Below are 451,849 nucleotides of genomic sequence, written 5' to 3'. Positions count from 1 at the left end.
TCCCGCAACGGCACCGCGCAGCAGCCGTACTCCTGCCACGGTGGGCGCAACCAGGGCTTCTGGTACGACCCGGCGCGGCGGTCGTTGCACTCGGAGCTGTCCCACGACCGTTGCCTGGACGTCGCCAGCAGCTCGATGACAGCCGGCACCGCGGTCAACATCTACGACTGCAACGGCACCGGCGCGCAGCAGTTCGTCTTCTCCGGCAACCAGATCAGGCCGGCCGCCGCCAGCAACCTGTGCGTGGCGTTCGACAACCCGTTGCTGGGCAGCTCGCGCCTGCGGTTGGTGAACTGCGGAAGCAGCACCCGACAGCAGTGGTCGTTCGAGGCCCGTACCGCCGCCAACCCGGTCGGCTACGGTCACGACGACTTCATCGGCTCCCGCGTCTACTGAGCAGGGTCAGGGGCCCTGGCGTCGGCCAGGGCCCCTTCGCTCACTTGACGCGGGGAACGAGGACGAGCCGGGCCACGCCCTTGTCGCCGTCCTTCGCGCCGGCTACCCCGAGCGTCGCGCCGACCTTCACCTCGCTCGGCTGCACCGCGGCCCGCCGCTCGACCACCCGCAGGTCGTCGCCGAAGGTCCAGGTCATCGTGAAGCCGTCGGTGGACTTGACGGTCATCGAGTCGCCGTCGATCGCTGTCACCTCGCCGCGCTGCACGGCGACGGTCTGCGTACCGCCGTCCTTCGTCTTCACCACCGCCTCACCGTGCAGGGTGTTCTTACGCAGCAGCACGCGGGCCTGGCGGCGCTTGCGCCACTCCTCGCCGCGCTTGTCCCGGGCCTTTTCCTTGGCGGTGCGGGACGCGTCCGGCGTCGGCGTGGCCGGAGCGGCGACGGTCCGCACGTCCAGGTCGTCGGCGTCGAAGCCCATCGCGGTCAGCGCCTGACCCTCGACTCCCATGGCGGCGGCGACGTCGACGGCGACATCCCGGGCGGGCTGGCTGGCCACCTCGGCCGCGCCGCAGCCGCTGACGCCGAGCGCGACCGCCGTGAGCAGTGCCGTGGTGCCGGTGGCGATACCCCAACGTGGCATGACTCTCCCCCTCTGTCAGTGGAGCCCCCAGCCTCGCCGGGAAGGACGAGGGGAGCGTCAGGCCGACGTTCGGGTCAGGTAAGGATCGCCGGGCAGCCGGACGGTGAAGGCGGCACCGCCCTCCGGCGCGTGCCCGGCGGCGATCTCCCCGCCCAACCGGCGGACCAGCCCGGCGGCCAGCGCCAACCCCAGCCCGCTGCCCACCTTGCGCACCCCCCGGTAACGCTCGTGCAGCGCACCGCGTTCGAAGGCCACCGCCAGGTCGTCGTCGGTGAACCCGGGCCCGCCGTCGCGGATCTCCAACACGCCGCCGTGCGCCGGGTCCGCGCCGGCCGGCCGGACCGCGAGCACCACCGGCGACCCCGGGGGTACGACCCGCAGCGCGTTCTCCAGCAGCCCGTCCAGGACCTGCCGGATCCTCCCCGGATCGGTGTACGCGGGCACCGGCTGACCGGGCGTCTCCACCCGCAACGGCACCCCCACCGCCGCGCACCGACCGGACCAGGTCGGCTCCGCGTCCAGGGCCAGCCGGGTCAGGTCCACCGGCACCGGTTCCAGGGGAAAGTCGGCGGCCTCCAGCCGGGCCAGTGCCAACAGGTCGCCGATCAGCCGGTCCAGGTGCTGGGCCTCGGCCAGCATCGTCCGACCGGTGTCCACCGTGTCGTCGGCGCCGAGCACCCCGTCGGCGAGCGCCTCGGCGTACCCCCGGATCGCGGTCAGCGGGGTGCGCAGCTCGTGCGAGACGGAGAGCAGGAACTCCCGCTGCCGCCCCTCGCTGGTGGCCAGCGCGGCAGCCAGACCGTTCAACGCCTCGGCCAGGTCGGCGACCTCGTCCGGCGACTCGACCGGCACCCGGACGGCCCGGTCCCCGGCGCGCAGCCGGGCGGCGGCGGTGGCCGCGACCCGGATCGGCCGGGCCAGCCGGCGGGCCAGCAGCAGTCCGGCAACCACACCGGCGGTCAACCCGGCCAGCAGCGGCAACCAGAGACTGAGCAGCACCCGGGCCCACAGCCCGTTGGCCAGCGGACGGGAGAGCACCACCCCGTTGCCGCCGGGCAGGGCCCGACCCTCGACCAGGGCCCGCTCACCGTTGACGGAGCGGCGGGCCGACACGTTGCGGCCCTGCCCGATCCGCTGCACCACCCGGGGTGGCAGACCCGCCCGGTCGGCCGCACCACGGCGGATCAGGTACGCGTCGATGTCCTGGTCGCGCAGTTGTTGGATGAGCCGTTCCTCGTCGGCGCTGCGACCCCGGTCGAGGCGGGTCCGCAGCACCTCGGCGGCGAGTCGGGCCTGGGCGGCGAGCGCCTCCTGCTCACCGCGCTCCGCGCCCCGGATCGCCAACGGCACCGCGACGATGGCGGTGACCAGCACCGACACCAGCGCCACCGCGCAGGTGACGAGCACCGCGCGGGCGGTCAGCGTACGGCCGGGTCGGCTTCGTCGGGTTGCGGTGGGTGGGGCGCCGACCACCGGCAGGGCCATGGTCGGCGACCCGACGCGCCCGGGGTGGTCAGACATCTACCGCGTACCCGACGCCGCGATGGGTCCGGATCACGCTCGCCGGGCCGAGCTTCGCCCGCACCTGGGCGACGTGCACGTCCACCGTCCGGGTGCCGGCGTGCGCCGCGTAGCCCCAGACCCCGGCCAGCAACTCCTCCCGGGTGAAGACCCGGCCGGGCCGGGCCATCAGGTGGGCCAGCAGGTCGAACTCGGTGGAGGTGAGCTGCACCGGGGCACCGGCGGCGAGGACCGTACGGCGGGCCGGGTCGAGGGTCACCGGGCCGACGACCCGTGGGCGGTCCGCGCCCTCGGGGCCGCCGGCGGATCGGCGCAGCACCGCGCGGACCCGGGCAACCAGTTCCCGAGGGCTGAACGGCTTGGTGACGTAGTCGTCGGCACCCAACTCGAGGCCGACGATCCGGTCCACCTCGTCGTCGCGGGCGGTGAGGAAGATGACCGGGGTCCAGTCGCCGGCCTCGCGGAGCCGGCGGCAGATCTCGGTGCCCGGCAGACCCGGCAGCGCGATGTCCAGGACGCAGGCCACCGGGCGCATCCGGCGAGCCGCGCTCAGACCGGCCTCACCGTCACGTTCCAGGTGAACGCCGAAGCCGTCCCGGGTCAGGTAGAGCCGGACCAGGTCGGCGATGGCCGGCTCGTCCTCCACGACGAGGACGAGCCCGCGATGCGGTGGTTCGACGGTCACCGGCCCATGATTGCCGACTGCGCAGCCTCGGCGCGATCGGTCTGTGTTCGAGTTCGGTAAAGGCGGGGTCAGCTCACCAGGACGGAGCGAACAACCCGGGCCGAGTGGCGGCCGGCGCGTCACCGATGCTGGCGACGACCCGCGCGCCCGGCGGCCGCAGGCGGGTCCGGAACGCCTGGTTGAGCAACGCGTCGAGCTGCCAGACCTGCTTCGGGTGACTGGTCCGGATCAGGAACCGCTCACGGATCCCGTCGATCGCGGTGGCCGCCATCTCGACCGACTGCAGCCGCGGGTCCGGGCTCCAGGTGACATTGCTCAACTCGCGCAGCTCGGTGTTGAGGTGCAGGCGCAGTCGGTGCAGGAGGCGGGTCTGCTGGGTCACCACCAGGCGGCGGTGCGTGAGTAACAACAGGTAGTCGCCGGTGACCGGGCGGTCGGGGCGGCTGCAACGGGTGACCAGGATGGTGGCGTCCCCGGAGCCGACGCAGCGCCGGAAGACCGGCATGTGCCGGCTCACCGTCTGCACGGCCAGGCCAGCCTCAGCGGCGGCCGGGAGGAACGTTCGGGAGAAGACGTCCATGACCTGCCCAACGACGTCCCCAGCAGGGTGACGTGGGTCACCCGGGATTTTTGGAAGTTCCACGCCGCCTGTCGCACTGCCTGTCCGACTTCCGACTCGGACGGATCATGGTCAGGGGTTCGGCTGAAGTGGGCTGGCGGCGAACAGCTCCTCCAGCCAGCCCGGGACCGCGTCGGCGTACTCGGCGCGGGACTCCTCGGCGGTGTCCAGGGCCCGACGCCAGGACAGCGACCGGCTCACCGGCCCCAGGCCGATCGCGAGGTCGGCGGCCTCCACGAGGGTCCGCCGGTCGTACCGGTCGGTCCACACCTCCAGGTACGCGTCGCGCAACCGCACCAGCTGGGCGTCGGCGGCGGCGAGCTTCGCGGCGTGCCCGACGGAGCGCAGGGTCACCAGCAGCGTGCCGAACGGGTGCGCCACGGAGGCGTCGCCCCAGTCGAAGTAGCGGTACCCGGCCGCGCCGGCGAAGATGTTGCCGTCGTGCAGGTCGTCGTGTTGCACGGTCACCGGGATGCCGAAGTCGGCGAGCCGACGACACCGCCGCGCGTACGCCGGCAGCTCGGCCCGCAGCCGCTCGTGCACCTCGGGACCGAGCCCACCCTCGGCGCCGATCAGCAGCGCCTCGTGATCGTCGAGCAGCTCGGCGAAGAGACCGGCCAGCACCTCCGGCCGCTGATCCGGCACGCCCAGGGCGACCAGCTCGTCGGCGCGCGACGCGCTCGCCAGCTGCAGCGCCGCGTACCCGGGCAGCGCCCGCTCCCAGTGCGTCAGGTCGGGGTCGCGCGCCAGCACGTCGCGCAGCGACTCGCCGCCGTCGGGCAGCAGCGACCAGCCCTGCGCCGGGTCCACCGCGATCGGCGTCAGCACCCGGTCGGGCGTCAACTCGGCGAGCGCCGCGATCAGGACGGCCTCGTGCACGGTGCCCGGGTTGTTGGCCTTGAACCACACCGGGCCGTCGTCGGTGGGCACCCGCCACACCAGCGACCACGGCCGCAGCCTCGGCTCCACCAGCCCGGTCACCCGTCGGCCGGCCTGGCTGAGCTGCGCGTCGACCCAGGACCGGGCCCGCACCTGCCACTGCTCGCTGGACCAGTCGGGGGCACGCTCACCGGCGATCGTCGTCACGCTGGGCACCCTAGGCCGTCCGCCCGACGTTGGGGAGCGCTTTTCCGGCCGGCACGTCCCGGCGTTCCAGCGAAGGCCGATTGCGCACTCTGCGAGATGCGAAGAGGCAACCCTGAGCGACATCATCGCTGCGCATAGTCACGCGCGAATCGGCCCGGGGAGTAGAGCTATGACGGAAACGCGCACCACAGGCACCCGAGACTTCGCGGGTCCCCTCGTCGCCGAGCGTCCACAGCGCAACGGCGTCATCATCGCGGCGAGCGTGGCGGCCGGAATCCTGCTGGCCGTGCTCTGGTCCTACGAGTTCGTCGACTCGGTCATCGGTGACAGTGTCGCCAGCGGGCTCCTCGGTCATGACGCGAAGGCGACGGCGATCTCCGGTACCGCCGCCGGCCTGGTGTTCGCGTTCGTGTCGGGCCTCGCCGGCACCTTCACCGCCTGCAACATCGCGATGCTCGCGTCCATCGGGCCGCTCGGCGCGGCAAGCGGTGGCAACGGCGACCGGCTCCGGCTGCTGTTGCGGCCGGTCGGCTACCTCACCCTGGGCATGGTCGCCGTCGCCGCGGTGTACGGGTTCGTCGGAGTCCTCCTGGGCGACCGGCTCCCCCAGCTGTCCACCGAGACCGCCGGTGGGGTGCCGGTACGCATCATCCAGTCGTCAGTGGTGTTCGGCGTCATCGGACTGGCCCTCATCTACCTCGGGCTGGCCGCGATCGGGACGGTGCGGGACGTGTTCGCCGACCGACCGGTCGCGCGGGTGATCACTCTCGGCGCGCTCATCGGCGGCTTCCTCATCGGCCGGCCGTACCCGCTGTTCAACAAGTTGTTCCACTGGGCGGTCGACAGCGGCAACCCGCTGTACGGCTCGGCCGCGTTCGTCCTGCAGTCGCTCGGCAACATCGTCGTGGTCACCGCGCTGTTCGCACTGCTGATCATGCTCAGCCGCGGCCGGTTCATCAGCTGGCTCGCCGCCGACGTGAGGCGCAGCATGGTGCTCAGCGGCGCCCTGCTAATCGCCCTCGGGGTCTTCACAGTCGTGTACTGGGACGTCCGGGTGCCCTCGATCTTCGGCTTCGGCTGGTTCCCCACCATGTTCTACAACCACTGATGCCGATGCGGGCCGGCCGCCCTCGGCGAACACGGCACGTACGAAGATGCTCCGGCACGTGAGATCCCCCGATGCTGTTCGGGTGACTGGCGCGGCAGACCCGGACCGGTGGAGCGTGGCCAACACGGCGCTGCGAACGGCAGCCGACCGGTTCACCGACCTGGTGTCCGCCGCGCCCTCGCCCGGTGTGATGGCGACCGCCGACTGGACAGTGGCCGACACGCTGGCACACGTGGTGTCGATCGCGATGTTGTACGTGTCGAGACTGGAGGGCACCGAGGTGCCCATCCGGGTGCCCGGGCTGGAGGACCTGCTCGCCACCACGAACGTGGACACGGTTGCCGACGCCAATGCCCACGTGCTCGCCCACTTCACCGAACGCGACCCGCAGGTGCTGCTGACGCAGCTCGACACCATGATCAACCGCATCCTGGCGACGTCGGCTGATCCGCGATCGACGGTGAGTTGGTTGGGCAACGCGCGGGTGACGGTCGGCGGCCTGTTCGCCCATCTCATCAACGAGCTGCTGGTGCACGGCTGGGACATCGCCCGGGCGCTCCGCCGGCCGTGGCCGATGCCGGACGAGCACGCCGCGCTCTACTGGGACCTGTTCATGTTCGACATGCTGCGCGACACGTACGGGGTGCTGCTCAACACCGACCTGCCGACGCCCCGGCACGATGTGTCGGTGCAGTTCCGCTCACGGTACGTACCGACGACGACGCTGACGCTGGGCGACCGCCGGGTGTGGATCGCGCCGCCCGACGCCCCGTTCGACGCGAGCGTGACGTTCCGCCCCGCCCGGTTCAACCTGATGATGTTCGGCCGGATCAGCATCGCGCAGGCGGTGCTGAGGCGCGACGTCGTCGTCGGGGGGCCGAGGCCGTGGCGACTGCCCGCGTTCCTCCGGGTGGTGCACATGCCCAACGGCCGGCTCGCGCCCCCACCCGCATCCCGGCGCAGATGACCGGCGGGTGGCGGTGCCCTCAGACCAGCTCGACGATCGTGGCGTTGGCCATGCCACCGCCCTCGCACATGGTCTGAAGGCCGTAGCGGATGCCGTTGTCCCGCATGTGCTGGAGCATGGTCGTCATGATCCGGGCACCGGAGCCGCCGAGCGGGTGACCGAGGGCGATCGCCCCGCCGCGCGGGTTGAGCCGCTCCGGGTCCGCCTCGGTCTCCGCCAGCCAGGCCAGCGGCACCGGGGCGAACGCCTCGTTCACCTCGTACACGCCGATCTCCTCGATGCCCAGCCCCGCGCGGCGCAGCGCCTTCGCGGTGGCCGGGATGGGCGCGGTGAGCATGGTGACCGGGTCGTCGGCGGCGACCACGGCGGTGTGGATCCGGGCCAACGGGCGCAGGCCGTGTCGGCTGGCCCAGTCGGAGGTGGTCACCGCTAGGGCCGCGGCGCCGTCGGAGATCTGGGACGCGGAACCGGCGGTCACCACGCCGTCGGCGCGGAACGGGGTGGCCAGTTCACCCAGCTTCTCCAGGGAGGTCTCCCGGCGGATGCCCTCGTCGGCGGCGAACTTGCCGCCGTCGGCGAGCGGCACCGGGGTCAGCTCCGGGTCGAACGCGCCGGCGTCCTGCGCGGCTGCCGCCTTCTCGTGGCTGGCCAGCGCGAACTCGTCCAGTTGGGTGCGCGAGAGACGCCACCGTTGGGCGATCAGCTCGGCCCCGACGCCCTGGTTGAACGGCAGCGGCGCGTCGTCGGCGAAGCCCTCGACGCCCCGGTAACGGGCGCGCAGCTGGTCGCTGAACGGCATGCCGCCGGCCACACTGGAGCCCATCGGCACCCGGGTCATCGACTCGACGCCGCCGGCGACCACCAGGTCGGCCTGACCGGAGAGCACGGTCGCGGCGGCGAAGTGCAGGGCCTGCTGGCTGGAGCCGCACTGCCGGTCGAGCGTCGTGCCGGGGACCGTCTCGGGCCAGCCGGCGGCGAGCACCCCGTTGCGGGCGATGTTCCACGACTGCTCGCCGACCTGGGACACGCAGCCCCAGAAGACATCGTCGACCTGGGCCGGGTCGAGCCCGGTGCGCTCGGCGAGGGCGCGCAGCACGTGCGCCGAGAGGTCGACCGGGTGGACGCCGGCGAGGCTGCCCTTGCGCCGGCCGACCGGGGTACGTACCGCGCCGACGATGACCGCGTCACTCATGTTTACTCCCCGGTAACTTGGGCTGCCCCGATCCTACGTCGTCCATCGACCTCCCCGCGTCGATCATGGACTTGTGGTGGGCAGAAGATCCCGCTTCACACCATATGAGGGGCACCACAACTGCATGATCGACGCGTGCGGGGGCGGCGATCCGGCTCATCGCTGGCATGCTGGGCGGGTGACTCAGACCTCCCCGGCCCGGCAGTGGCGAGTGCCGGCGAGCCTGCCGGCGGCGAAGCTGGCCGGTGCGGTTCTGCTGATCGCGCTCGGGCTGCTCTTCGCCGACGGCGACCCGGTCCGGCTGGCACTGGCCGTCCTGGCCGCCGCCGCGCTGGCCGGCTGGGCGGTACGTGACCTGGTCGCACCGGTCCGACTGACGGTGGACCCGGCCGGGCTCACCGTCATCCACGGCTTCGCCGGCCGGCGGCTGCTGCCCTGGTCGACCGTCGAGGCGATCGCCGTCGACCGGCGGCCCCGGCTCGGGCTGACCAGCGAAACCCTGGAGATCGACGCGGGCAACTCGCTGCATCTGTTCGGTCGGTACGACCTGGGGGCCACCCCGGAAGAGGTGGCCACCGCACTGCGCGCCGCCCGCCCGGTCAGGTGAGCAGTGCGGCGGCCGGTCAGGTGAGCAGTGCGGCGGCCTGTCAGGTGAGCAGTGCGGCGGTCCGGAAGAGCACCAGCGCGAGCAGGATCAGCAGGATCAGCGCCGCACCGGTGACCTGCACCAGCGTGCGCCGACCTCGCGGCGCGTACGCGAGCACCAACGCCATCAGCGCGCCGACCACCAGGCCGCCCAGGTGCCCGGGAATCGAGATCCCCGGCACGGCCAGCGTGAACACCAGGTTGATCACCAGGATCGGGATGATCCTGGAGATGTCCCGGCCCAACCTGCGCTCGATGATGATCAGCGCGGCGAAGAGACCGAACACGGCCGTCGACGCGCCGACGGTGGCCGCCCGCGGGCTGCTGAACAGGTAGGCGGCCACGTTGCCGCCGAGGCCCGCGATCAGGTAGAGCGCGGCGAACCGCACCCGCCCGAGGTTGGCCTCCAACGACCGGCCGAGCACCCACAGCGCCCACATGTTGAGCAGCAGGTGCAGCACGCCGTAGTGCAGGAACATGGCCGTGACCAGCCGGTACCACTGGCCCTCGGCGATCCCGCCCAGCGTGTAGTCGGAGAGGTAGGCCCGGCCGAGCACTGCACCCCACTCGGTCAGCGGCGTGCTGCCACCCATCAGGCCGCCGAAGCCGGAGCCGCCGACCGCCGCGTCCCCGCCCCGGGCGGAGGCGATGGAGGCCAGCAGGAACAGCACGTTCACCGCGATCAGCGCCTTGGTGACATAGCCGTGCCGGCCGGCCGTACCGCCGCCGAAGGCGGTACGCGCCGGCCGGACACTGCGACGTCCCTCGTCGACGCACTCCGGGCACTGGTGCCCGACGGACGCCTCCCGCATGCAGTCCGGACAGATCGGCCGGTCGCAGCGGGTGCACCGGACGTAGGTCTCCCGGCCGGGGTGCCGGTAGCAGACCGGGGTGGTCGGTGGAGACTCGCTCACCGGGCCGACCCTCCGTCCGCCACCGCACGGTCCACCGGCACCGGCCGTGCTCCGGAGCGCTCAATCATGCGAGCAAAGGTACCTCGCCAGTCGCTCAGGAAGCGGACCGCTCGATCTCGACCCGCTCGATGACGACGTCCTGGAGCGGACGGTCGCTCGGACCGGTCGGGGTGTTCGCGATCGAATCGACGATCTTCACCGACTGCTCGTCGGCGACCTGGCCGAAGATCGTGTGCCGGTTGTTGAGGTGCGGCGTCGGGGACACCGTGATGAAGAACTGCGAACCGTTGGTGCCCGGTCCGGCGTTCGCCATCGCCAGCAGGTACGGACGGTCGAACCGCAGCTCCGGGTGGAACTCGTCGGCGAACTTGTAGCCCGGGCCGCCCCGGCCGGTGCCGGTCGGGTCGCCCATCTGGACCATGAAACCGCTGATCACCCGGTGCGAGATGGTGCCGTCGTAGTACGGACCACTGCCCGGCTGACCGGTGCGCGGGTCGGTGTACTCACGGTTGCCCTCGGCCAGGTCGACGAAGTTGCGGACGGTCTTCGGCGCGTGGTTCGGGAAGAGCTCCAGCCGGATCGGGCCAGCGTTGGTGTGCAGGGTGGCGTAGACAGCCTCGGCCACGGGTACTCCTCACTCGTTGGTCAGTTCCATGCGGATCCTCCCATGTGCCCGATCTGGCATCGCGGAGGCATCCGAAGGTGGAGGATGACGAAGGAACAACTCCCAGGAGGTAGGACCGTGTTTGGATTCGGGCGGCGTAAGTCCCAGGGGCAGTTGGCGAAGGCCGAGCTGAACCAGAGCATCAGCCACCTGATGCTGGCAGCCAACCACGCCGCGAAGGGCGCTGGCGCGACCGTCGGCCCGCGGGTCCAGGTGGCCCGAGGTTACGTCGCACCGACCGCCGCGAAGGTACGCGACCGCGCGTCGACCGGCTGGGGGACGACTCTCACCACGCTGGCACCACTGGCGGCGGCTGCTCGTGACGGCGCCGCGCAGGCCGGGCCGCTGACCAGGAAGGCCAAGTCGAAGACCATGCGGATCACCGGTAAGAAGAAGCAGCCGCGTCGTCGCGGCTCGATGATGACCGGCCTGTTGGCGGCGGGCGCCATCGCCGGTCTGGCCGGCGCGGTCGCGCTGCGTCGCCGCCGGGAGCAGCAGGAGTGGGCCGAGTACGACCCGACCCGCAGCACCCTGGAGCCGATGCGCGACGAGGTCGACTCGATCGAGGTACGTACGCCGTCCGCCGCCCGGGGTTCCGACGGGTCCGCCATGTCCGGCGCGGCGGCGGGGATGACCGGCGCGGGCAGCTCGGCGGTGGCCGGCGGCTCCAGCGCCAGCACCACCGCCCCGGCCAAGCAGACCGGTGTCCGCCCGACCGACAAGGTCCCGTCGGTCGCCGAGGGTGCCACCGACGTCTCCGGTCGGCCGACCGACGACCTCACCAAGGCACTGGGCAAGGACACGGCCCGCACCAACGGCCGCCGCTGAGCTCGACAGCAGCGCATCGGAGCGCCGGCGAGTGGGTCCACCCACTCGTCGGCGCTTGCGCGTTCGCAGCGCGGTCGCCGGATCAGAGCCAGCCGTTGCGGCGGAACCAGCGGTAGAGGGCCAGTGAGACGCCGAGCATGAGGGCGAGGGCCACCGGATAGCCGTACGTCATCTTCAGCTCGGGCATGTTGTCGAAGTTCATGCCCTCGACGCCGGCGATGGAGGTCCAGACCGCGGCGATGGCCGCCCACGCGGCGATCTTGCGCATGTCGTTGTTCTGGTCGACGGTGACCTGGGCCAGCCGCGCCTGGAGGATCGAGTTCAGCAGGTCGTCGTAGGAGTTCACCTGCTCGACGACGCGGCTCAGGTGGTCCTGCACGTCCCGGAAGTACTTGCGGATCTCCTTCGGCACGTCCCGGTTGACCTGCGAGGTCAGCGTCATCAGCGGCCGTTGCAACGGCACCACCGCCCGCTTGAACTCGACCAGCTCCCGCTTCATCTGGTAGATCCGCTGGATCCGCCCGTGGCCCTGCCGGTCGAAGACCTCCGCCTCCAGCACGTCCAGGTCGTCCTCGATCTGCTCGGCCACCTCCAGATAGAGGTCGACCACCCGGTCGGTCACCCCGTACGCCACCGCCCACGGGCCGTGCAGCAGCAACTCCTGCTTGGTCTCCAGGTCGGCGCGGATCGGGGCGAGCCGGCAGGCGTCGCCGTGCCGGACGCTGATCACGAAGTTCGGGCCGATGAAGAGCATCACCTGCCCGGTCTCCACCACCTCGGAGTTCTCGGTCAACTCGGTGTGCTCGCAGTAGCGGGCGGTGCGCAGCACCAGGAAGACGACGTCGCCGAACCGCTCCAGCTTGGGGCGCTGCTCGGCCTTGACCGCGTCCTCGACCGCCAGCTCGTGCAGGCCGTAGGTCTCCGCGATGGCGGTCATCTCGGCCAGCTCCGGCTGGTGCAGACCGATCCAGACGAAACCGTGCTCCTCGCGGCGGGCAGCGGCCAACGCCTCCGCGTAGGTCCAGTCGCCGGGCTGCCGCTTGCCGTCGACGTAGAGCGCGCAGTCGACCACCGCGCTGCGGCCGGTGCCGGTGCCCGTCGGGGCCGGCACGGGGTGCGAGCCGTCGGCGTTGAGGATCCGGGTCATCGCCCGGACCGGGGAGGGCCACGCCCGAGGTCGCAGCACCCGACCGGTGGTCGACGGTGCCGTCCGGTCCCGCTCTGTCCGATCCGTCATCGCGTCACCTCCCGCGCTCAGTCAGCGGCTTGCAGGCTACGCCGATCGCGGTCGAGAACCGGTGTGACGGCGGTCGCGTGGGGGCGGTGCCGGGCGGGCCGGGCCGCATCGGGGGGTGTGCGGGGGACGACACGGCCCACCCGGCACCTGTGGGGGCGGGAGGTTGTGCTGCCGCGTCGACCCCGGCGGGACCGGCCCGGAGGCCGGGCGGTGGAACTGCGCAGCTCGCGGGGTGACGCTCGCAGCATTGTGGGCCAGCCGGCCGCCCGGAGGGGAGCCCCGGGACGGCCGGCATCGTCGTTCTGTCAGGAACCCGACAGTTGGCTCAGCTACGGACGGCCTCGACGGCCGAGGCGAGCCGCCGGACGCCCTCGTCGATCCGGTCGGCGGTCACCGCCGAGAAGGCCAGTCGGAGAGCGTGTCGCCCGCCGTCCAGCACGAAGTCACTGCCCTTGACCACGGCGACCCCGCGCTCGGCCGCCGCCGGGGCGAGTCGGTCGACCAGCACGTCCTCCGGGAACTCCACCCAGAGGAAGTAGCCGCCGTCGGGCTCCACGAACCGCGCCTGCGGCAGGTGCCGGCGCAACGATTCGGCGAGCACCTGGGCCCGCTCGCCGAGCGCCGCCCGAACCGTCTCGATCGAGCGGTCGATGTCACCGGAGACGCAGAACTCGTGCACGATCGCCTGGGACACCATCCCGGGGGAGATGTAGAGGCTCGTCGCGTTCTTCGCGATGGAGGCGATCAGGTCGGCCGGGCCGACCAGGTAACCGACCCGCACACCCGGGCAGACCGTCTTGGTGAAGCTCGACGCGTGCACCACCACGTTGCGGGTGTCCAGCGAGAGCATCGACGGCAGCGCCTCGCCACGGAAGCGGATGTCCGCGTACGGGTCGTCCTCGAAGATCGTGAACTCGTACTCGGCGGCCAGGTCGAGCAGCTCCCGGCGCTTCTCCTCCGACAGCGTCATGCCGGCCGGGTTCTGGTAGTTCGGGATGACGTGCGCGAGCCGGGGGCGGACCCCGGACTCCAGCAGCTTGCGCAGCTCGGCAGTGTCCAGGCCGTCCGGTTGGACGGCGACGCTGTGCAGCTCACTGCCCATCCGCTTGAGGTTGAGCAGCGTCCGGTCGTACGTCGGGCGCTCCACCACCACCGCGTCGCCGGGGCGGACCAGGTGGTCGAAGAGGAACGCGTCGGCCTGGAGCGAGCCGTTGGTGACCAGCACCTGGTCGGCCTCGACCCCGTGCTTCTCGGCGATCCACTTACGCAGCGGGAGGTACCCGACGGAGGTGCCGTACGCCGTCACCCCCGCGGGGTCGGCGTCGAAGGCGCGGACAGCGGCGGCCTTGAGCCCCTCGACATCGACGATGTCCAGGGAGGGAGCCCCACGGGCAAAGGAGATCAACTGCTCGGCGGTCATGGATATTGAGCGTACGGGCGGCGGCGGGGGACGCGCGGTCGGCACGGCGATGTCCGCATCCTGAGCCACCGGGTCGGGTGACGGCACTCCACCGGTCGGCGGCAGATCAGACCGGAAGGGCGAGCGCGTCGTGCTGCGCGCCCCGGGAAAGTCCCTCCAGCTGCACGCCGAGCGCGTCGAGGAGCTGACTCCAGTCGAAGTAGGAACGCCAGGCCGTGATCCGCCCCTTGCGGGCCCGGACCACGTCGGCCACCTCCCAGCTCACCAGCCGGCCGGTGGGCGCGACGGTGCCGTACGGCGAATGCAGGGTGCCGGTGTGGGTGCCGGTCAGCCGCAGCTCGACCGCGGCGCCACCGCCGGTGCGGACCGCGCCCATCGGGTCGACCCGTAGATCCGGGAAGGCGCCGGTCCAGGTGCGCAGCAGGGCGGGCAGCTCGATCGGACGGACCGTCACGCCCGGCATGGCGTAGAACGCCTCCGGGGCGTAGAGATCCGGCAGCCGGGCCACGTCCCGACGCAGGAGCATCGCGTACTGCTGCTCGACCAGCCGCTCCGCGTCGCGCATCGGGACCTCCCCCGCGGGCCACGGCATCTCCGCGCCCGCAAGGGATGTCTACCCATCGATCCGGCCCCGCACACCACCCCCGGTCAGGTGGCGGCGACCGCCTGGCTCTCCGACCAGACCCGCATGATGTCCCGCACGGAGATCACGCCGGCCACCTCCCGGCCGTCCAGCACCACCAGGTGCCGGAATCCGCCCCGGGCCATCGCGGCAGCGGCCTCGGCCACCGTCCACTCCGGCCCCGCGTAGACCACGTCCCAGGTCAGGTGGGCGCCGGTGCGTTCCACGTCGCAGTCCAGACCGGCGCCGATGGCCTTCAACACGTCACGTTCGGTCATGATCCCCACGCCCTCGGAATCCGGGTCGATCACGACCGCCGACCCGACACCGCGGGCCGACATCATCCGGGCCGCCTGGCGGAGCGTGTGCTCCGGACCGACGACGAGGACCTGGCTGGACATCGCATCCCGTACCTGCATCACACATCACCCCTTCGGGACGGTGGGCATTCGGTACGGACATGGTGGTCGGTGGATGTTTCCGGGACAAGAGCGGCATCGCACAAGCTGCGGACGCTGGCTACTGTCGGATGGTGTCCACCGAGCCCCTGCGCTGCGCCGGCGCGCTGATCGTCGACCATGACGGCCGCATCTTCTTCCAGCGCCGCTCACCACACCGACGCCTGTTTCCCGACTGCTGGGACATCGTCGGCGGCCACGTGGAGCCGGGCGAGGACATCGACGAGGCACTGCGCCGGGAGATCACCGAGGAGACCGGTTGGGTCCTCTCCCACGTCCTGGGCCAGGTGGGCGAGTACAGCTACGTCGGTGACGACGGCCTGGCCCGGACCGAGTACGACTTCCTGGTCCGCGTCGACGGTGACCTCGACCGCCCGAGGCTGGAGGCCGGCAAGCACACCGAGTACCGCTGGCTGGCCGAGCACGAGGTGACGGTGCTCGACGAGCACCGCGACGTCAACGACGGGCTGATCCGGCGGATCGCTGAGGAGGGCTTCGCCGTCCTCCGGTCGATCGGTCTGTGAACGCCGTCGACCTGGCGCCCCACCGGATCGCCGGGCTGCTCGCACCGGCCATGGACCGGACCTTCCGCGCCGGCATCCTGGCCGGCCGGGACGGGGGTGGCGCCGAGTTGTCCCAGCGCTACGGCGGAATCACCGCCACCGGTTTCCTGGTCGACCTGCGCACCCGGCTGGCCGCACCCGGTGGCACCGTCGACGGGCCCGGGTTAGCGGCGATCACCCGCTACCAGGACCCGGTCGCCTGCCGGCGAACGGTGGACAAGCAGGTGGCCCACGGGATGATCTACCGCAGCCCGGACGGGGCCCTGTCCGCCACGGAGCGGGGCGCGGCGTTCCTCGCCGAGCTGTACCAGGTGCACGCCGAGGTCACCGAGGAGTTGTGGGCCGGCCACGACGATCGGGTGGCCCGGCTGGTGTCCCTGCTCGGCCGACTGCTGTCGTACGCCCTCGTGCTGGCCGACGAGGAGGCGAATCCGGTCGCCTCGGCCTTCGCCGCGCTGGCGCCCCCGTACGAGCCGGACGGCACCCCGTCGGGCGTGCTGCTGCTCAACCGGCTCAGCACGCTGCGACACCACCGGGCCGACGCGCACGCTGCCGCCTGGACCGCCGCCGGGCACACCGCGTCGAGCATCGCCGCCCTGCCGGCCGGTCCCGAGCGGCTCGCCATCGAACTGGAGACCGACCGGCGGGCCGCCGCCCCGTACGCCGCGCTCAGCGCGGAGGAGCGCCTGACCATGCTCGCCGACCTGGCGGCCTTGCCCGGCTGACCCGGTTGGCCGGAGCCGCGCACCCGGCCGGCGCTATCCTCCAGCGGTGACCGGAGCAGGACTAGGGAGGATGTCGCGATGATCGGAATGGTGCTCGCGGCCGGAGCGGGACGACGGCTGCGCCCGTACACCGACACCCTGCCCAAGGCGTTGGTGCCGGTGGACGGCGAGACGACGATCCTGGACATCGCGCTGGGCAACCTCGCCGAGGTCGGGCTCACCGACATCGTGATCGTCGTCGGCTACGCGGCGGACGCGGTCGTCTCCCGCCAGGCGGAGCTGGAGAAGAAGTACGGGGTCACGCTCACCCTGGTGCACAACGACAAGGCCGAGGAGTGGAACAACGCGTACTCGCTCTGGCTGGCCCGCGAGCACTTCGCCCGCGGCGTGCTGCTGGTCAACGGGGACACCGTGCACCCGGTGAGCGTGGAGAAGACCCTGCTGGCCGAGCGTGGCCCGGGCATCCTGCTGGCCGTGGACACCCTCAAGCCGCTGGCCGAGGAGGAGATGAAGACCACCTTCGACGCCGCCGGCCAGCTCACCCGGATCACCAAGATCATGGACCCGGGCGAGGCGTACGGGGAGTACATCGGCGCGACGCTGATCGAACCGCAGGTCGCCGACGCCCTCGCCGACGCGCTGGAGGCGACCTGGCGACGGGACCCGAACCTCTACTACGAGGACGGCTACCAGGAGTTCTCCGACCGGGGCGGGGAGGTGCGGGCGGCGCCGATCGGTGACGTCCCGTGGGTCGAGGTCGACAACCACGCCGACCTGGCCCGCGCGCGGGAGATCGCGTGCCGCTACTAGCTCGGAGCGTCCTCACCCCGCTCCACATCGACGTGCGACGCGGGGCGGTCGCCGACCTGGGCGCGATCCTGGCCGACGGGCGGATCTCCTCCGGGGGCGACGTCGCGGTGGTGGTCGGCCCGGGTCAGGGTGCCCAGATCGCGGAGCTGATCCGACCGTCACTGCGCTCGGCGGACGTGTTCACCGTCTCCGGCGGGACGCTGGACGCCGCCGACGACCTGGGTGGCAAACTCCGCGCCCGGTCCTACGACGCGGTGGTCGGCATCGGTGGCGGCAAGACCATCGACGTGGCCAAGTACGCGGCGACCCGCCGAGGGCTGCCGATGGTGTCGGTGGCGACCAGCCTCGCCAACGACGGGATCGCCTCCCCGGTGGCCAGCCTGATCACCGACGGGATCAAGGGCTCCTACGGCGTACACATCCCGATCGGGGTGATCGTCGACCTGGACTTCGTGGAGAGCGGCCCGGACCGGCACAACCGGGCCGGCATCGGCGACGTGATCAGCAACATCAGCGCCTTGGCCGACTGGGAGCTGTCCCGGCAGGTACGCGGTGAGCCGGTCGACGGGCTGGCCGCGTCGCTCTCGCGGGCGGGCGCCGAGGCGGTGCTCAACCACCCCGGCGACATGAGCGACGACGCCTTCGTGATCGTCCTCGCCGAGGCGTTGATCTCCAGCGGTCTGGCGATGGCCGTCGACGGCACCAGCCGCCCGTGCAGCGGCGGCTGCCACGAGATCATGCACGCGGTCGACTCGCTCTTTCCGGGCACCGCCTCGCACGGCGAGCTGGCCGGGCTCGGAGCGCTGTTCTGCACCTGGCTGCGGGGAGATCTCCGCCGCTTCGGGGAGATGTCGGCCTGCCTCGCCCGGCACGGCCTGCCCCGGCTCCCCGCCGAGGTGGCGCTCACCGACGACCAGTTCATCGAGGCGGTGCAGTTCGCGCCGCGTACCCGGCCGGACCGGTACACCATCCTCGAACACCTGGCACTGTCGCCTACCGAGACCCGGGAGCGGCTGGCAGACTACGCCGGTGCAATCCGCGACCAGCTTGGCTGACCCCCGTCCCACCGTCGCCGACTTCCACCGGGTGAACCGGGGCGGCGGCCTGTTCAGCGAGTCGATCAGCCAGTGGCTGGGGGCCGTCTTCGCGCTCGTCGCCCAGCGGCTCGGGCTGCGACCCACCGCGTTGACGATCACCAACCTGGTGCTCGGTCTGGCCACCTCGGTCACCGTGGTGGCGCTCGCCGGCCCGGTCGCCGCCGGGGACGTACCGGCCTGGGTGGTCGGCCTGCTCGCCCTCGTCGGCTGGCAGGTGGCGTACTCCCTGGATTGCGCCGACGGGCAGCTGGCCCGGGTGACCGGCCAGGGCAGCGCGGCCGGCGCCCGTGTCGACGTGCTCTGCGACGTGGCCGCGCAGATCGCCCTGGTGGCAGCGCTGGCCGCCACCGCCGTGGCGCAGGAGCCGGCCACGCCGACCTGGCTGGTGGCGACCTTCGCGGGCACCTGGATGGTCAACCTGGTGACGTCCGTGATGCAGGCCGGCCCGAACGCGGCCAGCATGGTCACCTCGACCTCGCTGCCGGTGCGCCTGGTGAAGCTGGTCCGCGACTACGGCGCGGTGATCTTCGTGGCCGCGGTGGTGCTGGCCGTGGCCCCCGCGCTGGTCCTCTGGGTGATGGTCGCCTTCACCATCGTCAACGGCGGCTTCCTGCTGGCCAGCATCGCCTTCTCCGCCCGAGCCTCGCTGTGAGGGCCTTGCGGCGCGTCGACGGAACGCCACCCGTTGACATCAGGATATTTCACCTTCGCCGTCGGCAACGCTGAACTCACGGTCCCGCAGGCGGTTCAGAACCGCGGTCTTCCGCGCGTTGTCGGCGGAGTTGTTCGAGGAGGGCGTTGTCGGCTTCGAGGTCGGGATGGTCGACCTGCCGATCGAGGTCGACGACGTGTTCGAGTTCCCGGATCGCCTGGTCCAGGTCACCATCCGCCTGGTGGACCATCGCGATGTTGTAGCGGGTGACGGCTTCGCCGGCTCGGTCGCCGACCTCCTGCCGGATGGGCAGGGCCTGGTGGAAGTGGTCGAGGGCCCGCTGCCGATCCCCCGACCGGTTGTAGACACCGCCGATGTTGTTCAGGGTGGTGGCTTCGCCGGCCCGATCGCCGACCTCCCGATGGATGGGCAGGGACTGGTGGAAGTGGTCGAGGGCCCGCTGCTGATCCCCCAACCCGTGATAGGCGTGGCCGATATTGGTCAGGGTGGCGGCTTCGCCGGCCCGGTCACCGACCTCCCGCCGGATGGGTAGGGCCTGGTGGAAGTGGTCGAGGGCCCGCCGCTGATCCCCCCGGTCGTTGTGCACGCTGCCGATGTTGGTCAGGGTGGTGGCTTCGCCGGCTCGATCGCCGACTTTCCGCAGGATGGGCAGGGCCTGGTGGAAATGGTCGAGGGCCCGCTGCCCATCCCCCAAGTCGGCGTACACGGTGCCGATGTTGGTCAGGGTGGTGGCTTCGCCGGCTCGGCCACCGACCTCCCGCTGAATGTGTAAGGCGCGATGGTAGTGGTCGAGGGCCCGCTGCCGATCCCCCGACCGGTTGTACACAAGGCCGATGTTGTTCAGGGTGGCGGCTTCGCCGGCCCGGCCACCGACCTCCCGCAGGATGGGCAGGGCCTGGTGGAAGTGGTCGAGGGCCCGCTGCCGATCCCCCAAGTCGGCGTACACGTGGCCGATGTTGTTCAGGGTGGCGGCTTCGTTGCCCCGGTCGCCGGCCTGTTGGTACAACGTCAGGGCCTGCTGATAGTCCTCCAGCGCCGGCCGGGGCCGACCGGTCGACGACCGCGCCCAGCCACGCTTGTAGAGGGCGCTGGCATCCGGGCCGAGGCTCAGCGTCGCGGTGGCCATGACCTCGACCGCCGCGAACCGCGAGGTACGCAGCCACACCCAACACACCCTGTTACCGACATCGCGGGCGATCACCGGCTGCCGACCGGCGACAGCAAGCCGATGCACCTCCACAAGTCGGGCGACGGGGGTCGCCGCAGCGTGCGGGACGGGGCGTAATGGTGATGGTTCTCGATCCTCCATGCCGAATCCCCCTCGCTTTTCCCGCTGCTCCCGGTTGCCTGTCCGGCGTGTCCAGGGGTCGGACCGTGGCACACCAGCGGTGTACCGCGGTGGCACGGGTCGTCATTGTTCTTCCCACGATGGCCGGGGCTTGGTCAGCGAGTCGGAAACCCGTCAGTCGGGTTCACCGAGCGGTCCCGGGACGCGAATAAACGTACAGTGGCCGCCACAGTCCACCCGTTGATCGCCCGGCCCCGCTCGGGGATCCGCGGTCCCGGGCGGGCTTGACCAGGCGCATCAGGGGAGGGTGCGGGCGATGGGAAACGCCACAGTGGAGGTGTCCGGGGCGCAGGCCGCGCGCTGGGCGGCGGAGCTGCGGTCCGCGCTGATCGGGGCGATGGGGCCGGACGACAGCGTGTCGCCAGTGCAGGTGCAGCGGTCGGCCGAAATGGTGATCGCGGTCATCGGGCTGGTGTTCTCCGGGGTCGAGGTGGCCAAGACGATCACCGAGTGGTGGAGCGCCCGCCGCCGGGAAGGCGCTGCGGTGACCGTGCTGCTGCCGGACGGCACCCGGATCGAGCTGGCCGAGGGCAGCCAGGCTCGGCTGGAGATCGCCATGCGGCAGGAAGGCACCGGGCCGCACTGAACTGACCGCCACGACGGGATGGGCAGATGGGCACCTTCGAACTGGAGGTCTTCGCGCAGACCTCGAACTACTACGAGCTGCGGCTGTCCGCCGACGGCGCGGCACCCCAGAGCCGCAACCTGGACCGGGCGGCGGTCGATGAGCTGATCACGCTGGTACAGCGTGACTACAGCAGTGACGCCAACGCACAGAAGGTGTACGGCGCGGTCCGGCTGGCTGAGCTGGGGGCGAGGCTGGCGGATTTCCTCGACGGCGACCAGCGGTGGCTGACCCCGATCCTGGCCCATCCTGCCGGGGCGGTGCTGCGGATCGCCGCCGAGGAGCGGTTGCGGCACCTGCCGTGGGAACTACTCGCCCGGGAGGGCACGTTCCTGACCGTGGCAGGACGGGCACCGCTGTTGCCGGTTCGTGCGGTTGGCACCCACGCGGCACTGACCAGCCCGGTCACGCCGAACAACCGGCCGTTGCGGGTGTTGTTCATGGCAGCCTCGCCCGAAGGCGTCGAGCCGGTGCTCAACTTCGAGGCCGAGGAGGCGGCGATCCTCGCCGCGACCCGACGGACCGGCACCGACCTGGTGGTCGAGGAGAGCGGCACCCTGGAAGGGCTCCGGTTCCTGAGCCGCGCCTATGGGCCCGACCACTTCGATGTGCTGCATCTGAGCGGGCACGCCACCACCGACGGAGGGGAGCCGGTCTTCGTGGTGGAGGGCGAGTTCGGCGGGCGTGCCACGGCGACGGCCGACCAGATCGCCCAGGCGATGCAGGGACACTGGCCGCGACTGGTGTTCGTTTCCGGCTGCCTGACCGCTGACGCCCCCGGTGGTGGGGTTGTCCCCTCGATGAGCGAGAGCCTGGTCGACGCCGGCGCCCCTGCGGTGCTGGGCTGGGCGCTACCGGTGGGAGACGTCTCCGCCACCGATTTCGCCGCAGCTCTCTACCAGGCGCTGGCCGACGGCGGGTCGTTGGACCAGGCCGTCATCGAGGCTCGCCGTCACCTCTTCCACGACAGGAAGAGCAACTGCTGGCATCTGCTCCGGGTCTATGCCGACCAGTCCCCGCTGACGCCCCTGGTCACGCCGCTGCACACCCGGGGCCGCAGACAGTCGCAGGTGCGCGCCGCCGACCAGCAGTTCCTGGACCCGCAGACCCAACTGTCCCGGGTCGCGTCCCGCGCCGAGTTCGTCGGCCGGCGTCGACTCATCCAACGGTGCCTGCGTGCCCTCCGGCAACCCGCCGACACCCCCGGCGCGGCGCAGGGCCTGCTGCTGGCCGGCATGGGCGGGCTCGGCAAGAGCAGCCTCGCCTCCCGGCTCCTGGAACGCATGCCCATCCACCAGCATGTCGTCTGGTACGGCCAGGTCGACGCCATCAAGTTCCGCGAACTGACCAGCAAGATCCGCTTCGACAGCGTCGAGCAGTCCGAAGAGGCCGGCAAGATTCTCGACAACGAGCAGGTTCCGCTCCCGACCCGGCTGCGGCACCTGCTCGACGTCGACGGGCTCCTTGGTGGGACACCCTGCCTGTTCGTGTTCGACGACTTCGAGACCGGCAACCTCGACATCCGCGACGACGGCAGCCGGGTGCTCGCCCCGGCGATGGCCGAGATCCTGCCCGCCCTGCTCACCGCGATCCGCGACACCGGCAGCCCGAGCCGCGTCATCATCACCAGCCGCTACCGCTTCCCCACCCCGGCCGGCACCAGCGTCGCCGTCGAGGCTCTGGAGACCCTCAGCCCCGTCGAGCAGACCAAGAAGATCGCCATTCTGACCAACCTGCGCCCCGAATCCACCATCGACCCGGCCATCCGGGATCGGGCGATCGAGGCCGCAGCGGGCAATCCCCGCCTGCTCGACTGGCTCAACCGGATCGTCAACGATCCCGCCCTCGACATTGATGGCCTGCTCACCGCCATCGAGAACGAGACCGACAGGTTCCGCCGTGAGACGGTGCTGGCCGACAACCTGCTCGACTCCCAACCCCTCGAACTCCGCCGCATGCTCGCCAGGATCAACGTCGTCGAACTACCCGTACCCGCCGCCACCGTCCACGCAGTGCACCAACACGCCGACGCCGACCGGCACCTCCAGCGGGCCGTCCAACTCGGCCTGCTCGAAGAGGGCATCGACCCCGAAACCCGCCAGCCCCGCTACTACGTCTCCAACGTCCTGCACCCCCTCGTTCGCCCTCTGATCACCGACGACGAGTACATCGAGGCATGCGCCGACGCCGCCCAGTCCCTCTACCAACTCTGGGTCCTCGACCCCGCCGGCTCCGATGGCCGCTGACCCGCCGAGCCTCGCCCGCTGGGTGGAGGTGCACCGGCTTGCCGTCGCCGGTCGGCAGCCCTTGATCGCCCGAAACATCGGTACCCAGGTGTGTCGGGTGTGGCTGCGTACCTCGCGGTTCGCCGCGGTCGAGGCGATGGCCACCGCGACGCTGACCCTCGGCTCAGATGCCAGCGCCCTCTACCAACGTGGCTGGGCGCGGTCGGCGACCGGTCGGCCCTGGCCGGCACTGGAAGACTTTCAGCAGGTCCTGACCATGTACCAGCAGGCCGGCGACCGGGGCAACGAGGCCGTCACCCTGAACAACATCGGCCACGTGTACGACAGGTTGGGGGATCGGCAACGGGCCCTCCACCACTTCCATCAGGCTCTGCCCATCGAGCGGGAGGTCGGCGACCGGGCCGGCGAAGCCGTCACCCTCAGCAACATCGGCCACGTGCACACCGGTTTAGGGGATCGCCAGCGGGCCCTCGATCACTACCACCAAGCCCTCTCCATCCAACGAGAAGTCGGCGACCGGGCCGGCGAAGCCGTCACCCTCAACAACATCGGTAACGTGTACGACGGGTTGAGGGATTGGCAGCGGGCCCTAGACCACTTCCACCAGGCCCTGCCCATTCAACGGGAAGTCGGCGACCGGGCCAGCGAAGCCGCGACCCTCAACAACATCGGCAGCGTGTACAACGGTTTGGGAGATCAGCAGCAGGCGCTGGACCACTTCCACCAGGCCCTGTCCATCCGACGAGAAGTCGGCGACCGGGCCGGCGAAGCCACCACCCTCAACAACATCGGCCAGGGGTACGACAGGTTGGGGGATCGACAGCGGGCCCTCGACCACTACCACCAGGCCCTCCCCATGACGCGCGAGGTCGGCGACCGGGCCGTCGAAGCCGTCATCCGCTACAACATCGCGCTGGTCCACCGAGCGGGCGGTGACCTGGACCAGGCGATCCGGGAACTCGAACACGTCGTCGACCTCGACCGGCAGGTCGAGCACCCCGACCTCGAAGCCGACACCGCCCTCCTCGAACAACTCCGCCAACAACGCTCCCTGGCCGACCCGACCAGGGGTCAGTGAGGGCGGGTCAGGCTCGCGTAGATGTCCAGGTGTCGCTTGATGACCACGTCGGGGTGGAACGTCTGCTCGTACCGCAGCCGGGCCGACGCGGAGAGCGCGACGGCACCGGCCCGCGCGAGCGGGAGCGCGGCGGACAACGCGGCCGCTTCCGGCGGGACCACCCAGCCGGCGGTGCCGGTGACCAGGCCGGCCGGCACCGCCGGCGGACCTGCCGGTGGCGGGGCATGGCCGGCGACGGCGGAGGCGACCTCGGCGGGCCCGGTGCCGGCGGGCTCGTGCGGGGCGTCTGCCCCGACCAGGTACGGGATGCCGCCCAACGCCGTCCCGAGGACGGGTCGGCCGCTCGCCAACGCCTCGATGATCACGGTGGGCAGCACGTCGTGCCACATCGCGGCGGCGATCACCACCGCGCTCGCCTCGACCGCCGCCTGCACACCGCCCCGGTCGAGTTGACCGAGGTAGACCAGGTCGGGTCGCTCGGCGGCGGCTGCCTCCACCAGCGGGCGCAGCTCGCCGTCACCGGCCACCCGGAGCGTGCCCAGCGAACCCACCGGGTGCCGACGCCAGGCGTCCAGCAGCAGGTCGACGCCCTTCTCCGGAGAGAGCCGGGCCATGTAGAGGAACCCGTCGCCCAGCGGCGCAGGCCGACCCGGGTCGGGGATGGCGTTCGGCTTCACCACGATGCGTTCGTCCGGAATGCCGTAGTCGCGGAGGTGATCGGCGATGGCCGAGGTGAGCGCGATGTACCGATCCACCGAGCGCCAGGTGCCCCGGTGCACGGCCAGGGTGGTCGCCATCAGCGCGCTCTGCACGGCCGAGTCGCGGTAGCAGCGGTGCTTGATCGCGGGCACACCCAGGGCCCGGCCCTTGCAGTCCTGGCAGATCACGCCATCGCGGAAGTAGATCCCCGACGAGCAGACCTGCCGGTAGTTGTGCACCGTCTGGACCACCGGCACGCCGTGCCGGTGCGCGGTCCGCACCACCCAGGGCGAGATCAGGGGGTACGGGTTGTGCAGGTGCAGAACGTCCGGTCGGTGCTCGGTGAGCAGGCGGCTCAGGTCGTGTTGGGCGCGCGGTGCCCAGATCGGCGAGATCGGCAGCAGGGCCTTCGCCGACTTCGACATCGACGGGATCTCGTCCGAACTGCGAATGAAGGGCAGCACCTCGACGCCAGCGGCGGTGAGCTGGGCGATCTCCGAGTCGACGATCGTGTTCTCACCCGAGGGCTGGGCTTCCCGGTACCGGTTGTGTGCCACCACGATTCTCACGGGAAAGAAGGCTACCGTTGTGTCGTGCCCGAACTACCGGAGGTTGAGGCGCTCGCGGGTTACCTGCGTCAGCGCGCGGTGGGGCGGCGCGTCGATCGGTTGGAGATCGCCGCGATCAGCGCCCTGAAGACGTACGAGCCGGCACCGACCGAGGTCGCCGGCCGGGCGGTGGTCGACGCCAGTCGACACGGAAAGTTCCTCGACGTCCTCTTCGAGGGCAACCTGCACCTGGTGGTGCATTTGGCGCGAGCGGGGTGGCTGCACTACCGGGAGGCGTTCCCCGCCACCACCCCGCTGCGTCCGGGCAAGGGCCCGATCGCGGTGCGGGTACGCCTGGATGACGGTTCCGGCTTCGACCTCACCGAGGCCGGCACCCAGAAGAAGCTGGCCGCTTACCTGGTCACCGACCTCGCGACGGTCCCCGGGGTGGCCAAGCTGGGCCCGGACGCGCTCGCCGCGGATCTGCCGCTCTTCGCCGAGCGGCTGCGGAGCAGGCGGGGGCAGGTCAAGGGGGTGCTGACCGACCAGTCGGTGCTGTCCGGCGTGGGCAACGCGTACTCCGACGAGATTTTGCACGCCGCGAAGCTCTCCCCGTTCGCGATCACCGATCGGCTCACCGACGCCCAGATCGCCACCCTGCACGCCGCCACCCGGCAGGTCCTCGGCGACGCTGTCGAGCGGTCCCTCGGTCAGCGGGCCGCCGAGCTCAAGGGCGAGAAGCGTTCCGGGCTGAAGGTGCACGCCCGCACCGGTCTGCCCTGCCCGGTCTGCGGGGACACCGTGCGCGAGGTGTCGTTCGCCGACTCCAGCCTCCAGTACTGCCCCACCTGCCAGACCGGCGGCAAACCGCTCGCTGACCGTCGGTTGTCTCGCCTCGTACGGTGAGTAATTGCACTTCAGGACTACGGAGTGGAATCTTCCTCGTTGAGCGGAAGCTCCGGTCCGCCCTTCTCGCCACGCGCGCATCCATCGGTATAGTGGCCCGGTCCCCGGCTTCTGAAATGGTGCGGAGCCGGCCAGATCCCGCCAGCACCGGCGGTCGCCAATCTCTTTCGGGGCGACGACCGGTCGGAGCCCGCGTGGGAGACTGGGACGGTGGGCGACCCGGGCCTTCACGCCGAGTGAGCGGCCCGTGTCATGCGGGAGGACATGGGTGAGGTGACGGCAAGCCTCCAGCGCCCGGTAACCAACGAAGGCCGGAGCAGACTCGTGCGGCACGTCGACAGCTTCGAGATCCAGCCGCCGACGCCGCCGTCCCACAACGGCGTCCCTCGGTCGGCGTGGACGAGGGCGCGACGTCGTGTCTCCCGCTGGCACCGCCCCTACATCGCGACCCTGCTGCTGCTCGACTTCGGCGCGGCGGCGTTCGCCAGCTGGATCGCGATCCAGCTCTTCGACCAGGCCGCTTCCGGGTTCTCCGGCACCCAGCAGGACCCGACCTGGTTCCACACCGTCTCCTACCTGCTGCTGCCGCTGGGCTGGGTGGTCATCCTCTGGAGCAACCGGGCCTACGACCGGCGCTACCTGGGGCTCGGCCCGGACGAGTTCAAGCGGGTGATCCGGGCATCGGTGACGGTGGCCGCGAGCGTCTCCTTCCTCGCCTTCTCCACCGTCACCCAGCTCTCCCGGTTCACCGTGGGCACGGCGCTGGTCGGCGCGACGCTGTTGATCCTGTGGGGGCGTTTCGTCGCCCGGTGGGCGCTGCACTACATCCGGCGGCGGGCCGGTCAGGCCGCGCACCGGATGGTGCTGGTGGGCACCCTGCCGGAATGCCTGGAGGTCTACGCGGCGGTCACCCGCAGCCCGGCCGCCGGGCTGATGCCCGTCGCCATCCACATCACCGACGGGTACGCGGCGGCCCGAGGCATGCCCACCCCGGTTCCGGTGTACGCCGGACGCGACGTCCTGGCCCTGGTTCGTGAGGTCGGTGGGGACACCATCGCCGTCTGCGGGTCGGCCAGCGCGGAGCCGGGCGAGTTGCGCCGGCTGGCCTGGCAGTTGGAGGGCTCCGGCGTCGACCTGGTGGTCGCCCCGCAGCTCACCGACATCGCCGGCCCTCGGGTGCACATCCGGCCGATCGAGGGTCTGCCGCTGCTGCACGTCGAGGAGCCGACCCTCTCCGGGCCGGCGCTGCTGGCCAAGAACCTGATGGACCGGGTCGCCGCCGGTCTCGGCCTGCTGCTGCTGATCCCGCTCTTCCTGGCCATCGCCGTGGCGATCCGGATCTCCGACCCCGGGCCGGTCTTCTTCCGCCAGCCCCGGGTGGGGCACGAGGGGCGCACGTTCCGGGTGTGGAAGTTCCGGACCATGTACGTCAACGCCGAGGACCGGCTGGCCAGCCTGGTCGACCGCAACGAGACCGACGGCATGCTCTTCAAGATGAAGGAGGACCCTCGGGTCTTCCCGGTCGGTCGTTTCCTGCGGGCCACCTCGCTTGACGAGCTGCCGCAGCTGATCAACGTGCTGTGGGGCGAGATGTCGCTGGTCGGGCCCCGCCCGCTACCGGCCGACGACGGTGACTTCCTGGGTGACGTGCGGCGCCGCCTGCTGGTCCGCCCCGGCATGACCGGGCTGTGGCAGGTCTCCGGCCGCTCCGACCTGTCCTGGGACGAGTCGGTCCGACTGGACCTCTACTACGTCGACAACTGGTCGCTCGCGTACGACCTGAGCATCCTGTGGCGCACCGTCGGGGTGGTGCTCGCCCGCAAGGGCGCGTACTAGAGGGTTGGCGCGCAGGCTCGCAGGGGCGAGGATCGCTGCGTGGCTGCCAACCTCTCCGCCGTGGTCGGCGTCGTCTCACTCGTCACCGCGCTGACCGCGGCCCTGCTGGCGGTGCTGCGACTGCGGGCCCGCCGTGGCATCGCCACCGCCACCCAGCGGGCCACCTACGAGGTGCTGCACACCGCCGGCCTGGCCGCCGAGCCGCTGCGGGCGGGGTTGAGCGAGGCGGGCGCGGCGAAGGCCGTACGGCATCTGCGGGCGCTGGTGGGCGCGGTCGGGCTGGCGCTCGCCGACGCCGACCGGCTGCTGGCCCTCGACGGGCGCGGCACACACCACGGGGAGCAACTGCTCGCGGCGGCCCAGCGGACCGTGGGCAGCGGCCGCTCGACGGTGCTGGGTGAGCAGGAACTGCACTGCGACCGGGTCGACTGCCCGGTCCGCGGGGCCGTGGTCGCACCGTTGCTGGGGGCCGACGGCCGGGTGGTGGGCGCGCTGGTGGCGGTCGCCGACAGCCCGCCGCCCCCGGGGTTGGTGCAGGCCACCCTGGAGACGGCGCACTGGGCCGGTAACCAGTTGGCCCTGGCCGAGCTGGACTCGTCGCGGGAGCGGCTGGCCCGCGCCGAGATCCGGGCGTTGCGGGCGCAGATCAGCCCGCACTTCATCTACAACGCGCTGACCGCCATCGGGTCGTTCGTCCGCACCGACCCGGAGCGGGCCCGGGAGCTGATCCTGGAGTTCGCGGAGTTCACCAGGTACTCGTTCCGGGCGCACGGGGAGTTCACCACGCTGGCCGAGGAGCTGCGGTCGATCGACCGCTACCTGACCATCGAGCGGGCCCGGTTCGGTGACCGGTTGCAGGTGCGGTTGCAGATCGCCCCGGAGGTGCTGCCGGTGACGCTGCCGTTCCTCTGCCTCCAGCCGCTAGTGGAGAACGCGGTTCGCCACGGGTTGTCCCGCAAGCCGGGCACGGGCATGGTGAGCATCGAGGCCCGGGACGCGGGCGCCGAATGCCACATCACGGTGGAGGACGACGGAGTGGGAATGGATCCGACCACGCTGACCGCCGGCATCGCCGAGCTGGCCCACGGCACCGGCGACCCCGGTGAGGACACGGGCCAGCACGTCGGCCTCTCCAACGTCGACGAGCGGTTGCGTTCGGTCTTCGGGGACCGGTTCGGCCTGGTCGTGGAGACCGGGTTGGGCTCGGGCACGAAGGTGAGCATGCGGGTGCCGAAGTTCCACCCCGGCGTGCGGGCAGGGTCGTGAGCGAGCGGACCGGGACGGCCGCGGTGAACGCGTCCGGTTTCCTGCGCGTCCTCGCGGTGGACGACGAGCCGCCCGCGCTCGACGAGCTGGCGTACCACCTGCGGGCCGACCCCCGGGTGGCCCGCCTGCACACGGCCGGGGACGCCACCGAGGCGCTGCGGTTGCTGCGTGACGGCGACGTGGACGTGGTCTTCCTGGACATCCGGATGCCCGGCCTGGACGGCATGGAGCTGGCCCGGGTGCTGCGCCGCTTCGCCCGGCCACCGGCGATCGTGTTCGTCACCGCGTACGACGACGGCGCGGTGGACGCCTTCGATCTGGGCGCCACCGACTACGTGCGGAAACCGGTGCGCGCCGATCGGCTGGCCGAGTCGCTGCGCCGGGTGATCGGCTCGCGGGTGGTGCCGTCGCACCCGGCGGCGCTGGCCCGCGCGGAGGAGGACCCGACCATCCCCATCGAGCTGGCCGGCACCACCCGGATGCTGCCCCGCTCGGCGGTGCGCTGGGTGGAGGCGCAGGGGGACTACGCACGGTTGCACACCGCCGAGGGGTCGCACCTGGTGCGGGTCTCGCTGGCCACGCTCGCGGAACGCTGGGCCGATGCCGGCTTCGTCCGGGTGCACCGGTCGTACCTGGTGCAGTTGAAGTTGATCGCGGAGTTGCGGTTGGTGAACTCCGGCTACGTGGTGGTGATCGACTCGACCGAGCTGCCGGTGAGCCGGCGGCACACCCGGGAGCTGAAGGACAAGCTGGTCAGGGCCGCGAAGCAGGATTGGAGTCGCTGAGCCGGGAATGGAAGCAGCCCTACCGTACGTTGTACGCTAGTCCGTACGACTTCCGGGAGGCCGCCGTGACCGTGACCCCGTTCGACGCCGCATCCGAGTTCGACAGCCAACTCGACCGACTGGTGCACCTCGGTTACCCCGCCCTCGCCGGGCTGACCGAGAGCGCCTTCCGCGACCTGGTCGCGCCACTGCGGGCCAGGGCGGTCGAGGGGACCACCGGGCTGCCCGCCCCCACCGACGCCCGGGTGCCGTTCCTCCTGGTCATCACCCGGGACGTGATCGGTGTGCCGGAACGGGTGGCGCTCACCACCCTGGCCGGCAAGCGCAAGCCCGGCGTCATCGACCGGAACTACGCCGAGGGCGATCTGCCCCGCTTCAACCCGATCAAGGAGTTGGAGGTGCCGGCCGGCCCGGCGTACCTGCTCTTCGACGTCGACCGGGGCGAGGAGTTCGGCAATCTCGCCCCGGCCACGGCCATGGAGGGGATCACCGCTCAGGGCCGGCTGCCGCTCAGCATCGACGAGGGGCTCGCCTTCATCACGCTGCACCCGACCGCGTTGGCGAGCAACCGGTGCTTCTCGCTGGTCGGCTCCCGCTGCGGCGACAAGCGGGTGCCGGCGCTGTGGATCAGCCAGGGCGCACCCAAGCTCGGCTGGTGCTGGTACGGCAACCCGCACACCTGGCTCGGCTCCGCCTCGGCCCGACCGGAGCGCATCGGCCTGAACTGACCACCGTGATCCGTGCCCGGTCGACGGGGCCGGTGGCAGTTCACCGGCCCCGTCAAACGTCCGGCGGCGCTCAGTCCGGGAGCGGTAGGCGCGTCCAGGACGTGCCGTCGGCGGTCAACTGCACGTGGTCCGCACCGCCAGTCGTCATGTCGTCCCGGCCGTAGAGCCAGGCGTACCCGGGCGCGGCACCGACGCCCCCGTCGCGTCGGTCGTACTCACGGATCTTCTTGAAGTGTCGACCGGCATCCAGGCCGATCATGGCCGTGGACGTGTTGCCGGAGGTCTCCATGTTTCCCGCCTGGGCGAGCAGCAGGGTCCCGTCCGAGCCGACGACGAGGAACCGGGTCTCCAGCGAGTTGGGCAGGTCGGTGCCCATGTCCGCCCAGGTTCGGCCACCGTCCGTGGTACGCAGCAACTGCGACGTGCCCTCGACCTCCATCGGCCCGGCACCGGGCGGTGGTGGCGGCGCGATCAACAGGTACGCCTCCTGCGCGCTGACCCCTGCCACCGCGATCACGTTCGCTCCCACGGGCGGCCGCCAGGTGTTCCAGGTGGCTCCCCGGTCCGCGCTCCGCGCGACCACCATGACGCCGATGTCACCCGGCCAGTAGGTGACCCAGATTGTGCCGTCCGCACTCGGATAGATGCTGGCGGGCGGGTACGGCGACGGCTGCTTGCCTTTCAGCCGGTACACCGTCCCCGCAGACGAGACCGCCAACGGTTCACGGAGCGCCCCGCAGCCCCGACCCCACTGGCAGAAGACCGGCTGCGCGCTCGCCGGGAAGGACCGCACCGTCACCATGGCCTGCTCGGCGTCGGCCCAGGTGCGGCCGTAGTCGGTGGAGAGCCGGAGCTGGTCACCATCCCGGATCAGGTAGGAACGCTGACTCAGCACCGAGAACTCCGGGTTGCTCAGCGGATTTCCCCTGTCATCCGATCCGCACTGGTTGGTGGTGCGATAACGGGTCGTCTCGTCATCGGTCCAGCTCTGCCCGCCATCGTCGGTGTGCCGGAACCGCACAGTGAAGCAACCCTCGTCGGCGTCCCACACTCCCGCGACGACGGCCGACTCCGGCCCGGTCAGGAAGAACTCGCCGCCACGGTCCGGCTTGACCGGCGGCTGGTCCGGACCGGTCCACCCACCTCGGCCGGCGTCGCCGAACAGTGGCGACACCGCCACGCCGGCCAGAGCGACAACCAGAACGAGCGCCATCCCACTGGCACGCCGGTGACGGCGGGCTCGCGCTGCCGCCCGCAGGTCGTCCAGGGGTGGCTGGCGAACCGCGTCGGCGACGGTGTCGACGTCGAACCCGGTGAACTCACGCTCGGACATCGATCCTCCCGATGTTCATGCTGTCGCTGATCTCTGGGTCCGTGAGCAGCGCCGCCAGCGCCTTTCGGCCCCGGGACAACCGGGACTTCACAGTGCCCGGCGAAACGCCGAGGGTCGCCGCCACCTCATCGATCGGCAGGTCGACCAGGTAGTGCAGGGCCAACGCGTGCCGCTGCCCCTGCGGAAGACCCCGCAGTGCGGCCAGCAGCGCCAGATGTTCCGGCGCACGGTCGGCGACCGCCGGCGGAGGGCCGATCCGACGCAGCAGCCCGTCCAGCACGCGCCGTCGCCGGTGGCGACTGCGGGCGACGTTCACCGCCACCCGGCGCAGCCACGCCTCCGGATTGTCGAGGCGGGTGAACCGACCGGGCTTCACCAGAGCCCGGGTGAACGCCTCCTGAACCGCCTCCTGGGCCTCGTTCAGGTCTCCGGTCATCGCATAGAGCTGAACCACCAGGCGTTGGAAGCAGCTGCCGTACAGCTCGGAGATCACATCACTGTCGGACACCGTCACCCCCTTTCTCACCTGTCCCACTCCTGGGCGGGGGAAAAGGTTCCGAGTCGAGGTCGTCCACAACGAGTCTCGGGAGTTGCCACACGCCAGCGGGGGTGGTCCCGGGAGTTATCCACAGGCGTGAGGCGTTCTCCACAGGTTATGCACAACGCCACCCACTGATTTCCATGGGCACTCGTCCTGGACGGATGAACAGGTGCCCAGATCTACCCGACTGGATCTCCTGGAAGGGATCGTCGGTGACCTATTCTCCTGATGCCGATTCCGTACGGGGCGCAGGGTCGGTGTGGGCGGAGCCTGCTCATCGCGCCCCACCGCCCTCACATTGGGACATCGATGCAGCTATTCCCAGCCCGCCGTGCCCTGCTGGCCGGCGCCGTCGTCGCAGCGCTCGTGCTGCCCGGCGCCACACCGGCCCAGGCCGCGGCGACGGGCGCGGTCAGCGGACGACTGACCACCAGCGCAGGAGCACCCGCCGCCGAGGTCCTGGTTCAGATCTACCCGGCCGACGACTACGAGAGCGTCGGCTACACCAACACCGACGCTGACGGCAACTACACCGTCGACGGGCTGCCGGCCGGCTCGTACCGGGTGGGCTACTTCCCCTGGTTGCGTCCCGAGCAGTATTACCACCAGAAGTCGCAGATGTCGGACGCCGAATCAGTGACGGTCGCGGCGGGGGCCACCACCACCGTGGATGAGCAACTCTTCGACACCGGCACCATCAACGGTCGGCTCGTCGACGCCTACGGTCGGCCTGCGCCGAGCGTCAGCATCAGCGCCAACGAGGTCGACACGTATGGCTGGGCCGGGGCACTCACCGACGAGGACGGCCGGTTCACCATCAACGCGCTGCCTGGCCGCTACCGGGTGAGCTTCAACCCGATCGAGGGGTCCTACCAGACCCAGTACGTCCCCGGAAAGCTCGACGAGGAAGGCGCCAGCGTCTTCGAGGTCAAGGCGGACGCGGCCACCGAGGTGAACGAGACGGTGCTGCCGGTCGGCAGCCTCACCGGCCGGTTCACCACCGCGAGCGGCGCACCCCTCGCCGACGCCGAGGTCTCCATCACCACCGCGAACTCCTACGGCGGGGCGTGGACGCAGACCGACCCGAACGGCGAGTTCAGCGTCGAGGTTCTCCAAGGCCCGTACAAGGTGGGCGTCTCCACGGGCGACCGGCAGCAGTACTACCGGGGCAAGCTCACCCCGGAGGCGGCCGACGTGGTCCAGGTCCGGGGCGGGCAGCAGACGACCATCACGGACAGTCTGCTCGGCACCGGCTCGATCACCGTCAACGCCGTCGATTCGATCACCGGCGCTCCGGTGGCCAACTTCTGCGCTCAGTCGGCGTGCAGCAACGGCACCGGCACCGTCACCGTGAGCGATCTGCCGCAGGGCCAGCACGACATCTTCCTGTACGCCCCGGACGGCCACTACTTCTCCCGCCAGCTCGACGGGGTACGGGTGAGGGCCGACAGGACCACCACACTGACGGTGAAGCTGCGGCCCGGCGCGGTCATCAGCACCACCATCGTCGACCGGCAGAGCGGCGCACCGCTGTCGGACGTCTGCCTGGACGCGTTCCTGCCCAAGCAGGCCACCCTGCGCGACAACGTCGGCGAGTGCAGCGACCGCAACGGCCGAGTCCAGGTGGGCCCGCTCGCGGCCGGCAGTTACAAGCTCTTCGCGACGCCGCAGAGCAGGTCCTACGGTCGTCAGTGGGTCGGTGCCGAGGGCGGCACCGGAGACGAGCGACAGGCGGTCACCGTGGTCGCCACCGTCGGGCAGGTCGCGACCGGCCCGCAGGTCAAGATGGACCGGGCTGGAAAGGTCACCGGCACGGTCACCGACAGCGCCGGCAAGCCGCTGGCCAACATCGACGTTTCGGTGCTGACCGGGCACCCCGGCCTCGGGGTCCAGGACGCCACCACCAACGAGCGCGGCGTCTACACCATTGAGCGACTCGGCCCGTACGCCTGGCCGTTGGTGTTCGCCGGGCACCCGTACGCGAACGAGTGGTCCGGCGACAAGCGCAGCCGGTTCACCGCCACGCCAGTGACGGTGACCGCCGGTGCGACCGCCACCCACAACACCCAACTCGATCAGGGCGTCGAGCTGACCGGCACCTTCCGTACGCCCGACGGCACTCCGTTCACCGGCGGTTTCGTCGTCGCCCGCAGCGCCGACACCGGCGACATCGCGGGCAGCGGCTGGATCACCGAGGGTCGCTTCGAGGCCCGGCTCAAGGGGCCGCAACGGATCTTCTTCACCTACGAGGCATCCCTCGGCGAGGGTCAGCAGGTCAGCGGGCGATACCTGGTGACCCAGCCGGACGGCAGCCGGAAGCTGGCGCTCTACACCGTCCCGACCAGTGGCAGCATGTCCGTGGACCTGGTCGTACCGGTCGACTGACGGTTGGGTGCGGCGGGGCCGGTGGCATCGTGCCACCGGCCCCGCTGTGCATCCGCGTGCGCCTGCGGCGACGGGTCGGAAGATGTCGGCCAGTCGGCATGATCCCCGAGTTGTCCGCAGGCGTGAGCCGTTCTCCACAGGTTGTTCACAACGCCACCCACTGATCTCCACGGCCGCTCCCTACAGTCAGGACCCATGAAAGAGCGCCGGGTACTGGTGGTCGAGGACGAACGGACCATCGCCGAGTCCATCGCGGCCCGACTGCGGGCCGAGGGTTTCACGGTGGAGATCGCGGCGGACGGGCCCAGCGCGGTCGCGCAGTTCCACGCCGGACAGCCTGATCTCGTCGTCCTCGACGTGATGCTGCCGGGCTTCGACGGACTGGAAGTGTGCCGCCGGATCCAGGCCGACCGGCCGGTGCCGGTGCTGATGCTCACCGCGCGGGACGACGAGACCGACCTGCTGGTGGGGCTGGCGGTCGGCGCGGACGACTACCTCACCAAGCCGTTCTCGATGCGGGAGCTCGCCGCCCGGGTGCATGTCCTGCTGCGTCGGATGGAGCGGGCCGCCGCCACTCCCGCGCCGCCGGCCATCCGCCTCGGCGACATCGAGATCAACCAGGCCGAGCGACGGGTACGCCGGGCCGGGGCGGACGTGCACCTCACCCCTACCGAGTTCGACCTGCTGGTCCACCTCGCGGGACGACCCCGCACGGTGCTCCCCCGGGAACGGTTGCTGGCCGACGTCTGGGGATGGGTCGACGGGAGCGGCACCCGCACCGTGGACAGCCACATCAAGGCGCTACGCCGAAAGCTCGGGGCCGACCTGATCCGGACCGTCCACGGCATCGGGTACGCCCTGGAGATGCCCGCGTGATCGGCCGCGCGTTCGACTGGTTGGAACGGGTGCTACCGCGTCCACTGGATCCCGTCCGCTCGATCAAGATGAAGCTCGGCGTCCTGCTGGTCGCGTCCTGGGCCGTCGCCATCGGCTACTTCTGGTACGGCATCGGTTGGCTCCCGCCCGGCACGGCGGTCACCAGCATCTGCATCGCGCTGGTGACCTCGCAGGTGCTCGCCCACGGGATGACGTCGCCGCTGCGCGAGATGACGGCGGCCGCCGGCGCGATGGCCCGGGGCGACTACACCCGACGGGTACGCGCGACCTCCCGGGACGAGGTCGGTGAGCTGGCTCAGGCCTTCAACAAGATGGCCGAGGACCTGCACGCCGCCGACCAGCGCCGACGTGAACTGATCGCGAACGTCTCGCACGAGCTGCGGACGCCGATCACCGCGTTGCAGGGCGTGCTGGAGAACATGGTGGACGGGGTGGCCGACCCCGAGCCGGCCGCGCTGCGTTCGGCGCTGGCCCAGACCGAGCGGCTCGGACACCTCGTCGCCGACCTGCTCGACCTGTCCCGACTCGACGCCGGGGTGGTGCCGCTGCGGCGAGTACGCATCGACGTGTGGGACTTCCTCGACGAGGCGGTGGAGCACGCCACCGCCAGCGCGTCCGGGGCCGGTCTGGACGTGCGTTTCCAGCTCCGGGACCTGGCGACTCCGCTGACGGTCCACGCGGACCCGTGGCGGCTGCACCAGGTCTTCGCGAACCTCCTCGACAACGCGGCCCGACACAGCCCACCCGGCGGCACGGTACGGGTGTGCGCCGAGGAACACGGCGACCATCTCCGCTTCGAGGTGAGCGACGAGGGCCAGGGCATTCCGCCGGAGGAGCGTTCCCGGGTGTTCGAGCGGTTCACCCGCGGCGACCGGTCGGCCGGCGGCGGGACCGGGCTCGGCCTGGCCATCGCCCGGTGGGTCGTCGAACTGCACGGCGGTCGGATCGGTGTCCTCGATCCGGCCGGACCGGACCGGGATGGTCGGCCCGGTTGCCGCATCCAGGTCACCATCCCGTGCGACGGGCCATACCGAGAAGAGGCAGCATGACCAGCCCTGGCGGCACCCCTCTCCCGGCCACCGGGCCGACCGGTCCGGCGCAGGTCGCCCCGACCGTCAGGCCCGGTCCGGCCGCACCGCCGCCGCACGGTCGGCCCCAGGCAGCTCCGGCCGCGCCGCTCCTGCCCCGGCCACCATCGATGATCGCGCGGCGCTGGCCGGGGCCGACCGGCGACGCGGGTCCACTGGTGCTGGCGGCGTCGACGGCCGCGGCGGTCGTCGGCGCCTCGGTGCTCACGACGGTTCGTCCGGGCCTCGGCTGGCTGCTCGCCGCGTTGGCCGGCACGGCCGCCCTCGGCACCGCCGCCGCCGTCAGGTCCCGGACGCCCTCCCTGGTTGCGGCCCACACCGAGCCGACCGAGCCCGGCACCGCGACCAGTACCGAGCCCGGCACCGCGACCAGTACCGAGCCCGGCACCGCAGCCAGTGCCGCGACCAGTGCCGCAGCCGGCACCGCAGCCAGTGCCGCGACCGGTGCCGAGCCCGCCCGTCCCGGTGCCACGGGGGCACCGGGGCGGGTGGCGCAGGCCGCCTGGGCTGCCGCGACGGTCGCGGTGATCGCCGTCGGCACGTTCCGGGCCGCCGGTTGGCTCTTCGCGCTGTGCCTGATCGCAGCGGTGGGGACCGGCACACTGGCGGTCACCGGCGGCCGAAGTCCGATCGGAATGCTGGTCGCCGTGACCCTGCCACCCGCCGCGACGGCAAGGGCGCTCCCATGGGCGGTACGCGGAGTGCGCGCCAACCGCTCGTCGGAGTCGGGCATCGGGTTCGGACGCATCGCGACCAGCCTGGCGGTGTCCGCCGTCCTGCTGACGCTGTTCGGGTTGCTCTTCTCCTCCGCCGACGCGGTCTTCGCCAACCTGGTCGGCGGTCTGCTGCCGGACATCGCGCCGGCCGGTGTGATCGGTTGGCTGCTGCGGCTGATCCTGATCGGCGGTGGTCTGCTCGGCGGCGCATACCTGGTCACCCGCCCACCCGACCTGGAGGGTCTGCGACCGGCGTCGTCACGGCCGGCCCACCGGCTGGAGTGGACTCTCCCGCTGGTGTTGCTCGACGTCCTCTTCGCCGCTTTCGTGCTGGTCCAGCTGACAGTGTTGTTCGGCGGGGCAGGGCACGTGCTGGGGACGTCCGGGCTCACCTACGCCGAGTACGCCCGCGGTGGGTTCTGGCAACTGCTCGCCGTCACCGCACTCACCCTGCTGGTGATCGCGATCGCCGCCCGCCGGGCACCGAAGGCCACCCGGGGGGACCGGCTGCTGGTCCGCGTACTGCTCGGCACGCTCACCGCGCTCAGTCTGGTGATCGTCGCCTCGGCGCTCTACCGGATGCAGGTCTACGCCGACGCGTACGGGGCCACCCGGCTGCGGCTCGTCGTGTCGACAGTCGAGCTGTGGCTCGGGCTGCTCTTCGTCCTGGTCGGGGTTGCCGTGGCGCGGTTGCGGGCCGAATGGCTCCCTCGGCTGGTGGTCGGCACCGCCGTGCTGGCGTTGCTCGGGTTGGCCCTGATCAACCCGGATCGCCTGATCGCCGAGCGGAACGTCGACCGCTACCTGGAGACCGGCCGGTTGGACGTCAGCTACCTGTCCGGGCTGTCGGCCGACGCCGTACCGGCCCTGGACCGGCTGCCCGAGCCGATGCGGTCCTGCGCGCTGGGGCAGATCGCCGCCGAGCTGCCCCGGGACGGCTTCTGGGCGACGAACCTCGGCAGGGAACGCGCCCGGCGGGTTCTCGACACGACCCCGGTGAGCGCCAGCGTGACCGACTGCCTCGGGTTGCCACGCTGGTGAGCATGAACGCTTGACAATCGCGTACGGCGGGCGAGACTGCCGGGGTGGCCAAGCAACTCCCCGACGTGGGGTCGAGCGGTGCGGTGCCGCCGCCCCGGCGGTCCCGGATCGTGCTGGCCGAGATCACCAGGCAGGACACCCGCGCCGAGCGGACCCGCGCCGAGCTGGCCCAGCAGACCCAGGTCGGCGAGGCGCTGGTCCGTGGCCTGGTCCGGGCCCAACTCGCGTTGGCGCTGCGGCTGTCCCTGGTGGTGGCCATCGGGTTGGGCGGGCTGCCCTGGCTGTTCGCGATCGCGCCCTCACTCGGCCGGACCACTGTCGCCGGCGTCAACCTGCCGTGGCTGCTGCTCGGAGTGGCCTCCTTTCCGTTCCTGATCGCCGTGGGCTGGGCGTACGTGCGGCTGGCCGAGCGCAACGAGCAGGACTTCACCGACCTGGTGCAACGGCCGGAGCGCTGAGTGGGCAACGACTTCGTGGTCCCGGCCATCGTCGCGGTCACCCTGGTCACCGTCGGGATCGGCTTCTACGGGCTGCGGTTGGCCCGGACCACGTCCGACTTCCTGGTGGCGTCCAGGGCGATCAGTCCGACCTGGAACGCCGCCGCCATCGGCGGGGAGTACCTGTCGGCGGCGAGCTTCCTCGGCATCGCGGGGCTGGTCCTCAAGTACGGCGTGGACGTGCTCTGGTACCCGGTCGGTTTCGCCGCCGGCTACCTGGCCCTGCTGCTCTTCGTCGCCGCGCCGTTGCGCCGCTCCGGGGCGTTCACCCTGCCCGACTTCTGCGAGTTGCGGCTGGGCTCGCGTCGACTCCGCATCCTGGCCACCGCCTTCGTGATCTTCATCGGTTGGCTGTACCTGGTGCCGCAACTCCAGGGTGCCGGGCTGACCCTGGCCACGGTGGCCGGCTCCCCGTACCCTCTCGGAGCCCTGCTGGTGGCGGCGGTGGTCACCGCGAACGTGGCGCTGGGCGGCATGCGCGCGATCACCTTCGTGCAGGCGTTCCAGTACTGGCTCAAGCTGACCGCTCTCGCCGTACCGGTGATCTTCCTGGCCCTGCAGTGGCAGGCCGACGGCCGCCCGGCGGTGACCCCGCCCGACGGGCCGACGTTCCGGACCGCGACCACCGTCGTGGTCGAGCACCGCGCGGCCCTCACCCTGCCCGACGGTGACATCCGGGAGGTACGCCCCGGCGACGAGCTGACCTTCGCTGCCGGTGATCCGGTGCCGGACGTCTCCGGGGTGGCGACCGACGCCAACGACTGGCTGCTGCCCAGCGCCGCCGGTGACGACGACCGGGGCCTGTTCGCCACGTACTCGCTGATCCTGGCCACTTTCCTGGGCACCATGGGCCTGCCGCACGTGCTGGTGCGCTTCTACACCAACCCGGACGGCGCGGCGGCCCGTCGGACCACCCTGGTCGTGCTGGCGTTGGTCGGCGCGTTCTACCTGCTCCCCACTCTCTACGGGGTCCTCGGCCGGATCTACACCCCGCAGTTGCTGCTCAGCGGCCAGACCGACGCGGTGGTGGTGCTGCTACCCGAAGCCGCCCTGGGTGACGGCCTGGCCGGGCGGCTGCTCGCCGCGCTGGTCGCCGCGGGCGCTTTCGCGGCGTTCCTCTCCACCTCGTCCGGCCTGCTGACCAGCGTCGCCGGGGTGATCTCGACCGACGTGCTCGGCCGGGGATCGGTACGCGGATTCCGGCTGGCCACCGTCATCGCCGGTGGTGTGCCGGCGGTGCTGGCGCTGCACGTCTCCGGGCTGGACGTCTCGCAGGTCGTCGGGCTGGCCTTCGCGGTCGCCGCGTCGAGCTTCTGCCCGCTGCTGGTGCTCGGCATCTGGTGGCGCGGGCTGACCGACGTGGGCGCCACCGCCGGCGTGGTGGCCGGCGGCGGCGCGGCGATCGGCGCGGTGCTGGTCACCGTGCTCGGCCCACCGCTGTCCGGCTGGCCGGCCACGCTCATCGCGCAGCCGGCCGCCTGGACGGTGCCGCTGGCCTTCACCGTGATGGTCGCCGTGTCGATGGCGACCCGCCGGCGAGCACCGGCCGACATCGCCGCCACCATGCTCCGCCTGCACACCCCGGAAGCCCTCCGCATGTAGGCGCAAGCTCCCTGCCGAGTCGGCGGTCTCGGCCCGCCGGGTCAGCAGGCGTCGGTCCCGGCGCACAATCGGTCGGCCGCCCGCTGTGCCAGCCGTCGGGCCTCCGTCCTGTTGGTCAGGCTGCCCAGCCAGACCTCCGCGACCAGATCGCCTTGTCGGACGAACAGTGTGTAACTGATCAGGCCCTCGGCGTCGAATCTGATCAGGAGCGAACCATCCCCGGCGAATCCCGAGTCGACGACCGACAACGAGGACAGCTCCTTGCTCCGCTTGCATTCGGTCACCGTCCGGGCCCAGGCGATGGTGGCCTTCGCGCCGTTGAGTGAATACCGCTGCACTCGCTCGATGACCGGTGACGCATCGGGCTTCCGGAACACCGCACCCCGCTCGGCGCGCTCCTTCGCCGACAGCCTCGGTGTCTCCACGCAGGCGTAGCTGGCAGCGAAATTGAACGACCAGTCACCGTCCAGGTCACTTCCGGCCGCCCGGAAACCACTCGGGAGGTCTGCGGCGCGCAGCAGCGCGTCCGCCGGGATGGCCGGGCTGGTGGAACCGATCGACGGGCTACCGCTGGTCGCCGACGGGCTCGACGGTGGTGCGCCGGGGGTGTCGCGGGTCGAGGGCGTCGGCGTCGGGGTGGCCGACAGCGTGGGTGTCGGGGCGGGTGCCGGGGTGGGTGATCCGGTCGCCGGCAGCACCGGCGTCGGCGCCCCCTCCCGGCCGCCGGCCAGCGCCACCGCCCCGGTGGCCACCAGAGCCACCGCCACCACCGCGGCGAGCCCCGCCGCGATCCTCGTCCGCCGGGTCCGCCGCCGGCCGCGCTCCCGCACCTGCTCGGTAGGGGACCAGCTCAGGTGCTCGGTGTCCTGGAACAGGTGCGCGAAGGGCTGATCAGGCATTGCTGACCTCCTCGGGGAGGGTGGTGCCGAGCAGAGATGCGAGAGCCTTGCGCCCTCGGGCGAGCCGGGCCTTGACCGTTCCGACCGGAACAGCGGTCCGCGTCGCGATGTCCGCGACCGGGAGATCCGCGAGGTGGTGCAGGACGATCGCCTCGCGTTGGTCCTTCGGTAACTGGCGTAACGCGGCGACCACCGCGACGGTGTTCTCCGATGGTGGCCCGACCGCGGTCACCGAACCATTCCGCCGCTGGGCGGTGATCCCGTTGCGGATCTTCCGCCAACGGTTCTGGAGAAGGCGGTGTCCCACGAGGTGCACCCAAGCCTCCGGATCGTCGTACTCGCTGATGCTCCGCCAGCGCTGCCAGGCCCGCACGTACGCCTCCTGTGCGGCGTCCTGCGCCTCATGGATGTCGCCACCGAGCGCGTACAGCACTGTGACGACCCGGTGCCTGCTGGCTCGGTAGAACTCCTCGAAGCCGTCGTCTCTGTCCACTGCCTCTCCCCCGTGTCGATCCTGCCTCTGTCACCCGCCAGCCCGGTGTCCGGTTGCATGAGGTGCCGCGAGGTGAGTGGGAGGCGGCTTTGAGGGGCTCGTCCGCCTCGGGGATGATCGCCGGTCCGCCTGCCGCCGGAGGGCGGAACTGGCGATCGGCGGATAACGTCGGCGCATGACTGTTGAGCACCCCGCGCTCGCACTGCGTGGCCTGGCCAAGCGGTTCGACGGCACGATCGCGGTGGCCGGCGTCGACCTGGACGTCCCCGCCGGCTCCTTCTACGGCCTGCTCGGCCCGAACGGCGCCGGCAAGACGACCACGCTGTCGATGGCGGTCGGGCTGTTGCGACCGGACGCCGGCTCGGCCTGGGTGCTCGGGCACGACGTCTGGCAGGACCCGGTCACCGCCAAGCGGCTGCTCGGCGTGATGCCCGACGGGGTCCGGTTGTTCGACCGGCTGACCGGGGCGGAACTGCTGGCGTACAACGGGTTGTTGCGGGGGATGGACCCGGCGGTGGTCGATCAGCGGGCCGCCGAGCTGCTGGACGTGCTGGCGCTCGGCGACGCCGGTCGCACGCTGGTGGTGGACTACTCGGCGGGTATGAAGAAGAAGATCGGGCTGGCCTGCGCACTGCTGCACGGCCCTCGGGTGCTGGTGTTGGACGAGCCGTTCGAGGCTGTCGACCCGGTGTCCGCGGCGCTGATCCGGGACATCCTCACCCGCTACGCGGCCGGTGGCGGCACGGTGGTGTTCTCCAGTCACGTCATGGAGGTCGTCGAGCGGCTGTGCTCGCACGTGGCGATTCTCGCCCAGGGCGTCATCAAGCGGGTCGGGACCATCGACGAGGTCCGTGGCGGCCGCTCGTTGGAGCAGGTCTTCGTCGAGGTGGTCGGCGGGCGCACCGCGACCGGCGAGGAGCTGTCGTGGCTCTCCCAGTGAGCGCGGACGCCACCCCCGCCGTGCCGCTACGGTCGGTCTCCGCTCGACACTTCGTGCGGCTCAAGTTGCGGGTGATGGGCAACAACTTCCGGGGACAGGGCTGGCGGATCGCCCTGTTCGTCGGCGGCGCGTTGCTCGGGCTCTGGTTCGCGGCCAGCGGGTTCTTCCTCTTCGCCGCGCCGGGGCTGGCCAACAACGGCCGGTACGCGGTGCTGGTCGCGGCGGCCGGCGGCGGGCTGCTGGTGCTCGGTTGGCTGCTCCTGCCACTCGTGTTCTTCGGCGTGGACGAGACACTCGATCCGGCCCGGTTCGCGCTGTTGCCACTGCCCCGGCGCACACTGGTGACCGGCCTGTTCGTGGCGGCTCTGGTCAGCGTGCCGGTGCTGGCGGTGCTCATCGCGTCGTCCGGGCTGGTGCTGACCGCCTGGTCGTTGGGTGGCTGGTCGGCGGGGTTGGTAGCCGCCGTGGGTGTGCTCGCCGGGCTGCTGCTCTGTGTTGCGGCGAGCCGGGCGGTGACCAGCGCGTTCGCCACCATGCTGCGGTCCCGACGGGTCCGTGACCTGGCGGCGGTGCTGCTGGCGGTGACGGCCGCGCTGCTCGGCCCGTTGCAGCTCTTCGGCCTCGCCGCGCTGCGCGAGGCGGACTGGGACCGGCTGGCCGGCGTGGCGACCGTGATCGGGTGGACGCCGTTGGGCGCGCCGTGGACCGCCGGCATCGACGTGGCCCAGGGGCGGGTGTGGGCGGCACCGGTCAAGTTGCTGATCACGGTGGTGGCGCTGGGCGCCCTGCTGGCCTGGTGGTCCCGGTCGCTGGAGTCGGCGATGGTCGGTGCGGCGAGCGCCGGTAAGGCTCCGGTGCGACGCGGAGTTGCCGGTGGCGCGGTCGCCCAACTGTTTCCTCGGGTCGCCGGCTGGGCCCGCCGGGACCAGTTCGGTGCCCTGGTCGCCCGGGAGGCCCGGTACTGGTGGCGGGACGCGCGCCGTCGGGCCAACCTGATCACGATCGCGGTGGTCGGCATCTTCGTACCGGTGATGATCAACGTTACCGGCGGGGACTTCGCGGCCATGGGCGAGGAAGGTTTCTCGACTGCTACCAGCGACAGCTCACCGGTGCTGGTCACCATCTCCATGCTCTTCGTGGGCGTGCTCGCCGCCGTCACGCTGGCCAACCAGTTCGGCTTCGACGGCAGCGCGTACGCCGCGAACGTGGTGGCCGGGGTGTCCGGCCGAGTCGAGCTGCGGGCCCGGATGACGGCCTTCTCGCTGTACGTGCTGCCGATGCTGGCGGCCGTCGGGGTGGTGCTGTCGGTGCTGATCGGTCACCCGGCTTGGATCGGGCTCACGATCGGCAGCCTGGTCGCCACCTACGGCGCCGGGCTGGCGGTGAACAGCCTGGTCTCGGTGCTCGGGGCGTACTCACTCCCGGAGACCAGCAACCCGTTCGCGATGAACAGCGGCGCGGGCCTCACGAAAGGGCTGCTCACCCTGCTGACCATGCTCGCCTCGGCGGTTGCCGCAGTGCCGATGGTGGTGGCCGCCGCGCTGCTCGGTGACGCATGGCTCTGGCTGGCCCTGCCGGTCGGTGCCGCGTACGGGCTGGGCGCGGCGCTGCTGGGCGCGTACCTGGCCGGCGACGTGCTGGACCGACGCCAGCCGGAACTGCTGGCCACTGTCACCCCGCGCCGTTAACCGACGCGGGGGCCAGCCGCCTGGCCAGCGTCGGCGAGGAATTCACGCCAGGCGGCCGGAGCGAAGGTGAGGACCGGGCCGGAGCGATCCTTGCTGTCCCGGACCAGCACGACACCGGCCAGGTTGTCCGCCACCTCAACGCAGGCACCGCCCGTGTCGCCGGATTTGGTCGACGTCCGCCAGCGGGGTTGAGGAACGGTCATGGGGTCACCTTCAGCTTCCGGATCAGATCCATAGAGGCGCTTGTGGACAGCGCCTCGCCGAGCAGGCTATCCCATTTCCGACCAATCAGACGGACGACGTCCGGGTCGTCGATGACGTGTCCACGAGCAACGTCCTCGACGTAGGTGACCCGTTCCCCGTCGGGCATTTCAGCCAGCAGAAATCCGCCGGTCAATCCGACGTGGGCTCCGGCATTGAGCGGCACGACGTGCAGTCTCACGCTCGGCATGACGGCCAGTTCCATCAGCCGGCCGAGCTGAGCGTCCAGTACCGCCGGTCCGCCGACCGGGCGGCGTAGAGCCGTCTCGTCCAGGACGAACACGCATTGCGGTGACTCTGCCCGCTGCCACAGTTGCTGCCGATCCATCCGAACCGTCACCAACTCGTCGACCGTCTTGCTCGGATTCAGGCCACCAGCGGAAATAACCGCGCGGGCATAGTCCTCCGTTTGCAGGAGTCCCGGAATCAGGCACGGCTCGAATTCACAGAGCCGGATCGCCTGCTCCTCATGGTTGCGCCATGGAACGAACCACGTCGGCAGGCGTTGGCTGTCGGCAGCCCGCAACAGTTCGGCGAGGAGGCCGCCGGTTGCTAGGGCCTCGTCGGCCGCCACCGCGAATTCCATCGTCGGTCGGCGTCGGCCGGTCTCGATGGCGGCGACGGTGGAAGGGCTCCACCTGGTGAGCGTCGCCAACGCCTCCTGGGACACCTCGGCACCGGCGCGGGCGGCCTTCAACGCCCGTACCCACATTTCGACGTTCATCCTTACCTCTCCGGTAAGTACGCGACTGCGCTGCGTAGTAAGCCCTGGCATCCTCCCCTGTCCGCGCCTCGCCGTCCAGGGTGGAGGGCACGCGGCCCGGCCGGTGGAGGCGATGTCCCGGCGACCGGGTCCTGCGTTCGGGTCGCCCCGGTCGTCCCCCGGCCGGGGCGGCCCTCGTCGACGGGAGGAGATCAGCCATGTTCGGGTTCATCCGGGGCAGGAACGGGGCGCGGTGGTCGTACCCGAGAAGAAAGGTGGCCGGGCCGGCGGCCGGATCGGAGCGGTCGGCAGGCCCGCCGGATCGGCCACCCGCGTGGGCGAACGGGCCGACGGTGGCCGTGCCGCGACCCGGCCGGGCCGGTTGGCTGACCCCGGCGCAGACCTGGCGGGCGAACGGCGGGCGTTGGTGAGGCCCGCGGCCCGGCCAGCGGATCGGGGTTCGGGTCAGGCAGGCGATCGGACGGCGCACCGCACCGAGGACCGATGTGTCACCGCGAGCGTGATGTCTGTGAGGCATCACTATGACTCACCAGCATCACGGTCATTCGGGCATTGCCCTCCGCCGAGCCGACCGCGCCGCAGCCGGGCGGCGACCCCATCGCCCCGGGCGGCCGGAGGGCCGAGGTGAGCCGGCCGCACCTGCCGATGCGGCCACTCTGGCGGTGCCGTGGCTGCGGCGCGCTCTGGCCGTGCCAGCCGGCGCGGCTGGCGCTGCTGGCCGAGTACCGGGACGACCGGGTGGGGCTGATGGTCTACCTGGGTGCCCTCATGACGGAGGCGGGTGATCAGCTCACCCGCCTCAACGGCCGGCCCGCCGACCTGCACGAGCGCTTCCTTGGTTGGGCGAGGGCCCGGGGCGGCACAATGTTTCACGTGAATCATGAGCCGGGTGCCGAGATCCACCACACCGACCCGTTCGCGGTGCCGACCGGGCAACGGTCGCCGGTACGCCGGCTGCGTGGTCGCCTCGCCGCACCGGTGACCCTCTGGACGGCGCCCGGTCCGGCCGGGCTGACCGTCTCGTCCACGCTGGTGGCCGAGGGGGAACCCGACCGGCTGCTCGGGCTGATCGACCCGGAGTCCGACCTCTGGGCGGCCGCCGAGGAGTCGGGTCGGTTCGCCGTCACGCCACTCGGCCCGCCACACCGGCAGCTCGCCGACCGGTTCGCCGGCCTCTTCCCCGCACCGGGCGGGCTCTTCGCCACCGGCGCGTGGAACGAGACGCCGTACGGGCCGGTTCCGGCGGACGCCGGCGGCTGGGCCGGGTGCCGGCTGGACACCGCCCGGGAGTACGGCTGGGGCCTGCTGGTCGAGGCCACCATCGAGGCCGTCGACCTGACCGGGGAGGCCACCCCGCTGCTGCACTACCGGGGCCGCTACCACGAGCTGCCGCTCTGAACGGACGCCACACCACCGGCGACCGATCACCGCAGTGACCTGAGTCACTTGGCGCAGCCAGCCAACCGCTCGGCGCACTCGCCGACCGGCGTCGATCTCAGCCTTCCCTGCTGGGGAGTGCGCTCTTTACCGTGCGCGAAACTCCTCTGACGCCTGTGAAGGTGGTGATCCACAGATGTCCACGGACACACCCGCTCCGGCCGCTCCCCAGTCGGACAAGTACCTGGCCGTACAACGGTCGGACGAGTTCGCCGGGCTGCGGCGTGCGCTGCGCGGCTTCGTCTTCCCGATGACCGTCGCGTTCTTCCTGTGGTATGCGCTCTACGTCATTCTCTCCGCGTACGCCCGGGACTTCATGGGCACGAAGCTGTTCGGCAGCAACATCAACGTCGCACTGGTCTTCGGCCTGCTCCAGTTCGTCTCCACGTTCGTGATCGCCTGGCTCTACTCCCGGTACGCGGACCGGAAGATCGACCCCATCGCGGACCGGATCCGCGCCGAGATCGGGGAGGTGACCCGTGAAGACGGTTCACGCGGTTGAGTCGTTCCTCGCGGCCGAGGCGGGCAATCACACCGCTCGCAACCTGACCATCACGCTCTTCCTGGTCTTCGTGGCGGTGACCCTGGGCATCACCATCTGGGCCAGCCGGCAGACCAAGACTGCTACCGACTTCTACGCGGGCGGCCGGTCCTTCTCCGGCTTCCAGAACGGCATGGCGATCGGCGGCGACTACATGTCGGCCGCCTCGTTCCTCGGCATCGCCGGCATCATCGCGTTGTACGGCTACGACGGCTTCCTCTACTCGATCGGCTTCCTGGTCGCCTGGCTGGTGGCCCTGCTGCTGGTCGCGGAGCTGCTGCGCAACTCGGGCCGGTACACGATGGCGGACGTGCTGGCCTTCCGGATGCGTCAGCGTCCGGTGCGTACCGCGGCGGCGGTCTCCACCATCACGGTGTCGATCTTCTACCTGCTCGCCCAGATGGTGGGCGCCGGCGCGCTGGTCGCGCTGCTGCTCGGCATCCGGCCGGGGACGACCTTCCTCGGCATGGACGCGGCCACCGCGAAGGTTGCCACCATCATCATGGTCGGCACCCTGATGATCATCTACGTCACCGTGGGCGGCATGAAGGGCACCACCTACGTGCAGATCGTCAAGGCGTTCCTGCTCATGGGCGGCGCGCTGTTGATGACCATCCTGGTGCTGGCGAAGTTCAACTTCAACCTGTCGGAGCTGCTCGGCCAGGCGGCCGCCGCATCCGGCAAGGGCAGCGCGTTCCTCGAACCCGGGCTCCGGTACGGCGTCGAGGTCGCCGGCAACTCGACGCAGACGTTCTACAACAAGGTCGACCTGCTGTCCCTGGGCATCGCCCTGGTGCTCGGCACCGCCGGTCTGCCGCACATCCTGATCCGCTTCTACACCGTGCCGACCGCGAAGGCGGCCCGTAAGAGCGTGCTCTGGGCCATCGGCATCATCGGCACCTTCTACCTGCTCACCCTGGCCCTCGGCTTCGGTGCGGCGGCGCTGGTCGGCAGCCAGGCGATCACGGCACAGGACAAGGCCGGCAACACCGCCGCACCGCAGTTGGCCGAAGCCCTCGGCATCGACTTCTTCGGCGGCGAACTGGGCGGGGCAGCCATGCTGGCGATCATCGCGGCGGTCGCCTTCGCCACCATCCTCGCGGTGGTCGCCGGGTTGACGCTGGCCTCGTCGTCCAGCCTGGCGCACGACTTCTACGCGAACGTGCTGAAGAAGGGTGAGGCGTCGGAGCGGCAGGAGGTGCGGGTCGCCCGGATCTCCGCCCTGGGGATCGGCGCGGTGTCGATCGCCCTGTCGATCTACGCGCAGAACCTCAACGTGGCGTTCCTGGTGGCGCTGGCCTTCGCGGTCGCCGCCTCCGGCAACCTGCCGGCGATCCTCTACAGCCTGTTCTGGCGGCGGTTCAACACCTCCGGCGCGGTGTGGTCGATCTACGGTGGTCTGCTCTCGGCCGTACTGCTGGTGTTCTTCTCGCCGGTGGTCTCCGGTGCGGCGACCTCGATGTTCCCCGACCACGACTGGCAGTGGTTCCCGCTGTCCAACCCGGGCATCCTCTCCATCCCGTTCGGTTTCCTCTGCGGGTGGATCGGCACTGTCATCTCCAAGGAGCACGACGAGGACAAGTACGCGGAGCTGGAGGTGCGCGCCCTCACCGGCGCCGGCGCCCACTGATCGCGGGGCACCTGTCGAGGGGTCCCCTGTTGACGTCGCACGTCAACAGGGGACCCCTTCGGCGAATTCGGCGGTCGGTAGGCTGAACCGCATGAAGGTTGCTGAGCGCTTTGGTTCCGATCACCGCGTCCTCGTCACCGGCGGAGCTGGCTTCGTCCCGTCACACCTGGTGGACGCCCTGATCGCCCGAGGCTGCACGGTGGTGGCGCTGGACAACTTCGTGACCGGCTCCAAGGAAAACGTCGCCCACCTGCTGGATCGGCCGACCTTCACGCTCGTCGAGGCGGACATCTCCGACGGTCTGCCGACCCACCACCCGGCGTTGGCCGAACGGTTCGACGCGATCCTGCACATGGCCTCTCCGGCCAGCCCCACCGACTTCGCCCAGTTGCCGGTGGAGATCCTCCGGGTCGGCTCGGTCGGCACCCTGCACCTGCTGGAGCGCGCGGTCGCCGACGGCGCCCGGTTCCTGATGGCCTCCACCTCCGAGGCGTACGGAGACCCGAAGGAGCACCCGCAGCGGGAGACCTACTGGGGCAACGTCAACCCGATCGGGGTCCGCAGCGTCTACGACGAGGCCAAGCGCTTCTCCGAGGCCGCGACGATGGCGTACCACCGCTACCGCGGGCTCGACGCGGCGATCGTCCGGATCTTCAACACGTACGGCCCGCGGATGCGCCCGGACGACGGCCGCGCCATCCCCACCTTCATCTCCCAGGCGCTGCGCGGCGAGCCGATCACCGTGCACGGCACCGGCAACCAGACCCGGTCGATCTGCTTCGTCGAGGATCTGGTGCGCGGCATCCTGCTGCTGCTCGACTCGACCGAGACGGGCCCGGTCAACTGCGGCACCGAGCACGAGCTGACCATGCGGCAACTCGCCGAGTTGATCGTGTCGCTCTCCGACAGCACCTCGAAGGTGACCTATGTCACCCGCAGCTCGGACGACCCGGAGATGCGCCGACCGGATCTGACGCTCGCTCGGGAACTGCTCGGATACGAGCCGTCGGTCGCGCCCGAAGATGGCCTGCGACGCACGATCGAGTACTTCCGGTCGCGGCTAGGGTAACCGGATCTGCGCGTACCGCCTGCCGCTGAGTGTCGCCTGAAGGCGGCAGTGGCTCCCGCTACGTACCCTGAATTACATGTCCGCGACCTCGTCTGCCGGCGTCCCGCATCCGCACCTGCACCGCAGCGCCGGGCGCGCATCGGTGCCCGGCCCCGATCGGGGCGCCTCCGGGCGTGCCCGTCCGACCGAGGCGCGCTTCTACCCGTCGTACGACGAGGAGGAGCCCCGCTCCGGCGGCCCGGCGGGGCCGAACGGGCCTGGCGGCCCGGGTGGCATCGGCGGGTCGGGACGGCGCGGCCCGGGACCGCGCTGGGGCCGGATCGCCCTGGTGGCCGGGGCCGCGGTGCTGGTGCTGGCGCTGCTCGGCAGCGTCGGCGCCTGGTTGTACGCCCGCAACCTCAACAGTGACCTGGCCCGCACCGACCCGTTCGCGGAGATCACCGGTGGCCGGCCCGCCAAGACCGTCGACGGCGCGCTGAACATCCTGCTGGTCGGCAGCGACTCACGGGACGCGGACGCGCCGGTCGACAGCAAGAGTCAGTGGCGCGCCGACACGATCATCGTCATGCACATTCCGGCCGACCACCAGGAGGCCTACCTGGTCTCCATCCCCCGGGACCTGTACGTGCCGATCCCGGAGAGCGCCGGCGCGGACTGCGGCTCCGGTTCACGCGCGAAGATCAACGCAGCGTTCGCGTTCGGTGGGCTGCCGCTGGCGGTACGCACCGTGGAGTGCTTCACCGACGTTCGGATCGACCACGTGATGGCGATCGACTTCGGCGGCTTCAAGGAGGTCACCGACGCTCTCGGCGGGGTGGACCTCAAGGTGGAACGCACCATCACCTCGATCCACAAGCCGTACCGGACCTTCACCAAGGGCACCAACCACATGGACGGCGCGGAGGCCCTGGACTGGATCCGGCAGCGCAAGCAGTTCCCGGACGGGGACTTCGCCCGGATGCGGCACCAGCAGGAGTTCCTCCGAGCCCTGATGGACAAGGCGGCCAGCAGCGGCACGCTGGCGAACCCGAAGAAGCTGAACGATTTCCTCAAGTCGGTGACCGCGGCCGTAACCGTCGACCAGACTTTCTCGGTTACAGACATGGCGCTGCAGTTCCGAAACCTGCGCGGCCAGAACCTCACCTTTGTGACCAGCCCGAACTCGGGCAGCGACACCATCAACGGCGAGTCGGTGGTGGTGTCGGACCGGGAGAAGGCGCTCGCGATGTACCAGGCCATGTCCGCCGACACGATGGCCGACTGGGTCAAGGCGAACCCGCCGAAGAGCAACGACGGCGGCTGACCGCGGCCCGGCCGGCACCAGCCGTTCGGATCATCGAGCGGCGACGATCGACTGAGTCTGCGAAATTCGACGTCCGGATTGACCCGGGATGAACTCGCCAAGTCGATTTGATGTACGTACAGTGGTGCCGCCCCCTCCTGATCACGAGCTGGAGCACGCATGCCGGTTCAGGCCAGTCGTCGCCCTTCTTCCTCCGGGTCCGCCGCCCCCAGCGGTCGAGTCGCTGCGGCCATACCCACGCAGGCACGCCCCTCGGGGGGCGGGCCGGGCTCGCGTCCGCCCGGTAGCGGTGGCGGTGGTGGCGGCGACCGCCCGGGTGGCGGTGGGTCGAAGAAGCGGACCAAGCGCAAGGACCCGCTCTGGGCCCGGCTGACCGTCGTCTTCGGTGCCGTGCTGATGCTGAGCAGCGGGGTGGCCATCGTCGGCAGCAAGGCGTTGATCGGGCAGGCGACCGGCGGCATCGCGAAGGGCAACCTGCTGGGTGATGCCGGCAAGTCCGACGCCGAGGGCGGCGCGAGCCTGGACGGCCCGATCGACATGCTGCTGCTCGGCGTGGACGCGCGGGAGCGCTGGGCCGCCGACGACGTCCGTTCGGACAGCATCATCGTCCTGCACATCCCGGCCACGCACGACCAGGCGTACCTGATCTCGATCCCCCGGGACACCGAGGCGCAGATCCCGCCGTTCAAGAAGAGCGGCTACGGCGGCGGCTCCGGCAAGATCAACGCCGCGTTCCAGGCCGGTGCCGCCAACGGTGGCGGCTGGGAGGGCGGCGCCCAGCTGATGGCCCAGACGATCAAGCGGCTCACCGGGATCAGCTTCGACGGCGCGGCGATCATCAACTTCGGCGGCTTCAAGAACGTCATCGACACCCTGGGCACGGTGCGGATCTGTGTCAGCCAGGAGGTCAAGTCGCTGCACATGTCGTACGTCGACGGCAAGCCCATGTGGAACGCGGACGCCAAGAAGACCGGCAAGCAGCGGACCCCGGTGGTGCACAAGAAGGGCTGCCAGGAGATGGAGGGTTGGGCCGCGCTCGACTACTCCCGCCAGCGCAAGTCCCTCAAGAACGGCGACTACGACCGGCAGGCCAACCAGCAGCAGCTGATCAAGGCGATGGCGAAGAAGGCCACCGAGGGCGGGATGTTGTCCAACCCGGCCAAGATGAACAACCTGATCAAGGCGGCGGGCAAGGCGTTCGTGCTCGACACCGGTGGCGTGCCGATCGAGGACTTCATCTTCACCATGCGCGGGGTCACCGGCAACGAGCTGACCATGCTCAAGACCAACAACGGCACCTTCAACGCCAACGACAACAACACCGAGGGCCTGAACGAAGAGACCCTGGCGATGTTCCAGGCGGTCAAGCAGGACAAACTCGCCGAGTTCGTCTTCACCCACCCCGAGGTGATCTCCACCCGCAAGTGAGGCCGGGAGTCGCGGAAAGCCAGCGACGACCTCCTCACCGCCCGTAGCCTGACGTGAACGGGTTTCACGTATCGGCTGCGGGGAGGCGGTCACGTCCAGGTGGGGACGGAACGCAGCGGGTCGGGCCGGAGCGGCCCCGTCCGCCCGGTCGCCCCGCGCCCGTGGGCCGCGGATCCTGCTCGGCATCGGCCTGGCCCTCGTTCTGCTGGCCGGGCTCGCCGTGGCCGGGCTCAAGACGCTCAGCCACCGCTACGACCGCACGGTGACCAAGGAGCAACTGCTCGACGCCGACGCCCGCACCGAGCGCACCGACCTGGACGGGCCGCTCAACTACCTCCTGGTCGGCTCCGACCGCCGCCCGGGCGACAGTGGCCCCGACCAGCGCTCGGACACCATCCTCATCGTGCACGTCCCCGCCGGGCAGCGGGAGGCGTACCTGGTCTCCATCCCGCGTGACCTGCTGGTCGCCATCCCGCCCGCGAACGGCTTCGGCGGCGGGCAAGACAAGATCAATGCCGCGTACGAGCACGGCGGCGGCGGGCAGGCCGGCGCCCAACTGCTCTCCGCCACCCTGCACCGGCTCACCGGCATCCGGTTCGACGGTGCCGCGCTGATCGACTTCTCCGGTTTCCGGAAGGTCATCGACCTGCTCGGCGGGGTGGAGATGTGCGTGGACACCGAGGTCCGCTCGATCCACACCAACCGGGTCTTTCCCACCGGCTGCCAGCAGATGGACGGCGCACAGGCGCTCGACTACGTCCGACAGCGCTACGACCTGCCCGGCGGCGACTACGACCGGCAGCACCACCAGCAGCAGCTGCTCAGGGCGATGCTGGACAGCGCCGGCAGGGCGGACCTGCGAAGCAACCCCGTCAAACTGGACCAGGTGCTCCGGGCGGTCGGCGGCTCGTTGACCGTCGACACCAACGGCGTACCCCTGGAGGACCTGCTCCTCGCGCTGCGCGCGCTGCCGCCCGACGGGATGCGCGGCGTCCAGGTGCCCTCCTCGCCGCAGACCATCGACGAGGTGTCGTACGTGGTGCTGGACAACGGCGGCAGCGGGCTGTTCGAGGCGCTGCGCGACACCCGGGTGCCGGCCTGGGCGCAGGCCAACCCCCGCTGGGTGACCCGGTTGTGACGGTGCCGACGGCCCGGTCGGTGTCGAACCGGGCCACGAGGATCTAGTGTTGCTTCCTGTGTTCGGACCCCAGGTTCCCGCAGTGCCCGTGACCGAGATCACCGACGAGACCTACCTGCTGGATGTGCGGGAGGACGACGAGTGGGCGGCCGGCCACGCGCCCACCGCCCACCACCTGCCGATGATGCAGCTGCCGGCCCGGCTGGCCGAGGTGCCCACCGACCGGGAGGTGGCGGTCGTCTGCCGCTCCGGCGGGCGATCCGCCCAGGTCGTCGCCTATTTGATCAACAACGGTTGGGAGCAGGTGCGCAACGCCGACGGCGGGATGCGCCAGTGGGCCGCGGTCGGCCGACCGGTGGTCGACGCGAACGGGCAGCCCGGCCAGGTCATCTGAGGCCGGCGCAATGGGCGGGCCACTGGTCTTCGCGCACCGCGGCGCCTCGTTCGACCTACCCGAGCACACCCTCGCCGCGTACCTGCGCGCCCTCGACGAGGGCGCCGACGGCCTGGAGTGCGACGTCCGGCTGACCCGCGACGGGCACCTGGTCTGTGTGCACGACCGACGACTGGACCGCACCAGCAACGGTCGCGGTCTGGTCAGCGCGCGTACGCTCGCCGAACTGGACGCCCTGGACTTCGGCTCGTGGCACCCGGGCAGCGCGCCGGACGGCGACCTGCCACCCGACGAGTCACACACCCGGCTGCTGACCCTGGCCCGGCTCCTGGACGCGGTGCTCGCCGCCGGGCGGCCGGTCCGACTGCTGGTGGAGACGAAGCACCCGTCGCGCTACGGCTCGAACGTGGAGCGGCGGCTGGTCGGCCTGCTGCGCCGGTACGGCCTCGCCGACCCCGCGCCGGACGACCCGGTGCAGGTCACCGTCATGTCGTTCTCCCCGCTGGCGGTCCGTCGGGTGCGCGAGCTGGCCCCGACGCTGCCCACCGTGCTGTTGCTGGAGGTGCTGCCGCGCTGGCTCCGGTTGGGGCGGCTGCCGTTCGGCACCCGGATCGCCGGGCCGGGCATCGGCCTGGTCCGGGCCCGTCCGCAGTTGCTGCCCGCGCTGCGCGCCGCCGGCAACCAGGTGTACGTCTGGACGATCAACGAGCCGACCGACCTGGAGCTGGTGCTGGCCGCCGGGGTGGACGGGATCATCACCGACCGGCCCGCGTACGCCCTCGCCCGGCTGGACCGCTGACCCATCGACCGGGCGGGGGTGCCCAAAACCGGGCCGGCGGGGCAGACTCGGCACATGCCGGAGCGTATCGATTTCCCCGCTCTCCTCGCCGGCCACACCGTCGTGATCGAGATGATCAACTCTGGGGACGCGGGCCTGCCGGTCCTCACCCAACTTCTCCGGGTGGCCCAGCCGGCGCTCGGCGCGGCCGGGATGGCGTTCGTCGAGTTCGGCCCCACCGGCGGTCGCGTCATCGCCGCGACCGGCGCGGCGGAGTGGGCCCTGGGCCGACCACTGGCGATCGACGACCCGGACACCGTCTGCCTGCTCACCGGGCCACGGGTACGCCAGACACGGGTGAGTGACCTCAACGGCAAGCTGGCCGGCGAACTGGCCGGCAGCGGCCTGCGCCGGATGGTCGTCTCCCGGGCCGAGATCGGCGGTCACACCGTCGGCAGCCTGCACGCGCTCTACCCGGGCGACGACGATCCCGGCGCCGAGCAGCAGGGGGTGATCGCCTACCTCGCCTCCTGCGTCGGGCACATGTACGGCGACCAGGGTGGCCTGCCGGTGCACGGCGACGGCCCGGTGGTGGCGGCCCTCGCCGACGGGCTGGCCGTCGTCGACCGGGACGGGCACGTCCGGCTCTGGAACCCGGCCGCCGCCCAGGTCACCGGCCGGACGGTCGCGCAGTCGCTGAGCCGCCCGCTGCCGTTCCCGCTGCCACCCTCCGGGCAGGTTCGGGACCACCGGATGCCGGACGGCCGCTGGCTGCGGATCACCTCCGGCGACCTGCCCGGCCCGGGAACGTTACGGGTGGTCACCTTCCGCGACATCACCGACCAGCAGCGCCGCGACCACGACCGCGAGCTGTTCGTCGCGGTGACCAGCCACGAGCTGCGCACCCCGGTCACCGTCATCAAGGGGTACGCGGACACCCTCACCGACCACTGGGAGTCGCTGACCGACGTCGACCGACGGCAGGCGGCCCGGGTGATCGGGCAACGCGCCAACGAGCTGGCCCGGCTGGTCGACCGGCTGCTCAGCTCGGCGGCCGAGGTGGGGCCGGGCGACGACCCTCCCACCCCGTTCGACCTCGGTGAGGCGCTGCGTTCCGCCGTCGTCGACCTGCCGGCGGAGCTGCGCCGCCGGCTGGTGTTGCGCCTGCCGAGCGACCTGCCCAAGGCGCTCGGTCACCGGCCCAGCCTGGCCACGGTGCTGACCGAGTTGACGACGAACGCCGGCAAGTACTCGGCACCCGACTCTCCTATCGAGATCACCGCGTCGGGCGACGGTCACCTGGTGGCGTTCCGGGTCAGCGACCAGGGCATCGGCATCCGACCCGAGCACGTGGAACGGGCGTTCGACAGGTTCTGGCAGGGCGAGTCCGGCGACCGGCGCGGCTATCCGGGAGCCGGGCTCGGGCTCTATCTCGTCCGCCGGATCGTTGAACAACAGAATGGATGGGTATCCCTACGTCCGAGGACCGGCGGCGGTACGGTCGCAGAGGTGCGGCTACCACGCGGTTGACCAGGGGTGGCGCGACGTGGAGGCGACGGTGGCAGCGGCAACGAGGGATCGGGCCTGGTGCGTGGTGGTTCCCCACCACCCGGGCGGCGCACGGCTGGCCCGACACCGGCTCGCCGCCGAGCTGACGAATGTCGTACCCCCGACGATCCTCGCGGACCTGATCGCGGTGCTCGCGGAGCTGGTGGGCAACGCGGTGCGGCACGCCAGACCCCTGCCCGGCGGCGTGATCAGGGTCGCCTGGCACCTGCGGCCCTCGGTCGAGGGCACACTGATCCAGCTCCGGGTCACCGACGGCGGCAGCGCGAGCAGCGGGCCACGGCTCCGGACGGCCGGTCTGGACGCGGCGGACGGACGCGGCCTGCACATCGTGGCCGGCCTGGCGACCCGTTGGGGCGTCGAGCAGGACGGCATGGGCCAGCGCGTCTGGGCGGAGTTCGACCGGGTGCCGGCACCCCGGCCCGACCTGGTGCCGGCGGCGGGCTGAGGCCGACTCGGGCGGGTCCCGGTCACGGCGAACCGCTCGGGGCTCTAGGCTGTGACGCCGTGAGTAAGCGTCGAAAGAGCCAGCGCGCCGCCGCCGACACCACCCCCCGTCGCGACAAGGTGCGGGACGTCTTCGTGCCGCGTCCGTTCGACGGGCTGGTCGACGAGTCCGAATGGATCGCGCTGCGCGAGTTGGTGCCCGCCGCCTCCGCCCCGCTGCGGCTGGCGCCCGCCCTGGTCGAGGAGTTCGGCGACCGGACGGCGACGCTCGCCACGGTGCTGCCCATGGCCGCCCCGGCGATCACCAAGCCGGACGGCCGGGTGCTGATCGGCCTCCAGCGCCACCAGCAGTCCGGTGACGTGTCGCGGGATCTGGCCGACGCGTTGCTCAGCGCGCTGCGTGCCGAGCCGGGTGGCCAGGTGGCGGTGCCCCCACTGCCCGGCCCCGGGCCGCGGCTGCAGGACATCCTCGTGGACGGTCCGCTGGACATCACCATGCACGACGGTTTCGACTTCTGGCTCGACCCCGGTGCCGCCGACGATCCGACCGTCCAGGCGTCGCTGGAGCGGGCGAACGCGGCCATCTACCCGACGGTCCGGCTGACCGCGGCGAAGGCCGCGTACTGGTGTCAGGTCCCGGAGAAGGCCCACGTGCGCTGGGTGTTGCCGGACGACGAGGACGCCGCCCTGGACGCGCTGGCCCGACTCGGCGCGGCCGGCACGTTGACGCTCGGCGAGCAGACCAAGTTCGCCGGCATGTTCCGCGCGCACGGTCGACTCGTGCCGGTCTGGGACCTGCCGGAGGAGACCCCGGCCGCCGAGTGGGAGGAGCCGGTGGCGCAGTTCGCCAAGCGGTATTCCGAGGCGCTCACCGTCACCGACCCACTCGACGCCGCCGGCCGCCGCGCCCGTCAGGGGCTGCTCGGCCGCCAGCTCACCCTGCGCTGAGCGGGTCCCGGGTTATGGGGCAGGACATGCAGCGCGGTCCGCCCCGCCCGGAGCCCAACTCGGAGCCGGCGATCGGGATCACCTCGATGCCGGCCCGCTCCAGCTGGGCGTTGGTCTCCGTGTTGCGCTCGTAGCCGACGCAGAGCCGGGGGGCCAGCGCGAGGGTGTTGTTGCCGTCGTCCCACTGCTCGCGTTCCGCGGTGACCGGATCCAGTCCGGTGTCGATGACCCGGAGCAGGTCGAGGTCCATCGCGTCGGCGGCGGCCCGCAGGAACGGCGCCGGCCCGTCCACCCGTGGGTCCTCACCGTCCCCGCCGGCGATCACCGTGTACGCGGACAGCGTGCTGGCGATGTTGGGGTACATCAGGACGGCGTCCACGTCGACCATCGTGCACACGGTGTCCAGGTGCATGGTGGCGCGCTTCTGAGCGATCGGCACCACCAGGATCGTGTGGGCCAGGCCGGCGGCGAAGACCTGCCGACCGAGGCGTTCCGCGCCGGCCGGGGTCGTCCGCTCGCCCACTCCGACCGCGAGGACGCCGGGTGCCAGCAGCAGCACGTCCCCGCCCTCCAGGTGCTCCAGGCCGGGGCGGTAGACGAACTCGGTGCCGGCGAACCGGGGGTGGTGGCGGTAGATGGCGTCGGTCAGGGTGGTCTCGCGGCGGCGGGCCGGCATGGCCAGGCTGGTGACGCCGACCCGGTCGCCGATCCACAGCGACGAGTCGCGGGTGAAGAGCAGGTTGGGCAACGGGTCGATGACGAAGTCGTGTCGGTCCATCAGCGTGTAGACCAGCCCACCGGGCCGCTCGGAGCTGATCCGCAACTCCTCGTGGGCCAGCCCGGCGGTGAGCACGTCGGCCAACGCGGCCGGGTCCAGGTAGGAGAGGTGGTCGGCGACGCGGGCGCGCAGCGTGTCGCCGAGCCGTCGGGAGCGCAGCACCTGCTCGGTGAGTTCGGCCCGGGCGTCCGCGACGGCCAGCGTCTCGGTCAGCAGGGTGGCCAGGTAGAGCACCTCGACGCCGCGTTCGCGCAGGGCGGCGGCGAACGCGTCGTGCTCCTCCTGGGCGCGCCCCACCCAGGGGATCGCGTCGAACAGGAGCGAGTCGTTGTTGCGCGGGGTGAGCCGGGCCAGTTCGGGGCCGGGCCGGTGCAGCAGTACGGTGCCGAGCCGGCCGACTTCACTGTCGACGTAGTGGGTCACTCCCGCAGCGTAGGGCAGGGTTTAGCGGCATCCGAGAAAAGAACTGTGGATGAATATGGCATTCATCCACAGTCACTCCGGCGCTCCGGCTTGCAGAACACCCGTAGTGGCAACGTAGGGTAGTGAGGACATAACTTCGAGGGACCTTTTGCCGGAGGTCGCGATGACTGTCTTTCCCGCACGACGAGCCGTACCGTCCGCTCGGGCACTGCCGCCCGTCGCGGTGCCGCACCCCCGCGTCGAGGCGCCGGGGGTTCTCGAACCGGTCCGTCCGACACCGCTCGAATGGGCCCGCCGCCGTCGGGCCGAGCGGGGTGCACGCCGCCTGGAGGCGGCCGGGGCACGGGCACTGAGCCAACTCGACCACCTCGGGCCTGGCTGGCACGTGATCGAGTGGCCGCGCACCGACGCGACAGACGTGCTCGACCACGGTCAGGACGACCGAGCCGGGTTCCTCGCCATCGGGCCGAGTGGCCTCTTCGCCGTGACCATCGCCGATCACGGCCGGGCCCGGGTGCTCGTCGCCGGAGACGTGGTGCAGATCAACGGCAAGCGACCTCCGTACGTGGCCGAGTCCCGCCGGGACGCCAAGCGGGCCAGCAAGGCCCTCTCCGAGGCGGTGGGGCTGCCCGTTCCGGTGACACCGGTGCTGACCTTCGTCGGGTCGGGCGTGATCAGCGTCTACGGCCTTCCGAAGGACTGCCTGATGGCCACCCACCGGGAACTGGACCGGCTGCTCGTGGCCGGCGGCAGCCGGATCAGCCCCGCCACCGCCGAGAAGCTTTCCCGGGTCGCACAGCACCCGGGCACCTGGCTGAACGGCACGTACCGTCCAACCGCCGACTACCGGTGGTACGACGAGGGCCGAACGGCCGCTGACAAGCCGGCCCACCGCCGGTAACGTCACCGACGACGCCACGCGGCTCCGGTCCCCCCGTTCACCTCACCGGTCTCCGCGCCGTCACCGGTCGCCTCGGTTCACGCTGCGCGCACCCGGTGACCCGGTGCGCTCGGTGATTCCGTCGGCGACCCGCTAGCGTGGACAGTCGATCGGTGCACATAGGAGGCGCGGTGGCCCACGTCGAACTTTCGCTCTCGGAAGCGTTCGTGCCGGCGGTGCGGGCCTCGACAGAGCCGGAGTCCGACAACGTCGGCCAATGGTCGTCGACAGTCTCCCGGGCCGACGAGCCGTGCCTGCTGATCGACGCCGACACCCGGGTGGTGGCGATCTCCACGGCCGGTTGCGAGCTGCTCTGCCTCGGCGAGCCGGCCGGGCTGATCGGACGACCGTTGCTCGATGGCGGGCTCCGTCTGCTCGACTTCACCGCCAACCGGGGCGAGCTGACCGAAGCCGAGATCGACAAAATTCCGCCGCTGCTGGCGCTCTCCTCCGGCCGACTCGCCCGCGGGCTACTCAGGGTGCAGGCCGCCTCCGCGAACAGCTCCGACGCGACAGTCGACGCGATCTCCACCCCGGTGCTCACCGACGGCACTGTCACCGGCTCACTGACCTTCTTCTCCGAGGTCTGACCTGCGGCGCAGTGTGTCCTTCGCCGCACGCGGCGTTGCCGGGGAGGGTCCGTACGAAGCCGTAGGGTGCCCTCATGCTCGATATCGCTCTGCTGCCGGGTGAGTACGCTGTGTGCCGGCTGGCCGCCGGCACCACCCTGCCGTACGCGCTGTCGAGTGGGCTGCGCGGGGCGGACGTGGTGACCGTGAGCTGGACCTCCGACGGGATCTCCGTGATCTGCCCGACCGAGCGGGCGCCGGCACCGGCCGTGGTGGAGACGACCTGGCGCTGCCTACGGGTCACCGCCCCGGTGACGCCGGTCGGCGCCGGCAGCCTGGCCGCGCTGGTCGACCCGCTCGCCGAGGCACGGGTCAGTGCCGTCACGTTCTCCACGTTCGACACCGACTATCTGCTGGTGCCGACCGTCCGGCTGACCGAGGGCACGGCCGCGCTCCAGCGGGCCGGGCATCGCGTCACCGGTTGACCTTCACCCGACCGGCCGCTCACCCTACGATGGGCTCGGCCACCCCGGCCGCGAAGAATTCTCCGATGTCCCGAGGATCGGCCCGTGCCGTTCACCCCGCCCCCGCCCGCGTCCCCCTCACCGCGGTCGACGATCCACCCCCCACCGGCGGCTCCTGGCCGGGCAGCCGACCGCGTTCCGGCGCGGAACCTCGCCCGGGTCCTGCCGATCGCGCTCGCTGTCGCGGCGCTGGCCGGCTGTGGCGCCCCACCCGGGCTGGCGGAGCCGACCAGCGTTCCCACCCACACCGCAGCCCCGACACCGTCCGGCCCGAGCACCACGCCGGCCACCCCGCCGACCACCGCGCCGTCTCTCGGCACTGTCACGCCCACCCCGGACGCCGGGTTGGTCGCCACGGCCTGCCGCAGCGGGCCGACCGGCCAGCGGGTGCTGCAACTGTTGCGCGGCAGGGCCGGGGTGCTGCCGGCGAACGTCCGGGTCCAGGTCCGCACCGGGCCGCTCTGCGCCGCCGACTGGCAGTTCACAGTGCTGACGGTGACCGGGCACGAGGAACTCCAGGTGGTCACCCGGGGCGAACCCGGCTCCCCGGTGCTGGTCACCGCCGGCACGGACGTCTGCACCATCGAGGTACGCGCCACCAGCCCGGCCGGGATTCGCGCCCTCGCCTGCGACGCCGGCCCGGCCAACGGGCCGGGTGCGTAGGCTGATCGTCATGCCGGGAACACCGCCGACACGTTTCGTCTTCCTCGGGCCGGAGGGCACCTTCGCCGAGCAGGCCCTGCGCTCGATACCCGCCGCCGAGCGCGGCACCCGTACGCCCGCGCGCAGCGTCGGAGAGGCGCTGGACAGCGTCCGCGCCGGCGACGCCGACGCCGCGCTGGTGCCGCTGGAAAACTCGATCGGCGGGGCGGTGGGCGTCACGCTGGACGAGATGGCCGAGGGCGAGCCGCTGGTGATCACCCGGGAGGTGATCCTGTCGGTGGAGTTCGTGCTCGCCGCGCGCCCCGACACCCCACTGACCTCGATCCGGACCGTGGCGGCCCACCCACAGGCGTCCACCCAGTGCCGGGGCTGGTTGCGCAACCACCTGCCCGACGCCACGGTGGTCGACGTGCTCTCCAACGGCGCGGCGGCCGCCGGTGCCGGCACGGGGGAGTACGACGCGGCGATCTGCGCGCCGATCGGAGCCTCCCGGCACCGACTCACCACACTCGCCGGCAAGATCGCCGACCACCCCGACGCGGTGACCCGGTTCGCGCTGGTGTCCCGCCCCGGGCCGCCGCCCCCGCCGACCGGTGACGATCTCACCTCGCTCGCGGTCTTCATCGCCCACGACCGGGTCGGCGCGCTGCTGTCCGTGCTGATGGAGTTGGCCGTCCGTGGGGTCAACCTGACCCGGATCGAATCTCGGCCGACCGGCGAGGCGTTGGGCCGCTACGTCTTCTTCCTGGACTGCACCGGCCACGTGGCCGACGTACGCCTGGGCGAGGCGTTGCAGGGGCTCCGCCGGGTCTGTGCCGACGTCCGATTCCTGGGCTCCTACCCCCGGCACCGGTGGGCCGAGGCGGGCGAACGCCCGGTGCCCGCGCCGGCGGGCCTCTCCGACGTCGACTACGCCGACGCGGCGGCGTGGTTGACCCGCCTGCGTACCGGCGAGTTGACCTGACCGGCGCGAAGCGCTCCCGAGGCAACGGGAGCGCCCGCGCCGTTGTAGATCAGCTCAGCAGACCGCCGAGCAGACCGCCCTCCTGCTCCTGGCCACTGCCCATGACCGGCGGCTCCTCGGACGGCTGCACCACCACGAAGCCCTGACCGGCGAAGCTCATGGTGAACGACTCACCGGTGCGGCGTCCGAGCAGAGTGCCGAGGCCGAGCTGTTCGGCCCGGTGGTAGCCGGTCTGGAGGTTGGCCGACCAGCAGACCGCGGCCTGGGGGTCGACGTACGTCGGAGCGTCCACGTTCAGCACGACCGGGGTGCCCTTGGTGGTGATGGCGATCCGCCCGTAGCCGCTGAACACACAGTTGAAGAGACCGGACGAGGACGCCATCCCGGCGCCGCCGACCATCCTGATGTCGTACTGGAGGGTGGAGTCGAAGGCGAGCACGCTGCTGCCGTTGATGGAGAGGGCGTCGCCCGGCTCCAGGTCGATGATGTGCACGTCCTTGGCCAGCTCGGCGAGGAAGACGTCACCCTGCCCGGTGACCTTCATCAGCGGGACGCCCTCGCCGGTGAGCTTCTGCTTGAGGAACTTGCCGAGGCCACCCGAACCCAACGCCTGGAACTGCACATTCCCCTGGTAGGCGACCATCGACCCGACCCGGGCCATCGCCTCGCCGTTGAGCTCGATCTTCAACATCTTGGAGTTCTGCAACCGCATGCCGGGCTGCGCGGACTCCTTCTCCAGATTCTCCGCGGAGAACAGCTCGCTGCGCATGAAAGGGCCTCCTGAATAGGGTCGCGTTCGCTGCACCGACGGTAGGCGACCTCGGCAAGCACCGGCCGTCGTACGGGCGGCGCGGCGCTTTCGGGTGGCGCGGGTGGGCGGGCGTCGAGCGGCGGGGCTCAGCCCCAGCCGAGCGCGTGCAACCGCGCGTCGTCGATGCCGAAGTGGTGGGCGATCTCGTGCACCACCGTCACCGCCACCTCGTCGATGACGTCGTCGTCGTTGTCACAGATCCGCAGGATCGGGTGGCGGTAGATGAAGATCCGGTCGGGCAGCACGCCGGAATAGTCCCAACCGCGGTCGGTGAGCGCGTGCCCCTCGTAGAGGCCGAGCAGGTCGACCTCTCCCGGTGGTGGGTCGTCCTCGACCAGGATCACCACGTTGTTCATCAGGCCGAGCAGTTCTTCGGGCACCTCGTCGAGGGCTTCGCCGACCAACTCCTCGAAGCGCTCACGGCTCATCTCCACCGGCACCTCGCCCATTGTGCCCGACGCGGGGGCACGCGGCCCGGCCCTGCTGGACGACGGCGACCGTCACCCGCACGTGCACGGAAGGAGCGACCACCCGGAGTCGGGCGGAGGCTCCTTCCGTGGGCGTACGGTGTGGGCCGGCTGGCTCAGGCAGCCAGGCGGGCGTTGAGGGTGATCTCGGCGCCCGGCGAGAGCAGGCGGGAGATCGGGCAGTTGGCCTTGGCGGCCTCGGCGAGCTTCTGGAACTCCGCCTCGTCGATCCCCGGGACCTGGCCGACCGTCTCCAGGTCGATCCGGGTGACGGACATGCCGGCGTCGGTCTTGTCCAGGTGCACCTTGGCGGTGGTCTCGACCGAGGTGGCCGTCGAGCCCGCGTCGGCAAGCGCCTTGGAGAACGCCATCGAGAAGCAGCCGGCGTGCGCGGCGGCGATCAGCTCCTCGGGGTTGGTGCCCTCACCCTCCTCGAAGCGCGACTTGAAGGAGTAGTTGCCGGACAGGCCGCCCTTACCGGTGCGGACGGTGCCCGCGCCCTCGGTGAGATTGCCCTGCCACTGTGCTGAAGCGGTACGGATAGGCATGGGGCAAACGCTAGCGGAAAGGCGACCCTCGGGCGACAGACCGGCACGCGCGCCAGCCCTGCGATCCCGGTCACCACCAGGTTGCTGTGCCATGATGCGACTCAGGTCCGTGACCGGCGGAAGGGTGGCCGATGTCCGAGGAGCTTCCGATCCCGCGGCAGGGCGACCGCTCCGAGGCCCCGGCGGTGATCGAGTGGGGTGCCGAGGAGCCGGCCCGGCGACGCCGCTTCGCCTGGACGATGGCCGACCTCGCGCAGGATCCCCGGCTGCCCCTGCTGCTCGCCGGTCTGGGCGCGGTGGCCGCGATCGCCTCGCTCGTCGGTGAGTGGCTGGTGATGAGCCTGCCGAACGGCGGGCCGGTGGGCAACACGACGATCGAGGTGCCCGCGGGGGTGTCCGAGGTCGGTGGCTTCGGGGTCGGCTACCTGGTCGGGCTGCTCGCCCTGGTCTGCGCCGTGGCGCTGACGTTGCGCGGCACGGCGGCCGTACGGCCGAACGCCCGCCTGGCCGGCCTCACCCTGGCCGGTGCCCTGCTGGTGCTGCTGGTGGCCGCCACGGCCGGCCTCGACAACCCCGGTCAGCGGAACTTCTTCTATTCGCTCGAGGACGGCTTCCGGATCGAGTACGGCCGTGGGCTGGTGATGGCGTTCGTCGCCTGTGTGCTGTTCGCTGCCGCCCTGCGGCTGACCCCCGCCGCACCCTCTGGCGGGTTCGACGGCCCACCGGACGACGACCGGCCCGGCGACGCGCCGGCACCGCGCCCCCGGCGCCGCCGCCGGGACCCCGACCCGATCGAGGACGGCCTGCCGTCTCCGGCCGACCTGACAGTCACCCCCGCCGCCCCCTTCGCCCGGCCCGACCCCCAGCCCTGACCGGCCCCCCTTCACCCGCCCACCGCCCGGGAGTGGGTGGGAGTTGGCGTCCGATTCGCCTGGAAGTCATGGATGCGACCCGTTCCGCGAGGTACGGTTGCTGACCCGCCGTCACTCCGAGACTCGGGTTCCCTGACCCTGGTGGTGCGACGGCGGCGGGCGAAGGAGGAACGATGACCCGCCCGGGACTACCGAAGTTGATCGCGACCGACCTCGACGGGACGCTGGTCCGCAGCGATGACACCGTCTCCGCGTACACCCATGGGGTGCTCGACCGGGTGCGCGCCGCCGGGATTCCGGTGGTCGGCGCTACCGGACGCGGCCCTCGGTTGACCGAGTTGACCCGCAACGACATCCGCGCCGCCGACTTCCTGGTGATGGCCGGCGGTGGACGGGTGGTCGACCAGAGCGATCCGAGCGGCCCGGTGGTGCTCCGCGACGAGCGGCTGCCCGCCGAGGTGCTGACCCGACTCCTGGCCGACCTGGAGGCGGAGGTCGGCCCGCTGACCGTGATGGTCGAGGCGTCCGACGAGCACGACGCCCCGCTGTGGGGCGACTACCACGAGAGCTGGCCGTACCAGGACCGCTTCGAGGCGCGCACCCGCGACGAGTGCCTCGCCTGCGACGTGATCAAGGCGTTTGCCAGGACCGCCGACCATCACGTGGACGAGCTGCTGGCGGTGGCCCGCCGGATCGTTTCGCCACAGGTCGCCACACTCACCCAGGCCGGGCTCGGCTTCATCGAGATCTGCCCGCCCGGGGTGGACAAGGCGACCGGGTTGACGGTGGTGGCGCAGACCCTCGGAGTCGACCCGGCCGATGTGCTGGTCTTCGGTGACATGCCCAACGACCTGCCGATGTTCGAGTGGGCCGGCTGGTCGCGGGTGGCCGTGGCCAACGCGCACCCGGAGCTGCGTGCCGTCGCCGACGAGGTGACCCTGCGCAACGACGACGACGGGGTGGCGGTGTATCTGGACCGGCTACTGTCCCGGTAATGGGAGACACACCCCGCCTCATCGCCACCGACATCGACGGCACGCTGATCCGCGACGACCACACCGTCAGCCCACGCACCGCCGACCTGCTGGCGCGGATCTCCGCGCAAGGCACGCCGGTCGTCCTGGTCACCGGCCGTCCGGTCCGCTGGCTCAAGATGGTGTACGACCAGCTCGACCGACCATTGCCCGCGGTCTGCGCCAACGGCGCAGTGGTCTACGACCCGTTCTCCGACGAGGTGGTGCGGGCTGACCCGCTCGCCCCGCACCACCTGGCCGAGGTGGCCCGGAGGCTACGGGCCGAGGTGCCCGGGATCAGCTTCGCCGTGGAGATCCTGGACAGCCGGGAGATGCGGCACGAGGCGCACTACCCGCTGCGCTGGGACGCCGACGCCAGCGGCATCCGGCCGGTCGAGACGCCGGAGGAGTTGCTCTCCGTCCCGGCGGTGAAGCTCCTCGCGAGAGCCGGCGAGCAGGACCCGGATGCCTTCGCCGAGCTGATCGCCACGGCGGTGGCGGGGTTGGCCGAGGCCACGCACTCGTCGTCCTCCGGGCTGGTGGAGATCTCGGCGGCCGGCGTGACCAAGGCGGCGGGGCTGGCCTGGTACTGCGACCAGCTCGGGGTGGCAGCGGCAGACGTGCTGGCCTTCGGCGACATGCCGAACGACGTGCCGATGCTCACCTGGGCCGGGCGTGGTGTGGCGGTGGCCAACGCGCACCGCGCCGTCCTGGCGGTCGCCGACGACGTGACGACGGCGAACACCGAGGACGGCGTGGCGGCGTACCTGGAGAAGATCTTCGGGGTGGACTGAGGTCAGAGGTACTGACCGGTGTTGTGGCCCTCGCCGCCGCCCGGCTGGCCGATGCCCGGCATCCCGGGGACGACCCCACCGGGGCCGCTGGGCAACGCCTGCCGGCCGCCGCGCATCTGCTCCAGCTGCACCCGGGCGGCCATCTGCTGGGCCACCAGGGCCGCCTGGATGCCGTGGAACAGACCCTCCAGCCAGCCGACGAGCTGGGCGTGGGCGATCCGCAGCTCGCCCTCGCTGGGGGCCTTGTCCTCGGCGAAGGGCAGCGAGATGCGCTCCAGCTCGTCGCGGAGCTCGGGGGCGAGGCCCTCCTTCAGCTCGACGATCGACCGCTCGTGGATCTCCCGCATCCGGCTGCGGCTGGCGTCGTCGAGAGGCGCGGCCTTCACCTCCTCCAGCAACTGCTTGATCATGCTGCCGATCCGCATCACCTTGGCCGGCTGTTCGACCAGGCGGGTCGGGTCCTCGCCCTGACCCTCGTCGGTCTGCATCGTGCCGATCGGACGGCCGTCCGGACCAACCACCACCACCGTGCCGGAGTGGCCGGAGTCGTCGGGCTCGTCGTTCTGTCCAGCGGAGCGCGCTTCGGTCATGGGGTCCATCTTTACCCAGCGGGCGCAACCCATGCCGCCCGGGACCGACTACCGGGGCTGAACCACCCGGGCGGGGCGCGCTACCGTCGCGCCATGCCTGTCGACCCGCGCGCCGTGTTGACCCGGCCCGCGCCGGAGCCCGACCGGACCGTGGCGTACGGGGACCACCCGGATCAGGTGGCCGATCTGCGCCTCCCGGCGAGAACCGGGCCGGCCCGACCGCTGGTCGTCGTCCTGCACGGCGGCTTCTGGCGGGCCGAGTACGACCGACGGCACACCGGCCCGCTGGCCGCAGCCCTGGCCGCCGACGGTTACCCGGTGGCGCAGCTGGAGTACCGCCGTACCGGGCAGCCCGGAGGCGGCTGGCCGGGCACCCTCACCGACGTACTGACCGGGGTGGCCGAGCTGCCGGCGCTGGCCGCCGAGGCGCTGCCCGGCCGGGTGAGCCTGACCGCGCCGATCCTGGTCGGGCACTCCGCCGGCGGCCACCTGGCGCTGTACGTGGCGGGCACCGCACCGGCGACGGTGGGTGGAGTGCTCGCCCTCGCTCCGGTGGCCGATCTGGGCGAGGCGTACCGGCGGGATCTGGACTCGGGCGCGGTCGCCGCTCTGCTCGGCGGCGGCCCGGGGCAGGTCCCGGACCGGTACGCGGCGGCGGATCCACGAATGTTGGTACCGATACAAACACGCACGGTAGTCGTTCACGGCTCTGACGATCATCAGGTTCCGGTGGAGATGAGCCGGGATTTCGTCGCGGAGGCGCGTGCCTCGGGTTCCGATATCTCCCTTGTTGAACTGCCCGGATGCGAGCATTTCGGGCTGATCGACCCGGAGTCTCCCGCCTGGCCTCCGATCCTTGCCGTGTTGCGGTCCCTGCACGATGATCATTAGCCATTGACGCAGCGTCGCGGACCAGGTAGAACGCCGTTGGGGCGGTGTTCGGCCCTGCAACGCTTCCGTGGAAGGAACTCGGTGTCGCAGATGAATCGCAGGCGGGCGCTCCAACTGATGGCCGCGCTCGGAACCACCGGGTTCGTCGCCGCGTGCGGCTCAGACGGTGACGCCGAGCCGACCGCCGACCGGGGCCCGATCAAGATCGGTTTGATCACGCCGCAGGCCGGTGGTTTCAAGAGCATCGGCGATGACATCACCAATGGCTTCCAGCTCTTCCTCGACCTGCACGACCAGCGGCTGGGCGGCCACTCGGTGGAGCTGCTGACCGCCGACGAGGGCGATACCGCGAAGACCGGCAAGGCTGCCGTCGAGGGCCTGCTCAAGCAGGGCGTGCTGGCGCTCACCGGCGTCGTCAACTCGGCGGTCATGGTCGGCATCCGGGACACCGTGGAGCAGGCCCGGGTCCCGCTGATCGGCTCCAACGCCTCACCGAGCAGCCTGCAGAGCGTCTTCTACATCTGGCGGACCTCGTACGTGCTCGACGAGGCCGGCAAGGCGCTGGGCCGCTACATGCGTGACCAGCTGCCCGCGAACGGCCGCGTCGCGATCATCGTGCCGGAGAACGTCGGCAGCCCGGACGTCGTCCGCGGCTTCCGGGAGGACTTCGGCACGAAGGACCCCCGGATTCGCGACGAGGTGACCTACACCAGCGCCACCTCCAACCCCGGCAAGACGACGTACGTCTCGGACATCAACAAGGCGCTGGCCAAGAAGCCCACAGCGGTCTTCTGCTTCTTCGCGGGAGCGGCGGCGGTGGAGTTCATCAAGCAGCTCCGCGAGAAGTTCGCCGGGCCGATCTACGCACCCGGCTTCCTCACCGAGGGCAGCGTGCTGGAGAACCTGAAGAGCAACGCGCTGGGCATCCAGACGGCGCTGAACTACTCGGCCGACCTGAACAACACGTCGAACCGGGTGTTCGCCTCGGCGTACCGCAAGAAGTACCAGGTCACCCCCACGACGTACGCGATGGCGTCGTACGACGCGGCGCAGGTGCTCGACCAGGCCATCCAGCTGACCGGTGGAAAGCCCACGCCGCAGCAGGTCAACCTGGCCCTGGGCAAGATCGGCCAGATCGACAGCCCGCGTGGCATCTGGCAGTTCAACCAGCCGCGTACCCCGCAGCAGAAGTGGTACCTGCGTGAGGTCCAGCGCGACGGTCAGGTCATGTCGAACGTGCTGATCAACGAGCTGGCCACGCTGGGCTGAACGGGCCCACCGACGGCACGATTCGGGGCCGGTCTCCCAGCGGGAGGCCGGCCCCGGAACGTTCGCGGGTCAGTGCCGCAGCTCGGCGACGCAGCACTTCACGCTGCCGCCGCCCTTCTTCAGCTCGGCCAGCTCGACCGGGACCGGGGTGTACCCGGCCGCCTTGAGCTTGCCGGCCAGGCGGGTGGCCTCGCTGTTGAGCACCACGTTCGCGCCGTCGCTGACCAGGTTGAGCCCGAAGGCCATCGCGTCCTCGTCGTCGGCGATCACCGCGTCCGGGAAGAGCTGGGTGAGCACCCGCTGACTGGCCGCGGAGAACGCGCCCGGGAAGTAGACGACATTCGCGTCGTCGATGGCCGCGAGCGCCACGTCCAGGTGGTAGAACCGGGGGTCGATCAGGCGCAGCGACACCACCGGACGGCCCAACGCCTCCTGCGCCTCCGCGTGCGCGGGGATCTCGGTACGGAATCCGTGCCCGGCCAGGATGAGCCCGCCGTGCGCCTCCGGCACGTAGGCGAAGTCGCCCTCGCCCTCGTTGGTCTCGCTGGGTGCGATGAACCGCCAGCCCTGCGCGTCGTAGAAGGCGTGGTGGGCGGCGGCCTCGGCGGCCCGCTGCTCGTGCTTGAACCGGGCGCCGTAGACGCTGCCGTCCACCACGAATCCACCGTTGGCGGCGTAGACCATGTCGGGCAGGCCCTGCTCGGCGGTGAGCAGGTGCACCTCGTGGCCGAGGCCGACAAGCGTCTCGCGCAGCCGGTCCCACTGCTTGACGGCCAGGTCCCGGTCGACCGGGGTGGTCACGTCCATCCACGGGTTGATCGCGTACTCGACCGCGAAGTACTCCGGCGAGCACATGAGATATGTCCGCTTTCGCGGGAAACGCTGCTGGTTCACGGTCACCAAGAGTAGGTACCGTGGAACGTTGAAAACAGCCACAAGTGTTGCTTCCCAGAGGCGGAACGTTGCAGATAGATGCGGTGGACCAGCGGATCATTGCGTTACTCGTCGCGGACGCCCGGGCGTCCTACGCCGACATCGGTGCCCGGGTGTCACTCTCCGCCCCGGCGGTCAAACGTCGCGTCGACCGACTGCGCGCCACCGGCGTGATCAGGGGATTCACGGCCGTCGTTGACCCGGCTGCCGTCGGCTGGACCACGGAGGCCTTCGTCGAGCTGTTCTGCGCCGGCCGGACCACCCCGGCGCAGATCGGCGTGGCCGCCCGCCGGCACCCCGAGGTGGTCGGCGCGTACACCGTCTCCGGGGAGGCGGACGCGCTCGTGCACCTGCGCGCCGCCGACATCGCCCATCTGGAGGCGGCACTGGAGCGGCTGCGCGCCGAGTCCTTCGTGACCTCCACCCGCAGCACCATCGTGCTCTCCCGGCTGGTCGAGTCGCCCGGCGTCGGCCCGTCCGCCGGCACCTCTTGACCTCAACCCAGGTTGAGGAGATGGACTGGCCCCGAGTGGGCGAGGCAGCCCACCGGAGCCGAGGGGGCTGCCATGCGGGCGATCTGGTTACGTGAGTTCGGCGGGCCCGAGGTGCTGGTGCCCGGCACCGCGCCCGACCCGACCCCCGGTCCCGGCCAGGTGCTGATCGACGTCGCACACGCGAACATCACCTTCGTCGAGACCCAACTGCGCGCCGGTCACCCCGGCCCGTTCCGCCTCACCCCACCGCTGATCCCCGGCAACGGCGTCGGCGGGGTGATCACGGCCGTCGGGCCGGACGTCGACCCGGCGCTGACCGGGCGGCGGGTGGTCAGCGCCACCGGAGGTTCCGGCGGCTACGCCGAACGCGCGGCAGTGGACGCGTCGGCGACGATCGCGGTGCCGACCGGGTTGGCCCTGGACGAGGCGGTGGCACTGCTGGCCGACGGGCGGACCGCCACCATGCTGATCGAGGCGGTCGACGTCCGCCCCGGTGACCGGGTGCTGGTGGAAGCCGCTGCCGGCGGCGTCGGCAGCCTGCTGGTGCAGCTCGCGGTCCGCGCCGGGGCCCGGGTGATCGGCGCGGCCGGTGGGCGCCGGAAGGTTGACCTGCTCCCCAGCCTGGGCGCCGAGCTGGCCGTCGACTACCTGCTGCCCGACTGGGCCGAGCAGGTCCACGCCGCGACGGGCGGGGTCGACGTGGTGCTCGACGGGGTCGGCGGTTCGGTGGCCCGGGCCGCCTTCGACCTGCTCCCACCAGGTGGCCGGATGATCAGCTTCGGGTTGGCGAGCGGGGAGTGGTCCCCGGTGTCGCCAGAGGCCGCCACGGCACGGCAGGTCACCATCGTCCGGCCGGACGTGCCACCGGCCCGGCTGCGGGCGTACACCGAACAGGCCCTGGCGGACGCGGCGGCCGGCCACCTGCGACCGCTCATCGGCCAGCGCTTCCCACTGGAACGCGCCGCCGACGCGCACGCCGCCATCGAGACGCGCGCGACGGTCGGCAAAACCCTGCTGGACGTGGCCTGACCGAAACTCAGAGGTACATGCCGGTGCGGTGCTCCGACTCGTCGCGTCGGACCGGCTTGTCGCCCTCACCGAAGAACCGCTTGCCGCCGAACTCGCCGTGCAGACGGTCGTCCAACTCGTCGGCGAGACCGGTCATCACCTGCACGGCCAGCATCAGATGGGTCGCCTGGAAGTTGCGGCCGAACACCGGGATGGACGCCCACACCGTGTCGTCGGCGCAGTAGAGGCGGCCGATCGGCATCCGGTTCGTCAGCTCGGAGAGCTTGACGTAGAGCCGCTCGGTCGGCTCCACCTCGGTGAGCACCGGGGAGAAGACGTCCACCAGGGGCGGATTGTCGCGTACCCGCACGAAGACCATCGCCGAGCCGGCACGGATGGTGATGTCGCCGTCCGAGTCGATCTGCAACCGGTCGGCGTCCGACTTCAACATGGTGGAGACCACGGTTCGGACCCGATCGGCCAGGTCGAGCACGTCGTCCTGCTCGACCTGCGCGGCGGCCGCCTCGGCCAACGCCTCCTCCAGGTCCGCCTCGACGTCGGCGTCGGGACCGAACTCGCTGCGGGCGGTGCCCAGCGGTTCCACGGCCAACGGCTCGCCCTCGGCGTCGTGCACCAGATAGACGAGGAATGCCGGGTGCGGAGCGCCGTAGACGTCGCGCAGCGTGCGGGAGAGCAGGGTGGCGACCTGGGTCGACTCGGCCGTCGTGGCGTTCAGCCCGAAGGAACCGCCAGAGCCGGCGACCACCCCGGGCGGAGACCAACCGAGCGCGACCATGTCCGCCACCGCGCTTCGATCCAGTCGGTAGCCCGCCGGCAGGGTGGAGTTGCCGACCGCGCGGGCGGACAACACCCGGTCCGCGTCCACGTCGACACTGATCGAATAGACGGCGTCCCCGGTGCCGGAGGCGGTGGGGTCCAGGGTCACGTCGAGGTGGGCGCCAACGGGAAGTTCCCGCAGCCGTACGGCGAGCGCACGGGCGAACTCCCGCCACGCCTCGGTCACCTTCGCCCGCAGGTCGGTGGTGCTGGGCTCGTCGAGCAGGATCGATTCCGCCGGCTCAGTCGAAGCGCCGGGCAGCTCACCGTGCGGCGCCGAGGGGTGGTCAGCCGTCATGATCGCCTCCGTCCGTCCCGATCACCCTACCCACGCCGCCCGTAGGCCGAATCAGCCCGGACCGGGATCGGACAGCGGCGGTCAGGGGGCCGCCGGGTCCGTGGGCTCCGCGTCCAGCCCGACCGGCCAGGCGCCCGCCAGGGCGCTGAGCCGGGCCGCGGCGTCCGCCGGGTCCGCCCCCCGACCCACCGCCAACCCGAGGAGGTACGCGGTGACCGGCGCGCCCGGACGCAGCACCTGGTGGGCGACGTCCCGGGCCAGATCCAGCACCGCCGGCACCGGCACCGCGGTCGAATCCAGATCCAACTCGGCGCACACCGCCGTGACCCAGTCGTCCATCACCGTCATCGCGCCCACTCCTCCGCCCGGCGTACGTCCTCGTCAGTGTCGCAGTCGAACCACGGCGGCGGGCCCTCGCCGGACCAGGCCACCTCCGACACGACGAGCCCCGCCAGCAACGCCCGCACCGGGGCCCCGGACAGGCTGCCGCCCCGCTCGACCGCCAACCGGTCCACCGCTGCCCGCAGCGCGGCCACCCGCCAGACGCCGCAGAGCGACTGCCGCCGCCCGTCCCCGTCCACGAAGCACGCCCCGTCGGGTTGCTCACCGCCGTCGAGGCCGTCGCGAGCCCGCCTGAGGCTGTCGCAAGCCGGCGGTTCGGCGAGGCCGTCGCGGGCCGGCAGTGCGGCGAGGTCGCCACGGACCAATGGTGCGGCGAGGCCGTCGCGGGCCGGCAGTGCGGCGAGGCCGTCGCGGGCCGGCGGTGCCGGATCGGTGCGGCCGCCCGCCGAACCGGTGTCAGGGGTCTTCCGGTCCAGGTGGTTCAGCAGATCGCCGATCGCGGCCCGGGTGAGCAACGGCAGGTCGGCAGCGAGCAGCGCGACCAAGGTGACGTCGGTGTCCAGCAGCGCCAGTCCGGCCGCCGCCGCGGCGACCGGGCCCCCGCCGGGCGGGTCCTCCCGGACGACCCGAACGCCCGCCGGCACGGCGTCGGCCGCACCGACGAGCACCCGTGGCGTCGCGTCGGCGACGGCGGCCAGCACCCGGTCGCGCATCGGCCGGCCGCCGACCGGAAGCGCGGGCTTGTCGAGCCCGCCCATCCGCCGGGCGGCCCCACCCGCGAGCACCACGGCGGCGTACGTCCCCACCCAGCCACCGTAGCCGTGCCACCACCAACTCCCGCCCCGCCTCACCCCGCCACCCCTAGCCCCGCCTCACCCCGCCACCCCGCACCCCGCACCCCGCACCCCGCACCCCGCACCCCGCACCCCGCACCCCGCACCCCGCACCCCGCACCCCGCACCCCGCACCCGGGTGATCATGGAGTTATCGCTCGACACGCCGACGACACGCGCGGCTAACTTCATGATCAACACGCCCGGGGGGCGGGAGCCGGGGGGGCACGCGCCCGGGGGGTGGGAGCCGGGGGGCACGCGCCCGGGGGGGTGGGAGCCGGGGGGCACGCGCCCGGGGGGTGGGAGCCGGGGGGCACGCGCCCGGGGAGCGCGCCGGGGGCGCGGGCCTGGGGGTGTGCGCATGGGCCGGGGTTGGGGTGGAGGATGGCGGGATGGGACGGGCGACTGACCGACGGGGCGTACTCCGGATCGACCTGGACGCGGCGACCGCCGGACGCGGGGCGATCCGCCGGCCGGACACGCTCGCCGTGGAGGAGCCGCTGGAGATCCGGGTCGGCGCGGCCGGACCCGGCCGACGCCGGCCGCTGGCCGTCACCATGCGCACTCCCGGCGACGATCTGGACCTGGCCATCGGGTTCCTGCTGACGGAGGGGCTGATCCGGTCGACCGACGACGTGTTGACCGCGCAGCTCTGTGCGGGCGCGGAGACGCCGAACACGTACAACGTGGTGGACGTGGTGCTCGCTCCCGGCGTACCGGAACCGACCACCGACCCGTCCCGGAACTTCTACACGACCAGCTCGTGCGGTGTCTGTGGCAAGGCCAGCATCGACGCGGTCCGCACCCGGTCGCTCTTCCCGGTCGCGGCGGACCCGCTCAGCGTGCCGGCCACGCTGCTGGCCGAGCTGCCCGACCGGTTGCGCGCCGCTCAGCGTGGCTTCGATCGGACCGGCGGGCTGCACGCGGCGGGGTTGTTCACCCCCGACGGTGAGCTGGTGGTGCTCCGGGAGGACGTGGGCCGGCACAACGCCGTGGACAAGGTGATCGGCTGGGCGGTGCGGGAGCGCCGGCTGCCGCTCGCCGGACACCTGCTGCTGGTCTCCGGGCGGGCCAGCTTCGAGCTGACCCAGAAGGCGTGGATGGCGGGGTTGCCGCTGCTGGCAGCGGTGTCCGCCCCGAGCACCCTCGCCGCCGAACTGGCCGACGAGGCGGGAATGACACTTGTCGGCTTCCTGCGCGGGCGGACCATGAACGTCTACACCGGGCCGCACCGGATCACCGTGGAGCAGCCGGCCTGACCCGAGCGGCCGGTCAGCGACCGATCCGGTCGATCAGGTCGAACAGGGCCAGCCGTGCGGCGGCGTCACGGGCGATCAGGAAACCGGCGATGCCGAGGATCCAGCCCAACGCGCTGCCCGCCTTCGTGACGATCCAGGTGTTCAGGCGGGCCAGCAGCGGCTCGACCAGTCGTGGGCGGGCCACCCGGGCGCCCAGCAACAGCACCGCCGGCAGCACCATGACCAGGCAGTACCCGGCGAGCAGCACCACCACGCCCGCCGCTCCCACCCCCGAGGTGGCCAACAGGCCCACCGCACCGAGGTACGGAAGCATTGTCGCCACCTCGGCGAGCGCCGCGAGCAGCGCGAGCCCGACCAACCAGCGGGCTGAGGAATCTCCGGCGGTGGCCCGGTCCCGCCAACGCAGGACGCCACCGGTACGGGGACGCCGTTTGCCGTCGTAGCGGAAGCTGAGCGCCAGCATCCCCACGCCCAGCACGAGTTGTGCCCAGAGGACGCCCCGGTTGTCCAGGGCACCGCCCAGCGCGTCGCCCAGCCTGCTGCCTCCCCAGACCAGCAGCAGCCCAACCACGAGGTAGAACACCGCGATGGTGGCGAGGTAGCCCAGGATCCGCCGGACGTTGACCGGCCCGGGGGCGAGCAGCAACCAGACCGGGATGAAAAGGGTGCCGATGCTGGTGCTGTCGATCAACGCCAGCCCGGCCAGCGACAGCAGCAACTCGGGGGTCATGTCGTACCAACGGGGAGAACGGCCACGAGATCATTCTCCGGCGGCGGCGAGCTCTCCGCGTCGGCCGTGGACAGGAGCAACGCATACATCCTTCGACGGAGGCGTCGCCGGAAGAACCCGTCACGCCAGGTCGAGGATGCTCCAGTTGGTCGGGAGCACCTTCGCCGCCACCCTGGGTCGCGCTGTGGCGTAGTGCGCCTCGTGGCTGAGTGCCGCACGGGCGGCATGGCCGAACGAGATGTCGCCGTCCACGGCGCGGGCCAGCCTGCCGGTGTCCTGCACGTCGACGTCGAGCGGCAGCAGACGGATCATCGGGGCAGTCATCATCAGGGCCAGGAGCGCGGCATCGATCTCGTCGGCCACGCTCGCGAAGGCGACCGCCAGACACGTCGCTGGGACGGCGACCTGTCGACCCTCGTCGGCGACCTCCAGCATCAACTCCCCCACCGAGACGTTGCCCTCGATGTAGGCGGTCAGCGCCGACGCGTCGAAAACGGCAGCGACCTGATCGCTCATCCGGCGCGGCCCAACATCCGGCGTCCCTCAGCCAGGGCGTCCGCCGGAATGGGTGTCGCCAGGCGCTCCCGCCAGCGCGCCCTTCCCGCCTCGGTCACCTCGATGCCGGCTCGCCGCAGCACCTCGTCGAGGTGTACGCGGGCCATCTGCACCCGTACCGCCGCGGTGATGGCGGCCGAGACGTTGGGCTGCTGGTCGAGCCACTCCGCGACGTCATCGGGGAGGCTCACGGAGCGCTTCACTGTCACAGCCGCCAGCCTATCAACTCTGGTAGCACCTGCGGTATTACCACGAGTGACCGCGTCCTCAGCGGCGGCCACGACGGCTCCGCTTGCGGGGGCGGACGACGCCGGGCATCCCCACCGACGGCCAGCCGTCCAGCTCGGCCGGGGGCACGCCCCGTCGGAGCAGATCGTCCAGCAGCAGCGCGAGCGAGTAGTCGGGGTGCAGACTCAGCGTGCGTTCGAGCGCGACCGCCGCCAACGCGCCCTGCCCGGCGCGCCAGGCGGCGAACGCCAGCAGCGCACCCGGCGCGGCGGCCACCTCCGGCTCGGCGCGGCGCAGCACGTCGGTCCAGAGGGCGATGTCCCGGTCCCGGCCGTCGGTGCGCTCCCACGCGTGATCGCGAACCGGCAGGTGGGTCATCAGCAGGCTCAACCAGGCCACCTCGTCGTCGTCGAGCCGCTCACCACGCCGCTGCCGACGCTGGGCCTCACGGACCGCTGCCACCCCGGCGGCGCGCAGCGCCCGAGCCCCGAGCAGGTCGCTCTCGGGTGCCTGCTCGACCAGCTCGGCCAGTCTCAGCTCGGCGCGGGCGGTGGCCGCACGGGCCGCCTCCCGGGCCGGCCCGTCCACCGGTGCCACCTGCGCCACGAGGGCGGCCCGGTCGGGGAGTGCGACCTGACCGGCGAAGACCGCCGAGGCGGTCACCGGGTTGGCGCTCGGGTCGTAGCGGCGACCCTCAGGCGGGCAGCACTCGGGCTCGGCGCAGAGATAGGACCACCAGCGACCGTCGGTCACCCGCAGCGCGTCGAGCACGTGCAGCCCGAAGTCGTTCAGCGCGTCGCGCAGCGCGTCCACCGCCGGGGTGACCCGCTCCGGTTGCCCGTAACCCACGACGGTGACGGCATCCGCGCCCTGCCGGCGGAGCACACCAGCCAGGTGCCCGGCCAATCCGCCCGGCTCGGTCGGGTCGGGCAGGTCCGCGCGGGCGGCGAAGACGATCTGTCGGCCGACCAACGCCACGGTGACGACGCTGTCGGTGGGGTGGAAGCCGAGCAGGTACGGCACAGCGGCGATCAGGTCGGCGGGTGAGCGGACGGCGAGCTGCGGGCGTTCGGTCGAGGTCATGTCGGAAGCCTGCGGCGGGTGTGCCGGGCCCTGCCACCCCTGTGGACGACACGCGGCTTATCCACAGTTACTGAACGTGTTTTCCCTGATCGAGCCCCACCTACGGGTGCGGAAAAAGAGCCGATGTCGTCGCGCGACACCTGGCTGTCTCAGGGAGCGGTTACCGTGCGCTGATGGACCTGGCGTACCTGCGCGCGCATCCGGCACACCTCCCGACCTTCCGGACCCATCAGCGGCTCCGGGAGACGCCGGTCGCCGGTGGAAACATCTGCGTGGCCGCCCGGCTCACCCTCGACGACGGCCACTCCGTCTTCGCCAAGTCCTGGCCGGAGGGCGCCGACCGACCGGCGCCGGAGGGCTTCTTCGCCGCCGAGGCCGCCGGCCTGCGCTGGCTGCGGGAGGCCGGCACGGTCGGCGTACCCGAGGTGATCGTGGCTTTGCCGGAGCTGCTGGCGCTCGACTGGGTGGAGCCCGGCGAACCGACGCCGGAGGCAGCGGAGCGCTTCGGCCGGGAGCTGGCCGGGCTGCACCGGGCGGGCGCGACCGCCTTCGGCGCCACCTGGCCCGGCTTCATCGGCGCGCTCCCACAGGACAACACCCTCACCGGCGGCCGCTGGTCGACCTGGTTCGCCGAGCGGCGGCTCGCCCCCTACCTGCGACGCTCGGTCGACGGTGGCGCGCTGACGAGTGCCGATGCCGCTCTGGTCGAGCAGGTGATCGGTCGCCTCGACGGGCTCGGCGGCGACGAGCCGCCCGCGCGCATCCACGGCGACCTGTGGCCGGGCAACGTGCTGTGGGGGGTCGACGACCGGGCCTGGCTCGTCGACCCGGCGGCGCACGGTGGGCACCGGGAGACGGACCTCGCCCAGCTCGCCCTCTTCGGCGGCATCCCCCACCTGGATCGCGTGCTGGCCGCCTATCAGGAGAGCTGGCCACTACCGGACGGTTGGCGTGACCGCGTGCCAGTGCATCAACTGCATCTGCTGCTCGTGCACACGGCACTGTTCGGCGTCAGCTTCCGAGATGTGGTCGTCCAGACCGCCCGTGGCGTCCTGGGCCGGGCCGAGCGCGCTACGGTCGACAGGTGAGCGTCGCCCCGGGGACCAACGGCGTCCTCGTCGACCGGTACGGCCGTGTCGCCCGGGACCTGCGCGTGTCCCTCACCGACAAGTGCAACCTGCGCTGCACCTACTGCATGCCGGCGGAAGGGCTGCCCTGGCTGGCCGGCCCCGAGTTGCTGACGGACGAGGAGATCGTTCGGCTGGTCCGGGTGGCTGTCGAGCTGCTCGGCGTGACCGAGGTGCGGTTCACCGGCGGTGAACCGCTGATCCGGGCCGGGCTGGTCGACATCGTGACCGCGGTCGCCGCCCTCGAACCCCGCCCCCGGGTCTCGCTGACCACCAACGGCATCGGCCTGGACCGACTGGCCCCGGCGTTGCGGACGGCCGGCCTGGACCGGGTGAACGTCTCACTGGACACCCTGGACCCGGACCGGTTCACCACCCTCACCCGGCGCCCCCGCCTCGACGCGGTGCTGGCCGGGCTCGCCGGGGCGGCGACCGTCGGACTCAACCCCGTGAAGATCAATTCTGTGCTGATGCGTGGTGTCAACGAGGACGAGGCGCCGGCGCTGCTCCGCTTCGCCCTCGAACACGACTACCAACTGCGGTTCATCGAGCAGATGCCGTTGGACGCCCAGCACGGTTGGGCCCGCGACACCATGGTCACCGCCGACGAGATCCTGGCGTCGCTGCGTACCGTCTTCGATCTCAGCGCCGACCCGACCGAGCGCGGCGCGGCACCGGCGGAGACCTGGCTGGTCGACGGAGGCCCCGCCCGGGTCGGCGTGATCGCCAGCGTCACCCGCCCCTTCTGCGGGGACTGCGACCGCACCCGGTTGACCGCCGACGGCCAGGTCCGCGCCTGCCTCTTCGCCACCGAAGAGTCGGATCTGCGCGCCGCGCTGCGCGCCGGCGCCGACGACGACGAGTTGGCCCGGCGCTGGCGTACCGCGATGTGGGGCAAGCGCGCCGGGCACGGCATCGACGATCCCACCTTCCTCCAGCCGACCCGCCCGATGTCAGCGATCGGAGGCTGAGCGTGGAGGCGCCACCGCTGACCGTCCGCTACTTCGCGGGCGCCCGCGCCGCCGCCGGCCGCGCCGAGGAGGCTGTCCCCGCCGGGCGGTCACTGGACGACCTCACGGCCGAGCTGACCCAGCGTCACGGCGGTCGGCTCGCCGGGGTGCTGCGGGTGGCGAGTTTCCTCGTGGACGGCGTCACCTGTCATGATCGTCAGGCACCCCTACCGGCCGGGGCCACGATCGATGTCCTGCCCCCGTTCGCGGGCGGCTGAGGGAGGCTGCACGCATGATGGCGGTTCTGGGGTTCGTGGCTGTCCTGGCGCTGGTCACCGGCCTCATCCACCTCTACCTGTGGAAGCGGCTCGTCCGGGACACCACCACGCCGGGCCGCTGGCGACGGGTCGGCGGGATCGCCGCAGTGGTGCTGGCCCTGCTCGTGCCGGTCACGATGGCCGGCACGCAGGCCGGGCTCTACTGGCTCGCCTGGCCCGGCTACCTGTGGCTCGCGCTGATGTTCTACCTGCTGATCGTGCTGGTCGTGCTGGAAGTCCCGATGCTGGTCACCCGGCTGGTGCTGCGTCGCCGGGTGGTCGCCGCGGAGCCCACCACAGCCGCGCCCGAGCCGGTGCTCGTCGGGGCCGCCGGGCCGACCGACCCGCCGGCCGCCGCCGCCGTCGCGGCACCGGACCACGACCCGTCCCGTCGGTTGGTGCTCGCCCGGGGGGCCGCCATCTTCGCCGGTCTCACCGCCACCGGCATCGTGGGGTACGGCGTTCGCACGGCACTCGGTCCACCCCAGCTCGACCGGGTACGCATCCCGCTGGCCAAACTCCCCCGCAGCATGGACGGCCTGCGCATCGCCACCGTCTCCGACATCCACCTCGGCCCGCTGCGCGGGCGGGCACACACCGAGCGGATCGTCGCCGCGATCAACCGGCTCGACGCGGACATCGTCGCGGTCGTCGGTGACCTGGTCGACGGGTCCGTCGCCGAACTCGGCGCGGCCGCCGAGCCGCTGCGCGACCTGCGCTCCCGCTACGGCAGCTTCTTCGTCACCGGCAACCACGAGTACTACTCCGGGGTGGAGGAGTGGGTCCAGGAGGTCGACCGGCTCGGCCTGCGGGTGCTGCAGAACCAGCGGCAGGAGATCCAGGCCCGGGGCGGTGTGCTCGACCTGGCCGGCGTGAATGACCTCACCGCCGTGGGCACCGGTCTCGCCGCCGGCCCGGACTTCGCCGCCGCCCTCGGCGACCGCGACCCGAGCCGTCCCGTGGTCCTGCTGGCGCACCAGCCGCTGGCGGCGAAGGAGGCCGCCCGGTACGGCGTCGACCTGCAACTGTCCGGGCACACCCACGGCGGGCAGATGGTGCCGTTCAACCTGGCCGTCAGGCTGGAGCAGCCGGTGGTCAGCGGGCTCGGCGAGGTGGACGGCACAAAGGTCTACGTGACCAACGGCGCCGGTTTCTGGGGGCCTCCGGTCCGGGTCGGGGCGGAGCCGCAGATCAGTCTGGTCGAGCTGCGCTCGGCATAGCGGAGGTCACGTCCGCGCGTGGCGGCGGGTGGCCGGCGCGGCGGGCGTGACAGGATGCGGCGTGCCCCCGTTCAGCGCCGTACCCCCCGGTGGCCTACCGCCATTCGTCGCGGACCTGCACATCCACTCGAAGTACTCGCGCGCGTGCAGCCGTGACCTCACCCTGCCGAACCTCGCGTGGTGGGCCCGGCGTAAGGGCATTGGGTTGCTCGGCACCGGCGACTTCACCCACCCCGCCTGGTACGACCACCTGCGGGAGACGCTGCGCCCGGCCGAACCGGGGCTCTACCGGCTCGGCCCGGAGGCGGAACGGGACCTCGCCCGGCGACTGCCGCCCCGACTCGCGCCGAACGCGGAGGCGGACCCGGTCCGTTTCATGCTGAGCGTGGAAATCTCCACCATCTACAAGCGGGACGACCGGACCCGCAAGGTGCACCACCTGATCTACCTGCCGGATCTGGACGCGGTGGCCCGGTTCAACACCGCGCTGGGCCGGATCGGCAACCTCGGCTCCGACGGCCGGCCGATTCTCGGACTGGACTCCCGCGACCTGCTGGAGATCACCCTGGAGGCCAGCCCGGACGGCTACCTGGTGCCGGCGCACATCTGGACTCCCTGGTTCTCCGCGCTGGGCTCGAAGTCGGGCTTCGACGCGATCGCGGACTGCTACGCCGACCTGGCCGAGCACATCTTCGCGGTGGAGACCGGGCTCTCCTCCGACCCCGCCATGAACTGGCGGGTCGGCAGCCTGGACGGCTACCAACTGGTGTCCAACTCGGACGCGCACTCGCCGCCGGCGCTCGGCCGGGAGGCGACGGTGCTGACCGCCGAACGGGACTACTTCGCCGTTCGGGAGGCGCTGCGTACCGGTGACGGCCTGGCCGGCACGATCGAGTTCTTCCCGGAGGAGGGCAAGTACCACGCGGACGGGCACCGACTGTGCGGAGTCAACTGGACTCCAGAGCGCACTCGGGACGCCGGCGGGCGCTGCCCCGAGTGCGGCAAACCCCTCACCGTGGGCGTCCTCAGCCGGATCGAGGAGTTGGCGGACCGGCCGGACGGGCACCGGCCGGCACACGCGCGGGACGTCACCCACCTGGTGCCGCTGGCCGAGATCCTTGGCGAGATCAACAAGGTGGGTGCCCGATCGAAGAAGGTCGAGGGGCGGCTCAACGAGCTGCTGGCCACGCTCGGCCCCGAGCTGGAGATCCTGACCACGACGCCGCTGACCGAGATCGCACAGGCCGGTGGTGAGCTGCTCGCGGAGGGCATCGGGCGGCTGCGGCGCGGCGACGTCCGCCGGGTGCCCGGTTACGACGGCGAGTACGGCGTGATCACGCTCTTCGACCCGGCCGAGCTGGGCGCGCAGGAGACACTGTTCGACGTACCGGTGCCGGCGCAGCGACGACCCGCGGAGCCGGCTCCCCGAGTGGCGGCCAAGCGCCCGGCGGCGGCCAAGGCGGAGCCGAAGCGCAAGCCGGTCCCGGCGCCCGCGCCGCCGATCGCGCCGCCACCATCTCCGCACGAGCCGTTCGAGCCGATGCTCGCCGGCATGGAGGAGGTCGGCACCGGCCTGCTGGACCGACTGGACGCCATGCAGCGGGTGGCCGCCTCCGCACCCGGCGGCCCGCTGCTCATCGTGGCCGGCCCGGGTACCGGCAAGACCAGGACGCTCACCCACCGGATCGCGTACCTCTGCGCGGAGCTGAACGTCTTCCCCGAGCACTGCCTCGCGATCACGTTCACCCGTCGGGCAGCCGAGGAACTACGGCACCGCCTCGACGGCCTGCTCGGCCCGGTCGCCGAGGACGTCACAGTGGGCACGTTCCACGCGTTGGGGTTGACCATCCTGCGGGAGAACGTCGGCGCGGCGGGTCTGCCCACCGACTTCCGGATCGCCGACGACGCCGAGCGGGCGGCGGCACGCACCGAGGCCGGCGACAACAGCGCCGCGTACGTGGCACTGCTGCGCAAGCAGGACCTGGTCGACCTGGACGAACTGGTGACCCTGCCGGTGGAGCTGCTGCGGGCCGACCGGAAGTTGGTCGAACGGTACCGGGACCGCTGGCGGTGGATCTTCGTCGACGAGTACCAGGACGTCGACGAGGTGCAGTACGAGCTGCTGCGGCTGCTCAGCCCCGCCAACGGCAACCTCTGCGCGATCGGCGACCCGGACCAGGCGATCTATTCGTTCCGGGGTGCGGACGTCGGCTACTTCCTGCGCTTCTCCGAGGACTTCACCGACGCCCGACTGGTCCGGCTCAACCGCAACTACCGCTCGTCGGCCCCGATCCTGGCCGCCGCCGTGCAGGCCATCGCGCCGTCCTCGCTGGTCCGGGGCCGGCGGCTCGACCCGGCCCGGCTCGACCCGGAAGCTCCGCTGGTCGGGCGGTACCCGGCCGCGTCGGTGACCGAGGAGGCCGACTTCGTGGTGCGTACCGTCGACGACCTGGTCGGCGGGTTGTCGCACCGCTCCCTGGACTCGGGCCGCATCGACGGCCGCTCCACCACGCTGTCGTTCTCCGACATCGCCGTGCTCTACCGCACCGACGCGCAGGCCGCCCCGATCGTGGACGCTCTGACCCGGGCCAACATCCCCGTGCAGAAGCGTTCCCACGACCGGCTGCGGGATCGGCCCGGGGTGGCGGCCATCGCCCGCGAGCTGCGACACGCCGACGGCCTGGCCGGTCCACTCGCCGCCCGGGTGCGGCTGGCCGGTCAGGTGGTCGCCGAGCGGTTCGCCGTGCCCACCCTGGACGGCGCCGGCGGCACGGTCCGCCCCGAGGACGTCCGCTCGGCCGTGGACCTGCTGACCCCGCTGGCCCGACGCTGCGGTGACGACCTGGAGGCATTCCTGTCGCAGTTGGCCACCGGCGCGGAGGTGGACGCGCTCGACCCGCGGGCCGAGGCGGTCACGCTGCTCACCCTGCACGCCGCGAAGGGCCTGGAGTTCCCGGTGGTCTTCCTGGTCGGTGTCGAGGACGGGTTGTTGCCGTTGCGCTGGCCGGGCTCGACCCCCGACGAGGACGCCGTCGCCGAGGAGCGCCGGCTCTTCTTCGTCGGCCTGACCCGGGCCCAGGACCGGCTGTACGTCAGTCACGCCGCCCGCCGCACCCGGCACGGCACCGAGCGCGACTGTGTACCTTCGCCGTTCCTCGGCACCATCGACCCCGGGCTCTTCGAACGCTTCGGCGAAGCCGAACCCCGCCGCCCCAAGGACCGCCAACTCCGCCTGATCTAACCCCCGCCCCCTCACGCCCCCACGCCCCCACGCCGCCACGCCGCCACGCCGCCGATCTTGCACTTTCGGTTGTCGATGCGCGTGGAATGCACCTTATGTCGGCACAGAAACTGCAAGATCGACGAACCGGGGGCGGGGCCACGGCCAGGGCCGGGGGGCCGGGGGGCCGGGGGGCCGGGGCGGGCCGGGGGCGGGGGCGGGGTAGTTAGGGGAGGAGGGTGGCTAGCCAGGTGCCCGTCAGTAGGGCCGGGCCCAGGGGTAGCAGGGTGGTTCGGTGCACCTTTCGGGTGACGAGCAGGCCGAGCACCAGACCGCCGTGCAGCACGTGCGGCAGGAGCAACCCGGTGAGCAGGGTGTCCCACCCCAACCAGCCAAGCGGCAGGCCGAGGACGGCGGCGAGTTTCACGTCCCCGAAACCCAACCGTGAGCCGGGCAGCAGGGCCAACAGCACGTGCGCCGCGCCCGCGACGGCCGCACCTCCCAGCGCGCCGTACAGCCGGCCGGGAGTGCCGGACAGCAGCGCCGCTGTGGTCAGCCCTCCGAGGGCCAGCAGCCCGGCGACGAGGACCAGCGGATTGGGCAGCCGCAGGCAGGCCAGGTCGACCCGCGCCAGCACCAGACCGACCGCCGCGACCGCGAGGAAGGCCGGCAGCGCCGGGTCGTCACCGATGGCGACGGCAAGGCCGACGAAGATGCCCGCCGCCACCACCGGGTCGACCCAGGGCCGCCGGACCGGCTGCGGCAGTGGAAACGCCGGTAGCCGCGCGTCCGCGGTGGCGAAGCGCCGCGACACCAGGGGTACGACGAGGCCGACCAGCGCGCCGAGCAGCGCGATCGACACCAGCGCGGCGGCCGACATGGGCCGGACGTTACTGGCGGTCGCGCACCGACGTATCCCCCGAACCTGATCCCGGCGTGTCCCCCGATCGTGATCCCGGCGTGTCCTCCGACAGTGATGCCGACACATCCCCCGAACGTGATGCCGGCGTATCCCCCGGTCGTGATCCCGTGCCTGACCGACGCGGCCGTTCGGTGGTCACCACCAGCGCGACCCCGGCGACGATGACGGCGCCGCCGAGCAGCACCTGCGGGGTGATCGGCTCGGCCACCAGCAGCGCGCCGAGCGCCACCGCGACCGCCGGGTTCACGTAGGCGTACGTCGACACCAGCGAGATGGGCGCGTTGTGCAGCAGCCAGACGTACGCGGTGAAGGCCACCAGCGAGCCGGCCACCATGAGGTAGCCCAAGGCCAACCAGGACCGGGTGCTCACCTCCGCCGGGTGGAAGTCGGCCAGTTCGCCCCGACCGGCGGCGACGGCCACCAGCGCCAGCGCGCCGGCCATCATCTCGTACACCGTGGCCACGAAAGGGTCGGTGGGCATCCGGATCCGTCCGGACAGGAACGACCCAACCGACCAGGAGGTGGCCGCCGCCACCACTGTCAACGCCCCGACCAGGGGCACCGCTGCCGAACTACCGCCCGGTAGCACCAGCAGGACGAGGCCGACGAAGCCCACCGTGACCCCGGCGAACGTCCAGATCGGCGGCCGGTCCCCGGTGGCCGAGCGCAACAGCACGACCAGCAACGGCACCGTGGCCACCAGCAGGGCGGCGATCCCGGACGGTAGCGCCACTCCCGGCGGCCCTTCTTCGGCGAGCACCACCAGGCCGTTGCCACCGGTGAGCAGGAGCACCCCGACCAGGGCGGCCGAGCCGAGTTGCCGGCGGTCCACCCGCAGCGCGCCGGGGCCGCGACGAAGTCGCAGCACCACTGCCAGGACCAAGCCGGCCACGGCGAAGCGGAGCGCGGCCGACAGCAGTGGAGGCAACGTCTCCACGGTGATCCGGATGGCCAGATAGGTCGACCCCCAGAGCACGTAGACCACGATCAACGCGGTCCAGATCAGGGTCGGTGTGCTGGTGGCACGACGGCCGGCGAGGGCCGTGGCGCTCGGTGGAGGTGAGCTCATCAGTGGACCACGCTACGGTGACCCCGGAGCCCGCGTCGCGTTTTGGTGGCCGGCCTCTCACCACTCGTGCAGGAGGGCGGCATGACGAACTACGGACAGCCGGGGAGCGGCCACCCGGGGCCGTGGCGTGGGCAAAGACCCGACGAGACGCCCGGTCGACCGCCGCAGCAGCCCTACCCGCCCGCGGCGGAGCCCTACCCACCGGCGGTCCCGTCGTACCCGCCCGCAGCGCAGGGACGGCCCGGGGCGTACGGCGGCCCACCCACCCCGCCCTACGGTGCGACGCCCGACGCGCCCTACGGCGGCGCGACGGCAACCCCGTACGGCGGAGGGACAGCCACGCCCTACGGCCACGAGCCCCGCCCGCCCTACGGCGACCCGTACCAGCCGACCCCGACGTATGGCGGGCAGCCGTACCGGCCCGACGACCCGTACGGCGAGGATCCGGCACCGAGCCGGCGCGGTCGGGGGCCGCTGATCGCGGTCCTGGCCGTCGTCCTGCTGGTGGTGGCCGCCGCCGGGGCGTTCTGGTTGCGCAGGGGGCAGAGCGACCCGGCGCCGGCAGCCGCGCCGAGCAACTCGGCCGTCGCCGGTGAGCCCAGCGCGGACGCGGTCGAGCCCGTGCCGAGCGCGGCCGCGCCGGAGTCGTCGGCCGATCCCCGGTTCGCCAAGGTCGGCCAGTGTGTCCGCAACGACGGCACCGCAGGTGGTAAGCCGAAGCTGCTGATCAGCGGTTGTGCTGCGAAGTCGTACGAGGTGCTGAGCCGGATCGACGGCCCGACCAGCGGCGAGCGGGACGCCGAGGCCAAGTGCGCCAAGGTCGAGGGCTACACCAACTGGTATTTCTTCGACAGTGAGCTGGACACTCTCGACTTCGTCCTCTGCCTCAAGCAACGCTGAGACCACCCACCCCCGGGAATGACATGACGACCTACGGACCTGCGGGTTCCGAGCAGCCGGACGATCCTTACCAGCGCCCGCCCAATGGGCCTGACAGCTCACCACCGGTCGATGAGACGCTGCCCCTGGGGACCACCCCGCCGCCGGCAGACGACCCGACCCGGCAGCAGTGGGGTCCCCCGCCGACCGGCGCGGAGCCACCGACGGTTCCCATGTGGGCGCCGCCCACCAACCCGGAGCCGCCGAGCACACCGATGTCGGCGCCGCCCACCAACCCGGAGCCGCCGAGCACACCGATGTCGGCGCCGCCCACCAACCCGGAGCCGCCGACCACACCGATGTGGGCGCCCACCTCGGGCCCGGGTCACCCACCGCCCGGCCCGTATCCGCCAGCGGGTCCGACACCGCCGCCCGGCCCGTACCCACCGGCCGGCTCGACACCGCCGCCCGGCCCGTACCCACCGGCGGGCCCGTACCCACCGGGGGGCCCGATGCCTGGTCAGCCGGCCGGGCCGGTGCCGGGTCAGCCACCCGCGCCCTGGGGTCAGCAGCCTCCCGGCGGCTACGGGATGCCGCCCGCCGCGCCCGCGAAGAAGACCGGCCGCAACGTCGCTCTGATCATCACCGTGGTGGTGTTGCTCGTGCTCTGCCCGTGCCTCGGCCTGGCCGGATGGGCGGTCTGGAAGGTGGCCGACGCCGGCAGTGACGCGGCGGATACCCCGTCGACGAGCGCCCCGGGCCTGCCACCCGCGCTGCCCAGCGACGCTCCGACGTCGGCCGCCCCGACTCCGGGCACCGAGTTCGCCAGGGGTGACTGCGTGGTGAACGACGGCAGTGCGAGCGACGCGCAGCTCCGTAAGGTGCCCTGCGGCCCGAACACGTATCAGGTGCTGCTGCGGATTCCGGCGACCACCGACGGCGACCGGTGCGAGATGCTCGCGCCGCAGGCGACCGCGAACTATGTGCACGACAACTCGGTCGACCTGTTCGACTACGTGCTCTGCCTGAAGGAGCGCTAGGTCCGATTGCCAAAACTAGGGCTGTCTAGCGTGGATGCTAGACAGCCCTAGTTTATGGTCGACGGTCTCGACACGCCGGTAGCCCCATCTATCCATGTCTAGCCTCGCAGCTAGATGGCCCGATAATCTGCGATGCGTGGATCCGGTCCGCAACCCGTACGCGCCGGGCGCCGGTCAGCGTCCGCCCGAACTTGCCGGGCGGGGGCGGGAGCTGGACGTCTTCGACATCGTGCTCGAGCGCATCGCCCGGGGCCGACCCGAGCGCAGCCTCATGCTCACCGGCCTGCGGGGCGTCGGCAAAACGGTTCTGCTCAACACGCTCCGTTCGCAGGCGATCAACCGACTCTGGGGCAGCGGCAAGATCGAGGCCCGACCGGACCAGTCGTTGCGCAGACCGGTCGCCGCCGCACTGCACATGGCCGTCCGGGAGCTGGCCCCCCGACACCGCGCACCGGACCGCATCGACGCGTTCCTCGGCGTCCTCAAGGCGTTCGCCCAGCGGTCCAACCCGACCGGCCGGGCCGGCGCGGCCACCAAGCTGCGCGACCGGTGGCAGCCCGGCATCGACGTGCCGGCCGCCAGCGGTCGGGCCGACTCCGGTGACATCGAGATCGACCTGGTCGAACTGTTCAGTGACGCCGCCGCCGTGGCCAGCGACGTCGGCACCGGCATTGCCATCTTCATCGACGAGATGCAGGATCTCGGCCCGGAGGACGTGTCGGCGCTCTGCGCCGCCTGCCACGAGCTGTCCCAGCTCGGCGCGCCGCTGATCGTCGTCGGCGCCGGCCTTCCGCACCTGCCGGCGGTGCTCAGCGCCGCCAAGTCGTACTCCGAACGGCTGTTCCGCTACCAACGCATCGACCGGCTCGACCGGATCGCCGCCGACCGGGCGCTCTGCGCGCCGGCCGAGCGCGAGGAGGTCGAGTACGAGCAGAAGGCGCTCGACCTGCTCTACGAGAAGTCCGGCGGCTATCCCTACTTCGTCCAGGCGTACGGCAAGGCCACCTGGGACCACGCGCCACGCTCGCCGATCACGGCCGCCGACGTGCGGGTGGCCGCGCCCGAGGCGGAGGCCGAGCTGGCGGTCGGGTTCTTCGGTTCCCGGTTCGAACGGGCCACTCCCGCTGAACGCGAGTACATGCGGGCGATGGCCATGATGTCCGCGGTCGAGGGCGAGCCCGGCGAGGTGGTCCGCGACGACATGGACGCCGCCGTGCCCACCGCGGAGATCGCCCGGGCCCTCGGCCGCAAGCCGGCCAGTCTGTCCCCGGCCCGGGACGCGCTGATCAAGAAGGGGCTGATCTACTCCGGTGAGCGGGGCACTGTCGCCTTCACCGTCCCGCACTTCGGCCGGTACCTGCGGACGCAGCCGGCCTGAGGCCCGGTCAGACCTTCGACCACGGGGCCGGGAAGAGCACCTCGCCACGAGGTGGGGGGCCCTCCTCGCTGGTGGACGGCGGCAGCACCAGCGCCTGCCAGGGCTCACCGAGGCCGGCCCAGGGACCGGTCAGGCCCAGTTCACTCGCCGGGCCGAACCCGAACCGGCGGTAGAAGACCGGGGCGCCGAGGACGACGACGAGCCGCTCGCCCAACTCGGTGGAGGCATCCAGGGCAGCCTGCACGACCGCCGTGCCGTGCCCGACACGCTGTCGGTGCGGCGCGACCGCCACCGGGCCGAGGGCCAGGACGGGCATGTCCGAGCCTCGCTCCGGCCGCAGCCGCACCCGGGTGAGCAGCGCGTAGCCGACCACCTCACCGCCGTACTCGGCGACCATGGCCAACTCCGGCAGCCAGGCGGTGGTGTCGCGCAGCTCGTCGACCAGGCTGACCTCCGGCGGCGTCGCCACGTCCGGGCGGGCGAAGGCGGCGGCCAGTACGCGGCGGACCGGGCCGGCGTCGGCCGGGTCCTCGGGGCGTAGCCGCAGCGTGGTCACCCGCGCGACGTTACCCGCCGACGCCCGTCCATCCGTGACGGTCGCTCGATTCGGCGTGGCGTACGTGTACGAACACCAATCCGATCCTGCGGTTGACGGGGTAGCAAACGTCGCGAGGGGGTATGACTGATCCATGACGCCCGTACGTTCCCTCGCCCGCGCCATGCTGAGCGGCATCTTCGTGGTCAGCGGGTATCGCAACCTCCGCGACCCCGGCCGGCTCGCGGTGGCCGCCAAACCGGTGACCGACAAGGTCGCGCCGGTGCTGAAGAAGGCACACCCGAGCTTCCCGACCGAGACCGAGACGTTGATCCGGCTCAACGCGGCCGTACAGGTCGGCGCCGGGCTGATGCTGGCCACCGGTCGGCTCAGCCGGCCCGCAGCGCTGGTTCTGGCCGGCACGCTGGTGCCGGTGACAGTCGCCGGGCATCCCTTCTGGAAGAACGACGACCCGATCGCCAAGAACAACAACCAGATTCACGCGCTGAAGAACCTCGGGCTCCTCGGCGGTCTGCTCCTCGCCGCCGCGGACACCGGCGGCAAGCCGGGTCTGCGGTGGCGGACGGGCCACCGCATCGACCACTCTCGACGTTCCATGCAACGCGCCGTCCGGACGGCCCGCCGCGAGGCCCGGATCGCCGTCCGCTCCGCGTCCACCGCACGTCGACTCCCCGGCTGACCTGCGTCGATCCGTCTCCGTCTCACCCCCACCCCTCGCTAAGGCCGCGAATTACCTGAACCACCCGGTAGGCGTTAACGCGGTGGAAATGTCAAAAACATGTGTGGGATCGGACACGGTCGCATAACGCGGGAGGCACTGACGTGAGGCGCCGTTCTAGGCTCCGTGCAGGACCTGGACGGGTAGGACGACCTTGGTACGGGGGTGGCCACGCCATGCCGACGGATGTCGGTAGACGGGCGGATCGCCTCGCCCCAATCCAACGTGTGTCACGCGGCATCGACCGCGTGGCTCGCGGGATCGATCGCAGGAACGTCGTACGGGGCGCCATCGTGGCCGCCGTCGCCTATGCCGCATGGCTTGCCATCGGCACCTTCGGGCGGCCGTACAACTTCTTCGACATGAAGATCTACCACGGTGCCGTGGTGTGGTGGGCGAGCGGTCACGAGCTCTACGAGTTCATCGCGCCCGAAACCACACTCGGGTTCACCTACCCACCCTTCGCCGGGCTGGTCATGCTGCCGATGGCGCAGCTGCCGATCGGCGCGGCCGGCCTGGTCAACGCCGCCGCCAGCATCGCCGCCCTGGCGTTGGTGCTGGCCGGGCTGCTCCGACCCATCGTGGACCGACTGGGATGGCCACTGTGGTTCACGGTGGCCCTGGCGGTGCCGCTCGCGGTCGCCATCGAGCCAGGTCGGGAGACGCTCGGCTACGGCCAGGTCAACATCCTGCTGTTCGCCTTGATCATGGCTGACCTGATCGGTCTTCGCTGGCGGTCCCGCCGGGGCACCCACTACGCCGCCACCGACGGTCCGCTGCTGCGCTTCATCTACGGCGGGGCCTGGGCGGGGGCCGGCATCGGCCTCGCCACGGCGGTCAAGCTCACCCCGGCGCTGTTCATCGCCTACCTGCTGATCACCCGTCAGTGGCGGGTGGCGGCCACCGCCATCGGCACGACGATCGGCGTGACGTTGGGGACCTTCGCGATCGTCGGTGACGAGTCGCGGACCTACTTCGGCAGCGTGCTGTGGCAGACCGAACGCGTCGGTGCGGCGGACATGACGCCCAACCAGTCCCTCGCCGGCCTGCTGGCCCGGCTGTACGACTCGATCGAGACCCCGGGGCTGCTGTGGCTCGCCTTCTCGGTGCTGGTCCTGGCGCTCGGCCTGTCCCGGGCGGCGAGTTCCCGCGCCGACGGTGACGAGTTGACCGCGTTCACGTTGGTGGGTCTCACCGCGAACGTGATCAGCCCGATCTCCTGGACGCACCACCTGGTCTGGGTGATCCCGGCGATCATCGTGCTGGCCGATGCCGCCGTGCGTCGCCGCGAGGCGAGCCGGGGGATGCCGCAGCGCACCGGTCAGGGGCCGGTCTTCGGCGGTCTACCCGGTGTCAACGGGCTCCGTTCGCCGATCTGGTACCCGACGCTGACCGGGCTCCGCCACGGCTTCGCAGCGATCGGGCTCTACCTGCTCTTCCTGATCTCCCCGATCTGGCCGTACGAACACCAACTGCCGGAGATGTCGCACTACCAGGACGGTCTGTTCGGGGCGCTGATGGAGAACTCGCTCGCGTTGGCGCTGATCGTCCTGGTCGCCGCGCTGCCCTGGCGCCCCGGCGCGGAGCCGGCGTTCTACGGCGACCGGCTCGCCCGGGCCGTGGTGGTCAACGGCCGCCGCTGACCATCAGGGGCAGTTGACCCATTCCTCGGTGCCGTCGGTGAAGACCTGCCGCTTCCAGATCGGCAGTCGCGCCTTGACCTCGTCGACCAGCCGGGCGCAGGCCGCGAAGGCCGCCGCCCGGTGCGCGGTGCTCACCGCGGCGACAAGCGCGACGTCGCCGATCGCCAGGGGGCCGACCCGGTGCGAGACCGCCACCGCGTAGACGTCCGGCTCCGCGGCGATCTCGGCGGCCACCTCGCGCAGCACCTGTGCGGCGCTCGGGTGGCCCTCGTACTCCAGGCTGGTGACCTGGCGACCGTGGTCGTGGTCGCGGACCACGCCCTGGAACGACACCACGGCGCCGGCCCGGCGGTCGGCGACCGCCGCCTCGTGCGTGGCCAGATCGAGCGGCTGGTCGGTGACCTCGCCGAAGGTGATGGCTGGTGCGGTCACGACGCACGCTCCCCGGGAAACAACGGCAGTGGCACGATCGGCACCCGGTCGCCCGGCTCACCGCGGGTGCCGGGTCGGATGACCGCGAACCCGTCCGCGCCGGCCAGGCCGCGCAGCATCGCCGAACCGACGTGACGGACCGGGAACGCGACGCCGGCGGACCGGTCCAGTCGGACCAACGCCAGGTGGGTGTGGTCACCGCGACCGGGCACCGCCTCGGCCAACGTGACCTGCGGCAGCACCGGCATCGACCGGCCCTGGAGGCCGGCGAGCAGCGGGGCCACCAACGACACCAGCGCGACGATGGCGGACTGCGGGTTGCCGGGCAGCCCGGCCACGAACCGGGCTCGCCCGTCGGGGCCGGTCAGCCGGGCCAGCAGCATCGGGAAGCCCGGGCGAACCGCCACCGTGTTCACCACGTAGTCGGCGCCGAGCGCCTCCAGGGTCGGGTGCAGGTGGTCGACCGGACCGTTCATCGTGCCGCCGGTGGTGCAGACCAGATCGGCGTGGCTCAGCGCCGACCGTAGGGCCGCCACGTGTGCGGGCAGCGTGTCGGCCACCGGGCCGACCACGTCGGACGGGCGGACCTGGCAGCCGTAGCGCCGCAGCCAGGCCGGCACCGCGGGGCCCAGCGCGTCGCGGATGCGACCGGCCGCGGGCGGACCCGCCGTCAGCAGCTCGTCACCGAAGACCAGCAGCGCGGCGCGCGGCACCCGCCGGACCCGCAGCGCGTCGTGCCCGCAGGCGGCGGCCAGGCCGATCACCGCCGGGTCGACCGGCGTGCCGACCGGCAACAACTCCTCATCGGCGTACGCCTCCTCGCCGGGTTTCCGCCACTCGGGCGTCTCCCGGGGGACGCCGCTGATCAGGCCGGTGGTGGATGCGGAGGACTCCTCGACGCGGAGCACGGCGGTGGCGCCCTCGGGCACCATCGCGCCGGTCGCGATCTCGACAGTGGTGTCGTCCTCGGTCAGGGGAGCGGGGGTGCTGCCGGCCAGGACCCGGCCGACGACGCGCCACGGCCCACGGCCGCGCACGGCCCAGCCGTCCACGCTGGAGGTCGGGAACGCCGGCAGGTCGGTGCGGGTGGTCAACGGCTCGGCCAGTGTCGACCCGTCGGTGTCGGCGAGTGGTCGGGCGGCGGCGGGCAGCGCGGCGGCCAGACCGACCGCGTAGACCCGCGAACGGGCTTCTTCCCACCCGGCTGGCGGGGGCGCGGTGACCCGATCCGCGGTGGGTGCGGTTTCCGTGCTCACCGACCGAGCCTATCGGCCCGGACCGACACCCGCCCGGGCCTGGCGCGCACCGGTCGGTACTCGCCCCGAAGCGGTCGGTCGCCGCGGAGCGGTCAGTGGTCCCCGCCGCGGAGCTGATCGACGGTGTGGCCGAGGATCGGCCCGAGAACGGCCAGGCCATCCCGGGCACCACCGGTCGAGCCGGGCAGATTGACCACCAGCATCCGGCCGGCGACCCCGGCCAGGCCCCGGGACAGCACCGACGTCGGCACGCGGTCACGACTGTGCGCCCGGATCGCCTCGGCGACACCGGGGATCTCGTAATCCAGCAGGCTCCTCGTCACGTCCGGGGTCCGGTCCGTCGGGGTCACTCCGGTGCCGCCGCTGGTCAGCACCACGTCGACACCGTCGGCGCGAGCGGCCCGCAGAGCGTCGCCGACCGGCTCGCCGTCGGGCACCACCACCGGGTCGTCGACCTGGCAGCCCAGCTCACGCAGCCCGGCCACGAGCAGCGGCCCGCTGGTGTCGGCGTAGACACCGGCCGCAGCCCGGTTGGAAGCGACGATCACCCGGGCCCGGATCACGGCCGGTCCTCCGGCCGGACCCACTCGCCGGTCTTGCCGCCCTCCTTGCGCAGCACCCGGACCGCCTCCACCGAGGCCGCCGGGTCGACCGCCTTGACCATGTCGACCAGGGCGAGACCGGCGACAGCAACCGCTGTCAGTGCCTCCATCTCCACCCCCGTCCGGTCCGCCGTGCGCGCGGTGGCCGTGATCTCCACGGTGTCGGCGGTCAGCCGCAGGTCGACGGTGACGGCGTGCAGGGCGATCGGGTGGCAGAGCGGGATCAGGTCAGGAGTGCGCTTGGCCCCCATGATTCCGGCCAGCCGCCCGACGGCCAACGCGTCACCCTTGGGCAGCCCGTCGCGTTGCAGCAGGTCGATGACCTCGGGCGTGGTCCGCAGGCGGCCGGCCGCGACGGCCAGGCGACCCGTCACCGCCTTGGCGGAGACGTCGACCATGCGGGCCGCGCCGGTGCGATCGACGTGGCTGAGCTGCGCGGGTTCGGTCACGGTCGTGAGCCTATCGGTGTGGTACGACGGCGGTCGGAAGGAGCGGCGTCACGCTTGCGACCGCACCGGGTGCTGACGGCGCAACGGGCTCGACGCCGCTCCTTCCTCACCAGCCCGCCGCCGAGGTCGCTGGGGGGGACCCGGCAGCGGGCGCGTGTCGACGACCCGGTTCTGCCCAGGGGCAGAACCTCCCCCGTTCGTCGATACGGCCGGAAGTTACCGGGCCTGCCGATAAGAAATCGATAAGCGCCGTTCAGGCTGGTCGGCGCTTGTCGACCAGGGCCACCCCGGTCAACTCGGCGAGGCGACGTTCGGCTTCGAAGCGCTCCGGCACGCCCATCCGCCGGAAGATCGCCAGCGCCCGCTCCCAGTGCCGCCGCGCCTCGGCCGGATCGGTACGGGCGAAGTGTTCGGCGAGCCCGGCCAGCGCTCGACCCTGCTCGTGCGGATGCGCGATCCGAGTGGCCAGCCGCAACGCCTCCTGGTGCACCTCGAACGCCTCGCCGCCCCGCCCCTGCGCCAGCAGGGTGCGGCCGAGTTCGTTGAGCGCGGCCGCCTCGACGTGTCGCTCCCCCGAACCGACCGACAGCTTCCGAGCCAACTCATGCTCCTGCTGGGCCTCCACCAGTCGACCCAGACCTCGATAGGCGATCCCGAGGTCGTTGCGCACCTCAGCCTCCGCGTACCGGTGGCCGGTCCGATCACGAAGAGCCAGCGAGGCCAGGAGGATCCGGATCGCCTGCGGCAGATCGCCCATCCGGACCCGCACGGCGCCGATATGGCTGAGGGCGTTGAGTGTGTGGAAGATGTCGGAGTTCGACCGGGCCCACGCCAGGTGCAGGCGATGCAGGCGCAACGCCTCCTCGTAACGCCCCAGTGAGGTGAGTGCCATGCCGAGGTTCGGCAGCGCCATCGGTACCTTGGCCTTGCCGTATCCCTTGTAGTCACGCAGGCGCTCAAAACCGACCCTTACCGCTCCAGTCAGGTCGCCGCTCCAGTAGTAGACAGCGGCGAGGTTGGCGCGGTACCGCGCGGTCCTGAGCACGTCGCGGGAGTCTTTGGAGAGGGCGACGGCGCGGGTCAGATGATGCAGTGCTTCCCGATTGTCGCCAGTCCTGATATATCCGGAAGCGAGGTAGTTGCTCATCAATGCCGTTGCACCGACGTCCCCGGACGCGTCCGCTGCGGTCAGCGCGTGCCGGTGGGTCGTGATGATGTCCTCGAAGTATCCGCGGATGTAACAGAATCGCCAGAGGGCACGGGCCAGTCGCCACGAGTGCTCGTGGAAGCCCTCATCAAGGGCTGACCTCACCATCGTCACCAGGTCCGTCCGCTCCGCTTCCAACCAGTCAGCCGTGGGCTCCCCGACAGCGTCGACCAACTCAGGTCGCCCGATCGGGAGATGTGTGACGCGAGGTTCCAGGTCGTTGAGCTCCAGCGTCTTGGCGACCCTCAACGCCACCGCCAGAGTGAAATCGAACAGGTGAGCCAGCCCGGCCTTTCGGTCGCTCGCGGAGTCGGTACGCGAACACAGCTCGATGGAGTACTCCCGCAGGAGGTCGTGCAGTCGATACCGCGTCGAGTCCAGGTCCTCCACCAGGTTCCTGTCGACGAGTTCGTCCAGCGCCGCGCGAGCCTCGGTGATCGTCAGCCCGGTCAACGCGGCGACCGCCGGAGCACTGAAGCGACTACCGGGATACAGGCCCAGGAATCGGAAGACGCGCCTGGTCGAACTCGCAAGCGGCTCATAGGAAGCGGCGAAGGCTCCGGTGACAGTGTGCTCCTCCTGGGCCAGGTGGTGCAGCGCCGGAGCATCGCCAGCCATCTGCTCGGCAAGGTCCGTCAACCGCCATCCGCGCCGGTGCGCCAGCCGCGCGCCGGCCAGCCGGATCGCCAGTGGGAGATACCCACACCGACGCACCACCTCGGCGGCTGCCTCCGGCTCGGCCTCGACCCGGTCCCGACCGATGCTCAGGCTGAGGAGATCCACGCTCTCCTGCGGGTTCAGGAGCGGCAGCGTCTGTGAGGGCCCGACATCCAGGTGGGACAGACGCCGCCGCGAGGTGACCAGCACGACGGTGGTCGGCTCGGCTGGAAGCAGGGGCATGATCTGCTCGCTGCTCGCCGCGTTGTCGAGCACCACCACTGACCGCCGGAGGGCCAGTTCCTGTCGCCACAACTCCACCCGGTCGTCGAAATCCACGGGTACCCGACCAGCCGGAACGCCCAACTGTCGAAGCAGGGTGACCAGGGCACTCGCCGGCTCAACCCGGTGCTTCGCACCGTGCCCGCACAGGTCGATGAAGAGCGCGCCGTCCGGGTAGCGATCGGACAGCCGACGGGCCAGGTGCACGGCGAGAGTCGTCTTCCCGCTGCCCGCCATGCCGTCGATGATGTGTACGGCCGGAACCCGCTCCTCGACCCTCCGGGTCTCCGTCAGCAGCCGCGACACCACGTCCTCCCGGCCGACGAAGTCGGTCACAGCTCGGGGAAGGTGATCCACCGGGTCGGGCCGAGGCGCTGTCTCAGCGATCAGGGCACCGACTGTGGGAGTCGGGTTCGGGAGACGGCGGGCACTCTGGCCGCCCGGACGGGACGCGGCGAGGTCCGCCGGTCGCCGGGGTGGCGCCGAAACGATCGTGCGATGAAGAGCCTGAAGGTCGGAACCTGGGAGTACGCCGAGCTCGGCCATCAGCTTCGCCCGAACCTCGTCGTACGTGAGGAGCGCGCCCGCGTGGTCGCCACGCTCGTGCAGTGCCCGCCCGAGGAGGACGTACGCCGGTTCCCGGAGGGGATGACGGGCGATGGCATCCCGCAACAGGGGGATCGCCAGATCCCCGCGCCCCGCTCTGAGCTGCGCGTCGGCAAGGAGTTCCACGGCAAGCAGACGCTCCTCCTCGGCGGCCACCACGCGTGCGCCGAGCACCGGCCCGAGCGACATGCCGGCGAGCATCGCGCCCCGCCACCGCGCCACGGCGGACCCCAACCGTTGCAGGGCGCTGTCGACGTGACCGGCGATCAGGGCTTCCCGGCCCGCGGCGCACTCCGTCTCGAAGCGGAACACGTCGATGGCTTCCGGCCCAACGGTGAGGCGGTAGCCGCTCTGCTGCCTGACGATGACACCCCGACCAGACTCGTAAGCCTCGAAGGTACGGCGCAGATTGGCGGCGTAGGTCCGGACGTTCGCCACGGCAGAGCGCGGCGGACGGTCTGGCCACAGCTCGTCGACCAGGTCGTCGAGGGTCACCAGTTGCCCCGGTTGGACCGCGAGCATCGCGAAGACAGCCTGCTGTTTGGGCGTGCCCAGGTGCAGCTTGCGAGCCAGCAGGTGCACCGAGAGGCCACCCAGAAGTTGAATCTCCACCCGTCCCCCTGCTTCAGCGGGGTATTCAGCCGATCACGCAACGAAGCTTACGGGCACCCGGGTGTGGACCTGACGCCAATCAGGCCGCCGATGCATAGGCTCCTGCCGCCCTCTGCGACGCTGCCGATGAGTGCAATGGGAACATTGCAAGAAGCATCGGCGCCTTGGCGTTCTCGACTGCTGCCGCAACAGGGAAAGAAGGAGCGAAAGCCCTCAACTACTTGTTCAGCACGAGCCGTCGGCTCCAGAGACTGGAACTGACCAGGGCAGTGCCACCATCATCAGTGCTTCACTGCGAAGGGGTACCAGGCTGAAGCTGGCGGGTGGTTGACCGAATCGGCGGATGAGTTGCGGCATCCCGACGGCCACACTGAGGGCGCGGGCTAATCAGTCGCCGCGGCTCGCGACATTCCGCAACGGACCGGATGCAACAGGCAAGCATCCCAGCGCTCTCCGCACCGGAACGCAAACAGAATGTCACTTATCCGTACAGGATTAACTAATGTTGAGGATAACGACATTTATCGTCCCTAACTAGGGCTAACCCCATTTAAGCTCCATTCGTAGAGGGTCGGCGCCAACAGAGCCCGACAACCATACGAAGGGAGGGTGGGTGAAATGCGCGGAAACGAGTGGGGCTGACATCGATGCGGGACTTCCGCAGCGCCCGGCGATATGGTTGCGAGTACGACAGGCGAGGTAATCCAGGAGTTGCGTGGCCTCTTCACAACGACGCGATGACGGGACCGATCGACGGCTACGGCTGATCGTCGGTCTCCTCGTCGTTGCGGCCACGATCGTTGGTCTCGCCTCCCTGAGATTGACCTTCCCCGCGGCTGAGGCTCCGACACCCGACATTGCGACCCTGATCACGCTGACCGCCATGATCGCCCTGGGTGCGTTCGTCAAGACCCGCGTACGTGTCCGGTCCACGGTGCACCTGATCAGTTGGAGCGAGGCGGCGATCGTCATCGCGGCTGCCATAGCCCCCGTTCCCTGGGTGGTCCTCTGCACCTGCATCGGCATCACCATCGCCTCGGTCCGTCTTCCACCCATCAAGCTGGCCTTCGGCGTCGGCAAGAACATCCTCGTCGCGGCCGGGGCCGGCACCGCCTTCGCGCTGCTCGGTTGGACCTGGCCCGCCATGCAGGCCCCACAGCTGGTCGGGATCCTGGCGGTCGCCTACCTTGTCGCCGCCCTCCTCGACGAACTGCTGGCGATCCCCGTGATCGCGCTCGCCTCCGGCACCAGAATCACGACCCAGTTCCGCAGCAACCTGGATCTTCGCCTGGCCGGCTACGCGGTCCGGTTCGTGGTGGCGGCCCTGACCCTGCTCACCCTCCAGATGGACCCACGGCTCCTGCTCGCCGTCCCGCCCCTGGTCCTGAGCCTGCACCTGGCCTACTCCGCGCGCATCCGAGGCCGCACCGAGCAACAGGCGTGGCAGCGGCTGGCCCGCACCACCGACGCGCTCAACGTGGTCGACCTGGACAACGTCCTCACCACGGCCGTGACCCAGGCCGCCGAACTGTTCTCCGCCGACGAGGTCGAGATCGAGCTGCGTGACGGCGGCCGCACCGTACGCGGCGACACCGGCGGCATCACCTTCGACGGCCCGACCGGCACGCCCACCGGCGTTGACGGCACCGTCGTCCCCGCACCGCTGGAAGGCCACGACCGGACGGTCGACGTCGGCACGCTTCGGCTGCGCTTCCGCGGCCCGGTGCAACTCTCCGAGCGGGAGCAGTACACCCTGCGGACGTTCGCCTCCGCGCTCTGCACCGCCGTCCGCAACGCCCAGGCATACGCCGAACTGGCCCGGGTCGCCGACGAGCACGCGTACGCGGCCTCGCACGACGCGCTGACCGGCCTGGCCAACCGCCGGCACCTCCTCGACGAGGGCACCGAACAGTTGAGCACCCGCCATGCCGACGGGGTGACCGCGCTGGTGCTGATCGACCTCAACCATTTCAAGGAGGTCAACGACACGCTCGGGCACGCCGCCGGCGATCAGGTGCTGGTGCAGGTGGCCGACCGGTTGCGGGGTGCGGCCCAGCCGAGCGACCTGGTGGCCCGCCTCGGCGGCGACGAGTTCGCCGTACTCATGCGCGGTCTGCCGGCCCCGGCGGTCGCCGCGCACCGGGCCGAGACGCTGCTGGCCGCCCTGCACGAGCCGTTCGAGGTGGACGGCATGCGCATCAGCGTCGAAGCCAGCGGCGGCATCTCCGCCGCCCCGTCCAACGGCGGCATGGCCGAATTGCTGCGCCGCGCCGACGTGGCCATGTACCAGGCGAAGCGAGCCGGGCAGCGGATCTCCACGTACGCCCCGACCCGCGACACCGCCGACCTCGGGCGGCTCACCCTCGGCGGTGACCTACCGCGCGCGGTCGCCGACCACGAGTTCGTCGTCAACTTCCAACCGATCGTCGACCTGGGCACCGGTGAGGTGACCAGCGCCGAGGCCCTGGCCCGCTGGCACCACCCCACCCACGGCCTGATCGACCCACTGCGGTTCCTGGAGGCGGTGGAACGGTCCGGCCTGCTACCGGCCTTCGCCGAAGCGATCCTCGACCAGGCGCTGATCGCCGCGGTGAGTTGGCACGACGCCGGCTTCGACGTACCGGTCGCGGTCAACGTGTCCCCGCGCAGCCTGCTCGACGCGCGGTTCCCCGGCTCGGTGCTGGCCCGCCTCCGCGCCCACGACCTACCACCGGACCGGCTGGTCCTGGAGTTGACCGAGACGCTGACCCTCAGCCAACTCGACGTGGTCGACCGGGTGCTCAGCCGACTGCGCGACGAGGGAGTCCGGTTGGCGTTGGACGACTTCGGCACCGGCTACTCCTCACTCTCGCTGCTCTCCCGCATCCCGGTTCACGAGCTGAAGATCGACCGGAGCTTCGTGACGACCATGGAGAGTTCGGCGGAGGCCGCCGCGGTCATCCGCTCCACCCTCGACCTGGGTCGCAGCCTCAACCTGGACGTGGTGGCCGAGGGGGTGGAGAGCGAGCCGCAGCGGCGGGCCCTCTGGGAGTTGGGCTGCGTCGCCGGCCAGGGGCATCTGTTCGCCCGGCCCATGCCGTCCGGCACCCTGCTCGCGGCGATGCAACGCGGCTCGGGCGGCCGACCGGGCAGCCTCGCCGCGCCGCTGCACGACACCGGGGCGGTGATCCGGTTGAACCAGAACCGCCGCCAGGCCGGCCGCTCCAAGCCCGACCGCCAGCCACACCTGCCCGCCTGAGCAGGCCTCGGCCCGCTGCGCGGGCAGCCCGGTCTGCCAGACTGTCGCGCGTGATCGTCGACGACCCGACCGCCCACCGCAGTCGCTGGCACTGGCGCACGCTCGACAACGCCGCCGGCGGGCTCGCCCTCGACCTGGGCCTCTACGCCGTGTCGGCCGCCTTCGCGGCGATCACAGCCGTCACGTCCACCCTGCTGCCGCACCGCGCCTGGGGCGCGGTCGCCGCCGTCGGCTACCTGCTCGCGACGCTGACGGTGATCGCCCAGATTCTGCTGCGTCGACGCTCTCCAACCTCTCGGCTCACCGGTCTGCCAGCCCGCTGGGCGGTCACCGGTCTCGCCTGGGCCACCACCACACTGCTGCCCCTGGCCTGGCAGAGCATCGACCGGGCCGGTGGACGCACCGACCGGGCCCAGGAGGAGGTACTGGTCGTCGAGCACGCCGGCAGCCGCCTCCTGGAACACGGCACGCCATACCTCGGACCGGACGCCATCGCCGCCCTGCCACCGGGCGAGCAACTGATGGGCTACACCCCGTACCAGCCCGGCATGGCGATGTTCGGCCTGCCCAGGGCGCTGCTCGACACCTGGTGGACCGACTCCCGGGTCTGGTTCGCGGTGGGCACCGCGCTGGCGCTCGCCCTGGCCGTGGCCGCCCTGCGCCGAACACCGGCCACCGCCGGCCAGACAACCACCAGCGGGGCCACCGCCGGCCAGGCCGCCAACGCCGCGACCCGGCGACGGGACGCCGCCCTGCTGCGCGGTGTGCAGGCCGCCACCGTACTGCCGATCTGTGCCCTCACCCTCGCCACCGGCGGTGACGACCTCCCCGTACTCGCGCTCTGCCTGCTGGCCCTCGCATTCGCCGCCGCCGACCGGCCCGGCCGGGCCGGCGTCGCCGTCGGACTCGCCGGCGCCCTGAAGCTGTTCGCCTGGCCGGTCGCCCTGGTCCTGATCGTCTGGGGCCTGACCCGACGCGCCGGCACCCGGGTCGCCGTCGGCGCGATCGGACTTCCCGTCGCCGCACTACTGCCGGCGCTGCTGGTGGACCGCGACGCACTCACCGAGAACGTGCTGCGCTTCCCCCTCGGCCACGGGCTGGTCACCAGCCCCGCGCAGTCCCCGTTCCCCGGCTACCTGATCGCCAACGCGCTACCCGCCGGCCGGCTGATCGCCGCCGGGCTGCTGATCGCCGCCGGATTGGCCATCGCCGTCCGGCTCGCCCGCCGCCCGCCCCGCACCGCCGTCGCCACCGCGCTGATCTGCGGGTACGGGCTGCTCGCCGCCATCGCCCTGATGCCGACCACCCGCTTCGGCTACCTGCTGTACCCGCTGGCCCTGCTGACCTGGGCCCCCGCCCTGCACCGCCCGGTCGACACACCGACCGTCACCGTTGCCGACGAACCCTCCGGTCGGAGCACATCGACCTGACTTCCCGGCGCAACGACGCGTCAGGGCGTAGACCTGTAGGCATGACCACGTACCGCGACCGGGCCGACGCCGGCCGGGTGCTCTCCGAACGGCTCACCGCGCTCATCGGCGAACCGGACGTCGTCGTCCTCGGCCTCGTCCGGGGCGGCCTGCCGGTCGCCAGGGTTGTCGCCGAACGGCTCGGCGCACCACTCGACGTGCTCGTCGTCCGCAAGCTCGGCATACCGTGGGCCCGGGAGGTCGCCTTCGGCGCACTCGGGCCGGGTGGTGTCCAGGTGCTCAACGACGCGGTGGCCAGCCGACTCAGCAACGACGACATCGCCGAGGTCCGACGCCGGGAGCAGGCCGAACTGGAACGCCGGGAACGGCTCTACCGGGGCGACCGCCCACAGTTGGACCTCACCGGCCGGACCGCCGTGATCGTCGACGACGGCCTCGCCACCGGCGCGACCGCCCGCGTCGCCGTCGAAGTCGTCCGCCAACTCGGGGCACACCGCGTCGTGGTCGCGGTCCCGGTCGGCGCGCAGGAGGCGTACGAACTGCTCTCCGCCGAGGCCGACCAGGTCGTCTGCGCCCAACGCCCCGCGGACTTCGGCGCGGTCAGCGCCTTCTACGACGACTTCCACGAGGTGACCGACGAAGAAGTCACCGAGGCGCTCACAGCAACTGCATAGGTCCACCAGGTACCGTCGGGCGATGAGTAGCCTTACCTGCCCTAAATGTCGCGGAGAAATGCGCCAGTACGAACGCAGTGGCGTCGTCATCGACCAGTGCGGGGAGTGCCGAGGCATCTTCCTGGACCGCGGCGAGCTGGAGAAGCTGTTCGAGGCGGAGGCCAACTGGAGCCGCCAACAGACCGGAGGCGCGCCGGGGCAGCCCGCGCAACAGCCCGCCGGCTACCCACCCCCGCCGCCCCCGCCGCACCAGCCCGGTTACGGCGCCGTCCCGCCGCCCCCGCCGCCCGCCCACGGCTACCCGCCGCAGCCGGCCTACGGCCACCAGCAGCAGCACCACGGCTACCACGGCCACTACCGGCAGAAGAAGCGCAAGGGCTTCCTCGACGAGATGTTCGGCTGACCCCAGGCCGACCTTCCGCCCGGGTCGATCACGCGTCGGCCCGGGCACACCACCGCGCCACTGATCGTTGGCGCGCGCCACGCTTCGTGCGAGGCTCAGTCGCATGACCGCGATCCGACCGGACGAGGCGCTGGCCCAGGCGTACGACGGCATCACCGCGGTAGTCGGTCGCCTCGACGACTCCGGCCTGCAACGAGCCACCCGGTGCCGGGGCTGGCTCATCGCCGACCTGCTCCTGCACGTGCTCGGCGACGCCCAGCGGGCGCTCGTCACCCTGGCCAGCCCCGTCGACGGCCCCGCCGACGTCGACGACGTGAGCTACTGGCGTGACTTTCCCGGCGGCGGCGACGGGGCTGCCCGGCATGCCTGGTGGGTCCGCCGCTCGGCTGCCGCCTTCGACAGTCCGAACGCGATCGTCGAACTCTGGCGGGACACCGCCCCGGCCGCGGTCCGCGCCGCCGCGTCAGCCGACCCTGACGGGTACGTGACCACCCAGGGACACGTGCTGCGCGTACCGGACTTCCTCGCCACCCTGACCACCGAGGCCGCCATCCACCACCTGGACCTGACGCTGGAACTGCCCGACGCGCCGCCGCCCGGCCCGCTGGCCGTACAGGTCGCGGTAGCGACATTGGACGGCCTGCTCAGCGACGACACCGTTCGACCCGCCGCGTGGGACGACAACGACTTTCTCCTGAAGGCCACCGGGCGCGTACCGCTGACCGACCGGGACCGGCTGGAGCTGGGTGAGTCGGCGGGCTGGTTCCCACTGCTCGGCTGACCGACGACAGGCTGCCGCGTCGGTCAGCCGATGGCCATGTCGACGAAGCGGGAGAGGTGCAGCTGAGCCGCGACGGTCACCGTGTCGGTGGGACCATTTCGATGTTTGGCAACAATAAAATCCGCCTCCCCGGCCCGCGGCGACTCCTTGTCGTAGTAGTCGTCACGGTGCAGCAGGATGACAACGTCGGCATCTTGCTCAATTGAGCCTGATTCCCGCAAATCGGACAGCTGTGGTCGCTTGTCGGTGCGCTGCTCCGGGCCACGGTTCAGCTGGCTGACCGCGATCACCGGGCACTCGACCTCCTTGGCCAACAGCTTCAGGCCACGGGACAGGTCCGCGACCTCCTGCTGGCGGCTCTCGGTGCGCTTCGGTGAGGTCATCAGCTGGAGATAGTCGACCACGATCATCTTGAGGTCGTGCCGCTGCTTGAGCCGCCGAGCCTTGGCCCGGATCTCCATCAGGTTCATGCTCGGCGTGTCGTCGACGAAGAGCGGGGCCTCGCTGATCTCGCCCATGCAGCGGGCCAGCTTGGTCCAGTCGTCGTCGGAGAGCTGGCCGCTGCGCAGCACGTGCAGCGGCACCCGCGCCTCGGCGGAGAGCAGTCGCATGACGATCTCGACCTTGCTCATTTCCAGCGAGAAGATCGCCGCCGCCTGGTTGGCGCGAATAGCAGCATTTCGGGCAAAATCCATACTTGCCGTGCTGTTGTGGGTAGGGATCATCGCCCGGCTGGCCAGGTACAGGTGTTCGTCGCTATCGACGGTCACGCACCGGACCGGAACACTGGGGACCGGCCGGACGTCGACGATGAACCGGGAGGTCGTTCGAACGTCCGAGGTGGTGCGGCGACGTTCGACATGTGCATCCTGCTTCCGCCTGAGCCGGAAGATGACATCCGGAGTGGAGAAGTTCAGCGTGTATGCGATCGACGAATCGGGGGTACGGCCGCGCACCGGCTTCGCGTTCACAGTGCAGCGGTAACCCAGGCTGACGATGAGTTCGCGTACGTCATCAGCCAGCCGCTTCGAAGTCGACGTGTACTGAAGGTTGCCGGAGGGGCCAACGGTCCCATCGGTGTCCATCAGCCCGGCGAGCAACGCCCTGCGCTGAGCCTCCGAGCCGCGCAGATAGACGCCAGGGATGTGCTTGTTCCCCGCTACGCCGATCTGACGCAACAACCCAAGGAAGGAACCGTTCCGGTGACGGCAGTCGGCACACTTCCTCGTCGCTGCAGTCTCACGCAACGCCCTGGTGGAAACGCCACAGTCCACGCAGACACCGTTCCCCGGAGCAGCGGACGTGGGCTGCAGCAGAATGGTGTAGACCATCGGGCCGCTGGGCCGCACGACGAAGCCGTCCGCCTCGATGTGCGTAACCATCTCCGGATCTGCCGTGGTGAAGCGGCTGGCGTCGCTGTGCCCATCGCCGAGCCACGTCCCCAGGGTGTAGGGCGGAATCAGCAGCTCACGGTCCGGGAGTTGGATGGGAGCGCAATTCCGAACGGCGTGGTTGAGCCGGCGCTCGACGGTGTCAGTACGCAGCGTGGCCGCGATCTCGGCAGTGGTGACGACGCCGTCGTGGTCGGCCCGGCTGCCGGTATTGACCTCCCGCTCGGCTCGTTCGAGTAGCGCGCCCAGAAGCGGACCGGCCGGATAGCCCGGTGCGGTCCAGTTCCGTGGCTTACCGCTGCGGACGATGGGGCGGCTGATCCGGCCAACCGATCCGACCTCACGGGCGACGGTGTGCAGGACATGCCGGAATTCCGGCCCGACCTGCTCAATCGTGTCGAAGAGTGTGATCGGCTGATTCCCCAGGGAGCTCAGCCGCTCCTGTGCCGCACGCACGTTGGCCAGCGACGATTCCGGCCAGTGCCGCCTCTGCCGCGCCGGTTCCTGCCGCCGGATCGCCCGTGTAGTCGTCTTCCACAGGTGCTCCGCGTCCGCCACGATGACGGTGCCGTCGGAGAACTCGACCTCGTAGCAGGGACGGTCGTGCATCACGTCGAAGGCGTGTGTGACAGTGGTCGGTGAGCCGTCCGCAGCCAGTAGCTGGTCGCCCGCCTTGACCTCGCCCATCGTGGTCCAGCCGTGCGGGGTCGGCAGTGGGGTGTCGAGCGCGAGCGCCTTGCCCAGACCAGGCCTGCCCGCCACGATGATCAACTGCCCGGCGTGCAGGCCGTTGAGCAGTCGGTCCAGGTCGCTGAAGCCGGTCGGCACGCCGGTCATCATGCCGCCCTGCGCGCCCACCGCCTCGATCTCGTCCAGCGTCGGCTGCAACATGTCGGCCAGGATCGCGAAGTCCTCGCTGACCCGCCGTTCGGTGACGTCGTACACGGCCTGCTGGGCGAGGTCGACGACGTCGTCCACGTCGCGGCTGCCGCCACTGGCGGTGCCGTAGCCGAGCTGCACGATCTTCGTGCCGGCCTCGACCAGTCGGCGTAGCACCGCCCGCTCACTGACGATGCGGGCGTAGTACGCGGCGTTGGCGGCGGTGGGCACGCTGGCGATGAGTGTGTGCAGGTACGGCGCGCCACCGATGCGTACCAGATCCCCGGAGTCGGCGAGCGCCGCCGCGACCGTGATCGAGTCGGCCGGCTCACCCCGGCCGTAGATGTCGAGGATGATGTCGAAGATGGTGGCGTGCACCGGCCGGTAGAAGTCGTTGGTCTTGAGGATCTCGACGACGTCGGCGATGGCGTCCTTGGAGAGCAGCATGCCGCCGAGGACGCACTGCTCGGCCGCGACGTCCTGGGGCGGGGTCTTGTCGAACTGGCCGTCCCGCTGTGCGGGTGGCTGGCCTCCGCCGGAGCGTGGCTCTGCCCGCATGTCGTCGGTGACCGACACGGGTCCCCCCTCCACTGCGCCGGATCCGACCCCAGCTCTACTGCTGGGGTACGACACTTCTCCTCCGACCGGGCCGGTCGATCGGGGGCCATCGCCGGCGGTCGAGGGCCAACCATACGGACCCCGAGGTCAGAGACTCAACAACACCGGTGGACGAGCCTCGGGACAACCTGTGGATCCCGGTGGACAGCATGTGCGCAGCGTGTGCACAGCCTGTGGATAACCATTGGGGAATTCTCGGCCATAAGCCGTTGACCTGCGAGTACGCACTCCCCAGCCTGTGGAGGAGAATATTTCGGTCGGGCCTGTGACACGATCGTCCCGTACTATCTCCAGCGAACGGCTACACCTGGACAGCGGATTCCGCTTTCGGTTCAGAAGGGTCACACTCCGGCCGTGAATTACCGGGACTGGGGACGCGGCGATGGCAGCCCGCGCGAGCGCCAGCCAACCGCCTCGTGGAGTGAGCGCGCGGCGTCTGTTCCGGTTGATCCGTACGACGAGGACGGCCGCTACCGCACCTCCAGCCGGCGGCGCGCGTTGGAACGCGGCCAGGACGAGCCTGTCGACGCCTACCTGCCCCGGTGGGCGCTGGAGTCGGGGGTTCGGCACGCGGACGGCGGTGGTCGGCACGCGGCGCCGGACGACGACGAGCCCGAGCCCGAGCGGCCGATTTCCGGGGCGGGCAGACGGTCCGCCGAGTCGTCCGGTGGTCGGCGGCGGAGCAGCGAGCCGCGTCGACGGGAGCAGGCCGCGATCGGCCCGGCGCCAGACTCCGACCACACCCGCGAGTGGACGCTCGACCGTCCGCAGGACCAGGGGTATTCCGGCCGCCGACGGGCCGACGCCGGGGAGGACGAGCCGGTTTCCGGTGCTGTCTCGGAACGGCGTCCCCGCCGTGCGCCGGTCGGCCGTCCGCAGGTCGTCTGGTCGGGCGGGGAGCCGGAGTCTCCCCCGAGCCAGCAGGTCCCGGCCCAGGAGCCGAGCCGTCCCACCCGGCGTAGCCGTCGTGCGGCCGAGGAGTCCTGGACCCGTCCGGCGGCCGACCCGTGGGTCCGCGGTTCGGAGCAGGTGGCGGAGCCGGATCCGTCGTACCCGCCCGCTGTGGACCCGTGGGACGCCTCCGGCGTGCACGCCTGGCCACCGGCCTCCGGCGGGGACAGCGGGGACCTGAGCGGGCAGTGGTCGGCGGTGGAGAGCGTCGGTGGCTGGGAACGGTCGGACCGCACCGGCCAGTGGGAGCGGTCCGCGATCGAGGACGACCAGTGGGACCGTACGCTGGCGCCGCGTTCTGATCGCCCGGCGGCTGCCGAGGGGTGGCCGAGCCGGGAGGACGGGTTCTGGTCCGGCACCCGGTTGGCTGATGACGATCCGCGTTGGATGGATCCGACGACGTCGGCGCCCCGGTCTCCGGTGGTGGGATACACCGCCCCACGGCCGCGCAGTGCGCCTGCGCCGCGTACGGGCGCGCCGCTTCCGGGTACGCCCCGGCGTAGGGCGGACCGGCCGGCGGTGGGCACGGCGTCGGTACGTCGGCGGGTCGAGTCGGCGGCCACGGGTGCCTGGGCGCGGCGACTGGAGGACGACCTGCTCGACCCGGATCCGGGTGGGTCGGTCCGGCCTCTGCTGTATACGGCGGCCTGTTACCTGGTGCCGGCGATGCTGATCTTCGTTTGGCTGTTGACGTTGGACAGCCAGGCGCCGGCTGGTTGTGTGACCGACATCAGCGGGGGCGGGTGTGAGTCCGCCCGCTCTCGCGCGCTGGAGTCACTCCTGGCCGGTTCGCCGCGCTTCGGTCTGGCCCTGGTGAGCAGCCTGGTGGTGGCGGCGCTGCTGCGGCGGGTGGGTACGACGTGGCGCTCGGCGACCATCGCGGTGGCCGCCGCGGTGGTGGGCGGCGGCCTCTCCACGGTGTTGATCAGCGCGGTGACGGGCCAGCCGATCGGGTGACCGCCGTCGGGTCGGGCCACGCCGGGCCGTGGCCCGGGTTGCCGGGTTGGACGACGTACGCGCGAGAGCCCGCACCGATCGCTCGGTGCGGGCTCTCGTGGTGGTGTTGCGGGACGTCAGCCCTGAACGACGTTCAGGTTGAACGACGCGGTCACCTCGGGGTGCAGCTTGATCTTCACCGGGTAGGTGCCGGTCGACTTGATGTGACCGGGCACCTCCAGCCGACGCCGGTCGAGGACCGGGCCGCTGGCCGTCTTGACAGCGTCGACGATCTCGGCCGGGGTGACCGAGCCGAAGAGCCGTCCGCCGTCGCCGGCGCGGACCTTCAGGTTGACCTTGAGACCCTCGAGCTGAGCCTTGACCTCGTTGGCGTGGTCGAGGTCGCGGATCTCGCGCGCCCCACGGGCCCGCTTGATAACCGTGACCTGCTTTTCCGCGCCCTTGGTCCAGGCGATCGCGAAGCCCTGCGGCAGCAGGTAGTTACGGCCGTAGCCGTTCTTGACCTCGACGATGTCGCCCGGGGCACCGAGGCCGGACACTTCCTGAGTCAGGATGATCTTCATATCGGTGCCTCCTCTCAGCGGGTGGTGGCCGTGTACGGCAGGAGCGCCATCTCACGGGCGTTCTTGACCGCACGGGCGATCTGCCTCTGCTGCTGCGAGGTCACGCCGGTCACCCGACGAGCGCGGATCTTGCCGCGATCGGAGATGAACTTGCGCAGCAGAGCGGTGTCCTTGTAATCGATGTAGGCGATCCCGTCCTTGTCGAGCGGGTTCACCTTCTTCTTCGGCTTGCGCAGTGCCGCAGCCTTGGCCGTTGCACGTGCTCCTGGTTTGCGATCGCGAGCGCTAGGCGCCATTAGAACGGTGGCTCCTCGTCAAAATTGGCGCCCGAACCGGCACGCGCGGGAGAGGGAGCGGCCGAAGCCCAGGGGTCGTCGAAGTTGCCTCCGCCGCCGCCCTGGTTGCCACCACCGCCGCCACCGAAGCCGCCGCCACCGCCGCCGGAGCGGGACATCTTCTGCACCTTTGCCGTGGCGTAGCGCAGCGACGGGCCGATCTCGTCGACCTCAAGCTCGATGACTGTGCGCTTCTCACCCTCGCGGGTCTCGTACGACCGCTGACGCAGCCGGCCCGACACGATCACCCGGGCGCCACGCTGCAGCGACTCGGCGACGTGCTCGGCGGCCTGCCGCCACACGGTGCATGCGAGGAACAGCGGCTCGCCGTCCTTCCACTCGTTCGACGCCTTGTCCATGAAACGGGGCGTCGAAGCGACTCGGAACTTGGCGACCGCAGCCCCGGAGGGGGTGAACCGCAACTCGGGGTCATCGGTCAGATTGCCGATGACCGTGATGGTGGTGTCTCCTGCCATGACCATCTCCTCGCGCACTCAGCGTCTCGTCGTACAGGCTCTCAGAGCCCTCCGACAGAGTCGCGGAGGCTGATCCGGACGAACCGGGGGTTGGAAGGCTTAGCGCATTTCCGGTCGGATGACCTTGGTGCGCAGCACGGACTCGTTGAGCCGGAGCTGACGGTCCAGCTCGGCCACCGCAGCAGGCGTGGCCTGCAGGTCGATGACGGCGTAGATGCCCTCGGCCTTTTTGTTGATCTCGTACGCGAGGCGCCGGCGGCCCCACACGTCGGTCTTCTCAACCGAGCCACCCGCGGTCCGAATCACGTTCAGGTACGTGTCGAGCGACGGTGCGACGGTGCGCTCCTCGAGGCTGGAGTCGAGGATGACCATCAGTTCGTAGTGACGCAAGACGTGCTCACCTCCTGTGGGCTAAGCGGCCACGGTCCTTCCGTGGCAGGAGGTCTTGTGTCGCTGCCCGCACGCGCCGAGGGAACCCGGCCGGACGCGGACAACCTGACCAGGATACCCGGTCCGAACGATCATGCCCGGGGTGGTCGGGTCCGGACCCGGACGTGCCGACGGGGGCTCACCGTCCGACCGTCGACCGGTCAGTGGTGAACCCCCGTCTACGAGGCCGCGGGGCGTCCGGTCCGCATTCCTTGGGTGGGACCTGGGGAGGAACGACCACACCGATGAGGTTGGACCGAAGACGCCCCGCGGAGCTTTATCGTGTTGTTATCTGACGATACAACAGCACTCGTACCTTGTAGGGGGGAAAAGCCCAATATTCCGAGATTCGTGGTCACTCGGTGCCCGTTGTGCGGTGGGTCGCCCCCGCTGCGCCGGGCCGCGCCGCGGGGGTGACCTCGCTGTTGGCCGTCAACCGCCGGTCGCCGTGTACGGCGCTCGCGCCGGCGGCGGCACCGGGACGCTGATCGCCGGCTCACGTCCATCAACGACCGTCGGTCCCTCCGGTGACGCGACACCGCCCCGACCGTCGCCCCGCCGGTCGGGGGCGCGACGTAGGCTCGCTCGCATGCGTATCGGAGCCCACGTCGACTCGACCGACCCGCTGGCGGAGGCGGCCGCCCGGTCCGCCGAGACCGTGCAGTTCTTCCTCGCCGACCCACAGGGTTGGAAGGCCCCCAAGCCGCGCGAAGATGCCGATCGGCTGCGCGCCGCCGAGGTCGACCTCTATGTGCACGCGCCGTACGTCATCAACGTGGCCACGCTCAACAACCGCATCCGGATCCCGAGCCGCAAGCTGCTGCTCGGGCACGCCAACGCGGCCACCGCCATCGGCGCCAAGGGCCTCATCGTCCACGGTGGGCACGTGAACGCCGGCGACGACCTGGCCGTCGGCTTCGACAACTGGCGCAAGACCTTCGCGTACGCGGCGGACTCCGGCGGTTTCGGCGTACCGGTCCTGATCGAGAACACCGCCGGCGGCGACAACGCCTGCGCCCGGCGGCTGGACGCGCTCGCCCGACTCTGGGACGCCATCGGTGACTACGAGGTCGGCTTCTGCCTGGACACCTGCCACGCGTACGCGGGCGGCGAGGAGCTGCTCGGCCTGGTCGACCGGGTCAAGGCGATCACCGGACGGATCGACCTGGTGCACGCCAACAACTCCAAGGGCGCGTTCAACTCCGGCCAGGACCGACACGACAACCTGGGCGGCGGGACGATCGACCCGGAGCTGGTGGTCGCGGTCATCCGGGCGGCCGGCGCGCCGGTGGTCGTCGAGACACCGGGCGGTGTGACCGGCCAGGCCGCCGACATCGACTTTCTGCGTGAGCAGCTCGGAGCGGAGAGCCCGGCGGCATGACGAGCGGACAGCCCGGGACCGGCAACGCCCGGCCCACCCCCACCGGCGCGGCTGCCGACAGTCAACCCGCCAGCACCGCCGCGGCCGGGACCCCCACCCAGCCGGCTCGCACCTCCGACAAGGCCCCCGCCGGGACCGCCGCGGACCAGTCCGCAACCGTCGGCGGTGAAGCGACCGGAGCCACCCGCAACGGCGACGCCGGGGCAGACCGCGCGACGAGCGGTGCCGCCAACAAGGACGCAGCCCGGCCCGGCGACAAGCAGGGCGAATCAGCCAAGCAGGACGCGGCGACCAAGAAGGACGCTGGCCAGGGCGGCACCGCAGCGGGCGAGGGCAGCGACCCGGCCAAGGACGCGAAGGCGGGTGGCGCCGACGCTACGGACCCGGCTGACAGCGAGGCGAAGCCGGTCGGCCCGGAGCGTTGGGAAGCATTCGCCTCCGCACCGGAGCCACGGCCCTCCATCTTCACTCGGGTGGGCCGGGCGGTCGGGCGGTTCCTGATCCACGAGTGGACCCTGGCCGCCCTCGGCGCGTTGGCACTGGCCGTGTTGATGACCTGGCCGACGCTGCGCTATCCGCGCTACACCCTTCCGCAGGACTACTGGGACCCGAGCCTGCAAGCCTGGCAGATGGCCTGGTCCGGGCACATCCTGCTGGCCGAGCCGGCGCGGCTGTGGCAGTCCAACACGTTCTTCCCCGAGCTGTGGAGCTTCGCGTTCTCCGACACCCTGCTCGGGTACGCCCCCGCCGGGATGCTCGGCAGCGGTCCCGAGGACGCCGTGCTGCGCTACAACATCATGTTCGTGCTGGCGCACGCGCTCGCCACGTTCGGGGCGTACGCGCTGGCCCGGCAGCTCGGAGCCGGCCGGATCGGTGCGGCCGTCGCGGGCGTGAGCTACACCTACGCGCCGTGGCTGCTGGCTCAGGCCGGGCACCTGCACGTGCTCTCCAACGGGGGCATTCCGCTGGCGCTGGCGATGTTGGCGCGCGGGCACGGCTGGTCGCTGCGACACGGCTACCGGCCGGAGCGCCGGCACGACGGTTGGGTCTACGCGGGTTGGCTGGTGGCGGCCTGGCAACTCAGCCTCGGCTTCGGCATCGGGCTGCCGTTCGCGTACTTCCTGGCCGGTGCGGTGCTGGTCACTGCCGTCTTCTTCTTCGCGCGACGGCTGCGCACCGGGCAGGCCGTTCCGTTCGGTCGCCGGTTGTTCGCCGCCGACGTGCTCGGCGGGGTGTTGTTCGCCGGCGTCGGTCTGCTGATGGCGTTCCCGTTCTTCAAGGTGACCGAGCTGCACCCGTACGCCGAGCGCACCATCGGCGACATCGGCCTCTTCTCGCCGCCGGCGTCGGGTTTCGTGACAGCGCCCGGGGAGTCGCGGATCTGGGGTGGGCTGCACGAGGGGGCCCGGGAAGCGCTGCCGTGGCACCCGGAGATGACCCTGCTGCCGGGCTTCGTGCTCTACGCGCTCGCCGCGGGCGGGTTGTTCTTCTCGGTCTGGCGGTTGCGGCACCGACTGCTGCTGCTCGCCGGGGTGCTGCTGACGATGGTCTTCGCGATGGGCACCCGTTTCTTCGACGGCACCTTCACCTACGTTCCCCTCTTCGAGCACCTGCCGGGCTGGAGCGCGTTGCGTACCCCCGGGCGGTTGATGCTCTGGACCACGTTGTTGCTCGGCCTGCTCGCGGCGGGCGCGGTCACCGCGCTCACCGACCGGGTCCGCGAGCTGACCGCGCAGCGGATCCCGTCGTGGCCGGGGCCGTGGCTGCGGATGGCCACCCTGCTGCCGTTGCTGCTGGTCACCGTCGAGGGCCTGAACACCACCCCGCACCCGGTGGTGCCGACCCAGCCGGCGGCGATGCGGTCGGCGGAGGGTCCGCTGCTGGTGCTGCCCAGCAATCAGAGCCTGGACCAGCACGTGATGCTCTGGTCGACCAGCGGGTTCCCCGACGTGGTCAACGGTGGTAGCGGCTTCACACCGCGCCAGCTCGACGACGTCCGTCGGGTGAGCCAGTCGTTCCCGGACCAGACCAGCGTCGAGTACCTGCGTACGCTCGGCGTCCGCACTGTGGTCCTGCTGCGCGGCCAGGTGGCCGGCACACCGTGGGAAATCACCATCGACGCGCCGGTCGAGTCGCTCGGTATCAGCCGGCAGGAGGTCGGGGAGGCCGTCGTGTATCGGCTCTGAAGCTTTAGGGCGGGTTTTCGGGGGAGCCCACCCGGCTCGGGCGGTCAGGCTTGATCCCTGCGCCGGGCGGGCTCCCCCGAAAACCCGACGTGGTGCCGGCCGCGGTCGGCCTGGAGGGAATCAGGTGGTGGTTGCTGGCTCTCGTGGGGGTTCACTGGTCAGGGGGCGGCGCCAGCGGTCTGTCCAGGGGGCGTCCGGGGCGCCGTCGAGAACGCCGCCGTCCGGGTCGTCCGGGTAGGTGGACCGCACCGCGTCCCGCTCGGGGTGCAGGATCTCCTTGACGACGAAGACGCAGAGCACCACGACAGTTGCCAGTCGCAACGTCGAGGCCAGCACGAACACCCCCTCCGGGAAGACGGGCTTGCTGGTTGCCGCGCCGAGCAGTTCCCCGTAGAAGGCGACGAAGTAGCAGACCTCGGCGATCTGCCAGGCCAGGAACGCGCCCCACTTCGGCCGGGCGAGCACCACCAGCGGGAGCAGCCAGAGCACGAACTGCTGCGACCAGACCTTGCTGAAGATCAGGAACGCGGCGACCACCAGGAAGGCGAGCTGACCCAGCCGGGGTCGGCGCGGTGCCCGCAGCGCCAGCACGGCGATACCGAGGCAGGCCAGCCCGAACAGCGCGTACGAGACGGTGTTGAGGGTCGGGATGTTGGCGTTGAGCCACTCGAACGGGCCGAGGTTGGCGGGGTCGTTGCCGACCTTGCCGTCCAGGTAGCGCCCGATGTACCAGAGCGTGCCCCAGTCGATGGGCCGGGTGGTGTTCAGCTCGAAGAACCGGTCCCAGTTCTCCGGGTACGCGCGGGCGGCCGGCAGGTTCACCAGGACCACCGCCGCGACAGCCGTCCCGATGGCGACGAGCGCGGCCCGAACCCGGTCGGCGCGTAGCGCCAGGATGAGGATCGGCCCGAGCAGGAACAGCGGCCAGAGCTTCGCCGCGCCGGCCAACCCGAGCAGCACGCCGGCCACTGCCGGTCGTTTTCGGGCCCAGGCCAGCAGGCCGAAGGCTGCCAGCCCGATGGCGAGCAGGTCCCAGTTGACGGTGGCGGTGAGCACCAGAGCCGGGGCGAGTGCGAACATCGCCGCGTCCCAGGGTCGTCGTCGGCGCAATGACAGGATCACCGCCACCGTGGCCACCGCGAGCGCGCCCAGCACCAGCGCGTTGAGGTTGTAGAACCACTGGCCCTGGTTGATGCTCGGGTCGCCGTCACCGATCGCGTGCACCGGCAGGCCCAGCGCCCCCATGAAGTAACCGGTCAGCACCGGGTACTCGACCGGGTGGTCGCGGTAGGGCACCTTGCCCTCGTTGAGCCCTTCGGCGTAGTAGAGGGCGAGGACGTCGGTGTAGCAGAACCGGGTGTACTGGACGTTGTTCTGCCAGGCACCGTTCTGGCAGGGCGATTTCTGCACCCAGTGCAGCGCGAGCGTGAGGCACACCAGCGCCAGCACGATCCGCGCGGCCGTCCAGAAGCGATGCTCCCGACCGGCCGGCCGGTTCAGCGCTGTCGCGTGGTCGCCGAGTGGCCCGCCGATGACGCTGGAGACGCCGCGGACGAACCCGTCGGAGCGGGACGGGTGATCGGTGGTTCCGGCGTCGTCGATGCCGGGCGTCGACTGGGTGCTCATGAAGAGGCATCCTGCCGTACGAGAGGGGTGCCCGTCCCATCCCGGCGTGGAGTTCCGGGTACGAAAACGCCGCCGCCGGCCGGGACGTGTCGTCCGGCCGGCGGCGGCGTCGTGTGCTGGTGCGGGTCAGTCCCGGTTGGGTGGCAGGCTGGGCAACAGCCCGCCGCCGCCGCCACCTGGACCGCCGCCGCCCGGATTGCCGCCGGGGTTGCCGCCAGGGTTCCCGCCGGGATTGCCCCCGGGGTTGCCACCGCCGCCGGGGTTGTTGCCGCCAGGGTTGCAGAGGATGTCGATCAGCGGGTTACAGGGTTGTCCCTGGCCGGGCTGACCCCCCGGGTTGGGCGGCGGCGGCGGGGGCGGCGGGGCCTCACCGTTGCCGGAATCCGGATCGCCGATGTTCTGGGCCGGCGGGAAGTCGACCTTCGGTTTGCCCTTCAGCGCCTCGTTCATGAACCGCTCCCAGATGTCGCCCGGGAGGTTCGCACCACTGACCTTGCGCTGGTCCTTGAGGATGAGTGGCTTCCGGTTCCCCACGTTGCCCACCCACACCGCGGTGGCCAACTGAGGCGTGTAACCGATCATCCAGGCGTCGCCGTTGTCCTTGCTGTCGTCCTTGAGTTCCCAGGTGCCGGTCTTGGAGGCTGCCTTGCGGCCGTCGTCGAGGCGGTGGTTGACAGCGGCCGGGTAGTCCTTCAGCACGGACGTCACGTCGTCCACGACGCCCTTGTCGATCCGGCGCTTCGAGTCGAGCTTCTCGCTGTAGATCTTGTCCCACTTACCGGTGTTCGGGTTCTGCTTCTCCACCGAGTAGAGGAAGTGCGCCTTGTTGTAGACGCCGCCGTTGGCGAAGGTGGCTACGCCGTTGGCGTGGTCCAGCACCGTGATCGGATACTGGCCGTAGCCGACGACGTTGAAGAACGGCTCCGGCGTGACGTCCTTCGGGTCAGTCTTGGTCAGGTCGTAGGCCTTGGCCGGGTTGGTATCGGTGCGCCACATGGTGGTGACGCCGGCCTGCTTGGCCATGTCGATGACCTTGTCCGCGCCGATCTCCTCCGTGACGTAGTAGAACGGCACGTTCAGGGACTTGAGCGTGGACACCTTGAGGGTGCAGGAGTTGCCACAGGAGGGGTTGTCGGTGCCGGCATTGCTGACCTTGAAGGTGCCGGTCGGCTTGAAGGCCTTGCCCTTCCACCGGGACTCGAGCGACTTCTTCTCCTTGAGCGCGGCCGCCAGGGTATAGATCTTGAAGCTTGAACCGGGCGAGTGACCGCCACTGATCGCGCCGCTGGAGTCGGTGTTCTTGCCGGCGTAGTCGGTACCGGTGCCGTTGTCACCGCCGTAGTAGGCGACCACCCGACCGTTGGTGGGGTCGATCGCCACCACCGCGGCCATGATGTTGCTGGGCTGACCGGCCAACTCGGAGCCCTTGGACTTGCGCTGGGCCGTCTCGACCGCCGCCTCTTGGATCCTCTTGTCCATTGTGGTGCGGATCCGGTAACCGCCGGACATCAGCGCCTGGGAGCACGACGGCTTGGCATCTGTCACCTCCGTGTCCTTCTCGACACAGATGCCCCTGTCCCGCATTTCCTGCCGGACGTAGTTGATGACGTTGCCGTACGGGGTGTCGACGCCGAAGTCGACGCCGATGCCGCCCTTCTTCGGGGCCTTGATGGCCTTCAGGGGGTATTCGGCGGGACGCGGCTCCATGCCGGGCACACCCAGCCAGCCCTCCTTGACCATGCCGTCGATCACGTAGTTCCAGCGATCCTGTGCCGCGGTCGGGTTGATGGCCGGGTCGTACCCCTGGTGGGTGGAGCTGGGTTCCGGCTGCTTGATCAGAGCCGCGAGGACGGCGCCCTCGGCCGGGTTGAGCTTGCCCACCGACTTGCCGAAGTAGGTCTGCGCTGCGGCCTCGATGCCGTAGGCGCCTCGGCCGAAGTAGATCACGTTGAGGTAGTGCTGCATGATCTGCGGCTTCGTGTACTCGTCGTTGAGCTTGGAGGCGAAGATCGCCTCCTTCACCTTCCGGGCGTACGTGTCGTCCTTCAGGTTGTCGTAGGCGTTGCGCGCATACTGCTGGGTGATGGTGGAGGCACCCTGCTTGTCGCCGCCGGAGAGGTTGTTCCAGCCGGCCCGGGCGATGCCCTTGTAGTCCACACCCGAGTGTCGGTAGAAGTTCCGATCCTCGGCCGCGGCCACCGCCTTCTGCACGTAGTCCGGAATCTGGTCGATGGTGACCAGGGTCCGGTTCTGGTCGCCGACCTTCGCGATGATCGTCTTGTTGTCGAAGGCGTACAGGGTGGTCGCCTGCGGCGGAGTGATCTCGTCGGGAAGCACCACGTTCGTCGAGTAGTAGGTGAACCCGACCACGCCGATGCCGGCGAGCATGACGAAGACGGCGAACCCGGCGATCAGCAGGTTCATCCGCTTGCGCTTCTTCGCCCGCGCCGCGGCGCCCGAGTCACCCGGGCCACGGCCGCCCCGACCGGGACCACCGGGGCCACCCGGCCCACCGGGACCCCCAGGGCCGCCCGGCCCGCCGGAGACCGGTGAGACGCTCGCCCGAGCGACCGCCGCGCGACCACCGACCGACGCGGACCCGACGCTGGCCCGGCCCGCCGAGGCGGTGCCGACCGAGGCCGCACCGACGGAGGCGGCACCGACCGCGGCCCGACCTGCGGGCGCGCCCGGCGCCGGGGAGACGGGCACCGAGGCCCGACCGGCGCCGGCGCGGCCAGCCGCCGCACCCGGTGCCGGCGACACCGGCACCGAGGCCCGACCGGCGCGACCGGTCGCTGCCGAACCCACCGACGCGGACCCGGCGGCCGCGCTGCCACGCGGCGGCACCGAGGCGGAGCCGCCGACCGTGGCGCGACCACCGGCGGCTCGCGGCGTCACCGAGGCCCGGCCCGGGGTCGGCGCGCCTCGGTCCGAGGCTGACCAGCCGCTCCCGCCGGAATCACCGCCGGTTCGGCGGTACGCGTCGTCCGCGCCCGGCCCGGGGTCACCGTCTGGACCCGAGTGCTGGGTCCGGCCGCGCGCAGAACTGGGATCGCCGTACGAGTTCATTCCTCACACCCTGCCGGTCGCGGTGGGGCGCGGCTGCGCCGCCACCGGGTTGCCGTGAGTTGCTTCACCCGGGGTGCCGGCACGGGGGTGCCGGCCGACCGGGGTCATTGCCGTATCAATCGGGCCAATCGGACCAACACGCGGTTGGTGGTCCCGGGTTTCGTCTGCCGTCCCGGGGCCGGTCCAACCAGCTGAGATCACCGTTGCGCCTCTCGCCTCCGCCGACCGGCGCCCTCGGCGCCCGCCGCGTCCTGCTCGCTCGTGCCGTCGCTGTCGCCGGTCAGACCGTCCCGGCCGAGCAGGTACTGCTCGACGAGATGGTTCCAGTCACAACCGAGGCACACCTCCACGACGAAGACCTGGAACTCACGCAGCGTCATCGCCAGCACGGGCAACTCGGCAAGTGTCCGAGCCTGGCCGGCGGACTGCCTGAGTTCGTCACCGTAAATGTAGTGGACCAGCGTCAGGTTTTCGCTGCGGCAGATCGGGCAGCGCCGATCGGTCGGCTCTCCGTGGAACCGGGCGGCGTTCTTCAGGTACGGAGACGCGTCGCAGACGTCGTACGTGCCGACCCGGCCGGCCAGGAGCTCACGCAGCACTGCTCGCTTCTGAAGCGAGTAGTCGACGACCTGGCGCTGCGTACGCATGCGGAGAAGGGTACGCGGTCCGACCCGACCAGGCGACCACGCTCACAATCCGTGACGACGACATCTCGGAACGGGGGTTTGCCCTGGCCCACGCGACCCGCTAACGTGCGATGTATCGGTCCGATACATCGCGGCGGTTACCGCTCCACGCCGGAGGGTAAAGAGAGGGTGGCCAGTGCTCGAGTTCGCCATCCTCGGCCTCCTGCAGGAGTCTCCGATGCACGGCTACGAGCTGCGCAAGGAGCTGACCGCCAAACTCGGCGCGATCCGGGCGGCGATCAGCTACGGCTCGCTCTATCCCACGCTACGCAGGCTGCAGGCGGCGGGATGGATCACCGAAGCTGCTGAGACGCCCGCCACTGCCGAGGAGGTTCCCGCGCTGACCAGCCGACGAGGTCGGGTGGTCTACAAAATCACCGCGGAAGGCAAGGAACGCTTCGCCCAACTGATCGCACAGGCCGGACCCGAGACGTACGACGACACGGGCTTCGGGGTGCACTTCGCGTTCTTCGCCCGGACCGACCAGGCGACCCGACTACGCATTCTGGAGGGTCGCCGCCGCAAGATCGAGGAGCGTCGCGAAGGGCTTCGTGACGTGCTGGGCCGGGCAGCCGAGCGCCTCGACGCTTACACGCTGGAACTGCAGCGCCACGGCCTTGATGCCTGTGAGCGCGAGGTCCGCTGGCTGGAGGAGCTCATCGCCAACGAGCGCTCCGGCCGAGCCCCGACAGTCCCGAACATCGGGACAGCCGGCGGCCGACGAGAAGACAACAGCCCGCCTCCGCCTGGAGAGACCAGGAATGAGCGGCCGTGACAGAAAAGAAGGAGGCAGACGCTATGGGCTCCGTCCGCGTCGCCATCGTCGGTGTGGGTAACTGCGCCTCGTCCCTGGTTCAGGGCGTCGAGTACTACCGGAACGCCAACCCGAACGACCGCGTCCCGGGTCTCATGCACGTCGCCTTCGGCGACTACCACGTCAACGCGGTGGAGTTCGTCGCGGCGTTCGACGTGGACGCCAAGAAGGTGGGCATGGACCTCGCGGAGGCGATCGTCGCCAGCGAGAACAACACCATCAAGCTCTGCGACGTGCCGCCGACCGGCGTCAGCGTGCAGCGCGGTCCGACCTTCGACGGTCTGGGCCAGTACTACCGCGAGATCGTCGAGGAGTCGGACGCCACCCCCGTCGACGTGGCGCAGGCGCTGCGCGACGCGCAGGTCGACGTCGTCGTCTGCTACCTGCCGGTCGGCTCCGAGCAGGCCGCCAAGTTCTACGCCCAGGCCGCGATCGACGCCGGCTGCGCGTTCGTCAACGCCCTGCCGGTCTTCATCGCCTCCGACCCCGAGTGGGCCAAGAAGTTCGAGGACGCGGGCCTGCCGATCGTCGGCGACGACATCAAGAGCCAGGTCGGCGCCACCATCGTGCACCGTGCCCTCGCGAAGCTCTTCGAGGACCGCGGCGTCGAGCTGCTGCGCACGTACCAGCTCAACTTCGGCGGCAACATGGACTTCATGAACATGCTGGAGCGCAAGCGTCTGGTCTCGAAGAAGATCTCGAAGACCCAGTCGGTCACCTCGCAGATCCCGCACGAGATGAGCAAGAGCGACGTGCACATCGGCCCGTCGGACCACGTGCCGTGGCTGGACGACCGCAAGTGGGCGTACATCCGCCTGGAGGGCCGCTCGTTCGGTGACACCCCGCTCAACGCCGAGCTCAAGCTCGAGGTGTGGGACTCTCCGAACTCGGCCGGCGTCATCATCGACGCGGTCCGGGCCGCGAAGATCGCCCTGGACCGGAAGATCGGCGGCCCGATCCTGTCGGCCTCGTCGTACTTCATGAAGTCCCCGCCGGTGCAGTACGCCGACCACGACGCCCACCAGGCCGTCGAGGAGTTCATCGCCGGTGAGGTCACGCGCTGACGCGCTGAATCGTCAAGCACGACGAAGGGCCGGGTCCGCATGGACCCGGCCCTTCGGCGCGTTCAGCTCGACATCTCCAGGTACGGCGACAGCCGCAGCGCCAGCTCGTCGACGGAATCGATCTCACCACTGGCCAACGCATCGGTGAGCGCCATCCGCTCCTTGGCCGGCATGTGTAGCACCACCCCGCAACGGACCAGGAAGATCCGCATCGCTGCCCAGGCGAGGCCGGCGTTCCACATGTCGAGCGGCCGCCAGATCATCAATCCGTGCATCAACGCCGCCGCCCTCTCCAGCACGGTCGGGTAGACAGCCCGCCCCAGCATCCGGGCGTGTGGGCGGGCCGCCGCTGCGACGAGGATGCCGCCGTCCCTGACCCGGCTGTGCTGGCCCGTGTGCTCGGACAGGAGGATCAACAGGTCTTCCGGCTCGGGCCACGGTTGATTCACCGATCCCCCAACATCTCGAAGAACTCGGCGTCTTCCTCCAGGACCCGCCGGGCGGCCTGGCGGGTCCACTCGTTGCGCTCCTGACGCTCGAGGTATTCCTGGATCGCCACCTCGACGGTCTTGTGCATCGAACGGTGTTCCGCCTCGGCCAGCTCCCGAAGGCGCTGCTCGACCTCGGGCTTGAGCGTCAGGGTGAAGGCCATACCGTTTTTGTATAACTCTTCCGGGGGTACGTCAACCAGACTCGACACCATCTCTTGCCTCCATCTCCGCAGCCAGCACGTTCGCGTTTCGACCAACGCAGATGCAGAGACCGAGGTGCGGAGACAAAGGGTCGGAATGTGTAGCGATCGTCACGTGTTCCTCTCCGGCGTGGCGGCCAGGCGTGACGGCAACGGTCGAAGGTCAGGACCACGCATGCCGCAGCGCGACAGCGGCTTCCAACTCCAGCAGCTTGACCTTGCGCGGCAGGCCTCCACCGAAGCCGACCAGCTTGCCGCCCGCACCGACGATCCGGTGGCACGGCACCAGCACCGGGACCGGGTTGCGGTTGCAGGCCACTCCCACCGCCCGCGCCGCCCCCGCATCGCCGACCAGCCGCGCCACCGCGCCGTACGTCAGCGTCTCCCCGTAGGGAATCCGCGTCATCTCCCGCCACACGGCTCGCTCGAAGTCGGAGCCCCGGGGCATCGACACCGGGACGGTGAACGCGGTCAGCTCACCGGCGAAGTACGCCCGCAGTTCGGTCACGGCCTGCTGGGACAGCGCGTCGTCGGGCTCGTCGGTGGCCGCCTCAAGCCGGCCGAAGGCGGCGCCGCAGACGTTCGTGCCGTCGGTGGCGACGGAGAACTCACCGATCGGTGAGTCGAGCACGGCCCAGCGCATCCACGTATTCTCCCCGACGCGGACCATCGCGCCGGCCCGGCCTCCGGCGTCGAACCGAGCGCCACCCCCGACCCGCACCGGTAGATCATCTTCGCGTCCTGTCAGGCCGTTCGGCGTTGCGCGGCGTCGATACCGTCAAGGTCGTGGCAACGGGGACGCTCATCTTTCTGATCATCGGCGGGGCAGGCATCGGTGTGCTCGCGCTCGCCCTGCTCGGCACCGAGCTGCTCCACTTCGGGCACGGCGACGTGGACGGCCCGATCTCGGTCGAGACGGTCGCCGGCTTCGCCGGGGCCTTCGGGTTCGGCGCGGCCATCGTCAACGAGCTGCTCGGTGCGCGTACACCTGGGATGGTCGTCGGGGCGGTGGCCGGCGGTGTGTTCGCGGCCGTGCCCACCGGCTGGTTGGCGTCCCGGCTGAGTCGGGCGGCGCGGAACATGCGCACCGACCCCACCCCCACCCGCGACGACCTGGTCGGTGCGCTCGGCCTGGTCGTCACCCCGGTGCCGGCCGACGGGTACGGCGAGGTCCGCATCCGCCTCGCCGGCCAACCGGTCAAGCTCAGCGCCCGTGCGGACCAGCCGATCCCGATCGGCGCCCAGGTCTTCGTCGTACAGGCGCTCAGCGAGACCAGCGTGCACGTAGAGACCTACTGATCTCCCCCTCACAGACGGGACTTTCTATATGGCCCTACTCATCGCCATCGGTGGCGCGGTCCTCCTCGTGCTCATCCTGGTGTTCTTCGTGCTCTCCCGGATCAAGGTGGCCGGCCCGAACGAGGCGTTCATCGTCACCGGTCGCAAGGGCCGCACCACGCAGACCGCCGACGGCGGGCGATCCACCGACACCTCCGGACAGAAGGTCGTGCTGGGCGCGTCCGTGTTCGTGCTGCCGGTGGTGCAGAAGCTCCAGTCGCTGGATCTGTCCAGCCGGCGGATCGACGTCGGGATCCGCGGCGCGGTGAGCAAGCAGGGCATCCGCGCCGATCTGCACGGCGTGGCGATCGTCAAGGTCGGCGGGACCGAGGACGCGATCCGGGCCGCCGCCCAGCGGTTCCTGCACCAACAGGACGAGATCGACAACTTCACCCGCGAGGTGCTGGCCGGCGCGCTGCGCTCGATCGTCGGCCGGCTCACCGTCGAGGAGGTCATCCGCGACCGGGCGGCGTTCGCCAGCGCCGTGGCCGAGGAGGCAGAACACTCGATGACCAACCAGGGTCTGGTGTTGGACACCTTCCAGCTCCAGGACATCCTCGCCGAAGGCTCCTACCTTCAGGACCTGGGTCGGCCCGAGGCCGCCCGGGTGCTCAAGGACGCGGCGATCGCCGAGGCGCGGGCCCGGCAGCAGGCCGAGCAGGAGCGCCTGCTCGCCGAGGAGGCCATCGCCGAGGCGAACCGGAACCTGGCCCTCAAGCAGGCCGGTATCCAGGCCGAGATCGACGCGGCGAAGGCGAAGTCCGCGGCGGCCGGACCGCTCGCCCAGGCCGAGCGGGACCAGGCGATCCTCTCCGAGCAGCAGAAGGTGGCCGAGCGCAACGCCGAACTCAAGCAGCGCCAACTCGACACCGAGGTTCGCAAGCCGGCCGACGCGGCCCGGTACAAGGTGGAGCAGGAGGCCGAGGCGTCCCGCAACGCGGCGGTGCTGCACGCGGACGCGCAGCGCCAGTCGGTCATCGCGGCGGCGCAGGCCTCCGCCGAGCAGGCCCGCCTCACCGGTGAGGGTGAGCGGGCACGACGGGCCGCGCTCGCCGAGGCCAACGCGATCGAGGGTGCCAAGGAGGGTGAGGCCGAGCAGCGCCGGCGTTCCGCCATCGCCGAGGCGGTGGAGCGCGAGGGCCAGGCCGAGGCCGCTGCCATCCTCGCCAAGGGTGAGGCCGAGGCCGACGCGATGGCGCGCAAGGCCGAGGCGTTCGCCGCGTACGGCGAGGCGGCCGTGCTGGACCTGCTGGTCAAGGTGCTGCCGCAGGTCGTCGAGGCGGCCAGCGCCCCGATCGGGGCGATCGACAAGATGACGGTCATCTCCACCGACGGCGCGTCGTCGCTGACGAAGTCGGTCGCCGGCAACGTGGCCCAGGGGCTCCAGCTCGGCAGCGACCTCACCGGGATCGACCTGCCCGGCCTGCTGGCCCGCCTCGGTGCCGGACGGAGTGACGCCACCGCCTCGGCCCCCGGGGTCGACACTGTGGACGGCAGCGCCATCTCGCGCTGAGCGCGCACCACCGGCCGACAGTCAGGGCGCTGACCGGCACGGATCACCCACCAACGGCCGGCGCCCGCCGGCACCGCCTCCCGAGGGAGGGGTGCCGGCGGGCGCCGGTGGTGCTTCCGTGGTTGGTTCAGCCGAGGTTCATGACGAAACGCTCGCCCGCCGACAGGCCCAAGTCCGGGCTCCAGAAATCGAAGTCCTTGTTCGGGATCAGCTGGCTGGTGCCGGCGCTGCCGGCACTGACCACCTGCCCGTCGACGTTCGCGAAGATCCAACCCGACCCGTCGGTGGCCCCGACACCCCGGTGCCAGAAGTTAAAGGCCTCCCAGGCATTGATTCCGGCGGCCGAAGCGACCAGAGGCTTGCTGCCCGCACCGTCAGCCGAGACGAACTTGTTGTTGGCCAACGAGCGCAGGCCGAAGTAGCCGTGGAAGTCCAGGTCGTACAGCTCGAACTTCTCCCAGGTGCTGGCCGTCGCGGCCACCGGGATCAACGGCTTGCTGCCGGCACCGTCGGCGGAGACGTACTTGCCGCTGGCGGATGACTTGAAGCTGACGATCAGGTTCGTCTCGAGGTCGAACTTCTCCCAGGTGCTGGCGTTCGTCGCGCTGGCGATCAGCGGACCACCGTTGCTGGGCGCACTGACGTACTTGTTGTTGACAGTGGCCTTCAGGCTCACGGTGCCGTCGATCTGGTGAACCAGCTGGAATCTCTCCCAGGTGCTCACCGTTGCGGCAGAGGCGATCAGTGGCTTGCTGCCGGCACTGGTGGCGCTGACGTACTTACCGTTGACGTTCGCCCGCAGTGCGACCAGGCCGTTGCCGGCCTCGACGATGTCGAGCTTCTCCCAGCCACCCAGCACCGGGCCAACGGAGGCCAGAGGCTTGCTGCCCGCACCGTCAGCCGAGACGAAATAGCCGTTGGAACGTGCCAGCAGACCGTGCGCCGTACGCGCGGGAGAGAGAGCCGCCGCCACGTTGAGCAGACGGTCCACCCCGCCCTGCGGGCTCAACACAGCGCCGGCGAGCCCCCGGGTCACGATCGTGTTGCGCACCTGGTTCGGGGACCACGTCGGGTTCGACTGGAGCAGCAGCGCAGCGGCTCCGGCCACGTGCGGCGACGCCATCGAGGTCCCGCTGAAGGCCACCGAGCCGTTGGTGGTCCCGCTTGCCGCCGAGACGATGTCCACGCCCGGAGCCCAGACGTCGACACACGGACCATAGTTGGAATCGAAGTACTCGGTCGAGGCCCGACGGTCGAACCTGTCGGTGGCTCCGACAGTGATCGCCCCCGACACCCTGGCCGGGGTGTAGTAGCAAGCATCATCCGCTTCGTTGCCGGCGGCCACCGCGTAGGTGAGACCGGTGGCGATGGAGTTGGTGACCGCGTTGGAGAGCGCGGGAGAGTCCTCCTCCTCCGTCCCACCGATGCTCATGTTGACCACGGCCGGCTTTTGCGCGTTGGCGGTCACCCAGTCGACCCCGGCCACGACATCCTCGGTGGTGCCGAAACCATCGCAGTCGAGGACCCGGACGGCGACCAGGTCGACGACCTTGGCCACGCCGTACTTCGCTCCGCCGACGGTGCCCGCCACGTGCGTGCCGTGACCGTTGCAGTCCTGCGCCACATTGTCCTGGTCGACCGCGTCGTAGCCGTTGGAGGCACGGCCACCGAAGTCGCTGTGACTGATGTCGATGCCGGTGTCGATGATGTACGCCCGCACCGAGGCACCGTTGGTCGGGTAGGTGTAGTTGCCGTCCAGCGAGGGCGACACCTGATCGATCCGGTCCAGGCCCCAGGAGGGGGGCGAGACCTGCGTTCCGCTCGCCCGGATGCGAACCACCGGCTCCACGGATGCGACATCCGGGTCGGCGGCCAGCCGGCCGGCCTGCTTCGCGGTCATGGCGGCGGAGTAGCCGTTGACGGCGCTGCTGTAGAGCCGGCGGACGCTGCCGCCGTTCTCCTTGGCCAGAGCCGATGCGGCGGCCTTGATCTTGGCGGGAGTGGTCTTCTTGTCCTTGAGGACCACAATGTAGCGATTCGGGACGACCTCGGCAGGCTTGGCCTTGGCCTTTGCCTTGGTGGCCAACGGGCCGTCCGCCTTGGGGGCGGTCAACTTGCTCGCGGGCTTCGGGGCCAACGGAGCGGTCGGCTCGGCCATGGCGGCCCCACCGGTCGCAGCGGTGACGATGATGGTTGCGGAGGCGAGAGCAATGCTCGCCACCGCCGAGCGGCGTATTACGCCACGGCGTTTCACTAGGTGATCTCCCCGTTGATCGTCGCCCGTCCAATCCGGACGGCCGGACGGGCGGTGGGGTCGGCGGCGGTGTCGATGCACCGGTAGCCGACGGACGCCCAGCCATCATGGACGACGATGAAAGCGATACACCTCAGCCATTCGGTCGATCCGCTCGCGTTTCGTCGTCGATCGGACAGCGCGTCAGCCGAGGATGCCCTCGGCGCGGGCCCAGCGCAGCAGCTCCGCCTCGGCGGCGTCGCGGTCCAGCGGACCCTGTTCGAGGCGTTGCTCCTTGAGGTGCTTCCAGGCCCGCCCGACCACCGGCCCCGGCGGTACGCCGAGCAGCTCCATGATCGCGTTACCGTCCAGGTCGGGTCGAACCCGCGCCAGGTCCTCCTCGGCCGCGATCCGGGCGATCCGATCCTCCAGCGCGTCGTAGTCCGCCGCGAGCTGGGCGGCCTTGCGCCGGTTGCGGGTCGTGCAGTCGGAGCGGGTCAGCTTGTGCAGGCGGGGCAGCAGGTCGCCGGCGTCGGCGACGTAGCGGCGTACCGCCGAGTCGGTCCACTCGCCCCGCCCGTACCCGTAGAAGCGCAGGTGCAGCGCGACCAGCGCGGTCACCTGCGCGGTGACGTCCTTGGGGTAGCGCATCGCCTTCATCCGGGCCTTGGTCAACCGGGCGCCGACCACCTCGTGGTGGTGGAAGCTGACCCGGCCGTCGGACCCGACCGCCTTCGTCGCCGGCTTGCCCACGTCGTGCAGGAGGGCGGCCATCCGCAGGATGAAGTCGCAGCCCTCCTCCTCGTAGGAGACCGCGTTCTCGACGACCGTCAACGTGTGCTCGTAGACGTCCTTGTGCTGGGCGTGCTCGTCGATCTCCAGCTTCAACCCGGTCAGCTCCGGCAGGAACCGCTCGGCCAGCCCGGTGTCGACCAACAGCCGCAGCCCGGTGATCGGGTCCGCGCCGCAGAGCAGCTTGGTGAACTCGTCGCGGATCCGCTCGGCGGTGATCCGGTCCAGGTCGGCGGCCATCTCGGTCATCGCCAGGTGCACATCGGGGTGCACGGCGAAACGCAACTGGGCGGCGAACCGGGCGGCCCGCAGCATCCGCAGTGGGTCGTCGCCGAACGACTCGCCAGGCGTGCTGGGGGTACGGATCACCTTGGCGGAGAGATCGTCCAGCCCACCGTGGGGGTCGGTGAACCGGTGGTCCGGCAGGCTGACCGCCATCGCGTTGATCGTGAAGTCGCGCCGCTTCAGGTCCTCGTCGAGGCTGGTGCCGTACACGACCACCGGGTTGCGGCTGACCTGGTCGTACGACTCCGCGCGGAAGGTGGTGATCTCCAGTCGGAGGCCGTCGCGCTGAGCGCCGATGGTGCCGAACTCCCGACCGGTCTCCCAGATCGACTCGGCCCAGCCCTTGATGATCCGCAGGGTCTCGTCGGGGTGCGCGTCGGTGCAGAAGTCGAGGTCGTCCCCGAGTCGACCGAGCAGGGCATCCCGCACCGAACCGCCCACCAGGTGCAACTCGTGACCGGCGCGGACGAAGCGACGGCCCAACTCGTCGGCGACCGGGGACACCCGGAGCAGTTCGGCGACGGCGTTGCGCTGCGCGGCGGTGAGTTCGCGGCGGTCGGCGGCGTGAGGAGCGGAGGCTTCGGACATGGGATCGCCAGCTTATCGGGCCCAGGTGTGATCCGATCCGCCGGGCGCGGGTAACGGGGTGGGGGTTGACTATGGTCTGTGGCGTGCGGGTCGGTGTCCGACTCGACGTACCCCTGGGAGGCTGGAGATGAGCGGCGGGCTCTACCGCAGCGCCAACGCCACGCCGGACGGTAACGTGCCGCCGGCTGACGGGGCGGTCTTCATCTCCGCGGAGCCGCTGAACCAGCCTGCGGTGGAGGCGACGGCACCCCCGCCCGAGGTCGTCGGCGAGACCAGCGCCGCCGCCAACAGCGCGGTCATGGCCATCGGCAGTCTGGTGAGCCGGGGCACCGGCTTCATCCGGAACCTGATGATCGGCGCCGCCCTCGGCAACCTGATCGGCAACGCCTACACGACTGCCATCTTCCTCCCCAACCAGGTGTACGAGTTCCTGCTCGGCGGGGTGCTGACCAGTGTGCTGATCCCGGTGCTGGTCCGTCGGCGCAAGAGCGACGCGGACCGGGGCGAGGCGTACGCCCAACGGTTGCTCAGCCTCGCGGTGCTGGCACTGGCGGTGGCGGCCCTGATCGCCGTGGCGTCGGCGTCCTGGCTGACCGCCATCTACGCCAGCGGCAAGGACGAGGCCTACACCACGCTGATCACACGGCTGTCGTGGCTGATCCTGCCGATGCTGTTCTTCACCGGCGTCAGCGCGTTGATCGCAGCGGTGTTGAACACCCGGGGTCACTTCGCCGCGCCGATGTGGGCCCCGATCCTCAACAACCTGGTGGTGATCGGCGTCTTCGGTCTCTACATCCTGGTCTACGGGGCGAAGGGGCTGCAGCCGTCGGAGGTGGGCACCGGTCGGATCCTGCTGGTCGGTGGTGGCACCCTGCTCGGTGTGGCGGTGCAGACCGCCGGTCTGCTGCCGGCGCTGCGCAAGGTCGGCTTCCGGTGGCGGTGGCGGTTCGATTTCCGCGAGCTGGGGCTGCGTGAGCTGGCCAAGCTCGGGGCCTGGATGTTCTGCTACGTGGCGGTCAACCAGCTCGGCCTCTTCGTGGTGGTCAATCTCCTCACCCGGGCCGCGGGCACGGACCAGGCCGGCATCCTGATCTACAACAACGTCTTCCTGCTGCTGATGATGGCGCACGGCATCATCGCCGTCTCGATCATCACCGCGCTGATGCCCCGGATGGCGGCCGCCGCAGCCGACGGGCGGTTCCACGACGTCACCGCGGACCTTTCCCGGGGTGTCCGGATGGTGTCGGCGGTGCTCGCGCCGATCGCGGTCTGCTACGCGGTGCTGTCCATCCCGATCTCGGTGGTCGTCTTCCGGTACGGGGCGTTCAGCGCGGAGAACGCGTCAGCCACGTCCACCGTGCTGCTGTTCGCCGCGATCGCGCTGGTGCCGTTCGCGATCAGCCAGCTCTTCACGTTCGCCTTCTACGCCCTGCCGGACACCCGTACCCCGGCTCTGATCAACATTCCAGTGGTGGCGCTGCGGGTCGGCGTACAGATCGTGCTGTTCGCCGCGTTCGCCGCGCACTTCGCGGCGGCCGGAATGATGATCGGCAACGCGGTCTCCTACGTGGCGGCGGCGGTGGCGTCCGCCTGGTTGCTCCGGCCCCGGGTCGGCCGGATCGGCCTGGGAGTCATCATGCGAACCCTTGGCCGGGTCGTGGTGGCCGCACTCGGCGCGGCACTGGTCGGCTGGTTGGTGCTCACTCTGCTGCCCGGCGGCGACGAGCCGAGCTGGTTCGAGGCGGCAACCCAGCTCGTGGTCGGCGGCGTGGTGATCGGCGGGACCTATCTGGGTCTGGCCATGCTGCTGCGGATCGGGGAGATCACCGAGGTGGTCGGGATGGTTCGCCGCCGCCTCGGTCGCTGAAAGTCCGCATCCGATTACAACAAGTTGGCACTGATACGGAATGTGACTACGGATCACCAGGCTGGGGATGCGCCTGTGGATAACTCCGCGATTCGCCGGTCAGCAGCCGCTTCGGCCTGTGGATAACCAACCGTACGGCTGAGGGTGGCGACCCGATCGGTGGGAACGTACGAGGCAGCGCGAGCGCCACGCCAGTCCAGCCCCGGCGTCGGTCGCTTGCGGTCAAGCCGTAGATTAGCTAGTACATGTGCCAGCAACGTGGCTGACAACGGTCGTAACCGGACGAGCTCTTCGACAGCCGGAACCCCGCCAGGTGCGGCGGGAAGATGACATGTCGGAGAGACGGGCAACCCGGGTAAGGTCGCTCTCGACGGGTACGGCAGGGGCCGACGCTGGGCGTCGACACCGGTCGGCCGGTTCCTTCAACGGCAGAGCGGGAAGCCACATGCCCAGCAGTTCGGGTTCATCGATCGACACGATCACCGAGGGAGGACGGGTGACCCAGGTCGGCGAGGGTCAGGAGGCAGACGAAAGCGCTCCTCCGGTCATGACCTTCGGTGCTCCCACGGCCGGTGAAGTCCTCGCCGAGCGGTACGAACTGGTTGAGCACATCAACAACGACAGCGCGGGTCGGCTGGTCTGGCGCGGGGTCGACGTCATCCTGCGCCGTCCCGTTGCCGTCGTGCTGCGTTACCCGGGTGGCGACTCCGCCACCGAGATGCTTCAGGCCGCCGTCGCGGCCAGCCGGGTCATCCACCCCAACCTGGTCGGCGTCTACGACGCGATCGACGAGGCCGACCGGGCGTACGTGGTGCGCGAGTGGGTCGACGGGCAGTCCCTGCGGGACCTGACCACCGACGGCCCGCTCGACCCGGCTCGGGCCACCGCGATCGGCAACGCCGTCGCGAGCGCGCTCGCCGCGGTGCACGCCACCGGCATGGTGCACGGCAACGTCCACCCCGGCACCGTCATGATCAGCGATGAGGGCCGGGTGGTCCTGGCCGACGCCCGCACCGACGGCGCCGACAGCCAGGAGAACGACATCCGGGCGGTCGGCGGAATCCTCTACTTCGCGCTGACCGGCTCCTGGCCGCACGCCGAGGCGCCACTGCACGGCGCCACCGCCGGCCACGGCCGCGCCGCCATCCCGGACGCCGTTCGCGATGCCGCAGGTGCCATCGCGGCGCCGCGCCAGGTCCGGGCGGGCGTCCCGGCGTACCTGGACGACCTGACCATGGACCTGCTCGACGCCGAGATCGCGCCGCCGTCCTCCGACGTGCTGGCCGCGGAGCTGGCGCGACTGGACGTGCCGGCCGAGGATGAGCACTACCTCGACAACAGTGGGCCGCTGCGGTTCGCCGCCGAAACCGGGGAAGAGCCGTCGCCACTGGCCGCGGCCGGGGGTCGCAAGGTCGCCGTCGGCATCGCCGGTCTGCTGGCCGTCGCCCTGGTCGGCCTGCTGATCGGGATCATCGCGTTGGGCGGCGACGACGAGGACCCGCAGTCCAACCCGGTCGCCGCGCCGACCTCCAGTGCCCCGGCCGGCGACGCCACCCCGGCCCCGGCCGCGACGCGCAAGCTGACAGTCAAGGATGTCCGGATCATCGACCCGGACAGCAAGGACCGCAGCGAGGTCAAGGACGCCGACAAGGTCATCGACGGTGACGAGGACAAGGGCTGGGAGACCGAGACGTACGTCAACAAGCCCAACTTCGGCAACCTGAAGAAGGGCATGGGCGTCTGGATCGACCTCGGCGAGCCGCACACCGTCAAGTCGGTGCAGGCAGTGCTGTCGGCCACCAACGCGTCCGCTCGACTGCTGGCCGGCACGACGACCTGGCCGTCCAACTCCAGCGGTGACAAGCAGTTGGTCGCGAACTACAAGACCACCATCGGCCAGCCGTTCGAGGACCACGACGGCACCACGATGACGTTCAACGGCTTCGACGCCGACACGAAATACCAGTACCTGCTGTTCTGGATCACCGAATTGGCTCCGGTCGAGGGTGGGTTCAAGCTGGGGGTGCAGGAGATTACGGTCCAAGGGTCGTGAGCCGGGCGCCACGATCCGGGCGTCGCCCGCACTGGACGTGGTGATGGACGGGCGCGCGGGCGCGAGTGACCTGGAGCTGTTGCGCGCGCACGTCGCCGGAGACCGGGACGCCTTCGCCGAGTTGTTCCGCCGGCACCGGGACCGGCTGTGGGCGGTGGCCCTGCGGACGCTCGGCGACCGCGAGGAGGCAGCCGACGCGCTCCAGGACGCCCTGCTGTCGGCGCATCGGGCGGCGGCCCGTTTCCGTGGTGACTCCGCCGTCACCACCTGGCTGCACCGGATCGTGGTCAACGCCTGCCTGGACCGGATCCGACGCCGGCAGGCGCACCCCACGGTGCCACTGCCGGACGGCAACCGGGGCGACGACGGGTCGGGCACCGGCGGGCTCGAACCCGCGGCGCCGGCAGCCGACCATGACACCGCGCTCGTGGTCCGCGAAGCGCTCGCCGCGCTGCCCCTCGAGCAACGCGCCGCGCTGGTGCTCGTCGACGTACAGGGTTATCCGGTCGCCGAGGTGGCACGCATCCTCGGCGTCGCCGAGGGGACGGTGAAGAGTCGGTGTGCCCGCGGGCGGGCCCGGCTGGCCGTGCTGCTCGGGCATCTCCGCCCCGCCGTCGTGGCGACGCCTTCGCACCGACCGGACCCCGCCGCCCCGATCACCGGCGTGCCCGGCGTCACGCCGGGGAACCCCGGCCCGGTGGAGGGCGTCGGATCGGGGTCAGGTCGGTTCCGGCGGGACGCCAACCAGGAGGACACGTGACGACCGAGGGGTTCCGGGAGGTCGACTCCGACCTCCTCGCTGACTACCTCGGCGGGGCGTTGGACGGCACCCCGCAGCAGGACGAGGTCGCCCTGCTGGTCTCCACCGACCCGTCCTGGGCCGAGGCGTACGCGCTGTTGACCCCCGCCGTGGCCGAGGTACGGACGGATCTGAGCCGCTGGGCCGAGCCGTCCCCGGACATGCCGTCGGCGATCACCGACCGCCTTCTGGCCGCGCTGGCCGCCGCAGAGCCGCCTGACGACGCCTCGACCGGGGAGACCGGCGAACCGGGCAGCGATGCGACCACGCCGTTGGTCGTACCGGCGCAGGGTGGAGTGGGTCGCCGACCGTCCGCTCCGACGCCGGCCGGGCGCTGGGCGTCCACCGGTCCGGGCCGTCGCCGGCGCGGCTGGGTCCGCCGTGGCGCGCCCGTGGCCGCCGCCACGATCGCCGTCGTCGCCGTCGCGCTGGGCCTCAACCAGCTCTCGATGCGGGCATCGGACGACTCCGCCGGCACCGCCATGAACCAGCCGGCCAGCGCGCCGGAGGGCGTCGCGGGGGCGGGGACGGCCCGCACCACCGGCCCGGCACTGCGCAGTGGTACGAACTACACCCCGCAGACCCTCGGGGATGCCCACGGTCCGGATGCCCCGGCTGCCAGTCGGGCTACCGGCACCCCGGGCGGGCAGCCGCACGTGGATGCCGAGGGTGAACGCCGTCCGTCTCCCTACGGGTCGGACCAGCTCGCCCGCCTGACCGACGAGGCCGCGTTGACCAGTTGCCTGGCCAGCGTCGCGGCGGAACACGGATCAGCCCCTCTGGTGGTCGAGGTGGTCGACTACGCGCGGTTCCAGGGCGATCAGGCACTGGTCATCCACTTCACCGACGCGAACGGGGCCCGGTGGGCCTGGGTGAGCGGTCCGGAGTGCGGCGTGCCCGGGTCCGGCGCGGACAGCCGGTATTCGGCGCGGGTAGGGTGAATCCACGGTCGATGGCACGATGACCCCCCACGTGACCTGACCCACCGGATGCCCGGCTCGGGAATCCCCGGTTCGTACGATGACGTTCTGGAAGTCAGCTGCCGGCCCCACCCAGGCGTCGGCGACTCGGATCAGCATCGGTGCTCGCGCCGACGCCGAACACACACAACTCGGGAGACGGCAGTGGACGAGGTCCGCAACCTGATCATCATCGGCTCCGGGCCGGCCGGCTACACAGCGGCGGTCTACGCCGCACGTGCCAACCTGAAGCCGCTGATCATTGAGGGCGTGCAGTCCGGTGGCGCGCTGATGACCACGACCGAGGTGGAGAACTTCCCCGGCTTCGCCGACGGCATCCTCGGCCCCGAGCTGATGGACAACATGCGTAAGCAGGCCGAGCGGTTCGGCGCCGAGTTCCTCACCGACGACGTGACCCGGGTCGAGCTGGTCGACACCGGCGACGCCGGCTCCGGCGCGGTGAGCACCGTCTGGGTTGGCGAGACCGCCTACCGGGCGCGGTCCATCATTCTCTCCACCGGTTCGGCCTGGCGTCCGCTGGGCGTGCCCGGTGAGCAGGAATTCCTGGGCCACGGCGTCTCCGCGTGTGCCACCTGTGACGGCTTCTTCTTCCGCAACCAGCAGATCGTGGTCGTCGGCGGCGGCGACTCGGCGATGGAGGAGGCCACCTTCCTCACCCGCTTCGCGGAGTCGGTGACCATCATCCACCGCCGCGACTCGTTCCGGGCCAGCAAGATCATGGCCGACCGGGCGCTGAGCAACGAGAAGATCAAGGTCGAGTGGAACAGCACCGTCGAGGAGATCCTCGGCGAGGACGGCAAGGTCACCGGCGTACGTGTCCGTAACGTGCACACCGGCGAGACCAAGGTGATGGACGTGACAGGCGTCTTCGTCGCCATCGGTCACGACCCTCGCAGCGAGCTGTTCCAGGGCCAGGTCGAGCTGGACGACGAGGGCTACGTGAAGGTCCACGCCCCGAGCACCCGCACCAACGTGCCCGGTGTCTTCGCCGCCGGCGACGTGGTCGACCACACCTACCGTCAGGCGATCACCGCGGCCGGCACCGGTTGTGCCGCAGCGCTGGACGCCGAGCGGTTCATCGCGACGCTCAGCTGAAACAAGGAACACATCCCGGAGGAGGGGCATAGTGGGAACAACCAAGGCGGTCACCGACAAGAGCTTCGTCGCTGACGTGCTGCAGGCCGACAAGCCGGTGCTTGTGGACTTCTGGGCGGAGTGGTGCGGGCCGTGCCGCAAGGTGTCGCCGCTGCTCGAGGAGATCGCCCGGGAGATGGGTGACCAGGTCACCATCGTCAAGCTCAACATCGACGAGAACCCGGAGACCGCCCGGGCCTACCGGGTGATGTCGGTGCCGACCCTCACCGTCTTCAAGAACGGTCAGCCGGTGCAGTCGATCGCCGGCGCCAAGCCGAAGGGCGAGCTGGTCCGACTCATCGAATCGGCCCTCTGAGCAGCAAGAACATCACGCCGAACCCCGTACCCGCTCGTCGGGTGCGGGGTTCGGTGTCTTCCCGGCCGTACCGTCGACGTTTTTCCCGGCCCCAGCCACCTCGCCGCCGGAGAGCGCATAGCCTCAAGCCTGGGCCGCCCGGCCAGCGAGTGTCGTGCAGAGGGGGTCGTGCGTGCGTCCGATCCGACCCGGTGACCGGGGACCCGCGGTCACGGAGATCCGTACCATCCTGACCGGCCTCGACCTGCTGGCCGCCGCCGGCCCGCGCACCGACGAGTTCGACCTCGACACCGAGCGGGCGGTCCGCGCTTTTCAGCAGTCGCGGGGGCTCAGCGTGGACGGCCGGGTCGGCGCGGAGACCTGGCGCGCCCTGGACGCCGCCCGTTGGCGGCTCGGCGCCCGCACCCTCTACCACGCGGTGCCCGAACCGCTCACCGGCGAGGACGTCCGGTCGCTGCAGGAGCGACTGCTGGAGATGGGGTACGACACGGGCCGCGCGGACGCCATCTACGGTGTCCGGACGTCGCGGGCGCTGGCCCAGTTCCAGCGTGAGGTCGGGCTCACCCCCGACGGCTCCTGCGGCCCGCACACGATGAACGCGCTTCGCCGGATCGGCCGCAAGGTGGTCGGTGGCCGCCCGCAGTGGCTCCGCGAATCCGACGCGATCCGCCAGTCCGGGCCCGCGCTGGTCGGCAAGACCGTCGTCATCGACCCGGGGCACGGTGGCACCGACCCCGGGATGGTCGTGCCCGACGGCCCGCTGCGCTGGACCGAGGCGGACCTGGTGCACGACCTGGCCAGCCGGCTGGAGGGCCGCCTCGCCGCCTCCGGGGTGCGGGTGCAGCTCACCCGGGGGCCGTCGCCCGACAGTTGCCTGCCGGACACCGACCGGGCCCTGCTGGCCAACTCGCTCGGTGCCGACGTGTTCATCTCGCTGCACCTGGACGGGCACGCCAACCCGGATGCGGAGGGCGTGGCGACCTACCACTACGGCACCGACAACGGGGTGACCTCGGCGACCGGTGAGCGCCTGGCCGGGCTGGTGCAGCGGGAGATCGTCGCCCGCACCGGGCTGCGGGACTGCCGCACCCACGCCAAGACGTGGGAGTTGCTGCGACTGACGCGGATGCCCGCCGTCCGGGTCGAGGTCGGCTATCTCACCTCTCCGACGGACCGCGCCCAGCTCGTCGACCCCCGGTTCCGGGACCGGGTGGTGGAGGCGATCGTGGCCGCTGTGCAGCGGATGTACTACCCGATCGAACGAGACGTCCCGACCGGATCGCTCGACGTCAGCGAACTGCGCGCCGTGGTGACCGCCGGCACCGTGCTGGACTGATCAGCCGGGCGTCAGCCGTTGGTGGAGCGGGTGGCCGGGGCCGGACGGACCGGCCGGAGCAGGGTTTCCGGGCTCATCGACCCGAGCAGCTTCTCCAGCGCGTACTCGACGTCGGACTTCCAGCTCAGCGCCGTACGCAGCTCGAGACGCAACCGGGGGAAGCGCGGATGCGGACGTACGGTCTTGAAGCCCACGGAGAGGAAGAAGTCGACGGGGGCCACGCAACCGCCGGCCGGGTCGTCCGCGTCGCCGAACTTGGCGTCGCCGAACGCCTCGATCGCCTTGATCCCACGCTTGGTGAGATCCCGGGCGACACCCTGCACCAGCATCCGGCCCAACCCGCCGCCGGAGAACGCGGCGACCACGTTGGCGGTCATCAACAGTGCCGCGTCCGCGGAGACCGGTGAGGTCGGGAACGCCATCGAACGGGGCACGTAGGCGGGCGGGGCGTACATCACGAAGCCGGCCGGCATGCCGTCGACGTACGCGAGCTTGCCGCAGGAGCCCCACTCCAGCAGCGTCTGGGAGACCCACGCCTCCTTCTCCAGGCCCGGATCGCCAGCGGCGCAGGCGCGCTCGGCGGAGACCGGATCGAGCTCCCAGTAGACGCACTGCCGGCACGGGCGCGGGAGGTCTTCCAAGGTGTCGAGGGTCAGGCTGACCAGACGTCGCGACATATGGCGCATCCCCACAATAGGCTCGGTGGTGAGACCGGCACGGAACGACAGCGCCGCTTTGCCCCCGACGAGCGATAGTACGCCGCCGATCGACGATACGGGAGGGGACGCGCGAATGCCCACCGCGACGGGGGACGCCGAGGACGGTCCGCGATGTGGTCGATCTGCGGCGGTACGGCGGCAGCACGACCCAGGCGGACTAGGATCGACAATCGGTGTGTCCGCCGCCATGGTCAGCGGTGTGCGGGGTACCCGGGCGGGAGCCACTCGAGCAGCGATCGAGGTGAGGTCATGACCGGCACGACACTCGACGACTACACCGACCGGTACGCCCGGCGGGTACGCGGGATGACCGCCTCCGAGATCCGAGCATTGTTCGCGGTGGCCAGTCGTCCTGAGGTCGTCTCGCTGGCCGGTGGCGCACCGTACATCGCCGCACTTCCGTTGGACGCGGTCGGCGAGATGCTCGGCCGGCTCGGTTCCGAGCACGGCGTGGCCACCCTCCAGTACGGCATCGGTCAGGGCACCCTCGAGCTGCGCGAGCGGATCTGCGAGGTGATGTCGCTCTCCGGGATCGACGCCGCCTGCGGGGCCTCCCCGGAGGACGTCGTCGTCACCGTGGGCGGGCAGCAGGCACTGGACCTGGTGGCCCGGCTCTTCCTCGACCCGGGTGACGTGGTGCTGGCCGAGGGGCCGACGTACGTCGGCGCGCTGGGCGTGTTTCAGGCCGCCCAGGCGCAGGTCGTCCACGTGCCGATGGATGCGGACGGGCTGATCCCGGAGGCGCTGGAGACGGCCATCGCCGACCTGGCCCGCGCGGGCCAGCGGGTCAAGTTCCTCTACACGATCCCCACCTACCAGAACCCGACCGGCGTGACGCTCAGCGAGGAGCGCCGGGAACGGGTGCTCGACATCTGCGAGCGCGCCGGCCTGCTCGTCGTCGAGGACGACCCGTACGGCCAACTGGGGTTCGAGGGCGAGGCCCCGGCCCCCCTGCGGGCCCGCCGCCGCGACGGCGTCTTCTACCTCAGCACCTTCTCCAAGACCTTCGCCCCCGGGCTGCGGGTCGGCTGGATCCTGGCGCCGCACGCGGTGCGCGACAAACTGGTCATCGCCAGCGAGGCGCAGATCCTCTGCCCCAGCGGTTTCGCCCAGGCCGCGGTGGCCACCTACCTGAGCACGATGCCCTGGCGGCAGCAGCTCAAGGTCTACCGCGAGGTCTACCGGGAACGCCGCGACGCACTGCTCGACGCGATGGCCGACCTGATGCCCGAGGGCACCAGCTGGACCACCCCGGCCGGTGGTCTCTTCGTGTGGGCCAGCCTGCCCGACGGGCTCGACTCCAAGGCCATGATGCCGCGAGCGGTCGCCGCACGGGTCGCCTACGTGCCCGGCACCGGCTTCTACGCCGACGGCACCGGCACCGACGCCATGCGGCTCAACTTCAGCTTCCCGCCGCCGGAGCGGATCCGCGAGGGCGTCCGTCGACTGTCCGGGGTGATGGAGCAGGAGATCGCGATGCGCCGGGTCTTCGGTGCGGTGGGTGGCGCCGCCGGCCGACGCGGCCGGGCCGGCTCCGACGTGCCCGGGCCCGACTTGGCATGATGCCGGCATGGCTACGACCGCCGAGCACCTCCTCGTGACCGAATCCGCCATCGCGGCCGACCTACGCGTCGTGGTGCTGGCCGGTGGGCTCTCCTACGAACGCGACGTGTCGCTGCGCTCCGGCCGTCGGGTGCTCGACGCGCTGCGCGCCGTCGGGGTGGAGGCCGAGCTGCGGGACGCGGACGTGTCGCTGCTGCCGGCGCTCGCGGCCGACCCGCCGGACGCGGTGGTGATCGCACTGCACGGCGCGACCGGCGAGGACGGCTCACTGCGCGGGGTGCTGGATCTGTGCGACATCCCGTACGTCGGCTGCGACGCTCGGGCCTCCCGGGTCGCCTGGGACAAGCCCTCGGCCAAGGCGGTGCTCCGCGAGGCCGGCATCCCCACCCCCGACTGGGTGGCACTCCCGCACGACCGCTTCTCCGAACTCGGCGCGGTCGCCGTCCTGGACCGGATCGTCGACCGTCTGGGCGTACCCCTGATGGTGAAGCCGGCGCAGGGCGGGTCCGGGCTGGGCGGGGCAGTGGTCCGGGACGCCGCCGCACTGCCCGCCGCGATGGTCGGCTGCTTCGCCTACTACTCCACCGCGCTCGTGGAGCGGTACGTGCCGGGGATGGATGTGGCGGTCTCCGTCGTCGACCTGGGCGACGGCCCGCGGGCGCTGCCGCCGGTGGAGATCGTGCCGCGTAACGGCGTGTACGACTACGCCGCCCGCTACACCGCAGGGCGGACCACCTGGCACGCCCCCGCGCGGCTGGACCCGGAGGTCGCTGCCACTGTCGCTGACGTGGCGCTCGCCGCGCACACTGCGCTCGGTCTACGGGACCTCTCCCGCGTCGACGTGATCGTCGACGCGGACGGCCAGCCACACGTGCTGGAGGTCAACGTCTCACCGGGGATGACGGAGACGTCACTGCTTCCGCTTGCCGTGCAGGCGGCCGGGCTGGACTTCGGCCGACTCCTCGGCACCCTGGTCGCCCGAGCAGCCGCCCGCCTCACCCGACACTGAGGCATCCGCCAACCCGTTCGGAACGACCATGAGGTTGGTCCGCCGGGATCAACCTCATGGTCGGATCCAGATCAGTGCGTCGCGCGTACGTCGGGAGCGTCGTTGCCGTCGGTGCGCGCCGCTCCACCCGGGGTGCCGGCATTCTTCTCGGGAGCGTTCCTGATGACGGCTTCCCCGTTGGCCGGGTCGGACGCTGCCGGTTCGACGGCACCAGCCCCGTCGGCGCTTCCGCTCGCCGAGCCAGCGTGGGGCGTGCTGGTGGCCATTACCGCCGAGCCGACGTCGTGAGGCCTCTGGGTGGGCATCTCCGCCAGGCCGGCGTGCCGGTCGGTGACTGTCGTGGCGGCGCTGCCGGATGTCGCGGTGGTGGATGCCGCGCTGCCGGAGGTCGCGGTGGCGGATTCCCGGGTGTCGGCGGTCGGGACGCCGGGCACATCGGGGGCGGATGCCGTCCGAGCGGGTTCGCTGTTCGTGCCGGACTCGGCGTCCTCAGCCGCGCGGTCGGCGACGGTGGTCGTCGAGTCGGAACCGGCGTCCGGGTGCGCTACCGGTTCGGCTGCGGGGCCATTGTCGGCGTCGGTCGGATCAGGGGTGGAGTCGAGTGCCGGTTCCGGGATCTCCTCTGCCGCTTCGATGACCGAGACGGCCTCCACGGCTGCCGCCGCTGAGGCAGCCTCCGCCGCGGCAGCGGCGTCCGCGGCAGCGGACTGGGCCAGCAGACTGGACGGCGCCTGCCACTGGATGCGGGGCGGCTCGGCGAGCGGGCGGCCACCGAACTCGGCGAGCCAGGCCGCGACGAGCGCCAGGTTTTCCCGCCACTGCGCCTCGGAGATCGGCGGCAGGATCGAGTCCCACAGTGACAGGAACGTGCCCCGCAACTGAAGGCGGCCGTACGGACGGGCGAGGAACCACATGTGCAGATGAGCCGAGCCGTCGCCCCAGCGATTGACGTGCACCCGTGCCACGCCGTCGAGCGACCGGATGGCCCGCTCCAGACGTACCGTCATCACCCCCAGCTCGGCAGCCAGCAGGTTCGGCAGGTCGCCGAGATCGAGGTGGGTGCGCGACTCCAGGATGAGCACCATTGGCAGGCCGGTGGGCCGGTCCATCGCGCGGACCCGCCACCGCTCGCCCACCCAGATGTAGGCGTCGTCGGGTGCGTTGCAGGCGGTGCATTCCCGGAGACCCTCGCCCTTCCGGGGCGGTTCGACCGGGACCGGATCATCGAGTTGCTTCACGTGGAGGTCACCCTCGAAGGGGAATGACGGCCACTGGGTGAAGTCCGGGACTGAGGGAGGGTTGTCGTGCACGACGCTGACCCTAACCGAGTCTGGCACCGCTGTCCCTACCTGATCGAGCGGTCCCGAGCCACCGGATCGGTACCCGCCGCCGGCCGGCTGCTCGTGGTCGTGAGGGCACCGAGAGGCGATATCCACAGGCTGCCGAGATCCTGAACACACGCCGTCATCCACAGGCTCGCACCCGCTCCCACGCGCTGTTTCACGTGAAACGGGGGGTGCCTGTGGACAACCGGTGTGGATAACTTTTCGGCCAGTCGGTCGTTGTCCGCGAGCCCTCAGATCCGCGGGTTCGACCGCCACCGGCGACGGATTCGAACGGGTGCGCTCCGACCGGCTCCGCGTGCATCGTCCGAGCGGTATCGAGGTGTCGACGGCCGTCCGCTGGCTCATACAACACGGATCGGCGGTGACGGCTTGGCCGTTCGCGGACGTGCATCAGCACAGACCCTGCCTGGCGGCCTCGAGGCCCGGGTGTTCTGGACGCCCAAGGACGCAGAGATCGCACCCCTGCACCAACGTCGAGTGTTCTGAGGTGTGGGGTCACGCCGCTTGACGAGTCACTCCCGACCCCGGGATCGATCGGTGCCCGCGATCCACTGTCTCGGTTTCACGTGAAACCGCGTGCCGGCGGCCGAGACGATCCGGGGCGGGCTCGCGATTCCGGCCATACGGCCGTCACCGCCGACTCGACGCGTACCCGCAGTCGGCGGGCGCGCGCCCCGTCCCATCGCTCGTGCACCTAGTTCACACGGTCGCGCGGTCGCGGTCACGCGGTCGCACAGTCGCGGTCACGCGGTCGCGGTCGCGCGGTCGCACAGTCGCGGTCGCGGTCGCAGTCGCGGTCGCAGTTGCAGTCGCGGTGTCGGGCCGCGGCGTCTCGCCGCGCGGTCGCGCGGTCGCGCGGTCTCGTTGTGTCGCTGTATCGCTGTATCGCGGTGTCGCGGTCGGGGAACCAGTCCGGCGGCTGAGCGGCCCAGCCAAGGTCGCTGTGACACCGCTCCGGCAGAACTAATCGCGATCGGGGTTCGGGCCCCCACCGGAGAACCATGGGGGCGTCGTTTCGCGCCACTCAGCGGCTCGCTGACGCTTTGAACGACGCTAGGGCGGTTGCAGGTCGAGTGGACCATCCCGGAGGCTTCTGCGACGCGTGCAGAGGTTCCTTCGGCGCCCGCGCCACCCAGTGCCCGCCGCCAGTCGCGCGCGCACCGCCAGTCGGGCACCCCGCCAGTCGAGCGCCACCCGCCGGCCGCCTGTTGCGTCCGCCCCGCCGCACCAGCCCTTCACGACGCCGGGCCCATCGCCCACCGTCGCGCGCACGCCTGCCGACGCCCCCGCCGCTCGTCGGTCGGGCTGTCGAACCCGCCGGACAGCGCGACCAACCGGACTCTCCGGCCCTCCAGCCTCGCCGACTTCTCCTGCCGAAGGAGCGGGACCTCCGCACGAATGGGCCGGACTGCGGAGCATGACGATCCACGGTCATGCCGAACTCGGGATCAGGTCCGTCGCCTGTTTCACGTGAAACGCGACCACACCGGGATGCAGAACGGCCGCGCCCCCGGTGGGGTAGCGCGGCCGTAGGCGAGCGTGCGGGTCAGTCCTCCGCGCTCTCCTCCTGTTGCACTCCGATGATCCCGACGATCCGCTCAAGGTCGTCCACCGTCGCGAACTCGATCGTGATCTTGCCCTTGCTCCGGCCGATGTCCACCTTCACGCGGGTGTCGAACCGGTCGGACAGCCGGTCGGCGAGATCGGTGAGGGCCGGCGCGTGCGCCTTGGGTCGCCGCTTCGCTGCCTGCCCCTTCGCCGGCCCGTCGTTGAGCGCCAAGGCCACGATCTCCTCGGTCGCCCGTACCGACAGCCCTTCGGCCACGATCCGCAGCGCCAGCTGTTCCTGTGCCTCCGCCTCGTCGAGGCTCAGCAGCGCGCGGGCGTGCCCCGCGGACAGGATGCCGGCGGCAACCCGACGCTGCACCTGTGCGGGCAGGTTCAGCAGTCGGATCGTGTTGGAGATCTGCGGGCGACTTCGGCCGATCCGGCGGGCCAGCTCCTCGTGGGTGGCCCCGAACTCCTCCAGCAGTTGCTGGTAGGCGGCGGCCTCCTCCAGCGGGTTCAGGTTGGCCCGGTGGATGTTCTCCAGCAGAGCGTCGCGGAGCATCGCGTCGTCACGGGTGTCCCGGACGATCGCCGGGATGCTCTCCCGCCCCACCGCCTGGGCGGCCCGCCAGCGCCGCTCGCCCATCACCAGTTCGTACTTCTCGTCGTCGAGCTGGCGTACGACGATGGGCTGGAGGAAGCCGACCTCCTGGATCGAGGTCTTCAGCTCCTCCAACGCCTCCTCATCGAAGACCTGGCGGGGCTGCTTCGGGTTGGGCATGATCGCGTCGACCGGGATCTCGGCGAATCGAGCACCAGGCACCGGGCTCAGCACGGGCTCCGGCTCGCGGACCGGCGCGCCGGCGGGCACAGCCGCGACGGCTTCGGTGCCGCCGTCGTCCAGGTGCTCGTTCTCCGGCTCGGCCGTCGCGGTGCCAGCGGCATCCGGCGCGGGCCCGGTCGGGATCAGCGCCCCCAGGCCCCTACCCAGACCGCCCCGAGGACGGTTCTTCATGCCACGCCTCCCAGCGACTCGTCCGCACTACGCATTCCGGCCCACCGGCTCCTTGACGCCCCGCTCGGCGATCTCCTGGGCGGCCTCGAAGTAACTCGTGGCACCCCGCGAACCGGGATCGTAGGTCATTACCGACTGGCCGTAGCTCGGTGCCTCGGAGACCCGGACGTTGCGGGGGATGACCGCCTGGAGGACCTTGTCGCCGAAGTGGTTCCGGACGTCCTGCTCGACGGCGTCGGCCAACCGGGTACGTCGGTCGTACATGGTCAGCAGGATGGTGGAGACATCAAGCTTCGGATTGAGGTGCTGGCGTACCAGATTGATGTTGTTGATCAGCTGGTTGAGCCCTTCGAGCGCGTAGTACTCGCACTGGATCGGGATCAGCACCTCCTGCGCGGCGACCAGCGCGTTGACCGTGAGCAGGCCGAGCGAGGGCGGGCAGTCGATGAAGACGTAGTCGAACTGGCCCGGGTAGGCGGCAATCGCCCGGTCCAGGCGTGACTCCCGGGCCACCACGGACACCAGCTCGATCTCCGCGCCCGCCAGGTCGATGGTCGCGGGTACGCACCAGAGGTTGGGGATGCCCTCGACGGCCTGTGCCACCTCGGCCAGCGGCACGCTGTTGATCAGGCAGTCGTACACGTCGGGGATTCCGGTGTGGTGTGGGACGTTGAGCCCGGTCGAGGCGTTGCCCTGCGGGTCGAGGTCGACCACGAGCACCCGGTTGCCGTGCAGGGCGAGCGCCACCGCAAGGTTGACGGTGGTGGTGGTCTTACCCACGCCACCCTTCTGGTTGGCGACGCACATGACCCGGGTCCGGTCCGGCCGAGGCATTGTCACCTCGCCACTGGGATTCAGGATCTGCACGGCGCGCATCGCCTCCATAGCCAACGGTGGATCATCCTCTTCGCGCGTCGGGGTTTCACGTGAAACGTACGTGGGGTCGGCCGCCACGGCGGCCAACGACTCGGTCGAAGCGACCGGTGCGTCGGCGACCACCGGCCCGGCGTCCCGAACGGCCGCCGCGGTGGGTTGGTGTGGGACGGCCGGCTCGAAGCGAACCGCTGCGGCGGTGTTGCGGCGGCCCGAGGTCGCCCGCACCTCGGCGGCGTTGACCGGTCGACTCGACGCCTCCGGCGTCCGGCGACCACTCGCCGGCTCCGGAATGGCCGCACCCTCCGGCCGTCCGACACCCGGCGACGGGTCGAGCACGGCCGGCGGATCGCCGTCGATAGGTCGGGTAGATGGCCCGGTCGCGCCGGGCGACCAGCTCGGGTAGTCGGTTTCACGTGAAACGGGATCGCTGGTCGACCCGGTCACGCGTGGATCGTCGTACCTGCCGTCGTCATGCACCTGTCATCCCTGCCCGCTTCGGATGGTCGGTCCGCGCCCCGGTCAACTTGGCCGCATCCTCGCCCGCGACCCGGGGCGTACGGCCCGCGGGAGCGGTCGGAGACCCGCGACGTCCGTCACCCGCTCCACACTATCGACGCGCGGTCAGCCTACGGCGGACGGGCGCGGCCGGTCCACGTCGGGTTCTCATCCCCTCGTCCATCCGTACCGGTACAACGAGGCAACCCGCCGGCCGGAAGCCCGATGGCGCGATGTGTCAACCTCGGCGGGAGCGTCCACCCCGAGCGCGCTTCTTGGCCGCCGGGCGGGCCGGGCCGACCATCCGCTCGCGCACGATCTCCACGACCGTCGTTGGTGGATCGATCACCCCGACGCCGCAGAGCTGCACGGCCGGCTCCCCACCACCCAGTCGCGCCACCACCTCGGCGTGCTCCTCGATCTCGGCGGCGGCGGACGAGCCCTTGAGCGCCAACAGCCGACCACCGCGAACCGCCAGGGGAAGGCTCCAGCCCGCGAGTCGGTCCAGGGGTGCGACCGCGCGCGCGGTCACCACGTCTCCGCTGATCGGCTCCCGGCCACTCGACCCGCTGGCCGCCTCGTCGGCCCGACCGCGGAACACCCGCACCGACCTGGCCAGACCGAGTCGCTCGACGACCTCGATCAGGAACGACGTCCGCCGGGCCAGCGGCTCGATCAGGGTGACAGTGAGGTCGGGGCGGGCGATGGCCAGCACGAGACCCGGCAGACCGGCGCCGGACCCCACGTCGAGCACCGTCGCGTCGGCCGGGATCCGCTCCGCGACCGCCGCGCAGTTGAGCAGGTGCCGATCCCAGATCCGGGGTGCCTCCCGGGGACCGATCAGACCGCGGACCACCCCGTCGGTGGCCAGCAGTTCGGCGTACGCGGCAGCCAGGTCGAGACGGTCACCGAAGAGCGTCAGCGCTGCCGGGGCCAGCTCGGGCGGCAACGCCGCGTCGGCCGGTGACGGAACGTTGGCACGCCCTGCCGAGTCGGCACCGGCGTCGGCCGTGGCGGGGTGGACAGCGGACGGCCCGGGCGGCGTGCCGCCCGGGCCGGACACGGCATCGGCCGTGTTGTCGTCGTGGGTCACCCGGTCAGTCCGCCGGCCGTACGACGATGCGCCGGTTCGGCTCCACACCCTCGGACTCGCTCGCCACGCCGGACATGGCGTTGACGACGTCGTGCACGCACTTGCGCTCGAACGCGGACATCGCCTCCAGGCGGACCGGCTCGCCGTACTCCTTGACCTTCTCGACGGCGTTCTTGGCGACCGCGGCGAGTTCCTTACGGCGGTTCGCCCGGTAGCCACCGACGTCGAGCAGCAGACGGCTCGGCGTACCGGTCTGCCGGAAGACGGCAAGGCGCGTCAGTTCCTGGAGCGCCTCCAGGGTGGCGCCGCGCTGACCGACCAGATTCTGCAGCCGCTCGCCGACCACCTCGACCATCGGACGGCCGGCGGCGACCAGCTCGTCGATGTCGCCGTCGTAGTCGAGGATGTCGAGCAGACCCTCGACATAGTCGGCGGCTATCTCGCTCTGCCGGAACAGGTCGCCCTCGCCCACAGCCTTCTTCGCCCGGGTGCCGGCGGCGGTAGTGGTGTCGTCGTCCGCCTCGGTGTCGTCGGCTTCGGTGTCGTCACCGTCCACCGCGATCGTGGCGGTCTCCTCCTCGTCCACTGACTGCTCGGCGCGGGGGATGCTGGTCTCGGTCACGGTCTCATCTCCGTACTCGCTCGGCCGGACCGTCGGGTCCGACTGGTTTCCCGGGGCCGGCTGGAGGTTGCCGGTGTCCACGGGCACGTCTGTACGGGCAGTGTCGCCCGTGGCCGCGCGGTGCGCGGTCGGTTCCGTCCGGCGCCGGCCGTACGGCGGCTGCGCGGTGCGGAACGGGCCGCCGCCGGATCACCGGCGACGGCCCTCGCAACTCAGCCCTGCCGCTTGGCGGGGCGGCTCTTCTTCGGGTTGTTCACCGGCTTGGCGCCCGGCTTCGGCCCGGCAACCTTGGGCGCGGTCGCCTTGACCGGGGCCGGCGGGGCGGCCTTTCCGCGCCCGAACAGGCCACCGGACTTGGCGGGCTGCACCGGGTTACGGCTGGCGGCGGGCGCGACGGCCTTCTTGGCGGTCACCGGCGGCGGGAACTTGCGCAGCACCCACTGCTGCTGGCCCAGGGTGAAGAGGTTGTTGGTGACCCAGTAGATGATGACGCCGATCGGGAAGATCGCGCCGGAGATCAGCAGCGACGCGGGGATGCCGTAGAGCATCAGCCGCTGGATCATCCGCTGCTGCGGGTCCTCGGCCCAGCCGGTCTTGAGGATCATCTGACGGCTGGTCAGGTAGGTCGTGGCGATCATGACCAGGACCAGGACACCAGCAATGATCTTCACGGTGCTGCCGTTGGCGCCGAGGCTGGCCAGCTCGTCGGCCGTCGAGCCGAACTTGCCGGCGATCGGGGCGGTGAAGAGCTTCGCCTGCGAGGCGCTCTGGAACTGGTCGGCGGTCCAGCCGTAGAGGGTCTTGTTCTGCTTGTCCGGGTCGAGCCGGCGCAGCACGTGGAAGAGGCCCAGGAAGACCGGGATCTGAAGGAACATCGGAAGGCAACCCATCAGCGGGTTGGCCTTCTCCTTCTTGTAGAGCTCCATCATTTCTTTCTGGAGCGTCTCCCGGTCACCCTTGTGCTTCTCCTGAAGCTCCTTGACCTTGGGCTGGAGCGCCTGCATCGCGCGCTGCGACTTGATCTGCTTGACGAAGACCGGGAACAGGATCACCCGGACGGTGACCACCAGGAAGATGATGGCCAGGATCCAGGCGAAGTTGGTGCCGATCACCGCGCCGACGGGCACCCCGATGGCGTCCCAGGCAGAGTGCCAGGTCAGCAGGATCCACGAAATCGCGTAGTAGATCCAGTCGAGACTCAATTCGGGGCTCCAGTCACATCAGCACGGCGGCGGCCGCCCGGCTCCGGAACCGGGTCGTATCCACCAGGGTGAAAGGGGTGGCAGCGCAACAGCCGCCGGACCGCCAGCACGGCTCCCCGGGGCGCGCCGTGCCGAACGACCGCCTCCTGGGCGTACGCACTGCACGACGGGTAGAACCGACAGCGAGCCGGCAGTGCCGGACTTATCCACCGACGGTACGCGATGATGGGCGCGATCAGCACCTTGGCACCGGTTGTCGACGGCCGTGGGCTGCTCTGCCCGGTGCCGCTCATCGGGCCCGCCGTTCGCGCGGCGACCGGGCGACCGCGATGGCGGCGTCCAGGTCGGTGGCGAGCCGAGGGTACGACGCCTGCGCGGCGGCGGGGAGCGCCCGGACGACAAGGGTGCTGCCGCCGGGCAGGTCGGTCAGCCGTTCCCGGACCAGGGCCCGCAGTCGGCGCCGGACCCGGTTACGGGTCACCGCGTTGCCGACCGCCTTGGACACGACGAAGCCGGCACGGGACGGCGCGGACGACTGCTCCGCACTGTTGTCCCGTGCCGGCTCCGGCACGGTCGGTGTGCTGGGGTCGACGGTCACCGGCACGCTCAGGTGGACCACGACGGTGCCACGTCCGGCTCGTCGGCCACCGCGAACCGCTGCGGCGAAGTCAGTGCTGCGCCGCAGTCGCTGTGCGGCGGCCAGCACGACTGCCCACGTCCCCTGGACCGGCCCGGTCGGCTCAGGCCGACAGGGTGGTGCGACCCTTGGCGCGACGGCTCGACAGGATGGCACGGCCGGCACGGGTGCGCATGCGCAGCCGGAAGCCGTGGGTCTTCGCGCGCCGGCGGTTGTTCGGCTGGTAGGTGCGCTTGCTCACGTCAGGCTCTCCGTTTTCGTACGCGCCCCGCGCGACGGGATCGCCGGGGTCGTGTGGTGGTCCAGGCCACCTCGACGGTGGCCCCCGATCGGTGCTGTCCGGCGGGGCGGAACCTCGGCGATGCGGGGATGCGACCGCGGACAGCAAGCACCCATCACCCTAGCAGAGGGCGAGAAAGCAGCCGTTCCAGCCTACGCAGGGGTGCAATGACCGTCAAACACCCCGACCAGGGGGACAACGGGACGCGCCCGAGGCCGAAGGGCGGTTTTCACTGATGCCGACAAGGCCGTCGCCGCGTCGCCGGTTGATGGCGCAGGGACAACGCTGTTACCGTGCCCGATTGCGGTGAGCGTCGGAAGCTCCGGTCGTCGCGCAGGCAAGACCGGACATGGCAGTGAATCGTTCGGCACGGTGAACCCGCTTCAGCGCCCGTTCAGGCGGGGGCAGGTCCCACCCGCGTCCGGCGGCGGCCACAATCGGTCGGTACACAGGCTGTGGATAACTTGTGGATGACCACCGGTCGACCGTCCGGGTGGGTGTTGTTCCACCCGCGAACGCGGCGGGCCCGGGACGGCCGGCTGGCAGACAGCGGCGGCCGGGAGCAGAAGCGAGGGGGTGGCACGACGGTGGCCGGTACGACCGACCTTGCCGCGGTGTGGTTGGCGGCGACCGACGAGCTCGCCGACGAGATCATCTCCGCTCAGCAGCGTGCCTATCTCCGACTGACCCGGCTGCGAGCGATCGTCGAGGACACCGCACTGCTCTCCGTTCCGGACGCGTTCACCCGCGACGTGATCGAGTCACGGCTGCGCCCGGCGATCACCGAGGCCCTCACCCGCCGGCTGGGCCGACCGATCCAGGTCGCGGTCACCGTCCGGGTGGCCGAGGACGCCACCGGCCGACCGGCCGGCACCGTCTACCGCAGCGCACCCGAGACCGGGCAGCTCGACATCGACGGCCCGGGTATCGCGCCGTTCGACGACGACCAGGGGGCCCGACCGCCGGCCGACGCGATGATCCCTGAGCAGTCGCCCGCGCCGCGGAACCCCGATCCCGCTCCGCTGCCCGCGCCGGCGGGTCCACCGCTCGCGCCGCCGGTGGAGGGGCACCGTGCGGGGTTGATTCCCGCCAGCAGGGACGGGCAGGAGGCCTTGTTCAGCGCTGCCTTCGCGGAGCCCCTGCGGCCCTCCCGGGGTCCGGAACGGCGCGGCTACGACGAGCAGGCCGCCCGCCTGGACCCGTCCGGCCCCGACACCCGGCCCTACGATCCCCGTTACCGGGACGACACGGCGTCACCGCGCGACCAGCACGTGATCCGTTCGCTCCCCCGGGACAGCGGAACGGACAGCGGCCCAGGCCGCAGCGCGGTGGACCATCGGACTGGTGGTCGGGACGACCGCCGGTTGCCCGGTGCCGACACCGGCGGCAACCGGCTCAACCCGAAGTACATGTTCGAGACGTTCGTCATCGGCTCGTCCAACCGGTTCGCCCACGCGGCGAGCGTGGCGGTGGCGGAGTCGCCGGCCAAGGCGTACAACCCGCTGTTCATCTACGGGCACTCCGGGTTGGGCAAGACGCACCTGTTGCACGCCATCGGGCACTACGCCACGACGCTCGGCAACGCCCGCTCGGTCCGGTACGTGTCGACCGAGGAATTTACGAACGACTTCATCAACTCGCTGCGGGACGACAAGACCAGCGCGTTCCAACGGCGCTACCGCGACGTCGACATCCTGTTGATCGACGACATCCAGTTCCTGGAGAACCGCGAGCGCACCCAGGAGGAGTTCTTCCACACCTTCAACACCCTGCACAACGCCAACAAGCAGATCGTGATCACTTCTGACCGGTCGCCGCGCCAGCTGGCGACCCTCGAGGACCGGATGCGAACCCGGTTCGAGTGGGGGCTGCTGGCCGACATCCAGCCGCCGGATCTGGAGACCCGGATCGCGATCCTGCAGAAGAAGGCGGCGCAGGAGCGGATGTACGCCCCGCCGGACGTGTTGGAGTTCATCGCCTCCCGGGTGTCGAACTCGATCCGGGAGTTGGAGGGCGCGCTGATCCGGGTGACCGCGTTCGCCAGCCTGACCCGGTCGACCGTCGAGCTGTCGCTGGCCGAGGAGGTGCTTCGGGACTTCATGCCCGACGGCGCCGGTCCGGAGATCAACGCTGACCAGATCATGGCCTCGACCGCTGACTACTTCGGGGTGAGCCTGGAGGATCTGCGCGGCCAGTCCAGGTCCCGGGTGCTGGTCAACGCCCGTCAGGTGGCCATGTACCTGTGTCGGGAGTTGACCGAGCTGTCGCTGCCCCGGATCGGGCAGGCGTTCGGTGGCCGGGACCACACCACGGTGATGCACGCCGACCGCAAGATTCGTCAGCAGATGGCCGAGCGCCGCTCGCTCTACAACCAGATCGCCGAGCTGACCAACCGCATCAAACAGAACAGCTGAGGCGTACGACCGCCCTCGCGGCGGCGCACAGCCGCGGGACACGCCCGACCGGATCTCCGGTCGGGCGTTCTTTTTGGTCCGGCAGCTGGACTCTCGACATGGTGCAGACCACAGCATCGAGGCCGTGACCGCCTCGATCCCCACTCGTTGTCCACAGCTCGTTGTCCACCGTCGGTGGATAACTACGGACCGTCCCTCGCCAGTTACCCACAGGCTGTGGAGAAACCCTGTGTACGAGGCTGTGGACGCCTGGGGACGACGGTCAGGTTATCCACCGATCATCATCGACCTGTGTACGAGCTGTTGAAGGTTCTGGGGATGACGGCAATGGTGATCTTCCCCGCGATCCACAGGCTTGGGGAGAAAGTCGGTGGATTACCGGTGGACAACCGGTGGACAACGGTGGACAACCGGCCGTCGTCGCCTGGCTGTGGACACAGAAGCCGGTTGTACCCCGGGTTCTCCACAGCTAAATCACCGGTGGATAACCACTCTGACCTGCGCAGACCTCGGTTTTCCACAGTTTGCACAGGTGCGATGAAGACGATGAGTTATCTCTTCTAAGAGAACAAAAACCAATCATCACCGTTGGGCTTTCTGTGGATCGGGCCGAACGCTGCCGGATCAGCCGGTCAGCATCGACACGATCCATGGGGTCGGGCGCACAGCCGATGTCCCCGCGCCCTAAGGTGCGATGGGTACCCGCACGGTCGGGCGGGACGGTAGGCAGCGGTCGGCATGAGAGAGTTGTCGCTGACGTCGACGCGGAGGCATTGATGAAGTTCCGAGTGGAGCGCGACGCGCTCGCCGAGGCTGTGGCGTGGACCGCGAAGAGCCTGCCCAACCGGCCATCCGTACCGGTGCTCGCCGGGGTGATGCTCCGCGTCACCGACGGCAACCTGCGGGTCTCCGGGTTCGACTACGAGGTCTCCAGTCAGGTGACCGTCGAGGTGCAGGGCGACGCCGATGGCGCCGCGCTCGTCTCCGGCCGCCTGCTCGCCGAGATCACCAAGGCGTTGCCGGCCAAGCCGGTCGACATCGCCGCGGTCGGCGCCCACCTCGAGCTGGTCTGCGGCAGTGCCCGGTTCACGCTGCCCACCATGCCGGTGGAGGACTACCCCGCGCTGCCCGAGATGCCGCAGAGCGCCGGCACCGTCGACGCCGCGGCGTTCGCCACGGCGGTCGCGCAGGTGGCCATCGCCGCCGGCCGTGACGAGACGCTGCCGATGATGACCGGCGTTCGGGTTGAGTTGTCGGGCGACACTCTGTCGATGCTCGCCACCGACCGTTACCGGTTGGCGCTGCGCGAGATCCAATGGCGGCCGGACGACCCCGAGGTGAGCATCAACGCCCTGGTGCCCGCCCGCACCCTCAACGACACCGCCAAGGCTCTCGGCCCGCTGGGCGGCGAGGTCACCCTCGCCCTCGCCCAGGGCGCTGCGGGCGAGGGCATGGTCGGCCTTGCCGGCGGCACCCGACGCACCACCAGCCGACTGCTCGACGGCGCCAACTACCCGCCGGTGCGGTCACTCTTCCCGGCCACCCACAACGCCGCGGCGCGGGTGCCGGTCAGCACGCTGATCGAGGTGGTCAAGCGGGTCGCGCTGGTCGCCGAACGGACCACCCCGGTGCTGCTCAGCTTCAGCGCCGACGGCCTGGTCGTCGAGGCCGGCGGTTCCGAGGAGGCACGGGCCAGCGAGGCGATGGAGGCGACCTTCACCGGTGAACCGCTGACCATCGGCTTCAACCCGCAGTACCTCATCGACGGTCTGGCAAACCTGGGCGCTCAGACGGCCGTGCTCTCCTTCGTCGACGCCTTCAAACCCGCGGTGATCTCTCCCGCTGGCGAGGATGGCGAGGTAATTCCGGGGTACCGGTACCTCATCATGCCGATCCGCGTCTCGCGCTGATCGCGCCCAGCAACACCCAGATCCACGGAGGTAGAAACACATGCAGCTCGGCCTGGTAGGACTCGGCCGTATGGGCGGCAACATGCGGGAGCGGTTGCGATCGGCCGGGCACGAGGTGGTCGGCTTCGACCACAACGCGCAGATCAGCGACGTCACGACCATCGCGGGCCTCGCAGAGAAGCTTGAGTCGCCGCGCGCTGTCTGGGTCATGGTGCCCGCCGGCGTCACCGACGCCACCATCGACGAGCTCGCCGAGGTGCTCGGCGAGGGCGACATCATCATCGACGGCGGCAACTCGCGCTTCAGCGACGACGCGCCCCGCGCGGAGCGACTCAACCAGCGGGGCATCGGCTACATGGACGTCGGAGTCTCCGGCGGCGTCTGGGGCCGGCAGAACGGCTACGGGTTGATGGTCGGCGGTGCCCAGGAGCACGTGGACCGCCTGATGCCGATCTTCAACGCGCTCAAGCCGGAGGGTGAGTTCGGCTTCGTGCACGCCGGCCCTGTCGGTGCCGGGCACTACTCGAAGATGGTGCACAACGGCATCGAGTACGGCCTGATGCACGCCTACGCCGAGGGCTACGAGCTGATGGCCGCCTCGGAGCTGGTGACCAACGTGCCGGGCGTCATCAAGTCCTGGCGAGAGGGCACCGTCGTCCGTTCCTGGCTGCTCGACCTGCTCGACCGGGCGCTCGACGAGGATCCGGAGCTGGCCGACCTGAGCGGCTACACGGAGGACACCGGCGAGGGCCGGTGGACCGTCGACGAGGCGGTCCGGCTGGCGGTGCCACTGAACGTCATCACCGCTTCGCTGTTCGCCCGGTTCGCCTCGCGGCAGGACGACTCGCCCGCCATGAAGGCCGTCTCCGCGCTGCGTCAGCAGTTCGGTGGCCACGCCGTCCACAAGCGCTGAGCGGTATCCACAACCTGTGTACGTTCACCGGCTGGAACTGGTCGACTTCCGCTCGTACGAGCGGGTGGCCGTCGACCTCCAGCCGGGGGCGAACGTGCTGATCGGGGCCAACGGCGTCGGCAAGACCAACCTCGTCGAGGCGTTGGGCTACGTGGCGACCCTGGACTCGCACCGGGTCGCCACCGACGCGCCTCTGGTCCGGATGGGCGCCACGTCCGCGGTGATCCGCTGCGCTGTGGTGCACGACGGCCGCGAACTCCTGGTCGAGCTGGAGATCGTGCCCGGTAAGGCCAACCGGGCGCGCCTGGGCCGGTCACCGGCGCGGCGGGCCCGGGACGTGCTCGGAGCGCTCCGGCTGGTGCTCTTCGCCCCGGAGGATCTTGAGCTGGTCAGGGGCGATCCGGCTGAGCGCCGCCGCTACCTGGACGACCTGCTGGTCAACCGGCAACCCCGCTTCTCGGGCGTGCGGGCCGACTACGAGCGGGTCGTCAAGCAGCGCAACGCGCTGCTGCGCACGGCGTACCTGGCCCGCAAGACCGGCGGCTCCCGCGGTGGAGACCTCGGCACCCTCGCGGTCTGGGACGCCCACCTGGCCCAGCACGGGGCGGAGCTGCTGGCCGGCCGCCTGGAGCTGGTGGCCGCGCTCACCCCGCACGTGGCCAAGGCGTACGACGCGGTGGCCGCCGGTCGGGGTGCGGCGAGCATCACCTACCGGCCCTCGATCGAGCTGGCCGAGCCGACCACCGATCGGGCCGCGCTGGCCGAGGCGCTGACGGCGGCTCTGGCCGCGTCCCGCTCCGCCGAGATCGAGCGGGGCACCACCCTCGTCGGCCCACACCGCGACGAGTTGGCGCTGAATCTCGGCCCACTGCCTGCCAAGGGGTACGCCAGCCACGGCGAGTCGTGGTCGTTCGCCCTCGCGTTGCGGCTGGCCGGGTACGACCTGTTGCGCGCCGACGGCATCGAGCCGGTGCTGGTGCTCGACGACGTCTTCGCAGAGTTGGACACCGGCCGCCGGGAGCGGTTGGCGGAGCTGGTCGGCGGGGCGAGTCAGCTGCTGGTCACCTGCGCCGTGGACGACGACGTGCCGGCCGCCCTGCGCGGCACCCGCTACCAGGTCGGCGAAGGGACGGTACGCCGTGTCGGATGAGTCAGGCGGCAAACGACCGGCGGCTGGCGACGGCCCTGCTGCGCGTACCCCGGAGGCGGCGCAGGGATCGGCGGGCGGTGAGCCGGCGGCGGCCGCGAGCGGGCCGGAGCTGGCCCGTGCGGTGCTCGACGCGGCGCTGTCCCGACGGCAGGCGGCGGCCCGCGCCCGGCGTACCCCCGGCGGTGGCGACGCTGCCGGCGGCTCGGGGCGGCGGTTGCGCGGCTACTCCGGCCCCGGGCCCGACCCGCGCGATCCGCAGCCGCTCGGCGCCGTGCTCAACCGGCTGGTGAAGGCGCGTGGCTGGCAGCAGCCGGCCGCCGAGGCCACCGTGTTCGGCGCCTGGGAGCGGGTCGTCGGCGCGGAGGTCGCGCAGAACAGTCGCCCGGTGAAGTTGGAGAACGGCGAGCTGACGGTGGAGGCGCGCTCGACGGCCTGGGCCACCCAGCTGCGCCTGCTCGCCGGCTCGCTGCTCAAGCAGATCGCCAGCGAGGTCGGGCACAACGTGGTGCGCAAGTTGCACATTCACGGCCCGGCCGCGCCCTCGTGGGGGAAGGGGCCGCGCCGGGTACGCGGCCGCGGTCCGCGCGACACCTACGGCTGATCCGCGCCGGTCAGCGGCGCCGGTCAGCCTCGCGGGCTGCCCGCTTGCGTTCCCGTTGTTCCCGGGTGAAGCGCTTGCGCTCGGCCAGGTCGCGTTTCCACGCCTCGCGGGCCTCGGCCGAGCCGCCCTGCACCGCGCCCTGCACACCCTCGGCCGGGCCGGCGAGGTGCCGGAAGGCCCACCGCATCAGTCGGCCGCCCTCGCCCGGGGTCCTGGTGACCGCGCCGTCCTCGCTCATCTGCCGCCCTCTTCCGCGCGTCGCCTCGCCGGTGCTCGTCCGTTGTTCGAGCAGAGCATTGGGGCACCAATGGTTGGTGCACCAATGATCGGTACGATAGTCACCGTGCGCAGACAGGGCAACCGATGAGCGAACGACCTGGTGGCGATGACCCGCTGGCCCTGGAGCAGCAGGTCTGCTTCGCCCTCTCGGTCGCCGCGCGCAGCGTGGTGGCCGTCTACCGGCCGTTGCTGGAGCCGATGGGGCTGACCCATCCGCAGTACCTGGTGATGTTGGCGCTCTGGCAGCACGCGCCACTGTCCGGTCGTGACCTCAGTCGCCTGCTCCAGCTCGACCCGGGCACGCTGTCACCCCTGCTCAAGCGGCTGGAGGCGGCCGGCTACCTGCGCCGGGAACGCGACCCCAGCGACGAGCGCAGCCTCGCCGTCACCCTCACGGCCAGCGGCGCCGCGCTGCGGAGTCAGGCCGAGCTGATCCCGGCCGCGATCGTGCAACGGCTCGGGCTGCCGCTCGAAGACCTGCAACACCTGCACGCCGTGCTGACGCAGGTGATCAAGGCCGCGAACCAGCCGGCCGACGCGGCGGCTCAGGCGTCGGCGTAGACGGCGAACCCGCGCTCGGCGCACCGGCGGTAGAACGCCGCCAACACGCCCAGCTCGGCGCAGGTGAAGTTCCACTGGGGCGGGTCACCGCTCTCGTCGCGCAGCGCGTCGAGCCGGCTCTCCAGCCAGCGCAGCTGCTGCTCGGCCAACCGACCGTCGCCGAGCAGGGAGCGCAGCACGGTGCTCACCGACTCGAAGGTGACCGCCTCGCCGGTCGGACGGTGCGCGGCCACGAACCGTTCGATGCCGCCCGCGATCCAGGAGCAGCCGTCCGGGTCGATCACCGGGTCCTCGTCCTCGGCGGCGGCGTCTGTGGCGTACAACACACCTTCGAGGCCGAGAAGCAGATCCACCAATTCCGTGTACGCGGTCGCCCGGATGGTGCCGGTCTTCGCGATCAGCTCGGCCAGGGCCGCGGTCGGCGCGGAGATGCGCGGCAGGTCGACGATCTCGCCGAAGTCGACGAACTCGGCCGGCGCGACCGGATCGTAGAAGCGGCCGGTCCGCGGCCAGTGCACCGCGACGTTGTCCAGCCCCATCTGTCACCTCTTAAAGAGCACGTGTCGGGTCGATCGGGTCGATCGTCCCGGTTCTACCCGGTAAAGATCAAGGCCGGTTCCGGGGCGCCGCAAACGTACGGCACCGACGCTTCGGCCGCGACCCCCGACCCGCCCGACCGCGGGTCAACCCGTCCTGCGGCGGCGCGTGCGATGGGAGCCTGGCGTGTGGGGGGAGTCGTGGGCGGCAGGGTTCTGCCGGCTATGGACTTCTCAGCCGGCTCGCTGAGGGTGCCGAGTGGTGGTTCTGTCCCCCGGGCACAGTAGGATTGACAGTGAGACGAAGACCCGGTGCGGGGGTGGGACGGGGCCGGTAGGCCCCAGATTCATTCTCCACGTCGGGTCGAGCCGATCGCGATCCGCGGGCAACCGCGGCGACCGGCGCGTTCGACCCGCTGTCCGGAGTTCTCCGGCACCGGTCCGCGCGCCGACGTCGCGTCCTGTCCGCCGAACCCGCGCCCGACGCGCCCTACGGGCGTGGCTGACGCGAGAAAGTGGCCGAGGGTGGCAGCGCAGGACAAGCAGGAGTACGGCGCAGAGTCGATCACCGTTCTCGAGGGGCTGGAGGCCGTTCGCAAGCGGCCCGGTATGTACATCGGGTCCACCGGCGAGCGCGGTCTGCACCACCTCGTCTGGGAGGTCGTCGACAACGCGGTCGACGAGGCGATGGCCGGCTACTGCGACACCATCGACGTGGTGCTGCTGGCCGACGGCGGCGTCCGGGTCACCGACAACGGCCGTGGTTTCCCGGTCGACCTCCACCCGAAGCTCAAGAAGCCGGGTGTCGAGGTCGCGCTGACCGTGCTGCACGCGGGTGGCAAGTTCGACGGCAAGGCGTACGCGGTCTCCGGTGGTCTGCACGGCGTCGGCGTTTCCGTGGTGAACGCGCTGTCGACGAAGATGGCCGTGGTGATCCACAAGTCCGGCTTCGTCTGGCGGCAGCAGTACACCAACTCCAAGCCCAGCCCGCTGGAGAAGGGCGAGACCACCGACAGCACCGGCTCGGCCGTCTCCTTCTGGCCCGACCCGGACGTCTTCGAGACGATCGACTTCGACTTCCAGACCATCTACCGACGCCTGCAGGAGATGGCCTTCCTCAACCGGGGCATCACCATCCACCTGCTCGACGAGCGGGTCCCGGAGGACGAGGAGGGCAAGACCCGCGAGGTCACCTTCCGCTACGACGGCGGTATCGCCGACTTCGTCCGACACCTCAACGCCTCCAAGAACCCGATGCACAAGACGGTGGTCGAGTTCGAGGCCGAAGAGGAGGGCATGTCCCTCGAGATCGCCATGCAGTGGAACGAGTCGTACGGCGAGTCGGTCTACACCTTCGCCAACAACATCAACACGCACGAGGGCGGCACCCACGAGGAGGGCTTCCGGTCCGCGCTGACCAGCGTCGTCAACCGGTACGGCACCGACAAGAAGCTGCTCAAGGGTGACGAGAAGCTCTCCGGCGAGGACATCCGCGAAGGCTTGGCCGCGATCATTTCGGTCAAGCTGACCAACCCGCAGTTCGAGGGCCAGACCAAGACCAAGCTCGGCAACACCCCGGTGAAGAGCTTCGTGCAGCGGGTCTGCAACGACCGGCTTGTCGACTGGTTCGACCGCAACCCGGCCGAGGCCAAGACGATCATCCAGAAGGCGTCCCAGGCGGCCCGCGCCCGGATCGCCGCCCAGCAGGCGCGCAAGCTGGCCCGACGCAAGTCGCTGCTGGAGTCCGGCTCGATGCCGGGCAAGCTGGCTGACTGCCAGTCGACCGACCCCCGCGAGTCCGAGGTGTTCATCGTCGAGGGTGACTCGGCCGGCGGCTCGGCCAAGCAGGGCCGCGACCCGCGGACCCAGGCGATCCTGCCGATCCGCGGCAAGATCCTCAACGTGGAGAAGGCCCGGATCGACCGGGTGTTGAAGAACAACGAGGTCCAGGCGCTGATCACCGCGCTGGGCACCGGCATCCACGACGACTTCGACATGGAGAAGCTGCGGTACCACAAGGTGGTGCTGATGGCCGACGCGGACGTCGACGGCCAGCACATCCAGACGCTGCTGCTCACCCTGCTGTTCCGCTTCATGCGTCCGCTTGTCGAGATGGGGCACGTCTACCTGGCCGCCCCGCCGCTCTACAAGATCAAGTGGAACAAGAAGGGCGACGACGCCCAGTACGCGTACTCCGACCGCGAGCGGGACGGACTGATCGCGCTGCGCCAGCAGAAGAAGCCGAATGCGAAGCCGGACGACATCCAGCGCTTCAAGGGCCTCGGCGAGATGAACTATCCCGAGCTGTGGGAAACCACGATGAACCCCGCGACGCGTACCCTGCGTCAGGTCACTCTCGACGACGCGGCGACCGCCGACGAGTTGTTCAGTGTGCTGATGGGTGAGGACGTCGAGGCGCGCCGGTCGTTCATCCAGCGCAACGCCAAGGACGTGCGGTTCCTGGATATCTGACGGGCTGCCCCGGATCGGCCGGGCGTCGCTCGGCCGATCCGGCGGTCCACAGAGTTATCCACAGCTTGGCCGGTATCCACAGCGGTTATCCACAGCACGAAAACGACTCTGAGTCTGATAAGGGTACACAGTGACTGATTCGCCCGAGTCCACACCGAACGAGCCAGAGGTCCCCGCCGAGGCCATCGCCGCGGTGGTCGCGCACGACCGGATCGAACCGGTCGGGCTCGAGGTGGAGATGCAGCGCTCCTACCTCGACTACGCGATGAGCGTCATCGTCGGTCGCGCGCTGCCGGACGTCCGGGACGGCCTGAAGCCGGTCCACCGCAAGATCCTCTACGCGATGTTCGACTCCGGCTACCGCCCGGACCGCGGCTACGTGAAGTGCTCCCGCGTCGTCGGTGACGTGATGGGTCAGTTCCACCCGCACGGCGACTCGGCGATCTACGACGCGCTGGTCCGGATGGCGCAGCCCTGGTCGCTGCGCTACCCGCTCGTCGACGGCAACGGCAACTTCGGCTCGCCGGGTAATGATCCGGCTGCCGCCATGCGCTACACCGAATGCAAGCTCGACCCCCTCGCCATGGAGATGCTGCGGGACATCGACGAGGACACCGTCGACCTGCAGGACAACTACGACGGCCGGGCCAAGGAGCCCACCATCCTGCCGTCGCGGATCCCCAACCTGCTGGTGAACGGCTCCGAGGGCATCGCGGTCGGCATGGCCACCAAGATCCCCCCGCACAACCTGCGGGAGATCGGCGCGGCGGTGCAGTGGTGCCTGGAGCACCCGGAGGAGGACGAGGAGACCACCCTCGAAGCCCTGATCGGCATCGTCAAGGGCCCGGACTTCCCCACCTACGGCCTGATCGTCGGCACCACCGCGATCCAGGACGCGTACCGCACCGGTCGCGGCTCGATCCGGATGCGCGCCGTGGTGGAGGTCGAGGAGGACAAGCGGGGCCGCCCCTGCCTGGTCGTCAGCGAGCTGCCCTACCAGGTCAACCCGGACAACCTCGCCGAGCGGATCGCCGAGCTGATCAAGGAGGGCAAGCTCGCCGGGATCGCTGACATCCGCGACGAGTCCTCCGGTCGTACCGGCATGCGGATCGTCCTGGTGCTCAAGCGCGACGCGGTCGCCAAGGTCGTGCTGAACAACCTCTACAAGCACACCCAGCTCCAGGAGACCTTCGGCGCCAACATGCTGGCCCTGGTCGACGGGGTGCCGCGCACGCTCAACCTGGCCCAGTTCATCCGCTACTACGTCGAGCACCAGATCGACGTGATCCGCCGGCGGACCGCGTACCGGCTGCGCAAGGCCGAGGAGCGGGCACACATCCTGCGGGGCCTGGGTAAGGCGCTGGACGCGCTGGACGAGGTGATCGCCCTGATCCGGCGCTCTCCGACGGTGGACGACGCTCGGCAGGGCCTGATCCGGCTGCTGGAGATCGACGAGATCCAGGCGACCGCGATCCTGGACATGCAGCTGCGCCGGCTCGCCGCCCTGGAGCGGCAGCGGATCATCGACGACCTGGCGAAGCTCGAGATCGAGATCGCCGACCTCAAGGACATCCTCGCCAAGCCCGAGCGGCAGCGGAAGATCGTCTCGGAGGAGCTGGGCGAGATCGTCTCCAAGTGGGGCGACGACCGCCGGACGCAGATCATCCCGTTCGACGGCGAGGTCTCGATGGAGGACCTCATCGCCCGCGAGGACGTGGTCGTCACGATCACCCGCACCGGGTACGCCAAGCGGACCAAGGTCGATCTGTACCGCTCGCAGCGGCGCGGCGGCAAGGGCGTCAGCGGCGCCACGCTGCGGCAGGACGACATCGTCAGCCACTTCTTCGTCTGCTCGACCCACGACTGGATCCTGTTCTTCACGAACAAGGGCCGCGTCTACCGGGCCAAGGCGTACGAGTTGCCGGAGGCCAGTAGGGTAGCCAAGGGCCAACACGTGGCCAATCTGCTCGCCTTCCTGCCCGACGAGCAGATCGCGCAGATCATCGAGATCCCGAACTACCAGGTAGCCCCCTATCTGGTACTGGCCACGAAGAACGGCCTGGTGAAGAAGACGCGGCTCGAGGAGTTCGACTCCAACCGTTCCGGCGGCATCATCGCGATCAACCTGCGCGATGAGGACGAGCTGGTCGGTGCTGCGCTGGTTGCGCCGGAGAACGACCTGCTGCTGGTCTCCAAGAAGGCACAGGCGATCCGGTTCAACGCCTCGGACGAGGCGTTGCGGCCGATGGGCCGGGCCACCTCCGGTGTGATCGGCATGCGCTTCACGGACGACGACGTCCTGCTCGCCATGGAGGTCGTGCGGGAAGGTTTGGACGTTCTGGTGGCCACGAACGGGGGATACGCGAAGCGGACCCCGATCGAGGAATACCCGGTGCAGGGCCGGGGAGGTAAGGGCGTGTTGACTGCAAAGATCACCGAACGGCGCGGTGGTCTGGTTGGCGCTGTGGTGATCGATCCGGACGACGAGCTGTTTGCGATCACCAGCAACGGTGGTGTCATTCGGACTCCGGTGAAGCCTGTACGGCGTACGCGTGACCGGAACACAATGGGGGTCAAGCTGATGGACCTCCCGGACGGCGTGACTATCGTGGCGATTGCTCGCAATGCCGACGAGCCTGACGAACAGGACTAGTTGAATGACGGAGACACAGGCGAAGTCGGGGAACACGGGGACCTCGGCCAAACCGGTCGACGAGGAGGCCGCCAAGGGCGGCACACCAGCGACCGGCCGCGCGGCCGTGGGCCGGGCGACGGTCCCCGCCGACGCGCCTGCCCCGAAGTTCACCAGGGCTCCAGGTATGACACCCCCGCCGGAGCAACCGGGCGAGGACGGCGAGTCCGGCGACAAGACCGAGGCGTCCAACGCCGAGGCGCCGACGTCGGCCGCCGCCAACCCTCCGGGTCCGGCGGCGGCACCCTCGGCACGTCCGGCGACCACCCAGCCGATCGGTCTCCGGCCCGGTCAGGCCGCGTCAGCCGGGTCCACCGGCACCCAGCCGCGGATCACACCCGGAATGACCCAGCCACAACCGGACGCGGCGCGGGCGACCGCCACCGCCGGCCGCCCGGCCAGCGGCGGTGGCCTGCCACCGGGGATCGGCAACGCCTCCGCCGTCGGCGCAGCCCGCGTCGGTGACGCGGTGCGTGCGGCGCGTACGTCGGTGAGTTCGGCCGCCTCCCGCGGACCGCGACGGGCCCGGCTGAACCTCAAGCGGATCGACCCGTGGTCCGTGATGAAGTTCGCATTCGCGGTGTCGGTGGTGCTCTTCATCGTCGTGGTGGTGGCCACCTCGGTGCTCTACCTGGCGCTGGACGCGATGGGTGTGTTCCAGAGCGTCAACGAGAGCCTGAGCGACCTGGTCAACGCCGGCGGTGGGCAGAGCACCAGCGGCTTCCAGATCACCGCCAAGGGCGTGATCCTCAGCTCGGCACTGATCGGCCTGGTCAACGTGGTGCTGTTCACCGCGCTGGCCACCCTCGGCGCGTTCGTCTACAACGTCTGCGCCGACCTGGTCGGCGGGATCGAGCTGACCCTCGCCGAGCGGGACTGAGTGACCGGGACGCCGGGGCCACCGCGGAAAGCGGTCGCTCCGGCGTCCCGTACTCGGGTAGGTTTTGCAGGCGGCGACGGGCCTGGCTCGCAAGCCGGACCCCGATTTGGGGCCGGCGGAGCGGATGGGTTAATCTTGCTCGTCGCAACGCGGGGCTATAGCTCAGTCGGTTAGAGCGCAGAGCTGATAACTCTGAGGTCGATGGTTCGATTCCATCTAGCCCCACCGCATGTCGTCCGACGGTAGTCGAGCGCGAGGGGTCGCCCCATGTTCAAGAAGCTGCTGATTCTGGCTGGCGTCGTCGGTGTGGCTGCCGTCGTGTTCAACAAGATCAAGGCGTCGAACGACGAGCGTGCCCTGTGGCACGAGGCGACCACCGCGCCCGACCTGCGCTGACGTTCGCGCCGCGCGCGACAGCCGCCGCGCAATTCGCGGGGCCCTAGCTCAACTGGCAGAGCACTGCCTTTGCAAGGCAGGGGTTAGGGGTTCGAGTCCCCTGGGCTCCACCAGCACTTTCACCGGTTGACCTCGGGTCCGAGTACAGCCATCCGTACAGCCAAGCCGTCACGTCGTCCCCTCCTGGGCGAGAATCCGGTCGATGGCCGAGGCAGCGTGACGAGCCTGCGCCGGCAGGACGTGCCCGTAGGTGTCGGCCGTCATCCGGATTGTGGAGTGCCCGAGCAGTTCCATCACCGTCCGCAGCTCCTCGCCCTGATCGAGCAGGAACGTGGCGAACGCGTGTCGCAGGTCGTAGGTGCAGCCAGTCCAACCCGGCCGTCGCGCGGAGCTGCTCGAAGCGCCGGTTAACATTCCGCGGCTCCATAGCCGTGCCGATGGTGCTGGCGAAGACCAAGCCCAGATCCGACCACACCTCCCCGGCCGCGAGCCGTTCCTTGGCCTGGCGCACGCGCGGTGCCTCCAACGCGCGAACGGCCAGAGCCGACAGCGGCAGCGGACGGGCCGATCGGTGCGTCTTCGGTGGCACGAACACCAACCCGTGATCCGTTCGCTGGAGCGTCTGCCGAACGAACAGCGCCTGTCCCGGTAGGTCGATGTCCGACCATCGCAGGCCCAACAGCTCAGCCCGCCGCAGCCCAGTTGCCAGCGCCACGACGAACAGCGATTCCAGCCGATCCCCGGTCAGGACCGACAACAGCGTCTTGGCCTCCTCGGGCGTTAGGGCACGTCGCTCGGTGCGGCCGAGAGCCGGCGGCTTGGCTGCCTTGGCGACGTTGCGCGCGACCAGGTCCATCCGCTCAGCGTCGGCCAGGGCGACCCGTAGCACGGCGTGCACCTTGATGATGCTGGCCGGCGCTAGCTTCCCGCGCAGCTCAGTGAGGAACCGCTGCACGTCCCGGGGCGTCAGCCGGTCGAGCTTGACCCGACCGAGGCCCGGCACCAGGTGCTTGCTCACGGCCAGGCGGTAGCGCACCAGCGTTGACGGCCGAGTGCCGTCGTGCGCCTTCACGTCCCGCAGCCACTCGGTCAACCAGGCTTCCAGGGTCCGAGGCTGTGCGGAGAGGTCGACGCCGAGCTGAAGTTGGCGCCGCAGCTCGTCCCGCTTCCGGACCGCCTCAGCCTCGTTCTTGGCGTAGACGTACTTCCGCTTCCGTTTGCCGTCGATCCAGCCGAGGTCGACCACCGCAACCCACGTGCCCGGCCGCTGCTCGTACACCGAGCCCTCACCATGAGAACGCCGCCGTCGGCCGGTCATGCCGCGAACTCCTCATCCGCCGCCAAGAACTCATCAAGGCGGCCCGCAAGCGGGCCGCCCCGGCCCGGCCCCGGCCTGCTGGCGACCTTCGGCCGGCATCGGCCGGGCCGGCCGGCCACGCTGGCGGATGACAAGACCTTTGAATACTCGGGGCGCTGCCCCGAACCCCGGCCCTCCTGAGATCCGCCCTAACGAGCCCCGGAAGACTTCCTCGCACGCAACTGCGCCACAAACTTCGGGTACTCCGGCCCGTCGAGTCCTAGTCGGGATTCGTCAAGGCGCTTCATCAGTGCCGCGTAGTGCCTATCGAATCCGGGCTGTGAAACGACAAGCAGATGCACAAGTTCGCCCACGATGCCAATGAGCTTCTTCCTGCTTTCAATGGCGCAGTAGTTCAGGGGGGCCGGCGCCGGATCCGACAGAAAATCGTTTTCCTTGCGGCTCTTCAAGCGCCATGCCCACTGAGCGTGGGCCGTCTTGTTACGGTCCTCGGTGACCGGCCGCAAGTCGCCTGACAGCAGGGATTGGACTTCCTGGAATCGAATGAACGTAGGCAGGCCAAGTGACGCCTCGTCCACCGGGAGGTGCATCAACACTGCGTAGTGGCGACGGAAGGCCATTTCCACTGCTTCTAGCCATCTGTCGGCCTGGTTGCTCACACGCCAGATAATCTGGCGTTCGCGGTCGTTGAAGCCGTTGGGGTCGGCGATGACTTTGCGGAGCCGGGCCTCGGCGGACATCCCGAGCATTAGCATGTGCAGCCGGGCAAGGGTCTCGGTAGCAGCTTGGTCATTACTTCGGATTGCTTGCTTATGCGCCCGTTCGACTTGTACCAGGCCGCGCTGGATAGCGGCCAAGTTCTCGCTATGTTTCTCGAACTCACGAGAAGTCTTAAACAAGGACGGCCCCTCGACACCTAAACGCCACGCCGCACGCACCTGTCATACGGCCTGGCGTCCAGGAGTCGAACCTGGTGGCTCTTCCAGTTTTGGAAGCGCGCTCCGAGCGCCCACGCCCGAGCACAAGCTACTTCAACGTTCCAGAGTTGTACAGGGCCCCACGGCCGTGCCGCCGTACAGTCAAGATCACCTCTACCTCAACGCCCCCGACAGCAGTAGACGGGCTAATTAGGGAAGCAGACACCTGACCAGCCGTTTATGACCTTGCTCTGATCCCGGGCCGTACCGGGCTTCTGGTGCCCACGCCTGGCAGATGGCATCGAGGCTCGTCCGATAGGGATGCCCCGCCTTGTCGCCCTGGTCCTGGCCCGCTCTCCACGGCGCCTGGGTGCGCGGCAGGTGGGATGACGAGTACTCAGCCCACTGCGCAGGGCCGGCGACGAGTGGCGCCGAGGCGTACCGCCGGCAACGTTACCGCCGGAAGCTCCATCTTTCGGTGCGGATCAAGCCGAGGAAGTCAATGCAGGAGATTCCCAGGGCCTGGCAAACGTCCGGAATGCGTGGGCGCTCAAGAGAGCCCAAGGCGACTTCGTTAGTAACGACCGTGCATTTGCGGACTCGCGCTAATGCGATGACGAATGGGTCGGCTTGACTCCGGCCCTTCTGGGTGTTCACCAGCCTGGGATGTGCCTGCAAAATGGTGCGTACGGCGAGCTGATTATCTAAATCTGCTTCACAAAAGAGCTGTGGTCGCTCTTTCGCCCAAGCATAGAGTTCGTCATCCTTCTTCTTTAGTTCTTGCCGAACTTCCTCTGAAGCTTTAAGGCGCCCCAGTGATATCAGCTCATCGATTCCATGCCACAGTCCCGGAAAGACGTCCTGAGGATAGCGCCTATGCCAAGCCTCAATTATCGAGCTGGTGTCGATGCTGTAGGTGACTGGCAACTATGCTGCCCTCCCGAATGCCTCGTCAGCTATCCTTTTCAGGTGCTGAACCTTGACGCCGAGATAGCTGGCGGCCTCCAGAGTGTCGATCGCATCATGCGCGTAAGCATGGCTGACGAGACGCACGAAACCCTTGCCTAGGTTACGAGCCTTGACGCGATAGTAGCCAGGGCCACCGGGGTTTTCCTTCTGCTGCTCCTTCTGCTGGGTGCGCTCGCGCTCGTATATGGCGAGGTATTCCCTCCGTCGCCGTTGGTAGTAGGACAGAGTTGTTTTGTTAAGCGTGAGGAGTCTGCGCAGCACGGCCTCTTCACTAACGCCGTACTTTCTGGCGAGAGAGTCAAGCACACTGCTTTCCCAGTTCTCGTGGCCATCTGGAGCAGCGCTTACAACCACTTCACTGAGCAGTGCCTCGGCTGGCATGAGGGCAGAAGCGGCAGCTTGATTGCAAAAAGCCTCAAGGCGATCCTCTGGCGTTCGCGGCCGGCTTGCATTCTCTTGATCACACAAACCGCTCTGCCGTAGCGCCAAGTGAGCGTACTCGTGCAGAAGCGAGAAGGTTTTGCCTCGGACAAAGTCACCGCCATTGACGGCAACGACTGGGAACTCTTCGGCATAGATGCTGAATCCGCGCATCTCCTCGACGCTGATTTTCTCGGTCTGGATTACTAGGACGCCATTATCCTCTAGTGCTCTTATCCAGCCACCGAGAGCTCTGTATTTCTCGTTCCATGTCCCTTGTTCCTTGAGCGTCACCCCAAGTGCAGAACGCATTGTTGAGCCGAGGCGCTCTGCGTCGTTGGTCTGCACGGGAGTCGCCGGCTTCCAGGAAGTTGGGATCTGCTCGCCCATCCGTCGAGAGATCTCAAGCGCTGATTCGCGCTGGTCCTGTGCTCGCCGATATTCGAAGTGAAGAGGAGCGGTCCAATCCTCCGATGTGGGGGCTGGGAGGCGGCGGAAGTCGTGCAGTGCATCGAACCCACTTGGAGGGGCGTCCAAGAAGAAGACGGCTAACGGCCGCTTGTATACCTCGGACATCTTCCGGAGCTGAGCCATCGTGGGAGCGGCTACGCCTTGCTCCCACGCCTCAAGCTTTGCGATCGGCTGGGCCAGCTTACTTGCAGCCTCTTCCAGCGACATGCCAACGGATCGGCGTGCCCACTCAAGCACAGATGGCTCTACGATCGCGGTTGGGGTTCGCCCTCCCATTGGCCCTCCTGGCGATCGTTACGCAGCGTGTGATCCAAATTACCGAAGTAGTAGCGGACGCGCTACCTCTAGTTGGCACCGATCAAAGAGACAGTGAGCAGTCCTAAAACAACTAACGGCCGCACTTGATTAACGCTCTGACCTGCCCACGGTCACCGGTTGAAGGAGCTTGCGCCGCTTCTCGCTGGTGGGAACACGCTTCTTTTGTCAGATTGCGGGCAGTCTAGTTGACATCTAGACGCGGCTCGGCCCAACTGCTCATCAGGCCAACGCACCATCCGGCGGCCGTCAAGGGCTGTACAGCCATCCGTACAGCCAAGCCGAGCGACGGGCGCAGCCCGAGGTCGACGGAAGCCGACACGACGAGCAGGTCAGCTACGGTCACCGACGCTGATCGACAGCAGTCTTGATCTTTGCAAGGCAGGGGTTAGGGGTTCGAGCCCCCTGGGTTCCACCAGCACTTCCCTCGGTTGATCTCGGTCCGAGTGCCGCCATTCCGCGCGGTGAGGTCGACCCCGAGCTGAAGTTGGCGCCGGTCAAATAGTCGAGGTCGCCTTGGTCGATCGCCGCGCCGTACTCGTCCGGGTCGAGCGGTCCAGTACCGCGTCAGGAACGGCTTCAGGTCGAGGGCACTGAGGGCGGCGGCGATGCTGCACAGTCTTGGCCCGGCTCGCCGTCAGCAGGAAGTCAGCCAGACACTCGGAATGACCGGTAGTCCCTGACCCGCGACGGCAGCTTCGTCCGCTCCAATGCCATGAACAACGCCGACTGGCGATGGTTCATCCCACGCCCGCTGTCTGGCGCGCAAGCCAAAGCCTCTGGGCCGCCCTTGATTGACCCTGGCAGCCGCGAACCACGTCTGACCCACCAGCGTCCGTACGAGCCGGCACGGTTCGCGTGATGTTGTGGGCCGGGGCGCACAAGCTACTCAACCCCAGCGGCGGACGGGTCTCGGGAAGGAGACTGTCGCCGAGGACGGCGAACAGCCGTGCTGATTGCGGTCATAAAGTGTAGCTGACGAACTCGTTGCCGACGATATGTAGACAGCAATAGACCTGGTTCCCCACTCGACCGGTTTCTCGGCACACCATGGGCCCGAAGAAGCCGTCAGCTTGCGAATCCCCAGCTCAGTACCACTGGCGATCGATTACCCAGGGGTCGTTCGCGATGGCGGGCGCTGACAAGCTCCTTAAGCTCTGCTACGTTATGCCAATTGAACGCGGTGCGCTGCGGCCAGCGCTGCTAGAGGCGCATTCTGTACGGATCGGGGGATCCCTTGAAAAAGCATGCACTTGGTCGTGCTCTGCTCACGGTCGGCGCAATAACCGGCGCAGTTGTTTTGCCTGCCGCACCTGCTTCGGCGGCTCAGGTTGGCTGCGTTATTAAGAGCGCGGTCAGCTGCTCGACCGGCTACGCCCCGAACACTACGACCAAGATCGCCATGGCGGTTTATCCGGTGAGTGCCGGTACGATCACCTGCCGGGCCTATGACAGTGGCGGCAACCAGCGCGCGGCGCTTCCGAACAGCACCAGGGGCAGTGCCATAATTCAGAACTTCACTGTTCCGAGTGGCCGCTATTTCATGGTGTGTGTCCGGCCGTCCGGCACCAGTGGAGGCAGCGGCTTCCTCTACGACACCTATTTCATCGGTAGCTGATCCGTACGCTCGAAATTCGAGCGTATTGAGCTAACACGCGGCGCCGGGTGGCTGACGACATTTTCAGCCGCCCGGCGTTGTGCGCGCTTCAACCGGATCAGCAAGGCAAGTGCCAACCAAGTAGCAAACAGAGCGCGGTTGACGTTTCTGTCTGCCGATGATTACCGCCGCCGGTTGGCCGACAGGCGGCGATTCGCGTACTCCGGCGACCGGTCTCTGGCTCCGGTGCCGGGCCGGAGCCCCTGGCGTCGACAGTGCGGTCAGGCGGGTGGCGTGAGCGGGACGGTCTCGCCGCGGGCGATGGTGCGTACCTGCTCTACCCAGCCACGACGGCGGGCCTCGTCGACGAAGTGCGCCAGCGGTGAGCGGAACACCGGGTAGTCGTCGTAGTGGATCGGCACGGTTAGCCGCGGGCGGATCAGCTCCACCAGGTCCGCCCCCTGGCGGGCGTCCATGGTGAGCAGGATCCCGGCGACCTTCGTGCCGCCGAGGTGGATCAGCATCGCGTCGATGTCCGGGTAGCGTTCCGGGATGGCGGTGAGTTGTGGCCGGTTGAGGGTGTCGCCGGTGACGTAGAGCCGGAACTCCCGCCGCCCGGAGCGTTCTACGTCGATCATCGTGCCCATCACGTCCGGCATCAGCAGGTCAAGCGCTCCCGGGCCGTGCTGGCCAGGCATCGAGGTCAGCCGCACTGTCGTACCGTCGCGGTGCAGCTCCCGGGACGACCAGGTCGGCAGGCCCTGGGCGGCCTGGAAGCCCCAGCGGCGCAGCTTGCGTTCCGCCGCCGGGGTGGTGACGATGGGCAGCTCACGGTCCAGTTCCCGACGGGCCACCCGGTCGAAGTGGTCGCCGTGCAGGTGGGAGAGGACCACCGCGTCCAGCTCTGGGAGCTGGGCGATCCGCATCGCCGGGTCCGTGCGTCGGCGCGACCACAACCCCTTGCCCAGGTACGCCCGCTGACCCCGGTGCAGGAAATTCGGGTCGGTCAACAGGGTGAGGCCGCCGATCCGCAGCACGGTCGTTGCGGTACCGATGAACGTGACCTGGGGTTGTTCCGCCATCATGCCCATCTTCTTTCGCTACCCCAGCGAGCTGTCGGCATGCGGCTCAACCGTTGGTACCAGCGGGATCGGGTGGATGTACCTCCGGGAGGCGTTCCACCAGCTTGGTGAGCGCGCCGTTGGCGAAGGTCGCGCCGAGCGCCGACCCGGCCCCGATGGTCCAGCCGACCGGCCCGAGCGGGGTGCAGCCGAAGAACTGGCTCACCCCCGGGGTCTGCACCACCACGGCCAGGACGCCCAGTGACGCCGCCGTGGAAGCCAGCACGGTCGGGCTGGTGCCGCCGGCCAGGATGGTCTGCCCGAGTTGGGTGCCGACCAGCGAAACCAGGGCGACGGTGCCGGCCCGCTGCCGGCGTCCGGTGTAGCGGGCCAACGTCCAGCCCGCGGTGGCGCCCAGCGTGGTGGCTGCCGCCCGCAGCCCGATCTCCCTGGTGAGGCTCTCGCCGAGCGCCGTGTCCGGACCCTCCTTGAGGAGAGTGTCGGTCCGGTCCGACGCGGGTGGCCGCACCGCGATGGCCAGCGCCGGCGCGAGGTCGGTGAGCAGGTTGACCAGCAGGAGCTGTCGTCCGGTGAGCGCGGAACGCCCGGTCGCGGCGGCGGTGAGCACACTGAACGCGATCTCGCCGAGGTTGCCGCCGACCAGGATGCTGAGCGCGTGCCGCACCGACGACCACATGGCCCGCCCTTCGATCAGGGTGGCGATGATGGTTTCCAGCCGGTCGTCGGTGACCACCAGGTCGGCTGCGGCGCGGGCGGCCGGGGTGCCCCGTTGACCGAGGGCGATGCCGACGTCGGCCAGCCGGATCGCCGGGGCGTCGTTGGCGCCGTCGCCGGTCATCGCGACGGTCCGTCCGCACTTCTGCAACGCCTGGATGATCCGCACCTTGTGCGCAGGGGTGCAGCGGGCCACCACGTCGGTGTTGGCCAGCCGGTCGGCGAGCGCGTCGTCGTCCAGCTGGTCGAGTTCAGCGGCGGTCACCACCCGCTGCTCGTCGTGTTCGCTGATGGTGGCGGCGATCGCCTCGGCGGTGGCCGGGTGATCACCCGTGATCATGATGGTGTGCACGCCGGCCTGCCGGATCCGGCGTACCGCCGGGGCTGCGCTCTCCCGGACGCCGTCCGCCAGAGCCAGGAAGCCCACGAAGGTCAGCCCTCGCACGTCGGAGTCGGTCACCTTCGGGTCGTTCACCGGGCACTCCGCGACGGCGAGGATCCGGTTTCCCGCACCGGCCCGGTCGGCGAGCATCCGCTCCAGCTCGGCGCGGCCGGCATCGTCCAACGGCGCCTGACGACCGTCCATGCGTCGGGACGAACAGCGCGGCAGCACCGTCTCCGGAGCACCCTTGACGCTCAACAACAGGTGGCCATCGGTCTGTCCGATGCTCGCGTGGTAGCCGCGGGACGGCTCGAACGGCAGCCCGCCTGCGGCCCGCCAGCCGGAGGCGCCGGTCTGCTCCGTCACCCCGGCCTCCCCGGCGCCCCGACGGACCGCCCGGTCGGTCTGCAACGCCAACTCCTCCGGATTCTTCGCGGCCGGGGTGGCCCGCAGCGCCGCGGCCAGCGTCATCCGGAGCCGGTCGTCCAAGCGGTCCAGCGAGGCGTACCGGTCGCCGACGCTGTCGCCGACCCCGGCCAGCAGCAACTGGCCCTCGGTGAGGGTGCCGGTCTTGTCGAAGCAGAGCACGTCCACCCGGCCCAGCGCCTCGATCGTGCGCGGGTTGCGGACCAGCGCGCCGTGCTCGGCCAGCCGCCGGGCCGCGGCCAGCTGCGCCGCGCTGACCAGGAACGGCAGCCCCTCCGGCACCGACGCAACGGCGAGGTTCGCGGCGGTCGCCGCCGTTTCGGCCAGGGGTACGCCTCGAAGCAGGCCCGCCCCGGCCACCGCCACCGCCGAACCGGCCGCCAGCGGGATGGCGGCGCTGGTCAACGCGCCCAGCCGAGCCTCCACCCCACTGGTGGGGGGCGCCTGCCGCACCAACGCCAGGCTGCGCCCCGCCTCGGTGTCGTTGCCGGTCGCCACCACCACGGCGGTGCCGTGCCCGGCGGCGACCGTGGTGCCCTCGTAGAGCATCGAGTGCCGGTCGGCGATGGCGGCGGCGACCACCGGTCGGTTGGACTTGGCGACCGGCAGCGACTCGCCGGTCAGCGACGACTCGTCGGCCTCCAGTCCCACCGACTCGAGCACCCGGCAGTCGGCGGGCACCGAGTCGCCCGGTTCGAGGGCGATGACGTCTCCGAGGACCAGGTCTTCGGCGGCGAGAACCTGCTCCCCGCCGTCCCGGCGGACCCGGGCGGTCACCGCCGACCGCGACAGCAACTCCGCCAGCGACCTCTCCGTGTTGCGCTCGTGCACCGCGCCGATCAGGGCGGACCCACCGACCACGCTGCCCACCAGCGCGGCGTCGACCAGTGAGCCGAACGACGCGGAGAGCACCGCCCCGGCGGCCAGCACCGGCGTGAGCGGGTTGGACAACTCGTCCACGAAGGCACGCAGCAGCCCCCCACTTCCGGGGGCGGTGCCGCCGTCGTCACCGGAACCGTGGCGTCGGCGCTGCGCCTCGGCGCTGGTCAGGCCGTCCGGGGTGGAGCGCAGGTGGTCGAGCACGGTGCCGGCCGGCATCAGATGCCATGCGGTTGCCACGGGCGCCGGGGTGTCCGACTGGTCGTGCAACCGGCGGGCCTGCCAGACGCCGTTGGCAAAGGCCAGCCCGGCCGCGCCGTTGACTGCGACGAGCGCCCGGTGCGGCAGTTGGGTCGGTGGGGCGGTGAACGCGCCGAGCGCCCCGAGACCGGTGCCGGCCATGGCCAGCCGGATGTTCTGCTGGGCCGTGCGCCGCGCCACCCCGGTCGCCTCGATCACCAGCGCCACCACCCGCAGGTCGGCACCGACCAGCAGGTGCGCCCCCCACGGCGGCAGCTCCTCCGGCGCGGCGAACCCGAGACCGCAGTCGGACGCGCCGAGTGCCTTGCGGTCCGCGGAAACCAGCATCACCACAGCGCCGTCGCGCTGCAACGCGCGTACCGACTCGGCCAACTGGTCCCCGCCGGGGAGTATCGCGTCGGCGAAGCCGTACCGCTGCTCGTCACCGCCGGCGACGACCACCCGCAGGCCGGCATGTCGGGCGGCGGAGGGCAGGCCGTCGACGCCGGGCGCGGGTTCCGGCTCTACCCGCAGGAGGGCGGCGAGCCGTTCGCCGTTGGCGAGGCCGAGGAGTTGGCCTCCGGCCGAGCGCAGCCGGGCCGCGTCCGGGATGTCGTCGAGGTCGCTCGCGGGCATCCGGTCCAGCGGCCCGAGTCGCCAGCCGTCCGCCGTGCGGGACGCGGACGGGTCGTCCGGGTCGAACAACGCGAAGGCCCGCTCGGCCACCTGGTCGACGTCCGCGTCGGGGGCCGGCGCGAGGTCGGCCAGGACGCCCCGGTCCGAGCCGAGCACGGCGGCGTCGAGCACGAGCGTGTCGATCCGGTCCAGTTCGCGCAGCACACTCCGGTCCATCGCGATCACACCACGCCGGGCCAGCATCCGGCCGAGCTGAGCCGCGTACCCCTCACGACCGCTGCCCGGCGCCTTCGGCAGCGCGGACAGTCCCAGCGCGGTGGCCCGCTTCGGCCCGGCGAACGGCACCGCCGCCGCACCCGCGGCCGCACCGGCGGCGAGCATGCGGTTGATGTACCGCTCGACCGGGCCGTCCGGCTTCGGCCGCGGACGTTCGATCACCGGCCAGCGGGCGGTGGCCCGTTCGGCGTCGCCGGTCAGCCGTGGTTCGGCCTTTTCCCAGGCGGAGAGTTGGGCCCGGTCCTCACCCCACTGCACGACCCGTTGGGCACCGTCCAGGACGATGCCCGTCCACCGGCCGGTCAAGCCCTGCACCACCGCCTCGGCCAGCGGAAACAGGATGTCGGCGCGCGGGTCGGAGCGCAGCCGTCTGCCGAGGAGCCCGTGCAGCTTCGGCTGAAGGTCCACTGCGGAGAGCAGGCCGGCCACCTCACCGGGCAGCGGCGCGAACGGCAGGATCCGGGTGGCCGCCGAGATGGTCAGGCCCAGTGCGTCCGAGGCGAGCGCGCCGAGGGTGCGCGGAGTTCGCGGCCCTTCCTCCGGTGGGTGCGGAGGCGGGATCTCCGGGTCGGGTTCGTGGTCGCAGGTCCGCTCGACGCGGTCGATGGTGGCGATCAGGTCCCGCAACGTCGGCTCGGGGGTCTGGACGGCCACCACCACCCGTCCGGAGGGTGCGTTGACCCGGGCCCAGGCCACCCCGGGCAGCTGCTCCAGCGCGCCCTCCACCTGACGGGCCAGCCGGTTGCCACCGTCCTGGCAGACACCGTGCACCTCGATGTGGTGCCGGCCCGGCCGGGACCAGACCCGACGCCGCGTCAGCCCGGCCGTGCGGGCCAGCCGGACCGCAGCCGAGGTGACCGACCGGGACGCCTCGCCGAACAGGTGCGGCACGCCGAAGGACGGCAGGATGCGGCCGGCAGCGCGGCCCGCCGCCGTCATCGAGGCGTACGACTGGACGGGCGCCGGCCCGGCTCCCGGTTGCCGCTCGTCCTGACCTTGGTCATGTCGTCCTCCCACCGCACCGATGTCCGGCGGCCTGGCTTCCCGACCTGCCATCCGTTATGCCCCCTGAGTGGCGGAATTTTCCGCCGTCGCTGGCGCATGGACGCGATGGGCCGTGGAACCCGACGACCATCACCGGACACGGGGAGGCCGGCATGAGCACGCTGACGCGACATCTCAACGGTTCGCGGGAGAACGTCACGATGTACAACCGGCGGGTGCAACTGCCGATGCTGGGTGAGGTGGCGGTGCCGCCACCGGACAAGGTCGTCTACTACGCCGGGCTCGGAGTGCTCGCCGCGCTCCAGGTCATCGAGTGGCCGATCGCTGTGGTGATCACCGCTGGTCACGTGCTGGCAGACCAGCATTTTTCCGGACTGGTGCGCGGTGTCGGCGAGGCGCTGCAGGACGCCTGACGAGAGCCGGGTCACCGGACGGTTGACATGAATCAGGGTTGAGGTCGCATGCTCGGTCGATGCCGAGCACAGCCGTCACCGACCCACCCGCCGCACCGGGACTCTTCGCACCCCGACTGCGCGCCATGACGGTGGGCAGCGTCGCGCTGATCTCACTCCTCGCGTTCGAGGCGTTGGCGGTCGGCACGGCGATGCCGACCGTCGCGCGCAGCCTGGACGGGTTGGCGCTGTACGGAATCGCGTTCGGCGGCCCGTTCGCCACCGGTGTGCTGGCCATGGTGGTGTCCGGCATCTGGTGCGACGCGCGGGGACCCAGGGGGCCGATGTGGCACGGCGTCGCCTGGTTCGTGGTCGGGTTGCTGATCGCCGGGACCGCCCCCGTGATGAGCGCGCTGGTCGTCGGGCGGGTCGTGCAGGGTTTTGGCTCCGGGCTGCTCTCGGTGGCGCTCTACGTGATCGTCGGGCAGGCGTACCCGCAGGACCTGCACCGGCGGATCTTCGCGGCTTTCGCGGCGGCGTGGGTCGTACCGTCGCTGGTCGGGCCGGCGGTTGCCGGCCTGATCGTGCAGCACCTGGGCTGGCGGTGGGTCTTCCTGGCGGTGCCGGCGGTGGCGGTGCCGGCGGGGTTGCTGATTCATCCCGGCCTGCGGTCGCTGGGCCGGAGTGCGGCGGCGAGCCCGCCGACGGGTGCGGCGGCACGGATCGGTTGGGCGTGCGGGGCCGCGGTGAGTGCCGCACTGCTGCACATCGGGGGACAGCAGCGCGGCATCACGGCCCTGGTTCTTGTCGCGTCCGCCGTGGTCGGCCTGATGGTCTGTGCCCCGCGCCTGCTGCCGGCCGGGTTCCTTCGGGCCGCACGGGGGCTGCCCACCGTCGTGGGGCTGCGTGGCCTGGCGTCGGCGGCCTTCGTCGGCAGCGAGGTGGTGATCCCGTTGATGCTCTCCCGGGAACGAGGTTTCTCGCCGACCGCGGCCGGGCTGGTCCTCACGGTCGGCGCGCTGGCCTGGTCGGCGGGCTCCTGGTTGCAGGGCCGGATCCCGGTGCCGGCGTCGCGGGCCAGTCTGCCGCGAGCCGGGTTGAGCTGCATCACCGTCGGCACCGCGACTGTGGCGCTGGCCGTCCGGCCCGAGCTGCCGGTGGCCGTCGCCGTGGTCGGTTGGGCGATCGCCGGCCTGGGCATGGGGTTGCTCTACCCGCCGTTGTCGGTGCTCACCCTGGAGTTGTCCGCGCCGGGTGAGCAGGGCCGCAACAGCTCGTCACTGCAACTGAGCGACTCCCTCTTCGCGGCGACCGTGCTCGCGCTGACCGGGGCCGTGCTGGCCGCAGGAAATGCGCCGGGCCCGGCCAGCTACACGACGACGCTCGTGGTCACCGCGGGGCTGGCGCTGCTCGGGGCGCTGCTGGCCGGTCGGGTCGTGGTGGGCGGGGGTGTGCGACTGGCCGGGTGATCCGCGGATTCGGCAGCGTCCCACCTGCCCGTGCCGGAAGGATGGCGGGCGATGAACCTCCTGACCATTCTGCCGCTCGCCGTGGTCATGGTCGCCGGGACGCAGTTGGTGGTGGCGGTCTTCCTGGCCTCGTCGGATCGGCCCCGGGCGGCGTCGCTGGGCTTCCTCGCCGGCGCGGGGCTGGTGGTCGCCGCGGGGGTGACCGTCGCCTGGCTGGTGACCAAACTGGTGGGCGGAGCGGCCGCCGACGCCAGCGCCGTCGCCGGGAAGGTCGATCGCGGCCCCGCCATCGACCTTGTGGTGCTGGCCCTGCTGGTGTGCCTGGCCGTGCTGATCTGGGTCCGCCGGGACCGCTCCGGACCGCCGCGCTGGCTGGGCAGCATCGAGCACGCCGGTCCGCCGCAGGCGCTGCGGCTGGGTGCGCTGCTCTTCGTGGCGACGCCGACCGACGACCTGACCATGGCCACCGTCGGCGCGAGCGTGGCCCGACACGATCTGCCGTGGTGGCACCTGGTGCCGTTCGTGCTGCTCACAGTGCTCCTGCTCGCGCTGCCGCTGCTGGCGTTGCTGCTGTTGGGGAGCAGGGCCTCGCGGGTGCTGACCCAGATGCGGGAATGGGCAGAGGGGCACGCCTGGATCGTCAACGAGATCGTGATCGCGTTCTTCGCGCTGCTCACCGTGTTGGACCTGATTCGATCGGGATGAGTGGCCGCCCGTCGTCACGGGTTGCCGCGATGTTTCGTCAGCCACGCAGAGGTCGGACCGGTTTGTAGGAGGACGAGATGAAGGTTCTGGTCACCGGGGCGTCCGGCAATCTGGGCCGTGCGGTGCTGGGCCGGTTGCGCGACGACGGGATCAGCCTCCGGACCACCAGCCGCCGGCCGCCCGCCGGCTCGGACGTGGAGTGGGTGGCGAGCGACCTGGCCACCGGGGACGGGCTGACCGAGGCGGTGACCGGCGTGGACGCCGTGCTGCACCTGGCGTCCGCGCCGCGGGGTCGGCAGACCTACCAGGTCGACGTGTTGGGCACCCGCCGACTGGTGGTGGCCGCCGGCACGGCCGGTGTGGGGCACATCGTCTACATCTCGATCGTCGGGGTCGATCGGGTGCCGATCCCGTACTACCGGCACAAGCTCGCCGCCGAGCAGGTGATCGCGGCCGGTCCGGTGCCGTGGTCGGTGCTGCGGGCCACCCAGTTTCCCCAGTTCCTGGACGAGATGCTGACCGCCTGCGCGCGACTCGGCCCGGTGATCGGGGACCGGGCGGTGCTCGCCCAACCGGTCGACCCGGGCGAGGTGGCGGCGCGGTTGGCGGCCCGACTGGTCGCCGGCCCGTTGGGCGGCATCGAGGAGCTGGGTGGGCCCCAGGTGCTCCGTTTCGACGATGCCGCCAGGGCGTGGCGGTCGGCCCGAGGCTCACGCCGGCCGCTGCTGCCGGTGCGGATTCCCGGCCGGCTCGGTCGCGAGCTGCGGGCCGGTGGTCTGACCACCGAGGCGTTGCCCCGGGGCGTGCGCGCCTGGGCCGATTATCTGCGCGACACGTACGGGGGAACCGGCCGGAAATGAGAGCAACAACGGTTCACGTTCGTCTTACCGTGACGCCATGTTCGCTGTCGTCACCACTGTGATCCTCTACGTCTTCGGCTTCGTCTTCCTCTATGGCGTGATCCGGCTGGGTGTCCGGCACGCGTTCGAGGATCTGGAGCTGCAACGGGCAAAGGCCCAGCGCGAGGAGGAGGTGGCGGCCGCCCGCGACCGCTCCTTCATGCGCGACAACGCGTTCCTCGCGGGCAGTTGAGCGCCGGATCGATCCGGCCCCGGCCGATGGCGTCGCCGGGGGGTCGGGGAGCCGCTGGGCGGTTCAGCGTGGCGGATGCGAGGATCGCACCCGTGATGGGAACGCTGAAGACCGAACCGGCCCGCGCCCGCCTGGACCTGCTGGCCCCGCCGGTCGCGGAGGCCATCGCGCAGTGGCCGGCCGACGCGCCGGTGGACGTCAACGACGTGCTGGTAGCGCCGATCGACGCCGACCTCGCCGACACCGCGGCGTTCTGCGCGGCGTACGAGGTGGGGTTGGACGTGTCGGCCAACTGTGTCGTGGTGGCGGGCAAGCGCGAGGGCGTGGTGCGCTACGCGGCCTGCATCGTCCTGGCCACCACGCGGGCCGACGTGAACGGGGTGGCCCGCCGGGCGCTGGACGTGCGCAAGGCGAGCTTCGCCCCGATGGGCGACGCTGTCGAGTTGACCGGCATGGAGTACGGCGGCATCACCCCGATCGGGCTGCCGGCGCAGTGGCCGATCCTGGTGGACTCGCGGGTCATCGCCACACCGCACGTGATCGTCGGGTCCGGCGTACGGCACAGCAAGATAGCGTTGCCGGGGCCGGCGTTGGGCGCGCTGCCGGGAGCCCAGGTGGTGGAGGGGCTGGCCAGGCCGGCCTGACCAGGCATCGGCATCGATGTTGTTGCACGTGAAACATCGTGATCATCAATGCCGGACGCCCGGCCGCCGGTGACTCAGTGTGAGTGCGCTGCGGACTCGCGCTGCTCGACCTCGGCGAACGCGGCGAGCAACGTCTGCACGTCCTGCGCGCCGGAGACCGCGTACTTACCGGCCAGCACGAAGGTCGGCACGCTGGTGATGCCCAGGTCCCGGGCGGTGGCCAGTGCGGCCGCTACGTCGGCGACGCGCTCGTCGGAGTCGAGGAACCGGCGCGCGTCGGCCGCGTCGAGGCCGATCTCGCCGGCCAGCGCGGCCAGCGCCTCCCGCGAGCCGACGTCGACAGCGTTGTTGAAGTGCGCCTGGTAGAGCGCCTCCACCATCTCGGCCGCCCGGCCCTGGTCGGTCGCCCACGAGACGAGGCGGTGCGCGTCGAAGGTGTTGGCGATCACCGCGCGGTCGTAGTCGAGCCGCAGCCCGTCGGCCGCCGCGACCTGGGTGACGTGGTCGACCATCTGCCGGGCGCGCTCCGGGCCGCCGAACTTCCCGGCCAGCGCCTGCACCAGTGGCAGGGGCTGCGGCACCGGCGACGGGTCGAGCTGGAACGGCCGGTAACGGACCGTCACCTCGCCGTCGTAGCTGGCGAGGGCCTCATCCAGGCGGCGCTTGCCGATGTAGCACCACGGGCAGATGACGTCCGCGTAGATCTCGATCTCCATGCTGGGTGGCAACCCCGCGGTCAGCCGAGTTGTTCCCGGATCTGCCGCTTGAGGCGGCCCAGGATCGCGGTGCCGCCACGGACGCGTAGCGGGCTGATCGCCTGGGCCAACCCCATCCGCTGATAGAGGTCGTCCGGCACGGCCAGCACCTGCTCGGCGCTCGCCCCCGCCAGCCCTTCGGCGAGGATCCCGGCGAACGCCCGGGTGGTGGGCGCTTCCGGAGGGCAGTCGAAGAGCGTCTCCACCGTGCCCTCCGCGGTCACCTTCGCCCGCAGGAAGAACGCCGTCTGACACTCGGGCACCTGCTCCATGCCCTCGCGCTCCGCGGCGCCCTCCGGCAGTGCCGGGATGACGTCCGCATACTCCAGGAGCATCTCCAGCACCAGGTCGCGCGGCGCGGCGGCGAACTCGTCGACGATCTCGGCCAGTCGGGCCGGCATGTCAGCCATGCGTCGAGGCTACCGCCGTCACGTCGGGGCCCCGCTCACACCGTGGGTGACTGCTCGCTGATCTCGCTGAGCGCGCTGGTGGGGTCGAGCTGCATGGCCAGGTCACCGAGCGAGACGATCCCCACCAGCTTGCGGTCACTGTCACAGACCAGCACCCGTCGGATGCCCCGGTCCCGCATGAGCGCCGCCGCCTCACCCGCCGTGCAGTGCTGCTCGATCATGACCACCTCGCGGGTGACGATCGAGCCGATGGTGGTGGCCGCGGGGGAGCTGTTCTCCGCCACGGCCCGCACCACGATGTCCCGGTCGGTGAGCACGCCGGCGAGGCTGGCGCCGTCGGTGACCACCACATCACCGATGTCGGCCTCCTTCATCACCCTGGCCGCCTCGTCCAGGGTGGTCTCCACCGGCAGGTACACGACCTGCTTGGTCATCACGTCACTGACCCGGTAACCGGTCATGAGAGCCTCCGAAGACGTATCCACCCGATCCGACAGCACTACCCCGTGACACCGTCGCTACACCAGGTTCGCACGCTCCCGCCGTACCTCGTCGACGACACGATCCACCAGACCGGCCAGCGGCAGCTCGGTGCGCTCGCCGCCGGCCCGCTCGCGCAGCTCGACGTACCCCTCGGCGAGCCGGCGGCCGACCACGACGGCCCGGGGGATGCCGATCAGCTCGGCGTCGGTGAACTTGACCCCGGCCGAGACGTGCGTGCGGTCGTCGACGAGCACCCGCAGGCCAGCGTCAGCGAGACGCCCGCCGAGCTCCAGGGCCGCGTCGAGCTGCGGGCCCTTCCCCGCAACCACCAGGTGTACGTCACACGGCGCGATCGCTGCCGGCCAAACCAGTCCCCGGTCGTCGTGGTGCTGCTCGGCGACGGCCGCCACCGCCCGGGAGACCTCGATGCCGTAGCAGCCCATTGTCGGCCGGACCGGCTTGCCGGCCGGCCCGAGCACGTCGACAGCGAAGGCGTCGGTGAAGCGGCGACCGAGCTGGAAGATGTGCCCGATCTCGATGCCCCGCCGGATGGTCAGCTCGCCCGGCTCGCACTCCGGGCAGGCGTCTCCGGCACGGACGTCGGCCCCCTCGATGGTGCCGTCGGGGGTGAAGTCCCGTCCGCACACCACGTCGGTCGCGTGCCGGCCCGGCTCGTTCGCCCCGGTCAACCAGGCAGAACCGGTCACCACCCGAGGGTCGACCAGGTAGCGGATGCCCAGCTTGTCGAGCAGTTGCGGTCCGAGGTAGCCGCGAACCAGCTCCGGATGCTCGGCCCACTCCTCGAAGACGGTCACCTGTGCCGGGTGCAGTGCGGCGCCGACCCGCTTCAGGTCGACCTCCCGGTCGCCGGGCAGCCCGACGACCAGCAGCTCGGCCCGGTCGGCACCCGGCTGGCGAACGGACAACACGACGTTCTTCAGGGTGTCGGCGGCGGTCCAGCCGTCCCGACCACCCAACCGGCGCGCGTTGGCCAACTCCACCAGGCTCGCGATGGTCGGAGTCTCCGGAGTGTCGTGCACCTCGACGGCCGGCTGCGCGCCCGGGTCGCCGGCGCTCGGCACCCGGGTGGCCACCGCCTCGGTGTTCGCCGCGAAGTCGCAGGAGGTGCAGCCGACGAACGTGTCCTCGCCGACCGGCGTCGCCGCCAGGAACTCCTCCGACGCGGAGCCGCCCATCGCGCCGGACATCGCCCGCACCACCGTGTAGTCCAACCCCAACCGATCGAAGATCCGCTGGTACGCGGCGCGATGCCGCCCGTACGCCTCCCGCAGCCCCGCCTCGTCCAGGTCGAAGGAGTACGCGTCCTTCATCAGGAACTCCCGGCCACGAAGCAGCCCGGCCCGCGGCCGCGCCTCGTCGCGGAACTTCGTCTGCACCTGGAACAGCGTCACCGGGAAGTCCCGGTAGGAGCTGAACAGGTCCTTGACCAGCAGCGCCGCCATCTCCTCGTGGGTGGGCGCCAACAGGTGCTCGGCCCCGCGCCGGTCGGCGAGGGTGAAGATGTCGTCGCCGTACTCCGTCCACCGGCCGCTGGTGCGGTACGGCTCGGCGGGCAGCAGCGCCGGAAAGTGCACCTCCTGGTCGCCGATCGCCATCAGCTCGGCGCGTACGACGTCGGTGATCCGATCCAGCACCAGCTTGCCCAGCGGCAGCCAGGTGTAGCCGCCCGGCGCGGCACGGCGGATGTAGCCGGCGCGCAGCAGCAGCCGATGACTCGGCACCTCCGCGTCAGCCGGATCCTCGCGCAGGGTCCGCAGCAGCAAAGTCGACATGCGTAGCAGCATCCGCGCAGCCTACGGCCGGTGCGGCAGGATGAGCGATCCAATTCGATCCGAGCCGGACCCGACGCCGGCAACCATCGACGCCGTCGCTGGCGTCTGCAAGGACACCAAGCCCTCGTACCTCGACCTGAAGGATCGGCCCGTGTGGACCCTCTGCTGAGTGAGTTCGACTCGTTCGTCCGTGCCCGCACCCCGGCGTTACTGCGCTCGGCCTACCTGCTCACCGGCGACCAGCACCTGGCCGAGGACCTCGTCCAGTCGGCCCTGGCCCGGACCCACCGTTCCTGGAACCGCCTGCACCACAGCGGCAACGCCGAGGCGTACACCCGCAAGACCATGTACCACCTACAGGTGTCCTGGTGGCGACGACGCCGGGTACCCGAGTCGATGCCGGGCGATCTGCCCGAGCCACGCGGAGGCGACTCGGCCCCGGACCACGCCCACCAGACCAGTCTGCGGCTCACCCTGCGGGCGGCGCTGGCGAAGCTCTCCCCGAAGCAACGTGCCGTGCTGGTGCTGCGGTTCTTCGAGGACCGCACCGAGGCTGAGGCGGCGGAGCTGCTCGGCGTGACGATCGGCACCGTCAAGAGCCAGACGGCCAAGTCACTGGCCAGGCTGCGCGCCGTCGCGCCCGAACTCGCCGAGCTGTACGTCCTGGAAGGGAGTACCCGATGAACGACCAGCGCCTCCGGCTCGACCTGACCGCCCTGGCCGACGAGGTCACCTCCGTCGACCTGCGGGACCGGACCCTGCGTACGTCCCGTCGGCTCGGTATCCAACGGGCGGTTGCCACGTCGGCCGCCGCGCTGGTGCTGATCGCTGCGGCGGCCGGCACCGCCTTCGCCATCCGGCCCGACCAGTCCCCGCCCCCGCTGCCGGCTGACACCCCGTCGGTCACCGCGTCGCCGTCACCGACTCCGACGCCCACCCCGACGCCGTCGAGCAGCGCCGGCGACACGCCCGGAGCCCCGCCCAGCGGCGGGTCCAGCACGAACACCCCGACCGTGCAGTTCGGCAAGCTCTTCTACGGCCCCGCCATCAATCCCATCGGTGGGAACGGGAATCTGCGGTCGTGGCGTCCGGGTGAGAACCCGGTGCGACTCATGTCGCTGCCGCACAGCGCAGCGACGCTCAACGCGAACGTGTCGCCGGATGGCCGCCGGGTGGCCTGGGTGGGTGAGGGCGCCGACGACAGCGACGACCTCTACATCGCCAACGTCGATGGGTCGAACAAGCAGAAGATGCGCTCGGAGGTGGATCCGTACTGTGTCACTCCGGCCTGGTCTCCCGACGGGCGGCAGTTGCTGTTCCGCGAGAATCTGCCGGGCGGTGGATCTGGCCGGTTCGGGTTGTTGGATACGCGTTCCGAGAAGAAAACGGTGCGCTGGTGGCGCACCGAACCTTCGGCCTGCCATGCGGTCTGGTCGGCCGACGGTAAGACCATCGCCATGACAGAGGACGGCCTGGTCACCCTCTTTGGTGCGGACGGCACGAAGAAGCGGGCCGTACCGGGCTTCGCCGTGGGCAAGATGACCAGCAACGACATCGCCAGCCTGTCCTCGGACGGCTCTCGCATCGCTCTGCTGCAGAAGAAGCCCGGCGAGGAGGCCGGTGACATCGCCCGTGAACTGTCAGCCAACGCGGTACTGGACACCCGCACTGGCAAGCAGGTCACTCTGCCGCTGGGAGGGCGCACCCTGAATCAGGCCTACTTCCAGTCGGACGGGTCGATGGTCGTGCGGGTCAAGACCAGCAACGGGTACGCGGTGCTGCTGGTGGACGAGGACGGCGAGAAGATCTCCGAGACCGCCGAGCCGGCGAGCTTGAAGAACGAGCAGATCCTGGCCGTCGTCGACTGACCGATCAGCGCGGGAAAGGGCGCGTCACCCTCGGGTGGCCCGCCCTTTCTGCGTCTGCAAAACGCTGATGGGCCGGGTGTTGATCACGGTCGGTGAGCTGCGGAAAAGGTTGCCGGTGCGAGCGGATCCGACTGTCCGGTAGTAGCGCGCCGCGACGGCAACTCGCCGCGGGCAGCGGCTCGTCTTGGGTGGTGTCAGGCACGGTAAGCCTCCACAAAGGATTGAAGCGATGAACCTCGGCCCGTTCACCCACACCACCCGTCCCGCCTCGGCCCGCCGCTCCGGCGCGCTCGCCGGTACGGCCGCACTGCTGCTGCTGACGTTCGGCGCTGCGGCCTGCGGCACCGCCGACCCGAAGACCACGCCCACTCCGACCGAAAGCGTCACCGGCACTGCTGCCGCCACCCCCGTTCCCGCGACCGGTGACACCCCGGCCGCCGGCACGGGCGGCTCCGTGCCGGATGCGGCCCCCGCCGTCGCGCCGGCCCGGCCGGCGGTCGGCTCGACGCAGTGGCCGCAGCTCACCTGGTACACCGCCGAGGAGAACGGCCAGAAGCAGAACGACCCGGCCCGGATCTGGCGGCGTACCTCTGCTGGGACGTGGCAGGCGGTGCGTTCGGGCCGTCCCGGGAACGGCAAAGCCCTTAACGGCCCGCTCGCCGTCTCGCCGGACGGCCGACGGGTGGCCTGGGCGGAAGGGTCCGCCCGCCGGCTGGTGATCAGCGCGTTCGACGGAACGAAGCGGCACGTCATCCCGACCCAGGGTCAGCAGACCTGCGCGCCGAGCTGGCTCGACTCCGGGCGGGTGCTGTACGGCCTGGGGCGGGAGAAGGACCTGACGCTCATCGCGGTCAACGCCGACGGGACCGGGCAGAAGGTGCTCGCCACCCACTACCCGAAGTGCCCGACGGTGTCCGGCGGATGGATCGCCCAGGTCGGCGCGCAGACCGTGGCGATCGGGGACGAGCGAGGCGTCCGACGTGCGATCAGCCCGCGCCTCCCCGCCGGCCTCGTCATCGGTGGAGTGGCGGCGATCTCCGGCAACGGCCGGACGCTGGTGATCAGCGCCCACACGACCAGCCCCGGAGGATGTGGGTGCAGCGAGCGGTTCCGCAACTACCGGCTCGACGCCGTCAGCGGGGCCGTCACCGAGCTGGCGCCGTTGGACCCGGCCTGGAAGCAGCCGACCGGGCACGGCCAAGCCATCGACGGGCTCGTGATGGCCGACGGCGGTCTGGTGGTGCAGATCAACGCGGCGACGCCGGCTGACGGCGCGCCGGCGTACCGGTTGGTCCGTTACGCCGCCAGCGGCCGGGTGCTGGCCACCGCGTCGGTGCCCGCCGGCCAGCCGTGGGGCGGTCTGCTGGGCTGAACTCCCGGTGCGGCGTCACCGGGTGATGAGGGACCGGCCACTCACGGGGGTGGCCGGTTCCGCCCGTCGTCCTCCGCGCCATGACCTCCGACACGTCGTGGATTCGGGGCGGTGCCGGGCATTGCTGCGGTGACAGACTGGTCGCCGCAGGCAACAGGTGGCGTGAGGGAGGCGCGGGTGCGCTGGGGCAGTTTTGTCGCGGTCGGGGACAGCTTCACCGAGGGTATGGACGACGCGTACCCGGACGGCACTTTCCGAGGCTGGGCGGACCTGGTGGCGACCCGGCTCGCCGCCGACGCGGGGCCCGACTTCCGGTACGCGAACCTGGCCATTCGGGGCCGGCTCTTCCCCAGCGTGGTCGCCGAGCAGGTGCCCTCCGCCGTGGCGATGAAGCCGGACCTGATCAGTTTCGCGGCCGGTGGCAACGACGTGCTGCGGCGTACCTTCGACCCGGACACGCTGGTCGCCCGGTTCGACGAGGTGGTCCGGCAACTCCGCTCGGGTGGAGCGGACGTGCTCCTCTTCCGGTTCGCGGACGTGATGGCCCGACTGCCCGGCCAACGCCTCGTCGCCCCCCGGGTGCAGCTGCTCAACCAGGCGGTCGGTGAGACCGCCGAGCGGCACGGCGCGATCATGGTCGACCTGTACGCCGACGACACGTTCCTCAACCCCATGCTCTGGAGCACCGACCGGCTGCACCTCTCCCCGGCCGGGCATCGCCGGGTCGCCGGGCAGGTGTTGAACGCCCTCGGGGTTGGTTGCGACGAGGAGTGGATGATGGTTCCGCCGCACCCGGCACCGTCGCCATGGCTGGCCGCCCGCGCTTCCGACCTGCGGTGGGCCGGTCAGTACCTCGCCCCCTGGGTGAAGCGGCGGTTGACCGGTCGGTCGTCCGGCGACACCGTGACGGCGAAGCGCCCGCAACTCGGTCCGCTCGTTGACTGACCATGATCACCCTGCACACGGCGGCCCTGCTGCGCCGTGACCCGGACGGCGAGCCGTTGCCCGACCACGCCGTGCTGGCTAGTGGCGACCGGATCGAGGCCGTCGGCCCACTGGCCGAGCTGAGTTCGGCGTACGCCAACGCCCGGGTTCGCCGCTGGCCCGGCTCGCTGGGGCCGGGTCTGCTGCACGACAGCCCGCTCCCGCCCGCCCCGACCCCGCGTGAGCGGGTGCACGCGCTGCTGCGTACCGGGGTGACGGCGGTGCTGGCGGAACACCTGACCGACCCTGCCCTGCGGGCCGCAGCCGAGCGCGGCGACCTGCTGGTGCTGGCCACCGCCGTGGCCCCGACGCTGCGTCCGGGCGGGCGGGCCGACCTCGCGGTGCACGGCCCCGACGGTGCCTGCCTGGTGACCGTCGTCGCTGGCCGGATAGCCCACCGTCGCGCCTGAACGGCGTACCTTGGGGATCATGTCTGTGCCGAACGATCCCGATCCCCGCCTCCAGTCGTACGCGGACCCGCAGCGGCTGGTCACCACCGAGTGGCTGGCCGAGCATCTGGGCGATGAGGGCCTCGTCGTCGTCGAGTCCGACGAGGACGTGCTGCTCTACGAATCCGGTCACATTCCCGGTGCGGTCAAGGTCGACTGGCACCTGGAGCTGAACGATCAGGTGACCCGGGACTACCTGGACGCCACGAGCTTCGCCGAGATGTGTGCCGCGAAGGGCATCGGCCGGGGCGACACCGTCGTCTTCTACGGCGACAACTTCAACTGGTGGGCCGCGTACGCCCTCTGGGTCTTCTCGCTCTTCGGCCACGCCGATGTGCGACTGCTCGACGGCGGCCGGCAGAAGTGGATCGCCGAGGGACGCGAGGTGACCCGCGACAAGACGGCTCGCCCGCGCGCCGACTACCCGGTGCCGCTGCGTGACGACGCCCCGCTGCGGGCCTTCCGCGAGCAGGTCATGGCGCACGTCGCGTCCGGCCGGCCACTGGTCGACGTCCGGTCGCCGGGTGAGTACACGGGCGAGATGCTGCACATGCCGGACTACCCACAGGAGGGTGCGCTGCGCGGTGGGCACATCCCGGGCGCGGTCAGCAAGCCGTGGAAGTCCGCAGCCAACGAGGACGGCACGTTCAAGTCCGCCGACGAGCTGAAGGTGATCTACGCCGACCAGCTCGGGCTGAGCCCGGACGACGACGTGATCGCGTACTGCCGGATCGGCGAGCGGTCCAGCCACACCTGGTTCGTGCTGCGGCACCTGTTGGGCTACCCGCAGGTGCGCAACTACGACGGCTCGTGGACCGAGTGGGGCAACCTGGTCCGGGCGCCAGTGGTCAAGGGCGATCAGCCCGGCGGCCTGGCTGCCTGACCGGTTCGTCGTGTGATCGACTCGGGTTCCCCGATGTCGTGCTGTCCCCTTCGCTGGGACACCGCGACGTCCATGAACCCGAGTCGATCACGTTGAGGCGACGTGCTCCTGGTCAGCCCGCGATTGCGATCACGCCGCGCAGGTCGCGGACGATCCCGGTGATCTCGCCGGTCTCCGGATGCCAGCGCGCCAGGGCGGCCGGTTCCAGTCGGAGCAGCACCGCGCCCCTGTTGTCCCAGCCCAGCACCTCGCAGCAGCCCTTGCCGCGCTCCCGGCCCAGATCGAGCAGGTGGAGCACGGCACCGGTCCGCGCGTCCAGCACGGCGGCACCCTCGGCACCGTCGATCTCGCCGCTGGTGATCCAGGCTGCCCGGGCCAGCCGCTCGCCGTGCAACCAGCCCCGGCCGTAGAACTCGTTGACCTGGTAGGGCGAGGGCAGCGCCGAGGCGTTGATCGGCTGTTCGGAGCGGAGCTTGCCGTCCCGGGCGGTTCGGCTGCGCAGCTCCAGGCTGGTCCGCTCGCCGTACGTCTCAATGAGCGGGGCCTCGCGGCCGGCGGCCGGATCGGGTGCGATCAACTCCCAGGTCGACACGTCGATCGTGCTGGCCGTCCCGGTGGCCCGGTCCACCGCGTACGTCCGGTCGTCGCCTCCGACCAGCACCCGGTCGTGTGCCCACACCACCAGCTCCAGGTAGCCGTCGAGCGGTATCCGGCGGACGGCCGCCGTGGTGAGGTCGATCATGATCAGCTCTTTGGTCTGCGCGAACGCGGCCGATCGGCCGTCCGGCGACAGCACTCCCGGCTTGAGGGCCGTTGCCTCGTTGCCGCTCGCGTCCCGGGTGGGTGCCAACGGCACCACGTCGAGGCTGCGCACCACGCCGTCGTTGCCGAGCACCCGGACCGGGCCGTCCTCGCGACCCTCCTCGTCCAACGGCTGAAACAGTGCCAGGGCCCGCTGGACCGGTCGCTCGGAGAGCGACACTGTCGCCGGGGCGCCGAGCTTGGCCAACGGATCGGGCGGGTAGGTCAGCTCCGCGGGCGGCCGCTGCACCGGAGCGCCATGGGTGGGATCGGCGGTCGGCGTCACCGTCGGGCCGACCGGTGGGACCGGCGTCGAATTGGCGGGCGGTCGCAGCGCCGCCACAGTGCCACCGCCGACAAGGAGTACGGCCACGGCGACCACCGCGACGGCCCGCCGGGTACGCCGGGTGCGTCGAGCCCGCTCCCATCCGGCGCTGGCCGGCTGGCTGGGGAGCACGTCCTCGACGCTGACGGTCAGCAGTTGGCGCAGTTCCTGTTCGTTCACGGGTTCACCTCCAGACCGCTGGCCAGATCGGCCGAGCCGTGGCTCGGTCGGGCGTCGCGGGCGAGGTCCGGGGCGACCTCGCGGAGTCGGCGCAGCGCCGCATGGCACTGGCTCTTCACGGTGCCGACTGTCACCCCGAGCGCCTCGGCGGTGGCGGCCTCGGTCAGGTCCTCGTAGTAGCGCAGCACCAGCACGGCCCGCTGCCGTGGTGGCAGCAGGCCCAGCGCGTCGTGCATCGTCAGCCGCAACGCGCCGTCACGGTCGTGGGCCACCTGGTCCGGCGGTGCGGCGCTGAGCCATTCCCGCCGTCGGCGACGCCACCACGACACCGAGTCGCGGTAGAGGATGGCCCGCACGTACGCGGAGGGGTCGCCGTTGCGGACCGAGGACCAGCGCAGCGCCAGCTTCAGCAGCGCGTCCTGGAGGAGGTCCTCAGCCTGATGCTGGTTGCCACAGATCAGGTAGGCCGCACGGAGCAGCCGGTGCTGGTGGTTCTCCACGAAGGCGAGGTAGCCCTCGCGTCCGTCGTCCCTCGGCGGCGCCATGCGCCCCCCTCCCGGCCGTCGCGCTGTAGGCGTCAACTGGCAGACGCACGGGAGGTGGGAAAAGGTTGGGTCAGCCCGGCGGCGTTCCGGTCAGATAGCGCTGGAGAGTCGGCGCGATCCAGGAGACCAGGTCGTCCGGCGGGGTGTCCACCATGGGTGGCAGGCGGACGATGTACCGGGTGAAGGCGAGGCCGAGGATCTGGCTGGCCACCAGGCCGGCCCGTCGGGCGGTCAGCGCCGGGTCGCCGCCGAACGTGGCCACGGCGGCGGTGAGCTGGTCGGCGAAGATGCCACGCATGCGTTCGGCCGCGCCGGGGTTGGTGCTGGCGGCCCGCAGCAGCGCCACCAGGGTCTCGTCGCCCTCCCAGCGGGCGAGGAAGTGCCGGACCAGCACCTCACCGAGTCGAGCGGGCGGCACCGAGGTCAGGTCGGGCAGGCGTAGGTCGAATTCGGCCGCCGCCGCGAACAGCCCCTCCTTGCTGCCGTAGTAGCGCATCACCATCGAGGGGTCGATCTGGGCGTCGGCGGCGATGGCCCGGATCGTGGCGCGCTCGTACCCGTCCGCCGCGAACCGTTCCCGGGCCGCTCGCAGGATCGCCGCCCGGGTGGTGTCGGAGCGTCGGGGTTGGGTCGACGGGGCGGACGAGGTCATGTCAACGACCGTAGGCCAACAACTGTTGACACGCAATCGGGCGGGCCATACCGTTGCCAACAAGTGTTTGCCAACAGGTGTTGGCAACGGTCTTTGGAGGTGGCCATGCTGCCCACGAGCACCGACGTCCTGGTGGTGGGCGCCGGCCCCACCGGTCTCGCCACCGCGTTGACGCTGGCAAGGCGCGGCGTCGAGGTGACAGTGCTGGACCGGTTGGCCGCGCCGCCGACGACCTCCCGCGCCGCCGTCGTGCACGCGTACACCCTGGAGGTGCTGGACCGGATCGACGCCGCGGCGCCGCTGATCGCCCAGGCGGTGCGGACGCCGCGCTTCACGGTGCGCGACCGGGACCGGGTGCTGCTGTCGGTGCCGTTCCACGAGCTGCCGTCCCGCTTCCCTTACGCGCTGCTGGTCTCCCAGGCGGTCACCGAGGCCGTGCTCACCGAGAAGTTGGCTGAACGTGGTGTCCAGGTACGACGGCCGTGCCAGCTCACCGGGCTGAGCCGGGTCGGTGACGGCATGCTCGCGCAGGTCGACGGTGCGGCGCTGCGGGCCCGGTTCGTGGTCGGCGCGGACGGCCTGCACAGCTCGGTCCGGCAGTTGGCCGGCATCGGATTCACCGGCAGCAGCGACGAGGAGTCCTTCGTGCTCGCCGACGTGCGGGTGAGCAGCGTGCTGCCCCGCGACGAGGCGGCGCTCTTCCTCGCCCGCCCCGGGCCGCTGGTCTGGGCGCCGCTGCCCGGCGGGGTGGTCCGGTTGGTCGCCGCCGTGGCGGACGCCCCGGCCGAACCGGACGCGGCCTACCTCCAGGCGCTGCTCGACGAGCGCGGCCCGGCGCGGCGACCCGACCGGGTGACCGAGGTGCTCTGGGGTTCCCGGTTCCGGGTGCACCATCGGATCGCCGACACCTTCCGGGTCGGACCGGTGCTGCTGGCCGGCGACGCCGGGCACGTGCACAGCCCGGCCGGCGGGCAGGGCATGAACCTCGGGATCTGCGACGCGGTGGCACTCGGCACCGCGGTGGCGGACGTGCTCGACGGTGGCCCCGAGACGCTGCTCGACGACTACACCGCCCGGCAGCGGCCGATGGCCGAGGACGTGCTGAGCTTCGCCGCCGGGCTGACCAGGATGGCCGCTGTCTCCCCGGCTCGTCGGCCCGCCCGGGACGTGCTGCTCCGGCTGCTCGGTGCCGTTCCACCGGCCCGCCGACGCATCGCGCTGCGGCTGTCCGGGCTGTCGCACCGGGAGCGGACGCCGAGCTAACCCGCGCCGCTCGACACGGCGGACACGGCCGGTCGCAGTGTCCGCCACGCGGCGACGGTGACCAGCGCGAACGTCGCCGCCGCAGCGCCCGCCACCGGTGCCGTGCCGTACGACGCGGCGGCCAGCCCGGCGAGCGCCGCCCCGAGCGGTGCGGTGAGCAGACCGACCATCCGCTGGGCCGCGCCGACCCGGCCCAGCAGTTCGCCCGGCACCTGCCGCTGCCCGTACGACGCCCACAGGCTGTTCCACACCACTGTGCCGGCGGCGAAGACGGCCAACGCGATCCCGCCCCACACCGGATGCCGAGCCGCCGCGAAGCCGGTCAGCGCCACGGTCTCCACGGCCAGCACCGCACGCAGCGCCGGCACCGTGCCGAGTCGGGCGGCGAGGCGTCCCGCCCCGAGCGCCCCCGCCACGCCCCCGATGATGGCGGCGGCGGCGAACAGCCCATAAGCGGCCGGTGGCACCCGAAGCACGTCCAGCGCGTAGAGCACCAGCACTGCCATGATTCCGCTGATCGCCAGGTTGCTCGCGGCGGTGAGCACCGTGACCCGCCACAGGGTCCGGTGCGCCACCAACCACCGCAGCCCCTCGACGATCTCGCTCCACACCGAGTCGCGCCGCCGCGCCGTTTTCGGGGTGCTGGCGGACGGCGCACCGAGGGCCAGCACGAGCAGGGCGGCCGCCGCGAAGGTGACGGCGTCGAGGGCGAACGGAAGTGCCGGGGCCACGGCGAACAGGACACCGGCGGCGGGTGCCCCGAGGAAACCACCAGCCACCGCCGACCCCGCCTGGAGCCGACCGTTCGCCCGGGGCAGCGCGTCCGGTGGCACCAACGCGGGGAGCAGGGCGAACGATGCGGAGTCGAAGAGGGTCCCCAACGTGGCGAGCAGAAACGCCGCCACCAGCAGCACCGGCACGCTGACCCGGTCGAGCGCGATCACCACGGCCAGCGCCGCCACCACTGCTGCGCGTACCCCGTCGACCACTGCCATCGTCCGGCGGCGGTCCCAGCGGTCCGCGTACACGCCGCCGAGCAGGCCGAAGAGCAGGGGCGGCAACTGCCCGGCCACGGTGACCGCCGCGATGATCCGCGGATCACGGGTCACGGTCGCGGCCAACAGCGCCAACGCCGGGGTACGCAGCGCGTCCCCGAACCGGGACGAGACGGCCGCGGACCACAGGAGCTGGAAGTCCCGGCCCAGAGCGGAGGAAGTCATGCCGGCGACCGTGCCGGTTCGACCGGGTCGAGGGTCAAGCCAGTTCGGAGCGCGACGAGGGTATTTCCTCCCGGCACGAGATCCTCGGCCGGCTCGGTTGACCTCGCCGGCCGCCCCTGGCCAGGTCAGGAGCGGCCCGGCCCGAGGCGGACGGACGGAACTGACCGGCAACCATCGCGGGCTCCGCGCGGTCTAGGCTTGTCCGGTGACGGTGGAGCAGCAGGCACGGGGTGCGGCGGGTGCGGGCCGGCGCAGGTCCCGCAAGGACGAGATCCTGGAGATCGCGGTAGGTCTGTTCGCGGCGCGTGGCTATCACGGCGTCTCGATGGACGACATCGGCGCGGCCGCCGGGGTCACCGGTCCGGCGCTCTACCACCACTTCGCCGGCAAGGAAGCCATGCTGGCCGCCGCGCTGATCCCCGTCAGTGAGGGGTTGCTGGCCGGTGGGCGGGAACGCGCCGTCGGGCGCTCGGACGACCCGCGCGGCGTGCTGGAGTCGCTGATCGACTTCCACGTCGAGTTCGCGCTGGCCAACCCGGCGGTGATCGCGTTGCACCTGCACGAGCTGGACCGCCTGCCCGAGGAGCCGCGGCGTCGGATCCGTCGCCTGCAACGGCTCTACGTCGAGGAGTGGGTGACAGTGCTCACCGCGCTGCACCCGGGGATGCCCGACGGTGAGGCCCGGGTGCTCGCCCACGCCGCGTTCGGCCTGATGAACTCGACGCCGTTCCTCGGTGGTGAGGTGGACCGGCGACGCCGCGCGGAGCTGCTGCGCGGGGCGACACTGGCCGCACTGCTCGCCTGAGCCGACTCGTCAGAACCGTGCCGGTCATGATTCCCTGACATCGTCCCACCATCCGGACGCCGGGAGGAAACATGATCGAGTCACTGCTGGTCGCCAATCGGGGCGAGATCGCCCGCCGGATCATCCGGACCGCCAAGCGGCTCGGCATCCGCGTGATCGCGGTGCACTCCGAGGCCGACGCCGACCTGCCGTTCGTCGCGGAGGCGGACGAAGCGGTCCTCATCGGCCCACCGAACCCGGCGCTGAGCTACCGCAACACCGAGGCGATCCTCGCCGCCGCCAAGTCGACCGGCGCGCAGGCGATCCACCCCGGTTACGGCTTCCTGTCGGAGAACGCCGAGTTCGCCCGTACCGTCGAGGCGAGCGGCCTGATCTGGGTCGGACCCGACGCCGACGCGATCACCGCGATGGGCGACAAGATCAACGCCCGGAACCTGATGGCGGCGGCCGGTGTTCCGGTCGCACCGGGCACCACCGACCCGGCCGCCGACCCGGACGCCGCGGTGACGGCCGCGGCCGAGATGGGCTACCCGGTGATGGTCAAGGCCGCCGCCGGCGGTGGCGGCATGGGCATGGGCGTGGCGGTCGACGAGGCCGCGCTCCGCGCCGAGTACGACAAGGTGCGCGCGTTCGCCGAGCGGATGTTCGGCGACGGCTCGGTGTTGATCGAGCGGTACTTTCCCCGGGTACGGCACGTCGAGGTGCAGATCCTCGGCCTGGCCGACGGCCGGGTGGTGGCGCTCGGCGAGCGGGAGTGCTCGGTGCAACGGCGCAACCAGAAGCTGGTCGAGGAGTCCCCGTCGCCGGCTGTCTCGCCGGAGCTGCGGTCCCGGCTGCTGGCGGCGGCGGTGCGGGCCGGCGAGGCGGTCGGCTACCGCAACGCGGGCACCGTGGAGTGCCTGTTGGTCCCGCGTGAGCAGGACTCCGACGCTCCCGGCTCCGAGGATTTCTTCTTCCTGGAGATGAACACGCGGTTGCAGGTGGAGCACCCGGTGACCGAGTACGTGTACGGCATCGACCTGGTCGAGGAGCAGTTGCGGGTGGCCTCCGGGTTGGCGCCGACGTTCGACCCGGACGCGTTGACCCCGAGTGGGCACGCCGTCGAGATGCGGATCAACGCGGAGGACCCGAAGCGCTTCCTGCCCGGCCCGGGTGTGATCAGGACGTGGGTGGAGCCGACGGGTGAGGGTGTCCGGGTGGACTCCGGCTACACCGAGGGCAACACGGTCACCCCGTTCTACGACAGCCTGCTGGCCAAGCTGATCGTCAGCGGCGCGACCCGCGACGAGGTGCTCGATCGCGCGAAGGCAGCCGTCGCGGCGTTCCGGATCGAGGGCCCGAAGAACAACGTCCCCTTCTTCGCCGAGTTGTTGGACAACGAGGAGTTCCGCTCCGGCGCCTACGACACGGGCATCGTCTCCCGCATGCGCTGAACGAGCAGGCCGTTGGGGCGGTGCGGTCTGGCCGTGCCGCCTGGCGGCCGGGCAAGACTGGTTTGCAGGCCCTTTGCTCTGCTTACCTATATGCGCCAGCCGCTGCCCGATGACGGACAGTAGCCGGCGCACATAGGGCAGCAGAGCAAAGCGGCCGACATGCTGTCCCGATCCGACGTCACAGCGAGGTGACCGATGAGCCAGTTGCCAGATTCCGTCTCGATCCGCGAGGTCGGGCCGCGCGACGGGTTGCAGAACGAGGACCCGATCCCGACCGACGCCAAGGTGCGGCTGCTCGACGCCCTCTCCGGAACCGGCGTACGACGAATCGAGGCGGTGTCGTTCGTGCACCCGAAGGCGATTCCGCAGATGGCCGACGCCGACGAGGTGTGGCAGCGGGCGGTCAAGGTCGACGGGGTGCGGTACTCCGCGCTGGTGCCGAACACCCGAGGCGCCCAGCGGGCCCTCGCCGCCGGATTCACCGAGATCGAGGTGGTGGTCTCGGCCAGTGACACGCACAACCGGCGCAACGTCAACCGGTCCACGGACGAGTCGCTGGACGACATCGCCGAGCTGATCGACCTGCTGCACGGCGCGTCGGCGCGGGTCGAGGTGATCGTGGCGACCAGCTTCGGCTGCCCGTACGAGGGGGACATCGACCCGCAGCGGGTGGCCGGGATCGTGGACCGGGTCGTCCGCGACGGCGCGGACCGGGTCGCGTTCGGCGACACCACCGGCATGGGCACCCCACGTCGGGTCCGCGAGCTGCTGACCGCGGTACGCGACCGCAACGCGCACGTGCCGGTCCTGCTGCACTTCCACAACACCCGGGGTACGGCGCTGGCCAACCTGCTGACCGCGCTGGAACTGGGGGTTACCGAGTTCGACGCCAGCGTCGGTGGCCTCGGTGGCTGCCCGTACGCGCCGGGGGCGAGCGGCAACCTGGCCACCGAGGAGGCCGTGCACATGCTGCACGACATGGGCATCGACACCGGCATCGACCTGCCGGCGCTCATCGAGGTGGCGGAGTTGGCCGAGGAGTTGCTCGGCAAGAGGCTGCCGTCGGGTGTGCTGCGGGCCGGTCCGCGTACCCGGCTGACGCCGCTGCCGGGCTGAGGACGCGACGAAGGGGCCGGCGCGCGCCGGCCCCTTCGGTTTTCGCGGGTTCGGTCAGCTCACCGTGGTGAGCGCGCTCGGCCAGCTGTCGCGGAAGATGTCCGCGCTGCGGTCGGTGGCGCTGAACGTGCCGGCGAAGAGGTTGCTGACCCGGTTCGCCTCGGCGCTGCTCGGGTACGGGTTGGTGCAGCCGGTGCCGGCGCTGCCGCCGGACATCAGCAGCGAGCAGTTCCCGTTGTAGTTGTCCGGCAGACCGAGAATGTGCCCGATCTCGTGCGTCATGATCCGCAGCGGGCTGTACTGCGCCGCCTGCTGGGTGTCGATGTAGACCCGGCCGTTGCCGAGGCTGGTCCGGATGGCGTACGAGCCGCCGCCGGTGATCTGGTAGATGCGCAGGTTGGAGCCGCAGTTGGCGGAGAGCGTGAGGTTGACTGTGGCGTTGTTCCAGATCGAGGCGGCCTGGTTGGCCGTGCCGGCGTAGCCGCCCGCCTGGCTGGTGTTGTAGCAGATCGTCATGGCGGCGGACGCGGGCGACGGGTTGGCGACCGTGACGCCGAGGGTGGCGAGTGTCGTCGCGAGTACCGCGACGGCGAGCCGATTGAGTCGTGAGGTCATCGCTGACTCCAATCTGGGAGGGGTGTCAGGAGCCTAGCGACATGTATTCATGTTTTTCAATGTCTTGCTCTCGGCTCACCTGTCTGGTTCGCTCGTAGGTCGCCGACAGTCGCGCCGATGCGCTAGCCTAACGATCGTTCAGGTCAGTATGGCGGAGGAGTCGGCGTGACGCTCGACGGTGAAGCACTGGAGCAGCTGCGCAAGCGGGCCCGGTCCGGCGGCGCGGACAAGTACCACGCGGCCAACGCGGCCAAGGGCAAGCTCTTCGCCCGGGAACGGGTCGCGCTCCTGGTCGACGAGGGCTCCTTCGTCGAGGACGGCCTCTACGCCAACACGATGGCCGAAGGGCTGCCCGCCGACGGCGTGGTCACCGGCACCGCCACCATCGACGGCCGACAGGTCTGCCTGATGGCCAACGACTCCACGGTCAAGGCCGGCAGCTGGGGCGCCCGCACCGTCGAAAAGATCATCAGGATCATCGAGCGGGCGTACGGCGCCGGCGTGCCGATGGTCTACCTGGTCGACTCGGCCGGTGCCCGGATCACCGATCAGGTCGATCTCTTTCCCGGTCGGCGTGGCGCCGGCAAGATCTTCTGGAACCAGGTCCGTGCCTCCGGCTCGATCCCACAGGTCTGCGCGCTGTTCGGCCCGAGCGCCGCCGGTGGTGCGTACATCCCGGCGTTCTGCGACGTGGTGGCGCTGGTCGACGGCAACGCCAGCATGTACCTCGGCTCCGACCGGATGGTCGAGATGGTCACCGGCGAGAAGACCACCCTGGAGGCGATGGGCGGGGCGAAGGTGCACACCGCCGAGTCCGGCGTGGGGCACTTCCTCTGCAAGACCGAGGCCGACGCGCTCGACGTCGTGAAGACCTACCTGTCGTACCTGCCGGCGAACTGGACCCAGACGCCGCCGGCCGCGCCGGCCGTCGCCGCGCCCGCGAAGGCCGACCTGGCCGCGCTGGTGCCGGCCAGTGAGCGGCAGGCGTTCGACATGCGGCGGTACGCCAAGGGCCTGCTCGACGAGGGCTCGTTCTTCGAGATCCAGGCGTTGTGGGCCAAGGAGCTGACCATCGGCTTCGGCCGCCTCGACGGCCAGGTCGTCGGTGTGGTCGGCAACAACTCGATGTTCAAGGGTGGTGTGCTCTTCGTCGACTCGGCCGACAAGGCCACCCGGTTCGTGCAGCTCTGCGACGCGTTCAACGTGCCGCTGCTGTTCCTCAGCGACGTACCCGGCTTCATGGTCGGCAGCGCGGTGGAGAAGCAGGGCATCATCCGGCACGGCGCCAAGATGATCACCGCGATCTCCGAGGCGACGGTTCCGAAGATCTGCGTGGTGGTCCGCAAGGCGTACGGCGCCGGTCTCTACGCGATGGCCGGGCCCGGGTTCGAGCCGGACGCCACGATCGCGCTGCCGACCGCGAAGATCGCCGTGATGGGCGCCGAGGCCGCCGTGAACGCCGTCTACGCCAACAAGATCGCCGCCATCGCGGACGAGGAGGACCGGGCCGCCTTCGTCGCCGCCAAGCGGGCCGAGTACGAGCAGGACATCGACGTCGTCCGGTTGGCCAGCGAGCTGGTGGTGGACGCCATCGTCGAGCCGCACGACCTGCGCACCGAGCTGGTCCGTCGATTCGCGGCGGCCCGTACCAAGGATCGGCACTTCTCCCGCCGTCGGCACGGCGTCACCCCGGTCTGACCATCGACCCGGGCCCGCACAGCGACCCGCCTTCGGCGTCACGAGCGCCGGGGCGGACCGTCCTTACAGGAGGATGAGATGGACTTCCGGCTCACCGACGAACAAGCGGCGCTGCGCGAGAGCGTGCGGGAATTCGCCCGCGAGGTGATCGCCCCGGTCATCGCCGAGCACTACGAGCAGCACACCTTCCCGTACGAGGTGATCCGGCAGATGGGCAAGATGGGCCTGTTCGGTCTGCCCTTCGCCGAGGAGCACGGCGGCATGGGCGGCGACTACTTCGCGCTCTGCCTGGCCCTGGAGGAGCTGGCCCGGGTCGACTCCAGCGTGGCCATCACCCTGGAGGCGGCGGTCTCGCTGGGCGCGATGCCGATCTACCGCTTCGGCACCGAGGAGCAGAAGGCGACCTGGCTGCCCCGGTTGCTCAGCGGCGAGGCGCTGGCCGGCTTCGGTCTCACCGAACCGGGCACCGGCTCGGACGCCGCCGGCACCCAGACCCGGGCGGTGCTGGACGGCGACGAGTGGGTGATCAACGGGTCGAAGGCGTTCATCACCAACTCGGGTACCGACATCACCGCCATGGTCACCGTCACCGCGGTGACGGGCACGAACCCGGACGGCTCCAAGGAGTTGTCGACGATCATCGTGCCCACCGGAACGCCCGGTTTCGCCGTCGCGCCCGGATACTCCAAGGTGGGCTGGACCGCCTCGGACACCCACGAGCTGACCTTCGACGACTGCCGGGTGCCGGCCGCCAACCTGCTCGGCGCCCGGGGTCGGGGCTTCGCGCAGTTCCTGCGAATCCTCGACGAGGGCCGGATCGCGATCGCCGCGCTCGCCGTCGGCCTCGCGCAAGGCTGTGTCGACGAGTCGATCAAGTACGCGAAGGAGCGGCACGCCTTCGGTCAGCCGATCGGCGCCAACCAGGCCATCCAGTTCAAGATCGCCGACATGGAGCTGAAGGCGCACACCGCTCGCCTCGCGTACTACGACGCCGCCGCCCGGATGCTGGCCGGCGAGCCGTTCAAGCGGCAGGCCGCCATCGCCAAACTGCACGCCAGCACGATCGCCGTGGACAACGCCCGGGAGGCCACCCAGATCCACGGCGGGTACGGCTTCATGAACGAGTACCCGGTCGCCCGGTTCTGGCGGGACTCCAAGATCTTGGAGATCGGCGAGGGCACCAGCGAGGTGCAACGAATGATCATCGCTCGCGATCTGGGCCTCTGAGCGGCCCAGCCGAACTGATCGCCCGGTCGTTCCGGACGGGCTGTCCGTACGGCTGTCGGGTTTCGGCGAGCGGGCGTCAGTAGCCCGACGTTCGACTGCCGACGGTCGTAGTCCATCCGTACTCTTCGAGCCCATGACTCCGGATCATGAGTGGTCGCGGAGCCCGGCTGGACGTGCCGCCCTGCCGGAGCTGCTCCGCGGGCATCGACGCGCCGCCGGCCTCACCCAGGCCGAGCTGGCGTCCCGGGCCGGGGTGGGTGTGCGGACGGTGCGTGACCTGGAGCGTGGCCGGTCGAACCGGCCACAACGCACCACTGTGGAACTGCTGGCCGGCGCGCTGGCGCTCACCGGCACCAGCCGGACGGCGTTCCTGGCCGCTGCCCGGGGCGCCGGTGCCGAAGCGGCCTCGGACGCCACCTCGACGGCGATCGCGGTCGGCGGGAACGCCACGTCGGCCGCCACCCCCGCCGACAGGTCGGTCGCGCTCCCGCCGCCGGTGGAGTTGATCGGCCGGGAGCGCGACCTCACCGAGCTGGCCGACATGCTGACCGCGGAGCGAGGACCCCGGTTGGTGAGCCTCGTCGGGTTGGCCGGCGTCGGAAAGACAGCCCTGGCGACGTCGGTGGCGCACCTGGTCGCCGCCGCCCACCCGGCCGGTGTCGCCGGGGTGCTGGTGGGCGAGGGCGCCGACGGTCCGGACGTGCTCGCCGCCTCGATGTCCGTGCTCGGCGTGGCGCGCCTGTCCGAACTCGTGGCGCTGCTCGCCGGGCGGCCGACGCTGCTGGTGATGGACGCGGTGGAGCGGGCCCCGGGCCCGGTCGCCGCGACCCTGCACCGGTTGCTCGGAGCGCTGCCCTCGCTGCGGGTGCTGGTCACCGGGCGGCACCCGGTCGGGCTGCCCGGCGAGCGGGTCTGGCCGGTCGCGCCCCTCGACGTGCCACCACCGGAGGCCGAGCACTCCGGACTCGAATCGTGGCCGGCTGTCGCGTTGTTCACCGCCCGGCTCGCCCAGGTCCGCCGGGAGCCGCCCACCGCCGCTGAGCTGCCGGCGCTCGCCGCGTTGGTGCGCCGGTTGGGCGGGCTGCCGTTGGCCATCGAGCTGATGGCCGCCCGGGGCCGTCTCCTCGACCTCACCGAACTGCTCGACAGGTACGGCGACCGGGTGCTCGACCTGGCCACGCCCGCGGACGCGTCCGCCCGGCCGGCCTGGGACACACCGGAGGCGCTCGGCACCCGGAGGAGCGGACCCGACACCAGCGCGGCTGTCTCGGTCGCCGTCACCCTGCGGGACGCGGTGGCGTTCAGCTACCGGCTGTTGGCGTCCGATGAACAGGCCGCGTTGCGGCAACTGGCCGTCTTCGGCAACCGCTGGTCGGTCGAGTTGGCCGAGGAGATGCTCGCCGACGAGGCCGACCGGGACGGCACCGTGGCGATCGATCCGGTTCCACTGTTGGATCGCTTGGTCGAGTTGGGGCTGCTGAGCGTACGCGGAACCGGGTCGTTCCGGTTCCGGCTGCTCGACGCGGTCCGGGACTACGCCGTCGAGCAGGCGGCCGGTGGAGGTGAGCTGACCTGTATCCGGCGTCGACACGCGGAGGTCATCGCGCGCCTGGTCGCCCGTACCGCCAGTGACCTGATCGGCCCACGGTTACCCGACGCGGTGCACCGGCTGGACGAGATGAGCAGCGACATCAGCTCGTCGTTGGCCCACGCGGCCACCGACGACCCGTTGACGGCGCTGCGGCTGGCGGCCTGTCTGACCCGCTGGTGGCGGTTCCGCGGACGCGACGTCGTCGGGCGGCAGTGGTTGCGGCGGCTGCTGGCGGACCCGCGCACCGCCGACGCCGATCCTCTCCTGCGTGGCTGGGCCGCCCTCGGCGTCGCCCGGCTGGCGGCGGAGCACGGCGCTGGCGCCGAGGAGTTGTCGACCGCCCGTGCGGCGTTGGACGCCTTTCGGCGGGCCGGCGACGTCACCGGGGAATTGGAGGCGCGAAACGTGCTCGGCACCCTGCTGATCTCCGTCCGGCGGCAGGACGAGGCTCGCGAGCAGGCCGAGGCGCTGCTGCGGTTGGCCGCCCGCAACGGGCGGACCCGGGACCTGGCGGTGGCCCAGAACAGCCTCGCCTGGCACGAGATCCGCGCTGGCGATCTGGCTGCGGCCCGCCGCCGACTCGCCGCGGTGGACCGACTCGCCGCCGAGAGTGGGGAGCAGCGACTGCGGGTGCTGGGCTGGGCCAATCGAGCCGAGGTCGCCCGACTGGAGGGCTGGTACGCGGACGCCATCGACCGTGGCCGGCGAGCGATCGCGGCTCTGTCCGAGCTGGGTGATCCCGGGGGTCGCCGTCGGGTGCTCGGGACCGTCGGGTTGGCGCTCGCCCAGGACGGGCGGGCCGCGGACGCGACCGCGGTGCTCACCGAGTTGCGCGCCGGGGGCGGAGAGGCGCTGCCGGCGCGGCGGACCGTGCCGCGACCGCGTTCGGACGACGAAGCGCTGGCCTGGGGTGGTCCGGAGGCCGGGCTCTGTGCGCTGATCGAGGGGAACCTGGCGCTGCACCGGGGGGATCGCGAGTTGGCTGCCGAGTGGTTCGCGTCCGCCGCCGACCATGCGGGGCAGGATCGCCGTGACGTGGTGGAGGCGCTGGTTGGCCTGGCTGCGAGCACTGCGGACCCGTCGGTGCTCGATCGACTGGACCGGGCCTGTGTGGAGAGCGGCATCCGGCTGTTGCCGCAGGAGTCGGGACTGCTCTACGCGCTGATCGCCGCCCGGGGTGGACCGGCTCAGTAGCCCCGCGCTCGCCCGGAGCGGATCGCGGCGGGAGAGTGGCGCGGGCGAAGAGCCCCCTTTGGTGCTACCCCTCGCTGCTCGCCCGCGCCGTCACCCCCCGGTGATCCCCGGTGCCGGAAGCCTGCCACCGCTGGGGTGGCGGAAAGTCGGCTTGGACCGAATCCTCCAGCTTGGCTGGATCAGTTCTGCCGGTCTTTCTGCCGCTGCCGCCGTCCGACGACGGGTGGTGGTGGTCAGCGCCGTCGGGTGGCGTCGTCGGTGGCGGCGGCCTGCTCCGGGCTGACGTCGTCACTGCCGGCGGTGGCGCACGGATGGGCGGCGTCGCGGACGCGGCGCAACCCGTCCAGGAGCGCCACCAGCGCATCCGGGTCGAGTTGCCCGGTGAACCACTGCTCGATCATCTGTAGGTGCCCGGGCAGCGTCTCGTTGAGGCGTTGCATCCCGGCGGCGGTGACCACCGCGTACGAGCTGCGGCGGTCGTTCGGGCAGGCCCGGCGGGTCAGCAACCCGTCGCGCTCCATCCGGTCCACGACGCGGGTCACGCCGCTTGTCGACAGGGAGGTCTGTGCGGCAAGGTCGGTCATGCGTAGTTGGTTGCCCGGCGAGCGGGCCAGTCGCGTGATGACCTCGAACTCGACCGCGGAGAGGCCGTGCTCCTCGAGTTGGGCGTTGAACCGGGCGGACAGCCCGGCGTGTGCCTCGAAGAGCAGGCCGACGGCGGTGATCCGGGGATCGTCGAAGACGTTGGTCACTCGTTCATCATACCAGTGCTTGACACCGGGAATATTGTTGCGGTTATAGTTGCTCAGGCAGTCGTTGGGCTATTAAACAATCCCCCTGGAGGACAGCAGCATGACCAGCAGCATCGAGACGGTTACCCGCGACTGGGACGGCCTCACCATCCCGGCGGCCGGCACCTACGCGCTCGACGTGGCGCACAAGCGGGTCGGCTTCGTTGCCCGGCACATGATGGTGAGCAAGGTTCGCGGTGAGTTCAACGACGCGACCGCCACCATCACCGTCGCCGAGGACCCGCTGCAGTCGTCGGTCGTCGCCACCATTCAGGCCGCCAGCGTCGACACCACCCAGGCCGACCGGGACGCGCACCTGCGCAGCCCCGAGTTCCTGGACGCCGAGAAGTTCCCGACGCTCGAGTTCCGCAGCACCGGGGTCAAGTCCCGTCGCGGCAGCGAGTTCGTGCTCACCGGTGAGCTGACCATCAAGGACGTCACCCGTCCGGTCGAGCTGGAGGTGGAGTTCGAGGGTGTCGGCCGCAGCCCGTTCGGCCAGGACATCTTCGGCTTCTCCGCGAGCACCGAGATCGACCGCGAGGAGTTCGGCCTGACCTGGAACGTCGCCCTGGAGACCGGGGGCGTGCTGGTCAGCCGCAAGATCAAGATCGAGATCGAGGGCGAGGCCGTCCGTCAGGCCTGATCGCCGGGGATCGCCGGAGGGCCAGGGGAATCCTCCCGGCGATCCGGTACGCAGGGCCCGCGCCGCTCGTCGGCGCGGGCCCTGCGTCGTTCCCACTGGTGGTGGTAATTGTCACGGGTTGTTCGCACCGTTTTCGGGTCCAGCCCGTCGACGACGGGGTACAGATGGCGCCACGAGCGCGTCCGCCCCGTCGACGTCGGATCATCGCCGTCGGCCTCTGGCCCCGGTCAGGTGGGCGCTCTTACCGTGGATGCTTCACAAAGCGCTTCCGGGACGGCATGATCCCGACCGCGCCGGCCGTCGGGAGGACACATGGGCAGGGACGTCTCAGAGGGCGCCTTCACCCGGGATGATCGCGTCCGGTATCGGCAGAAGGTGCGGCGGTGCCTGGACGTCTTCGCCCTGATGCTGGACGACTTCGGCTTCGACGCCGACCGGCCGATGACCGGCCTCGAGATCGAGCTCAACCTGGTCGACTCGGCCGCCGAACCGGCGATGCGCAACGAGGAGATCCTCGCCGACATCGCGGACCCCCTCTTCCAGACCGAACTGGGGCAGTTCAACCTGGAACTCAACGCCGAGCCCCGACTCATCGAGGGCACCGGCTTCGCCGACTACGAACACGACCTGCGCGGCAGCCTCACCCGGGCCGACGAGCGTGCCGCCAGGTCCGACGCGAAGATCGTCCTGGTCGGCATCCTGCCCACCCTCACCGAGGGGCACCTGGTCGAGGACAACCTCTCCACCAACGAGCGTTACCGGGTGCTCAACGACCAGATCGTCGGCGCCCGGGGCGAGGACATCGAGCTGGACATCCGCGGCGTCGAGCAGTTGCGCACGCACACCGACTCGATCGCCCCCGAGGCCGCCTGCACGAGCCTCCAGTTCCACCTCCAGGTCGCCCCGGACAGCTTCGCCGACTATTGGAACGCCTCCCAGGCCATCGCGGGGGTGCAGGTGGCGGTCGGGGCGAACAGCCCCTTCCTGTACGGCCGCCAACTGTGGGCCGAAACGCGGATCGCCCTGTTCCAGCAGGCCACCGACACCCGTCCGGACGAGCTGAAGGCCCAGGGCGTACGGCCGCGGGTGTGGTTCGGCGAACGGTGGATCACCTCGATCTTCGACCTGTTCGAGGAGAACGTCCGGTACTTCCCGCCGCTGCTGCCGATCTGCGAGGACGAGGACCCGGTGGAGGTCCTGCACGCCGGCGGTGTGCCGCAGCTCGGGGAGTTGCGGTTGCACAACGGCACGGTCTACCGGTGGAACCGTCCGGTCTACGACATCATGAACGGCCGACCCCATCTGCGGGTGGAGAACCGGGTGCTGCCGGCCGGTCCGACTGTGGTGGACATGCTGGCCAACGCGGCCTTCTACTTCGGGCTGGTGCGCGGCCTGGCCGAGGCCGACCGCCCGATCTGGAGCCAACTCACCTTCAGCTCCGCCGAGGAGAACTTCCACGCCGCCGCCCGACGTGGCCTCGACGCCGTGCTGCACTGGCCCGGGCTCGGCGACGTGCCGGTCACCAAGCTGGTGCTGGACCAACTACTGCCCACCGCCGCCACCGGCCTGGACGGGTTCGGCGTCGCCCCGGCACAGCGGGACCGGCTGCTCGACATCATCGAGCAGCGCTGCCGTACCGGCCGCAACGGCGCCGTCTGGCAGACCGAGGCGGTCTGGGCGGCGGAGCGGCACCACGGCATGGACCGGACGGCCGCGCTGCACCACATGGTCCAGCGCTACGCCGAACTCCAGCGCACCAACGAGCCCGTCCACACCTGGCCAACCACCTAACCCCCCCCGCACTCCCACCCCACCCACCCCCACCCACCCCACGAAGCGCGTTGATCATGAAGTTGTTGCCATGACACGCCGAGCAAGTAGCAATAACTTCATGATCAACAGGGTGAGGGGCGGGTGCGGGCGGCCGGGCGGGGTTAGTCGGTGGTGGGGCGGCGGGCTGCGCGGGTGCGGCGGCTGCCCGGTGCCGGGTCCTCCGTCGTGGATCCGGCGGGAGGGGTCGGATCCGTGTGGTCAGGGTCCTTGCGCGGCGCGGGCACCTGCGGTGCGGCGGTGGCTTCGCCCGGCAGCGAGCCCGTCCTGGGCATCTGCGACGGAACGCTGGCCCTCCTGCGTCGCCCCGTGGTTCCGGCCGTCGAGGCCGAGGCTGCGGCAGTTGACGCCGTGGGTTCGGTCGTCGAGTCGGAGAGCGGCGGCGCGGGGTCGGTCCCGGTCGCCGGGGCCGGCTCGGTCAGCGCGTCCCGAGCGACGGCGCTGCGCCGGGGCGGGCGGCTCTGTTCGGCCGGGCGGTTGCGGTCACTCCGCTCAGCGAGGCGGGCGGCCAGCACCGAGCCGCCGATACCGGCGATCACCGCGTACGGGGCGATCAGCTGGGTGGACAACTGCGCAGGGCCCAGCGTCGACCAGTGCGGCAGGGTGGTCAGGTAGGCGAGCGCGACGAGCACCGGGCCCACCGCGCCGGAGGCCGCCGCACCCACCCGGTGTCCTCCCGAGCGGGCGGACCGCCGGGCGGCCAGTACGCCGATCAGCAGCGCGGGCACCAGTGCCAGCAGCGCACCGGGCCAGTAGAGCTGGCCCCCGATCCAGTACCGGGCGTGGTCCGGGTCGAACTGCCAGGTACCGAGTTGCGCACCGGTCAGCCCTCGTCCGACGCGTACCCCGTCGACGACGGAGATCACCGCGAGCAGCCAGAGCCAGGCGGCCGTCGCTGTCACGTTGACCGCGACGGCTCGGGAGCGAAGCGCCCAGATCGCGACGAGGACGCCGATCAGGATGCCCAGCGTCGCCTGCACGGCGGCCGTGCGTTGCGGGGTGCCGGTGTCCGCGCCGGTCGCGACCCGCGCGGGTACCGCGATCAACAGGACGGTGACCAGCCCGCCCAGCCCGGCGCCGAGCGCCACTGCCACCCGGCGCAGCAGGCCGTCGTTGACCGGCGGCTCGGCGGCCGCTGGTGAAGTGCCTGCTCCCTCCGGGCGGGCGGTGCCGACGACCGGTACAGGGGCGTCGACACCGCTGGCGTGCTCCGGCCGCCGCTCGTCGAGCCGCAGGCCCTCGTGAGGGGCGGCATCGTCCGGCGAGGTTTCCGGCGGGATCACTGTCTTCGCCGGGGCGTTGCGTTGGTGCAGCCGCTGCGCGCAGACCGCGCCGAGGACCGTCGAACTGGCGGCGAGCCAGGTGGCCCAGGCGAGGCCGTCCGCCCAGGCTGTGTCGGTCGCGCCGGCATCGGTGGGCGTCCAGGTGATGACGCCGAGCCCGTAGCCGAAGCCCAGTTGTGCGGCACCCGCGCCGGCAGCGACCCCGATTGCCGTCGCGATCGACACTCCCCAGCCCTGTCTGGCCATGCCGGGCAGCGTAACGTCCCGTCGTCGGCCCGGCGAGTCGCAAGGACCCGCCGGTGTGGACCGCCGGTGCGGGCGGGTTGGGCGGCGGGCGGTACGGTCGCCGGTGATGAGGCGGTGGGCGTTATGACGGACACGAACACGGGCCAGCGGAATGCCGCCGGTGGCGGTGCGGGCCGGGCCAGCGTCGTGCTCGGCGGCGGGTTGGCGGCGGTGCTGCTCGCCGCCGTGGGTGCGACCGGCGGCTGGTTGCTGGCCGGCGAGGAAGAGCCATCCTCTGGTGAACCGCTGGCCGTTGCGACCACGGCTGGCGCGACGACCACCCGGCCCACCGCACCCCGGCCGAGCAGCGGCCGGCCGACGCCGTCGGCGGTCCAGACCTCCGCGACCCCGACCAGGGCGGCCGGCCTGACCGTGCCGCCGGTGATCGGCACCGACTTCGAGCAGGCCCGGGAAACGCTGCGCAAGCAGCGGCTCGGCTGGCGGCTGGTCTTCGGTGGCGGCGTCGGCCGCACGGTGGAGAGCACCACGCCGGACGTGGGCACCGAGGTCGCCCGGGGGACGACTGTGCAACTACAGGTCGCGGGGCCGGCGCCGGCCGCCGAGGTGCCGGACGTGGTCGGCGAGAGTTGCGCCGATGCCGCCGACGAGTTGGTCGACGAGGGCCTCTACCCGCGCTACCTCAGCGGACGTACTGGAAAGGTCAGCCGGCAGGAGCCCGCCGAGGACGGCCCGGCCCGGTGGAACGACCAGGTCAGCATCTGGTGTGGCTCCGACGGCCAGCCGACCCCGAAACCCACTCCCTGATTCCGGGACGGAGGTTCGCGCCTCTCCTCTCGGCCGGTACCCGACCTGTCTCGCCGACAGCCGGCGCGGCTCGGCACGCTGATCCCCGCCGATGGCGCTGTGGGCGACTAGGTTGGCGGTCGAGGGCCATGACGCCCGTCCGGGTTCGGGGAAGGACGTGCGATGAGCGACGACCGCCAGGAGCCTCCCGCCGACGAGCACGACGACGACCGGACCCGACCCCTGCCCTCGGCCCCTGATCGGCCGGGTCCGACCGGGCCCGCCGCCGGACCGGACGAGACGGCACCGATCGACCGGACCGTCCCGGCGCGTCCTGATCTTTCGCCCGACCAGACCATGCCGATCGACCGGACCGCCGGCACGCAGCCGGGCCCGCCGGCCGACGAGACCATGCCGATCGACCGGTCCGCCGGCACGCAGCCGGGCCCGCCGCCCGACCAGACCATGCCGATCGACCGGTCCGCCGGCACCCGGTCGGGCCCGCCGGCCGACCGGACGGCGCCGATACCGCCGGCCTGGGCCGGTCGAGCCGAGGTGCGCTCGCCCCGACCGGATGACGCCGGCGGTGAGTGGTACGTCGAGGAGCAGGGCGGTCGGCGGTGGTGGTCCCCGATTCTCTGGGGCGTACTGGCGCTGCTGCTGGCCGGCCTGCTCGGAGGCGCGCTCTGGGTGGTGCTCGCCCAGCAGGACGACGACCGGAACGATCGCGGACCAACCCCGTCGCCCCCGCCGACCACTGCCCCCAGCGTCCCGCCGACCAGCGCAGCCCCCACGTCGGCGGCGCCCACCAGTGAGTCGCCGAGCAGTTCGCCGACCACGGACGCGCCGGAGGAACTGCCGGTGCCACCGCTGGCCGGCCTGCCGCAGGCCACCGCCGAAGGGCTGTTGGCTCGGCTCGGCCTGACCTACCGGGTGGTGTACCGCCCGTCGGAGCTGTCACCGGGCACCGTGGTGGGCACCGAGCCGGAGGCCGGCACGTCGGTCTCCACCGACGACGAGGTGTTGTTGATCATCTCCCAGGCGCCGCCCTCGACCGGGGCGAGCCCGACCACGCCGAGCCCCACGGTGACGAGCACGCCGTGACCGCTGGTCACCACATCCGGCGGCGGGTGCCGACGAGGCCGATGCCGGCCAGTGAGATGGCGAGGCCGAAGATGCCGGACCAGAAGAGGGAATGGCGGATGTCCGTGGCGCTGTGCCCAGCCGGAGCGGCCTCGGTGAGTTCCTGACGGCCGTCGGACTGGCCGCCGGCACCGAGGCCGGACACCGGCCCGGTTCGGTCGGTGCCGCCAGCCCGATCGGCCGGGGAGTCGGCGTCGGTCCAGCCGGGTTTCTCGTCGACCGCCTGACCGTCGACCGTCGGCGGGTCGGAGTCGAGCACGGTGATCTCCGGTGCGGGCACCGGCGCGGTCAGCCGGGTGGACGACATCGCCGGGTCTCGGACGAGGACCAGGAGTGTCGCCATCGCCCCGAGGAGGGCGAGGAGTCCGAAGGCATAGGCGATACGGGAGCGGTGGTGCCGCCGCAGGGCGGGCTGATTGACCATGACCATCCCAGGGTCAGGGTCCTGGACGAGCGGGTGGAACGTGCCGGGGTGGGCGTACCGATTCTATGGCGACGGCACGCCCACCGGCGGCGGTTCGGGTCGGTCAGCCCACCCGGAGCGGGGTACGCGCGACCGGACGGCGGGCCCGCACGGTGTGCGGACGAGGTTCTGGGGCGGCCTGCAGTTGCTGCAACCCTTCCCGCTGGACGAAGATCGACCGTCGGGTGACAGCGTCGCCCGCGGCGTTCAACTCGTAGCCGTCGAGCCAGAGCCAGCCGTCATAGGTCGGCCAGTCGAGGACCCGGATCACCCGGAACTTGATCGGCCGGAGGAACTGGACACTCGCCGCGCGTGTCACATGCAGTACGTCACCGGTGCGGGGAAGCACATGGGCTCCTGGGGAGGATCGGCCGGCGGTGGCGCCGGCGGTGCCTGAACGATGGACGTCTCGGCCGGTGACGGGGTCGTGCCTCGTGAACCGGTGGTGCGGATGGCGGTGGTCGGGCCGTACCCCGCTGGTGACGTGCCGTCACCCGACCACCACCCGGTTGCTTCCGGGACCGCGCCCGCCGCCGCAGCTTGCCGGCTTGCAGCGGCGGGGTCCTTACCCCGGAGCAGGTCGCGTTGTCGTCGGCCGGGCCCGCGTCGTGCCCGGCTTCCCCGAGGCGGTGGGGTCACCACTCCGAGGGACCGAACGGAGACGCTGAGTGATCCGAGCCATACGGACAGAGTGCATCAGGGACGTGCTTCATGCAAGTTGCACGTCGACTTTTGCCGATACGTGAGCGTGTCGCGCGAAAGGCCTATTGAAGCCATCCGCGTCCGGGCGGCAGACTGGGGACCGGTTTCGCCCGTCGCGGCCGGCCGAGGACCGGCACCACTCCCCTTCGTCGCGAACGCTCGCCGGTCGACGGTCGCGCCCCCGGCGGGTGTCACCCAGTGGCGCGTTACCGGAGGTAGCCCGAGTGGGGTCGAGCAGCCAGCGGCGGAGACCAGTGACTCACGGGTTGCGCGATGAGTGAGCGGCGCAGTCCCACCATCAGACGGCGGCGGCTCGGGGCCGAGCTGCGTCGCCAGCGGGAGTCCGCCGGAATCACCATCGAGGTGGTCGCCGAACAGTTGGAGTGCTCGGCGTCCAAGGTCTCCCGGATCGAGACCGGGCACACCACGGCCACCCCACGCGACGTGCGGGACATGCTGCGGATCTACGGCGTCGTCGGCGCCGAGAGCGACGAGCTCGTGCAGATCGCCCGTGAGGCCCGCCAGAAGGGCTGGTGGCACCCCTACAGCACCGTGCTCGTCGGCGCGTACGTCGGGCTGGAGGCGGCGGCCAGTTCGATCCGGGCGTACGAACAGCAGGTCGTTCCGGGTCTTCTGGAGACCGAGGAGTACGCCGGTGCCATGATCCGTGCCGCACGGCCGGACTTCACCGCCGATCAGGTACATCAAAGAGTGCGTGTCCGTTTGGGCCGTCAGTCGTTATTGACCCAGGACGATCCGGTCGATCTGTGGGTGGTGCTCGATGAGGCGGTGGTAAGTCGGCCGGTGGGCGGGGACGAGGTGATGCGCGGTCAACTCAAGCGGTTGGTCGAGGTGGCCGAGTTGCCGAACGTGACGCTGCAGATCCTGCCCTTCGAGGTGGGTGCGCATGCCGGCATGGACGGCACGTTCACGATCCTCAGCTTCCCTGAGCCCGGTGATCCGGATGTTGTGTACGCGGAGAACGCCACGGGTGGGCTCTTCCTCGAGAAGAGCGACGAACTACAGAAGTACAGCTTCATCTTCGATCACATCCGCGCTGCGGCCATACGTCCGGAGGAGTCCGTCGCACACATCGCAAAACTGGCAGAGGAGCCGTTGTGGAAATGGCGACCAAAGGGTTCCCCGTGGACCTGACGCAGGCAGCATGGTTCAAGAGCTCGAAGAGCGGGCCGAACTGTGACAACTGCGTGGAGGTGGCGTACGTGACGGGCGCGGTCGGAGTGCGGGACTCGAAGGACAAGGCGGGCCCCGCCCTGGTCTTCGCACCGGGTGACTGGCACGCCTTCGTTTCAGGCACCCGGGGTGGTGTGTTCGGCGCGGTCTGACCGACTGGTCAGTGGAGTCCCCGTCCGGTTCGCCGGACGGGGACTTCGCCGCGTCCGGGGTAGGGGCGGCTCACTTCCGCGTCGCGGCAGGAGTCGACCAGGTTCCGTCGGGATTCCCGTCGCCAGAGCGTCCCCGTCTCGTTGAACCGGTCGGTACGGCGCTGGTCGACGACCCGCCGCACCGACCCGCAACCGAGCGAGTAGGCGAGACGGATGACGACGATCGGTTCAGACAACCTCACCACCGGTCCGGCCAAGCCGGAGCGGTTCGGTGGCAAGTACCGCGGCGCTCGTCGGGACACGGTTCTGACCGAGGTGGTCTCGACCGACCAGGAGTTGAGCGGGCGGGAGGACGCGTCCGAGACGACGGATCCTCCGCTGTCGCTGCCCTCACTGGACCCGAACCCGCTGATCGAGCCGTCGTTCCCGCCGGCGGGCTGGCCGATGGAGCCGGCCGAGTCCCTGGCGGACCACCCGTTGCTGCGTGGTCTGCTGATGGAGTTGCCGCCGAAGGGCACAGTGCCCTCGCAGGACTGGCTGGACCGCTGGTTCGAGGCGACCAGGTCGATCCTGGAACTGCTATACGTGCAGAGCGCCAGCCGCCCGCGTTGACCCTGCGACGGCGGGCTGGGCCCGCTCCGCGAGGCGGTTGTGGCGTAGCGCGTGCCGGACCCCGATGACGATCACCGCAAGCGCGCCCACGGTGATCGCCGGCCCGGTGAGGCCGGGGTCGGCCCCGAGGTCGGCGCCGGCGGCGGCGGCGATCAATGCCGGCACCGTGGCCAGGGCGGTGACCTGTAGCGGCAGCCCGACGAGTGGGTGGGCCGCGGCGGCGCGCAGCCCGTGCGGCGCGGGGGTGGCGGGGGCACTGGCGAACGCGCCCGCGCCCGCCCACAGCCGGCGGATCCGGCGTACCGAGCAGGCTGTCGCCACGAGCGCCGGGCCGGCGGCCAGTGTGAGCCCGGCGGCGGCCCGGTCGATCGGTGCGGTGCCGGCGCTGAACAGCCCGCCGCCGAGCACGACGGCGGTGAGCGCCACGCCGGTGAGGGCCAGCATCAGCAACCATCCGGTACGCCGACGCAGGATGCGGGTGTTGCGCAGCCGGGGAAGGCCGTCGGCAACGACGCCGGCGGCCAGCCAGACGGCGGCGACCGGGAGCAGGATGGTGAGCTGACTCTCCATGTTCGAGAGTCTTTCCCGAATCCGGGCGGAGCGAATCCGGGCGTGCCCCCCGTTCGCCCCGGACGCCGGGCCCGTAGGGGGGTCATCACTCGAAGGTATGGCCGTTTCGACATGTTCAACTGCCCGACGGCTGACTTACCCTCAGCTAGATCGGCGAGTGTCGATTGATGTTGGACCGGTGGTCACGTTCCACCACCGGTCAGAGGGAGGTAGGAAATGGGTCTTCCACGAAGGTCCGTACTGATCGGGGTGGCCGCGGCGACCGTGCTGGCCGTCGGTACCCCGGCCCTGGCCGCCGAACCCGTGGGTGTGGTTCGGGCCGCCGGCGGAGCCACCGCCGTGCCGGACAGCTACATCGTCGTACTCAAGGACAGCGCCGTGGCCCGGGACCGGGTCGGCGACACGGCGAAGCGGCTCTCCGGCCGTCACGGCGGCACCGTGGCCCGCACCTACGGCGCGGCGCTGCGCGGCTTCGAGGCCAAGGTGAACGCACGCGCGGCGGCGCGGATCGCGACCGACCCGGATGTGGCGTACGTCGAGCAGAACCACACCGTCTCGATCTCCGGCACGCAGACCAACCCGCCCTCCTGGGGCCTCGACCGGATCGACCAGCGCAACCTGCCGTTGGACAGCTCCTACACCTACCCGAACACGGCGAGCAACGTGCACGCCTACATCATCGACACCGGCATCCGGTTCTCCCACAGCGACTTCGGCGGTCGGGCCACCTCCGGCTACGACGCGGTGGACGGCGGGTCGGCCGACGACTGCAACGGGCACGGCACGCATGTGGCCGGCACCGTCGGCGGGTCCGCGTACGGGGTGGCCAAGGCCGTGCAGCTCGTCGGCGTACGGGTGCTGAACTGCTCCGGCAGTGGCACCAACGCCGGTGTGATCGGCGGCGTCGACTGGGTCACCGCGAACGCGATCAAGCCGGCGGTGGCGAACATGAGCCTCGGCGGCGGTGCGAACAGCTCGCTGGACAACGCCGTCCGCAACTCGATCGCCTCGGGTGTCACGTACGGCCTGGCGGCCGGCAACGACAGCGGCGCGAACGCCTGCAACACCTCGCCGGCGCGCACCACCGAGGCCATCACTGTGGGCTCGACCACCAGCTCGGACGCCCGGTCGTCGTTCTCCAACGTCGGCACCTGCCTGGACATCTTCGCGCCCGGCTCGTCGATCACCTCGGCCTGGTACACCAGCAACACCGCCACCAACACCATCAGCGGCACCTCGATGGCCACCCCGCACGTGGTCGGAGCGGCGGCCCTGGTGGCCAGCGCCAACCCGACCTGGACCCCGGCTCAGGTCCGCAACCAACTGGTGGCCAACGCCACGCCGAACGTGGTGAGCAACCCCGGCTCGGGCTCGCCGAACCTGCTGCTCTACGTGGGTACCGGCAGCACCCCGCCGCCGCCCACCGGCTGCACCGGCACCAACGGCACCGACGTCTCGATCCCGGACGCCGGCTCGGCGGTGACCAGCTCGATCACCATCTCCGGCTGCGGCCGCAACGCCTCCTCGGCCTCCACCGTGGCGGTGAACATCGTGCACACCTACCGCGGTGATCTGGTCATCGACCTGCTCGCCCCGGACGGCAGCTCGTACCGGCTGAAGAACAGCAGCACTTCGGACAGCGCCGACAACGTGAACGCCACGTACACGGTCAACGTGTCCGGTGAGGCCGCCGACGGCGTCTGGCGTCTCCAGGTGCGGGACACCTACTCGGCCGACACCGGCTACATCAACACCTGGACCCTGACCGTCTGATCGGAATCTGACGACACGAGGCCCCACCCGGCACTCCGGGTGGGGCCTCGCATCGTACGGATCGGACTCAGACCGAGAAGGTGGCCGGCCGCTCGGTGGCCGGGGCCGGCGGACGGGCCTTCCACAGGCCGACCTTCTGCGCGGCGAGCCGGCTCAGGTAGGCCGGGTTGAGGATGACGTAGCGGCGCCAGAGCCGCTTCGGCTCCAGACCGAGGCGCCAGAACCACTCAAGGCCGGCGCGCTGCATCCACGGCGGGGGCTGGCGCAGCAGCCCGGCGTGGTAGTCGAAGGCCGCGCCGACCGCCATCAGCGGCATGTCGAGCAGCGGCCGCATGGCGTACGTGAAGACCTCCTGGCGCGGGCAGCCGAGCCCGACCAGCACCAACCGGGCACCACTGGACCGGATCCGGTCGGCGATCTCGGCGTCCTCACCGGGTTGGACGGCACGGAACTTGGACGGCTCCACCCCGGCGATCTTCAGCGCCGGGAACATCCGCTCCAGGGCCGGGATCAACCGGGCGAGGGTCTCCTCGGTCGAGCCGTACAGGTAGACCGGCAGCCCTTCGTCGGCGAAGCGCGACAGCACGTGCAGGGTCAGGGTCGGCCCGTACACCCGGTCGCTGAGCCCCGCGTGGTGCAGCAGGTTGAGCGCCCACCGCACCGGCTGCCCGTCCGGCGTCACCACGTCGAAGGAGTTGAGCCGCGCGTTGTGCGCCGGGTCGAGCACCCCCGTCATCACACCGTGCACCGCCAACGCGGTCAGCGCGAGAGGACGCCGTTCGTGTGCCGCGGTCACCACCGCGTCGGTCGCCGTGGCGTAGTCGGTGGCGTCGACCAGGACGCCGAGCACATTGCGCTTCGTCCGGGCGCTCACGGCTGGGCCACCCACTTGTCCACGTTGGCCTCGTAGATCTCCCGAAGGATCATCGGCACGTCGTAGGTGATCTTCCAGTCCGGATACTGCGCCTCGAACCGGGCCATGCTGCTCACGTACCACTGGTGGTCACCGGTGCGGTTCTGCTCGACGTAGTTGATCCGCGCCTCGCGGCCGGTGATCTCCTCCGCGATCCGGAACGCCTCGATGTGCGAGGTGTTGGAGTGCCGGCCGCCACCGAGGTTGTAGACCTCCGCGGATCGGGGGGCCCGGAAGAACGCCTCGAACGCGGTCAGCACGTCGTGCGAGTGGATCGCGTCCCGGACCATCTTGCCCTTGTAGCCGAAGAGGTTGTACGTCCGGCCCTCCATGACGCAGCGCATCAGGTAGGCCAGGAACCCGTGCAGCTCGGCGGCGGAGTGCGCCGGGCCGGTCAGCGTACCGCCCCGGAAGCAGGCGGTCTTCATGTCGAAGTAGCGCCCGTACTCCTGGACCATCACGTCCGCGGCGACCTTGGAGGCGCCGAAGACCGAGTGCAGTGAGTGGTCGATCGACATCTCTTCGGTGATGCCCTGGTACCAGCGGTGGTCCTCGGGCAACTCGTACCGGGTCTCCAACTCGACGAGCGGCAGGCTGTTGGGCCGGTCGCCGTACACCTTGTTGGTCGAGCAGTGGATGAACGGCGCGTCGATCGCGTGCCGGCGGGTGTTCTCCAGGATGTTGAGCGTGCCGCCGGCGTTCACGTCGAAGTCCGTGTACGGCTCCTTGGCCGCCCAGTCATGGCTCGGCTGGGCAGCGCTGTGGATCACCACTGCGATGTCCGAGCCGTACTTCTTGAACACCTGCTCCAGGCCGTCCCGGTCCCGGATGTCCACCGCGAAGTGGGTGTAGGCGTTACCCAGATCACGGCCCAGCCGTTCCAGGCTCCACGAGGTGGAGCCGTCCTCGCCGAAGAAGTACCGGCGCATGTCGTTGTCGATGCCGACGACGTCCAGACCGAGGCCGGCGAAATGCCGGACCGCTTCGGAGCCGATCAGACCACCCGACCCTGTCACCAACGCGACACTCACACGCCACTCCTGGTCCATCGGAGGCAGAATCCATCGGAGCATAGCGTGACGTCCAGCACGCCCCGATATGACGGAAGGGCCCCGCATGATGCGGAGCCCTCGTCGTTGGTGGGGATGGGGGGAGTTGAACCCCCACGCCCTTTCGGGCACACGGACCTGAACCGTGCGCGTCTGCCATTCCGCCACATCCCCGTGGCACAACCCGGAACACTTTAGCTGCCCGGCCCCGCTGTCTCCAACGGGCCTCGGGAATACTACGCTGTCCCTGACGCTCGCCCCGAACGATTACCGTTCGTGGCGGACGAAAGATTAGCACGACAATCCCGACCCTTCCGAGCGGGTCGAGAGCAGCCGGCCGAGCGGCGTGTGAGCTGCGCGCGCGCCGGCCGGATACCATCATGTCCTCGGGACCCGAGGAGGAGCCGGTGAGCGTGCTGCAACGCTTCGAGAAGCGTCTGGAAGGCCTGGTAGAAGGGGCCTTCGCCAAGGTCTTCAAAGGGGTGGTCCACCCCGTGGAGATCCTCAACGCCATGCAGCGGGAGGCCGAGGCGCACAAGGCGATCCTGGCCGGTGGGCGCACGTTGGTGCCCAACCGCTACGTGATCGATCTCTCGCCGTTCGACCACAGTCGGCTGGCGCCGTACGCCGCCGCGCTGGCCCAGGAGTTGGCCCAGTCGCAGGCGGAGTTCATCGGCGAGCAGGCGTGGACGGTCTACGGCGACGTGATCGTCGAGATCGAGCGAGGCGAGGGCCTGGACACGGGCATGTTCCGTGTCACGGCCGAGGTCTACACCGGCGGCGAGGTCGCCCCGGTGTCGGCACCCGGCTACGACGCCGGCCCGCCCGCCTACCCCGCGTACGACCAGGGCGGTGGCTACGGCCCTCCGCCCGGGCACGGTGGCGGTCGCAACGTGCGGCTGGTCTCCGGAGACGGTCGCACCTACCCCCTCCAGATGGGGTCGACGGTGATCGGTCGCGGCGACCAGGCGAACCTGCGTCTGCCCGACGTCGGCATCTCCCGGCGACACGCCCGGCTGGATTTCGACGGCGGTCAGGTCGTGCTGACCGACCTGGGTTCGACCAACGGCACCATGGTGAACGGGCAGCGGGTCTCCGCCGTCGCGCTCAACCCCGGTGACATGGTCCAGCTCGGGACGACGACGCTGACCTTCCGCGTGGACGGCTGACCCGCCTTGCCGGAACTGGTCATCACCGTTGCCCGGTTCGGGTTCCTGATCCTGCTGTGGATCTTCGTGTTCACGGTGGTCGGCGTGATCCGCAGGGACCTCTTCGCGGGCGCCCGGTCCGGTCGTCTGGTGGCCGCGCCACGCGCGGTGGGCGCCTCGACGGGGCAGGGGGCCAAGCCAGCGAAGGTGAAACGTGGCAGAGCGGCGCACCAACTGGTGGTGACGGCCGGTCAGCTGGCCGGCACCAAAATCACTCTCGGGGAAGCGCAGATCACCATCGGTCGGGCTGAGGACTCCACCCTGGTCATCACCGACGACTACGCCTCCGCGCGACACGCCCGGCTCGTGCCGCGTGAGGGGCAGTGGTACGTCGAGGACCTCGGCTCGACTAACGGCACGTACCTCGATCGCGCTAAGGTCTCCGGACCAACCCCCGTCCCCCTCGGCGTGCCGATCCGGATCGGCCGCACTTCCCTCGAATTACGGCCATGACTCTGACCCTGCGCTATGCGGCCCACAGCGACCGCGGTCTGATCCGAGACGGCAATCAAGACTCCGTCTACGCCGGGCCGCGGTTACTCGCCGTTGCCGACGGCATGGGCGGTATGGCCGCCGGTGACGTCGCCAGCAACATCGTCATCGGTGCCATGGCGCCGCTCGACGAGGACGTCCCAGGGGACGCTCTCGTCGACGCGTTGCGTTCGGCAGTGGGCACCGCCAACCAACAACTCCGCGACACAGTGGACGCCAACCCGCAGTTGGAGGGGATGGGCACCACGCTGACGGCGACCCTCTTCACCGGCAGCAAGCTGGGGATGGTCCACATTGGCGACTCGCGGGCCTACCTGCTGCGCAATGGCGAGTTCGCGCAGATCACCAAGGACGACACCTACGTCCAGATGCTGGTCGACGAGGGCCGCATCAGCGCCGAGGAGGCGAGCAGCCACCCGCAGCGGTCGCTGCTCACCCGCGCCCTCGACGGTCGGGACATCGACCCGGAATACTCGGTCCGCCAGGTCATGCCCGGCGACCGGTACCTGATCTGCAGCGACGGCCTCTCGGGTGTGGTCAGCGCCGAAACCATCGGCGAGACCCTGCGGGAGTACACCGACCCGCAGCAGTGCGTCGAGCGGCTGGTGCAGCTCGCGCTGCGCGGCGGTGGGCCGGACAACATCACGGTGATCATCGCCGACGCCACCGACCAGGACATCGTCGAGGCGACCCCGATCGTGGGCGGCGCCGCCGCCCGGGACCGGGGCATGGCGACCTCCGCCGACGACTCGACTCCGGCCGCCCGAGCCTCGGCGCTCTCCGCGCCGCGTCCGGCCGCGCCCGAGGAGCCGGCAGCCTCCGACGATGACGCCGACCGGCCGAAGCGACGCCCGGTCCGGACCGCCGCCATGGCGCTGGCTCTGCTGGTGATCGTCGGCGGTGCGTCGTTCGGCGGTTGGACGTACACCCAGCGGCAGTACTACGTGGGAGCCACCGAAGAGGGCCAGGTCGCCGTCTTCCGCGGTGTCCAGGGTCAGATCGCCGGGATGGATTTGTCCAGCGTGCACCGCCGCAGCGGCACCCGCCTGGACGACCTCACCGTCGCCGCGCAGGACACCGTCAAGGTCGGCATCCGGGCCAAGAGTGAGCCGGACGCCGAGCGTCAGCTCGCCGAGCTGACCAGCGACACGCCGAGCAACCCCAACCTGAAGCCGCTCTGCCCGCTCGACCCGACCGCCGTCGGGGTCGCCACGCCGACGCCGACCCCGCTCGGTGCGACGCCGACCCCGAACGGCAGCCCGAGCGCCAACGCGTCGCCGACCCCCAACGGGGTTGTCAGCGCAAGCCCGACCGCCGGTGCCACCACAGCTCTCGGTGGGGCCGGCGCGACCACCACACCCGACGTCACGCCCTCCGACTCGGCCACGCCGGCGCTCGACCCGGCCGGCTGCCGGTCTCCTGAGTGAGCGTCGGCTGAGATCCTGAGGACTCCACCCGTGACCGTAGCGGCCACACCGGCACCCTCGCCCGCCACCGCGGGCGAGCAATCCGGCGTACGCCTGGCGCGGTCGCGCCGCAACGCCGAGCTGTACCTGCTGTTGCTGGCGATGGTGCTGGTGGCCGCGTACGGGGCGACCGTCGAGGCGAACCTGCTGGACACGGTCACCTCGGACTTCTGGATGCCGGCCGCCGCGCTCGGCGCGGTCTTCCTCGGCCTGCACCTGGTCATCCGGTTCCTGGCCCCGTTCGCCGACCCGGCGCTGCTGCCGGCGGTGGCCCTGCTCAACGGGCTCGGGGTGGGCTTCCTGCGTCGGATCGACCTGGGTGACGCCCCGGTGGCCGAACGCGAGAGCCTGGCCGTCTTCGCGGGGCAGGGCGGGCGTCAGTTGGCCTGGACGCTCGGTGCGGTGATCCTCGCCGCCGCCCTGCTGGCGATCATGCGTGACCACCGGTCGATCTCGCGCTACGCGTACACCCTGGGGTTGGCCGGCATCGTGCTGGTGATGATCCCGGCGGTGCTGCCGTCGAGCATCTCCGAGATCAACGGCGCGAAGCTGTGGGTCCGGGTCGGCAGCTTCTCCATCCAGCCGGGTGAGTTCGCCAAGCTGGCGCTGCTGGTCTTCTTCGCCTACTACCTGGTGCGCAAGCGTGAGGTGCTCTCGCTGGCCAGTCGGCGCTTCCTCGGCATCGACTTTCCGCGTGGCCGCGACCTCGGGCCGGTGGTCGGCGTCTGGCTGATCAGCGTCCTGGTGCTGGTCTTCGAGAAGGACCTGGGCACCTCGCTGCTCTACTTCGGCATGTTCGTGGTGACGCTCTACATCGCCACCGAACGGGTCAGCTGGCTGCTGATCGGCCTGGTCCTCTTCTTCGGCGGCGCGTACCTCGCCTACGTCCTCGGCTCGACGGTCGGCGGGCCGTTCGCCAACTTCTACGTGCGGGCGGAGATCTGGCTCGACCCGTTCGCCGACCCGACCAACAAGGGCTACCAGCTCGTGCAGGGCCTGCTGGCCCTGGGCACGGGCGGGCTCTTCGGTGCCGGGCCGGGCGGCGGTCAGCCGGAGATCCTGCCCGAGGTGCAGAACGACTTCATCTTCGCCGGCATCGGTGAGGAGATCGGCCTCTTCGGTCTCTCCGCGCTGCTGGTCGTCTACCTGCTCATCGTGGAGCGCGGGCTGCGCGCCGCGCTGGCGGTACGGGACTCGTTCGGCAAGCTGCTGGCCGGCGGTCTCGCGTTCACCCTCGGCCTCCAGGTCTTCGTGATCGTCGGCGGGATCAGCAAGCTCATCCCGCTGACTGGTCAGACCACCCCGTTCCTGTCCGCCGGCGGGTCGTCGTTGATGGCCAACTGGCTGCTCATCGCGGTGCTGCTGCGGGTCTCCGACGGCGCCCGCCGACCGGTGACCGGCGGAGGCGGCGGCAAGGCGGCTCGTCCCAGCGGTGGCCCGCCCGAGCAGCTGCACGGTGCTCCCACGGAGGTGATCAAGCCGTGAACGCACCCCTGCGCCGCGTTGGCGTCGTCGTCATGGTCCTGTTCGGTCTGCTCTTCGCCAACCTCAACTGGATCCAGGCCTACAAGGCGGATGAGTACCGGACCAGCGACTACAACGGTCGGGTCCAGGTCGCCGAGTACGACCGCAAGCGCGGCAACATCGAGGCCGGCGGCACGGCCCTGGCCACCAGCAAGGAAACCACCGGCAACCTGAAGTTCCGGCGTACCTATCCCAGCGGCGCCAAGTACGCCCACGTGCTCGGTTACAAGCCGGTCAACCTGGCCGACCAGGGCATCGAGCGGACGGAGAACGACTTCCTGGCCGGCACCAGCGACCAGCTGATCGGCGACCGGTTGAAGGACATGTTCACCGGCGACGACACCGGCGGCGGCAACGTGCTGCTCTCGCTCTCCAAGCGGGCCCAGGACGTGGCGTACGACCAGCTGCGCAACAACGAGGTGGGTGCGAAGCGGGGCGCGGCGATCGCCATCGACCCGCGTACCGGTGCCGTCCAGGCGTTGGTCTCGATGCCGAGCTTCGACCCGAACCCGCTGGCCAGCCACGACACCAACGAGGCGACGGTGGCGTACCAGAAGCTGGAGCAGGACCCGGCCGGACCGCTGAAGAACCGCGCGCTCTCCGAGACGCTGCCGCCGGGCTCCACGTTCAAGATCGTGGTAGCCGCGGCGGCCCTGGAGAACGGCATCACCAAGTCCACCCAGATCCCGGCCGGTTCCAGCTACACCCCGCCCACCTCGGGCACCCCGATCAAAAACGCCGCCGCCTCGATCTGCCCGGAGCCGAAGGTCACCCTGCTGGACGCGGTCACCGAGTCGTGCAACACCGGCTTCGCGCAGCTCGGCGTGCGGCTCGGAGCCGACACCATCAAGGAGAAGGCCCGGCAGTTCGGCTTCGAGCAGGAGGACCTCACCGTCGGTCACCTCGGTGAGGGCGGCCTGCCCACGGCGGCCAGTCGGACCGGGACCATCCAGAACCCGGACGGCAGCACGGACCCGGCCGCGCTGGCCCAGTCCTCGATCGGCCAGAACAACGTCCGGATGACCCCGCTGGAAGGCGCCATGATCGCTGGCGCGATCGCGAACAACGGCAGCCAGATGCGGCCGTACCTGGTCCGGCAGCTGCTCGCGCCGGACCGGACCACCAGTTACTACAGCGCGAAGGCGCGTGAGCTGCGCCAGCCCGTCGAGCCGCAGGTCGCCGCCGACCTGCGCGAGATGATGGTCAGCGTGGTCCGGAACGGCACCGGCAAGAACGCCGCGATCAACGGCTACACGGTCGGCGGTAAGACCGGCACCGCCCAGTCCGCCCCGGACCGGCCCGACCACGGCTGGTTCATCGGCTTCGCCCTGGACAAGAACGGCAACCCGGTCTCCGCGGTCTGCGTGATGCTGGAGCAGGCCGGCCCGGGTGGCAGCGCCGAGGCGGCTCGGATCGCCGGCCAGGTCATGAAGGCCGCCATCGCCGACCCAGGGGGTCGCTGACATGCTCAGCCCCGGCGTGCAGCTCGGCAACCGCTACCGTCTCGACGAGCGGATCGCCAGCGGCGGCATGGGCGACGTCTGGCGCGGCACCGACCAGGTGCTCGGCCGGACGGTCGCGGTGAAGAGCCTGCTCCCCGCCCTGCTCGACGACCCGGACTTCGGCGAGCGGTTCCGCGGCGAAGCCCGCACCATGGCCACCATCAACCATCCCGGCGTGGTGGACGTCTACGACTTCGGCAACGACCAGCAGATCGCCTTCCTGGTCATGGAGTACGTCGAGGGTGACGCCCTGTCGTCCACGTTGAGCCGGGTCGGCCGACTCACCCCGGCGCGGACGATGGCCCTCGTCGCGCAGGCCGCCGACGCGTTGCACGCCGCCCACGAGAAGGGCATCGTGCACCGCGACGTGAAGCCGGGCAACCTGCTGGTCCGGCCGAACGGCACGCTGGTGCTGACCGACTTCGGCATCGCCCGCTCCGACCTGGTGGGCCAGCTCACGGCCGCCGGTTCGGTGCTCGGCACCGCCTCGTACATCTCGCCGGAGCAGGCCACCGGCGGTGTGGCCACTCCGGCCTCCGACGTCTACGCCCTGGGCGTGGTCGCCTACCAGTGCCTGGCCGGTCGGCGGCCGTTCGAGGGCGACAACCCCCTCGACATCGCGATGCGGCACGTCCGGGAGACCCCCCGGCCACTGCCGGCCGACATCCCTCCGCAGGTGCGCGCCCTGGTCGAACGGGCGTTGGCGAAGGATCCGGCCGCCCGCTGGCCGAGCGCCGCCGCACTCGCCGGGGTCGCCCGTCAGCTCAAGGCCGCGCTCTCCCAGCAGGCTCGGGCCGGCGCCAACTCCGGGCCGGTGTCCGCGGCGCCCGCCTCGCCGGCCGCGCCGGGTCGGGCCCAGGTGCCGCAGGCGCACCAGATGCGTCCGCCGACGGCCCGCCCGCCGGTGGCCGGAGCGAGGCCGACCGCTGTCGCGCCCGCCCAACAGCCCCGCCCCACCGCCGTCGCGCCGGCCGTCCAGCCCGTCCGTGCGCAGGGCGCTCCGAACGGTTACCCACGCGGTGCGGCAGCGGTGCCGTCCGGGCCGCCCCGGCAGGAACACCCGCCGGCGTACGCCCGGCAGGCCGGCCCGGTGACGCCGTCACCCCAGCCCCAGCGGTCCCGGCCTGGAATGGTGCTTCTCGCCATCCTGCTGGCCGTGCTGGTCCTGCTCTGCTCTGGCGTGATTTCCTACAACCTGCGGAAGCAGTCGCAGGACGGCGCATCCGCCGGGCTTGCGCCGCGCACCGTGACGACCGGCGCGCTACGACTCGACGGGCGCGACGATCCGACCCGGACGTCGTACCGTCGGGAGGTACGACTCCAGCCGGGCGACGGCGGGACGACGACGAGCGAAGGACGACAGACGCGATGACAGCGCAGGCCCGCCTGCTCGGTGGCAGGTACCAGGTCGGCGAGCTGCTCGGCTATGGCGGCATGGCCGAGGTGCACCGTGGTCGCGATCTCCGGCTCGGTCGGGACGTCGCGATCAAGATGCTCCGCACCGACCTCGCCCGGGACGCGACGTTCCAGATGCGGTTCCGTCGGGAGGCGCAGAACGCTGCCTCGCTCAACCACCCGGCCATCGTGGCGGTCTACGACACCGGCGAGGAGACCGCGCCGACCGGTGAGACGCTGCCGTTCATCGTCATGGAGTTCGTCAACGGGCGGACCTTGAAGGAGGTCCTCGGCGTCGAGGGGCGACTGCAACCGCGCCGTGCGCTGGAGATCTGCGCCGACATGTGCGCCGCCCTGGAGTTCAGCCACCGGCACGGGATCATCCACCGGGACATCAAGCCCGGCAACGTGATGCTCACCCAGACCGGCCAGGTCAAGGTGATGGACTTCGGCATCGCCCGGGCGTTGGCCAGCGGTGCGACCACCATGACCCAGACCAGCGCGGTCATCGGTACGGCACAGTACCTCTCCCCGGAGCAGGCGCGCGGCGAGGCCGTCGACGCCCGTTCCGACGTGTACGCGGCCGGGTGTGTGCTCTTCGAGCTGGTCTGCGGGCACCCGCCGTTCGTCGGGGACAGCCCGGTCAGCGTCGCCTACCAGCACGTACGGGAGACGCCGCCGACGCCGAGCGACATCAACCCGGACGTCACCCCGGCGGTCGACGCGATCGTGCTCAAGGCGCTGTCGAAGAACCCGCTCAACCGCTACCAGAGCGCTGGCGAGATGCGGGCCGACCTGCTCCGTGCCGCTGCCGGCCGGCCCGTGCTGGCCACTCCGGTGCTGCGCGAGGCGGAGACGGTGGCGATGGCCCCGGCCGGCGGTGGGGGCGGCGGCTACCCGGCGCCCGGCCGTGGGCCGCAGACCGGGCAGATCCCGGCCCGGGTGGGCGACCCCCGTCAGCGCAAGGCGTCCTCGTTCCTGATCGCGATGTTCAGCGCGGTCGGCGTGCTGGCGGTGATCGCCCTGGTTGCCGCCCTGCTCTGGGACCAGCAACAGAAGGGCAACGACCTGAAGTCGGTGCCCACCCTCACCGGCAAGGCCCGGGACGTGGCGATCGCCGAGATTCAGAAGGCCGGTCTGTCACCACAGGTGGGTGACCCGGTGCTGGCAAGTGACTGCACCGAGGGCACCGTCGTTCAGCAGAACCCGGTGCCCACCACCCAGGTGAAGCAGAACGGCACCGTCACCATCCGGATCTGTGGCGGTAAGCCCGAGGTGCGGGTTCCTGCCGGGCTCAAGGGCAGCAAGCAGGAGAGCGCCAAGGCCCGGCTCACCGAGGCGAAGCTCACGTTCGAGGTCGTGACGGTGAACGCCGAGGCGAGCCAGGACGAGGTTCTCAGCGTCGACCCGCCCGAAGGTGAGAGCGTTCCCGAAGGCACGAAGGTGAAGCTCACGGTCTCGAGGGGCAACGTCCGGGAGGTGCCGGACGTCGTCGGGTTGAGCCAGGAGGAGGCCACCCGCGTTCTCCGCAACGACGGCTTCACTGTCGTCGTGCAGAACGGGCCGGAGGTGCCCGCCGACCAGGCGGGGAAGGTCACCGACCAGAGCCCGAACGGCAAGGAGAAGAAGCCCACCGGCACGAGGGTGACGATCAAGGTGAGTCAACCCGAGCCGGAGACCGACCCGACGCCGACGGGCACACCGTCGGGCACGCCGTCGGGCACGCCGAGCACTCCTCCCGGCGGCGGGGGCGGCATCGGCCTGCCGATCCCACCTCCGCCGGGCCGGGCCCAGGACTAGGGCCCAGGCCACCCGCGGGCATCGGATGACCGAGACGGCAGCGTCACCGGCCGGGGCGGTACGGCGGTGGCCTCGCCGCGTCCGCCGGCTGGCCGTCGCGGGTCTCGTCGTGCTGGTGCTCGCCAGTTCCCCGTGGCTGTGGACGACGCTCGCCGCACGCGGGCACGTGTACGCCGCCGCCGACGCGCCGGCCGCCGACGTGGTGATCGTGCTCGGCACCGAGGTGGCGGCCGATCGGCAGCGACCGGGGGACCGTCTCGCCGGCCGCCTGGACACCGCCGCCGAACTGGTGACCAGCGGGCGGGCCACCGTCGTCCTGGTGTCGGGCGACGGCGGCGGGGCGTCCGGCGACGAGCCGGCGGTGATGACGACGTACCTCGCCGAGCGTGGCGTCGACAGGCGTCGGGTGGTGGCCGACCCGTTCGGCCTGGACACCTACGACAGTTGCGCGAGAGCGCGCGAGGTGTACGGCGTCGAGCGGGCCCTGATCGTCACCCAGTCCTACCACCTGTCCCGGGCGGTGACGCTGTGCCGGCAGCTCGGCGTCGACGTCGACGGGGTGACTGCCCGCTGCGACGGTTGTGGCGCCGCACTGCTGGCCGAGAAGTCGGTCCGGGACTACTTCGCCAGTGGCAAGGCGGCGTTGGACGCGGTGCGCGGCCGACCGCCGGCGGTGCGTTCGCCGGCGAATTCCGCGGTCCAGGACGCGCTACGCGGCTGACGGCCCCTGCGGGGTCCGACGGTCCGGTGTCGGGCCCTGAACGTCCGGCTCTCAGGCCGTGGCGAAGGCCGCCAGACGGCGGGCGTCCACCTCGGCGGCCAACGCGGGAGCGCGCTCCAGCGCCTCGGGATGGCCGCAACTGGCCAGCCAGTTGGCCAGCATCAGGTGGCCGCCCTCGGTGAGCACCGACTCCGGGTGGAACTGGACGCCTTCGATGGGCAGCGTCCGGTGCCGCATCGCCATCACCACGCCGGAGCCGGTCCAGCCGGTGACCTCCAGCTCGTCGGGGAGCGTCTCGGGCAGCACGGCGAGCGAGTGGTACCGGGTGGCGGTGAACGGGTCGGGCAGGCCGGCGAGTACGCCGACCGAGTTGTGGCGTACCTCGGAGGTCTTGCCGTGCAGCAGCTCCGGTGCGCGCGTCACCGTCGCCCCGAAGGCTTCACCGATGGCCTGGTGGCCGAGGCAGACGCCGAAGATCGGCAGCTGGCCCGCGTACTCCCGGATGACGTCCAGGCAGATGCCGGCGCGGTCCGGGCTGCCCGGACCGGGCGAGAGCAGGATGCCGTCCGCGCCGAGCGTGCCCACCTCGGCGACGTCGATCTCGTCGTTGCGGCGGACCTCGCAGTCCACGCCGAGCTGGCCAAGGTACTGCACCAGGTTGAACACGAAGGAGTCGTAGTTGTCGATCACCAGGACGCGCATCGGTCACCTGCTCGGAGAGGGGGGCGCGGGGTTGTTCTGATCGGTGTCGTACGGCAGTTCGTGCTCGTCACCGGCCGGGGTCTCCCCGGTCACCGGGTCGCCGCCGCCACCCGTCTCGGCAGGTACGCCGGATTCGACCTGCACGTCGTCGAAGGGCAGCAGGGGCTCGGCCCACGGGAAGGCGACGTACCACAGCAGGGCCACCGTGGCGGCCACCAGGAGCACCGAGCCGGTCAACTTCCCGACCAGGCCGAACGGCAGCTTGCGCCAGATGAACGCGTACACCGGGTCAGCCTCCCAGCTCCGCCGGACGACCGGCGGACTTGGGTTGGGTGCGGTCCAGCTCGGCGTGGATGATCAGGCGCTGGTAGTTGTCGAACTTCGGGTTGCACGTGGTCAGGGTGAGCATCCGCTTGGTCGCCTTCTTGTCCGGTTCGCCGGGCACCGGCGCCACCACCTCGACCTGGGTCGGCTTGACGATCCGGGACTGCGACACCCGGTAGACGTACCAGTCGGTCTTGCTCTCGACCACGATCGGGTCGCCGTCATCCAGCTCGTCCAGCCGCCAGAAGGTGGCCCGGTTGCGGTGGCCGGCGACGGAGAAGTTGCCGACCTGGCCGGGGAGCGCGCTGGTCGGGTAGTGACCGGGGGCGAAGCGGATGTCCTCCTGAGTGACGCCCTCGACGACCACCCAGTTCTTGTCGAGCTTGGGGATGTAGAGACCCGCGAGCGGCTTTCCGCGTACCGGCGGGGACGGTTTGACGCTCGGGCCGACCGACGGGGCCACCGTCGGGTCGTCGGCCGGGCCCCACGCCTGGGCCAACTCGTTGTTGAGCTCGTTCTGGTGGGCGTCGACGATCGCCGACTTGCCCCAGACCTCGTAGCCGGCGAAGAGCAGGACGACCAGGCCGAAGGTGATCAGAACTTCGCCGGTGACGCGGATGCCGGTGCGCAGTCGCGAGCCGAACGACGGGCGGGTCAGTTCGGAGTAGACGCTCTTGTAGCCCTCGCCGGTCTGGTGCGGCCGGAGTTGCACCACCCGCTCGCCGCGTCGCGGTTGGGGAGGGTCGGCGGGGTTGGTGCCGGCCGGCTCGTCCGGGACGGCGGTGCGGGGGACGGCACCCATCAACGCTGTCGAGTCCATGGTCGGCGGCCTGGAGGCGGGAGTGGCCGGCACGGCCGGAATCAACGCGGTGCTGGCCGGGTCCGCGCCGCGATCCGTGCCAGCGCTCGACGGCACCCGGCTGGGACCGGTTGGCGGGACCCGGCTGGGCCCGGTCGGCGGGAAGCCTTCCGGCCCGGCCGCTGCGACGCGTTCAGGGGCGGCCGGGGAGACCGGGATGGCCGGGGAACTGGTGGGTCGGCCTGGCCGAGCGGTGACCTGCGGGATGTACGCGGTCGGCGAGTCGGCCAGCGGTGGCGTCGGGGGCCCGGTGGAGGCAGGCCGGCTCGACGTGCCGGGCGCGGCCGGTCGGGTCGGTATCCCGCCGGGCGCGGCAGGTCGGCTCGGCGTGGCACTCGACGGGTTCCCGGCACCCGGCGGGCGGGTCGCTGCGGCACCTGATGGGTTGCCGGTGGTCGGCGGGCGGGTCGCTGCGGCACCGGGCGCGGTCGGTCGGCTGGACGCGGGGGGTCGGGTCGGGGCGTTGCCGGGGGCAGCCGGCCGAACCGGGCCCTGGTCGCCGGCGGACGGCCGGCCGGGGGCGGTCGCGGGGGGAGCCCCGACGCCGCCGCGCGAGCTTGGCCCGGCGGTTGCGCTGCCCGGCCAGGGTGGCGGCGCTTCGGCGCCTGAGCGGCCGGCGGGCCCGGTCGGCTCGGGCCGAGCGGTGCTCGGCGGCGGTTGCTGGGTTCGCGGCGGCTGCTCAGGTCGTCGCGGTTGGTCGGCTCGCGGCGGCTGCAACACCGGCTCGGGCCAGTTGCTGGCCGGGGCCGGTCGGCCCGGTGCCGACTCGGGCCGGTCGAGCTTGGGCAGGAAGGCGGTCGGCTCGTCGGTCTGGTCCCGGTGTCGCCCGTCGCGTCGCTCGTCCGGCCCGCTCACTTGGGCACCGTAGCCGAGCGCAGGGCCGTGGAATCCTCGAATGCGGGTACTCGCACCGTCGAGGCTGTCTCCTTGTAGCCGAGCTGGTAGTCGTCGACCGCGTCCTTGAACAACCGGACTCCCTCAGAGCGGGCGAGGGCCTGCTGGAGGGCAGCGGGATCGCCGATCGCTACGATCTTGAACGGTGGGGAGTACACCCGGCCGTGAAGTAGCAGGGTGTTACCGACGCAGCGTACCGCGCTGGTGGTGAGCACGCGGACATTCATGATTGACATGGCCTCGGCTCCGCCGGCCCAGAGCGCGTTGACCACCGCCTGTACGTCTCCCTGATGCACCACCAGGTCGTCGTTGCTGGCGTCCGACTGCGTCTGGTCGAGCTGCGGCGCGTCGTTCAGCTCGACGGTGACCCCAGGGCCGCCCAGGGCGGTGAACCCGGCGTTCTGGAGGCTGCCCTGGGCGCGATTCTGCTGAGCCTTGATGGGGGCGTCCGAGCCGGCCAGCGTGTTGGTCCGTTGCTCGACCTCGCCGCGCAGCGTGGCGGCGCGGCGTTCGCTCGCGGCGACCTGTTCGCGGCGGTCCTCGATGAGCTGGTTGAGCTGGGGGCGTCGGTCCTCCCGGAGCGAGGTGCCGCCTGCGGTGGTGGCGGTGGTGGTGAAGAGCAACCCGGCCGCCGCGGCGATCAGGGGCACCCCGATCGACCAGCCCGGACGGCGTTGGCGCGGTCGCCGGGGCAGCAGCCCGGCGGCGGCCCGTCGGAGGACCTTCTGCCAGGAGGTTGCGCCGGATGTGTACTCCACCGAGCGTTCCTTCCGCGTGTCGGGGGTCGGTCCGTGCCGGCTGGGCCGGTGATGCGAACAGTCCCGCCTCTTTCGGTCACTCCGTGCACCGGCCTGACCCCATTCGTGGTCCGGACGGCCAATCGGGACTACGCTAGCTCTCGAACATTATTGGCCATGGACCGTCGCCCCCGCGCCCGGTTGTCAGGCCGGACGAGGTCGTCACCCCTCTGGAGAGCGCCGTGCCCAAGTCTCAGGTCCGTAAGAAGAAGGTGTACACCCCGCCGACGGACGTTCGTCCGACGACGGCGTCGTCGTCGTCGCGCAAGCCTAGCCCGGTGTGGTTGCCGATCACCGCGGTCGCCTTGATCGTCGTCGGGATCGGCTGGCTGGTGCTCTACTACCTGTCTGAGCAGGAGTACCCGGTCATGGCGTGGGGTTACTGGAACCTCGCCGTCGGCTTCGGTGCGATGGTCGCCTCGCTGGCGTTGCTCTCTCGCTGGCGCTGATCCGCAGGCCGTCGCGTCGACGGCACCACGTCACCCCGTCGAGCCCCTGCCCGGCAGGATCGGGTGGGGCCCCCTATGGTGTGCGCAGGCAGCGCGGCCGACTGCGAGATGACTCACGTTACCGCTGGGTAACCTTCGCGTAGGCTGCACTGCATGACCGAGCAGAGCGAGGTCATCAGGCAGCAGACCGGGGAGGCCAACTCGATGGGCAGCGTCCAGATCGTCACCACGATCCTCGCGGCCGCCATCACCGCCGTGGCGGTGTGGCTTGCGGTGCGTGCGGTCCTGAAGATGGTGGCAGTCATCCGGCTCGGGCAACCCGCGCCGGAGCGGTTCTCCGACAAGGTCGCCCGCGCCAGGACGATGCTGGTGGAGACGGCCGGCCACACCCGGATGCTCAAGTGGGGCGTGGTGGGTGCCGCGCACTGGTTCGTGATGGTCGGCTTCGTCGTCCTGTCGCTGCTGGTGCTCGAGGCGTACTTCGAGGTGGTCACCACCGACGGCGGTCTGCCGATCATCGGGCACTGGACGATCTTCGGTCTGGTCACCGAGGTCATCGGTGTGCTGGGCCTGGTCGGCATCCTGGTGCTGATGGCGATCCGGCTGCGCAACCGGCCGACCCGCCCGGGCGGGCGGTCCCGATTCACCGGCTCGACCATGTGGCAGGGCTACTTCGTCGAGTGGATCGTGCTGCTGGTCCTGATCTTCGGCTTCGTGATCCGGGGCTTCAAGGTCGCCACCGACCACTTCGAGTTCCCGTTTTGGGCCACCCCGGTCAGCCACGCGGTCGGTGCGGTGCTGCCCGACTGGGCGGACGGCGTCAGCGTCGCCGCGGCCATCAAGATCATTATTTCGATGACGTGGCTGATCGTCATCTCCCTGAACGTCACGATGGGTGTCGCCTGGCACCGCTTCCTGGCGTTCCCCAACATCTTCTTCAAGCGGGAGCCGGCCAAGCCGGCCGGCTCCGGTCTCGGCGCGCTGCGCCCGATGACGAGCCAGGGCAAGCCGCTCGACTTCGAGGAGGCGGACCCGGAGAAGGACCAGTTCGGCGTCGCCCACGTCGAGCAGTTCAGCTGGAAGGGCCTCCTGGACTTCAGCACCTGCACCGAGTGCGGTCGCTGCCAGTCGCAGTGCCCGGCCTGGAACACCGGCAAGCCCCTGTCGCCGAAGCTGCTGGTACTGAGCCTGCGCGACCACGCGTACGCGAAGGCGCCCTACCTGCTGGCCGGCGGCGGCAAGGACCTGACCGGCGAGGAGAAGGCCACCCAGGCGCAGCTCGCCCACCTGGACGTGCTGGCTCTCGCCGAGGCCGACAAGCCGTTGATCGGCACCGCCGAGGAGGGCGGTGTCATCGACCCGGACGTGCTCTGGTCCTGCACCACCTGCGGTGCCTGCGTCGAGCAGTGCCCGGTGGACATCGAACACGTCGACCACATCGTCGACATGCGCCGCTACCAGGTCCTGATCGAGTCGAGCTTCCCCTCCGAGGCCGGGGTGATGCTGCGCAACCTGGAGAACAAGGGCAACCCGTGGGGCGCCCCGCAGAACACCCGCGAGGACTGGACCAAGGGTCTGGACTTCGAGGTGCCCCGGGTCGGCGAGGTGGACGACTTCGAGTACCTGTTCTGGGTCGGCTGCGCCGGCGCGTTCGAGGACCGGGCCAAGAAGACCACCCGCGCGGTGGCCACGCTGCTCAACGAGGCGGGCGTGAAGTTCGCGATCCTGGGTGAGGGCGAGACCTGCTCCGGCGACCCGGCGCGACGGATCGGCAACGAGTTCGTCTTCCAGATGCTCGCCCAGCAGAACGTGGAGACGTTGAACGAGGCGTTCGAGGGTCGGGAGAAGGCCAAGCGCAAGATCGTGGCGACCTGCCCGCACTGCTTCAACACCCTGGGCAACGAGTACGGGCAGCTCGGCGGGGAGTTCGAGGTGGTCCACCACACGCAACTGCTCGCGCACCTGGTCGCCACCGGCAAGCTCACGCCGGTGCAGCCGGTCGACGGCGGCGTCACCTACCACGACCCCTGCTACCTGGGTCGGCACAACCGGGTCTTCGCGGCCCCCCGCGAGGTCCTCGGTGACGCCATCGAGGGCGACCTCACCGAGATGCCGCGTAACAGCGAACGGTCCTTCTGCTGCGGTGCCGGCGGCGCCCGGATGTGGATGGAAGAGAAGATCGGCAAGCGGATCAACGTGGACCGGGTCGAGGAGGCCATGGCCACCGGGGCCAGGACGGTGGCGGTCGGCTGCCCGTTCTGCTCGACGATGCTCAACGACGGGGTCAACGGCAAGGGTGCCGGCGAACAGGTCGAGGTGATCGACGTGGCCAGCGTGCTGCTCCGCTCGGTCAAGCCCGAGCAGCCGCAGGGCGGCAAGGAGACCGCGCCGATCGGCGGCTGAGACGCGTACCTCCAGGATCTGTTCATCGACGGCGGCGGCCCCTCAAGGGCCGCCGCCGTCGTGCAAGAATCTCGCCGAGGTGAGGCGACATCGACGGCCTACTCTTGATGACGCTGTTGCCCCTGGTCGGCTTCGCAGCCCTGACCGCGGGCAACGCGTTCTTCGTCGCGGCCGAGTTCGCCCTGGTCACGGTCGACCGGGCGGAGATCGACCGGCGGGCCGCCGCGGGCGACCAGGCCGCCCTGACGGTACGCACGGCGCTGCGCGAACTCTCGTTCCAGCTCTCCGGGGCGCAGCTCGGCATCACCATCACCGCGCTGCTCACCGGCTACCTGGCCGAGCCGGCTCTGGCTCGGCTCTTCACACCGCTGTTGCGCCCGCTGGCCGGGGACAGCACGCAGCGGCTCACCCCGTTCCTCGCGTTGGCCCTGGCCACGCTGATCTCCATGCTCTTCGGTGAGTTGGTGCCGAAGAATGCGGCGCTGGCCCGGCCCATGCCGGCGGCGCTGGCCACGGCCGGTCCGATGCACACCTTCTCCCGGACGTTCGGCTGGGTGATCCGGGGGTTGAACGGCTCGACGAACCGACTTGTCCGGGCGTTCGGCGTGGAGCCGCAGGAGGAGTTGGCCAGTGCCCGCTCGCCGGAGGAGCTGGGCCTGCTGGCGGGCATCTCGGCGCGGGCCGGCGCGCTGCCCACGGACACCGCGATGCTGCTGCGTCGCACCATCCGCTTCGGCGACAAGCGGGCAGCGGAGGCGATGACCCCCAGGGTGGACGTGGTCGCGCTGCGCGCCACGGCCACCGTGGCGGAGCTTCTGGAGGAGTCGCGGCGGACCGGGCGGACCCGGTTTCCGGTGTACGAGGAGACCCTGGACCTGGTGACCGGTGTGGCTGGGGTGCCCGACGCGCTGGGCGTGCCGCTGGCCGACCGGGCGTCGACCCGGGTCGGTCGGGTGGCCCGCGAGCCGGTGTACGTGCCGGAGAGCCTGAACCTGGACGGCGTCCTGGCGGCGTTGAAGGCGGCCGGGGCCGACCTGGCCATCGTGGTCGACGAGTACGGCGGCACGGACGGCGTGGTGACCGTCGAGGACCTCGTCGAGGAGTTGGTCGGGGAGATCGCCGACGAGTTCGACCCGGCGAGCGTGGACGACAACGGGTCGGACGAGCTGACCGTGCCGGGCGGTGAGCGCACAGTGCTGGTCGACGGTGTGCTCCGCTCCGACGAGTTGGCCGAGCAGACCGGCTTCCGGCTGCCCGAGGGGCCGTACGAGACCCTGGCCGGGTTCCTGATGGCCCAGCTCGGGCACATCCCGCTGGCCGGCGAGACGGTCGAGGCAGCCGGCTGGGAGTTCACAGTGGTCGAGGTGGAGCGGCACCGGATCGAGCAGGTCCGGGTGTTGCGCCCGGCGGACCCGGACGACGATGACTGAGCTGCTGGTGACAGTGCTGTTGCTGCTCGGCAACGGGTTCTTCGTGGGCAGCGAGTTCGCGCTCATCGCGTCCCGCCGGACGGTGATCGAGCCGCTGGCCGCCGGGTCGAAACGCGCCCGCTGGGCGTTGTCGGCGATGAACCAGATTCCGCTTATGATCGCCGGCGCGCAGCTCGGCATCACCGTCTGCTCGTTGGGTCTGGGCGCGATCGCCGAACCGGCGCTCGCGCACCTGCTGGAGCCGCCGTTCCACGCGGCCGGCCTGCCGGAGCGGGCGGTGCACCCGGTGGCTTTCGTGCTGGCGCTGGGCGTGGTGGTCTTTCTACACACGGTCGTCGGTGAAATGGTGCCGAAGAACATCACGCTGGCCGGTCCGGAGGTCTCCGCGCTCTGGCTCGGCCCGGCGATGCTGGCATTCTGTGTGGCCACCAAACCGTTGTTGCTCGCGATGAAATGGGCGGCCCGGAGGGTGCTGGCGTTCTGGCGGATCGAGGCGTCCGAGGCGGTGAAGACGGTGTTCACCGCCGAGGAGCTGGCCGGGTTGGTCTCGCAGGCGCGGACCGAGGGGCTGCTCGATGCGGAGCAGCACGCGCGGATCACCGGCGCGCTGGCCCTGCACGACCGGACGGCGGCGGACGCGCTGCAACCGTGGTCGACGGTGGTGACGGTGGCCGAGGACGTCTCGCCGGCGTCACTGGAGGTGCTGGCGACCAGGACCGGCCGGTCCCGGTTCCCGGTGGTGCAGCGGTCGACCCGCCGGGTGCTCGGCTTCGTGCACGTCAAGGACGTTCTCGGGTACGCCGGGCAGGGCCGCCGGTCCCCGGTGCCGGCCGACGTCTACCGACCGCTGGCGGTGGTGCCGCCGGACCGTACGCTGGCCGACCTGCTGCTGGCCATGCGTCGCGAACGGCGGCACATGGTGCTGGTCAGCGACGGACGACGACCCATCGGTGTGGTCACTCTTGACGATGTATTGACCGCAATCGTTGGGTGACGAACCAATACCCTTGGTGTGCAAGCGGTTGCACGACAGTGATGGTTACCGCCCTCGCCTTGATTACCGCCGCGAGCTTCCCTAATGTGAGGCACCGACCGCTGTGGGTCGTCTGCCTCGGCCCTTTCCTCACGCGAGGCGCCCGGCGGTCGGTTGCAAAGGAGTCGGTGCCGGTGGCAACCATGCCCCCTCATCGTGACGACCTGTTTGCGTCTGCTCGCTCTGGTGGCCTGCGTCGCGTCGCGCACCGGGTGCTGATCCTGGTCGCCGCGGCGGCGGTCGGCGCCGGTCTGCTGACCGCGCCGGCACATGCCGCGCCGACGGTCGACGAGATCGAGGCACAGATCGACAAGAAGTGGGAGCAGTTGGAGCCCACCATCGAGCAGTACAACAAGGTCCGGGCGCAGCTGAAGGTCAACCGGCAGAAGTCGGCGAACCTGCAGAAGAAGATCGAGCCGCTGGCGCTGCAGAGCGAGCTGGCGCTCAACCGGGTCGGCGACCTCGCCTCCCGCTACTACATCTCCGGCCCGTCGCACGACATCGGTGCGCTACTGGTCAGCGCCAAGCCGGACACGCTCACCGAGCAGCTCACCATCCTCGACCGGCTCGCTTCGCAGGAGCGCAAGGAGGTCGAGGGCGTCCTGGCCGTGCGGGCCAAGTACGACGGCGAGAAGCAGAAGCTGGACGCGCTGATCGTCACCCAGACCAAGCAGCAGAACGATCTGGCGGCCAAGAAGAAGCAGATCGACGCCGAGATCAAGCAGCTTGAGGCGTCGATGCCCAAGACCACTGTCAAGACGGCGGCCTGTCCGACCATCAACGGCGTGGTCAGTGCGGCGGCCCGCACCGCGATCAGGACCGCCTGCGGCAAGGTCGGCAAGCCGTATGTCTGGGGTGCCACCGGGCCGAACTCGTTCGACTGCTCGGGCCTGACCCAGTACGCCTACAAGGCGGCCGGGATCTACCTGACGCACCACACCGGTGACCAGTGGAACGAGGGCAAGGCCATTTCGCGCGCCGACGCCCGCCCCGGTGACCTGGTCTTCTTCTTCTCCGGCCTGAGTCATGTCGGGCTCTATCTGGGTAACAACCAGATGGTGCACGCGCCACGGGCCGGCAAACCGGTGCAGGTGTCCAGCATCACCACGATGCCCGTCGCCGGGTTCCGCAGACCTGGCTGATCCACCTCGCGCGACACGACGGCCCCCGGTCACCGACCGGGGGCCGTCGTGGTTCTCAGCGAGGTGCCCCCACCGGGGATGGCAACAGCTGTACGTCGGCGAGGTCGACGTACATGATCCGGTGGCCGAACTGGATCTGCGCGTACCGGTTCTTGCCGCGGATGACCGTCCAGTCGCCGGCTGAGGAGCCGTCGACCGTGCTGGCCCGGTAGTACTCGCCGGCCAGTACCGCGCCGACGGCGTACCGCTGCCCGGCGGTCAGCGTGTACTGCAGCGGCGTGATCGCCTGGTAGGGCACCCCGTCCGGGTAGGCGGACTGCTCCGGGTACGCCCGTCCGTACACCGGAACGGTGGCCCTTCCGGACTTCGGCGTCGCCACGACTCCGACGGTCCAACTGGCGGTCGGCGCGGACGCCGGGTTGTGGAACCAGGCCCGCTGCCCGAGGTACCAGATCGCGGTCCAGTCGCCCTGCCGGCCCGCCAGCGCGTACGTCTGCCCGGCGGACGCCCGGGCCCCGTGATCCGACACGGCCATCGTGTTCGGGCTGCCGTCCGGGCGGAGCGCGATGTCGTTGACCAGCGGAGCGTCGGCGGACGGCGCGCTGCGCAGCACCACCGCCGAGGAGCCGCGCGGAGCGCACGGCACGCCCACCGTGACGCAGTCGGTGAACGCCGGCTGGTTGGTGGTGTAGTCCGGATCGATACGGACCAGCCCGGTGGCCGGGGTGCCGGTGTCCAGTCGAGGGGCGTGCAGCAGGTCGAAGTAGTGCGTCCAGTCCCAGTGGGGGCCCGGATCCCAGTGCATCCCCCGCACTGTCGAGGGGATGGTGCCGGGCACGTTGTCGTGGCCGATGATGTGCTGGCGGTCCAGGGGGATGCCCAGCCGCAGCGCCAGGTGCCGGACCAGCTTCGCCGAGGTCCGGTACATCGCCTCGGTGTACCAGGTGCCCTGCGCCGCGAAGCCCTCGTGTTCCAACCCGATCGCCTTCGCGTTGACGTACCAGTTGCCGGCGTGCCAGCCGACGTCCTTCGTCCGGACGTGCTGGGCGATGTGCCCGTCGACCGAGCGCAGCGAGTAGTGCCAGCTCACGTACGTCGGGTCCTGGACGAGTTGCAGGGTGGTGGCCCAACTCGCCTCGGTGTCGTGGATGACGATGTACTCGATCTTCTGCCGCGCGGGCCGGTCGGAGAGGTCGTGGTTGCCGTAGTCCCCATCGCCGAACGCCTCGTAGGGCGCCGGAATCCACTCGCAGGAGATGGTGCGGGGGCACTCCACCCCGTCCGGGCGGGCCAGCCGGCGCAGGCCCAGCCGGTCCAGCCAGGAACGTTCGGGCCGCACCGCGCGGGCCGGCAGGGTGATCCGGTGGCCATCGTCGGTCACCCGGGCTTCGCCCGCGCCGATGGTGGTGAAGACCTCGTCGGCGAAGGCCGCCGCGGCGTCGGCGCCGTCCGCGCCCGAGTAGCGGGCCACCGCGCCGTACCAGGCCGCCGGGTCGGTGTCCGCTCCGACCGGCGCGCCCAGATCCCGCTGGTACGCGCTCAGCAGCGCGGCCCCACCCCGGATGTTGAGGCCCGCGTCGGTACGCAGTGCCTCGGGGGCGGCACCGGTCAGCGCGGCGGCGGCGTCGACGGTCTGCAACGCGGCGGTGGACGGGGTGGGCGTCTCGACCGGCCGGGGTGCGGGCATCCGGGCGGGGCGGGAGTCGTCGCCGCGTGGGTCCTCGGCGCCGGCGTCGTGGTGACCGCGTCCGGGTAGGGCGGCCACGTGCCGCACGTCGGTCAGGTGCATCGGACCGTAGCCGCCGCTGGTGCTCGGTGTGCCGGCGTTGGTGTCCCACCGGGACTCCAGGTAGGAGACGCCGAGCAGCACGACGGTCGGTACGCCGTACTCGGTGGCCGCGGCGGCGTACTGCTGTTGGCGGTCGGTGGTGGGCGTGGCGGCGGCCGGGCCGACGGAGAGTGGCACCGTGGTCACGGCGGCGACCACGATGGCGGCGAGCAGCGTGCGCCAGCCGGTCGACAGGGTTGGATGGTGCATCGAACCCCCTAGATTCTCGCGGAGTGAGGTCAGGTCACCATCGCGCCGTCCGGGAGCTCACGTCAATACCTTTCCATCTATCGAAGCGTACGGAAAGAATTCTTCACACACGGTCGGTGGCCTCGTCCATCCCGTACGGAGTGTCACGGCCGCACGGGTTGCGGATCGGTAACGGGCGTCTCTACTCTGGTCATTTGTCGGCTCGACAGCAGCTCCGCCCACCCCGGGCGGTAACGGACCGACACCGCCGAGTCGTTTCCGAGCGAACCGGGGACCCATGTCCCTCGGGGTGAATCCGCAGCCACTGCGGTAGGGCGCCGACTTCCCGCCCGAACCCGTCAGCTAACCCGGTAGGCGGTCAGGAAGAAGGAGTACGGAACCCCGGTGGCACTCCATGCCCCGCGGCCGTCGTCCGAGCGGCCGGCATCAGCCGGCCCGGCGTCGATCGTGCCGCGCCCACGCTGGTCCCGCTTCACCACCGCACTCGCCGCGCTGGCCGGCCTCGCCGTCGTGCTGACCGGCAGTGCCACGGCGGCGCACGCCGACCCCTCCGTCGCCGAGATCGAGCGCCAGATCGACGCCGACTGGAACAAGCTCGAACCGATCATCGAACGGCACAACGCCACCCGCATCGACCTCGCCGCGAAGCGCAAGCAGGCAAACGCGCTGGCCGCCCGGATCACTCCGCTCGAGCGCCAGGTCGACGCCGCGATGGACAAGGTCAGTGCCCTTGCCGTACGCGCCTACAAGGGCGAGAACGTCCTGACTGTCAACGCGGTGCTGGGCAGCCGGTCGCCCAGCGAGGTGGTCGGCCAGCTCGAAATGCTCGACCGCTTCGCGCACAACCAACAGAAGGACGTCCGCCAGGTGGCCGACCTGCGCGACCAACTGGCCGCGCAGAAGGCGCCACTGGACGAGATGGTGGCCCAGCTGACCCGCACGGAAGCTCAGCTGGCGGCGAAGAAGAAGCAGATCAACGACGAGATCGACCGCCTGCAGAAGCTGCGCCTCAAGGTGTACGGCAGCGGTGGCGGCGGTCCGCTGCGCCCGGCGCCCTGCCCGGGCAGCTACCCCGGCGGCGGCGCGGGCACCGCGGTCAAGTTCGCCTGCGCCCAGATCGGCAAGCCCTACGTCTGGGGTGCCGAAGGTCCGAACTCGTACGACTGCTCCGGACTGATGCTGGCCGCGTGGGCGAAGGCCGGCGTGTCGCTGCCGCACAACGCCGCCGCGCAGAGCCGGGTCACCAGGAACGTCAGCAAGGGTGACCTGCGCCCCGGCGACCTGGTCTTCTACTACAGCGACATCCACCACGTCGGCATGTACGTCGGCGGCGGCTGGGTGGTGCACGCCTCGCAGGCCGGTCAACCGGTCAAGATGAAGAAGGTCGACGACGGCCCGATCCACAGCTACGGCCGTCCCGGCTGACCCAGGCTGACCAAAGGGCCCGTCGCGATCTTCTCGCGGCGGGCCCTCGTCGTCCCTGGTTCTAGCGGGTGGGCCAGGTGCGCCAGTGCTGCCAGGCACGGCTGGGTGTGGGCCCCCGCTGACCCTGGTAGCGCGAGCCGTAGACCACCGAGCCGTACGGGTGCTCGGCCGGCGAGGAGAGCCGGAAGATGCAGAGCTGTCCGATCTTCATGCCCGGCCACAGGGTGATCGGAAGGTTCGCCACGTTCGAGAGTTCCAGCGTCACGTGACCGGAGAAGCCCGGGTCGATGAAGCCGGCGGTGGAGTGCGTGAGCAGCCCGAGCCGGCCCAGCGAACTCTTGCCCTCCAGCCGGCCGGCGAGTTGGTCACCCAACGAGATGACCTCCAGCGTCGAGGCGAGCACGAACTCCCCCGGGTGCAGCACGAACGGCTCGCCGTCGGGGACCTCGACCACCGAGGTCAGGTCGTCCTGCTGCATGGCCGGGTCGATGTGGGTGTAGAGGTGGTTGTTGAAGACCCGGAACAGCCGGTCGAGTCGGACGTCGATGCTGGAGGGTTGGACCAGGGTGGGCTCGAACGGCTCCAGGCCCAGCGTGCCGGCCTTGATCTCGGAGACCAGGTCACGGTCGGAGAGCAGCATCGGACAACCATAGCCTTCCCGGGGGCGGCCAGATTCGGTGCCGGTGACCAGCGCGTCGAGGTCGCTGCTCGTACATTTGTTCGATAGAATGCCCACATGGCTTCCTGGTCCGAATTCGCCGCCGACGAGCCCCGACTCGCCGACGGGATCCGCGTTCTCCTCCAGCAGTACGGGCCGGGCTTCGGCTATCTGGCCACGGTCCGTGCCGACGGCGGGCCCCGCGTCCATCCGGTCTCCCCGGTCATCACCGCCGAGGGGCTCTTCTGTTTCATCATCGACTCGCCCAAGCGCCGTGACCTGGAACGCGACGGCCGTTACGCGCTGCACTCGTTCCCCGCGGAGGAGAGCGACGACGAGGCGTACGTGGCGGGTCACGCCCGCCCGGTGACCGATCCGATCCTGGTGACGCAGCTGGCGCAGGGCGCGCGGGCCGAGCCGCAGGTCGACTGGCGGCTCTTCGAGTTCACCGTCGACGTGGCCATGCTCACCCGCCGCGAGCAGCACATCACGGGCATCCCGGGCCTCGGGCCGAGTCGGCCGGCCGTTCGGGTCTGGCTCGACCCAAACGCCCAGTCGGCGGTGGCAGCGCCCCTCGCCGTCCCGCAGACGCGCCCGACCCTCCTCGCCCGTGACGTGCAGTGCACGGCAGCCTGACCACCCGACCGGAAGAGCATCGGTGCCGGCTCCGCCACGACGGAGCCGGCACCGATGCGTACGCCCGCCACGGTTCGCCACACCTGCGGCGCGCCGCCACGTCCGGCGGGCCGCCACTCCCGCATGATCCACTCGACTTCAGCGAACCCGCGGTATCCCGACGCCCCGGATGCCCCGACTTCCAGGAAACCGAGTGGATCACCCCGGCCGACCCCGGGTGGCACGGCATGCGGACACCTGCGGCCACCGGGGGTGCCTGGGTGCAGAGGCTCGGCGACTCGGGTACAGTGGTGCCGCTTGCGGGTGTAGTTCAATGGCAGAACATCAGCTTCCCAAGCTGACAGTGCGGGTTCGATTCCCGTCACCCGCTCCACGTACGGAAGCCCTGGTCAGGACACACGTCCCGCCAGGGCTTCCGTGCTGTTCGACAGGGGTAGGGCCGCCTTGGGCAGGGCGACGGTCCGCACACCCGTCCGTGGCTTCGGCGGGCCGAGCACCAGCCGGTGCCTCGGTGCTCGACGAACGCCTGTCGCACCCGCACCGTGCCGGCTGAAAGGTCGACGTCGCACCGTTGCAGCGCGATCACCTCACCCCATCGCGGGCACCCGAACGTCGCGAACAGGATCAACGCCCGGAAGCGCTCCGCCAGGGCACGGACCTGCGACACGGTCAGCACCGGCGGCTCGGCGGCTTTCTCCTGGTCCTGAATGTGCGAGTTCGATTCTCGTCATCCGCTCTCCGTCGGATGTCGGTGCTCATCAGCGGTGAACTGTAGCGAGATCATCCAATGCCAGGCGGTACCACGTACCTTGGCTGAAGGCGTGTAGATCGGGACCCCGACATGTGTAGCGCAGGCGCTGTGCCTCGGTCCCGTCCGGGAGGACGATCCGGCCCTGCCAACCTGCCGACTCGACACCTTGGTGGCTGAGGCGAATCGGCGTCACCAGGTCGTACTCCGGACCCCATCCGCCGATCAGCACGCCCTCTGCACCGTCCATCAGGAGGCAATCCGCTGACCGGTAGGGCGCGGGGCCCAGGTCTCTCGGAACGTCGCCCACGACAGAGATCAGGTGGAAGTCGGTGTACGGGCAGCAGTACGCGTTCTCCCCGTGCACGTTGAGCGTGTAGCAGTCGAATATGGAGGGAAGGCCAGCGTCGACCGGGTAGAGCCAGTCGGGGACGAGCTCGCCCGTGAAGCGGGCGAGGCCGTGAGTCTGAGGTCCACTTCCGCTCATTGCTTCATCGAAGTAGCCGACCCACACGTCGCCCGAGGGCGTCGTCAGCAGCTCTTCGATGGCATCACCGAGGTGGCCGGCACGAACGAGGTGACCCTCGCTGGTCCATATCTGCGCATTGGGTGGGGCGTCCGGTCGGCTTCGGGCGGCTGCGAGTAGGAGTTGCCCGCCGGGCAGCGGCTGAACGAAGGACACCGTCAGGGGCGTCTCGACGGTCACCGAGGTGACGATGGTGGTGCCACCTGCGTGGGACGTCACCTGCTTCCGCTCGGCGACTTGGCGGTGTGGCCAGACAGCGAAGGCCGTGCCATCTGATCCGACGCCGACCGCCTCGGGCTCGGACTGCCACTCGTAGCGATCCGTTGGCGTGAGATATCCATGGTGCTTGAGTGCCAGGACAGGAAGTTTCAGGACTTCCAACCGTCGCCTGAGGCTGTCTCGATCGCGCTCTGCTTGGGTTTTTCTCATCGCCAAGCAGTGGTTGCACCTGAGGAGCGGCTACCCAGCGGGAACTCGCAGACGGTGCGCCACGGGCTGATGTCCGGTGTTCCGGCAATGAGCCTGACTCTGTCGATGGCCGCGTCGATCGGCAGCTGCGTGGAGATGGTTTCTGCGGCGTGGCTCAGCGTGGGCTTGGCGGCGTCGTGACCGATGGTCAGGTGCGGCACCACATCGCTGTGCACCCCGGCGTAGGGGGGTGCTTCGGGAAACTGCTGCCACACCGCCGAAGTGAGCTCCCGGAATGGGCGAGCTGGCTGCGGAGCAAGCCAGACGACCGTGTCACCGAACCAGCCGACGTCCGTCAGTGCGACGTCGAACCGCGGGATCCCGGCAACGGTCTCGCGCAGCACCGCCAAGACCTGCTCATCGATCTGCTGCGGGGGCAGGAACGGGTAGAGGACGGTCACGTGCGCTGGCACCCCCCACCCGGCGGCCGGGTCGAGCGACGCCCGAAGGGGGCCCACCGCCTCCTCAGCCTCGGGTATCGGCACGATGAGCGCCGTCTGTGTCGGTTCCATCCCCACAGCTTTCCCCCACGGTCGGCGCCGGTCCACTGGATTCACCACCCGCCAGGCGGCCCGCACCCGCCAGAGACCAGGCGGCAGGAGGCGTGGTGGGGAAGCGCCCGTTCTCAGCCTCGGGACCGCATCCGGGCAGCGAGAGAGGACGGCCGTTCGGTGAGGCGGGCGAAGGTCAGGTTGCCGAACGGCCGCTACCGGTAGTTGGCGAAGATCCGACGCTCCACGCCGTCGACGGTCACCAGGCCGCCATGCGGGAGGATCCATTGTGGCCTGGTGTGGCCGAACGGCACGCCGACGCAGACGACCGCCTCGGGGTTGTAGCGGGTCACCACGTCGACGACCGTGTCGCGCTGCTGCTGGCGAAGTCGCGCCCGATCCGCTGCCGCAGGTCGACGGGTGTGGTCGGAGACCGGCGGGCGGGCGACCAGGACCGCGTCGACGGCGCTGAGGAGACCGCGCTCACCCAGCGAGCGGACGATCCAGCCGACCTCGCGGGCGGGGAGAAGCTCCTCCGACGTCTCGATGATCAGCACCCCGCCGTGCAGGACCTCCGGGGAAAACGGGAAGCGCCCCGCCGTCAGGATCCACTGGATGACTTCCAGACAGCCACCCCAGGTGCGGCCGGTGACCGTTCGGGCCGGCCCGTGCCAGCTCCACGGCTCCGTCGGTTCGCGCTCACCGAACGACTTCAACGCCTGCGGATCTGCCCAGTCGACGCCGATGTCCTCGGACTCACCCGGGTCGGTGATCTCCAGCCGTTCCCCGCTGAGCAACGCCGCTCGCAGCGACCTGACGTGGACGTCGTCGACGGCAGGCCCGGGGCCGAGGTGCACCTGGGAGGAGCCGCCGTAGAAGCTGGCGATGCCGAGGCCCCAGAGCCAGTGGTGCAGATTGGTGTTGTCGCTGGTGCCGAGGAACGGCTTCGGGTCGGCGCGGGCCAGGTCGGCGTCCAGGTGGGGGATCACGGTGATCTGGTCCTCGCCGCCGATGACGGCGAGTATGCCGCGTACCCGGGGATCCGCGAAGGCGGCGTTGATGTCCGCCGCGCGCGCTGCCGCGGTCGCACCCACCTGGCGGGTGGTGGGGTATTCGACAGGTACGAGGCCGGTCAGGTCGGCGAGCCGTCGCATGGCCTGCTCGTGGATCACCGGGTAGGCGCCGGCGGCGGCGAAGGACGGTGAGAGGACCGCGAGGTGGTCCCCCGGGCGCGCCTTTCGGGGACGAACAAGCTCATGCTCCATGTCGAGATCCAACAGCTGTGCCGGTCCGTACGCATCTCATTTCGGCGGCTGTGTAGGCGCACGCCTGAGGCGTTTTAGCACGAGCGCGTGGGTGCCTGGGCTGCTCTCTCGGCAGCGAAGTAGGGCTCGGCCGCCTCCAGTCGGGGCACCTCCACGCCCAGCCGGCGCGCCTCCGCCAGGGTGTCGCGGCAGACCGCGCGCAGTTCCTCGGGGTTGGCGTGGGCTTCCATGACCAGGCGCATCGGCGGGAAGTGCCTGAACAGCCACGCCATCACCGGTGCTGCCAGCCAGACGGGCGCGGTGAAAGGACGTAGCTCGCCGCGGTGCCGCCGCAGATCAACGCCGCGAGCCTCGACGAGCCGCAGGAGTTCGCGGGTGGCGAGGATCGCTTCGCGTACGTTGCCGCGCGTGAGCTTGGACAACGAGCCCTGCTTCAGGCTCTGTGTGTGCAGGCCCGCGTTCTGAACGAAGTGGATCGACAGCCAGCCACGGAAGTCGGCGCTCTCCTGGAGCCTGAACCCCGCCTCGCGAAACACCTGGCGTACGGCCCGCTCGCGCTCGGTCGGCGGCCGGTCGAGAGTGCCGAAGAAGACCACGGGCAGCAGGGCCCCGTGCAGCACGCCGTCGTCGCCGAAGCCGCCGCCAGCCCCGGGAAAGCCCCAGGCCACCTGATCCGCGGGAAGGTGTTCGATCGCGGTCATCGGCTCGACCCAGAGGTTGTTGAAGACGAGCACAGTGGCTCTGCCCACGCGCGGCCCCAGGAAGGCCGCGGCCTCCGCGAAGCCGTAGTGCTGCACGCTCAGCACGATCAGGTCGAAGTCATGGTCCGGCTCCAGCGACTCGCGGTAGCGCACGGGCCACCTCTCGGCGACGCGCTTGCCCCACGGCCGTCGCCGGGCGTCGAGCAGGTCGAGATCAATCGCGTCGCCGTACGCCGCCGCCCGCCCCGGCCGGACATAGAACTCGACGTGGTGCCCGGCCCGTTCCAGGGCCCACCCGTAGGTCGCGCCGATGACGCCCCGGCCGAACATCAAGATCTTCACGCGGCACCTCGTACCCTATAATCGGAGACCGTCTCCGGTTCTCAAAATATGGAGACAGTCTCCACTTGTCAACCTGGAGCCCCACGTGACCGATGCCAAGCCACTGCGCGCCGACGCGCGCCGCAACCGGGACGCCCTGATCGCCAAGGCCCGCGAACTCTTCGCCAGCGGCTGCTTCGACCTGCGCTTCGACGACTTCGCCAAACTGGCTGGCGTGGGCACCGGCACGCTCTACCGTCACTTCCCCACCCGGGAAGCCCTGGCCGAGGCGGTCTACCGCGAAGAACTCACCGCGATGTGCGACCGCGCCCACGAGCTGCAGGCCACTCTCCCCGCCGACGAGGCGCTGGAATCCTTCCTGCGCGGCTTCGTGGACCACCTGCACCGCCACGAGGGTCTCGCCCGCACACTCGCCACGCTCATGGCCACCCAATCGGGCGCGCTGGCAGAGGGTGCCCAAGCCCTGGGCCAGGTGATCGACGACCTCTTGGCCGCCGCCGTCAGGGCCGGCGCCATCCGCGACGACGTGGGAGCCGGCGCTGTCATGATGACCCTCCACGGCATCTGTGCGGCCTACGACCACCCGACCTACCGAACCGACGCGGACGGCGTCATCACCCTCGTTCTCGCCGGCCTCCGCCGCGCGACGCCGTGAGCAGACCTGGCCCCTGTGGCAGTCCCACCACTGCGCTCAGTTGGAGGCCCGGAACTCCTGATGGCGTCGCAGGAGTTCGCGCAGCGCGCTGATCTCGGCCGCCAGCGCGGCCTGCCCCTGCTCGGTGATCCTGATCCAGGTCTTGGGCCGGCGTCCGTGGTATCCCCGTTCGATCTGGATCAGGTCGGCCTCCTCCAGCACGGCGAGGTGGCGGGAGAGGTTGCCGGCGGTGAGCTCGAGGGCGTCGCGCAGGTAGGCGACCTCCACCCGCTCGGCCTCCGCCGCGATGGTGAGGATGCCGAGCCGGTTGCGCTGGTGGACGGTGTCGCTGAGCCCGTTCGTCGGATGCCCGCCGGTGCCGGCGACCTCTGCGTTGCTGCTGGTCACGCCGACTTCCTGATCGTCTTGAGGAGGGCGATGCCGCCGCCGACGAGCAGGATCGGTGCCGGCAGCAGGGCGGCCAGCAGGAAGCTGTAGCGGTTCAGATCCCCCGGCTGGAAGTTGGCGGTCTGGAAGTAGATGTTCACGAGGGCGACCGCCGCCGTGTAGGCCGTCGCCACGACCGTCAGGCCACGGCTGCGCTCCAGTCGAGCCAGGATCAGTAGTCCCACCGCGATGACCAGGTGCGGGATCATGCCGCGGTTGGAGATGCCCAGCAGCGGTACGGTCAACCAGCTGGTCCCGTTCGAGATCACCGTCGTCATGTTGAGCAGCAGGTACCGCAGCACGATCGGCAGCACGAGCCCGACCACGGTGCCCACGATGCCGGCGATGACGTACGGCCGAGCCGGTGTCTGGACGCCCACCCGCACACCATGCCACCTGTACCACCAGAGGCTGAGCAGGTAGCCGCCGATGAGCGCCGCCAGCCAGTACCAGCCGAGGGCTGCCGAGCGTTCGAGGAAGTCCCCACCGAGGCCGGTCAGTGCGGGGTTGTCCTCCCCGACACGCAGGGCGGGCGGTTCGGCCGATTCGACGTAGAGGGGTGCGGCGACCGCCGTCAGGAGACCGAACAGCAGCAGCGGCAGCCAGTAGGCGTTGCGGGTGGCCCGGGTGCGTCGCTGGAGGGCGGCCACCGACGCCAGCAGCTCTCTCGGTGTGTCGCCGCTGTTCGGCGCGGTGCTCGATCGGTCCGACACGGTGGCCCCCTGGGTGCTCCGCGGATGCTGCACTACCAATAGGTTTGCATCGCAAATCATTCTGCGCAAGAGCTTCGGCGAGCTGATGACGTCCACCGGGATCGACAGTGGTAGTTCCTGCTGGACCTGGCACCGGCTAGGGTCCGGCTGGGAGGTGGTCCGTGTTCACCGAAGCGTTTCCGATCGTGACGACACCTGACCTGCCACGACTGATCGCGTTCTACCGGGACGTGGTCGGCTTCGAGCTGACCTACCAGTTCCCGGACGAGGGCGCCCCGGAGTTCGTCGCCCTCCGACTGGGCAGCAGCGAGCTCGGCCTGGCCGCCAACCCGGAGGCTGGCGGGCCGGCCGACTCACACCGCTGGGAGCTGTGCGTCTACGCCGATGACTGCGACGCGGCAGTGGGCGCGCTGCGCACGGGTGGGGCGACGGTCACCGAGGAGCCGGTCGACCAGCCCTGGGGTGAGCGGTCCGCACGGGTCACCGACCCCGACGGCAACCGCCTGCTGGTGCTGGCGCGGCTGTAGACGACACTGCCGGTGCGCGGTCATCGCCTCCAGAACAGGAGATGGGTTACTCCGCTGGGGCTGGGCACCGACTCGAGGTGGAAGCGGTCGAGCAGTTCGTCCGGGCTCTTCCACAACCGCTCGCCCCGGTCGAGGTCGACGGGCGCGACGGCGATGTGCATCGTGTCGACCAGATCGGCCTCGAGGAACTCGCGGATGGTGGCGACCCCACCACCGAGGCGTACGTCCCGGCCGTCGGCCGCCTGCTTCGCCTCGGCCAGTGCCTCGGCCGGGCTGACATCGCGGAAGTGGAACGTGGTGTCGGACAGGCTGAACGACGGACGCACGTGGTGGGTGAGCACGAAGACCGGCGTGTGGAACGGCGGGTTGTCCCCCCACCAGCCCTGCCAGTCATGGTTCTCCCAGGGGCCACGCTGGGGGCCGAACTTGTTGCGACCCATGATCTCCGCGCCGATGTTGCACTCGGCGTCGCGGGTCAGGTAGTCGTCCAGCCCACGGCTGCCACCCGGCTCGGTGCGATACACGAAGCTGGCGGTGGCGGAACGCCAGGAGAACAGTGGGGTGGGGTCCGCGTGACCGAAGGGCCGTTCGAGGCTCTGCCCCTCTCCGGTCCCGAACCCGTCGCGCGAAACGTTGAAGCACTGCACCCGCAGCAGTTGCGGCATGATCTTTCCTCCTTCCGTCGATGGGTCGTGGTTCAGTTCGCGGTCACCGTCGGGCCGCCTCCGCTGCCCCGGTCGTCGAGCACGAGCCGGGCGCGACCGCGCACCGCGTACCGGATGTGGGTCACCTGTGGGGTGGCCAGGACGCGGGTCGGCGTCAGCTCAACCCCCTCCCGGTCGCCCAGGTCGAGGTCCGCATCGAAGAGGCGCAGACCGGTGCCGAGCACCACGGGTACGACGTGCAGCTCCAACTCGTCGAGCAGGCCGGCCTTGAGCACCTGCCGCACCAGGCTGCCGCCCCCGGCAACCGCGACATCCTTGCCACCGGCCACGGCGCGCGCCTGCTCGACGGCGCTGGCCACCCCATCGGTGACGTAGGTGAAGGTGGTGCCGCCTTCCCGCAGCAGCCGCTGGCGAGGACGGTGGGTCACGACGAACACCGGGGCGCGGAACGGCGGCTCCTCACCCCACGGGATCTCACCCCCGTCGGCCATCCGGCGTCCCATCACGTACGCGCCGGCCGCGCCGAACGACTCGGCGATCACCTCGGAGTTGGTGTCCTGCTCCCCGCCGGCGAAGCCCTGCCGTTCGCGCCAGGCCGCCGCCTCGGTCGCCCACCGGGTGACCCGGAAGAATTTGGCGCTCTCCGCCGAGTCCATCCAGTTGCCGTTTCCGTCGAACTGTGGCCCGGCGTAGAACCCGTCCACCGACACCGACAGTTGCGCGGTCACCTTCGTCATCGCGTTCCGGTCCTCTCCTCGGGCGACACCCCGCCTGGGTGCCGCTCCCCGAGGGGTCGGAGCCGAACGCGGTGTCCCTACCGCGAAGGAGTGTGACCTGTGCCACTCTCGGGCTCGGTCAGGTGCCACATCCCGGCGTGTTCCGGGTCGCGTGACCAGCGCATCCGGGCCCTTTCCTCCGGGCGAGGGCTCCAGTCCCGGTAGGGCGCGAGGGCCACCCGCCAGGCGATCACAGCGAAGACGTAGAGGCCCGAGCCGACCAGCCAGAGCAGGGCGTCGCGCCGCCGATAGGAGGCGTACGGCGCGAGCCAGGCGGTTGCCGCCATCGGCACCGCGAGCGCGCTGAGGTCGGCCAGCGGCCCGCGGCCGAACCGGGCCTCGACCAACTCGCGAAGGATGAGGGACGGAACGACCACCCCGACCACCAACGCCACCGTACGGATCATGCGGAGCCGGCGAGCCGGGGTTACTCGGGCGGCAGTTGCTTCGGCGGGCATCCCCGGAGGGTACGGGCTGGCCGCGACGGTGGACCCAGGACGCGCGTTGCCGGCCCGACTAGGGTGGCGATCATGCGGATTGGCATCGTGATCCTGCCCGACCAGCGGTGGGCGGAGTCGCAGCGTCGCTGGCGGCAGGTCGACGAGTGGGGCTTCGACCACGCCTGGACGTACGACCACCTGGGTTGGCGGGACCTGGTCGACGGCCCGTGGTTCGACTCGATGGCCACGCTGACCGCCGCTGCCACGGTGACCTCGCGGATTCGACTGGGCACTCTCGTGGCGTCGCCGAACTTCCGGCACCCGGCCGCGTTCGCCCGGCAGATCACCACTGTGGACGACGTCTCCGCCGGCCGTCTGCTGCTCGGTCTGGGAGCGGGTGGCATCGGCTTCGACTCGGCGGTGCTGGGTGGTGAGACGCTGCCGCCTCGTCAGCGGGTCGACCGGTTCGCCGAGTTCACCGAGTTGTTGGACCTGATCCTGACCGAGGACGGCACCACCTGGCGGGGGGACTGGTTCGCCGCTGTGGATGCCCGCAACAACCCCGGCTGCGTGCAGCAGCCGCGGGTGCCGTTCGTGGTGGCCGCCAACGGGCCACGGTCGATGCGGTTGGTGGCCCGCTTTGGGCAGGGTTGGGTGACCACCGGCACCGGTGACGACAACGACCTGGCGGGTTGGTGGGCCAGTGTGTCGGCGCTGTCCGCGCGGATGGACCGGACCCTGGACGAGGCCGGCCGTGACCCGGCCAGCCTGGACCGCTACCTCTCACTGGACGCCGCGCCGGTCTTCTCGCTCAGCAGCGCACAGTTCTTCGCCGATCAGGTCGGCCGCGCCGCCGAGCTGGGCTTCACCGACGTGGTGACGCACTGGCCACGCGACAGCAGTTGGTACGCCGGTGACGAGGCCGTCCTGGTGGACGTGGCGACGCGGCTGCTGCCACAACTGCGCGACTGAGCCCGCCGGGTCGGTACGTCGGCCCGCTGGGAAGCCGACGCACCGACCTGGCTGGAAGCCGCCTGGTCAGGTGCCGAGGTCGCCGCTGGTCACACCGCCCTCGCCGCCGGAGACCAGGCGGAAGCGCAGGCAGACGATCGGGGTGTCGGCGTCGACCGGCGTGCCGAGCCGGGCCCAGTAGGTCGAGTGCCCGGCCCGCCACTCCTCGATCGAGCGGTCACCCTCGCCCTCGGCGTGGGCGAAGTCCCAGGGCACGTCGGCGAAGCGGACCACCTCGACTCCGGTGATCTCCACGACGCCGGCCAGGGCGTTGTCGTCGTCGACCAGGGCCAGGCGTTCGCCGACGTGCTCCAACTCCTCGCCTTCCTCCGCGTACTCGGCGAGCCGGCCGGCCGTCGCGGTCTTCACGCCGGCCAGCACCAGGGTGTTGAGGGTTTCCCGCAACTCGCCGGGGGTGCCGAGGGCGAGGGCGCGTAGTTCACCGATCCGAGGCCACATCCTGCCGAGGCTAGGCCAGCGCGACCCCGGCCGCCGCCGCAATACCCGTGGCTCCGCTCAGATCAGTTGGCCGGCGTAGCCGGGTGCGGTGAGGACCCGTTCGTCGGCACTGATCGCGTACGCGTCGAGGATCGCGTCGGCGAGCTTGACCACGTGCTCGTCGCCGTGGCGGGCCGCGCGGGCGAAGACCTCCGCCGGCGTCGCGGGGGTGACGGTCGGTGGCGCGATGCCGACGGCCGGGGCGTACACGGAGGTCATGGCCGCCGTCGAGGCCCAGGCCGCGGCGAAGCTCGGCGCCCACAGAGCCGGGTCAAGTGCCGGCAGGGTACGCAGCACGGCGGTCGGCGCGGTGACCGCGTGCACCAGCATGACCGGCTCGGTGTGCCCGAAACGCAGGTAGTCCAGGCCGGCCCGGTGCACCAGGTCGGTGAGCCTCCGCTGCGCCTCGGCCGGGCTCCGCGCGGGGCGCAGCGCCGCGAGCGCCGGCTCCCACCGGGGTACGGCCGGCAGCCGTCCCAGCCGGTCCCGGACCCCTCCGGTCTGGTCCTCGATCCGGGGCACTGCGGCCAGCGCGGCTTCCACGTCGACCCGGTCGGTGTCCGGCCGATTCGGGTTCTCGGCGAAGAGCTGATCGGCGCCGGGGATCGACTGCCAGCGGGCCGCCCAGTAGCCGAGGGCCTGGCCCAGCTCGGTGAGCCGCCGTGGGCTCTCCTCGTCCGTTTCGAGCGCGCGTACGGCGTGCCCGACCCGGATCACCCCGTGCGTGGCACCGGCGGCGATGCCCGGCAGCAGCCGGGGCCACCAGGTGCCGAGCACGTCGCGCCACGGGTGTTCGCGCAGTTGCCGGTCGAAGTACGCCAGCCAGTCACCGGCCCGCTTCGGGTCGCCGAGCGCGTCCCGCCAGTCGTCGATCGGGTACAGCCCCCGGGGCAGCTCATCGAGTCGGCCGAGGTAAGCGTCGAGCCAGCGGTGCACCTGTTGCTGGTGCCCGTGCCGGACCAGCGCCTCGACGGCCATCGGTCCGTGGTTGGACAGCCAGCCCTCGAACTCCGGGCCGGTGCGGTGCAGTCGTTCGTACGCCTCGTCCAGTGTTCCCTCGCTCATCGACCGATCGTCGTTCTTCAACCTTGCTTGAGGTCAACCCGGCAGATCCGCGGCGTCGATCAGGCCGGTGATCCGTAGCTCGGCCGCGACCTCGGGCGGGCAGTCCACGGCCACCACGGCGGTGCCCAGCACCTCGGCGCCCCGGGCCGCGCAGATGTCGTAGAGGGCGCGCAGCTGCGCGCCGGTACGCACCCAGTCGTCCACCACCAGCACCCGGTCGTCGGGGCCGAGGTGCCGGTCCCGCACGGCGAGGTCCACCCGTCGGCCCCGGTAGTCCGGTGGGCTCTGTGCCCAGGTGAGCGGCCCGGCCGGCAGTCGTCCGTCACCGGGCTTGTGGGCGGCCACGAAGCCGACCCCGAGGGCGGTGGCGGCCAACGGCCCGAGCAGCAGCCCGGTGACGGCCGGCGCGAGCACCACCGTTGGCCGAGCGGCCCGGTACGGCGCCACCAGGGCCGGTCCCAGCTCGGCCAGCACCGCTGGGTCCCGCCACCAACCGGAGATGTCGCTGACCAGGTGACTGGTGCCCGGGCCGGGGTCGATCCAGTGGAAAAGGGCGGCCAGGCGTTCGGTCAGATCGGCGGGCATCCGCTCATCCTGCGGCACGGGCGGCGAGCGTGGCGGCACCCGGGCCAGCCGGCCCACCCCGGGTCGGATGATCGGCTACACGTACCTGTGCAAATACGGGCATACCACCATGATCACGTTGACTTCGGAAGTGCTTCTCTCGTTACGGTCCGATCCGGTTTGTTCAGACGACGAAAGGACCGGGCCGGTGGCAGGCAAGCACTCCCGTACCCGCATCTTCTCCTCCCCGGCGGGCATCGTGGCCACCGCGGCGGTCGGCGTCGCCCTCGCCGTCGGCGGCACGGTAGGTGCCGTGCAGCTGGTCTCCGGCCCCGACCAGTCCGGGCAGGTGGCTCTCGACCTCACCCCGACCACCGCCGCGAGCAGCCTCACCCCCAGCTCCCCGGCCGCCACCCCGAGCGTCAGCGCCTCGCCCAGCGTGACTGCCAGCCCGTCCGCGACCCGGTCGCAGCAGGCCGCCTCCCGGGGCAGGGAACGCACCACGTCGCCGAAGCCGAAGCCGAAGCCGACCGTCAAGAAGACCACGGCCGCGGCGAAGGTGCTGGAGAGCGGTTCGTGTGGCGCCTCGTTCTACTCCGACGGGCAGCTCACCGCCAACGGCGAGTCGTTCAACCCCGACGCGCTGACCGCCGCGCACAAGACGCTGCCGTTCAACACCAAGGTCCGGGTGACCAACCCGGCCAACGGCAAGTCGGTGACGGTACGGATCAACGACCGTGGCCCGTTCATCGACGGCCGCTGCCTGGACCTCTCCCGGGCCGCCTTCGCCAGCATCGCCTCGGTCGACGTGGGCGCGCTCACCGTCCGCTACGAGGTCCTCGGCTGAGCGGGAGCGGCGACGCCGATTCGGCCGGCCGACTGGGCCGGCCGGACAGAACCTCCTCAGACGACGGGTCAGGTTCATTCACCGGTTCACGTGGATCAGGCAAACTGTCCCTCGTACCCACGCGACTCCTCCAGTCGGGCCATCGCCCGCTGAGCCCCGGATCCCGCGCCGGCCTCGGCGCGGCCCTCATTCTGCTCGCGATCGTCTCGGCGGTGGAGGCGGCGGACGGCCGTAAGGTGCACTACGTCGCGCTCCTGGCGGCCGCGCCGGTTCTCGCCGCCGCCCTGGCGTCCTGGCTGGTCGTCCTGGGGGTGGGCGTCGCGGCGACGCTGATCGGCGCCGGCTTCGCGCTGGTCGCGCCGAAGGTTTCGTTGGCCACCTCGGTCAACGTTGTCGCGGTCGCTCTCGTCACCGGAATGGCCGTGGCGGTGGCCTGGGTTCGCCAGCGGCAGGCCGAGCGGATCGTCGAGCTGACCAGGCTCGCCGCGGTGGCCCAGCAGGCGGTGTTGCGCCCGCTCGGGCCGCAGGTCGGCACGCTCTCGGTCGCGGGACGCTACATCTCCTCCACCGCGACGGCCGAGATCGGCGGCGACCTGTACGAGGCGATCGACACGCCCTACGGCGTCCGCATGATCATCGGCGACGTGCGGGGCAAGGGTCTGGACGCGGTCCGGCTGGCCAGCATCGTCCTCGGCTCCTACCGGCACGTGGCGTACGAGCGGGCCGACCTGCGGGCCGTCGTCGCCGACCTGGACCGCGCGGTGGCCCGCAACGTCGGCGACGAGGACTTCGTCACGGCGGCACTGGTCGAGGAGCGTGGTGGCACCCTCACGATCGTCAACTGCGGCCATCCGCCACCCCTGCTGCTACGCCGAGGTGCGGTGATCCCGCTGGAACCGCCGGCCCCGGCGCCTCCGCTCGGGTTCATGCCGGTGGTCCGTCCCCGGGTCGAACGCCTGGAGCCCGGGGACCGGCTGCTGCTGTTCACCGACGGTCTCGGCGAGGCGCGGCGGGACGGCGAGTTCTTCCCCACCGCCGACCGGGCCTGGCGACTGCTCGGCCATGGGACCGTCGCCGACGGGCTGGCATCGCTGGAGACCGCCCTGGTCGAGTGGGTGCACGGTCGGCTCGACGACGACATCGCGCTGGTTCTGATGGAGTACGTGGGTGCCCGTGCCGGCGCGACCGTCGCCGTCCCGAGCTGGGAGGTCGGCGCCGCCGAGAGCTGAGCCGGCCGGCTGCGGCCGCAGGTGTGTAATCGCCGTCACTTGGGTGATCCGCTTGTCGCTGCCTACCCGCGAGTAATACAGTCGGGGTTACTGATCGGTAACACCTGTCCGGAAGCGGGGCCAGTGAGCATGACCCACTACAAGAGCAACCTCCGGGATCTCGAGTTCAACCTGTTCGAGGTCTTCGGGGCGGACCGGGCGTTCGGCCAGGAGCCGTACTCGGATCTCGACACCGACACCGCCCGCAGCTTCCTCGCTGAGGTGGACCGCCTCGCCCGCGAGGATCTGGCCGCCAGCTACACGGACAGTGACCGCAATCCGCCGGTCTTCGACCCGGCGGCGCACACCGCGCCGCTGCCGGAGTCGTTCAAGAAGTCCTACCAGGCATTCATGGAATCCGAGTTCTGGCGCCTGGACCTGCCGCCCGCGCTGGGCGGCACCAACGCGCCGCGGGCCCTCTGGTGGGCGCTCGCCGAGCTGGTGCTCGGCTCGAACGCGCCGGTCTGGATGTACGCCTCCGGCCCGTCCTTCGCGCACGTGCTGCACGTCGAGGGCAACGAGCGGCAGAAGAAGTGGGCCAAGCTCTTCATCGACAAGCAGTGGGGCTCCACGATGGTGCTCACCGAGCCGGATGCCGGCTCGGACGTGGGCGCGGGGCGCACCCGAGCGATCGAGCAGCCCGACGGCACGTGGCACATCGAGGGTGTGAAGCGCTTCATCACCTCGGGTGAGCACGACCTGAGCGACAACATCGTGCACTACGTGCTGGCGCGTCCGGTCGGCGTGGAGGGTGTCGGTGGTCCCGGCACCAAGGGCCTGTCGCTCTTCGTGGTGCCGAAGTTCCACTTCGACGAGACCACCGGCGAGCTGGGCGAGCGCAACGGCGTCTACGCCACCAACGTCGAGCACAAGATGGGTCTGAAGGTCTCCAACACCTGCGAGGTGACCTTCGGCGAGCACGGCGTACCGGCGAAGGGTTGGCTGCTGGGCGACAAGCACGACGGCATCCGGCAGATGTTCATGATCATCGAGTACGCCCGGATGATGGTCGGCACCAAGGCCATCGCCACCCTCTCCACCGGTTACCTCAACGCCCTCGAGTACGCGAAGAACCGGGTGCAGGGCGCCGACCTGATCCAGCAGGCGGACAAGACCGCCCCCCGGGTCACCATCACCCACCACCCGGACGTGCGCCGCTCGCTGCTGCTGCAGAAGTCGTACGCCGAAGGTCTTCGGGCTCTGGTCCTCTACACCGCCACCTGGCAGGACAAGGTCGCGTTGGCCGAGGCTGCCGGCGACGAGTCGGCCACCAAGCTGGCCAAGCGGGTCAACGACCTGCTGCTGCCGCTGGTCAAGGGCGTCGGTTCGGAGCGGGCGTACGAGATGCTCGGGCACGAGTCCCTGCAGACCTTCGGCGGCTCCGGGTTCCTCCAGGACTACCCGCTGGAGCAGTACGTCCGCGACGCCAAGATCGACACCCTGTACGAGGGCACCACCGCCATCCAGAGCCTCGACCTGATCTTCCGCAAGATCGTTCGGGACAACGGCAAGGCGCTGCTCGCGGTCTCCGGCGAGATCCAGGAGTTCATCACCTCCGAGGCGGGCAACGGCCAGCTCAAGGAGGAGCGGCAGGCGCTCGGCAAGGCCCTCGGCGAGATCCAGAACATCCTCGGTGTGCTGACCGGCTGGCTGGGCGAGGCGCAGGGCGGCGACACCCGCGCGCTCTACAAGGTCGGGCTGAGCAGCCGGCGTTTCCTGCTCGCCATCGGCGACCTGGTGGTCGGCTGGCTGCTCCAGCGGCAGGCCGACGTGGCGCTGAAGGCGCTCGCCGGCGAGGTCTCCGCCAGCGACAAGGCGTTCTACACCGGCAAGGTGGCAGCTGCCCGCTTCTTCGCCCGTGAGGTGCTGCCCCGCATCGGCGCCGACCGGCGGATCATCGAGGGTGCCGACCTCGACATCATGGACCTCCCGGAGGAGGCCTTCTGAGGCCTGCCTCATGAAGCAGGACCTGGGTCCTGTGCCGGGTCGCACCACCCGGCACCGACGGCCGGCGGGGCATGTCGCCCCGTCGGCCGGCGCCGTTCCGTCCTGACGGTGGGCACGTATTGACCGCGCCCGGTCGGGTATGCCGCCGCCGTGGCGGGTAACCGTCGCGTGACCTCGAAAGGGAACGCCCAGAGCCACCGCACGGGGGAGTGCAGCGCACATGGGTGTAGGAAGCGGCATTTTTCTCATCGCGATCGGCGCGATCCTGACCTTCGCGCTGAGAGCCAACGTCTGGTGGATCGACGTACGCGCGGTCGGCTGGGTGTTCATCCTGGCCGGTCTGGCCGTACTGCTGACCACGGTCTGGTTCTGGCAGGACCGGCGCAAGCGGGCTCGAACCCTCATCGTGGAGGAGAACCGGTTGTCTCATCCGACGGCGATGATGCCGCCACCGCCGGACCCGCCACCACCAACCGCGCCGCCGTCCTGATCCCGGCACAACGCCCGACCTGCTTCCGAAGCGCCCGGCGTGCCTGACGCACGGCGACCGGTGGGCGCGTACCACTGAGCCACCCGTCGGATCGGCGGGTGGCTCAGTCGCGTGCGGTGTGCCGAGCCGTCAGCGGCGCTCCCGCCCTGCCCAACTCCGCCCAGCCGAGCGGGCAGCGGTGCACCGCCAGCTCGGCGGTGCGCAGGCCCTCGTCGTTCGCCCCCTCGGGATCGAGGAACGCGGAGAGCAGCGAGATGCCCGGATTGTGGGCAATGAGCAACGCCGTGCGGGCGGCCGGGTCCACAGTGCGGACCAGCGACAACAACTCCTCGGGGTGCGCGTCGTACGCACCCGGCTCATAACGGACGGTCGGGCGAGGACCGGTCGGACCACCCTCCGGCGGTGAACCGGTCATGCCCATCGCCACCCCGTGCCAGGTCTGGCGGGTGCGTCGGGCCGTCGAGCAGATCACCACGTCGGGCAGCAGCCCCTGGCGCGCCAACCAGGCCCCAGCCGCAGCCGCGTCGGCGTTCCCGCGTGCGCTCAGCGGCCGCTCCGCGTCGTCCGCCGCGTCGTTGCCCTGCTCGGCCTTCGCATGTCGCAGCAACACGAGTGTCCGTGTGTCGGGGTCGGCGTCCGTCATGCCCCCAGCTTGCCCGATTGGCGATCTCCGTGCCTGGGTAAGTCGATGGATGCCGCACCCCTACCGACGGCCGCGGCGCGACGTACGCCAGGTTAGAGCCGAGGAGCGAGACATGGGCATTGGTGGCAGCATCTTCTTGATCGCGTTAGGCGCGATCTTCGCGTTCGCAGTGGAGGCCGACCTGGGTTGGTTGGACCTGGCGGTGGTCGGCTGGGTGCTGATGCTGGCCGGCGTCGCCGGCCTGCTCGCCACCCTCTACTTCTGGAACAGCCGCCGCCGCCCGGTGGTGGCCGCGCCGGTCCGCGAGGAGCGCGTGGTGGCCGACCGGGTCGTGCCGGTCCAGGACAACCAGGTCGTGCAGGAGTACCGCGAGGTGCGTCGGCCGGGCCGACCCGTCTGATCCTCGCCCACACACTCCGGGGTCCCGCAGCGTCGCGGGGCCCCGGCTCATGTGTGCGCGCCTCGGCTCGGGTGTGCGCCCGGCGACCGCCAGCGCCCCCTCGCCCCCTGCCAAGATCCGCACACTTTCGGGGAAGTTGCTGTCTGAAGGCGTGTCGAGGCAGCAGCTTCCCCGAAGATGTGCGGATCTTGAGGTGCGGGCCTGATCCCAGAGGTGGTGATCGGGCGAAAATCGCGCTCGATCCAGGAAGTAGGGCTTTCGGATGCGAGCGAGGCCACTACATCCTGGATCGAGCACGATCATTCGGGCCGCGCCAGCGCTTCGGCCGTTCGGGTCGTGCCCTGAGTCTCGGCGGTTCGGTCAGGCGAACAGCGCGAAGTAGATCGCGATGTGGTGACACAGCGCCGCCAGCAGGGTGCAGGCGTGGAAGAACTCGTGGTGGCCGAAGACGGTCGGCCATGGATTGGGTCGGCGCAACGCGTAGAAGACCGCGCCGACGCTGTAGATCGCCCCGCCGACGATCAGCAGCACCAGTGCCGCGACGCCGCCCCCGTGCAGGATCTCCGGGAGCATGGCCACCGCCACCCAGCCCAGCGCCAGGTAGAGCGGCGCGGACACCCAGCGTGGCGCGTGCGGCCAGACCACCTTGACCGCAACGCCGGCCAGCGCGCCACCCCAGACCAGGGCCAGCATCACGGTGGCTGGCCGGGGCGCGAGCAGCATCGCGCAGAGCGGTGTGTACGTGCCGGCGATGAACACGAAGATCATCGAGTGGTCCATCCGGCGCATCACCTGGTAGCCGCGCTCCGACCACACTCGACGGTGGTACAGCGCGCTCGTGCCGAAGAGCCCGCAGACCGTCAGGCTGTAGATGAGGCAGCTCACCAGGGGTGCCCACCCCGGCCGGGTGGCGGCGATCGAGCAGAGCACGATGCCGCAGACCAGGGCGACGAAGAAGGCGTACGTGTGCAGCCAGCCGCGCATCCGGGGCTTACCGATGTCGACCGGCTTCAGGCGAAGCGGGGCGGAGGTGGTCACCCAGTCAGGTTACGGCACCGTAGGTTACTTGTAAGTAGTGGCGTTGGTGACACCCGGCACCGTCAACGTGAACACCGCATCGGCACGACATCGGCGAGGATGAGCGGATGCGGATCCGACCCGTCGGGGCGCACGCCCTGCTACTCGACTGCACCCTCCCCGCCGACACCCCCGAAGCCGTGGCCGACATCCCGGAGGCCGCCCTTGTCGAAGCGTGGCGGGCCGAGCTGTGGCGGCGTCGGGAGCGGGGCGACCTCATCGCCGTGGAGATCGTGCCGGCGGCCCGGACCGTGCTCCTCGACGGCCTGCCCGACCCGACCACCACGACCGAGCAGCTGACCCGTTGGGCGACCGCCGTCACCGCCGCGATCACCCGCCCACACCAAGCCGATCCCAGGGCCAATCCCCAAGTCGCCGCCGCCGCCGACGACGACGGCGACGATGCGCACGCCGACATCGAACCCGGCGCCGGAGCGGACAACGACGCGCAACGCGCAGCGGAACTCCGCGACACCACGACCGAAGACGACGCGGCGGACGTGTTCGTGCCGGTCACCTTCGACGGGCCGGACCTGGCGGCGGTGGCGGAACACTGGGGCGTGGACGTGCCGGCAGTGCGGCACCGGTTGACCAGCACCCGGTTCCGGGTCGCCTTCTGCGGATTCGCCCCCGGATTTCCCTACCTGACCGGGCTGCCCGCCGAGTTGGCGCTGCCCCGGCTGGCCACCCCCCGTCCCCGGGTGCCGGCCGGCTCGGTCGCGTTGGCGGGCCCGTACGCCGGTATCTACCCGAGCGCTTCCCCGGGCGGCTGGTTGCTGGTCGGTCGGACCGACGTGGTGCTGTTCGACGTGACCGCCGACCCGCCGGCCCGACTCGGTCCGGGCACCACGGTACGGATGGTGGCGGCGTGACCCGCTCGGCCGCCATCGAGGTGATCCACGCCGGTGCGCTCACCACGGTGCAGGACCTGGGCCGGCCCGGCTGGGCGCACCTGGGCGTACCCCGGTCCGGCGCCCTCGACCCGGGTGCTCTGCGGTTGGCCAACCGGCTGGTCGGCAATCCGGAGCACGCGGCCGGCCTGGAGATCACCCTGACCGGCTGCACCCTGCGGTTGACCCGGGCCGCCACCGTGGCGGTCACCGGCACCGAGGTTCCCGTCCAGGCGGGCGCCCGGCCCGGTGACACAGGACGCCCGCTCAGTGTGCCGGCCGGGACGGTGCTGCGGATCGGTCCCGCCCGGCGGGGCGTACGGAGTTGGTTGGCGGTGGCGGGCGGCATCGACGTGTCCCCGGTGCTCGGTAGCCGGGCCACCGACACCCTCTCCGGGCTCGGCCCGCCCCGGCTGACCGACGGTGACCTGCTGCCGCTCGGTGATCCGGTCGGCGACCCGGCACCGGTGGATTCGACCGTGTGCCACCCGCCGCCTGAGGAACTGCACCTGACGCTGGCTCCCGGTCCTCGCGAGGAGTGGTTCACGCCGACCGCGTTCGACCGGCTCTTCGGCAGCGCGTACACCGTCAGCCCGGTGAGCAACCGGGTCGGTGCGCGGCTCGCCGGCGCGGCGCTGCCCCGCGCGGTGGCCGGCGAACTCCCCAGCGAGGGCCTCGTGCTCGGCGCGGTGCAGGTGCCGGCGGACGGACAACCCCTGATCTTCCTCGCCGACCATCCGACCACCGGTGGATACCCCGTCATCGGAGTGGTCACCGACGTGACCCCGCTCGCGCAGGCCCGGCCAGGTACTACCGTCAGATTCCATGGACCTCAACGCTGACCTGGGCGAGGGATTCGGCATCTGGCGACTCGGTGACGACGAGGCGCTGCTGAGTCTCGTCACCTCCGCCAACGTCGCCTGCGGCTTCCACGGCGGCGACCCGTCCACCATGCGGCGGGTCTGCGAGGGCGCCGCGCGACGCGGGGTCGCGGTGGGGGCGCAGGTCGGCTACCGGGACCTGGCCGGCTTCGGCCGGCGGCACATCGCGTACGACTTCGCCGAGCTACGCGACGAGGTGACCTACCAGTTGGGGGCGCTTGACGCGTTCTGCCGGCTGTTCCGCACCCGGGTCCGCTACCTGAAGCCGCACGGCGCGCTCTACCACGCGGCCAGCACCGACGAGTCCCAGGCGGCGGCGGTGGTCGCCGCCGTCAGCGGGTACGACCCGGAGCTGCCCGTACTCTGCCTACCCGGCTCGACGCTCGCCCAGCTCGCCGTGGGCGCCGGCCTACCGGTGGTTGCCGAGGCGTTCGCCGACCGCGCGTACCTGCCCAACGGGGCGCTGGTGCCGCGCGGCACCCCCGGCGCGGTGATCACCGACCCCGAGCAGATCGCCGAACGGGCGGCGCGGATGGCCACCGAACGTAGCGTGGTGGCGGTCGACGGCACGGTCATCCCCTGCTCGATCGACTCGATCTGCGTGCACGGCGACACCCCGGGAGCGGTCTCCGCCGCCGAACTCGTCCGCGCCACCCTGATCGACGCCGACATCACACTGGCCCCGTTCGCCTGACCGGAGGGGCCCGACCGGGCCCCTCCGAATCGCCTCAGGCGTCCAGGCCGCGTAGCACCAGCGGCAGCCGGGTCACGGCGCCGTCGACCACCCGGACCGGTACGCCCCAGTCCTGCCGGGTCAGGTGGCACGCCGCGTGCTCGACGTCCGCGTCACAGGTCGCCGCCTGCGCGGTCACCTGGAGCACCCCCGCGGTGACCTCGCCGTTGAGCACCAGCCGGCGGGACAGCTCGGTACCCGTGCCGGCCCCGTCCACCAGCAACTCCGGCGGGGACGCGGAGACCACCAGCCGGGTCGACGGGCCGTACGTCTCGTCCAGCTTCTGCCCCGGCGCCGGGGTGAAGACGATGTCCAGGGTGACCTCGCCGGCGGCGACGTCGGTCGGCTTGCGCTCGGTGCGGTGCCGTGGCCCGTCCACCGTGCTGGCACCCGCCGCCGACAGGGCACCGGGGGCGAGTCGGGTCAACCGGTGTGCGGCGGACTCCACCACCAGCACCTCACCGGACGGGGTGAGCACCAGGTCGCTGGGCTCCGCCAACCCGTCCGCGACGGTGGAGACCTGGTTGCTGGCCGGGTCGAAGCGGCGCACAGCACCGTTGTACGTGTCCGCGATCAGCACCGAGCCGTCCGGCAGCGCGCACACGCCCAGCGGGTGCTGGAGCAGCGCCGACTCCGCCGGACCGTCCACGTGCCCGAAGTCGAACAGGCCCTGCCCGACGGCGGTGCCCAGCACACCGTTCTCGACGTACCGGATCGAGCTGGTCTCGCTGTCGGCCACCCAGAGCCGGGTGCCGTCGGCGGAGGTGGAGAGCCCCGACGGCTGGGCCATCCACGCCTCGGCCAGTGGACCGTCGCGCAGCGCCTCCACTGTGGTGCCGGCGTACATGCCGGCGGTCCGCTTGATCGGGTCGAACCACCAGAGCTGGTGGATACCGGCCATCGCGATGATCAGCTTGTCGTCGTACCAGGCCAGGTCCCACGGCGACGACAGGTCGACGGCGAACGCGTCGTGGGCGTGGTCGTCGACCTCGGCGCGCCACTGCCGCCCGCTGCCGGCCACGGTGACCACCTCGCCGGACTCCAGCCGGACGCCGCGCAGCAGGTGGTTGACGGTGTCGGCCACCACCAGGTCGTAGCCGGCCACCTCGGCGACGTGCGTGGGCAGCACGCACACGCCCTGCGGCTCGGAGAACGTCGCCGCCTCGGCCGGGCCGTCCGCCCGGCCGCGCTCGCCCGAGCCGATCCGACGCACCGGCGTCTCGCCGTCCGGGTCGACCTCGACCAGGGAGTGTCGGGCCGAGTCCGAGACCAGCAGGTTGCCGTTGGGCAGCAGCACCGCCTTACCCGGGAAGCGCAGCGCCGTCTCCGGTGCCGGCGGCGGGACGTACGGGCCGTCTCCCCGGTGCAGGGTGCCCTTGGCCTCGTGGGTGGTGACCAACTCGTCGATCAGTCGGGCCAGCCCCTCGGCGTGCCCCTCGCCGGCCATGGTGGCCACCACGTAACCCTCCGGGTCGATCACCGACAGGGTCGGCCAGGCCCGGGCCGCGTACTGCTGCCACATGTCCATCTCGGGATCGTCGAGGACGGGGTGGTGCACCCCGTAGCGCTCCACTGCGGCGGCGAGCGCGTCGGCGTCCTTCTCGTGCTCGAACTTCGGCGAGTGCACGCCGATGACGACGAGCACGTCGCCGTACTTCTCCTCCAGCGGGCGCAGCTCATCGAGCACGTGCAGGCAGTTGATGCAGCAGAACGTCCAAAAATCCGCGATCACGATCTTGCCGCGAAGGTCGGCGAGCTTGAGGTCGCGTCCACCGGTGTTCAGCCAGCCCCGACCGCGCAGTTCGGGGGCCCGTACTCGTGCGCTCATGCACCCATCGTGCCTGACCACCGGCCCGTGCCCGGCCGGAGGGGGCGAGATTCGGACCACCTGCGGGTACGACGACGGCGGGGTCACGGTTGCCCGTGACCCCGCCGTCGGTGCGGCTACTTCGTGGCCGGCTTCAGGCAGAGCACCCGGTTGGCGCCCTCACCCGGCAACACCACGTGGGGCTGCGTCGTGTCGGTGCACTTCTCCTTGGCGTCCACCTTCGAGACGATCGTGAACGCGCCCGCCTCGCCGCAGTCCGCCGCCGAGGCGCCGGCCTGCCCGGACTGCTTCACGCAGGTGCCGACCGCCGGGTCGAAGGCCGGCGCGTCGTCCCCGCCAACCTTGCCGAGCAGCAGCAGCAGGCCGAGTGGCACCGCCAGGATGAGCATCGCGGCGATCAGCACCGCGGCCAGCACCCGGCCGTTGCGTACCTTCGGCGTCGGTGGCTCCACCTTCGGCTCGTCGACCGCGTCCGGCTTGAACGCGTCGAACCGACCCTGGTCCGCCTGGCCGGCCTCCTGGCCCCACGACGACGCGGGCGGTGGCGGGAACGACGGCGGGAAACCGCCGCCCGGCACCGGTTCGTTCGCCGGCCCGCCGAAGCCCGGTGTGCCGGAGCCCGGGCCACCGAAGTTCGGCGCACCGAAGGTCGCCGTTGCGTTCGCGGTGCCGGCGGCAGGTGCCCCGGGGCCGCCGAACTGGTCCGCCGGCGGCTCGTTACCCGAGTGCGGGCGGGTGCCGTTCACCGGCCTGTTGTTGCCGGGGGCGTCGACGAAGGACGGCACACCGGGCGGGAACGCCGGCGGTGCCTCGTTGAACGCGTTCGGCGCGGCCTGCCGGTCGTCGAAGCGCGGATCGGCCGGGGGCTCGCCGCCCCAGCCGGGCCCAGCCTGCCGCTGGGCGTCGTTCTGCCAGTCGGGTGCGGGCTGCTGCCGCTGGGCGTCGTTCTGCCAGTCAGGAGCGATCTGCCGCTGCTCCTCGTGCTGCCAGTCGGGCGTGGCCTGTCGTGGCGCGTCGTTCTGCCACTCCGGAGCACCCTGACGGTCCGTTCCCGGGTCGCCCTGGAACGCCTCCGGCTCCGGCTCGGCCTCGGGCTCCGGTCGGGCCGGACGGCCGTACACCCGGGGTTGCGGGTTGGCCGTGCCGGTCGGTCGGATGGCCTGGTCGGTCGGGGGCATCACCCGGCTGGCGAGCGGCACCGAGGCGCTCGCCGTGGCGCGGGCCGCCGACTCGGCGTCGGACACCGGTACGACCGCGCGGCCCGCTCCGGACTCGGGCGAGGTGCGCGGGGCGGGCACCACCGCGCCGCTCCCGGAGACGTCCTCGGGGCGGCCACCGTACTGCCCGGCGGCGTCCGGGGTCTCCCGCTCGGCGTAGGCGGGCTGCTCGGGGATCGGAGCGAACTGGGCCTGGGGCGCGTAGTCGGACGGCGGGACGGCAGCCAGGCTGGCGCCCGGGACGCGCTGCTCCTGCGGGGGCAGCGGCACCGCGTTCGCCGGCGAGATGCCCGGCGCGGGCCCGGGCTGGTAGGCCGGTGCCTCGTCGCCGCGGTCCGCCTCCCAGCCTCCACGGGACTGGGCGGAAGCCTCGGCCTCCGCGCGACCCCACACCTCACCGGGGGCCCACGGCTCGGCCTCCGGCACGCCGCCGGAGTTGCCCTTCGCGGCATTGTCCGGGCCGGCGGCCCAGTTGGGCGCGCCGCCGCTGGTGGGCACGCTGGCGCTGGCACGGGCGGGGAGGTTGCTCGGCTCAGCCTGGGGCCACCCGGCCTGCTCCGGCCGCTCGGTCGGTTGGTCTGGCTGGGCGAGCACCCAGTCGGGCTGCTGTGGACGGCCCTCGGCCTCAGCCCAGGCGGCCGGCTGCGCGGGCTGGTCCTGCCGCGCGTCGTTGCCGTCGTTCCACGATGCGGGCTGTGCCTGCTGCTGCTGCTGCTGCGCGGCCCACCCGCCGGAGTTGGCCGGATCGTCCTGCGGGGGCCAGTTCGTCGTCGGGGCCGGGACCTGGGCGGCGCCACGGGCCGGGCTCGGCTGGGCGGCCTGAGCCCAGCCGGGGGCGGGCTGCTCGGTCGCTTCGGCGGGCTGGCCCCAGGCCGGTGGCGACTGCTCCGCCGGCGTCCACACCGGCTGGTCGTCGCGGGCGGCGCCAGCGGCGGGCCAGCCGCCGTTGCCGGTGGCCTGGTCCTGCTGGGCGCCGCCGGACCAGCCGGCGGCCTGCGGTGCGTCGGACTGCGGAGATTCGGTAGCCCGCCAGTCGGCTGCGGGCGGGTTGGCCTGCGCCCCGCCGCCCCAGCCGCTGGCCGGGTCTTCCTGGGCGGGCCAGGCGGCGGTGGCCGGGGGAACCTGCGCGGCGCCCCGTGCGGCCGGCTGGGCCTGCACCCAGTCCGGCTGCTCAGCGGGGGCGTTCGGGGTCCAGGCCGGTGCGGGTGGGCTCTGCTCGGCGGGCGTCCAACCCTGCTGCTGCGCGGCCCAGGGTTCGGGCTGCGCCGGGGTCGGCGCGCCGTCGTTGCCGGACCATGCGCCGGGCTGCTGCTGCGGCGGCTCGCTCGCGCCACCACCGGCGGCCCAGGCGGGCTGCGCCGGGTCGTTGGGCTGCGCGGCGGCGGCACCCCAGGCGGGGGCCGGCGGCTGCTCGGGCTGGGTCGCCCATGCCGGTGCCGACGGGTTCGGTCGCGCCGGGGGCGGGGGTGCCCAGCCCAGGTCGGGGCCGGCGGCGTTGTTGCCGTTGTCCGGCTGCGCCGGGCGGTCGCCGTACGGCGCCGGTCCGCCGGCACCCGGTGACACCTCGTCCGGCTCCTGGCCGGGTCGGTGCGGGCCCTCGGACGTCATGGGTGCGCCTCCTCCATCACATGTCGGCTCGCCGGTGCCGATCGGTCTCCTCGGCGTGGCTGCCGGCGTCACCGGCGTACCGCTGTGCCGGCTCCCCGCACGGTATCGGGTGGTGGCACGAACCGTCCAAGGAGCACTGGTCGTCACTCACCGTGGCCGGTTGATGTCGAGCAGTTCTTGTCGGCTCGGCCTCTGCCGGGTCGGCGGGCGACGACCGAAGCCCACCGTACCGGGCGCTGCGGCAGGGCGGAATCCCGGTGGTGGTGGTTGGGAAACGCCGATGGCCCACCCGGTGGGCCGGGTGGGCCATCGATCTGGAGGAGGTGAGGAATGTAGTGGAGCGTCAGCTCATGTGACGCTGGGCGATGACGAGGATTTCCTCGCGAACCGCCGGCGAGTTCGCCGAGCGCAGCGCGTGCTCGATGGCACGGGCGCGGCGGGTCGCGTCGCGGTGGTTGCGGATTCGCTCGATCATGCTGCTCATTGGTGGGTTCCCCTAGCTATTCGGTTGTCAGCCCCTGATGCATCTATTCAACAGCAGAAGGCAGCGAAATTCCATCGATTATTAGGTGAGCTGGGACACCTGCCTAACAATCAAAGGTCAACAGGCTGCTTGGCCGATGGTTCCTTCGCCCAACGGACACGGCCGGTGTGCCGGGCGTTAACCCGTGGCACACCGGCCGTGGCTGGCGTTCTGAAACGATCAGGTCCAGGCGAGCAGCGCCGCCTCCGGATCCGTGAGGAAGTCGCCGACGTCCCGCAGGAACTTCGAGCCCAACTCACCGTCGACGATCCGGTGGTCGAAGCTCAGCCCCAGCGTGGTGACCTGGCGAACCTTGACCTTGCCCTTGTGCACCCAGGGCATCTCCCGCACCGCGCCGAAGGCCAGGATCGCGGACTCACCCGGCGGCAGGATCGGGGTGCCGGTATCCACCCCGAACACACCGACGTTGGTGATGGTCAGGGTGCCGCCGGACATGGCCGCGGGCGAGGTGCGCCCGGACTTCGCCGTCTGCACCAGGTCGGTGAGCGCATCCGCCAACTCCCGCAGCGAGAGGCGGCCGGCGTCCTTGACGTTGGGCACGATCAGACCGCGCTCGGTGGCCGCCGCGATGCCGAGGTTGACGTACTCCTTGACCACGATCTCGTCGCCCGCCCAGGTCGAGTTGACCATCGGGTGCCGTTGCACCGCCAGCAGCACCGCCTTCGCCACCAGCAGCAGCGGCGAGACCCGTACGTCGCGCCACTCCCGCCGGCCGCGCAGCCGGTCCAGCGCCTTCATCGCCCGGGTCACGTCGACGGTCAGGAACTCCGTCACGTGCGGGGCGGTGAACGCCGAGCGGGACATGTTCTCGGCGGTCAGCTTGCGGACGCCCTTGACCGGAATGCGCTGCTCCCGGTCCGCGCCGAAGCTGGGTGCCGCCGTCGCCGCGATCGGCTCGGCGACCACGACGCTCGCACCGCTCGCCGCCGCCTGCACGTCCTCCCGGGTGATCGAGCCGAGCGGCCCCGACCCGGTCACCGTGGCGAGGTCGACCCCGAGATCCTTGGCGAGCTTGCGCACCGGCGGCTTGGCCAGCACGGCCCCGCCGCCCGCCCCGCCGCTCGCCCCGCCGCGTCGATCATGGACTTGTGGTGCCGGAATCGTGGGAGTCGGGGCCGGTTTGTCACCCACCACAACTCCATGATCGGCCCCAGCGGGGGCCGCGGCCCCAGCGGGGACGGTGTTCTTGCGGGGGCGGCGCTTCGCGGATGTCGTGCGGGGGCCGTAGCCGACCAGCACAGCGGTCCGCCCGCCCGGGGCCGCACCGCCGATCAGACCGGGTTCGATCATGCCCTCGGCCGGTGCCACCTCCACCGCCGCCAGCGAGGCCGCCGACGGGGTCGGCAGGTCACCACTGGGCGTGGCGGTGGTCGACGGCGCCTCCAGCGGCCCGGCACCCGGGTCGGTGTCGATCGCGATGATCGGCGTACCGACCTCGACCGTGGTGCCCTCCGGGTGGTGGATCGCCTGGACCTGGCCGGCCCACTTCGCCGGGATCTCCACGGCCGCCTTCGCCGTCTCCACCTCGACGATCGGCTGGTTCAGCTCGATGGTGTCGCCGACCTTGACCAGCCAGGCCAGGATCTCGCCCTCGGTCAGCCCCTCGCCCAGGTCGGGCAGGTTGAACGTCTTGATCCGGGACATGTCGCTCACCAGCCGAAGGTGCGGTCGACGGCGTCGAGCACCCGATCGAGGTCGGGCAGGTACTCCTCCTCCACCCGGGCGGCCGGGTAGGGGGTGTCGAAGCCGGTCACCCGCAGCACGGGCGACTCCAGGGAGTAGAAGCACTCCTCGGTGATCCGGGCGGCCAACTCGGCGCCGAGGCCGATGTTGGACGGCGCCTCGTGCACCACGACCACCCGGCCGGTGCGCTTCACCGACTCGTACGCCGCGGTCAGGTCCAGCGGCGAGAGCGAGCGCAGGTCGATGACCTCCAACTCCCGGCCGTCCTCGGCGGCGGCGGTCGCCGCCTCCAGGCACGTCCGCACCATCGGGCCGTAGGCCAGCACGGTGACGTCGGTGCCGGGCCGCACGACCCGGGCCGAGTGCAGGGGGTACGCGTCGGACAGCGGCGCGTCCAGGTCGACCTGGCCCTTCTCCCAGTAGCGCCGCTTGGGCTCCAGGAAGACGATCGGGTCGTCCGAGGCGATGGCCTGCTGGATCATCACGTACGCGTCCTGCGGGTTGGAGCAGGTCACCACCTTCAGGCCGGCGGTGTGCGCGAAGTAGGCCTCCGGCGACTCGGAGTGGTGCTCGACCGCGCCGATGCCGCCGCCGAACGGGATCCGGATCACCATGGGGATGCTGAGCTTGCCGCCCGAGCGGTAGTGCATCTTCGCCACCTGCGACACGATCTGGTCGTACGCGGGGTAGACGAAGCCGTCGAACTGGATCTCGCAGACCGGCCGGTAGCCGCGGATGGCCAGACCGACAGCGGTGCCGATGATGCCGGACTCGGCCAACGGGGTGTCGATCACCCGTTGGTCGCCGAAGTCCTTCTGAAGACCGTCGGTGATCCGGAAGACGCCGCCGAGCTTGCCGACGTCCTCGCCCATGATGACGACCTTGGGGTCGTTCTCCAGGGCGCGGCGCAGACCGGTGTTGAGGGCCTTTCCGATGGTGAGCGTCTCCGTGGCCATCAGTGGGCGCTCCCCTCGAACGACTCCATGTAGCGGCTGAACTTCGCGCGCTGCTCGTCGAGCAGCGGAGACCCGTTGGGGTAGACGTGGTCGAACATCGTCACCGGTTCCGGGTTCGGCATTTCGAGCACCCGCTCGCGCAGGTGCACCGACTCGCGGCGAGCCTGCTCGTCGACCTCGGCGAAGAAGCCCGCGTCGGCGATCTGCTGCTTCTCCAGGAAGGCCTTGACCCGGGCGATCGGGTCCTTGGCCTGCCACGCCTCGACCTCGCTGGCGATGCGGTAGCGGGTCGGGTCGTCGGAGGTGGTGTGCGCGCCCATCCGGTAGGTGTACGCCTCGATCAGGCTGGGACCCTGCCCGAGGCGGGCGTTGTCCAGCGCGGTGCGGGTGACCGCGTACGTGGCGAGGACGTCGTTGCCGTCGACCCGTACGCCGGGGAAGCCGAAGCCGGCGGCCCGCTGGTAGAGGGGGACACGGGTCTGCCGCTCCAGCGGCTCGGAGATCGCGTACTGGTTGTTCTGGCAGAAGAAGACCAGCGGCGCGTTGAACACGCTCGCCCAGACGAACGCCTCGTTCACGTCGCCCTGGCTGGTGGCGCCGTCGCCGAAGTAGGCGATCGCCGCCTCGCCGTCGTCGGTGCCGGTCTTGCCGTCGATGGTGATCCCCATCGCGTAGCCGGTCGCGTGCAGGGTCTGCGCCCCGATGACGATCGTGTACATGTTGAACTTGAACTCGTTCGGGTCCCAGCCGCCCTGGTCGACGCCACGGAACAGGCCGAGCGGCATGATCGGGTCGATGCCCCGGCAGTAGAGGACGCCGTGCTCCCGGTAGGTCGGGAAGGCCATGTCCTGGGTACGCAGCGCCCGCCCGGAGCCGACCTGGGCGGCTTCCTGGCCGAGCAGGCTGGCCCACAGGCCCAGCTCGCCCTGACGCTGGAGAGCGGTCGCCTCGGCGTCCAGCTTCCGGACCAGCACCAGGTCGCGGTAGAGACCGCGGTATTCCTCGTCGGTGAAGTCGACGCGGTACTCGGTGCCGTCGGGCCCGATGGCGCTGTCGATCCGCTCGCCTTCGGGAGTGAGTAGCTGGACCAGCGCGGGGTCGCCGGCCGCGCCCTTCCTGGAGCGGGGTGCAGCCCGCCTGCTGCGGGTGGTGCCCCCGGGGTCGCCCTTTGCCATCGGTGTCTCCCTGTCGTGTCTGCGTCGGCACCGGGGGGTCACCCGGCCGCGCAACTCGTGCGCCTGCCCGGCTGCTGCCGGACCGGTTCCTGGCGGCCGCGCCTAGCCCCGGTGGGGGTTGCCGCACGGCGTGATCCGGGGTCTGGCCGAACCCGGATCGGGAGCGCCGGCGCTCAACCGCGCCTGCCGCGAGGGTGCGCGGAGGTCACGGCTGCGTTGCCGTCGTGCTCCATATTCGCAGAGCAGGTGAGCGCGCCCACAGTACGCCCGCCTCCGCAATCCGACTGCCCATGCTTTGACGCTGTTTGTCGCCATCATGCCGGCCGGCGTTTCCCATGCGTTGCGGCACGATTCGTCACCGTTCGGGTAGCACCGCGTGTCGACACGCGGTGGAGGTTGGCTGACTCAGGGTGACTGCGCCAGGCTGATTCCCGCAGGATCGCGCCTAACGGGTTATTTGTCAGGTTTTACCCTACGGCGGCGTCCGTTCATGTCTTCCAACGGCCGACGACTAGGGGTGTGCGGTGTACGAGCCAGGCGACGGACCCGGCACACCAGCGCTTGGGCGGCACCGGTCGGCCGGCGGCTATCGCCGGGTGGTCGGTGTCCACCGGGCCCCCGGCTCGGGTGGCCCCTCCCGCGGTTACCTGCTCACCGTCGCGCTGCTGGCCGGCACGGCGTCGATGCCCATCCTCGCCGCGATCAGCGCGGGCTCGGCCACCCCGGGCAGCACCGCCCTACCGGACAACAGCACGCCGTTCCTGCCGGCCCCGTCCGTCGGGCCGGTGGTGATCCCCATGCCGATGACCAGTCAACCGGCGCTTCCTCCGCTCGGCACACCCAGCGTCGGCCCGACCAGCGGCTGGCTGCCGGCTGCGCCGTCGCACACCCGGGGCGGGCCCGCCGCCGCCGATCCCGGGCCCGACCGGTGGACGACCGCCCCGCCGGTGGCACCGAGACCCACGCGGAGCACTTCGCCGCCGCCGGTACCCCCGCCCGTCGCTCCGCCACCCCCGACCGACCCGGACCCGACCGTCCCACCGGACCCGACCGTTCCGCCGGACCCGACCGACCCGCCCGATTCGCCGGACCCGGAACCGGACCCGACCGACCCGCCCGATTCGCCGGACCCGGACCCGACCGACCCGGACCCGACCGACTCGGCGGACCCGACCGACTCGCCGGGCCCTTCCAGCTCGGCCGATCCCGACCCGACCCCGACCCTCACGGTGGACCCGACGCCCACGCCGACCGACGACGCGACAGCCACCGCCGTGCCGACCAGCACCCGGTCCGTCCCCGCCCCCACACCCACGCCGCCCGCGGTTCCGTCCCACCGGCCCGGCCCGGTGATCCCGTCGGCCGTCGCACCGACGCCCAGCGTGAGCCCGGCGCCACCAGCCGGACCGACGTACCCCGCGGTCCCGCCGACGGTACGGTGACGATCAGGCGCGGCCCGTCCGACGACGGCGGCGCTCGGCGGTAGGCGCGTACCGGAGGGGGTGACGTGGGCGGCGGTGCGGAACCCCGCCCGGTCACCACCCGGCCCGGCCCGGGGCTGCGGATCGCCCGGCTGGTCACCGAGGTGACCGCCCCGGCGGTCCTCGTGTCGCTGCTGATCATCACGGTGAGCTGGCGCAGCGCCAGCCGCCCCGGTCAGGGCCTCGTCTGGGGTCTGCTCGCCACTCTCTTCGTCACCGGCATTCCGTTCGCCTACATCCTCGGCGGGGTACGCCGAGGCCGGCTCACCGACCACCACGTCGGCCGCCGGGAGCAGCGCCGAGCCCCGCTGCTGGTCGGCCTCGGTTCGGTCGCGGCGGGGCTCGCCCTGCTGGCCGTGCTCGGCGCGCCCCGCCCGTTGCTGGCACTGGCGGTGTCCGGCCTCGTCGGCCTAATCGTCGCCGTGTCGGTCAGCCACTGGTGGAAGATGTCGATCCACTCGGCGGTGGCCGCCGGCACGCTGGTCATCCTGATGCTGACGTTCGGGACCCGGCTGGTCGTCGCCGCACCGCTGCTGGCGGTGGTCGGCTGGTCCCGGGTACGGCTGAAAGACCACACGCTGGCACAGGTGCTGACCGGCGGTGCGCTCGGCGCCCTGATCGCCGCGGTGATCTTCGGCCCGCTGCGCTAGGGCGCTCACCCTCTGACGCCGTCAGGCTCCGTCGTCGGCGAGACGGTGGCGGTTCGCCTCGATCCACGCGTCCAGCGCGGCCGGGTCGTCCGGGTCCACCCCGTCGGCCATCAGCTGCGCCACGGCGGCGGTGGCCGCGCTGCGCCGCTCACCGGTCGAGTAGAGGCGGGCGAACTCCGGCACCATCTCCTCGATCGCCTCGTCGGTGCGCGTCGTCGCCGCCTCGGGCAGCCCGCGCTGGCGCGACGCGTACCGCGCCCAGGCCCGCAGCACCCGGGGGAGCATCGCCGCGTCGTCCATGTCCAGCACAGCCCGGCGGTGCACCCAGTCCAGCAGGAAGAGCCCCGACACGGCGGGACTCCAGCGCATCGGATCGGTGTCCGGGAAGCTCGCCGAGTGGTCCAGCAGCAGGCTCAGGCAGAAGTGCAGGGAGGCCAGCTCCGGGCCGTCGACGGTGTCCAGCCCGAAGCGGGCGGCCTCCGGCGCGGCGAGGAACCGCCGGACCAGGTCGGTGCGCTCGGCCGCGGAGAGCGGCTCGACCTCCGCCGGGCCGGTCGGGTCGGCCGCGGTGGGCAGCATCGCCAGCCGGGCACCGACCAACGCCCGGTCGGTGGCGAGCGACCCCTCGCCGGGCAACTCGCCCAGGTCGTCGGTGACCGCCAGATGGCGAGCCACCTCGCCCCGGAACCGGGCTGGATCTTCGGTACGGAACCAGGTCAGCTCGTCGTCGGCGCACATCTGCCGGACCTGGTCCAGGATCCGTTCGCCCGGCCCGCCCACGAAGATGTCCTTGGTGATCCCGATGTTGTGGTCCACCAGGGCCACCAGCGCGTGCTCCGAGCCGCCGGCCTCGTCGTCGTAGGCGAAGGTCGCGAGGTACGAGGTCTGGTCGCCGTACACGTCGCCGTACGCCCAGGTGCCGGTGAGGTGCACCCGGCCGAGCTGGGACGTCCAGGTGGGTGCCTGGCTGCCCGGGCGCACCCGATCGGCGCCCTCGGCGGTCGGAACGAGGGTCGCGAAGACCTGCCGGATGGTGGTCGCCGCCGCGACCCTGCGGCGGGCGGTGGCGGCGAGGAAGCCGGTGACGAACTCCCGTACGGCGGCGTCGCGGTCGGTCTCCGCGATCGCGTAGACACTGCCCAGCAAAGCGCTGCCGAGCATCTCGGCGTCGAGGGCGGACTCCAGCTTGGTCACGTCGCGTGCGGCGTGCAGCACCGCGTCGTAGGGGGTCTGAGGCGTGGCCATGCTCCGACCCTACGCCGCCCGGGGCGTACGCAGAGCGGTAGCGAGCCCTGCGGAGCGTCAGCGGCGTGCGGCATCCCGCAGCGCGTCGCGGGCCTCGGCGTACGAGCCGAGCACGGTTCGTACCGGTGTCAGCACGTACTCGTCGCCCACCTGGGCGACCCGTGCCGTCAGCCGCTGGTCGGCGCGAGCCCGGGCGCGCCGGGCGGCCCAGCGCACCACCGGTCGGGTCAGCGCCGCCACCAGCAGCCCGGCCAGCAGGCCGCCGAGCAGCAGGACGGTGGGCAGCGGCACCTGGCCGACCATCGGGTTGTCCAGCGCGGGCAGGCCGAGCGCCCGCAGCGCGTAGCCGAGCACCAGCCAGCCCAGCCCGACGACGGCGGCGAGGGTGACCAACCACTGCACACCACCGACGAGCCGCCACCACACCGGGCGACGGTCCAGGCCGAGGTCGGTGCCGGCGATCGTGCGATCCAGGGCGTCCGGCAGGTCGCCGAGGCGGGACCGGGCGGCGGAGGTCACCGCGCCGGGCCAGGCCGCGGGCAGGTCGCCGGCGGCCCGGTCGGCCACCGCGCGGATGGCGAGGCCGAGCGCCGAACGCTGGGCGGCGGTCGGGTCCGGTACCGAGGTGGCCGCCACCAGGCTCTCCGCCGGGTCGGCCTGGTCAGCGGTCGGGCCGGGCAGGTGCAGCCGACGCAGCGGGTCGGGTCGCAACCGCCGCCAGCCCCGAACCACGGGCCAGCCCGTTGCCGCGCCGGCCCGATGCCGGTACGCCCGTTCCACGGCCTCGGTCACCGCCGGCACCCCGGCCGCCCCGGCCAGCGCCCGGTTCAGCCCGTTGACGGCGGCGTCGTCCGGCCCGCCCGCCGGCCGCGCTGAACCGACCAGCTCGTCCAGGCCGGCGACGACCGTGTCCACGTCACCCGCGAGTCGCCGCAACGCGGCCTGCCGCTCGGCGACCGTGCGCTCCAGCGCGTTGCGCAGTCCGACCATTCCGGCCGGATCGATGGCGGTGGTGGCCAGCAGAGGCACCCCGGTCAGCCCGTCCGTGTCGAGCAGCCGACGCAGGTCGTCCAGGACGCGGGGCACCTCGGCCGGGGGTAGCCGGTCGGCCTGGTTGAGCACGACCAGGGTGACCTCGCGGTGCCGGTGGAACTCGCGCAAATAGCTGTCGTGGATGACCCGGTCGGCGTACTTCTGCGGGTCGACCACCCAGACCACCTGGTCGACCAGGCCGAGGAGTCGGTCCACCTCGAGCCGGTGCGATCGCTGCACCGAGTCGAAGTCGGGCAGGTCGAGCAGGATCAGCCCGTGCAGGGCCGTCTCGTCGTCCGCGTCCAGGGCGCTCTCCCGGACGAAGCGGTGTCGGGGCAGTACGCCGATCCAGTCGAGCAGGTGGTTGGCGCCCTCCAGTGGTCCCCACACGCAGGCGTGGGTGACGCCGGTGGTCGGCCGGCGCACCCCGACCGGCGAGAGTTCCAGTTGGGCCAACGCGTTGAAGAGGCTGGACTTGCCGCTGCCCGTGGCACCGGCCAGGGCGACCACGGTGTGGTCCCGGGACAGCGCGAGCCGGGTGCCGGCCCGTTCGACCAGGGTGTGCGCGGGCACCAGGTCGGCGTCCGGCAGCAGACCGTCCACAGCGGTCAGGAACCGGCGTACCGCGTCCAGGCGGGCGATCAGGGCGTCGGCGTCGACCCGCTGGTCCCCGCGGAACACCTCGCGTACCCGGCCGGCGATGTTGCTCACCGGGAGCCCTCCTCGTCGGCGGCGGACAGGCCGCTGCGGTGCCGGGCCAGCTCGACCCGACCGGCGGCCCGGCGCAGGTCGTCGCCGGCGTCCGCGGCGGGGCGGGCGTCGGCGGTGCGGCTGAGGAAACGGTCGGCCTCCGCGTCGAGCAGCGTCCGCACCCGGGCCAGCAAATCGGTACGGGCCTTTGCGGCGAGGGTACGCACCGCCTGGTCCCCGAAGATCGCCTGGAGGACGGCCTGGGCGGCGACAGTGGTGCCGGCACCGGTGGCCAGCTCCAGCCCGGTCGGGATGAACGCGGTGGAGGCGAAGACGGCGATCATCACGGCCAGCCCGGTGGCGTTCACCGCGTACGCGGCGGTGCGGGCCACGAACCGCTTGTCACCGCCCTCCACCCGGACGAGTTCCAGCACTCCGCGCTGCCAGTCCCGGACCATGCGCTCGGCGCGTTCGGGTAGGTCGTCGCTCGGGTGGGCGAGCGCCGCATCGAGCAGCCCGGCACCGGCCGGGTGTGCCTTCCACCCGGTGTACGCGGACTCGGCGGCCTCCGAGGCCACCCCGCGCAGCAGCGTCACCAGTTGGGACTCGATGGCGTTGCGCAGCTCGACGGCGGGCGCCGGCCGACCGGTGACGGCGGCCACGACCCGGTCCCGCAGGCGGCCGATCCGTGCCTCCAGCGTGCGGAACAGCTCGCCGGTGCCGACGAACTCCTGCCAGCGGGCGAGCACCTCACCCCGGAGCAGTCGGCCGTCCTGGAGTCCCTGCTCGACGGTGCGCTCGGCACCCCGGTAGGCGGCCCGGACCCGTTCGTCCAGCCCGTCGGCGGCGGCGAGCTGCTCGTCGGCGGCGTCGGCCAGAGCCTCCACGGTGGGGTGGAGCGCGGCCAGCGCCCCGTCGAGGGTCTGGCGGACCACCGCGGCCCGCGCGTCCGCGTCGGCGGCCAACCGGGCGAACCAGTCGGCGAGGGGGGCGGTGACTCCCTCGGGCAGCAGCCCCTGACCGTCGGTCCAGGTCTCGGGCAGCACGAACAGTGGTGCCCGGCCGAGATCCTGCTCGGCGAGCATCTCGGTCAGGTGCGCGGCGATCTCGTCGGTGGCCTCGGCGGGCACCCGGTCCAGCACCATGGCGATCACGGCGCCGCGCGCCCGGGCGCTGCGCAGCAGCTCCCAGGGCACCGCGTCCGCGTACCGGGCGGCGGTGGTGACGAAGAGCCACAGGTCGGCGGCGGCCAGCAGTTGGGTGGCGAGCGCCCGGTTGGCGTCGACGACCGAGTCGATGTCGGGCGCGTCGAGGAAGGCCAGCCCGGCGGGCAGGGCCGGGGCGGTGACGAGGTGCAGGGCGCGCGGGTCGTCGCTCGGCTCGGTGGTGCGGGTTAGACCGGGCAGGAGGTCACCCTGCCGAAACCAGGCCGCGTCGGACGGGTTGCAGACCAGCACCGGGGAGCGGGTGGTCGGCCGGAGCACGCCGGCGGCGCTGACCCGGGCCTTGACCAGGCTGTTGACCAGGGTCGACTTACCCGCGCCGGTGGAGCCGCCGACCACCACGAGCAGGGGGGCGTCCAGCCGGGCGAGCCGGGGCAGCAGGTAGTCGTCGAGTTGGTCGGTGAGTGCGGTGGCGGTGTGCCGGGCGGAGCCGGCGGAGGGCAGCGCGAGGGGATAGCGGGTCGCGCCGATCGCCTCCCGGAGGCCCGACAGTGCCCCGGGGAGGCTGTCGTCCCCGGTGGTGGCGGGGGGCTCCTCCGCGGCGGCCGGCGGGTCGGTGCGGGCTGCGACGGCGGGCGCACCGGAACGGGTGGCGGGATCGCCGTGCGTCGTCACCGCTAAAGCGTGCCCGACCGATGCAAGGGAAGACAACCGGACGGTAATAACGGCTGGGTTGCGTCGGGTTGACTCAAGTCACCTTGACGATTGGCCAACGCGTGGCACTATTGAGTCAAGTTCACTCAACTTGTGGTGGGGCCCGCTGCGGGCGGTGCTCGCCAGCAGCCCACGGGCGATGCCCGTCACCTGCACAACCTTACGAAGCGAGGAAGCGAAGATGGCACGTGCGGTCGGTATCGACCTCGGCACGACGAACTCCTGCGTCAGCGTTCTCGAGGGCGGTGAGCCCACCGTCATCGCCAACGCCGAGGGTTCGCGGACGACTCCTTCGATCGTCGCGTTCGCCCGCAACGGCGAGGTGCTCGTCGGTGAGGTCGCCAAGCGCCAAGCGGTGACCAACCCGGACCGGACGATCCGGTCGGTCAAGCGCGAGGTCGGCACGAACTGGTCCGTCGACATCGACGGCAAGAAGTACACCCCGCAGGAGATCTCGGCCCGGACGCTGATGAAGCTCAAGCGGGACGCCGAGGCGTACCTGGGCGAGCAGATCACCGACGCGGTGATCACCGTTCCGGCCTACTTCAACGACAGCCAGCGCCAGGCGACGAAGGAGGCCGGTGAGATCGCCGGCTTCAACGTGCTGCGGATCGTCAACGAGCCGACCGCGGCCGCCCTGGCGTACGGGCTGGACAAGGGCTCCAAGGAGCAGACCGTCCTGGTCTTCGACCTCGGTGGCGGCACCTTCGACGTCTCGCTGCTGGAGCTGGCCGAGGGCGTCGTCGAGGTCAAGTCGACGAGCGGTGACAACCAGCTCGGTGGCGACGACTGGGACCAGCGGATCATCGACCACCTGGTCAAGACGTTCCGTGGTGAGCACGGCATCGACCTCTCACAGGACAAGATGGCCCTCCAGCGGCTCCGCGAGGCGGCCGAGAAGGCCAAGATCGAGCTGTCCGCCGCCACCACCACCAACATCAACCTGCCGTACATCACCGCCGGCGCGGCCGGCCCGCTGCACCTTGACGTGACGCTGAGCCGCGCCGAGTTCCAGCGGATGACGCAGGACCTGCTGGACCGCTGCAAGGGCCCGTTCGAGCAGGCCGTGAAGGACGCCGGGATCAAGATCTCCGACGTCGAGCACGTCATCCTGGTCGGTGGTTCGACCCGGATGCCCGCTGTGACCGACCTGGTCAAGCAGCTCACCGGTCGTGACCCCAACAAGGGCGTCAACCCGGACGAGGTGGTCGCCGTCGGCGCAGCCCTCCAGGCCGGCGTGCTCAAGGGTGAGGTCAAGGACGTCCTGCTGCTCGACGTGACCCCGCTGAGCCTGGGCATCGAGACCAAGGGCGGCATCTTCACCAAGCTGATCGAGCGCAACACCACCATCCCGACCAAGCGTTCCGAGGTCTTCACCACGGCCGACGACAACCAGCCGTCGGTGCTGATCCAGGTGTTCCAGGGTGAGCGGGAGATCGCGGCGTACAACAAGAAGCTCGGCACCTTCGAGCTGACCGGCCTCCCGCCGGCGCCGCGCGGCGTGCCGCAGATCGAGGTCGCGTTCGACATCGACGCCAACGGCATCGTCAACGTGCACGCCAAGGACCTGGGCACCGGCAAGGAACAGAAGATGACGATCACCGGCGGCTCCTCGCTGCCGAAGGACGACATCGAGCGGATGCGCCGGGACGCCGAGGAGCACGCGGAGGAGGACAAGCGCCGCCGCGACGACGCCGAGACCCGCAACGTGGCCGAGGCGCTCCAGTGGCAGACCGAGAAGTTCCTCGCCGAGAGCGGCGACAAGCTGCCCACCGAGAACCGCGAGCAGCTCAACGAGGCGCTCGGCGAGCTGCGCGGCGCCCTCGGCGGTCAGGACATCGAGAAGATCAAGTCGGCGCACGAGAAGCTGGCTCAGGTCTCTCAGCAGGCTGGCTCGCTGCTCTACTCGCAGCAGGCCGAGCAGGGTCAGCAGCCGGGTGGCGAGCCGGGTCCGGGCGCGACCGGCGCGACCGGCGCGACCGGCCCGAAGGCCGGCGGCCCCGACGACGTGGTCGACGCGGAAATCGTGGACGAGGACGGCAAGAAGTGACCGTCGGCCTCCGGCACGTTTCCACCGCGAAGGGGATGAGGTAGCCGCATGACGCAGAAGCCACGAGCCGCCGACCCGGACGACACCGGGTCGACGCCGGGTGGCTCCGCGACCACGGAGCCGACCGGCGACGGGGAGCGGGTCGTCATCCGCAACAACCGTAAGCTCGTCGACACCGCCGAGCCGGAGGGAACCGCCGCCGACGCGGAGGCCGGCGTGCCGGCCGAGGGTCTGGTCGAGGACGCCGAGGTCGTGGTCGATGAGATCGAGGTCGAGGTCAACTCCACCGACGGGCCGGAGCCGTCCGGTCCGGCGGTGGTGGACGCCCCGGCGCAGCCGGTGGACGGTGGCCGCGCGGGCACCTCGCTCGGCGCCGAGTTGGAGGCGCTCCGGGCCGAGCTGGACGAGCGGACCAGGGATCTCCAGCGGGTGTCGGCGGAGTACGCCAACTACCGCAAGCGGGTCGACCGGGACCGCAGCCTCGTGCAGGAGCAGGCGACCGGCTCGGTGCTGGCCGCGCTGCTGCCGATCCTGGACGACCTGGACCGGGCCCGGGAACACGGCGACCTGGTCGGGCCGTTCGGCACGGTGGCGGAACAGCTCACCACCGCGCTGGGCAAGTTCGGCCTGAACGCCTTCGGCGAGCAGGGCGACTCGTTCGATCCGACCCGGCACGAGGCGGTCGCGCACCAGACCTCGGCCGACGTCAGCGAGCCGACCTGTGTCCAGGTCATGCGACGCGGCTACCAGCTCGGTGAGCGGCTGCTGCGCCCCGCGCTGGTCGCGGTCGCGGATCCGGAATAGTGCCAGACAGTGAGCAGGCCGTCCCGCCCACCGCCCAGCGGTGGGCGGGACGGCCGGGCCACCAGGGTCGGAAGGAGGTGGACCGGTGAGTTCGAAGGACTGGATCGAGAAGGACTTCTACGCCGTTCTCGGCGTGGACAAGGCCGCCTCCGCGGATGACATCAAGAAGGCGTACCGCAAGGTGGCCCGGGAGTCCCACCCGGACCACAACCCGGGCGACCCGAAGGCCGAGGAGCGATTCAAGGCTGCGTCCGAGGCGTACAACGTGTTGTCGGACAGCGGCCGCCGTCGCGAGTACGACGAGATGCGTTCCCTCTTCGGCTCGGGCGCTTTCCGGCGCAACGCCAGGGGTGGGGGTCAGCCGGGCGGCATGCCGTTCGACGTCTCCGACATGTTCGGTGGCGGCGGAGGTGGCGGCGACCGTCGCTTCGGTGGCGCCGGCTTCCAGGACCTGTTCAGCTCGATCTTCAGCGGAGGCCAGGCCGGTGGGCAGGCCGCGCCACGCGGTCCGGCCCGTGGTCGGGACGTGGAGACCGAGGTGGCGCTGGACTTCGGCGACGCGGTGCGCGGGGTGACGCTGCCCCTGACGTTGCGCGCGCCGGGAGTCTGCGACACCTGTCACGGCAACGGGGCGAAACCCGGCACCCAGCCGCGTACCTGCCCGGTGTGCCATGGTGCCGGCGTGACCACCCGCGACCAGGGGTCGTTCAGCTTCTCCGAGCCGTGCCGCAACTGCCAGGGCGTCGGCACCGTGGTCGAGGAGAAGTGCCCGGAGTGCCACGGCAGCGGCGGTGTCACCAAGACCCGCACCATGAACGTCCGCTTCCCCGCCGGTGTGGCCGACGGTCAACGCATCCGGCTGGCCGGGCGCGGTGAGCCGGGCGAGCGCGGTGGCCCGGCGGGTGACCTCTTCGTACAGGTCAAGGTTCGGCCGGACGAGCTGTTCGGGCGTACCGGGGACGACCTGACGTTGACCGTGCCGGTCACCTTCGCGGAGGCCGTGCTCGGCACGGACCTGCGGGTGCCCACGCTCGACGGGGCGGTGACCCTGCGGGTGCCGCCGGGGACGCCGAGCGGTCGGGTGCTGCGGGCCCGGGGCAAGGGTGTGGTCCGTCGCGACGGGCAGGCCGGTGACCTGCTGGTCACGCTGGACGTGGTGGTGCCGGCCCGGTTGTCCGACGAGGCGCGCTCGGCGCTGGAGTCGTTCGCTGAGCAGACCCCGCCAGCGGCTCGGGAACATCTCGACGCTCGGGTGCGTCGAGTCAGTTAGTCCGGTGGAACGGACGCGGAGGTGAGCGGGATGTCGGGCGAGTTCCTCGGTTCGGGCGACCCTGCCTACGAGGCCAAGGTGTTGATGATCTCGGTAGCGGCTCGGATGGCGGGAATGCATCCGCAGACCCTGCGCCAGTACGACCGACTGGGGCTCGTGCAGCCCGGCCGAGCCGCTGGTGGCGGGCGTCGCTACAGCGTCCGCGACGTCGTGTTGTTGCGCGAGGTGCAGCGGCTCAGTCAGGACGACGGGATCAATCTGGCCGGCGTCAAGCGGATCATCGGGCTGGAGCGGCTGTTGGAGCAGGCGCAGCAGCGGGTGGCCCGGCTGGAGGCGGAGCTGGACGCCGCGTACCGCCGGGTGGCGGAGCTGGAGTCGCTGGCCCGCTTCCCGGGCCGGGATCTGGTGCCGACGAACCGCACGTCCACCGCCCTGGTGGTGTGGCGCCCCCGCCGTACGCCCGATCGCTGAGCTGCCGCTCACCCGGATCTGTCTTGTTGGCCCGGATCGCGCCGGATTCCCGGCGCGGTCCGGGCCGCTTCGGTTAGCCTGTCGATAAGGGTCCAATCGGCTTAATCCGGACCTACCGGCATGGCAAGGGAGAGCGATGGCGGAACCGGCGAAGAAGATGGCCCAGCAGACCGAGGACCGGTTGGAGAACCTGGCCGAAACCGTCCGCAAGAAGTTCGACAAGGTGACCGAGGGAACCTACCGGGACCGGGTCATCGCGGGCCGGTTCGCCGAAAACGGCGACCACCCCGCCGAACGGGACCGAGCCAAAACGGAACGCGAGCAGGACTGACCGGTAACCAACGTGCGGGCCGGGACCCACGGGGGGTCCCGGCCCGCACGTGTTTGTCGGTGCGGGCCGGGACGCGGTGATGCCGCGGTGGGGGTCCCGGGGCGTTCGTGTTTGTCGGTGCGGGCCGGGACGCGGTGATGCCGCGGTGGGGGTCCCGGCCCGTTCGTGGTCGTCGAGTGCGGCCCGCGGCGAGGGGGTCGGCGATCGCTCGGGTCCTTTGGAGCTGAATCGTCTACGACATCACGCGGTGGCTCTGCTCCGACCGCGCCGGCGGTCGGAGCGACCCGCATGTGGCGGGCATGAATCGTTTACGACATCAGCTCCATAGGGGCATGGTCGCAGTTGGCTCCCGCCGATGGTCAGCGAATCCGGCGGTTCAGCCGAGGCGGCGGTTCTCGCGGACCAGGCCGCCTTCGCACCAGTCCCGGTAGACGAAGAGGTCCGGTCTGGCCAACAGCACCCGGCCGTTGTGTGCCCAGACCTTCATCAGTTCGTCGCCGTCACGCTCGGCCTGTTCGACAAGCTTGCGAAATCGGCGCTTGGGATGGGCCCGAAAGTTCGTCCGGATGCCGTCGGCCGCGTAGATGTAGAGGCAGTGCAGCGCGAACCGCCGGGCCGGGCAGGTCGGATCCATCGCTAACTCGAAGAGCGTCAACACCAGCCGGTCGCCGGAGACCAGCAGGTCCCAGTCCGGTGGCATCGACGCCAACGGCACTGAATCGGGCTTGTACGCCCAAGCTCGCAACTCCGCCGGAGTCGGATCGACGGGGTTGGCGAAGCCGCGGAACGTCGACTCTTGCACGCTCACCGGCTGACCTTCCGCTCTCGCCCGCGTTTGGCAACGCTGCCTGCGGACCCTGGCTGCTGGGGCGAAACGGTAACCCGCCGTCGGGTGCTGCGGTAGTACCCGCGAGGAGCAATTCCGCAACCGTTGGCATGGGTGGGTCGGTTACATCGACGACGCAGCAGAGTTCAGGTGGACCTCAGTGCAGTGAGTCGACGACCGGGGCCGGCCCCCGCCGCTGAGCCGCCGCGCGGTTGCGCAGCCACCGCTTGAACCATGGGAAGTCCGGCAGCCGGGCCAGGATCGGCCCGGTCACCACGGTGATCAGGACGTACGTCGCGGCCAGCGCCGCCAACCGCGGCTCGACGCTCCCGGCGGCCACCGCGAGACCGGCGATGACGATGGAGAACTCACCTCGGGGTACGAGTGCCAGGCCGGTCCGCCATCGACCGGGTTCGGCGATGCCGACCCGACGGGCGGCGAGGTAACCGGTGGCCGTCTTCGTCGCCATGGTGATCACGGCCAGCGCGAGCGCCGGCAGCAGCACCGGCGGAATGTCCTGCGGATCGGTGGTCAGACCGAAGAAGACGAAGAACACCGCGGCGAACAGATCCCGCAGGGGCGAGAGCAACTCGGTGGCGTGGTGCGCCACCGGGCCGGAGAGCGCGATGCCGACGAGGAACGCGCCGACCGCCGCCGACACCTGGAGCGACGCGGCGATGCCCGCGATCAGCAACGTCAGACCGAGTACGCCGAGCAGCAGCGCCTCCGGGTCCTTCGCCGACAGGGCGGACGAGATCAGGTGGCCGTACCGGATGGCGACCACCAGCACGATCAGCACAGTGCCCACCGCGACGGTGAGCGCGATCCCGCCGCCGAGCAGGCCGGTGCCGGCGAGTACGGCAGTGACGAGCGGCAGGTACAGGGCCATCGCCAGGTCCTCGATGACCAGCACCGAGAGGATCACCGGGGTTTCCCGGTTACCGAGCCGGCCCAGGTCGGCGAGAACCTTGGCGATCACCCCGGAGGAGGAGACCCAGGTGATGCCGCCGAGCACCAGGGCGGCGACCCAGTCCCAGCCGAGCAGCAGGGCGAAGGCCGCGCCGGGCAGCGCGTTGAACACGCCGTCGATCAGCCCGGCCGGGGCTGCCGAGCGAAGGTTGCCGACCAGTTCGTTGGCCGAGTACTCCAGGCCGAGCATCACCAGCAGCAGGATGACGCCGATCTCGGCGCCGACCGCGAAGAACTCCTCGCTGGCGGCGAGCGGCAGTAGCCCGCCGTGCCCGAAGGCGAGCCCGGCGAGCAGGTAGAGGGGAATGGGCGAGAGGCCGAAGCGTCGGCTCAGCCGGCCGAGGAGGCCAAGCAGCAACAGCAGCGCACCGACTTCGATGAGCAGCGTGGTGAAATCGTGCATCCGCCTCAGCCGTCCGGGTCACTGTCGGCGAGGATGGCGGACACACCGTCGAGACCTCTGCGGGTCCCGACGACGACCACCACGTCGCCGGCTGCGAAGCGGAAGGAGGGGAGTGGCGAGACGATCACTTCGCCTTCGCGCAGCACCGCCACGATGGAGGCGCTGGTGCGGGTACGCGCCTTGGTGTCGGCGAGCTTCCGGTTGACGTACGGGGAGCCGGCCGTGATGGCGATCTGCTCGGTGAGCAGACCAGCGGCCTGCTCGCGGAGCCCGGAGAGCTGACCGAGCATCAGCGACGCGCCGAGGATGTCAGCCAGAGCCTCGGCCTCGTCGTCGGTGAGCGGAATGTCCGCCTGGCAGGCATCAGGGTCGTCGGGATCGTAGAGAACGAGATCACGGCGGCCATTGCGATGGGAGACGACGCCCAGGCGGCGTCCGGACTCCGTCACCAGATCGTGACGTACCCCGATCCCGGGTAGGGCGGTCTGCTCGACACGTACTCGCACCAGCCAAGGCTACCGCTTGATGAACAATCCGCAGATCTTGGACGGCCGCCGGTCGTCAGACCAGGCCCTGCGCAGCTTGTCGATCAAGCGCTGGCGGGTCAGCGGAGGCTGGCGAAGAACTCGCGGATGTCGGCGACCAGCACCTCGGGGGCCTGGTGGGCCGCGTAGTGGCCACCGACGTCGCCCCGGCCCTCGACGTCGGCGTCGTACGCCGTCCACCGGACGATGTTCGAGTGGTCCCGCTCGGCGAAGGCGCGGATGGACTGGAAGTCCCCGGGGAACATGGCCAGCGCGGTCGGTGCGGTGGTCGGCTCGGTCGGCGGCTCGCCGGCGTGCGCGTCCTCCCAGTAGAGCCGCATCGCCGAGGCGGCCGTCCCGGTGAACCAGTAGAGCGCCACGTTGGCCAGGATGAAGTCGGCGTCCAGGCTCTCGTCGAAGAGCTGGGCGTTCCAGGCGAGCAGCCCCACGGGTGAGTCGGTCAGTCCGAACGCCAGGGTCTGCGGCTGCTGACTGTGCACCTGGTTGAAGGAGAACTTGTTCTCGTAGAACCACTGGAGGTGCCCGAGCGCCGCCTGGTCCGCCTCGGAGAGCCCGGCGAACTCGGCCGGGTCGCCGGAGGGGAACGAGAAGAGCTGAGTCACGTGGACGCCGAGCACGTGCTCCCGGTCGGTCCGGCCCAACTCCGGCGAGATCATCGAGCCGGCGTCGTTGCCGACCGCGCCGTAGCTGTCGTACCCCAGGCGGTTCATCAGCTCGGCCCAGGCGCGGGCGATGCGCAACCGGTTCCAGCCGGCGCTGCGGGTCGGGCCGGAGAAGCCGAAGCCGGGCAGCGACGGGACGACCACGTGGAAGGCAGGCGCGTCCGGGTCGCTCGGCTCGGTGAGCGGGGCGATCACGTCGAGGTATTCCAGCACCGAGCCGGGCCAGCCGTGGGTGAGCACCAGCGCGGTGGCGTCCGGCCGGGACGACCGGACGTGCAGAAAGTGGATCCGCTCGCCGTCGATCTCGGTGACGAACTGGGGGTGGGCGTTCAGGCGGGCCTCGACGGCGCGCCAGTCGAACCCGCCCCGCCACCTGTCGACGAGGGCGCGCACCCGGTCGTTGCTCATCCCGTACGAGTCACCCGTTCCGGGCAGCTCGACGGGCCAGCGGGTGCGGTCCAGCCGGGCGGCCAGGTCGTCGAGGGCGGCCTGCGGGATATCAACGCGGAACGGGTGGACAGCGGTGTCACTCATGCCGGAACTCCTTCGGAACGGAATGTTTCGTTCTGCAATCACGATAGCAGATCGGAACGATCCGTTCCACTGTTAGTCTGAACGCATGTCACCGACGTCCGGCAAGACCCTCGGCGGTCGCCGCGCCCAGGCCGCCCGCAACGACGAGGTCATCCTCGAAGCCGCCCGCGCCGTCTTCCTCGACGACCCGAAGGCCCCGATCGCCGCCGTCGCCGAGCGCGCCGGCGTTGGCATCAGCGCCCTCTACCGGCGGTACGCGGGCAAGGAGGACCTGCTGCGCCAGCTCTGCCACGACGGGCTGCGTCGGTACGTCGCGGAGGCCGAGACCGCCCTCGCCGAGCCGGACGACTGGGCCGCGTTCACCGGTTTCCTGGCCCGGGTGGTCGACGCCGACGTGCACTCGCTCACCGTCCACCTGGCCGGCACCTTCACCCCGACCGAGGAGATGGGTCGGGACGCGGTGCGTGCCGGCGAGTTGGCCACCGCGCTCGTGGACCGGGCCCGCGCGAGCGGGCGGCTGCGCCCCGATGCGGTCGTCCACGATCTGGGGTTGTTGTTGGAGGCGTGCGCGGCGGTCCGCGTACCCGATCCGGAGCGGACCCGTCAGCTGCGCCGTCGCCAGCTCGCGGTCCTGGTGGCGGGCCTGTCGTCGGCGCCGGACGCTGGCCCGCTGCCCGGCCCGGCTCCGGCGGCCGGCGAGTTCGACTGGCGGTGGCGACGCCGGGAGTGATGGGCGTCACGCGCTAAGGTTGAGCGGAATACGCTCAACTCTGGTTGTGTCCAACCCAGTGGACAACGCCGATCCGGGGGAGCCCATGAACACCGAAAGACTCACCACCAAGAGCCGCGAAACCATCACGGGCGCTGTCGCGCTGGCCAACCAGCGTGGTCACGCCACTGTCGAGCCCTGGCACCTGCTGCTGTCACTCCTGGACACCGACGGCTCGACCGCCACCGGTCTGCTGCGCGCCGTCGGGGCCGACCCGACCGAGCTGCGCCAGGCCGCCCAGCGCGCGGTCGACAACCTGCCGGCCGCCCGCGGCTCCAGCATCGCCGAGCCGACGTTGGCTCGGGAGTTCGTCAACGCCATCGGCGCCGCCGAGCAGATCGCCCGGCCGCTGGGCGACGAGTACACCTCCACCGAGCACCTGCTGGCCGGCCTGGCCCGGGTGGGCGGGGCGGTGTCCGGCGCGCTGAAGACCGTCGGTGCCACCGAGGAAGCCCTGGTCGCAGCCTTCCCGACCGTGCGCGGTGGGGACCGTCGGGTCACCACCGCCGACCCGGAGCAGACCTACCAGGCCCTGACCAAGTACGGCGTCGACCTCACCGCCAGCGCCCGCGATGGCAAGATCGACCCGGTCATCGGCCGGGACTCCGAGATCCGCCGGGTCATCCAGGTGCTCTCCCGGCGTACCAAGAACAACCCGGTGCTGATCGGCGAGCCCGGCGTCGGCAAGACCGCGATCGTCGAGGGCCTGGCCCAGCGGATCGTCACCGGCGACGTGCCCGAATCACTCCGCGACAAGAAACTGATCTCGCTGGACCTCGGCGCGATGGTCGCCGGCGCGCAGTACCGCGGCCAGTTCGAGGAGCGACTGAAGTCCGTCCTGGAGGAGATCAAGAACTCCAACGGGCAGGTCATCACGTTCCTCGACGAGCTGCACACCGTCGTCGGCGCGGGCAAGGGCGAGGGCTCGATGGACGCCGGCAACATGCTCAAGCCGATGCTGGCCCGTGGTGAGCTGCGGATGGTGGGCGCCACCACGCTCGACGAGTACCGCGAGCACATCGAGAAGGACCCGGCGCTGGAGCGCCGTTTCCAGCCGGTGCTGGTCGGTGAGCCGACCATCGAGGACACCATCGGCATCCTGCGTGGGCTCAAGGAGCGCTACGAGGTGCACCACGGCGTACGGATCACCGACGCCGCGCTGGTGGCCGCCGCGACGCTGTCCGACCGGTACATCACCGACCGGTTCCTGCCGGACAAGGCGATCGACCTGGTCGACGAGTCCGCGTCCCGGCTCCGGATGGAGATCGACTCGCGTCCGGTCGAGGTGGACGAGATCGAGCGGGCCGTCCGGCGGTTGGAGATCGAGGAGATGGCCCTGGCCAAGGAGCCGGACGCCGCCTCGGCCGAGCGGTTGGAGCGGCTCCGCAAGGAGTTGGCCGACAAGCGTGAGCAGCTCACTGTGCTCTCCGAGCGCTGGCAGACGGAGAAGAGCCACATCACCAAGCTCTCCACCGCGAAGGAGGAGCTGGAACGTCTCGGCGGTGAGGCCGAGCGGGCCGAGCGCGACGGCGAGCTGGAACGCGCCGCCGAGCTGCGTTACGGCCGGATTCCCGCCCTGAAGGTCGAGCTGAAGCAGGCCGAGGAGGAGCTGGCGCAGCTCCAGGCCGACGGCGCGATGCTGAAGGAGGAGGTCGGCGCGGACGACATCGCCGCCGTGGTCGCCTCCTGGACCGGCATCCCCGCCGGCCGGCTGCTCGAGGGTGAGACGGCCAAGCTGCTGCGGATGGAGGAGTCGCTGGGCGACCGGGTGGTCGGCCAGACCGAGGCGGTCGGCGCGGTCTCCGACGCGGTACGCCGTGCCCGCGCCGGTATCGCCGACCCGGACCGCCCGACCGGCAGCTTCCTCTTCCTCGGCCCCACCGGCGTCGGCAAGACCGAGCTGGCCAAGGCCCTCGCCGAGTTCCTCTTCGACGACGAGCGGGCCATGGTCCGCATCGACATGAGCGAGTACGGCGAGAAGCATTCGGTCGCCCGCCTGGTCGGTGCCCCGCCCGGCTACGTCGGTTACAACGAGGGTGGTCAGCTCACCGAGGCGGTGCGCCGGCGGCCGTACTCCGTGGTGCTGCTGGACGAGGTGGAGAAGGCTCACCCGGACGTCTTCGACGTGCTGCTCCAGGTGCTCGACGACGGCCGGCTCACCGACGGCCAGGGCCGCACCGTGGACTTCCGGAACGCGATCCTGATCCTCACGTCCAACCTCGGGTCGTCGGTGATCAGCGACCTGACGCTCGCCGACGAGCAGCGCCGCGAGGGCGTGCTGGCCGTGGTCCGCTCGCACTTCAAGCCGGAGTTCCTCAACCGGCTGGACGACATGGTGGTCTTCGCCTCGCTGCGGGGGGACGACCTGCGCTCCATCGTCGACATCCAGCTGCACCGGATGCGGCGGCGGCTGGCCGATCGTCGGCTGGGTCTGGAGATCACCGATGCCGCCCGGGACTGGCTGGCCGAGCACGGCTACGACCCGATCTACGGTGCGCGACCGCTCCGTCGCCTGGTTCAGAGCGCGATCGGAGACCAACTCGCCAGGGCCCTGCTCTCCGGATCGATCCGAGACGGAGAAACGGTGAAGGTGGACCGCTCCACCGAAACCAACACCCTCTCCGTATCCCCCGCCTGACCCCCCGACGCGGTGATCAAGAGGTTCGCGTCAGGTTCGCGTCCGCTCCTGACGCAAACCTCTTGATCAACAGGGTGGGGCGGGGGTGGAGTGGGCCCGGACGGGGAAAGGGTGGAGGCATGTTTGGGATGCGGAAGGCTTGGGAGCGCGAATTGGGCGCCGCCGTGGACGAGTTGGTGGCCGCTGACACGCTCGCCTTTGGTGGGGTGGGGATCGCGGGCACGCTGTTGCCGGTGACCGAGGCGTACCACCGGGTCGAGGCCGCCCTCGGCGACCACCCCGATGAGGTACGCCGCCAGCTCGACCGGGTGCTGGCCGACGGCACACCCGCCGGCCGGGCGTACGCGGCCACGCTGCTGGAGCGGGTCGACCCGGAGAAGGCCCGAGCGACGTGGACGTCGCTGCGGGACGATCCGAGCGAGTTGACCACGTTCGTCGGCTGCGTGATGGACCGGGAAACCCTTGGCGCCTACGCCAGTCGGCGGCTCGCCGCAGCATGATCCATTCGCCGGTCGGTGCTGCCCGATCGGTTCTGCCGGTCGCTGGCGACGCACCGTACGTTGCCAGCCATGAGCCCGCCCGCCACCGTGCCGCGTCCGCCCCGCCCGGCCACCGTGACCATCGCCTTCTGGCTGCAACTGACGGTGGTGCTGGTGCTGCTCGGCCTGGCCGCGCTCGCGGTGGCCGAGGCGGTGCGCTTCGATGGCCAGATCGACCGCGCGGTACGACTGGTGCCGGACGCCGACCCGGACGAGGTGGCCGGCGAGCGGCAGGGCAACGTCGCGATGACACTGATCCTCGGCGTGCCGGCGGTGTTGCTCGCGGTCTGGCTGGCGGCCACCGCCGTCCCGGTCCGGCGAGGTGCCAACGTCGCGCGGATCCTGGTCTTCGTGGCCAGCGGAGCGCAGTTGCTGGTCTGCTTCGGGCAGTGCTGCTCCGGAGGGTTCCTCGTGCCGCTGCTGACCATGCCGGAGATCGGCGACGAGCCGCCACCGGACTGGGACGAAGAGTGGGAGAGCTCGACGTTCTTCGACACGCTGTACGCCGGCACCGACCCCTGGGAGGACCTGCTCGTCCCCGCGGCAGGGTTGGGTGTGCTCACCGTTCTGGTCCTCTCCGCAGCCGTGGCCCTGCTCCTGGCGCTGCCGCCGGCGAGCCGCTGGTTCGTGCCGCGTACCGCGAACGAGGCGCTGCCCGGCCCGGCGTGGGTGATGCCCGCCCTCACCTACGCCCCGACCGGTTACGGATATCCGACAGCCCCACCGGTGCCGGGCTTCCTGCCGCCGAACCAGCCGCTCCCACCCGGCTACCTGATCTGCCCCGACCCGGCCGCGCACCTGACGCCGGGAGCGCCGGCCGCCCCACCAGGGCCGACCGGACCGCCGGTGCCGCCTCCGGAGGACGCACCCGAGGACACCCGCTAGTTGAGCTGTCGGCCACAGCACGGGCCTTCCGGGTGCCGACGGTTGTTACCGTCTGCGCCGACGTACCTGGGGAGGTGGTCGCGTGGACGCGCTGGTGACGTGCCTGGTGGCGGCTGTTGCCGTACTCGCGGTGGTCGTGGTCGTCGTGCGGGCCCGCCGGCGGCCGACGGGCCGGCCCGTCCACAAATCGGCGGAGCCGCCGCGCGGCGGCCCGCTGCGCCGGCTGGCTCCGGGTGACAGCGTGCGGATCCGCGAGCGGGAGTACGCGGTGAGCGCCACGATCCGCCTGGTCGAAGGCGACTGGAGTTGGGTGCAACACCTCCTCGACGACGACTCCGGCACCCGCCACCGGCTCTCCGTGGAGGACGGCCCCGAACTGGAGTTGGTCTTCTGGACCCCGGAACCGGGCGCCACCGTCACCCCGGGGGCCCCGACCATCGAACTCGGCAGGCGGCGCTTCACCTGGGCCGAGACCGGGCAGGCGCGTTACACCGCGACCGGCGAGACCGAGCTGCCGTCGACCGGAACGATGCGCTACCACGACTACCAGTCCGGTGGCACCGCACGGCTCTCCTTCGAGGCGTACGGCGAAGAGGGTTGGCGGGTGGCCCGCGGTGACCTTCTCGACCCCGCCGACCTGACGATCCTCCCGCCCCGGGTCTGAGGCCGTCGAGGCCGGCCAGGCGGACGCGCCGGGCTCGTCACGGCATGCCGAACTGGCCGGTTGTCGATACGGTGTGGGCGCGATCTTAGGGAAGGAGAATCGTGGTCGATTCCCAGAGCACGCCGGCCCGTCAGCGGCCATCCATTGTGTCGATTTCCAGTTACCTGCTCTTCTTGTTCCTGGCGCTCCAGGTGGTCAGTCTGATCATCTCGCTCAGCACCTTCGGCAAGACGCGGGACGCGCTCCGCGCGGCGTACGAGGGCAGCGCCACCGACGGTGACCAGGTGGCCGACGTCTTCGCCGTCGTCGGCATCGGTGGGAGCATCGTCCTGCTGCTGCTCGCGGTGGTGCTGGGCGTGCTGGCCCTGTTCAACAACCAGGGCCGCAACGGCGCCCGGATCACCACCTGGATCGTCGGCGGCATCATGGTCTGCTGCCTGGGTGGCGGTCTGCTCAGCAACGCGGCCGGCAGTTTCACCACCGGTGGCGGGACCAACGGCGACGCGCCGAGCCCGGAGGAGATCCAGCGCCGGCTGGACGAGGCACTGCCCTCCTGGGTCACCCCGGTCAGCCTCCTGCTCGGTGTGCTCGGCCTGATCGCGCTGATCACGGCGCTGGTCCTGCTGGCGCTGCCGAAGGCGAACCCGTTCTTCCGCAAGCCCACAGCGGGCTGGGAACCGCCCACCCCGGGCGCCAGCTACCCGGGCCACCCGCAGGCGCCGGGTCAGCCCGGTTACCCGCAGGCATCCGGTGAGCCGGGTTATCCGTCGAGTGGGGAGCCGAGCTACCCGCCGCCACCGGCAGCGGACCGGCCGGACGACACGCCGCCCACGGATCGGCCCGGGTCAACCCCGCCGCCGAGCAACTGACGGTTCGATAAGCACGACGCCGACGATCCCTCCGAGTAGGTTGCAACCCGACGCCTACCGGAGGGATTCGTCGTGTCGTACCCGGAATCGGCACCGGCCCGCCGGCCCGCCGCCGCCCTGACGGCCGCGACCGTGCTGTTGGTGATGGCGGTCGCCGCGCTGGCGTACGCGGTGGTCTCCCTGGTGGTGCTCGGTGGGACGGTCGACGGGTTCCGGTCCGCCGCCCGCGACACCTCGGCGAGCCCGGAGCAGGTCGACGGCGTGGTGGCTCTGCTCCGTGCGTCCGCGGTGCTGTCGGCGGTGGTGGCGGCGTTGTCCGCGCTGCTGCTGGCCGGCCTGGCCCTCGGTCTGCTGGCCGGTCGCAACGGCGTCCGGGTGGCGACCTGGGTGGTCAGCGGGCTCGGTCTGCTGGCCGCCTGTTGCAGCGTGGTGGTGGTTGTCGGCGAACGGGCCGCGCCGCTGCGAATGGGCTCCGGCGACCGGTCCCTCGCCGAGTTGCTGGGTCTGGTCGGCGACGCGTACCCGTCCTGGTGGATCCCGCTCAACGCCGGGCTTTCCGTCGCCCAGGCACTCGGTTACCTTGTAGTAGCTACGCTGCTGGCGCTGCCGGCGGCGAACAACTGGTTCGGCCGCCACCGCCCGACGGCGCCAACCGCACCGCCCCTGTTCCCGCCCGCCCCGCACCAGCCCCCGTCGGCGCCGCACACGCCCCCGTACCCGCCCAGGTGAGGACCGCTCCGTGACGCTCGACCCCACGACTGCCGAGCGCCGAGCCCTGATCACCGGGGCCACCGCCGGCATCGGCGCGGCGTTCACGCGACGACTGGCCGCCGATGGCTGGCACCTGGTGCTCGTCGCTCGCGACGCGGCCCGGCTGGCCGAGCTGGCCGCTGAGCTGGGTGCCACGTCCGGACGCGAGGTGGAGACGATCTCCGCGGATCTGTCCACCGACGACGGCTGCGCCACCGTGGAGCAGCGGCTCGCCGACGGCAGCCCGGTGCATCTGCTGGTCAACAATGCGGGGATCAGCCTGAACAAACCGTTCCTGCGCTCCACGGCGGAGGACGAGGCGCGACTGTTGCGACTCAACGTCCACGCGGTCATGCGGTTGACCCTGGCGGCGCTCCGACCGATGACCGAACGGCGAAATGGGGCAGTGATAAATGTCTCTTCGGTCGCCGGGTTTGGTACGGCCATGCCCGGATCGACGTACTCCGCCAGCAAGGCGTGGGTCACCAACTTCAGTGAGTCCGTCGGCCAGTCGGCGCGGCCGTTCGGCGTTCAGGTGATGGCCCTCTGCCCCGGCTACACCCGCACCGAATTCCACCAGCGGGCCGGCATCAACATGTCCAAGACGCCGGAGTGGCTGTGGCTGCGGGCCGAGGACGTAGTGGACGAAGCCCTGCGTGACCTGCGCAAAGGCAAGATGGTCAGCATCCCGGCGTGGAAGTACAAGGTGGTCGTCGCAGGTATGCGACACGCGCCGCGGCGGCTGCTCCAGGCGGTCGCGCGAGACACCCGCGGCCGGATCGGTCGCGACGAGCGCTGAGCCCCGACCGGCCCGCCGACCCCGAGCGAACGGTGGAACGGCGTTGGCACGCCGCTGTCGGGCCAGTTGCTGAGCGTAGTCGAACATCGCCACTCATCGGTTCCTCTCTGGGCTGATCAGGGTGGACCCCACACACGGCGTTCAGAGTTGCGCAGTAACCTCTATCGCCATGGGGGACCACGACGACCTGCGTAAATTCATTACCGACCTGGCCGTGGTCCACGGCCGGGTCGTGCTCTCGTCCGGGCGCGAGGCAGACTGGTACGTGGATCTGCGGCGCGTCACGCTCCATCACCGGGCCGCTCCTCTGGTCGGCCGGGTGTTGCTCGACCTCACCGCCGACTGGGAGTTCGACGCCGTTGGGGGCCTCACCCTGGGCGCGGATCCTGTCGCGCTCTCGATGCTGCACGCCGCCGCTCCGACCGGCCGGGCCCTGGACGCCTTTGTGGTGCGCAAGGCGGGCAAGGCTCACGGTCTTCAGCGGCGGATCGAGGGACCGGAGGTGGCTGGCCGCCGTGTGTTGGCGGTGGAGGACACATCCACGACGGGCGGAAGTGTTTTGACGGCTGTCGAGGCGCTTCGCGAGGCCGGGGCGGAAGTCGTAGGCGTGGTGGTTATTGTTGATCGAGGCGCCGGCGACGCGGTGCGAGCCGCCGGATTGCCGTACCGGGCGGCCTATACGTTGGCTGACCTCGGCCTTGTGGCGTAAAAGTCTGCCGATTCGGATCTGCTGATATGCAGGCGGATCGATGCTGCTGGTGGAAGGATGGAATACGTGGGAACTGCGTTGGCCGAAATGACTATGCCTCAGATCTCGCCGCTAAACGGCGAGCCGATCGAACGTGCCGATGCCGAGCGTCTGGCCGGGGTCCTCAAGGCCCTTGCTGATCCTGCTCGGTTGCGGCTGCTCAGCCTGATCCAGTCGGCCCCCGAGGGCGAGGCGTGCGTCTGTGACCTGACCGCGCCGCTCGGCCTCTCTCAGCCGACGGTCAGTCACCACCTGCGCATCCTCACCGAGGCTGGCTTGTTGCAGCGGGAGAAGCGCGGTGTCTGGGCGTACTACAGCCTGGTCCCGAGTGCGATCGCGACGATCGCCGACCTGCTGACCCCGCCGCGTAAGCGGGCCACCAAGAAGGCCCGCTGACGTAGGCACCCCACGCCGTCCCGAGCCGGGGCGGCGTCCGGTGGCGAGCCAGGGGTGGCGCCACCGGTGGTTGACACCTGCTCGGCCCCGGTCGCACCACCGGAGGCCGGGTTCGACATGCCGACGGCCGACCCCCGCACCAGGGGGCCGGCCGTCGTCGTACCGCTCAATGGTCCTGACCGTGCTCCGGGCGCTGACGGCGATCCTGGTGCCGGTCGTGGTCGAACGCCTCGCGGGCCGCCTCCACAGCGCCCGCGGCGCTGGCCGCCGCGACCACCGCGACCGCCTCGCCGCGCTTACGGGCCCGGCGGTCGCGGAGGAACTCGAAGAAGATCGGCAGTACCGAGATCAGAATGATCAGAGCCACCACCGGCAGGATGTAGTGGTCGATCTTGTCGCCGATGGCCTGGTAGATCTGCTCGGCCAGCAGGTAGCCGATCAGCAGGATGCCGTCCACCCAGAGCACCGCGCCGACGATGTTCCAGAGCAGGAACTTCTTGGCCGGCATGCCGAGCGCGCCCGCAACCGGGTTGAGGAACGTCCGGACGATCGGAATGAAACGCGCCAGCACGACGGCCTTCGCCGGGCCGAACTTCTCGAAGTAGTACTCGGCCTTCTCCACGTACTCCTTCTTGAAGAGCCGGGAGTTCGGCCGCTCGAACATCGGCCGGCCGTACCGCGCGCCGAGCCAGTGCCCCAACTGCGCCCCGACGATCGCGCAGATCGGCCCACCGATCAGCAGGCCGGCGAGGGAGAGGCGGGTGCCGTCACCGAAGATCGCGTCCGCCACCGGTGACGAGGCCACCCCGGCGAGGAACAGCAGCGAGTCACCTGGGAAGAAGAAGCCCACCAGCAGGCCGGTCTCGGCGAAGAGGATCACCCACACGCCGATCAGCCCGAAGGTCTGCAGCAGATCCTTGGGATCGAGCGGGTTCAGGGCGACGCTCTCCACGAGAGCGCGGGTCTTCTCAGCTGTGTCCACGGCCACAAAGGGTACCGAAGCCCAGGGTCCCGGCCGCGCCGGACCGGCCCGTCACCACCCGCCCGCGCCGCCGGGTCCCACGACCGTGCCCCGCCGTCGCGGGGCCCAACGACGGTGCCCCGCCGACCGTGGCGGTCGACGGGGCACCGGTGGTGCGGGTGGATCAGGCGACGAAGCGGGTCCGGCGGCGCTTGGCCACCAGGTAGCCGCCGACGCCCGCGGCGAGCAGCAGCGCGCCGAGGCCGGCGATCAGCCCGGTGGACTGACCGGTGATCGGCAGCGAGCCGCCGTCACCGTCACCGTCACCGTCACCGTCACCGTTGCCGTCGCCACCGCCGCCCGTGCCGCCGGCCACGTTGACCAGGATCTTGGCGACGTCGTTGGCCGGCTTCAGGTCCTCGGTGAAGCCCTCGCACTCGCACTTGGCGTTGATGGTGACGGTGCCCGCCGCGTTCTCGATCACCTTGTCGATCCGCAGGCCGATGTCGACCAGTTGCTCCTCGCCGACACCGATGAAGATGTCCGGGTAGCAGCGGTAGAGCTTCGCGCCCGGCTTGCCGGCGTTCTCCCAGTCCTGCTCGTCGCCGTTGAGCGGCGCGCAGAACTCGGGAACCTCGACCGCGGTGGTGCCCGCCGGAACGGCGATGTCGATCTTGGTAACCGGGCTGCCCGAGCGGCCGAAGTCCAGCGCGGCCGGGCCGTCGTTGCGGACTCCGACGGAGGCAGTGACCACGTCGCCGGCCTTGCCGGTCAGCTGGCCGCCGACCGCCACCAGGTCCGTGCCGTTCTTGCCGGTGACCTTGACGCTCATGCCGGACCAGTTGTTCATCGGGTCGGTGTCAGCCTGGAAGCCGCGCGCCCCCATCTTGGACGGGACCTCCGGAAGGCTCAGGACCGGACCGTTGCCGGGCTTACCGACCGAGATGCCGCCGGCCTGGAGGTAGGCGTTGAAGTCCTCGAACTCGGCGATCGTCATCCAGTTGTAGTAGCCGTACTCGCTGCCCGGCGCGTAGGTGTCCTTGCCGAGCACGTAGGACAGCGAAACGGAGCGGGCCTTGCCGGCGGCGGTGACCTCGTCGAAGGCGCAGGTCCGCAGGTGCCCGTCCTCGTAGGTGCAGTTGCTGTACTGCTTGTCGGGGCGGATCGCGTAATCGAGGTCGAAGACCGCGACCGCTCCCTTGGCGGCGGTCTTGCCAGCGTTGCTGAGCGTCAGCGGAGCGCTGAACGTGCCTCCGGGAGCCGACGAGATTTCGGTCTCCTCGCCCGGGGCGGCCAGGTCGACGCCCTCGCCGATCCGCAGCTTGGCGGTGTGGCTGGCCGGAGCGAGACCCTCGGCGCTGACCGTGACCTTGAGGTTGCCGGTGTCGCCGTCGGCAGCCTTCGCGGCCGGCGTCAGGGCCACCTCGAAGAGGCCGCCGAAGGCCCACTCCTCGAGACCGATCTCGAAGGGGTCGGTGCAGACCAGAACGCCGGCCTCCGGCGACTTGCAGTCGAAGCTCGACGATTCGGGCTTGACCTGGACGACACCGCTCAAATCCCGGTAGTCGTAGGTGACAGTGAGGCCCTCGACCACCACCGGCTCGGAGGCGAACAGGAGGGGGGAGTCGATCTTGCCTTCGGACCCCGCAGCAATCGTGGTGTCGCTGAAGTAGACGCCCAGTTCGATGGGCGCCTCCGGGGCGGCGACGGCCGGGCTGGCGGCGGCGGCGACGAACGCGCCTGCTACGCCCAGTCCGGCGAGCCAACGCCGGGTGGAGTGGGTGAGCATGAGGGGGGTTCCTCCAGTTGGGGGATCAGGTGGAGCCTGCGGATCTTAAGGAATTGCTAAGGCTCACTGCAGCCCGCAAAGCCACCCGCCGAGCAAGACGAACCAAAAGGTTGATCAGAGTCACCGCAATGTTCGGTCGGTCCGCTTCCGTCAAGTGAGGCAGGAGCCCTCCGGGAGGTGCAGTGACGTACGGGGACGTCACGACGACGCCCCGCAGCCGGTACGGGCCGGCGGGGCGTCGGTCGGGTCGGGGCGGGTCAGGCGGCGGAGCGGCTGCCGTGGCGTCGGGCGAGCAGGTAGCAGCCGGCGCCGGTGACGAGCAGCAGAGTGCCGATGCCGGCGATCACAGTGGTGGGGGTGCCGGTGATCGGCAGCGAACCCCCGCCACCCCCGCCGCCGTCGCCGTCCCCGTCCCCGTGGCCGCCGCCACCCTGGGCCGCGTTGACCACGATGGTGGCCCTGTCGTTCGCGGGTCTGGTGTCGTCCTGGAAACCGCCGCCGGCGGGGCACTCGCACGGCGCGTTGACCCGCACCGCGCCCCGGGCGTTGGAGATGACCTTGTCGATACGCAGCCGGAACTTCACGGTGTAGGTCTGCCCGGCCACCAGGAGCATCTCGGAGGCGCACAGGTACGTGCGGGTGGTGTCCTGCCGCAACCAGCAGTTGCCGGGGACCCCGACGGCGGTGGTGCCCGGCGGCAGTTCGACGTCGGTGTGGGTGGCGGCCTCGAAGTCTTCGTTCGTTCTGTCGAGCGTCGCCGGGCCGTTGTTCCGGAAGCCGACGGTCGCTGTGACGACGGTGCCAGCCGTGCCCTTGATCGTGGCGCCGACGGCCGCGAGGTCGGTGCCGTTCCTGCCGGTGGCCTCGACGGTCCACCCGGTGTAGTCGTAACCCGGGCCGACATCGGTCTGGTCGGCCTGCCGCGCCCTGCTGGGTGCCTCGGCCAGAGTCAGCTTCGGGCCGCTGCCGAGGGTGGCCGCTCGTGCGCCGGCGGCCGTCCGCACCCGGGTCAGGTCCTCGAAGTCGGCAGTGGTCATGAACTGGGCGTAGCCGGTCTGGTTGGTCGGCGCGGCGGTGTCCTTGCCGAGTTCGAGGTTCAGCGTGGTGGCCAGGCCGGTGCCCACCGGGATCTCCTCGTCGAAGTGGCAGGAGACCAGGTGGTCGTCGGAGTAGCGGCAGTTGCTGAAGCGGTCCTTGGTTCGGATCGAGTAGGGGAGGTCGAAGACCGCGACGAATCCGGTGACGGTCCGGTCGCCGGCGTTGGCCACGACCAGCGGCACGGTGAACTTCCCACCCGGCCTGGCGGAGAGGCTGGTGTGCGGTCCGCCGGCCAGGTCGACCCCCTCGCCGACCCGGACCCGGGAGGTGTAGCTGCCGCGTTGGCCCCCGGCTGCCTGGAAGCTGACCGCGACGTCGCCGGAGTCGCCGAGCTGCGCATCCTCGGTGAGGCCGAGGTTCACCCGCTTGGCCCCGTTGCGGTAGATCCCGCTGCCGAGCGGCGGCATCTCGGACAGGACGACATCGGAGGGCTCCGTGCAGACGAGAACGCCCGGCTCCGGCGCTGTGCACTCCTGGCCGTCGGCAGGAGTCACAGTGATCTTCCTGGCCAGGGACCGGTAGTCGTACCGCACGGAGACGTCGGTGAGGACCGTCGGCTCGTCGGCATGCAGCAACAGGCCGCGGATGGGTGCCGCCGCGCCGATGGCCAGCGTGGCGTCCTGAAAGTAGGGCTTGATCGTCGGCGCGGCGACGGCGGGGCTTGCGGAGGCGGCGATCAACGCGCCTGCGGCGACGAGCCCGGTCAGCCAGCGGAGCGAGTGCTTGAGCATGGGGTCCTCCCGTGGGGGTACAGGTGGCGCTCGTCCAACGTAGGGACGCCCGGACCCCTCCGGTAACCCCTTCGGATCGACATTTGTCTAATGACCCGAACGGCTGAGCAGCCCTGTCGCAACGGGCAGCCGACCCCGCGACGGCATCAGCGGTAGTCGTCCTCGTCCCCGGTGACTACCCGGGCCTGTTCCATCGCGTCCCAGTCGTCGACCTCCAGGCCACGGTGCGGCTCACTGTCGACGTCGGCCGGGCCGGCGACCGTGGCCTGCTCGACCGCGTCGGCCGGGTCCGCCTCGGGGTCGCGTTCGTCGGGCGTGAGGTGGTCGCCGGGGCTGAAGTCCTCGTCGGGCTGACCCATCGTCCCTCCCGGGGGTGTCGGGGCACGGTTCCCACCCACCGTACGGGCTGGGCCGGCGCACCGCCCGGAAGCCGAGTAGACGGAATCAGCCCTCGGCGACGCGCCCCGATGCCAGGATGGTGTGGTGGGCTTCCTCATCAGACTGGCGATCACCGCGGTCGCGTTGTGGATCACCACGCTGATCGTGCCCGGCGTCGACGTGCACGGTCGCTCGGGTGGCAACACCGTCCTCACCCTGATCGTGGTGGCTCTGATCTTCGGCGTCATCAACGCGGTGCTCAAGCCGGTGATCCGGGTCGTCGGTTGTGTGTTCTACCTGCTGACCCTGGGCCTGTTCGCGCTGGTGGTCAACGCGTTGCTGTTCCTGCTCACCGACCGGATCGCCAGCGGGCTCGACCTGCCGTTCCAGGTGGACGGATTCTGGCCGGCGTTCTGGGGAGCCATCGTGATGACAGTGGTGACCTGGTTGATCAGCGTCATCGTGCCGGACAACCTGGACCGCCGGTGAACGACCAGCGCCGGGTCGGTTGTTCCGGCGCACCTCACCTACGGGATACTTCCGGGTGGAGGACAGCGCGGTCCGGCGCACAAATGAAGAACAGCGGCCAGCACGGCCGAGAGTGGTAAGTAAGGAGCACATCACATGCCCATCGCTTCCCCCGAGGCTTACGCGGAGATGCTGGACCGCGCCAAGGCTGGCCGGTTCGCGTACCCCGCGATCAACGTGACCTCCTCCCAGACGCTGAACGCGGCGCTCAAGGGCTTCGCCGACGCGGAGAGCGACGGCATCATCCAGGTCTCCACCGGTGGCGCCGAATACCTCTCCGGCCCCTCGATCAAGGACATGGTCACCGGCGCGGTGGCGTTCGCCGCGTACGCGCACGAGGTCGCCAAGAAGTACTCGGTGAACATCGCGCTGCACACCGACCACTGCCCGAAGGACAAGCTGGACGGGTTCGTGCGTCCGCTGATGGGCATCTCGCAGGAGCGGGTGAAGCGCGGCGAGGAGCCGCTGTACCAGTCGCACATGTGGGACGGCTCGGCAGTGCCGGTCGCGGAGAACCTCGAGATCGCCGCGCAGCTGCTCGACGAGGCCGCCAAGGCCAAGATCGTCCTTGAGATCGAGGTCGGTGTCGTCGGTGGCGAGGAGGACGGCGTCGAGAACGCCATCAACGACAAGCTCTACACCACCACCGATGACGGCCTGGCCATGGTCGAGGCGCTCGGCCTCGGCGAGAAGGGCCGCTACATGGCGGCGCTGACCTTCGGCAACGTGCACGGCGTCTACAAGCCGGGCAACGTCAAGCTCCGCCCCGAGATCCTCAACCAGATCCAGGAGGCGGTGGGCGCGAAGTACGGCAAGGACAAGCCGCTCAGCCTGGTCTTCCACGGCGGCTCGGGCTCCCTGCTCAGCGAGATCCGTGAGGCGCTCGACTACGGCGTGGTGAAGATGAACATCGACACCGACACCCAGTACGCCTTCACCCGCCCCGTCGTGGACCACATGCTCCGCAACTACGACGGCGTGCTGAAGATCGACGGCGAGGTCGGCAACAAAAAGCAGTACGATCCGCGCGCCTGGGGCAAGGCCGCCGAGGCCGGCCTGGCCGCCCGGGTCGTCGAGGCCTGCGAGCACCTCCGCTCCACCGGCACCACGATGACCAAGTAACGACGTCCCACCCGACGGCCGGCTCCCCGCACGGGGAGTCGGCCGTCGTCGTCACGTCGTGAGCAGGCGTACGGCCTCGCGGACGTCGTCGGTGAGGTGGATCGTCGACGACAGGTCACCGAACGGCGACGCCGCCAGCAGCGGACGCAACAACGCCTCCACCGGTAACTCCACGGTCCAGTAGGCGCGGTCCAGGAAGATGTACGCCCCGCTGGCGCCATCGGTGCCGTAGTAGGTCTTGGTGGCCGCCTGGAACACCTCCTGCACCGTGCCCGCCCGCCCCGGCGCGAAGACGATGCCGCCCCGGGCGAGGCGCAGGATGGTGTCCTCCCGGATCGCGTTCGAGAAGTACTTCGCGATCCGCCCGGCGAACAGGTTCGCCGGCTCGTGCCCGTACAGCCAGGTCGGAATGGCCAGACCACCCGCACGCGCCCAGCCCAGCTCGTCGCCACGTTGCCGGGGCACGCCCGCGTACCGCTGCCGGACCGTCAGCGCCGTGGCCGTGTACCGGTGGTGGTCGGTGAAGTCGGGGGCGGTGGCCAGCACATCGATCGCGGCCGTCACATCGGTCGCCGGCCGGTCCGCCAGGTAGGCGCCGAGGTTCGCGGCCTCCATCACACCCGGGCCGCCGCCGGTCACCACCAGCCGGTCGGCCCGCGCCAGCTCCCAACCCAGCACGGCCGCCATCCGGTACGCGGGACTGCCGCGCCGCACCGCGTGCCCGCCCATGATGCCCACCACCGACTGCGGCCCGTACGCGCTCAGCCAGACCCGGGTGGCGTCGGTCAGCGCGTTGTCCACGCCGTGATCGTGCAGCCGTTGACCCAGCGCCTCCTTGACGTCCGGCAACGCGCCGCCGTGCGCCCGGTAGTGGTCGTACACCCGGGTGTCGTACATCCCGGTGAACCCGCCCTCGGCGAACCCGGCGGCCAGGTCGTCCGGGGTGTAGAGGTGCGTCGGCTGGGTCGGGTACGGCAACCCGGAGAACGGCGGCACCACGTTCGCGCCGCGCCGGACCAGGTCGGCGCCCACGTCCCGGGACGCGAACCGGCAACCGACGAAGAGGGTGCCGGCGACGTCGACGCCGGTCAGGTCGGGCACCGGCGCGAGGTCGAGCCGCAGGCCCTGCACGGTCAGCCCGGCCAGCCGACCGGTGGCCAGCTGCTGGTCGAACTCGGAACGGGTCTGGATCTCACCGGCATGCAGGTGCGGCTCGATGACGTCTGCGGGAGGTGGGGTCGGCACCGGGCCATCCTGCCCCTCCTCCGGGGCCGGTCAAACCTCGGGCCGGGGGTGGAACCGACAGGAGCCCGATGGTCGTGGCCACCGGGCTCCTGCGTTACCGGTTCCTGGGGAGGCTCCGGACCATTAGTTGTAGTGGAAAACACCAGGCAGCGGCATAGGCCGCAGGCGTGACCAACTCCTCAGCCGTTCAGCGGGACACGTCGGCCGACCCGCTCGCGTGTCGCCCTGTCCAGCGGGTTGAATGGGGCGATGCAGAACCTTTTGCCAGAGCCACCGGCCACCCGCCTGCCCGCGAACGCCGAGGCCGACGCCGCCCTGGCCGCCGCCGACGAGGCCGGCACCGACGAGGCGTACGCCAACGTGGCGGCCGGCTTCCCGACCTACAGCGCGGCCTGGGCGGAGCTCGCGGCGCGGGCGTTCGCCCAGGGCCAGGTGGTGACGGCGTACGCGTACGCCCGCACCGGTTACCACCGGGGCCTCGACCAGCTGCGCCGCAGTGGTTGGAAGGGGCACGGCCCGGTGCCGTGGTCACACGAGCCCAACCGGGGCTTCCTCCGCTGCCTCTACGTGCTGTCCCGTGCCGCCGACGAGATCGGCGAGGCCGACGAAGCGGCCCGCTGTGCCCAGTTCCTGCGCGACTGCGACCCGGAAGCGGCGGACGCGCTGGCGAGCAACTGACCCCTGCCCCGACGGCCGGCCCGAGATCGGGCCGGCCGTCGGCGGGTCACAGCCCTTCGGCGACCGCGGCGGCGATCTTCAGCCAGGCGTCCCGGGTGGCCGAGGAGAGCCCGCCGTACCGGATCGGCTCGCCGCTGTCGATGAGCCGCTCGTACGGGGCCAGCAGCACCGCCCGGGTGCGGGCCGCGAAGTGCTCCTGGATGGCCGGCAGGTCGATCTCCTTGCGGGACGGTGGCATCGACACCACCGTCACGGCCTGACGGACCAGCCGTTGCCGGCCGCTCTGCTCCAGGTGGTCGAGCATCCGGGCCGCGGTCTCGGCGGAGTCGTTACGGGCCGACATGGTGACCACCAACTGGTCGGTGGCGTCCATCGACGCCTGCCAGTTCTGCGCCCGGACGTTGTTCCCGGTGTCCACGAAGATCAACTTATAGAACCGGCTGACCACCTCTCGGATCTCGGCGAACGCGGCAGCCGTCAACATCTCGCCGCCGGTGGCCGACTCGTCCGAGGCCAGGACGTCGAACATTCCCTCGCCCTGCGAGCGGACGTACTGCGACAGGTCCCCGACCCGCCCGTGCGCACCCTGGAACTGCCCGAGGTCACGCAGCATGTCCCGCACCGTGCGGGAGTGGAAGTCCTGTTGGGCGCGCATCCCGAGCGTGCCCTGGGTCTCGTTGTTGTCCCAGGCCAGCACGTAGCCGCCGCGCTTCTGACCGAACGTCATCGCCAGCAGCAGGATGGCCACCGTCTTACCGGCGCCGCCCTTCGGGTTGACCACGGTCACCTGCCGCAGGCCACCGAAGTTGCGGCGCACCATCTCGATGTCCCGCTTGAGCTCCTGCTCGTGCCGCCCCGGCGAGAGCCGGAGCAGGCCCATCTTGTTGACCACCGCGCGTACCCCCATGGTCGCCACCGGATCGGCGGGTCGAACCTGGCGGCGTCGGGCGAAGTCCTCGGCGGTCGGTGCGGCTGTGGTGTCCGGTGTCCAGCTCGCGTCCGGGTACGCGCTCGCGTCCGGGTACGCGGGGGCCGGCACCCGGGTCACCCCGTCGGCCTCCTGGTACGGCTGGCCGGGCGTGCCGGCGGGCGAGCCCTGCTGCCAGGGCGGTGGGTGCCAGCCCGGCGAGGGCGGGAACGGCCCGGGCGGTGGGGTCGGCGGCCCGGCCTGCCCAGGAGCGTGCTGCGGCGCGGCAAGGCCATGCGGTGGGTTGCTGAACTGCGTCACGTCGGGCGGCGGCGGAATCTGCGCCGGGCCGACCTGGCCGGGGATGAACGGCTGCCCGGGATGTGCCTGCGCGGGACCGGCGTGCGGAACGACCGGAGGTGGAGGCGGAATCGGAGGTGTCGCGCCGGCCCCGTCGGGAGCGGGCGCGGGCGTTCCGGACGGGCGTTGCGGCGGGTACGCCCACGGCGACTCGGCGATCGGCCGCGCCGGACCGTCGGGGGCCCCGTCCGCACCGGCCGCGCCGGGCTGTTGCGCCGGCTGGCCGAGCTGCGGTGCGGTCCCGCCAGCCTGTGGTGTCGGGCTGCCAGTCTGCGGCGCGGGCACACCAGTCTGTGGTGTCGGGCCGCCAGTCTGTGGTGTCGGGCTGCCAGTCTGCGGCGCGGGCACACCAGTCTGTGGTGTCGGGCCGCCAGTCTGCGGCGCGGGCACACCAGTTTGTGGTGCCGACCGGGCCGCCGCGACGGCTGCGGCCGAGGGGTCTGCCGGCGCGGCGCCGCCGGCCGTTGGGCTGGTGGCGGCACGCGGGGTGTCGGTGGCGTTCGGGTTGGCGGCGGACGCGGTGGCCGCCGGAATGGGCGAGTCGGTGGCTGCGGCCGTGGTGGGGCGGTCGGCGGGTGCCGACGCGGCGGGGCGGTCGGCGGCGGTCGGGTGGTCCAGGGTGAACGGCAGGTTCAGGTCGACGCCGCCCGGGGTGATCGGCGCGGCGGCCGGGCCGCCCCGCTCGCCGGGCATCACCTGTGCCGCGTCGCCGGGCATTACCTGCGCCGCGTCGGTCGTCCCGCTGCCCGCGTCGCTCGCGGCGGGACGGCCGTCGCGCGGTGCGGAGGCGGTACTCGGTGCCGCGCCGGCAGCCGGGATGCCGGGGCCGGCCAGCCCGCCGTTGCCCCCAGGGCTGGCTGGCCCGCCGTTGCTTCCCGGGCTGGCTGGCCCGCCGTTGTCCCCGGGGCCAGTCGACGGCGGCGTCGCCCAGGCGGCGGTCGCCGGCGGTGACGCAGCGGCTGGGTCTGCCGGTGGTGATGCAGCGGCCGGGTCGGTCGGGGGCGGCCAGCTCGGCTGTGCCGGCGCCCAACCCGACCCGACACCGGACGGGCCGCTGGCCCCCCACCCCCCCGGCGCCGGGACAGCGCCGCTGAGCGACGGGTAGTCCGACGGTGACGGCGGCGACTGGGCCGCAGCGCCGGGCTGGCCGGGAACCGGCGGTCGCCCGATCGGCGGCGCGGCCACCGGTGGCGTGACCGGATGTGTGACCGGCGACGGCCCACCCCGCTGCTCGGCGACCGCAGCCCAGGGCGGCACCGCGCCCCGGTCGCCCGGATCCGGCGGCCAGAGTGGTTCGACGTCCCGCTCCGGCACCGGCTGCTGGCCGGGCACCTGCGCCCGGTCGGCGTTCTCGTCCATTACGGCCCTCCCCAGTCCTCCTGCGAGGATAGGCCCAATCGCCCAACAGGGCCGATCGGCGCAGGCAGGTCGGCCGGTCGCGGCCGAGGTCAGATCGACCAGACCGCCCAGGCGCCCGGCTCGACCCACCAGGAACGCTTACGGGTCAGCTCACCCTCGACACCATCGTCGAGATAGGGCACCCGGCCCTCCCTGGGCAGCACCGACACCGCCCGCCCACGGGCCCGCCGAACTTCGAGGCGTACCCGCTTGCGCCCCCACGCCGCGCGGACGACCACCGGAACGGCCACCGCGACCTCGACCTGGCCGTCGGCCGGGTCCGGCGCGGTCAGCAGCGTCACGTCGTTGAGCGCCGCGTACCCGCCGGCGTTTCCCACCGCGCAGGCCAGCAGCGGCTCCGCACCGTCGGTGAGGATGGTGTCGTCGACCTCCACCCGGGCGCGCCAGTGCAGCGGACGGCCGGCGTCGTCGGCTGCGCCGAGGAGCGCGCCGTCCAGCGTCACCGAGCCACCGTCGTTGCGGAGCAGGTCCAACCGGCGCGGTGTGCCATCCAGCACCGCGGCGGCCACCGCCGCCGGGTCACGAGGCAGCCCGAGCTGCGCGGCCAGGTCCCGGTGGGTGCCGCCACGCGCCGGATCTAGCGGGAGTACGGCCACCGGAGGCAGGTCGGGCAGTGTCCGGTTGCCGGGCAGGTCCGCCGGGCGCTTGCTCGGCGCCGGGGCGTACCGCTTGACCAGCCGGCGCAGCACGGCGCGCAACTGCCCGTCGCTGGCCGTGGCGATGACCAGCCGGGTCTTGCTGTCCTGGTCCGGCCAGGTGAGGCCGTCCGGGCGGGCCGGGCCGTCGAACCGGGCCAGCACCGCGTCGATCTCGGCGTCGGAGCGGGCGGTGACCGTCTCCACCCGGGCACCCCGGGCGTTCAGCGCGTCGGCGCACGCCAGCACCGGCACCCGTGGCCGATCTGTCGCGCACTGCCCGGAGTCGGTCTGGCCGTTGCCGGCCTGATCGGTGTGCGCGTGGCCGGAGTCGGTCCGGCCGCTGCCGGCCTGATCGCTGGTGGTCTGATCGGTGTGCGCCTGGCCGGAGCCGGTCCGGCCGTTGCCAGCCTGATCGCTGGCGGTCTGGCCGCTGGCGGTTTGATCGCTGCTGACCTGGTCGGTGTTGGCCTGGCCGGTGTCGGCCTGGCCGGTGTCGGCCTGGCTCGTCGGGCCGGTGTCGGCCCCGGTCGCGCCGCCGCAGCAGGCCCCGCCGCTGCCACAGCCCCCGGGAGCGTCCCGCTCCGCACCAAGGGTGAGCAGCACCACGTCGTACACGGAAGGAGCCTCCTGCCTCTCGACGCGACCCCTGCCGGCCACGCCGTCACTACTTGTTAACCTGACACCCCGGGCTCGCCGAGCGGTCGCCACCTGGCACCCGAGCCTTCTGGAGGCGGAAAAGATGCCAGCGATCGTGCTCATCGGTGCTCAGTGGGGCGACGAGGGCAAGGGCAAGGTTACCGACCTGCTGGGTGAGCGGGTCGACTACGTCGTGCGCTACTCCGGCGGCAACAACGCCGGGCACACGGTGATCACCCCGGACGGCCAGAAGTACGCGCTGCACCTGATGCCGTCCGGCGCGCTCTCACCGAACGCGATGATCGTCATCGGCAACGGTGTGGTGGTCGACCCCAAGGTGCTGCTCGCCGAGATCGACGGCCTGGCGGAGCGCGGCGTCGACGTGTCCCGCCTGCGGATCTCCGGTGACGCTCACCTGATTATGCCGCACCACCGGGCGCTGGACCGGGTCATCGAGCGCTACCTCGGCTCGTCCCGGATCGGCACCACCGGGCGCGGCATCGGCCCGGCGTACGGCGACAAGGTCGCCCGGATCGGCATCCGCCTCCAGGACCTGCTCGACCCGGGCATCCTGCGCAAGAAGCTGGAACTCGCGCTGCGCGAGAAGAACCAGATCCTGTTCAAGGTCTACAACCGCAAGGCGATCGACGTCGACGCGACCGTCGAGGAGTACCTGGCGTACGCGGAGCGGCTCAAGCCGTACATCGCGGAGACCCGGGCGATGCTCTGGGACGCTCTGGACCGGGGCGAGACGGTGCTGCTGGAAGGCGCCCAGGCCACCATGCTCGACATGGATCACGGCACCTACCCCTTCGTGACCTCGTCCAATCCGACGGCCGGCGGCGCCTGCGTGGGCGCGGGCATCCCGCCGACCGCGATCAACAAGGTCATCGCGGTGAGCAAGGCGTACACCACCCGGGTGGGTGCCGGGCCGTTCCCGACCGAGCTGTTCGACGCCAACGGCGACCACCTGCGCAAGATCGGCGCTGAGTACGGCACCACCACCGGGCGCGAGCGCCGGTGCGGTTGGTTCGACGCGGTCGTCGCCCGGTACGCCTGCCGCCTCAACGGCGTCACCGACCTGGTCATCACCAAGCTGGACGTGCTCACCGGCCTGCCCAAGGTGCCGATCTGCGTCGGTTACGAGATCAACGGCGTCCGGGTCGACGACATGCCGATGAGCCAGACGGACTTCCACCACGCAAAGCCCGTCTTTGAGGAACTCGACGGCTGGTGGGAGGACATCACCAAGGCCCGCACGATCGACGACCTCCCGGAGAACGCCCGCCGCTACATCGCGAGGGTCGAAGAACTCTGCAACACCAAGGTGAGCGTCGTCGGGGTGGGCCCAGGCCGAGAAGAAAACGTAGTCCTCCACCCCCTCCTCCCCTAACCGGCCCCACCCCACCCTCCCCCGCCCCTCCCGGCTTTCCCGGTTGATCAAGAGGTTTGCGTCAAGATTCGGACTTGATTTGACGCAAACCTCTTGATCGCCGGAGGAGGGGGAAGGGGCAGGGGAGGGGAGGGCGGGGTTATCCACAGGGCTTTGTGGGTTGTCCACAGGGGCTTCGGTGGGATGGGATGGGTGGGCAGGGTGTTGGTGTGGGACCACACCAGCTTCTTCGTGACGTCGCGGCCGGGCAGGACGGTCTGGTCACCCTCGCTCAGGCGTTGCGTGCCGGCCTGACCAGGGATGAGGTCCGACATCTCTGCCGGTCCGGCAGGTGGCAGCGGCTTCTGCGCGGCTGCTTCGTGCCGGACGCGGAGGTGAGCGAATCGACTCGGCGGCGGGCGCACATCCGCGCTGCTGTCGTCAGCCTTGGGCCCGGCGCCTTCGCCGTGTTGGGCACTGCGCTGGAACTGCACGGCATCGCGGGTCTTCGACAGAGTGCGCAGGTCCACGTCTCGGTGCCAGTCGATCGACCGAGGCATCAGCGGATCCCGGTGCCGTGGCTGACCGTGCACCAGATGAAAGCTGATCCCGGTGACATCGCCGAGGTCGCGGGCATTCGTGTGACCTCTCCGCTGCGCACTGTCTCGGACGTCGTTCTCCTGGTGGATCGTTACCCAGCGGTCTCGGTCCTCGACTCGGCGCTCAATCGGCGTCGCATCGATCCGGCTCAACTGATGGTGATCCCGAATCTCATCCGAGGGCGGCCGGGCGCGGTCGCGGCGCGCGCCTACCTGTCAGAGGCGGACGGGCGGGCGCAGTCGCCGCTGGAGACGCGTAGCCGACTGCGGTGCGTGGACGGCCGGGTCGCACCGGACACGCTGCAGTTGGAGGTACGCGACGACGACGGCTATCTGCTCGGCATTGGCGACCTGGGCTGGCGAGGCCCGAGGGTCATCGCAGAGGCCGACGGCCGAGACGCCCATAGTGCGCCAGAGGCCGTCTTCGCCGACCGTCGCCGGCAGAATCGCCTGGTCAACGCCGGCTGGACCATCCTCCGCTTCACCTGGCAGGACACCCTGCACCCGGCATACATCCCGCACACAGTTCGGCAGGCGATCGCAGCCGCCCAACGCAATTGACCAAGAGGTTTGCGTCAAAATCCCTTCCCGATCTGACGCAAACCTCTTGATCAACGGCGGTGGGCCGGGGGTGGGCCGGGGGTGGGGGAGGGGTGGGGGAGGGCGGTGGGCACGGAGGATGGGTAAGGGTGGGCAGTAGGATCTCGGGCGTGCGGGTTCTTCTGGTGGGTGGTGGTGGGCGCGAGCACGCGCTCGCGCTCGGGTTGGCGGCGGATTCGGGGGTTTCCGCGGTTGTCGCGGCGCCGGGGAATCCGGGGATTGCCAGCCTGGCTGAGCTGCGGGCCGTCAATGCCACAGATCCGGCCGCGGTGGCGGCGTTGGCCGTCGAGACGGCGGCTGACCTGGTGGTGATCGGGCCCGAGGCGCCGTTGGTCGCCGGGGTCGCCGACGCGGTACGCGCCAAGGGCATCGCTGTGTTCGGCCCGTCCGGCGCGGCCGCGCAGCTTGAGGGCTCCAAGGCGTTCGCCAAGGACGTGATGACCGCCGCCAGCGTGCCGACCGCCAGGGCGTACGTCTGCACGGACGAGGAGAGCACCGCTCGGGCGTTGGATGAGTTCGGCGCACCGTACGTGGTGAAGGACGACGGGCTCGCCGCCGGCAAGGGCGTGGTGGTGACCGACGACCGGTCCGCCGCGTTGGCGCACGCCCGCGAGTGTGGACGGGTCGTGGTCGAGGAGTTCCTCGACGGCCCGGAGGTCAGCCTCTTCGTGGTCACCGACGGTGAGGCGGCGTTGCCGCTGCTGCCGGCGCAGGACTTCAAGCGCCTCGGTGACGGCGACAGCGGGCCGAACACCGGCGGCATGGGCGCGTACGCGCCGCTGGCCTGGACCCCGCCCGATCTGGTCGACGACGTGATGCGCGACGTGGTGCACCCGACGCTCGCGGAGATGCGTCGCCGGGGCACCCCGTTCGCCGGCCTGCTCTACGTCGGGCTCGCGATCACGGCCGCCGGCCCTCGGGTGATCGAGTTCAACGCGCGTTTCGGTGACCCGGAGACCCAGGTGGTGCTCGCGCTGCTGGAGACTCCGCTGGGCGGGCTGCTGCACGCGGCGGCCACCGGCACGTTGGCCGAGCATCCGCCGCTGCGGTGGCGGGACGGCAGCGCCGTGACGGTGGTGCTCGCCTCGTCGGGTTATCCGGCCGCGCCGCGTACCGGTGACGTGATCACCGGGGCGGAGGGTCCGGGCATCATCCACGCGGGCACCGCCCGCCGGGCCGACGACGGCGCGTTGCTCTCCGCCGGCGGCCGGGTCCTCTGCGGTACGGCCACCGGCGCCGACCTGGCAGCCGCGCGGGACGCCGCGTACGCGCTGGTCGACGGCGTGACGTTGGCTGGTTCGCAGCACCGTACCGACATCGCCGCAGCGGCGATCGAGGACCGGATCACGATTCCCGGCTGAACTCGGGCAACCCCCGTCGCAGCCGCCACCGGGTGGAGCCGACCTCGCCCCCGTACGACCCGCGGTCAGCCGTAGTAGCGGCGCAGTTCTCGGGTGAGCACCTTGCCGGTGGCGTTGCGGGGCAGGTACTTCACGAGGATCACGTCGCGGGGGACGCTGAACCGGGCCAGGAAGTGTCGGACGTACTCGCGGACCGCCTCGGGGTCGAGGGTCTCGCCGGGGTGCAGGGCGAGGAACGCGGAGAGGCGCTGGCCGTACTCGGGGTCGGGCACGCCGATCACTGCCGCCTCGCGGACCTGTGGCAGTTGCGCGAGCAGGTCCTCCACCTCGGACGGGAAGACGTTCTCGCCGCCAGAGACGATCATGTCGTCGGCCCGGCCGTCGACGAAGAGCAGCCCGTCGGCGTTGAGCCGGCCGAGGTCGCCGGTGTCGAGCAGGCCGTCGCGGGTTTCCCGGCTGGCGCCCGAGGTGTAGCCCTCGAAGAGCATCTCGTTGCCGACGAAGATCCGCCCGACCTGTCCATCCGGTACGGGTTTATCGTCGTCGTCGAGCAGCTCCAGCCGGGTGCCGTGCGGGGGACGACCAGCGGTGGTGGGTGCCTGACGCAGGTCCTGCGGCCCGGCGATGGAGGCCCAGGAGACCTCGGTGGAACCGTAGAGGTTGTAGAGGACGTCTCCGTAGACGTCCATGAACTTCGGGGCCAGTCCGCCGGGCAGGGCGGAGCCGCTGACCGCGACGACGGTGAGTTGGGGGCGCGGGTCCGGCGGTGGCACCTCGAGCAGCCGTTGCACCATCACCGGTACGGCGAAGAGCGCGTCGCAGCGGTGCGCGGTCAGGGCGGCGAGCGTGGCGGCCGGGTCGAAGCGGCGGTGCAGCACGATGGTGGCCCGTAGTGCCAGGCAGACCTGGAGGGCGGCGAATCCCCAGGTGTGGAAGATCGGTGCGGCGATCATCACCCGGTCCCGGGCGTGCAGGGGGATGCGGTCGATGATGGACACCAGTGGGCCGAAGCCGCTGGGTGTGGGCCGACGGGCACCCTTGGGCGTGCCGGTGGTGCCGGAGGTGAGCACGATGATCCGGCCGTCGCGCTCGGGTGGTTGCAGGTCGCCGGGGAGTGCGCCGGCCACCAACTCCTCGCGGGCGCGTTCGTCGAGCCGGTGCAGTTCGGCGGGGAGGCCGAGGACCCGATCGGCGAACTCGTCGTCGTGCACGAGGAGCCGCAGTCGCTGCTCTTCGGCGACGGTGCCCAGCTGGGCGGCGCTGAGCCCGGTGTTGACCAGTACCGCGTCGACGCCGAGCAGGGTGGCGGCGACGATCGTCTCGATCAGTCCGTGGTGGTTGCGGCAGAGCACGCCGATCCGGTCGCCGGCCTGTACGCCGAGCCCGGCCCGCATCGAGCGGGCCATCCGTTCGGCCCGGTCGAGCAGGTCGTGGTAGGTCAGCTCGACGCCGTTCTCGTCGATGACGGCGGGCCGGCCCGGGTCCCGGGCGGCTGCTTGCCGTAGCTCTCCTGCCAGGCTCCACCCCCACGTGCGCAAGGCGTTGAGCTGCGAGGCGACCCGGATCGGGCTGCCGGGGGTGAGCAGCCCGCGACGGGTCAGCGTGGTGACGACGAACGGCAGGTCCATGCCGCAGACCTCCTCGGGGTGGTACGCGGACGGGCGGCGGCCCGCCCGTCCATCAGGCTTCTTCCTTGATCATGCACCGGGCGCGGCTGAAGGCCCAGTTGGCGTCGGCGTGGGGTGACAAAGACGGCACAGATCGTGGAGTCCGGGCCGCCGCCGGCCCGCCCGTCCAGGAGGGGCCGACGGCGACGGCGGTCAGCGGATCTGCATCCCGGAGATCGCCCGGGAGATGACCAGTCGTTGGATTTCCGAGGTGCCCTCGAAGATGGTGTAGATCTTTGCGTCCCGGTACCAGCGTTCGACCGGGTGGTCCCGCAGGAAGCCGGCGCCGCCGAGCAGTTGCACTGCCTTCTCGGTGACCGACACGGCCACCTCGCCGGCCTTGAGCTTGGACATCGATCCTTCGCCAGCGGTGAACGGGCGGTTGTTGCGGCCCATCCACGAGGCCCGCCAGACCAGCAGCCGCGCCGCGTCGATCTCCATCCGCATGTCGGCCAACGCGAACGCGACCGCCTGGTTCTCGATGATCGGGCGCCCGAACTGGACGCGGTCCTTCGCGTAGTCGAGGGAGTATTCGTAGGCGGCCCGGGCCACGCCGAGCGCCTGGGCGCCGACGGTGGGTCGGGACAGCTCGAAGGTGCGCATCGCGGCCTGCCCGGTGGACCGCTGACCGGAGCGGGCACGGTCGAGGCGTTCCAGCAGGGCGTCCCGTCCGCCGAGGAGGCAGCGGCCGGGTACGCGTACCCCGTCGAGGAAGACGTCGGCGGTGTGGGACGCGCGGAGACCGAGTTTGCGCAGCTTGCGGGTGGCGGCCAGGCCGGGGGTGCCGGGCGGTACGACGAACGCCGCCTGACCTCGGGAGCCGAGCGTGGGGTCGACGGAGGCGGTGACCACGTGCACCCCGGCGATGCCGCCGTTCGTGGCGTACGCCTTCTGGCCGGTGAGCACCCACTCGTCGGTGGCCTCGTCGTAGACGGCCCGGGTACGCATCGCGCCGACGTCGGAGCCGGCTTCGGGCTCGCTGGTGCAGAAGGCGGCGACGGTCGGCGAGTCGACGTCGCCGAAGCACTGCGGCACCCACTCGACCATCTGGTCCGGGGTGCCGGCGCCGTAGATGGCGGCGACGGCGAGCGAGGTGCCGAAGATGCTCATACCGATGCCGGCGTCACCCCAGAAGAGTTCCTCGCTGGCGATCGGGAGGGAGAGTCCGGTCGGGTCGGCCCAGCAGGTGGCGAGGAACTCGAAGCCGTAGAGGCCGACCTTGGCGGCTTCCTGGATCACCGGCCACGGGGTGTCCTCGCGTTCGTCCCACTCGGCGGCGGCCGGGCGCACGACCTCGGCGGCGAAGCCGTGCACCCAGTCGCGTAGATCCCGCTGTTCCTCGTTCAGGTCGAGCGAGAACTCGGCCATGTCAGGCCTTGGGGATGTCGAACAGGTTGGCGATGTTGGCGGCGAGGCCGAGGTCGCCCTTCGCCTTCAACTTGCCGGTCATGAACATCATCACCGGGTTGGCGCCACCGGAGACGATCTTCAGGAACTCGACCGGGCCCATGGTGAGGCTGAGCTTCGGGTCGTGCTGCGGGGTCGAGTTCACGACGCAGGTGCCGTCGGCGATGACCACCTCGTAGGTGTCGCTGCCGCCGTCGGGGCGACCGGTGATGATCCAGTGGATGACCGCGTTGGTGGCGCCGGCCCGGTCCGCGCGGAACAGCGACGGCATCCGACCGAACACCTCGCCCAGGACCTTGTCGCGCAGGTCGCCGGACATCACCTGGGCGATCTTGTCGTCCGGGGTGGACTTGACCAGCTGGGCGAACTCCTTGGGGCCGACGTTGGCGAAGTTGGCCGGGTCGAAGTCAGTCATCAGGTGCGCCTTCCGGAAGATTGGCTACTCGCGCGTAACCCTACGCACGAGTAGGTATGCTCGCAAGGTGTCCAGCGTCCCCGCCTTCAAGCGCCTGCCTCGCGCCGTCCGCGAGCAGCAGATGCTCGACGCGGCCGTCAAGGTCTTCTCCCGACGTGGTTTCCACGCCGCCAGCATGGACGAGATCGCCGAGGACGCCGGCATCTCCAAACCCATGGTGTACGCGTACCTGGGCACCAAGGAGGAGCTCTTCGTCGCCTGCCTGCACCGGGAGGGCACCCGGATGATGCAGGCCATCGCCGGGGCGGCGGCCCCCGACCTGCCGGCCGACGAACGGCTCTGGCGCGGGCTGAGGGCGTTCTTCGGCTTCGTGGGCGCGTACCGGGACGGCTGGGCGGTGCTCTACCGGCAGGCCCGGGGCGAGCAGCCGTTCGCCGGCGAGTTGGCCACCATGCGGGCCCGACTGGTCGAGGTGGTCGCCGGAATGCTCGACCACGCGCTGCGCGCCGAGGGCCGCGAGATCGCCGCCATCGACCTGGAGGTCGTCGCGTACGCCCTGGTCGGCGCGACCGAGTCGTTGGCCGACTGGCTCGCGGACCACCCGGACGCCGACCCGGAGAAGACGGCCACCCGGATGATGAACGTGGCCTGGCTCGGCGCTGCCCAACTGCTGCACGGCGTCACCTGGCGTCCGCCGGCCGACTGACGGCCCCGGCGGGAAGAGCGTCGGTCCCCGGCTCGCCGACCAGCGCCGTACGGCGGCGGTTGCGGAGCCAGCGGATCACCTCGACGACCACCGTCACCGTCAGGGCGAGGCCCAGACCGAGCAGGAGACCACGCAGCGGGTCCTGCTCGAAGGCGAGCCCGCCGACGTATCCGACCAGCGCGGAGTAGAGCCCCCACGAGCCGGCGGCCAGCGCGTCGAAGGCCAGGAACCGTCGCCGCGGATAGCGCACCGCACCCATGGTGAGGGTGACGGCGGTCCGGCCGCCCGGGATGTAGCGGGCCACGGTGAGAATCAGACCGCCCCGGGTGGCGATCCCCCGACGGGCCCGGTCGATGGCGGCGCGGCGTCGACCGTCGGGCGGCAGCCGGTCGAGCAGCCGGGTGCCGCCACCCCGCCCGATGGCGTACGAGATGTGGTCGCCCACCAGTGCCCCGGCGGCGGCCACCAGGATCACCGCCGGCAGGTACGGCGCTCCGGAGGCCGCGAACACCCCCGCGGTGATCACCGCCGTCTCGCTCGGCACCACCGGGAAGAAGCCGTCGAGCACCGCGATCGCGAAGATCGCCAGGTACACCCAGGGCGAGGACATCGTGTCGTGCAGCAGGTCGAGCAGATCCATGATCCTGATGCTGGTCGGGGCGGCTGCTCCCGACATCGGCCAGTGGTCAGGTGGACGGCACTACTTAGGTAGCGGCCGGCCCGGACTGTGCATCGGGGTCATCCCCCACCGCACCCGGGTACGGCGCCGCGGGGCGGCCCGATGCGTCGGCGGGGCCCTAGGCTCGCTGCGTGGCCTCCAGCGCCGTCGCCCTCCGGCGGGTCGTCCATCGGTACGCCCCGCCGCTGCTGGCCGTCCTGGTCGGTGTGGCCGTCTGGGCCAGCGCGACCGGTGACATCGGGGTCCGCTCGCCGCTGCCGAGCGTCATCGTGCTGCTGATCGCACTGGGCTCGGCGTGGGCCGCCGGCACGGTCCAGGCCCGCCGCTGGCCGTTGTTCCTGGCTGCGGCGGTCGGCTGGTTGGTGCTGGCCGCGGCGGCGGCCGGGGTGCTGGCGTCGTACCAGGCGGGTCTGCGGTTGCGCGGTCGCCAACTCGCCGGGTTCCTCGCCGGTGCGGCGGGGGTGCTGGCCGGCGGGGTACTGGTCGGGCTGGCGGTGGGAGGCGTACGCCGGATCACCACCGCCAGCACCGGCAACGTGCTGCTGCTGGCCGCCTGCCTGGTGGGGCTTCCGTTGATCTTCGGCCTCTGGGTGCGGGCCCGTCAGGACACGCTCGCCGCGCTGCGGGACCGGGCCGAGCGGCTGGAACGCGAGCAGGAGGCCCGCGCCGACCAGGTCCGTGCCGAGGAGCGGACCCGGATCGCCCGGGAGATGCACGACGTGGTGGCACACCGGGTCTCGTTGATGGTGGTGCACGCCGGGGCGCTGGAGGTCACCGCCGTGGACCCGGCCACCGTCGAGGCGGCCGCGTTGATCCGGGCGACCGGCCGGCAGGCGCTCACCGACCTGCGCGAGGTGCTGGGTGTGCTGCGCCAGGCCGACCCGGCCGTGACGCCGGAGCGGGGGCTCGACACGGTGGACGAGTTGATCGGCGAGTCCCGTGCCGCCGGGCTGCGGGTGTCCCGGCGGGACGAGGGTGTGCCGAGGGCGCTTCCGGCGACGCTGGGGCGTACCGCGTACCGGGTGGTCCGTGAGGCGCTGACCAACGTCCGCAAGCACGCCGCCGACGCCGAGACGACGGTCTGCCTGCGCTACCTGCCCGACGGGCTGGAGGTGCTGGTCCGTAACGGCCCGTCCGAGGGCGGGTCGGCGTTGCCGGGTGCCGGGCAGGGGCTGCTCGGGCTGCGCGAGCGGGTGGAGCTGCTCGGGGGCCGGTTGGAGGCGGCCCCCGCGGACGGCGGCTTCCTGGTCCGGGCCCTGATCCCGCTGGCGGATGCGGCGTGATCCGGGTCGTGGTGGTCGACGACGAGCAGTTGGTTCGGGCCGGGCTGCGGCTGATCCTCGAGGCGGCGGAGGACATCACCGTCGTCGGTGAGGCGGCGGACGGCGCCGGCGCGCTGGAGCAGGCCCACCGGTTACGCCCCGACGTGGTGCTGCTCGACGTGCGGATGCCGGGCATCGACGGGCTGACCGTCGCGCCCGACGTGGTCGCCGTCGGCCCGAAGGTGATCATGTTGACCACCTTCGACCTCGACGAGTACGTGCACCGGGCGCTTCGGGCCGGCGCGGTCGGCTTCCTGCTCAAGGACACCCCGCCCCGCGAGTTGGCCGCCGCCGTCCGCACGGTGGCCGCTGGGAACGCGATGCTCGCTCCGACGGTGACCCGGCGCCTGATCAGCTCGTTCGCCGAGCGTGGTCCGGCCCGCCGGGACGCGGCCCGTGCGCGGCTCGCACCCCTGACCGAGCGGGAGTTGGCGATCGTGCGGGAGGTGGCGCGCGGGCACGGCAACGCGGAGATCGCCCGGCGGCTGACGATGAGCGAGGCCACCGTCAAGGCACATGTCAGCCGGGCGCTGGCGAAACTCCACGCGGGCAATCGGGTCCAGCTGGCCATCCTGGTGTACGACGCCGACCTGCTGTGACGGGTGTGCCCGTCAGCGTCGGGCGGCGGCGCGACGGTGTGCCTGGCGGCGCAGCCACCGAATTCCCTCCAGCCCGAACGTGACGACCAGCGAGACCCCCACGCCGACCAGCACGCCCTTCACCGGGTCACGTTCGAAGGCCAGCCCGCCGAAGTAGCCGAGCAGCCCGCAGTACAGCGCCCAGGTGACCGTCGCGATGCTGTCGTACAGCAGGAACGACCGGCGCGGATAGCCCACCGCGCCCATGGTGAGGGTGACGGCGGTCCGCCCGCCCGGCACGTACCGGCTGGTGGTCAGGATCATCCCGCCGCGTCTGTCCACCGCCCGCCGGGCCCACTCGGAGCTGGCCCGCCGGCGGCTGCCGTCGGGCAGGCGGGCCAGGCGGCGGGCACCTCCGCCCTTTCCGATGGCGTACGAGATGTGGTCGCCGACCAGCGCGCCCACGGCGGCGCTGACGATCACCAGGGTCAGGCTGGGATGCCCTCCGCTCGCCGAGAGCACCCCCGCGGTGATCACCGCCGCCTCGCCCGGCACCGCGGGGAAGAACGCGTCGATCGCGGTGAGCCCGAAGATCACCAGGTAGACCCACGGCGACGTGACCGTCCCACGGAGGAGGTCGAGCAGTGCGTCCATTCCCTCATGCTGGCCGGGCGCGACCTGCCCGGTGGGCGAGTCGCCAGATCCCCCGGAGTTGTCAGTTGGCGCGGACCAGGGCCGCTGGGGCCAGCAGTGGGCCGTGCGGGATCTTGTCGTCGGCGGTGGGGCCGTGCGAGGTCAGCACCACCGGTGTGCCCAGCTCCGCGCGCACCGCCTCGGCCCAGTCCGCCGGTGGGTCGTCGTACACCGGGCGGGAACGCAGCAGGCGGGCGGTGAGCGCGGCCTGGCGGTCCAGGTCGCCGGGCGGGCCCGGGGTGAGCCGGTCGGTGGTGTCGTAGCGGCGGCAGATTCGCAGGTCGGGGCCGGTCAGGTCGAGGTGGGTCAGGGCCAGGCCGTCGACGCCGCCGGCCGCGGCGAGGGCGTACCGGTGGGCGACCGCGTCGAAGTGGCCGAACCGGAACCGGCCCTGCCACGGGTTCGTGGCGTTGTGCGCGTCGGCGAACGGCAGGCCGGGGTCCTCGGTCACCAGCGGGCCGTGTCCGTGCCGGGTGGTGACGACGCGGAGCACCCCGATCCGGGTCACGTCGCCGGGCCGGCCCGCCTCGGCCAGCAGGCTGTCGACGTTGGCGAACGTCGTGGTGCTCCAGGTGGTGTACGGGTGGAAGCCGTGCCACTCGTCGAGCAGCACCCCCTGCGCGCCCTCGAAGACGCAGGTCCCGGTGCGCAGCGCCCCGGCGAGCCAACTGCCGTCGACGACGGCGACCCGGTCGGCGAACCCGGTGTACGCGGGCAGGCAGTCCTCGATCGGTGGCGCGTCCAGCGGGCCCAGCTCGGCGGTCAGCCGGTCCCGCAGGATGGTCAGCCTGCGGCGCAGCAGTGCCGGGTGGTGGCAGTCGGCGACCCGGGGCGCGTCGTCGGGGTGGGCGAGACCGTACGCGACGGCCTCGCCCACCCCCAGCCCGCAGGAGCCGTGCCGGTCGGCTCCCCGGGCGATCTCGCGGGCCCGGTTGGCGGCCCGGTGGTACGGGGTGGCGAGCAGTGCGTCCCCGTCGACGGTCAGCCGGTCGAGCGCGTCGGGCACCCCGACCGTCGCGAGGTGGTCGGCCTCGGCGGCCATCGCCAACGGGTCCACCACCACGTGCCGGGACAGGTGCGTACGCACACCGGGATGGAAGGTGCCCGCGCCGAACTGGGCGAACGTGTGATGCCGCCCGTCGCGCAGCACGACGTTGTGTGCCGCCTGCGCGCCCCCGTTGAAGCGGACCACCGTGTGCACCCGACGGGTGGCGCAGAGCCAGTCCACCACGGTGCCCTTGCCGGCGTCGCCGTAGCCGAGGTCGACCACCGCCACGTGGTTCACAGCCGGGTCACCCCGCTGGCCGTGTCGGTGAACGCCGGCAGCGTCGACACCTCGGCCCGCCGTTCCCGGCCGAGACGGGCCAGCGCCTTCGACACGGTCCCGGTGGCGCCGGAGCCGGCGCGGTCCAGGTCGCGCAGGCCCTCGTCCAGGTCGATGGCCTGCTCGCCGAGGCCGATGGTGAGCGCGATGGTCTCGCAGACCGCGTCGAGGTCGTCGAGCACGATGGCGTTCTGCCCGAGCAGGTCCCGCCAGAAGTCGAGCACCGTGGCGTTGCCGGAGTAGTGGCTGCCGGTGGGGAGCAGGTAGTAGGTGTCCCAGCGCCGGGTCACCTCGTCGACGACCTGCCGCAGCGGCACGTCCTCGGAGAGGTCGTCCCCGATCAGGCCGGCCACCTCCCGGGCCTTCACCCGCTGGTACGCCAGCTCGTCGCCGATGATGAACAGGTAGCCGCGCCGGCCGCGCTTCTCCCAGTTGTCGGTGACCGTGTGCCGGGCCATGAAGTACATGGCCAGCTCGTACGACTCGCTCATCTGACCGCCGCCACCGCCCTCCAGCACGATCCGGCCGAGGTCGTCGTCCATCCGGTTGTCCGACTCGAACTGGCCCACCTGCAACGGCACCCGGTCGCAGGTGGCGTCGCCGATGGCACCGAACATGATCTGCGGGTCGCTGGCGTAGCCCTGCCGCTGCAACAGCCCGAGCAGTTGCGGCAGCTTGGTCTGGAGGACCCGCGGTACCGTGCGCATCGAGCCGGTCACGTCGAAGAGCACCGCGACGGGGGTCGACCGGGGGTGCTCGGCGGAGTCGCGGCTCTCGCGGGTCGCGTCCCTGGGGTCGAGCGCGGGGTGCACGGTGCGCGCCCCGCTGTCGCTGTAGGAGAAGGCGCTCCTGCCGGTGGACCGGCGGTAGCGGTCGGCGGCGTCGTACACGTCGGTGGACCAGATTCCACTGCCCATGACAGCTCCTTAGGGGGTGAGGGTGAAGGGTCGGAAGGTGCGGGGCCCGTAGAGCCGGTCCAGCACCTGGTCGAGTTCGCGCAGCAGGCGCCAGGCGTCGTCGGGCCGGGCGCTCAGCGACCGTTGCCGGCAGCCCTGCGCGAAGGTGTGCAGCTCGCGGGGGGCGCGTGGGCCCATCAGCCAGCTCATGCAGTGGCTGGCCATCGCGATGTCGGTGCCCGGCCCGCACGGCTGCTTCGTGAGGACTTCCTCCGGGTCCCAGCCGTGGCCGGGGACCACCGCCGGGATGGTGCTGCCGACCGCCGCGGAGAAGCACCAGTCGATCAGCACCACGCCGTGGGCGTCCGGCTCGATCAGCACGTGTCGGGGCAGGACCGCGCCGTGCACCACGCCCGCCCGGTGGGCCAGGCCGAGCGCGACCAGCAGCCGCCGCCACATCCAGGCGACGTCCCGGGCGTCCAGCCCGTCGGGGTACGCGCGCCGCACCTCGTCGAGGTCGTGCAGGCCGGGTGCGGTGGCGATCACGTTGATCCGCCGTTCCGCGCCGGTGGCGGCGTCGCGGTGCCGGAACTCGTCGACCAGCCGGGGCACGTACGGCAGGTAGCGCGGGTCGCCGCGCTCGGCGATGGTGCGCAGGGCGTGCGCCTCGCGGGCCATCAGGTCGTTGTCGGTGGACCGTCGGGGGAGCTTCAGCAGCCGGTCGTCGCCGACGTCGTAGAGGTCGGCGAGGTCACCCGAGTGGGCCGGCGTGCCGAGCCGGTAGTCGCCGAGGACTGTCGTCTGCCGGGCCTGCCACCGGGTGGTGACGTGGATGAACGCGTCGGTGGCTTCGGCGCGTACCCCGGGGTCTGTCGGCAGCCGGTCGGGGTGCAGGGCCGCGACCAGCTCGCGGTAGCGGCGGGCCGGCTGGTCGGTGCCGAACAGGTCGGCGTCGGTGCGCGCGGCCGTGACCAGGTCGATGGCCTCGGTGGTCCTCATCGCACCGTCTCCTCGCGGGCCGGTCGCAGCAGCGCCGGGTGCAGCAGCCGGGCGTCGCCGGCCCGGTAGAGCCGGGCCCGGGGACCACCCCGCGCGCCGCCGCGTTCGGTGCTGGCGCCGGTGCTCTCCACGAAGCCCGGCACGGAGAGCACCTTGCGGTGGAAGTTGCCGGCGTGCAGCGGGTGCCCCCAGACCGTCTCGTAGACGGCGCGCAGCTCGCTGATGGTGAACTCGGCGGCGAGGAAGCGGGTGGCGAGCGGGGTGTACTCCACCTTGGAGCGGGCCCGTTCCAACGCGTCGTCGATGATCCGGCCGTGGTCGAAGGCGAGCTGCCGGCTGGTCAACGCGGTCACCGGCAGCCAGATCGCGTCGTCGGCGTCGCTGCCGGCGGCCGGGTCCGGCAGGTCGGGGGCGAACGCGAGGTGGGCGATCGAGACGACCCGCATGCGCGGGTCGCGGTCGGGAGCGCCGTAGCTGCCCAACTGCTCCAGGTGTACGCGGCGCAGCGCCTCGCCGCCGAGCCCGGTCTCCTCGGCCAGCTCCCGTCCGGCGCCGGCGGTCAGGTCCTCGTCGGGGCGGACGAAGCCCCCGGGCAGCGCCCAGTGCCCGGCGAAGGGTGCCTCCCCGCGACGGATCAGCAGCAGGTGCAGTGCGCCGTCGCGGATGGTCAGCGCCACCACGTCGACGGTCACGGCGACCGACGGATAGGCCCGCGGGTCGTACGCGGCCAGGAACTCCTGCTCGTTCATCGCGTCTCTCTCACTTTGAGAACATCTCGCTGTGAGAACAACTTAGCGCAGAAGCGCGCTCCTGCCAAGGGCAGCGGCGACTCAGCGCACGAGGCCCGCCAGGTGCGGTCGGCCGCGGGAGTCGTGCACTGTGAACACCCCGTCGGGCAGGAGCGCGAAGCTCACCGTGCTCGGCAGCGGTACGGGCAGCTTGAAGGCGACCTCGACGGTGTACGCATCCGGCAGTCGGGCCTCCAGCGCGGCGAGGCAACGCGCCTTGCTCCACATGCCGTGCGCGATCGGCCGACGGAAACCGAACAGCCGCGCTCCGAGTCGGGACGTGTGGATCGGGTTGTGATCGCCGGAAACCCGCGCGTACTCCGCACCGACGCGCGGTTCCACCCGCCACCGAGCGGTGGGCGTCGGCGCGGCGGCCCGTTCACCGGGATCGCGCCCGCCCGGCTTGCCCTCCCGACCGAGGTAGGTCGATACGCCACGCCACACCTCCGTCCCGTCGACCGAGCCGACCAGCACCACGTCCACCTGCCGCCCCCGGTCGTGGGGGCGCAGGTTCTCCGCGTACGTGGTGAAGTCGAGGGTTTCGTCGGCGGTGATCGGGCGGTGCATGGTGATCCGGTTGCCGATGTGCACCAGGCCGAGCAGCGGGATGGGGAAACCCGGTGCCGTCATCAGCCGCAGGGCCAGTGGAAAGCCCATGACGTGCGGAAACGTCGCCGGTAGCCGATCGCTGAGCCGGAAGGAGCAGACCCGGTCGTAGTCGGCCAGTTGCCCCCGGTCGACGGCCACCCCAGCCACTGTCAACTCGACAGCCGGCAGGTCGGGGCCGCGTCGCCCACCGCCGAGACCCGGTAGCGCGCCGAGCAACGCCCGCCGGTGCAGCGCCCCGGCCGCCGGCATCCGGGCCAGTTCGACAGGGGCACGACCACCCGACGGCCGGAGCGCCGCGGCCACGGTCCCCGCCGTCAGCGGCTCGGTCGGCCCGTCGATCAGCTCGTGCAGCGACAGGTCGTCGTCCGGCTCATTCGTTCCCCGCATCACGCCCCCAACAGGCTCTGGCCGCAGACCCGGACCACGTTTCCGCTGACCGCGCCGCTGGCCGGCCAGGCCAGCCAGCCGATCGTCTCGGCGACGTCCACCGGCAACCCGCCCTGGGCCAGGCTGTTCATCCGCCGTCCCGCCTCGCGGACCACCAGCGGGATGCGTGCGGTCAGCCGGGTCTCGATGAAACCCGGGGCCACCGCGTTGACGCTGATCCCGCGCTCGCGCAGGGCCGGCGCGAGCGAGTCGACCAGCCCGATCACGCCGGCCTTGCTGGTGGCGTAGTTGGTCTGCCCCCGGTTGCCGGCGATCCCGGCGATCGACGAGACCGAGATGATCCGCCCACCGGCCGGGATCAGCTCCCGCTCCAGCAGTACGTCGTTGATCCGTTCCTGACTGGAGAGGTTGACGTCGATCACCTGGTCCCACCGGTCGGCGTCCATCCGGCCCAACGTCTTGTCCCGGGTGATGCCGGCGTTGTGCACCACCACGTCGACCCGGCCGTGCCGGCCGGACAGGTGCTCCGCGAGTCGGCTCGGCGCGTCCGGCGCGGTCAGGTCGAGTTGGACGGCGGTGCCGCCGATGTCGTTCGCCACGGCGGCGAGCGCGTCACCGGCGGCCGGAATGTCCAGGGCCACCACCTTCGCGCCGTCGCGGGCGAGCACCTTCGCCAGCGCGGCACCGATGCCCCGTGCGGCGCCGGTGACCAGCACGACCTGCCCGTCCAACGGGCGGTCCCAGTCGGTCGGGACGCTCGCCGTGCCGCCGCCGACCCGGATGACCTGCCCCGACACGTACGCCGAGCGGCCGGACACCAGGAATCGGAGGGTCGATTCGAGGCTCGTGACGGCGGCGTCGCTGTCGCGGGCGACGTGGACGAGTTGCGCGGTGGTACCCCGGCCGAACTCCTTACCGATGCTGCGGACCAGCCCTTCGAGGGCGCGCTGGGCGGTCGCCTCGCGAGGTGTCGGGCACTCCTGCGGCGGGGTGCCCAACACGATCACCCGGCCGCTGGGCAGCACGGCCCGAGCCTGCGGGTGGAAGAAGTCGTAGAGCTGGCGCAGCTCGGTCGAGTCGGTGATCCCGGTGGCGTCGAAGAGCAGCGCCCCGTACCGCTGGGAGGTGGCCTCGGCCGGGTCGGCCAGCTCGATCCCGGCGGCGGTGAGGATCCTGGCAACCGGCTCGGCGAGCCGGCCGCCGGTGGCCGCGCCGAGCAGGGCCGGGCCGGCCAGCAGCGGGTCGCCGGGGTGGTGCCGGCGCAGTCGGGGCGGGTCGGGCAGCCCGAGGCGCTTGACCAGCGCGCGGCCGGCGGCCGATTGGACGAAGCTCGCGTACCTGTCGGTCATGGGCGTAGCCTACTGGCGAGTAGGGTTCGAGCAAACACATGTCGAGGAGGCGGATCGTGCAGAGCATCCGGCGGGTCGCGGTCATCGGGGGCAACCGCATCCCCTTCGCCCGCTCCAATTCCCGCTACGCGGACGCGTCGAACGCGGACCTGCTCGGCGCGGCGCTCGACGGCCTGATCGCCCGCTACGGGCTGGCCGGTCAGCGCATCGGCGAGGTGGTCACCGGGGCGGTGCTCAAGCACTCCCGCGACTTCAACCTCACCCGCGAGGTGGTCCTCGGCTCCCGACTCGACCCCCACACCCCGGCGTACGACATCCAGCAGGCCTGCGGCACCGGCCTGGAGGCGACCATCCTGGTCGCCAACAAGATCGCCCTCGGTCAGCTCGACGTGGGCATCGCCGGCGGTGTCGACACCACCTCCGACGCCCCACTCGGCGTCAACGAGGAGATGCGCCGCACGCTGCTCAAGCTCAACTCGGCCCGTACGCTGGGCGAACGGCTCAAGATCGCGGCGAGGCTGCGCCCGTCCCAGCCGTTCAAGCCGGAGATCCCGCGCAACGCCGAGCCGCGTACCGGGCTGTCCATGGGTGACCACGCCGCCCGGACCGCAGTGCGCTGGCAGATCGACCGGCGCTCCCAGGACGAGCTGGCGCTGCGCTCACACCAGCGCCTCGCCGCCGCGTACGACAGGGGCTTCTTCGACGACCTGATGACGCCGTACCTGGGGCTCACCCGGGATGCGAACCTGCGCCCGGACAGCAGCCTGGAGAAGCTCGCCTCGCTGAAGCCGGTCTTCGGCACCCGTGGCCCGGACGCCGAGCACGCCACCATGACGGCCGGCAACTCGTCACCCCTGACCGACGGCGCGTCCACCGTGCTGCTGGCCAGCGAGGAGTGGGCGGCGGCGCACCACCTGCCCGTGCTGGCCTGGTTCAGCTGGTCGGAGACGGCGGCGGTGGACTTCGTGCACGGCGACGAGGGGTTGCTGATGGCACCCGCGTACGCGGTGCCCCGGATGCTGGCCCGTGCCGGCCTGACGTTGCAGGACTTCGACTACTACGAGATCCACGAGGCGTTCGCGTCGCAGGTGCTGGCCACCCTCGCCGCCTGGGAGTCGCCGGAGTTCGCCAAGGACCGACTCGGCCTGGACGCGCCGCTCGGCGCTGTCGACACCGACCGGCTCAACGTCAACGGTTCGTCGCTGGCCGCCGGGCATCCGTTCGCCGCCACCGGCGGGCGCATCGTGGCGACCCTGGCGAAGCTGCTGGCCGAGCGGGGCAGCGGGCGTGGGCTGATCTCCATCTGCGCCGCCGGTGGTCAGGGCGTGACCGCCATCCTGGAGCGCTGAACGGAGCGTGCACAGCGACGCCCGCCGGACCTTCGGGTCTGGCGGGCGTCGACAGTGCGGTGGGGCTCAGCCGAGGGTGAACCTCTCCCAGGTGCTGATGACCGGGCCGTTGGCGATCAGTGGCTTGCTGCCCGCGCCGTCCGCGCTGACGTACTTGTTGTTGATGGCGGCCTTGAAGCTGACAGTGCCGTCGCTGCTGCGGACCATTGTGAACCGCTCCCAGGTGCTGGCCGTCGGTGCGTTCGCGATCAGCGGCTTGGCGCCAGCGCCGTCGGCGGACACGAAGTGGTTGTTGACCCGGGCGAGAAGGCCGACCTGCCCGTTGCCGAGATCCACCACGTCGAACCGCTCCCAGGTGCTGGCGGTCGCCGCGCTCGCGATCAACGGTTTGGCCCCCGCGCCGTCGGCGCTGACGAAGCGACCGTTGACCTTGGCCTTCAGCGACCGGTTCGCGTCCGGTACGACGACCAGGAGGAACTTCTCCCACGTGCCGATGGAGGGCCGGCTGGCGGTCAGCGGAATGGCGCTGTTGACGTCCGCGGTCACGTACTTGCTGCCGATAGGGGTCTGGAGGCTGATGGTGCCGTCGCCGTTGCGCACCAGCTTGAACATCTCGTATACGTCCACGAACACGCTGTCCGCGGTCAGTGTGGAGAGGTCGGACTGGGCGACGGCGACGTAGCGACCGACCGCCCGGGAGAAGAGGGCGACCCTGCCGTTACCGGCGTCCGCCAGGTCGAACTGCGCGATGGTGTTCGGTTCCGCCTGGTTCGGTCGAAGCCCGAAGCTCTTCTCGTAACTCACGTAGCGGCGGTTGGACAGGGCGCGCAGACCGACGGTCCCGGTCGGCCGCAGCATGCTGATCTGCCTGCTGTAAGTCCCCGACCGACCGTCGGTGCCGGTGACCGTGACGGCGATCTGGTAAGCGCCCGGGTTCGCGTAGGTGTGCGAGGCGACCGGACTCGTCTGGGTGACGGTGCTGCCGTCGCCGAACGAGAACCGGTAGGACTCGATCGGGCTGAAGCCGGGGAGGGAGGCGGACGCGTCCAGAGTCACCGAGCGCGCCTGGAGGTTCATGGCGACGTCGAACCGCACCTCCGGGCTCCGGATGGCTTCCACGGTGCCACGGTCGGCGTACGTGATCGGGCCGGCGCCGGTGTTCGGCACGCCCGGATCGTCGACGCGCGGCGCGCCGCCGCGGGCGAGGGTCGGGTAACCGGGGGCGGCCGAGTTCGCCGAGTCGATGTTGTCCCGGGCCTGCCTCGTCTCGCGGTCGTGTGCGGCCTGGCCGGAGGCGGCCCGGAACGCGGCCAGCGACATCCGGGTGTTCCAGGCGTAGATCTGCGGTGAGTTGCTGTCGTAGTGGTCAGCGTTGTTGTAGTCGACCACCGTCTTCCCGACGGCACCGCCGTAGACGCCGATCTCGACCCCGTCCAGCGCCGCGTTGGAGCAGTAAGCCAGATCGAAGTGACCGTTCAGAGCGAGCACGTTGTTCTGGACGGAGACGCCGGACGAGGCGCCGTCGACGCGGATGCCGTCCTGGCAGCGGTCCTTGATGGTGTTGTTGGCGATGGCCGTGCCGGTGGCCCCGTTGTTGTGCACGCCGTGGCCGGCGCCCCCGGAAATCACGTTGTTGGCCACCACGGTGCCGGCCGCGGTGGGCCCGAGCGCGATCGCCGCGTTGGTGAAACCGGCGATGCTGCCACCGATGTACGAGTTGCGCGGACCGTCGATCCGGACGCCGACCGTGTTGTCGGAAAGGATGTAGTTGGCATAGCCCTGCACGCTCGTGTCCTGGATGGCCACGTCACTGCTGGCGGCGTCCATGGTGATGCCGGCGCTGGCGGTCAACCCACTGACGGTGATCTTCGACAGGCTCGAGCTGGTCACGCCAGCGAACCGGATCACCGGTGACGTCGCGGGTATGTTCAGGCCGTAGGTGCCGCCCCGGATGGTGAGGCCCGACGAGTCGCGTGCGTCCAGGGCCGGCACCTCGGACCCGACGACGCGGAGGTTCTGGAGCACCACGTCGTGCTGGCCGTCGATCACGAAGCCGGCGGTCGCGCCGACCAGGGTTGCCGCGGAACTGGAAGTGGTGACGAAAGTTACCGGCTGCTCGGGGGTGCCGGACGTGCCGATCGTGACGCGCTCCGGGTAGTTGCCGCCGCCGATGTCGACGGTCTGCCCGCCGGTGACGATCGCCGCTGCGGCTCCGATGGTGCAGAACGGCTGCTCCACGGTGCCCGGGTACTGGTCGGAGCAGTTGGCGGGGGGATTCTGCCGGACGTAGAGCGTCGACGGAGCGGCCGCCTGGGCGGGCAGCGCGGTGCCCACCAGGGTGCCACTGGTCAGTAAGGCGGTCGCGAGACCGGCGAAGAAGGATTTGCGCATGCTGGCCTCGAGAAGGAGGAGGATCCGGCGACGCCGGAGGTCAGATAGGGGCGATTCTGCATGATCGACAAGTGCGGTGCTGACCTGGGTGACAAAACGGCCTCCCCGTCTCGTGACCGTCCGCCCGACCGCCTCCGTCACCGTCTGACAAGCTGCGCTGAGTCGTACGCGGCGACGCCCGCCAGACCGTGCGGTCTGGCGGGCGTCGAGGTGGTGATCCGGCTCAGCCGAGGGTGAACTTCTCCCAGGTGCTGACGGCCGGGCCGTTGGCGATCAGTGGCTTGCTGCCCGCGCCGTCGGCGCTGACGTACTTGTTGTTGATGCCGGCCTTGAAGCTGACCGTGCCGTCGCTGTTGCGGACCATGGTGAACTTCTCCCAGGTGCTGACGGCCGGGCCGTTGGCGATCAGCGGCTTGGTGCCCGCGCCGTCGGCGGACACGAAACGGCTGTTGGCGCGGGCGAAGAGGGCGATCTGACCACTACCGAGGTCGGCAATGTCGAACCGCTCCCAGCTGCCGACAGTCGCCGCGCTCGCGATCAGCGGCTTCACACCGGCACCGTCGGCTATCACGTAGCGGCCGTTCACGCTGGCCTTCAGCGACCTGTTCGCGTCGGCGACCGGCACCTGGGCGAACTTCTCCGAGGCGCTGATGGTGGACCGGCTGGCGCTCATCGAGACGGCGCCGCTGGCGTCGGCGGTGACGTACAGGTTGTTGCTGGCCTTGAGGCTGACGGTGCCGTCACTGTTGCGAACGACAGTGAACTTCTCCGGCGTGCCGACCACCTGGCCCGCGGCGTTCAGGGACTCGTTGGCCGACTGCGTGACGTAGCGGCCGTTGGACCGCGCGACGAGGGCCACCTGGCCGTTGCCGGCGTCCGCCAGGTCGTACTGCGCGGCGGCGGTCAGCCCGGCCTGGTTCGGCAGGAGAGCCGACGCGGACGTACCCACGTAGCGACGGTTCGACATCGCGAGCAGGCCCACCGAAGCGGTGCGCCGCAGCACGCTGACCTGCTCGGTGCTGCTGCCGCTCAGGCCGTCGGTCCCGGTGGGGCTGACGGTGACGTTGTAGGTGCCCGGCGTGGCGTACTTGTGCGTGGCGATCGGACTGGAGTGGGTGGTGGAGATTCCGTCGCCCCAACTGATCTGGTAATCACGGATCGGGACGAAGCCCGGCGTCGAGGCGGAGGCGTCCACCCTGACCGTGCTCGTGGCGAGGTCCACTGTGGCGTCGAAGGACGACACCGGGGGTTTGATGGATTCGGCAGTGCCACGGTCGGCGTACGTGATCGGGCCCGCGCCGGTGTTCGGCACGGCCGGATCGTCCCGGCGTGGCTTGCCGCTGGTGTCAAGGTCCTGGTAGCCGGGCGCCGTCGAGTTCGCCGAGTCGACGTTCTCCCGGACATCCGACGTGTACCGGTCGTGTGCGGCCTGCCCGGAGACGGTGCGGAACTGGGTGAGACCCATCCTGGTTCCGTTCCACGAGTAGCCGATCGTGGACGTGGAGTGGTGCCAGGTGTTGTTGTAATCGATCACCGTGCCGCTCAGCGCGGCGTCGTAGACCCCGATCTCGACTCCCTCGGGGGCCTGCGGATCGCAGTAGCCCTGGTCGAAGTCGCCGTTGTTGCGGAGCACGTTGTTCTGCACCGATACCTGGGACGACGCCCCGTCGACCCGTACGCCGCCCAGGCACCGGCGCTGGATGTCGTTGTTGGAGATGCCCGTGCCCTTGGCTCCGCGGTTGTGGATGCCGTATCCGATCCCGTCCCTGATCCGGTTGTTGGCGATCACCGTCCCGGCGGCGGCAGGGCCCACCGAGATGGCAGCCTCGGAGAAGCCGCCGACGTCGCCGCCGACAATCGTGTTCTGCGGCCCGTCGATTCGAATGCCCACGCCGTCATTGGTGGCTACGTGCTTCGACTCAGTCGCCACCGCTGAATCGTTGACGATCACCCCGCTGGTGGAGGCATCCATTGTCAGTCCGGCGGCTAGCGCCGTCCCGGTGGCGACGACCTGTTCCAGCATCGTGTTCGTCACGTTGGCGAGTCGGATGGCGGGCGCGGTCGCGACGTTCGCCATCGTGAAATCGCCGCCCGAGATCAAGATGTTCGAGGCGTTACGCAGATCGATGGCGGGGACGTCGGCAGACCCCCTGACGTTGAATTCCTCGATGTAGATGTCGTGCTGACCGTCGATGGCCAGGCCGGCGTTCGGCCCGACGAGCGTCACCGGTGCGCGGGGGTTCCGGGCCTGGAAGGCGATCCCTGCCTCTGGTGTGCCAGAGCTGGTGATGGTGACGCGCTCGGCGTAGGTGCCGCCGTCGACCCAGACCACCCCGGGGGCGGTCACCACGGCGGCTGCGGCACCGATCGTGCAGAACGGCGTGCCGTCGGAGCCGGGCCCCTGGTCGGAGCAGTTCGCGTCGGCCTGCTTGACGTACAGAATCATCACAGGGTCGTCTGCCTGGGCGGGTGCGCCGGTGGCCAGGAGGGTGCCGCCGGTCACCGCGATCGCGGTGAGGCCGGCGAGGGATCTTCTACGCATGCAAGCCCTCTGTCGTGAAATGGGATTCGGCTTCGCCGGAGATCAGATGGAGACCATGATCCGATACCGGCTGGTAGCTGTGCCGCCCCGGGCGACAAAACGGCCACCGGGCCCCACCGGCACCCGCCCTGGCCTGCTGGCCGCACGGGCCGCCGGGTAGGAGAGAATGAGGCACGTGACGACGATCCCCAACGTGCTGGCCAACCGGTACGCCTCGCCCGAACTGGTCGCCCTCTGGTCCCCCGAGGAGAAGGTCCGGATGGAGCGGCGGCTCTGGCTCGCCGTTCTCCGCGCTCAGCGCGACCTGGGAGTGCCGGTGCCGGACGGCGTGGTCGAGGCGTACGAGCGGGTGCTCGACCAGGTCGACCTCGCCTCGATCGCCGAGCGGGAGCGGGTCACCCGGCACGACGTGAAGGCCCGAATCGAGGAGTTCAGCGCGCTCGCCGGGCACGAGCACGTGCACAAGGGGATGACCTCCCGTGACCTCACCGAGAACGTCGAGCAGCTCCAGGTGCGCGCCTCGCTGGAGCTGATCCGTGACCGGGTGGTGGCCACCCTGGCCCGGTTGGCCTGGCTGGCCCACGAGCACTCCGAGCTGGTGATGACCGGCCGGTCGCACAACGTGGCGGCGCAGGCCACCACGTTGGGCAAGCGCTTCGCGTCGGCGGCGGAGGAACTGCTGATCGCGTACGAGCGGCTGGAGGAGCTGATCGCCAGGTACCCGCTGCGGGGGATCAAGGGACCGGTCGGCACGGCCGCCGACCAGCTCGACCTCTTCGACGGTGACGCCGACAAGGTGGCCGAGCTGGAGCGGCGGGTCGCCGAGCACCTGGGCTTCTCCCGGGTGCTGGACAGCGTCGGGCAGGTCTACCCGCGCTCGCTCGACTTCGACGTGCTGGCCGCACTGGCCCAGACGGCCGCCGCGCCGTCGTCGCTGGCCACCACGATCCGGTTGATGGTCGGTCAGGAGCTGGCGACCGAGGGCTTCAAGCCGGGTCAGGTCGGTTCGAGCGCGATGCCGCACAAGATGAACACCCGTTCCTCGGAGCGGGTGAACGGCTTCGCCGTGATCATCCGGGGTTACCTGTCGATGGTCGGCGAGCTGACCGGTGACCAGTGGAACGAGGGGGACGTGTCCTGCTCGGTGGTCCGCCGGGTGGCACTGCCGGACGCGTTCTTCGCCGCCGACGGGCTGTTCCAGACGTTCCTCACCGTGCTCGACGAGTTCGGCTCGTACCCGGCTGTGATCAACCGGGAGCTGGAGCGCTTCCTGCCGTTCCTGGCCACCACGAAGATCCTGGTCGCGGCGGTCCGGCGAGGCGTCGGCCGCGAGGTCGCCCACGAGGTGATCAAGGAGCACGCGGTGGCGGTGGCCCTGGCGATGCGCGAGAAGGGCTCACCGGAGAACGACCTCTTCGAACGCCTGGCGGCGGACGGCCGACTCGGCCTGTCCCGCGCCGACATCGACACCCTGGTCGCCGACCGGAACGCCTTCGTGGGCGCCGCCCAGGCCCAGGTGGCAGCCGTGACGAGGCGCATCACCTCCGTGGTGACCGCCCACCCGACCGCCGCCACCTACAGCCCACCCCCCATCCTCTAACCCCGCCCCACCCGGCCCCTGGCCTCCCGGGGCTGTTGATCATGAAGTTGTTGCCACGACACGCCGATTGGGGTGGCAACAACTTCATGATCAACGAGGCCGAGGGGCCGGGCCCGGTGTGAGGGGTTTGGGGTTATTCGCCGGTTGAGGTTTCGGCTGCGGTGCGGAGGGTCGGGGCGCTGGCGGGTTCGGCGATGCCACCGAGAGATTCGGCGAAGGCCGGGTCGGTGGCGGTCTCCGCCGCGACCGCCGGCTGGTCGGCCGGCATGACCTCGGGCATCTTGGGTACGGCGACCACTGCCGTCCCGTACGCGCAGATCTCCATCCACATCTCGCCGCAGTCCCGGCTGTCGAACCGCATGCCGATCACCGCGTTCGCGCCGATCCGGAGGGCCTCCTCGCCGAGGCGGGTCACCGAGTCGGTGCGCCACCGGGTCAGGTTGTCCGGGGCCATCGGGTCGTACGCGCCACCACGCAGGTTCTTCACACCCTCGCGGTACGGGTTGCGCGTCCTGGCCATTGATGACACCACCTCACCGAGAATCTGGCGGATCTCGTAGCCGGGCAGTTGCTCTGTCGTCACGACCAGCACGTTTCCGATGCTGTCAGGAGTGGCCCGACCCGATCGGGTGCATTGTTCACCTGGTCGGATGCTGCAAAACGGCGCGGCGCGGACGGCCGGCACGTGGCCGACCATCCGCGCCGAGCGGGGCGCTAACCGTCAGACACCGGCCACCGAGGTGATCCAGGCCCGGTTGTACGCGACGCTGCCGTAGTTCTGGATGCTCGACCCGTCGGCGGTGGAGGCGACGCCGACCTGCTGACCGTTGTAGAACTGCGGGCCACCGGAGTCGCCGCGCCACGCGTTGCCGTTGATCCTGGTGCTGCGGATCGCCTGGCCGCCGTACGCGTCGGTGACGCCGTTGCTGGTCACCCGGACGGTGGCGGTCTTCAGCTGGGTGGACGCCGAGCAGCCGCTGTAGCAGGTCATGCCCCAGCCGTAGATCGAGTTCGTCGAGTTGATCGGCGGGTTGCTACTGGCCAGGCTCACCGCGGAGGTGCTGACGGTGCTGGAGAGCCGCATGAGCGCGAGGTCGTAGCGGGTGTAGGTGGCGCTGACCGAGCGGGTGACCCCGCCGGAGGTGCGGTTCACGCTTCCGACGCGTACCGACATCGTGCCGCTGATGCAGTGCCGGGCGGTGAGCACCCACTGCGCGGCGATGACGCTGCCGGAGCAGGTGAACGAGCCGTTGCTGAGCACCGCGGCGGCCCAGGGCGCGGACGAGACGGTCTCGCCGCCGATGATGGGTTGCGGGCCGGCGGGGGCGGCGGACGCGGCGGACGTGACGCCGAGGGCGCCGACCAGCGCGGTGCTGAGTACGGCGAGCAGGGGGCGGATGCGCATCGGTTGGACTCCTTGGACGGGGCGGGCCCGGGGTCGCCGGGTGCGGGTGGCGCCGGACGGCGGGGGTTCCCGACGCCAGCGAATCGACTTACGTCGATGTACTGTAGGGCGCGACGCGATCGTTATCAAGGAGGTGATCGAGGTTGCCCAATGTAACGATTCGGCCACCCGCTGCGCCGTATATGTCCTGCTAGGGCCACCTGTAGCGTCTGACGTGTCACCCTGAGCGTCAGTAATGTCGATCACTGCCTGAGCGGCACCCGGCCGGTGCGTCCGCGGCGATATCTGCCAGGTACGCTGGCTGCGCTCGCCCATTTGTGGGTCGGCACCCAACTGCGTACACAGTCAGGAGTGCCCAGTGCCTCGCGTCGTCGTCGACGTCATGCTCAAGCCCGAGATCCTTGATCCGCAGGGCCAGGCCGTCGCAAACGCGCTGCCCCGGCTCGGCGTCAGTGATGTCGCCTCGGTTCGGATCGGCAGGCGCATCGAGATCGAGTTCACCGGTGAACCGGACCTGGACCGCGCCCGGGAGATTGCCGACAAGCTGCTCGCCAACCCCGTCATCGAGGACTTCACCGTCCGCGTGGTCGAGGCCGACGAGACCGCGGACGCCCGCTCGTGACCGCCCGGGTCGGTGTCGTCACCTTCCCCGGCTCGCTCGACGACGGGGACGCGGCCCGGGCTGTCCGGATCGCCGGCGCCGAGCCGGTCCGGCTCTGGCACGGCGACCCGGATCTGCACGGCGTCGACGCCGTCGTCCTGCCCGGTGGGTTCTCCTACGGTGACTACCTGCGGTGCGGTGCCATCGCCCGGTTCGCCCCGGTGATGGAGACGATCGTGGACGCCGCCCAGGGTGGTCTGCCGGTGCTCGGCATCTGCAACGGCTTCCAGATCCTCTGCGAGGCGCACCTGCTACCCGGCGCGCTCACCCGCAACCAGCACCTGCACTTCCGCAACCGGGACCAGGTCCTGCGCATCGAGTCGGCCGGGACGGCGTGGACCAACGCGTTTCAGCCCGGCCAGGAGGTGCTCATCCCGGTCAAGAACGGCGAGGGCTGCTACGTCGCGGACACCGCGACGCTGGACCAGCTCGAAGCCGAGGGCCGGGTGGTCGCCCGCTACCTCGGCGGCAACCCCAACGGCTCCCAGCGGGACATCGCCGCGATCACCAACGCCGCCGGCAACGTGGTCGGCATCATGCCGCACCCCGAGCACGCCGTAGAGGCGCTCACCGGCCCTTCGCTGGACGGCCTCGGCTTCTTCACGTCGGTCCTCAAGCACCTGGTCGGGGCGCCGGCATGAGTGCGAGGAGCGGCTTCGGCGGGCACCAGCGCAGCGAGGAGAGGTCATGACCACCCATCCGGATCCGGTACGGGACACGCCGGAGGCGTACTCCGCCCCGGCGCAGCCGGCCGAGCCGAGCCCCGCGCAGCCGGCCGCACCGGCGACCGCTCCCGCCCAGCCGGCCGCCGCCGTCTGGGCCGAGGGCGTCGACACCGTGCCGCGCGCCGGTGGCACCCCGGGCGAGCTTCAGCCGTACACCGAGCTTGGTCTGCGCGACGACGAGTACGACCGGATCCGGCAGATCCTCGGCCGCCGGCCCACCCAGTCCGAGCTGGCGATGTACTCGATCATGTGGAGCGAGCACTGCTCCTACAAGTCGAGCAAGGTGCACCTGCGCCAGTTCGGCGAGAAGGCCCCGCAGAGCGACCGGCTGCTGGCCGGCATCGGTGAGAACGCCGGTGTCGTGCAGATCTCCGACGAGCTGGCGGTGACCTTCAAGGTCGAGTCGCACAACCACCCGAGCTTCGTCGAGCCGTACCAGGGCGCGGCGACCGGCGTCGGTGGCATCGTCCGGGACATCCTCGCCATGGGCGCCCGCCCGGTCGCGGTGATGGACCCGCTGCGCTTCGGGGCCGCGGACCACCCGGACACCGCCCGGGTGCTCACCGGCGTGGTCGCCGGCGTCGGCGGCTACGGCAACTGCCTGGGCCTGCCCAACATCGGTGGTGAGCTGGTCTTCGACCCCTCCTACCAGGGCAACCCGCTGCTCAACGCGCTCTGCCTGGGCGTGCTGCCGGTCAACCGGTTGCAAAACAAGGCCGCAGCCGGTCCGGGCAACGTTGTCGTTCTGATGGGTGCCAAGACCGGCCGCGACGGCATCGGCGGCGTGTCGGTGCTGGCCAGCGCGACCTTCGACGAGGGCAGCGAGGCACGTCGACCCGCTGTGCAGGTCGGCGACCCGTTCACCGAGAAGCTGCTGATCGAGGCGTGCCTCGAGCTGTACGACGGCCAGCTGGTCGTCGGCATCCAGGACCTCGGCGGCGCCGGCCTGACCTGCGCGCTCACCGAGACCGCCGCCGCGGCCGGCACCGGCATGCGGGTCTGGCTGGAGCGGGTGCCGCTGCGCGAGCCCTCGATGGACCCGCACGAGATCCTGGCCAGCGAGTCGCAGGAGCGGATGCTGCTGGTCGTCGAGCCGGAGAAGCTCGACGCGGTGCTCAAGACCTGCGAGAAGTGGGGCGTTCTCGCCACCGCGATCGGTGAGGTCACCGCACCGGAGCCGGACGGCCGCCCGGGTCGACTGCTGATCACCTGGCAGGACCACCTGGTGGTCGACGTGCCGCCGGGTTCGCTCGTCGACGACGGCCCGGTCTACGCCCGGCCGATGCGTGAGCCGGCCGACCTGATCCTGCTCCAGGCCGACCGGGCCGAGACGCTGCCCCGCCCGGCCGACCCGGACGCGCTGCGGGAGACCCTGCTGCGCATGATCGCGTCGCCCAACCTGGCCGACAAGACCTGGGTCACCGAGCAGTACGACCGCTACGTGCTGGGCAACACCGTGCTCGCCCAGCCGGAGGACGGCGGCGTGATCCGGATCGACGAGCGGACCGGTCTCGGTGTGGCGCTGTCGGTGGACGGCAACGGCCGGTACACCCGACTGGACCCGTACAACGGCACCAAGCTGGCCCTGGCCGAGGCGTACCGGAACGTCGCGGTGACCGGCGCGAAGCCGATCGCCGTGACCAACTGCCTCAACTTCGGCTCCCCGGAAGACCCGGGTGTGATGTGGCAGTTCGCCGAGGCCGTCCGCGGCCTGGCGGACGGCTGCCTGGAGCTGGGGATCCCGGTGACCGGCGGCAACGTCAGCTTCTACAACCAGACCGGCGCGGCGGCCATCCACCCGACCCCGGTTGTCGGTGTGCTGGGTGTGCTGGACAACGTCGCGGACCGGGTGCCGATGGGCTTCGCGCCCCGCCCCGGCGGCGACCACGACCAGCTCTACCTGCTCGGCGAGACGAACGTGGAGCTGTCCGGCTCGGAGTGGGCCTGGGTGACGCACGAGCACCTCGGTGGCATTCCGCCGCAGGTCGACCTGCTCCGCGAGAAGGCGCTCGCCGAGCTGCTGGCCGAGGCGGCCCGGGTGGGTCACCTCAGCTCGGCACACGACCTCTCCGACGGTGGCCTCGCCCAGAGCCTGGTCGAGTCCTGCCTGCGTCGCGGCGTCGGTGCCCGGGTCGCGGTGCCGGAGCAGTTCGCCGGGGGCTCGATGCCGTTCGTCTACCTGTTCAGCGAGTCCGCCACGCGGGCGCTGGTCTCGGTGCCGCGCGGCCACGACAAGGCGTTCGCGGCGCTCTGCGCCGAGCGGGGCGTGCCGTTCGAGCTGATCGGCGTCACCGACCCGTCCGGCGGGGTGCTCGAGGTGCACGGGCAGTTCCGGATCGGCCTGGACGAGCTGCGTACCGCGCACACCGAGACGTTGCCGCGCCTCTTCGGGGGTACGGCGGCCGTCGAGGTGCCCGCGCCGGCCGCCGGCGTGGCGGGTGCGGTCGAGGCCGTTCCGCTGCCGGGCGAGCCGGCCGAGCCGGTCGACGCGGCCGAGGTGGTCTCCGAGCCGATCGCATCCTCGGGTCCGTCTCCGGAGACCGGCGCGGTCGAGCCGACCGGGTCGCAGCAGCCGGGCGAGGTGTCCGAGTCTGACTCTGGTGTCACCGAACCGTCGCCTGACGAGCGCTGAGGCGTTGACGGCCGCCGTCCACGGCCAACCCGGATCGGGTGCCCGGTTCGACTGGGGGCTGACCGGTGCGGCCGAACTCGGCCGGGTCTGCGCGGCGCTGGTGGTGGTGGACGTTCTCTCGTTCACCACCGCCGTGGAGGTGGCGGTCGCCCGGGGGATGCGGGTGCACCCGTTCCCCTGGGGTGAGCAGGCGGCCGAGTACGCCGTCCGGGTGGGTGCGACCGCCGCGGTCGGGCGACGGCAGACGACCGCGGACCATCCGTGGTCGCTCTCGCCCGCCGCGCTGAGCAGCGCACCGGTGGTGGCTGACCTTGTGCTGCCCTCCCCGAACGGCTCGGCCATCAGCGCCGCCGCCAGCGCCACCGGCCTGCCGGTGGTCGCGGCGTGCCTGCGCAACGCGCGCGCCGTCGGGCAATGGCTGCGCCGCCAGGGGTACGGCACGCTCGACGCCCCGATCGGCGTGATCGCCTCGGGGGAACAGTGGCCGGACGGGTCGCTGCGACCGTCGGTGGAGGACCAACTCGGTGCCGCCTCGGTGCTGGACGCCCTCTCCGGTGTGCCCGGTGGGCTCTCGGTGGAGGCGGCCATGGCGCTCGCCGCGCTGGCGAGCACTCCGGATCTGCCCGCCGCGGTGCGCGGCAGCGTCTCCGGACGGGAGTTGACCGAGAGCGGCTTCGCCGCGGACGTGGACGTCGCCGTCCGGATCGGCGTGTCCGACGTCGTGCCGGTGCTCCGTCAGGGCGTCTTCTCCGCCGCCTGACCGCGCTGGCTCCGCGCCGGACCGCGCCTGGTCTGCGCTGACCGCGCCGGACCGCGCCTGGTCTGCGCTGACCGCGCCGGACCGCGCCTGGTGCCGCTGACCGGGCGCTGTGATCAACTCGGCTTCCCGGAGGTCGCGGTGTCGCGGTCTTCGGGATGGCCCGACTTCACTGATCACGAGTGGGTCTTGCAGCGAAAACGGCCACCCGGATCTCCGGGTGGCCGTTTTCGCCGTGCTGTGGTGGGGGTCAGTCGTCCAGCCAGTCGAGGCGGCGACCGCCGCGCTCGGTCGGCGGCGGGGTGTCCGGTCGGTTCCGCCCGGCGGGCTGGCCGTAGCCGCCCTGGTCGTAGCCCCGGTCGTCGTAGCCGCCGCGCTGCTGCGGGGGCTCCTGACCGTAGTTGCCGCCCTGGTCGTAGCCACCGGCGGGCTGGCCGTAGCCGCCCTGGTCGTAGCCCCGGTCGTCGTAGCCGCCGCGCTGCTGCGGGGGCTCCTGACCGTAGTTGCCGCCCTGGTCGTAGCCACCGGCCGGTTGGCCGTAGCCGCCCTGGTCGTACCCGCCAGCCTCGGGAGCGCCGTACCCTGCGGTCGGCTCGGCGGCGCGACCACCGTACGGGGCGGTGTCGGACTGGCCGTACCCCTGCCCCTGCTCGGGCTGGTAGACGCCGGTGGCGTACGGGTCGGCCGGGGCCGGGTACTGGGTGCTGTCGCCGGTGTAACGGCCGGTCGGCTCGTCGAACCGCTCGCCGTAGCCCGCTGCGCCAGCGGGAGCCGGCGGGTAGGCCGCGGTGCCGCCCGGGGCGTCGTAATCACGACCGCCGTAGCCGCCACCGGAGGCAGGGGCGTTCCCGTAGCCGGCACCGGAGGCCGGAGCATTGCCGTAACCGGCCGCACCGGCGCCGTAACCGCCCTCGGCGCCGGCCGGGGAGCCGTAGCCGCCACCGGAGGCGGGGGCATTGCCGTAGCCGCCGGCACCGTACCCGGCGGACGCCGGCTCCTCGCCGTAGCCCGCGCCACCCCAACCCTGCTGGCCCGCGCCGCCGTAAGGCTGGGCAGGCGCGCCGTACGGGTCCGGCGGAACATCGTCGACCACCGGGCGGTGCATCATCGTCGGCGCCTCGCTGAGCGCCGCGCCGCCGACCATCGTCGGATCCGCTCCACCGCCGGGCCGACCGCCGACCACGCGGGTCTGGTCGTCCGGACCGCGGAAACCGCCCCGTGCGGGAGGCACCACACCGCCGCCGCCGGCAGCCGCCGGAGCGTCGTCGTCGTCGCCGTTCTCCCGGCGCTTCATCCAGAGCAGCACGATCGTGCCGACACCGGCGGCGACCAGAAGACCACCGAGCAGAATGATCAGGTACGAGCCGAAGCCCCCGCCGTCGTCCTCGCTGTTCGCGGCGTTCGCCGGAGCACCCTGGCTGGCCTCCTCGGTGGGCTCCTCCTCGGTGCCCTCCTCGGTCACCTCGTCGGTGGGAGTGGCCTCGGGGGTGGCGGACGGCGTGGCGCTGGGCGTCGTCTCGGCCTTGATCGCGAGGCTGAGCCGCTGACCGGTGATGGCTTGCCCGGCGCTGGCGTTCAGAGACTTGAACGCCTTGATGTTGTCGAACGACGCGCCCAGGTCGATCCGTCCGGGTGCGATCGGGTTCTGGGTGGTGCCGGTGAAGCGGAAGTTGCCACTGCCATCGCTGGTGGCGTCGTAGCGGTGCCCGGCGGTGTCCTGGAGGACCACGAACGCGTTCGGCACGGCCTTGCCGTCGCCCTGCGCGACCACCTTGCCGGAGACCGACCGCACGGTCTGGTTCTGCGGCGGCGGCGGAGCGGCCTTGCCCTTCACCGTCAGCGAGACGGTGGCGGTGTCCGGGCCTGACTCGGCCTCGACGGCCACCGTGATGGTCGCGGTCGCGTCGCCGGCGTTGTCGTTCGCCGCGATCTTGACCAGCTGTGACCGCGGCTGGTTGCCCAGGCCGGAGAACTCGACCTCACCACAACCGCTGGCGCACCGAACACCCGATGGCAGGCCGGCGAGGCTGATCGTCGCCTTGTCGTCACCGTTACCCGGCGTGACGCTCACGGTGATCGTGGCGTCGCTGCCGGCGTTTACGGTGATCGAGCCGGGGGAAACGTTGACCTCTGCGGCCATGGCTGGTGTGGCGGGGACGGCGAGCAGAGCGCCGGCAACCAGCGCTACGACCACACCGGCCCGCTGCTTCCAGGCACGTCGGTGTGTTGACACGTCCACCGCCTTCCGGGCTGACTTCCCTCTGACCGGCGGGGCGCCGGGCCGGGGATCATCACGGTACGAATACGCCGTCGGCAACTATGCCTTGTCCGACTGCATGAGCGCGACCCAGGGCCAGCGTCGCGTGTCTGGCCTGGGGGTCGTATCGTCCCGTCGTGTCCTCTCCGCACAGTAAGTCCGCAGCCGTCGCGGCCGCGTTGTCGGCGCTCGACGAGGGGCGTACACCCGAACGGCCGGTGTTCCGAGAGGCGGTCCGGTCGTTGTTGGCCGTCCTCGCGGAGCGCGCCCCCGGCCGATCGGTGGAGGTGCGCGTTCCACCATACGGGGCGATCCAGTGCGTACCGGGGCCTCGACACACCAGGGGAAATCCACCAAACGTGGTCGAGATGGCCCCGAACACCTGGTTGGAGCTGGCGACCGGCAGGGTCGCCTGGGTGGAGGCGGTCGCCGATGGGCGTGTCCAGATGAGCGGCAACCGCGCGGACCTCTCGGCGTATCTGCCCCTCTAGTTGTCCCGATGTCCACCCACCGTGACGCTGAGCAGCGAAACCATGACTTTCTGTATTGACGTTGATTCGCGTACACTGTCAGGCGATGACAGTGGTCCCGGCAGGGGAGAGTGGATCCGCCCGTGATCCCCGCCCGGCCGGTCCAGACCAGCATGAGGGAGCGGTAGGTGCCCCGAGGCGACGGCCGGCTGAGCCACGACCTTGATCCCCAACGACCTGGCCCCCAGGATGCCTGCGGCGTCTTCGGCGTGTGGGCCCCCGGCGAAGAGGTCGCCAATCTGACCTACTTCGGCCTCTACGCCCTACAGCACCGCGGCCAGGAGGCGGCGGGCATCGCGGTGAGTGATGGCTCCGGCGTGGTGGTCTACAAGGACCTCGGCCTGGTGGCGCAGGTCTTCGACGAGCCCACCCTGGCCAGCCTGCGTGGTCACCTGGCGATCGGGCACGCCCGATACTCCACCACCGGCGCGTCCAACTGGGAGAACGCCCAGCCGACGATCCGGTCGACGACCTCCGGCACGACCATCGCGCTGGCCCACAACGGCAACCTGGTCAACGCGGCCGAGCTGGAGAAGGAGGTCGCCGAGCGCGGCCTCATCGCGGACGGCTCGACGAACGACACCTCCCTGGTGACGATGCTGCTCGCCAGCCGACCGGACCTGTCGGTCGAGGCCGCCGCGCTGGAGGTGCTGCCGCAGCTGCGCGGCGCGTTCAGCTTCGTCTTCATGGACGAGTCGACCCTCTACGCGGCCCGCGATCCGCACGGCGTCCGCCCGCTGGTGCTCGGCCGCCTCGAGCGCGGCTGGGTCGTCGCCAGCGAGACGGCCGCCCTGGACATCGTCGGCGCCAGCGTGGTCCGCGAGGTCGAGCCGGGCGAGCTGATCGCGATCGACGAGAACGGGCTGCGCTCCACCCGGTTCGCCGCGCCGGAGCCGAAGGGCTGCCTCTTCGAGTACGTCTACATCGCCCGCCCGGACGCCACGATCGCCGGGCGCAACATCCACTCGGCGCGGGTGCAGATCGGCCGGCAGTTGGCCAAGGAGCACCCGGTCGACGCCGACCTGGTGATCCCGGTGCCCGAGTCGGGCACCCCGGCCGCCATCGGGTACGCGGAGGCGTCCGGCATCACGTACGGCGCCGGCCTGATGAAGAACCCGTACGTGGGTCGCACCTTCATCCAGCCGTCGCAGACCCTGCGTCAGCTCGGCATCCGGCTCAAGCTCAACCCGCTGCGGGAGAACGTCCGCGGCAAGCGGCTGGTGGTGGTGGACGACTCGATCGTGCGCGGCAACACCCAGCGCGCCATCGTGCGGATGCTGCGTGAGGCGGGGGCGCTGGAGGTGCACGTCCGGATCTCCTCCCCGCCGGTCAGCTGGCCGTGCTTCTACGGCATCGACTTCGCCACCCGGGCGGAGCTGCTGGCCAACGGGTTGGACAACGACGGCATCCGGCGCTCCATCGGCGCCGACACGCTGGGTTACGTTTCCCTTCCCGGCCTGATCGCCGCGACCGAGCAGCCGAAGACCAGGTTGTGTCGGGCGTGTTTCGATGGGGAGTACCCGATCGAGTTGCCAGCCGGCAACCTGATCGGCAAGCACGTGCTCGAAGGGGTGGGTCGACGCGTCGCCAACTCGACGGCGGAGGCCCCGCACACCAATGGCTCGTCCGTCGCCACTCCGGGTGGCGTTACCGCAAACCGCCCGTAGCACCAACCGGCGCGGCCCGGCTACCGCCGGCGGCACCGAGAACCAAAGGGGAGAACCGTGACGCACGTGTCCGAGCGCAGCGGCGCAGGAAGCAGCCCGACCGGCGCCGGCGGCGACCGCCAGCCGTGGACGGGCGGTGCTGGCCGCCAGGCGCGCAAACGCTCGGTCTCGTACGCCGACGCCGGTGTCTCCATCGACGCGGGTGACCGCGCGGTGGAGCTGCTCAAGTCGAAGGTGCGGCAGACCCGCCGTCCCGAGGTGCTCGGTGACCTCGGTGGCTTCGCCGGTCTGTTCCGGCTGGACACGAAGAAGTACAAGAGCCCGATCCTGGCGTCCTCCACCGACGGGGTGGGCACCAAGCTGGTGATCGCCCAGCAGATGGACATTCACGACACGGTCGGCATCGACCTCGTCGCGATGGTCGTCGACGACCTGGTGGCCTGCGGCGCCGAGCCGCTGTTCCTGCTCGACTACATCGCCACCGGCGAGGTCGTGCCGGACAAGGTCGCCGAGATCGGCGCGGGTATCGCCGACGGCTGCCGCTACGCCGGCTGCGCGCTGCTGGGCGGGGAGACCGCCGAGCACCCCGGCGTCCTGCGTCCGGACGAGTACGACATCTCCGCGACCGGTGTGGGCGTGGTCGAGGAAGCCGACATCCTGAGCCCCGAGCGGGTCGAGGTGGGCGACGTGGTGATCGCCATGCGCTCCTCCGGCCTGCACTCCAACGGGTACTCCCTGGTCCGGCACGTGCTGCTGGGCGCGGCACGGATGCGTCTGGACATCGTGATCGACGACTTCGGTCGGCAGCGGACCCTCGGCGAGGAGCTGCTCACGCCGACCAAGATCTACGCCAAGGACTGCCTCAAGCTGATCGCCGAGGCCGAGGTGCGGGCGCTGTCCCACATCACCGGTGGCGGCATCCCCGGCAACCTGGTCCGGGTGCTGCCCGAGCACGTCGACGCGGTGGTCAACCGGTCCACCTGGAAGCCGCAGCCGATCTTCGACCTGATTCAGACGAAGGGTCGGATCGACGACCACGACATGGAGTCGACCTTCAACATGGGCGTCGGCATGTTCGCGATCGTCTCGGCCGAGGACGCCGACCGGGCGCTGGCCACCCTGACCGGCCGCGGCGTCGAGGCGTGGCAGGCCGGCGAGATCATCGAAGGCACCGGCAACGTGCAGATGGTCGGTCAGCACACCCGAGGATGATCACCCTCCGGTGATCGTACGGGCACCTGATCAGGGCTTCACCCGAGTGGCCATTGCCGCCTAGCCTGAAGGGCACCCTTCAGAGCCGGCGGAGGAGGGCGATGGCTGCTCGGGGACAGTCGTTCAGCGGGATGCGCGGCCTTGCCGCCGTCCCGTCGTACGTCGTCATGCAGCCCACCACCCTCTGCAACCTCGACTGCGCGTACTGCTACCTGCCGTTTCGTGCCGTCGACCGCCGGATGCCGGTGGCGGTGGCCGAGGCGGTCGCGGCCGCGGTCGATCCGTGGGCGGCGGCTGGTCGGTTCTCCGTCGTGTGGCATGGCGGTGAGCCCCTGGCCGCCGGTCGAGAGCACCTGGGCGATCTGATCGCCCCGTTCGGGCCGGCGGTCGAGCACCACGTGCAGACCAACGCCACCCTCATCGACGACGACTGGTGCGATTTCTTCGCCCGGCACGAGATGCGGGTGAGCGTGAGCGTCGACGGGCCCCGGGCGCGTAACGGCGACCGGGTCAACCGGGGCAGTCAGCCGGCGTACGACCGGATTCTGCACGGCATCTCGGTGCTGCGCCGGCGCGGTCTGCCGTTCTCCGCGCTGGCCGTGGTGTCCCGGCCCGAGCCGGGGCTCGCCACCGAGCTGTACGACTACTTCCTCGAGCTGGGCTGCGACGTGCTGGGCATCAACATCGAGGAGACCGAGGGGGTCAACACCCGCGACAACCGCCACGACGCGTCGGCGGTGGCCGCGTTCTGGGCGGAGTTGGTCGGAGCGTGGCGCCGGGAGCCCCGGATCCACCTCCGCGAGATCGAGTGGTCGTTGCGGTACGCCGCGGCGGTGTTGGACAACTCGGCGGACGGGGTGCTGCCCCGCCACCTGGACCCGATCCCGACGATCGGTCACGACGGCTCGGTGATCGTGCTCTCCCCGGAGTTGGCCGGGTTCAGCGATCCCCGCTACGGCGACTTCAGCAGCGGCAACGTGCTGACGACCCCGTTGGCACAGATCCTCGCCGACGCGTCGGCGACGCCGTGGGTGGGGGAGTTCCTGGCCGGGGTGGAGGCGTGTCGGGCGTCGTGCCCGTACTTCGGCTTCTGCGGTGGTGGCCATGCCGCCAACCGTTACTTCGAACTGGGGCGTTTTGACGGTACGGAGACCGAGCACTGCCGCAACAGCAAGATCCGCCTATTGGAGGGAGTGTTGAAGCATGCCCGAGACCACCAGTCACCGGCGGCCTGAGCGCGAAGCGGACGACGGCGTCACCGAACGGGTGCGGGACGCGGCTCCCGCGCTCGTCGCACTGCTCCAGGAGGCCGAGGACGCACGACTGCTGCGTTCGGAGGTGTCGGGCGGGGAAGGATCCAGCGCGGTCTGCGCCTGGAACCACTTCGAGAACATCCCGACGTTCTACAACTGGAACAATCGCCCGCGCTGAGGGAGCCGTTGTCAGGGGCCTGTCGAGCGGCCGGAGTGGATCCGGTCGGGCCAGGCCCCTGATCGTCGGCGACTGCACCTGCACGGGACGTGCGTGAGCACGCGGGGGTTACCGCGTGCTCAGCTGCGTCGAGAGGTCAGCGGGTCGGACGGACCCAGGGATCTGGGTCGTCGTCAGCGTGATCCTCATCATCATCGCCGACGGACTCTTTAGAGTCGTCGTCGAAGTGGTGCTCAGACTTACCAGCACCCGCCAGTTCGCGCTGCAAAGCGGTGAGGTCGGTGTTCGGGGAGTGGTACTTCAACTCCCGCGCCACCTTAGTCTGCTTGGCCTTAGCACGGCCGCGCCCCATGGCTCGACCCCCTCGCACAGAATGCGGGGCAGCCCGAAGGCGGGCCCCGATGACGTCAGGCATCTCTCGTGGCTCTTACGGTACATGGGGATGCCATCGTTCGGCACCTCGGGTTACCGTCAGCCGGCTCTGCGCGTCGCGTCGATCCGACCGTCACCCAGTGTACCGGGTAAGGGGCGGAACGGTTAGCACCCGTGACACCGGACAAACCGCATCAAAAATTGACCCCGGCTCAGCTTACCCAGCGCGGACCGGCATCGGAGCCCGGAGGCGGATCTCGTCGACCCGCCCCCGGGGAGACGCTCAGCGCAGGTGGATCGCGCGCAGCCGGCCGACGTCCGCCATCCGCCGCTCCGCCAGCCGGTCGGCCGCCACCGCCGGGGGCACGCCCTCCGCGTCAGCCAGGTGCAGGATCTCCCGGGTGGTGTCGTAGATGCGGGTCGCCCGCAGCTTCGCCCGGTCGAAGTTGAAGCCCTCGATCTCGTCGGCCACCTGGATCACGCCGCCCGCGTTGACCACGTAGTCCGGGGTGTAGAGGATGCCCCGGTCGGCCAGCAGCTTCTCGATGCCCGGGTGAGCGAGCTGGTTGTTCGCCGCCCCGGTGACCACCTTGGCGCGCAACGCCGGCACGGTGTCGTCGTTCAGGGCGCCACCCAGCGCGCACGGCGCGTACACGTCGATGTCCGCGGCGACCAGCGCGCTGGCGTCGTCGACGAGGGTGACCTCAGGGTGGTTGCTGCGCACCCACGCCAGCGCCTTCGGGTTGACGTCGGTGGCGACAACCTCGGCGCCGTCCTCCAGCAGGTGCCCGGTGAGGTACTTGCCGACCTTGCCCAGCCCGGCCACGCCGACCCGCCGGCCCCGCAGGCTCGGAGTGCCCCACACGTGCTCGGCGGCGGCCCGCATCCCCTGGAAGACACCCCAGGCGGTGAGGATCGACGAGTCACCGGCGCCGCCGTGCTCCACGCTGCGCCCGGTCACGTAGCGGGTCTCCCGGGCCACCACGTCCATGTCCGCCACGTACGTGCCGACGTCACAGGCGGTGTAGTAGCGACCGCCCAGCGACTCCACGAAGCGACCGTACGCGCGCAGGAGCGCCTCGCTCTTGATCTGCTCCGGGTCTCCCCAGATGACGGCCTTGCCGCCGCCCAGGTCCAGCCCGGCGAGCGCGTTCTTGTACGCCATCCCGCGGGACAGGTCCAGCACGTCGGCGAGGGCGTCGTCCTCGCTCGCGTACGGGTAGAAGCGGGTGCCGCCGAGTGCCGGGCCCAGCGCGGTGGAGTAGATCCCGATGATCGCCTTCAGGCCGCTCTGCTTGTCCTGGCAGAACACGACCTGTTCGTGACCGGTCGATACCGGGTCGTCGGTGCTCGCGAATACGCCCATTGTTGGCTCCTACTGTGGTGTGCGTCCTTGTGGGACGCGGACCTGGTGGACCCCGGCGGGGATGCTGCCGGTGTGATCGAGCCTAGTATCGGCCGCCGGGCGGGCGCTCGACGCGCCGCCGCCGTCCCACGGTGCGGCGCGCGTGCTCCGGCCGCTGACCGCGTACGGGCGTGGTTCGTGGGAGGATCGCGCGGTGCCGTCGCTCTTCGCTTCTTACCTGCGCGTGTACGAACCGCTGGCCGCGTTCGATCGGGACCGGCAGAGCTACTGGCGCCGCTACGTCTCGGAGGGGCGCGCGATCGCCCCGGTCGAGGGGCCCGGTCGGCAGCGGACGGCGGTGATCGAGGCGCTCGGCGCCGGCTGGACCCGGCTGCCGGACCTGCCGGAGGAGGCGTACGTCCTGGAGACGGACGACGGCCTGCTGGTCTGCCCGTGGAACCTGCGCATCCGGGTCGCTGAGGCGGCGCTCAGCGCCCGGGACGGGGTGCCCTCGGTGCTCGCCGACGCCTTCGTGCCGCCGGTGCTCGCCGGGCAGGCCAGGGCGGTGGTCGAGGACTGGCGCAGTGGCGCCCGGGTGCTGGAGCACGGGGTGCCGCGGGTGCACGAGCAGATCGCCACCTGGGGCGTACCGCTGCGGTGGTTCGTGCTCTTCGACCCGGCGGAGCGGGACCTGGTCACCCAGCCGGGCCGGCGGGCGTTGCGCTACCGCACCGAGATCTCCAAGGCTCGACGCCGCTCGTCGCGGGCGCTGTCGGTGCTGCGCAAGTCGGTGGGCGAGGCGCCGATCACCGAGGCGGTGGAGGAGGCGGCCCGCTGGCTGGAGGAGTTCCATCCGCGGTCCATGGTCGAGCTGGACTACGGCGGCCTGGTCGACCTGCTCTCCGACGAGACGCTCGCCGCGGACGACTCGCCCGAACTGGTCGCCGGCGGCCTCGCGGGCCTGTCGCGCGGCGAGGCCGAGGAGGCGTCGGCCGCGTACGACAAATTGGTCGCACGGTGGCGCGCGGTGCAGCTGTTGGAGCGGTGCAACTAGGGCATATCGCCTTAGGAGCGCTCCCAAGGTGAGTTGTGCTCGTAGTTGACGCATCACGAACCGTGATCATGAGTCCTAATAAGGTACTTTCTGCCGTGTAAAAGTCGTAAAAATCGGGCATGGTTCATCCGTCCGTCTAGGGACCTTCATCCGTTCGGCCCATGTCGGACATCGGGGACTAGCCGGACCATGGGAGACGCGTCGGCCGGCGGGACCCCGGCCGATGTCTATACATGTGGAGGAGTGACCGATGGCATCGCGAACGCACGAACCAGAGCCGCTACTCACGCCGGCCGAGGTGGCGTCGATGTTCCGGGTCGACCCGAAGACGGTGACCCGGTGGGCCAAGGCTGGCAAGCTCAGTGCCATCCGCACCCTGGGTGGCCACCGTCGGTACCGTGAGTCGGAGGTCAGGGCGCTCTTGCAGGGCCAGATCCCGCAGCAGCGGCAGGGCGACTGAGCGGCAATAGTTCTTCGAAAGGGGCGGTGGATCTCGATCCGCCGCCCCTTTCGTATGCCCCGGCGAGCACGACCCCGACCGCGCGTCGGGCCGCCGGGTCAGCGCCGTGGCTCGGCCAACGTCACCCGGATGCCCACGGTGCCGCCCTCGCCGCGACGCAACCGGCTGCTCAGCAGACTCAGTCGACCGATCACGCGATACTTGTGCTTGAGCAGGTCGCGGATCCGGCCGGTGTCGCCACCTCCGTAGAGCGTCGCGTGAGCTGGCACCTCCGCCCCGTGTGGTCGGCCCCGGACGTCGCACGGGGCGACGGTCACCTCGCCGTTGCGGCGGATCCGCTTCACCTTGCCGGAGTCGGCCCGGGTCCAGACCGCCAACGCCTCGCCGTCGCGCACCGCCCAGACCGGCGTCGGCACCGCCCGACCGTCCTTGCGAAAGGTCGTGAGCAGGATGTACTTCTCGGCCGACAGCCGGTCCAGCATGGTCACGCCGCCAGGATACGGCCGGTACGGGCCACTGAGTGGCCAGATAGCGTGAACGTCGTGACGGTGCAGCCCCAGATCGGTGACGTGGTCGGCGAACTGCTGCGGGACACGCTCGCCGTGGCCACCGGGGTGGGCCCCCGGCCCCTGGTCGGTGGCCGACTACCGCGGCCGGTCATCGAGATCATCGAACGGGACGACGGTCTGATCAACGGCGCCCCGTCCGCCCACTACCTGGACGGGCCGGCGGAGTGGCAGCCGTACGACCACCGCGCGGTGGAGCGGGCGCACGGCGAGACGCTGGACATCGGCACCGGAGCCGGCCGGATCGCGCTGCTGCTCCAGGAGCGCGGCGTACCGGTCACCGGGTTGGACACCTCCGCCGGCGCGCTGGAGGTGAGCCGGCGTCGCGGTGTCCGGCGGCTGGTGCACGGCACCGTCGACACGCACGTCGCCGACGGGTCGCGGTACGACACGTTCCTGCTGCTCGGCAACAACCTCGGGCTGTTCGAGGGACGCGAGCGTGCCCCCGAGTTCCTGGCCGCGCTGGCCGCGCTGGCCCGACCGGGCGCGCAGATCATCGCGCAGGGCACCGACCCGTACGGCACCCGCGACCCGGTGCACACCGGCTACCACGAGCGCAACCGACGACGCGGCCGGTTCGGTGGCCAGCTGCGGCTGCGGCTGCGCTACCGCGAGTTGAGCACCGAGTGGTTCGACTACCTGGTCTGCTCGGCGGACGAGTTCGCCAGCCTGGTGCACGGCACCGGTTGGCGGCTCGCCGATGTGGACGACCGTGACGCCCCCTACTACCTGGCCACCCTGCGCCTCGTCGACTGAACGCCGACGGCCCCCGCTCACCGCCGGGCGGAGAGCGGGGGCCGTCCGTACGTCTCAGACCTGGACGGTCGGGGGGAGCTGCTCGGGCGGCAGGCCGCCGTCGCCGTCGACCACCTCGTCCGGTTGGCCGTCCTCGTCGATGTCGACCATGGTGATGTCCACCTTGCCGTCACCGTCGGTGTCGAACTGGAACAGGTCCGCCTTGCCGTCGCCGTCGGTGTCGACCACCCACACGTCGGTCTTGCCGTCGTTGTTGGTGTCGGCGCGCAGCAGTTCGACCCGCTCGTCGCCTCGGGTCTCCACGGTCTCCCCGTCGGTGACGCTCTCCGGTGCCTGGCTCATGTCGATGCGGTCCTTCCCTCGGTTGACGGGCCGTCATTACCCGATCCGGCGCTCCCCCACGCATGGGCCGGGTCGTCGTGCTGTCTAGGGTCGCACCATGAGCGAGCGGAGCGGGCGGGACACCCGGGCCGGCGCAGCGGGGACCCCGCGCGTCGGCGGGCGGGACAGGGAGGCGTGATGAGCGATCGTTTCGTGGTCGTCGGTGCCGGCACGATGGGGCTTGGCATCGCGTACGTGGCGGCCGACGCCGGGCACGCCGTCGAGTTGGTCGAGGTGAACCCCGAGCGGGGTGCGGCCGCGCTGAACCGGCTCGCCGAGCTGTGGGAGCGGGCGGTGCAGCGCGGGAAGCTGAGCGCCGACGAGGCCGCCACGAACCGGCAGCGGGTGACCCTGCGTCCAACCCTCGCCGAGGTCGTTCCCGCCCCCCAGGTGATCGTGGAGGCGGTGCCGGAGCGCCTCGACCTCAAGCGTGCGGTGCTTCGGGACGCCGCCGCGCTGCGTCCGGCACTGCTGGGCAGCAACACCTCCAGCATCGCCATCGGGGCGCTGGCCGCCGGGCTGGACGCGCCCGAGCGCTTCGTCGGCCTGCACTTCTTCAACCCGGTATGGGCGATGGCGCTGCTGGAGATCGTGGTCGGCCCGGCCACCGCCGAGGAGACCACCGCCGCGGCCGTCGCGCTCGCCGGCCGGCTCGGCAAGGACCCCGTCGTCGTACGCGACATGCCCGGCTTCGCCACCTCCCGGCTCGGGGTCACCCTCGGGCTGGAGGCGATCCGGATGGTCGCCGACGAGGTGGCCGGCCCGGCGGACATCGACAAGGCCATGGTGCTCGGCTACCGGCACCCGATCGGGCCGTTGGAGCTCACCGACCTGGTCGGCCTCGACGTGCGGCTGGACATCGCCCGCACCCTTCAGGCCGCGTACGGGGACCGCTTCGCGCCGCCGCCGCTGCTGGTGGAGATGGTGGCCGCCGGGCGGCTGGGCAAGAAGTCCGGGCAGGGCTTCTACCGCTGGGAAGGCGGGGTCAAGCAGTGAGCGCGAGGAGTGAGCTGGCGAGCCCCGCAGTCGCGAACGGAAGGTGGGCAGAGTGAGCGGGTTGCGGGTCGAGGAGCGGCCGGACCGGCTGGTGGTCACCCTGGACCGTCCGGAGAAGCGCAACGCCATCGACGCCGACCTGATCGCCGAGCTGCACCAGGTCTGCGCCGAGTTGGAGGCCCGCCCTCGCCTGTTGCTGCTCACCGGTGGCGCGTCGGGCATCTTCGCCGGCGGCGCCGACATCGGCCAGCTCCGCGAACGGGGTCGAACAGACGCCCTCGCCGCGATCAACTCGGCCGCCTTCGCCCGCATCCGGGCGCTGCCGATGCCGACCGTGGCGGCCGTCGACGGCCCGGCGTTGGGCGGTGGCGCGGAGCTGGCGTACGCCTGCGATCTGCGGGTGTGCACGTCGCGGGCGGTCTTCGGGCAACCGGAGGTGCGGTTGGGCATCCTGGCCGGCGCCGGCGCGACCCACCGGCTGCCGGCGTTGATCGGCGAGGGCCGGGCCAAGGAGCTGCTCTTCACCGGTCGGCGGGTGGACGCCGCGGAGGCGCTGCGGATCGGCCTGGTGAACCGGGTGGTGGACGAGCCCGGCGAGCTGCTGACGGTGGCGGACGCGTTGCTGGACGAGATCGCCCTGGGCTCACCGTTGGCGGTGCGGCTGACGAAGTTGGCGGTGGACGCGCCGGCCGCCGCGCACCCGCACCTCGACCTGGTCAGCCAGGCGGTGCTCTTCGAGGACGATGAGAAGCACCGCCGGATGACCGAGTTCCTGGAGCGCCGCCGGCCGCGCTGATCCCGCGTACGCGCAAACGGCCGCACCGGCGCGAAGCCGGTGCGGCCGTCGTGGTTTTCGAGCCTGCCTACTGCCGGATCTGCACCCCGGCGTCGGCCAGCCCGCGGATCACCTGGGCGGACTCACCGAAACCGATGATCAGTACGGCGTCCGCGCCGAATTCCTTGATCTCCTTCGCGCCGCCGCTGAAGTCGACCGGAGCGGCCTTCGCGTCGGCCGGCGGCTCGTACGTCAACAGCTTGAGCCGGTCGTTGGCGATACCGGCCTTCTCCAGCTCGTCACGGACGGTGCCCTGCAAACCCTCACCGTAGGAGTCCTTGCGGGCGACGATGACGATCTTCTGTGAGCCGTCGCGGAGGATCACGTCGGCCAGCGCCCGGCCCTGGAGGCTGTCCGGCGGGGCGGTACGGAAGTAGAGGCCCTCGTCTTCGACGTCGGTCAGGCTGCTGTCGGTGTTGGACGGGGAGAAGAGAATCTTCCCGGCCCGCACCACGTCCGGCAGCACCGCCCGGGAGATGCCCGAACCGCCGGCACCGATGATCACGCTGACGCCGTCCGTCACGTGCTTGGCGACCGTCGCCTTGGCCACCGCCGGGTTGGTGCCGTCGTCGCCGTCGAGCCACGTCACCGGCTTGCCGAGTGCGCCACCAGCGGCGTTGATCTCCTTGATCGCCAGCGCTGCGCCGGCGGCCATCGGCGGGTAGGCGATCGAGAGGTCACCGGTCTTCGGCAGCAGGCCGCCCAGGATCAGCGGCTCCTGGTCGGCGGCGGCGTCACCCGGGCGCTGCTTCTTCGGCTTCGGCGGGGCCTTGGTGCTCGCCGCCGACTCGATGCCGGCGCCGACGAACTCGGTCTTGCCGTCGTTGATCTGCTGCCCGTCGAAGGTCAGCGTCGCGTAGCTGGCGGTGGCCGGCTCACCCTTGTCGGTGAAGCCCGCCCGGGTCAGCGACACACCGCGGTACTCGATGTCCTGCCCGTTGCGGGCCAGCGCGAGACAGCTCGCCGGGTCTTCGCAGCGCTGCCCGTCGTTGGTCACGGCGACGATCTGCTTGGTGATGGCGGCCGGGTCGGTGCTCCCGGCCAACTGGGCGGCGAGCACGGCGATCACCACCGCGTCGTACGTCTCGGCGGAGTACACGAAGTCCGTCAGCGCCGGATTGACGGCCCGTAGCCGGCCCTTGAAGTCGTCCGGCAGCGGCACGAGGGGCGTGGTGCCCTTCATCCCGTCGACGAGACTCGCCCGTTCCTTCAACTCCGCTGGATAGGAGTTCAGCATGTTGCCGTCAGTGCCGTAGAGGCGCACCTGTTGGGCGCTGGCCTCTTCGGGCTTGTCATCCCCGCAAGCGCTTGTGGCGAGCAGGATCGTCGCGCAGGCAGCCAGTGTGGCTACCCGCGAGCGGCGTGATACGAACATGGTCGTCCTTCCTCCGGCGAAGGTCCGCTGCGCACATTAGCGTGCCGAGGCCGGCGGCGGGACCGTGGAGGCGGCGTAATGCGCAGGTAGCTCACGTTGAACACCGACAGTGACGGTTGCCGGGGTGCTTGACCGGCCGTCCTACTGTGCGCTGCGTGACGGACCTACCACAGCAGACGTTCGATGACGCGACCGCCGTGCTCCGTTCGGCGCTGACCGGCGATGGAGAAGCGGTGGTGGGAGCCTTCGACGCGGTCGTCGACCGGGCCGGCCTGGACGGCGCGTACGACGTCGCCTGGTGCCTGGCCGCGACGATGCTCGGTGACGCGCCGGCGGCCAGCGGAGCGGCGCTCGACTTTCCGGGGATCGACCAGGCCGGGTACGACACCCGCTGGGTGGCCCGCTTCGTCAGCGCGTACGCGAATCGGGACGAGCCGACCGGTGAGGCGCTGTTCGGCGCGGCGGCCGCCGACGGGCTGCTCCCCGACTGCCTGCTCACCCTCGCCGGTTCGACGATCGCCACCCTGCGCAGCCGCGCGGAGTGACCGCCCGCCGGGTCGCGGCGTCCGTCGGGGGGCGGACGCCGCGACCGTGCGGGTCGCTCAGAACGCGTGGTACGCGATGAGCGGTTCGTACTCGTACCGCAGGTTCTCGAAGCGGACCCGGAAGTTGACGCCGTCCCGGACATTGGTGGCTACCGTGATCCAGCCCGAGTTGGCCGGCAGGTAGGTCCAGTAGTTGCAGGCGCCCGTCTTGTCGACGAAGATCACGCACGCGTCGGTGGCGTACACGCTCGCGTTGCGCACGTTGATGTCGCGGCAGCGCGTCGTGGTGCGGTACTGGCCGGCTGAGCCGCCGTAGCGCCCGGTCTCGAAGTACGACCGGACCGCCCCGCCGTAACAGGTGGCGAGCGGGGCGAACAGGTTCGGCCCGGAGCTGACCGGCGTGGTCGGTGTGGTCGGCTCCGCCTGGGCGGGCATGCCGACGGAGAGCAGAGCGATGGCCGTGGCGACGGCGAGCAGACGAGCGGTCGGGGATGGCATCCGTTCGTTCCTCCAATCATTTGGTCAACAGTCCGTATTGGACTGATCATCTGGCCGTGACGATGATACGTATCGATTGATTGCCGCGCGGCCCCGGTGATGTCCGGCCCGTGTGGTAGCTCTTTAGGCATGTCCGAGGCCATGCTCAGCAAGGTGCGCAAGCTGTTGGCCCAGGCCGAGGACCCGGCCTGCACGCCGGCCGAGTCCGCCGCGTTCACCGCCAAGGCGACCGAGCTGATCGCCCGCTACGGCGTCGACCGGGCGCTGCTCGCCGCCCGGGACCCGACCACCGACCCGGTCGGCGATCGGGTGCTGGACGTCGTCGCCCCGTACGCCCGCGACAAGGTCGGCCTGCTGGCCGCGGTGGCCGAGCCGCTGCGCTGCCGCTGCGTACGCCGTCGACAGGGCAACGGCTTCACCCTGCACCTCTTCGGCTTCGCCAGTGACCTGGAACGGGTCGACCTGCTCTTCACCTCACTGCTCGTGCAGGCGGCCCACGGCCTGGCCGCCACCGAGGTGCCCGCCGACGACCACCCCGCCGCCTTCCGCCGCTCCTGGCTGGCCGGCTTCGCGGAGGTGATTGGAGGCCGGCTCTGGGCAGCAGAGTCGGCGGCGGCCAGCGAGTCGGGCACCCCGTCGGTGGCGCTGGTGCTGGCCGACCGTTCCGACCGGGTGCAGCGCCGGCTCACCGAGGAGTACCCGCGGCTACGGACGGCACCGCCACGTCGGTTGGGCGGCACCGGCTTCGGCGCGGGGGCGGAGGCCGGCGAACGCGCGAACCTCGGTGGTCGGGACCTCGACGGCGCCGCCGCCGGTCGGCGGCTCGGCCGGTGACCCGGTAGGCCGTCAGGCCGCCGTGCTGGGGCGATGGCGCGACACCGTGGCGACGTAGCGGGTGAGCAGCTCGTGCCAGCCGGCCGTGAGCGCCTTGCGGTAACCCTCGGCGGCCTCGCCGTGCCGGTCGAAGTGCCGGTGCTCCAGTTCGAGCCGGGTCTGTTCCGGCCCCTCGGCATGGAACAGCACCTCGACCTCGCTCGCGCGGGCTGGGTCCGGCACCGGTGCCCGGTCGGGGCCGATCTGCCACGCGAAGACCAGTCGGCGGGGCGGATCCCAGGTGAGCACCCGGCCCCAGTCGGCCCGGAAACCGTACGGGCCGATCTCGTAGAGCATTCCCCCGGCCCGGGGCTCCATGCCCAGCTCGGCCAGTGCGGCCGGGCCGGACCAGGTGTATTCGGTGACCCACCAGTCGGTCAGCTCGTCGCTGAAGACCGCGAATGCGTGCTCGGCGGCACCCGGGACGAGAAGGCTGCACCGGAGAGAGAACTGGCCGACGTCCTGCCGGATGTCGGCCGGATCAGTCAATTCCTGTCCCATAGGCCCGGACCATACCGGCTGATGCCTCGGTGTGCAGCTTCGCGCGGTGCCCGGTTCCAGACAGAGGGTCGTCAAGTCGTCACCGACGGGATGCCCGGCCGGAAAGCGGGTAACCGCGCGGACGACCGGGACCTTCGTGCGGGTGGGCGGGAGATCATGAGCGAGAACGCGCAGCAACGAGGGCCGGACCGGACCGTCGACGACGCAGACCCGGACGTCCTGCTCGACGTTCCGAAGGTCACCGTCGACTCCATCCGACTGGCGGTCGACGGCCTGGAGGCCGACCTGTCGCTGCGGGCCCGGGTGGCCAACCTGCTCCAGGTCGACGCCGGCGTACGGGTGCGCCTCAACGGCGGCGAGTTGAACATCGACGGGGTGAACGCCGAGGCGCAGCTACGGGTGCGGTTGGAGCAGTTGACCACGATCCTGGGCCGCGCGCTCGACACGCTCGACCACAACCCACACATCATCGAGATGCTCGCGCGTACCGCCGGCGCCGCCGTCGACGACGTGAACCGCGGCGGCCAGCAGCTGGCCGCAGGAGCAGCGGAGATCAAGGCATCGAGTCGACGCTCGGACGACGTCCGCGACGAGCCGAGCCGGCAGGTCGGCGCGGCCAGCCCGGTGGCCGACCGCGACCGACTGGGCTCCGATCGGACTCGTTCAGGTCGGCCATCGGTCGCTGGCCGGTCGGGTCCCGATCGCCATGGTCTGGAGCAGCCGGAGCTGGATCAGCCTGGGCCTGGTCGGTCGGATGCTGGTCGACCGGATGCGGGTCGGTCCGAGGCTGGTCCGGTCGGCTCGGGACCGGGTGCCGGCGGTCCTGGACCGCGAGCCGGCGGCCCAGGGCCGGCCGACCAGGCGCAGCCGCAGGGCCAACGTGCCGAGGGTCAGCGTTCGAAGGGCCGTGAGTCAGAGGCCGGCCCGCCGGCTGCCCAGGGCTCGGAAGGTCAGCGGCACGAGCGTCCGGGTCGCACCGAAGAGGCCCGCAAGCAGTCGGATGGGTCGGGTCCGAGCCCGTCTTCCGGTGGCGGCGACGGTGGTCTGCCGAGCGCGGCGCAGACCGCAGCCCAGTTCGCCGAGCAGGCGGGGGAGACGCTGCGAGAAGCCGGACGCAGCGTGTGGGAGGCGATCCAGGGCAGCGTGGCCCAGCATCGTCCGCCGGGCCGCCGCGACCACTGACGAGGCACCGGTCCCGGTCGAGCAGGGCGTGTTTCCGACTGGTGGCCACGCGAAGGGCGCCAAGATCCGAGCAATGTCAGGGAAGGTGCTGCCTCAGCCGGTCGGGAGGCCGCACTTTCCCTGATAGTGCGCGGGCTGCCGCTCGCAGGTGTGGTCCGGCGCGTCGCCCGGCCATGCTTTCCCGCAAGATCGTGCTCGATCCTTGATGCAGTGGCCTCGTCCGCAGTCCGAGACCACTCTCTCCTGGATCGAGCACGATCTTGGAGGTGGCGGCGATGTCGCGAGCCGTATAGCGATGCCGGGGTCCCGTTGCGCGTCGCGATGCCGGGGTGAGGCTGACGTCGGCACAGTCGCGCAGCCCGGGTTCGGGGAAATGGCGGAAACAGCAAGATCCCCACCTGCGTATTCGCTGGTGGGGACCTCTGTAGCCCGGCGAAAGGCTATGTGGCCAGGGGCGGGGTCGAACCGCCGACCTTCCGATTTTCAGTCGGACGCTCGTACCAACTGAGCTACCTGGCCCTGTCTCGGCACATGTTACCCGGCAACCGGACGAACCGGCGGCAAGGCAACCTGCTCCGATACGCAGAACGCCGCGCGGGGCGCGGCGTCAGCGCTGCGGTCCTGACGGGACTTGAACCCGCGACCTCCGCCTTGACAGGGCGGCGAGCACTCCAACTGCTCCACAGGACCTAGCTTGTGTTGCTCCGGCTTGCGCCGGCCTTGCTCCGGCTTGCGCCGGTCGTGCCCCCAACGGGATTCGAACCCGTGCTACCGCCTTGAAAGGGCGGCGTCCTGGGCCGCTAGACGATGAGGGCGGCCCCGCCATCATTGCACACTCGCAACTTCAAGCGGACTTGCTCCCATCCGGCCCCGCCGGAGGCTTCGAAAGCATACGTGATGCTCCGTCGGTCGACAAAATCGGTGTCGGCAAGGGCTTAGGGCGGGTCATAACTGCAGGTCAGAGCGGTGCTAGCGGAGTCGGGTGATGCCGAAGCGCTTCTTCAGGTCGGCGATCACCTTCGGGCACGCGGCGAGCGTCGCGGCCCGATTTCCGCCCCCGTCGTGCAGGAGAACGATCGCGCCGGGGCGGCTGGCGGCGTGGATTCGCTTGCCGATCGTGGCCGCGGTCGGCTTGTCCCAGTCCTGCGGGTCGACCGACCAGTGCAGCGGACGCATGCCGAGCTCCTTGGCCACCCTGACCACCTCCGCCGTCCACCGGCCGCCGGGCTGCCGATAGAACGACACCTTCGCGCCCGGAACGGCCTTCTGGATGGCCTTGTTGGTGCGCTCCAGGTCGGCCCGGATCTCGCCGAGGGGTCGACGGGCAAGCTGGAGGTCGTGTTGCCAGCTGTGGTTGCAGAGCTGGTGTCCCTCCCGGACGATCCGCCGGATCAACTCCGGGTGACGCTGTGCCTCGCGACCGACGACGCAGAAGGTCGCTGTCACCTTGGCGGCCTTCAACTGGTCGAGCACCTTGGGCGTCCAGGCCGGGCTGGGCCCGTCGTCGAACGTCAGGGCCACCGGGCGTACGCCGGTGTTGCGCCCCAGGCCGGAGGGGAGCTTGGCCGGCAGCGGCCGCAGTGGCGGCTTGGCCGGCTTGCTGACGCTGGGGTGCGGCGTCGGGGTGGGTGTCTTCGATTCCACCGGCTTCGGCGCGGCGGCGGGCGTGATGGTGCGGTGTGGCTGGGCGCAGCCGGACAGGAGCAGCGCCACGGCGAGGACGGACGCCAGGATGGCGCGGGCTTGCATCTGCTCGCTCCCGGAGGGTCGGGGTAGGCGGACCCGCACGACGGTAGTTCACGCCGCGATTCGGCGACAGTGCGATCAATCACGCCTCGACTGGTCCAGGGAGTCGCGGACGGCGGCGGAGAGCGAGACCGCCTCGGCCAGGTCGACCGGCCGCACCACCCCGGCGGGCAGCGTGTCGGCTCGCCAGCCGGGGCCGGCGGCGAGCACCAGCAACGGGCGCCGGGGGGCAGCGAGCAGCGCGCTGAGTTGGGTCGGGTCGGCGGTGGCCCGGGTATGCGACCAGAGCACCACGGCGGCCGGTCCGGTCCGGTTGACCGCCTCGACGAGAGCGGCCACCGGCACCCGGGCGCCGAGCATCCGGTAGCTGACGCCGGCCTCCGCGAGAGCTGCCGCCAACGCCTCCAGCGGCAGCGTGTGCTGTTCCTCGTCCGAGCAGGAGAGCAGGATCCGGGCCGGCCCGCTGGGGACGTTGGCCCGGCTGGCCGCCGCGAGCGCCTCCGAGACGCAGCGGGACATCAGGTGTTCCACCTCGATCAGGCCGGCGGTGGCGGCGTGCCGTTCGCCGATGCCGGCGAGCACCGGACGCAGCAGGCCCTCCCAGGTGGCCACGACCCCGCTGGTGGCCAGGGCGTGCGCGATCGTCTCGCTGATCGCCGACGGGTCCAGTCGCATGGCGGCGCGGGCCAGGCCGCGGGCTGCCGGACCGGCGCGGCCGACCGGGATGGAGCCGCCGCCGTCCCGGCCGGTCGGGTGGACCCGGGCGGGGGCGACGGTGCCGTTGGGCATCGGGTCGGGTGCCTGGCGGGCCCAGCGGGCCGCCTCGGCGGGGCTCACCCCCTCGGCGGTGAGCCGTCGCATGATTTCGAGACGGGCCAGATCGGTGGGTGTGTACCGGCGGTGGTGGCCGGGGATGTGTTCGCTGGGCCCGAGCCCGTAGCGCTGGTGCCAGGTGCGGAGGGTCGTCACCGCGACCCCCAACCGACGTGCGACGGCGCCCGCGCTCAGCGCCTCATCGACCACCCGACCGCTCCGCCGTGTCGTCCGCCGCCGATCCGGTCGGCATCATGGCCGGGCCGGTCGCGCCCGAGCGGGACTCCGCGGGGCGGAGCAGCCGGTTCACCACCCCGCCCAACCAGGGCGCGTACGACCGGGGGTCGAGCTTCAACTCGGCCTCCAACGCGGCGGGGTCGGCCCACCGCAGCTCGGCGACCTCGTCCGGGTCGGGCAGCAGTGGAGCGCCGGGCAGGAACTCGCCGCGCAGCACGTGGTCGTACTCGAACTCGACCCGACCGGTCGCCGGGTCCTCGGCGTAGTAGACGTAGACGCCGACCTCGGTCAACTCGACCGGGCCCGCGCCCAACTCCTCGCTCAGCCGTCGGTTGGCCGCTTCGGCCAGCGACTCGCCAGGCTGCGGGTGGCCGCAGCAGGAGTTGGCCCAGCGCAGCGGGAACCGGGTCTTGACGGCGGCTCGGCGCTGGAGCAGCACCTGGCCGTCCGGGTCCACCAGCAACACCGAGAAGGCCCGGTGCAGCTGCCCTGGTGGTTGGTGCGCGGCCGCGACGGTCGTCTCGCCGTGGGCCGTGCCGGTCTCGTCGACGAGCTCGACGAGGTGCTTCTCACGGCTGCTCATCGGCCTTCCCCGGTGATCCGGCCGGCGGCGAGCTTGCCGGAGATGAGCACCATCGGTACGCCGACGCCGGGTTGGGTCCCGGAGCCGACGAAGACCACGTTCGACAGGTCGCGGTGCAGGTTGGACGGGCGGAACGGGCCGGTCTGGAAGAGGGTGTGCGCGGCGGCGAACGGGGTGCCGGCGGCCATCCCCTGCTCCTCCCACTCGGCGGGGGTGATCGCCCGGAGCACCTCGACCCCGGCGGCGAAGCCGACGTAGCCGCGCTCCTCCAGGGTGCCGATGAGCTGGTCGGTGTAGCGCTGGGTCAGGTCGCCGCGCCACTCGAACGGTGCCCGGTGCAGGTTGGGCACCGGGGCGAGCACGTAGTAGGTGTGTCGATCCGGCGGGGCCACCGCGGGGTCGGTCCGGCTGGGGTTGGTCACCAGCAGCGACGGATCGGTCATCAGCTCACCCCGTCGGATGACCTCATCGAAGGTGCCCTTCCACGCGCGACCGAAATGGATGTTGTGGTGGGCGATCTTCGCATAGGCCTGTCGGGAGCCGACGTGCAGAACGACGCAGGACGGCGAGTAGGTGAGTCGGCGCTGCGGCGCGGTGGGAAGCAGGTCCCGGTAGGCGACCGGCAGGTCGGGGTTGAGCACCACCACGTCCGCCGGCACCAGGTCGCCGTCGGCGGTGAGCACGCCGGTGGCGCGGCCGTTGACGGTCTCCACCCGGGTCACCGTGGTGTCGTACCGGATCTGTACGCCGTGCTTCTCGGCGGCGCCGGCCATCGCCCTGGAGACCGCGTGGATGCCGCCGCGTGGGAAGTAGACGCCGGCCACCGAGTCGAGGTACGCGATCACCGCGTAGATGGCCAGCGCGTCGTGTGGCGCGAGGCCGGCGTACATCGCCTGGAAGGAGAAGATCCGCTGGGTACGCGGGTCCCGGAAGAACTGGTTGATCTTCGTTTGGAGGCGTCGGAAGGCCCCGCCGCTGAGCAGTTTGAGCAGGTTGCCGGTGATCAGGTCGGTCGGCGCGTCCAGGTTGCGCTCGATGAAGTCGGTGCGCTCCAGCCGCCACAGCTCTCGCGCGTACTCGACGAACCGCAGGTAGCCGTCGGCCTCGCGGGGCCCGCAGACCCGGGAGATCTCGGCCGCCATCCGGGTGGTGTCGGTGAGCACGTCGAGGGTCGAGCCGTCCGGGTAGTACGCCCGGTAGGCGGGGTCGAGCGGGGTCAGGTCCAGCCAGTCGTGCAGCTCCTCGCCGACCGCGCCGAGCGCCTCGGCGATCAGGTCGGGCATGGTGAGCACGGTCGGGCCGGTGTCGAACTCGTAGCCGTCCACGCCGAGGCGTCCGGCCCGCCCGCCGGGCACCGGCTCGCGTTCCAGCACCGTCACCTGTCGACCGCTGCCGGCCAGGTGCAGCGCGCAGGCGAGCCCGCCCAGCCCGGCCCCGACGACCACCACCCGGTCCGTCCGTCCTGTCACCGTCCGCACGTGACCATCTCCTCGCTCAAGTCGCTCATCAGGCCCGCCGGTTGGCAGCGGCGGTGGCCAGCCCGGTCAACGCTGTCCGCGCCGTCTGGTCCACGGGTGCGGCGTCGAGCGCGGCCAGCGCGTCGCTGACCCGCTCGGCGATCATCTGCTCCACCCGGGTCACCGCGCCGGTCTCGGCGACCAGCTCGGCGAGTGTGTCGACCGACCCGTCGGCGGCCCGCTCCAACGCCGCGAGCTGGGCCGGGGTGGCCAGCTCACGGGCCAGCGTGAGCAGCGTGGTCGGCTTGCCGGTGCGCAGGTCGTCCCCGGCCGGCTTGCCGGTGGCCGCCGGGTCGCCGTAGACGCCGAGCAGGTCGTCGCGGAGCTGGAACGCTTCGCCGACAGCCAGGCCATAGCGGGTGTACGCGGAGACCAGCGGGTCGTCGGCGGGCACCCCGGCCAGGCAGGCGCCGAAGAGCAGTGGTCGCTGGACGGTGTAGCTGGCGGTCTTGTAGCGGGCCACCCGCAGCGCCCGGTCGACCGACCAGCTGGCCGGGTCGTTCTCGCCGAGCACGTCGAGATACTGCCCGGCGACCGTCTCGACCCGCATCTGGTCGTAGCAGCGGCGCACCTCGAAGAGCCGGGTCGACGGCACCGAGGCGTGGGCCAGCAACTGGTCGGCCCAGACCATGCAGAGGTCGCCGATGAGCACGGCGACGGCCTCACCGAACCGGCCGGGATCTCCCCGGTGGCCGGCGGCCACGTGCTGTTCGGCGAGCGCGATGTGGGCGGTGGGGCGGCCACGGCGGGTGGTGGACGCGTCCATCACGTCGTCGTGCACCAGCGCGAAGGTGTGCAGCAGTTCGAGCGCGGCCAGCGCGGGCAGCACCGGTGGCAGCGCCGCGGTGCCGCCGACGGCCCCCCGCCAGCCCCAGTAGGCGAACGTGGACCGGATCCGCTTGCCGCCGGTCAGGACGGCTTCCCGCGCGGTGGCGGCGAAGCTGCCCATCGACGCGTCGATCTCGTTGAGGGTGTCGACCTCGGCGGTGAGGAAGATGTCGAGGGTTTCATCGACCGCCGTGACCAGATCGTGGGTATAAGCAGCCAGAACGGCGCGGACCGGATCGTCTCCGTCGCCCGGCCCTGCCGGCGCCACGCGGGTCACGTTGCCCGCAACTGCGTCGTTGGCCATGCGGCTGAGCGTACCCTAGGCTACGAGTTGCGTCGATTGGTGCGTCGATAATGGAGGAGGGCCGGTGGAAACTGATCTCACCGCTGCCTATGACCGGTGCCGTGAGCTGCACAAACGCCATGGCCGCACCTACTATCTCGCCACCCGCCTGCTTCCCGCCTGGAAACGACGACATGTGCACGCGCTCTACGGGTTCACGCGGTACGCGGACGAGATCGTGGACAGCACCGAGGACCTGCCGCCGGCCGAGCGGGCCGCTCTGCTGGACCGCTGGGCCAGCCAGTTCGTGGCCGGTCTGCACGGTGCGCCGGTCGACGACCCCCTGTTGCCGGCGGTGCTGCACACGATCGCCGTCTTCGATCTCGACCGGGACGACTTTGCGTCGTTTCTGAAGAGCATGGCGATGGACCTGACCGTCACCACTTACCCGACCTACGACCACCTGCTCGACTACATGGAAGGCTCGGCCGCGGTCATCGGCACCATGATGCTGCCGATCCTCGGCAGCTCCGACCCGGTGGCAGCGCGGGAGCCAGCCCGGCAACTCGGCTTCGCCTTCCAGCTCACCAACTTCATCCGGGACGTCGCCGAGGACCTCGACCGGGGCCGCACCTACCTGCCGGACGAGGACATGGCCAAGTTCGGGGTCACCCGCGAGGAGTTGGCCGAGGCCCGCGCCCGGGGCCGTGTCACCCCCCGGATCCGCGAGCTGATCGAGTACGAGGTGACCCGCGCCCAGGCGCACTACGCCGCCGCAGCACCGGGCATCACCATGTTGGCGCCCGCCTCGCAGGCCTGCATGCGCACCGCGTACGCCCTCTACGGCGGCATCCTCGACGAGGTGGCCGCGCAGGACTACGACGTCTTCGTCAAGCGGGCCCTGGTGCCGCAGCGGCAACGGATGGCGGTGGCCGCGCGGGCCCTGCTCACCTCGACGGGTACGCCGGTCGTCATCCCCGGGCCGACGATCGAGCCGGAGAGCCGGTGACCGCGAGTACGGCGATCGTGCTCTTCACCCGCGACCTGCGGGTGAACGACCACCCGGCGCTGGCCACCACGTGTGCGGCGTTCGACCGGGTGGTGCCGCTGTACGTGCTCGACCCGGCGCTGGCCGACCTCTCCGCCAACCGCACCCGCTTCCTGCACCAGGCCCTCGCCGACCTGCGCGACCAACTCCGTGAGCGTGGCGGCGACCTGGTGGTCCGGCACGGCGACCCGGTGTCCGAGACGATCCGGCTGGCCGGCGAGGTCGGAGCCACCGCCGTCGCGCTCTCGGCCGACGTCAGCCACTACGCCAGCCGCCGGGAGCGGCGACTACGCGCCGAGTGCGAGCGGCATCGGCTGCACCTGCGCCTGTTTCCCGGGTTGACGGTCGTCGAGCCGGGCGCGTTGCGCCCCGGTGGCGGCGGCGACCACTACCGGGTGTTCAGCCCGTACCACCGGGCCTGGGCGGCCAACCGGTGGCGCGAGGAGCTGGCCCCGCCTGGGCGGATCGCGTTGCCCGACCGGGTACGCGTGGGTCGGTTGCCGGCGTTGCCGACCGGCGACTCGCCCGACGCGGCCATCGGAGGCGAGCGGGTCGCCCGCCAACGGCTCACCGACTGGTTGCCCGAGCTGAACCGGTACGGCGATCAGCACGACGACATGGCCGGCGACGACACCTCCCGGCTCAGCCCTTACCTGCGCTTCGGCTGCGTGTCACCGCTGGCGGTGGCGAACCGCGCCGGCGACCGGTCCGGCCCGTTCGTCCGGCAGCTCTGCTGGCGGGACTTCTACTACCAGGTCACCGCGGCCTTCCCGGAGATCTCGACAGCGGCGTACCGGCGGGGTGCCACCGAGCAGTGGCGCTACGACGACGACGCGTTGGCGGCCTGGGCCGAGGGACGCACCGGGATGCCGATCGTCGACGCCGGGATGCGGCAGATGCTGGCCCAGGGCTGGATGCACAACCGGGCCCGGCTGATCACCGCCGGCTACCTGACCAAGCACCTCGGGCAGGACTGGCGGTCCGGGGTGGCGGTGTTCTTCCGCTGGCTGCTCGACGGGGACGTGGCGAACAACTCCGGCAACTGGCAGTGGGTCGCCGGCACCGGCAACGACACGAAGCCCTACCGGGGGTTCAACCCCGTCCGGCAGGCCGAACGGTACGACCCGGACGGCGACTACGTGCGCCGGTGGGTGCCGGAGTTGGCCGCGGTACAGGGCAAGGCCGTCCACCAACCGTGGCGGCTGCCCGAGGCCCTGCGCCAGACGCTCGACTACCCGCCGCCCCTCTCGGTGCCCGGCACCGACCCCGTGTGGCTGCGCTGATCAGAGCACCGAGTGCAACACCTCGACCAGTTCGTCGACCCGGTCGTGCTCGGCGAGGTGCGCCGTGGCGTACGCGAAGGTGTAGCCGCGCTCGGGGTCGGCCCACGCGCTGCTGCCGCCGATGCCGCCCATGCCCCAGCTGCCGTCCGGCTCCCGTTGCATACCCAGCGTCCAGCGGGCATCGCGATCCAGCACCAGGTCCGGCCCGTCGTACTGGACCCGGATCGCCTCCGCCATCAGCTCCGGGCTGAACAGCCGAACCCCGTCCAGGACACCACCGGCCAGCAGGCCGGCGTAGAGCCGGGCCAGGCTCGCAGCGGTGGCGTGCAGGTTGACGGCCGGTACCTCGGCGCCCCGCCACAGCGGACTGTTCAGCACGGCCAGGTCCAGCCCACCGGCCGGGTTGCCCAGCGCCCGGGCCCGCAGCGAGCCCGGCTCACCGAGTGCCCGGGTCGGCCACTCCGGGTCGCCGTACCGCAGGTCCGCGCAGCGCGACTGGTCCGCCTCGGTCAACCCGAAGCCGAGGTCGAGCTGCCACCGGCCGGCGATCTCCTCGGCCAGGAAACGGCCCACCGATCGCCCGTCGACGCGACGGACCACCTCACCAACCAGGTGCCCGTACGTCCAGGCGTGTTCCCCGGCGACACTGCCCGGTGCCCACTCGGGGTCGGCGGCGGCCAGGTCGCCGGTGAGCAGCGCCCAGTCGGCGATCGCGGCGGCCGGTCGGGGCACCGGGAAGGCCGGCAGCCCGGCGGTGTGCGACAACACCTGACGCACCGTGGCGGGAGCGTGGAACTCCGGCCAGTACCGGTCCACGGGCGCGTCGAGATCGACGGTGCCCCGGTCGACGAGCAGCAACAGGCAGAGCGCGGCCACCGGCTTACCGACCGAGTAGACGTTCACCAGCGTGTCCGGCAGCCACGGTTCGCCGCCCGGCCCGTGGCCGCTGCGGGAGCCACCGGTCAGGTCCACGACCGGCTGCCCGTCGTACCAGATGGTCAGGGCGGCGCCGGTTTCCCGGCCGGAGGCGAGCAGGTCGTGGAAGCAGTCCCGGACCGGAGCGAAGCGTGCGTGCATCCGGCCACGGTAGGCGTCCGGGCCGGTGCGCGCGCCGACATTTCCGCCGACCCCGGTGGTTGGGGTGGTGTCGCTGGGGGATGCTGTTCGGTGTGGCGGAACCGGAGCTGGTGGATGTGGTCGTGGTCGGGCTCGGGGTCGGCGGCGAGGAGGTGGCCGAGCGACTTGCCGAGGCCGGCCTGAGCGTGGTCGGCGTCGAACGGGATCTCGTCGGCGGGGAGTGCCCCTACTGGGGCTGCATCCCGAGCAAGATGATGATCAGAGCCGCCAACGCGCTCGCCGAGGCTCGCCGGGTCGACGGGCTCGCCGGGACGGCCCAGGTCCAGCCGGACTGGGCACCGGTGGCGAAGCGGATCCGCGAGGAAGCCACCGACACCTGGGACGACACTGTCGCGGCGGAGCGGTTCGTCGGCAAGGGTGGGCGACTCGTGCGGGGCAGCGGTCGGCTCGACGGTCCACGCCGGGTCCGCGTCGGTGACCAGGTGTTCGAGGCGCGACACGGGGTGGTGCTGGGCACCGGCACCCGCCCGTCGGTGCCCCCGATCGACGGCTTGGCCGACACGCCGTACTGGACCAACCACCAGGCGATCGAGGTCGAGGAGCTGCCGGCGTCGCTGCTCGTGCTGGGTGGCGGCGCGATCGGCCTGGAGTTGGCGCAGGTCTTCGCCCGCTTCGGGGTGAGGGTCACAGTGGTCGAGGCGCTCGACCGGGTGCTGGCCATCGAGGAACCCGAGGCGTCCGAGGTCGCCGCCGCGGCGTTGCGCGCCGACGGCGTGGAGATCCACACGGGGGTACGCGCCGAACGGGTCGAGCACGACGGGACCGGATTCACTCTGCGCGGTGGCGGCGGCGCGGAGTTCACCGCCGAGCGGCTGCTGGTGGTGACCGGCCGCAAGGCCCACCTCGCCGAGCTGGGCCTGGACACGATCGGCCTGGACGCCAGCCAGCGTTACCTCCCGGTGGACGACCGTCTGCACGTCACCGACCACGTCTGGGCGGTCGGTGACATCACCGGCGAGGGTGCCTTCACGCACATCGCCATGTACCAGGCGGGCATCGTCGTCGCCGACATCCTGGCCCGCGCCCGGCAGGCGAAGGCGGGCGCGGACGCCAGCGGCACCTCCAGCGTGGTCGGCGGAGCGATGGGCGCGTCCAGCTCGCTGGCCGCCAGCGGATCGAGTGGGTCGGCCGGCACCATCCCGCGAGCGGACTACCGCGCGCTGCCCCGGGTGACCTTCACCGATCCCGAGATCGGCGCGGTCGGGCTCACCGAGCAGCAGGCCCGCGAACGCGGCATCAACGTGCAGGTGGGTTTCACCAGGCTCAGCGGTTCGACGCGGGGCTGGATCCATCGGGTCGGCGACGACGGTTTCATCAAGGTCGTGGCCGACGCCGACCAGGGCGTGCTGATCGGCGCGACCTCGGCCGGCCCGACCGGCGGCGAGGTGCTGTCCGCGCTGGTGGTGGCGGTGCACGCGGCGGTGCCGCTGAGTCAGCTCCGGCACATGATCTACGCGTACCCGACCTTTCACCGGGCCATCGAAACCGCTTTACGCGACCTGTCCTGACCCCAGTCCCGCCGAACGGCAGCAAGCGCAGCGCGTTTTGCTGTTCATTTCTTTCATCAGGGTGACGTACCATTGCGGCCGTGACCAAGCGGTTGACTGAAGTTGCCAAGAAGGCGGGCGTCAGCGAGGCCACCGTCAGCCGGGTGCTCAACGGCCGCGACGGGGTCTCCGAGGCGACCCGCACCGCAGTGCTCACGGCGCTGGACGTGCTGGGTTACGAGCGGCCGACCAAGCTGCGCGGCGAGCGCGCCCGGCTGGTCGGGCTGGTGCTGCCCGAGTTGCAGAACCCGATCTTCCCGGCGCTGGCCGAGGTGGTCACCGGCACTCTCGCCCAGCGCGGCTACACCCCGGCGCTCTGTGCCCGCACCATCGGCGGGGTCTCCGAGATGGACTACGTGGAGATGCTCCTCGACCACCAGGTCTCCGGGGTGATCTTCGCTGGCGGTTCGTACGCGCTCACCGACGCCCGACACGACCACTACCGTCGGCTGACCGACCGTGGGCTCCCGGTCGTGCTGGTCAACGCCGGCGTGGACGAGTTGGGGTTCCCCCGGGTCTCCACCGACGACGCGGTGGCGGTGGAGCAGGCGTACGGGCACCTGCGCTCGCTCGGGCACGAACGCATCGGGATGGTGCTGGGCCCGGAGGGGCACGTTCCGTCCCAGCGCAAGCTTGACGCGATGACCCAGGCTGCCGGCTGGGACGAGGGCGACGCCCAGTGCGTCGAGCGCTCCAGCTTCTCGTTGGAGGGCGCGCGGGTCGCCGCGACGAAGTTGGTCGAGCGGGGCGTCACCGGCATCATCTGCGCCAGCGACGTGCTCGCGCTGGGCACGATCCGGGCGGCCCGCCGGCTGGGCCGGTCGGTTCCGGCCGACGTGTCGGTGGTGGGTTACGACGACTCCGCCTTCATGACGTGCACCGATCCACCGCTGACCACCGTGCGGCAGCCGATCGAGACGATGGGGCAGGCTGCCGTGGATCTGCTGGTCACCCAGATCGAGGGTGCCGGCGTCCTCCAGGACGAGCTGCTGTTCGAGCCGGAGCTGGTGGTGCGGGGTTCCACCGCGCCCGCTCCCGGCCGCTAGGCACCACACCGAACGACGCTTCGGCCGTCGACCGCCTCGCGCGGTCGGCGGCCGTTTTCGTCGTTGCCCGCCGCGGCCGGCATCGACCGGGCCGAATGACCGGTCATACGCGATCAATAGCCGGCAAGTCGGGCGCCTTTCAGCGTCTTGCCAACATCTGTCGTAACCACGTCGTGTCCTTTCGGAACAGTGTCGATACCTTGCCGAAATGAGTCGGCCTCGCTACAGTGACTCCACTCACACCTGGCTCCGACGCAGCTACTGGGCGTCAGGTCGTATCACCGCAGATCAGCGAAGGTCATTGGAGTCACCCGTTCCCGAAGGGATGGACAGATGTCCGTACCGCAATACCGAAAGGCTGCGGCGGTCGCGCTCGTGGCCGGCCTGGGGCTCAGCCTCACGGCGTGCTCCACGAAGAGCGACGACAAGGGCTCGAACGCCAGCGGCAAGGTCACCATCACTGTCGACTGCCAGCCGGTCGGCGCCCAGAAGGAGCTGCTGAAGAACTGGAACGACGACGTCGCCGAGTTCCAGAAGCAGAACCCCGACATCACCATCAAGAGCGTCAGCGTCGGCGAGCAGTGCAACAACCCGCCGGACTTCACCGCCCGCCTCGCCGGCGGCACCGTGACCGACGTGTTCTACGGCTACATGACCGATCTCCAGCAGGTGCTCGACTCCGGTCAGGCGATGGACATCAGCCAGTACGCCAACAAGGACAACGTCCCGACCTGGGACAGCGTCGACCCCGCTCTCAAGGAGGTCTTCACCGACGGCGGCAAGCTCTACGCCGTTCCGGTGAAGAACTACTCGATGGGTCTGGTCTACAACAAGGCCCTGTTCCAGCAGGCCGGGCTGGACGTGAACAGCCCGCCGAAGACCTGGGCCGAGGTCCGTGCCGCCGCGAAGAAGATCTCCGCGCTCGGCAACGGCATCGCCGGTTACTCGGAGTACAGCGCCGGCAACACCGGCGGCTGGCACTTCACCTCCCTGCTCTACTCGCAGGGCGGCACGGTGCTGAGCGAGGACGGCAAGAAGGCCGACTTCAACAACCCGATGGGCAAGCAGGTCCTGCAGAACCTCAAGGACATGCGGTACGGCGACAACAGCATGGGCGCCCGTCAGCTGCTCCAGTGGGGTGACCTGCTGACGAACGCCGGCGCGGGCAAGGTCGGCATGTTCATCGGCGCGCCGGACGCCACCCAGGCGATCGTCAGCCAGTTCCAGGGCAAGTTCCAGGACTGGGCGATGGCACCGCTGCCCGGCCAGGACGGCGCGGCCAAGGGGACGCTCGGCGGTGGCGAGGGCTACTTCTTCAAGAAGGACCTCACTCCCGAGCAGGTCAAGGCCGGTCTGAAGTGGGTCGCGTACCAGAAGCTCACCCCGGGCAAGGGCCAGTTCGACTACGTCCGGGCCAAGCCGCAGAACTACCCGGTGGGTCTGCCGCAGCCGCTGCTCTTCGCCAACGGCAGTGACGCGCAGAAGCAGGAGTTGGAGCTGCGTAAGGCGAACGCGAACGTCGACACGGCGAACTTCGCGCTCTTCGAGGCGACCCCGGTTCCGATCAAGGGTGAGCCGCGCAACGCCCAGGCCATCTACGCGGTGCTCGACGCCGCGATGTCGGGTGTGCTGACCAACCCGAACTCGAACATCGACGCACTGCTCAAGACCGCCGAGGAGAAGGTCAACCAGCTCCTCGCCGCCGAGAGCTGACCGATCGTGTGGGGGCCGGTACGCCGACCCGGCCCCCACACTCCCCGCACCGCGCCGTCGACGTCACCGACTCACCCAGGAGTTGCCTTGGCGATCACCACCGTCCCGGAGACCCGCAGGAAACCGGGCCGCCCGCCGTCGCCGTACTCGGCGAGGCCGCAGCGCACCAGCCTCGGCCGCAAGGTACGGGACAACCTGACCGGTCACGCGTTCCTGATCGGGGCGGTGCTCTGCTTCGTCGTCTTCTCCTGGTACCCGATGATCCGCGGCATCGTGATGAGCTTCCAGCGGACCCGGCGCGGCGAGACCACCTGGGTGGGCTGGGACAACTACTCCCGCATCATCGCCGACCCGAGCTTCTGGACGGCCTGGCAGAACACCTTCTACTTCACGGTGCTCGCACTCGCTCTCGGTTACGTGGTGCCGTTCTTCGTGGCGATCCTGCTCAACGAACTCCGCCACGGCAAGGGGTACCTGCGGATCCTGGTCTACCTGCCGGTGATGCTGCCGCCGGCCTCCGCGCTGTTCCTCTTCAAGTTCTACGCGTACGACCCCAGCGAAGCGGGGCTCTTCAACGCGATCCTCAAGGCGCTGCACCTGCCCACCTCGCAGTGGATGCAGTCGCCCGAGATGACGATGCCGGCCATGGTGGTCGCGTCGACCTGGATGAACATGGGCGGCGCGGTGCTGATCTACCTGGCGTCGTTGCAGAACATCCCCGGTGAGCTCTACGAGGCCGCCGAGCTGGACGGCGCCGGGATCTGGCGGCGGATCGTGCACGTCACGATCCCGCAGACCCGGCTCATCCTCGCGCTCCTGGCGATGCTCCAGATCGTCGCCACGATGCAGCTCTTCATCGAGCCACTGATCCTCGCCAACGGTGCGGGCGCGGAGGACTCCGCGACCTCGGTGGCGTACCTCATCTACCAGCACGGGTTCTTCCAGAACGACCTCAACGGCGCCGCCGCGCTGGGCGTGATCATGCTCGTGGTGCTGGCCGGCTTCTCCGCCGTGTACGTGCGGCTGACTGCGAAACAGGACTAGGACGGCGAGGAATGGCACAGGATTCCGGCACCCGGACCCTCATCTCCCAGACCCAGATCAGCCGAGGGCGCGGCAAGGTCATCTACTGGACGCTGCTGGTCATCGTCGTGGCGGGGTTCACGCTGGTGTTCCTCGGCCCGCTCTACTGGATGGTCACCGGTGCGCTCAAGTCCGGCCAGGAGATCGCGCAGACCCCACCCTCGCTGTTCCCCAAGGATCCGCAGCCGCAGAACTACATCGACGCCTGGAACAACCTGGCCCTCGCCAAGCTGCTGTTCAACACCTTCTACTACGCGATCGGCGCGGTGCTGTTCCAACTGGTCTTCGACAGCGCCGCGGCGTACTCGTTGTCCAAGCTCCGACCGATCTTCGGCAACGCGATCCTCGGCCTGATGCTGGCGACGTTGATGATCCCGGCGATGGTCCTCATCGTTCCGCAGTACGTGACGGTGCTCGACCTGCCGATCCTGCACATCAACCTGCTCGACTCGCCGTTCGCCATCTGGCTGCCGATGGTCGCCAACGCGTTCAACATCTTCCTGCTGAAGCGGTTCTTCGACTCGATCCCCGAGGAGCTGATGGCCGCTGCCCTCATGGACGGGGCGTCGTCGCTGCGTACGCTCTGGTCGATCATCCTGCCGCTGTCGCGTCCCATCCTCGGCGTCGTCTCGATCTTCGCCGTGACGGCGGTGTGGAAGGACTTCCTCTGGCCGAAGCTGGTCATGCCCTCGCCCGAGACCCGGACGGTGAGCGTCGGCATCTACACCTTCGCCGGCGGCACACCGATGAACGTGGTGATCGCCGCGTCGGTCATCGCCGCGATCCCGACGGTCATCATCTTCCTGATCTTCCAGCGGAACATCATGTCCGGTCTGACCACGGGCAGCATCAAGGGATAACCACCACCGCATCCTTCCGCGGCGAACAACGACCGTTCGCCCGACACATGACCAGGTCCGGCGAACCCGCCGACGTACTGACGCAGAAAGCAGGTGCTCGTGTCCACAGCTGACAGAAGTCCGTGGTGGCGTGGAGCCGTGATCTACCAGGTGTATCCCCGGAGCTTCGCCGACGGTAACGGCGACGGCATCGGAGACATCGCCGGCATCCGGTCCCGGCTGAACCACCTGTCCGCGCTCGGCGTCGACGCGATCTGGTTCAGCCCCTGGTACCCGTCCCCGATGGCGGACGCCGGATACGACGTCTCCGACTACCGCGACATCGACCCGGTGTTCGGCTCCCTGGCCGAGGTGGAGGCGCTGATCGCGGAGGCGCACGCGCTGGGCATCCGGACCATCGTCGACGTGGTGCCCAACCACTGCTCCGACGCGCACCCCTGGTTCCAGGCCGCGCTCGCCGGCGGGCCCGGCGCGCCCGAACGGGACCTGTTCTGGTTCCGCCCCGGCCGGGGTCCCAACGGCGACGAGCGACCCACCGACTGGATCGGCGAGTTCGGCGGCGAGACCTGGACCCGCACCACCAACCCGGACGGCACCCCCGGCGACTGGTACCTGCACCTGTTCGCCCCCCAGCAGCCGGACTTCAACTGGGACCACCCCCGGGTGCGGGAGGAGTTCGAGGACATCCTGCGGTTCTGGTTCGACCGGGGCGTGGACGGCATCCGGATCGACTCGGCCGGGCTCCTGGTCAAGGACGGGACGCTGCCCGAGGTCCGCGAGGACGAGCCGCACCCGTTCCACGACCTCGACGGCGTGCACGACATCTACCGGGGCTGGCGTCGGGTCGCCGACGAGTACGCCGACCGGGCGCTGATCGGTGAGGTGTGGCTGCCGGACCGGCAGCGGTTCGCCAACTACCTGCGCCCGGACGAACTGCACGCCGCGTTCAACTTCGACTTCCTCGGCTGCGCCTGGGACGCCGCGGCGCTGCGGGAGAGCATCGACGGGACGCTGAGCGCGCACGCGCCGGTCAACGCGCCGGCCACCTGGGTGCTCTCCAACCACGACGTCACCCGGCACGTCACCCGCTACGGCCGCGCGGACACCCGGTTCAGCTTCGCCGCCAAGCGCGAGGGCACCCCGACCGACCTGGAGCTGGGCACCCGCCGGGCCCGCGCCGCCGCGCTGCTCTCGCTGTCGCTGCCCGGTGCCGCCTACGTCTACCAGGGCGAGGAGTTGGGCCTCTACGAGGTCGAGGACATCCCGTACGCCATGCGGCAGGACCCGATGTGGGAGCGGTCCGGCCGGATCGACCCGGGTCGGGACGGCTGCCGCGTACCGCTGCCGTGGGGCGGGGACGAGCCGCCGTTCGAGTTCAGCCCCGACGGTGCCGCGGCGCCCTGGCTGCCGCAGCCGGCCGACTGGAAGGACCGGACAGCCAGCGCGCAGACCGGCGACTCGGCCTCGATGCTGGAGCTGTACCGGGCGGCGATCCAGGCCCGCAAGGCCGACCCGGCGCTCGGTGACGGTGAGCTGACCTGGCTGCCCGCCCCGGACGGAGTGTTGGCGTTCAGCCGTGGCGGTGGCTTCACTTGCCTGGTCAACCTGTCCGCCGTACCGGTGCCGATGCCAGCTCAGGGGGAGTTGCTGCTGGCCAGCGGGCCGCTCGACGACGGGTTGCTGCCGGCCGACACAGCGGTCTGGCTGCGTACCGCCGAATCCACCGACGGGCCGCGCGGGGCGGACGGCCCGGCCTGACCTGACTCTGCTCGCCGTGGTGCCGGCGGCCCGTCCCGGCCGCCGGCACCACGCCACCCAGGAAGGGAGAACCGAGGGGGGACGCGCGACACCGCACCGACACGGGGGGATCTGGCCTGCCTGACGAAAGGGAGAGCGCAGCTCATGGCCAACCACACCACCGGCACCCCGCACCACCTTCGACACCCGACCAGGGCACTGTTGGCCGCCATCTCCGCCACCGTGCTCGCCGCCACCTCGGTGACCGTCCTCGCGGTCACCGGCACCGCGACCCCGGCCTCGGCGGCGGGGTTGTCCCCCTTCGACATCCCCAACCGGGGCGCCACCGTGCCCTTCATCGAGCACGAGGCGGAGAAGGTCGCCCACAACGGCACGAAGATCGGCCCGGACCGGCGCTACGGCACGCTGCCGTCCGAGGCGTCCGGTCGGGAGGCGGTCACCCTGGACGCCGTCGGTGAGTACGTCGAGTTCACCCTCACCGCCCCGGCCAACGCTGTCACCTTCCGCTACAGCCTGCCGGACAACTCGGCCGGTACCGGCCGGGATGCCGCCATCGACCTGCGGGCCAACGGCAACCTGCTGAAGTCGGTCCCGGTGACGTCGAAGTACGGCTGGTACTACGGCGGATACCCGTTCAACAACAACCCGGGTGACACCAACCCGCACCACTTCTACGACGAGACCCGGGCGCTGTTCGGCAGCACCCATCCGGCCGGCACGAAGATCCGGCTCCAGGTCTCCTCGACCGCCCAGTCGCCCACGTTCACCATCGACCTGGCCGACTTCGAGCTGGTCGCGCCGATCGCCAAGCCCTCCGGTGTCATCGACGTGGTCACCGACTTCGGGGCCGATCCGAGCGGCGCGACCGACTCGACGGCGAAGTTCCAGGCGGCCGTCGACGCCGGCAAGGCGCAGGGCCGCGCGGTCTGGATCCCGACCGGCACCTTCACCCTCTGGGATCACGTGGTGGTCGACGGGGTGACTCTGCGCGGCGCGGGCCCCTGGTACTCGGTGCTCGGCGGCCGGCACCCCACCGAGCGGAACCGGTCCGTCGGCATCTACGGCAAGTACGTTCCCGGTGGCGGCTACACCGGCCCGGTCCGCTCGCACGAGGCGAACGGGCCCAGCCGCAACGTCACGCTGCGGGACTTCGCCATCATCGGCGACATCCGGGAACGGGTCGACGACGACCAGGTCAACGCCCTGGGCGGGGCGATGACCAACTCGGTGGTGGACAACCTCTGGCTGGAGAACACGAAGGTCGGGGCGTGGATGGACGGCCCGATGGACAACTTCACCATCCGCAACAGCCGGATCCTGGACCAGACCGCGGACGGGGTGAACTTCCACACCGGGGTGACGAACTCGACGGTGACGAACACGTTCGTCCGCAACACGGGTGACGACGCGTTGGCGATGTGGGCGCAGAGCGTGCCGAACGTCAACAACTCCTTCACCCGCAACACCATCGGGGTGACCCTGCTGGCGAACCACCTGGTCAGCTACGGCGGTCGGGACATCAAGATCACCGACAACGTGACCGCCGACTCGCTGACCAACGGCGGCGGCATCCACGTCGCGAACCGCTATCCGGGTGTGCAGGGCGACACCGCGGTCCGGGGCACCTGGACGATCGCCCGGAACACGTTGATCCGCAACGGCAACTCGGACTACAACTGGAACTTCGGCGTCGGGGCGATCTGGTTCTCCGCCCTGAACGAGTCGTTCCAGCAGGCCACCATCAACATCACCGACACCGACATCCTGGACAGCTCCTACGCGGCGCTGCACTGGATCGAGGGTCAGACCAGCGGCATCAACCTCTCCAACGTGCGGATCGACGGCGCCGGCACGTACGCACTCCAGGTGCAGGCACCCAGCCAGGTGTCCTTCACCAACGTGCGGGCCACCAACATCGCGCAGAGCAACCCGATGCACAACTGCGTGGGCGGTGGCTTCCAGATCACCCAGGGCTCCGGCAACTCCGGCTGGTACACCCCGACCCCGTACTGCGGCCCGTGGCCGGACCCCCAGTGGGGTGGCGGACCCACCTCGCCGCCGCCCACCACCACCCCGCCCCCGACCACGACGCCCCCGACCACCCCACCGCCCACCACGCCGCCCCCGACCAGCGGGAACCTGGCGCTGGGCCGGTCGACGACCGCCACCAGCACCAACCAGAGCTACACGGCCGCCAACGTGGTGGACGGCAACGCGTCGACGTACTGGGAGAGCGCCAACAACGCCTTCCCCCAGTCGGTGACCATCGACCTGGGTGCGTCCCGGTCGGTCGACCGGGTGACGCTCAAACTGCCCAGCGGTTGGGAGCAACGCACCCAGACCCTGTCGGTGCTCGGCTCCACCGACGGCTCGTCGTACAGCACCCTGGCGTCGTCCGCCGGTCGGGTCTTCGCCCCCGGCTCGGGCAACACGGTGTCGATCGGGCTGCCCTCGGGTGACCGCCGCTACATCCGCGTCACCGTCACCGGCAACAGCGGCTGGCCGGCCGCGCAACTCTCCGAGGTCGAGGTGTACGGCGGCACCCAGACCACCCCGCCCCCGACCACGCCGCCCCCGACCACCCCGCCCCCGACCACGCCGCCGCCCACCACCCCGCCGCCCAGCGGCAACCTGGCGGCCGGACGGTCGATCACCGAGACCAGCCACTCCGACGTGTACGCCGCCCCCAACGCGGTGGACGGCAACGCGAACACCTACTGGGAGAGCGCCAACAACGCGTTCCCGCAGTCGCTGACGGTGGACCTGGGCGCTGACCGGTCGGTGTCCCGGGTCGTGTTGAAGCTCCCGCCCTCATCAGCCTGGCAGACGCGTACGCAGACGCTGGCGGTGCTCGGTTCCACCAACGGCTCGACCTTCAGCACGCTCAAGGCGTCCGCCGGCTACAGCTTCAACCCGGCCAGCGGCAACACGGTCACCGTGACCTTCACGGCGACCACCCAGCGGTACCTGCGGCTGACCGTCACCGGCAACAGCGGCTGGCCAGCCGGCCAGCTCAGCGAGTTCGAGGTCTACTCCAGCTAGGTCGGATGCCCCCGCCCGGACCGGGCGGGGGCACCCGGTCCGGACGCCCCGGCGCAACGCCGCGCCGGTCGTCCGACCCCGTCCCCACCCAGCACCGTCCCCCACCTGTCGCCCAACGACGGGCGTACCCCTGCACCCGTCACCGGGCAACGCACCCACACCCACCCCCGAAAGAGGTGTAGCGACCCCATGTCCAGTAACGGCACCAGACGAGGCACGCCGCCAACCGGCGCGCACAATCCCGTCTCCCGCGCGGGCCACCGACGGCTGCTCGCCGGCGTACTCGCCGGCGTGCTCCTCGCCACCGCCCCGGTCGTCACCCCCATGGCGAGCGCGGCACCGGCGGCCGACCCGTCCGCAGCCGCCGCCCGCGTGGCCATGCTCGCCGGGCTCTCCGCCACCATGACCGCCAGCAGCTACAACCAGAACTACGTGGCGGGCAACGCCAACGACGGCAACGCCTCGACCTACTGGGAGAGCGCCAACAACGCGTTCCCGCAGTGGATCCAGGCCGACCTCGGCGCCACTGTCAGCGTGGACCGGGTGGTGCTCAAGCTGCCACCCGCATCGGACTGGCAGACCCGTACGCAGACGCTGTCGGTGCTGGGTTCGACGAACGGATCGTCCTTCACCACCCTGAAGGCGTCCGCCGGCTACACCTTCAACCCGAGCAGCGGCAACACCGCGACCGTCAGCTTCACCGCCGCCAGCACCCGCTACGTACGCGTGCAGGTCACCGGCAACACCGGTTGGCCGGCGGCCCAGCTGTCCGAGGTCGAGGTGTACGGCGCCACCGGCAGCAACGACACCCAGGCCCCGAGTGCCCCCGGCAGCCTGGCCTACACCCAGCCGGCCAGCGGGCAGATCCGGCTCGCCTGGTCGGCGTCGACCGACAACGTCGGGGTGACCGGGTACGACGTCTACGCCAACGGCGCGTTGCGCGGCAGCGTCAGCGGCTCGACCCTGACGTACACCGACAGCCAGGCGGACAGCGCCACGGTGTCGTACTACGTGCGGGCCAAGGACGCGGCCGGCAACCAGTCGGCGAACAGCAACACGGTGACCCGGACCGGCACCGGCAACCCGCCGACCGGCTCCAACCTGGCGATCGGCAAGCCGATCAGCGCCTCCGGGTTCGTGCACACGTTCGTGGCCACCAACGCCAACGACAACAACGTGGCCACCTACTGGGAGGGCAACGGCAACCCGAGCACGCTGACCGTGCAGCTCGGCGCGAACGCCACCCTCAGCCAGGTCGTCGTGAAGCTCAACCCGGACTCGGCGTGGGGCGCGCGTACCCAGAACATCACGGTGCTCGGCCGGGACCAGGGCTCGTCGAGCTTCACCACCCTGGTCGGCGCGGCGAACTACAGCTTCAACCCGGGCAGCGGCAACACGGTGACCATCCCGGTCTCCGGCGCGGCAGCCGACGTACGGCTCTCGATCGCCTCGAACACCGGTGCCCCGGCCGGCCAGGTGGCCGAGTTCCAGGTCTTCGGCACCCCGGCCCCGAACCCGGACCTGACCGTGACCGGCATGTCGTTCAGCCCGTCCGCACCCGTGGAGACCAGCACCATCACGCTCTCCGCGACGGTACGTAACGCGGGCTCGGCGGCCTCCGGCGCGACCAACGTCAACTTCTACCTGGGCTCCACCCGGGTGGGCACGGCCTCGGTCGGCGGTCTCGCGGCCGGTGCCTCGACCACCGTCAGCGCCAGCATCGGCACCCGGGACTCGGGCAGCTACCCGCTCAGCGCCAAGGTGGACGAGTCGAACACCGTCGTCGAGCAGGACGACACCAACAACAGCTACACCAACCCCAGCCCGCTGGTCGTCGCCGCGGTCGCCAGCTCCGACCTGGTCGCCTCGGCGGTCGCCTGGTCGCCGGGCAACCCGTCGGCCGGCAACACGGTCACCTTCTCGGTGTCCATCCGCAACGCCGGCAACCAGGCTTCCGCCTCCGGTGCGCACGGCATCACCCTGACCGTGCTCAACGAGTCCGGCACCGTGGTCCGTACCCTGACCGGCTCGTACTCCGGCGTGATCAACGCCGGTGCCACGGTCGGCCCGATCAGCCTGGGCACCTGGACCGCCGCGAACGGCAAGTACACCGTCCGGGTGGTGCTCGCCGTGGACGGCAACGAGCTGCCGGTGAAGCAGGCCAACAACACCAGTGACCGGCCGCTCTTCGTCGGTCGCGGTGCCAACATGCCGTACGACATGTACGAGGCCGAGGACGGCGTCGTCGGCGGCGGCGCGGCGGTCGTCGGGCCGAACCGGGAGATCGGCGACCTGGCCGGTGAGGCGTCCGGCCGGCGGGCGGTGACCCTCAACTCGACCGGCAGCTACGTCGAGTTCACCACCCGGGCCAGCACCAACACGCTGGTCACCCGCTTCTCCATCCCGGACGCGCCGGGCGGCGGTGGGATCAACTCGACCCTGAACGTCTACGTCAACGGCACCTTCCACAAGGCCATCGACCTGACGTCCCGGTACGCCTGGCTCTACGGCAGCGAGGCCAGCCCGGGCAACTCGCCGAGCGCTGGCGGACCGCGGCACATCTACGACGAAGCCAACGTCATGCTCAACTCCACCGTCCCGGCCGGCAGCAAGATCCGTCTGCAGAAGGACCCGGCCAACACCACCACGTACGCGATCGACTTCATCAACACCGAGCAGGTCGCGCCGATCGCCAACCCGGACCCGAACCGTTACACGACGCCGACCGGCTTCACCCACCAGGACGTGCAGAACGCCCTGGACCGGGTGCGGATGGACACCACCGGCAACCTGGTCGGGGTGTACCTGCCGGCGGGTAACTACTCCACCTCGTCGAAGTTCCAGGTGTACGGCAAGGCCGTCCAGGTGACCGGTGCCGGCCCCTGGTACACCCGGTTCAACGCGCCGTCGGGCCAGGACAACACCGACATCGGCTTCCGGGCCGAGAACTCGGCGGCGAACTCCTCCTTCAAGAACTTCGCCTACTTCGGTAACTACACCTCTCGGATCGACGGTCCGGGCAAGGTGTTCGACTTCGCCAACGTGTCGAACATCGTGATCGACAACATCTGGAACGAGCACATGGTGTGCCTCTACTGGGGCGCGAACACCGACTACATGACGATCAAGAACTCCCGGATCCGGAACATGTTCGCCGACGGCATCAACATGACCAACGGGAGCACCAACAACCTGGTCAGCAACAACGACGCCCGGGCCACCGGCGACGACAGCTTCGCGCTGTTCTCGGCCATCGACGCGGGCGGCGCCGACATGAAGGACAACATCTACGAGAACCTGACCTCGACCCTGACCTGGCGGGCCGCCGGTGTCGCCGTGTACGGCGGCTACGGCAACACGTTCCGCAACATCTACATCGCGGACACCCTGGTCTACTCGGGCATCACCATCAGCTCGCTGGACTTCGGCTACCCGATGAACGGCTTCGGTGCCAACCCGCCGACCCGGTTCGAGAACATCTCGATCGTGCGGGCCGGTGGGCACTTCTGGGGCGGGCAGACCTTCCCGGCGATCTGGGTCTTCTCCGCCTCGAAGGTGTTCCAGGGCATCCGGGTCAGCGATGTCGACATCATCGATCCGACCTACAGCGGCATCATGTTCCAGACCAACTACGTCGGTGGGCAGCCGCAGAACCCGATCACCGACACGGTCTTCACGAACGTCTCGATCAGCGGCGCCCGCAAGAGCGGGGACGCCTACGACGCGAAGTCCGGCTTCGCCATCTGGGCGAACCCCATGCCGGAGGCGGGGCAGGGGCCGGCCGTCGGGTCGGTCACCTTCAACAACCTCCGGTTGAGCAACAACGCGGTGGACATCCAGAACCCCACCTCGACGTTCACCATCATCCGCAACTGAGTCACCCGGTAGCCGACGCCGTCGGGGGGACCCACCCTCCCGGCGGCGTCGCGCCGTGTCGGCCCTCGCCCGCCGCGAACCGGGCCGCGCCGGCCAGCGCGTCGGTGGCCAGCGATCCCATCCCGTACGCCAACTCGGTCGCCAGCGCTTCCGGCTCCGGTCGTCCCGCGCCGGCCAGCAGCGCCGCCCGGTCGTTGCGCAGGCAGGTCTGCGGATGTCGGGCGATCGCCGCCGCCAGCTCCTCGGCCGCGGCCCGCGCCTGGCCGGGCGGCACCAACCGATTGACCAACCCCATCGCGTACGCCTCGTCCGCCGGCACCGGACGGCCGGTGAGGATCAGGTCCATCGCCCGGCTCTCGCCGATCAGCCGGGGCAGCCGGACGGTGCCACCGTCGATCAGCGGCACTCCCCAGCGGCGGCAGAACACCCCGAGGGTCGCGTCGGACTCGGCGACCCGCAGGTCGCACCAGAGCGCCAGTTCCAGCCCGCCCGCCACCGCGTACCCGGAGATCGCCGCGATCACCGGTTTGCTGAGAGTCATCCGGGTCGGACCCATCGGGCCGTCCCCCTCGGGCTCGACCCGGTTGCCGCTCGGTGTGCCGATCGCCTTGAGGTCGGCGCCGGCGCAGAACGTCCCACCGGCGCCCCAGAGCACGGCCACCAACGCGTCCGGATCGGCCTCGAAGGCCCGGAACGCGTCCGCCAGCGCCCGAGCCGTAGGACCGTCGACGGCGTTCCGAGCGTCCGCCCGGTCCAGCACCACTGTGGTGACCGCCCCGACCCGCTCCACCCGCACACCCATCCCGCCAGCATGCCGGCCCGACCCCACCCCCACAATCCCCGCCGATCTTGCACTTTGGGTTGTCGATTCGCCGCTTGTGCCCCGAATTTCGGGAGCACAAAGTGCAAGATCGACGGCGTGGGTGATGCGGCAGGTTTGTCGCGGCTGGCCGGTTTGCGACGGCGATCGCCGGGAAGTCGGTACTCGTGCGAGCACTTCTGACGAAAGTTGAGCAGGACTCCCGGCTGGACCGCGCGGGTGACCGGTTGCAGAAGGTCGTCCTGGGCACGCTGCGTCCACGCCGGCTGCGCGACCTGCTGCACGGGGTGACCCTCGGGCATCCGCTGCACCCGGCGATGGTGCAGGTGCCGGTCGGCGCGTGGATCAGCGCCGCGGTGCTGGACCTCATGCCTGGGCAGCGCCGGCCCGCCACGGTCCTGGTCGGTCTGGGCACCGTCAGCGCGGTACCGGCGGCCGTCGCCGGTCTGAACGACTGGGCGGCGCTCGCCCGGGACCAGCGCCGGGTCGGCCTGGTGCATGCCGCCGCCAACACCGTCGGCATGACGCTCTACGCCGGCTCGCTGGCCGCCCGGCTGTCCGGCCGCCACGGAATGGGTCGCGCCCTTGGCTTTCTCGGGCTCTCCACGGTGAGCCTCGGCGCGTACATCGGGGGTCACCTGGCGTACAAGCAGGGGGCCCAGGTCAACCAGAGCGTCTCCGAGCTGCACCGGATGACCGATGGCTGGCACTCGCTGGCCGACATGGCGACGCTGCCGCAACGCACGCTGATCACCCGGGAGGTGGACGACGACATCTCGGTGATCCTCTACCGGCACGGTGACGAGGTGACCGTGATGTTGGAGCGCTGCCCGCACCAGAGCGGGCCGCTCGGCGAGGGCGAGGTGCAGGAGATCGACGGTCACGCCTGCGTGGTCTGCCCGTGGCACGGCAGCGCCTTCCGGCTCAACGGCGGCGAGGTCGTACAGGGGCCGTCCGGCAACGACCAGCAGACTCTGCCCACCCGGATCCAGAACGGCGTGCTTCAGACTCGTCTGCCCTGACCTCGATCGCGCTGGCCCGCCCGCGCCATGGACAGGCCAGCGCCACGGTCTGGCGCTGGCCTGTCCGCGCTGTGGTCTGGCGCTGACGCCGCCGTGGCGTGGTCTGGCGCTGGCCTGCCCGCGCTGTGGTCTGGCGCTGACGCCGCCGTGGCGTGGTCTCGCGCTGCCCTGCCCGCGCCGTGGTCTGGCGCTGACCCGCCCTCGCTGCGGCCTGGTCCGGGCGCATCCGGCGTCGGGTTGGCTGCACCTCACGCAGATGCTCCGGGCCCCAGGGCCTTAACTTCTTTGACGCTGATGTCTGTGAGTCATCATGATGACCCAGGGTCATCATGCTCTCCGAGATGTCGCCCTGGCCGCCCCCGCCAGGGCGGAGTGACCAGTCCGCCTCGGGCGTGACCGGCGCGACGTGGTGGAACCAGTCCAGCGTGGGGTGGCCAGCCGCGTCGCAGCGTGGCGCAGCCGCGTCGCCGCCCGCGTCGCAGGGTCCGGCGGACACCGCCGACCGGGGTGGCCCGCCGCGTCGCAGGGGTGGCGTGCGGGCCGCTCAGGTGCGTCGGTGTCGGCCGACCGGCGGACCGTCCGGTACCGAGTCCAGGCCGTGCCCGCCGTCGAACAGCCCGCCCTCGTCCCCGGCACCGGCCCAGCCTTCGTCATCACCCCAGCGCTCGGGGCCGGCGGCCGTCATTCCGCTGCGGTGGGGTGCCGTGCCGCCGGAGAGTGCCATCCCGCTGCCCGGGAACGCCGTGCTGCCGGGGTAGGCCATTCCGCTGCCGGCGGGTGCCACTTCGCTGCCGGCGGGCGTCACCCCGCTGGCGGGCGTCACCCCGCTGGCGGGCGCCACCCCACTGGCGGACGTCACCCCACTGGCAAAGGTCACCTGACTGGCGGACGTCACCTCGTTGGCGGGGGTCACCCCGCTGGCGGACGTGACCCGACTGGCGGGCGTCACCGCACTGCCGACGGGTGCGACCCCGCTGCCGACATGCGTCGTTCCGCCGCCGCGCGGTGCGAAGTCGTTCCCGCTCGGTGCCGCGCCGCCGTGCGGTGTCGCTGGGCCTTCAATGGCCGCGGCCGCCCGGCTGGCAGCCCAGGCGGCACCGCTCCCGCCCGCCCCACCACCGCCACGCCGGCCCGCGCCACCGCCACGCCGGCCCGCGCCACCGCCACGCCGGCCCGCGCCACTGCCGTGCCCCGCGCCACTGCCGTGCCCCGCGCCACTGCCGTGCCCCGCGCCACTGCCGTGCCCCGCGCCACTGCCGTGCCCCGCGCCACTGCCACCCTGGCCTGCGCCGCTGCCACCCTGGCCTGCGCCGCTGCTTCGGCCCGAGCCACCGTTTCGGCCCGCGTCCGTACCGCTTCGGCCCGCGCCGCGGCGTGATGTGCGGGAGGACGTGGCCAGTCGGGGAGCCGCTCCGGCGGTGGCTGGACGGCGGCGCAACCCCAGAACTGCGCCGATCTGGGCGCCGACGATGCTCGCCACGGCCAGCACGGCAGAGACCGCGAGCGGGCGGTTCACCCGATCGGCGGCACCGGCCCGGGCGGCACCGACCGTCATCGCCGGTGGTTGGCCCGCTGATTCCGTACCGCTGGTTGGTGCCGGGGCCACCCGCGGCGGTGCGGCCCGCTCGGGCGCCGGTCGGGGCGCGGGCGGCTTCGGTGCCGCGGCCCTGTCGACGAGCCGACCGGTGGCGTGCTGCCGGGACCCCTGGTCGGCGGCCTCCGTGGGCAGTCGGAGCAGTTGGCCGGGGCGGATCCGGTCCGGGTCGTCGATCTTGTTCAGCTTGGCGAGCTGTCGGTAGTCGTCGAACTCGTCCAGGTACCGTTCGGCCACCTCCCCGAGGTAGTCGCCTCGCGCCACCCGGTACACCGGCGCGGCCTCGTCGTTCGCCGCCGAGGCACCGGGTGCGGCCAGCCCCGTCCCGGCCAGGCCGAGCAGGCCGGCCCGAGCCACCGGCGCTGCCGTGTCCGGTGTCGTGGCTCGGGTGGGCGCGGCCAAGGTGGTGACGGACGTCGCGCTCGGACTCGCGTACACCGGAGTGTTGTAGATGGCCGCGGCGCTGGCGGCGGCCGGGCTGGCGACCAGGATCAGCGCGACCGAGCCGACCAGCGCGGCGGCGGCCTTCTGCTGGCGGCCCATCCCGGGCAGCTTCGGCGCCGGCCGGCGCAGGGTCTGTGCCCCCAGTTCGACGAGGACGGAGAAGGCGAACGTGGCCCAGCCGAACCAACCGGCCAGGGCCATCGCCCGCAGGAAGAGCTGGCCGTCGTCCCGGCTGGTCAGCGCGGTGCCCACCTCGCTGATCGTGGGAAGGTGATCGGGCAGCGGGTTACCGGCGAAGGCCAGCAGCGCGATCGGCGCGCCGACCAGCAGCACCAGGAGCACGGCCAGGGCGCCGATGCCGGTGAGGATCCGTCCGGTCCGTCGTACGACGGACCCACCCGATACGGGCATGGCTGCCTTCCTTCCTACGGTGTTGCGGTGATGGCACGCGCGGTCGCCTCGCCGGTGACGGTGACCGTCTTCTCCTGGACGAACGGCCCGATCATGGAGCGTTGGTAGGTGATGGAGACGGTCACCCGGATCAGGGTCTCCCCGTCGACATCGGGAAAGTTCACGGTGTGGCCCGCGGTCTTCACGGCGGTCAGGTAGTTGGCCACCGCCTTGCGCGCCTCCGGCTCGTCGATCCGCTTCGGCCCGCCCTCGATGGCGGTGGCGCGGTCGATGGCCTGACCGCCGGCCCGGGCCGCTTCGGCGGCCAGGTTCTGGGCGTGTTGCAGGGTGCGGAGCTGCCCGGCGGCGTCGAAGGAGAGGCCGATGATGGCCAGTACGCCGATCATCGTCACCGCGAGGAAGATGCTCACCCGGCCGTGCTCACCTGCCCGCGAGGGCCCGGCAGCCGAGGCGGTGGCCGCCGTCATTGCCGACTCCGGTAACGGTCGAGCGGGGAGGTGAACTCCGCGGTGATCAGCCGATCACTCTTCATTCCGGGCAGGATGCCGAGCGTGATGTCCTTGAAGGACACCAGGCAGCTGATCCTCACCGTCACAGTGGCGTTCGAACCGACCGAGCTGCTGTAGGCCTCGTCGAAGCTGGAGGCGTTGCCGGGCGACCTGCCGGTGAACGTCGGGTCCAGGTCGTTGGCGCAGGCCAGGCCGTGCCAGTCCAGCTGGTCCTGGGCGGCTTTCAGCGCATTCGCGCGGGCGGTGTCGGCATTCCGGGAGATTGAGGCGGCCCGGGCGGCGTCGTGCGCGGCGGTCTGGAGCGTCTCCGCTGCCACGGCGCTGCGCCCGACCACACCGGCCAGCACCATCAGCGCGATGAACGCGGGCGCGAGGACCGCCACCTCGATGGAGACCGAGCCCCGCTCGGCGGTACGGGTCATGGCGGTGTCACCCTCTCCACCGTTCCGTGGGCGGTCTGCTGTATCGCGAAGTCCACGCCCGGCACCACGGACAGGGATCGGCCGCTGACCGTGCAGGTCACGTCGGTCGTGGTGGTCACGCAGGTCGGCCCGGCCTTCTCCCAGCCCACCAGCCAGCCGCCGGCGCCCTTCAGGAAGCGGGAGGCGCTCTCCACCCCGGCACCGTTGCCCGCCTGGTACGTCCGCTGCGCGTTGACGCCACTCTGGGCGGCGTTCAACGCGGTGGAGCGGGCAAGGAAGACGGCCGCGACCTGGATCGAGGCGAAGAGAAGCACCAGGATCAGCGGCATCATCACGGCAAGTTCCACCGGGTTGGCGCCCCGCTCGCGGTCGCCGCCCGCGAGGCGGCGCCGGGCGGCGGTGACCGCTCGGCTCCACCTCGGGTACGCGGCTCGACGCATCCCGGCTACTTCGGGACCGTGTAGTTCGGGATGCCGTTCATCCAGCCCCTGGCCTTGGTCAGGGCCAGGGTGGTGATGGCCATGGCGACGGCGACCAGACCGGCGATGATCACCGCGGTGGGCACCGGGCTGTCGCCGCGCTCACCATCGCGGCGTAGCTCGGCCAGGCGCGTCGTCACCACGACGTGCAGGTAGCTGAGGATGGACATGGCGTTCTCCTTCAGGGGGCGGGGTCAGACACGGGCGATGAACGGATAGAGGACGAACCCGAGCAGCACGAAGACGAGCAGCGCGCCCGGGATGTCGAGCTTGCTGGTGATCCCCTCGGCGCGGGCCAGGTTGTCGGTGCGGATCTGGTCGCGCAGCGAGTCGGCCCGGCTGCGCAGCGTCTCGTGCACCTGCGCGCCCTCACTGCCGGAGGAACGCATGATCGCGCCGACGTCGCCCAACTCGGGAATGCCGATCTTGTCGGCCAGGTCGCGCAGCTCGTCCCAGGGCGCGTGCATCTGCATCTGGGCGATCCGCAGCGACTCCTGGAGTCGGTCGAACACCCAGCCGTCGCAGACCGCCGCCGCCCGCTCCAGCGACTGCACCGGCCCGTGCGCGGCGGACAGCTGCAACGCCACCAGGTCGAGGTAGGTGCAGACGGCCTGGCGGAACTCGTCGCGGGCGGCGGCAGCCTTGGTCAGCACGGCGCGGTGCGCCAGCAGGGCGGCCAGCAACGCCAGACCGAGGCTGCCCAGCACCGGCACCACCAGTGGGAACGAGACGCCGAGCGCCCACAGCATCACCCCGAGCAGAGTCGGTGTGGCCAACCCGATCAGCGCGGACAGCAGCACCGACAGCGCGTACTGCTCGGGCGTCTGACCGATCAGGGCGAGCTGCATCTGCGGCGGCCGCATCCAGCGGGACATCCCGGTCAGCCAGTCGAGTCGCCGGGACGCGGGCGTGGACACCCGGCCGGTGCCCGGCGGCTGATGCAGCCGGCGCAGCGCGGGCCCGAGCGCAGGTGTCGCCGGCACCAGCTCCCGGACCACCAGAAACACACCCAGACCGACCCCGGCGCCACCGCAGACCGCGAGGACGAACTGCCAGTTCACGATCACGCGAGCCGCCTTCCGTTCGCGACTGCGGGGCTCCGCTGCGCTGCACTCCTCGCGCTCACGCGATCACCTCGCTCGGGTCGGGCGCCGGCAGGAACCGGGCCGGCCGTTGCGGCTGGCTCATCGACCGCACCCAGGCCAGCAGGCCGATGAAGGCGGCGCCGAGGGCCGCCATCACCAGCTGACCCACCGGGGTGCCGTACGGCCTGATGTACTCGGTGTTGATCAGCCCGTACGCCAGGGTCGCCAGCGTCATCCCGGTGAGGAAGCGGACCGCGAACCGGGGCTGGGTGCGCTTGGCCTCGATCTCCCGCCGGGTGGCCACCTCCGCTGACGCCGCGCCGGCGATGGAGCTGAGCACGTCACCCAGCCGCTCACCCCGGTCCGACAGGTGCAGGATCAGCGCCGCCACCACCTGGTCGCAGACCGGGTCGGCGATCTCGTCGGCGAACGCCAACAGGGCGGAGCGGGCCATCCAGCCGGCCTGGAGGCGGGCCGCGAGCAGCCGTACCTCGTCCTCGATGCCGGGTGGCACGCTGCCGATGGTGCCGATGATCGACTGCTGGAGGCCCTGCCCGGTGCCGGAGACGTCCTTGAGTCGGCGGGTCCACTCGCCGACCGCCTCGATCCGGGCGATGGCCCGCTGTTCGGCCTTGCCGACTCCGAACAGCCACGGGGTGCCGGGTACCGCCACCGCCACCAGTAGGCCCACCACCGGCAACCCGGTCAGCAGGAACGCCAACGCGCCGGCGGCCAGCGCGGCGGCCAGCAGCGCCTGATAGGCGCGATGCTCGGTCGGTGTGCTGCCCGGCCCGCGCCACAGTCGGCTCAGCCCCGGCCCGCTGCCCGGCCGTCGTCCCGGGGGTCGACGGGTGCCGACCAGGGCGACCACGGCCAGCAGCAGCCCGGCCACACAGGCCGCGCCGGAGACCACCGCGATCAACTCCAGGCTGTCGAACATCAGGTCACCGCCGGGCCAGTCGGGTCTGCCGAGGCCGCCGCCAGGCACCAGCACCGGCCTCGACCCACCGGGTCAGCAGCCGCGCGTCGTAACCCACCCGCAGCAACTGGTCGCGGACCCGTTCCGGCAGGTGCCGGGGGACCGCGCGACCGTCCGGGCCGGGCCCGAAGACGGTGGTGGTGGTGATCCGACCGGCTTCGCCGGCCCCGATCACCTCCTCCACATGCGAGACGAACCGGTGCTTCCGCCCGCCGATCGCGGTCTCGTCCTCGACGGTGACGTAGACGATCAGGTCGAGCGCGTTGCCGGCCATCCGCCGGGCCTGGTCGACTGTCATCTCGCGCCCGTGCGCCAGGGCCAGCTCGACGATCCGTTCACCCACACCGGCGGCGGTACGGGCGTGGATGGTGCACATCGACCCCCGGCTGGTGGTCATCGCCTGGAGCATCGGCACGATCTCCCGGGACCGCACCTCGCCCACGATGATCCGTAGGACGCCCATCCGCAGCGACAACGGGATCAGGTCGGCGATGGTCACCTCACCGGCCGGGCGGCCGTCGAAGCCGCGCTCGCCGTGCCCCTCCCGGGCCTCGAAGCTCATCACCGCCCGGTGCCGCTCCCGGCGGCGGGCCGGGAGCAGCTCCCGACTCTCCTCCAGCAGCACGTACGGCTCGTCCTGCGGGATCTCGTTCATCAGCGCGCGGATGACAGTGGTCTTTCCGGCGCCGGCCAACCCGGCGACCATGATGTTCAGACCGGCGCGCATCGCGGCGCGGAGGAAGTCGCGCAGCAGCGGGTCGATCATCTCGTCCAGGTCACCTCGGGCGCCCGCGAGGTCGTCGAGGCTCACGTCCAGGGTGTTGTGCTTACGGATCACCGCGTACGGGCGGTGGCTGACCAGGAACACCGCGGCCAGCCGGCTGCCGTCGGGCAGTTGCAGGTCGAGGGTGGGCTTCACGGTGGACAGGGACCGCTCGGTCGCGCCCGCCCGACGGGCCGCCGCCTGGAGGATCTCCACCAGCTCGGCGTCGCTGTCGGCGATCGGTTCGGCCCAGTCCACCCCACCGCCGTGCCGGGTGATGCGTACCTGGTCGCAGCCGAGGATGTGCACCTCCTCGATGGTGTCGTCGACGAGCAGCGTCTGTAGCCGGCCGAGCCCGACCAGCTCGGCGGTCACCTGGTCGAGCAGCAGGCGTTCGTCGCCGGCGGGCATCGGCGTGCCGGCCCGGCGCACCGAGTCCGCGTACGCGGCGACCACCGTGACGGCGAGTCGGGCCCGCTCGGTGTCCTCCTCGTCGACGGTGAACTCCCGGCCGCGCTGCCAGAGGGTGAGTCGTTCGGTGAGTTCCCGGCGCAGCTCCCGGACCACCTGGAAGTCCATCCGCGCCCGGGGCGGTGACTCGGGCGGCGGGCTGACCGCCGGCGTCGACGGCGGCTGCGGCCCGGACTGGTGGTGCCGGCCGTTTGACACGGCCAGGGGCGGCGCGGTGGAGGTCACTGCCGGTGGCTGTTGGCGCGGATCGGTGGAGACCGGCTCAAACCGCATCCGGCACCCCCTGCTGCACGGGCCACGCCAGCCGGGCCCGTCGCCGCTCCAGCAGCGACCCGATCGGGACCTCCAGCGCGGCCGCCGCGCGCATCAGCGGCCGACCGGCCCGCACGGTCCCGCCCAGGGCGAGCACCCCGGCGGTACGCGGATCGTGCGGCAGCCGGGCGATGACGGGCAGTTTCAGGGCCCGACTGATCTCGGCCCGCCCGTGCCCGTGCCCGACCAGCAGCAGCCGTAGGGTGCCCGGGGGCACCCGGTGCTCGGCGAAGTCCCGTTCGATCGTGGTGACCACCGCGCGGGTGCCGGAGAGGTCCGGCAGGTTCGCCCGGGTCACCAACAGCACCACCGAGGCGGCCCGCAGCACCGGCCACGGAGGCCCGGTCACGTGCAGCCGACCACAGTCGACAAGGACGTCGTAGCCGGGGGTGCCGCGGTCGAGGGCGTCGAAGTAGTCGGCGAAGCGCTGCCAGAGCGGGGTGACGCTGCCGCTCTGGGCCGGGTCGACGAGGCCGGGCAGCAGCAGTCGTTCCCGGCGGGGGGCGTCCAGGTCGACCAGCTGGGACCAGAACGCGGTCTCCAGGTTGCCGTCGCGCAACTCGCCGACGGCCAGCTCTCCGATGCCGCGTGGGCCGTCCAGTTGGCCACCGAGGTAGCCGGCGAGGATCGAGCCGCCGGCCGGGTCGCATTCGGCGACCACCAGCCGCCGGTGCCAGGCCAGCGCGCAGGCCAGCGCCGAGGTGGTGACGCCGGGCGAACCCTTCGCGGACACCAGCGCGATGATCGCCATGCTCAGGCCGCCTCGGTCAGTACGACGGCGAGTCGTTCCTGTGCGGCGAGCGCCACCACCGCGGGCACGTCACGGGTCAGTAGCGCCAGGTACAGGACCCGGTCGTCGTCGGCCGGGCTGACCATGTCGATGACCGTGGCCGAGAATCGGGTGCCGGCGGCGGCCGTGTCTTTCTCGGCATCGGTGTCCGGGGTGCTGACCAGCAGGACCTTGTCGCCGGGGTGCAGTTCGCGGGCCGGCACCTGGGCGGTCTTCAGGCCGAGCGCGATCTGCTGCTGGCCGGGGCCGAGCAGCGGGTCGTCGGTGACCTGCCCCAGGGTGAGTAGCGTGCCGGGAAGCAGCGCTACCGCGGCCCGTTTGCCGACCACCTCGTCGAGCCGTGCGGCGGGCACCGGGCGCAGCCCCTGGCCGCCGGCGACCTGCACGGTGACCAGGTCGGCCGCGCTGATCTCCCGGCCCACCTCGACCGGTCGGGCCACCGCCAGGTAGCTGCCGGTGGCCCGTACCGAGGTGACCGCGAAGGCCGCGCCCAGCCCGCCCAACGCGATCAGGAGGACGGCGAGACCGAGCAGCCCGGGACGGACCCGGCGCTGGCGGACCACCGTGGGCGGGTTGACGGGTGCGTCCACCGACGGGGTCCCGTTGCGCGTCGCGAGGCTCATCTGGTGACCACCTGAAGTTCGTTGATCTGGATCTGCACGATGCCGCTTCTCCGGGTCTGCGGGATCACCCGCCTTGTGGCGTCGTTGTTGGTCCACCAGCTCACCGTCCAGTGCGTGGTGGCGGTGACGTCGTAGGTGTCTGCCTTCGGGTAACCCGTGTCGTAGCCGCAGTCCGGGGAGGTGGAACCCGCCCGCGTGCCCGTGGCCTTGTACTCGGTGCCGGCGCTGTAACAGGGGACCGTCTTACCGTTGCCCATGTCCCAGTCGATTCGGCTTACCTTCGCTTCGATGTAGACGGTCAGACCTCGGTCGGACTCGTCGGCGTAGAGCGGGCCGAAGTAGTTCTTCCCCGGGGTTGCCCACATCCAGACGGGCAGGCCGACCAGGCCGGGGCCGATGCTCTTCCGGGGTGCCACCTTCAGCCGGGCCGGCAGCAGACTGATCGACGCCAGGGCGCGACGGGCCAGCTCCTCCGGGTCGGGCGGGGCGCCGAAGCCGGCCGGCGGATCGGCCAGCGTCACCATGTCCTGGGCACCCAGGTCGCCGCCGTTGCAGGTCTGCAGATACCACTGCTCACCCTCGGGGGGCGGCTCCGGCCCCTCGGTCAGCTTGTAGTAGCAGCCGTCGCCGCTGTTGAACCAGCCCAGGTCCTCGTCGTAGCAGGGGATGGTCCGCCCGTTCCACTGGCAGACGCCGCTCCCGCCGCCGCCCCCCTCGTCCCCGCCCCCACCGTCGTCACCGCCGCCGCCGGGATCACCGGGGTTGCCGGGCTCGTCGTCCCAGACGCTGCAGTCGGGTTGGTCGGGCGGGCAGCCGGCTCCCGGGTCGGCCCGTAGGGCGGCGGTGGCCGGCGGGGCCGCACCGGCCACCAGCAGGAGGGTGAGGCCGATCCCGGCGAGCACCCGTCGGGTTGTCGCGGCCCGGCTCAGCACGGCTGGTCCCGGTGCGTCGCGCCGTAGTTGATCAGCCAGCGACCGCCCGGATATCGGGTCGCGGTGGCGGTGGAGAGGTGTCTGCCGCCGCCGCTGCCCGGTACCGTCCGCTTGTCCTTGGCGTAGACCAACCGGTAGCCGGTCGTGTCCAGGCAGTCCTGGATCTCCACGGTGGCCGGCTTCGCGTCCAGGCTGACGGCGGTCACGGTCGGGTCGGACTTGAACGATCCGGTACGCATGGCGCCGTGCTCCTTAGCCTCGCGAATGGAAACCCGGACCCGAGTCAAAAGTGGATCACCAAGAAACCGGGTCAGTTCCGGCGAACGCGGATCACTGCGCAGGCCCGCCGTGCGCGAGGCCGCGAGATATCCGGAGTACGCGTCGAGTGCCGCCTTTTCGGCAGCGCGTCGTTCGACGTCGGAATCGGTCCGAGGTCCGTTGTCGCGGACTTCCGTCGGCCGTTCGACCGCTTCCCGTCCGCTGGCGCAGGCGGCGACCGGCGTCGCCACCACGCCCACCAGCAGGCAGATTGCCGCTCTTCTGAGCTGCCGTCCGCGCACCGTCGAGCCTCCTCGTGGTCGCCCGGGGCGGTGACGGTTCACCGCCGTCGGGCATGCGGAAGCGCGCCCGGATCAGCACATCCGGAGCGTTCATTGCGCTTCTGCATTCACCGTTACGGATCTTCTGCGAATTGGGGTCCTGTGTCGTCCGATGGTGAAGGTGAGGCTTGCGTCGCACCCAAGGGGCGAGCATAGGCTGACGCTCGCCGATGCAACAGAGGCAATTCATGTGAACACTCAGCGTGATGTGAGGTGGTGGTGGCGGGTGTCCACACTGCTCCCCGGCCAATGGGCTAGCGAACTGTCGTTATTGATGCGGCATCGCCGGGCCGGACGGGTTCACCGCAGTGGCGTCACCGCTCGCGGGAGTGGGACATCGTGGTCTGATCCCGGCATTCGACCGACGTCGGCCCCCGGTGAGCGGGCTACCTCGTCCAACGGCACGCCCGGCTCGGAGTTGGTCGAAAGCGCCCGCGCGGGCTCCGGTCAGCAGGTCGCTTTCTGCGCCATCCGCTACACCGTAGCGAGCGCGCAATCACGATCCGTGTTCGCTCTCGCAGGGGAGCAGTCACCCGCAATGGAGAAGACATGGCGCTGACCGGCCCCCCGGCAGCCACTCCCGGGCGGGAAGACCGACCCGATCGGAGTCCGGCACCCCAACCGTCCGGTGCCATGACGGATCCTGCGGGCCAGGCGACGTCCGCTCCGCCGCGCGATCGACCGGGTGACCCCGCCCCGGCGGTGGCACGCACCCGGGTCTCGACGGTGTTCGCGATCCTCGCGATCAGCCCGCTGATGCGGTTGGCCGCGCTGCGCTACGCCGTACCCCCGGGTCTGCCGAACCGGAGTGGCTGCGACGCCTGCGGCGCGCCGGTCAGCCTGACCCGCCCCTGGCCGGCGCTGGGCCCGGTGGCGCGGTGCGGTCGGTGCCGCGCCCGGGTCGGCCCACCGCCGGCCACCGTCGAGCTGGCACTGCTCGCGACGGCGGTGCTGCTGGCGATCGCCGGCCCGCCCGGCGAGGTGCTGCCGGCGCTGGTCTGGTGGCTGGGCTGGACCATCCCGGCGATCCTCGTCGACCTGGCCGTGCACCGCCTGCCGGACCGGCTCACACTGCCCGCGGCGGCCGGGACCTGGCTGCTGCTCGGCGTGGCCGCGCTCGACGCCGACCCGGGGCACTGGCTGCGAGCCGTCCTCGGCGGCACCGGGCTGGCGCTCTTCTTCGCCAGCACCGCGGTGCTGCTCGGCCGCCGGGGCTTCGGGTTGGGCGACGCCAAGCTGGCGCTCAGCGTCGGAGCGCTGCTCGGCTGGTACGGCTGGCCGGTGCTGCTGTTCGGGCTGGTGCTCACCTTCGGGCTCTCCGCCCTGGTGAGTCTGGTCCTGCTGGCCACCCGCCGCGCCAACTGGGGCACCCACCTGCCGTTCGGCCCGTTCCTGCTGCTCGGCACAACGGCCGCCCTCCTGCTGGCGGCCTGACCCGCCGCGCGGCCGGTCAGGGGCCGGATCGGCTGGCCAGCTTGGGGGCCGGGCTGCCGGGACGGTTGGCCCGGCGGCGGAGCACCTCGCTGGTCGGGCGGGCCAGCAACGGCGTGAGCACCACGGCGACCAGGGCGCCGAACAGCACGCCCGCGATCACGTCGTGCGGGTAGTGCACGCCCACGAAGACCCGGGAGAAGGCGCCGAGCGCGGCCAGGGGCAGCGCGACCAGACCGAGTCGGCGGGAGAGTAGCAACGTGGTGACCGCCAGCGCGCCGGCGATGGTGGCGTGGTTGCTGGGGAACGACCAGTCGCCCGGCGGTGGGCAGACGCCCGCGATGATCTCCCGACCGATCGTCCGGCAGGGGCGGTCCTGGTCCACCACGGTCTTGAGGAACTCACTGCCCGCGTACGCCAGGATGGCCGGCACGGGCGCGACCAGGGCGAGCGCCCGGTCGTGCGGGCCGCCGAACCAGCGGCTCAGCGCGGCCATCACCAGCAGCGCGCCGAGTAGCAGGATCACCCCCTCGGTGGCGTGCCCGACGAACCACTGCACCGGCTCTGGGCTGCCGGCGGCGGCGTCGACGACGTCGCTGTACCACTCGGCGCTGATCTCCGGAACGTCAATGCTGCCGTTGTCGACCATGCATCACCTCACTTCACGTTCATACCTCGTTCACCTGGGGGACACCCTAGGAACGAGCCAGAGGGCATCGCTGCTGTCGAAGGTCGGGTGGTCCGTGGGACCTTCGTCCAGGTTTCGCACAGCCGGCTCTGGTTGGCTGTCCAGGACGTCGACATCGACAGGAGACCTCGTGCAGACCGGTTCGGCCACCGATCAACCGCAGTCCACCGCCGCTACGGCGGACGACGAGACCTGGCAGATCCGGCGCACGGAAGCCGACATGGACCGGCTCGGCGAGACCGAGTCGATCTTCGCGTTGGGCAACGGGTGGATCGGCTGGCGTGGGGTGCTCGACGAGGGTGCCCCGTGCGGGATGCCGGGCAGTTACGTCAGCGGGTTCCACGAGCGGCGCGAGCTGAGCTATCCCGAGGAGGGATACGCGTTCCCGCCGGCCAGCGACACCGTCATCAGCGCACCGAACGCCGCGCTGATCCGGCTCTGGGTCGACGACGAGCCGTTGGATCTGCGGACCGGGTCGCTGCGCCGCCATGAACGGGTGCTCGATCTGCGTACCGGCGTGCTGCGCCGGGAGACCGAGTGGACCTCACCGGCCGGGCGGGGCGTACGCATCCGCAGCACCCGGTTGGTGTCCCTGCCGCGCCGCCCGGTGGCTGCCGTCCGCTACGAGGTCGAGCCGTTGGACACCGCCGTCGAGCTGAGGGTCTGCTCGGACCTGCTGGCCAACGAGAAGGTGCCGGAACGTTCGGACGACCCTCGGGCCGCCTCGGTGCCCACCGACCCGCTGAGCGCCGAGAAGCACAGTGCGACCGGCCTCGACGGCGTGCTGGTGCACCGCACCGAGCGCAGCGGCCAGCGGGTGGCGGTCGCGGTCAGTCACCTGCTGGAAGGCCCAGGCACCGTGACGACCAGCGGCGACTGCACGCCAGACCGGGTACGGCTGACCGTGACGGGTCGCCTGCACCCGGGGGAGCCGTTGCGGCTGACGAAGTTCGCCGCGTACGAGTGGGCGGCGGTCGACGCGACGCCCGCCGATGAGTTGGCCGCCCTGGTCGCGGCCGAGGCGGACGCGGCGCGCGCGGACGGCTTCGACGCCCTGCTCACCGACCAGCGCGCCGCCCTGGACGCGGCCTGGCAGGTCGCCGACGTGCGGCTCGACGGCGATCCGGAGCTTCAGCAGGCCGTTCGGTTCGCGATGTTCCACCTGATCCAGGCCGGTCGCCCGGACTCCGACCGGACCATCTCGGCCAAGGGGTTGACCGGCAACGGCTACGACGGGCACGTCCTGTGGGACACCGAGAGCTACGTCCTGCCGGTACTCACCTACCTGGCCCCGGCAGTGGCCCGCTCGGCGTTGAGTTGGCGGCACGCCCACCTGCCCGAGGCGCGGGAGCGGGCCGCCGAGCTGCGGTTGACCGGCGCGACCTTCCCGTGGCGCACCATCGGCGGCCGGGAAAGCTCCGGCTACTGGCCGGCGGGCACCGCCGCGCTGCACGTCAACGCCGACATCGCCGACGCGGTGCTGCGCTACCTGGCGGCCACCGACGACCAGCGGTTCCTGGCCGAGGCGGGGCTGGAACTGCTGGTGGAGACCGCCCGGCTCTGGCACGGCTTCGGCCACTGGTCGGACGGGGGCGACTTCCACCTGCACGGGGTGACCGGCCCGGACGAGTACGCCGCGCTGGTCGACGACAACGTGTTCACCAACCTGATGGCGAAGCGCAATCTGCGCGGCGCGGCGGACGCGGCCGAGGGGCATCCCGAGCTGGCCGACCGGCTCGGCGTGGACCGCGACGAGGTGGCCGGCTGGCGGGCCGCCGCCGACGCGATGGCCATCCCGTACGACAGCGAGCGCGGGGTGCACCAGCAGGCCGCCGGTTTCACCGAACAGCCCGAGTGGGACTTCGCGAACACCGGTGACGACGACTACCCGCTGCTGCTGCACTTTCCGTACCTGGAGCTGTACCGCAAGCAGGTGGTGAAGCAGGCTGACCTGGTGCTGGCCATGCAGCTCTGCCCCGGTGAGTTCACCGCCGACGAGAAGGCCCGCAACCTGGCCTACTACCAGGCCCGCACGGTCCGCGACTCGTCGCTGTCGGCGGCACCGCAGGCCGTGCTGGCCGCCGAGGTCGGGCATTTGGATCTGGCGTACGACCTGTTCGCCGAGTCGGTCCTGCAGGATCTGGCCGACCTGGGCGACAAGACCGCCGACGGGCTGCACCTGGCTTCGCTGGCCGGCGCGTGGCTGGCTCTGGTGCAGGGCTTCGGGGGGCTGCGCGACGACCGGAGGGTGCTCTCCTTCGATCCCCGGCTGCCGCGCCGGATCGACCGGTTGGCGTTCAGCCTGCGCTGGCGTGGCCACCGGCTGCGGGTCACGGTGACTCCGGCCGAGGCCCGCTACGAGCTGCCCGACTCCGCCGCGGACGTCGAGGTCGAGCTGTGGCACCACGGCGAGTCGCTGCGGGTCACCGGCGCCGAGCCGGTCACCCGGCCGATGCCGCCGGTGCCCGACCCCGGCCCGGAACCGCCCTCCCCGCCCGGCCGCCGCCCCACCCGCCGCTGCGCCGACTGAGTCGCCCGACCGTTTCGGGCTGGCGCGGCTCCGTTCCGAGCCGGCGCGGGCGGTTCAGGTCGGGACGGGACCGCCGGCCATCCGCTGGCGGACGGCCTCCAGCGCCTCGAAGGCGTACGCCCAGTTGTGGCACTTGAAGCTGCGCAGGCCGTCGATCGCCGTGTGACAGTCGGAGCAGCGCACCCCGGCGATGGCATCCGGGATCTCGGTGTTGACGTACTTGCGCTCGCCAAGGATGACCGTGGCGATCATGGCCTTGTCGTGCAGGCCGGAGAGCGCCGACGAGACGATGTCGTACCAGGTGACCCGGCGACGGCACTTCGGGCAGTCGGGTTCGTCGCCGCTGACCCAGAGCGGGGCGCCGATGCTGCGCGTCGGCATGCCGAGCAGTTTCTCCAGCCGCCGGACGTCCGACTCGGGGGTGGTCCACCGGTGTCGGCCGGGCAGTGATGCGGGCGAGTCGTACACGGCGCGGAACAGGTCGTGGTCGACCTGCACGGTCTCGCGCTGAGCGGTCATCGGCGTCCCTCCTCGTTGAGTCGGTGCCCCCACCGTGGTCAGCGGTGACCATGGGCGCAGCCGGATCAACGACACGAGGGGGCGGTGGGTCGTCGCTGCGCGGCTGACCGCTTTCGCCTCCGGTGGCCGGCCTCGGGTGGTACGACGGACGCAGGGCGTGTGTCGGCGGGAGGAGCGCCGATGGCGAGCAGACCCGAACGGTTGCTGCGGGGCGGCGACTCGCCGCTGAGCGCGTCGTTCCTGGAACTCTTCTTCGACCTGGCGTTCGTGCTCGCGCTCAGTCAGTTGGCCGCCCACCTGCTGCACGACCTCAGCCTGGCCGGCGCGCTGCGTACCGCCCTGCTGTTGACCGGGATCTGGTGGATCTGGGTGCCCACCACCTGGTTCGCCGACTGGTACGACCCGGAGAGTCCCGCGGTTCGGTGGTTGCTGGTGGGTGCCGCGCTGGGCAGCCTGCTGGCCGGGGTGGCGATCCCGCAGGCGCTGGACGGGCGGGGTCTGCTCTTCGCCGGCGCGTACGTCTCGGTGCACATCGTCCGGGGCGTGGTCACCACCGTCTGGCTGCGCGGTCATCCGCGACAGATTCGAACGCTGCGCATCCTCTGCTGGTTCAGCGTCTCCGCCGTACCGTGGTTGGTCGGTGGGTTTGTGCCGCAGTGGCGGGTGCCGCTCTGGGTGCTGGCCCTCGCCATCGACCTCACCGGCCCGCGCCTGCGCTGGCCCACGCCGGGGCTGGGCCGGACCGGGCGGCAGGAGTTGCACCTGGCTGGCAAGCACTTCGCCGAGCGGTACCAGCAGATCATGATCATCGCGCTCGGCGAACTCGTCCTGGTCGCCGGCCTCTCGTACGCCGGCACCGATCTCCACTTCCCGCAGACCGCCGCTTTCCTGCTGGTCTTCGCCACCGCCGTGCTGATCGGTCTGCTCTACGTCACGCCCGCCGGCCAGCGCCTCGGCCCCGCCATCGAGCGGGCCGATCCGGCCAGTCTCGGCGTCACCACCGGATATCTGCACCTCGTGATGATCGCCGGGCTGGTGGTCACCTCCGTCGGCGCCGAGTTGAGCATCTCGCATCCGCTGCGCACCGGTGACATGGCAGCGGTCCTGTTCATCCTGGGCGGCCCGATGCTGTTCCTCCTCGGGCGGATCCTCTTCTCGGCCGCGATCCACCGGCGACTCTCCTGGCCCCGGGTCGCCGCCCTGTTCGTGCTGGCCGGCGCGGCGGTTGTGCTGCGGATGCCGCTGCTGGCGGTCAGCGCCGTCGCCACCGGGGTGGTGCTCGCTGTGGTCGTCCTGGACCACGCGGGGATCTCGTACCGGCACCGAGCTGGCGCGTAGTCAATAAGCCTGACTAAAGTCAGGCATATGGACTCGGCTCTCATTGCCGCCGTGCGGCGCTTCAACCGGACGGTCACCCAACGGGTGGGCGCGCTCGACGACGAGTACATGGCCCAGGGGCGCCCGCTCGGGCAGGCCCGGCTGCTCTGGGAGATCGGCCCCGCCGGTGCCGAGGTCGCCGCGCTACGGGCCCGGCTCGGCCTGGACTCCGGATATCTCAGTCGACTCCTGCGCACCCTCGAGAACGACGGCCTCGTCACCGTCGGACCGGTCGACCAGGCCGGCGGCGACGGCCGGGTCCGCGTCGTCACGCTCACCGAGGCCGGCCGAACCCAGTGGACCGACCTCGACCGGCGGTCGGACAATCTCGCCGCCTCGATCCTCGAACCGCTCAGCGAACACCACCGCGAACGACTCGTCACCGCCATGGCCGAGGTCGAACGGCTGCTCATGGGCTCGATGGTCGTCATCGAGCCGTGCCCACCGAGCGACCCGCGAGCCCGTGCGTGCCTGCGGGCCTACGTCCGTGACATCGCACGACGATTCGACGGCGGGTTCGACCCCGCACTGAGCAAACCGCTCCCCGACGACGCGCTCGTCCCGCCCAACGGGGTGCTCCTGCTCGCCACCCTCAACAGCGAACCGATCGGCTGCGGGGCCGTCAAACTCCACCCCGTCGCGCCCGCCGAGGTCAAACGGGTGTGGGTGTCCGACACCGTACGCGGGCTCGGCGTCGGGCGGCGGCTGCTGGGTGAGCTGGAACGGTACGCCGCCGAGCGCGGCGCCACAGCGGTCCGGCTGGACACCAACCGCGACCTCACCGAGGCGATCGCCCTGTACCGGGCGACCGGTTACCGGGAGATCGAGGCGTACAACACCGAGCACTACGCCCACCACTGGTTCGAGAAGCAGCTCAGGCGGTGAGGCGACGCGTGCCCCAGTCCCCCGACGCCTGCCGGAGCCGTCGTGGGGACGGTCCGTTGTCGGGCCGCTGGTGCGTGATCGGCACCAGCGGCCCGTCGGCTCACCCCTTCACCGCGCCGGCGGTGAGCCCCTCGGTCAGGAAGCGCTGCCCCAGGGCGTACATGATCACCACGGGGATGCTGACCAGCAGCGACGCCGCGGCGAGTTGCCCTTGCGGCACGACGTCTCCGGCGATCATGGATTGCATCCCCACCGGGAGCGTCTTGTACTCGTCCTTCGTGATGAACACGAAGGCGAAGAGGAACTCGTTCCAGGCGTTGGTCAGGGTGAAGAGCGCGACCGCCAGCAGCCCTGGCTTGGCCAGCGGCAGCACCACCCGGCCGAACGCCTGGATGCGGCTGCACCCGTCGACCAGGGCGGCCTCCTCCAACTCGATGGGAATCGACGAGAAGTACCCCACCAGCAGCCAGGTGGCGAACGGCAGCGTGAAGGTCGGGTACGTCACCACCAGGGACCACAACGAGTCGGTGAGCCGGGCACCGATGAGCATCTGGTACAGCGGGATGAACAGCAGCGCGCCCGGCATCACGTAGGTGAGCAGCACCGTGACCGTGAAGCCCTGCGCCCCGCGGAACCGCAGCCGGGCCAGCGCATAGCCCGCCAGGGCGGCGCAGACCAGTGCCACAGCGGTCGACGCCGCGGACACCAGCAGGGTGTTGAGATACCAGCGGCCGAACGGTTGGTTGTCGAACAGGGCGCCGAACTGCTCAAGCGTCCACGGCGTCGGCCACAGGTCGTCGGTACGCATGACGACCTGGCCCTCGGACTTGAAGGCCGTGACGAAGATCCAGTACAGCGGGCCCAGCACGAAGAAGAGCAGGCCAGCCAGCGCGGCCCAGGAACCCAGCCCCGACACCACTGTCGACGAACGGCGACCACCTCGGGACTGGAGGGACGAGACCACCCGGCCGACGCCCGCCGCGATCAGCAGAATCACACCGAGGACCACCGCCGCCTTCCAGAAGATCTGCGGTGACGCCCAGAACAGCAGACCGGTGACCAGTGCGGTGACGACCCAGGGCATCGCCCTCCGCGCCGCTCCGGCCCACCGCTGCGCCCCGATCCGCAGCGCTGAGCGGCGTCGCCGGGGCAACTTGATGTTGGTGTCCTGGCGCAACAACCGGACCAGGACGAACACCAGCCCGCCGATGATCGGCAGCATGACGAGCGTGACCGCCGCGCCCGCGCCGTACTGCAACTGCAGGATGGCCTTCGAGTAGGCGATGAGCACGTACGGCGCTGTCACGTCGCCCGGGCCGCCCTGCGTCAGCAACCAGACGAGGTCGAAGTTGTTGAACGTCCAGATCGACGACAGGGTCACCGTCACGGTGATCACGTGGCGCAGTCCGGGCAGCGTCACGCTTCTGAACCGCTGCCACGACGAGGCACCGTCGATGGTCGCCGCCTCGTAGAGGTCCGCCGGGATGGCCTTCAACCCCGCGAGGAAGCACACGGTGAAGAACGGCACCCCTTTCCAGACGTTGACGAGGATCACCGACGGCATGGCCAGCTCCGGGTCGGACAGCCAGCCTGCGGGCCAACTGTCGACCAGGTGGGCGCTGGCCAGCAACGGCCCGATTCCGGTGGCGGTGAGCAGCGTGTTGACGCTGCCGAAGATCGGGTCGAGCAGCGCGCGCCAGCTGAACGCCGTCACCACCGTCGGCACCACCCACGGCACCAGGAGCAGCCCGGCCAGCACCGCCCGCCCACGTCGGCGATGGTGCAGCAGCAGGGCTGCGGCCAGGCCCAGCACGACCTTGAAGATCTCGGCGTACGCGGTGAATACGAACGAGTTCACCACGCCGGTGTGGAACTGGTCGTCGCCGACGAGCGCGAGATAGTTGTCCAGGCCGACGAAGACGGTGTCCTGCCCGTGCCGTTCGGTGGTGCTGGTGATGATCGACCGGGCGATCGGCACGAGGACGAGCCCACCGACCAGCACCGCCATCGGCGCCAGGAACAGGGCCGCGAGTCGCCAGTCGCGACCCAGCCGCCGCTGGACAGCGGTGAGGGAGCCGGGCCCCGACGGCGAAGATTTCCTCGCCGCCGGGACCCGGACAGGACGGACAGACCTCACTGCGGCAGCCCCTGCTGGTTGAAGATCTGCACCATCTTCGTGTGGGCGGCCGACACGGCCTGCGCCGGCGCGGTGCCCTGCACGACCTGCTGCATCATGTCGGTGAGGACGTAGGCCGACCCCACCGCCTGCTGGCCCGCGCTGGCCTTCTGTGGGAAGGTCAGGCCGTTCTTCGTGTTCAGCGGCAGCTTCAATTCAGTGATCTTGCGCAGCATCGGGAACGCCGGGTCACCACTGGTGAAGAACGGGTCGGCGTCCCAGACCTTCTCCCAGGCGGGCATCACCAGGCCGGGCGCCTCCTTCGCCACCCCGAGCAGCGCGGGCGCGCTGACCAGGTACTGCGCCAGGAGCTTGGCGAGCGCCGGGTTCTTGGCGCCCTTGAAGACGACGAAGCCCTGCGACTGGCCGAGCAGCAGCGGATTGTCGGTCGCCGGCCCGATGCAGTCGGAGAACACGTGGGTGTTGGCGTGCACCGGGTTCTTCTTGGTCCTGGAGTCCGCGTACACGCTGAACTGGTTGCGGGTGTAGCCGAGGATCCCGGCGAGCCAGTTCTCGTTGTTGCTGGTGTCGGTCCAGCTCGCGATCCCCGGCGGCAACATCGGCTTGTACTTCGGGTTGGTGTAGATGTCGCCGAGGAAGCTGACCGCCTGCACCGTCTCCGGGGAGTTGAAAGTGACCTTCCGGCCGTCATTGCCGGCGATCGACCCGCCGTAGGCGTTGATCAGCGCCTCGATCATGCCGTTGCCGTCACCGGACCGGTTCACCGTCATGCCCCAGCCGAAGCGGCGCTTGGCCGGATCGGAGATCTCCAGGCACAGGTCCCGCAGCTCCTCCCAGCTGTAGATGTCCTTGGGGGAGATGCCCTTGTCCTGCATCCAGTCCTTGCGTAGGAACGACCCGATCCCGATGAAGTGGTACGGGATGGCGAACCACTTGCCGTCGAAGACGCAGAAGTTCTTGGCCTCGGCGCAGGGCTCGCCGTACTTGGCGGTCAGCGCGTCGACGACGTCCGTCACGTCCTCCAGGTCCCCCAGCGCGTGGAACTGCGCGACGAACCGCGAGTCGGTCATGAACGCCAGGTCACGGGCCACCCCGCCCTTGACCTCGGCGTCGATCTTGGCCACCACGTCACCGGCGTCAGCCTGGACCAGGCTGTTCTCGATCTTCGTGCCGGTGGTGTCGGCGAACTTCTTGATCGAGCTGTCGAGGGCTTCGTTCGCCGCCGTCGAATACAGCTTCTGCGACAGCATGCCCATCGACGAGCCCTTCATCGCCGCCGCGGCGTCGATCAGCTCCTGCGGAACCTCCGGCTGCACCCTGCTGGGCGGGTCGGAGTCGCCCCCGCACGCGGCCAGACCGGCCGCGCCGAGCACCCCAACCCCCATCCCCAGAAAGCCGCGCCGTGACCACCCCGACTTGTCCTCCATGGACACTCGCCTCCTTCATCTCCCGCGCGCGGCTGCACGCCGAAGGCATGGCTGGCGGGCACCGCGACGGTTGTGCTCCAGTTGGTTTCTGCCGGCGACCACCGAGGGCCGCCCGTCGAGATCAGTGCGCCGGTGGGTTGCCACGGTGGTGGGCGGGTCCGCCCGTCACCGTGGGGCGTCCACGTCCGCGCGCATCGTCGGAGCCGCCCGAGGCACGTCGGGTGCCGCTCGTCGAATGGCGCGACGGGGTCGAGGCGATCGGCGACCGGGCCGAGGCAGTAGCGCTGACGTTCCAGTTCGGTCGGGTCACGGGACCACCGCCGTTCGAGATTTCGAACTAGGTTCGATATACCGTATCGAGTGGTCGCGACGCTAGAACAGTTCGAAGAACGATGTCAATGTTTCGATGTTGTTTCGAACCGAAAGCGGGAGGCTGCCTATCGAGGCTGCGCCCGGTAGCCCATGCGAGCCGACAGCGAGGCCGCCCCCTCGCGAACCAGCCCGGTCCACTCCACCTGCACCTCAGGCGTCCAACGGATGATCGGCGCGGACAAGCTCATCCCAGCGATGATCGCGCCGGTATGGTCCCGGATCGCCGCGGCGACACAGCGCATCGCGGTGTCCGACTCACCGATGTCGACAGCGACGCCCTCCACCCGGACCCGGTCCAGATGCTCACGAAGAACATCCGGATCGGTGATGCTGTCCGGCGTCATGCCCGGCAGGGGATCCTTCAGCAGGACGGCATCCAGGTCCGCCTCGTCGAGCGCCGACAGCAGCACCTTGCCCACCGCCGTGCAGTGGGCGGGCAGCCGCAGCCCGACCCCGGACACCATCCGAACCGGGTGGGTGCTGTCGAACTTGACCAGGTAGATGACATCGGCGCCGTCGAGCACCGCCACATGAACCGCCTCGTCGCACGCGGCGGCCACGTCCCGCGCGACGCCCTGCGCCTCGCGTACCAGATCAAGCCGACCCGCGAAGGCCGCGCCCAACTGGAACAACGGCATGCCGAGCCGATACTGCACGGGCTGACCCGGTATGGAGATCAGGTACGCGCGAGCCTCAAGCGTCACGAGCAACTCGTGGACGGTCGTGCGGGGCAGATCGAGTCGCTCCATCACCTGGCGGGCCGACAGTTGGGGGCAGTCCAGAAACAGTTCCAGGACGTCGAGTGCGCGGATGACCGCCGGTACCACACGGGGCATGTTCGATAGTCCCTTCGCAGTGCCGGACCCGTGTCAACGATCTCCACACGGGCCAGCACCTGAAGAGGATATCTACGTCAGCCACCGGCGCCAGGTGTCAACCTCGTCGTTGATCCGCTGCAACGCGCTCGGATTCCGAAGCGTTCAGGACCCGGTCGTCTGGAATCTGTGGACCGCGGCCTCGGCCACCCGGTTGAGGTGTTCCACGCCACCGGGCTTGTTGCCCTCCGACTGAACCACCACCAAGCTGGTGCCGGTCCGGACGAGGATGACGTCCCACTCCAGCGTGTCGAGACCCGATGTCGTGGCCTGGGTGAGGTGAAGGCTGTCATCGCCCAACCGCGGTCCGGCCGCGACCGCGAACCGATAGCTGCCGCCCTGGTCAGGCAGCACAAGCGTCGGGCAACCGTCGATGAACGTCCGCAGGTCCGCCATCGCTCGCCGTGCGCCGTCGTCGGTGTACGTCCTGAGGACCTCCGTTCCCACCCACAGATCATCGGGACCCGCGTCGAAGCTGAGGGTGGCTGCGGCTGTCGCTGACGGAGATCCGGTCAGCCGCCTCGCCGACAGCAGCGGGGTCATGCTGGGCGTACACGCCGCGCCGACGTCTGGACGTCGATCGCCAGCATCGAGTGCCATGGTGGTCGCGATCTCCACGGTGAAGCCGGGCGGTAACGACTCCGGGGTCACCAGGCGTGCGGACAGCGCTGCGGAGTACCCGGGCCCGCCGGTCGCCGGAACCGCTGGGGAGGGCGCATGTGTAGCTGTCGCCTGCTTCCTTGCCTGCGCGGACTGATCCGCCGCAGAGCCGCAGGCCGTCACAACGGAGACGATCGCCACCGCCACCAACCCACGCAGCAGAATCCTGTGCACCGGACAGCCTCCGCCTCTCGCCGAAAGAGCCCCAGCGTGCGACTCCAGCCATCCGATCCCACTGGGGGCATCGCCGATCAAGCTGACGTTACACAGAACCGGTATCAGTTGCGTCTGCCCCCTATGCTGCGCCAGGCAGTTGGTGCGAGCAGTCCATTAAGGAGCGTGGAGCCGCATGGCCGACGAGATCAAATACGAGTACAAGACCGTACGGCCAGTCCGCGGCACCGACGGCCTGGTCATCTCGAAGATGCAGAAGGATGGCTGGGAGCTCGTACAACAGACCCCAGGCACGCTTCGCTCCACCGTCAACTTCCGTCGGCCGAAGAAGCCGCAGCCGTGGCTCCTGATCGGCGCGGCAGCCGTCATCCTCGTGATCCTGGCCGTCGTCATCGGCACCGCCTCGGCACTCAGTGGCGGCGAAGACGAAAGGAGCGGCGGGTCAGAAAGATCGGGGGCTGCGGTGAGTGAGAAACCGGCTGCTACGCCCGCTCCGACCGCTGTCGAGTCGGCTGCCAGTGAGGTGATCACGCCGCAGAACAATCCGGAGTTCGCCGCGCTGCTGAAGGCGGAGGATTGCGACGACGCGAACCTGGCGTTCGCTACCAGGTACAAGGGCAAGACGGTCGCGTTCAACGGCTCGATCGTGAACATGGCGCCCCACGGTGACTACGACACCCGCTACGACTTCCTCCTGGGCCCAGGCGACAGGGGATCGAACACGACGGTCGGTCCGGCCTTCAAGTACGAGGACGTCAACATCCTCGATCTGAAGCTGACCGGCAAGAAGACCCCCGCCACCGTTGGCGTAGGAGACACGTTCCGCTTCGTCGCCGAGGTAGGTGAGTTCAAACCCGCCCAGTGCCTCTTCTTCCTCGACCCGATCTCGACGGAGGCCCGGTAATCCGTTCCGTCGGTCCTCCTCGCTAGGGTGCTGCCGTGGATCACGATGGTCGTACCCTGCCGACTCCTTTGTCCGAAGCTCATGAAGTCGGTTTCGACTACCGGGACGGCGACGGCGTCGACTTCGAGCCGTACCCTCACTTCCTCGACTCTGACGAGATTGCCGAGTGGTGGAGGGCGTGGACCGGAAACGCGGAGCTGGACGGGTCCGAGTTTCGGGCCTTCGGGCAGGACGGCACCGGCGGCCTCGCCGCGTTCTGGCTGGTGCGTCACGGTGAGCCGATCGAGCAGCAGCCGGTGGTGTTTCTCGGTTCGGAGGGCGATACGGGCGTCGTGGCCCAGGACCTGGGCGCCTACCTGTGGCTTCTCGCCGACGGCTTCGGCCCCTGGGAAGCGACGGCCTACCCCGACCACGAACACGAACCCCGTACCGATGCCCGCCTCGCGGAAATCGCCCAACGCTGGGCACCATCGCGTCGCAGGTCGGCGGACGAGGTCATTTCCGCAGCGCGGGAAGAGTTCCCCGGCTTCGATGACCTGATCGGCTCACTCTGCCGATAGTCGGCGCGAATGGGTGCTCGTCTAGAGGTGGCCGACGAGCGCCCCTTGCTATGCCGACCACCGGTTTGCCGGAACGGCCGACCGAACGCCGGGGTGGGCGCGATGCTGGGACCGAACGGCAGTCGATCGGCTGACACGTGCGGAGGTGGCAACGCATGCCCGACGATCCCCGGTACCAGGAGGCCCTCGACACCGCGGAGCGCCTCCTCGGCCAACCGTTGACCCTGCCGCTCGCCGACGGGGAACCCGCGGTCGGTCAGGACTTCCGGCGGCTGGCGACCGAGCACACCTTCGGCGACTCGTGGCCGCGACCGGGCCTGGACCTGCGGAGCCGCTGCCTGATCTCGGTGGCCGTCGCGGCGGCGCTGGGCACCCACGAGCCGCTGCGGGGGCAGTTGCGCATCGCGCTGACGTCCGGCGTGACCAAGGAGGAGATCGTCGAGCTCTTCATCCACCTGGAGGCGTACGCCGGGGCGGCCCGGGCGTTCGACAGCTACCAGGTGGCCGCGGCGGTCTTCGGCGAGCACCGCTGACGACACCGCCACCTATGAATTAGAAGTGCGCAGAAAAAGACAAATTCGCTTCGGGGTATCGGAGTCTTCTGTCGTCCGGATTCCGGCCGCGTTGTCCGGCTGCCTCTGGGCTGGTCCACGCCACGGCTAGGGGGCGACGCCACGTTGAGTGACCGGCGGAGGTGCGAATCCGGCCATCGCGATGTGAGTCGTCCGGCACCGGGGCATCCGAGCGCCCGTGGAGCACCCCCGGTCCCGGGTTCTGTCTCCTCGCCACCGGGCGGTGGAGAGCTATGGCGACCGCCCAGCAAGGAGGTCCCGCCGGCCGCGCCCATCCACGCGCTCGGGGCTGAACTCGGCACCGATGACCGGCGGCAGCGGGAGGCTCGTCCCTGGAGTCGACTTCTACCCTCTGCCCACGCTCTAGACTTCCCATAACGCAGGCATTATTTCTGGGCTACAGTGGGTGTGTGAGCGAGTGGGAGGTCGGCCTTACCGAGGGCGTCGAGGACTGGCTGCTTGACCTGGCGAAGTCTGACCCCGACTCCGCTGACCAGGTGGCTGCGGCCATTGATCTGCTCGCCTCCGAAGGTCCGGCGCTCGGTCGACCGTTGGTTGATCGAGTCAAAGGCTCGAACTACAAGAACATGAAGGAGTTGCGGCCAGGCTCGGCAGGGGGAACCGAGATCCGTATCCTGTTCGCCTTCGATCCTCAGCGGGAAGCCATCCTGCTGGTGGCGGGTGACAAGAGCGGCAACTGGAAGGGCTGGTACGAAACCAGCATCCTCGAAGCCGACAGGAAGTTCGCCGATCATCTGCGAGAGTTGAAGGGACAGCACTGATGGCGCGAAGCTGGCGGGATGTCCGCTCCCGCATGAACCTCGACGAGGCCAAGGTTGAGCAGCACAAGGAGCGCATGCGCGGCGAGGTACGCGCGACGCGGCTGCGCGAGATGCGCGAGAAGCGGGGCCTGACTCAGCAGCAGGTTGCCGACCGCATGAACGTTTCACAGCCGCGCGTCGTCGCCATCGAGAGCGGCGAACTGCCGAAGACTGAGGTCGGCACGGTTGCCCGGTACATCGCTGCCCTTGGCGGCAAGGCCGAGTTTGTTGCCGAGTTCGATGGCGAACGGGTGACCCTGAGTTGATGTCTGGGGCATGAGGGCGGTGCCGAGCGCTCGGCATACCAGTTGGGCCGTGCCGTACTTCGCGACCTCGGCCAGCGGCGGGACGACGGCCGCAGGCTGAGCGTTGTCGGCATCGATGAGGACCGCCAAGCGGGCGGTGCTCTGGTCAGCGCTTTCCATGCTTTCACCTACCTGCTAGGGGTGAGGTCGCCGCAGGTGTCACCGGCGGCTGCGAAGCGGGTGCCGGCGCAGGCGTGACGCGGATCGGCATGAGGAACGGGGCAGTAGCCAGAGCCTGGGCTCCGAAGCGGAAATACCCGAAGAGCACCGCGTGAGCCCATGCCGCGGGCCCGCTCAGTCGCAGCGGCTCGGAGTTGGCAAAGATGAGCACCACGCCCTGGTGGTCGAGGTGGTATTCCATGACGGCGGAGTGGTCGAACGACAACCACAGTCCGGAGGCGTAGCACCAGGTTCTGGTCGGTGTGAGCACGACTCTGGTGAGTTGCTGCTCGCGCCACTGCGGGCGGGCCAGACGTTCGGCCCGTGACCTGGCGCTGCTGTTGCCGATGGCGTTGGCGACCAGCGCGCCGGCGACGAAGCCCGCCGATCCGAAAGCCACCGCCGAGGTGTGGCTGCGGTGGCGACAGCGGTGAAGGTCCAGTGCCGGCTCTTCGGTGGTGGGGGCACGAACGACATGACCGACTGCCACTCCTCTTCGTCACTGCAGCGGTACGCTCCGACGCGAGAGCGTACCGCTTGATCGATGCGTGGTGGGTCTGGCAATCGGGTCCGCCCTGCCGAAGTTGGTGCATCGGCGGCTTGTTCGAAGGGGTGATGACGGCGATATCGACCAGACCCCGCAGTTGGCTGCGCAACGGAGCTGGCCGTGCGGCGCGACGACGTGTACGCCCAGCGGTGGGAGAAGGATGGCCGCAAGGGCTGGTACCCGCAGTTGGAGCGGCTGCCGGGGCAGATGTGGCAGGAGGTCGGTTTCCAGGGGGAGCCGACACATTATTCTGCAGCTCAGAGAGGGCTGTGGTGGGCCGCCAGGGACTCGAACCCTGAACCTATGGATTAAAAGTCCACAGCTCTGCCATTGAGCTAGCGGCCCGCGCGCTCAGGTTACCCGACCGTCTGCGGCCCGGCTGATGTCCGCCCCCGGTCCGGCGCAGCGATGCCGGTCTACGCCCGCGCCACAGGACCTCCGTAGACGGTGCAGGGCTCAGCGAGATGCTGGCGTACCGGCCTGACCTCTCCGGCGAACTTCCGCACCGCTTTGTCACCGGTATAGCTTCATCACCGATATATTGACGTCATGCCCACACCCATGCCGCTGCGGGAACCCACCTTCTTGATCCTCACCGCGCTCGCGCGGGAACCCATGCACGGCTACGGCATCACCAGCGACGTCGCGGCCCTCTCCGGTGGGCGGCTGGCGCTGCGGCCGGGAACCCTCTACGGCGCGCTCGACCGCCTCACCGACGAGGGGCTGGTCGAGCGGGACCGTGAGGAGGTCGTCGAGGGACGGCTGCGCCGCTACTACCGGCTCACCGAGGTTGGCCGGTCCGTGCTCACCGCCGAGACCGAACGGCTGCGTCGCAACGTCGAGGCCGCCACGCAGCGGTTACGTGCTCGACCTGCGGGCACCCGGGCCGCCGACGGCACCTCACGCGGCCCTCTCACGCCGGCCCGCCCCATTCTTCTTCCGACCGGAGGCCCGGCATGAACCAGCCCCACCCCACGCAGGATCAGGCCGGGTCGCCGCTGGAGTCTCGCTACCGGCGGCTGCTGTGGGCCTACCCAAGTGATTACCGGGTTGAGCGGGGCGACGAGATCGTCGGGACGTACCTCGACACCGTCGATCCGGGGCGACGCTGGCCATCCCCACACGACGCCGTCGACCTGCTCGGCGCCGGGCTCCGGGAGCGTCTGCGCGGGTACGGCGCTCTCGGGCTGGTCGCGGCTCTCCCGCTGGCCGCGACCGCCGCGCTGAACAGCCTGGTCGCGCTCTCCGTTTTCCTGCTCCTACAGGTCGAGTTCGAAGATCCCCGCTTCGCCGGGCTGGATTCGGTCGGCCCGTTCCAGACCCTCGGGGCCGTCATCTGGCTGGGCTGGCTGCTCGTCGCGGTCGCCGCCACGACGCTGCCGGGGAACTGGGCCCGCTCTGTCGCGGCCGGCGGTCTCCTGCTGACCGTTGTCGTGCCGCCCGTGGCCGCCGCCACCGGGCAGCCGGGGCCGCCGCTGTTCGTGCTGGTCCCCGCCGTCGCGCTCGGCCTGGCCACGCTCGCGCTGCCCTCCCATCCCGGCTTGGGGGCGCGGAGCCTGCCGCTGCTCACTGCCGGTTGTGTGACGGTCGCATCGGTGGCATTCAGCGCCACCGAGCACGGCGGGAACATGTTCACCTCGTACGGCTCGACCCCTGAGCTGTTGGCGATGTTCGGGGGGTTGGTGTTCGCACTGGTCCTGCTCGTCGGTCTCGGCCGCGCCCTGCGAGCGGACGACGCCGGCCTCTGGGCGACAGTGCTGCTCGCCACCCCGGCCGCCCTGTTCGGTGCCAATCAGCTCAGCCAGGGGATCTGGGGCAGCCAGGGAGGGGGACCGACCTCGGCCGCCTACGCCAGCACGACCGGGACGATCCTTCTGGTCGGCGCGGCACTGCTGGCAGCGGCCCTGGCCGGCCAGGCCGCCCGACACCAGACCGTACGTCGGCGGGTGCTCGACGACGCCTGCCCGACCTGCGGACACCGCTCGACCGCCACCGCACGGGCCTGACGTCAGGCAGGACCCAGGCGGCGGGACTCGGGATCCCGGAAGTCGGGCCGTCCTGGGCGCTCGGATACCGCGACTTCCAGGAAGTCGGGTGGATCAAGGGGCGCGGTGGTGGGTGGTTGAGCTGCTGCTGGGCGGGTACGGGGTCGGGCATGCGGATCGTGGTGGTGGGGGCTAGCGGCAACGTCGGTACGGCGCTGCTGCGGCGGCTGCGCCGGGAGCGGGGCGTTGAGCTGGCCGGGGTCGTTCGGCGGTTGCCCGGCCCGGATGCCGGCGAGCCGTACGACCAGGTGGAGTGGCACTCCTGCGACATCGGCGCGCCGGGCGCGGCCGGGCAGCTCGCCGAGGTGTTCTCGGGTGCGGACGCGGTGGTGCACCTGGCCTGGCAGATCCAGCCCAGCCACGACCAGCGGGTGCTGCGCCGGACCAACGTCGAGGGCAGCCGGGCGGTGATCAACGCGGTGGTCCAGGCCGGCGTGCCGGCCCTGGTGTACGCCTCGTCGGTCGGCACCTACGCCCCCGGCCCGAAGGACCACCCGATCAGTGAGCGCTGGCCGGCCACCGGTGTGCCCGGTTCGTCGTACAGCGAGCACAAGGCCGAGGTGGAGGCGCTGCTGGACGGGCTCGAACGGGATCATCCGACGCTGCGGGTGGTACGGATGCGCCCCGGGTTGATCTTCCAGCGGGCCGCCGGTGCGGAGATCACGCGTTACTTCCTCGGCCCGTTCGCGCCGGTGCGGCTGCTGCGCTTCGGCCGGATCCCACTGGTGCCGACCAACCCCCGGTTGCGGATGCAGGCGGTGCACGCCGATGACGTGGCTGACGCGTACACCCGGGCGGTGTTGGGTGATGCGCGCGGTGCCTTCAACGTCGCCGCGGACCCGGTGCTCACTCCGGAGCTGGTGGCCCGGCACTTCCATGGTTGGACGGTGCCGGTCGCCGCGCCGGTGCTGCGGGCGGCGGCGGGGCTGACCTGGCGGGCGCGGCTGCAACCGGTCGACGCGGGCTGGGTGGAGCTGGGTCTGAACGCCCCGCTGATGTCCAGCGAGCGCGCGGAGACCGAACTGGGCTGGCAGCCGAAGATCAGCGCGCTGACGGCGCTCAAGGAACTCTTCGCCGGAATGGCCGACGGCGACCACACCTCAAGCCCACCGATGTCCGGCGCGCGAGACCTGCCCGGCCGCCCCGCCGCCCTCATCCACGCCCGCCCCCCAGGCGAAGGAAACCCCTACTGACCCACCCCACCCCTTCAGCTCGGTGATCAAGAGCTTTCGGTCAGAAAGCATCGCCAAGATGACGGAAATCTCTTGATCACGGAGGCGGGGGGCGGGGGCAGGGACGGGCGGGGCGGGAGGGGTGGTTAGGAGAGCTTGGAGTTGGTGAGGGTGGGGTTGCGGGCACCCAGGAAGAAGATGCCGGGGAAGCCGCGAGTCTCGAACGTGGCGCTGGGGTTGCGCCGCAGGGTCGAGTTTTCGATCCTCATCGTGCCGGTGCGGTTGTTGCTCACGAAGAAGACCGCGCCGCCACCCTCGTTGGCCTTGTTGTTCTCGATGATCGTGCCGGCGATCCGTACGGTGAACTCGTTGCCGTCGCAGTAGATCGCGCCGCCGCTGCCGCCGCCGGGCGTACCGGACTTGGCCGGGTTGGCGCCGCTGCCGATCGCCTCGTTGTTCCTGAGCAGGCTGTTCAGCACCACCCACGACACACCGATGCTGCTCAACGCCCCTCCGTTGGAGCAGGAGCCGCCGTCGAAGGTGCTGCCCACCACGTACACCGGCTTGTTCTCGTACTGACTCAGCACCCGGACGGCCGCGCCACCCAGGTCGGGGCCGGTGCGGTCGCAGCGGTTGCGGACGAAACGCGAGTTGACCACCTTCAGCCGCCCGCCGCGTACGAAGATCGCCCCACCGCCGCCGCCCTCGGCCTTCTCGCCGGTCGAGTTGCCGTCGGCGAAGGTGAGGTTCTGCACGGTGAGCTGCGGGTGATCCTGGTTCTGGCAGTGCGAGGTGGTGAAGCCCTGGGCCTCGTCGCAGGTGTTCATGTAGAGGATGCGGCGCTGCCCCTGGCCGCTCAGCGTGACGGTGCCGCCGCCGTCCAGCACGATCTTCGGCCCGTTGGCGTTGCGGACCTTGGCGGTGGCGGCCATCTTGATCGTCACCGGGGCCGGTCCACAGTTGAACGTGATGACTCCGCCGGCCGCGACGGCCTTCACCACCGCCGCGGAGGTGCAGCTCGCCGGGGTGCCCGTGCCGATTCTCCGGGTCGGCTTCGAGGTGTCCACCGCTCGCGCCTCGACCGGCACGGTGGCCCTGCCGCTCGGGTTGCCGGCGGCCAGCACCTTGTTGGCCGGCTTCGGGCTGGCGCTGGACCCCGGGCCGCCGAGGCCGTCGCGAGCCCCCGGCGCCTCACCCGGGCCGTCGGTGGGCGGGGCCGTCGGCGAGGCGGTCGAGCCGGCCTCGAAGGTGGGGGCCGGGTCGTTGGGCGCGCAGGCGGGCAGGGTCGCGGTGGCGACACCGAGGGCGAGGAGAGCGGCAAGCGACGTCAGGCGCACCCCGTGATGCTAATGCCTGTTTCATAAGAACCGGCCGGCCTGCGGCGGGCCCGGACGACGACCGGCGGCGTTGGTCATCAGCTGTGGGAGAGGGCGAAGGCGGTCAGGAAGCCGGCCACGGTGATCAGACCGACCAGCAGGTGCGCGTTCTCGAACGCCTCCGGGACCATGGTGTCGGTGATCATGGCGAGGATCGCGCCGGCGGCCAACGCGGTGATGGCGGCCAGCACCTCGGGCGGCGCGCCGCCCAGCAGCGTGTTGCCGACCAGCGCGGCGACGCCACTGATCAACGCGATTCCGCTCCAGAGCAGGAACACGTACCGTCGGCTGCGACCGGCCTGGCGCATGCCGGCGGCGCTGGACAGCCCCTCCGGAACGTTGCTGAGGAACACCGCCGCCACCGTGACCAGGCTGACCGCGCCGCCGCCGAGCAGGCTGGCGCCGATCACGACCGATTCCGGTACGCCGTCGAGCAGCGCGCCGACGGCGAGCGCCGAGCCGGAACCAGGCTGCTCGCTCTCGGAGGGTTGCTGGTCGCCGGACCGCTTCCGGTGCCGGGCGCCGTGCCGGGCGAGCGCCATGTTGGCCACTGTGTAGACCACCGCGCCGGCGGCAGCGCCGAGAGCGGTGGGCAGCAGCCCGCCCTGCGCGTGCGCCTCGGCGATCAACTCGAACGACACGGCGGAGAGCAGCACTCCCGCGCCGAACGCCATGATCGACGCGATGACGCGCTGCGGCACCCGGGCGAACCAGCCGACCGCCGCCCCGACCAGCAGCGCCGACCCGGCCAGCAAACCCCAGCCACCCGCCTGTAACCACTCCGGCATTCGCGGGACCGTACCCACGTGCGCCGAAGCGACAAACCCGTTTGTGAGGAGGGCTCAGAAGTCCGCGAAGAGGTACGGCACCCGGCGGGGGAAGAGGCCGCGCAACTCCGTGGCGGCGTCCACCGGCACCTCGCCCAGACCGCGCAGTGGCAGCTCGGCCGGGTCCAGCACCCCGTACGCGAGGGCGGAGAGCCCGGCGGCGGTGAGCGTGGCGGTCGGCGTGCGGCCGGTGGTGTCGTCGACCAACACCAGCGCCCCGGTCGTGCCGTCGAGCAGGTGGGTGCCGGCCAACCAGCGGTCCCCGGTCAGCTCGATCCGCACCCGGCCGGGGCCCGCGGGCAGCCCGCTCAGCGCGTCCAGCGACAGCAGCCGGGCCATCGGCGCGGACGCACCCGGCACCCGCGTACGGGCCTCGACGTGCACGTCCAGGTCGGTCAGCCACAGCTCGGGCAACTCGTCCGGCGGAACCTGAACGGTGATCCGTTCGATCTGGTCGACGTGCCGGGCGAAGAACTGCAACAGCAGCGCCCGCGCGAGCGGGTCGGTGACCAGCAGCTCGTTGCCGTGCAGCGTGCCGCCGTACTCGTCGATCCGGTACGTCACCGCGCCGGTGACCTCCCCGCCGACCCGGGCGGTGAGCAGCCAGTACTCGTCACGGTCACGCATTCCGACCGCCCGGTGGTCCGGAAAGATCGCGAAGCCGTGTCGTTCCTGGAGGTTGCGTTCGGTGAACGCCCGCCATGCCGGATAGCCGGCGGCGACGCGTTCCCAGCCGACCTCGCCGGGCAGATCCACCCGCAGCAGCGAGCCCAGGTTGGCCGGGCTGAAGGTGACCCGGCGCGGCTTGGGCAGCCCGACGTAGCCGAACCGGGCGTAGAAGCTGGGCCGGAACGGATAGAGCGCGCTGAGCGGATGGCCCTCGTCGCGCATCTCGTCGAGGAGTTGGTGCAGCAACGTCCGCACGTGCCCCTGCCGGCGGGCCAGCGGATGGGTCGCCACCCCGGCGACACCGGCCATCGGCAGCACCACCCCGCGCAGGTTCTGTCGCATGGGGATGGCCGAGACGGCGGCCAACGTGCTGCCGTCCTCCTCGGCGATCAACGTCCGGTTGCCCTGGTTGTAGGGCAGGTAGTCGCGGAACTCCGCCGTCCGGGCGGCGCTGAGTGGCGAGGACTCGAAGGCGTACGCGGCCAGCGGAAAGCTGGTGGTGAGACGGTCGTCGTCGGTCACCCGGCGAATGGTCATTCGCCCATCTCAACCCGCCGCGCGGGTCACAGCAACCGGATTGGCCCGATCCACGGCCGGCCCGGCGTCAGCCGACCGGCAGGTGCCGCAGGTGGCGACGGCGGCGCAGGCGGACGCTGGCCACCGCGGTCGTGGCGAACAGCGCGGCGGTGCTCACCGCCCAGCCCACGCCGAGCAGCAGCGAGCGAACCGACTGCCCGAGGTAGGCGTCCCGCCGGATCAGGTAGAAGGTCAACGGCATCAACAACAACAGCAGGAGTACGCCTCGACGCCGCAGCAGCTCCCGCAGGGTCATCTCGGCGACGGTGACGAGCCGGTTCACGGGCGGCCTCCCTGGATGCCGGGCGCGTGCCACCCGGACTCGTGTGCCGGGGTCAGGTCGAGCACGATGTCCACCCGGTCGAGTTGGTTGAGCAGGTGGGTCACCACGACGATGGCCGTGCCGGCGTCGCGCAACCTGCTGAGCTGGTCCCAGAAGTTGACGTACGTGCCCTGGTCGAAGCCCTGGTACGGCTCGTCGAGCAGCAGCACGTCGGGGGCGCTGAGCGTGGACATGGTCAGGTTGAGCTTCTGTCTGGTGCCACCGGAGAGGTGGCGGGCCTGCACGTCGCCGCCCGCCTCCCAGCCGAGCTGGCGGGCCGCCGCCCGACCCGCGCGGCGGGCCGGGCCCCGGGCCACACCCTGCCCGGCGCCGACCAGCACGAAGTGCTCGTCGGCCAGCAGGAAGTCGGCGGTGCCGCCGGACTGCGGGCAGTAGCCGAGCCGCCCGGAGACGGTCACCTCACCGGCGTCGGGCGACATGAGGCCGGCGCAGATCCGGAGGAAGGTGCTCTTGCCGCAGCCGTTCGCGCCGACGACGGCGGCGATCTGTCCGGCCCGGACGGTGAGCGTGGCGTCGCGCAGCACGGTTTGCCGCCCGTACCGCTTGGTGATGCCTGCCGCGTGCAGCCGGACTGGCCCGGGGCGCGGTCCGGGCGCGGTGCCGATGCTCTCCACGACAGCGCCCGCGTACTGCTGGGGTGGGCCGAAGACGACCCAGGGGTCGCCGCCGCCCTCGCGGAGGTGCGTGGCGGCCTCGGCGACCACGTGCCGTGCGGCGTCCGCCGCGACCCGGCGCTGGTGCAGCTCCGCTGTGAGCGTACGCAGCCAATCGTCGGCGTTCACCGGCTGACCCCCTTCGTGACGATGTCGTTCACCGGCCGGACGAAGGTGAGCCAGGCGCTGCCGCCGGCGCGGAGCGCCACGTGCCCGTCGTCGGTGAGCCGGTAGTACTTACGGGCCGGCCCGGCGTTGCCCTCCCGCCACTGCGCGGTCACCAGGCCGGTCTTCTGTAGGCGCAGCAGCACCGGGTAGAGCGTGCCGCCCTGGATCGGCCCGACGCCCGCCGCATCGAGCGCCTGGGCGAGTTGGTAGCCGTAGGACTCGCCTTCGGACAGCAGGGCCAGGACGCAGATGTCGAGCACCCCCCGCAGCCACTGCCCACGCCGGTCGGAATCCACGCGTCGGACAGTAGCGGCGCTAGCTAGATGGCACAACCACCTACTGTGGCAGCGGTACCCGAACCAGCCGGTTCGGGTGAGCCGCCGAGAAAGCCGTACGGGTCAGCGGGCGACGACGTCGGAGACCACGACCGTGACGTTGTCCGGTGCGCCGGCGTGGTGAGCCAGCTTCACCAGCTGCTCACCGCACTGCTGGCGGTCGGCGTACATGCCCAGGGCCGCGGCGATGGCCTCGTCCTCGACGTAGTCGGAGAGCCCGTCGCTGCACAGCAGCAGCCGGTCGCCGGCCACCACGGTGAGCACCCCGACCGCCGGTGGGGTGTCGGCGCCCTGCACTGCCCGGGTCACCAGGGACCGCTGCGGGTGGTGGCGGGCCTGCTCCGGCGAGAGGGTGCCCTGATCCACAAGCGCCTGAACGAACGTGTCGTCCCGGGTGAGCTGGGTCAGCTCCCCCTCGCGCAGTAGGTAGCAGCGGGAGTCGCCCACCTGGGCCAGCACCAGTGTCTCCCCGGCCAGCAGCGCCGCGGTGAGCGTCGTACCCATGCCGTCCCGGCTCGGGTCGACGGTGATGGCGGCGTGGATGCGCTGGTTGGCGGTGCTGACCACGGCACGCAGCGCGTCGGCGGCGCCGTCGGGGTCGGTGGGGGGAGCCAGCTCGTCCAGGATCCGGATCACGATCTCGCTCGCCACCTCACCCGCAGGCAGCCCGCCCATGCCGTCGGCGACGGCGATCAGGCGGTCACCGGCGAGGGCGGAGTCCTCGTTGTTGGTGCGCACCAAGCCGATGTCGTTGAGGATGACCGAGCGGAGGATCAGCGTCATGGGGTCAAGCTTGCCAAGAACAACCCGCATTCGTCTCTACGCCTCCTACCTAGGTCGAGAAATGATTGCGATTTTCGTCGACGAGGCCGACGGTCCGTGACCGATCGGCGGGATCTCAGCGGCGCGGATAGCGCAGCAGCAGGCTCGCCGCGACCTCCTCGTCGCCCACCGCCGCGTAGCTGTGTGGCACGTCCGACACCCAGCGGAGGTGGCCGCCGGCCGTGGCCGTCAGCGGTGCGTCGGCCGGCCCGGCGCGCAGCACCCCGGCGAACACGGTGACGTGCTCGGTGACTCCCGCCGGGTGGGCGGGGGATAGTTGGCCGGGGCCGGGCGCGACCCGCATCCGGTACAGCTCGTAGGTCGCGTCGGTGTCGGTGAAGACCTCCAGCAGGGTGGCGGTGACCGCGGTGCCGTGCACGGTGGGCCCGGCGGCCGGCTCCGCCAGAACCGCCGTCAGCGGTACGCCGAGCTGCGCGGTGACCGCCCAGAGCGTCTCCAGGGTCGGGTTGCGGGTGCCGTGCTCCAGGCCGGAGAGAGTGGCCTTTCCGACACCGGCGAGCCGGGCGAGTGTGGACAGCGAGATCCCCTGCTCCTCGCGCAGGGCGCGGACCCGGCGCCCGACGATGGCGGGATCCACGTCGAGGCCCGGGCGGGGGGCTGGTGGTGGGTGCGGCACCCGGCTATCGTGCTACACGCTTCCGTTCCGTAAACGGAACAGCTCGGAGGGGTGTGGTGGCCGGACGCGTGCAACCGTTGCTGGCAGGGGTGGTGACCGCGCTGGTGGGCTTCGCCAGCTCGTTCACCGTCGTGCTGGCCGGGCTCCGAGCGGCGGGCGCGTCGGACGCACAGGCCGCCTCCGGCCTGCTTGCTCTCTGCGTGGCGAGTGGGTTCGCCGCCGCCTGGATGGGCTGGCGATACCGGATACCGATGAGCGTGGCCTGGTCCACTCCGGGCGCGGCGCTGCTGGTGGCGACCGGGCCCCCGCCGGGAGGATGGCCGGTAGCGGTGGGCGCGTTCCTCGTCTCCGGAGTGCTGGTCGTAGCGGCCGGGTTGTTTCCGCCGCTCGGCCGTGCGGTAGCCGCCATCCCCAAGCCGGTGGCCGGCGCCATGCTCGCCGGGGTGCTGTTGCCGCTGTGCACCGCCCCGGTCCGCGCGCTGGTCGAGTTGCCGGTGGTGGCCGGATCGGTGGTGGCCGGCTGGCTGCTGCTGCACCGGTTCGCCCGACGCTGGGCGGTGCCCGGTGCGCTGGTGGTGGCCGTGGCGGCGATCGCACTGACCGCACCGCCGACCGGCCTCACCGGTGCCGCGCTGATCCCGTCGGTCACGCTGACCGCGCCAGCCTGGAACGCGTCCGCACTCGTCGGGTTGGCCCTGCCGCTGTTCCTGGTCACCATGGCCGCGCAGAACGTGCCCGGCATGGCGGTGCTGGTCGGCTACGGCTACCGGCCGCCGTTCGGCGCCGCACTGCGCACCACCGGCCTGGCCAGCCTGCTGGCCGCCCCGGCCGGCGGGCACGCGGTGAACCTCGCGGCGATCACCGCCGCGCTGGCCGCCGGTCCCGACGCGCACCCTGACCCGGAGCGCCGTTGGATCGCCTCGGTCACCGCAGGTGCCGGGCTGGCCGTGCTCGGACTGGGCGCCGGCGCGGCCACCACGCTGGTGGCGGTCGCCCCACCGATCCTCATCGAGGCGGTCGCCGGGCTGGCGCTGCTGGGTGCCCTCGCCACCGCGCTCGCTGCGGCGGTGACCGACCCGGCGACCCGGGAGGCCGCCGTGGTCACCTTCGTGGTGACCGCGTCCGGGGTGACGCTGATCGGCGTGGGCGGCGCGTTCTGGGGCCTGGTCGCGGGCTGCCTGATGCTGCTGCTCTTCCACCGCCGCCAACCCACCCCAGCTGCGCCCACCCCAGCTGCGCCCACCCCCGCTGCGCCCGACGAGCCCGCCTCCGCCGCCGCTCCGGACAGGCCCGCGCCCGACGAGCCCGCTCCCGCCGCGTCGGACAGATCCACTCGGGTTCCATGAAGTCGGGCCGTCCCGAGGCTCCGGACACCCCGATGTCCGTGTACCCGAGTCGATCAGGGCGGTTGGGTCACTCCTCGGGCGGCAGGTCGGCCACCCCGACGGCCAGGAGGACCCGGCCGTCGGCCACCGACCCGATCCGGTCGGCCGGTACGTAGACCGCGCCGGTGCGGGTCAGGTCGGTCGAGACCTTCAGATAGCCGCTGTGCAGCAGTCGCGCCGCCAGATCGGCTGGGACGTCCGGCTCCTCGACCGCGGTCGCCTCGATCAGCTCGTCCAGGCTGCTGCCCGGGTCGGCGGTCGGTGTCTGCACGGTCACCGCGTTCGGGTCGCCCCGCTGGACGAGGTCCACGGTGCCGACCTCGGTGCCAGCCGAGTCGATCACCCGCATCCCGGTGGTGATCCGCGAGATGGTCGCCTGCTGCTCGTCCTGCTGGTCCATCCCGCTGCGGTTCCCAGCGCAGCGCGCCGCTAAACGCCGCCGCCCACCCACCCCACCCATCCGCCGCGGGCTCGCCCACCCACCCCACCCATCCGCCGCGGGCTCGCCTGCCCGTCCCGCCCAGCCGAGCCCACCCCCGCCGGAAGGCTCGGCACCGGGCGGTGGCCGGGGCTGCAACACGCAGGGCTGGTCGACACCCGCCACCCAACGGCGGCCGCGACCTCGGTGCGGTCGCACCTCGTCCCAGAGCAGCGGCTCGGTGGTGGCCGTCCCGGGGGCGGTGGCTCGGTGGTGGCCGGTCCGGGGGCGATGGCTCGGTGGTGGCCGGTCCGGGGGCGATGGGCCGGTGGGCTCGGAGGGGTCCGGTCTGGAGGTAGTGGGCTGGGGAGGCGGTGGGCTCGGTGGTGGCCGGTCCGTGGCGGTGGGTCTGGGAGGCAATGGCTCAGGGAGCGTGATGACTGTGAATCATATTTATGCCTCAGAGTCATCACCGGCAAAATCAATACCGCCCCCACGGGCCGCGCAAGGTGGCGGCGGCGGGCCGCTACGCCAGCCCCTAGCCCCAGCACGCGGCAGGCGGCACGGTGTTCCGCGCGCTCAGGTGTTCGGGAGGGTCCAGCTGCCGGGTGGGCGGGGGGACAGCTCCCGCCAGGTGTCCGGGCCGTCGAGCAGCGCCCGGACGGTGTCCTCGGCCTCGTCCGCACTGCCGTACTCGTAGAAACGGGAGATGCCCTCGGCGCCACCGGCCCGCTGCTCGACGTGCCAGCGGTCGGCGTCCACCCGGAGGAAGACGTCCCGCCGGGCCAGTCGCCCCCACTTCCCGTTCCACCAGTGCTTCCGCTGCTCCATGGCGGGACTCTATCGAACACACGTACGAGAAGGTGCGGCCCCTGCGGGAATCCCACAGGGGCCGATGTGCATCCGTTCGGATCAGCGCTGCGTCGGCGGCTCCGGGCGGCGGCCTAGCACGTCGTCCAGCGCCCCACGCTGCTGGCCGGGGGTGGTGTGGCCGGCGGAGACCAGGGCGTCCCGGATCTCGGTGAGCAGCTTGACCTCCTCGCTCGGCGCCGCCGGTGGCGGCTCCTCGCCCCGCTGCCGGCGCTCGGCCAGCTTGTTCATCGGGTAGACGACCAGGAAGTAGAGCGCCGCCGCGGTCAGCAGGAAGGTGATCACCGCGTTGACGAAGGCGATCCAGTCGAACGGGATGCCACGGAAGTTGGGTGCCGTGCCGGCCAGACCCTTGTCGCTGCCGGTGATGAGCAGCACGAAGACCCGGATCAGCGGGTCGAGGAACGACTTGGTGAGTTGGGTGACCACGCCCGTGAACGCGGCGCCGATGACGACACCGACCGCCAGGTCGACGACGTTGCCGCGCATGATGAAGTCTTTGAAGCCCTTGAGCATCCGTACTCCCGAGGTGTCCGCTTTTCTGTCGGGCACAACCTATGCCCGTTCGGCGGGTTCCAGAAAAGCGCCGGCTTCGAGCGCCGCCCGGCCGGCATCGCCGGCTCGGATCGCCTCGACGAGCCGGGTGTGGTCGACGTAGCGCTCGGGCGTGAGTTCCCCGCCCATGGCCTGGGCGACCGTGCTGCGCAGGGCGGTGCCCACCGAGGCGTACAGCTCGGCGAGCATGGCGTTGTGCGCGGCGGCGACCACCGCGGTGTGCAGTGCCGCGTCGGCCTCGACGAACGCGTCGACCCGGCCGCCGTGCCAGGCGGCCTCGCGCTGGGCGAGCGCGCCGTCGAGCGCCGCCAGGTCCTCCGGGGTACGCCGCAACGCGGCGAGCCGGGCGGCCTCCACCTCGAAGGCGCGGCGTACCTCGATGACCTCGGTCATCCGGTCGTCGCCGAGTCGGCGGGCGACCACCGGGGCCAGTTCGTCGGTGGACACCACGTAGGTGCCGGAGCCCTGCCGGCACTCCAGCACCCCGGCGTGCACCAGGGCGCGAACCGCCTCGCGGACCGTGTTGCGCCCGACGCCCAGCGCGGCGACCAGTTGTGGCTCGGTGGGGATGCGCCCTCCGACGGGCCATTCGCCGCCCAGGATGCGGGCGCGGAGCTGTTCGGTGGTCTGCCGGACCCGGTGGCCGCGGGGTGGCACGGCGGACTGGCCGCGGGGCGGTGCCGGCGGCGCTGAGGGGAATTCAACCGACGGTGGCACTGGTTACATCACCGGTCCCAAATTCATCCCATGATTGTAGGTTAGCGGTCATGACCCCGCCACCAACCGCCGCTCCGGCGCTGCCCGCCCCCGTCGCCGCTCCCGTCGCCATCGACAGTCGTCGGACGCGGGACCCCGGCACCGGCCGGCGGACACACCCGGCGACCGGTGGCGCGCTGGTGTTGGTCGGGATGCTGCTGGTCGCGCTCAACCTGCGCGCCGTGGTGACGAGCCTCGGCGCACTGCTCGACGAGGTCCGCGACGGGCTGGGCCTCTCCGGCGTCACCGCCGGCCTGGTCACCACCCTGCCGACCATCGCGTTCGCCGGCCTCGGCGCGCTCACCCCGTGGCTGGTCCGCCGGGTCGCGCCGGCCCGGGTGCTGGTGGTCGCCATGCTCGCCCTCGCCGTCGGCCAGGTGCTCCGGGTCGCCACCGACTCCGCCGTGATCTTCGTGCTTACCAGCGCGCTGGCGCTGTCCGGCATCGCGGTCGCCAACATCCTGCTGCCGATGCTGGTCAAGCAGCACTTCCCGCACCGCACCGGCCTGGTCACCGGCGCGTACACGATGGCGTTGACGGTGGGCACGACGGTGGCCGCCGCCTCCGCGGTGCCGATCGCGCACGCCTTCGGGTCCTGGCGGGCCGGGCTCGGCGTGTGGGCCGCGATGGCCGCGGTGGCCGTACTCCCGTGGGTGCCGCTGGCGCTGCGGACCCGCGCCGCGGCGCGGCGGGGGACCCCGACGGCGACCGCCGCCGGGCCCACGCGGATCCGGCCGGCGCGGACCCGGCTCGGTTGGGCGATGGCCGTCTACTTCGGGGCGCAGTCGCTCAGCGGGTACGCGATCATGGGCTGGTTGGCCCAGCTGTTCCGGGACGCCGGCTACCAGCCGGAGTCGGCCGGGCTGCTGCTCGCCGGAGTGACCGCGCTCGGCGTGCCGATCGCGCTGCTGATGCCCACCCTGGCCGGTCGGCTCGGCAACCTTCGGCCGCTGGTGCTCGGGCTCACCACCGCGTCCGCACTGGCCTACCTGGGGTTGGCGCTCGCACCGCACGGCGCCGCGCTGCTCTGGGTCGCACTCCTGGCGATCGGGCAGGGCGCGTTCCCGATGATCCTGACCGCCATCGGCCTACGCGCCCGCACCGCCGAGGGCACCGTCGCGCTCTCCGCGTTCGCGCAGAGCACCGGGTACGTGATCGCCGCCCTCGGCCCGCTGATGGTCGGCATCCTCTACGAGGCCACCGGTGGCTGGACCGCGCCGATCGGGTTCCTGCTGGGTGCCCTGGCCGTGCAGACGACGGCGGGCATGGCGATCGCCCGTCCCCGTTACGTCGAGGACGAGTGACGTACGCCGACGGTCAGGAGGAAGCCGGCGTCGGTTCGCCAGCGACTGCCTCATCCACCGTCGGGTAGGTGTGCAGCACCTCGACCAGCCCGCTCACCTCAAGGATGCGCAGCACGCCGCGCTGCGGGGCGGCCAGCCGGACCACGCCGCCAGCCTCGTCGCAGCTGTTCTTGGCGCGGACGAAGACCGACAGACCGGTCGAGTCGCAGAACGAGACGTCCGCCAGGTCGAACACCAGCCGGTTGCGGCCCTTGTCGAGCAGGTCGGTGATCTGGTCCTGCAGCTGCGGTGCGGTGGCCATGTCCAGCTCGCCCGCGACCGCCACGACGACCACGTCGCCGCGTTGTTCCGTGTGCACCGTCAACGACATTCGCCAGACCTCCTGTTATCGGGGGAACGGTATCCCACCACCACGACCGGAGGTAGAACGGGAGCCGTGATCCGGTGGCCATCGTCATTCCGTTGCTACGGGGCAAGTAGTTGATCAGACCCCGGTGATAGAGTCCGCCCGGTCCAGGTCAAGGGGGTTCGAAATGGCGTTGAGCACCGAAGAAAGTGGTCGGCTCGCCGCGCTGCTCAGCGGGCAGGACGAACGGGTCACGACTCGGTGGACCGAGATCGTCACCAGTTCGTTGCGGGGCCGGCTGAGCCAGGCGGAGCTGCGCCGGCAGGTCCAGGATCTGCACCGCGCCATCGTCACCACCAGCGAGCAGGGCAGCATCGACCTGTCCGCCGACAGTGCCGCCGAACTGCGCGCCGCGCTCTCCGAGCTGTCCCGTGGCCGGGCCCGGCAGGGCTTCTCCGCCACCGAGACCTCGATCAGCGTCTTCGCGCTGAAGGACGTACTGGCCGAGCTGGTGCAGGAGGCCGGCGGCCCGGAGGCACTGCGGGACTACGTCGCCTTCTCGAAGTTGATCGACGAGATGGGCCTGTTCACCTTCGAGAGCTTCGTCCGTACCCGGGAGAGCCTGATCGCCGACCAGGCCGAGCAGTTGCTCGAGCTCTCCACGCCGGTGGTCAAGCTCTGGGAGGGCGTCGTCGCCGTGCCGCTGGTCGGCACCCTGGACTCGGCCCGGGCCCAGGTGGTCATGGAGCGCCTGCTGCAGACCCTCGTCGACACCGGCTCGCCGTACGCGATCATCGACATCACCGGCGTGCCGGCGGTGGACACCCAGGTCGCCCAGCACATCCTCAAGACCGTGGTGGCCGCCCGACTGATGGGTGCCGACTGCATCATCTCGGGCATCCGGCCGCAGATCGCGCAGACCATCGTGGCGCTCGGCATCGAGTTCGGTGACATCGCCACCAAGGCCAGCCTCGCCGACGCGCTGCGCCACGTGCTGCGGCTCACCGGGGTGGAGACCGCCCGCCGCCAGCCGCGCCGGGGCCTCTGATGGAACGCGTACCGATCCTCAAGATCGGCGACATCCTGCTCGTCTCCATCCAGCTCGACATGTCCGACCAGACGGCGGTCCAGCTCCAGGAGGACCTGGCCGAGCGGATCGTGGAGACCGGCTGCCACGGCGTCATCATCGACATCACCGCGCTGGACATCGTCGACTCCTTCGTGGGGCGGATGCTCTCCGCCATCGCGTCGATCTCCAAGGTGCTCGACGCCGAGACGGTGGTGGTCGGGATGCGTCCGGCCGTCGCCATCACCCTTGTCGAACTCGGGTTGTCGCTGAACGGCATCCGTACCGCGCTGAACGTCGAGCGTGGCATGGAGCTGATCGCGACCGCCCACGCCGACGAGCTCGACCACCAGCTCGACGACGATCCGGACGCCGAGACGGCCACGCTGTGACCGCGGGCGTCGACCTGGGCCAGCCACAGGCGCAGTCGGTCCGCAGCGATGAGGACGTGGTGCGCGTCCGGCAGTTGGTCCGCGCCGTGGCGGTGGCCAGCAAGCTGTCCCTCGTCGACCAGACCAAGGTGGTCACCGCGGCCAGCGAGCTGGCCCGCAACACCCTGGTGTACGGCGGCGGCGGTTCGGTCGAGGTGACGGTCGTGGACAACGGCCGGCGCAAGGGCGTGCAGATCGTGTTCGCCGACTCCGGGCCGGGCATCGCCGACCTCGACCTGGCCATGACCGACGGCTACACCAGCGGCGGCGGCCTCGGCCTCGGCCTCAGTGGGTCGCGACGCCTGGTCGACGAGTTCCAGATCGAGACGTCAGCGGAGACCGGTACGCGGATCACGGTCACCAAGTGGTCCAGGTGAACGCCGACGCAGTCACCGACAGTGGCATCTGGTTCCGAGTGGAGGCCAGCAGCGCCGCGAGTGCCGTCCGGCGTGCCGCCGAACGCCTCGGCGCGCAGGTGGAGATGGGCGAGGCGCGCATCGCCGACCTGGCCATCGTCGCCGCCGAGCTGACCAGCAACCTGGTCAAGCACGCCGAGGACGGTGTCCTGCTGCTCCGACCGGTGCGCCGGGCCGGGCAGGCCGGCGTGGAGCTGGTGGCGATCGACTCCGGGCCCGGCATGGCCGACCTGACCGTCTCGTCCCGGGACGGGCACTCCACCGCCGGCACACTCGGCATCGGTCTGGGTGCCATCGTCCGGCAGGCCAGCTGGTTCGACGGATACTCGCTGCCCGGCCGGGGCACGGTCCTCGCCGTGCAGGTCTGGCCGGCGGCGGTACGGCCGTCCCCGTCCTGGGCGGGCGCTCTCACCCGACCGCTGACCGGCGAGACGGTGAGCGGCGACGGGTACGCGGTCCGGGTCGCCGACGGGCGGCACCAGGTGCTGGTCAGCGACGGGTTGGGGCACGGCCCGCTGGCCGGGGCCGCCACCGATGCGGCGCTGGCCGCGTTCCGCAACGCCCCGGCCGGTCCACCGGCGACGGTCGTCGGTCACCTGCACCGCAGCATGTCGCACACCCGCGGTGCCGCGCTCGCGGTCGCCGAGTTGGCGCCCGAGACCGGGGTGCTGCACTACGCCGGCCTGGGCAACATCTCCGGCGTGGTCGTCGATGCCGAGGACAAGCGTCGCGGGTTGGTCTCGCTGCCCGGCATCGCCGGGCACCAGCGGCCGACGATCCGGGAGTACGCGTACCCGTTCGGTCCGGGCGCCCGACTGGTCATGCACAGCGACGGGGTGGCCGACCGGTGGCGGTTGGCCGACTACCCGGGCCTGTTGGAGAAGTCACCACTGGTGATGGCGGCGACGCTGCTGCGTGACGCGGGTGTGCGGCGCGACGACGCCTGCGTCCTTGTCGCAAGGTCCTGGGCATGACCAGCGAACCTACGGCGCAGCCGCTGCTGCAGATGGCGCTGCGGGTCGAGCAGGACATCTTCGTGATCCGCCAGCGGGGGCGCGAGGTCGCCGCGGTGGTCGGCCTCGAACACCAGGACCAGGTGCGGATCGCCACCGCGCTCAGCGAGGTCGCCCGGGATCTGCTGCGGACGACCGGGGGAGCGGACGTCTCCTTCCACGTCGACGCGGCCGCCGACGGCCGCTTCCACCTGCGCGCCGACCTGGCCCCGGTGTCCCCGCTGCCGGACGACCGCTACCAACCGCAGTCCGGTGCGGTGTCCCGTCTGGTCGACACACTGAGCGTGTGGACCTCCGAGGGGGTTACGGTCGTACGGATGTCCCGACGAGTCCCGGCCAACGCGCCGATACCCACCCCGGAGCGGCTCGCCGAGTTCCGCACCGAACTCGGCCGCACCGCGCCGGGCAGTGCGCTGGACGAGTTGACGGTGCAGAACGGGCAGCTCATCGCCGCGCTCGACGAGGTGCGCAGTCAGCGCGACGAGTTGGCCGTGCTCAACGAGGAGCTGGCCGAGACCAACCGCGGTGTGCTGGCGCTCTACAACCAGCTCACCGAGGAGTTGGAGGAGACCAACCGGGGTGTCGTCGCCCTCTACGCCGAGTTGGACGAGAAGTCGGCCCAGCTCCGCGCGGCGAGTGAGTCGAAGAGCCGGTTCCTGGCCAACGTGAGCCACGAGCTGCGCGCTCCGGTCACCGCGATCATCGGCCTGGGACGGCTGCTCACCGACTCCGCCTCCGACCCGCTCACCGAGGAGCAGGGCCGCCAGGTCGACCTGATCCGATCGTCGGCGGCGGACCTGCTCAACCTGGTCAACGAACTGCTCGACCTGGCCAAGGCGGAGTCCGGCCGGATCGAGCCGGACCTGACCGACGTCGACCTGCGGCCGGTCTTCGGTCAACTCCGCGGCACCCTGCGCGCGCTGGCCACCCGCCCGGAGGTGGAGCTCGTCGTGGAGGAGCCGACCGGGCCGGCACTGCTGCGCACCGACGAGGTGCTGCTCGGCCAGGTGCTGCGCAACCTGCTGCACAACGGCTTGAAGTTCACCGAGCACGGCGAGGTGCGGCTGCGGGCCAGCCGACACGGCGATCGTTGGCAGTTCGAGGTCAGCGACACCGGGCCGGGCATCGCTCCGGAGCTGCACGACCGGATCTTCGAGGAGTTCTACCAGATCCCCGGCACCACCCGGGTCGGCGGCACCGGCCTCGGTCTGCCGTACGCCCGACGGCTGGTGACGCTGCTCGGCGGGTCACTGGAGCTGACCAGCGCGCAGGGCGAAGGCAGCACGTTCACCGTCTCCCTGCCCACAGGCGGGGCGTGACGGCGTGGACGGCATGCCGACAACCATCCTGGTGGTCGACGACAGTCGTACCAAGCGTTACCTGCTGGTCAGCTGGCTGACCCGGGCCGGGTTCACGGTGCAGGAGGCCGAGAACGGCGCCGAGGCGTTGGCCCGGGTCGAGGCGGACGGGATCGACCTGGTGGTCCTCGACGTCCGGCTGCCCGACCTGAGCGGCTACGAGGTCTGCGAACAGATCAAGATGCGACACCCGGCGATGCCGGTGATCCACGTGTCGGCGCACGCCGTGGACGTGTCCGACCGCGCCCAGGGGCTGACCCGGGGCGCTGACGCGTACCTGACCGAGCCGATCGAGCCCGAGGAGCTGATCGCCACCACCCGGGCGGTGCTGCGCTACTACCAGGCGCGGCAGCGTGCCGAACTGCTCGCCGAGCGGCTGCTCGGGTTGGCCGACACGACGGTCGCGGTGCACGCCGCGCCGACCTTCGCGCGCCTGCTGGAAGCCGCCGCCGAGGGCGCCGCCCAGATCTTCCGGAGCCCGGCGGCGGTGATCGCCGAAACCTTCGACGGTGACTGCCTCGCGGGCGTCTGCGCCGGGCCCGGCACGGCGGCCACCGTGGTGCCGTGGGTCGTCGACGACACCGGGGTGCCCACCGGCGCCACGGTGCGGGTGGAGGCCCCGGAGAGCTGGGCTCTCGTCGACTGGCCGGCGGGCGACACCGTGACAGTCGCCGCCGCCCGGCTGCGCGAGGACCGGGCCCCGCTGTACGTGGTGGTGCCGACCGCCACCCAGACCGCCCAGACCCCGGTCCTCAAGCAACTGGCCCAGGCGGTGGCAGCGGCCGTGGAGGGGCAGCGCTCGTTCGACGAGGAGCACCGGATCGCTGTAACCCTCCAACGCAGCCTGCTCCCGCGCGGGCTGCCCACAGTGGCCGGCCTGGACCTCGCGGTGCGCTACGAGCCGGCCAGCGCGCAGACCGAGGTAGGCGGGGACTTCTACGAACTGGTGATGCTCGACGGTCACCTGCTGCTCGCGATCGGGGACGTCGCCGGCCACTCGCTGCACGCGGCGACGGTGATGGCCGAGCTGCGGCACGCGGTGCGGGCGTACGCGGTCGAGGGCCACCAGCCCGGCGAGATCCTGCACCGCGTCAACGAGCTGATGCGGACACTGCTGCCGAACGAGTTGGCGACGCTCTGCGTGCTGCTGCTGCACCCGCCGACCGGACGGGTCCGGCTGGCCAGTGCCGGGCACCTTCCACCGCTGCTGATCACGGACGGCAAGGTCGACTTCGTGCAGCATTCCGCGCCGCTGCTCGGCGTCCGCGCCCCGCGCCCGGCCGACCTGGAGTTCGTGGTGCCGGCCGGGGCCACGCTGGTCTTCTACACCGACGGGCTGATCGAGCGACGGGACGCCACCATCGACGAGGGGCTGGCTGCACTGGCCGGGGTCGCCGCGACCGTCGACGGTGACCTGGACCAGTTCTGCGCCCGCCTGCTGGTGGAACTGGCCCCACCGGAGATCCAGGACGACGTCGCCGTGGTCGTCCTGCGGCGTCGCTGATCGGTCAGCTCCGGCAGCTTCCCGGTCTTCTCAGCGCACCGAGCGGGCGTACGCGGCAGGGGAGACCCCGGCCACGGCGGTGAAGTCACGGACCAGGTGGGCCTGGTCGCTGTAGCCGAGGTCGGCGGCGAGATCGGCCCAGCTCAGCGGGCCACCGGTGGCCTGTTCGACCGCCTCCTGGAGCCGGTAGCGGCGGATCACCCACTTCGGCCCGACCCCCACGTACTCGATGAACAGCCGCTGCAACCGGCGGACCGGAACGTCGTGCCGCGCGGCGAAGTCGTCGACGCGCAGCACCGTGCGGTCGGTACGGATCGCCTCAGCCAGTCGGACGGCCTCCTCGGCCAGCGGGTCCGGCTCCGGCTGCCAGGCGGTGAGGAGGGCGTCCAGCGCCCGGCAGCGCTCATCGTCGCCGGCCGCCGAGGTGGGGGACGTGCCCGCGCCCACCGGGACGTCCGGGTGGGTCAACCGGCCGACGGGCAGCGGCACCCGACGGCCGGTCAGTTCACCGACCGGCCGCCGCCAGAACGGGTGAAAGCCGCCGGGGCGGAACTGCACCCCGGACACCCGGCCGGTGCCGTTGAGCGTGACCCGGAACAGGTCGCGGCCCACCCCGGCCACCTCGCCGGACTCCGGCCCGTCGTCGTCGCGTCGGAACACCACGTTCACCGCCGGGTGCGGCACGACCCGCTGCTCGAACGGCGCGCTCAACGCCCAGTCGATCAACCAGTAGTGCTCGACCCACGGGCGCAGCGACTCCGCCGGCAGGTGTCGGCGGAAGCGCATCTCGCGCAGCAGGCGCCCGGGGTCGAGAATTCCCCGACTGTCGCCACGCGCTCGCTGTCGCATTTGTTCAAGACCACCCTCATACGCTGGCCCTATGTCCACTCAGACTAGCGAGCTGCTGGCGGCCGCCGCGCCGCGCACCGTCGATGTCGTACGGGGTGTCTCCGACGACCAACTGGACCTGCCCACCCCGTGCAGCGACTATCTGGTCCGTGATCTGCTCAACCACCTCTTCCAGGTGGTGGTCAACTTTCAGGACCTGGCCGAGAAGCGGCAGGTGGAGTGGGCCGACAAGCCCGATCACCTGGGCGACGGCTGGCGGGACCGCTTCGAGGCGGAGACCGGCCGGTTGGTGACCGCCTGGTCGGATCCGTCCACTCTGGAGGGTGTGTCACCGGGCATGGGCATGCCGCAACCCGTCATCGGCGGCATGGCTCTGCTGGACCTGACCGTGCACGGTTGGGATCTCGCGGTCGCCACCGGCCAGCCGTACCAGCCAGCCCCGGAGGTGGTGGCCGAGCTGCACGCGCTGGTGGAGCAGTTGGGTTCGACCGCCCGAAAGATGGGCGTCTTCGCCGACCCGCCCCCTGGTCTGGCACCGGCCGGGCCACCCAACCCAACCCCCGACCTGGCCCACCTCCTCACCCAGACCGGCCGCACCCCCACCTGGCCCCAAACCCCCTAACCCCCACCCCCACCCCCACCCCCGTTCCCGTTCCCGTTCCCGTTCCCGTTGATCATGAAGTTATTGCCCACGTTCTCGGCGTGTCGGCGCAATAACTTCATGATCAACGGGGTGGGGGGGTGGGTGGGGGGGTGGGTGGGGTGGGTGGGGGTGGGGGTGGGGGTTGTTGACTTGGGTATTCGCTGGGTGAATAGTGGGCGGGGTGTCCACGCCGCATGTTCTGCTCGGGTTGCTCGCTGGGGGCAGCCGGCACGGATATGAGCTGAAGCGTGCGCACGACGAGCGGCTGCCGCGGGCGCGGCCGCTGGCCTTCGGGCAGGTCTACGCCACTCTCGGCCGCCTCGAACGGGACGGGCTGGTGGCTGCCGCCGGCCAGGACCGGGTGGCCGGGCCGGATCGCACGGCGTACGAGCTGACCGGCCAAGGGCGGGACGCGCTGGACCAGTGGTTGTCCACAGTGGAAGCGCCGATGCCGTACGTGGCCAGCACGCTCTTCGCCAAGGTCGTGGTGGCGCTGCTGGTCGCCGATGCGGACCGGGCCCGGTCGTACCTGATCGCCCAGCGGGCCGCGCACACCGCACGGCTGCGTGAGTTGACCGCGGTCAAGGGCGAACCGGCCGCCACCCTCAGCGACGTGGTCGCGGCCGATTTCGCGATCGCCCACCTCGACGCGGATCTGCGGTGGCTGCACGCCACCCTGGGCCGGGTCGCCGACTGGCACCGGGAGGTGCATCCGTGACGCAACTCCAGGCTCGCGGCGTGGTTCGGGCGTACGGCCCGACGCCCGCACTGCGCGGCGTGACGCTCGACCTGGCCGAGGGCGAGATCGTCGCCGTCACCGGGCCGAGCGGCTGCGGCAAGTCGACACTGCTGCACTGCCTGGCCGGGATTCTCCGGCCGGACGCCGGCGAGGTCAGCTGGCGTGGGCAGCGCATCGACACCTGGTCGGAGGCGGCCCGGTCCCGGCTGCGGCGCACCGAGTTCGGGGTGCTGTTCCAGTTCGGCCAGTTGGTGGCCGAGTTGACCGCCGCCGAGAACGTCGCACTTCCTCTGCTCCTTGCCGGCACGGGGCGGCGAGAGGCACGGACGGCGGCGCTGACCTGGCTGGAACGGTTCGGGGTGGCCGAGGTGGCCGACGTGCGGCCGGGTGAGATGTCGGGGGGTCAGCAGCAACGCTGCGCGACGGCTCGGGCGCTGGTGACCGAACCTCGGGTCCTCTTCGCGGACGAGCCGACCGGCGCACTGGACACGCTCACCGGCGAACAGGTCCTCACCCAACTGGTCCGGCTCGCTCGCGAGCAGCGCACCGCCGTCGTGCTGGTCACCCACGAGCCGCGGATCGCCGCGTACGCGGATCGGGAGATCGTGCTGCGTGACGGCCTGGTGGACCACACCGGCCTGGGGCTCGACGTGCCGCTGGCCGGCGGCGCCCGGTGAGGCCGACGACGCTGCTCCGCCTCGCGCTCGCCGGCACCCGCACCGACACCGCCCGGGTGGTGCTCACCGCGCTCAGCGCCCTGCTGGCCACCCTGGCCGGGCTCGCAGCGCTCACCGTGCTGGCCATCGAGAAACCCGTTGGCGACGCCTGGGAGCAGTCCGAGCAGTACCGCAACGCGTTGCTGCGGGAGCCCGGGTTGCGTGGCGGCACGGCGTTCGCGCTGCTGATGCTGATGGTCCCGGTGCTGGCGCTGGCCGGTCAGTGCGCCCGGCTCGGCGCGCCGGCCCGGGACCGCCGGTTGGCCGCGCTCCGGTTGGCCGGCGCCACTCCCGGGCAGGTCACCCGGTTGGTGGTGTTGGAGACCGGCGTGGCCGCGCTGCTCGGCACGCTCGTCGGGCTGGGTGTCCACCTGGTCGGCCGCGACCTGCTGCACCGTCCGGACGCGCAAGGTCGACTGGCCCTGCCCACCGACGTGCTGCCGTCGACCGGCGCGCTGGCCGGCGTGGTGCTCGGTCTGCCGGTCGTGGCGGCGCTGGCCACCGCCCTGATGCTGCGTACGGTCACCACCAGCCCGCTCGGGGTGAGTCGTAAGGCCGCCCGCGAGCGTGGTCCGGGCCCGTGGGCCGGGCTCCTGATCGGGTCCGGCGTGGTCTCGTTCGCGCTGATCCGCCCGGTGGTCTACCGGGTCGCCGACGGGCAGGCGGCGAGCCGACTGGTGCCACTGCTGTTCGCGGTGGGCGCGCTCGCGGCGATGATCGGAGTGGTGATCGGCACGGGCTGGCTGTCGTATCACTGCGGGCGGTTGTTACGTCGGCACGCCCGCAGGCCGGCTGCTCTGCTCGCGGCGGGCCGGCTGATGGCCGATCCGTGGGCGGGAAGCCGCACGTTCGCGGCGCTGCTCGCCGCCCTGATCTTCGGCGCGGGCGCGGCGGCCCAGCGCGCCTACTTCGCCACGAAGGACCAGATCGAGCGGGAGCAGAGCCGGCTCGCCGGGGCGGACGGTGGCGCGAACCCCTTCTACCTGTCGACGATGGATCTTGTCGACGGTGCGATCGCCGTGGCCATCCTGATCGCGACGGGCGGCCTGATCGTCGCGCTGGTCGAGGGGATCGTCGCCCGACGCCGCGCCTACGCCGCGTTGGTCGCCACCGGGGTGCCCCGCGCCACGCTTGGCCGGTCGGTGGCCTGGCAGGCGCTGGTGCCGGCCGTGCCGGCGATCCTGCTCGCGCTCACCGTGGGCACGCTGCTCGGCCGAGGGCTCGTCGCCGAGGTGTCGGAGGGCGGCGGGTCGACGTTGGTCTGTGATGCCCCGGCCGCGCTCTGCGACGACCCTGCCACCCGGGACCAGTACTCCCGGATCGTGTACTTCCCCGCGGTGCAGCGAGCCGTTCCCGTACCGCTGGAGCACCTGGCGTGGCTCGGTGCCGGCGCCCTGGCGGCGGTGCTGGTGACGGTCGGTGTCGGCCTGCTCTTCCTGCGGGCCAGCACCGCGTTGGACGAGCTACGGACGACCTGATCCGGACGCTCCCGCCGGCCGGCCTGACCCGCGCGGTCGGGTCAGGCGGCGAGCAGCCCGGAGGAGAGTGCGATCAAGGTGCCGACCACGGCCGAGCAACAGCAGACCAGCAGGCCGGCGACCACCGCGAGGATCAGCCAGACCCGACGGTCCCGCGCCACGGCCGCCACGCTCGGTCGGCGGGTGTCCTCGGCGGCTTCGCCGTCACTATCCGTAGCCCCGGTCACTCCCGGAAGTCTAGGCCGCGACATCCGCAGCGACCCGGAAAGGCCGAGCGGCCCCTGCGTGACCCGGCCAGGATCGCGCCCGATCGTCGGAGTGCGTCTCCCCGGGGACGCCGAGGGGACCACTCCCACCACCGGGCGCGATCACGCCGACCCGACGGGTCAGGCGTGGCCGATGCGGTCCAGGATCCAGGCGTTGATGAACGCCTCCTCGCGCCACGAGTCGTAGCGACCGCTCGGGCCGCCGTGCCCGGCGCCCATCTCGGTCTTCAGCAGGTAGTCGCCGCCCGGGGCGACCGCGCGCAGCCGGGCGATCCACTTCGCCGGCTCCGAGTAGAGCACCCGGGTGTCGTTGAGGCTGGTCACCGCGAGGATCGCGGGATAGTCCACGGCGGCCACGTTCTCGTACGGGGTGTAGGACTTCATGTACGCGTACACCTCGGGGTCGTCGAGGGGGTTGCCCCACTCCTCCCACTCGGTGACCGTCAGCGGCAGCGACGGGTCGAGGATCGACGTGAGCGCGTCCACGAACGGCACCTGCGCCACGATCCCGGCGAACGCGTCCGGAGCGAGGTTGGCCACCGCGCCCATCAGCAGGCCCCCGGCCGACGCGCCCCGGGCGACGAGCCGGTCGCTGGCCGTCCAGCCAGCCTTGACGAGGTGCTGCGCGCACGCCACGAAGTCGGTGAAGGTGTTCTTCTTGGCCAGCAGCTTGCCCTGGTCGTACCACCGCCGGCCCAGCTCGCCGCCGCCCCGGGTGTGCGCCACCGCGAAGACCACGCCCCGGTCCAACAGGGACAGCCGGGCCACCGAGAACCACGGGTCCATGCTGGCCTCGTAGGAGCCGTAGCCGTACAGCTCGCAGGGGGCCGAGCCGTCCCGGGGGGTGCCGACGCGGCAGACCAGTGAGATCGGCACCCGGGTGCCGTCGTCGGCGAGTGCCCAGTCACGGTGCTGCTCGTACTCGGCCGGGTCGTACGGTCGCCCGTCCGGACCGGGCAGCACCGGCTTCTGCTTGAGCAGCACCATCTGCCGGGTGACCAGGTCGTAGTCGTACACCGAGTCGGGGGTGATCAGCGAGGAGTAGCGCAGCCGGACCTGACCGGTGCGGTACTCCGGGTTGGCGTCCAACCCGACGCTGTAGAGCGGCTCGGGGAAGTCGATGTCGTACCCGTCGTCACTGCCCACCGGCAGCACCCGCAGCCCGGTGAGCCCGTCGGTGCGCAGCGACACCACCAGGTGGTTGGCGAAGGCGTCGACGGCCTCCAGCCGGGTGCCGGGGTTGTGCTCGATCAGCGGCACCCAGTCGCCCGGTACGTCCGCCGAGGTGAACGCCAGCGCGAAGTCCTCCGCGCCGTCGTTGTGCAGGATCAGGAAACGGTGGCCGTGGTGCTCCACCGTGTATTCGACGCCCTGTCGGCGAGGGGCGATCACGGCCGGCGCGCCGGTCGGGTTGCCGGCGGGGATCACCAGCACCTCGCTGGTCACCTTGCTGTGCACGTCGACGAGGATGAACTTCTCCGACCGGGTCAGCTCCACCCCGACCCAGAACCGCTCGTCGTCCTCCTGGTGGACCACCACGTCGTCGGCGGCGGCAGAGCCGATGGTGTGCCGCCAGACCCGGTTCGGCCGCCAGGCGTCGTCCACCGTCACGTAGAACAGCACCGAGGCGTCCGACGACCAGGCGGTGCCGTAGAACGTGTCCGGCACCTCGTCCGGCAGCAGCTCGCCGGTGGTCAGGTCCTTCACGCGCAGGGTGAACCGCTCGTCACCGGAGAAGTCGGTGGAGTAGGCCAGCCAGCGGCCGTCCGGGCTGACGTCGAACGCGCCGAGCGAGAAGAAGTCGTGCCCCTCTGCCAGCAGGTTGCCGTCGAGCAGCACCTCCTCGCCGTCGAGCGGGGCGCCGTCCGCGCTGACCGGCGGGTCGGTCTCGCCGTCGCGGACCGCCCGGCGACACTGCACTCCGTACTGTTGTCCCTCGACCGTCCGGGTGTAGTACCAGTGCCCGCCCTTGCGGGTCGGCACCGACAGGTCGGTCTCCTGGGTGCGGCGGCGAGTCTCCTCGAACAGGTCGGCCCGCAGATCGGCCAGGTGCGCGGTGCGCGCGTCGGTGTACTCGTTCTCGGCGGTCAGGTAGGCGATCGTCTCCGGGTCGTCCTTGGCGGCGAGCCAGGCGTACTCGTCGACGACGGTGTCGCCGTGGTGGGTGCGCTCGCTGGGCACCCGCTTCGCCGCGGGCGGGGCAGTCTCGGTGGTCACGGCGGCCACGTTACCGGCCGGCAGCCGCAGCGCGCCGGACCAGCGGCATCCCGATACTCGCCACCACGACTTTAGAACACATGTACGATGGCCGGCATGGCGGCAGCAGCAAGTTCCCTCGGCCGGTCCGGAGCCCTCGAGATCACCCGGCGGTTGGCGGCGATCTGCGGTCCACCGTTCTCCCGGCTGGCCGGGCCCGCCGACGAGGTGGCGGGGCGGCCGGCGCGTTGGGTCGCCGTCCCGGGCGGCCCGCACGCCGCGGCCGAGGTGTTGCGGCTGGCCGCCGTGCACGATCTGGCGGTGGTGCCCCGAGGCGCGGGCACGAAGATCGACTGGGGGGCCGCCCCCGTTCAGGTCGACATCCTGCTCGACACCGGCCGGCTGGCCGGCATCGGTCACCAGCCGGTCGACTCGCTGGTGACCGACGTGGGTGCCGGCACTCCACTGCGGGCGGTGCAGGCCACCCTGGAGCGCACCGGGCAGCGGCTCGCGATGGACGCCCCCTCACCCGGTGCGACGCTGGGCGGGGTGCTCGCCGCCGGCGAGGCCGGCCCGCTGCGCCACCGCCACGGCAGCCCCTGCGACCAACTGCTCGGTGTGCGTTACCTCGCCGCCGACGGCGAGCTGATCAGCGTCGGAGGCGGTGCGCCCGGCCTCGACCTGGCCCGCCTGCTCTGCGGCTCCCAGGGCGCGCTCGGCGTGCTGGTGTCGGCGAGCCTGCGGGTGCAGCCGGTGCCGGCGAGCAGGCTCTGGGTTTCCCGCCCGGTGTGGACGCCGTTGGAGGTGCACGACCTGGTCCGGACGATCCTCGCCGCTCGGCTGGAGCCGTCGGCCATCGAGCTGGACCTGCCCGGAGGCACCCCCCGCCCCCGCACGCCGTACCCGCCCGGTCACCCGGCGGCCACCGCCCGGGAACGCCACCCGTCGATGTCCGGCCGGGCCGGCGCCCCGTCCCGGGCCGGCAGCCTGGTGGTGCTGCTGGAGGGCGGTCCCGCCGACGTCACCGAGCGTGCCGAGCGGCTGGTCGGCCTGCTGCACGGGGAGGCGACGATCGCCCACTCCGCGCCGACGTGGTGGCGTCGCTACCCGTTCGCGCCCGGTGACACGGCGCTGCGACTGGAGGTGCCGATCGGCGACCTGCACGCCGCCGTCTACGCGCTGCGCGACGCGGCCGGAGCGCCGGTGCCGGTGCGCGGGTCCGCCGGGCTGGGCGTGGTGCACGCGGCACTGCCCGGGGCGCTGCCAGCCGACCGGGTGGCGTCCATCCTGGCCGCCGTCAGAGGGGTGTTGTTGGCCCGGCAGGGTCGCTGCGTGGTGGTCTCCGCTCCGGCGGCGGTCCGCCAGGCGGTCGACCTCTGGGGCGAGCTGGCCGGCCTGGCCCAGTTGCGGGCCGCGAAGCGGCACCTGGATCCGGAGCACCGGCTCGCACCCGGCCGGCTCCCCGGCGGCCTGTGAGCCCCGGCCGGCTTCCCGGTGGCCGGTGAGCCCCGGCCGGCTTCCCGGTGGCCGGTGAGCCCCGGCCGGCTCCCCGGCGGCCTGCGCGGCCGGGCCGGCAGCGGGTCAGTCCATCCACCACCGGTGCATGTCCAGCAGCGGCGGGGTGAGCCGGGCCACCATTACCAGCAGGCCGCCCACCGCGCCGGCCAGCAGCAGTGACCGGGTCACCCGGGGCAGAACCGCGCGCTCCCGGGCGACCACCGCCCCCGCGACGATCGCCAACGGCAGCCCGAGCACCGCACCCGTCAGGTAGAGCACCGCCACCACGGGGTGGAGCACACCGAAGAAGGCGATGTCCTTCGGGTCGTACGCGCCGGTCAGCATCTCGGCCGGGCCGACGCCGGCGCTGGTCATCCGCCCGACGTAGAGCAGCAGCACGGCGAGGAACCCGCCGATGGTCGCGAACTGCGCGGCGATCAGGGCCCGAACCATCGGCCGGGAGTACGACGTGACCTGCGCGACGCTCGTCATGGCCGTCAATCTACCGAGCGGCCCCGAGAACGGGGGGCCGGAGCGGCGGTCAGGTCGCGTCGTTACGGAGCACCAGGACGGCGATGTCGTCCCGGGGCGGCTCGACCGAGAAGTTGATCGCTGCGGCGCGCAGCCGGGCGGCCACCACGTCGGCCGAATATCCGGCCAGGGGTGCGGCGGCGTCCCGCAGTCGGTCGGTGCCGAACAGTTCCCGGCCGCGCCTCCGCTCGGTGACGCCATCGGTGTAGAAGATCAGCGAGTCGCCCGGTGCGAGCGTGATCTCCGCCGTCGGCGAGGTGATCGTGTCGAGCAGGCCGAGTGCGGTGCCCCCGGTGCCGACGAACCCGGCGCCGCCCGCCGCGGCCAGCAGCACCGGCCGGTCGTGCCCGGCGAGGTGCAGCGAGACGTCCAACCGGTCACCCTCACCCGGCCCGACCGCTGCCAGCGCCAGCGTGCAGTAGCGGCCGCCACCGCGCTCGACAAGTGTCTCGTTGAGCCGTGCCAGCGCCTCCGGTAACGGTTTGCCGTCGCCGACCAGCACTCGGATCACGTCCCGGACCAGCCCGGTCACCGCGGCGGCCTGGACACCCTTGCCCGAGACGTCACCGATCACCACCAGCCAGCGCCCGTCGGGCAGCGGCACCACGTCGTAGAAGTCGCCACCCACCTCGGCGTCGTCGCCGGTCGGGACGTACTCGGCGGCGAAACCGATCCCGTCCACCAACGGCAGCACCGGCGGCAGCAGAGACTGCTGGAGCGTCTGCGCCACCCGACGGCGTTCGGCGTGGATCCGGGCGTTCTCGATGGCCAGCGCGGCCCGTCGGGCCACGTCCTCCAGCACGGCCACCTCGTCCGGGTCGTGCCGGTGCCGCTGGTGCCGCCCCACCGCCAGGGTTCCGAGTCGCTGCCCACGGGCGATCAGCGGAACGGCGAAACCCTCCATCGGCCCGCCCAGGGGGATCTGCGCCGCGCTGCGGGACGCCTCGCGGAGGCGGGCCTGGACCGAGTCCGGACCGGTCTCGGCCAGCACCTTGTGCAACTGCGGAAGCATCGACTCGTCGGCGTGGCTGGCCGCCGCCAGCCGGAGCCGACCCCACTCGTCGGTGGTGTGCACGGCGCACCACTGACCGAGTCGCGGCACCACCAGTTGCGGCACGAGCGCCATGGTCAGGTCGACGTCGAGCGACTGGGCCAGCAGTTCGCTCGCCTCGGCCAGGAAGGTCAGCCACACCTGCCGGCGGACGTCGGCCCGGCGCAGCCGGTCGTTCTCCAGGTGCAGCGACAGCCGCTCGGCGGTGAGCACCGCCAAGGGCTGGGCGTACGCCGACGGCGCGGCGTCCAACTCCAACTCCCCGGCGTAGGGGCGGTGCACGGTCAGTGGCACCCGGAGCAGTTCGCTGCCGGGGCGGGGTGGCCGACCGAAGCGGGCCAGCACCTGGCGGCCCTGCCCGTCGCCGCGGTCCAGGCGGATGGTGCCGCCGGCCGCGCCCACCATCTCGGCGACCCGGTTGAGCAGGCTGGTGGCGAAGTCGGGCAACGGGTCGTCCCCGTACAGGTCGGGAGCGGTCTGCATGAGTTCGCTCATCGCGCTGGCGCTCGGCGCGGACCCGTCGGTGCTCGTCCGGGGCCCGACGTTGGCCGGTGTCGAATCGCTGATGGTCCCACCGGCGGGCAGGTCGGCACCGGGGCGGTCCAGTCGGAACCAGACGCCCTTCCCGGTGGGCAGGTAGGTGGTGCCCCAGCGGCTGGCGAAGTGGTCGACGAGCAACAGGCCCCGGCCCCGCACGGAGACCTCGTTGATCTCGGCGGAGTCGTTGCGGTCGCCGACGGTCAGCTCGTCGCCGGAACCGGGGGCGAAGTCGGAGACGGTGACGGTCAGCCCGATCTCGTCCGCAACGACCTCGATGTCCAGTTCGGTGCGGGCGTGCTCGACGGCGTTGGTGGTCAGCTCGGTGGTGAGCAGCAGCGCCTCGTTGGCCAGTTCGTCGAGGTGTGACTCGGTCAACACCGAGCGGACCACGGCGCGGGCGGCCGCGGGTGTGCGCCGGTCGGCGGGCAGCCGGACACGCCGGACGGCCCCGTCCTGGGCCCCGGCCGTCGCGGGCCCAACCTCGCCTGACACCCCCGTATCCTCCACCGTCGCCCTGCCGGCTGCCAAGCCGATCAACGATCCGGCACTGTCGCGTCGCTCAGCGGTCCCGCCGGCGGCACTGGGGTCGGACGCGTCGAAACGATCGGCGCGGGAGCCGGGCGAGGTTTGCGGCGCGGCGTGCCGGCTCGACGCCGATCGGGCGGGTCGACGGGGCGATCGATGCCATCTGGCGGGTCGCGCACCCTGGCACCACGGCGCGCGCGGGCACAATATGGGGTGCCGGTGTGTCCGCACGGATCGGCGCCCCCCGAGTTGAGCGAGGAATGATGACCACGTCTAAGCAGTCGGTGGCGGATCCGTCCGCGCTCGACAACGAGGCGCTCCTCGGTGAGTTGACCGAGGCACTGCGACGGATCGGGCGGGGCGACCTGAAGGTCCGGCTTCCCCGCCGGGCCGGCGCGGCCGGTGAGGTGGCGGACGCCTTCAACGAGGTGGTCTCGCTCCAGGAGCGGCAGTATCTGGACCTGCGGCGGATCAGCCGGATCGTCGGTCGCGACGGCCGGCTCACCGAGCGGCTCGACGACGAGGGGCTGGACGGCTCCTGGGCGGAGGGGCAGCGGGCGATCAACTCGCTGATCGACGACCTGGGTCGACCGACCACGGAGATCGCCCGGGTGATCGTGGCGGTCGCCGATGGTGACCTGTCCCAGCACATGGCGTTGGAGATCGACGGTCGGCCGCTGCGCGGTGAGTACCTGCGCATCGGGCGCACCGTGAACACGATGGTGGACCAGCTCTCGTCGTTCTCCAACGAGGTGACCCGAGTGGCCCGTGAGGTGGGCACCGAGGGCAAGTTGGGTGGCCAGGCCGACGTGCGGGGCGTCGCCGGCACCTGGAAGGACCTCACCGACTCGGTGAACACCATGGCGTCGAACCTGACCGGCCAGGTGCGGTCGATCTCGCAGGTGGCGACGGCGGTGGCCAAGGGTGACCTGTCGCAGAAGATCACCGTGAGCGCGCGTGGTGAGGTGGCCGAGCTGGCCGCCACGATGAACTACCTCACCGACACGCTGCGGCTCTTCGCCGAGCAGGTGACCCGGGTGGCCCGTGAGGTGGGCACCGAGGGCAAGTTGGGCGGCCAGGCCGAGGTGCCGAACGTGGCCGGCACCTGGAAGGACCTGACCGACAGCGTCAACTCGATGGCGTCGAACCTGACCGCCCAGGTCCGTAACATCGCGCAGGTCTCCACCGCGGTGGCGCGCGGTGACCTGTCGCAGAAGATCACGGTGGCGGCGCAGGGCGAGATCCTGGAGCTGAAGGACACCGTCAACACGATGGTGGACCAGTTGTCGTCGTTCGCCGACGAGGTGACCCGGGTGGCCCGTGAGGTGGGCATCGAGGGCAAGTTGGGCGGTCAGGCCCAGGTGCGCGGCGTCTCCGGCACCTGGCGTGACCTCACCGAGAACGTCAACCAGTTGGCCGGCAACCTGACCAGCCAGGTCCGCAACATCTCCCAGGTCTCCACCGCGGTGGCGAAGGGTGACCTGTCGCAGAAGATCACGGTGGACGCTCAGGGCGAGATCCTGGAGCTGAAGAACACCGTCAACACGATGGTCGACCAGTTGTCGTCGTTCGCCGACGAGGTGACCCGGGTGGCCCGTGAGGTGGGCACCGAGGGCAACCTGGGCGGTCAGGCGCAGGTGAAGGGCGTTTCCGGCACCTGGCGGGACCTGACCGACAACGTGAACTCGATGGCGTCGAACCTGACCAGCCAGGTCCGCAACATCGCCTCGGTGACCACCGCCGTGGCGAAGGG

General features: G+C 71.1%; 419 protein-coding genes, 8 tRNA genes, 7 pseudogenes and 1 riboswitch (1 of these 435 running past the window's edge). Of the genes and pseudogenes, 233 read left to right on the top strand and 201 right to left on the bottom strand.

The features are described from left to right. A protein-coding gene (locus ACZ6NZ_RS05115; protein ID WP_465855800.1) for a ricin-type beta-trefoil lectin domain protein crosses the window boundary here: on the top strand, positions 1–396 show its final stretch. 1,206 nt of this gene lie to the left of the window's left edge; only the last 396 of its 1,602 coding nucleotides appear in the window; the start codon falls outside the window, past its left edge; it ends in the stop codon at positions 394–396. A gap of 40 nt (positions 397–436) precedes the next feature. On the opposite strand, the gene ACZ6NZ_RS05110 is transcribed toward ACZ6NZ_RS05115, so the two are convergent. The 5 genes from ACZ6NZ_RS05110 to ACZ6NZ_RS05090 all read right to left on the bottom strand — a co-directional run bounded on the left by ACZ6NZ_RS05110 (position 437) and on the right by ACZ6NZ_RS05090 (position 4,947). Continuing rightward, positions 437–1,036, bottom strand: a complete 600-nt coding sequence (locus ACZ6NZ_RS05110; protein ID WP_465855798.1) for a hypothetical protein — start codon at positions 1,034–1,036, stop codon at positions 437–439. A gap of 57 nt (positions 1,037–1,093) precedes the next feature. Next, a complete protein-coding gene (locus tag ACZ6NZ_RS05105) occupies positions 1,094–2,557 on the bottom strand; it encodes a sensor histidine kinase (RefSeq protein WP_465855796.1) in 1,464 nt (487 codons plus the stop codon). After that, positions 2,550–3,242, bottom strand: a complete 693-nt coding sequence (locus ACZ6NZ_RS05100) for a response regulator transcription factor (RefSeq protein WP_465855794.1) — start codon at positions 3,240–3,242, stop codon at positions 2,550–2,552. Before ACZ6NZ_RS05100 ends, ACZ6NZ_RS05105 begins: the two co-directional genes overlap by 8 nt. 73 nt (positions 3,243–3,315) lie before the next feature. Continuing rightward, positions 3,316–3,822 (bottom strand): hypothetical protein, encoded by a 507-nt coding sequence (locus tag ACZ6NZ_RS05095; RefSeq protein WP_366610194.1) that lies wholly within the window; start codon positions 3,820–3,822, stop codon positions 3,316–3,318. 111 nt (positions 3,823–3,933) lie between these two features. Next, entirely contained in the window at positions 3,934–4,947 is a 1,014-nt protein-coding gene (locus tag ACZ6NZ_RS05090) for a phosphotransferase family protein (RefSeq protein WP_465855792.1), read from the bottom strand. Between the two features lie 169 nt (positions 4,948–5,116). On the opposite strand from ACZ6NZ_RS05090, the gene ACZ6NZ_RS05085 reads away from it, so the two are divergent. Beyond that, positions 5,117–6,055 (top strand): hypothetical protein, encoded by a 939-nt coding sequence (locus ACZ6NZ_RS05085; RefSeq protein ID WP_366610190.1) that lies wholly within the window; start codon positions 5,117–5,119, stop codon positions 6,053–6,055. An 82-nt stretch (positions 6,056–6,137) separates the two neighbouring features. Then, complete coding sequence (locus ACZ6NZ_RS05080) at positions 6,138–7,022, top strand: maleylpyruvate isomerase N-terminal domain-containing protein (RefSeq protein WP_465855790.1); 885 nt, start codon at positions 6,138–6,140, stop codon at positions 7,020–7,022. A gap of 19 nt (positions 7,023–7,041) precedes the next feature. Here ACZ6NZ_RS05080 and ACZ6NZ_RS05075 read toward each other — a convergent pair whose 3' ends face one another. Further along, positions 7,042–8,214 (bottom strand): thiolase family protein, encoded by a 1,173-nt coding sequence (locus ACZ6NZ_RS05075; protein WP_357223351.1) that lies wholly within the window; start codon positions 8,212–8,214, stop codon positions 7,042–7,044. Between the two features lie 124 nt (positions 8,215–8,338). Here ACZ6NZ_RS05075 and ACZ6NZ_RS05070 point away from each other — a divergent pair, with 124 nt between their 5' ends. Further along, the gene (locus ACZ6NZ_RS05070) at positions 8,339–8,821 is read left to right on the top strand and encodes a PH domain-containing protein (RefSeq protein WP_465855788.1); all 483 of its coding nucleotides are present in this window, start codon (positions 8,339–8,341) and stop codon (positions 8,819–8,821) included. Positions 8,822–8,861: 40 nt separating this feature from the next. Here the strand turns inward: ACZ6NZ_RS05070 and ACZ6NZ_RS05065 are convergent, their stop codons facing one another. Further along, entirely contained in the window at positions 8,862–9,773 is a 912-nt protein-coding gene (locus ACZ6NZ_RS05065) for a rhomboid family intramembrane serine protease (protein WP_366610187.1), read from the bottom strand. A 94-nt stretch (positions 9,774–9,867) separates the two neighbouring features. After that, positions 9,868–10,398 carry a peptidylprolyl isomerase gene (locus ACZ6NZ_RS05060; protein WP_357223359.1) on the bottom strand — a complete coding sequence of 177 codons (531 nt, stop codon included), beginning with the start codon at positions 10,396–10,398 and terminating at the stop codon, positions 9,868–9,870. Positions 10,399–10,482: 84 nt separating this feature from the next. Between ACZ6NZ_RS05060 and ACZ6NZ_RS05055 the strand changes: the two genes are divergently transcribed. After that, a complete protein-coding gene (locus tag ACZ6NZ_RS05055; RefSeq protein WP_366610185.1) occupies positions 10,483–11,265 on the top strand; it encodes a hypothetical protein in 783 nt (260 codons plus the stop codon). An 82-nt stretch (positions 11,266–11,347) separates the two neighbouring features. Here ACZ6NZ_RS05055 and corA read toward each other — a convergent pair whose 3' ends face one another. From corA to ACZ6NZ_RS05035, 4 genes are all read right to left on the bottom strand, one after another. Then, positions 11,348–12,502, bottom strand: a complete 1,155-nt coding sequence (gene corA, locus ACZ6NZ_RS05050; RefSeq protein ID WP_465855785.1) for a magnesium/cobalt transporter CorA — start codon at positions 12,500–12,502, stop codon at positions 11,348–11,350. A 325-nt stretch (positions 12,503–12,827) separates the two neighbouring features. Further along, a complete protein-coding gene (locus ACZ6NZ_RS05045) occupies positions 12,828–13,922 on the bottom strand; it encodes an aminotransferase-like domain-containing protein (RefSeq protein WP_366610182.1) in 1,095 nt (364 codons plus the stop codon). Positions 13,923–14,028: 106 nt separating this feature from the next. Next, a complete protein-coding gene (locus ACZ6NZ_RS05040; RefSeq protein ID WP_357223364.1) occupies positions 14,029–14,487 on the bottom strand; it encodes an ester cyclase in 459 nt (152 codons plus the stop codon). A gap of 83 nt (positions 14,488–14,570) precedes the next feature. Beyond that, a complete protein-coding gene (locus tag ACZ6NZ_RS05035; protein WP_366610181.1) occupies positions 14,571–14,963 on the bottom strand; it encodes a CBS domain-containing protein in 393 nt (130 codons plus the stop codon). A 110-nt stretch (positions 14,964–15,073) separates the two neighbouring features. Here ACZ6NZ_RS05035 and ACZ6NZ_RS05030 point away from each other — a divergent pair, with 110 nt between their 5' ends. The 5 genes from ACZ6NZ_RS05030 (at position 15,074) to ACZ6NZ_RS05010 (ending at position 18,849) form a co-directional block, all read left to right on the top strand. Further along, positions 15,074–15,526 carry an NUDIX hydrolase gene (locus tag ACZ6NZ_RS05030; RefSeq protein WP_366610179.1) on the top strand — a complete coding sequence of 151 codons (453 nt, stop codon included), beginning with the start codon at positions 15,074–15,076 and terminating at the stop codon, positions 15,524–15,526. Further along, positions 15,523–16,290 carry a hypothetical protein gene (locus ACZ6NZ_RS05025; protein WP_465855781.1) on the top strand — a complete coding sequence of 256 codons (768 nt, stop codon included), beginning with the start codon at positions 15,523–15,525 and terminating at the stop codon, positions 16,288–16,290. Before ACZ6NZ_RS05030 ends, ACZ6NZ_RS05025 begins: the two co-directional genes overlap by 4 nt. 78 nt (positions 16,291–16,368) lie before the next feature. Continuing rightward, entirely contained in the window at positions 16,369–17,100 is a 732-nt protein-coding gene (locus ACZ6NZ_RS05020) for a phosphocholine cytidylyltransferase family protein (RefSeq protein ID WP_366610176.1), read from the top strand. After that, positions 17,088–18,155, top strand: a complete 1,068-nt coding sequence (locus ACZ6NZ_RS05015; RefSeq protein WP_179781433.1) for an iron-containing alcohol dehydrogenase family protein — start codon at positions 17,088–17,090, stop codon at positions 18,153–18,155. The genes ACZ6NZ_RS05020 and ACZ6NZ_RS05015 overlap by 13 nt, the downstream gene beginning before the upstream one ends. Continuing rightward, a complete protein-coding gene (locus tag ACZ6NZ_RS05010) occupies positions 18,130–18,849 on the top strand; it encodes a CDP-alcohol phosphatidyltransferase family protein (RefSeq protein WP_465855779.1) in 720 nt (239 codons plus the stop codon). The genes ACZ6NZ_RS05015 and ACZ6NZ_RS05010 overlap by 26 nt, the downstream gene beginning before the upstream one ends. A 76-nt stretch (positions 18,850–18,925) precedes the next feature. Here the strand turns inward: ACZ6NZ_RS05010 and ACZ6NZ_RS05005 are convergent, their stop codons facing one another. Continuing rightward, positions 18,926–20,035, bottom strand: coding sequence for a tetratricopeptide repeat protein (locus ACZ6NZ_RS05005; RefSeq protein WP_465855778.1), 1,110 nt, complete (start codon positions 20,033–20,035; stop codon positions 18,926–18,928). Between the two features lie 439 nt (positions 20,036–20,474). On the opposite strand from ACZ6NZ_RS05005, the gene ACZ6NZ_RS05000 reads away from it, so the two are divergent. The 3 genes from ACZ6NZ_RS05000 to ACZ6NZ_RS04990 are packed head-to-tail and all read left to right on the top strand — an operon-like array spanning position 20,475 to position 24,167. Further along, the gene (locus tag ACZ6NZ_RS05000) at positions 20,475–20,804 is read left to right on the top strand and encodes an effector-associated constant component EACC1 (protein WP_465855776.1); all 330 of its coding nucleotides are present in this window, start codon (positions 20,475–20,477) and stop codon (positions 20,802–20,804) included. A 26-nt stretch (positions 20,805–20,830) separates the two neighbouring features. Next, the gene (locus ACZ6NZ_RS04995; protein ID WP_465855774.1) at positions 20,831–23,089 is read left to right on the top strand and encodes a CHAT domain-containing protein; all 2,259 of its coding nucleotides are present in this window, start codon (positions 20,831–20,833) and stop codon (positions 23,087–23,089) included. After that, on the top strand, positions 23,079–24,167 hold the full coding sequence (locus ACZ6NZ_RS04990; protein WP_465855772.1) for a tetratricopeptide repeat protein: 1,089 nt from the start codon (positions 23,079–23,081) through the stop codon (positions 24,165–24,167). Before ACZ6NZ_RS04995 ends, ACZ6NZ_RS04990 begins: the two co-directional genes overlap by 11 nt. Here the strand turns inward: ACZ6NZ_RS04990 and ACZ6NZ_RS04985 are convergent. Further along, entirely contained in the window at positions 24,161–25,435 is a 1,275-nt protein-coding gene (locus ACZ6NZ_RS04985) for a glycosyltransferase (RefSeq protein WP_465855770.1), read from the bottom strand. The genes ACZ6NZ_RS04990 and ACZ6NZ_RS04985 overlap by 7 nt on opposite strands. Positions 25,436–25,459: 24 nt before the next feature. On the opposite strand from ACZ6NZ_RS04985, the gene ACZ6NZ_RS04980 reads away from it, so the two are divergent. The 5 genes from ACZ6NZ_RS04980 (at position 25,460) to ACZ6NZ_RS04960 (ending at position 30,935) form a co-directional block, all read left to right on the top strand. After that, positions 25,460–26,320, top strand: a complete 861-nt coding sequence (locus ACZ6NZ_RS04980) for an Fpg/Nei family DNA glycosylase (protein ID WP_366610164.1) — start codon at positions 25,460–25,462, stop codon at positions 26,318–26,320. A 264-nt stretch (positions 26,321–26,584) separates the two neighbouring features. Further along, positions 26,585–28,156: a sugar transferase gene (locus ACZ6NZ_RS04975; protein WP_366610286.1), complete on the top strand. Its 1,572-nt coding sequence runs from the start codon at positions 26,585–26,587 to the stop codon at positions 28,154–28,156. 39 nt (positions 28,157–28,195) lie between these two features. After that, positions 28,196–29,422 (top strand): sensor histidine kinase, encoded by a 1,227-nt coding sequence (locus tag ACZ6NZ_RS04970; protein ID WP_355004462.1) that lies wholly within the window; start codon positions 28,196–28,198, stop codon positions 29,420–29,422. 23 nt (positions 29,423–29,445) lie between these two features. Next, positions 29,446–30,207, top strand: a complete 762-nt coding sequence (locus ACZ6NZ_RS04965; protein WP_088950711.1) for a LytR/AlgR family response regulator transcription factor — start codon at positions 29,446–29,448, stop codon at positions 30,205–30,207. A gap of 65 nt (positions 30,208–30,272) precedes the next feature. Beyond that, positions 30,273–30,935: a DUF5701 family protein gene (locus tag ACZ6NZ_RS04960; RefSeq protein WP_465855767.1), complete on the top strand. Its 663-nt coding sequence runs from the start codon at positions 30,273–30,275 to the stop codon at positions 30,933–30,935. A 70-nt stretch (positions 30,936–31,005) separates the two neighbouring features. Here ACZ6NZ_RS04960 and ACZ6NZ_RS04955 read toward each other — a convergent pair whose 3' ends face one another. Next, a complete protein-coding gene (locus tag ACZ6NZ_RS04955; RefSeq protein WP_465855765.1) occupies positions 31,006–32,268 on the bottom strand; it encodes a WD40/YVTN/BNR-like repeat-containing protein in 1,263 nt (420 codons plus the stop codon). Then, positions 32,255–32,776 (bottom strand): RNA polymerase sigma factor, encoded by a 522-nt coding sequence (locus ACZ6NZ_RS04950; protein WP_465855763.1) that lies wholly within the window; start codon positions 32,774–32,776, stop codon positions 32,255–32,257. The genes ACZ6NZ_RS04955 and ACZ6NZ_RS04950 overlap by 14 nt, the downstream gene beginning before the upstream one ends. A gap of 342 nt (positions 32,777–33,118) precedes the next feature. On the opposite strand from ACZ6NZ_RS04950, the gene ACZ6NZ_RS04945 reads away from it, so the two are divergent. From ACZ6NZ_RS04945 to ACZ6NZ_RS04920, 6 genes are all read left to right on the top strand, one after another. Next, positions 33,119–35,194, top strand: a complete 2,076-nt coding sequence (locus ACZ6NZ_RS04945; RefSeq protein ID WP_465855761.1) for a carboxypeptidase regulatory-like domain-containing protein — start codon at positions 33,119–33,121, stop codon at positions 35,192–35,194. Between the two features lie 195 nt (positions 35,195–35,389). Continuing rightward, on the top strand, positions 35,390–36,070 hold the full coding sequence (locus ACZ6NZ_RS04940; RefSeq protein ID WP_366610155.1) for a response regulator transcription factor: 681 nt from the start codon (positions 35,390–35,392) through the stop codon (positions 36,068–36,070). After that, the gene (locus ACZ6NZ_RS04935) at positions 36,067–37,140 is read left to right on the top strand and encodes a sensor histidine kinase (RefSeq protein WP_465855759.1); all 1,074 of its coding nucleotides are present in this window, start codon (positions 36,067–36,069) and stop codon (positions 37,138–37,140) included. Before ACZ6NZ_RS04940 ends, ACZ6NZ_RS04935 begins: the two co-directional genes overlap by 4 nt. Beyond that, a complete protein-coding gene (locus ACZ6NZ_RS04930; protein ID WP_465855757.1) occupies positions 37,137–38,936 on the top strand; it encodes a DUF4153 domain-containing protein in 1,800 nt (599 codons plus the stop codon). The genes ACZ6NZ_RS04935 and ACZ6NZ_RS04930 overlap by 4 nt, the downstream gene beginning before the upstream one ends. A 44-nt stretch (positions 38,937–38,980) precedes the next feature. Continuing rightward, a complete protein-coding gene (locus ACZ6NZ_RS04925; protein ID WP_328651696.1) occupies positions 38,981–39,394 on the top strand; it encodes a DUF485 domain-containing protein in 414 nt (137 codons plus the stop codon). Further along, on the top strand, positions 39,395–41,035 hold the full coding sequence (locus tag ACZ6NZ_RS04920; RefSeq protein ID WP_366610152.1) for a sodium/solute symporter: 1,641 nt from the start codon (positions 39,395–39,397) through the stop codon (positions 41,033–41,035). A 41-nt stretch (positions 41,036–41,076) separates the two neighbouring features. On the opposite strand, the gene ACZ6NZ_RS04915 is transcribed toward ACZ6NZ_RS04920, so the two are convergent. Together ACZ6NZ_RS04915 and ACZ6NZ_RS04910 are read right to left on the bottom strand one after the other, a co-directional pair. Further along, positions 41,077–41,934, bottom strand: a complete 858-nt coding sequence (locus tag ACZ6NZ_RS04915; protein ID WP_465855754.1) for a hypothetical protein — start codon at positions 41,932–41,934, stop codon at positions 41,077–41,079. Next, entirely contained in the window at positions 41,927–42,427 is a 501-nt protein-coding gene (locus ACZ6NZ_RS04910) for a SigE family RNA polymerase sigma factor (RefSeq protein WP_355004467.1), read from the bottom strand. The genes ACZ6NZ_RS04915 and ACZ6NZ_RS04910 overlap by 8 nt, the downstream gene beginning before the upstream one ends. Before the next feature lie 175 nt (positions 42,428–42,602). On the opposite strand from ACZ6NZ_RS04910, the gene ACZ6NZ_RS04905 reads away from it, so the two are divergent. After that, complete coding sequence (locus ACZ6NZ_RS04905; protein ID WP_203119014.1) at positions 42,603–43,367, top strand: ABC transporter ATP-binding protein; 765 nt, start codon at positions 42,603–42,605, stop codon at positions 43,365–43,367. Then, complete coding sequence (locus ACZ6NZ_RS04900) at positions 43,352–45,055, top strand: ABC transporter permease (RefSeq protein WP_465855751.1); 1,704 nt, start codon at positions 43,352–43,354, stop codon at positions 45,053–45,055. Before ACZ6NZ_RS04905 ends, ACZ6NZ_RS04900 begins: the two co-directional genes overlap by 16 nt. On the opposite strand, the gene ACZ6NZ_RS04895 is transcribed toward ACZ6NZ_RS04900, so the two are convergent. Together ACZ6NZ_RS04895 and ACZ6NZ_RS04890 are read right to left on the bottom strand one after the other, a co-directional pair. Continuing rightward, a complete protein-coding gene (locus ACZ6NZ_RS04895) occupies positions 45,052–45,258 on the bottom strand; it encodes a DUF397 domain-containing protein (RefSeq protein WP_366610146.1) in 207 nt (68 codons plus the stop codon). The genes ACZ6NZ_RS04900 and ACZ6NZ_RS04895 overlap by 4 nt on opposite strands. Then, a complete protein-coding gene (locus ACZ6NZ_RS04890) occupies positions 45,255–46,040 on the bottom strand; it encodes a helix-turn-helix domain-containing protein (RefSeq protein WP_366610145.1) in 786 nt (261 codons plus the stop codon). The genes ACZ6NZ_RS04895 and ACZ6NZ_RS04890 overlap by 4 nt, the downstream gene beginning before the upstream one ends. A gap of 197 nt (positions 46,041–46,237) precedes the next feature. Here ACZ6NZ_RS04890 and ACZ6NZ_RS04885 point away from each other — a divergent pair, with 197 nt between their 5' ends. From ACZ6NZ_RS04885 to ACZ6NZ_RS04825, 13 genes are all read left to right on the top strand, one after another. Further along, positions 46,238–46,450 (top strand): hypothetical protein, encoded by a 213-nt coding sequence (locus ACZ6NZ_RS04885; RefSeq protein WP_465855749.1) that lies wholly within the window; start codon positions 46,238–46,240, stop codon positions 46,448–46,450. A 235-nt stretch (positions 46,451–46,685) separates the two neighbouring features. Beyond that, positions 46,686–47,438: a flavin reductase family protein gene (locus ACZ6NZ_RS04880; RefSeq protein ID WP_465855951.1), complete on the top strand. Its 753-nt coding sequence runs from the start codon at positions 46,686–46,688 to the stop codon at positions 47,436–47,438. Positions 47,439–47,613: 175 nt separating this feature from the next. Beyond that, complete coding sequence (locus ACZ6NZ_RS04875; protein WP_465855747.1) at positions 47,614–47,979, top strand: DUF485 domain-containing protein; 366 nt, start codon at positions 47,614–47,616, stop codon at positions 47,977–47,979. Then, on the top strand, positions 47,957–49,648 hold the full coding sequence (locus ACZ6NZ_RS04870) for a solute symporter family protein (protein ID WP_465855745.1): 1,692 nt from the start codon (positions 47,957–47,959) through the stop codon (positions 49,646–49,648). Before ACZ6NZ_RS04875 ends, ACZ6NZ_RS04870 begins: the two co-directional genes overlap by 23 nt. A gap of 91 nt (positions 49,649–49,739) precedes the next feature. After that, positions 49,740–50,717 (top strand): NAD-dependent epimerase/dehydratase family protein, encoded by a 978-nt coding sequence (locus tag ACZ6NZ_RS04865; RefSeq protein ID WP_091396807.1) that lies wholly within the window; start codon positions 49,740–49,742, stop codon positions 50,715–50,717. 76 nt (positions 50,718–50,793) lie between these two features. Then, a complete protein-coding gene (locus ACZ6NZ_RS04860; protein ID WP_465855742.1) occupies positions 50,794–52,020 on the top strand; it encodes an LCP family protein in 1,227 nt (408 codons plus the stop codon). A gap of 159 nt (positions 52,021–52,179) precedes the next feature. Further along, on the top strand, positions 52,180–53,448 hold the full coding sequence (locus tag ACZ6NZ_RS04855) for an LCP family protein (RefSeq protein ID WP_465855740.1): 1,269 nt from the start codon (positions 52,180–52,182) through the stop codon (positions 53,446–53,448). Positions 53,449–53,710: 262 nt separating this feature from the next. Then, entirely contained in the window at positions 53,711–54,586 is an 876-nt protein-coding gene (locus ACZ6NZ_RS04850; RefSeq protein ID WP_465855738.1) for an LCP family protein, read from the top strand. 58 nt (positions 54,587–54,644) lie between these two features. Beyond that, the gene (locus ACZ6NZ_RS04845; protein WP_465855736.1) at positions 54,645–54,980 is read left to right on the top strand and encodes a rhodanese-like domain-containing protein; all 336 of its coding nucleotides are present in this window, start codon (positions 54,645–54,647) and stop codon (positions 54,978–54,980) included. Between the two features lie 10 nt (positions 54,981–54,990). Further along, complete coding sequence (locus ACZ6NZ_RS04840; protein WP_366610130.1) at positions 54,991–55,779, top strand: glycerophosphodiester phosphodiesterase; 789 nt, start codon at positions 54,991–54,993, stop codon at positions 55,777–55,779. A gap of 54 nt (positions 55,780–55,833) precedes the next feature. Further along, positions 55,834–57,288, top strand: coding sequence for a PAS domain-containing sensor histidine kinase (locus ACZ6NZ_RS04835; protein WP_465855734.1), 1,455 nt, complete (start codon positions 55,834–55,836; stop codon positions 57,286–57,288). A 61-nt stretch (positions 57,289–57,349) separates the two neighbouring features. Further along, positions 57,350–57,772 (top strand): ATP-binding protein, encoded by a 423-nt coding sequence (locus ACZ6NZ_RS04830; protein ID WP_465855949.1) that lies wholly within the window; start codon positions 57,350–57,352, stop codon positions 57,770–57,772. 59 nt (positions 57,773–57,831) lie between these two features. Continuing rightward, a complete protein-coding gene (locus ACZ6NZ_RS04825) occupies positions 57,832–58,719 on the top strand; it encodes a DUF5926 family protein (RefSeq protein ID WP_465855732.1) in 888 nt (295 codons plus the stop codon). Here ACZ6NZ_RS04825 and ACZ6NZ_RS04820 read toward each other — a convergent pair. Beyond that, complete coding sequence (locus ACZ6NZ_RS04820) at positions 58,706–59,920, bottom strand: arginine deiminase (RefSeq protein ID WP_465855730.1); 1,215 nt, start codon at positions 59,918–59,920, stop codon at positions 58,706–58,708. The two genes, ACZ6NZ_RS04825 and ACZ6NZ_RS04820, sit on opposite strands and share 14 nt — an antisense overlap. 163 nt (positions 59,921–60,083) lie before the next feature. Between ACZ6NZ_RS04820 and ACZ6NZ_RS04815 the strand changes: the two genes are divergently transcribed. The 5 genes from ACZ6NZ_RS04815 to pheA all read left to right on the top strand — a co-directional run bounded on the left by ACZ6NZ_RS04815 (position 60,084) and on the right by pheA (position 63,580). Continuing rightward, positions 60,084–60,821, top strand: coding sequence for a hypothetical protein (locus ACZ6NZ_RS04815; RefSeq protein ID WP_465855728.1), 738 nt, complete (start codon positions 60,084–60,086; stop codon positions 60,819–60,821). A 170-nt stretch (positions 60,822–60,991) separates the two neighbouring features. Continuing rightward, entirely contained in the window at positions 60,992–61,450 is a 459-nt protein-coding gene (locus tag ACZ6NZ_RS04810; RefSeq protein WP_355004481.1) for a hypothetical protein, read from the top strand. A gap of 74 nt (positions 61,451–61,524) precedes the next feature. Beyond that, on the top strand, positions 61,525–61,914 hold the full coding sequence (locus tag ACZ6NZ_RS04805) for an ACT domain-containing protein (RefSeq protein ID WP_465855726.1): 390 nt from the start codon (positions 61,525–61,527) through the stop codon (positions 61,912–61,914). Positions 61,915–61,998: 84 nt separating this feature from the next. Then, a complete protein-coding gene (locus ACZ6NZ_RS04800; protein WP_465855724.1) occupies positions 61,999–62,616 on the top strand; it encodes a hypothetical protein in 618 nt (205 codons plus the stop codon). A 10-nt stretch (positions 62,617–62,626) separates the two neighbouring features. Next, positions 62,627–63,580: a prephenate dehydratase gene (pheA, locus tag ACZ6NZ_RS04795; RefSeq protein WP_465855722.1), complete on the top strand. Its 954-nt coding sequence runs from the start codon at positions 62,627–62,629 to the stop codon at positions 63,578–63,580. Positions 63,581–63,629: 49 nt separating this feature from the next. On the opposite strand, the gene ACZ6NZ_RS04790 is transcribed toward pheA, so the two are convergent. From ACZ6NZ_RS04790 to ACZ6NZ_RS04780, 3 genes are all read right to left on the bottom strand, one after another. Further along, a complete protein-coding gene (locus ACZ6NZ_RS04790; RefSeq protein WP_465855720.1) occupies positions 63,630–64,349 on the bottom strand; it encodes an AIM24 family protein in 720 nt (239 codons plus the stop codon). Positions 64,350–64,477: 128 nt separating this feature from the next. Next, on the bottom strand, positions 64,478–64,825 hold the full coding sequence (locus ACZ6NZ_RS04785) for a metallopeptidase family protein (RefSeq protein WP_366610277.1): 348 nt from the start codon (positions 64,823–64,825) through the stop codon (positions 64,478–64,480). Between the two features lie 149 nt (positions 64,826–64,974). Beyond that, a complete protein-coding gene (locus ACZ6NZ_RS04780) occupies positions 64,975–65,406 on the bottom strand; it encodes an OsmC family protein (protein WP_366610113.1) in 432 nt (143 codons plus the stop codon). Positions 65,407–65,537: 131 nt separating this feature from the next. On the opposite strand from ACZ6NZ_RS04780, the gene ACZ6NZ_RS04775 reads away from it, so the two are divergent. From ACZ6NZ_RS04775 to ACZ6NZ_RS04765, 3 genes are all read left to right on the top strand, one after another. Then, positions 65,538–66,278 carry a hypothetical protein gene (locus tag ACZ6NZ_RS04775; RefSeq protein ID WP_465855718.1) on the top strand — a complete coding sequence of 247 codons (741 nt, stop codon included), beginning with the start codon at positions 65,538–65,540 and terminating at the stop codon, positions 66,276–66,278. A gap of 173 nt (positions 66,279–66,451) precedes the next feature. Then, positions 66,452–67,273, top strand: a complete 822-nt coding sequence (locus tag ACZ6NZ_RS04770; protein ID WP_366610109.1) for an HAD family hydrolase — start codon at positions 66,452–66,454, stop codon at positions 67,271–67,273. Beyond that, complete coding sequence (locus ACZ6NZ_RS04765; protein ID WP_465855716.1) at positions 67,273–68,085, top strand: HAD family hydrolase; 813 nt, start codon at positions 67,273–67,275, stop codon at positions 68,083–68,085. Before ACZ6NZ_RS04770 ends, ACZ6NZ_RS04765 begins: the two co-directional genes overlap by 1 nt. A 2-nt stretch (positions 68,086–68,087) precedes the next feature. Here ACZ6NZ_RS04765 and ACZ6NZ_RS04760 read toward each other — a convergent pair whose 3' ends face one another. Beyond that, complete coding sequence (locus ACZ6NZ_RS04760; protein ID WP_465855714.1) at positions 68,088–68,684, bottom strand: bacterial proteasome activator family protein; 597 nt, start codon at positions 68,682–68,684, stop codon at positions 68,088–68,090. A gap of 84 nt (positions 68,685–68,768) precedes the next feature. On the opposite strand from ACZ6NZ_RS04760, the gene ACZ6NZ_RS04755 reads away from it, so the two are divergent. Both ACZ6NZ_RS04755 and ACZ6NZ_RS04750 read left to right on the top strand, forming a co-directional pair. Further along, positions 68,769–69,566 (top strand): alpha/beta hydrolase family protein, encoded by a 798-nt coding sequence (locus tag ACZ6NZ_RS04755; protein ID WP_465855712.1) that lies wholly within the window; start codon positions 68,769–68,771, stop codon positions 69,564–69,566. Between the two features lie 81 nt (positions 69,567–69,647). Next, positions 69,648–70,835, top strand: a complete 1,188-nt coding sequence (locus tag ACZ6NZ_RS04750; RefSeq protein ID WP_366610103.1) for an ABC transporter substrate-binding protein — start codon at positions 69,648–69,650, stop codon at positions 70,833–70,835. Positions 70,836–70,904: 69 nt separating this feature from the next. Here ACZ6NZ_RS04750 and ddaH read toward each other — a convergent pair whose 3' ends face one another. Next, on the bottom strand, positions 70,905–71,738 hold the full coding sequence (ddaH, locus tag ACZ6NZ_RS04745) for a dimethylargininase (protein ID WP_366610101.1): 834 nt from the start codon (positions 71,736–71,738) through the stop codon (positions 70,905–70,907). A 59-nt stretch (positions 71,739–71,797) separates the two neighbouring features. On the opposite strand from ddaH, the gene ACZ6NZ_RS04740 reads away from it, so the two are divergent. Both ACZ6NZ_RS04740 and ACZ6NZ_RS04735 read left to right on the top strand, forming a co-directional pair. Further along, positions 71,798–72,262, top strand: a complete 465-nt coding sequence (locus ACZ6NZ_RS04740; protein WP_030331732.1) for an Lrp/AsnC family transcriptional regulator — start codon at positions 71,798–71,800, stop codon at positions 72,260–72,262. A 72-nt stretch (positions 72,263–72,334) separates the two neighbouring features. Then, a complete protein-coding gene (locus tag ACZ6NZ_RS04735) occupies positions 72,335–73,291 on the top strand; it encodes a zinc-binding dehydrogenase (RefSeq protein WP_465855709.1) in 957 nt (318 codons plus the stop codon). 7 nt (positions 73,292–73,298) lie between these two features. Here ACZ6NZ_RS04735 and ACZ6NZ_RS04730 read toward each other — a convergent pair whose 3' ends face one another. The 3 genes from ACZ6NZ_RS04730 to mobA all read right to left on the bottom strand — a co-directional run bounded on the left by ACZ6NZ_RS04730 (position 73,299) and on the right by mobA (position 75,553). Beyond that, a complete protein-coding gene (locus ACZ6NZ_RS04730) occupies positions 73,299–74,405 on the bottom strand; it encodes a T3SS (YopN, CesT) and YbjN peptide-binding chaperone 1 (protein WP_465855707.1) in 1,107 nt (368 codons plus the stop codon). An 81-nt stretch (positions 74,406–74,486) separates the two neighbouring features. Next, positions 74,487–74,753, bottom strand: a complete 267-nt coding sequence (locus ACZ6NZ_RS04725) for a DUF6457 domain-containing protein (RefSeq protein WP_465855705.1) — start codon at positions 74,751–74,753, stop codon at positions 74,487–74,489. Further along, positions 74,750–75,553: a molybdenum cofactor guanylyltransferase gene (gene mobA / locus ACZ6NZ_RS04720; protein WP_465855703.1), complete on the bottom strand. Its 804-nt coding sequence runs from the start codon at positions 75,551–75,553 to the stop codon at positions 74,750–74,752. The genes ACZ6NZ_RS04725 and mobA overlap by 4 nt, the downstream gene beginning before the upstream one ends. A 419-nt stretch (positions 75,554–75,972) precedes the next feature. On the opposite strand from mobA, the gene fdhD reads away from it, so the two are divergent. Then, a complete protein-coding gene (gene fdhD, locus ACZ6NZ_RS04715; protein WP_366610094.1) occupies positions 75,973–76,839 on the top strand; it encodes a formate dehydrogenase accessory sulfurtransferase FdhD in 867 nt (288 codons plus the stop codon). 13 nt (positions 76,840–76,852) lie between these two features. On the opposite strand, the gene ACZ6NZ_RS04710 is transcribed toward fdhD, so the two are convergent. From ACZ6NZ_RS04710 to ACZ6NZ_RS04695, 4 genes are all read right to left on the bottom strand, one after another. Further along, positions 76,853–77,569 carry a GAP family protein gene (locus tag ACZ6NZ_RS04710; RefSeq protein WP_465855701.1) on the bottom strand — a complete coding sequence of 239 codons (717 nt, stop codon included), beginning with the start codon at positions 77,567–77,569 and terminating at the stop codon, positions 76,853–76,855. 120 nt (positions 77,570–77,689) lie between these two features. Then, complete coding sequence (locus ACZ6NZ_RS04705) at positions 77,690–78,085, bottom strand: hypothetical protein (protein ID WP_465855699.1); 396 nt, start codon at positions 78,083–78,085, stop codon at positions 77,690–77,692. Further along, the gene (locus ACZ6NZ_RS04700) at positions 78,082–78,333 is read right to left on the bottom strand and encodes a hypothetical protein (protein WP_465855697.1); all 252 of its coding nucleotides are present in this window, start codon (positions 78,331–78,333) and stop codon (positions 78,082–78,084) included. Before ACZ6NZ_RS04700 ends, ACZ6NZ_RS04705 begins: the two co-directional genes overlap by 4 nt. 58 nt (positions 78,334–78,391) lie before the next feature. Further along, positions 78,392–79,435: a DUF4192 domain-containing protein gene (locus tag ACZ6NZ_RS04695; RefSeq protein ID WP_465855695.1), complete on the bottom strand. Its 1,044-nt coding sequence runs from the start codon at positions 79,433–79,435 to the stop codon at positions 78,392–78,394. A gap of 173 nt (positions 79,436–79,608) precedes the next feature. Between ACZ6NZ_RS04695 and ACZ6NZ_RS04690 the strand changes: the two genes are divergently transcribed. The 5 genes from ACZ6NZ_RS04690 to ACZ6NZ_RS04670 all read left to right on the top strand — a co-directional run bounded on the left by ACZ6NZ_RS04690 (position 79,609) and on the right by ACZ6NZ_RS04670 (position 86,290). Then, positions 79,609–80,523 (top strand): fructosamine kinase family protein, encoded by a 915-nt coding sequence (locus ACZ6NZ_RS04690; RefSeq protein WP_465855693.1) that lies wholly within the window; start codon positions 79,609–79,611, stop codon positions 80,521–80,523. After that, on the top strand, positions 80,520–81,533 hold the full coding sequence (gene moaA, locus ACZ6NZ_RS04685) for a GTP 3',8-cyclase MoaA (protein ID WP_465855691.1): 1,014 nt from the start codon (positions 80,520–80,522) through the stop codon (positions 81,531–81,533). The genes ACZ6NZ_RS04690 and moaA overlap by 4 nt, the downstream gene beginning before the upstream one ends. Before the next feature lie 2 nt (positions 81,534–81,535). Then, entirely contained in the window at positions 81,536–81,790 is a 255-nt protein-coding gene (locus ACZ6NZ_RS04680) for a MoaD/ThiS family protein (protein ID WP_366610082.1), read from the top strand. A gap of 14 nt (positions 81,791–81,804) precedes the next feature. Then, the gene (locus ACZ6NZ_RS04675) at positions 81,805–83,049 is read left to right on the top strand and encodes a metallophosphoesterase (protein WP_465855688.1); all 1,245 of its coding nucleotides are present in this window, start codon (positions 81,805–81,807) and stop codon (positions 83,047–83,049) included. Between the two features lie 61 nt (positions 83,050–83,110). Continuing rightward, the gene (locus tag ACZ6NZ_RS04670) at positions 83,111–86,290 is read left to right on the top strand and encodes a UvrD-helicase domain-containing protein (RefSeq protein ID WP_465855686.1); all 3,180 of its coding nucleotides are present in this window, start codon (positions 83,111–83,113) and stop codon (positions 86,288–86,290) included. A gap of 205 nt (positions 86,291–86,495) precedes the next feature. Here the strand turns inward: ACZ6NZ_RS04670 and ACZ6NZ_RS04665 are convergent, their stop codons facing one another. Further along, entirely contained in the window at positions 86,496–87,149 is a 654-nt protein-coding gene (locus tag ACZ6NZ_RS04665) for a prepilin peptidase (RefSeq protein ID WP_465855684.1), read from the bottom strand. A 10-nt stretch (positions 87,150–87,159) separates the two neighbouring features. After that, the gene (locus ACZ6NZ_RS04660) at positions 87,160–88,260 is read right to left on the bottom strand and encodes an EamA family transporter (protein WP_465855682.1); all 1,101 of its coding nucleotides are present in this window, start codon (positions 88,258–88,260) and stop codon (positions 87,160–87,162) included. Between the two features lie 609 nt (positions 88,261–88,869). Between ACZ6NZ_RS04660 and ACZ6NZ_RS04655 the strand changes: the two are divergent. The 3 genes and pseudogenes from ACZ6NZ_RS04655 to ACZ6NZ_RS04645 all read left to right on the top strand — a co-directional run. Further along, a pseudogene (locus tag ACZ6NZ_RS04655) lies at positions 88,870–89,160 on the top strand (LppU/SCO3897 family protein); the annotation flags it as partial. A gap of 614 nt (positions 89,161–89,774) precedes the next feature. Continuing rightward, positions 89,775–90,179 carry an LppU/SCO3897 family protein gene (locus tag ACZ6NZ_RS04650; RefSeq protein ID WP_465855946.1) on the top strand — a complete coding sequence of 135 codons (405 nt, stop codon included), beginning with the start codon at positions 89,775–89,777 and terminating at the stop codon, positions 90,177–90,179. A 136-nt stretch (positions 90,180–90,315) separates the two neighbouring features. After that, positions 90,316–91,557, top strand: a complete 1,242-nt coding sequence (locus ACZ6NZ_RS04645; RefSeq protein ID WP_355583794.1) for an ATP-binding protein — start codon at positions 90,316–90,318, stop codon at positions 91,555–91,557. 7 nt (positions 91,558–91,564) lie between these two features. Here ACZ6NZ_RS04645 and ACZ6NZ_RS04640 read toward each other — a convergent pair whose 3' ends face one another. After that, a complete protein-coding gene (locus tag ACZ6NZ_RS04640) occupies positions 91,565–92,113 on the bottom strand; it encodes a GNAT family N-acetyltransferase (protein WP_465855679.1) in 549 nt (182 codons plus the stop codon). Positions 92,114–92,246: 133 nt separating this feature from the next. Between ACZ6NZ_RS04640 and ACZ6NZ_RS04635 the strand changes: the two genes are divergently transcribed. Next, positions 92,247–92,792 (top strand): DoxX family protein, encoded by a 546-nt coding sequence (locus ACZ6NZ_RS04635; protein ID WP_465855677.1) that lies wholly within the window; start codon positions 92,247–92,249, stop codon positions 92,790–92,792. Positions 92,793–93,007: 215 nt separating this feature from the next. Further along, positions 93,008–94,474: a glycosyltransferase 87 family protein gene (locus ACZ6NZ_RS04630; protein ID WP_465855675.1), complete on the top strand. Its 1,467-nt coding sequence runs from the start codon at positions 93,008–93,010 to the stop codon at positions 94,472–94,474. A gap of 3 nt (positions 94,475–94,477) precedes the next feature. Here ACZ6NZ_RS04630 and ACZ6NZ_RS04625 read toward each other — a convergent pair whose 3' ends face one another. From ACZ6NZ_RS04625 to ACZ6NZ_RS04605, 5 genes are all read right to left on the bottom strand, one after another. After that, complete coding sequence (locus tag ACZ6NZ_RS04625) at positions 94,478–94,906, bottom strand: molybdenum cofactor biosynthesis protein MoaE (RefSeq protein WP_130405760.1); 429 nt, start codon at positions 94,904–94,906, stop codon at positions 94,478–94,480. Continuing rightward, complete coding sequence (locus ACZ6NZ_RS04620; protein WP_465855672.1) at positions 94,903–96,162, bottom strand: molybdopterin molybdotransferase MoeA; 1,260 nt, start codon at positions 96,160–96,162, stop codon at positions 94,903–94,905. Before ACZ6NZ_RS04620 ends, ACZ6NZ_RS04625 begins: the two co-directional genes overlap by 4 nt. A 92-nt stretch (positions 96,163–96,254) precedes the next feature. After that, positions 96,255–96,725 carry a MogA/MoaB family molybdenum cofactor biosynthesis protein gene (locus ACZ6NZ_RS04615; protein ID WP_465855670.1) on the bottom strand — a complete coding sequence of 157 codons (471 nt, stop codon included), beginning with the start codon at positions 96,723–96,725 and terminating at the stop codon, positions 96,255–96,257. Continuing rightward, positions 96,722–97,213, bottom strand: a complete 492-nt coding sequence (gene moaC / locus ACZ6NZ_RS04610; protein WP_465855668.1) for a cyclic pyranopterin monophosphate synthase MoaC — start codon at positions 97,211–97,213, stop codon at positions 96,722–96,724. The genes ACZ6NZ_RS04615 and moaC overlap by 4 nt, the downstream gene beginning before the upstream one ends. Positions 97,214–97,466: 253 nt before the next feature. Then, the gene (locus tag ACZ6NZ_RS04605; protein ID WP_465855666.1) at positions 97,467–100,577 is read right to left on the bottom strand and encodes an AfsR/SARP family transcriptional regulator; all 3,111 of its coding nucleotides are present in this window, start codon (positions 100,575–100,577) and stop codon (positions 97,467–97,469) included. Positions 100,578–101,292: 715 nt separating this feature from the next. Here ACZ6NZ_RS04605 and ACZ6NZ_RS04600 point away from each other — a divergent pair. The 5 genes from ACZ6NZ_RS04600 to ACZ6NZ_RS04580 all read left to right on the top strand — a co-directional run bounded on the left by ACZ6NZ_RS04600 (position 101,293) and on the right by ACZ6NZ_RS04580 (position 107,103). Then, positions 101,293–103,815, top strand: a complete 2,523-nt coding sequence (locus ACZ6NZ_RS04600) for a putative bifunctional diguanylate cyclase/phosphodiesterase (RefSeq protein WP_465855664.1) — start codon at positions 101,293–101,295, stop codon at positions 103,813–103,815. Positions 103,816–103,865: 50 nt separating this feature from the next. Beyond that, complete coding sequence (locus ACZ6NZ_RS04595) at positions 103,866–105,245, top strand: glycosyltransferase 87 family protein (protein ID WP_465855662.1); 1,380 nt, start codon at positions 103,866–103,868, stop codon at positions 105,243–105,245. A 41-nt stretch (positions 105,246–105,286) separates the two neighbouring features. Then, positions 105,287–105,919, top strand: coding sequence for a phosphoribosyltransferase (locus tag ACZ6NZ_RS04590; RefSeq protein ID WP_465855660.1), 633 nt, complete (start codon positions 105,287–105,289; stop codon positions 105,917–105,919). Between the two features lie 22 nt (positions 105,920–105,941). Then, positions 105,942–106,322, top strand: a complete 381-nt coding sequence (locus ACZ6NZ_RS04585; protein WP_278136678.1) for a TFIIB-type zinc ribbon-containing protein — start codon at positions 105,942–105,944, stop codon at positions 106,320–106,322. Positions 106,323–106,425: 103 nt separating this feature from the next. After that, positions 106,426–107,103 (top strand): maleylpyruvate isomerase N-terminal domain-containing protein, encoded by a 678-nt coding sequence (locus ACZ6NZ_RS04580; RefSeq protein WP_465855657.1) that lies wholly within the window; start codon positions 106,426–106,428, stop codon positions 107,101–107,103. A 23-nt stretch (positions 107,104–107,126) separates the two neighbouring features. Here the strand turns inward: ACZ6NZ_RS04580 and dnaB are convergent, their stop codons facing one another. After that, positions 107,127–109,964 (bottom strand): replicative DNA helicase, encoded by a 2,838-nt coding sequence (gene dnaB / locus ACZ6NZ_RS04575; RefSeq protein WP_465855655.1) that lies wholly within the window; start codon positions 109,962–109,964, stop codon positions 107,127–107,129. Between the two features lie 381 nt (positions 109,965–110,345). Between dnaB and ACZ6NZ_RS04570 the strand changes: the two genes are divergently transcribed. Then, positions 110,346–111,899, top strand: a complete 1,554-nt coding sequence (locus ACZ6NZ_RS04570; RefSeq protein ID WP_465855653.1) for a hypothetical protein — start codon at positions 110,346–110,348, stop codon at positions 111,897–111,899. 116 nt (positions 111,900–112,015) lie between these two features. On the opposite strand, the gene rplI is transcribed toward ACZ6NZ_RS04570, so the two are convergent. The 4 genes from rplI to rpsF all read right to left on the bottom strand — a co-directional run bounded on the left by rplI (position 112,016) and on the right by rpsF (position 113,663). Beyond that, the gene (gene rplI / locus ACZ6NZ_RS04565) at positions 112,016–112,462 is read right to left on the bottom strand and encodes a 50S ribosomal protein L9 (protein ID WP_145778354.1); all 447 of its coding nucleotides are present in this window, start codon (positions 112,460–112,462) and stop codon (positions 112,016–112,018) included. 14 nt (positions 112,463–112,476) lie between these two features. Then, a complete protein-coding gene (gene rpsR, locus ACZ6NZ_RS04560; protein WP_051723758.1) occupies positions 112,477–112,758 on the bottom strand; it encodes a 30S ribosomal protein S18 in 282 nt (93 codons plus the stop codon). After that, positions 112,758–113,291 carry a single-stranded DNA-binding protein gene (locus ACZ6NZ_RS04555; protein ID WP_030331808.1) on the bottom strand — a complete coding sequence of 178 codons (534 nt, stop codon included), beginning with the start codon at positions 113,289–113,291 and terminating at the stop codon, positions 112,758–112,760. The genes rpsR and ACZ6NZ_RS04555 overlap by 1 nt, the downstream gene beginning before the upstream one ends. An 81-nt stretch (positions 113,292–113,372) precedes the next feature. Further along, the gene (rpsF, locus tag ACZ6NZ_RS04550; RefSeq protein ID WP_036391391.1) at positions 113,373–113,663 is read right to left on the bottom strand and encodes a 30S ribosomal protein S6; all 291 of its coding nucleotides are present in this window, start codon (positions 113,661–113,663) and stop codon (positions 113,373–113,375) included. Positions 113,664–114,291: 628 nt separating this feature from the next. Between rpsF and ACZ6NZ_RS04545 the strand changes: the two genes are divergently transcribed. Both ACZ6NZ_RS04545 and ACZ6NZ_RS04540 read left to right on the top strand, forming a co-directional pair. After that, positions 114,292–115,083, top strand: a complete 792-nt coding sequence (locus ACZ6NZ_RS04545; RefSeq protein WP_357201849.1) for a deoxyribonuclease IV — start codon at positions 114,292–114,294, stop codon at positions 115,081–115,083. Continuing rightward, entirely contained in the window at positions 115,080–117,269 is a 2,190-nt protein-coding gene (locus ACZ6NZ_RS04540; protein WP_465855649.1) for a hypothetical protein, read from the top strand. The genes ACZ6NZ_RS04545 and ACZ6NZ_RS04540 overlap by 4 nt, the downstream gene beginning before the upstream one ends. Before the next feature lie 120 nt (positions 117,270–117,389). Here ACZ6NZ_RS04540 and ACZ6NZ_RS04535 read toward each other — a convergent pair whose 3' ends face one another. From ACZ6NZ_RS04535 to ACZ6NZ_RS04525, 3 genes are all read right to left on the bottom strand, one after another. Next, positions 117,390–118,895, bottom strand: coding sequence for a glycosyltransferase family 87 protein (locus tag ACZ6NZ_RS04535; protein ID WP_465855647.1), 1,506 nt, complete (start codon positions 118,893–118,895; stop codon positions 117,390–117,392). 126 nt (positions 118,896–119,021) lie between these two features. Then, positions 119,022–121,964, bottom strand: a complete 2,943-nt coding sequence (locus ACZ6NZ_RS04530) for a transglycosylase domain-containing protein (RefSeq protein ID WP_465855645.1) — start codon at positions 121,962–121,964, stop codon at positions 119,022–119,024. Positions 121,965–122,161: 197 nt separating this feature from the next. Further along, positions 122,162–122,611 (bottom strand): DUF5318 domain-containing protein, encoded by a 450-nt coding sequence (locus ACZ6NZ_RS04525; RefSeq protein ID WP_366610045.1) that lies wholly within the window; start codon positions 122,609–122,611, stop codon positions 122,162–122,164. 175 nt (positions 122,612–122,786) lie between these two features. Between ACZ6NZ_RS04525 and ACZ6NZ_RS04520 the strand changes: the two genes are divergently transcribed. Together ACZ6NZ_RS04520 and ACZ6NZ_RS04515 are read left to right on the top strand one after the other, a co-directional pair. Beyond that, positions 122,787–123,425 (top strand): PadR family transcriptional regulator, encoded by a 639-nt coding sequence (locus ACZ6NZ_RS04520; protein ID WP_030331823.1) that lies wholly within the window; start codon positions 122,787–122,789, stop codon positions 123,423–123,425. A gap of 23 nt (positions 123,426–123,448) precedes the next feature. Further along, positions 123,449–124,528 (top strand): inositol-3-phosphate synthase, encoded by a 1,080-nt coding sequence (locus tag ACZ6NZ_RS04515; RefSeq protein WP_091396616.1) that lies wholly within the window; start codon positions 123,449–123,451, stop codon positions 124,526–124,528. Positions 124,529–124,590: 62 nt separating this feature from the next. Here the strand turns inward: ACZ6NZ_RS04515 and ACZ6NZ_RS04510 are convergent, their stop codons facing one another. The 3 genes from ACZ6NZ_RS04510 to ACZ6NZ_RS04500 form a co-directional block, all read right to left on the bottom strand. Continuing rightward, positions 124,591–124,977, bottom strand: coding sequence for a hypothetical protein (locus ACZ6NZ_RS04510; RefSeq protein WP_357208243.1), 387 nt, complete (start codon positions 124,975–124,977; stop codon positions 124,591–124,593). Next, complete coding sequence (locus tag ACZ6NZ_RS04505; RefSeq protein WP_088987059.1) at positions 124,974–125,180, bottom strand: ribbon-helix-helix protein, CopG family; 207 nt, start codon at positions 125,178–125,180, stop codon at positions 124,974–124,976. The genes ACZ6NZ_RS04510 and ACZ6NZ_RS04505 overlap by 4 nt, the downstream gene beginning before the upstream one ends. A gap of 202 nt (positions 125,181–125,382) precedes the next feature. Continuing rightward, positions 125,383–125,862 (bottom strand): methylated-DNA--[protein]-cysteine S-methyltransferase, encoded by a 480-nt coding sequence (locus ACZ6NZ_RS04500; protein ID WP_465855640.1) that lies wholly within the window; start codon positions 125,860–125,862, stop codon positions 125,383–125,385. A 98-nt stretch (positions 125,863–125,960) separates the two neighbouring features. Here ACZ6NZ_RS04500 and ACZ6NZ_RS04495 point away from each other — a divergent pair, with 98 nt between their 5' ends. Further along, the gene (locus ACZ6NZ_RS04495; RefSeq protein ID WP_465855944.1) at positions 125,961–126,518 is read left to right on the top strand and encodes a hypothetical protein; all 558 of its coding nucleotides are present in this window, start codon (positions 125,961–125,963) and stop codon (positions 126,516–126,518) included. 28 nt (positions 126,519–126,546) lie between these two features. Then, positions 126,547–128,070 (top strand): flotillin family protein, encoded by a 1,524-nt coding sequence (locus tag ACZ6NZ_RS04490; protein ID WP_465855638.1) that lies wholly within the window; start codon positions 126,547–126,549, stop codon positions 128,068–128,070. Positions 128,071–128,197: 127 nt separating this feature from the next. Here the strand turns inward: ACZ6NZ_RS04490 and ACZ6NZ_RS04485 are convergent, their stop codons facing one another. Both ACZ6NZ_RS04485 and ACZ6NZ_RS04480 read right to left on the bottom strand, forming a co-directional pair. Then, positions 128,198–130,291 carry a S8 family serine peptidase gene (locus tag ACZ6NZ_RS04485; RefSeq protein WP_465855636.1) on the bottom strand — a complete coding sequence of 698 codons (2,094 nt, stop codon included), beginning with the start codon at positions 130,289–130,291 and terminating at the stop codon, positions 128,198–128,200. A gap of 216 nt (positions 130,292–130,507) precedes the next feature. Further along, complete coding sequence (locus tag ACZ6NZ_RS04480; RefSeq protein ID WP_465855634.1) at positions 130,508–131,968, bottom strand: CCA tRNA nucleotidyltransferase; 1,461 nt, start codon at positions 131,966–131,968, stop codon at positions 130,508–130,510. Positions 131,969–132,095: 127 nt separating this feature from the next. On the opposite strand from ACZ6NZ_RS04480, the gene murJ reads away from it, so the two are divergent. From murJ to ACZ6NZ_RS04445, 7 genes are all read left to right on the top strand, one after another. Further along, positions 132,096–133,835: a murein biosynthesis integral membrane protein MurJ gene (gene murJ / locus ACZ6NZ_RS04475; protein ID WP_465855632.1), complete on the top strand. Its 1,740-nt coding sequence runs from the start codon at positions 132,096–132,098 to the stop codon at positions 133,833–133,835. Positions 133,836–134,280: 445 nt separating this feature from the next. After that, positions 134,281–135,888: a protein kinase family protein gene (locus ACZ6NZ_RS04470; RefSeq protein ID WP_366610034.1), complete on the top strand. Its 1,608-nt coding sequence runs from the start codon at positions 134,281–134,283 to the stop codon at positions 135,886–135,888. Between the two features lie 43 nt (positions 135,889–135,931). Continuing rightward, positions 135,932–136,648 carry an RNA polymerase sigma factor SigM gene (gene sigM / locus ACZ6NZ_RS04465; protein ID WP_465855629.1) on the top strand — a complete coding sequence of 239 codons (717 nt, stop codon included), beginning with the start codon at positions 135,932–135,934 and terminating at the stop codon, positions 136,646–136,648. Next, on the top strand, positions 136,645–137,628 hold the full coding sequence (locus tag ACZ6NZ_RS04460; RefSeq protein WP_465855627.1) for a hypothetical protein: 984 nt from the start codon (positions 136,645–136,647) through the stop codon (positions 137,626–137,628). The genes sigM and ACZ6NZ_RS04460 overlap by 4 nt, the downstream gene beginning before the upstream one ends. Positions 137,629–137,811: 183 nt before the next feature. After that, positions 137,812–138,762, top strand: coding sequence for a thioredoxin-disulfide reductase (gene trxB / locus ACZ6NZ_RS04455; protein WP_091396582.1), 951 nt, complete (start codon positions 137,812–137,814; stop codon positions 138,760–138,762). 31 nt (positions 138,763–138,793) lie between these two features. Then, complete coding sequence (gene trxA / locus ACZ6NZ_RS04450) at positions 138,794–139,117, top strand: thioredoxin (protein WP_030331849.1); 324 nt, start codon at positions 138,794–138,796, stop codon at positions 139,115–139,117. Between the two features lie 172 nt (positions 139,118–139,289). Then, complete coding sequence (locus ACZ6NZ_RS04445) at positions 139,290–140,453, top strand: N-acetylmuramoyl-L-alanine amidase (protein WP_465855624.1); 1,164 nt, start codon at positions 139,290–139,292, stop codon at positions 140,451–140,453. An 11-nt stretch (positions 140,454–140,464) separates the two neighbouring features. On the opposite strand, the gene ACZ6NZ_RS04440 is transcribed toward ACZ6NZ_RS04445, so the two are convergent. Beyond that, on the bottom strand, positions 140,465–141,130 hold the full coding sequence (locus ACZ6NZ_RS04440) for a GNAT family N-acetyltransferase (RefSeq protein WP_355004547.1): 666 nt from the start codon (positions 141,128–141,130) through the stop codon (positions 140,465–140,467). 291 nt (positions 141,131–141,421) lie between these two features. Between ACZ6NZ_RS04440 and ACZ6NZ_RS04435 the strand changes: the two genes are divergently transcribed. Next, positions 141,422–142,735: an aminotransferase-like domain-containing protein gene (locus ACZ6NZ_RS04435; RefSeq protein ID WP_366610027.1), complete on the top strand. Its 1,314-nt coding sequence runs from the start codon at positions 141,422–141,424 to the stop codon at positions 142,733–142,735. Positions 142,736–142,742: 7 nt separating this feature from the next. Next, positions 142,743–143,744 carry a D-alanine--D-alanine ligase family protein gene (locus ACZ6NZ_RS04430; RefSeq protein ID WP_465855621.1) on the top strand — a complete coding sequence of 334 codons (1,002 nt, stop codon included), beginning with the start codon at positions 142,743–142,745 and terminating at the stop codon, positions 143,742–143,744. Between the two features lie 718 nt (positions 143,745–144,462). Here ACZ6NZ_RS04430 and ACZ6NZ_RS04425 read toward each other — a convergent pair. From ACZ6NZ_RS04425 to rpmH, 9 genes and pseudogenes are all read right to left on the bottom strand, one after another. Beyond that, positions 144,463–144,829: pseudogene (locus tag ACZ6NZ_RS04425) on the bottom strand (hypothetical protein); the annotation flags it as partial. A 1,807-nt stretch (positions 144,830–146,636) separates the two neighbouring features. After that, positions 146,637–147,653: a ParB/RepB/Spo0J family partition protein gene (locus tag ACZ6NZ_RS04420; protein WP_465855619.1), complete on the bottom strand. Its 1,017-nt coding sequence runs from the start codon at positions 147,651–147,653 to the stop codon at positions 146,637–146,639. Positions 147,654–147,680: 27 nt separating this feature from the next. Beyond that, positions 147,681–149,006 carry a ParA family protein gene (locus ACZ6NZ_RS04415; RefSeq protein ID WP_465855617.1) on the bottom strand — a complete coding sequence of 442 codons (1,326 nt, stop codon included), beginning with the start codon at positions 149,004–149,006 and terminating at the stop codon, positions 147,681–147,683. 256 nt (positions 149,007–149,262) lie between these two features. After that, entirely contained in the window at positions 149,263–149,973 is a 711-nt protein-coding gene (rsmG, locus tag ACZ6NZ_RS04410; protein ID WP_465855942.1) for a 16S rRNA (guanine(527)-N(7))-methyltransferase RsmG, read from the bottom strand. Positions 149,974–150,121: 148 nt separating this feature from the next. Further along, positions 150,122–150,739, bottom strand: a complete 618-nt coding sequence (locus ACZ6NZ_RS04405; protein WP_465855615.1) for a Jag family protein — start codon at positions 150,737–150,739, stop codon at positions 150,122–150,124. A gap of 212 nt (positions 150,740–150,951) precedes the next feature. Then, entirely contained in the window at positions 150,952–151,941 is a 990-nt protein-coding gene (gene yidC, locus ACZ6NZ_RS04400; protein ID WP_465855613.1) for a membrane protein insertase YidC, read from the bottom strand. Then, positions 151,938–152,234 (bottom strand): membrane protein insertion efficiency factor YidD, encoded by a 297-nt coding sequence (gene yidD, locus ACZ6NZ_RS04395; RefSeq protein ID WP_465855611.1) that lies wholly within the window; start codon positions 152,232–152,234, stop codon positions 151,938–151,940. The genes yidC and yidD overlap by 4 nt, the downstream gene beginning before the upstream one ends. After that, positions 152,231–152,647 carry a ribonuclease P protein component gene (gene rnpA, locus ACZ6NZ_RS04390; protein WP_465855609.1) on the bottom strand — a complete coding sequence of 139 codons (417 nt, stop codon included), beginning with the start codon at positions 152,645–152,647 and terminating at the stop codon, positions 152,231–152,233. The genes yidD and rnpA overlap by 4 nt, the downstream gene beginning before the upstream one ends. Positions 152,648–152,681: 34 nt before the next feature. After that, complete coding sequence (rpmH, locus tag ACZ6NZ_RS04385; protein ID WP_007453904.1) at positions 152,682–152,819, bottom strand: 50S ribosomal protein L34; 138 nt, start codon at positions 152,817–152,819, stop codon at positions 152,682–152,684. 626 nt (positions 152,820–153,445) lie between these two features. Here rpmH and dnaA point away from each other — a divergent pair. The 5 genes from dnaA (at position 153,446) to ACZ6NZ_RS04360 (ending at position 159,846) form a co-directional block, all read left to right on the top strand. After that, the gene (gene dnaA, locus ACZ6NZ_RS04380; protein WP_465855940.1) at positions 153,446–155,272 is read left to right on the top strand and encodes a chromosomal replication initiator protein DnaA; all 1,827 of its coding nucleotides are present in this window, start codon (positions 153,446–153,448) and stop codon (positions 155,270–155,272) included. Positions 155,273–156,048: 776 nt separating this feature from the next. Next, positions 156,049–157,182: a DNA polymerase III subunit beta gene (gene dnaN, locus ACZ6NZ_RS04375; RefSeq protein ID WP_210782097.1), complete on the top strand. Its 1,134-nt coding sequence runs from the start codon at positions 156,049–156,051 to the stop codon at positions 157,180–157,182. A 40-nt stretch (positions 157,183–157,222) separates the two neighbouring features. Further along, the gene (gnd, locus tag ACZ6NZ_RS04370; RefSeq protein ID WP_091396544.1) at positions 157,223–158,095 is read left to right on the top strand and encodes a phosphogluconate dehydrogenase (NAD(+)-dependent, decarboxylating); all 873 of its coding nucleotides are present in this window, start codon (positions 157,223–157,225) and stop codon (positions 158,093–158,095) included. 16 nt (positions 158,096–158,111) lie between these two features. Beyond that, complete coding sequence (gene recF / locus ACZ6NZ_RS04365; RefSeq protein WP_465855606.1) at positions 158,112–159,245, top strand: DNA replication/repair protein RecF; 1,134 nt, start codon at positions 158,112–158,114, stop codon at positions 159,243–159,245. Then, positions 159,235–159,846 (top strand): DciA family protein, encoded by a 612-nt coding sequence (locus ACZ6NZ_RS04360; protein WP_465855604.1) that lies wholly within the window; start codon positions 159,235–159,237, stop codon positions 159,844–159,846. The genes recF and ACZ6NZ_RS04360 overlap by 11 nt, the downstream gene beginning before the upstream one ends. Before the next feature lie 10 nt (positions 159,847–159,856). Here ACZ6NZ_RS04360 and ACZ6NZ_RS04355 read toward each other — a convergent pair whose 3' ends face one another. Then, on the bottom strand, positions 159,857–160,084 hold the full coding sequence (locus ACZ6NZ_RS04355) for a hypothetical protein (RefSeq protein ID WP_465855602.1): 228 nt from the start codon (positions 160,082–160,084) through the stop codon (positions 159,857–159,859). Between the two features lie 125 nt (positions 160,085–160,209). On the opposite strand from ACZ6NZ_RS04355, the gene ACZ6NZ_RS04350 reads away from it, so the two are divergent. Further along, a complete protein-coding gene (locus ACZ6NZ_RS04350; protein ID WP_465855600.1) occupies positions 160,210–160,686 on the top strand; it encodes a MarR family winged helix-turn-helix transcriptional regulator in 477 nt (158 codons plus the stop codon). Here ACZ6NZ_RS04350 and ACZ6NZ_RS04345 read toward each other — a convergent pair. Then, the gene (locus ACZ6NZ_RS04345) at positions 160,671–161,225 is read right to left on the bottom strand and encodes a hypothetical protein (protein ID WP_366610008.1); all 555 of its coding nucleotides are present in this window, start codon (positions 161,223–161,225) and stop codon (positions 160,671–160,673) included. The two genes, ACZ6NZ_RS04350 and ACZ6NZ_RS04345, sit on opposite strands and share 16 nt — an antisense overlap. A gap of 522 nt (positions 161,226–161,747) precedes the next feature. On the opposite strand from ACZ6NZ_RS04345, the gene gyrB reads away from it, so the two are divergent. The 6 genes from gyrB (at position 161,748) to ACZ6NZ_RS04315 (ending at position 167,775) form a co-directional block, all read left to right on the top strand. After that, positions 161,748–163,694, top strand: a complete 1,947-nt coding sequence (gyrB, locus tag ACZ6NZ_RS04340) for a DNA topoisomerase (ATP-hydrolyzing) subunit B (RefSeq protein ID WP_366610007.1) — start codon at positions 161,748–161,750, stop codon at positions 163,692–163,694. Positions 163,695–163,824: 130 nt separating this feature from the next. Then, positions 163,825–166,347: a DNA gyrase subunit A gene (gyrA, locus tag ACZ6NZ_RS04335; RefSeq protein ID WP_465855597.1), complete on the top strand. Its 2,523-nt coding sequence runs from the start codon at positions 163,825–163,827 to the stop codon at positions 166,345–166,347. 4 nt (positions 166,348–166,351) lie between these two features. Continuing rightward, positions 166,352–167,266 (top strand): DUF3566 domain-containing protein, encoded by a 915-nt coding sequence (locus tag ACZ6NZ_RS04330; RefSeq protein ID WP_465855595.1) that lies wholly within the window; start codon positions 166,352–166,354, stop codon positions 167,264–167,266. A gap of 151 nt (positions 167,267–167,417) precedes the next feature. After that, positions 167,418–167,491: transfer RNA gene (locus ACZ6NZ_RS04325), tRNA-Ile, on the top strand. A 42-nt stretch (positions 167,492–167,533) separates the two neighbouring features. Continuing rightward, a complete protein-coding gene (locus ACZ6NZ_RS04320) occupies positions 167,534–167,662 on the top strand; it encodes a DLW-39 family protein (RefSeq protein ID WP_209444550.1) in 129 nt (42 codons plus the stop codon). Positions 167,663–167,699: 37 nt separating this feature from the next. Continuing rightward, positions 167,700–167,775, top strand: a tRNA-Ala gene (locus ACZ6NZ_RS04315). Between the two features lie 55 nt (positions 167,776–167,830). Here ACZ6NZ_RS04315 and ACZ6NZ_RS04310 read toward each other — a convergent pair. The 4 genes and pseudogenes from ACZ6NZ_RS04310 to ACZ6NZ_RS04295 all read right to left on the bottom strand — a co-directional run bounded on the left by ACZ6NZ_RS04310 (position 167,831) and on the right by ACZ6NZ_RS04295 (position 171,964). Further along, a pseudogene (locus ACZ6NZ_RS04310) lies at positions 167,831–168,980 on the bottom strand (tyrosine-type recombinase/integrase). A 188-nt stretch (positions 168,981–169,168) separates the two neighbouring features. Beyond that, positions 169,169–169,879, bottom strand: coding sequence for a hypothetical protein (locus tag ACZ6NZ_RS04305; RefSeq protein WP_465855593.1), 711 nt, complete (start codon positions 169,877–169,879; stop codon positions 169,169–169,171). Positions 169,880–170,350: 471 nt separating this feature from the next. After that, on the bottom strand, positions 170,351–170,824 hold the full coding sequence (locus tag ACZ6NZ_RS04300) for a DUF4411 family protein (RefSeq protein ID WP_465855591.1): 474 nt from the start codon (positions 170,822–170,824) through the stop codon (positions 170,351–170,353). After that, entirely contained in the window at positions 170,825–171,964 is a 1,140-nt protein-coding gene (locus ACZ6NZ_RS04295; RefSeq protein WP_465855588.1) for an ImmA/IrrE family metallo-endopeptidase, read from the bottom strand. Positions 171,965–173,309: 1,345 nt separating this feature from the next. Between ACZ6NZ_RS04295 and ACZ6NZ_RS04290 the strand changes: the two genes are divergently transcribed. Continuing rightward, positions 173,310–173,690: a hypothetical protein gene (locus tag ACZ6NZ_RS04290; protein WP_465855586.1), complete on the top strand. Its 381-nt coding sequence runs from the start codon at positions 173,310–173,312 to the stop codon at positions 173,688–173,690. Positions 173,691–173,950: 260 nt separating this feature from the next. Here ACZ6NZ_RS04290 and ACZ6NZ_RS04285 read toward each other — a convergent pair whose 3' ends face one another. Further along, on the bottom strand, positions 173,951–174,751 hold the full coding sequence (locus ACZ6NZ_RS04285) for an MBL fold metallo-hydrolase (protein WP_465855583.1): 801 nt from the start codon (positions 174,749–174,751) through the stop codon (positions 173,951–173,953). Positions 174,752–174,797: 46 nt separating this feature from the next. Continuing rightward, on the bottom strand, positions 174,798–179,243 hold the full coding sequence (locus tag ACZ6NZ_RS04280; protein WP_465855581.1) for a cation-translocating P-type ATPase: 4,446 nt from the start codon (positions 179,241–179,243) through the stop codon (positions 174,798–174,800). A 218-nt stretch (positions 179,244–179,461) separates the two neighbouring features. On the opposite strand from ACZ6NZ_RS04280, the gene ACZ6NZ_RS04275 reads away from it, so the two are divergent. The 6 genes from ACZ6NZ_RS04275 to ACZ6NZ_RS04250 all read left to right on the top strand — a co-directional run bounded on the left by ACZ6NZ_RS04275 (position 179,462) and on the right by ACZ6NZ_RS04250 (position 183,611). Then, entirely contained in the window at positions 179,462–179,722 is a 261-nt protein-coding gene (locus ACZ6NZ_RS04275) for a hypothetical protein (protein ID WP_366609997.1), read from the top strand. Positions 179,723–179,781: 59 nt separating this feature from the next. Continuing rightward, positions 179,782–181,170 (top strand): MFS transporter, encoded by a 1,389-nt coding sequence (locus tag ACZ6NZ_RS04270; RefSeq protein WP_465855579.1) that lies wholly within the window; start codon positions 179,782–179,784, stop codon positions 181,168–181,170. A gap of 51 nt (positions 181,171–181,221) precedes the next feature. Beyond that, a complete protein-coding gene (locus tag ACZ6NZ_RS04265) occupies positions 181,222–181,875 on the top strand; it encodes a GAP family protein (RefSeq protein ID WP_465855577.1) in 654 nt (217 codons plus the stop codon). A 77-nt stretch (positions 181,876–181,952) separates the two neighbouring features. Beyond that, the gene (locus ACZ6NZ_RS04260) at positions 181,953–182,735 is read left to right on the top strand and encodes an SDR family oxidoreductase (RefSeq protein ID WP_465855575.1); all 783 of its coding nucleotides are present in this window, start codon (positions 181,953–181,955) and stop codon (positions 182,733–182,735) included. Positions 182,736–182,772: 37 nt separating this feature from the next. After that, the gene (locus tag ACZ6NZ_RS04255) at positions 182,773–182,967 is read left to right on the top strand and encodes a hypothetical protein (protein ID WP_357227320.1); all 195 of its coding nucleotides are present in this window, start codon (positions 182,773–182,775) and stop codon (positions 182,965–182,967) included. Positions 182,968–183,062: 95 nt separating this feature from the next. Then, entirely contained in the window at positions 183,063–183,611 is a 549-nt protein-coding gene (locus ACZ6NZ_RS04250; RefSeq protein ID WP_465855572.1) for a YbaK/EbsC family protein, read from the top strand. A gap of 74 nt (positions 183,612–183,685) precedes the next feature. Here the strand turns inward: ACZ6NZ_RS04250 and ACZ6NZ_RS04245 are convergent, their stop codons facing one another. Genes ACZ6NZ_RS04245 through ACZ6NZ_RS04230 form a run of 4 tightly spaced genes read right to left on the bottom strand, consistent with a single transcriptional unit; the run spans position 183,686 to position 187,064 of the window. Continuing rightward, positions 183,686–184,327, bottom strand: a complete 642-nt coding sequence (locus tag ACZ6NZ_RS04245) for a DsbA family oxidoreductase (RefSeq protein ID WP_465855570.1) — start codon at positions 184,325–184,327, stop codon at positions 183,686–183,688. 20 nt (positions 184,328–184,347) lie between these two features. Next, a complete protein-coding gene (locus tag ACZ6NZ_RS04240) occupies positions 184,348–184,776 on the bottom strand; it encodes a SufE family protein (protein ID WP_357194707.1) in 429 nt (142 codons plus the stop codon). 35 nt (positions 184,777–184,811) lie between these two features. Then, a complete protein-coding gene (locus tag ACZ6NZ_RS04235; protein WP_465855568.1) occupies positions 184,812–185,237 on the bottom strand; it encodes a CBS domain-containing protein in 426 nt (141 codons plus the stop codon). A 57-nt stretch (positions 185,238–185,294) separates the two neighbouring features. Continuing rightward, positions 185,295–187,064, bottom strand: a complete 1,770-nt coding sequence (locus tag ACZ6NZ_RS04230) for a proline--tRNA ligase (RefSeq protein ID WP_465855566.1) — start codon at positions 187,062–187,064, stop codon at positions 185,295–185,297. 28 nt (positions 187,065–187,092) lie between these two features. Between ACZ6NZ_RS04230 and ACZ6NZ_RS04225 the strand changes: the two genes are divergently transcribed. The 7 genes from ACZ6NZ_RS04225 to ACZ6NZ_RS04195 all read left to right on the top strand — a co-directional run bounded on the left by ACZ6NZ_RS04225 (position 187,093) and on the right by ACZ6NZ_RS04195 (position 192,608). Then, complete coding sequence (locus ACZ6NZ_RS04225) at positions 187,093–187,221, top strand: hypothetical protein (RefSeq protein ID WP_465855564.1); 129 nt, start codon at positions 187,093–187,095, stop codon at positions 187,219–187,221. After that, a complete protein-coding gene (locus ACZ6NZ_RS04220) occupies positions 187,206–187,736 on the top strand; it encodes a SigE family RNA polymerase sigma factor (RefSeq protein ID WP_366609986.1) in 531 nt (176 codons plus the stop codon). Before ACZ6NZ_RS04225 ends, ACZ6NZ_RS04220 begins: the two co-directional genes overlap by 16 nt. After that, entirely contained in the window at positions 187,733–188,920 is a 1,188-nt protein-coding gene (locus ACZ6NZ_RS04215) for a hypothetical protein (protein ID WP_465855561.1), read from the top strand. The genes ACZ6NZ_RS04220 and ACZ6NZ_RS04215 overlap by 4 nt, the downstream gene beginning before the upstream one ends. A 229-nt stretch (positions 188,921–189,149) precedes the next feature. Further along, a complete protein-coding gene (locus tag ACZ6NZ_RS04210; protein ID WP_465855559.1) occupies positions 189,150–190,292 on the top strand; it encodes a TolB-like translocation protein in 1,143 nt (380 codons plus the stop codon). Positions 190,293–190,469: 177 nt separating this feature from the next. Beyond that, positions 190,470–191,237, top strand: coding sequence for an SGNH/GDSL hydrolase family protein (locus ACZ6NZ_RS04205; RefSeq protein ID WP_366609981.1), 768 nt, complete (start codon positions 190,470–190,472; stop codon positions 191,235–191,237). A gap of 2 nt (positions 191,238–191,239) precedes the next feature. Continuing rightward, entirely contained in the window at positions 191,240–191,686 is a 447-nt protein-coding gene (locus tag ACZ6NZ_RS04200) for an imidazolonepropionase-like domain-containing protein (protein ID WP_465855557.1), read from the top strand. 19 nt (positions 191,687–191,705) lie between these two features. Continuing rightward, positions 191,706–192,608, top strand: coding sequence for a sulfurtransferase (locus ACZ6NZ_RS04195; protein WP_396794920.1), 903 nt, complete (start codon positions 191,706–191,708; stop codon positions 192,606–192,608). Between the two features lie 112 nt (positions 192,609–192,720). On the opposite strand, the gene ACZ6NZ_RS04190 is transcribed toward ACZ6NZ_RS04195, so the two are convergent. The 3 genes from ACZ6NZ_RS04190 to ACZ6NZ_RS04180 form a co-directional block, all read right to left on the bottom strand. Next, positions 192,721–193,914 (bottom strand): hypothetical protein, encoded by a 1,194-nt coding sequence (locus ACZ6NZ_RS04190; protein ID WP_465855555.1) that lies wholly within the window; start codon positions 193,912–193,914, stop codon positions 192,721–192,723. Next, on the bottom strand, positions 193,911–194,459 hold the full coding sequence (locus ACZ6NZ_RS04185; protein WP_465855553.1) for a SigE family RNA polymerase sigma factor: 549 nt from the start codon (positions 194,457–194,459) through the stop codon (positions 193,911–193,913). The genes ACZ6NZ_RS04190 and ACZ6NZ_RS04185 overlap by 4 nt, the downstream gene beginning before the upstream one ends. A gap of 70 nt (positions 194,460–194,529) precedes the next feature. Next, entirely contained in the window at positions 194,530–195,111 is a 582-nt protein-coding gene (locus tag ACZ6NZ_RS04180) for a TetR/AcrR family transcriptional regulator (RefSeq protein ID WP_465855551.1), read from the bottom strand. A 105-nt stretch (positions 195,112–195,216) separates the two neighbouring features. On the opposite strand from ACZ6NZ_RS04180, the gene ACZ6NZ_RS04175 reads away from it, so the two are divergent. Beyond that, on the top strand, positions 195,217–196,374 hold the full coding sequence (locus tag ACZ6NZ_RS04175) for an FAD-dependent oxidoreductase (protein ID WP_465855549.1): 1,158 nt from the start codon (positions 195,217–195,219) through the stop codon (positions 196,372–196,374). Here ACZ6NZ_RS04175 and ACZ6NZ_RS04170 read toward each other — a convergent pair. Beyond that, positions 196,371–197,594 (bottom strand): MFS transporter, encoded by a 1,224-nt coding sequence (locus ACZ6NZ_RS04170; protein WP_465855547.1) that lies wholly within the window; start codon positions 197,592–197,594, stop codon positions 196,371–196,373. The two genes, ACZ6NZ_RS04175 and ACZ6NZ_RS04170, sit on opposite strands and share 4 nt — an antisense overlap. Positions 197,595–197,799: 205 nt before the next feature. Here ACZ6NZ_RS04170 and ACZ6NZ_RS04165 point away from each other — a divergent pair, with 205 nt between their 5' ends. The 3 genes from ACZ6NZ_RS04165 (at position 197,800) to ACZ6NZ_RS04155 (ending at position 200,948) form a co-directional block, all read left to right on the top strand. After that, on the top strand, positions 197,800–198,399 hold the full coding sequence (locus ACZ6NZ_RS04165) for a TetR/AcrR family transcriptional regulator (RefSeq protein WP_238669677.1): 600 nt from the start codon (positions 197,800–197,802) through the stop codon (positions 198,397–198,399). A gap of 71 nt (positions 198,400–198,470) precedes the next feature. Then, positions 198,471–199,832, top strand: a complete 1,362-nt coding sequence (locus tag ACZ6NZ_RS04160) for an acetyl-CoA carboxylase biotin carboxylase subunit (protein ID WP_465855545.1) — start codon at positions 198,471–198,473, stop codon at positions 199,830–199,832. Between the two features lie 195 nt (positions 199,833–200,027). Beyond that, complete coding sequence (locus ACZ6NZ_RS04155) at positions 200,028–200,948, top strand: hydroxymethylglutaryl-CoA lyase (RefSeq protein ID WP_465855543.1); 921 nt, start codon at positions 200,028–200,030, stop codon at positions 200,946–200,948. A 54-nt stretch (positions 200,949–201,002) separates the two neighbouring features. Here ACZ6NZ_RS04155 and ACZ6NZ_RS04150 read toward each other — a convergent pair whose 3' ends face one another. Next, a complete protein-coding gene (locus ACZ6NZ_RS04150; RefSeq protein ID WP_465855541.1) occupies positions 201,003–201,563 on the bottom strand; it encodes a snapalysin family zinc-dependent metalloprotease in 561 nt (186 codons plus the stop codon). Positions 201,564–201,728: 165 nt separating this feature from the next. On the opposite strand from ACZ6NZ_RS04150, the gene ACZ6NZ_RS04145 reads away from it, so the two are divergent. The 3 genes from ACZ6NZ_RS04145 (at position 201,729) to ACZ6NZ_RS04135 (ending at position 207,273) form a co-directional block, all read left to right on the top strand. Beyond that, complete coding sequence (locus ACZ6NZ_RS04145; RefSeq protein WP_465855539.1) at positions 201,729–203,261, top strand: acyl-CoA carboxylase subunit beta; 1,533 nt, start codon at positions 201,729–201,731, stop codon at positions 203,259–203,261. A gap of 78 nt (positions 203,262–203,339) precedes the next feature. After that, the gene (locus tag ACZ6NZ_RS04140) at positions 203,340–204,488 is read left to right on the top strand and encodes an acyl-CoA dehydrogenase family protein (RefSeq protein WP_238669691.1); all 1,149 of its coding nucleotides are present in this window, start codon (positions 203,340–203,342) and stop codon (positions 204,486–204,488) included. Positions 204,489–204,621: 133 nt separating this feature from the next. Beyond that, a complete protein-coding gene (locus ACZ6NZ_RS04135; protein ID WP_465855536.1) occupies positions 204,622–207,273 on the top strand; it encodes an ATP-binding protein in 2,652 nt (883 codons plus the stop codon). Between the two features lie 233 nt (positions 207,274–207,506). Here the strand turns inward: ACZ6NZ_RS04135 and ACZ6NZ_RS04130 are convergent, their stop codons facing one another. Further along, positions 207,507–208,025 (bottom strand): MarR family winged helix-turn-helix transcriptional regulator, encoded by a 519-nt coding sequence (locus ACZ6NZ_RS04130; RefSeq protein ID WP_366609962.1) that lies wholly within the window; start codon positions 208,023–208,025, stop codon positions 207,507–207,509. Positions 208,026–208,125: 100 nt separating this feature from the next. Between ACZ6NZ_RS04130 and ACZ6NZ_RS04125 the strand changes: the two genes are divergently transcribed. Beyond that, positions 208,126–208,707, top strand: coding sequence for a YceI family protein (locus ACZ6NZ_RS04125; protein WP_124858552.1), 582 nt, complete (start codon positions 208,126–208,128; stop codon positions 208,705–208,707). A 312-nt stretch (positions 208,708–209,019) separates the two neighbouring features. Continuing rightward, the gene (locus ACZ6NZ_RS04120) at positions 209,020–210,498 is read left to right on the top strand and encodes a glutamate-cysteine ligase family protein (protein ID WP_465855533.1); all 1,479 of its coding nucleotides are present in this window, start codon (positions 209,020–209,022) and stop codon (positions 210,496–210,498) included. Positions 210,499–210,641: 143 nt separating this feature from the next. On the opposite strand, the gene ACZ6NZ_RS04115 is transcribed toward ACZ6NZ_RS04120, so the two are convergent. Beyond that, positions 210,642–212,066 (bottom strand): hypothetical protein, encoded by a 1,425-nt coding sequence (locus ACZ6NZ_RS04115; protein WP_465855531.1) that lies wholly within the window; start codon positions 212,064–212,066, stop codon positions 210,642–210,644. Positions 212,067–212,189: 123 nt separating this feature from the next. Between ACZ6NZ_RS04115 and ACZ6NZ_RS04110 the strand changes: the two genes are divergently transcribed. Together ACZ6NZ_RS04110 and ACZ6NZ_RS04105 are read left to right on the top strand one after the other, a co-directional pair. Further along, complete coding sequence (locus ACZ6NZ_RS04110) at positions 212,190–212,870, top strand: PASTA domain-containing protein (protein ID WP_465855529.1); 681 nt, start codon at positions 212,190–212,192, stop codon at positions 212,868–212,870. A gap of 162 nt (positions 212,871–213,032) precedes the next feature. Continuing rightward, positions 213,033–213,953 (top strand): PASTA domain-containing protein, encoded by a 921-nt coding sequence (locus ACZ6NZ_RS04105; protein ID WP_465855527.1) that lies wholly within the window; start codon positions 213,033–213,035, stop codon positions 213,951–213,953. A gap of 7 nt (positions 213,954–213,960) precedes the next feature. Here ACZ6NZ_RS04105 and ACZ6NZ_RS04100 read toward each other — a convergent pair whose 3' ends face one another. Together ACZ6NZ_RS04100 and ACZ6NZ_RS04095 are read right to left on the bottom strand one after the other, a co-directional pair. After that, a complete protein-coding gene (locus tag ACZ6NZ_RS04100; RefSeq protein WP_465855525.1) occupies positions 213,961–214,422 on the bottom strand; it encodes a hypothetical protein in 462 nt (153 codons plus the stop codon). 97 nt (positions 214,423–214,519) lie between these two features. After that, positions 214,520–214,804, bottom strand: coding sequence for a hypothetical protein (locus tag ACZ6NZ_RS04095; RefSeq protein WP_091396374.1), 285 nt, complete (start codon positions 214,802–214,804; stop codon positions 214,520–214,522). A 626-nt stretch (positions 214,805–215,430) separates the two neighbouring features. Between ACZ6NZ_RS04095 and ACZ6NZ_RS04090 the strand changes: the two genes are divergently transcribed. From ACZ6NZ_RS04090 to ACZ6NZ_RS04080, 3 genes are all read left to right on the top strand, one after another. Then, positions 215,431–216,312: a helix-turn-helix domain-containing protein gene (locus ACZ6NZ_RS04090; RefSeq protein WP_091396372.1), complete on the top strand. Its 882-nt coding sequence runs from the start codon at positions 215,431–215,433 to the stop codon at positions 216,310–216,312. Then, positions 216,282–216,503 carry a DUF397 domain-containing protein gene (locus tag ACZ6NZ_RS04085; RefSeq protein WP_465855522.1) on the top strand — a complete coding sequence of 74 codons (222 nt, stop codon included), beginning with the start codon at positions 216,282–216,284 and terminating at the stop codon, positions 216,501–216,503. The genes ACZ6NZ_RS04090 and ACZ6NZ_RS04085 overlap by 31 nt, the downstream gene beginning before the upstream one ends. A 213-nt stretch (positions 216,504–216,716) precedes the next feature. Further along, positions 216,717–217,115, top strand: a complete 399-nt coding sequence (locus tag ACZ6NZ_RS04080; RefSeq protein ID WP_366609950.1) for a hypothetical protein — start codon at positions 216,717–216,719, stop codon at positions 217,113–217,115. On the opposite strand, the gene ACZ6NZ_RS04075 is transcribed toward ACZ6NZ_RS04080, so the two are convergent. After that, the gene (locus ACZ6NZ_RS04075; RefSeq protein WP_465855520.1) at positions 217,083–217,685 is read right to left on the bottom strand and encodes a hypothetical protein; all 603 of its coding nucleotides are present in this window, start codon (positions 217,683–217,685) and stop codon (positions 217,083–217,085) included. The genes ACZ6NZ_RS04080 and ACZ6NZ_RS04075 overlap by 33 nt on opposite strands. 216 nt (positions 217,686–217,901) lie before the next feature. Between ACZ6NZ_RS04075 and ACZ6NZ_RS04070 the strand changes: the two genes are divergently transcribed. Then, entirely contained in the window at positions 217,902–219,458 is a 1,557-nt protein-coding gene (locus ACZ6NZ_RS04070; protein WP_465855518.1) for a S8 family peptidase, read from the top strand. Between the two features lie 67 nt (positions 219,459–219,525). Here ACZ6NZ_RS04070 and ACZ6NZ_RS04065 read toward each other — a convergent pair whose 3' ends face one another. The 3 genes from ACZ6NZ_RS04065 to ACZ6NZ_RS04055 all read right to left on the bottom strand — a co-directional run bounded on the left by ACZ6NZ_RS04065 (position 219,526) and on the right by ACZ6NZ_RS04055 (position 221,594). Beyond that, positions 219,526–220,332 (bottom strand): WecB/TagA/CpsF family glycosyltransferase, encoded by an 807-nt coding sequence (locus ACZ6NZ_RS04065; RefSeq protein WP_366609944.1) that lies wholly within the window; start codon positions 220,330–220,332, stop codon positions 219,526–219,528. Then, complete coding sequence (locus ACZ6NZ_RS04060) at positions 220,329–221,444, bottom strand: NAD-dependent epimerase/dehydratase family protein (RefSeq protein ID WP_357178852.1); 1,116 nt, start codon at positions 221,442–221,444, stop codon at positions 220,329–220,331. The genes ACZ6NZ_RS04065 and ACZ6NZ_RS04060 overlap by 4 nt, the downstream gene beginning before the upstream one ends. Positions 221,445–221,508: 64 nt before the next feature. Continuing rightward, positions 221,509–221,594: transfer RNA gene (locus ACZ6NZ_RS04055), tRNA-Leu, on the bottom strand. Positions 221,595–221,800: 206 nt separating this feature from the next. On the opposite strand from ACZ6NZ_RS04055, the gene ACZ6NZ_RS04050 reads away from it, so the two are divergent. The 8 genes from ACZ6NZ_RS04050 to ACZ6NZ_RS04015 are packed head-to-tail and all read left to right on the top strand — an operon-like array spanning position 221,801 to position 231,528. Beyond that, positions 221,801–222,589, top strand: a complete 789-nt coding sequence (locus ACZ6NZ_RS04050; protein ID WP_007454122.1) for an FhaA domain-containing protein — start codon at positions 221,801–221,803, stop codon at positions 222,587–222,589. A gap of 6 nt (positions 222,590–222,595) precedes the next feature. After that, positions 222,596–223,081, top strand: a complete 486-nt coding sequence (locus ACZ6NZ_RS04045) for an FHA domain-containing protein FhaB/FipA (RefSeq protein WP_366609941.1) — start codon at positions 222,596–222,598, stop codon at positions 223,079–223,081. Continuing rightward, on the top strand, positions 223,078–224,547 hold the full coding sequence (locus ACZ6NZ_RS04040; protein ID WP_465855514.1) for a PP2C family protein-serine/threonine phosphatase: 1,470 nt from the start codon (positions 223,078–223,080) through the stop codon (positions 224,545–224,547). The genes ACZ6NZ_RS04045 and ACZ6NZ_RS04040 overlap by 4 nt, the downstream gene beginning before the upstream one ends. Positions 224,548–224,577: 30 nt before the next feature. Then, complete coding sequence (locus tag ACZ6NZ_RS04035; RefSeq protein ID WP_465855512.1) at positions 224,578–226,071, top strand: FtsW/RodA/SpoVE family cell cycle protein; 1,494 nt, start codon at positions 224,578–224,580, stop codon at positions 226,069–226,071. Then, entirely contained in the window at positions 226,068–227,573 is a 1,506-nt protein-coding gene (locus ACZ6NZ_RS04030) for a peptidoglycan D,D-transpeptidase FtsI family protein (RefSeq protein ID WP_465855510.1), read from the top strand. The genes ACZ6NZ_RS04035 and ACZ6NZ_RS04030 overlap by 4 nt, the downstream gene beginning before the upstream one ends. A 1-nt stretch (position 227,574) precedes the next feature. Further along, positions 227,575–228,984: a serine/threonine-protein kinase gene (locus ACZ6NZ_RS04025; protein WP_465855508.1), complete on the top strand. Its 1,410-nt coding sequence runs from the start codon at positions 227,575–227,577 to the stop codon at positions 228,982–228,984. Next, entirely contained in the window at positions 228,981–230,807 is a 1,827-nt protein-coding gene (gene pknB / locus ACZ6NZ_RS04020; protein WP_465855506.1) for a Stk1 family PASTA domain-containing Ser/Thr kinase, read from the top strand. Before ACZ6NZ_RS04025 ends, pknB begins: the two co-directional genes overlap by 4 nt. Before the next feature lie 25 nt (positions 230,808–230,832). Further along, positions 230,833–231,528: a SanA/YdcF family protein gene (locus tag ACZ6NZ_RS04015; RefSeq protein WP_465855504.1), complete on the top strand. Its 696-nt coding sequence runs from the start codon at positions 230,833–230,835 to the stop codon at positions 231,526–231,528. A gap of 51 nt (positions 231,529–231,579) precedes the next feature. Here the strand turns inward: ACZ6NZ_RS04015 and ACZ6NZ_RS04010 are convergent, their stop codons facing one another. The 4 genes from ACZ6NZ_RS04010 to ACZ6NZ_RS03995 are packed head-to-tail and all read right to left on the bottom strand — an operon-like array spanning position 231,580 to position 235,065. Continuing rightward, complete coding sequence (locus ACZ6NZ_RS04010; RefSeq protein WP_465855502.1) at positions 231,580–232,230, bottom strand: aminodeoxychorismate/anthranilate synthase component II; 651 nt, start codon at positions 232,228–232,230, stop codon at positions 231,580–231,582. Positions 232,231–232,233: 3 nt separating this feature from the next. Beyond that, complete coding sequence (locus ACZ6NZ_RS04005; protein WP_366609928.1) at positions 232,234–232,515, bottom strand: hypothetical protein; 282 nt, start codon at positions 232,513–232,515, stop codon at positions 232,234–232,236. Between the two features lie 4 nt (positions 232,516–232,519). Continuing rightward, a complete protein-coding gene (locus tag ACZ6NZ_RS04000; protein ID WP_465855500.1) occupies positions 232,520–234,268 on the bottom strand; it encodes a class E sortase in 1,749 nt (582 codons plus the stop codon). Then, on the bottom strand, positions 234,265–235,065 hold the full coding sequence (locus ACZ6NZ_RS03995) for a DUF881 domain-containing protein (RefSeq protein WP_366609924.1): 801 nt from the start codon (positions 235,063–235,065) through the stop codon (positions 234,265–234,267). The genes ACZ6NZ_RS04000 and ACZ6NZ_RS03995 overlap by 4 nt, the downstream gene beginning before the upstream one ends. Before the next feature lie 221 nt (positions 235,066–235,286). Here ACZ6NZ_RS03995 and ACZ6NZ_RS03990 point away from each other — a divergent pair, with 221 nt between their 5' ends. The 5 genes from ACZ6NZ_RS03990 to ACZ6NZ_RS03970 all read left to right on the top strand — a co-directional run bounded on the left by ACZ6NZ_RS03990 (position 235,287) and on the right by ACZ6NZ_RS03970 (position 241,561). Next, positions 235,287–235,553: a cell division protein CrgA gene (locus ACZ6NZ_RS03990; protein ID WP_238687884.1), complete on the top strand. Its 267-nt coding sequence runs from the start codon at positions 235,287–235,289 to the stop codon at positions 235,551–235,553. 204 nt (positions 235,554–235,757) lie between these two features. Further along, positions 235,758–237,956: a (Fe-S)-binding protein gene (locus tag ACZ6NZ_RS03985; protein ID WP_465855938.1), complete on the top strand. Its 2,199-nt coding sequence runs from the start codon at positions 235,758–235,760 to the stop codon at positions 237,954–237,956. A 107-nt stretch (positions 237,957–238,063) separates the two neighbouring features. Beyond that, entirely contained in the window at positions 238,064–239,386 is a 1,323-nt protein-coding gene (locus ACZ6NZ_RS03980) for a hemolysin family protein (RefSeq protein WP_465855497.1), read from the top strand. Continuing rightward, positions 239,379–240,380 carry a hemolysin family protein gene (locus tag ACZ6NZ_RS03975; protein ID WP_465855495.1) on the top strand — a complete coding sequence of 334 codons (1,002 nt, stop codon included), beginning with the start codon at positions 239,379–239,381 and terminating at the stop codon, positions 240,378–240,380. Before ACZ6NZ_RS03980 ends, ACZ6NZ_RS03975 begins: the two co-directional genes overlap by 8 nt. A 167-nt stretch (positions 240,381–240,547) precedes the next feature. After that, the gene (locus ACZ6NZ_RS03970; protein WP_465855493.1) at positions 240,548–241,561 is read left to right on the top strand and encodes a C40 family peptidase; all 1,014 of its coding nucleotides are present in this window, start codon (positions 240,548–240,550) and stop codon (positions 241,559–241,561) included. Between the two features lie 55 nt (positions 241,562–241,616). Here the strand turns inward: ACZ6NZ_RS03970 and ACZ6NZ_RS03965 are convergent, their stop codons facing one another. Continuing rightward, positions 241,617–243,599 carry an N-acetylmuramoyl-L-alanine amidase gene (locus ACZ6NZ_RS03965; RefSeq protein WP_465855489.1) on the bottom strand — a complete coding sequence of 661 codons (1,983 nt, stop codon included), beginning with the start codon at positions 243,597–243,599 and terminating at the stop codon, positions 241,617–241,619. Positions 243,600–243,834: 235 nt separating this feature from the next. Further along, positions 243,835–243,970, top strand: a riboswitch (cyclic di-AMP (ydaO/yuaA leader). Between the two features lie 13 nt (positions 243,971–243,983). On the opposite strand from ACZ6NZ_RS03965, the gene ACZ6NZ_RS03960 reads away from it, so the two are divergent. After that, on the top strand, positions 243,984–245,024 hold the full coding sequence (locus tag ACZ6NZ_RS03960; protein ID WP_465855487.1) for a C40 family peptidase: 1,041 nt from the start codon (positions 243,984–243,986) through the stop codon (positions 245,022–245,024). Between the two features lie 61 nt (positions 245,025–245,085). On the opposite strand, the gene dcd is transcribed toward ACZ6NZ_RS03960, so the two are convergent. Continuing rightward, the gene (dcd, locus tag ACZ6NZ_RS03955; RefSeq protein WP_089018323.1) at positions 245,086–245,664 is read right to left on the bottom strand and encodes a dCTP deaminase; all 579 of its coding nucleotides are present in this window, start codon (positions 245,662–245,664) and stop codon (positions 245,086–245,088) included. 96 nt (positions 245,665–245,760) lie between these two features. On the opposite strand from dcd, the gene ACZ6NZ_RS03950 reads away from it, so the two are divergent. Together ACZ6NZ_RS03950 and ACZ6NZ_RS03945 are read left to right on the top strand one after the other, a co-directional pair. Continuing rightward, positions 245,761–246,318 (top strand): pyridoxamine 5'-phosphate oxidase family protein, encoded by a 558-nt coding sequence (locus ACZ6NZ_RS03950; protein ID WP_465855485.1) that lies wholly within the window; start codon positions 245,761–245,763, stop codon positions 246,316–246,318. Between the two features lie 299 nt (positions 246,319–246,617). Then, positions 246,618–246,691: transfer RNA gene (locus tag ACZ6NZ_RS03945), tRNA-Gly, on the top strand. A gap of 55 nt (positions 246,692–246,746) precedes the next feature. On the opposite strand, the pseudogene ACZ6NZ_RS03940 reads toward ACZ6NZ_RS03945, so the two are convergent. The 5 genes and pseudogenes from ACZ6NZ_RS03940 to ACZ6NZ_RS03920 all read right to left on the bottom strand — a co-directional run. Beyond that, positions 246,747–247,021, bottom strand: a pseudogene (locus tag ACZ6NZ_RS03940) (site-specific integrase); the annotation flags it as partial. A gap of 55 nt (positions 247,022–247,076) precedes the next feature. Then, positions 247,077–248,021, bottom strand: coding sequence for a hypothetical protein (locus ACZ6NZ_RS03935; RefSeq protein ID WP_465855483.1), 945 nt, complete (start codon positions 248,019–248,021; stop codon positions 247,077–247,079). Next, positions 248,018–248,572: a 2'-5' RNA ligase family protein gene (locus tag ACZ6NZ_RS03930; RefSeq protein ID WP_465855481.1), complete on the bottom strand. Its 555-nt coding sequence runs from the start codon at positions 248,570–248,572 to the stop codon at positions 248,018–248,020. Before ACZ6NZ_RS03930 ends, ACZ6NZ_RS03935 begins: the two co-directional genes overlap by 4 nt. Positions 248,573–248,766: 194 nt before the next feature. Then, positions 248,767–249,705 carry an LD-carboxypeptidase gene (locus ACZ6NZ_RS03925; RefSeq protein ID WP_465855936.1) on the bottom strand — a complete coding sequence of 313 codons (939 nt, stop codon included), beginning with the start codon at positions 249,703–249,705 and terminating at the stop codon, positions 248,767–248,769. A gap of 185 nt (positions 249,706–249,890) precedes the next feature. Further along, positions 249,891–250,859, bottom strand: coding sequence for a ketopantoate reductase family protein (locus ACZ6NZ_RS03920; protein WP_465855479.1), 969 nt, complete (start codon positions 250,857–250,859; stop codon positions 249,891–249,893). Positions 250,860–250,944: 85 nt separating this feature from the next. Here ACZ6NZ_RS03920 and ACZ6NZ_RS03915 point away from each other — a divergent pair, with 85 nt between their 5' ends. Then, a complete protein-coding gene (locus tag ACZ6NZ_RS03915) occupies positions 250,945–251,514 on the top strand; it encodes a TetR/AcrR family transcriptional regulator (RefSeq protein WP_465855477.1) in 570 nt (189 codons plus the stop codon). 36 nt (positions 251,515–251,550) lie between these two features. Here the strand turns inward: ACZ6NZ_RS03915 and ACZ6NZ_RS03910 are convergent, their stop codons facing one another. Beyond that, complete coding sequence (locus tag ACZ6NZ_RS03910; protein ID WP_465855475.1) at positions 251,551–251,901, bottom strand: transcriptional regulator; 351 nt, start codon at positions 251,899–251,901, stop codon at positions 251,551–251,553. Beyond that, positions 251,898–252,653, bottom strand: a complete 756-nt coding sequence (locus ACZ6NZ_RS03905; protein WP_465855473.1) for a hypothetical protein — start codon at positions 252,651–252,653, stop codon at positions 251,898–251,900. Before ACZ6NZ_RS03905 ends, ACZ6NZ_RS03910 begins: the two co-directional genes overlap by 4 nt. Before the next feature lie 185 nt (positions 252,654–252,838). On the opposite strand from ACZ6NZ_RS03905, the gene ACZ6NZ_RS03900 reads away from it, so the two are divergent. Next, complete coding sequence (locus tag ACZ6NZ_RS03900; protein ID WP_238685215.1) at positions 252,839–253,180, top strand: VOC family protein; 342 nt, start codon at positions 252,839–252,841, stop codon at positions 253,178–253,180. 20 nt (positions 253,181–253,200) lie between these two features. Here the strand turns inward: ACZ6NZ_RS03900 and ACZ6NZ_RS03895 are convergent, their stop codons facing one another. The 3 genes from ACZ6NZ_RS03895 to ACZ6NZ_RS03885 form a co-directional block, all read right to left on the bottom strand. After that, entirely contained in the window at positions 253,201–253,845 is a 645-nt protein-coding gene (locus tag ACZ6NZ_RS03895; RefSeq protein ID WP_465855471.1) for a dihydrofolate reductase family protein, read from the bottom strand. A 32-nt stretch (positions 253,846–253,877) separates the two neighbouring features. Then, on the bottom strand, positions 253,878–254,582 hold the full coding sequence (locus ACZ6NZ_RS03890) for a dihydrofolate reductase family protein (RefSeq protein ID WP_465855469.1): 705 nt from the start codon (positions 254,580–254,582) through the stop codon (positions 253,878–253,880). Positions 254,583–254,659: 77 nt separating this feature from the next. Continuing rightward, positions 254,660–255,079, bottom strand: a complete 420-nt coding sequence (locus ACZ6NZ_RS03885) for a hypothetical protein (RefSeq protein WP_465855467.1) — start codon at positions 255,077–255,079, stop codon at positions 254,660–254,662. 72 nt (positions 255,080–255,151) lie between these two features. Between ACZ6NZ_RS03885 and ACZ6NZ_RS03880 the strand changes: the two genes are divergently transcribed. After that, on the top strand, positions 255,152–256,033 hold the full coding sequence (locus ACZ6NZ_RS03880; protein WP_465855465.1) for an LLM class flavin-dependent oxidoreductase: 882 nt from the start codon (positions 255,152–255,154) through the stop codon (positions 256,031–256,033). Positions 256,034–256,099: 66 nt separating this feature from the next. Here ACZ6NZ_RS03880 and ACZ6NZ_RS03875 read toward each other — a convergent pair whose 3' ends face one another. The 3 genes from ACZ6NZ_RS03875 to ACZ6NZ_RS03865 are packed head-to-tail and all read right to left on the bottom strand — an operon-like array spanning position 256,100 to position 258,220. Next, positions 256,100–256,531, bottom strand: a complete 432-nt coding sequence (locus ACZ6NZ_RS03875; protein ID WP_465855463.1) for an ASCH domain-containing protein — start codon at positions 256,529–256,531, stop codon at positions 256,100–256,102. 57 nt (positions 256,532–256,588) lie between these two features. Next, positions 256,589–257,635, bottom strand: coding sequence for a questin oxidase family protein (locus ACZ6NZ_RS03870; RefSeq protein WP_465855461.1), 1,047 nt, complete (start codon positions 257,633–257,635; stop codon positions 256,589–256,591). Positions 257,636–257,668: 33 nt separating this feature from the next. Further along, positions 257,669–258,220: a phosphoribosyltransferase family protein gene (locus ACZ6NZ_RS03865; protein ID WP_465855459.1), complete on the bottom strand. Its 552-nt coding sequence runs from the start codon at positions 258,218–258,220 to the stop codon at positions 257,669–257,671. A 187-nt stretch (positions 258,221–258,407) separates the two neighbouring features. Here ACZ6NZ_RS03865 and ACZ6NZ_RS03860 point away from each other — a divergent pair, with 187 nt between their 5' ends. The 4 genes from ACZ6NZ_RS03860 (at position 258,408) to ACZ6NZ_RS03845 (ending at position 262,751) form a co-directional block, all read left to right on the top strand. Then, positions 258,408–259,046 carry a septal ring lytic transglycosylase RlpA family protein gene (locus tag ACZ6NZ_RS03860; RefSeq protein WP_357228011.1) on the top strand — a complete coding sequence of 213 codons (639 nt, stop codon included), beginning with the start codon at positions 258,408–258,410 and terminating at the stop codon, positions 259,044–259,046. Between the two features lie 104 nt (positions 259,047–259,150). Beyond that, on the top strand, positions 259,151–260,275 hold the full coding sequence (locus tag ACZ6NZ_RS03855) for a PP2C family protein-serine/threonine phosphatase (protein ID WP_366610263.1): 1,125 nt from the start codon (positions 259,151–259,153) through the stop codon (positions 260,273–260,275). Between the two features lie 129 nt (positions 260,276–260,404). Further along, positions 260,405–262,261, top strand: coding sequence for an acyl-CoA dehydrogenase (locus tag ACZ6NZ_RS03850; RefSeq protein WP_465855933.1), 1,857 nt, complete (start codon positions 260,405–260,407; stop codon positions 262,259–262,261). Positions 262,262–262,481: 220 nt separating this feature from the next. Continuing rightward, the gene (locus ACZ6NZ_RS03845; RefSeq protein WP_030487564.1) at positions 262,482–262,751 is read left to right on the top strand and encodes a DUF6458 family protein; all 270 of its coding nucleotides are present in this window, start codon (positions 262,482–262,484) and stop codon (positions 262,749–262,751) included. 103 nt (positions 262,752–262,854) lie between these two features. Here the strand turns inward: ACZ6NZ_RS03845 and ACZ6NZ_RS03840 are convergent, their stop codons facing one another. Next, on the bottom strand, positions 262,855–263,394 hold the full coding sequence (locus ACZ6NZ_RS03840; RefSeq protein ID WP_465855457.1) for a SixA phosphatase family protein: 540 nt from the start codon (positions 263,392–263,394) through the stop codon (positions 262,855–262,857). A 112-nt stretch (positions 263,395–263,506) separates the two neighbouring features. Here ACZ6NZ_RS03840 and ACZ6NZ_RS03835 point away from each other — a divergent pair, with 112 nt between their 5' ends. After that, the gene (locus ACZ6NZ_RS03835; RefSeq protein ID WP_350854835.1) at positions 263,507–263,794 is read left to right on the top strand and encodes a DUF6458 family protein; all 288 of its coding nucleotides are present in this window, start codon (positions 263,507–263,509) and stop codon (positions 263,792–263,794) included. Between the two features lie 360 nt (positions 263,795–264,154). Here the strand turns inward: ACZ6NZ_RS03835 and trhA are convergent, their stop codons facing one another. After that, the gene (gene trhA, locus ACZ6NZ_RS03830; protein ID WP_355004642.1) at positions 264,155–264,832 is read right to left on the bottom strand and encodes a PAQR family membrane homeostasis protein TrhA; all 678 of its coding nucleotides are present in this window, start codon (positions 264,830–264,832) and stop codon (positions 264,155–264,157) included. Positions 264,833–264,939: 107 nt separating this feature from the next. Between trhA and ACZ6NZ_RS03825 the strand changes: the two genes are divergently transcribed. Genes ACZ6NZ_RS03825 through ACZ6NZ_RS03815 form a run of 3 tightly spaced genes read left to right on the top strand, consistent with a single transcriptional unit; the run spans position 264,940 to position 267,336 of the window. Beyond that, positions 264,940–265,743 (top strand): 5-oxoprolinase subunit B family protein, encoded by an 804-nt coding sequence (locus ACZ6NZ_RS03825; RefSeq protein WP_465855454.1) that lies wholly within the window; start codon positions 264,940–264,942, stop codon positions 265,741–265,743. Further along, complete coding sequence (locus tag ACZ6NZ_RS03820; protein WP_465855931.1) at positions 265,641–266,603, top strand: 5-oxoprolinase subunit C family protein; 963 nt, start codon at positions 265,641–265,643, stop codon at positions 266,601–266,603. Before ACZ6NZ_RS03825 ends, ACZ6NZ_RS03820 begins: the two co-directional genes overlap by 103 nt. Further along, positions 266,587–267,336 carry a LamB/YcsF family protein gene (locus ACZ6NZ_RS03815; RefSeq protein ID WP_465855452.1) on the top strand — a complete coding sequence of 250 codons (750 nt, stop codon included), beginning with the start codon at positions 266,587–266,589 and terminating at the stop codon, positions 267,334–267,336. The genes ACZ6NZ_RS03820 and ACZ6NZ_RS03815 overlap by 17 nt, the downstream gene beginning before the upstream one ends. 34 nt (positions 267,337–267,370) lie before the next feature. On the opposite strand, the gene ACZ6NZ_RS03810 is transcribed toward ACZ6NZ_RS03815, so the two are convergent. The 6 genes from ACZ6NZ_RS03810 to pdhA form a co-directional block, all read right to left on the bottom strand. Next, positions 267,371–269,203 carry an NHL domain-containing thioredoxin family protein gene (locus ACZ6NZ_RS03810; RefSeq protein ID WP_465855450.1) on the bottom strand — a complete coding sequence of 611 codons (1,833 nt, stop codon included), beginning with the start codon at positions 269,201–269,203 and terminating at the stop codon, positions 267,371–267,373. A gap of 116 nt (positions 269,204–269,319) precedes the next feature. Beyond that, a complete protein-coding gene (locus ACZ6NZ_RS03805; protein WP_465855448.1) occupies positions 269,320–272,028 on the bottom strand; it encodes an LppU/SCO3897 family protein in 2,709 nt (902 codons plus the stop codon). Between the two features lie 343 nt (positions 272,029–272,371). Continuing rightward, positions 272,372–272,512 (bottom strand): hypothetical protein, encoded by a 141-nt coding sequence (locus ACZ6NZ_RS03800; RefSeq protein WP_355004647.1) that lies wholly within the window; start codon positions 272,510–272,512, stop codon positions 272,372–272,374. Between the two features lie 219 nt (positions 272,513–272,731). Further along, entirely contained in the window at positions 272,732–274,225 is a 1,494-nt protein-coding gene (locus tag ACZ6NZ_RS03795; RefSeq protein WP_465855446.1) for a dihydrolipoamide acetyltransferase family protein, read from the bottom strand. Next, positions 274,222–275,211, bottom strand: a complete 990-nt coding sequence (locus ACZ6NZ_RS03790; protein ID WP_366609882.1) for an alpha-ketoacid dehydrogenase subunit beta — start codon at positions 275,209–275,211, stop codon at positions 274,222–274,224. The genes ACZ6NZ_RS03795 and ACZ6NZ_RS03790 overlap by 4 nt, the downstream gene beginning before the upstream one ends. Next, a complete protein-coding gene (pdhA, locus tag ACZ6NZ_RS03785) occupies positions 275,211–276,386 on the bottom strand; it encodes a pyruvate dehydrogenase (acetyl-transferring) E1 component subunit alpha (RefSeq protein ID WP_366609880.1) in 1,176 nt (391 codons plus the stop codon). Before pdhA ends, ACZ6NZ_RS03790 begins: the two co-directional genes overlap by 1 nt. A gap of 524 nt (positions 276,387–276,910) precedes the next feature. Between pdhA and ACZ6NZ_RS03780 the strand changes: the two genes are divergently transcribed. Continuing rightward, positions 276,911–277,828: a hypothetical protein gene (locus ACZ6NZ_RS03780; protein ID WP_465855443.1), complete on the top strand. Its 918-nt coding sequence runs from the start codon at positions 276,911–276,913 to the stop codon at positions 277,826–277,828. A gap of 65 nt (positions 277,829–277,893) precedes the next feature. Beyond that, positions 277,894–278,517 (top strand): phosphatase PAP2 family protein, encoded by a 624-nt coding sequence (locus ACZ6NZ_RS03775; RefSeq protein WP_465855441.1) that lies wholly within the window; start codon positions 277,894–277,896, stop codon positions 278,515–278,517. Positions 278,518–278,538: 21 nt separating this feature from the next. Here ACZ6NZ_RS03775 and ACZ6NZ_RS03770 read toward each other — a convergent pair whose 3' ends face one another. The 3 genes from ACZ6NZ_RS03770 to ACZ6NZ_RS03760 are packed head-to-tail and all read right to left on the bottom strand — an operon-like array spanning position 278,539 to position 283,322. Further along, positions 278,539–279,762 carry a hypothetical protein gene (locus ACZ6NZ_RS03770; protein WP_465855440.1) on the bottom strand — a complete coding sequence of 408 codons (1,224 nt, stop codon included), beginning with the start codon at positions 279,760–279,762 and terminating at the stop codon, positions 278,539–278,541. A 57-nt stretch (positions 279,763–279,819) separates the two neighbouring features. Continuing rightward, positions 279,820–281,505 (bottom strand): GTPase, encoded by a 1,686-nt coding sequence (locus ACZ6NZ_RS03765; RefSeq protein ID WP_465855439.1) that lies wholly within the window; start codon positions 281,503–281,505, stop codon positions 279,820–279,822. Then, positions 281,502–283,322: an ABC transporter gene (locus ACZ6NZ_RS03760; RefSeq protein ID WP_465855437.1), complete on the bottom strand. Its 1,821-nt coding sequence runs from the start codon at positions 283,320–283,322 to the stop codon at positions 281,502–281,504. Before ACZ6NZ_RS03760 ends, ACZ6NZ_RS03765 begins: the two co-directional genes overlap by 4 nt. Positions 283,323–283,542: 220 nt before the next feature. Between ACZ6NZ_RS03760 and dnaK the strand changes: the two genes are divergently transcribed. From dnaK to ACZ6NZ_RS03735, 5 genes are all read left to right on the top strand, one after another. After that, positions 283,543–285,411: a molecular chaperone DnaK gene (gene dnaK, locus ACZ6NZ_RS03755; protein WP_366609872.1), complete on the top strand. Its 1,869-nt coding sequence runs from the start codon at positions 283,543–283,545 to the stop codon at positions 285,409–285,411. Positions 285,412–285,459: 48 nt separating this feature from the next. Further along, positions 285,460–286,215: a nucleotide exchange factor GrpE gene (gene grpE, locus ACZ6NZ_RS03750; protein ID WP_366609871.1), complete on the top strand. Its 756-nt coding sequence runs from the start codon at positions 285,460–285,462 to the stop codon at positions 286,213–286,215. Between the two features lie 85 nt (positions 286,216–286,300). Then, a complete protein-coding gene (gene dnaJ, locus ACZ6NZ_RS03745) occupies positions 286,301–287,485 on the top strand; it encodes a molecular chaperone DnaJ (RefSeq protein ID WP_366606128.1) in 1,185 nt (394 codons plus the stop codon). Positions 287,486–287,515: 30 nt separating this feature from the next. Beyond that, complete coding sequence (locus tag ACZ6NZ_RS03740; protein WP_030332087.1) at positions 287,516–287,956, top strand: heat shock protein transcriptional repressor HspR; 441 nt, start codon at positions 287,516–287,518, stop codon at positions 287,954–287,956. A gap of 136 nt (positions 287,957–288,092) precedes the next feature. Further along, positions 288,093–288,287: a hypothetical protein gene (locus ACZ6NZ_RS03735; RefSeq protein ID WP_465855433.1), complete on the top strand. Its 195-nt coding sequence runs from the start codon at positions 288,093–288,095 to the stop codon at positions 288,285–288,287. A gap of 376 nt (positions 288,288–288,663) precedes the next feature. On the opposite strand, the gene ACZ6NZ_RS03730 is transcribed toward ACZ6NZ_RS03735, so the two are convergent. The 4 genes from ACZ6NZ_RS03730 to ACZ6NZ_RS03715 form a co-directional block, all read right to left on the bottom strand. After that, on the bottom strand, positions 288,664–289,095 hold the full coding sequence (locus tag ACZ6NZ_RS03730) for a hypothetical protein (protein WP_465855431.1): 432 nt from the start codon (positions 289,093–289,095) through the stop codon (positions 288,664–288,666). A gap of 175 nt (positions 289,096–289,270) precedes the next feature. Then, the gene (locus ACZ6NZ_RS03725) at positions 289,271–290,485 is read right to left on the bottom strand and encodes a cation:proton antiporter (protein ID WP_366606122.1); all 1,215 of its coding nucleotides are present in this window, start codon (positions 290,483–290,485) and stop codon (positions 289,271–289,273) included. 5 nt (positions 290,486–290,490) lie between these two features. Continuing rightward, complete coding sequence (locus ACZ6NZ_RS03720) at positions 290,491–290,991, bottom strand: cation:proton antiporter regulatory subunit (RefSeq protein ID WP_354943754.1); 501 nt, start codon at positions 290,989–290,991, stop codon at positions 290,491–290,493. 98 nt (positions 290,992–291,089) lie between these two features. Beyond that, complete coding sequence (locus ACZ6NZ_RS03715) at positions 291,090–292,226, bottom strand: epoxide hydrolase family protein (protein ID WP_465855428.1); 1,137 nt, start codon at positions 292,224–292,226, stop codon at positions 291,090–291,092. Positions 292,227–292,311: 85 nt separating this feature from the next. Here ACZ6NZ_RS03715 and ACZ6NZ_RS03710 point away from each other — a divergent pair, with 85 nt between their 5' ends. The 10 genes from ACZ6NZ_RS03710 to ACZ6NZ_RS03665 all read left to right on the top strand — a co-directional run bounded on the left by ACZ6NZ_RS03710 (position 292,312) and on the right by ACZ6NZ_RS03665 (position 301,283). Continuing rightward, positions 292,312–292,956, top strand: coding sequence for a TetR/AcrR family transcriptional regulator (locus tag ACZ6NZ_RS03710; RefSeq protein ID WP_465855426.1), 645 nt, complete (start codon positions 292,312–292,314; stop codon positions 292,954–292,956). Positions 292,957–293,041: 85 nt separating this feature from the next. Next, on the top strand, positions 293,042–295,633 hold the full coding sequence (gene clpB, locus ACZ6NZ_RS03705) for an ATP-dependent chaperone ClpB (RefSeq protein ID WP_465855424.1): 2,592 nt from the start codon (positions 293,042–293,044) through the stop codon (positions 295,631–295,633). Positions 295,634–295,761: 128 nt separating this feature from the next. Further along, positions 295,762–296,133: a hypothetical protein gene (locus ACZ6NZ_RS03700; RefSeq protein ID WP_465855422.1), complete on the top strand. Its 372-nt coding sequence runs from the start codon at positions 295,762–295,764 to the stop codon at positions 296,131–296,133. A 69-nt stretch (positions 296,134–296,202) separates the two neighbouring features. After that, positions 296,203–297,057, top strand: coding sequence for a hypothetical protein (locus tag ACZ6NZ_RS03695; RefSeq protein WP_465855420.1), 855 nt, complete (start codon positions 296,203–296,205; stop codon positions 297,055–297,057). Positions 297,058–297,139: 82 nt separating this feature from the next. Then, the gene (locus ACZ6NZ_RS03690) at positions 297,140–297,721 is read left to right on the top strand and encodes a DUF4178 domain-containing protein (protein ID WP_366606111.1); all 582 of its coding nucleotides are present in this window, start codon (positions 297,140–297,142) and stop codon (positions 297,719–297,721) included. A 101-nt stretch (positions 297,722–297,822) separates the two neighbouring features. Beyond that, the gene (locus ACZ6NZ_RS03685) at positions 297,823–298,590 is read left to right on the top strand and encodes a hypothetical protein (RefSeq protein ID WP_465855418.1); all 768 of its coding nucleotides are present in this window, start codon (positions 297,823–297,825) and stop codon (positions 298,588–298,590) included. Positions 298,591–298,662: 72 nt separating this feature from the next. Then, the gene (locus ACZ6NZ_RS03680; RefSeq protein WP_465855416.1) at positions 298,663–299,319 is read left to right on the top strand and encodes a hypothetical protein; all 657 of its coding nucleotides are present in this window, start codon (positions 298,663–298,665) and stop codon (positions 299,317–299,319) included. 10 nt (positions 299,320–299,329) lie between these two features. After that, on the top strand, positions 299,330–300,139 hold the full coding sequence (locus ACZ6NZ_RS03675) for an SDR family NAD(P)-dependent oxidoreductase (protein WP_366606105.1): 810 nt from the start codon (positions 299,330–299,332) through the stop codon (positions 300,137–300,139). Positions 300,140–300,308: 169 nt separating this feature from the next. Continuing rightward, entirely contained in the window at positions 300,309–300,848 is a 540-nt protein-coding gene (gene pyrE, locus ACZ6NZ_RS03670) for an orotate phosphoribosyltransferase (RefSeq protein WP_112586136.1), read from the top strand. Positions 300,849–300,905: 57 nt separating this feature from the next. Further along, entirely contained in the window at positions 300,906–301,283 is a 378-nt protein-coding gene (locus tag ACZ6NZ_RS03665; RefSeq protein WP_030332125.1) for an ArsR/SmtB family transcription factor, read from the top strand. Between the two features lie 166 nt (positions 301,284–301,449). Here the strand turns inward: ACZ6NZ_RS03665 and ACZ6NZ_RS03660 are convergent, their stop codons facing one another. From ACZ6NZ_RS03660 to ACZ6NZ_RS03645, 4 genes are all read right to left on the bottom strand, one after another. After that, the gene (locus ACZ6NZ_RS03660; RefSeq protein WP_465855414.1) at positions 301,450–302,271 is read right to left on the bottom strand and encodes a DedA family protein; all 822 of its coding nucleotides are present in this window, start codon (positions 302,269–302,271) and stop codon (positions 301,450–301,452) included. A gap of 157 nt (positions 302,272–302,428) precedes the next feature. Further along, the gene (locus ACZ6NZ_RS03655; protein WP_465855413.1) at positions 302,429–304,033 is read right to left on the bottom strand and encodes an LPXTG cell wall anchor domain-containing protein; all 1,605 of its coding nucleotides are present in this window, start codon (positions 304,031–304,033) and stop codon (positions 302,429–302,431) included. 257 nt (positions 304,034–304,290) lie between these two features. Next, a complete protein-coding gene (locus ACZ6NZ_RS03650) occupies positions 304,291–305,862 on the bottom strand; it encodes an LPXTG cell wall anchor domain-containing protein (protein WP_465855412.1) in 1,572 nt (523 codons plus the stop codon). A gap of 146 nt (positions 305,863–306,008) precedes the next feature. Further along, on the bottom strand, positions 306,009–306,221 hold the full coding sequence (locus ACZ6NZ_RS03645; RefSeq protein WP_465855411.1) for a hypothetical protein: 213 nt from the start codon (positions 306,219–306,221) through the stop codon (positions 306,009–306,011). A 124-nt stretch (positions 306,222–306,345) separates the two neighbouring features. On the opposite strand from ACZ6NZ_RS03645, the gene ACZ6NZ_RS03640 reads away from it, so the two are divergent. Both ACZ6NZ_RS03640 and fbaA read left to right on the top strand, forming a co-directional pair. Beyond that, positions 306,346–306,729: a phage holin family protein gene (locus tag ACZ6NZ_RS03640; RefSeq protein ID WP_238677616.1), complete on the top strand. Its 384-nt coding sequence runs from the start codon at positions 306,346–306,348 to the stop codon at positions 306,727–306,729. A 135-nt stretch (positions 306,730–306,864) separates the two neighbouring features. Continuing rightward, positions 306,865–307,890, top strand: coding sequence for a class II fructose-bisphosphate aldolase (gene fbaA, locus ACZ6NZ_RS03635; RefSeq protein WP_366606094.1), 1,026 nt, complete (start codon positions 306,865–306,867; stop codon positions 307,888–307,890). 51 nt (positions 307,891–307,941) lie between these two features. On the opposite strand, the gene ACZ6NZ_RS03630 is transcribed toward fbaA, so the two are convergent. After that, positions 307,942–309,135 (bottom strand): LOG family protein, encoded by a 1,194-nt coding sequence (locus tag ACZ6NZ_RS03630; RefSeq protein WP_465855410.1) that lies wholly within the window; start codon positions 309,133–309,135, stop codon positions 307,942–307,944. Between the two features lie 249 nt (positions 309,136–309,384). Here ACZ6NZ_RS03630 and ACZ6NZ_RS03625 point away from each other — a divergent pair, with 249 nt between their 5' ends. After that, a complete protein-coding gene (locus ACZ6NZ_RS03625) occupies positions 309,385–309,813 on the top strand; it encodes a DUF3151 domain-containing protein (protein WP_366606090.1) in 429 nt (142 codons plus the stop codon). 46 nt (positions 309,814–309,859) lie between these two features. Here ACZ6NZ_RS03625 and ACZ6NZ_RS03620 read toward each other — a convergent pair. Both ACZ6NZ_RS03620 and ACZ6NZ_RS03615 read right to left on the bottom strand, forming a co-directional pair. Further along, positions 309,860–310,822 (bottom strand): annotated as a pseudogene (locus ACZ6NZ_RS03620) (MinD/ParA family ATP-binding protein); the annotation flags it as partial. Positions 310,823–312,528: 1,706 nt separating this feature from the next. After that, positions 312,529–313,752 (bottom strand): diacylglycerol kinase family protein, encoded by a 1,224-nt coding sequence (locus tag ACZ6NZ_RS03615; RefSeq protein ID WP_465855409.1) that lies wholly within the window; start codon positions 313,750–313,752, stop codon positions 312,529–312,531. Positions 313,753–313,876: 124 nt separating this feature from the next. On the opposite strand from ACZ6NZ_RS03615, the gene ACZ6NZ_RS03610 reads away from it, so the two are divergent. The 3 genes from ACZ6NZ_RS03610 (at position 313,877) to purD (ending at position 317,705) form a co-directional block, all read left to right on the top strand. Continuing rightward, on the top strand, positions 313,877–315,166 hold the full coding sequence (locus tag ACZ6NZ_RS03610) for an adenylosuccinate synthase (RefSeq protein WP_366606086.1): 1,290 nt from the start codon (positions 313,877–313,879) through the stop codon (positions 315,164–315,166). A 209-nt stretch (positions 315,167–315,375) separates the two neighbouring features. Further along, on the top strand, positions 315,376–316,305 hold the full coding sequence (locus tag ACZ6NZ_RS03605; RefSeq protein WP_465855407.1) for a type IV toxin-antitoxin system AbiEi family antitoxin domain-containing protein: 930 nt from the start codon (positions 315,376–315,378) through the stop codon (positions 316,303–316,305). Positions 316,306–316,454: 149 nt separating this feature from the next. After that, positions 316,455–317,705, top strand: coding sequence for a phosphoribosylamine--glycine ligase (gene purD / locus ACZ6NZ_RS03600; RefSeq protein ID WP_465855405.1), 1,251 nt, complete (start codon positions 316,455–316,457; stop codon positions 317,703–317,705). 65 nt (positions 317,706–317,770) lie between these two features. Here purD and ACZ6NZ_RS03595 read toward each other — a convergent pair whose 3' ends face one another. From ACZ6NZ_RS03595 to ACZ6NZ_RS03585, 3 genes are all read right to left on the bottom strand, one after another. Continuing rightward, positions 317,771–319,333, bottom strand: coding sequence for an AMP-binding protein (locus ACZ6NZ_RS03595; RefSeq protein WP_465855403.1), 1,563 nt, complete (start codon positions 319,331–319,333; stop codon positions 317,771–317,773). A gap of 192 nt (positions 319,334–319,525) precedes the next feature. After that, the gene (locus ACZ6NZ_RS03590) at positions 319,526–320,740 is read right to left on the bottom strand and encodes an acyl-CoA dehydrogenase family protein (protein WP_366606079.1); all 1,215 of its coding nucleotides are present in this window, start codon (positions 320,738–320,740) and stop codon (positions 319,526–319,528) included. Between the two features lies 1 nt (position 320,741). Next, positions 320,742–321,194 carry an SCP2 sterol-binding domain-containing protein gene (locus ACZ6NZ_RS03585; RefSeq protein ID WP_366606077.1) on the bottom strand — a complete coding sequence of 151 codons (453 nt, stop codon included), beginning with the start codon at positions 321,192–321,194 and terminating at the stop codon, positions 320,742–320,744. Between the two features lie 67 nt (positions 321,195–321,261). On the opposite strand from ACZ6NZ_RS03585, the gene ACZ6NZ_RS03580 reads away from it, so the two are divergent. Then, positions 321,262–321,900, top strand: a complete 639-nt coding sequence (locus ACZ6NZ_RS03580) for a TetR/AcrR family transcriptional regulator (protein ID WP_366606074.1) — start codon at positions 321,262–321,264, stop codon at positions 321,898–321,900. Here the strand turns inward: ACZ6NZ_RS03580 and ACZ6NZ_RS03575 are convergent. Continuing rightward, positions 321,875–322,543: a DedA family protein gene (locus tag ACZ6NZ_RS03575; RefSeq protein ID WP_465855929.1), complete on the bottom strand. Its 669-nt coding sequence runs from the start codon at positions 322,541–322,543 to the stop codon at positions 321,875–321,877. The two genes, ACZ6NZ_RS03580 and ACZ6NZ_RS03575, sit on opposite strands and share 26 nt — an antisense overlap. Before the next feature lie 167 nt (positions 322,544–322,710). Between ACZ6NZ_RS03575 and ACZ6NZ_RS03570 the strand changes: the two genes are divergently transcribed. Together ACZ6NZ_RS03570 and ACZ6NZ_RS03565 are read left to right on the top strand one after the other, a co-directional pair. Then, on the top strand, positions 322,711–323,862 hold the full coding sequence (locus ACZ6NZ_RS03570) for a sensor histidine kinase (RefSeq protein ID WP_465855400.1): 1,152 nt from the start codon (positions 322,711–322,713) through the stop codon (positions 323,860–323,862). After that, the gene (locus ACZ6NZ_RS03565) at positions 323,859–324,500 is read left to right on the top strand and encodes a response regulator (RefSeq protein WP_465855398.1); all 642 of its coding nucleotides are present in this window, start codon (positions 323,859–323,861) and stop codon (positions 324,498–324,500) included. Before ACZ6NZ_RS03570 ends, ACZ6NZ_RS03565 begins: the two co-directional genes overlap by 4 nt. A 12-nt stretch (positions 324,501–324,512) precedes the next feature. Here ACZ6NZ_RS03565 and ACZ6NZ_RS03560 read toward each other — a convergent pair whose 3' ends face one another. The 7 genes from ACZ6NZ_RS03560 to ACZ6NZ_RS03530 all read right to left on the bottom strand — a co-directional run bounded on the left by ACZ6NZ_RS03560 (position 324,513) and on the right by ACZ6NZ_RS03530 (position 331,524). Continuing rightward, on the bottom strand, positions 324,513–325,133 hold the full coding sequence (locus tag ACZ6NZ_RS03560) for a DedA family protein (protein ID WP_366606068.1): 621 nt from the start codon (positions 325,131–325,133) through the stop codon (positions 324,513–324,515). Between the two features lie 61 nt (positions 325,134–325,194). Beyond that, complete coding sequence (locus ACZ6NZ_RS03555) at positions 325,195–326,457, bottom strand: adenylosuccinate synthetase (RefSeq protein WP_465855396.1); 1,263 nt, start codon at positions 326,455–326,457, stop codon at positions 325,195–325,197. Beyond that, complete coding sequence (locus tag ACZ6NZ_RS03550; RefSeq protein WP_465855394.1) at positions 326,454–327,413, bottom strand: hypothetical protein; 960 nt, start codon at positions 327,411–327,413, stop codon at positions 326,454–326,456. Before ACZ6NZ_RS03550 ends, ACZ6NZ_RS03555 begins: the two co-directional genes overlap by 4 nt. Before the next feature lie 9 nt (positions 327,414–327,422). Further along, complete coding sequence (locus ACZ6NZ_RS03545) at positions 327,423–328,391, bottom strand: BUD32 family EKC/KEOPS complex subunit (protein WP_465855392.1); 969 nt, start codon at positions 328,389–328,391, stop codon at positions 327,423–327,425. After that, entirely contained in the window at positions 328,388–329,140 is a 753-nt protein-coding gene (locus ACZ6NZ_RS03540) for an NUDIX hydrolase (RefSeq protein ID WP_366606062.1), read from the bottom strand. Before ACZ6NZ_RS03540 ends, ACZ6NZ_RS03545 begins: the two co-directional genes overlap by 4 nt. Positions 329,141–329,221: 81 nt before the next feature. Then, on the bottom strand, positions 329,222–330,175 hold the full coding sequence (locus tag ACZ6NZ_RS03535; RefSeq protein ID WP_465855390.1) for a MaoC/PaaZ C-terminal domain-containing protein: 954 nt from the start codon (positions 330,173–330,175) through the stop codon (positions 329,222–329,224). Further along, on the bottom strand, positions 330,175–331,524 hold the full coding sequence (locus ACZ6NZ_RS03530; protein WP_465855388.1) for a 3-oxoacyl-ACP reductase: 1,350 nt from the start codon (positions 331,522–331,524) through the stop codon (positions 330,175–330,177). The genes ACZ6NZ_RS03535 and ACZ6NZ_RS03530 overlap by 1 nt, the downstream gene beginning before the upstream one ends. Positions 331,525–331,580: 56 nt before the next feature. On the opposite strand from ACZ6NZ_RS03530, the gene ACZ6NZ_RS03525 reads away from it, so the two are divergent. Further along, complete coding sequence (locus ACZ6NZ_RS03525) at positions 331,581–332,873, top strand: acetyl-CoA C-acetyltransferase (protein WP_366606058.1); 1,293 nt, start codon at positions 331,581–331,583, stop codon at positions 332,871–332,873. A 66-nt stretch (positions 332,874–332,939) separates the two neighbouring features. On the opposite strand, the gene ACZ6NZ_RS03520 is transcribed toward ACZ6NZ_RS03525, so the two are convergent. Both ACZ6NZ_RS03520 and ACZ6NZ_RS03515 read right to left on the bottom strand, forming a co-directional pair. Next, positions 332,940–335,264 (bottom strand): PKD domain-containing protein, encoded by a 2,325-nt coding sequence (locus ACZ6NZ_RS03520; RefSeq protein WP_465855385.1) that lies wholly within the window; start codon positions 335,262–335,264, stop codon positions 332,940–332,942. 223 nt (positions 335,265–335,487) lie between these two features. After that, positions 335,488–337,806: a PKD domain-containing protein gene (locus ACZ6NZ_RS03515; protein ID WP_465855383.1), complete on the bottom strand. Its 2,319-nt coding sequence runs from the start codon at positions 337,804–337,806 to the stop codon at positions 335,488–335,490. A 175-nt stretch (positions 337,807–337,981) separates the two neighbouring features. On the opposite strand from ACZ6NZ_RS03515, the gene purB reads away from it, so the two are divergent. Next, positions 337,982–339,406: an adenylosuccinate lyase gene (gene purB / locus ACZ6NZ_RS03510; RefSeq protein WP_465855381.1), complete on the top strand. Its 1,425-nt coding sequence runs from the start codon at positions 337,982–337,984 to the stop codon at positions 339,404–339,406. 133 nt (positions 339,407–339,539) lie between these two features. Here the strand turns inward: purB and ACZ6NZ_RS03505 are convergent, their stop codons facing one another. Both ACZ6NZ_RS03505 and ACZ6NZ_RS03500 read right to left on the bottom strand, forming a co-directional pair. Beyond that, a complete protein-coding gene (locus tag ACZ6NZ_RS03505; protein ID WP_465855379.1) occupies positions 339,540–340,103 on the bottom strand; it encodes a YbjQ family protein in 564 nt (187 codons plus the stop codon). Between the two features lie 24 nt (positions 340,104–340,127). Continuing rightward, a complete protein-coding gene (locus tag ACZ6NZ_RS03500) occupies positions 340,128–340,811 on the bottom strand; it encodes a S1 family peptidase (RefSeq protein WP_465855377.1) in 684 nt (227 codons plus the stop codon). 358 nt (positions 340,812–341,169) lie between these two features. On the opposite strand from ACZ6NZ_RS03500, the gene purS reads away from it, so the two are divergent. From purS to ACZ6NZ_RS03480, 4 genes are read left to right on the top strand one after another with little or no spacing between them, the layout of a single operon-like run. Continuing rightward, the gene (gene purS, locus ACZ6NZ_RS03495; RefSeq protein WP_091624745.1) at positions 341,170–341,433 is read left to right on the top strand and encodes a phosphoribosylformylglycinamidine synthase subunit PurS; all 264 of its coding nucleotides are present in this window, start codon (positions 341,170–341,172) and stop codon (positions 341,431–341,433) included. Continuing rightward, positions 341,430–342,113 (top strand): phosphoribosylformylglycinamidine synthase subunit PurQ, encoded by a 684-nt coding sequence (gene purQ, locus ACZ6NZ_RS03490; RefSeq protein ID WP_366606049.1) that lies wholly within the window; start codon positions 341,430–341,432, stop codon positions 342,111–342,113. Before purS ends, purQ begins: the two co-directional genes overlap by 4 nt. Positions 342,114–342,159: 46 nt before the next feature. Continuing rightward, positions 342,160–344,829, top strand: a complete 2,670-nt coding sequence (gene purL, locus ACZ6NZ_RS03485) for a phosphoribosylformylglycinamidine synthase subunit PurL (protein WP_465855375.1) — start codon at positions 342,160–342,162, stop codon at positions 344,827–344,829. Between the two features lie 4 nt (positions 344,830–344,833). After that, entirely contained in the window at positions 344,834–345,589 is a 756-nt protein-coding gene (locus tag ACZ6NZ_RS03480) for a 2-phosphosulfolactate phosphatase (RefSeq protein WP_465855927.1), read from the top strand. Positions 345,590–345,836: 247 nt separating this feature from the next. Here ACZ6NZ_RS03480 and ACZ6NZ_RS03475 read toward each other — a convergent pair whose 3' ends face one another. Beyond that, entirely contained in the window at positions 345,837–347,819 is a 1,983-nt protein-coding gene (locus ACZ6NZ_RS03475) for a hypothetical protein (protein ID WP_465855373.1), read from the bottom strand. A gap of 161 nt (positions 347,820–347,980) precedes the next feature. On the opposite strand from ACZ6NZ_RS03475, the gene ACZ6NZ_RS03470 reads away from it, so the two are divergent. The 5 genes from ACZ6NZ_RS03470 (at position 347,981) to amcA (ending at position 352,683) form a co-directional block, all read left to right on the top strand. Next, positions 347,981–348,334 (top strand): sterol carrier family protein, encoded by a 354-nt coding sequence (locus tag ACZ6NZ_RS03470; RefSeq protein ID WP_465855371.1) that lies wholly within the window; start codon positions 347,981–347,983, stop codon positions 348,332–348,334. A gap of 167 nt (positions 348,335–348,501) precedes the next feature. Beyond that, positions 348,502–350,040, top strand: a complete 1,539-nt coding sequence (gene purF / locus ACZ6NZ_RS03465) for an amidophosphoribosyltransferase (RefSeq protein WP_465855369.1) — start codon at positions 348,502–348,504, stop codon at positions 350,038–350,040. Between the two features lie 57 nt (positions 350,041–350,097). After that, positions 350,098–351,252, top strand: coding sequence for a phosphoribosylformylglycinamidine cyclo-ligase (purM, locus tag ACZ6NZ_RS03460; protein WP_196920530.1), 1,155 nt, complete (start codon positions 350,098–350,100; stop codon positions 351,250–351,252). A gap of 131 nt (positions 351,253–351,383) precedes the next feature. Further along, positions 351,384–352,487, top strand: coding sequence for a cyclophane-forming radical SAM peptide maturase AmcB (gene amcB, locus ACZ6NZ_RS03455; RefSeq protein WP_465855925.1), 1,104 nt, complete (start codon positions 351,384–351,386; stop codon positions 352,485–352,487). Then, complete coding sequence (gene amcA, locus ACZ6NZ_RS03450; RefSeq protein WP_366606039.1) at positions 352,456–352,683, top strand: multiple cyclophane-containing RiPP AmcA; 228 nt, start codon at positions 352,456–352,458, stop codon at positions 352,681–352,683. Before amcB ends, amcA begins: the two co-directional genes overlap by 32 nt. Before the next feature lie 136 nt (positions 352,684–352,819). On the opposite strand, the gene ACZ6NZ_RS03445 is transcribed toward amcA, so the two are convergent. Next, on the bottom strand, positions 352,820–353,035 hold the full coding sequence (locus ACZ6NZ_RS03445; RefSeq protein ID WP_124821603.1) for a DUF3073 domain-containing protein: 216 nt from the start codon (positions 353,033–353,035) through the stop codon (positions 352,820–352,822). Positions 353,036–353,338: 303 nt separating this feature from the next. Further along, complete coding sequence (locus tag ACZ6NZ_RS03440) at positions 353,339–354,421, bottom strand: Glu/Leu/Phe/Val family dehydrogenase (RefSeq protein WP_145796214.1); 1,083 nt, start codon at positions 354,419–354,421, stop codon at positions 353,339–353,341. 193 nt (positions 354,422–354,614) lie between these two features. Between ACZ6NZ_RS03440 and ACZ6NZ_RS03435 the strand changes: the two genes are divergently transcribed. Beyond that, positions 354,615–355,454, top strand: coding sequence for a DUF8083 family protein (locus ACZ6NZ_RS03435; protein WP_366606034.1), 840 nt, complete (start codon positions 354,615–354,617; stop codon positions 355,452–355,454). 250 nt (positions 355,455–355,704) lie between these two features. Next, positions 355,705–355,914, top strand: a complete 210-nt coding sequence (locus ACZ6NZ_RS03430) for a BldC family transcriptional regulator (protein WP_007073996.1) — start codon at positions 355,705–355,707, stop codon at positions 355,912–355,914. Between the two features lie 98 nt (positions 355,915–356,012). Here ACZ6NZ_RS03430 and ACZ6NZ_RS03425 read toward each other — a convergent pair whose 3' ends face one another. Beyond that, a complete protein-coding gene (locus tag ACZ6NZ_RS03425) occupies positions 356,013–356,402 on the bottom strand; it encodes a PPOX class F420-dependent oxidoreductase (RefSeq protein WP_357206845.1) in 390 nt (129 codons plus the stop codon). Between the two features lie 54 nt (positions 356,403–356,456). Between ACZ6NZ_RS03425 and ACZ6NZ_RS03420 the strand changes: the two genes are divergently transcribed. Then, positions 356,457–357,236 (top strand): class I SAM-dependent methyltransferase, encoded by a 780-nt coding sequence (locus ACZ6NZ_RS03420; RefSeq protein ID WP_465855365.1) that lies wholly within the window; start codon positions 356,457–356,459, stop codon positions 357,234–357,236. Between the two features lie 54 nt (positions 357,237–357,290). Here ACZ6NZ_RS03420 and ACZ6NZ_RS03415 read toward each other — a convergent pair whose 3' ends face one another. Continuing rightward, positions 357,291–357,578, bottom strand: a complete 288-nt coding sequence (locus ACZ6NZ_RS03415) for a hypothetical protein (protein ID WP_238660820.1) — start codon at positions 357,576–357,578, stop codon at positions 357,291–357,293. Between the two features lie 177 nt (positions 357,579–357,755). Here ACZ6NZ_RS03415 and ACZ6NZ_RS03410 point away from each other — a divergent pair, with 177 nt between their 5' ends. Both ACZ6NZ_RS03410 and ACZ6NZ_RS03405 read left to right on the top strand, forming a co-directional pair. Next, entirely contained in the window at positions 357,756–358,613 is an 858-nt protein-coding gene (locus ACZ6NZ_RS03410) for a 3-hydroxyacyl-CoA dehydrogenase family protein (RefSeq protein WP_465855362.1), read from the top strand. Between the two features lie 52 nt (positions 358,614–358,665). After that, positions 358,666–359,409, top strand: a complete 744-nt coding sequence (locus tag ACZ6NZ_RS03405) for an enoyl-CoA hydratase/isomerase family protein (protein WP_465855360.1) — start codon at positions 358,666–358,668, stop codon at positions 359,407–359,409. Between the two features lie 67 nt (positions 359,410–359,476). Here ACZ6NZ_RS03405 and ACZ6NZ_RS03400 read toward each other — a convergent pair whose 3' ends face one another. Further along, on the bottom strand, positions 359,477–360,823 hold the full coding sequence (locus ACZ6NZ_RS03400; protein WP_465855358.1) for an ABC transporter substrate-binding protein: 1,347 nt from the start codon (positions 360,821–360,823) through the stop codon (positions 359,477–359,479). A 155-nt stretch (positions 360,824–360,978) separates the two neighbouring features. On the opposite strand from ACZ6NZ_RS03400, the gene ACZ6NZ_RS03395 reads away from it, so the two are divergent. Beyond that, on the top strand, positions 360,979–361,368 hold the full coding sequence (locus ACZ6NZ_RS03395; protein WP_465855356.1) for a hypothetical protein: 390 nt from the start codon (positions 360,979–360,981) through the stop codon (positions 361,366–361,368). A gap of 57 nt (positions 361,369–361,425) precedes the next feature. Here the strand turns inward: ACZ6NZ_RS03395 and ACZ6NZ_RS03390 are convergent, their stop codons facing one another. Continuing rightward, positions 361,426–361,866 carry a hypothetical protein gene (locus ACZ6NZ_RS03390; RefSeq protein WP_366606023.1) on the bottom strand — a complete coding sequence of 147 codons (441 nt, stop codon included), beginning with the start codon at positions 361,864–361,866 and terminating at the stop codon, positions 361,426–361,428. Positions 361,867–361,995: 129 nt separating this feature from the next. Here ACZ6NZ_RS03390 and ACZ6NZ_RS03385 point away from each other — a divergent pair, with 129 nt between their 5' ends. Beyond that, positions 361,996–362,700 carry a DUF2786 domain-containing protein gene (locus ACZ6NZ_RS03385; protein ID WP_366606021.1) on the top strand — a complete coding sequence of 235 codons (705 nt, stop codon included), beginning with the start codon at positions 361,996–361,998 and terminating at the stop codon, positions 362,698–362,700. Positions 362,701–362,712: 12 nt separating this feature from the next. On the opposite strand, the gene ACZ6NZ_RS03380 is transcribed toward ACZ6NZ_RS03385, so the two are convergent. Further along, complete coding sequence (locus tag ACZ6NZ_RS03380; protein WP_465855354.1) at positions 362,713–363,240, bottom strand: SRPBCC family protein; 528 nt, start codon at positions 363,238–363,240, stop codon at positions 362,713–362,715. A 156-nt stretch (positions 363,241–363,396) separates the two neighbouring features. Here ACZ6NZ_RS03380 and ACZ6NZ_RS03375 point away from each other — a divergent pair, with 156 nt between their 5' ends. Then, positions 363,397–364,422 (top strand): hypothetical protein, encoded by a 1,026-nt coding sequence (locus tag ACZ6NZ_RS03375; RefSeq protein WP_465855352.1) that lies wholly within the window; start codon positions 363,397–363,399, stop codon positions 364,420–364,422. Between the two features lie 445 nt (positions 364,423–364,867). Here ACZ6NZ_RS03375 and ACZ6NZ_RS03370 read toward each other — a convergent pair. The 8 genes from ACZ6NZ_RS03370 to ACZ6NZ_RS03335 form a co-directional block, all read right to left on the bottom strand. Further along, positions 364,868–364,941: transfer RNA gene (locus tag ACZ6NZ_RS03370), tRNA-Phe, on the bottom strand. A gap of 97 nt (positions 364,942–365,038) precedes the next feature. Continuing rightward, positions 365,039–365,112: transfer RNA gene (locus ACZ6NZ_RS03365), tRNA-Asp, on the bottom strand. 52 nt (positions 365,113–365,164) lie between these two features. Then, positions 365,165–365,237, bottom strand: a tRNA-Glu gene (locus ACZ6NZ_RS03360). Between the two features lie 154 nt (positions 365,238–365,391). Further along, on the bottom strand, positions 365,392–366,171 hold the full coding sequence (locus ACZ6NZ_RS03355; protein ID WP_465855350.1) for a polysaccharide deacetylase family protein: 780 nt from the start codon (positions 366,169–366,171) through the stop codon (positions 365,392–365,394). Positions 366,172–366,246: 75 nt separating this feature from the next. Then, positions 366,247–367,191 (bottom strand): MerR family transcriptional regulator, encoded by a 945-nt coding sequence (locus tag ACZ6NZ_RS03350; protein ID WP_465855348.1) that lies wholly within the window; start codon positions 367,189–367,191, stop codon positions 366,247–366,249. Continuing rightward, positions 367,181–367,801, bottom strand: a complete 621-nt coding sequence (gene idi, locus ACZ6NZ_RS03345; protein WP_465855346.1) for an isopentenyl-diphosphate Delta-isomerase — start codon at positions 367,799–367,801, stop codon at positions 367,181–367,183. The genes ACZ6NZ_RS03350 and idi overlap by 11 nt, the downstream gene beginning before the upstream one ends. After that, positions 367,798–369,279: a phytoene desaturase family protein gene (crtI, locus tag ACZ6NZ_RS03340; protein WP_465855344.1), complete on the bottom strand. Its 1,482-nt coding sequence runs from the start codon at positions 369,277–369,279 to the stop codon at positions 367,798–367,800. The genes idi and crtI overlap by 4 nt, the downstream gene beginning before the upstream one ends. 28 nt (positions 369,280–369,307) lie before the next feature. After that, on the bottom strand, positions 369,308–370,450 hold the full coding sequence (locus ACZ6NZ_RS03335) for a polyprenyl synthetase family protein (protein WP_465855342.1): 1,143 nt from the start codon (positions 370,448–370,450) through the stop codon (positions 369,308–369,310). A 64-nt stretch (positions 370,451–370,514) separates the two neighbouring features. Here ACZ6NZ_RS03335 and ACZ6NZ_RS03330 point away from each other — a divergent pair, with 64 nt between their 5' ends. Continuing rightward, entirely contained in the window at positions 370,515–371,438 is a 924-nt protein-coding gene (locus tag ACZ6NZ_RS03330; RefSeq protein ID WP_465855340.1) for a phytoene/squalene synthase family protein, read from the top strand. Then, on the top strand, positions 371,435–372,760 hold the full coding sequence (locus tag ACZ6NZ_RS03325; RefSeq protein WP_465855338.1) for a cryptochrome/photolyase family protein: 1,326 nt from the start codon (positions 371,435–371,437) through the stop codon (positions 372,758–372,760). The genes ACZ6NZ_RS03330 and ACZ6NZ_RS03325 overlap by 4 nt, the downstream gene beginning before the upstream one ends. Here the strand turns inward: ACZ6NZ_RS03325 and ACZ6NZ_RS03320 are convergent, their stop codons facing one another. After that, positions 372,761–373,837 (bottom strand): serine hydrolase domain-containing protein, encoded by a 1,077-nt coding sequence (locus ACZ6NZ_RS03320; RefSeq protein ID WP_465855336.1) that lies wholly within the window; start codon positions 373,835–373,837, stop codon positions 372,761–372,763. It abuts the gene before it with no gap. An 80-nt stretch (positions 373,838–373,917) separates the two neighbouring features. Here ACZ6NZ_RS03320 and ACZ6NZ_RS03315 point away from each other — a divergent pair, with 80 nt between their 5' ends. The 8 genes from ACZ6NZ_RS03315 (at position 373,918) to ACZ6NZ_RS03280 (ending at position 388,822) form a co-directional block, all read left to right on the top strand. Then, positions 373,918–375,405 carry a dihydrolipoyl dehydrogenase family protein gene (locus ACZ6NZ_RS03315; protein WP_465855334.1) on the top strand — a complete coding sequence of 496 codons (1,488 nt, stop codon included), beginning with the start codon at positions 373,918–373,920 and terminating at the stop codon, positions 375,403–375,405. Between the two features lie 80 nt (positions 375,406–375,485). Continuing rightward, a complete protein-coding gene (locus tag ACZ6NZ_RS03310; protein ID WP_465855332.1) occupies positions 375,486–376,490 on the top strand; it encodes a LacI family DNA-binding transcriptional regulator in 1,005 nt (334 codons plus the stop codon). Positions 376,491–376,823: 333 nt separating this feature from the next. Further along, positions 376,824–378,203: an ABC transporter substrate-binding protein gene (locus ACZ6NZ_RS03305; protein WP_465855330.1), complete on the top strand. Its 1,380-nt coding sequence runs from the start codon at positions 376,824–376,826 to the stop codon at positions 378,201–378,203. 87 nt (positions 378,204–378,290) lie between these two features. Beyond that, positions 378,291–379,247, top strand: a complete 957-nt coding sequence (locus tag ACZ6NZ_RS03300; protein ID WP_366605996.1) for a carbohydrate ABC transporter permease — start codon at positions 378,291–378,293, stop codon at positions 379,245–379,247. Positions 379,248–379,258: 11 nt separating this feature from the next. Then, the gene (locus tag ACZ6NZ_RS03295) at positions 379,259–380,146 is read left to right on the top strand and encodes a carbohydrate ABC transporter permease (RefSeq protein WP_366605994.1); all 888 of its coding nucleotides are present in this window, start codon (positions 379,259–379,261) and stop codon (positions 380,144–380,146) included. Between the two features lie 138 nt (positions 380,147–380,284). Further along, positions 380,285–381,904 carry a glycoside hydrolase family 13 protein gene (locus ACZ6NZ_RS03290; RefSeq protein WP_465855327.1) on the top strand — a complete coding sequence of 540 codons (1,620 nt, stop codon included), beginning with the start codon at positions 380,285–380,287 and terminating at the stop codon, positions 381,902–381,904. Positions 381,905–382,048: 144 nt separating this feature from the next. Then, entirely contained in the window at positions 382,049–384,946 is a 2,898-nt protein-coding gene (locus ACZ6NZ_RS03285) for a galactose-binding domain-containing protein (protein WP_465855325.1), read from the top strand. 189 nt (positions 384,947–385,135) lie between these two features. Further along, a complete protein-coding gene (locus tag ACZ6NZ_RS03280) occupies positions 385,136–388,822 on the top strand; it encodes a galactose-binding domain-containing protein (RefSeq protein ID WP_465855323.1) in 3,687 nt (1,228 codons plus the stop codon). Position 388,823: 1 nt separating this feature from the next. On the opposite strand, the gene ACZ6NZ_RS03275 is transcribed toward ACZ6NZ_RS03280, so the two are convergent. Next, positions 388,824–389,624, bottom strand: a complete 801-nt coding sequence (locus ACZ6NZ_RS03275) for a crotonase/enoyl-CoA hydratase family protein (protein ID WP_465855321.1) — start codon at positions 389,622–389,624, stop codon at positions 388,824–388,826. Between the two features lie 185 nt (positions 389,625–389,809). On the opposite strand from ACZ6NZ_RS03275, the gene ACZ6NZ_RS03270 reads away from it, so the two are divergent. Next, positions 389,810–390,664 carry a Rieske (2Fe-2S) protein gene (locus tag ACZ6NZ_RS03270; protein WP_366605985.1) on the top strand — a complete coding sequence of 285 codons (855 nt, stop codon included), beginning with the start codon at positions 389,810–389,812 and terminating at the stop codon, positions 390,662–390,664. Positions 390,665–392,000: 1,336 nt separating this feature from the next. Here ACZ6NZ_RS03270 and ACZ6NZ_RS03265 read toward each other — a convergent pair. The 12 genes and pseudogenes from ACZ6NZ_RS03265 to ACZ6NZ_RS03210 all read right to left on the bottom strand — a co-directional run. Then, positions 392,001–393,113, bottom strand: a pseudogene (locus ACZ6NZ_RS03265) (LysM peptidoglycan-binding domain-containing protein); the annotation flags it as partial. A gap of 14 nt (positions 393,114–393,127) precedes the next feature. After that, complete coding sequence (locus tag ACZ6NZ_RS03260) at positions 393,128–393,580, bottom strand: pilus assembly protein TadG-related protein (protein WP_465855318.1); 453 nt, start codon at positions 393,578–393,580, stop codon at positions 393,128–393,130. Further along, entirely contained in the window at positions 393,577–394,044 is a 468-nt protein-coding gene (locus tag ACZ6NZ_RS03255) for a TadE/TadG family type IV pilus assembly protein (protein ID WP_465855316.1), read from the bottom strand. Before ACZ6NZ_RS03255 ends, ACZ6NZ_RS03260 begins: the two co-directional genes overlap by 4 nt. Beyond that, positions 394,041–394,484, bottom strand: coding sequence for a TadE family protein (locus ACZ6NZ_RS03250; protein ID WP_366605979.1), 444 nt, complete (start codon positions 394,482–394,484; stop codon positions 394,041–394,043). The genes ACZ6NZ_RS03255 and ACZ6NZ_RS03250 overlap by 4 nt, the downstream gene beginning before the upstream one ends. 5 nt (positions 394,485–394,489) lie before the next feature. Continuing rightward, complete coding sequence (locus ACZ6NZ_RS03245; protein ID WP_465855314.1) at positions 394,490–394,693, bottom strand: hypothetical protein; 204 nt, start codon at positions 394,691–394,693, stop codon at positions 394,490–394,492. Positions 394,694–394,717: 24 nt separating this feature from the next. Then, positions 394,718–395,587, bottom strand: coding sequence for a type II secretion system F family protein (locus ACZ6NZ_RS03240; protein WP_465855923.1), 870 nt, complete (start codon positions 395,585–395,587; stop codon positions 394,718–394,720). A 58-nt stretch (positions 395,588–395,645) separates the two neighbouring features. After that, positions 395,646–396,592 (bottom strand): annotated as a pseudogene (locus ACZ6NZ_RS03235) (type II secretion system F family protein). Continuing rightward, positions 396,553–398,094, bottom strand: coding sequence for a CpaF family protein (locus ACZ6NZ_RS03230; protein WP_465855312.1), 1,542 nt, complete (start codon positions 398,092–398,094; stop codon positions 396,553–396,555). The pseudogene ACZ6NZ_RS03235 and the gene ACZ6NZ_RS03230 overlap by 40 nt, the downstream one beginning before the upstream one ends. Beyond that, positions 398,084–398,884 carry a CpaE/TadZ family protein gene (locus tag ACZ6NZ_RS03225; protein WP_366605970.1) on the bottom strand — a complete coding sequence of 267 codons (801 nt, stop codon included), beginning with the start codon at positions 398,882–398,884 and terminating at the stop codon, positions 398,084–398,086. The genes ACZ6NZ_RS03230 and ACZ6NZ_RS03225 overlap by 11 nt, the downstream gene beginning before the upstream one ends. Before the next feature lie 2 nt (positions 398,885–398,886). Further along, positions 398,887–399,546, bottom strand: coding sequence for an SAF domain-containing protein (locus tag ACZ6NZ_RS03220; protein ID WP_366605968.1), 660 nt, complete (start codon positions 399,544–399,546; stop codon positions 398,887–398,889). Then, positions 399,543–400,478 (bottom strand): hypothetical protein, encoded by a 936-nt coding sequence (locus ACZ6NZ_RS03215; protein ID WP_465855309.1) that lies wholly within the window; start codon positions 400,476–400,478, stop codon positions 399,543–399,545. The genes ACZ6NZ_RS03220 and ACZ6NZ_RS03215 overlap by 4 nt, the downstream gene beginning before the upstream one ends. After that, complete coding sequence (locus ACZ6NZ_RS03210) at positions 400,472–401,038, bottom strand: hypothetical protein (RefSeq protein ID WP_465855307.1); 567 nt, start codon at positions 401,036–401,038, stop codon at positions 400,472–400,474. Before ACZ6NZ_RS03210 ends, ACZ6NZ_RS03215 begins: the two co-directional genes overlap by 7 nt. Positions 401,039–401,833: 795 nt before the next feature. Between ACZ6NZ_RS03210 and ACZ6NZ_RS03205 the strand changes: the two genes are divergently transcribed. Then, on the top strand, positions 401,834–402,511 hold the full coding sequence (locus ACZ6NZ_RS03205; protein ID WP_465855921.1) for a prepilin peptidase: 678 nt from the start codon (positions 401,834–401,836) through the stop codon (positions 402,509–402,511). A 16-nt stretch (positions 402,512–402,527) separates the two neighbouring features. Here ACZ6NZ_RS03205 and ACZ6NZ_RS03200 read toward each other — a convergent pair whose 3' ends face one another. Beyond that, positions 402,528–403,157, bottom strand: coding sequence for a phosphatase PAP2 family protein (locus ACZ6NZ_RS03200; protein ID WP_465855305.1), 630 nt, complete (start codon positions 403,155–403,157; stop codon positions 402,528–402,530). Positions 403,158–403,416: 259 nt separating this feature from the next. Here ACZ6NZ_RS03200 and ACZ6NZ_RS03195 point away from each other — a divergent pair, with 259 nt between their 5' ends. After that, positions 403,417–405,726 (top strand): glycoside hydrolase family 65 protein, encoded by a 2,310-nt coding sequence (locus ACZ6NZ_RS03195; protein ID WP_465855919.1) that lies wholly within the window; start codon positions 403,417–403,419, stop codon positions 405,724–405,726. Positions 405,727–405,780: 54 nt separating this feature from the next. On the opposite strand, the gene ACZ6NZ_RS03190 is transcribed toward ACZ6NZ_RS03195, so the two are convergent. Further along, positions 405,781–406,245: a hypothetical protein gene (locus ACZ6NZ_RS03190; protein WP_465855303.1), complete on the bottom strand. Its 465-nt coding sequence runs from the start codon at positions 406,243–406,245 to the stop codon at positions 405,781–405,783. A 180-nt stretch (positions 406,246–406,425) separates the two neighbouring features. Between ACZ6NZ_RS03190 and ACZ6NZ_RS03185 the strand changes: the two genes are divergently transcribed. Beyond that, positions 406,426–407,583 carry a low temperature requirement protein A gene (locus tag ACZ6NZ_RS03185; protein WP_465855301.1) on the top strand — a complete coding sequence of 386 codons (1,158 nt, stop codon included), beginning with the start codon at positions 406,426–406,428 and terminating at the stop codon, positions 407,581–407,583. Between the two features lie 27 nt (positions 407,584–407,610). Then, the gene (locus tag ACZ6NZ_RS03180) at positions 407,611–408,507 is read left to right on the top strand and encodes a GNAT family N-acetyltransferase (protein ID WP_465855299.1); all 897 of its coding nucleotides are present in this window, start codon (positions 407,611–407,613) and stop codon (positions 408,505–408,507) included. 100 nt (positions 408,508–408,607) lie between these two features. On the opposite strand, the gene ACZ6NZ_RS03175 is transcribed toward ACZ6NZ_RS03180, so the two are convergent. From ACZ6NZ_RS03175 to ACZ6NZ_RS03160, 4 genes are all read right to left on the bottom strand, one after another. Further along, positions 408,608–410,515, bottom strand: a complete 1,908-nt coding sequence (locus tag ACZ6NZ_RS03175) for an ABC transporter permease (RefSeq protein WP_465855297.1) — start codon at positions 410,513–410,515, stop codon at positions 408,608–408,610. A gap of 125 nt (positions 410,516–410,640) precedes the next feature. Then, a complete protein-coding gene (locus ACZ6NZ_RS03170; protein WP_465855295.1) occupies positions 410,641–412,071 on the bottom strand; it encodes an extracellular solute-binding protein in 1,431 nt (476 codons plus the stop codon). A 437-nt stretch (positions 412,072–412,508) separates the two neighbouring features. Further along, a complete protein-coding gene (locus tag ACZ6NZ_RS03165) occupies positions 412,509–413,279 on the bottom strand; it encodes an IclR family transcriptional regulator (protein WP_366605953.1) in 771 nt (256 codons plus the stop codon). A 144-nt stretch (positions 413,280–413,423) separates the two neighbouring features. Beyond that, positions 413,424–413,765, bottom strand: coding sequence for a hypothetical protein (locus tag ACZ6NZ_RS03160; protein WP_465855293.1), 342 nt, complete (start codon positions 413,763–413,765; stop codon positions 413,424–413,426). A 562-nt stretch (positions 413,766–414,327) separates the two neighbouring features. On the opposite strand from ACZ6NZ_RS03160, the gene ACZ6NZ_RS03155 reads away from it, so the two are divergent. From ACZ6NZ_RS03155 to ACZ6NZ_RS03135, 5 genes are all read left to right on the top strand, one after another. Then, complete coding sequence (locus ACZ6NZ_RS03155) at positions 414,328–415,056, top strand: DUF4839 domain-containing protein (protein WP_465855291.1); 729 nt, start codon at positions 414,328–414,330, stop codon at positions 415,054–415,056. 35 nt (positions 415,057–415,091) lie between these two features. Continuing rightward, entirely contained in the window at positions 415,092–415,616 is a 525-nt protein-coding gene (locus tag ACZ6NZ_RS03150; RefSeq protein WP_465855289.1) for an SMI1/KNR4 family protein, read from the top strand. A 155-nt stretch (positions 415,617–415,771) separates the two neighbouring features. Then, a complete protein-coding gene (locus ACZ6NZ_RS03145) occupies positions 415,772–416,149 on the top strand; it encodes a carboxymuconolactone decarboxylase family protein (protein WP_366605945.1) in 378 nt (125 codons plus the stop codon). Between the two features lie 449 nt (positions 416,150–416,598). After that, a complete protein-coding gene (locus ACZ6NZ_RS03140; protein WP_465855287.1) occupies positions 416,599–416,970 on the top strand; it encodes a type II toxin-antitoxin system RelE/ParE family toxin in 372 nt (123 codons plus the stop codon). 32 nt (positions 416,971–417,002) lie between these two features. Further along, positions 417,003–417,275 (top strand): helix-turn-helix domain-containing protein, encoded by a 273-nt coding sequence (locus ACZ6NZ_RS03135; protein WP_465855285.1) that lies wholly within the window; start codon positions 417,003–417,005, stop codon positions 417,273–417,275. A gap of 163 nt (positions 417,276–417,438) precedes the next feature. Here ACZ6NZ_RS03135 and ACZ6NZ_RS03130 read toward each other — a convergent pair whose 3' ends face one another. Together ACZ6NZ_RS03130 and ACZ6NZ_RS03125 are read right to left on the bottom strand one after the other, a co-directional pair. Continuing rightward, on the bottom strand, positions 417,439–417,873 hold the full coding sequence (locus ACZ6NZ_RS03130; protein ID WP_465855283.1) for a hypothetical protein: 435 nt from the start codon (positions 417,871–417,873) through the stop codon (positions 417,439–417,441). A gap of 417 nt (positions 417,874–418,290) precedes the next feature. Beyond that, a tRNA-Lys gene (locus tag ACZ6NZ_RS03125) sits at positions 418,291–418,365 on the bottom strand. A 204-nt stretch (positions 418,366–418,569) separates the two neighbouring features. Between ACZ6NZ_RS03125 and ACZ6NZ_RS03120 the strand changes: the two genes are divergently transcribed. The 3 genes from ACZ6NZ_RS03120 to ACZ6NZ_RS03110 all read left to right on the top strand — a co-directional run bounded on the left by ACZ6NZ_RS03120 (position 418,570) and on the right by ACZ6NZ_RS03110 (position 421,258). After that, entirely contained in the window at positions 418,570–418,980 is a 411-nt protein-coding gene (locus ACZ6NZ_RS03120; protein ID WP_465855281.1) for a PadR family transcriptional regulator, read from the top strand. Next, the gene (locus tag ACZ6NZ_RS03115) at positions 418,977–420,026 is read left to right on the top strand and encodes a GlsB/YeaQ/YmgE family stress response membrane protein (RefSeq protein ID WP_465855279.1); all 1,050 of its coding nucleotides are present in this window, start codon (positions 418,977–418,979) and stop codon (positions 420,024–420,026) included. The genes ACZ6NZ_RS03120 and ACZ6NZ_RS03115 overlap by 4 nt, the downstream gene beginning before the upstream one ends. A gap of 149 nt (positions 420,027–420,175) precedes the next feature. Continuing rightward, positions 420,176–421,258, top strand: coding sequence for an NAD-dependent epimerase/dehydratase family protein (locus ACZ6NZ_RS03110; RefSeq protein WP_465855277.1), 1,083 nt, complete (start codon positions 420,176–420,178; stop codon positions 421,256–421,258). Positions 421,259–421,383: 125 nt separating this feature from the next. On the opposite strand, the gene ACZ6NZ_RS03105 is transcribed toward ACZ6NZ_RS03110, so the two are convergent. The 8 genes from ACZ6NZ_RS03105 to ACZ6NZ_RS03070 form a co-directional block, all read right to left on the bottom strand. Next, positions 421,384–422,574, bottom strand: a complete 1,191-nt coding sequence (locus ACZ6NZ_RS03105; RefSeq protein ID WP_465855275.1) for a hypothetical protein — start codon at positions 422,572–422,574, stop codon at positions 421,384–421,386. A 77-nt stretch (positions 422,575–422,651) separates the two neighbouring features. Continuing rightward, positions 422,652–423,401 carry a ZIP family metal transporter gene (locus ACZ6NZ_RS03100; protein ID WP_465855273.1) on the bottom strand — a complete coding sequence of 250 codons (750 nt, stop codon included), beginning with the start codon at positions 423,399–423,401 and terminating at the stop codon, positions 422,652–422,654. Between the two features lie 54 nt (positions 423,402–423,455). Next, the gene (locus tag ACZ6NZ_RS03095) at positions 423,456–424,646 is read right to left on the bottom strand and encodes a GNAT family N-acetyltransferase (protein ID WP_465855271.1); all 1,191 of its coding nucleotides are present in this window, start codon (positions 424,644–424,646) and stop codon (positions 423,456–423,458) included. A gap of 67 nt (positions 424,647–424,713) precedes the next feature. Next, positions 424,714–424,968, bottom strand: coding sequence for a hypothetical protein (locus ACZ6NZ_RS03090; protein WP_465855269.1), 255 nt, complete (start codon positions 424,966–424,968; stop codon positions 424,714–424,716). Further along, positions 424,965–425,810 (bottom strand): ATP-binding cassette domain-containing protein, encoded by an 846-nt coding sequence (locus ACZ6NZ_RS03085; RefSeq protein ID WP_465855267.1) that lies wholly within the window; start codon positions 425,808–425,810, stop codon positions 424,965–424,967. The genes ACZ6NZ_RS03090 and ACZ6NZ_RS03085 overlap by 4 nt, the downstream gene beginning before the upstream one ends. Beyond that, the gene (locus ACZ6NZ_RS03080) at positions 425,807–426,145 is read right to left on the bottom strand and encodes a PadR family transcriptional regulator (RefSeq protein ID WP_465855265.1); all 339 of its coding nucleotides are present in this window, start codon (positions 426,143–426,145) and stop codon (positions 425,807–425,809) included. The genes ACZ6NZ_RS03085 and ACZ6NZ_RS03080 overlap by 4 nt, the downstream gene beginning before the upstream one ends. 102 nt (positions 426,146–426,247) lie before the next feature. Next, the gene (locus ACZ6NZ_RS03075; protein WP_355004776.1) at positions 426,248–426,967 is read right to left on the bottom strand and encodes a PP2C family protein-serine/threonine phosphatase; all 720 of its coding nucleotides are present in this window, start codon (positions 426,965–426,967) and stop codon (positions 426,248–426,250) included. A gap of 115 nt (positions 426,968–427,082) precedes the next feature. Continuing rightward, positions 427,083–427,643 (bottom strand): helix-turn-helix domain-containing protein, encoded by a 561-nt coding sequence (locus tag ACZ6NZ_RS03070; RefSeq protein WP_465855263.1) that lies wholly within the window; start codon positions 427,641–427,643, stop codon positions 427,083–427,085. Between the two features lie 56 nt (positions 427,644–427,699). Between ACZ6NZ_RS03070 and ACZ6NZ_RS03065 the strand changes: the two genes are divergently transcribed. Next, positions 427,700–428,989, top strand: coding sequence for a benzoate/H(+) symporter BenE family transporter (locus tag ACZ6NZ_RS03065; RefSeq protein WP_465855261.1), 1,290 nt, complete (start codon positions 427,700–427,702; stop codon positions 428,987–428,989). A 67-nt stretch (positions 428,990–429,056) separates the two neighbouring features. On the opposite strand, the gene ACZ6NZ_RS03060 is transcribed toward ACZ6NZ_RS03065, so the two are convergent. From ACZ6NZ_RS03060 to ACZ6NZ_RS03045, 4 genes are all read right to left on the bottom strand, one after another. After that, complete coding sequence (locus ACZ6NZ_RS03060; protein ID WP_465855259.1) at positions 429,057–429,428, bottom strand: hypothetical protein; 372 nt, start codon at positions 429,426–429,428, stop codon at positions 429,057–429,059. Between the two features lie 597 nt (positions 429,429–430,025). Next, a complete protein-coding gene (locus ACZ6NZ_RS03055) occupies positions 430,026–430,277 on the bottom strand; it encodes a hypothetical protein (protein WP_278143440.1) in 252 nt (83 codons plus the stop codon). A gap of 81 nt (positions 430,278–430,358) precedes the next feature. After that, on the bottom strand, positions 430,359–430,832 hold the full coding sequence (gene mscL, locus ACZ6NZ_RS03050) for a large conductance mechanosensitive channel protein MscL (protein ID WP_465855917.1): 474 nt from the start codon (positions 430,830–430,832) through the stop codon (positions 430,359–430,361). 39 nt (positions 430,833–430,871) lie between these two features. Continuing rightward, positions 430,872–431,588, bottom strand: coding sequence for a FadR/GntR family transcriptional regulator (locus tag ACZ6NZ_RS03045; RefSeq protein ID WP_465855257.1), 717 nt, complete (start codon positions 431,586–431,588; stop codon positions 430,872–430,874). Positions 431,589–431,638: 50 nt separating this feature from the next. On the opposite strand from ACZ6NZ_RS03045, the gene ACZ6NZ_RS03040 reads away from it, so the two are divergent. Beyond that, the gene (locus ACZ6NZ_RS03040; RefSeq protein ID WP_465855255.1) at positions 431,639–432,931 is read left to right on the top strand and encodes an MFS transporter; all 1,293 of its coding nucleotides are present in this window, start codon (positions 431,639–431,641) and stop codon (positions 432,929–432,931) included. Positions 432,932–432,944: 13 nt separating this feature from the next. On the opposite strand, the gene ACZ6NZ_RS03035 is transcribed toward ACZ6NZ_RS03040, so the two are convergent. Then, on the bottom strand, positions 432,945–433,301 hold the full coding sequence (locus tag ACZ6NZ_RS03035; RefSeq protein ID WP_030332365.1) for an STAS domain-containing protein: 357 nt from the start codon (positions 433,299–433,301) through the stop codon (positions 432,945–432,947). A gap of 163 nt (positions 433,302–433,464) precedes the next feature. Between ACZ6NZ_RS03035 and ACZ6NZ_RS03030 the strand changes: the two genes are divergently transcribed. The 6 genes from ACZ6NZ_RS03030 to ACZ6NZ_RS03005 are packed head-to-tail and all read left to right on the top strand — an operon-like array spanning position 433,465 to position 439,065. Next, positions 433,465–434,325, top strand: coding sequence for an STAS domain-containing protein (locus ACZ6NZ_RS03030; RefSeq protein ID WP_465855253.1), 861 nt, complete (start codon positions 433,465–433,467; stop codon positions 434,323–434,325). After that, the gene (locus tag ACZ6NZ_RS03025) at positions 434,325–434,735 is read left to right on the top strand and encodes an STAS domain-containing protein (RefSeq protein WP_366605925.1); all 411 of its coding nucleotides are present in this window, start codon (positions 434,325–434,327) and stop codon (positions 434,733–434,735) included. The genes ACZ6NZ_RS03030 and ACZ6NZ_RS03025 overlap by 1 nt, the downstream gene beginning before the upstream one ends. Continuing rightward, complete coding sequence (locus tag ACZ6NZ_RS03020; RefSeq protein WP_347664737.1) at positions 434,732–435,151, top strand: anti-sigma regulatory factor; 420 nt, start codon at positions 434,732–434,734, stop codon at positions 435,149–435,151. The genes ACZ6NZ_RS03025 and ACZ6NZ_RS03020 overlap by 4 nt, the downstream gene beginning before the upstream one ends. Beyond that, a complete protein-coding gene (locus tag ACZ6NZ_RS03015) occupies positions 435,148–436,164 on the top strand; it encodes a SpoIIE family protein phosphatase (RefSeq protein WP_465855250.1) in 1,017 nt (338 codons plus the stop codon). The genes ACZ6NZ_RS03020 and ACZ6NZ_RS03015 overlap by 4 nt, the downstream gene beginning before the upstream one ends. Further along, positions 436,161–437,522: an ATP-binding protein gene (locus ACZ6NZ_RS03010; protein ID WP_465855248.1), complete on the top strand. Its 1,362-nt coding sequence runs from the start codon at positions 436,161–436,163 to the stop codon at positions 437,520–437,522. The genes ACZ6NZ_RS03015 and ACZ6NZ_RS03010 overlap by 4 nt, the downstream gene beginning before the upstream one ends. A gap of 13 nt (positions 437,523–437,535) precedes the next feature. Further along, positions 437,536–439,065: a SpoIIE family protein phosphatase gene (locus ACZ6NZ_RS03005; RefSeq protein WP_465855246.1), complete on the top strand. Its 1,530-nt coding sequence runs from the start codon at positions 437,536–437,538 to the stop codon at positions 439,063–439,065. 30 nt (positions 439,066–439,095) lie between these two features. On the opposite strand, the gene ACZ6NZ_RS03000 is transcribed toward ACZ6NZ_RS03005, so the two are convergent. Beyond that, positions 439,096–439,914 (bottom strand): DUF6597 domain-containing transcriptional factor, encoded by an 819-nt coding sequence (locus ACZ6NZ_RS03000; RefSeq protein ID WP_465855244.1) that lies wholly within the window; start codon positions 439,912–439,914, stop codon positions 439,096–439,098. Between the two features lie 31 nt (positions 439,915–439,945). Here ACZ6NZ_RS03000 and ACZ6NZ_RS02995 point away from each other — a divergent pair, with 31 nt between their 5' ends. From ACZ6NZ_RS02995 to ACZ6NZ_RS02980, 4 genes are all read left to right on the top strand, one after another. Beyond that, positions 439,946–440,536 carry a TIGR03086 family metal-binding protein gene (locus tag ACZ6NZ_RS02995; protein ID WP_465855242.1) on the top strand — a complete coding sequence of 197 codons (591 nt, stop codon included), beginning with the start codon at positions 439,946–439,948 and terminating at the stop codon, positions 440,534–440,536. 202 nt (positions 440,537–440,738) lie between these two features. Further along, positions 440,739–441,275 (top strand): PadR family transcriptional regulator, encoded by a 537-nt coding sequence (locus tag ACZ6NZ_RS02990; protein WP_366605915.1) that lies wholly within the window; start codon positions 440,739–440,741, stop codon positions 441,273–441,275. Then, on the top strand, positions 441,272–441,973 hold the full coding sequence (locus ACZ6NZ_RS02985; protein WP_465855240.1) for an ABC transporter ATP-binding protein: 702 nt from the start codon (positions 441,272–441,274) through the stop codon (positions 441,971–441,973). The genes ACZ6NZ_RS02990 and ACZ6NZ_RS02985 overlap by 4 nt, the downstream gene beginning before the upstream one ends. After that, positions 441,970–443,490, top strand: coding sequence for an ABC transporter permease (locus tag ACZ6NZ_RS02980; RefSeq protein WP_465855238.1), 1,521 nt, complete (start codon positions 441,970–441,972; stop codon positions 443,488–443,490). Before ACZ6NZ_RS02985 ends, ACZ6NZ_RS02980 begins: the two co-directional genes overlap by 4 nt. 41 nt (positions 443,491–443,531) lie before the next feature. On the opposite strand, the gene ACZ6NZ_RS02975 is transcribed toward ACZ6NZ_RS02980, so the two are convergent. Beyond that, positions 443,532–443,717 carry a hypothetical protein gene (locus ACZ6NZ_RS02975; protein WP_465855236.1) on the bottom strand — a complete coding sequence of 62 codons (186 nt, stop codon included), beginning with the start codon at positions 443,715–443,717 and terminating at the stop codon, positions 443,532–443,534. Positions 443,718–443,876: 159 nt separating this feature from the next. After that, complete coding sequence (locus ACZ6NZ_RS02970; protein WP_465855234.1) at positions 443,877–445,973, bottom strand: S9 family peptidase; 2,097 nt, start codon at positions 445,971–445,973, stop codon at positions 443,877–443,879. 96 nt (positions 445,974–446,069) lie between these two features. On the opposite strand from ACZ6NZ_RS02970, the gene ACZ6NZ_RS02965 reads away from it, so the two are divergent. Further along, positions 446,070–447,428, top strand: coding sequence for an FAD-binding oxidoreductase (locus ACZ6NZ_RS02965; protein WP_465855232.1), 1,359 nt, complete (start codon positions 446,070–446,072; stop codon positions 447,426–447,428). Between the two features lie 105 nt (positions 447,429–447,533). Here ACZ6NZ_RS02965 and ACZ6NZ_RS02960 read toward each other — a convergent pair whose 3' ends face one another. Together ACZ6NZ_RS02960 and ACZ6NZ_RS02955 are read right to left on the bottom strand one after the other, a co-directional pair. Continuing rightward, entirely contained in the window at positions 447,534–447,941 is a 408-nt protein-coding gene (locus ACZ6NZ_RS02960; protein ID WP_366605907.1) for a hypothetical protein, read from the bottom strand. A 49-nt stretch (positions 447,942–447,990) separates the two neighbouring features. Next, positions 447,991–450,063, bottom strand: coding sequence for a SpoIIE family protein phosphatase (locus tag ACZ6NZ_RS02955; RefSeq protein WP_465855230.1), 2,073 nt, complete (start codon positions 450,061–450,063; stop codon positions 447,991–447,993). 293 nt (positions 450,064–450,356) lie between these two features. On the opposite strand from ACZ6NZ_RS02955, the gene ACZ6NZ_RS02950 reads away from it, so the two are divergent. Beyond that, the coding region (locus ACZ6NZ_RS02950; RefSeq protein WP_465855228.1) for a HAMP domain-containing protein at positions 450,357–451,849 on the top strand (1,493 nt) is incomplete at its 3' end.

Source organism: Micromonospora sp. NPDC047756, assembly GCF_055587245.1.
The sequence above is the reverse complement of the archived record's forward strand: the minus strand, read 5'-3'. Positions and strand labels throughout refer to the sequence as shown.

Bases quoted from the DNA above. Each gene is read 5' to 3' on its own strand.
- ACZ6NZ_RS05110 (WP_465855798.1), bottom strand. From the start codon at position 1,036: ATGCCACGTTGGGGTATCGCCACCGGCACCACGGCACTGCTCACGGCG.
- ACZ6NZ_RS05105 (WP_465855796.1), bottom strand. From the start codon at position 2,557: ATGTCTGACCACCCCGGGCGCGTCGGGTCGCCGACCATGGCCCTGCCG.
- ACZ6NZ_RS05095 (WP_366610194.1), bottom strand. From the start codon at position 3,822: ATGGACGTCTTCTCCCGAACGTTCCTCCCGGCCGCCGCTGAGGCTGGC.
- ACZ6NZ_RS05085 (WP_366610190.1), top strand. From the start codon at position 5,117: ATGACGGAAACGCGCACCACAGGCACCCGAGACTTCGCGGGTCCCCTC.
- ACZ6NZ_RS05075 (WP_357223351.1), bottom strand. From the start codon at position 8,214: ATGAGTGACGCGGTCATCGTCGGCGCGGTACGTACCCCGGTCGGCCGG.
- ACZ6NZ_RS05070 (WP_465855788.1), top strand. From the start codon at position 8,339: ATGATCGACGCGTGCGGGGGCGGCGATCCGGCTCATCGCTGGCATGCT.
- ACZ6NZ_RS05055 (WP_366610185.1), top strand. From the start codon at position 10,483: ATGACGAAGGAACAACTCCCAGGAGGTAGGACCGTGTTTGGATTCGGG.
- corA (WP_465855785.1), bottom strand. From the start codon at position 12,502: ATGACGGATCGGACAGAGCGGGACCGGACGGCACCGTCGACCACCGGT.
- ACZ6NZ_RS05045 (WP_366610182.1), bottom strand. From the start codon at position 13,922: ATGACCGCCGAGCAGTTGATCTCCTTTGCCCGTGGGGCTCCCTCCCTG.
- ACZ6NZ_RS05040 (WP_357223364.1), bottom strand. From the start codon at position 14,487: ATGCGCGACGCGGAGCGGCTGGTCGAGCAGCAGTACGCGATGCTCCTG.
- ACZ6NZ_RS05035 (WP_366610181.1), bottom strand. From the start codon at position 14,963: ATGCAGGTACGGGATGCGATGTCCAGCCAGGTCCTCGTCGTCGGTCCG.
- ACZ6NZ_RS05030 (WP_366610179.1), top strand. From the start codon at position 15,074: ATGGTGTCCACCGAGCCCCTGCGCTGCGCCGGCGCGCTGATCGTCGAC.
- ACZ6NZ_RS05020 (WP_366610176.1), top strand. From the start codon at position 16,369: ATGATCGGAATGGTGCTCGCGGCCGGAGCGGGACGACGGCTGCGCCCG.
- ACZ6NZ_RS05000 (WP_465855776.1), top strand. From the start codon at position 20,475: ATGGGAAACGCCACAGTGGAGGTGTCCGGGGCGCAGGCCGCGCGCTGG.
- ACZ6NZ_RS04995 (WP_465855774.1), top strand. From the start codon at position 20,831: ATGGGCACCTTCGAACTGGAGGTCTTCGCGCAGACCTCGAACTACTAC.
- ACZ6NZ_RS04990 (WP_465855772.1), top strand. From the start codon at position 23,079: ATGGCCGCTGACCCGCCGAGCCTCGCCCGCTGGGTGGAGGTGCACCGG.
- ACZ6NZ_RS04975 (WP_366610286.1), top strand. From the start codon at position 26,585: ATGGGTGAGGTGACGGCAAGCCTCCAGCGCCCGGTAACCAACGAAGGC.
- ACZ6NZ_RS04955 (WP_465855765.1), bottom strand. From the start codon at position 32,268: ATGTCCGAGCGTGAGTTCACCGGGTTCGACGTCGACACCGTCGCCGAC.
- ACZ6NZ_RS04945 (WP_465855761.1), top strand. From the start codon at position 33,119: ATGCAGCTATTCCCAGCCCGCCGTGCCCTGCTGGCCGGCGCCGTCGTC.
- ACZ6NZ_RS04940 (WP_366610155.1), top strand. From the start codon at position 35,390: ATGAAAGAGCGCCGGGTACTGGTGGTCGAGGACGAACGGACCATCGCC.
- ACZ6NZ_RS04930 (WP_465855757.1), top strand. From the start codon at position 37,137: ATGACCAGCCCTGGCGGCACCCCTCTCCCGGCCACCGGGCCGACCGGT.
- ACZ6NZ_RS04915 (WP_465855754.1), bottom strand. From the start codon at position 41,934: ATGCCTGATCAGCCCTTCGCGCACCTGTTCCAGGACACCGAGCACCTG.
- ACZ6NZ_RS04905 (WP_203119014.1), top strand. From the start codon at position 42,603: ATGACTGTTGAGCACCCCGCGCTCGCACTGCGTGGCCTGGCCAAGCGG.
- ACZ6NZ_RS04895 (WP_366610146.1), bottom strand. From the start codon at position 45,258: ATGACCGTTCCTCAACCCCGCTGGCGGACGTCGACCAAATCCGGCGAC.
- ACZ6NZ_RS04890 (WP_366610145.1), bottom strand. From the start codon at position 46,040: ATGAACGTCGAAATGTGGGTACGGGCGTTGAAGGCCGCCCGCGCCGGT.
- ACZ6NZ_RS04885 (WP_465855749.1), top strand. From the start codon at position 46,238: ATGTTCGGGTTCATCCGGGGCAGGAACGGGGCGCGGTGGTCGTACCCG.
- ACZ6NZ_RS04880 (WP_465855951.1), top strand. From the start codon at position 46,686: ATGCGGCCACTCTGGCGGTGCCGTGGCTGCGGCGCGCTCTGGCCGTGC.
- ACZ6NZ_RS04875 (WP_465855747.1), top strand. From the start codon at position 47,614: ATGTCCACGGACACACCCGCTCCGGCCGCTCCCCAGTCGGACAAGTAC.
- ACZ6NZ_RS04865 (WP_091396807.1), top strand. From the start codon at position 49,740: ATGAAGGTTGCTGAGCGCTTTGGTTCCGATCACCGCGTCCTCGTCACC.
- ACZ6NZ_RS04860 (WP_465855742.1), top strand. From the start codon at position 50,794: ATGTCCGCGACCTCGTCTGCCGGCGTCCCGCATCCGCACCTGCACCGC.
- ACZ6NZ_RS04855 (WP_465855740.1), top strand. From the start codon at position 52,180: ATGCCGGTTCAGGCCAGTCGTCGCCCTTCTTCCTCCGGGTCCGCCGCC.
- ACZ6NZ_RS04840 (WP_366610130.1), top strand. From the start codon at position 54,991: ATGGGCGGGCCACTGGTCTTCGCGCACCGCGGCGCCTCGTTCGACCTA.
- ACZ6NZ_RS04835 (WP_465855734.1), top strand. From the start codon at position 55,834: ATGCCGGAGCGTATCGATTTCCCCGCTCTCCTCGCCGGCCACACCGTC.
- ACZ6NZ_RS04815 (WP_465855728.1), top strand. From the start codon at position 60,084: ATGACTGTCTTTCCCGCACGACGAGCCGTACCGTCCGCTCGGGCACTG.
- ACZ6NZ_RS04805 (WP_465855726.1), top strand. From the start codon at position 61,525: ATGCTCGATATCGCTCTGCTGCCGGGTGAGTACGCTGTGTGCCGGCTG.
- pheA (WP_465855722.1), top strand. From the start codon at position 62,627: ATGCCGGGAACACCGCCGACACGTTTCGTCTTCCTCGGGCCGGAGGGC.
- ACZ6NZ_RS04790 (WP_465855720.1), bottom strand. From the start codon at position 64,349: ATGCGCAGCGAGCTGTTCTCCGCGGAGAATCTGGAGAAGGAGTCCGCG.
- ACZ6NZ_RS04780 (WP_366610113.1), bottom strand. From the start codon at position 65,406: ATGCCTATCCGTACCGCTTCAGCACAGTGGCAGGGCAATCTCACCGAG.
- ACZ6NZ_RS04775 (WP_465855718.1), top strand. From the start codon at position 65,538: ATGTCCGAGGAGCTTCCGATCCCGCGGCAGGGCGACCGCTCCGAGGCC.
- ACZ6NZ_RS04770 (WP_366610109.1), top strand. From the start codon at position 66,452: ATGACCCGCCCGGGACTACCGAAGTTGATCGCGACCGACCTCGACGGG.
- ACZ6NZ_RS04765 (WP_465855716.1), top strand. From the start codon at position 67,273: ATGGGAGACACACCCCGCCTCATCGCCACCGACATCGACGGCACGCTG.
- ACZ6NZ_RS04760 (WP_465855714.1), bottom strand. From the start codon at position 68,684: ATGGACCCCATGACCGAAGCGCGCTCCGCTGGACAGAACGACGAGCCC.
- ACZ6NZ_RS04755 (WP_465855712.1), top strand. From the start codon at position 68,769: ATGCCTGTCGACCCGCGCGCCGTGTTGACCCGGCCCGCGCCGGAGCCC.
- ACZ6NZ_RS04735 (WP_465855709.1), top strand. From the start codon at position 72,335: ATGCGGGCGATCTGGTTACGTGAGTTCGGCGGGCCCGAGGTGCTGGTG.
- ACZ6NZ_RS04730 (WP_465855707.1), bottom strand. From the start codon at position 74,405: ATGACGGCTGACCACCCCTCGGCGCCGCACGGTGAGCTGCCCGGCGCT.
- ACZ6NZ_RS04725 (WP_465855705.1), bottom strand. From the start codon at position 74,753: ATGACGGTGATGGACGACTGGGTCACGGCGGTGTGCGCCGAGTTGGAT.
- fdhD (WP_366610094.1), top strand. From the start codon at position 75,973: ATGGGACGGGCGACTGACCGACGGGGCGTACTCCGGATCGACCTGGAC.
- ACZ6NZ_RS04710 (WP_465855701.1), bottom strand. From the start codon at position 77,569: ATGACCCCCGAGTTGCTGCTGTCGCTGGCCGGGCTGGCGTTGATCGAC.
- ACZ6NZ_RS04705 (WP_465855699.1), bottom strand. From the start codon at position 78,085: ATGAGCGATCAGGTCGCTGCCGTTTTCGACGCGTCGGCGCTGACCGCC.
- ACZ6NZ_RS04695 (WP_465855695.1), bottom strand. From the start codon at position 79,435: ATGACCTCGACCGAACGCCCGCAGCTCGCCGTCCGCTCACCCGCCGAC.
- ACZ6NZ_RS04690 (WP_465855693.1), top strand. From the start codon at position 79,609: ATGGACCTGGCGTACCTGCGCGCGCATCCGGCACACCTCCCGACCTTC.
- ACZ6NZ_RS04675 (WP_465855688.1), top strand. From the start codon at position 81,805: ATGATGGCGGTTCTGGGGTTCGTGGCTGTCCTGGCGCTGGTCACCGGC.
- ACZ6NZ_RS04665 (WP_465855684.1), bottom strand. From the start codon at position 87,149: ATGTCGGCCGCCGCGCTGGTGTCGATCGCGCTGCTCGGCGCGCTGGTC.
- ACZ6NZ_RS04660 (WP_465855682.1), bottom strand. From the start codon at position 88,260: ATGAGCTCACCTCCACCGAGCGCCACGGCCCTCGCCGGCCGTCGTGCC.
- ACZ6NZ_RS04635 (WP_465855677.1), top strand. From the start codon at position 92,247: ATGACGCCCGTACGTTCCCTCGCCCGCGCCATGCTGAGCGGCATCTTC.
- ACZ6NZ_RS04630 (WP_465855675.1), top strand. From the start codon at position 93,008: ATGCCGACGGATGTCGGTAGACGGGCGGATCGCCTCGCCCCAATCCAA.
- ACZ6NZ_RS04590 (WP_465855660.1), top strand. From the start codon at position 105,287: ATGACCACGTACCGCGACCGGGCCGACGCCGGCCGGGTGCTCTCCGAA.
- ACZ6NZ_RS04585 (WP_278136678.1), top strand. From the start codon at position 105,942: ATGAGTAGCCTTACCTGCCCTAAATGTCGCGGAGAAATGCGCCAGTAC.
- ACZ6NZ_RS04580 (WP_465855657.1), top strand. From the start codon at position 106,426: ATGACCGCGATCCGACCGGACGAGGCGCTGGCCCAGGCGTACGACGGC.
- rplI (WP_145778354.1), bottom strand. From the start codon at position 112,462: ATGAAGATCATCCTGACTCAGGAAGTGTCCGGCCTCGGTGCCCCGGGC.
- rpsR (WP_051723758.1), bottom strand. From the start codon at position 112,758: ATGGCGCCTAGCGCTCGCGATCGCAAACCAGGAGCACGTGCAACGGCC.
- ACZ6NZ_RS04545 (WP_357201849.1), top strand. From the start codon at position 114,292: ATGCGTATCGGAGCCCACGTCGACTCGACCGACCCGCTGGCGGAGGCG.
- ACZ6NZ_RS04540 (WP_465855649.1), top strand. From the start codon at position 115,080: ATGACGAGCGGACAGCCCGGGACCGGCAACGCCCGGCCCACCCCCACC.
- ACZ6NZ_RS04535 (WP_465855647.1), bottom strand. From the start codon at position 118,895: ATGAGCACCCAGTCGACGCCCGGCATCGACGACGCCGGAACCACCGAT.
- ACZ6NZ_RS04530 (WP_465855645.1), bottom strand. From the start codon at position 121,964: ATGAACTCGTACGGCGATCCCAGTTCTGCGCGCGGCCGGACCCAGCAC.
- ACZ6NZ_RS04525 (WP_366610045.1), bottom strand. From the start codon at position 122,611: ATGCGTACGCAGCGCCAGGTCGTCGACTACTCGCTTCAGAAGCGAGCA.
- ACZ6NZ_RS04515 (WP_091396616.1), top strand. From the start codon at position 123,449: ATGGGCTCCGTCCGCGTCGCCATCGTCGGTGTGGGTAACTGCGCCTCG.
- ACZ6NZ_RS04505 (WP_088987059.1), bottom strand. From the start codon at position 125,180: ATGGCCTTCACCCTGACGCTCAAGCCCGAGGTCGAGCAGCGCCTTCGG.
- ACZ6NZ_RS04500 (WP_465855640.1), bottom strand. From the start codon at position 125,862: ATGCGCTGGGCCGTGCTCGACTCACCGATCGGTGAGTTCTCCGTCGCC.
- ACZ6NZ_RS04490 (WP_465855638.1), top strand. From the start codon at position 126,547: ATGGCCCTACTCATCGCCATCGGTGGCGCGGTCCTCCTCGTGCTCATC.
- ACZ6NZ_RS04480 (WP_465855634.1), bottom strand. From the start codon at position 131,968: ATGTCCGAAGCCTCCGCTCCTCACGCCGCCGACCGCCGCGAACTCACC.
- murJ (WP_465855632.1), top strand. From the start codon at position 132,096: ATGAGCGGCGGGCTCTACCGCAGCGCCAACGCCACGCCGGACGGTAAC.
- ACZ6NZ_RS04470 (WP_366610034.1), top strand. From the start codon at position 134,281: ATGCCCAGCAGTTCGGGTTCATCGATCGACACGATCACCGAGGGAGGA.
- sigM (WP_465855629.1), top strand. From the start codon at position 135,932: ATGGACGGGCGCGCGGGCGCGAGTGACCTGGAGCTGTTGCGCGCGCAC.
- ACZ6NZ_RS04440 (WP_355004547.1), bottom strand. From the start codon at position 141,130: ATGTCGCGACGTCTGGTCAGCCTGACCCTCGACACCTTGGAAGACCTC.
- ACZ6NZ_RS04435 (WP_366610027.1), top strand. From the start codon at position 141,422: ATGACCGGCACGACACTCGACGACTACACCGACCGGTACGCCCGGCGG.
- ACZ6NZ_RS04430 (WP_465855621.1), top strand. From the start codon at position 142,743: ATGGCTACGACCGCCGAGCACCTCCTCGTGACCGAATCCGCCATCGCG.
- ACZ6NZ_RS04420 (WP_465855619.1), bottom strand. From the start codon at position 147,653: ATGAAGAACCGTCCTCGGGGCGGTCTGGGTAGGGGCCTGGGGGCGCTG.
- yidD (WP_465855611.1), bottom strand. From the start codon at position 152,234: ATGAGCGGCACCGGGCAGAGCAGCCCACGGCCGTCGACAACCGGTGCC.
- dnaN (WP_210782097.1), top strand. From the start codon at position 156,049: ATGAAGTTCCGAGTGGAGCGCGACGCGCTCGCCGAGGCTGTGGCGTGG.
- gnd (WP_091396544.1), top strand. From the start codon at position 157,223: ATGCAGCTCGGCCTGGTAGGACTCGGCCGTATGGGCGGCAACATGCGG.
- ACZ6NZ_RS04355 (WP_465855602.1), bottom strand. From the start codon at position 160,084: ATGAGCGAGGACGGCGCGGTCACCAGGACCCCGGGCGAGGGCGGCCGA.
- ACZ6NZ_RS04350 (WP_465855600.1), top strand. From the start codon at position 160,210: ATGAGCGAACGACCTGGTGGCGATGACCCGCTGGCCCTGGAGCAGCAG.
- ACZ6NZ_RS04345 (WP_366610008.1), bottom strand. From the start codon at position 161,225: ATGGGGCTGGACAACGTCGCGGTGCACTGGCCGCGGACCGGCCGCTTC.
- ACZ6NZ_RS04330 (WP_465855595.1), top strand. From the start codon at position 166,352: ATGACGGAGACACAGGCGAAGTCGGGGAACACGGGGACCTCGGCCAAA.
- ACZ6NZ_RS04320 (WP_209444550.1), top strand. From the start codon at position 167,534: ATGTTCAAGAAGCTGCTGATTCTGGCTGGCGTCGTCGGTGTGGCTGCC.
- ACZ6NZ_RS04295 (WP_465855588.1), bottom strand. From the start codon at position 171,964: ATGTCGCTGGAAGAGGCTGCAAGTAAGCTGGCCCAGCCGATCGCAAAG.
- ACZ6NZ_RS04285 (WP_465855583.1), bottom strand. From the start codon at position 174,751: ATGGCGGAACAACCCCAGGTCACGTTCATCGGTACCGCAACGACCGTG.
- ACZ6NZ_RS04280 (WP_465855581.1), bottom strand. From the start codon at position 179,243: ATGACGGCGGCGGGCCGCGCTGCCGGCCGCATCCTGCCGTCCTTCGGC.
- ACZ6NZ_RS04275 (WP_366609997.1), top strand. From the start codon at position 179,462: ATGAGCACGCTGACGCGACATCTCAACGGTTCGCGGGAGAACGTCACG.
- ACZ6NZ_RS04270 (WP_465855579.1), top strand. From the start codon at position 179,782: ATGCCGAGCACAGCCGTCACCGACCCACCCGCCGCACCGGGACTCTTC.
- ACZ6NZ_RS04265 (WP_465855577.1), top strand. From the start codon at position 181,222: ATGAACCTCCTGACCATTCTGCCGCTCGCCGTGGTCATGGTCGCCGGG.
- ACZ6NZ_RS04260 (WP_465855575.1), top strand. From the start codon at position 181,953: ATGAAGGTTCTGGTCACCGGGGCGTCCGGCAATCTGGGCCGTGCGGTG.
- ACZ6NZ_RS04255 (WP_357227320.1), top strand. From the start codon at position 182,773: ATGTTCGCTGTCGTCACCACTGTGATCCTCTACGTCTTCGGCTTCGTC.
- ACZ6NZ_RS04250 (WP_465855572.1), top strand. From the start codon at position 183,063: ATGGGAACGCTGAAGACCGAACCGGCCCGCGCCCGCCTGGACCTGCTG.
- ACZ6NZ_RS04245 (WP_465855570.1), bottom strand. From the start codon at position 184,327: ATGGAGATCGAGATCTACGCGGACGTCATCTGCCCGTGGTGCTACATC.
- ACZ6NZ_RS04240 (WP_357194707.1), bottom strand. From the start codon at position 184,776: ATGGCTGACATGCCGGCCCGACTGGCCGAGATCGTCGACGAGTTCGCC.
- ACZ6NZ_RS04235 (WP_465855568.1), bottom strand. From the start codon at position 185,237: ATGACCGGTTACCGGGTCAGTGACGTGATGACCAAGCAGGTCGTGTAC.
- ACZ6NZ_RS04230 (WP_465855566.1), bottom strand. From the start codon at position 187,064: ATGCTGCTACGCATGTCGACTTTGCTGCTGCGGACCCTGCGCGAGGAT.
- ACZ6NZ_RS04225 (WP_465855564.1), top strand. From the start codon at position 187,093: ATGAGCGATCCAATTCGATCCGAGCCGGACCCGACGCCGGCAACCATC.
- ACZ6NZ_RS04215 (WP_465855561.1), top strand. From the start codon at position 187,733: ATGAACGACCAGCGCCTCCGGCTCGACCTGACCGCCCTGGCCGACGAG.
- ACZ6NZ_RS04210 (WP_465855559.1), top strand. From the start codon at position 189,150: ATGAACCTCGGCCCGTTCACCCACACCACCCGTCCCGCCTCGGCCCGC.
- ACZ6NZ_RS04200 (WP_465855557.1), top strand. From the start codon at position 191,240: ATGATCACCCTGCACACGGCGGCCCTGCTGCGCCGTGACCCGGACGGC.
- ACZ6NZ_RS04195 (WP_396794920.1), top strand. From the start codon at position 191,706: ATGTCTGTGCCGAACGATCCCGATCCCCGCCTCCAGTCGTACGCGGAC.
- ACZ6NZ_RS04185 (WP_465855553.1), bottom strand. From the start codon at position 194,459: ATGGCGCCGCCGAGGGACGACGGACGCGAGGGCTACCTCGCCTTCGTG.
- ACZ6NZ_RS04180 (WP_465855551.1), bottom strand. From the start codon at position 195,111: ATGACCTCGTCCGCCCCGTCGACCCAACCCCGACGCTCCGACACCACC.
- ACZ6NZ_RS04175 (WP_465855549.1), top strand. From the start codon at position 195,217: ATGCTGCCCACGAGCACCGACGTCCTGGTGGTGGGCGCCGGCCCCACC.
- ACZ6NZ_RS04170 (WP_465855547.1), bottom strand. From the start codon at position 197,594: ATGACTTCCTCCGCTCTGGGCCGGGACTTCCAGCTCCTGTGGTCCGCG.
- ACZ6NZ_RS04160 (WP_465855545.1), top strand. From the start codon at position 198,471: ATGATCGAGTCACTGCTGGTCGCCAATCGGGGCGAGATCGCCCGCCGG.
- ACZ6NZ_RS04155 (WP_465855543.1), top strand. From the start codon at position 200,028: ATGAGCCAGTTGCCAGATTCCGTCTCGATCCGCGAGGTCGGGCCGCGC.
- ACZ6NZ_RS04150 (WP_465855541.1), bottom strand. From the start codon at position 201,563: ATGACCTCACGACTCAATCGGCTCGCCGTCGCGGTACTCGCGACGACA.
- ACZ6NZ_RS04140 (WP_238669691.1), top strand. From the start codon at position 203,340: ATGGACTTCCGGCTCACCGACGAACAAGCGGCGCTGCGCGAGAGCGTG.
- ACZ6NZ_RS04135 (WP_465855536.1), top strand. From the start codon at position 204,622: ATGACTCCGGATCATGAGTGGTCGCGGAGCCCGGCTGGACGTGCCGCC.
- ACZ6NZ_RS04125 (WP_124858552.1), top strand. From the start codon at position 208,126: ATGACCAGCAGCATCGAGACGGTTACCCGCGACTGGGACGGCCTCACC.
- ACZ6NZ_RS04120 (WP_465855533.1), top strand. From the start codon at position 209,020: ATGGGCAGGGACGTCTCAGAGGGCGCCTTCACCCGGGATGATCGCGTC.
- ACZ6NZ_RS04115 (WP_465855531.1), bottom strand. From the start codon at position 212,066: ATGGCCAGACAGGGCTGGGGAGTGTCGATCGCGACGGCAATCGGGGTC.
- ACZ6NZ_RS04110 (WP_465855529.1), top strand. From the start codon at position 212,190: ATGACGGACACGAACACGGGCCAGCGGAATGCCGCCGGTGGCGGTGCG.
- ACZ6NZ_RS04105 (WP_465855527.1), top strand. From the start codon at position 213,033: ATGAGCGACGACCGCCAGGAGCCTCCCGCCGACGAGCACGACGACGAC.
- ACZ6NZ_RS04100 (WP_465855525.1), bottom strand. From the start codon at position 214,422: ATGGTCATGGTCAATCAGCCCGCCCTGCGGCGGCACCACCGCTCCCGT.
- ACZ6NZ_RS04090 (WP_091396372.1), top strand. From the start codon at position 215,431: ATGAGTGAGCGGCGCAGTCCCACCATCAGACGGCGGCGGCTCGGGGCC.
- ACZ6NZ_RS04085 (WP_465855522.1), top strand. From the start codon at position 216,282: ATGGCGACCAAAGGGTTCCCCGTGGACCTGACGCAGGCAGCATGGTTC.
- ACZ6NZ_RS04080 (WP_366609950.1), top strand. From the start codon at position 216,717: ATGACGACGATCGGTTCAGACAACCTCACCACCGGTCCGGCCAAGCCG.
- ACZ6NZ_RS04075 (WP_465855520.1), bottom strand. From the start codon at position 217,685: ATGGAGAGTCAGCTCACCATCCTGCTCCCGGTCGCCGCCGTCTGGCTG.
- ACZ6NZ_RS04070 (WP_465855518.1), top strand. From the start codon at position 217,902: ATGGGTCTTCCACGAAGGTCCGTACTGATCGGGGTGGCCGCGGCGACC.
- ACZ6NZ_RS04060 (WP_357178852.1), bottom strand. From the start codon at position 221,444: ATGCTCCGATGGATTCTGCCTCCGATGGACCAGGAGTGGCGTGTGAGT.
- ACZ6NZ_RS04050 (WP_007454122.1), top strand. From the start codon at position 221,801: ATGTCCTCGGGACCCGAGGAGGAGCCGGTGAGCGTGCTGCAACGCTTC.
- ACZ6NZ_RS04040 (WP_465855514.1), top strand. From the start codon at position 223,078: ATGACTCTGACCCTGCGCTATGCGGCCCACAGCGACCGCGGTCTGATC.
- ACZ6NZ_RS04025 (WP_465855508.1), top strand. From the start codon at position 227,575: ATGCTCAGCCCCGGCGTGCAGCTCGGCAACCGCTACCGTCTCGACGAG.
- pknB (WP_465855506.1), top strand. From the start codon at position 228,981: ATGACAGCGCAGGCCCGCCTGCTCGGTGGCAGGTACCAGGTCGGCGAG.
- ACZ6NZ_RS04015 (WP_465855504.1), top strand. From the start codon at position 230,833: ATGACCGAGACGGCAGCGTCACCGGCCGGGGCGGTACGGCGGTGGCCT.
- ACZ6NZ_RS04010 (WP_465855502.1), bottom strand. From the start codon at position 232,230: ATGCGCGTCCTGGTGATCGACAACTACGACTCCTTCGTGTTCAACCTG.
- ACZ6NZ_RS03985 (WP_465855938.1), top strand. From the start codon at position 235,758: ATGGGCAGCGTCCAGATCGTCACCACGATCCTCGCGGCCGCCATCACC.
- ACZ6NZ_RS03980 (WP_465855497.1), top strand. From the start codon at position 238,064: ATGACGCTGTTGCCCCTGGTCGGCTTCGCAGCCCTGACCGCGGGCAAC.
- ACZ6NZ_RS03975 (WP_465855495.1), top strand. From the start codon at position 239,379: ATGACTGAGCTGCTGGTGACAGTGCTGTTGCTGCTCGGCAACGGGTTC.
- ACZ6NZ_RS03965 (WP_465855489.1), bottom strand. From the start codon at position 243,599: ATGCACCATCCAACCCTGTCGACCGGCTGGCGCACGCTGCTCGCCGCC.
- dcd (WP_089018323.1), bottom strand. From the start codon at position 245,664: ATGCTGCTCTCCGACCGTGACCTGGTCTCCGAGATCAAGGCCGGCACG.
- ACZ6NZ_RS03950 (WP_465855485.1), top strand. From the start codon at position 245,761: ATGGCTTCCTGGTCCGAATTCGCCGCCGACGAGCCCCGACTCGCCGAC.
- ACZ6NZ_RS03935 (WP_465855483.1), bottom strand. From the start codon at position 248,021: ATGAGAAAAACCCAAGCAGAGCGCGATCGAGACAGCCTCAGGCGACGG.
- ACZ6NZ_RS03930 (WP_465855481.1), bottom strand. From the start codon at position 248,572: ATGGAACCGACACAGACGGCGCTCATCGTGCCGATACCCGAGGCTGAG.
- ACZ6NZ_RS03925 (WP_465855936.1), bottom strand. From the start codon at position 249,705: ATGCGACGGCTCGCCGACCTGACCGGCCTCGTACCTGTCGAATACCCC.
- ACZ6NZ_RS03895 (WP_465855471.1), bottom strand. From the start codon at position 253,845: ATGCCGCAACTGCTGCGGGTGCAGTGCTTCAACGTTTCGCGCGACGGG.
- ACZ6NZ_RS03890 (WP_465855469.1), bottom strand. From the start codon at position 254,582: ATGACGAAGGTGACCGCGCAACTGTCGGTGTCGGTGGACGGGTTCTAC.
- ACZ6NZ_RS03885 (WP_465855467.1), bottom strand. From the start codon at position 255,079: ATGCCCGCCGAAGCAACTGCCGCCCGAGTAACCCCGGCTCGCCGGCTC.
- ACZ6NZ_RS03880 (WP_465855465.1), top strand. From the start codon at position 255,152: ATGCGGATTGGCATCGTGATCCTGCCCGACCAGCGGTGGGCGGAGTCG.
- ACZ6NZ_RS03875 (WP_465855463.1), bottom strand. From the start codon at position 256,531: ATGTGGCCTCGGATCGGTGAACTACGCGCCCTCGCCCTCGGCACCCCC.
- ACZ6NZ_RS03870 (WP_465855461.1), bottom strand. From the start codon at position 257,635: ATGAGCGAGGGAACACTGGACGAGGCGTACGAACGACTGCACCGCACC.
- ACZ6NZ_RS03865 (WP_465855459.1), bottom strand. From the start codon at position 258,220: ATGCCCGCCGATCTGACCGAACGCCTGGCCGCCCTTTTCCACTGGATC.
- ACZ6NZ_RS03850 (WP_465855933.1), top strand. From the start codon at position 260,405: ATGACCCACTACAAGAGCAACCTCCGGGATCTCGAGTTCAACCTGTTC.
- ACZ6NZ_RS03845 (WP_030487564.1), top strand. From the start codon at position 262,482: ATGGGTGTAGGAAGCGGCATTTTTCTCATCGCGATCGGCGCGATCCTG.
- ACZ6NZ_RS03840 (WP_465855457.1), bottom strand. From the start codon at position 263,394: ATGACGGACGCCGACCCCGACACACGGACACTCGTGTTGCTGCGACAT.
- ACZ6NZ_RS03835 (WP_350854835.1), top strand. From the start codon at position 263,507: ATGGGCATTGGTGGCAGCATCTTCTTGATCGCGTTAGGCGCGATCTTC.
- ACZ6NZ_RS03825 (WP_465855454.1), top strand. From the start codon at position 264,940: ATGCGGATCCGACCCGTCGGGGCGCACGCCCTGCTACTCGACTGCACC.
- ACZ6NZ_RS03815 (WP_465855452.1), top strand. From the start codon at position 266,587: ATGGACCTCAACGCTGACCTGGGCGAGGGATTCGGCATCTGGCGACTC.
- ACZ6NZ_RS03810 (WP_465855450.1), bottom strand. From the start codon at position 269,203: ATGAGCGCACGAGTACGGGCCCCCGAACTGCGCGGTCGGGGCTGGCTG.
- ACZ6NZ_RS03805 (WP_465855448.1), bottom strand. From the start codon at position 272,028: ATGACGTCCGAGGGCCCGCACCGACCCGGCCAGGAGCCGGACGAGGTG.
- ACZ6NZ_RS03800 (WP_355004647.1), bottom strand. From the start codon at position 272,512: ATGAGCAGCATGATCGAGCGAATCCGCAACCACCGCGACGCGACCCGC.
- ACZ6NZ_RS03790 (WP_366609882.1), bottom strand. From the start codon at position 275,211: ATGGCCACGGAGACGCTCACCATCGGAAAGGCCCTCAACACCGGTCTG.
- pdhA (WP_366609880.1), bottom strand. From the start codon at position 276,386: ATGGCAAAGGGCGACCCCGGGGGCACCACCCGCAGCAGGCGGGCTGCA.
- ACZ6NZ_RS03770 (WP_465855440.1), bottom strand. From the start codon at position 279,762: ATGGCCACGCCTCAGACCCCCTACGACGCGGTGCTGCACGCCGCACGC.
- dnaK (WP_366609872.1), top strand. From the start codon at position 283,543: ATGGCACGTGCGGTCGGTATCGACCTCGGCACGACGAACTCCTGCGTC.
- grpE (WP_366609871.1), top strand. From the start codon at position 285,460: ATGACGCAGAAGCCACGAGCCGCCGACCCGGACGACACCGGGTCGACG.
- ACZ6NZ_RS03740 (WP_030332087.1), top strand. From the start codon at position 287,516: ATGTCGGGCGAGTTCCTCGGTTCGGGCGACCCTGCCTACGAGGCCAAG.
- ACZ6NZ_RS03735 (WP_465855433.1), top strand. From the start codon at position 288,093: ATGGCGGAACCGGCGAAGAAGATGGCCCAGCAGACCGAGGACCGGTTG.
- ACZ6NZ_RS03725 (WP_366606122.1), bottom strand. From the start codon at position 290,485: ATGCACGATTTCACCACGCTGCTCATCGAAGTCGGTGCGCTGCTGTTG.
- ACZ6NZ_RS03715 (WP_465855428.1), bottom strand. From the start codon at position 292,226: ATGAGTGACACCGCTGTCCACCCGTTCCGCGTTGATATCCCGCAGGCC.
- ACZ6NZ_RS03710 (WP_465855426.1), top strand. From the start codon at position 292,312: ATGTCACCGACGTCCGGCAAGACCCTCGGCGGTCGCCGCGCCCAGGCC.
- clpB (WP_465855424.1), top strand. From the start codon at position 293,042: ATGAACACCGAAAGACTCACCACCAAGAGCCGCGAAACCATCACGGGC.
- ACZ6NZ_RS03700 (WP_465855422.1), top strand. From the start codon at position 295,762: ATGCGGAAGGCTTGGGAGCGCGAATTGGGCGCCGCCGTGGACGAGTTG.
- ACZ6NZ_RS03695 (WP_465855420.1), top strand. From the start codon at position 296,203: ATGAGCCCGCCCGCCACCGTGCCGCGTCCGCCCCGCCCGGCCACCGTG.
- pyrE (WP_112586136.1), top strand. From the start codon at position 300,309: ATGGGGGACCACGACGACCTGCGTAAATTCATTACCGACCTGGCCGTG.
- ACZ6NZ_RS03665 (WP_030332125.1), top strand. From the start codon at position 300,906: ATGGAATACGTGGGAACTGCGTTGGCCGAAATGACTATGCCTCAGATC.
- ACZ6NZ_RS03655 (WP_465855413.1), bottom strand. From the start codon at position 304,033: ATGCTCACCCACTCCACCCGGCGTTGGCTCGCCGGACTGGGCGTAGCA.
- ACZ6NZ_RS03650 (WP_465855412.1), bottom strand. From the start codon at position 305,862: ATGCTCAAGCACTCGCTCCGCTGGCTGACCGGGCTCGTCGCCGCAGGC.
- ACZ6NZ_RS03645 (WP_465855411.1), bottom strand. From the start codon at position 306,221: ATGGGTCAGCCCGACGAGGACTTCAGCCCCGGCGACCACCTCACGCCC.
- fbaA (WP_366606094.1), top strand. From the start codon at position 306,865: ATGCCCATCGCTTCCCCCGAGGCTTACGCGGAGATGCTGGACCGCGCC.
- ACZ6NZ_RS03625 (WP_366606090.1), top strand. From the start codon at position 309,385: ATGCAGAACCTTTTGCCAGAGCCACCGGCCACCCGCCTGCCCGCGAAC.
- ACZ6NZ_RS03610 (WP_366606086.1), top strand. From the start codon at position 313,877: ATGCCAGCGATCGTGCTCATCGGTGCTCAGTGGGGCGACGAGGGCAAG.
- ACZ6NZ_RS03595 (WP_465855403.1), bottom strand. From the start codon at position 319,333: ATGGACCTGCCGTTCGTCGTCACCACGCTGACCCGTCGCGGGCTGCTC.
- ACZ6NZ_RS03590 (WP_366606079.1), bottom strand. From the start codon at position 320,740: ATGGCCGAGTTCTCGCTCGACCTGAACGAGGAACAGCGGGATCTACGC.
- ACZ6NZ_RS03585 (WP_366606077.1), bottom strand. From the start codon at position 321,194: ATGACTGACTTCGACCCGGCCAACTTCGCCAACGTCGGCCCCAAGGAG.
- ACZ6NZ_RS03560 (WP_366606068.1), bottom strand. From the start codon at position 325,133: ATGGACGCACTGCTCGACCTCCTCCGTGGGACGGTCACGTCGCCGTGG.
- ACZ6NZ_RS03550 (WP_465855394.1), bottom strand. From the start codon at position 327,413: ATGGGCAGTGGAATCTGGTCCACCGACGTGTACGACGCCGCCGACCGC.
- ACZ6NZ_RS03545 (WP_465855392.1), bottom strand. From the start codon at position 328,391: ATGAGGACCACCGAGGCCATCGACCTGGTCACGGCCGCGCGCACCGAC.
- ACZ6NZ_RS03540 (WP_366606062.1), bottom strand. From the start codon at position 329,140: ATGAACGAGCAGGAGTTCCTGGCCGCGTACGACCCGCGGGCCTATCCG.
- ACZ6NZ_RS03535 (WP_465855390.1), bottom strand. From the start codon at position 330,175: ATGCGGGGAACGAATGAGCCGGACGACGACCTGTCGCTGCACGAGCTG.
- ACZ6NZ_RS03530 (WP_465855388.1), bottom strand. From the start codon at position 331,524: ATGACCGACAGGTACGCGAGCTTCGTCCAATCGGCCGCCGGCCGCGCG.
- ACZ6NZ_RS03520 (WP_465855385.1), bottom strand. From the start codon at position 335,264: ATGCGCAAATCCTTCTTCGCCGGTCTCGCGACCGCCTTACTGACCAGT.
- ACZ6NZ_RS03515 (WP_465855383.1), bottom strand. From the start codon at position 337,806: ATGCGTAGAAGATCCCTCGCCGGCCTCACCGCGATCGCGGTGACCGGC.
- ACZ6NZ_RS03505 (WP_465855379.1), bottom strand. From the start codon at position 340,103: ATGGTCGGCCACGTGCCGGCCGTCCGCGCCGCGCCGTTTTGCAGCATC.
- ACZ6NZ_RS03500 (WP_465855377.1), bottom strand. From the start codon at position 340,811: ATGCGCATCCGCCCCCTGCTCGCCGTACTCAGCACCGCGCTGGTCGGC.
- purL (WP_465855375.1), top strand. From the start codon at position 342,160: ATGACCACCCATCCGGATCCGGTACGGGACACGCCGGAGGCGTACTCC.
- amcB (WP_465855925.1), top strand. From the start codon at position 351,384: ATGCGCGGCCTTGCCGCCGTCCCGTCGTACGTCGTCATGCAGCCCACC.
- amcA (WP_366606039.1), top strand. From the start codon at position 352,456: ATGCCCGAGACCACCAGTCACCGGCGGCCTGAGCGCGAAGCGGACGAC.
- ACZ6NZ_RS03445 (WP_124821603.1), bottom strand. From the start codon at position 353,035: ATGGGGCGCGGCCGTGCTAAGGCCAAGCAGACTAAGGTGGCGCGGGAG.
- ACZ6NZ_RS03440 (WP_145796214.1), bottom strand. From the start codon at position 354,421: ATGGGCGTATTCGCGAGCACCGACGACCCGGTATCGACCGGTCACGAA.
- ACZ6NZ_RS03430 (WP_007073996.1), top strand. From the start codon at position 355,705: ATGGCATCGCGAACGCACGAACCAGAGCCGCTACTCACGCCGGCCGAG.
- ACZ6NZ_RS03415 (WP_238660820.1), bottom strand. From the start codon at position 357,578: ATGAGCCAGGCACCGGAGAGCGTCACCGACGGGGAGACCGTGGAGACC.
- ACZ6NZ_RS03410 (WP_465855362.1), top strand. From the start codon at position 357,756: ATGAGCGATCGTTTCGTGGTCGTCGGTGCCGGCACGATGGGGCTTGGC.
- ACZ6NZ_RS03400 (WP_465855358.1), bottom strand. From the start codon at position 360,823: ATGTTCGTATCACGCCGCTCGCGGGTAGCCACACTGGCTGCCTGCGCG.
- ACZ6NZ_RS03390 (WP_366606023.1), bottom strand. From the start codon at position 361,866: ATGCCATCCCCGACCGCTCGTCTGCTCGCCGTCGCCACGGCCATCGCT.
- ACZ6NZ_RS03385 (WP_366606021.1), top strand. From the start codon at position 361,996: ATGTCCGAGGCCATGCTCAGCAAGGTGCGCAAGCTGTTGGCCCAGGCC.
- ACZ6NZ_RS03380 (WP_465855354.1), bottom strand. From the start codon at position 363,240: ATGGGACAGGAATTGACTGATCCGGCCGACATCCGGCAGGACGTCGGC.
- ACZ6NZ_RS03375 (WP_465855352.1), top strand. From the start codon at position 363,397: ATGAGCGAGAACGCGCAGCAACGAGGGCCGGACCGGACCGTCGACGAC.
- ACZ6NZ_RS03355 (WP_465855350.1), bottom strand. From the start codon at position 366,171: ATGCAAGCCCGCGCCATCCTGGCGTCCGTCCTCGCCGTGGCGCTGCTC.
- idi (WP_465855346.1), bottom strand. From the start codon at position 367,801: ATGAGCAGCCGTGAGAAGCACCTCGTCGAGCTCGTCGACGAGACCGGC.
- ACZ6NZ_RS03335 (WP_465855342.1), bottom strand. From the start codon at position 370,450: ATGGCCAACGACGCAGTTGCGGGCAACGTGACCCGCGTGGCGCCGGCA.
- ACZ6NZ_RS03320 (WP_465855336.1), bottom strand. From the start codon at position 373,837: ATGCACGCACGCTTCGCTCCGGTCCGGGACTGCTTCCACGACCTGCTC.
- ACZ6NZ_RS03315 (WP_465855334.1), top strand. From the start codon at position 373,918: ATGCTGTTCGGTGTGGCGGAACCGGAGCTGGTGGATGTGGTCGTGGTC.
- ACZ6NZ_RS03305 (WP_465855330.1), top strand. From the start codon at position 376,824: ATGTCCGTACCGCAATACCGAAAGGCTGCGGCGGTCGCGCTCGTGGCC.
- ACZ6NZ_RS03295 (WP_366605994.1), top strand. From the start codon at position 379,259: ATGGCACAGGATTCCGGCACCCGGACCCTCATCTCCCAGACCCAGATC.
- ACZ6NZ_RS03285 (WP_465855325.1), top strand. From the start codon at position 382,049: ATGGCCAACCACACCACCGGCACCCCGCACCACCTTCGACACCCGACC.
- ACZ6NZ_RS03280 (WP_465855323.1), top strand. From the start codon at position 385,136: ATGTCCAGTAACGGCACCAGACGAGGCACGCCGCCAACCGGCGCGCAC.
- ACZ6NZ_RS03275 (WP_465855321.1), bottom strand. From the start codon at position 389,624: ATGGGTGTGCGGGTGGAGCGGGTCGGGGCGGTCACCACAGTGGTGCTG.
- ACZ6NZ_RS03260 (WP_465855318.1), bottom strand. From the start codon at position 393,580: ATGACGGCGGCCACCGCCTCGGCTGCCGGGCCCTCGCGGGCAGGTGAG.
- ACZ6NZ_RS03255 (WP_465855316.1), bottom strand. From the start codon at position 394,044: ATGACCCGTACCGCCGAGCGGGGCTCGGTCTCCATCGAGGTGGCGGTC.
- ACZ6NZ_RS03250 (WP_366605979.1), bottom strand. From the start codon at position 394,484: ATGCGTCGAGCCGCGTACCCGAGGTGGAGCCGAGCGGTCACCGCCGCC.
- ACZ6NZ_RS03245 (WP_465855314.1), bottom strand. From the start codon at position 394,693: ATGTCCATCCTCAGCTACCTGCACGTCGTGGTGACGACGCGCCTGGCC.
- ACZ6NZ_RS03230 (WP_465855312.1), bottom strand. From the start codon at position 398,094: ATGCGGTTTGAGCCGGTCTCCACCGATCCGCGCCAACAGCCACCGGCA.
- ACZ6NZ_RS03225 (WP_366605970.1), bottom strand. From the start codon at position 398,884: ATGGCGATCATCGCGCTGGTGTCCGCGAAGGGTTCGCCCGGCGTCACC.
- ACZ6NZ_RS03220 (WP_366605968.1), bottom strand. From the start codon at position 399,546: ATGAGCCTCGCGACGCGCAACGGGACCCCGTCGGTGGACGCACCCGTC.
- ACZ6NZ_RS03205 (WP_465855921.1), top strand. From the start codon at position 401,834: ATGCGGTTGGCCGCGCTGCGCTACGCCGTACCCCCGGGTCTGCCGAAC.
- ACZ6NZ_RS03200 (WP_465855305.1), bottom strand. From the start codon at position 403,157: ATGGTCGACAACGGCAGCATTGACGTTCCGGAGATCAGCGCCGAGTGG.
- ACZ6NZ_RS03195 (WP_465855919.1), top strand. From the start codon at position 403,417: ATGGACCGGCTCGGCGAGACCGAGTCGATCTTCGCGTTGGGCAACGGG.
- ACZ6NZ_RS03190 (WP_465855303.1), bottom strand. From the start codon at position 406,245: ATGACCGCTCAGCGCGAGACCGTGCAGGTCGACCACGACCTGTTCCGC.
- ACZ6NZ_RS03185 (WP_465855301.1), top strand. From the start codon at position 406,426: ATGGCGAGCAGACCCGAACGGTTGCTGCGGGGCGGCGACTCGCCGCTG.
- ACZ6NZ_RS03180 (WP_465855299.1), top strand. From the start codon at position 407,611: ATGGACTCGGCTCTCATTGCCGCCGTGCGGCGCTTCAACCGGACGGTC.
- ACZ6NZ_RS03175 (WP_465855297.1), bottom strand. From the start codon at position 410,515: ATGGCGGTGCTGGTCGGTGGGCTCGTCCTCGTGCCGATCGCCCGGTCG.
- ACZ6NZ_RS03170 (WP_465855295.1), bottom strand. From the start codon at position 412,071: ATGGAGGACAAGTCGGGGTGGTCACGGCGCGGCTTTCTGGGGATGGGG.
- ACZ6NZ_RS03165 (WP_366605953.1), bottom strand. From the start codon at position 413,279: ATGCCCCGTGTGGTACCGGCGGTCATCCGCGCACTCGACGTCCTGGAA.
- ACZ6NZ_RS03155 (WP_465855291.1), top strand. From the start codon at position 414,328: ATGGCCGACGAGATCAAATACGAGTACAAGACCGTACGGCCAGTCCGC.
- ACZ6NZ_RS03145 (WP_366605945.1), top strand. From the start codon at position 415,772: ATGCCCGACGATCCCCGGTACCAGGAGGCCCTCGACACCGCGGAGCGC.
- ACZ6NZ_RS03135 (WP_465855285.1), top strand. From the start codon at position 417,003: ATGAACCTCGACGAGGCCAAGGTTGAGCAGCACAAGGAGCGCATGCGC.
- ACZ6NZ_RS03120 (WP_465855281.1), top strand. From the start codon at position 418,570: ATGCCCACACCCATGCCGCTGCGGGAACCCACCTTCTTGATCCTCACC.
- ACZ6NZ_RS03115 (WP_465855279.1), top strand. From the start codon at position 418,977: ATGAACCAGCCCCACCCCACGCAGGATCAGGCCGGGTCGCCGCTGGAG.
- ACZ6NZ_RS03110 (WP_465855277.1), top strand. From the start codon at position 420,176: ATGCGGATCGTGGTGGTGGGGGCTAGCGGCAACGTCGGTACGGCGCTG.
- ACZ6NZ_RS03100 (WP_465855273.1), bottom strand. From the start codon at position 423,401: ATGCCGGAGTGGTTACAGGCGGGTGGCTGGGGTTTGCTGGCCGGGTCG.
- ACZ6NZ_RS03095 (WP_465855271.1), bottom strand. From the start codon at position 424,646: ATGACCATTCGCCGGGTGACCGACGACGACCGTCTCACCACCAGCTTT.
- ACZ6NZ_RS03075 (WP_355004776.1), bottom strand. From the start codon at position 426,967: ATGACGCTGATCCTCCGCTCGGTCATCCTCAACGACATCGGCTTGGTG.
- ACZ6NZ_RS03060 (WP_465855259.1), bottom strand. From the start codon at position 429,428: ATGGACCAGCAGGACGAGCAGCAGGCGACCATCTCGCGGATCACCACC.
- ACZ6NZ_RS03055 (WP_278143440.1), bottom strand. From the start codon at position 430,277: ATGGAGCAGCGGAAGCACTGGTGGAACGGGAAGTGGGGGCGACTGGCC.
- mscL (WP_465855917.1), bottom strand. From the start codon at position 430,832: ATGCTCAAGGGCTTCAAAGACTTCATCATGCGCGGCAACGTCGTCGAC.
- ACZ6NZ_RS03040 (WP_465855255.1), top strand. From the start codon at position 431,639: ATGACCCCGCCACCAACCGCCGCTCCGGCGCTGCCCGCCCCCGTCGCC.
- ACZ6NZ_RS03035 (WP_030332365.1), bottom strand. From the start codon at position 433,301: ATGTCGTTGACGGTGCACACGGAACAACGCGGCGACGTGGTCGTCGTG.
- ACZ6NZ_RS03030 (WP_465855253.1), top strand. From the start codon at position 433,465: ATGGCGTTGAGCACCGAAGAAAGTGGTCGGCTCGCCGCGCTGCTCAGC.
- ACZ6NZ_RS03025 (WP_366605925.1), top strand. From the start codon at position 434,325: ATGGAACGCGTACCGATCCTCAAGATCGGCGACATCCTGCTCGTCTCC.
- ACZ6NZ_RS03010 (WP_465855248.1), top strand. From the start codon at position 436,161: ATGACCAGCGAACCTACGGCGCAGCCGCTGCTGCAGATGGCGCTGCGG.
- ACZ6NZ_RS03005 (WP_465855246.1), top strand. From the start codon at position 437,536: ATGCCGACAACCATCCTGGTGGTCGACGACAGTCGTACCAAGCGTTAC.
- ACZ6NZ_RS03000 (WP_465855244.1), bottom strand. From the start codon at position 439,914: ATGCGACAGCGAGCGCGTGGCGACAGTCGGGGAATTCTCGACCCCGGG.
- ACZ6NZ_RS02995 (WP_465855242.1), top strand. From the start codon at position 439,946: ATGTCCACTCAGACTAGCGAGCTGCTGGCGGCCGCCGCGCCGCGCACC.
- ACZ6NZ_RS02965 (WP_465855232.1), top strand. From the start codon at position 446,070: ATGGCGGCAGCAGCAAGTTCCCTCGGCCGGTCCGGAGCCCTCGAGATC.
- ACZ6NZ_RS02960 (WP_366605907.1), bottom strand. From the start codon at position 447,941: ATGACGAGCGTCGCGCAGGTCACGTCGTACTCCCGGCCGATGGTTCGG.